The following is a 461,373-nucleotide window of genomic DNA, read 5'->3' as shown; positions in this document are numbered from 1 at the left end:
CGCTGGCTACCCCGGTTGATGAAGCCTGGGATGGCCCGGCAGCACTGAACGGTAAACGTATCGCGACCTCTTACCCGCACCTGCTCAAACGCTATCTCGATCAAAAAGGGGTGTCGTTTAAATCCTGTCTGTTAAACGGCTCAGTAGAAGTCGCTCCCCGCGCGGGCCTTGCTGATGCGATTTGCGATCTGGTGTCCACCGGTGCAACGCTTGAAGCCAACGGTCTGCGTGAAGTGGAAGTCATTTACCGCTCTAAAGCCTGTCTGATTCAGCGCGACGGCGAAATGGCCGACGCCAAGCAACAACTGATCGACAAACTGCTGACCCGTATCCAGGGGGTTATTCAGGCACGCGAATCCAAATACATCATGATGCACGCGCCGAGCGAACGTCTGGACGAGGTCATCGCCCTGCTGCCTGGCGCTGAGCGCCCTACCATTCTGCCACTGGCGGGCGACCAGCAGCGTGTTGCCATGCACATGGTCAGCAGCGAAACCCTGTTCTGGGAAACAATGGAAAAACTGAAAGCGCTTGGTGCCAGCTCAATTCTGGTACTGCCGATTGAGAAGATGATGGAGTAACGACCATGAGCTTCAATACCCTGATTGACTGGAATAGCTGTAGCCCCGAGCAGCAGCGCGAACTGCTGATGCGCCCGGCGATTTCCGCCTCTGACAGCATCAGCCGTACGGTGGCCGAAATTCTTGAGAACGTCAAAAATAACGGCGATCGGGCGCTGCGTGAATACAGCGCGAAGTTTGATAAAACCGAGGTCGGCGCGCTGCGCGTCACCGAGGAAGAAATCCAGCAAGCCAGCAGTCGCCTGAGCGACGAACTGAAACAAGCTATGCAGGCGGCGGTGCGTAATATTGATACTTTCCACACCGCGCAGATCCTGCCGCCGGTGGATATCGAAACCCAGCCGGGCGTACGTTGCCAGCAGGTTACCCGCCCTATCGCTTCCGTGGGCCTGTATATTCCTGGAGGTTCGGCACCGCTTTTCTCTACTGTATTAATGCTGGCGACCCCGGCGCGCATCGCCGGCTGCAAAAAAGTGGTGCTGTGCTCACCGCCGCCGATTGCCGATGAAATCCTCTACGCCGCGCAGTTGTGTGGTGTAAAAGAGGTGTTTAACGTAGGCGGCGCACAGGCCATTGCCGCACTGGCGCTGGGCACCGAATCTATTCCTAAGGTCGATAAAATCTTCGGGCCGGGCAATGCGTATGTGACCGAAGCCAAACGCCAGGTCAGCCAGCGTCTTGACGGCGCGGCCATCGACATGCCTGCTGGCCCGTCCGAAGTGCTGGTTATCGCCGACAGCGGTGCGACGCCGGACTTTGTTGCCTCTGACCTGCTTTCTCAGGCAGAACACGGCCCCGACTCGCAGGTTATCCTTCTGACGCCAGACGCTACGCTTGCCGAAGGCGTTGCCAAAGCCGTTGAGCGCCAGCTTGCTGAGCTTTCCCGCGCAGAGACCGCCCGCCAGGCTCTCAGTGCCAGTCGGCTGATTATCGCCAAAGATCTGGCGCAGTGCGTGGCCATTTCTAACGCCTACGGTCCGGAACACCTGATTATTCAGACCCGCAACGCGCGTGAACTGGTTGATGAGATCACCAGCGCCGGTTCGGTGTTCCTCGGCGACTGGTCGCCGGAATCCGCAGGCGACTATGCTTCTGGCACCAACCACGTTCTTCCGACCTACGGCTATACCGCAACCTGCTCAAGCCTTGGGCTGGCTGATTTCCAGAAACGGATGACCGTACAGGAGCTAACCCCACAAGGTTTCTCTGCCCTGGCCTCAACCATTGAAACACTGGCGGCCGCTGAACGACTGACTGCCCACAAAAATGCCGTAACCCTGCGCGTTAACGCCCTGAAGGAGCAAGCATGAGCACTGACAACTTTCTCAGCGTCACTGATTTAGCCCGTAAGAATGTTCGCGAGTTAACGCCCTATCAGTCTGCTCGTCGTCTCGGCGGTAATGGCGATGTCTGGCTCAACGCGAATGAATACCCCACTGCCGTGGAGTTCCAGCTCAGTCAGCAGACGCTGAACCGCTACCCGGAGTGTCAGCCGAAAGCGGTGATTGAGAATTACGCACAATATGCTGGCGTCAAACCGGAGCAGGTGCTGGTCAGCCGCGGCGCAGATGAAGGGATCGAACTGCTGGTGCGCGCGTTTTGCGAACCCAGTAAAGATGCCATTCTCTACTGCCCGCCGACTTACGGCATGTACAACGTCAGCGCCGAAACGATTGGCGTCGAATGCCGCACCGTTCCGACCCTTGATAACTGGCAACTGGATTTGCAAGGCATCGCGGACAAGCTTGATGGCGTGAAGGTGGTTTACGTATGCAGCCCTAATAACCCAACCGGCCAGTTGATTAACCCGCAGGATCTGCGTTCACTGCTCGAAATGGCGCAGGGTAAAGCTATTGTGGTCGCTGATGAGGCCTATATTGAGTTTTGCCCGCAGGCCACGCTGGCGGGCTGGCTGTCTGAGTATCCGCATCTGGTGATATTACGCACGCTTTCCAAAGCGTTTGCGCTCGCCGGTTTACGCTGCGGGTTTACGCTGGCGAATGAAGAGGTTATCAATCTGCTGTTAAAGGTGATTGCCCCTTACCCACTCTCTACGCCGGTGGCAGATATCGCCGCCCAGGCGCTGACGCCGCAAGGGATTTCCGCCATGCGTAAACGCGTAGAGCAGATCCTGGAAGAGCGTCAGTATCTGGTAGATCACCTGAAAACAATTCGCTGTGTAGAGCAGGTTTTCGATTCGGAAACCAACTATGTTCTGGCGCGCTTCACCGCATCAAGTAGCGTATTTAAATCTTTGTGGGATCAGGGCATTATCTTACGAGATCAGAATAAACAACCTTCGTTAAGCGGATGCCTGCGAATTACTGTCGGAACCCGCGAAGAGAGCCAGCGCGTCATTGACGCCTTACGTGCGGAGCAAGTATGAGCCAGAAGTATCTTTTTATTGACCGTGATGGAACCCTGATTTCCGAACCGCCAAGTGACTTTCAGGTCGATCGCTTTGACAAACTCGCCTTCGAACCGGAAGTTGTTCCCGTTTTGCTGAAACTGCAAAAAGCGGGTTTTAAGCTGGTTATGATCACTAACCAGGATGGACTCGGAACCCAGAGCTTCCCACAGGCTGATTTTGACGGTCCGCATAACCTGATGATGCAAATTTTCACCTCTCAGGGCGTGACGTTTGATGAGGTACTGATCTGCCCGCACCTGCCAGCGGACGAGTGCGATTGCCGTAAGCCAAAAGTGAAGCTGGTTGAACAGTATTTGGTTGAACAGGCCATGGATATGGCGAACAGCTACGTCATTGGCGACCGGGCGACCGATATTCAGCTCGCGGAAAACATGGGCATTAGCGGATTGCGTTACCATCGCGACACCCTGAACTGGGCGATGATCGGCGAGCAGCTGACCAAATGTGACCGCTACGCACACGTTGAGCGTAATACTAAAGAAACGCAGATTGACGTCAAAGTCTGGCTGGACCGCGAAGGCCGCAGCAAAATTAATACCGGCGTTGGCTTCTTTGACCACATGCTGGATCAAATCGCCACCCACGGCGGTTTTCGTATGGAGATTGCCGTCAAGGGCGATCTGTATATAGACGATCACCACACCGTTGAAGATACCGGTCTGGCGCTGGGCGAAGCCTTAAAGCTGGCATTAGGCGATAAACGCGGCATCAACCGTTTTGGTTTTGTGCTGCCGATGGACGAGTGCCTGGCACGTTGCGCGCTGGATATTTCCGGGCGTCCACACCTGGAGTACCGCGCGGAGTTTACCTACCAGCGCGTTGGCGATCTGAGCACGGAGATGATCGAACACTTCTTCCGTTCACTCTCTTACACTATGGGCGTCACCCTGCACCTGAAAACCAAAGGCAAAAATGACCACCACCGTGTGGAAAGCCTGTTTAAAGCCTTTGGCCGTACGCTGCGTCAGGCGATCCGCGTAGAAGGCGACACGCTGCCCTCCTCAAAAGGGGTGCTGTAATGGACGTGGTGATTCTGGACACCGGTTGCGCCAACCTGCACTCGGTAAAATCTGCCGTCGCACGGCATGGATACGACCCGGTTGTCAGCCGTGACCCGGACGTAGTGCTGCGCGCCGATAAACTGTTTCTGCCGGGCGTAGGCACCGCGCAGGCGGCGATGGACCAGTTGCACGAACGCGAATTGATTGAACTGATTAAAGCCTGTACGCAACCGGTACTGGGGATCTGTTTAGGTATGCAACTGCTGGGCCGCCGCAGCGAAGAGAGTAACGGTGTCTCCCTGCTGGGTATTATTGAACAAGACGTTCCGAAGATGACCGATTTCGGTTTACCGCTGCCGCATATGGGCTGGAATCGTGTCTATCCGCAGGCGGGAAACCGTCTGTTCCAGGGCATTGAAGACGGCGCCTATTTCTACTTTGTACACAGCTACGCTATGCCGGTAAACCCGTGGACCATCGCCCAGTGCAATTACGGCGAACCGTTTACCGCGGCCGTACAAAAGGACAATTTCTTTGGTGTGCAGTTCCACCCGGAGCGCTCGGGCGCGGCTGGGGCGCAGTTGCTGAAAAACTTTCTGGAGATGTAATGATTATTCCGGCATTAGATTTAATCGACGGCACGGTGGTGCGTCTTCATCAGGGCGATTACGCTAAGCAACGTGATTACGGTAACGATCCTCTCCCCCGTTTGCAGGATTACGCCGCTCAGGGTGCAGAGGTATTGCACCTGGTAGATTTAACCGGCGCGAAAGACCCGGCGCAGCGGCAAATCCCGCTGATCAAAACGCTGGTCGCTGGCGTCAATGTTCCGGTACAGGTTGGCGGCGGCGTACGTACGGAAGCGGACGTGGCGGCGCTTCTTGACGCAGGTGTGGCGCGCGTGGTGGTGGGTTCGACAGCGGTAAAATCCCCCGAGATAGTCAAAAGCTGGTTTGCCCGTTTTGGCGCCGACGCGCTGGTGCTGGCGCTGGACGTTCGTATTGACGAGCGCGGGAACAAACAGGTAGCGGTTAGCGGCTGGCAGGAAGATTCCGGGGTTTCACTGGAAGAACTGGTTGAGACCTATTTACCCGTCGGCCTGAAGCACGTGCTGTGCACCGATATCTCCCGCGACGGCACGCTGGCCGGCTCAAACGTCGCGCTGTATGAAGAAGTGTGCGCCAAATACCCGCAGGTCGCGTTTCAGTCATCTGGCGGCATTGGCGGAATCGAGGACGTAGCGGCCCTGCGCGGGACCGGAGTTCGCGGCGTGATTGTCGGACGCGCCCTGCTGGAAGGAAAGTTCACCGTTGAGGAGGCCATTCAATGCTGGCAAAACGCATAATTCCTTGTCTGGACGTCCGTAACGGGCAGGTGGTAAAAGGCGTCCAGTTCCGTAATCACGAGATTATTGGTGACATCGTCCCGCTGGCAAAACGCTATGCCGATGAAGGCGCAGATGAACTGGTGTTCTACGATATCACCGCTTCCAGCGATGGACGCGTAGTGGATAAAAGCTGGGTGTCACGCGTGGCGGAAGTGATCGATATTCCATTCTGTGTCGCCGGTGGCATTAAATCCATCGACGATGCGGCGCGCATTCTCTCTTTCGGGGCGGATAAAATCTCCATCAATTCCCCGGCGCTGGCCGAACCGGAACTTATCACCCGTCTGGCAGATCGCTTTGGCGTGCAGTGCATCGTGGTGGGCATTGATACCTGGTATGACGCGGACACCGGCAAATATCACGTTAATCAGTATACCGGGGATGAAAGCCGTACCCGCGTCACACAGTGGGAAACACTGGACTGGGTGCAGGAAGTCCAAAAACGCGGCGCGGGCGAAATCGTCCTGAACATGATGAACCAGGACGGCGTACGTAACGGTTATGACCTGGAGCAACTGAAAAAAGTACGTGACGTTTGCCACGTCCCGCTGATTGCCTCCGGCGGAGCAGGCACCATGGAACACTTTCTGGAAGCTTTCCGGGATGCCGACGTTGACGGCGCGCTTGCCGCCTCCGTCTTCCACAAGCAAATTATCAATATTGGCGAATTAAAAGCGTACCTGGCAACACAGGGCGTGGAGATCAGGATATGTTAACGAAGCAACAATGCCGCGAGCTGGACTGGGAAAAAACCGACGGACTGATGCCAGTCATCGTGCAGCATGCGGTTTCCGGTGAAGTATTGATGCTGGGTTATATGAACCCGGAGGCGTTGGATAAAACGCTCGAAAGCGGCAAAGTGACCTTTTTCTCGCGGACCAAACAGCGCCTGTGGACCAAAGGAGAAACCTCCGGTCACTTCCTGAATGTGGTGAGCATTGCGCCTGACTGCGACAACGACACTCTGCTGGTGCTGGTTAACCCGATTGGCCCAACCTGCCATAAAGGCACCTCAAGCTGCTTTGGCGACACTAACCACCAGTGGCTGTTCCTGTATCAGCTTGAGCAACTGTTAGCCGAACGTAAAACCGCTGACCCGGCCAGTTCCTACACTGCGAAGCTGTATGCCAGCGGCACCAAACGCATTGCGCAGAAAGTGGGTGAAGAAGGCGTAGAAACCGCGCTGGCCGCGACGGTGAACGACCGTTTTGAGCTGACAAATGAAGCCTCTGATCTCATGTATCACCTGCTGGTGCTGCTGCAAGACCAGGACCTCGACCTGACGACGGTGATTGAGAATTTACGTAAGCGTCATCAGTAAGTTGCAGATATGAAAAAACCGGGCGCTGCCCGGTTTTTTGTTGTCAGCTTCAGACTTACTCTGCTTTGGATTTGTAACCACGCAGAGCATTTCGCCCCAGCACCACACCGGCACCAATCATCCCACCAAGCAGAACCGCCAGCACGAGGGTAATCGCTTTTTTCGGACTGTCACGACGAATCGGTAACGTTGGTTTCATCACATAACGGTAGGCGTGTAACTCACTCCCTTCAAGCTTAAGATTTTCGATATCCAACAGCTTTTGTTTGGTCTGAAAGTAGTTATCAGACAATATCAAAGGACGTGTAGATTCATGCTCAATCATGGACTTCAGGGCATCACTACCCAACAGGAACATACTGTCCTGCGTCACATCCTGCGTCTGCTGAATTTGCGGCTTAGTCACCCCGGCCTGCTCTGCATAACGCAGCGCTTCCTGAATTTGCTTAATTCGCAGATCTTTTTGCTCCTGAGCGACTACTTCCTGTGTTTTCAGAGAGTCTTGCAACGTGGTGGTTTGCAACTTGATATTATCTATCAGGTCAAGCCCCAGCTCTTTAGCAACTTTTTCATCTGTTTGTTGAATATATTCAGCAAGCTGACGCTGAGCGTCTTCTGGTGAGCCACCCACATAAGAAACCGCCAACGGCAGCGGTTGACCTTTAACAGACTGTTCAATTGACAGTTTCTGTGGTTCTTCCTGATTATCAAGCGTTTCAGCCAATGCAGAGAAAGAGGTACTGAAACGACCAACAACGTTTGTCTGCAGCTCAGTAACCTTGGGGGCGCTGGCACCATACAACACATTGAGGGCGTTGTTATAGGTGGCTATCTGACCCACATCTGGTTGAGTAATAATGGCTGTTGAGGTCCATTTCTCCTTAGCAACTGCCAGATAGCCCACAGCAAGCACTATGGCAATAACAATCGCGATAACGATTGTTACTTTCCCACGCCATAACTGTACCAGTAAATCAATCAAATCAATCTGTTCCGGATCGTGACTGCGCCCGGACATGTTGTTATCACTTACAGACATAGAAACCCTAGATAAGGAAAGACTTAAACTGGAATCAGTTTAGCTATAAATTGAGGCAATGCCATAGGATTAATGATAAAAAAATCAAATTGTTTCAGGGATTTTGATTGGTATTTCAATCACTACTGAAAATCGATACGATTAAACATAAGTGGATCGATGCAGACAGCAATGGACCGTAGAAACGGGCACGCCTACAGTCAACATTGCACCCTATCGCGTCGACAATATCAGCAATAGCTAACCGGTTGAGCTAATAGCCTGTATCCAGGCTTTGGAAGATGGCTGAGTATTGAAGCGACAAAAAAAGCTACCATTACAGCCAGGTAATGTACTGGAAACCAACGCAGACACTAAAGCACTGTAACGATGTTATTGTTTTTACGCCTGAAACAACAGTTAAAGTTGTGGTTAAGAACTTTGTTAACTGGCACCGTGATTGCTACAAAGTTTAATCACTGACCTGATTAAAACAAAAAGGCCTTTTATAAGGCCTTTTTTATGGAGATGAGATTAATCACTACCAAACAAATCGCGGGTATATACTTTATCGGCGACATCAGCTAATTCTGACACCATGCGGTTAGAAATAATAATATCCGCTTCATTTTTGAACGCATTAAGATCACGCACTACCCGAGAGTGGAAAAACTCATCCTCTACCATGACGGGTTCATAAATAATAACAGATACCCCCTTGGCTTTAATACGCTTCATAATGCCCTGAATAGATGATGCCCGGAAATTATCGGAACCGCTTTTCATAATTAAACGGTATACGCCAACTACTTTAGGTTGACGGGCAAGAATAGAGTCTGCGATAAAGTCTTTGCGCGTCCGGTTTGCATCAACGATTGCACCAATAATGTTATTTGGCACAGATGCATAATTCGCCAACAGCTGCTTAGTATCTTTCGGCAGGCAGTAGCCACCATAGCCGAATGACGGGTTATTGTAGTGATTACCGATACGGGGATCCAGACACACACCTTCAATAATCTGCCGTGAGTTCAGACCAAGGCTTTCGGCATAGCTGTCCAGTTCGTTAAAGTAGGCCACACGTAACGCCAGATAGGTGTTAGCGAACAACTTGATGGCTTCGGCTTCAGTCGAGTCGGTAAATAAGGTCGGGATATCCTTCTTCACCGCTCCTTCCTGCAGCAACCAGGCAAAGCGCTCGGCACGTTCGGAACGTTCACCAATAACGATACGAGATGGGTGCAGGTTGTCGTATAGAGCTTTACCCTCACGCAGGAATTCAGGGGAGAAGATGATATTATCTGAGCTATATTTTTGACGCATTGATTGAGTAAAACCGACAGGAACTGTCGATTTTATTATCATTAAGGCATCTGGATTTATTTCAATAACATCCTGTATGACTGACTCGACACTGCTAGTATCAAAGTAATTAGTTTTAGGATCGTAGTCTGTTGGGGTTGCAATAATGACAAACTCTGCACTCTGATAAGCGTAGTATTTATCTAGTGTAGCTTCGAATTTTATATCTTTTGATTGCAGATACTGTTCAATTTCTTGATCAGCTATCGGAGACATCCGATTATTTAGCATCTCGACACGTGAGGGAACAATGTCCAGAGCAATGACCTTATGATGTTGGGCGATAAGAAGGCTATTTGACAGACCAACATACCCAGTACCAGAAATGGCGATTTTCATTTCATGCTCTCAGTATTATCTTAATATTTAATCATGATGCCGTACATCTTGATAAGAGGATAATGTTTTAACTTTTTTTTGAATATCAAGTCAACGAAGGTCAAAACAATTAAGATTTTCTTTATCAGAGTACGCCAGGAATATTAAGAAAAGATTAAGCAATCAACTTAAATCAATAGAATTCGAGATAAAAAAAAGCCCGGTCAAAAAAACCGGGCCAGTGCACGTCAGAAGACTTACTCCATCCATTCGGTGTGGAATACACCTTCTTTATCTGTGCGTTTATACGTGTGCGCACCGAAATAGTCACGCTGGGCCTGGATCAGGTTAGCCGGAAGTAGCGCAGAACGATAGCTGTCGTAGTAGGCTACCGCTGCAGAAAAGGTCGGTACCGGAATGCCGTTCTGCACAGCATAAGCCACTACATCACGCAGCGCTTGCTGATATTCGTCAGCGATATTTTTAAAGTACGGAGCCAGCAGCAGGTTTGCGATACCTTTATTTTCAGCATAAGCGTCAGTGATTTTCTGCAGGAACTGCGCGCGAATGATGCAGCCCGCGCGGAAGATCTTCGCGATTTCACCGTAGTTCAGATCCCAGTTGTATTCGTCAGACGCAGCGCGCAGTTGAGAGAAGCCCTGCGCGTAGGAAACGATTTTACCCAAGTACAGCGCGCGACGAACTTTCTCAACAAACTCTGCTTTATCACCAGCCAGTTTAGCCTGCGGACCAGACAGCACTTTAGATGCCGCAACGCGCTGGTCTTTCAGAGAAGAGATGTAGCGAGCGAATACGGATTCGGTGATCAGCGACAGCGGTTCACCCAGATCCAGAGAGCTCTGACTGGTCCATTTACCGGTGCCTTTGTTCGCCGCTTCGTCCAGGATCACATCCACCAGGTATTTACCCTCTTCATCTTTTTTGGTGAAGATGTCTTTGGTGATGTCAATCAGGTAGCTACTTAGCTCGCCTTCATTCCACTCGGTAAAAGTGGTTGCCAGCTCTTCGTTAGACAGATTAAGGCCGCCTTTAAGCAGAGAATAGGCTTCAGCAATCAGCTGCATATCGCCATATTCGATACCGTTGTGCACCATCTTCACGTAATGACCCGCACCGTCAGCGCCGATATAAGTTACACATGGTTCGCCATCTTCAGCAACCGCAGCAATCTTGGTCAGGATAGGCGCAACCAGCTCATACGCTTCTTTCTGGCCGCCAGGCATGATAGATGGGCCTTTCAGGGCACCTTCTTCACCACCGGAAACGCCAGTGCCGATGAAGTTAAAGCCTTCAGCAGACAGTTCACGGTTACGACGGATAGTGTCCTGGAAGAAAGTGTTACCGCCATCAATGATGATGTCACCTTTGTCCAGGTACGGCTTCAGGGAATCAATAGCAGCATCAGTGCCAGCACCCGCTTTCACCATTAACAGGATACGACGTGGGGTTTCAAGAGACTCGACGAACTCTTTCACCGTGTAATAAGGAACCAGTTTCTTACCCGGGTTCTCGGCAACAACTTCTTCAGTTTTCTCGCGAGAGCGGTTGAAGATTGAGACGGTATAACCACGGCTTTCGATGTTGAGCGCCAGGTTGCGCCCCATCACAGCCATACCGACGACGCCGATCTGTTGCTTGGACATTACATACTCCTGTCAGGTGTGGTCACCGCGCAGCATGTGCGCGGCTTAAAATGTGGTATAGATGTTAACTCATGTTTAGCTTGGGCAGATAGCGGAAGATGCGTTCAAACAGGCATCACACGAACGATTTTGCAAAAGAAGGGTCGAATGGTCCTTCTTTCACTTCCATCATAAGCGCGCGCGGAGACAGGCATTCAACACTGTGTATATCTCCTGGAGAAAACTCCACAATACTAATTCCGGTATTCTCTCCTGCAACAAATTGCTTTATAACTTCGCCATTTTTACTATGCAAACAAACCTGCAGTTGCCCCTGCAAAACAATGAACATTTCCCACTGATGAGGTAGTTCGTGATAATGTGGTTCCACATAGCTGCCCTTGACTAATGCAATGAGTAACCGCTGTACCTTTTCTTGATGCGATTCATGCATCAAAAGATGGGAGCGCAAACGTTCTGATTGCTCGGCTTGATCGTATAATTCGTCAATTTGGTTATTATTAACTAACCGCATTGTATGCCTCCAGTCTCATTTCTATCGTCTGCGCTGCAGACTCAACAGAGAATTCCGCTTTCAACAACATATTTGCGCCTAAACCAAGTTGGCGGCGAATATTAACATCATTCAGCATTAACAGCGCAGATTGGCATAGTTTATCATCCTCACCATTGACATGTATTAATCCAGCGTTATTTTGATTGACGATATCAAGCAAATCATTTCCAGCATTCACGCTACCTAAAATAGGCAGAGACTGAACCATATAACCCAGCAACTTACCGGGGAAATTATGGGAAGAGTGTTTAGCAGAAAGAGAAAACAAGCCTATATCCATTTCTGATAAAATGAATTTAAATTCATCCTGATTAACCGAGGCCAAATAGGTAAAATTCGTCAATGCCCACTCAGCAGCCAAGGAATTAATTAATTCAACTTCATCACCCTGGCCAATAAAAAGGAAATGAGCCTGCGGATATGCCGCCATATTTCTCACAAGGCGCATCAAGTTTGCCATATCCTGTGCATGACCGATGTTTCCACCATAGAAGAAAATGATTTTATCTTCAAGGCCAAGTCGCTTACGCAGTGGTAGATAATCCTTGGGTAAGACCGTTGGTGTTAGGGATGCCCAATTACGAAGAACTTCGCACGGATAGCCCTTATTTGTCATCCGAAAAACCTCAAGATTCTTATCAGACATAAGTCCAATACGGTTAGCCTGACGATAAGATTTTCTTTCAAAAAGACGAAAATAGCGTTCTATGGGGGAACCTGCATTAAGCATCCCTGCATCAATTACCCATTGGGGAAACATATCTCTTAAAATAAGATAGGCTGGACATTGGCAACGAGACTTTATTTTTTTAACTAAATACCCCCAGAATATAGAAGGTGAGTAATAAACCACCCCATCAAAGGTCTCTTTATTTACCCGATTTTTGATGGCTTTCCACGCGCGATAAGACAAAAGTGTTTCATTGATCGCTCGCCGAATTTTACTTACATCCTTGAGCGGTCCACTTTTAAAACGCCATGTTTTGACCCCCTGAAAGGTATCAAAAGAAATATCTTCTTGCATGCCCGTATCAGGAGTAATTACCGTAACATCGTGCCCACGATGAATAAATTCTTGAGCCAGGTCATGGAACATTTTTGCACCAACACGAGTACTGTTGGGAAGGTAATCATCTATGATTAAAGCAAGTTTCATCAATATTCTTTCCAGACAACTCTCTTAACATAATCCGTGTAAGAGTGAACAATTCTAACAACTTTATCCGATACATTCGGCATGCTGTAATCGCTAACCTGACGTAAAAGACGGACTTTGCCACGCGGTTGTGTTGCCAGAATGTCCAGCGCCTGTAATACGCGCTCACACTCCAACCCCACCATCATGACGGATGCTTCTTCAAAGCCCTCCGGACGCTCGTGCGCTTCCCGAATGTTTATCGCAGGGAAATTCATGATGGATGACTCTTCAGTGATAGTGCCGCTATCTGAAAGCACAGCACGTGAGTTTTTCTGCAAGTGGTTATAATCATGAAAACCCAGTGGTTTCAGTAGATTTATATTTGGATGAAATTCAATTCCTTGTTCATTGATTCGGTTACGTGTCCGTGGATGTGTGGAAACAATTACTGGAAGATTATATTTTTCAGCAATAGTGTTTAGAATGTTCGCAAGTTTTACGAGCTGTTTAGGAGAATCAACATTCTCTTCACGATGCGCACTGACAACAAAGAATTCACCAGACCGTAGATTCAAACGCGAGAGTACATCTGAATCATCAATTTGGGGCATATAATATGAAAGTACCTCAAACATGGGGCTACCAGTTTTTATGATCCGATCAGCAGGGATACCTTCAGCTAAGAGATATTCACGAGCAATATCACTGTAGGTCATATTGATATCAGCCGTATGGTCAACAATACGCCTGTTGGTTTCTTCAGGCACGCGTTGATCGAAACAACGGTTACCTGCTTCCATATGAAAAATAGGCACTTTACGACGTTTGGCCGGAATGGCAGAAATACATGAATTAGTATCTCCCAACACCAGCATTGCTTCAGGTTTTTCGATTTCTAATACTTCATCTACCTTAATAATAACCTGGCCAATAGTTTCCGCCGCATTTTTACCCGCTGCATTTAAAAAATAATCAGGTTTTCGAACACCCAAGTCATTAAAAAATACTTCATTTAATTCGTAATCATAATTTTGACCAGTATGGACAAGAATATGATCGCAGTGTTCATCAAGCTTAGCAAGAACTCTCGACAAACGGATAATCTCAGGGCGGGTCCCAACAACAGACATAACTTTTAATTTTTTCATTATAGAGGTCTCGCAATAGTATCAGGCTCATCACGGTTGAAAATTTCATTTGCCCAGAGCATGACTATTAATTCATCAGTTCCAATATTTGTAATGTCATGTGTCCAACCAGGGACTGTTTCAACAATCTTAAACTCATCAGATGAAACTTTCAGTTCATATCGCTCACCGGTAATCACATGTTCAAATTTAAAGCATGCCTGACCTCGAATGACCAAGAATTTCTCATTTTTACTGTGATGGTAGTGTCCGCCACGCGTAATACCTGGGTGAGCAGTAAAAAATGAAAACTGCCCCGCTGTAGGCGTTTTCAGCATCTCACAAAAGACTCCGCGAGCATCCCCATAAGAAGGTACCTTGTACGCAAATTTCTCTGCTGGTAGATAACTCAGCCATGTAGAATACAATGCACGGGTAAATCCCGTCCCGACAGCTTCTGTGATAAGGGTGGAACGGCTATTTTTGAAGCTATAAATTAATTCTGCAACTTCACCAACTGTAGTTGAATAAATTGGCGCAACAACTTTATATCCGCTTTCAACCGTCCCAGAGAGAAGAGCTATCGCATCAGTACAAACATCATCAATATAAACCAGATTGACTGGCGCTGATGCATCATTGATAGTAATGTCAATATCATTGGCAATGTTATGGCAAAAAGTCGCTACAAAAGAATTATAGTTTGGCTGGCACCATTTACCAAAAACGTTTGGATATCTGAAAATATAATATGGAGAACCACTAATAGCGGCATACTTTTCGATATGTCTTTCAGCTATAGCTTTGCTTAATCCATAAGCATTATCAAGTTCTGCTTGTATCGAAGAACTTAGCATAATTGGTGTATTCTTTTCAATAGAAAGGAGATACTCAACTATGTACTTAGTTAAATCACTATTTCCAGAAATAAATTCATCATCAGTCTTAGGTCTATTGATACCAGCTAAGTGATAAATAAAATCAGCATCCTGTAAACCGCGTTCAAGATCTTGATTTGTTGAATCTCGATCAATTCTGATGAGATTCTTATAACCGAGTTCCTCAAGCCTCAAACATAAATTACGACCAATAAAACCATTTGCACCAGTAATCAATATTCTCATATCATGAATCCAGGTCATATTGTTCACCAGCACGAAGCGCTCGAATGAAGGCCAATTTGAGCAAGAGAGCTTTCATGCCTTCAATGTCCAACCTTTGAGTATTATGAGAGTTATAATCTTCAACCTCAGATATGCGGCTATCACCTTGTTCAACATACTTTCCATAATTAAGGTCACGAAGATCTGGTGGAACGCGGTAATAATCTCCCATATCTACAGCAGCGATCATTTCCTCTCGACTAAGCAGAGCTTCAAATAATTTCTCACCATGACGTGTACCAATAATATTTACTGGATGATTCGCAACATTTAGTAAATCCTTTAAAGCAATTGCTAATGTTTCGATAGTTGCAGCAGGAGCTTTTTGTACAAAGATATCGCCATTATTACCATGTTCGAATGCATAAAGAACTAAATCTACTGCATCCTCAAGAGTCATCATAAAACGGGTCATATTAGGGTCAGTAATTGTAAGTGGCTTTCCGGCTTTAATAAGATCAACAAATAATGGAATCACTGAACCGCGAGATGCCATAACATTCCCATAACGGGTACCACATATTACTGTTTTGTTGCGATCAACATTACGGGATTTCGCAACCATAACCTTTTCCATCATAGCTTTTGAAATACCCATTGCGTTGATCGGGTATACAGCTTTATCAGTACTTAGACATACAACCCTTTTCACTTCATTCGCTATAGCTGCTTCAAGAACATTTTCCGTACCAAGGACATTAGTTTTAACAGCCTCCATAGGATGAAATTCACATGATGGAACCTGCTTAAGTGCTGCTGCATGATATATAAAATCAACACCACGAGTCGCATTCAAAATACTACGGTAATCTCTGACATCACCAATATAAAACTTCAACTTTTGATTATTATATTTTTTCCGCATATCATCTTGTTTCTTTTCATCGCGAGAAAAAATCCGAATTTCTTTTATATCTGTGGAAAGAAAACGATTCAATACAGCATTACCAAAAGACCCGGTACCACCAGTAATCAATAGTATTTTATCTTTAAACATCGTAAACCCTTATTAATAATTTTTTATTAAACCATTACAAATCATATCTTTCTGTTCAGGTGTAGGATAGCTTATCAATACCGCTCTATACTTCCCTTTAAATACAAAAAGACTACCAGCCGCTGCCCCAACGATGCCACATTGGTCAATCAATTCGGAAAGATGTTCATAACTACCCGCCCCACCGAGAAATGTAACAGGAACGTTTATTTGAGATTTGATAGTCGAGGAATATGTCACATCATATCCCCCCATAACACCATCATTATCTATAAAATTGATGACAATTTCACCCGCACCCATAGCAGCCATTTCTTGTGCAAACGAGATAGGATCGATTTTATGCGTCCTGGTGTTATTCCTAGTCGAAAGCTCATATCCTTTTGAGAAAAGACCTTTTCGTTTGATAACATCCAGCACAACAACAACACTTTGTTTACCAACTGCTTCTGCTAACTCTCTGACAAGATTTGGATTTTCAACGGCAGCTGCACTTATTGATACCTTTTCAACACCAAGAGAGATAATTTTTGCAGCCTGTGCTGCACTGGTTACCCCTCCTCCATAGCACAAAGGCATACGACATTCCGCTGCGAGTTTTTTTATTAAATCATAATTAGGTTCTAACCCCATGGACGTCGCATCAATATCAAGGACCATCAATTCATCAGCTTCTTTCTCATTGAAAATTTTGACGGCGTTAATTGGATCACCTACATACTTCGGGGATTTAAAATTAACTGTTTTGACTAAGCCAGAATCGTGGATAAGTAAACAGGGTATGATTCTTGGTCTAAGCATGTTATTAGATCTCTGCGAAATTTTTTAATAGTTTACAGCCTGACGAATGGCTTTTCTCTGGATGACATTGAATACCATATATGTTGTTCCTACCAATAATGCAATGAAAATCATGGCCATATTCGGCAGTTGCTAATACATCACCTGCATCATCACATTCGTAATAGAATGAGTGTAAAAAATAAAAGGAAGGTTCTTCTTCAAAACCTTTCAGCAATGATGCATTTACTTTCTTAATTAGATTATTCCACCCCATGTGCGGCATAGGGAGGTTTTTTGACAAGATATTGCTGCTGAATGCTCGAACTGTACCTGGAATCCATCCTAAACCAGGCATACTCCCCTCCTCACTAGAGGTCGCAAGCATCTGCATACCTACACAAATACCAATAATTGGAATCTTTTCCTCAAAAATACGCTTTTCAATACTATCTCGTAAACCTGAGTTATTAAAAAGAGTCATGGCCTGGTCAAAAGCGCCAACTCCAGGTAGTATTAAATGCGTAGCACTTTTAATATCATCGACGGAACGAGCAACATCTGCATTAATTCCTAGTCGCTTATATACATTTAGGAATGCTTGTATATTTCCAATACCATAATCAATAATTTTGATCATCTGAAATACCGTTTTTCCAATCCAAGTGTACGTAGAACATTTGCACCTAAACCAATCAACCAACGTTTATTTTTATAATCTTTGTAGGTTTTTTTGGGCATAGTAAATAGCTCTTGCAACTCTTCAACACTAATACCAAGTTTATGAGCAACATACTCAAACTCTTGCTCAAGAAAATGTTCATCCATTTCTGGTTTTGAAAGCCTCTCAAGAGCTTGTTCTCGAGTCATCTGGCCTGTCATAATTAAGCTTGAGAAATGAGCTCTCCGTTTCTCATAACCAAATCTACGCGGCAGCCAATAATCTTCATAGAAGCGAGTGAAACGGGACTCATGATGTTTATGCTGGAAGGGTTGCCAGCCAAATTTTTCACTAAGTTCATTTTCAGCATCTTTCTTATTGAAAGGAACTAAATTCAATGGATGGTGCACTTTCATACCAAGAATTTTCTGGTAAAAGAGCTTATAGACCAATATATCCACCAAGGGGAATGTATTTAATGGCCGTGTTCCAAACTGTCTGTGGATATCATTAAATAATAGAGTATCAATACCTAAATACCCTCCCCATTCTTCTGGTTCACGACAACACTCAGTAGAGAAATTTGAACCAGTAATAACATGTTTAATTTTATGTTGTCTAGCAAACTTATATAAAGATGAAAAGAACGAAGCGTCCTGAACTAAATCTTGATCTGGAATTCCTGATTTCAGGAAAGATAGTTGAAGATCCTTCATTTCCTCCCAGTTTACCACCTCTGTATAAAGATCTAACCCAAGTCCTTCAATAAGTTTTTCAATATTACCAACTGCCTGATCTGTATTCCAGCCAGCATCAACATGGAATAATAACGGGCGAAGCCCCATCTTTTCTTTTGCAATATATGCAGCATATGAGCTATCTAGTCCCCCTGAAAGGCCTATAATACAATCAAAATCATTACCTTTAGCATCTTCCTTTATTTCTGCAGCAAGATTCTTAAGGCCATCTCCATTGACTACCCCAAAATTCCAATTTGGCAATATGTTATTCTTGAAATTATTGCAATAATCGCACTCTCCTCTTTCATCAAAGACTATATTAGGATCAGATGTATCCATAATACAGCTGCTACAAATTTTATAATTTTGACTCTTCATATTTACCCCAATTTAAAATAACTTTCGCAACAATTTCATCAACTTCATCTGAGTGTACTACATGTAGCCCATGAAATAAAACCGGTATTCCCTTTTCTTCATATTGATAAGCAAGAGTTGATGGATATGAAATTACTATATCTACATCAGGAAAAAATCTATCATCTGTAATAAAATTGAAGTTAAAATTTCTGACTTCTAAGGAGGCTCTTGCCTTAGGATGTTCTTTATAATAAATAGTACAGTTATTAATTTTTCTATTTATTTGAGAACAAATCCTCAGTTGCTCTTTCTCACACAATGAGTGTCCAATGAAAAGCAATGTTAGCTGACTAGATGTCACCTGAGACAGAGATAATTCAGGTTTGCTATATTCCACTTCTATAATTTCAGTTAAACTTGGATCTAATATTTTGTCAGAGAAAAACTTATACTCTAGTTCATCGAATACTACTATTTTACCTACATGCTTCAATTTATATGGTATTTGAAAAGCCAAGTAGGCATTTGAATCAAGTGCTTTTAAAGAACCATGCTGCACAAGAGTATATCGGTTCTTTTTTTTGCCAGATATAACATCAATCAGTACCGCCCAGCGATCATAGTGTTCGCTACTTACAATTTCTCCTTGTATCTTATTCAGTGCTATTGCTACAAGAAACCATGATGGGGCAGTGTATATTTGAAGGACCCATTTAAGATGATTGACAGACTTAAAAAAATATAAAAACGTAGATATACTAAGTAACATGCTTTTGAAAATTTCATAATATGAAACAACTTCATATAATGAAATGACTGTATCATTATGCTTACTTTTACAAGACAATGGCGCTATAATGTTTAATTCATTTTCAGTTGATTTATTTTTCTTGAAATAAGTAATGACTTGTTCCGTCCCTATTTCTGAGAATGAAAAGTAGTAGAAGCCATTTTTGTTAGTTAGGTAGCGTTTTTTTGTTTTTATTTTCCCACATACTGCAATTATAAATTTTAATATTGGATAAAGTATAAAACCACCCAATATAAAAAAAATCATAAGTAAAATATACACCGCCCACAACTTATAGATGGAATATACCCACTTGCTGATACGAGGCATCGCTGGCATTCTATTTTTCATGCCAGCAATTAATAGTTCATCAATGGAGATTTCATTTTCAGTTGCCAACATATAGCAGTGTAGATATTCTTTATAAGAAATACTCATTAAGACATGCCCATTGTTTATGGTAAAAATTACATTCTAATAAAAACTTTTATTACTTAGTTTTATACATGCTTGCAATCAATTTAAGAAGCTAAGACGTAATATTTTAATTCGTCAATTTCTTTTTATCTCTATTTTCCTTGGCTAAATAGATCACTGATACAAATATTAACATTGCTGATGGAGTGAAATAACCTGAGCCTCTTAGCAAAAAGTACATTATGCTCATTATTAAAACTGAACTAAAAAACTTTGTTTTTTTGTCATTATTTTTAAACCATATACAGGCTAAGAAAATAGTATAAATAAAGAAAGCACACCCTAAAAATCCAAATTCGACAACTATTTTAGATATAAATAATCCGCCATCATATAAGTTTGAATCTGTATTACCACCTCTTAACTGTCCAATTATTGAAGCAAACATACCTCTTTCATTGGAATAGCCCATTTGTTGCAACCCATACCCAAGTCCATAACTATCTCGTAAAGCTAAATATGCCTGCTCATATCCAGATAATAAAGTTAATGTTGAGGTATTTGTTGATTCTTGACTGACATCTAGACGCTGTGAATAATAACTTAGTTCATCATTATTTAATAATCCAATGATAGATACGTATACCAAAGCTATGGCAACTGTTATGGCAAATAATGATTTTGCTCTCATGAAGTTTATAGCTATCGCAATAATAACCCCAACAATCAATGTTAGATTCTGTATAACTAGTGCAGTGAATAAAAGAGGAATCCCATAGAGTATGTTTGATTTTTTTTGAGAAATTTTATAACAATAAAAAATTGTAACTATAAGAGCATAATGAGAGGGCTCAGTAAAAAATAACATTTTCTTGCTAGTACCACTACTTGATAATATGAAAACGGAACAAGCCAGTCCCAAAATTATCAGCAACATAAATAGATGTGATACTATTTTTTCAAATTCCTGCTGAGTGATATTAGCAATTGCTATACTTGAAAAATAACATGCAGATAATATGTAGATTATAGATATTAATGACATGATACTTTTTAGATATGTATTATCACTATTCTGGAAAAGAATAGTACAGATCACCAAATGAAGTAATAGCACCAAGAACAATATGACACTGAATATTAAAAATGAGCTACTTATTTTAAATTTATTAAAGCCAGTTAAAAATACTAATAATAGTAGTATAGTTGATATCAATAAAACACCAATAAAGTTTGAGTCAACTCCATCGAACAACACCATTAATAGACCTGGAATCAGTACCATTCCATTCAAAAATAATGTAGCCAGTACTCTATTGGTATTCAATTGCATTGTGTGGTTCAACCTTTTCGTATCTATTGAATTTAATGAAGATCCATTGAGAGCACGAATACTCATTCAAAACAATAAAATTTCAATCATACTTCATTATGCCTATCAAAACGAAGTAATAAATTAATAGCTAATTTAATATTATAAAAACTGTTAGCACGTGTATTATCTGATTCTAGCCAAAAGTTTCATAAACATAGCTAGCTTTAAAAAAAGTAAAACTGTAAACGAAATAATCATTCCATAAGCAATATAATTAATGTCAGCAGCTTTTAGTGTTACATAAAGGGACGCCAAAAATAATAAAAATGTCAGACACTGACTCCATACTATCATCTTATCTTTTCGTAAAGCATAAAGACCTAAATGAGGGATAAGGCTTAAGCAATAGATGAACGTTGCTATAATTAATAACAGAAATAATGGAAGCAACTCAAAATACTCTTTCTTACCAATCCAATTAATAAGGATATAACCAGTAAAGAAGCAGCAAATACATAATAAAAATGACACGGCTATTAATTTTATTGCAAATAACTTCATCCCAATAATAAATTCAGCATATTCCTTTCGGTAACACAGTTTTGCTAACTTGGGAAAAGAAAAGGATATAAGGATAGTATCAAGGAAAGATTGTATTGCTGCAGTCATACTAATAAATAAAGTGTATGCACCAAGAGTCTTAAGTCCAGAGATGTGTTCAACGGTAAATCTATCAAATGTAAAAAATCCTCTAAGCGCTAAAGCCGCTATTAGCATCGGTGCGGAAAGGATAATGCCTTTCTTTATCCAGTGCCAGCTAATTGTTGATGAATGATAATTTTTATGTTTTATTAATATATAAACAACACCAGTAACACTTGCGCAAAACGTTCCAAATAGCCATAGAGTGAAAACGGTAAGCAAAGTTCTTTGTGAAGGGAAAAATAGCATAATAGCTATCACTATCCAGCACCAAAGTCCTTGTCGGATAAACAAAACAAGACTAGCAAAAGCTTGACTTTCGAGAGTGATCAATATTCTATTAATTTCTTGAGCCACATGTTCAAAGAAGAGAATAGCAATGAACCAGTACTCACTTCCTTCTGGAAGGAGAGAATAGTATTTGATAATAAAAAAAATAGGAATGTAAAATATATATGATAAGACATAGAAAAATGATTGATTCTTCAAAATAAAAAAAAGATCATCAATTTTCGAATTTATTATTTCACGTGTACTATAAGTATAGAATTCAAACCCAATAGCAAAAATTGCGTAACCAACTGCAGCGCTAATAAGCCCATAAACACCCAAATCAGATGATTGCAGCAATTTAGCTAATATAATTATAAACGCAAATTTACTCAGTAACGTAAAGCCCCGTATACCTATACTAGAGTAATATACAAAATGAGATTTTTTCATTTAACAATTCAAAATACTTAAACATTATAGTTGATACAACATTAAAATTAGAGTTTTCTAAATAGATAGCTCCCTCGAACTTACAAATCATAAAATTCTTTGAAGCCTAACTTAGCAAGATCATTTGATATAAATTCTTTTATTATTTTTATAATTCTATCTTTAACGTTTTCCATAAAATATGGGTTTTTAGAATTTTCCAAGTTACTAATAAAACTATTTTCGGTTACCTTTAAAATTGCTTCACGGATATCTTCTCTTTGACAAAGAGTATCGACAACACTTTCTCCTCGAATACGCCCTTTCTGACGATCGCCAATATTTATTGTTGGAACTTTAAGGCTAGGTATTTCAATTAAACCCGATGAGGAATTTCCAATTAAACCTATGGAATATTTATTTAGTGCAAGATATTCTTCAGGTGTTACTGATACCAGGTAACGACATCCATAGCGTTGGCAAAAAATATCTGTCATTTCTTTTATTTTGTGTGCACCTGTATCAGAATTAGAACCAATAAAGATAAAATCGTATTCTTTTCTAAAATATTCTAGTGCACTTAAAAGCTCAGAGAATTGACTTTCAACGGATGAGTTTGACAATGTCTCTGGATGGAAAACCACAACAAAATATTTGCGTTCCAGTTTACCTAATTTCTTCTCTAATTCATTTTTTTTTGGTAGGTCAAGTAAGAAACTATTTTCTGCACCTAATGCACCAACATTAAATACGAAATGAGGATCTTCACCAAGTTGAATAACTCTTTTTCGATATTCTTCTGTTGACACTAGATGCAGGCGGCTCATTTTCGTTATTGAATGTCGGATAAATTCATCATAGTTACCTAACGTCTTCTCACCGCCATGAAGATGAATAATAGGTAGGTTATGCATAGCAGCAGCTACTGCTACTGAGAATATTTCGTATCGGTCCCCTAATATAATGACAGCATCATATTTATTTTCCTGGAAATGCTCACCAAATTTTTGCTGGCATATTGACATAGATTTCAATATATCGGCATTTGTTTTATTATTTAACTCTAAATCAATTAATTTTTTAATTATAAAACCATCTTTCTCGATGGTTTTATATGTATAACCATATTTTGAATCGCAATGCATTCCTGTGGCAATAATAGATAAATCAATATCATTATCATCTTTCAGACTTTTTAAAAGTCGTTTCATAATGCCATATTCGGCTCTTGAGCCAGTAACATAGAGCAATTTTTTTTTCATTTTAAGACACTCGAAATATCATTTTCTAACTGTTTGTATGCTTGTAATGTGAAATGCAAACCATCATAAGTATATTCTTTATTCAGATTGCCAAATCCATCATAAAAAGATGGCGATAAAGGCGTCCAAATAACATTATCTAGTTTGCTAAAATATTCCATCATTGCTGAGTTTAATTTTTTTATGGTATTATTATTCCTATCTATTCTTCCAAGAACAGGCGGCACTGCAAGTAGGAATATAGTAACATTTGGGTTTATAGATTTAATTCTATCGATCAGTTTTTTCGTCCATGTTATAGTATATTCTGGATTCCAACCATCGATAACAATATCATTTGTTCCTGAAATTAATAATACATACTTACCAATATTTGTGAGTATGTCTTTTTCCATTATATATTTATAATATCTTTCGCTATCAATGCCAGCAATTCCTAGATTGTTAACCTTCATTCCAGATATATTATTAAGCTCCCAATAGTCAAAAATTGAATGTCCAATCAGTGTAATCGGATAAGCTTTATTAAATAAATCCTTTTTATCAGAAATACGTTTGATTATGGCATTGTCTAGTATTATTTTTTTATTTCTTTTGGTTTGAATAAGAATTGCCATTTCAAAATCCAATTGATCATCTATATCAATAGAATCTTCTTTATTCATGATATAGGCAATACTGTCAGCACCAAAGAAATGTTTTTTCCTTAAATAATCAGATACGTAACCAATAAAAATTGCACCGTTTGGGCAATATTCTTTTTTATTTTGTCTACGATAGTTGCTGAAATCAGCGTCAAAGTTCTTCAATGATAATGAATCATCAATCGGTTTAATTAATGCTGAACTTTTATTACTTTCTACTACAGATACTAAAAATTTCGCATCATTATTATTTTCAAATTGTTTAACAGCGTTCTTGATATGCTTATAATTACGGAATGGAGATGTTGGTTGTAAAAGTACAAAATAATCATAACCCTTACATTTATCAAGCACATCTTGAATTACCATAAAGGAGGTAGCCGAATCTGATGCTAATTCCTCTGTACGCAATATTACTTCCGCACCATATTTCTCTGCAATGTTTTTATATTCTAACGAATCGGTTGAAACAATAACCTTATCAAATATATCTGAATTAATGGCTGCTTCGATAGTATAAGCAATTAAGGGACGATCCAAGAGCATTAGTATATTTTTACTAGGCAATCCCTTAGAGCCAGACCGAGCAGGAATTATGGCAATTTTTTTTAATGACACAACTTAGACCTCTTGTTCACTAAATTCAGAGTGTTCAATTAGTTGATCTTCATCAAAATCCTTTTCAGCTATTTTCCCTAATACTTCATACCAATGCATTGGGCTAATTCCGTTTCCTGGTCGTTTTGTCGTGATATTTTCCGTTGTAAATACGTCACCTTTTTTTATTACACATTTAGCGACAATTGATTTACGGGCTACTATTTTATTTTTCCGTTCTGAATTCGTTACCAATTTATCATAACTGCCAAGCGAGGCTTCTACTGCACGTATACCCTCGCATAGTAATTTAAGTTCTTCTGGTGTTACGGAAGCTTTATGATCTGGACCTTCAAAATTTTTATCCAGTGTAAAGTGTTTTTCAATAAAAGTGATACCGTAAGGCACTGATGCAATACCAGCAAAATAACCGGGTGAATGATCAGAAAATCCAACATTGTATTTACTGAAAATGTTCTTGAATCCAGAAATCGTATTCAAGTTTACATCTTCAAAAGGCGTTGGATATTCTGTATTACAATGCAATATTGTTATATTTTCAGGAACAATGCCATTATCAGTAAAAACTTTTAATGCCAAATTGATCTCATCAACTGTTGCCATTCCTGTTGACAGTACGATCTTTTTATCTTCGATTGGTAATCTGGCAATTTTTTCTAAATACGGTAAGTTCAATAATTCACCTGATGGAATCTTCCAAACCTTTTGATTTCTGGATGCAAGAAAATCGATCGAATCAAAATCAAATGGTGTTGAGAATACATCTAAGCCAAGTTCTTTTGCATATTCTTCCAGTTTCACAAATTCTTCATATGGTAACTCTAACTTACGAGTCATATCTAATTGAGATTCTTCATTTCCTGTAACTTTGATTTGATATTCGGCCTTAGGGGCATACTTTGAGATAAGTTGATCAGCTTTAAATGTTTGGAATTTCACAGCATCAACCCCAGCTGATTTTGCTTCTTTAACCATTTTCTTAGCTAACTTGAAATCTCCGTTATGATTACACCCAATTTCAGCAACAATATAAATCTTCGACATAAAAATCACCTTGTTCTAATAAATTTTGTAGGGGCTCCAGCCACTACTACATTGTCAGGAATATCACGAATAACTACAGATCCAGAACCAATAATTGACGAATTACCTATTTTAAGTTGCCCATTAACAACGGTACAACTTCCTATAAAGGATTTATTCCCAACGGAAACATCGCCATTTAGAACAACATTAGTGGAGATATTTGTACAATATGATATATAATTCCCATGTTCTACTAATGCTCTCGTGTTTACCACTACACCATCTTCTAGTTCTGAATCACAGTTAATGATGGCCATTTTCCCTACATAAATACAGGTACCAAGCCTGGAACGCTCAGAAATTATAGATGTTCTATCAATTACATTGATTGTTGTAAGTTGCATTTCTTCTATTAACTTCATCCATAAGGCTCTGTAATCAGGATCACCGATCGCAATGAAGTAAACGTATTGGTTAGGTTTATCTATGACATTAAAAGCATCACCTAAAATAGGGTATCCTTGATGCTCACCTGTTTTAAACGTATCAATGAAACCTTTGATTTCGTATTTTTTATGATCCAAACTATCAATTACAGTCTTAGCAAAACCACCAGCGCCAATAATTATTAATTTTTGCTTCATATTCATACCATTTAATGGTTTGGTAAGATAATTCCACCTTTGTTACTTATATTGTTGGTAACGATAATATATGGGCATTTCAAAAATGCACGCTACCGCCCCTGGCCTTACAGCTACCAGAGCACTACCTAACAATACGCCAAAGATGTATCCAGCCCCGCCTGCGATAGCAAAGTAATCTTAAACTCAAACGCTAATTGTCTTACCAAATGCGACCAGAAACAAGAAAAAATCCAACAAAAAGCAGATTAAACTTGGTAGGTTAACTTGTTGTTATTGGTCATTTTTCATAAAAAAACGGCAGTAACATTCCATTGCTTAAAGCATAGAAGCTGGGATGTTAGCTGCCGCTATTTTTTCTGGCTTACCGTCACAAAGACGTGTAAATCTCTACTCGCTAAGCAACTTCTCAATGCTCTTACGGAACTTCGGTCCTTCCTTCAGGTTACGCAGACCATATTTAACGAATGCCTGCATATAGCCCATCTTTTTACCACAGTCGTAGCTGTCGCCGGTTATCAGCATGGCATCAACAGACTGTTTTTTAGCCAACTCTGCAATAGCATCAGTCAGCTGAATACGTCCCCAGGCACCTGGAGCAGTTTTTTCCAACTCAGCCCAGATATCAGCAGAAAGCACGTAGCGCCCTACGGCCATCAGATCGGAATCCAGCGTTTGTGGCTGATCCGGTTTTTCGATGAACTCAACGATACGGCTGACTTTACCTTCGTTGTCCAAAGGCTCTTTGGTTTGAATAACCGAGTACTCAGACAGGTCGCCATCCATGCGTTTAGCCAGCACCTGACTACGTCCGGTTTCATTAAAACGAGCAACCATGGCAGCCAGGTTGTAGCGCAGCGGATCCGCACTTGCGGTATCCAGAACGACGTCAGGCAACACGACGACAAACGGATTATCCCCAACAATTGGACGAGCACAAAGAATGGAATGACCCAGACCCAGTAACTGAGCCTGACGAACGTTCATGATAGTCACGCCCGGAGGACAAATAGACTGCACCTCGGCTAAAAGCTGGCGCTTAACACGCTGCTCAAGGAGTGATTCGAGTTCGTAAGAGGTGTCGAAGTGGTTCTCAACCGCGTTCTTAGACGCATGAGTCACCAGAACGATTTCTTTGATACCGGCAGCTACAATTTCGTCGACAATGTACTGAATCATCGGCTTGTCTACGATCGGCAGCATCTCTTTAGGGATTGCCTTCGTGGCAGGCAACATGTGCATCCCCAGACCTGCTACCGGAATAACTGCTTTCAAATTAATCATTAAGTCATTCACCTATTCAATTGTTGCTGAATTATAGCTTTTTAGCTTGTTTTAGCCAGTATGAATTACATTACTCCGATGCCGCGTATGTTACGCCGCTTAACTGCGGAATGCAGTAATCTTAATCCCAGGCGGGTACAACTTTTGCCAGGAATGGTCGCAAAATTACTTCCCCTGCCCCGGCAGTCGAAAATTCACCGCTTCGACATTCACCACCTGATGGTTTACCCGGTCGATGTCAACTGAACTTTCTCCTCTTTCGTTTACCGCATGAACGTTGGCCAGCGAAATCAACGTGTCCTGCCTGGCCATAAACTTGCCACGTACGTCCTGGCGCAGATCGAATTGCATCTTGAGCGCGGGTCCTGTTGCGGATTGCTGCATCACCTTGATGTTACGTAAAAAAAGGTGCTGCGGTTGGTTGTGCAATTCAAGCGTGGCTCGCTTCATCTCCACGTTGGTGATGGCCACGAACGACGTTGCATTACCTGATGAGATCTGAATGCCGCGTAATTTATATTCAAGTTTCGTGTTATCCAGATGGATATTATTTAACTTAAAGTTCTGCGGAATGGATAAATATCGTCCTTTAATAACACCGTAGCCAATGAGCATGCCAGCGCTATTTTCCATATTGATATTATCAATCACGAAATTATCACAGCCATAAATAGCGATCGTCGCATTATCAATGCCCGCTTCCTTACTATAATCTGGAGTGATGTTTTTCGCGGTAATATTACGAATAATAAAGTGCTTGCCGTTCTCCACATGCACTAGCTGTCGACAGTCGCTACCAGTGATATTCGCCACCACAAAGTTTTTTACCGCCAGGTCATCGGGATAGGTATTGTCATAGGTACTGCCCGCCAGTCCGATGCCGATGCCCCAGTTCACGTTGCCATTGGTACAGTTAATACGTTCAATGACATGATCAGAAATGAGGATGTTGCTGTCGTTGATCGCCACATTCCACTCAATGGCATCTCCCTGTAGATCGCTAAAACGGCAGTTTGTAATCTTTACGCCATCCATCCGGTTATGAAAGCCCTGACGCAGGATCCCATAGTTAGCGTGCGTGACGGTAATATCCTGAATAGTCAGATTGCGCATCAGCCTCGGTGTTTTGCCGCCGATATAGACTTGCGTCACTGGGCCGAAACCACTCATGGCAATCCCTTTTATTACGCAGTCCGAACCGCGCACATCGAGGGTAACGTTCCTCAGGCTCCCGCCCTGCTCGCCCATCACCTTACATCCATCCTGCAGAATAAAGCGCCCTCGGCCATTGCCGCTTATTCGCCCTTGCAGGTGTAGCGTTTTGCCAGGAGGAATAACGATAACGGTATTGATATCCTTACATTCCAGTCCTTTGGGTACGACTACCGTTTGTCCTTCTTTGAACGCCTGCCTGAAAGAAGCGACCCAATCCTTTGGGTTGTAATCCTGAATGTGGACGCTGCCCGATGATTCAAGCGCCCGGACAACGGGAGAATGCAGCACGACAAGCGCAGAGCCTGCCGTCAGAAAAGTACGGCGTGAGAGTTTGTTCTCTGACATACAACCTCGATTTACATCGTTTGCAGCAGACTGGCTAACTGTTTATTGATCGCTAACTGATTAAATTCAGTTTCAATTTTTTCGCGCGCGCACTGCACAATCGGCTTTACCTGCTCACTGTCGAGCAGGCTGAATGCCGCTAATCTCTCTGCCAGTGCCTGCGCATCGTTTTCCGGTGCCAGCCAGCCAGACTTGCCCGACTCGACCAGCTCAGGGATCCCGCTGTGAACGGTAGAAATTACCGGGATACCTACCGCCATCGCCTCCATCAGCGCCACCGGAATCCCCTCCATATCGCCGTCTCTTCCGGTGATCGACGGCAGTAAAAATACATCCGCCTGCTCAAGCATCTCCTTTACCTGATGACTGGGCTTAAAGCCAGGCATCTCAATCACATCATCAAGCTGATATTGCTCGATCAGCGTACGTAAACGACGCTCCCAAGGGCCGATACCCAGGATGCGATAACGAAATGAAACGCCCTGCTCTTTTAACTGACGACAGGCCTCAATGGCGACGTGCAACCCTTTTTTCTCGGTTAGCCGGGCGACAGAGATAATCTCCAGCGGTGCGGCTGGCGATTTAAGTTGACGAGGGGTAAAACGTGTCATGTCGATACCCATGCGCGAAACCGCAATTTTTTGCGGCGGACATCCCATATTTTTTAAACGTCCGGCCCAGAGATTGCTGATGGGTAACATCAAATCTCCACGTTGAAACAGTTGCTGATACTCAGGGGTATAGCGGGTAAGCACATCCCGGCGCGAAACATCGACGCCGTGAAAAACCGTGGCGATTTTTCCGCGGATCATCCCAAGCTCACGCAGCTTGGCGGCGGTTACGCCTGCCGGCCCAAAATGAGCAATAAAGACATCTGCCTGAAACGCCTGCGGATTCCCGCCGCAAATAGCCGCCAAAATCAGATTGCGCGCCTCCTCGCCATAGCGTGCAACATTAAGCGCCTTCCAGGTCGCTGCGCGGGTGAGACCGTGCAGAGCCGCCGCGGCCCTATATTTCAGCTTCGCCAGTTTGCTTTCCGGTTCATTGAGCAACCAGCGCGTTTTTTCACCCAGCCGGTAGGTATTAAATGAGGCATGCGTATTTTCAAGATCGCCCTTCTGCAAAGCGACAATCTCCACGTCGTAGCCCATATCGATAAATGCGGTTATCTGATTGAGTACAAAGGTCTCAGAAGAGAGCGGAAATTTAAGCAGGAAAAAGCCAATCTTCATTTTTCCCCCTCAATACGCGTTAAAACCGACTGCACCATGTGTACCCCGCGTTCGCGTTCGCGTGTCACAGCATCCCCAAGCCGTATGTTCAGATCAGGTAACTGTCCGAGGGTATCGGCGACCTTTCCTTGCAGACTGCCATCGAGCAGATGGCAAATATCGACAGCCATCTCCGGCAACCCCAACTGTTGCATAATCCCTGCCGATTTATGCTCGTAGTTAATGGCGATGGCTGGCGTCATAAAATTCATCGAGATGATGGCCGAGTGCAAGCGAGTCCCCACCGTCAGATCGCATGCCCCCAGAATCTTCCCCATCTCCAGATCGTTAAGTTCATCCATCACCACGTGATATCGGGACGAATCGTTAACATACTGGCGCAGGTTTAACGCCACCATGCGATCATCTTTGTTGTAACTATCAATACCGGTGCAGGTTGACAGTGCAATCACCTGGTAACCTTCATCGAGGATGCGGTTCACTACTCCGGCAAAGGCTTGTTCATAGGCCTGCTGCGTTGTCCCCAGACGCTTATCAAAAGGAGCCAGCTCGCGCAATGTAATGGCAACGGTCTTCTGTTTAGCCGCCATGTCTAACCAGTGCTGTACCGCATAACCTGGTTCAAAATCCTCATGATGATTGTCGACCAGCCAGGCCGTATCAACGCCTGTTTCGACTTTATCCGTGGTAATTGCGCTGCGCTTCATCAGATCCAGACTGACGGATTCACGCAAAATCAGCGCATTACAGTGACCAAACACGTAGTTCGCCAGTTGATTAAACTGCTCATCCTGGAATGGCCCCACGCTGTGACCAATCATGTACAGCGGTTTTTTCGCCATAAACGAACACAACGCATGTTCAAACTGCGGCACACCATACAGATCGACAAAGAACGATCCACCTACCTGGATGATGGCGTCATAACGCGACAATAAACGAACAAAATCGGTAAATCCCTGGGCGATAGCGATATTGCGCAGATTACCGGAGTCGGTAACACGCGAGAGTAGTACCTGATGCTGATAGCGACGACGTAGCACTTTCTTCACGCGCCCCATAACACCCGCGGCGTTGTTGTGTTGCTTCATCTGCGAATACAGCGGATCGCCCATCACCGGGCGGTTCAACAACCACGAAGAGCTCACCGGGTAACGGCTCATAACATCCACTTCAGTCTCGGGACGCAACGCGTTAATGGCATCCAGCAAACCGCGCAGGATCGCGCTATCCCCTCGATTCCCACAGGTATGGTTGCCCAAAATTAATAGTTTCATTACGACCTCTTAAAGCGTTGTTCTTATCCTGCACGAAGCAAGGTTTTCATTTTTTCACTGCGACAGAGCTGGCGTTTTATTTCCACCACCAGCGGATGGCGAGACAGCACAATCATTAGTGCAAACGCCAGCGCCCCTGCCGCTATCTGGCTCCCCAACAACACGCCCAACGACAGCTGGCCATGCAGCATTACGCCCAGCGCATAACTCACCACAAGGGTTGGCAAGGAGAGATACAACGGCAGCCAAAGACTGAGCATGTACTGGCGGTAGCTGGAGCCAAGAACAGGCTTGATCATCACGAAGTAGCTGAGGACTGTGTTAATCACCTGAACCAACAAAAAGCCCAGCGTCACGCCAATTGCCCCGGCCAGATGCCCACCGATGAAAATGGCCGGAATAAACAGAAAGGTTTTGAATACATTGAATTTGAAACTGATATCGACCCGCGCCTTCGCCATCAGCAGTGAACCGATCGGGTTCCCCACCGAGCGCAGCAGCCCAACAATGCACAGCAATTGCAGGATGGGGATAATACCGTTCCACTTCTCGCCAAACACCAGTGGCACCACGTTGTTGGACACCACCATCAGTCCCAGTAGCGCCGGGAAGTTGATAATCCCAACCACCGACAGCAGCTTGTAAAAATTCACCCGTAGCTTTTCGCTGTCGTCCTGGATTTTGGCAAACGCCGGAAACAGCACGCGGGTGATAATCGGGTTCAGTTTGATCGGGGGGACAACCGCCACATTCCAGGCGAGATTGAACCCGCCCGCCACGCCAGCTCCCAACGTGCGGGCTAAAACCAGCGTGGAAAGGTTGGTATTGATGTAATTGATGATGCTGTCTGCCGTCAGCCACGCACCAAAACGCAGATTCGACGAAACCGATGCCAGCGAAAAATGCAGCCCCGGACGGTAAATCCGGCGACCAAAATAGCCGAACAGCAGCGTACGTAGCGAACTGTTCACCAGATACCCGAGAATGGCGGTCAGCGCGAGCGGCCAGAAATGGGCGCTGACTACGGTAAAAGTAAAACCGGCCAGCACCGAACTGGTTTCAATCATGCCAATTTTGTTGAAGGCCAGCTCTTTTTGCATCAGCGCGCGAAACTGCTGCCCGTGCGGTATCACCACAAACGCCAGTGATAAGGTTTTGATGAGCTGTGCCAGTTCTGGGTTATTGAGCACATGGGCAATCGTCTCGCTCAGCAGAAACATCGCCACGCATACCACGATACCCAGCCCAACGTTGAGCCAGTACAGCGTGGTCAGTTCAAGATAGCCAATCTCTTTGCGCTGAATAATTGAGTTGGCGATACCAAAGTCAGACAGCGTATCGGCCAGCGCGATGATCACCAGCGCCACGGTTAACAACCCGAACTGGTGGTTATCAATAATCCGCGCCAGTACGGTCATCTGGATAAGCCCCAGACCAATGATGATCACAGTGGCAATCGCCGACCACTTTGCGCCGTTAAGCGTTTTTTCTCGTAAACTCATGTTAATACGCCGCTTTGTTGACAAAGCCTTTGAATACCGTCAGAAAAACAATTTTGATATCGAACCACACGCTCCACTCGCGGATGTATTCGAGGTCAAATTCCACACGTTTTTCCATTTTTTCCAGCGTATCGGTTTCACCCCGCCAGCCGTTGATTTGCGCCCAGCCGGTAATACCCGGTTTCACCTTGTGGCGTAACATGTAACCCTCGATCAGCTGGCGGTACTGTTCGTTATGCGCCACCGCATGCGGGCGTGGCCCTACAATAGACATGCCCCCGGTCAGCACGTTAATAAACTGCGGCAGTTCATCGAGCGACGTCCGACGCAGGAAATTCCCCACAGGGGTAACGCGCGGATCGTTTTGCGTCGCCTGCGTCACCACCGCGTCGTTTTCCATCACTTTCATCGAACGAAACTTCCAGACTTTGATCGGTTTGCCGTCCATGCCATAGCGGGTCTGGCGGAAAATCACCGGTCCTTTGGAGGTCAGTTTTACCAGTAGCGCTATGCCACACAGCACCGGAGAAATAAGCAGCAGGATCAGTGAAGCCAGCACGATATCTTCCGCGCGCTTTAACAGGCGATTAATCCCCGAGAGCGGCGTGTCATACAGCGGCACCACCGGAATGCCGTTCATCTCCTCAATTCGTGAATGCAAAATGTTGAAGGTAAAGACATCAGGAATAAGGATCACTGAACAGGTGGTGTCGGCCAGCTCGCGCACCAGTTTTTTTACGCTGGCGCCATCGCTCATCGACATGGCGATATAGACGTTGTGAATGCGTGAGGATTTGGCGTCGTCCACCAGCTGTTGCAGATTACCGGCCCAGTCGCGGGAGTTTTTCCCTGGGATAGGATCGTGATAGACCCCCGCCACTTCAAACCCCAACCACGGTTCATGGCGAAAGCTGTCCAGTAGCATTTGTCCGGCTGGCAGTTCCCCTGCCACCGCCACCCGGCGAGTGTTGTACCCGCGATTGCGCAGCCATCCCGCGCCGTAGCGAATAAACGAACGACTCAACACCAGGCCAACACTAGACAGCAGATACCACGCCAGCCAGACGGCGAGACGGTTATCAAAATCGTTATTAAAGGCGATCAGACCTGCGCAAAAAATCAGACTCAGCGTCCAGTTTTGCAGCAGCAGCACCAGCTCAGTGGAAATTTTGACACCGCGCCAGGAGCGATAAAAATCCGTTATGCCACCGAGCATCTGAAAAACGACCAGCGTGATCAACGCCACCAGCAGGTGCATGTACAGGAAAGGCAAACCGCTTAATTCGCAGATTACCCACAACCCGCCAAACATGATGGTGATATCTGAAAAGCGTTGCACCATCGAAATTAACGACGCATTGGTTTTGGCGCGCTCGCGCTTCTTTAGATGTATCATCGTGGTTCCTGTTAGTCACCCTTTGCCCAGAATCGGGCAAAGGAAGCACCAGCATTACTGATTCAGTAACGCCAGAAGAGTGCGCGTTCGCGCTTCCATCAACGGAATATCTCCGCGCGATTCCACGTTCAGGCGCACCACCGGTTCGGTATTGGAAGAGCGTAAATTAAAGCGCCAGTCGACAAACGACATGCTGATACCGTCCGTTCTGTCCACCGACAGCGCCTCACGGGAAAAATGCTGTTCCACGCGTGCAATCGCTGCCGCCGGCTCTGCCAGCGTACTGTTTATTTCACCACTCGCCGGGTAGGCCACCATCCGGTCGCGGACCAGTTCGCCCAGCGACTGCCCTTTCAGACACAGCAGTTCCGCCACCAGCAGCCACGGGATCATTCCACTGTCGCAGTAGGCAAAATCACGGAAATAGTGGTGTGCGCTCATTTCGCCGCCATAAATGGCATCTTCGAGGCGCATCCGCTCTTTGATAAACGCGTGTCCGGTTTTTGACATCACCGGTTTACCGCCTGCCGCCGTCACCACATCCACGGTGTTCCAGGACAGGCGCGGGTCGTGGATAATTTTCGCCCCAGGGTTCTTTTCCAGAAACGCCTCCGCCAGCAGGCCGACAATGTAGTAGCCCTCAATGAACTGACCTTTTTCATCGAACAGGAAGCAGCGGTCAAAATCACCGTCGAAGGCAATCCCCATATCCGTGCCGTGTTCAATGACCGCATTGTGGGTGTCGGCCCGGCATTCCGGCAGCAGAGGATTGGGAATACCGTTGGGGAAGTTGCCATCAGGCGTGTTGTGAATTTTGATGAACTCGACCGGCACGCCCAGCGCCTTAAAACGGGCCTCAATGGCGTCAACCACCGGACCTGCCGCACCGTTGCCGGAATTAAGCACCAGCTTCATCGGTTTCAGGTTGGCGGGACTGATGTAACCCAGCAGGTGGTCAATGTAGGCATCGCGGGTAGTAATGCGCTGGTAGCGACCACGTTTTGTCTCATCAACCGCCGGGAAGTCATTGGCTTCCGCCAGGCGCTGCACGTCGCGCAGACCAGTATCACCGCTGATGGGCCGTGCCCCTTCCCGCACCAGCTTCATGCCGTTGTAATCCATCGGATTATGGCTGGCGGTCACTTCAATACCGCCATCAATGCCCAGGTGGAAGGTGGCGAAGTAAATCTCTTCGGTGCCCGACATGCCGATATCCAGCACATCCACCCCCGCATCCTGTAGTCCTTTCGCCAGCGCCAGCTTCAGCGTCTCGCTGGTCAGGCGCACATCGCCGCCAAGGACAATCGTTTTTGGCTTCAGTAACTCACCGTAAGCGCGGCCAATCCGCCAGGCGATATCTTCATTCAGCTCTTCGCCCAGCCTGCCGCGAATATCGTAGGCTTTGAAACAGGTTAATTTCGTCATGATTTACCCTTCTTCAGGCAACAGGAGGCCCTGACTCTTAATGAGCCTTTTAATGAGTGTTAAATGCATTTCCCGCCGTGCTTCGCTTACCGGGCCTACAGTGTTGTAGGCTGGATAAGCGCAGCACATCCGGCATCAGGTACGCCCGTATCTGTCCGCAAACCGCACCACATCATCCTCATCGAGGTAAGATCCGGAGCGCACTTCAATCAGATCGAGCGGGATTTTCCCCGGGTTCTCCAGACAATGGGTCGCCCCCAGCGGAATATAGACAGACTCGTTTTCAGCGAGCAGTTTGATCTCATCATTGATTGTCACCTTCGCGGTACCGGCCACCACAACCCAGTGTTCAGCCCGGTGATGATGCATCTGCACGGACAATCCCTCACCGGGCTTGACGGTAATCCGCTTCACCTGGTAACGGTCTCCGGCATCAATAGAGTCGTACTTGCCCCATGGACGGTAAACTTCACGGTGAATATGATGTTCATGTCGTCCGTCAGCTTTAATTTGCTCCACCACTTTTTTGACGTCCTGCACCGCGTTGCGATCGGCAATCAGCACCGCATCTTTGGTCTGCACCACCACCAGATCTTTCACCCCGACGGTCGTCACCAGGCCAGATTCGGCATAGACGTAGCTGTTTTCCGTTTTGTGGCTAATAACATCGCCGTGATGCACATTGCCTTCAGCGGTATGAGCGCTGATTTCCCACAGCGATGACCAGGAGCCAACGTCGCTCCAGCCTGCGTTCATGGGCATCACCACCGCATCTGCCGTACGTTCCATTACCGCATAGTCGACAGACTCTTCCGGGCAAGCGAGAAACGCCTGTTCATCAACGCGGATAAAATCGAGATCGGGGTCAACCGTACTCATGGCGTTTTCGCATGCCTCAAAAATGTCGGGGCGATATTTTTTCAGTTCTTCCAGATAACGCCCGGCCCGGAACAAGAACATGCCGCTGTTCCAGTAGTAGTCGCCGCTCGCCACATAAGCCTGCGCGGTTTCCAGATTGGGCTTTTCAACAAACTGTGCCACCTCAAAAGCCACGGCGTCGGTATTGGTCGGCGAAACCTCGCCACGACGGATATAGCCGTAGCCGGTCTCCGGCTGGTCCGGCACGATACCAAACGTCACCAGCTTACCCGCGCTGGCATAGGGCATCGCATTGCGAACCGCCTCGCGAAATGCTTCTTCATCGGCAATCATGTGATCGGCTGCCAACACCAGCAGCAGCGGATCTTCCCCCGGACTTTGGCGTTTTGCCGCCAGCGCAGCCAGCGCTATCGCCGGTGCCGTATTACGCCCGGCGGGTTCGAGAATAATGTTCTCAGTCAGCTTGTGCAGTTGTCGTAGCTGTTCCGCCACAATGAAACGGTGTTGTTCGTTACAGATAACCACCGGGCTTTCGCACTCCACGCCGTTCAGACGACAAATCGTTGTCTGCAGCATGGTGAGATCGCCTTTCAGGCACAGGAACTGCTTTGGATACAACACGCGGGACAGAGGCCATAAACGGCTACCCGAGCCACCGGCCATCACCACCGGAAAGAGTTTGCTTTGACTCATCATGTACCCCGAATATCTGCAATAAATTGGCTCAGCACGTTTTCTTTATCCAGCGTGCGTTCAGCATAATCACGTGCCACCGTGTTCATTTTTGGCATCATCAGCGCCTGTTGAATGCCACTAACCAGCGAGTTTACCGACTCCGGCTCCACACACACCGCAATACCCGGATGCGTGCCGCAAAGCTGACCCAGTTCGGTTTCTGGCTCGGCGGTAATAACCGCGTTACCACCAACGGCGAGGATATTGGTCAGTTTGGAAGGCAATACGGTATCCGCCGCACCACGCTTTTGTACCACCAGATGACAGTCCGCCATCTTGAGCAGCGCAGGCAGAGCGTCATAAGATTGCAGCGGAAAGAACATCACATTATTCAGGCCACGTTCGCTAGCCATACTCTCCAGCCGCGCTTTACCCCCGCCCTGCCCGACAATCACAAACAGCCAGGGCCGCTCGCTCAACAGGGCCGCTGCGTCGATCACGCTCTCCAGCCCTTGCTTTTCACCGATATTGCCTGAGTAGAGAATGATTTCTTTATCATCAGGCAAGCCCAGTTGCTGGCGTAACGCCAGAGCATCGGCGGCGGTTACGTCACGAAAGCGTGCTACTTCTGACCAGTTCGGAAAGAAAATGACCTTCTGTGCATCAACGCCCTTTTCCTGCGCTTTATTCATCATTGAGCGAGAAATGGTCGAAATATGATCCATATTCAACAGCCCACTGCGCTCAAAGGCGCTGGCCAGTTTTGCCACCACGCCACGCTTGCCTTTGCCCGCCATGCCAAGCCCCAGCATGGCATCAACTTCGTAATCCTGAATATGCAGCAGCGTGCGCGCCCCGGACAGCTTCGCCAGCAGACGCATGCCCGGCGTACAAAACAGCGTCGGCACTACCCCAATGATGCGATCCGGCTTCCAGCGGCGTTGCGCCAGTAGTGGGAAGAAACTGCTCAGGGCAAAACTGCCTAAATGCAGCAGGCGCTTGAGCGTAGAAGGCTGCTCAGGCACATACAGCGGACAACGCCAGACGATGGCATCGCCCTCTTCACGACGGTAGCGCCAGGATGAATAGCGACCGCTGACCTTCCACTGCGGATAATAAGGCGGCGCAGTGATCACCCGTACGTCATGCCCCTGTTGCGCCATCCACTCCACCATTTCACCGGTGTATTTACCGATACCGGTCAACTCCGGCGAATAGTTGATGCCATACACGAGGATCTTCATAGCCCGGGTACTCCGGCCTGACTCTTCTCACAGAAGTAAGCCCGGCTGTTGTCGTGCACGTGGTCACTGGCCAGGATCTCTTCAATTGCCAGCCAGCGGTACGCGTCATGTTGAACGTCAGGCAGTAGCAGGTCGTTTTCCGACACCCGCAGACGAAATCCCAGCACAATGTAATGCGTTGAGAATTCCTCCCCGGAAAAGTTGTCGTCATAGAAGTGCTGCCAGACACCGTAAAACTCTGCAGCGGACAGTGGTAAACGTAACCCCAGCTCAGCGCCAGTAAGCCGCTCAAAGGCCGCGCGCAGCGGTTCATCTTTTTGCACCCGACCGCCGGGCACGAACCAGTACCCCTGCGCCGGACGATTGAGGCGCTTGCCAAGCAGAAATTTGCCGTCGGCGTTTTCCACGATCAAATCGATGGAAATTAGCGGAGTTGAACGTACAACGGTGGCAAAATCCTCATGACGTAAAAACATGCTTACCCCCGGTAACGCTGCTGGTTTTCAAGGAACCACTGATATGTACTGGCAAGCCCCGCTTCCAGAGATATCTCGTGATACCAGCCCAACTGATGCAGGCGCGTAACGTCGAGCAATTTGCGCGGCGTGCCGTCCGGTTTGCTGGCGTCAAACACCACGCGCCCCTTGTAACCCACGACCTGTGCGATAGTCTGGGCCAGTTCACGGATGGTGCAATCCACGCCCGTGCCCACGTTGATATGCGACAGCATCGGCTGGCTATATTCCTGCAACACTTCCTGAGCCAGCTCCATCACGTGGATACTGGCCGCCGCCATATCGTCAACATGCAGAAATTCACGCATTGGCGTCCCGCTTCCCCACACCACCACATCCGGCGTATTTTGCTCGCGAGCTTCATGAAAGCGGCGCAGTAGCGCCGGGATCACATGCGAATTACTCGGATGAAAGTTGTCATGCGGTCCGTACAGATTGGTCGGCATCACCGAGCGATAATCACGGCCATACTGTCGGTTATACGATTCGCACAGCTTGATACCGGCAACTTTGGCAATCGCATACGGCTCATTGGTCGGCTCAAGTGTCCCCTGCAACAGTTCACTTTCGGCGATTGGCTGGGTAGCCTGCTTGGGATAAATACAGGATGACCCGAGAAACAACAGTTTATTCACGTTATGCAGATGCGCCGCATGAATAATGTTGCTTTCAATCATCATGTTTTCATAAATAAAATCAGCAGGATAAGTATTGTTTGCCACAATCCCCCCTACTTTTGCCGCCGCCAGATAAACCTGGTCAATACGTTCAGCGGCAAAGAACGCCTGCACCGCACCCGCGTCCAGCAGATTAAGCTGGTCGCGGGTACGCAGCACCAGCTCTACGTTATTTCGCTGCGACAATTGTCTGACGATGGCGGCCCCCACCATCCCGCGATGGCCCGCCACAAAAATACGTTGTGTCTTCATCCTCAGTACTCCAGCGCGATAGCGACCTCGTAACCGTGCGACTTGAGCAGGGAATGTTTCTTCGCCGCATCAAGATCGTTGGCAACCATTTCCGAGATCATCTGGCGCAGCGTGATTTCCGGTTTCCAGCCCAGTTTTTCATGTGCTTTAGCCGGATCGCCCAGCAGCGTTTCCACCTCAGCCGGACGGAAGTAACGCGGGTCAACGGCAATCATGACATCCCCAGGCTTCACCCCCGGAGCATCGTGTCCGGTCACAGAAACTACGATGCCTTTCTCATTCACGCCCTCGCCTTCAAAGCGCAATTTAATCCCCAACTGAGCGGCCGCCATTTCTACAAACTGGCGCACGGAATACTGCACGCCGGTGGCAATCACGAAATCTTCCGGCTTATCCTGCTGCAGCATCATCCACTGCATCCTGACGTAATCTTTGGCATGCCCCCAGTCGCGCAGTGAATCCATGTTGCCCAGGTACAGGCAAGACTCCAGCCCCTGCGCGATGTTGGCGATCGCCCGGGTAATTTTGCGAGTAACAAAGGTTTCGCCGCGGCGCGGAGATTCGTGGTTAAACAGAATGCCGTTACAGGCATACATCCCGTAAGACTCGCGGTAGTTGACGGTTATCCAGTAGGCGTACAGCTTAGCAACGGCATACGGTGAACGCGGATAGAACGGCGTGCTCTCTTTCTGCGGGATTTCCTGTACCAGACCGTACAGTTCAGAGGTAGACGCCTGATAAAAACGAGTCTTCTTCTCAAGTCCGAGGAAGCGAATTGCCTCCAGCAAACGCAAGGTGCCGATCGCATCAACGTCTGCGGTGTATTCCGGTGAATCAAACGACACCGCGACATGGCTCATGGCGCCCAGGTTATAGACTTCATCCGGTTGGACTTCCTGTAAAATACGGGTCAGGTTGGAGGAGTCGGTCAAATCGCCATAGTGCAGATGAAATTTGGGATTGCCTGAATGCGGATCCTGGTAGATGTGGTCCACACGTTCGGTGTTGAATGATGAAGCGCGACGCTTAATACCGTGTACTTCGTACCCTTTTTCCAGCAGGAGTTCTGCCAGGTAAGAACCATCCTGCCCGGTTACGCCAGTAATGAGAGCGACTTTTGACATGTTATAACCTCTTCAGTGATCCCCTCAGGGAGTAACTTTCTCGACGCGTTCGCGCGTGACTACTGCGGGATTTCCCCGACAAATGACATTTGCTGGCAGCGATTTAAATACGCTGCTTCGTGCTCCGACGATGGTGCCATCGCCAATCGTCACGCCAGGCGCGACAAAGACATCTGTCGCCAGCCAGCATTTAGCGCCAACTACAATCGGCGTAGCGTTAATATCAAAATGTTGACTGGCATAATCATGACTCCCGGTACATAAATAATTTTTTTGCGAAATAACCGCGTGGGCGCCAATCGTAATATCACCTAACGTATATAAAACCGAGTCATCACCCACCCAGGCATAATCTCCCAGGGTTAGTTTCCACGGATAAGTAATTTTTACTGAAGGCCGAATGACTACGTTTTTTCCTATTTTTGCGCCAAACATTCGTAATAAAAATGCACGCCAGCGATACATGACCTGCGGTGACCAGCGAAATAATGTTGCTTGCACCGCCCACCATAATTGCACTTTAATCGCGCCGCCGCCGCGAAAACCTCCTGGCACTTTAAATCCGCTTAAGTCCTGCATAATATTCCTTTACGTTTTCCCATATAAAGTTTTTGTTTTACCGGTTGTGCGCAGACGTAAATATTCTGATAAACCGGTCCAAAAACCTGGCATGTGTAATATCTGGCGCTGTACTTTTTTGGCATCCCGGCACAATTCCAGATTATTCGTCGTTGACACTCCGCCCATGGAAAACTCCGATACCAACCCGCTCAGTTTTTTAAAAGCGTAACCGGACTTGTATAATTTGGCTGTCAACGCGTAATCAGACGATATTTTATATTGCAAATCATAATGCCAGACATTCAGTCCTGAGAGCGGAAAGAATATTGCCTGATGGCTGGCGGGCAGGCTGTGGTAAATATACCAACCCGGTTTTGCCCGACGCTTAATTTTGTTGCCATTGCCGAAATTCAGCAACGCATCGCCAATGACCATAGTTTGGTCGCTCTGCGTTTTTAGCTGGCGGATAAAATGTGCCGCATCCGCATGCAGAATATCCCCGGAGTTGAGGAACAGCGCAAACCGCCCGCGCGCCATCGCGATGCCTTTGTTCATCGCATCATAGATACCTTTATCCGGTTCGCTGACATACCGTAACCGGTGTTCCCCATTAAGCTCTTCAAGGAATGCTGACGTACCGTCAGTGGAGCCGCCATCAACAACAATCCACTCAAAACTGATATCACCCGCTTGCGCCAGATGTGCCAGCGATGCGTGAGTTTTGACGATCCCTTCCAGATTGCGAAAGGCGACGGTAATGATACTGAGCAGCATGTGAGTTACCTCGCGATATTCAGCGCCTTGCGTAATATAAATGGACACACAATTAAAAATGCGTATTCCGGACTAAATACTGAACCTGTAAAAAACAGGGACAACGGTGTAAAAAGATAAAGCTGCACCCGATAATTCTGATTATCGCCAAACGCATTGATCATCATTTTTATGACCTTCCCCATGTACCACAGGGCTAATATCACCGCGAACCATGAAAAATAAATAATCAGCAGATACAAGCCATTGTCTATTGTTTTACCGACATCTGCACCGTTAAAAATCCCGAATGACGCGACGTATTCATAAAGTGAGCCAAATCTCACTACGCCATCAACGTTCAGTAACGAATAACCGACCATCACTAATGGTCCTACGATACGATAATACGATGACGAACCTTCAGTTCCTAAATCACCAAGCCGCGTTGCGATGTACGGAAAAGCAAATATCACACCAACCAGAAACACGCTTAATGAGATTATCGCCAGTGGTAGCTTCTTTTTTATCGCATCCTTATTCAGGTACTGGAACGCCCACTCCAGGAGATAAAACAAAATAAACGTCATTACCCCTGAAAACGATCCTGATAATATTATCCCTGCCAGAATCATAGCATCGGACTTAGGTGTTTTGATACCGAACTGTTTGATACTGAGCCAAATTGAGATTAACGCCAGAGCGAAGAATGCCGGTTCGAAATAGAGTGCGGTGGTACGCTTCCCACCAAACTTAATAAAGTTCAGAACATAGCTGTTACTGTAAATAAGATATTTCGAAATAACTTCCATTAAACTGCTGCCGCCGCTGAGAATTATCTGTGCCATTTCAACCGCAGCTAATCCCACCACCAGTCCCACCACCAGCCAGAAAAAACGCAAAATCTTAATGTAGTTATGCGGTGAAATGGTTTTGAAGCGAATACTCCACACCATGCCAATAATCACCACGGTATAAACAAACAGCATCGCTGACGTTACGTACTTGCTGGCATCCAGTGATTGGCCGAACAGGTAGTTAAACGCCGTCAGCCCGCCCCCCACGCCCAGCGCGATCATTATTTTTTTGATATTAATGCGCTCGACAAACAGCAACAGCAGAACAGGCAAGAAGGTGACGATGGTTATCGGGAAGCTCTCGCCAAGCTGGGCAAGTTTGACGTTAACCAGCAAATAAAGCAGCGGTAGCACCAGATAGCTACAGATTCTGATAGAACGAGACATATTCCTCCAGCATCTGTTGCCCACTGTATGCCACCCGACTGCGCTGGCTGAACGCGGTAAGAGACGTGTCAAATACCGCCTGCGCGATGTCTGATTTTTTCAGCTGCACCAGTTGCAATACGTCCGCTTCGCTGAACGTTTTGCCGCCTGATTTAGCCAGCACTTCCTGCGCGGCATCGCTGTGCGTGGCAATTACCGGTACGCCGATGGAAAGCGCTTCACACAGAATCAGCGGGTAGTTATCAACACGGGAGCTGAACACCAGTCCATCCATCTGGTTAAGCGCACTCATCAACGTGCGCTTATCGCTCTCAAAACCGTGATTGATGACGTTATCTCCCGCAAATGGCGAAAACTTGCCGAAGGTATGCAGCTCAATTTTGTCCCCAAGCGCGGTAATCGCTCGCACCAGTTGCTGACTGGTTTTGCCGTCATAGCGCAGGTCATGAGCCACCACGGCAATTTTCGGCCGAACGCTCTCCTCATGCATCGCGGGTAGTTCGGCAAGAATGGCTTCCGTCGCCACATCGATACCGTTGTTAATAATGTGGCAGCGTCCCACGCCATACAGGCTGTTGAATGCGTCGGCCACATGCTGACTGGGTGAGATAAACTGGCAGCCCAGCGCCAGCATGGCGCGAAACATCTGCCGCTTGCCGGGCAACTGCTGATGGGCTTTATCGATTTTTACCGGCGGATAGTTGCTGAGCGTCGGGCATTTCTGGCAGCCCGTTTTCCAGCCTTCGCAGCCATCGGTAAAGGCACAGCGCCCGGTCACGCTCCAGTGATCGTGCAGCGTCCAGACGAAGGTGATATCCGGTTTATGCGCCTTCACTTTTTGGCAAAAGGAGACCACCTCTTCCAGGTTCAACCAGTAGCTGTGCAACACATGAAAATGCAGTACCAGTGGGCCGCTGGTGCGGGTAACTTCACGGTATAACTTGTTGAGATTGCCAAACATGTCGCGGTTCACGAAACGAAACAGCGCAATGTTCGCCGCCGACGTCAGGCGCGGCGTATATTTAATAACCTGCGGGTAATTCGCATGACTGGCGCTTTTTTTACCACCTTTGCCATAGCCATAGACAAAACGCGACGACAGCCCTTTTTCCAGCGACCTCAGATGCAAATCTAACGCCACGCCTGCCGCCCCACCTTCTGCGAGTCGCACATTAAACTGTAATATCTTCATTTTATTACCTTCACCCGAGCCTTCTCGCCCACGACCAGCGTATTGTCCGGAACGCTATCCACCACGACGCTCCCGGCGCCAATCGTCACGTTATCGCCAATAGCAACGTCGCCAAGCAGAGTGACATTGGCCCCCAACTCAACGCCGTTACCGATGACCGGACAGGATGGGTCGTTGGCACCAAGATTGCCGATGGTGACGCCGTGGCGTAGGGTAAAATCATCCCCCACCACCACGTTTTTATTGATAACCACCCCATAACCATGATGGATGGTGAAACGACGGCCGATTGATGCAGCAGCCTGAATTTCATAGCCAAACAGGCATTCAGTGATAAGGCGATACATCACCAGCACCGGGGCAGCCCACAGGTTGTTTATGATGTTTTTTTTACGCCAGACGGAGCAAAAATGGGCAATCCGATAGGCCGCCACCATGCAGCAGGGGCGCAGACTCCAGCCGTTCGCGCGTAAATCTTCCAGCATAATTAGCGTCCTCGCAGTCCGTCGGCCAGACGCTTACTGTTACGAACAGAAAGCAGCGTCAGCAGCGTGCGCCAGTTCATCCGTTTGTTGCGGATCTGATAGAGGGTAAACAGCTGATATTTCTTGCTGGCCCGGTCAAATTTGCCTTTGTGCTTGCGGTAAAACTGAAAGTAGCCGGAGAATTTATTTGGCGATGAGGTAATACGCATCTCACCGTGATTGACATGCAGGATCTGCGTCGCCTCTTTGACCTTCCACGGTTTGCCATACGCCACCACCATGCGCAGGAAGATGTCGTAATCTTGCGCCGCTTTCAGCGTGGTATCGAACAGGCATGCTTTAAACCGCCATGCCCAGGTAAATACCTGATTACCAATGATGTTGCGCTTATAAAACCTGCGGCGTGAATAAACGGACTTCGGATAGAGCGGCAGACTGGTCGGCTGCGAATACACTTCGCCTTCACAGATATAGTCATTGGCATACAGAAACGCCCGCGTGACCAGTTGATGTCTATATTGCAGGAACACGCTCAGGCGGTTCGGCGTCCATTCATCATCATCATCAATCCCTGTAATGTATTGCCCGTTGGCCTGCATAATGGCCTGATTACGCACCGCGCAGGCCCCTGAGTTGGTGGAATTATGCGTATACGACACACGCGGATCGTTGAGTTCCTCAACAAACTGCTGCAACTGCTCATATGAGGAAGAGCAATCATCCACAATGATCATCTCCCAGTGAGGGTAGTCCTGGCGCAACACCGATTTAATCGCCCTAATGGCCAGCTGCTGGCGGTTCCAGGTTGGCATATAAATTGAAATTAGCGGGTTCTCTGTCGTCATTTTCGTTTCCGGATAGATACGCTTTTGTAGGCCGGATAAGGCGTTTTCGCCGCATCCGGCAGGGTTGGTGATTTATTTCGCATCCGACGTATATTCGTATTCGTAGTAGCCGTAATCCTGATACCCGCTGGCGCGGCGGAAGATAGAGTTAAGGATCACCCCTTTCACCTGAATGCCGTTTTGTTCGAAGCGACTCAGGCTGGTTTCCACCTCTTTCAACGTGTTGACCGCATAACGCGCCACCATCAGCGTGGTTCCGACGTGGCGCCCCACGATAGCCGCATCGGTCACCGCCAGAATTGGTGGGGTGTCGATCAGCACCAGGTCATAGTGCGCGCTGGCCCAGGCAATCAGTTCGCCGAAGCGCTCGCTCATCAACAGCTCGGAAGGATTGGGAGGGATTTGACCGCGAGGGATCAGATCAAAATGCGGAATCGATGTCGGTTTGGCGCTGGATGAAATATCTCCCTTGCCGATAAGGATCTCAGACAGGCCGTTGACGTTATTGGTCCCCAGCAGTTCGTGGGTATAACCTTTGCGCATGTCGCAGTCGATCAACAGCACGCGTTTGTTGGTCTGGCTGATGACTGCCGCGAGGTTGGCGCAGACAAACGTTTTGCCAATCGACGGGCTGACGCCGGTCAGCATCAATACGTTGTTACGCGCCTGCATCATGGCAAAGTGCAGGCTGGTACGCAGACTGCGGACCGCTTCGATGGCGAGATCGGTTGGATTCCCCACGGCCAACAGCTGGCTTTGCTTGTAGCGTTTCACACCTTTAATGGTCTGAACGTTATCACGTGCTTTTTGCCATTCAGACAGCGGAATACTGGCATACACGCTGATACCATGCTCTTCCAGCGCCTGCGGGCTTTCAATACCGCGATTAAACAGAGAACGCAGCAATACGCCCACCACCGAAAGCATCAAACCGAGAATGATACTGCCGAGAATAATCAGCGCCGTTTTCGGCTTCAGCACACCAGGCTGAGCAATCGCGGGATCGACAATGCGCACATCGCCAACCGTACTGGCCTCGGTAATCTTCAGTTCCTGTTGCTTGTTCAGTAACTGCATATAGACCTGCTGACCGGACTCCACATCACGCGTCAGGCGAACAATTTCCTGCTGCGTTTTCGGCATCGCCGTTACACGCCCGTTCAGCTTACTTTTCTCATCTTCCAGCGCCTGGCGTTTTTCCAGCAGCGTGCGGTACGCCGGGTGCGCCTTGGTGAACAGCTTGGAAATCTCCGCTTCTTTGAAGGTCAATTCATTCAGCTGCGCGTCGATATTCACCATCGAATCCAGCACCGCTTTGGCTTCCAGCGGCAAATCCACGGAGTCTTTATCCTGACGAAAGGCGTTCAGCTTGTTTTCGGCAACGTCCAGCCGATTACGTACCTCAGGCAGTTGCTTTGCCAGAAACGCCAGACTTTTGGCGGCCTCTTCGGATTTACGTTCCACGTTTTGTTGCAGATAGTTGCGGGTAATACTGTCGAGGATCTTACGGATTTGCTCGCGGTCTTCGCCGGTAAAGGTCAGGCTCAATACGCCGGTATCTTTGCCTGTTTCCGCCACCATCAGATTATTTTGCAGGGTGTTTATCATGCCCAGCGTGGAGAATTTGCTGACGGTAAATTGGCTCTCCGGGCTGGCATGAATTGCCTCAACCAGCATCGTCACGCCATCGTGTTCCAACACCTTGCCGACTTGCCCACGGGCGCTAAAACCCCCGTCACTCACCAGTTGATAGCTTTTGTCATTCAGCACATTGAGCGTGAAGGTCTGTTCATTCATTGCCTTTGGCAGCATGAAGGTCGTCACGTTAACCGTTTCGTTCTGACGGCCCATCAGCCGATCCCAGCCCGCGCCAAAAATGGGGAACGTATCTTTGGTAACGGCGATATCAAGGTTGAGATCGTCTACCGTTTTCCCTAATACCAGTCGTGACTGAATGAGCTGAATTTCCGCTTCTGAGGCCGGAGGTTTGTTCGACAACGCCGAGCCAATATCCTGCACCAGTGAATTTCCGGTATTTTGCTCAATTTGCACCAGCGCGTCCGCACTGTAGATGGGTGTGGCGAACAGCGTGTAGACCGCGGCACACAATGCAAAAGCCGTGGTAATGCCAAGAACCCACCAGCGGGCTTCCACCACCGTTGCGACCAGACGACCAATATCGATTTCATCATTGCCCGTTACCGGCGCAGCAGACTGTTTTACTTTTTCTGTCATTGTTTTCCCTGCTCTGCGTTCAGTGCCTGAGCCCATTGGCGGGCAGACCGTTCAAGTAATGCGTACACCGCGTCAAACGCATCACGGCTTTTACGATACGGATCGGGAATTTCGCGCTCGCTGTCCCAGTGCCCAAAAAGCATCACTTTGCCGCGCATCTCCGGCACCATTTCACACAGGGCTGAGATATGGCGCTTTTCCATGGTCAGGATCAGGTCATACTCCCGGCACATTCGTCCTGAGATCTGCCGGGCGCAATGATTAGCCAGTGACAGGTTGTGCGCCTGCGCCACGCTAATAGCGCACGGATCCGCGCCCTTCCCGACCAACGCCCCAAGACCGGCAGAAGAGACCGTTAACGCCGGATGAAATTGCCTTAACAAGCGCTCTGCCGTCGGGGAACGGCAAATGTTCCCCACACAGACAACTAAGATTTTGTTAAACATGACGATTACCAGTTGTGAAGGTCGCTGGCCGTGTCCGTCATATAGCGAACACCGCTAATAGTCGGCAGCAACTGATTGATCAAACGGTTCCAGCGAGCAACCGGCGCGGTAGTGACGTACACCACATCGTATGGCTGGAGTCGGAATGAAGTCGCCATCACCAGCGACGTCGCATCGGACATATCAAGCTGATAGATATTGGCGATCTTGCCGTTGTTCCCGCCCTCGCCTTTCAATGGTCGAATAACGAAAATACCGCTGGCATTGGAGGTGGTCAGGTCAATACCTTCGGCATTGCCCAGCGCTTCGGTGAGCGTCATGCCGCTGAAGTCCATTTTGAGGGTGCTCTGTTTTTTAACTTCCCCCATTACGAAAACTTTCAGATCGTCATTACGCGGGACAAACAGGATGTCGCCAGGATAGAGCAGACGATTCTGGCTCAGGTCGCCATTTTGCATCAGTGCTTGCAGTGAAATGCGTTGCTCCTGCCCTTTATGAGTCAGCACAACGTTACGCCAGTCTGCCGCCTCGGTGAGACCGCCAGCGGCGTTAATAGCATCGAGAACGGTAAGCGGCACGTTGGTGATGGCCTGCTGGCCGGATTTATTCACCTGCCCGGAGACATAGGCCTTCTGCGAGCGGAAAGCGGCGATATTAACGTCCACCTGCGGGTCAGCAATGTACTTCGCTAAGCGCCCGGTAATATCACTACGAATCTCTGCCAACGTTTTCCCTACCACGCTGACTTTGCCGATGTAGGGGTAAAACATCGTGCCATCAGGCTGCACCCAGTTGCCGGTATCGCTTGAGCTACGGTACTGCCCGGCCGGCGTGGTGAGTTCGGGATGGTCCCAGACGGTCACATTCAGGACATCCCCCGGACCGACCCGGTACTGATATCCGGCAATCTCCTGGTCCAGCGACATATTAGGTTGTGCAACATTTGGTCGAGGACGTAATTGTTCTACCAGCCGTGGCGTGAGTGGATAAACATTCACCATGCGATCGATATCAAAATCAGCGTCCTGCTGTTTAATCACATCTTTGCCCATCGTAGACATATTGCTGCCCGGAAGCACGGTACAACCGTTTATCAAGATTACCGATACCAATACTGGTATCAATTTAAGTTTGGATTTCATCATTGATTATTTATCACTTTGGCAGAGTAATTATCACATGCAATCTAAATAGCGACTTCGCCTGTACGCATTTACCTTGCCGTTAATTGAATTGGAATTTAACTGGCATCAGTCCTAAAAAAAATGAATTCATCTGCGGTCTCTTGACAGAATACTTTAGGCTTGTTTCAGGCGACCAGACACGCTACCGCCCCTGGCTTCACTAGCTACCAATGCACTGATTAATTTAAATTTTTATCTTCTCCTGTATTTTCATCGCATTTACAGAGGCAGCGCATCAGAAATAGCGCCACTGGTTGATGAGGAAATATTTATCTTTTGATTATTACCGCAAGAATTGTTGCAGCTATGCGAATATCAGGCAAGATAACAAACCGCCTACACCAAGCTTTTAAGATTAATATTAAGCGTCGGATTTTTATATTTTTAGGATTTTATTGATATTGACAATATTGGTATGTAAATATCCCGCCTGCGATATTTCCTAAATATATTTAGATTAATAAAATCATTTCCTGTAGTTACATTAAGGCTATTATCCTGCATCTGTTCTGATATAACCGACAGAGAAATCCCTTCTCGCCATTGCATTTTTCGCCAGTTTTACCCATGATCGAATTGTGACAATTGTCATACAACTATGGGTATAGCATTTATTATGGAATGGATTGCCGATCCGTCAATCTGGGCCGGACTGGTCACGTTAATCGTGATCGAACTTGTTCTTGGCATTGATAATCTTGTTTTTATTGCCATCCTCGCGGAGAAACTACCTCCTGCCCAGCGGGATAAGGCGCGTATTACCGGGCTACTGCTGGCGATGGTTATGCGCCTGCTGCTGCTGGCATCGATATCCTGGCTGGTAACGCTGACCACGCCGCTGTTCAGCATTCGCGATCTCAGCTTCAGCGCCCGCGATCTGATCATGCTGTTCGGTGGTTTCTTCCTGCTGTTTAAAGCCACTATGGAGCTCAACGAACGGCTGGAAGGAAAAGACAGCGATAACCCCACCCAGCGTAAAGGCGCTAAGTTCTGGGGTGTGGTCGCACAGATCGTGGTGCTGGACGCCATCTTCTCTCTGGATTCCGTCATTACCGCTGTTGGCATGGTCGATCACCTGGCGGTGATGATGGCGGCAGTCATTATTGCCATCAGCCTGATGGTGCTGGCCAGCAAGTCGCTGACGCGCTTTGTTAACAGCCATCCAACTATAGTTATTCTGTGTCTGAGCTTCCTGCTGATGATTGGTTTCAGTCTGGTGGCCGAAGGGTTTGGTTTCCATATCCCGAAAGGTTACCTGTACGCGGCCATCGGCTTCTCGGTCATGATCGAAGCATTGAACCAGTTGGCTATTTTTAACCGTCGTCGCTTCCTCTCAGCCAACCATACTCTGCGCCAGCGCACCGCCGAGGCGGTTATGCGGCTGTTGAGCGGGCAAAAAGAAGATGCCGAACTGGATGCCGAAACCGCGGCAATGCTGGCGGACCATCATGAAGGTCAGATTTTTGCGCCTCAGGAACGGCGGATGATTGAACGTGTGCTGAACTTCAATCAGCGTACCGTCAGCAGTATCATGACCTCGCGCCATGATATTGAACATATCGACCTCAATGCGCCCGAAGCGGAAATCCGCGCCTTACTGGAAAAAAACCAGCATACGCGTCTGGTGGTCACTTGCGAAGACGAACAGGAAGAACTGCTGGGCGTGGTGCATGTCATCGATTTGCTGCAGCAGTCTCTGCGCGGCGAACCGCTCGACCTGCGCGTCTTGATTCGCCAGCCGCTGGTGTTCCCGGAAACTCTGCCGCTGCTTCCGGCACTTGAGCAGTTCCGTAATGCCCGTACGCACTTCGCGTTTGTAGCAGATGAATTTGGTTCCGTCGAAGGGATTGTGACGCTGAGTGATGTGATGGAAACCATCGCCGGCAATCTGCCAAACGAGGTAGAGGAAATCGACGCCCGCCATGATATTCAGAAAAACGCCGATGGCTCATGGACCGCTAACGGACATATGCCGCTGGAAGATCTGGTGCAGTATGTTCCTATTCCGTTAGACGAAAAGCGTGAGTACCACACTATTGCTGGTCTGTTAATGGAGTATTTGCAACGCATCCCCAAAACAGGCGAGGAAGTCCAGGTTGGCGACTATCGGCTAAAAACCCTGCAGGTGGAAAATCATCGTGTGCAAAAAGTCCAGCTGATACCGCTACACAGTGAAGAAGAGATGGATTACGAGGTGTAAGTCACGAGCCGGATGGGGCATTAGCCACCATCCGGCAATATGAATCAGAGCTTATCCAGCAACTTTTTAACATCTTTGCCGTTGCGGGAATCTTTATTGCGATCTGCCCAGTCATTCAGGCGACGTTTTGCTTCATCCTGCAGATGCTTACGCAAAAGCTGATCAACTTGCAGACTGTAGTTCAGTGATTGCCACTGGCCATAGACCCTAAGAGGAACCGGGGTGGCCTTCAGGAAATTAACCAACTTACTTTCGCCATCCCAACCGCCCAGCACGCGAATGTTAAACAGCGTGTCGCAATTCTGCTTCACCAGATCTAACGTTCCTTTGCCGGTTAGCGCCAGCATCGCGGATTCCCCTGCCATGTTATCCAGCGTCACCTCACCGTTATCCAGCGTCATATCGGTGACAAAATGATCCAGCCGGGTCACGTTATCGAGGTTTTGCTGAGATTTAACATCCCCACCGCTGCGTTCTACAGCCTGTTGAATCATCTGCTGGAAGTTCATCCCTTCCATTCGCGTATCGTTCATTTCAACATGGGCCTGCCCTTGCCAGCTGTGGCGAAACGCCTGGGCGTCAATATCCGAGCCGGAAAAATCCCCCGCCAGCGACAGCTTGCCGGTGAGTGCGATGGGGTAATCAAAGGCCTTCAGAATAGTGCCAATTTCCACACCTTCCAGGCGCGGATGAAAGACTGCTCGCGGTTCTCCCTTTCTGGCATCCAGCGTGCCGGGCAATGAGATCAGCCCGCCATTACTTTTTCCCTGCAACTGCGCAATGTTCAGTAAGCCGAACCGGTTGTCTATTTTTGCCGAGACATTCTCAAACGCCATTTTCCGCCACAGCACTTTATCAGCCTGCAAAGCGATGTCTGCCGAGAAACCTTTGAGTCCCTGATACGAAACGGCATCAACCTGGGAAGCAATGACGGGTCGCGCCAGCGTGGACTGACTCTGACCTTGCTGAACTTCACCTTTTGCTGTCGCCGCCGCGTCATGTTGAACGAGCAGGTTATCCAGATTGAGCTGACCAAATTTTAGGTCGACGGCCCATTCCGTTTTTTCCAACAAGGCCACATGCGCTTGCCCGGAGAAAGAAGAGTCATTAGCGGTTAAATTTATCTGGCTAAATGAAAGCTGTTTTTTTTCTTCCAGCCATTGCGCCTGAAGATGTCCCTGACCGTTGATCCCCTGCGGCGGCAGATCGGCCCCCTGCAGTTGCCAGCTTAACTGCTCGATATTCGCAGATAAGTTGTGCGGATAATCGGAAGCATCGACCGTACCGTTAAAGGATAACGCGAGATCGCGCTGATCGCGGTTCACACGCCCGGAGAAATCAAACGTGCCGCGGTGCTGGCTATCTTGTTCCATCTCCAGACGAATATCGCGAACAGTAATCTGTTCATCGTCTTCATGCTGGAACACCAGAACACTGTCGGCAACGCGCAGACGGGCGATATCAAACGACCATCCTTTGTCTTCCGCCAGATCGGGCAACATATTGTCTTTTGGGGCAACGGGCGCATCTTTGCCGCGCACCGCCTCAGTTTGCGGGGTCAGTTGAATCACTGCGCCTTTCAGCATCACCTGCTTAACGCTGAGCTGGTGGCTCAACAGCGGCCACAATGCAACGTCAAGACGCATATTGTCGGCACGAACCAGGGGGGCGCTGGCACCTTCAGCCGTTAACACCACTCGCCCTGATAGGATACTCAGTTGCGGCCATACGTGCCAACGCAAGGGGCCATCCAACTGCAGCTGATACCCGCTACGTGCAGCAACCTGCTTGACCATATACGCGCGGAAATCATTCGGATTCACCAACAGTACTAACGCAGAAAAGCCGGCCACCAGCACGACCAGAAGAATCATCAGCGTCGTCAGAAATCGTCTCATGCTATCCCCAATGGACTGATAAACACTCAGTCTTTATCGATCCGGCTGGCAACGGCGCCCTGCTGGTCGCGATACTTCGCATCCTGACGACGGTTATATGGTCGTGCTGCCGGACCGGAAAGCGGTTCGAAACTTAACGCACCAATCGGCATGCCCGGGCGCAAAGCCAGCGGTAATTTTCCGGAGTTGTAAAACTCCAGTACGATACAGCCAGACCAGCCCGGATCGATACGGTGTGCGGTGACGTGTACCATCAGTCCCAGACGAGCCAGCGAAGAGCGGCCATCTAACCAACCGACGAGATCGGAAGGCAACGTCACGGATTCAAATGTTACCGCCAGCGCAAGTTCCCCCGGATGCAGGAAAAATGCCTCGCCGTCCTTGAGGACGATTTCATCGCTCATCACGCGATCCAGCGCGGCGCTGACTTCATCTTTCGGTCCGCTTAAATCAATATAAGCCGCCGTATGACCACGGAACGTACGGAATTTGTTGCCAAGACGCACATCTACCGTGGCGCCATTGATTCGCTCGACAGGAGGGCGTGGAGTGATCGACAGGCGACCTTCATCCAACCAGGCTTCAATATCTCGATCACATAAACGCATGGCACTTTCTCCTTTCGTGCTTCAAACCCTTAATGCCAGGTGCGTTAAGGGTGAACCAGGTTATCACTGAACGGTACACAATTCGCTGAACTTATTCAAAGAACTGACTGATTTTAGCCTTCAGAATATCGATGGCGATGCGGTTTTTACCCCCGCGCGGCACAATGATGTCGGCGTATTGTTTTGAAGGCTCAATAAATTGCAGGAACATTGGGCGGACGGTTTTCTGGTATTGCGCCATCACCGAATCCATTGAACGACCACGTTCATTCACATCCCGCTTGATACGGCGCATCAGACAAATATCCAGTGGCGTATCAACAAAAATAGAAAAGTTCATCTCATCGCGCAAACGCGCATCCGTCAGCAGCAAAATGCCTTCCAGGATGATGACTTTCTTGGGTTCGATATGAATAGTGTCTTGCGTACGCGTGTGCTCAACATAGCTATATACCGGCAGCTCAATAGCAGAGCCGCGTTTCAGCGTTTGCAGATGTTGAAACAGCAGGCTGTGGTCCATCGCGTTCGGATGGTCGTAGTTGGTTTTTACGCGTTCTTCCATCGACAGATGGCTTTGATCTTTGTAATAGCTGTCTTCGGGAATAACGCCAATATGTTCGTCACCGACTTGTTCACGCAATTCGCGATAAAGAGTACTGGCAATAAGGCTCTTGCCGGAAGCCGATGCGCCGGCAATGCCGATAATGACGCACTGATGGGACTGATCAGTCATAAATTTAGCGACCTGATTAACCTGGATGTAAGGAAGGGCGGCGCCGAAACGCCAAACGCGGCAATTATAGGGATTTCAGCGGCGCGATGCCACCCCAGGCTGCACCAATGCTGTCCCTGTCGCAAATTAAAATGGTCAGATTTAGAACAGCCGCTATATTTATTCACCTGCCTTAGGAATTAATAGCTTGGGAGTGTTAATTTATGAGCAGCTGGCGTATAAATTGTAAATTGTTTGTACTAGCATAATCCCAGATTAAATGTGATGCGTCCGGCATCTCTGCTGGGCGACAACGGCTATTTGGGTAGAGTGGTAATGAGTAAACAATCCCAACATGTTTTAGTTACCTTACCCCATCCTCTACTGCGCCTGGCCAGTTTAGGTCTGGTGGCTTTCATCTTTACGTTGTTTTCGCTGGAACTGTCACGTTACGGCGCACAGCTTGCACCGCTGTGGTTTCCAACCTCTATCATGATGGTGGCTTTTTACCGTCACGCTGGAAAGATGTGGCCAGGGATCGCGCTGGCTTGCTCATTCGGCAGCATCGGCGCTTCTTTACTCTTTTTCCCCGGACAGTCGCTTAATTTCTCCTTTACTGTCATTAACATTATTGAGGCTGTTGTTGGCGCAATGTTATTGCGTAAACTGCTGCCCTGGTACAATCCCTTACAAAATTTGAATGACTGGGCACGCCTGGCATTTGGTAGCGCGGTTGTTCCGCCACTGTTGGGCGGCATATTGATGTGGTTGTTGCTGCCGAAGGACACGTCATTAAATACCTTTCTCATTTGGGTACTGTCAGAATCCATCGGCGCACTGGCGTTGGTGCCGTTAGGTTTACTGTTTAAACCACATTACCTGTTGCGCCATCGCGACCCGCGATTATTGTTTGAGACCCTGATTACCCTGCTGGTGACCTTAACGCTCAGTTGGCTGTCCATGATGTACATTCCATGGCCATTTACCTGCGTTATTGTCCTGCTGATGTGGAGCGCTGTCCGTCTGCCGCGTATGGAGGCGTTTTTAATATTCCTCAGCACCGTGATGATGGTGTCGCTGATGCTGGCTGCCGACCCTTCGCTGCTTTACACCCCAAAACCGAACATGATGACGGACATCCCCTGGTTGCCGTTTTTAATGATCCTGTTGCCCGCCAATATGATGACCATGGTGATGTACGCGTTTCGAGCCGAACGCAAGCACATTTCAGAAAGCGAGTCGCGCTTTCGCAACGCCATGGAATATTCCGCGATAGGCATGGCACTGGTCGGTACCGAGGGGCAATGGTTACAGGCCAATAAAGCCTTGTGCCAGTTTCTGGGCTATAGCCAGGAGGAGTTACGTTCACTGACCTTCCAGCAATTAACCTGGCCGGAAGATTTGAACAACGACATTGAACAGCTGAACATGCTGGCACGCGGAGAGATTAATAGCTATTCCATGGAAAAACGCTATTACACCCGCGCAGGCGACGTCGTTTGGGCGTTGCTGGCTGTTTCGTTAGTGCGTCATAGCGACAATACCCCACTCTACTTTATTGCGCAGGTTGAGGACATTAACGACCTGAAGCATACCGAGTGGATCAACAAACGGTTGATGGAGCGCATTACCCTCGCCAATGAAGCCGGGGGGATTGGGATCTGGGAATGGGAACTCCAGCCTGACGTGATCAGCTGGGATAAACGGATGTTCGATCTCTACGAAGTTCCTGCGCATATTAAGCCCAGTTGGCAAGTCTGGTATGAGTGCGTTGTACCCGAAGATCGCGAGTACGCCGAAAATGTGATTCGTGATTCTCTGGCCGCACGGGCTCCGTTCAAGCTTGAGTTTCGAATCGCGGTGAAAGATGGCATACGCCATATCCGCTCGTTGGCCAACCAGGTGCTGAATAAAGACGGCGAAGTTGAACGCTTGCTTGGTATCAATATGGACATGACCGAAGTGAAGCAGCTTAACGAAGCGCTGTATCAGGAAAAGGAGCGCCTGCATATTACGCTGGATTCAATCGGCGAAGCGGTGATTTGTATTGATGTCGATATGAATGTGACCTTTATGAATCCGGTCGCTGAGAAAATGAGCGGCTGGCAGCAGGACAGTGCCATCGGCATTCCGCTATTGACGGTACTACATATTACTTTTGGCGAGAACGGTCCGCTGATGGAAAATATCTACAGTGCTGACATGTCGCGGACGGCAATCGAACAGGAAGTGGTCCTGCATTGTCGTAACGGCAACAGTTATGACATTCAGTACAGCATCACGCCTCTCAGCACCCTTGACGGCGGCAGCATTGGCTCGGTGTTGGTTATTCAGGACGTCACAGAGTCACGGAAGATGCTCCGTCAGCTTAGCTACAGTGCCTCGCATGATGACCTGACGCAGTTAGCAAACCGGGTCAGCTTCGAAAACCATCTAAAACAATTGCTGCATTCGGTACACGACACGCACCAGCGCCATGTATTGGTTTTTATCGATTTAGATCGTTTTAAAGCAGTGAACGACAGCGCGGGTCATGCCGCCGGCGATGCTCTGCTGCGTGAACTCTCTGCGCTTATGCTCAGCATGTTGCGATCCAGCGATATGCTGGCGCGCCTGGGCGGTGACGAATTTGGTCTGTTGCTGCCGGATTGTAATATCGAAAGCGCACGCTTTATCTCAGGTCGCATCATCAGTGCTATTAATAATTACCACTTTATGTGGGAAGGCCGTTTGCACCGTATTGGCGCCAGTGCGGGAATTACGCTGATTGATGAGAAAAATCATGTCGCGACTGACGTTATGTCTCAGGCCGATATCGCCTGCTACGCGGCGAAAAACAGCGGCCGCGGGCGAGTCTGTGTCTATGAGCCTCAGCAAAGCCAGGCCCATGCCGCACGTAGCCAACTGTCATTGGATGAACAAAGGCACACTATTACACACAACCCTATGCTGATGATCGCCAGAGGTGTTGCTTCTCCGCGTATACCGGAGACGTTTAGCTTCTGGATTATCTCACTTCGCTTAGGCACCGCTGAGGGTGACGTCATTGAAGATCAAGCCTTCCAGGCCGGGCTGGTCGATCCCACGTTGAGTCAAGCGCTCGATCGTCGGGTATTCGGCGAGTTCTTCCAGAATGCTGCCCCAGCCGTCGCCAGTAAGGGTCTCAGTATTGCCCTGCCCCTTTCCGCCGCCGGCCTGCTCAACACAGAACTTGTCGATGAACTGCTGGAGCACTTGCAACGCAGTCCGCTACCGCCACGACTGCTGCATCTGACCGTTCCGGCAAGCGTCATCAAAACAAACCCAACGCAGGCGGAATCCACCTTGCATCGACTACGCCAGTACGGCTGTCGAATTGTATTAAGTCAGGTTGGTCGCGACTTAGATCTTTTTGACAACCTGAAATATCACATTGTCGATTACCTGTTGCTCGACAGCGAGCTAAGTGCCAGCGCTCCCGGCAACCTGATCGACGAAATGTGGGTGTCCATTATCCAGGGCCATGCTCAGCGCCTGGACATTAAAACCATCGCCGGTCCGGTGCAACTGCCTCTCATCATGGATACGCTTTCTGGCATCGGTATTGATATGATTTATGGCGATATTATTGCCGACGCCCAACCGCTGGATCTGCTACTGAATACCAGCAATTTCGCCATCAACTGACGGCTGCCAGCCATCCGTATACCAGATATGCAACAGCGCATAGGAACGCCAGGGTTTCCAGCGCTCTGCATACCGCCGGATCTGGGCCGGTGTCATGCCGGGAAAACGCTGCTTAATCAGATAATCATCCGGCAGAAAAACGTCCTTCGCCTGCCAGCCGCGCAGTGCAAAGTAATTGGCGGTCCAGCGCCCTATCCCAGGAAACGTTTGTAGCTGCTTAACGCCTTGTTCGATATCGGCAGGGGCTGTTGTCGCGAGCGTTCCTTCAAGGGTTGCATGAGCAAGGTGAATCAACGCTTCAGCGCGTTTGAGCGGCATTCCTAACGCTTTCAGGTGCAGCGGATCGGCGTTAGCAAGCGCTTCTGGCGAGGGAAAACACACATACCCGGGCGCATCCTCCAGCGTATTGCCGTAAGCGTGCGCCACTTTCGCCGTCAGTTTCGCGGCCATCGCCACGCTGACTAACTGCCCTAAAATCGCCCGTACCCCTTGCTCAAACGCATCGACACATCCCGGCAGGCGCATTCCCGGACGCGCCGCACCGAGGCTGCCCAGCGCGTCGACAATTTGCTGCGGGCAACAGCCAAGATCGAACAAGCGCGTTATTTTTGCCAGGCACTCAGAGGCGACCGGCTGTAACCCTGAGCTTAACGTCACCTGTAGCACGTTGGCATGCAGATCCGGGACAACGCGCACCAGACCACGATGCTCCCCTACGGACAGACTTCGGACATAGCTCAGTTCCTCTACGGTCTCGACACCTTCAACCACACGGGCAGCAAGAAACCCCAGCATCCAGGGCCAGTCATAAGGCGGTTGCCAGCTCAGCGTGAACATTCAGTTTTCCTTTTTAAGCAAACCTACAGCATAAACGGTATTCAATCAGTACGCCTTGCTTTCATATTCCAGTTGTCGGGGCGTCAACTATTCGTTAAAGTCACGCCCCTTCTTCACTGGCATGGGGATTTTTACGGTGTTTATTGGTTTTGACTACGGTACGGCAAACTGTTCAGTGGCCGTTATGCGCGATGGGCAGCCCCACCTGCTCAAAATGGAAAATAACAGCACGCTGCTACCCTCAATGCTGTGCGCACCAACGCGCGAAGCGGTTAGCGAGTGGCTGTATCGCCATCACGACATCCCAACTACGGACGATGAAACGCAGGCGCTGCTTCGCCGTGCGATGCGCTACAACCGCGAAGAAGACATCGACGTTAACGCCAACAGCGTGCAGTTCGGTCTGGCATCGCTGGGTCAGTATATTGAAGACCCCGAAGAGGTGTACTTCGTTAAATCGCCAAAATCATTTTTGGGTGCCAGCGGTCTGAAACCACAGCAGGTTGCGCTGTTTGAAGATCTGGTCTGCGCAATGATGCTGCACATTCGCAACCAGGCGCAAAGCCAGCTGCCGGAAGCTATCACCCAGGCCGTGATTGGTCGGCCCATCAACTTCCAGGGATTAGGTGGGGATGACGCCAACACCCAGGCGCAGGGTATTCTTGAACGTGCAGCCAAACGTGCCGGTTTTCAGGATGTCGTCTTCCAGTACGAACCGGTAGCGGCGGGACTGGATTACGAAGCGACACTGCAGGAAGAAAAGCGCGTGCTGGTTGTGGATATTGGCGGGGGTACGACCGACTGTTCCCAATTGGTATAGTAAGTACACCCAAATAAAAAGCATCGTTTTCAATGCGTTAACTAAAACCCATCAAAGATTAGTACCGTCATAGTCCACTAACACCGATTCACACGTTACCTTCGTACCGTTCCATTGGTCGCGATAGATTGATGTATCGATGCCCACCCCAGGATGTAAGATTAGCCCCGTATCCTTTTCAAATTTTAGGTACTTGGTTGACTGTATCGAGCGGTCATAGTACGTATGGCCTGAGTACTTAAACCCCGCACTACCCTGTGGAACAATCCATGCCCCAAAGCTGGAGTACTCCCTTGCCCTATCAATTATCTTGTACTCAAATTCACTACCCGTATAACGGCCTGTATACGTCCCTGACGTTTTAATCTTACCAAATGGGGGATTACCATAGGCGACACGGTAGAAACGGTCTGGTGTGTATTGGAGAGCATCACCAGTGATCCATTCCGCTTGTGGTAGTACCCGCTTTCCAATCATTACGTACTCTGGATTTAGTTCTACGCATGTTATGTGCGATGGTTTATTACGTATAAATTGGTAGTAGCTAAGTCGCCCGATACCCGCACATAATTCTATACAGTCATCACTACAGCCAGCATCTAGTAGGAAGTCCCACGCTAACATTTCGGGGGTAAAGAAACTACCTGTTGCACCAATACCATCACCTTTGTAGTTATTGAAGATAAACTCTTTATCATCTTCTGTTAGTTGCTTATCTGAGTGTACTAACTCCATTACTTTTAAATGTAGTTGTGATTCTTTTTTAGTTACTCTTGCCATAAAATACCCTTATACAGTTAATGTATGGGTATTTAGTTACGGGCATAAAAAAGCCCACGTACAATACATGGGCTTGGTATTAACCACCACCTAACATAATACTAAGCAATGAAAATATTTCCCCTAAAGGTAGGGAAAATAGGACAATGCCAAAGTAATCAAGTAGTGGTACTAAAATGTAATTCCACGCAAGGATAGTACCGAGAACATAGAACATAAAATTACGACCACTAAAGCCCTTTTTAATTTCTTCTCTATTTGTCTCGTTAGTTTCTTGAGTAGTTACTACGCTTTTATCAACTTCCTTTTCTTGTTTTTTCTGGAAAAAGGATAGACCAGATTTTATTAGATCGTAAATTATACTAATCATTCCATTATACCTACACAATAGGCATGTACTCTAAGCCCCTTAACGAATAATTCACCATATCCCAAAACTACTACATCAAAACCCATACCGCGTAGTTCCCAACGTAGAATACTACCAACTTCAATTGGTTTCTTCTGTTCATAAACTACATTCATATGTTGAGATGAAGTATAACCACTACCTTTTAGTACCTTCTTAACTTTCTTATTCAGAAAAATATTATCGATGGGTTTACTATTAGCCATTGGCGTAAACCCATCAAGTGTAATGTATGGCGTATCATCATTAAAATGTTGTTCAAAATCCATGCCTAGCCTCTTTTTAATTTAAAGTGTCCTTGTATGCCGCTTATAATCGCCATAGCCCCCTGTTCTGCCTCATTATAAAAGTCATATACGAGCTGACGCTTTTTACTTTCGCGTACACCAATTATCCTCTTGGTTTTATCTTTTGTATCTTTCTTTGTAGTGTCGATTAAGTATTTCTTACCGTTCTGTACTACTGCCTTGTATTTACCCTTTGCTAAACCACTTTTTAATTGTGAAATGTTCCCCTGTTTAGTCATTTTTGCCGAACTGGTAGGAACAAATTTATTAATATAGGAAGGTTTAACAATTACATCATATAGGTACTTGGCCTGAATATCCTTAATCATAATAGTACAGGTAACACTAGTACCACTTTTAGCATAAAAGAATAGTACCGCACTATTAGTAAATGGAACCGGACCCTTATCAATTGCCGCTGACATATCGGCCTGCATTTGTCTTGCCAAAGAACGAGAACGGGAAATTAATTCCTCTTGGAATTGATTACCATACTTTTTCCCTTCTGAGTTTATAAACCCCTTAACACTGGTTAAACCGCTTATTTTAGTTTTTACTTTCATAACCACCCTTCAATAGTCTGTATGATTCCCCTCATTCTTCCCTTATCACTTGGGAAAATAGTTTTATTTAATACAGCCTTATTCAATAGATCTGTATCTAACCCATGAAGGAAAATTAAATAACTTTCCACGAATAATGTTTCAGCCATTGTGGGGAATCCCCATAGAATAGTACGGGTGTAATCTTCCCCATCAGCTATTTTCTGATTTACAATCTTTGAGCTTGAGGAATAATCACGCCATCCATTTTCCACACTATCAGGTTTTAACTTTTTAACATCCTTCACTTTTTTAAACATCTGCTTACTTCCGATATATGCCGAACCATCGGGGAATTTAAAAAGGTAGATGAATCCCACATACCCCCCATCCATTAGATCATTTTCAGTCCAATCTGGTGAGTACTCCCACGGTTTCATATTCCCACTATTACTACGTTTCAATTCATTAATAGTAGTTTTTGTTCTTTTAACTGTAACTTTCTTTTTCTCTTTTTTCGGTTTTGTAGCACACCCCCTATGATTATGTCCCTTAAGATGATTACCGGGTGTAATAGTGATATCATCACGACCACATTTATTGCATTTAACATTATCCATTTTAGTGGTTAAGTTAACATATGTTGAATCACTATAATCATATTGGTAATTATGTACTTTATTAGCTTTTATAATGAACTCATCCATACCCATTGATAGTTTTTTACTCATCCGTTCCCTGGTACATTTATCACAATTTTGCCCGTTAATTAAATTATGTGGAATCATTTCCACATCACCATGTAATGTACATGTAAAGGTGGCTTTATTTAAAACTCCAGAATAAACAAAATTTTCAAATGTAAATTTATTACCTTGTGCCGCCTTAATTCTCGCGATTACAATTTCCCTTGTCAGCATAAATACCTCATAAATTATTATTCTTATGAGGTATTTAGTGAATGGATTTAAAACAACGATTAATTAACTATGAAGGTACAAAAGAGTACCAAATAACACGCGGATATTTTAAACAAAGTAAATTCTGGATGTATAAAGATACGGAAGGATACGACACAATAGGTTATGGGCATAAAGTACTACCAAATGAATATGAAAAATTCAAATCAGGTATTACCCCAATTGATGCCGATCTATTATTGGCATGGGATATTGACCGTACTATGAAAGATGTAAAAACACTTGGTTTAGTACTCCCAAAGGATTGGGAAGATTTCATGGTAATTATGGTGTTTCAATTAGGTTTAGCAGGTACTAAGAAATTCAGAAAGATGATTGCCGCACTGAAAGTACAGGACTATCCTGAAGCAATTAAACAGGCTAAAGATTCTTTATGGTATCGTCAGACACCCAATAGACTAAACGCAATGATCGCAGAATTAAAAAACAAATAAGGGGCATTATGCCCCTTTAGTTTTTTCAAGAATTGCAAGAATACGCTCAACTTTTAGATCCAATTGGTGAATCTGTGATTGTAGTTCCTGTAAACTGTCGTCTAATTCACTTTGCTTTTTTTCTAATCGTTCCATATCCACTTTATTGTGTTCTGTATATGATTCAAGTTTAGCAAGTCGTGACGCTAATTTATCTATATCTGTTCCTTTATCTCTAAAGATATTCCATAGTAAAGCACCACCCGCAAATATAACAGCAAAAATGCTTTCCCAACCCATATTAAATTCCTTATTGCTATTATTATTATTGTATTATTATTTATAGTGAGTATGGGTAATAGGTATCATATGGTACACAATCAATATAAGCTACTTTAGTTCCCACTACCCAACCACGCGGTATAGTTGGTACGTTTACCATTGTTGCTTGATATACTTCCGTATTTGATGTACGCCACCTTCCATTTAAAATACCACACCCACTACACATAAATCTTTCAAATCCAAATAGGGGATAAGATGGATCTTGTGGTTGATACATAAAAGCAGTAACACCAGTAGTAACCGCAATTGGGGTAGTACTTTCAACATATTGGGTAGTAATCCACTTAAGATCTAATGGTAGGCAATTGTTATGCCATACCATATTACCATCCCTGTATATATAGAATCCATTTGGTGGGATTGGTGGTAGCTTATTTGCAAATACATATAACCTTATGGGAAACGCATTAGCATTAGCCCCAAATGTTAACCGCCATTGTCCATTAACATTAGATGTAGAGAAGAAACTACGTGATAAATTACCACCCTGATCAAATCGATTCCGTACAAATCCAATAATACCAGATGATACGGGTACACCCGTATCAACATATTGAGCACCTGCGGCTAAATCTACAACATTACTTAGAATGAAGGGCGTAAAGTCGGGGGCTAACTTCACGGTACGATAGCCCGATGTATAATCATATAGGGCAAATCCAGAATATGAACTATCAGCCCCCGCTTTAGCCGTTGCCGTAACTACAAGTGTTAATGAAAAGTTACTATTCCAATATAGTGTATTACCATCAACCCACGCTGTAATTGTTGCTTGGCTTGTGGGAACCGCCATTGTTCCATTCATACCAACTACATCATAATTAAATGCTGTACTTGAATATGTTTTACTTCCTTGACCCGATACTACCAAATAATCTACTACATATGTAAAGCCCATCGCATTAGTAGCATCATATGAGGTTCCATTAATAAACATTTGCATTATAGACGTGCCCCCATAACTACAGTAGGTCTACCCGCCGCATCATAAAAGGCAATTCTAGTACTTGTAATTGATAATCTACCCTGCCCTGGTACTTGTCCATTTATATACATATCACCACTCTTGTCTATTCTCCATCCTGATTGTTCCCATACATAGTTAGTACTTTGAATAGTATCGGCAATCTGTGCCGAACCAATTTGAGCATTACCAATTTTGGCTGATGTAATTGAGCCATCAACTATTTTCGCCGTATTTACGGATAAGTCGGCAATTTTGGAATTAGTGACGGATAAATCAGCAATATATGCCGTACCTATGCTGCCCTGTTGAATCATGGCAGTTTTCATATATGTAGTGCCATTAATAATAGAGAATGGTGCTGTACCACCTACCGTTGCGGTATCAGTTCCAGAAATTACGAATTTATCTGCGGCAAAATAGATAGCAGAATTATTACTAGTACCTTCACTTGCTACTAAACGCATCCCAGCCACTGTACCACCCGCATTAACGGATAAAGTATATTGTGCGTCTACTGTGGATTTATCGGCCTTAGTAACCATTTGTTGGTTTACACTGGCTATATTACCATCTACTTCACTTTTCAATTGTGTAATTTGTTGCGTTGTTGCCGTATTATTATCAACAATTGTTTGATTCATTTCGGTAATCTTGGCACTAATATCATTATCAATTTTGTTTTCAAGTACACCAATTTGTGTATTAGTATATTCACTACTTTCATTTACTGCATTATTTAATGTATCATCTAAACGCTTATCAAGATCTAGAATACCATTAATTTCATTAGCATCTTCTTGTGTGAATTGATATTTGGAATTGATTGAAATAGTCTGCTCTGGAGTATAGATTATATTATCCTGTCCAAAAATATCAAAGAATCCAATTTTAACTTTATATTCACCATCAGTAATGTTTGGTACAGAATCAAATTCTGGCTTATTACTAATGTATACTCTGGATTGAGTACCGGAAATCATGGAAATTACACAACCAGCATAATCACGTTCGGTTGATGGAGTCCATGAACAAAATAGATTACCAAAACCACCACCAATTGTTAAACCTGTTGCCTGTCTACATTGTTTGTTTTCAACGGTAATCTTTACTTCCTGTGAGTATGTACCCGAATTGTAACCCTGTGCGATAATACCAATAGTTGGTTTACGTACTTTTAGTTCATTCAATGCTAATGTGTAATTGAAAAAGTTCTCTTGTGTATAGAAGGTTTTAATTAGTGAATTACCATTATAGATGTTAATAACATAGTACCGGAAATAATCACTAAATGATCTACCATTCACTGGTAAATTCTTCTGGTTATCCCAACGTATATTAAAATCACCCGAATCTGTGACGTATACGGATTCTGTACTATTGGCAAGAATAACACCAGTAACTGCGGGTAATGTGAAATTGAATTCAGGTTTAATACCTTCTAATGTCAATTTAGCACTACGGCGATTAAGAATATTATAGGCTTCAACGGAAAAATCATAGTTTTGACTTTCATCTAAACCGTATATATCGAATTCCGTAGACATTACAGAAGTAGATCCGGCAAATGTCCAAGTATTAGTACTCGACAACTTATAGTACACATAATATCCACGCAAGTTGGGATCGGGGCTGGCATCCCAATCTACCGTTACTACGTTACCAGTAGTAATTGTACCTTTACGGAATACCTGTAGATTTACTGGCGGTAGTACAGTTAGTACATTACCCGCACCCCCCGAAATTGTTCCCGCTGGGGGGAATACTAATGAATCATCACCATCAAATATTGCATCTGGATATTCAACCGCCGAAATCTGGCAATAGCCCACGTTCTTTTGATCGGTGGCAACTGACTTAGTTAGTACTTTGAATTTTCCATTAATACCCAATTCACTATTCTGTACAGTAATTGAATCCCACACTTTAAGATCCCATGCTTCCCCTGTAGTAAATTGAATAGTTTTAAGGGCAAAACGTGCCTTGCGTAGTTCACTATTCGCAAGTAGATTCACTGCCCCTTCCGAATAAATCCAAGAGAAATCACGGCTAAGGGGGATTACTTGACCATCCGACTTAATAACATCATCTGTACTAATATCTGATGGAATACGTATTACATCCGTTGAGTAGTTATTCTTAACACTGGTAAACTGACAATCAAGAACATTATAGTAGTCCTGATTACCTGATGTGATTACTTTCAAATCACCAACCATATTAGATTCATCAAATGACTGTACAGATAAAGTTTTACGATCAACCGTAATACAAATTTGCCCACCATGTACATATGTAATTCCTCCAAATGTTTGGAGAATGTTTTCAATATTCTTTTTGTAAGTATCTTGATAACTAATTGCACCATTTGAGTATAGGCCAACTGAATGACAATATGCTGCCGATTCTTCGAATGAATCAATATTAATGAGTTGAGGATCTAACCCCATCCCATAGATAGTATTAGTTAGGTAGTCATAGATCTGGCTTACGGGGCATGAAGTGGCAAAAGTAGTACCGCTGTAGAAATCATAGATTTTCTGCCCTTTCAGTTCCACATTCATTGTGAAATTATCATTTGTTAAAATGTTATCTTCTAATGATTGTTGAGTCTTTTTAATTACCGCATAAACTGATACAACACCTTTACCATAAAAGTTATCTTTCCATTTCTCACCCGCATATGTTTTAGCAAGGGATGAAGTAGAATTATAGTCACCTCCAAAACGTACTTCTAATTGAAGGTATGGTGAAAACTTATTTGAAATAATGTTATTACCTACAATACCATCCTGTGTAATTGGTGCATCAAGTACAGGCACGTTATCAAAGTATATTTGTTCTATGTATGGTTCTACACCAGTCATAGCAACTACTTGTGAAGAAAAGAAGTATTGCGATTCATTGTCTTTTACTGCGTACCAGTTATTGATAGTACCAGTTAGTATAAATGAGCCTTTATTCTTTTCATCCTTATGTGGTAATTGCCCCCCATAGATTACGGGTAATCCAGTTGCGGGGGATGTAGAACGGCTTAATGTGTCCGTAACATCCCCATACCCCTGAGCACCAATCTGTGAAAGCATACTTGTAGCAACTAGGGAAACTGCCCCGGCTGCCGCACCATAACCAATTGCCGCTAATGCTGTACCACCCGAAAAGTACACGGCAACCGCAACTACTACCGCTGTTAGGATTGCCCCAAAAAAATTACCAATGCCGCCACCGCCGCCCATAGTTTTATTTCCTTATTCTGTAATAGTCTCCATCCTTTCTACGTGGGACTATCTTAAATTCTGTATGTTCTTTATTTACCCCTAATAGACGACCGGAAACGACTATAGCAACGGTATGTGGGTTATCTGGATCTACCCAAATATCACCATCGATTGTGTATTTCACTTTATCGGAATGTTGCTTGATAATATCTGCTGTACTTTCAAAACCTAATTCTTTGAGATTTTTAATACCACTTAGTAGACTGTCATAGTCTGCTTTACTTTCCCAATCTGTACCACCAATAGAATCTAGTACTCTAATGGCAACAATATTACAATCGTTAGTACCGTAACTATAGGGGTGATTTAATGCCTCTTGGCATATTTCATATACTTTACTTATTTGTAACGCCATACTTGATCTTCCTTGTTCACCTGACCCAATAGACTCATAATTGCATCATTGGGGTAATAACTCTGATAGACTGAGTTACTTGCTAATGTTTTTGGAGTTAAGTCTAAACGTTGATAGACACTATTCACGGTAACTTTCATTTCGTTAATCTCACTAAATGGATTTACGGTACATTCAAAGTTTTCAATGAATCCTGAAAACATTCTCTGTTGATAGATGGGAGATGAATCATAGGGGTTTAAAATGACAAGTGAGATATTTAGCTTTGCCTTATCCAATTGACCGGACATTGCCATTATTCGCGTGGCGTTATCCACATTGGAAACTGTAAAATCAATAGTGTCATTACTAATGCCCTTTTCCTCACTAAATGAAGGTAACGAGTCCTGTACTAAATCTGGGAATGGTTCATATATAACACCATTCAGGGAAAGTTGTGTGAATCCATCATTCCAATAGATCGCATTAACTGAACGTGGTAATAAATCAAATGTAGTAACGTGAATACCCATTGACATTAGATCACTAATAGATAAACGTGATAGTGATTCACCGCGTAGTAGTTCCCAATACTTTAATAGAATGGGATTAGTTAAAATTGAATCATCCATTATCTCAAATACTCCGTAGCGTTGAATTGAACTGATGAAACACTTTGAATAGCCATATCAAAACTTTGATCAACATCTAGTGTCGCTGTGATTGTTAGATTGTTATAAATTACAGTTTCACCCATACCAACATTATTACGTAGTTGTGGGAATATAGTTAATTCCGTACCTGTAGTTTCAACAATCTGATAGAGCTTTTTATGATTACTGAACTGTACTAAATCACCCACACGTAATGTATTTTGAGTTGTGGGGATTATCATTGACCCCTTAGCAACTGCCCCCGCTGCGGTAATCGCTCCAGATTCTGAACCTGTATATGTACCCGCTCTACCCAATGATACGTTAAATGGCTTACCCTGCTGATATTCGGCAATAAATGCCTGTACTTCGTGCCTATCTTTAATTTCAAAAGATAGATTAAATTTAATGGTATAGTATTGAATGCCCACACTACGGCGTAGTTCCTCACCCGTCCAAGCACGTTGGGAGTATTGGGGAATAGTACTTGATAGTGTAACTTCACTAACCTTAATATTATTTGAAAAATTCATTTTAGATTCCTTCTAATTATCTCCTGTATTTATAAAGAAAGGGGCATTATGCCCCCTTCCTTATGTATTACGTTTTTGGCTACTTCTAACGGCCTGTGCTACATTATTTTGGTTCTTCTGTAACATCTTATTCCATATTTCAGGATCGTCTACGTTCCCTTTTACGATTAGTGGGGAATAGATTGTTACTTCACCACCACCCGAATATGAACCATTACTACCTTTTTGTTCATCAAGAAACTTAATTAGATCTTGGTTCGCGGCTGGCTGTACTACACGTTCACCCGCTTTTAGTAGGAATGATTTGTTATCCATAGAAGGATCAAGAGAATCCACACCACCGTGGAATTGACCAGACCCCGCACCAGTTGCTGTACTAATAATACTCATACCCATAGCGGCTATTTGAGCATATGCGGGAATATTTTGTGGAAAACCTAATGCTAACGCTGATGCTAACGCTTCTTGGATCTTCATAATAGTCATGGATATAGTTAAACCCTTTTGTACGGCAAAAAATGCCTGTGCCGCACCAGATGATTCACCAAATGCCGCTGCCATACCTTGACCAATTTGACCCATTGAATCTTCCATACTTTGCATTATTTGCATAGTTTCCTGCTGTTGGATCTGTACAGCCTGTGCCGCGTACTTAGCTGTAATTTCAGATTTACGGCGTTCAAAATCTTCATGGCCTTTTAGGAGTAATTCGTTTTGCTGTAATTCAAGATTCATTGCTTCCGTATTACTATCTAATTGACGTTGAGTATTTGCGTTTTGCCCTAATCCCTGTGCCTGTTGATCCGCAAGGTAATTCTTTTGGTTTTGATTTAATGAACCACTTTGTAATAGTCCAATATTGTTTTTCATTGATTGGTTTGGATCTTGATAACCAATCATTTGATTAACCATATCGGTACGCTTAGTTGCGGCACTGGCTTGTTGATCAAGTAATAGCTTGTTTAAATCACCCTGTGATAATCCAAGAGTTTTAGCACTGTCTTTAATCTTCTGTACTAACTCTTTTTGTTGGCGGTCAAACATTGCTAATTGACGCTCATTAGTACCAATCACCATATCTGTAATGGCGGCATCTAATGTCTTTTGAGCATTTAAACGTTCGGTAGCTGCTCTTTTCTGTGCTGCTGCGGCCTTCGCTGCGGCTGCGTCACGTGCCTTTTGAAGTTTATCGGCTTCCTTCTTGGCTTCGTCCTGTTCGCGTTTCTTCTGTTTCTCTTGTAGTTTCTCTTGGCCTTTACCCGCGTCTACTGCGGTCTGTAGATCACCCTGTAATGTACTAATAGAGTTTAGAAGTGTGTCCCTTGCCTGGCTTGTAACTTCAGTAGCTGATACATCGAATTGATCACGTAGAAACTCTGGTATTGCCCCATCACCACCAAAGAAGAAGTTTTTAAATCCACCCTTCATTAGTTCAACTAATTTAGTTTTATCCCAATCTTTATTAAACCATCCATATAAAGTATTAAGTTCTTCAATTGTTGGGGTGATAAATTCATATAAAAATGATTGTCCAGTAGTTGTAAAATCATTTAGGTTTTTATCGAACTGCTCAAATGCTCTAGCACTTTCATTAGTAATCGCGATTGTTTCACTATGGATCTTATTCCATGCTTCACTTGCATTCGCTGACTCTTCTAGTACTTCACCCATACGGGACGCATCACTTGCAACTGATTCAAGCAAGAATTTAGTTTCAGCCACTGATGCCCCTGCCGCTTTAAGGTCATAGAACATCTGTATAACTGCTTTTATACCGCCATCTTTTTGTGTCATAAACTTAATATAGTTGTTAACATCAAGCCCAACACTTTTTAGATCATCCGCGATAGTACCGCCATTTGCGATTGCATCCCCCAACTTATCGAGCGTATCCTGCGAAATATCTGCAAATTTATCTACGGATAGACCTGTACTATAAAACGTTCGTTGTAGTTGCTGTAGTGTCTCTACTGACATTCCCGACTGTTTTGATATTTGGTTTAGTTCTCTTACTGCGTCATTTAATTTTAATACAAGTCCACCAAGTGCCGTTACAGCAAGACCCGCACCAGTAGCTACACCAGTTAGACCCATAGACATAGACCCAAAAGCACCACCAACATCACGTGATAGGCCACCAAGCCCACCACCAATATTTTTACCAAATGAATCAAGTTTCTTTTCTGCGGTATTCAGTGACTTTTCCAGTCCTGTACTATCACCATCAATTTCAACTTTGATTTTTTTATTTTGTGCCATTTACTTTTTCTTCCCTTTCATCATGGCTTGGGCTTTAATCGCATCACCTAATTTATTGAATTCCGATTCTTGCCGTTGCTTGTTTATTCTGGTAATACGCTCTTTACTTGTTTCTCGGTCATCCAGTAAACCTAAAAAGTCGAAATCTTTATATTTGATTTTCTTTGCAAGTTCTTTAGTCATTCCTGGTGTGTTCATTGTCATTGTATGGCATAGGTGCGAATAATACAGCATATCCATTTTAGATCCTGACGGTTCTATAAACTGGTCAAATATAACTAATGCCTCAAATAAATCAGGATCTAAATCTTCAAATTCAACGGGGCTTAATCCCCGCTTGTTAATCATTTTTAGGTAGTAGCGTAATTCTGGAGACTCAATTACTTTTTTTCTACTTCGTCTACTTTATCCATTTCAGTTACAAGTTTTAGAATTGCCCCATATAGTTCATTCTGATATTGAAAATCAATTGATGATACATTAATACGTCCATCAATATCTTCACTTGCAAAAATTGGATCGCCATTTTCATCTTTCACACAATAGATTAGTGTATTTTCAACATTATCACATTTTGAAAAGTCGCGAGCACTTGGACGGTGAATATATACAGTTTCACCCTCTAGTTTATGTTCATATAGTTTTGGCTTTAATTTGTTCTTTAGGTTTTCAATATTCATTTTGTTTCCTTATGGTAATAAAAAAGGTGATAACATACGCTATCACCCTTATTTAGTGTTATTCTCCGATTAGACCGGATTCAATTGCTTCACCATCCACGGCTAAGGTGAATGATTTGGTAACTACCTGATCCTTATCGCCATCAATGGTAGTTGAGGAAACAAAGCAAGTATAAACTACATAGAATCCTGCTGTTTTAGCGGCATCCGTGAAGTACTCTAATTTTACTTGGCAACGTTTTTGCTCATCTGCGAGAGTTTCAAGTTTCTGATGTACCGCATTATCTGGTAGATAGTTAACCTGTAGATCAATGTCTGGAATAGATTTAGTACCAAGTAGCTTACGATTATAAGCACTGTTAAAAGTAACTACATCAATAACTACTGATTCAAAACCTGAAGTAGTAAAAGATGCCACTTCCGGTACTACTTGAAAATCAGTTGCAAGTACCTTACCAGCACTTGTACCGATGGAAACGGTAATATTAGCACCGCTGAAAATGTCCATAGCCATTTATTTTATATCCTTATATAAGTTGCTGTGGGTAGTTCCTCTACCCACGTTGTATTTATTTATTCAATAGTTGCTGTACTAATGCTTTTAGTTCATCAATTTGTTGTTGTTGGTTTTCAATTAGTACCGCTTGTGCTTCTACCTTCGCATCAAGTTCTTTAATTGCGTTGATTTGAAGTGCCTGAACTGCATATGATGTAACACCAAGTAAATTGTCATCACCAATTGAGGAAACGGCTTCCGGTAATACCTTCTGTACTTCCTGTGCGATTAGACCCGCTTCATGTGTAGTGAAAGTATGTTCATTTGGTTCTAGATCGCTACGTTTATCATAGGTATAACCAGTGATTTGTTTGATTTTGTCTAATGCTCCAGTAATTGGTTCAATATTAGATTTCAATCGTTGATCTGATGTACTTAACCAGTTGGACGCAGAGTTAACACCATCCGAACCGAAAATACATCTAGCACTACCAGTAACAATACTTGTGTACCAAATACCAGACGTTGGGTAATAAACTTGCATACCTGCTACGTGGTTTGTTCCCCAATGAGTACATTTCCATATAGAACTAATCATTCCTTGACGTGGCATCTCAACAAGTAAACCTGCGGCTTGATCTCTCCAACCATCCCAGAAATCAACGCCATCTACTTGACCTGCTACTAATGCGTTTGCTGATCCCTGTCGTGCTGGTGATACATACATACCTCGCGTTTGTCCGTCTGGTGTAGTGACACCAATAACACGTGTAGTAGTTAAACCTGAAGGTGTGAAAGTACATAAGTTTAATGAGTCGGTATAAACATCTAAAATACCATCACTACGCTGTTTAAAACCTGTATCGGAATCACCAATAGTTAATGAATTAGTACCAAGTACACTACCAGCACTACCAATAACCATTTGTTGAGTTGCTGTTGTAGACTGACTGGATATATTTGTTGAGTGTAAGTTTTCAATGCCACTTAATGCACCTGTACTTGTAAACTGTAGATAAGCGTTACGGTTTGCTCCATCACCACTATGGATAGTAGTTTTGGGAATTCCATCAGCTTGAATTTCCGTGTACATACGACCAATCGAACGTACACCAGAAGATGTATTGTATAAAGTACTTGCAATGATACCACCGTTATATAATGTGTCGTCACTCCATTGATCGGCAAATACACCGCCAAAGTTAACATTTTGTATGTTACCCAATCCAAGATTAATACGAGCATCTGCTACATTATTTGTTCCAGTGCCACCACCAGTGATAGGTACAATACCGTTTACACCTCCTAATTGATACCATCCCTGCCAATTACCAGTGTGCATTAGATTCTGCCATCTTGCCCCGGTATCTGAAATTGCAGTTACTGCACCATATGCCAATTTACCAGCACCATCTAAACCATGTACGTGTAAGTTATACATTGCCCATCCAATATTTGGAGGACCATTAACTACTGTTGAACCTGATGAATAATAACCACTTTCGGCCTGATCTTTTAAAAACGCTAGAACGTCCGTATTGTTCTCCATCCCAACGGCTCTATTACCAACTGGTGTATTGAATCGGTCAAGTGATCTAGCTTGTTTTGCTGTCGTTGATCCTGTACCGCCCTCACTCAATCCCAACGGTATATACGTACCTGTTGATGAATTATAACCACCCCATTTACCATTATTATCTATTACAAGTGACTTTGTGCCATCCTGGGTGAATACGTGGGTTAAGTTTGGATCTTGGCGTACACGATCTAACTTTAGATTAATTCTAGCACCAGCATCTGTTGTACTTCCTGTACCACCCTGACCAACTCCAAGAGGTAGCCATTTCTGTGTAGTTGAATCAAATACACCCCATGAACCTATACCGCCATTAGAAATACCATAATACTTAGTTCTATCTGGAGAATAAATTACAGTTTCATTTGGATTCTGACCAAAACGATCTAATTCAAGATTTGTACGAGCACCAACTACGTTAGTTGATCCTGTACCGCCATTTGCCACACCCAATGGAATACTATTACCATTAGTGTCTACGTAACGCCAACCGCCATCATTAGCAAGCCTTAATGAATTAGCACCATTTGGACTATGTAAGGCGTTAAAAGCACCGCTTTCTGTATCTGAATTACATTCTAATCCTTGTATCAATAAATTAGTACGGGCTGCTCCAACATCTGACAAATCACTTAGATTACTTTCCGTTTTTAGATATCGCGTATCACTTTCACTTTTTGAAATTAGATCAAGATTAATACGGGCTTGTAGTGCCGTACTCGCATTAGTACCGCCATTTGCAATTGGCACAATATCAAATGTACCTGCGGCCTTAACTCCCAATGCTGAACGGGCATCTGTGGCGTTCTTACTACCTGTACCACCATTAGCCACACTCAAAGGTTGACCCAATGTTAGATTATCGGCCTGTGCTGTACCAAGTGTTGAATTATTAACAGTGATACTTTCACCAGTAATACTTTCAGTTACAGTAAGTGATTTACCACTAATACCATTACTTGCCGTTAGTGAGTCTACATAGATTCCCTTAATGAAAGTTTTAGTACCGTCAATTGATTGATCACCAGTTAATGCTACATATTTTGAATCACCCAAATTACTTGTTAGGATGCGAGTCCATGCCGTTGTTTGGTTTTTAGCGTAGATAGCCAATGACCCGCTTTTAGTCATGGCAAGTGAACTAAATGTATTACCATCAATTAGACCAATACCCATCATATCAGCACTAACGGGATTACCTGCCTGATCTGCGGGAACCTTAATAAAACTATTGCCCGTTGGGGTTACTGGTTCATATTGGGGTACGTCCACAGAATTACTACCAACACCATAGGAACCTTCATATAGTTCCACACTGGCAAGTGCGGTAGCATCACGTACAATCATTTCTGTAGGGGTGAATGTATATGTTTTCTGTACTACCGCATCTTTATCACCGCTTAGGGCTGCTGCGGAAATTCGCCCATTCATTAGGGAATAATCTAATGTACCTTCAGTGTGGCGACGGATAAGAATTAATTGAAATTCCTGTTGTGTTTCTGTTGCTTCATCTAAAAAGGTATGTGTGTAATCACCTGGGATATAGTTAACAGTAATTTCAACGGGATCTACATTCTGTTCACCTGCTAATTGCTCTACATATTCACTATTATATGTTTCTACTTGTGCCATTGCCGCTGCAATATGTAATGTAGGCATAGCGGCAATTTCGCTAATTTGTTCATTACCTGCGTTTTGTGGTAGTCGGTTTGCCGTATCTTCATTATAGAAAATCTTTAATCCATTACCCGTATAAATGTTAGCCATCGTTAATCCTTATTGTTTTTGCGTTGCTACAATATTTATGGAGAACGATAGAGATACATAACCAGTTGTAGGATCTGATACTAATTCACCACTATCAAACGCATATGAAATGAGAGTTACATTATTAGTTTTGAATTCCTTTAATGTGGTATTTTGAAAGTACTCCATAATTACGGAAAATGTATCTGCGGGTGGAGTACTATCAGGTTGCGGCACTAATAGAAATTCAAAGTTGAAAGTTCCAGTTTGTCTATTAGTACCGTAATTTGTTAATTCATAACTTTGATTTACAGATACTAAAATAAACATTTCCTTTCCGGCTTGAATCTTCATGGCCTTTCGGATTGGTTGAATGTTTTCTAAACTGTTTTTAATTGTATTTTTTACGTCACTGAGTAAGGCCATATTACACCCCAAAGTTATTAATTACAGTTGGGCGTATATATATTTCCGTGATTCCACTCAAATCATCATAAATGTTATAAACTGTATAATTGATATTTCTTACTTTTACTATTGAATCTACTTCAATTCCATGATTAGTTACGTCCAATGACTTCATTGAAATAAACGTTTCTGTACTTTCTATAAGTCCTTCTGTGCCACTATCTATGACAACGGGGCGTACATCTACTATTGCCGTACATGTCGCCCCGTTAATTGAAATAGTTTCACCAAAGGCATTTATAAGCACATTCGATTGCTTATCACTAAATGCCCTCATAGTGATTATGCCGCTAGTTTCATTACATAGAATGCTTCAGCGTGTGCTACTGCGTGATCAATATACGCAAAAGTACGTAGTACGATACCTTGTGAAGCACGTAGAGTAGTATCATCACGATCTACAGTTAGACCACCCCAAGAGGCAAGTACAACATTAGAGAAGTCACCGAAAATAACGGAACCTGCTGCAACTTGAGTACTCTCAATTACGCGTACAGAATCACATAGATATGCTTCGAAACGATAGCCTTCAATCATGAATTTTGCTGCGGTATTGTCGCCAACTAGTACACTACGCAATACAGCCGCCGTTGTCGGGTGAACAATTGCTACTACATTATCAATACGTACATTTGCTGCTGCTAGTTTTCCAAGTGCGTCCTGTACATCTTTTTGGGTAATAGCTGCGGATAGAGTACCGTTAGGTGCTGCGGTAACAATTTCAGATAGAATTTCTTTCTCTAGTTTTAGACCAGCACCACGTACCATTGCATCTTGTACATAACGTTCTGCGGTATCTGCGGATTTAATTAGAGTACGGGTAATTGGTACACTACCGGAAAAAGTTTTTGGTTTTAGAACTAGTTTCTCAAAGTTTGCATCTACTAGTGGTGAATCTTCACCTTCATCAATAAATTCAAACATTGCAGTAAAATCACTGGATAGTTTTGGTAGTACTAGATTACCTTCACCTTCAAGACCGGAGAAAGTTTGAATTGGTAGTTGTGCAAATACGGAATTGGCACGTAGTACATCAATATAAGAATCTACATATACTTCTTTAACTAGAGCCGTACCGCCAGTAGTGGTAGAAGTTGCACGTAGTTGATTTACTGGTACTTCAAGACGAGTACCTTCAAATGGTTTACCCTCGGCTGCTTGACGAATTAGACCATTAATTACAGATTTTTCCATTTTGTTATCCTTAACGTTTGGAGTTTTATTATTTGTATTTAGTGAACGTTTAAAATCAGATACGCTAATTCCTTTAGCGATTGCGTCTGATACATCCACTTTTAGTACTTGACCAATTGAAGTTAATTCACGCTTACGTTCTTTTTCAGCTTCATCTTCCATATCTTCGGGATGTTCTGCTTTCCCATCGGCATCTGTGAATTCGCCAACGTCGCGTTTATCTTCTACTTCTACTGGATCTGTACTATTTATTTGATCGGGTTCGATTCCCGCTTGTAGTTTCTTTAAAAGATCTGGACGTTTAGAAACAAGTTCTTCTAATTCACCATCACTTAATTCAATGTTAGCTACACCACCATTTTCATCATTATCAACAATTAGAGTTTCCTTAATGTCGTATGATTCATTATCTAGGCGGGTTTCTTCCATTCCCTCTTGTTCTTCCATGATTCTTTCCTCATCATTAGTATCTTCTGTACTATTTAGTGATTCATCTTCATGGGCTTCTTCTAATTCATCTTCAAGTACATCACGCATTTGATCATCACAACCTAATGCACGTCCGATACCTACTGTTTCATCTGCGGGTACAGTTACTAATGAGATTTCATAAATTTCAAAGTTGGTAACGATAATATTGTTACCTTCCATGCGGTAATCATAGATGTTATAGCCAATACTAATATGTGAAAGAATTCCTTCCTGAATCATTCCCCACATAGTATTACCAAGACCTACATTACTAATCTGTAGTGTGGCACGTCCTACGCGATCTGCGTCCATATGTGCTTCAACTACTGCCCCAAGTAATTTGTCTCGGTCATGGTTGAAAAGTACAGCACCTTTATTATTAAGGCGGCGTAGGTCTACGTTTTCTTCACCACACAAGAGAATTTCAAAATATAGTTTGTCATCAATAATTCGACTTACTGGCTGTTCACTACAAAATGCAACATCAATAGTACGGGCATCTACATTAATTGCCCGAACTGGAATCGTTAGTTCCCTCTTCTGGTTGAGTTTCTTCAAATCCATTTGAATCTTCTTCCTTATTTGTTTGTTTTTCTTTTTCTATTTCCTCTAATGTCAATCGGGGATCGCCTCCCATCTCACTGATAATCTGAGTTTTAGATTTTAAACCCGCATCAAGTAGCATAATTTCGGCCTGAATATCCTTCGTAGGATCTAGGGAAATTGGTTTCACTGGAATATAACGAGCACAAATAAGATCATCGAAATCAGAAAAAGATAGATTAAGAGTATTATTATTTAGCATTTCATTTTTTAACCAGGCTAGATAGATTGGTTTTAGTACTTTACTGATTAGTACATTAGTACGAGTTCTAAAGGTTGTAGCTTGTAGGCGTTCTGCCAACTTTGCCGCACTAAATGAGGCATCGGCTGTTGATCCCATTAGTGATTGTTTAGTTACGTTCAAGCCCATACTAATCTGATCCATTAGTTCACTTGTAAATTCACCAATGCGATCTACACCCGCTTGTGGGTTTACCGTTTTAATGTCTTGGTTTTTACCAAGTTCATATACCGCACCCGCTTCAAGATATTCCGTGTATGTTGCCGTTGAATTTTCTTCGCCAGCTACTAACTCTACTTGGTCGGTATCATTATTATTATTGGTGATATACGCGGTAGTACTTGCTGATACACGTTTAGCAATTAGTGAAGCCTCTGTGAAGTTCTTTAGATCTTCCATAGTCTTGCTTGTACTAATCATGTCTGGAATTCCGCGTTCCTGTCCCATTTGTACGGGAATGAAATAATGACAAATCTCACTTGCCGGAATAATTTCAAATGCTGCTGCGTCAAATGTGTAGGTAATCGGGTTATAGATACAGAAATAATAATTTACGGGTTTATGATTCTTATCAAATTCAATACCATTTGAAATGTAATTCCCATTATCAAGCCATTGGTTATTAAGTTGAGTAAGGCGAGCACCATCAATGATTTCAAGTTTAATAGTACCGTTAATGTTATGAATACGTATGAAGCATTCCCCATCCTGTACCCGTACTTTCTCTACAGTTTGTTGGAAAATATCAAAGGTTAATTGTCCATCAAGACTAAAACGATCCGCATCATATGCCCAACGGTCAAAACGTTTTTCAAGTTTATTACTTAGTTCTTGAAGTTCATTTTCATCCATATCTTCAACTGTAGGGGATGGCTTAACATAAACACCTTCCGCACCTATAACACCATCCACGGATAGATTCATATATTTACTACCCAATGGATTCTTTAGGATTGCTTCACGTGAAGCATTACGCCAATCACTAAGGAACCAACGGATCAAGTTATTGATATTTTGTGAACCCGTACCAGATGTAAAACCAAAACTAATTACGGGGGTACTCATACCGCGTACAGCCTGTAGATCACGCTTTAGGTTTGCCGATGGCTTATCAATGAAACGCTTCTTACTCGCTTGTGGTTTACTTTGTACAGGTTCTGGTTTTTGTTTTCTCCAAAACATTATCGTGTTCCCCATCTATTAGGATAATTAGGATCACGAAAAACGGTTACACTCTTAAATGGTTTACCATTACCATTTACGGGCTGATCGTTCATACTTGCCCATAGAGCATTTGCACGTTTAATATAACGGATACGCATGTTTTCTAGGTTAGTAAGTGACTCACTAATTAGTGTCTTATTATTAATTGTTGTTGAATATACGCCGCCACCAGCTATTTTAGTTTCTATGACTTCATCCAGTTCCTGAATCAATGAAATAAGTTTAGAATATTCGGTAGTGTACTTTGTTGGATCAATTAGTTCTGATACAAAGCTAGTACTTGTACCCTTCGCATTATCGAATAGAATACAAAATAACTTATCACTTGCCCCATTAACCTTAAATGTAATTAATTTGGCTTCTGATGTAGTACTAAAATTATCTATGGTAGTACTATTACCCCCATTTAGATAATTAACTACAAGGGTTGAGTGTGGCGGCATCGTTACATAAAAATCATATGGGTTCATAGTCATATAGATTTTTTCTGGTAAAACATTTGCCATTTTATTTCCTTATTTGCCGAACCATCCTGTACCACCAGTTCTACGTACCGTCCTTTTTGGTGGTGCTTTAATCTGTGATTTTAGTTCTGGTTCTGGTTTGGTTTCTTCTTTATTTATCATGGGCTGTACTTGTACTTGCTCTTTATTTGATGATTTAAATTCTCTAAGTTTTCTATAGGGCTGATTAGTACCCAATTTACTTACGGAATATTCACGAGCAATTAGGGAATAACATAAACAGTCCAATGCTTCGTTTCTTTTTTGGCCTTGTTTAAGTCGCCATTGTAACTTTCCACCCTTCGGTTTTAGTTCTTCGGCAGTTAATTGTTCAAAGTAATCATGTTGTAGAGAACTACTAAAATGTAATTGTGTCGGGGCTAACTGTGGTTCATCACTTAACATATGATTAAGTAATTTACGTATTGTCAATTTACCTTCATGAACATTTAGAATCTGTAGTTTATAACCAGCTTCCGTAGACTTTTTAAACAATGGGGATGTAGTAGAACTACTACCCTTGATTGGGTGATACTTCGCCCAACGGCCTGTGAAGCGTTTCACTGTTTCCGTGGCGTTACCGTTCGATGAATCCACAAATACCGCCAGCGTGGGAATGATGCGGCCTGATGGGGTTTTAAAGTCCTGTCTACAGAATTTATCAAGTTCATTCCATGCGGGGGCTTCAATTTTAGTACAGTCATGTGAATAGAAAAATTCATGACCAAGTACCCATACATTCTTTTCATCAAAGGCAATTACCGTAGACTCTAACCTATCTAATTGCTGATCGGTGGCGATACAGATCCCAAGTGCTTTTTCTGGAATATTATGTAAGTTAAATGAATCATCACGTGTCTGTTCTAACTGGATGATATCAAGTTCTTTTTCATATTCGTTTTCATAAACTTCTCCAAGTTCATTGTTATAGAAAGTTTGAAGGTTAAATGAATATAGGGCATCGGCGTATTTACTTACCATTTCTTCAATGGTATTCAGGGGGCTAATCATACGGCTACATTGAAAACCTACTACGCCCTTTTCACCATTCGGATTAGTGGCAATCCATCGCCCATTGTTTACCATCTGGTGTCTTGTATGTTCATCAATTTCTTTATCACAATGGGGACACATTAACTTGGCAGTGGTTGAATCTGGAATAGCTCTACCATTCTCTAATTGTTTAAATTGAAACTTAACTTGTTCCCATTCAAATTTATATTCATGACCACATTCATGTGTAACGAACCAAAAGCGTTTATCACTTAGATTGAATTCTGAATTAATTAGATCGTTTTTAAATAGTGGAGTACTTGCAACTACTACTAAAGCATCATCACCAAACGTAGAAGTACGGGCTTCAGCCAATTTGATTGGATTACCTTCTTCCCCTACTTCTACGTTTGATACTTCATCAAGTAGAACTGTACTACACGTGATCCCGCGTAGGTTGCCGGGTGTATTAAGGTTTAGCCAGTAGATAAAAGTGCCATTCTTTAATTCGGTTTGTTTGGCGTTGTTTGCGGCATTCTTATCTGATTTATCTGTGACAAGGGGAGATAGTACCGGACTACTTTCAACTACTGGCATGAATTTACCAAGTCTAAACTTCTTGATTTCATCGGCACTACTTGAAGCAAACGCAAAGTTTGCCGGATCATTTGCCATCTTGTTCATGGCTATTGCCGTCATAACCTGCGTCTTGAGAAGTTGCGAACATGCCTGAATTACGATCTTCTTGGTGCTTCTTTCCTGTGCTATATCCATTGGGAGGCACTGAAAGGGAAATGGGAGAAAATCAAGCCCCATAGCTGGACCATCCACCAGCTTCATCACACCACCAGCTTTAATCCAATCACTGGTTTTCTGAATCTTCGGGGGTTTGATCGTCGGTAGTACTTTCTTGAGTAGTGTCGTTAATTTCTTCTTGTTCTTGTTCATCTAATATTTCTTCATCCTCTGGTAGTTCAAATTCCATTTCACCCAATTGATAAAGATGTGTATCTATTACTTCCTTTAATCGGTCGCGTAAATCTTTCGCGTCAGTCATTGCAAATAGTTCAAGATAAATTTTATTGGGGATACTTCTAATAGTGGTTTTAATTTGAAATAGATATGCCGTTAGTACTTGTTCAACATATTCCGTATTTACTACTACATTTTCTTTTTCCATTAATTCAAGTTCGGATAGGCTGGCTTCAGCTTTTAATTTCTTTAGTCGCTCTTGTTCAATCTGTTCTTTAATATCGGTTTCACGCAAGGGACGTATAACATTCTGTACTATCCAAGCACGTGTAGTACTTTCATCAACACCTTCACCGCATGGCATACCTTTATCACGCCATTGCCTAACGGTTGATTCATCATATCCATATTGTTTACCTAATTGGTTTAGGCTAATTGGTTTCATTTTTTATTCCTTATGAATAATTATTCAATTCGTTTCGGGTATGCATTTATTTTGCATTTATATGTAAAACAAAGTGCCGACGAAAATTCGCCTCTTGGACCCACTATGGGAGTACCTTTTGAAAAAATCGTTATAAATCAATGACTTGTTTCTTTTTGTTCTATTTAGGGGTATTGGGGTATCCACCCCTCGTTATGCAGTGTTTATGCACTTTATTGCATAGAGTCTATTAGTACTCGCAATCTGTAGGGAATGGCTTCACCATCAACTGTGCCATGTAGAAGTAGTTCATCACGTAGATCTCTTAATCTATTTAGATGTTTCTTTTCTGTGCCGTTGTATTTACATAGGAGTACTAAGGGATAGACGTTCCCCCCAATTTGAAAGCGTGAATAATCTAATGTTATATATTTATACTTTAGTACTAATGAGTATTGATCTATGAATAGCCCATAACCGTCCTGTGTGGTGATATGAGCGGTTATTAGCTTATCTTTGCGTGACGGTTCATACCCTGAGTAAGTACCGCTTAGAATGGATTGTGTGCCGTTCTGGTAGTGTATGTGAATGGTAGTCATGGTGTGTACTCCTATGCCGTATAGGAGTATTTAGAAATAAAAAAGCCCACTGTGATTAGTGGGCTGGAGTGTTTACTCTTCTAATAGTTCGGGGTGTTGTTGGTAGAATTCGTGAATATCTATTTCACATGCCCCTTCCTTGCGTGTTCCATCATGATTAATCTCTACTACCGTATCTTCATATGGGTTTATTGAATAATGTTTATCATCCTTAGTTTCAACGGTGATAGCATTTAACGTTAGTCCGATTGTTGCCGCACGTTCTGTTAATTCAAGAAAGGTAGTAGTTAGGCGGTTAATATCAATTTGAAGTTCTTTGTTCATCTTATTTCCTCTGTGGTGGTTTTATAGTGTTTTGATTAATTAAATCCCACTTAAGATCATCTAATTCTTTTTGTAGCTTAGTGATCTGTGAGTCCTGTTGCCATAGCCCAATAAAGGCAAAGGCGGCTAAACCGAGTGCTACCCATATCATTTTAATGCCTTAAAGCGTCGGGTTTCTTCTTCCATCTGTAGTGTGTACTTGGACTTCACTACAGGTTGTTTATTGATGACTTTCTTTACGGTAGCTTCCAGTTCTGCCGCTTCAATCTCTTTTGTTTCCTTGCGTGACTCCCTAACATAGTGAATCACTGTAGCAATACCAACTACCCCTAATGTTACGGTAGGTGCTACTACATAACATGCCGTACCTACTGCCATTTGGGTCAATGTGGGGGTTTTACGCCCCTTATCGAATAATCCCATTATGCCCCCTACTTACACTGAGCACGAATTGACGGATTGACTACCGCAAACTTAGATGAAACGTTTTCCATCATCTGGCGTTCCTCTGGCGTACATGGGCGTTTTGGTGTTGTAGTTGTGGTGGTACATGCTGAAATTAGTACAGCAATGATTAGTACAATAATAGTTTTCATGTGACATCCTTATAGTTCGTCATGACCAGTTCCCGAAATTGTGCGGGTGTTGCTTCTGGTACTTTCTTTTTATATCGGCTAAACATCACCATAGCTTTACGGTTAAATTTACCCCGCGTATTAATATGGAATGTTTCTTTTTCATACTTGGCATTGATTGGGTGTGATTCCTGGTATTCAGGACTAAATGCCATTAGTAATTCGTCCACATGTTCCAGCTCTGGATTCTTTGCCAGTAGTGCGACGTATACCGGATCTTTCTTGAGTGTTGGCGGTATCACACCATTCACTATTGAATAGCCACGGCGTTCATCATTCCCACTATCCAGTAGTTCAATACGATAGATCCGGTTGTTTGCTGCTCCCCCCTTCTTAGATGGGGTTGGGCGTTCCTCTATCATGCCCCCTGCCGCCTCTATGAGTTCTTCCACACTGTTAAACCCCGTACCCTTACCTACCAGACCTTTAAGCAGTTCTACGGCTTCCTGTTGCTTCTGGCTACGTATTTGGAGTACTACGTGGTGTACTTCCTTTAGGCGTTCTATCAGGGTTTCAATCTCTACTGGATCGATGGATGCCAGTTCATTACGGCGACGGGCATCACTCTGTAAAACTGCCGTGTTAAAATCTTGTACTAGTAATGACTGAAAAAAAGAATTGGTAAGAGTACGCATGGTTATTCCTTACTTACAGTTATAAAGAGTACCAGTGTATAGTACAGAATTAGTATTTGCACTATTTACATTTTATATCCTCTATGGCACGTGTTAGTACTACATTGTTTACATTAAGTAGTATTTGGTTTATTTCAATTAACTTATAAAGCTGGCGATGTTTTAGTTTACGTATTGTTTTTGCTACCTCCCGATCAATCTTGAATATTACTACCACATCATCAAGTGGTAGTGTGCGGATCTTTTCAATTAAGAATTCGTTTAGTACTTGAATATCCTGTACGCCCACATTCATAGTACATTCCTGATGTTTACCTTCTTACGCTTTAGTAGTGCTATTAGTGCTTCATTGAAGGTTGCATGAAATTGTGTACCACATGAGTAAGGTTTATTACGCCTCTTAGGTTCCTTACTCATTGATACCGAACCCACTTTCTTATTGTGATCATCATATACTTCCGTAATTAGACCACCTGCGATAATGTTTAGCCTCATAGGTTCGCTACTTCATGCCAATCATTCATTTCACGTGCTACATAGTCGAGCATGATCAAGAAATGTTCTTCATCAATCCATCGATTACCGATTTCATTTAGTACATGGGGTAGAAGTGTTACGTTCTTTTCCCAACGGTACATTCCACCGGACATACGGAAAACAGAAAACAGGGGAAGGTTTTCACCATCACGTGTTACTACTACCTGATGCATACCAGTTACTGTATTGATCACTTCATCAAGAGTAAGCCCATATGATTTAGCTTTGATGATAGTTGTAGTAGGTAAACCACGATTTAACATTATAATGCCCCCGCTAGTACAAAAATGGTTATCAGAATTGCTACTAATACATGTTCACGACGAATAGTAATTGTGAAAGTCATTTGTTCCCCTTGGGGGATTTCTCCCCCTTCCATTATGCCAATTCGTGAATCAATACATCTTTGATTGCTTCAAGTTCTGCGGGGCTTGCCACACGTCCCAAGAAGTACCGGACACATACACCTAATAGGGCTTCACGTGATTCACTATGAAAGCAGGGGTGATTATTCAAATCTTTAGTCCGATATTCATCTTTAGTACCGAATTTTAATACCCCATCGGTTAACTCTACGGATACCTGTAAACCGCTTTCAAAAGCCATAAATGCGTACCCTGGCTTTTCCATCTGGTAGGTATCAATCTTAACTACCGTACCGTTCACGTGCTGCTGTACTTCCACGTGGGCATAAAAACCCATTGCCGCTTTATTCAAATCCTTAACGTACTTAGTAGAGAAGTTTTTAAACTTATCCATTTGCGTGTTTCCGTGTTGTTGCCTGAGTGCTAATAGTAGCTACTGCAACTACGTATAGCAACTACTATTTCCAGGGGGTATTGGTAGCACTACTAATAAACATGCGTATGCGTGATTAGCATAATGCGTAGCTACTCATTATACAAAAAGTGCTACTATTTCGATTTGGCGAGATCTATTTGTTTTTGATGTAGGGTACGGGTTTTGATTTAAATCGCTTAGAATGCGTTACAGGCGGTTTTATGGGTATGTACTAATATACAGTAGTAGTTGATAGTACTTGACAAGTTTTAATTTAATAGTACGTGTGATTTGTGGTTGTACTAAGTATTAGTAGTAGCTACTATTAGTACTCACCCAATGGAGGATGCGAAATGGTTACATATAATGAACGTGGGAACATCACTGATGTAATGGTAGATGGCGTGTATATGGGTTGTGTAGTGAAAGGGGAAGATGGGAAGTACAGAACGGTACATAAGAATGAAGCAAAGCCCGGAGAGTTTACGGCGTTCCACTTCGCCGCATACCATGTAGAGAAAGCAAAGCCCCAATAAGGGGCTTTTTATTTGACTGCTTTTAGTAGATAGGTCTTAGTTAGTACATAGTCACGGTAGCTTACCGCACGTATATCATCTTCTGGTTCTACACTATCATCATTAGTATAACTTTGAACAATCTTATACTTGATACCATCAATAGTAATTTCTTCTTGCTTATCTAATGTTTGGGTATGTTCTTTTATGTAGTTTACGGTTAGTTCGATATATACGCCTGAAATCTCTGGAATATCTGTTAGTTTCATTTACTTCTCCCTAAACGAGCATCACGCTCTTTATAAAATTCTAAACTTTCTTTTAGTTCTGCTTCTACTTCTTCCCATCCTTCCAGACCTTCACATAGTATTAGTAGGTTTTCGGATAGCCATGTAATTTCATCTTCACGTTGTTCAATATAGGCTTTTACTTCTGGATGACCATTATCGATATATTGGTTGATGTGTCGTACATCATTGAAATATGTTTGCATATTATTTCCTTAGTTGATTGTAGTACTTTGCCGTTGCCCTTAGTCCTGTACGCTTATTTAGTTCCCCTGCTTTGATGTGTGGCTCTTTTGTGAGTATCTCACGTATCCATTCAAGTTTACTTTCAGTAACCGTTGGCGTGTCTGTTAGGGGTGATTTGGGGATGTAGTCTGGACGGGATTTAGTTTTACTATTCCGATATTTTATTTCATTCTTTATGCTCATAGCTTTGTATTTCCTTTAGTATGTTGTGTAATTTATCAAGTACCGCATAGTACCCACGATTTTTTATTTCATGATGTAACTTTTCATTCTGTACAACTTCATCCCTTTTCCATGTATCGTAAAAGAATGGTATTGCCGTATCCCATATCTGGTAACGTTCTTCATATGCTATTAGGTACGTACTCCCTTCGTATCTTGATACGTGCGTACCTTTCTTTGAAAATGTAATGTCCGTACCATCTTCCATTCGCAATGTTGCTAATTTTACTTTACCCAGTAGTGGTACATGGTGTGGTAGTTCATCTTGGGTAAAGAAATAATCTTTATTTTTCACTGTTACATAACCACTTACAAAAAGTGGGCAATTACGGACAAAGTTATAGTATTCCTGTACGGTGGTTAGTTTCATTTGGTTTCCTCTAAGTAGTGTTTGATGCGGTCGTATACTTCTTGGTGGTGCTCGGTCATGGTGTACTCCTTCTGTACCTGTTCGATTAATGGCGACCCGTTCACACTTCGCGGGGCTGCGTGTTCACTGCGTGGGCGACTACAAGAGACTTTGAATAAATCACTTTGAGTAGTATCTCTTGAGTACCTACGCCTACTGGATTGAGCGAAAGCGAGAAAAGGACGCTTGCGGGTTTTCGATGCGATAGCGAGAAAAACGCAAAGTTTGGTTATTTGTAATTTCTAAGATCAAATGCGAGCAAAGCGAGTGTTTGATCTTCGGAGTTGCTAAACTCCATTTATTCCAAGTATCTATATTATAGTGTTCCATTAATGGACGGGAACCACTACATATAGCGGTATAATGCGGGTTGTAGCCACTATATGTTGGAATAAACACATCCATTAATGGAATAAAACTGTTATTAGTGGAATGAGTTATTCCATTAATGGATGAAAAAATAGCTTTATCTACCATCGATAAAGCCTTGTAACATCACGATAAGATCCTGTGCTGATGCTCCATTGTCCTGTGCGTTCGCCAGTGTCTCATAGAACTGTTTATTACTTAGATAGTACATACCATCTTTCTGTACTTTGAATAGCTTCACGCCCTTTTTATGAGCGTCTACCAGTGCTTTAGAAACTGCCGTAGCTACCCTTCTTACTTTCACTGCTGTAGCTTCTGTGACCCGTCCTGTAAATTCGTCTTGGTGTAGGTCTTGATACAGGTGGAGTTTTGAAAGTACTTTTTCTGTGCTGAATGTAATCAAATGAAATACTATGTAGTAAATCTTGAATCCAGTGTATTTTTTACCATTCCCCATTGGGACACTTGCTATTGCTTCATCAATTATGTTTTTTGCTTCTTTTGTTAGGTCGTTGTCGTAATCACTAAATGATCCGGCAATACGTATAAATGGTGTATTGTCGTAATCTCTTGTTTTGTTTGCCATAATAAATACCTTGTAATTGTTTTAATTAATGGCTGTACTATGACTTTCCTCCCATAGTACAGCCTTTTTTATTTCCTTCCTGTGCGGCGTAGTACACCTTCAATACGTTCAATGATTGCGGGATCTTCATTTCTCAATTGCTCATAGAATGATTTATAGGTTTCCCCCTTCACTAAGCGAGTATATAGAGTGTCATCAGTGTCTTTACCAAATATCCCATGTACATACTTGCGTAAACCATTTTGGCTACATTCACCAAATGAATAATGGTTCATTACTATCATGTACTCTTCATAGGTTAGTTTTTCATTACGCTTAGTACCGCTAACATTGTTTACATCCTTCGGTACTATCTCTATATTTGAACGATGATTATTACGTTTATCTTCATCAATATGATTGTATACATAGGTTGAATGATCTTTAGGTGGTAAGTAGTGACTACCCATTAGATCATGTACATTTAGAATCGTGGGTTTCTGTATGAACATATAACCCCCTTCATCATACCTATCATTGAATGACTGCTTACATAGTCTGAATGAGATAGTATCGAATAGCTGACCTTCTTCACAAATCAATAATTGGGGGTAATGTTTATGTACTTCCCATGTATTAGATTCAAATTGTTTATTTGCTGCGTTTATTTCTCTTGTACTCACTTGTTATCCCCCAAGATTATTTGTTGATTGATTAGATAGTGTATTGCCTGGCTAATAGTTTTGGCTTTACCTTCCTGTACTAATTGAAGTAATAGATTGTTTTGTACTTCACTTAGACGTACACCTACGCTTATGGTTTTCTTTTCTGCCATTATTTTTCCTTTTTTTGTTAAACATTTTCATAAAAATTCAAGCCAAAAGAACCCCCGAATTAACGGGGAATTTCTTGGAGAGATATATTATGTACAGTTATTTATCTTTTGAGCTTGATAGATGGGGCAAATGGAGATAAAAACGGATTTTTACTTGCCTGTACTACTATTATATCACTGAAACGGCGTTTCATCCCAAAATAATTATTGATTTTTTATAACCTGCTGTTTTCTAATGTAATTTAAAATCTCGCATAAAAGGCACACCACCAGCCACACCATACAGCCAATGAATAAGTACTCAATTATGCCAGTAATCATTACTAACCAACCAAGTAGTAGTATTAGAGTTGTTTTAATCCAATTCATTTGTAATCCTCCAAGTACTTTTATTTAGTAAAAAGGGGGCAAAAGCCCCCTTTATGTGTCATTTTTGTACCTGCTTAACTGCTATATCTACGGCCTGATTAACAACACTTTCCCAATACTCCAGAGCCTCCATATCTGGATTGCCTTTTATGTTCCCTTCCAGATCTAAACTACTCACTGAACGTAGGGTAGTTGTGAGTTGATTAGTACCGCCCCTGCCAATACGCTTTACATCTACATCAATTATCACTAAGTGAGTAAGTAACTCTGTCCAATACTTAATACTACAGAAGATCTTGTAATTAGTTTTGGATACATTTTCCCGTACTATATCGATACGTTGTATGAGCTTCTTCATACGATTGTTTAATTCAATTCGGTACTCTACGTTCATATCTAACTTATCATCATCATAAGTTAGGGTAATGTCCTTCGGGGCATCTACTGATTTAAGGCGTATGGTTAGTTCATCCTGTTCACGGTTCATTACTTCCAGTTCATCAAGTATTGCAAACTTTTCATGCCTACTTGCCTTTGTAAGACGTTCACGAAATGCCGCAATATCCCTTTCATTCTGAATCCATTGATCACGTAGTGTTAGTACGTTTGATTCTTCCTGTCCATACACTTCACTAAAATCAAGTCCTACTATTGCGTTCAATAGGGGGCGTTCTAACGCATTATAAGCAATGCTACGAGCCGTACAGGTTTTATCTGTACGTTTACCTAAACAGACTGTAAAAAGTCCACCATGACTATTACGCTTCGTTATTATGGCCTGTTTACATATAGGGCATCTACTCATACCCGCAAATAGATTAAGCATGTTCTTTTGATGTGTTTTGCCCTTTGATGGAGATATTTTAAGAGCCTGTACACGTTCATATAGTTCTTTATCAATGATCGATGGGTAACGGGCATCATCGGCTACGCGTTTATCACTTAACGCTCTTAATACAGTAACAAGTGTCCACGGTTTACCATTATCTGTATCGCCATATGTGCGTACTATTTGTGCCGCACCAATACCATTTACATAATCGTTATACATACGCTGTATCGCCTTTGCCGTGTTATTAGTACGGTATTGTTTAATACCATCAACTTCTACTACATCGAACCATCTTGGACGTACCTTAGATACATTACCAAATCTATTTTCATGACTCTTTTTCATCATGATACTTTTTCTTTTTGACTCACCGTGCGATCTATTCACTTGCATGGTAAGTACAGTAATGCTTTCTGGTATGTAGCGGGAATACGTCATACCCGTTTCAATTTCCAGAATAGTAGTACCACGGTTAATTAAACCAGATAGTATTTCTACGGCATTATAGGGATCTACCCTTACTAATCTATCCACGTTCTCCACAACTAATACAGAATCCGGTACTACTCCATCCATTACCATTTTACGGTATTGCCCCAACTTACCATTAGGACTCCAGTTTTTACCCCGAAACGCTGAGCGACCTTCTGAAACCATTTGAGTAATATTGTCCGTATCTAATGTAAAAGGTAGACGCGGATCTAATGCGATAGATTGAATAAACTGGTTTATCGTGTTCACCTGCCTTTGTATCCCAAAACCATCAACCTGATTCAGTGTTGATACACGGGCATAGCTCCACACTGGTATTTTCATCTTCTTGTTCTCTCGTTACTTACTGTGGCGTACATTATACATCAACTGTTCACTGCTGCTAATGGGGCCGCAATGGCATCAACGCGCCGATCGCGAAAACAGCCTGCTGGGACACAGTGGCTGCCGCGTAGGCGGGAACGATCTGGATATCGCGCTGGCGTTTAAACACCTGATGCCACTGCTGGGTATGGGCGGTGAGACTGAAAAAGGTATCGCCTTACCGATTCTCCCCTGGTGGAACGCGGTCGCAATCAACGATGTTCCCGCGCAAAGTGATTTCTACAGCAGCGCCAACGGTCGTTTACTGAACGATCTTGTCCGCGACGCGAAAGAAGCCGATAAAGTAGCCTTGCTGCTTAAAGTCTGGCGCGAGCGTCTGAGCTATCGCCTTGTGCGCAGCGCAGAAGAGAGCAAAATCGCGCTTTCCGACCAATCCATTGTAACGGCGGCGATACCGTTTATCAGCGACACGCTGGCAACCGATATTAGTCAACATGGATTGGAAGCTGCGCTCAATCAGCCCCTGGCGCGCATTCTGGAGCAGGTCCAGCTGGCGCTGGACAACGCGCAGGAAAAACCGGACGTGATTTACCTAACCGGCGGCAGCGCGCGTTCACCGCTGATTAAAAAAGCCCTCGCCCAGCAGCTTCCGGGGATCCCTATCGCGGGTGGCGATGATTTTGGTTCTGTCACCGCCGGACTGGCCCGCTGGGCTGACGTTGTTTTCCGCTAAGCCGCTCGCATGCTGAAAAGTGTGCGTATTGACATCACTGTAGCTGTGGCTTATTTTCAGGAGTGAGGGTTAGGGAGGGTTTCCCCTCCCCCTGGTGTCTTAGTAAGCCGCGAAGCTAATGACTAAGAGTATCACCAGTATGATGACCTGCTTCATCATAACCCTTTCCTTATTTTGGCCCCTTCCTCGGGAGGGGCTTTCCCGTTCCAGCGTCCAGCTGAAATCTCTGGCTTTCCTCCTTTTTGCCTTGTCAGCACTCTATAGCACAATTGCGCATTCGCTATTTTCACCACCGATTGTTGCGTAACACCTCGCAAAGCCGCGTCAGCATTCAGACGAATCCCGACAGTGTTTCATAATTCCTCCATTTTTCTCCCTTGTTCGCTGGCTAAACTAGTATCATTCCGCGAATCGTTTCAGGATGAGAAACTCATAACAATGAAAGGCAGTAATAAATCCCGCTGGGTGATAGCAATTGTGATCGTTGTGGCCACTATAGCCGCCATCTGGTTCTGGCAAAGCCGTAGCGGCTCCCAGGAAACCGCACCGGGCGCGGCTAAACCCGCGCAGCACGCGGCTGGTCCGGGACGGCGTGGAATGCGCTCCGGGCCGTTGGCTCCCGTTCAGGCTGCCACCGCCGCCGAGGAAGCCGTGCCACGTTACCTGACAGGGCTGGGGACCGTTACTGCCGCAAATACCGCCACGGTGCGTAGTCGGGTAGATGGTCAGCTCATCGCCTTACACTTTGAGGAAGGACAGCAGGTAAAAGCCGGCGACCTACTGGCAGAGATAGATCCCAGCCAGTTCAAAGTCGCTCTGGCTCAGGCGCAGGGACAACTTGCAAAAGATAAAGCCACGCTGGCGAATGCCCGTCGCGATCTTGCCCGCTATCAACAGCTGGTTAAAACCAATCTGGTCTCCCGCCAGGAGCTGGATGCCCAGCAGGCGCTGGTCAACGAGACGTTAGGCACAATCAAAGCGGACGAAGCCAGTGTCGCCAGCGCTCAGTTGCAGCTCGACTGGAGCCGGATAACCGCGCCTGTCGATGGTCGTGTCGGCCTGAAGCAGGTCGATGTCGGTAACCAAATTTCCAGCGGCGATACCACTGGAATCGTCGTCATTACGCAAACGCATCCCATCGACCTGATATTTACCTTGCCTGAAAACGACATTGCTACCGTGTTACAGGCACAAAAATCGGGGAGCCAGCTGAAGGTCGAAGCCTGGGATCGTACCAATTCGCAAAAGCTGAGCGAAGGCGTCCTGCTCAGTCTCGACAATCAGATTGATGCCACCACCGGAACAATTAAAGTTAAGGCTCGTTTTTCCAATCAGGATGATGCCTTATTCCCTAACCAGTTCGTTAACGCCCGCATGCTGGTCGACACACAACAAAATGCCGTTGTGATCCCAACGGCCGCCCTGCAAATGGGTAACGAAGGCCACTTTGTCTGGGTGCTGAACAGCGATAATAAAGTGAGCAAACATCTGGTGAAACCGGGAATTCAGGATAGCCAAAAAGTGGTGATCGCCGCCGGGCTGTCTGCGGGCGATCGAGTCGTGACCGACGGTATCGATCGTCTGACGGAAGGCGCAAAAGTCGAAGTCGTTGAGGCGCACGACGCCTCTGTTTCCGATGAGAAAACAGCGCCACGCGGATACGGCAAAAAAGGAGCCAACTCCTGATGCAGGTGTTACCTCCGGACAACACAGGCGGACCATCGCGCCTGTTTATTCTGCGCCCCGTCGCCACCACGCTGCTGATGGTCGCGATTTTGCTTGCCGGTATTATCGGTTATCGCTTCCTGCCAATCGCTGCCTTACCTGAAGTGGATTACCCCACGATTCAGGTCGTTACGCTCTACCCCGGTGCCAGCCCGGACGTCATGACCTCGGCGGTCACCGCGCCGCTTGAACGCCAGTTCGGCCAGATGTCTGGCTTAAAACAGATGTCCTCGCAAAGCTCCGGTGGCGCATCGGTCGTTACGTTACAGTTTCAACTGACGCTCCCGCTGGATGTTGCCGAGCAGGAAGTTCAGGCCGCGATTAACGCCGCCACCAATTTATTACCCAGCGATCTCCCTAACCCTCCGGTCTACAGCAAAGTAAACCCGGCAGATCCGCCGATCATGACGCTGGCGGTCACTTCCAGCGCCATGCCGATGACGCAGGTGGAAGATATGGTCGAAACCCGCGTCGCGCAGAAAATCTCTCAGGTATCCGGCGTGGGTCTGGTAACTCTTTCCGGAGGGCAACGTCCGGCGGTCCGCGTGAAACTTAACGCTCAGGCCATTGCCGCACTCGGTCTGACCAGCGAAACCATTCGTACGGCCATTACCGGCGCTAACGTCAATTCGGCAAAAGGGAGTCTTGATGGCCCAACGCGTGCCGTTACCCTTTCAGCCAACGACCAGATGCAGTCCGCAGACGAATATCGTCAGCTCATTATTGCCTATAAAAACGGTGCGCCGGTTCGTTTGGGCGATGTCGCCACCGTCGAACAAGGGGCCGAAAACAGCTGGCTGGGCGCATGGGCCAATAAGCAACAAGCTATAGTGATGAATGTTCAGCGTCAGCCAGGAGCAAACATCATCTCCACGGCAGACAGTATCCGCCAGATGCTGCCACAGCTCACCGAAAGCCTGCCCAAATCGGTTAAGGTCAGCGTACTTTCCGATCGTACAACCAATATTCGTGCGTCCGTAGCGGATACCCAATTTGAGTTGATGCTGGCGATTGCGCTTGTAGTCATGATTATCTACCTGTTTTTGCGCAATATTCCGGCAACCATTATTCCTGCGGTCGCCGTACCGTTATCGTTAATCGGCACCTTCGCGGTGATGGTATTTCTTGATTTCTCCATCAACAACCTGACCCTCATGGCGCTAACCATTGCGACAGGCTTTGTTGTGGATGACGCTATCGTGGTTATCGAGAATATTTCACGCTATATCGAAAAAGGCGAAAAACCGCTGACTGCTGCCCTGAAGGGCGCGGGCGAGATTGGTTTTACCATCATCTCTCTGACATTTTCACTGATCGCCGTACTGATCCCACTGCTGTTTATGGGGGATATCGTAGGTCGATTATTCCGGGAGTTCGCTGTAACGCTGGCCGTAGCGATTCTGATTTCCGCCGTTGTCTCGCTCACTCTTACGCCGATGATGTGCGCGCGTATGCTGAATCAGGCCTCATTGCGTAAGCAAAACCGCTTCTCCCGCGCCTCAGAGCAAATGTTTGATCGCATCATTGCCGGGTACGGACACTGGCTGGCGAAAGTGCTCAACCATCCGTGGCTCACGCTCAGCGTTGCGCTCGGCACGCTGGTATTGAGCGTCATGCTTTGGGTCTTTATTCCCAAAGGCTTCTTTCCGATCCAGGACAACGGCATTATCCAGGGCACGCTGCAGGCACCGCAGTCCAGCTCATTTGCCAGCATGGCCCAGCGCCAGCGTCAGGTTTCAGATGTCATCCTGAAAGATCCGGCGGTAGAAAGCCTGACCGCTTTTGTCGGTGTGGATGGCACGAATACGGCCTTAAACAGCGCGCGCTTACAAATCAACCTTAAGCCGCTGGATGAACGTGACGATCGAGTGCAGAAAGTGATTGCGCGCTTACAGGACGCGGTTGACAGAGTTCCCGGCGTTGACCTCTATCTACAGCCCACTCAGGACCTGACGATTGATACCCAGGTCAGCCGGACGCAATATCAGTTCACGCTGCAAGCGACATCCCTTGATGCCCTCAGCACCTGGGTTCCACAGCTGATCGCTAAACTAAATCAGCTACCGCAACTGTCCGATGTTAGTAGCGACTGGCAGGACAAAGGGCTGGTGGCGTATGTGAACGTCAATCGCGACAGCGCCAGCCGTTTGGGCATCAGCATGTCAGATGTCGACAACGCCCTGTACAACGCTTTCGGCCAGCGACTGATTTCAACTATCTACACCCAGGCAAATCAGTATCGCGTGGTGTTAGAACATGACACCAACAATACACCGGGGCTTGTGGCTCTGGATACAATACGTCTGACCAGTAGCGACGGTGGCATAGTACCGCTCAGCGCGATCGCCAGCATTGAACAGCGTTTTGCCCCACTGTCGATTAACCACCTCGATCAGTTCCCGGTCACCACCATCTCGTTCAACGTGCCAGACGAACATTCGCTGGGCGATGCGGTACAGGCGATTCTGGATGCCGAAAAAACGCTTAACCTGCCCGCAAATATTACCACCCAGTTCCAGGGCAGCACGCTCGCTTTCCAGGCCGCGCTGGGAAATACCATCTGGTTGATTGTGGCTGCGGTTGTCGCAATGTATATCGTCCTCGGCGTGCTGTATGAGAGCTTTATTCACCCAATTACTATTCTCTCCACGCTGCCGACGGCGGGCGTCGGGGCGCTCCTGGCGTTAATGATTGCCGGCAGCGAACTGGACGTCATCGCGATTATCGGCATTATTTTGCTCATCGGTATCGTCAAGAAAAACGCCATCATGATGATCGACTTTGCCCTTGCCGCGGAGCGCGAACAGGGAATGTCACCACGCGATGCCATTTTCCAGGCCTGTCTGCTGCGTTTCCGCCCAATTCTGATGACTACGCTGGCGGCACTGCTCGGCGCGTTGCCGCTGATGTTGAGTACCGGTGTGGGTGCCGAATTACGCCGTCCGTTAGGGATTGGTATGGTCGGCGGCCTGCTGGTAAGCCAGGTATTAACTCTGTTTACCACCCCGGTGATTTATCTGCTGTTTGACCGTCTGTCGCTGTATGTGAAAAGCCGCTTCCCGCGTCAGGAAGAGGAAGCGTAAATGAAATTTTTCGCGCTTTTCATTCATCGTCCGGTGGCGACCATTCTCATTTCGGTAGCCATCACCCTGTGCGGCATACTCGGATTTCGTCTGCTGCCGGTCGCTCCACTGCCGCAGGTGGATTTTCCGGTGATCATGGTCAGCGCATCGTTACCGGGTGCCTCACCCGAAACAATGGCGTCCTCGGTCGCAACTCCGCTGGAGCGCTCGCTGGGGCGCATTGCGGGCGTGAACGAAATGACATCAAGCAGTTCGCTTGGCAGTACGCGTATTATACTCGAATTCAAATTCGACCGTGACATCAATGGCGCGGCGCGGGACGTTCAGGCCGCGATTAACGCCGCGCAAAGTCTGCTACCCAGCGGGATGCCGAGCCGACCAACGTATCGCAAAGCCAACCCTTCCGATGCGCCAATCATGATCCTGACGCTAACGTCGGACACTTACTCGCAAGGTGAACTGTACGATTTCGCATCAACACAACTGGCGCAGACCATCGCGCAAATCGACGGTGTGGGCGACGTTGACGTTGGAGGCAGCTCTCTGCCTGCCGTGCGTGTAGGACTGAATCCGCAAGCGCTGTTTAACCAGGGCGTGTCGCTTGACGACGTGCGTAGCGCAATTGACAACGCCAACGTGCGTAAGCCGCAGGGCGCTATCGAAAATGATACCCACCGCTGGCAGGTCCAAACCAACGATGAGCTGAAAACCGCCGCCGAATACCAGCCGATTATCATCCACTACAACAACGGCGCAGCGGTGCGACTGGGCGACGTTGCGTCTGTAACCGACTCGGTACAGGACGTACGCAACGCGGGGATGACCAATGCCAAACCGGCCATTCTGCTGATGATCCGCAAGCTACCGGAAGCCAATATTATTCAGACGGTAGACAGCATTCGCGCCAAATTACCGGAATTACAAACGCTGGTCCCGGCCGCCATCGATCTGCAAATAGCCCAGGACCGCTCGCCGACCATTCGCGCCTCGCTGGAGGAAGTCGAACAAACGCTGGTTATCTCCGTGGCGCTGGTTATCCTGGTGGTCTTTGTTTTCCTGCGCTCCGGGCGCGCGACGCTGATCCCCGCGGTAGCGGTTCCGGTATCGCTGATAGGTACCTTTGCCGCCATGTATCTATGCGGATTCAGCCTGAACAACCTGTCATTGATGGCGTTAACCATTGCTACGGGATTTGTCGTAGATGACGCTATCGTGGTGCTGGAAAATATTGCCCGCCACCTGGAAGCGGGAATGAAGCCGCTCCAGGCGGCGTTGCAGGGTACGCGCGAAGTAGGATTCACCGTGCTTTCCATGAGCCTGTCGCTGGTAGCGGTGTTCCTGCCGCTGCTGTTAATGGGCGGATTGCCTGGGCGCTTGCTGCGCGAGTTTGCCGTCACGCTGTCGGTCGCTATCGGCATCTCACTGCTGGTGTCGCTGACATTAACGCCAATGATGTGCGGCTGGATGCTCAAATCCAGCACCCCACGCGAACAGTCTCGCAAACGGGGTTTTGGTCGTGTGCTGGTTGCGCTGCAACAGAGTTACGGCACCTCGCTTAAATGGGTGCTGCGCCATACGCGACTGGTAGGCGTGGTGTTACTTGGCACCATTGCGCTGAATATCTGGCTTTATATTTCCATCCCCAAAACCTTCTTTCCGGAGCAGGATACGGGTGTATTGATGGGTGGGATCCAGGCCGACCAGAGCATCTCTTTCCAGGCGATGCGCGGCAAACTGCAGGATTTTATGAAAATCATCCGCGACGACCCGGCGGTAAATAACGTCACCGGCTTTACCGGCGGTTCCCGGGTCAACAGCGGGATGATGTTTATTACCCTCAAGCCACGCGATGAGCGCCATGAAACGGCTCAGCAGGTGATCGACCGCCTGCGCGTCGCACTTGCCAAAGAGCCAGGCGCGAATCTTTTTCTGATGGCGGTGCAGGACATCCGCGTTGGCGGACGTCAGGCCAACGCCAGCTATCAGTACACACTGCTGTCCGACGATCTCGCGGCGCTGCGCGAGTGGGAACCGAAGATCCGTAAGGCGCTTGCCGCCCTGCCCCAACTGGCGGACGTCAACTCCGATCAGCAGGACAATGGCGCGGAGATGAATCTGATTTACGATCGCGACACTATGTCTCGCCTGGGGATCGATGTGGCAGCCGCCAACAGCCTGTTGAATAATGCTTTCGGACAACGGCAGATTTCTACCATCTATCAGCCGATGAACCAATACAAAGTGGTGATGGAGGTCGATCGACGTTACACCCAGGACATCAGCGCACTAGACAAAATGTTCGTCATCAATAATGACGGTAAAGCGATCCCATTATCGTATTTTGCTAAATGGCAGCCGGCGAATGCGCCACTGTCTGTGAACCATCAGGGCTTGTCCGCCGCCTCAACCGTGTCGTTTAACCTGCCGACAGGTTCTTCACTGTCAGAAGCGACAGAGGCGATCAACAGAACCATGACCCAGCTCGGCGTCCCTTCCACGGTTCGCGGTAGCTTTGCCGGTACCGCTCAGGTATTTCAGGACACGATGAATTCGCAGGTAATCCTGATTATTGCCGCCATCGCCACGGTCTATATCGTGCTGGGCATGCTGTATGAAAGCTATGTACATCCGCTGACCATTCTCTCCACGCTACCTTCGGCAGGCGTCGGGGCGTTGCTGGCTCTGGAACTGTTCAATGCCCCGTTCAGCCTAATCGCCCTGATAGGGATCATGCTATTAATTGGCATTGTGAAGAAAAACGCCATCATGATGGTCGATTTTGCGCTGGAAGCGCAGAGAAACGGCAAGCTGCAGCCGGAAGAAGCTATTTTCCAGGCCTGCCTGTTGCGCTTTCGCCCAATAATGATGACCACGCTGGCGGCGTTGTTTGGCGCGTTGCCGTTGGTGTTATCCGCAGGGGATGGCTCTGAACTGCGCCAGCCTTTGGGGATAACCATTGTCGGTGGGCTGGTCGTGAGCCAGCTCCTGACGCTGTACACCACGCCCGTGGTCTATCTCTTTTTCGACCGTCTGCGTCTGCGTTTTTCGCGTAAAAACAGCAAACCGGTAGCAGAGTTATGACAGAACTTCCCGACAGCACCCGCTGGCAACTTTGGATTGTGGCATTTGGCTTTTTTATGCAGTCGCTGGATACCACCATCGTTAACACCGCACTTCCCTCGATGGCGGCAAGCCTCGGGGAAAGCCCGTTACACATGCATATGGTCATCGTGTCATATGTACTAACCGTTGCCGTGATGCTGCCCGCCAGCGGATGGCTGGCGGATAAAGTTGGCGTGCGGAATATCTTCTTCACCGCCATTATCCTGTTTACGCTTGGCTCGCTGTTTTGCGCCGGGTCCAGCACGCTCAACGAGCTGGTGATGGCGCGCGTTTTACAAGGCGTTGGCGGTGCGATGATGGTACCGGTCGGCAGGCTAACGGTGATGAAAATCGTCCCGCGTGAGCAATACATGGCGGCGATGACGTTTGTCACTTTACCCGGTCAAATCGGCCCGCTGCTGGGCCCGGCGTTAGGCGGGATTCTGGTTGAATACGCCTCCTGGCACTGGATATTTTTGATTAACATTCCGGTAGGCATTGTCGGTGCGATAGCGACGTTAATGCTGATGCCCAACTACACCATGCAAACCCGACGTTTCGACCTCTCAGGGTTCGCAATGCTGGCGGTCGGCATGGCGGTACTGACGCTGGCGCTCGATGGCAGCAAAGGAACCGGCCTCTCCAGTATCACGCTGGCGGCGCTGGTTATCTGCGGGGTGTTGGCTATTGCGCTATATCTGAAACACGCCCATCGTAATCCGCGTGCGCTGTTCAGCCTGAATCTGTTTCGCACACAAACCTTCTCGCTAGGTCTGTTCGGCAGTTTTGCCGGACGCATCGGCAGCGGCATGTTGCCGTTTATGACGCCGGTGTTTTTACAGATAGGCCTCGGTTTTTCACCCTTTCATGCCGGTCTGATGATGATCCCGATGGTGCTGGGCAGTATGGGCATGAAGCGCATTGTGGTGCAGGTCGTGAACCGCTTTGGTTACCGTCGCGTACTGATTACCACCACGCTTGGCCTGTCGCTGGTCAGTCTATTGCTAATGACCACGGCACTGCTGGGCTGGTATTACGCCCTACCCTTCGTGCTGTTTTTACAGGGAATGGTCAACTCAACGCGTTTTTCATCCATGAACACGCTTACGTTAAAAGACCTGCCTGACGATCTGGCCAGCAGCGGTAACAGCCTGCTGTCGATGATCATGCAGCTGTCGATGAGTATTGGTGTGACCATCGCAGGCCTGCTGTTAGGCATGTTCGGCCAACAGCATATCGCCATCGACAGCGGTAGTACGCATACCGTCTTTATGTATACCTGGCTGTGCATCGCCTTCATTATTGCGCTGCCCGCCATTGTTTTTGCCCGCGTGCCGAACGACACGCAAACCAACGCGGTGATTTCACGACGCAAAAGGAGCACCTGATGAAGTTCTGGCGGCCCGGTATCACCGGCAAACTGTTTCTGGCGATTTTCGCCACCTGCATTGTGTTGCTGATCAGCATGCACTGGGCCGTACGCATTAGCTTCGAACGTGGTTTTATTGATTATATCAAGCACGGCAACGAGCAGCGGCTGCAAATGCTCAGCGACGCATTAAGCGAGCAGTACGCGCAGCACGGCAACTGGCGATTCTTACGCAATAACGATCGTTTTGTGTTCCAGATCCTGCGCTCTTTTGAACACGACAATGACGATGATAAACCGGGCCCAGGTATGCCGCCGCACGGCTGGCGTACACAGTTTTGGGTTATCGACCAAAATGCCCGCGTGCTTGTCGGCCCGCGCGGCCCAGTTCCTCGCGACGGCATGCGCCATCCCATCCGTGTCAACGGTAGCGAAGTGGGCGCCGTGATCGCCTCTCCTGTGGAACGTTTAACACGGAATACGGATATCAATTTCGACATGCAGCAAAGACGATCCAGTTGGCTTATCGTTGCGCTCTCCACGATCCTGGCTGCGCTGGCGACGTTTACGCTGGCGCGCAGCCTGCTGGCTCCGGTTAAGCGGTTGGTGGAAGGCACGCACAAACTGGCGGCGGGCGATTTCACCACGCGCGTTACGCCAACCAGTACGGATGAGCTGGGCAAGCTGGCGCAGGACTTCAACCAACTCGCCAGTACGTTGGAAAAAAACCAGCAGATGCGTCGTGACTTTATGGCCGATATTTCTCACGAACTGCGCACGCCGTTGGCGGTACTGCGCGGTGAGCTGGAGGCCATTCAGGATGGCGTCCGCCAGTTTACCCCTGACTCAGTTGCCTCTTTACAGGCTGAAGTCGGTACACTCACTAAGCTGGTGGACGATCTTCATCAGCTCTCCATGTCCGATGAAGGCGCGCTGGCCTACCAGAAAACATCGCTGGACCTCATCCCCCTATTGGAAGTGGCAAGTGGGGCATTTCGTGAACGCTTTGCCAGTCGTGGGCTAACGATACAACTTTCACTCCCGGACAGCATGACGGTATTTGGTGACAGGGATCGTCTGATGCAGTTGTTCAACAACTTACTGGAAAACAGTCTGCGCTACACCGATAGCGGTGGCGGGTTGCATATCAGCGCCGAACAACGCGAACGCATGGTGTTATTAACCTTCGCAGATTCCGCTCCCGGCGTAAGTGATGAGCAGTTACAGAAGTTGTTTGAACGGTTTTACCGCACCGAAGGCTCGCGTAACCGCGCCAGTGGAGGGTCCGGGTTGGGGCTGGCGATTTGCGTCAATATCGTACAGGCGCATAATGGTCTGATTCGTGCCGCCCATTCGCCTTTTGGTGGGGTTAGCATTACAGTAGAGTTACCGCTGGAACGCGATTTACAGAGAGATGTATGACTGAGTTACCCATTGATGAAAACACACCGCGTATTCTGATCGTGGAAGACGAGCCTAAGCTAGGGCAACTGCTGATCGACTACCTGCGGGCAGCGAGCTATGCACCTACGCTCATCAGCCACGGCGACCTGGTTCTGCCTTACGTGCGCCAAACACCGCCCGATCTGATCTTGTTGGATCTGATGCTGCCCGGTACCGACGGTCTGACACTGTGTCGGGAAATCCGCCGTTTCTCTGAAGTCCCCATCATGATGGTAACCGCTAAAATCGAAGAGATTGATCGCCTGCTGGGGCTGGAGATCGGTGCGGATGACTACATTTGTAAGCCCTACAGCCCGCGCGAAGTTGTCGCGCGCGTAAAAACAATCCTGCGTCGTTGCAAACCGCAGCGCGAACTGCAACAAATGGATGCAGAAAGCCCGCTAATCGTCGACGAAGGCCGTTTTCAGGCCTCCTGGCGTGGAAAGATGCTCGACTTAACGCCCGCAGAATTCCGCTTACTTAAAACGTTGTCACATGAGCCGGGAAAAGTGTTCTCCCGAGAACAATTGCTTAACCATCTCTATGACGATTATCGCGTCGTTACCGACCGCACCATCGACAGCCATATTAAGAACCTGCGGCGCAAGCTGGAGTCGCTGGATGCTGAGCAGTCGTTTATCCGCGCGGTCTATGGCGTGGGGTATCGCTGGGAAGCCGACGCCTGTCGACTGGCCTAAATACTCCCGCCCTTCAGGGCTCCACAGTTTCGAGGGGCCCTGGTGAAGACCTGAAAATTACTCGCTCAGCCGGGTAACGCAACGCTGTCGCCCGGCGTTTTTCTTTACCTGACTTCCCCGCAGCGCTACAATGCCCGCCCTTAATATGGGGGCACTCCCCTAACCGCCTCATTGAGTGAGGCGAGTCTGACCTGTCATCAGAACGAGAAAATTATGTTTAAACCGGAACTCCTTTCCCCAGCGGGAACGCTGAAAAACATGCGTTACGCTTTCGCCTATGGCGCAGACGCTGTGTATGCGGGCCAACCGCGTTACTCATTGCGCGTACGCAACAACGAATTCAACCACGAAAACCTGCAGCTCGGCATTAATGAAGCCCATGAACTGGGTAAAAAATTCTACGTGGTGGTTAACATTGCCCCACACAATGCCAAGCTGAAGACCTTTATTCGTGACCTGAAACCGGTGGTGGAAATGGGACCGGATGCATTGATCATGTCAGACCCTGGTCTGATTATGCTGGTGCGCGAAAACTTCCCTGACATGGATATTCACCTTTCAGTTCAGGCTAACGCCGTAAACTGGGCAACGGTAAAATTCTGGAAGCAGATGGGGCTGACCCGAGTGATCCTCTCCCGCGAGCTGTCGCTGGAAGAAATTGAAGAGATCCGCACCCAGGTGCCAGATATGGAGCTTGAGATCTTCGTTCACGGCGCGCTGTGCATGGCCTACTCCGGTCGCTGCCTGCTCTCTGGTTACATCAACAAGCGTGACCCGAACCAGGGTACCTGCACCAATGCCTGTCGCTGGGAATACAACGTGCAGGAAGGCAAAGAAGACGTGGTAGGCAATATCGTGCATAAGTACGAGCCTATCCCGGTACAAAACGTTGAGCCTACGCTGGGTATTGGCGCACCGACAGACAAAGTCTTTATGATCGAAGAAGCCCAGCGTCCGGGCGAGTACATGACCGCATTCGAAGACGAACACGGCACCTACATCATGAACTCGAAGGATTTGCGTGCCATTGCCCACGTTGAACGTCTGACGCAGATGGGTGTGCATTCCCTGAAGATCGAAGGCCGCACCAAGTCATATTATTACTGCGCGCGTACCGCACAGGTATACCGCAAAGCCATTGATGATGCCGCAGCCGGTAAACCATTCGACCCGCAACTGCTGGAAACGCTGGAAGGTCTGGCACATCGTGGTTACACCGAAGGGTTCCTGCGCCGCCATACGCATGACGACTATCAGAACTACGAATACGGCTTCTCTGTTTCCGAGCGTCAGCAGTTTGTCGGCGAATTCACCGGCGAACGTAAAGGTGAACTGGCAGCCGTACTGGTGAAAAACAAATTCACCGTCGGCGACAGCCTGGAGCTGATGACCCCACAGGGCAACATCAATTTTACCCTCGAACAGATGGAAAACGCGAAAGGCGAAGCGATGCCAGTTGCGCCGGGCGATGGTTACACCGTGTGGATGCCTGTACCGGAGGATATCGATCTGAATTATGCATTGTTGATGCGTAATTTTGTCGGTGAGTCCACACGTAACCCGCATGCTAAGTAGTTAATTACGGTTATTTTTCAGCGTTCGGAAGATTCTTAGAAATCGATCACATACCGTTTCGTTCATTAAGGGTATTATCCCCTCCGCTGAAAAACATAACCCATAAATGCTAGCTGTACCAGGAACCACCTCCTTAGCCTGCGTAATCTCCCTTACGCAGGCTTATTTTTTGCCTGCCGTTTGAACTTTCCAGGTCTTTCCAATTCAAATCTCTACTTTCAGGCAAAAAAAACCGGGCATTACGCCCGGCTTATTAAGTGATTGAAGATTAATGTGCAGCTTCTGGTTTGTGCTTTTGTGCACTCTGGAAACCATAAGTCAGCTCATTTTTCTCTTTATCCAGCGCAACGGTCACCTGACCGCCATCCACAAGCGAACCGAACAGCAGTTCGTTAGCCAATGGTTTTTTCAGGTTATCCTGGACAACACGCGTCATTGGACGAGCGCCCATTGCGCGGTCATAGCCTTTCTCTGCCAGCCAGTCACGTGCTTCCTGACTCACTTCCAGAGAGACACCTTTCTGATCCAGCTGTACCTGAAGCTCGACGATAAACTTATCAACAACCTGATGAATCACCTCGGTAGAGAGATGATCGAACCAGATAATGTTGTCGAGACGGTTACGGAATTCCGGCGTAAACACTTTTTTGATTTCACCCATTGCATCAGTACTGTTGTCCTGATGAATCAACCCAATCGATTTACGCTCAGTTTCACGTACACCGGCGTTGGTGGTCATGACCAGCACCACGTTGCGGAAATCCGCTTTACGCCCGTTATTGTCGGTCAGCGTGCCGTTATCCATCACCTGCAGCAGCAGATTAAAGACATCCGGGTGTGCTTTTTCGATTTCATCCAGCAGCAGTACCGCATGCGGATGCTTAATAACAGCATCAGTCAGCAAACCGCCCTGGTCGAAACCGACATACCCCGGAGGCGCACCAATCAGGCGGCTAACGGTGTGGCGTTCCATATATTCGGACATATCAAAACGCAGCAGTTCAATACCGAGTGCTTTGGACAACTGCACCGTGACTTCGGTCTTACCGACGCCAGTTGGTCCGGCAAACAGGAACGAACCGACCGGTTTATGCTCGTGTCCCAGACCGGCACGGCTCATTTTGATCGCTTCAGTCAGCGCCTCAATGGCTTTATCCTGTCCGAATACCAGCATTTTCAGACGGTTGCCCAGGTTTTTCAGCGTGTCGCGATCGCTCTGCGAAACGCTCTTCTCCGGGATCCGCGCAATGCGGGCCACAACGGACTCGATATCCGCCACGTTGACGGTTTTCTTGCGCTTGCTGACCGGCATCAGACGCGCACGCGCGCCCGCCTCATCAATCACGTCAATCGCTTTATCCGGCAGATGACGATCGTTAATGTATTTCACCGCCAGTTCGACCGCTGCACGCACCGCTTTGGCGGTATAGCGGACGTCATGGTGCGCTTCGTATTTCGGCTTCAGACCGTTGATGATCTGCACGGTCTCTTCTACCGATGGCTCAGTGACATCGATTTTCTGGAAACGGCGCGCTAAGGCACGATCCTTTTCAAAGATATTGCTGAATTCCTGATAGGTTGTGGACCCTATCACACGGATCTTACCGCTGGAGAGCAACGGTTTGATCAGGTTAGCCGCATCCACCTGGCCGCCCGATGCCGCACCCGCACCGATAATGGTGTGGATCTCATCGATAAACAGAATGCTGTTAGTATCCTGTTCCAGCTGTTTTAGCAGCGCCTTAAAGCGTTTTTCAAAATCGCCGCGATATTTGGTGCCTGCCAGCAGCGAGCCGATATCCAGGGAGTAAAGAGTACAATCAGCCATAATTTCAGGCACATCACCCTGGACGATACGCCAGGCGAGGCCTTCGGCAATGGCGGTTTTACCGACACCAGACTCTCCCACCAGCAGCGGGTTGTTTTTTCTGCGACGGCACAGTACCTGAATGGCGCGCTCCAGCTCTTTGTCCCGGCCAATGAGCGGATCAATTCCGCCCACACGGGCAAGCTGGTTAAGGTTAGTCGTGAAGTTCTCCATACGGTCCTCCCCGCCAGCTTGCTCTTCGTTATTTGGCTGATTCCCAGAGTCAGAAGACTGGCTGGGTTCGTCTTTGCGCGTGCCATGAGAAATAAAATTCACCACATCAAGACGACTTACTTCATGCTTACGAAGCAGATAAGCCGCTTGAGATTCCTGCTCGCTGAAGATAGCGACCAGCACATTTGCGCCGGTAACTTCATTGCGCCCGGAGGACTGAACATGAAAGACCGCGCGTTGCAGTACACGCTGAAAACTCAACGTTGGCTGCGTGTCGCGTTCTTCCTCACTGGCAGGCAATACAGGTGTGGTCTGTTCAATGAAGGCTTCGAGTTCCTGACGGAGCGCCACCAGATCCACAGAACACGCTTCCAGCGCTTCGCGGGCCGATGGGTTACTGAGCAACGCCAGTAACAAGTGCTCGACGGTCATAAACTCATGTCGGTGCTCGCGCGCTCTGGCGAAAGCCATGTTTAAACTGAGTTCCAGTTCTTGATTGAGCATAGGCACCTCCCCCAATGTTTATGCCTGCATTCAGGCTTTTTCCAGCGTACACAGCAACGGATGCTCGTTCTCCCTCGCATATTTGTTCACCATCGCTACTTTGGTTTCAGCCACTTCGGCAGTGAACACACCGCAGATAGCTTTGCCTTGATAGTGAACTGCAAGCATCAGTTGCGTTGCACGTTCTACATCATAAGAAAAGAATTTTTGTAACACGTCAATAACAAACTCCATCGGAGTGTAATCATCATTGACTAATATCACTTTATACATAGATGGCGGTTTTAGCGCGTCGCGCAATTTGTCTTCCGCCAGCAGATCGAAATCCAGCCAGTCGTTCGTCTTACCCATTGTCAGTCGTCATCTTCAGTTACGGTTTCCGGCAGAAAATCTTGCCGCTGACAAGCAGCCTATGCGCACAATCAATCTACCTCAAGTATTAGATAACTATCATCTATTAGTGCCATCCGCGACATCTGTCACATAACCGACAATAGCGTTAACTGCTTCAAATTTTGATGCATTTTTACCCTATTCCGTCTGTCTGGCGCTTGACGCCTCGCCTGATTTCTCTAAATTGTAGTTTCGAGAGTTGGCGAGGTTTTGAACAGCCCCCACTCCGCCACCGGTTCATTCCATCTTACTTATATAAGATTTACGAAGGATGTCGAAGTATGGAAACGGGTACTGTTAAGTGGTTCAACAACGCCAAAGGGTTTGGTTTCATTTGCCCCGAAGGCGGCGGCGAAGATATTTTCGCCCATTATTCCACCATTCAGATGGATGGTTACAGAACGCTAAAAGCCGGACAGTCTGTCCAGTTTGATGTCCACCAGGGGCCAAAAGGCAATCATGCCAGTGTCATCGTGCCTGTCATTGAAGCAGAAGCTGTCGCATAGCTCTTCTGTCTCATTGTGTACATCCCGCAGTCAAAATGCCAGCCCTTGCGGCTGGCATTTTTATCTCTGTGGTATTATTCCCGCGCCAGAGCATCTACTGGATCCAGACGTGCCGCATTCCGCGCCGGTAGCCAGCCAAATAACACCCCGGTTGCCGTTGAACACAGAAACGCCGTCAACAACGCGACGGGTGAGAATCCAATTTCCCAGCCCGGCAGGAATAACTGTAGCGTAAAGGCGATCAGCATCGACAGGCTAATGCCCAACGCGCCGCCAACCAGACACACTAACACCGCTTCAATTAAGAACTGTTGCAGCACGTCACTGGCGCGAGCGCCAACCGCCATACGAATGCCAATCTCACGCGTTCGTTCGGTTACTGAAACCAGCATAATATTCATTACGCCAATCCCACCGACCACCAGCGAAATCACCGCCACCAGCGTCAGGAAGAGTTGTAATGTACGTGTGGTCTTTTCGGCGGTTTTCAAGATACCGTCCATATTCCAGGTGAAGAAATCCTTCTTACCGTGGCGCAACGTCAACAGTCGGGTCAGTTGCTGTTCGGCCTGGGCACTGTCAAAACCATCCTTCACTCGCACGGTGATCGAATTCAGCCACGACTGTCCCATGATTCGCCCGGACATAGTGCTATAAGGCAGCCAGACCCGCAGGATCTTGCTACTGCCAAACATCGACTGTTTCTCTTCTGCAACACCAATCACCGTGGCAGGCATATTCCCCACCAGCACGACCTCGCCGACAACTTTCGCTTTGTTGGGGAACAACTGACGCCGGGTATTACTGTCGAGCACCACCACCTGAGCGCGCCCCGCCAGTTGCTCAGCGTTAAAGGTGGTCCCTTCGCTGAATGTCATGCCATAGACGTTAAAATAGTCGCCGCTAACGCCATTAGCACTGGCAGCAACGTCGATATTGCCATAGCGTAACCGCAGGTTCTTCGACACCGCAGGTGTCACCGAACTGACCCAGGGCTGCTTCTGAAGCGCCGTCAAATCGTCATACTTCAACGCCTGTTGATATTGCGGATCGTCGTCGCCGAAATCTTTGCCTGGATAGATATCAATGGTGTTAGTACCAATAGCGCGAATATCTGCCAGTACCAATTGTTTAGCCGCATCGCCTACCACCACGATCGACACCACCGAAGCAATACCGATGATGATCCCGAGCATGGTCAGTAGCGTTCGCATTTTATTCGCGGCCATTGCCAGCCAGGCCATGGTAAGCGCTTCACGAAAACCGCTGACAAACTGGCTCCAGCCGGATGCCGTTTTCACCGTTGGCTCCGCGATATCGCGTCCGCCAGAGGGTTTCTGTGGCGGAGGATTGCGCACAATCTCACCGTCACGAATTTCAATGACCCGCTCGGCCTGCGCGGCGACCTGACTGTCGTGAGTAACGATAATTACCGTATGCCCGCGATCGCGCAGTTGATGCAAAATGGCCATTACCTCTTCGCCGGAATGGCTATCCAGTGCACCGGTGGGTTCGTCGGCAAGAATAACCTGCCCCCCGTTCATCAGCGCACGCGCAATACTGACCCGCTGCTGCTGACCACCGGAAAGCTGGGAGGGTTGATAGTCAACCCGATCACCCAACCCCAGCCGCTGGAGTAATTCCTGCGCACGCGCCAGGCGCTGCTTACGTTCAGTGCCAGCGTAGACCGCCGGTACCTCAACGTTTTGTGCGGCGGTTAAATGCGACAACAAATGATAGCGCTGGAAGATAAAACCAAAATGCTCGCGACGTAGTTGCGCTAGCGCATCGCTATCCAGCGTGGAGACATCACGTCCGGCAACGCGATACGTCCCGCTGGTTGGCTTATCCAGACAGCCGAGAATGTTCATCAGCGTCGATTTACCCGAGCCAGACGCCCCGACAATCGCTACCATTTCCCCGGCCTGAATGCTCAAGGATACGTCCTTCAGCACCTCAACCTGGCCTTCGCCTGAGGGATAGCTGCGGCGGATATGGCTCAGTTCAAGCAATGCTGTCATTTTGCAGCTCCGGCGTTGCCCTCACCGATAATGACTTCATCCCCCTCTTCCAGCCCTTTCACGATCTCCACATCGGTGTCATTACGCGCGCCGATAACCACTTCACGTTCGCGGGTTTCGCCGTTACGCAGCAGCCTGACGTTATAACGGTTGTTACCAATAGGATCGCCCAGTGCCGACAGCGGGATAGTCAGGACATTTTTGACATCAGTGAGCTGTATATGGACCTGCGCGGTCATATCCAGACGCAGGATCCCTTTCGGATTGGGAACTTCGAAGCGGGCATAGTAGAAAATCGCATCATTCACTTTCTCTGGCGTCGGAAGAACATCTTTGAGCTTACCTTCATAACGCGTCTGCGGATCGCCCAGTACGGTAAACCAGGCTTTTTGCCCAGGGTGCAGGTGAATTACATCGGCCTCGGAAACCTGCGCTTTTACCAGCATGGTGCTCATATCCGCCAGGGTCAGAATATTAGGTGCCTGCTGGGCGGCAATAACGGTTTGCCCTTGCAGGGTAGTAATTTGCGTTACTTCGCCAGCCATTGGCGCAACGATGCGGGTGTAATCAAGGTTGGTTTTTGCCGTATCGAGAGAAGCCTGATTACGTTTAATTTGCGCGTCAATTGTGCCAATTTGCGCCTGTTTGACCGCCATCTCGGTGGCCGCGGTGTCGAGATCCTGCTGTGATACGGCCTGGGTTTTCGCCAGCTGCTGCTGGCGGGAAAGCGTGACCCGCGCCAGTTTCCACTCAGCTTCGGCTTGTAAACGCTGGGCACGCAATTCCATCAGCGTCGCTTCAACCTCTTTGATTTGGTTTTGCGCCTGTTCAGGATCGATAACGCCGAGTAACTGATCTTTTTTTACTTTATCGCCAATCGCGACCGACAGCGTTTTTAACTGCCCGCTGACCTGCGCCCCGACGTCAACTTTACGCAGCGCATCCAGCTTACCGGTAGCCAGTACGCTTTGCTGCAGATCGCCAGGACGAACAATTAATGTTTGATACTGAGGTAAAGGCGCATTAAGCGTTCGCCAAAGTGCAATTACCGCCACAATAAGGATGATGGCGAACAGAAAATAGCGTTTTTTGATTTTTCCCTTGAGCTTCATAAATGTCCCAATTTCCCCAATACGTCCACCAGAGTGGAGTGCTAAACATCAACGTTAAATAAATCACTGTTGAAAAGCGCAAGAATAACAGAGTTATTGATGAATGGTTAAGATCCGCTGTGCTGAAATTAGTACAAGAGTATCAATCGGATTTATATTATGAGCCAGCTAACTGAAAGCACTTTTCATTCTTCAAAACCAGTCACAAGTTTTAGCCTCTTTTGTAGCCTGATGACCGGACATTGGCGCCCCGGGCAATTTTGGCATCAGCGTAGCTTTCGTCGTAAGTTTTTGTTGCGCTCAGCGCTTATACCGCGATTAACGCGTGAATGGATGACCGAGTTGGCGCAATGGCCTGACCTGGATAGCATACTTGCACGCCAGCCGCGATTGCCGGTTCGTTTGCATCGCGCCTATCTCGCGAAAAACCTTGACCACAAAACGAAACTGGATGCAGTGCGTTATCATTACAATGCTATCCGCAGCTTTTTTTCAGCCACTGAATTTAAGGATTATTTAAGTGAAGATGGATTACAACTTGCACAAATTGAGGGAAAAAATAGCGAAGTATTTAGCGTAATAATGACTTCATTCATCATACTGGATAAAGAAGGTGAAAGCACCATTCTGGTACGCAATTGCGCTGGCGAGACTTTAGCGGAAATGACGTTTACACTGTGCAATTATGAAGGGAGCAGTACGCTGTTTATTGGCGGGTTACAGGGAGGCAGCCGATTACTGCCACATGAAGAAATTCAAAAAGCGACCAAATCATGCCATGGGATTTTCCCAAAACGTATTGTGATGGAAGCCATTTGCTGTTTTGCGGAACAATTAAATATCGAACAAATTCTGGCTGTAAGTAATGAACAGCATATTTTTCGCAGCCCGCGCTACGACGATAAAAACAAGGTAATCCTTTCCGACTACAACACCTTTTGGGAGTCGGTTGGCGGCGAATGCGACAGCCACGGGTACTATCATATTCCGCGCACGCTGGCGCGAAAAAGCGAGGCGGATATTGCCAGCAAAAAACGCGCAGAATACCGCCGCCGCTATCAGCTACTGGACAGCATCCATTCGCAGCTGTCGTTGATGTTTCGCCACTAATCCGCTCTGCCGCGTGCCAGCCACAGCACGCGGGAAAACATTTTTCGCAGCAGCGTTGGCACTGCATCAACGCCGCGCCGCCCGGCTTCCATCGCTACCTCAATGGCTAAATCCGGTTTTGACGAACGATGTATCGCCTTGGAGATAATTTTGCGCATATTCATGGGCACATTCTCCGGGATTTGCGCCACCCGGTGAAAGACGTCAGCAAACCCCTGGCGATACATAAAGTGTTCCATATCCAGTGCAGGGAGCATGGTCAAATGCTCACGTTCTTCCTCTCTGTCGTCATTCAATAAGCTACGTACCGTAGCCGCATACTTTTTCCCGGCTTCATCGCCATCGACCAGCACATGCCACTCTATCCCCATCCGGCGGGCGAATTTAACCAGCGGCTTAAGTCCGGACTGGGCGAATTCAATTACCTTAATCCCTTCTGCATCAAAGTGGTGCCCGCACTGGCGGGCCAGTTCGTTAATAACCCAGGTTTCCGTTTCACCTTCCACCAGCAGCCAGCAGCGGGCAAACAATGACGATGCACGATTAAAACGAATATGAAATGCGATTCGCCGACCGTCTTCTGCACTGATCCCACCCGGCCCCAGCCGCCAGGCAGCGACGCGGGATGATTCACGTACCAGACGAACAACATGTTCAACAGGCGTAAGGGACAGAAGCTCACCGGAATTGGTGGTCGCCACTCGCTGCAGAGGCAGTAAATTCAACAAGTGCCAGGCCACCGACAGCATGATGGGATGTAAACGCGTTTCCGGATCTTCCACCAGCAATAAAGGTCGGGCGTCTTTATCCAACCTTAGCGTGCCTTTGGCCTGCAACAAGGTCGAAAACAGGCCCAACAGAATAACCCGGTGCGTACGTCCGCCGGGTTTATCAATCATGCGGTTAATAATGTCCAGATAGCGCCAGCTCCGTTGTTCGTTATTGGAGCGACGACGCATCAGACGGTAGCGGGACTGGCCAGCCCCTTGCTCGGAAAAATAGTGCTCCAACAACTGGACCATGGCCGATAACCCCTGGCGGATCTGCCCGTCGGTCAGGTTTTGCGGCCGGGTAGCCAGCTCACGCGCCAGAAAATCCAGTTGGCGGGCGGTGACTTCGACATCTGCCGAATCTGGCACCGTACCGTTGCGGATCCGTCGCATAAATCGCGCGTCACGCAGACGCAGTACCGGCATCAGGCGCACAAGATGCCGCGCCTGATCGTTAATGTCATCGAGAGGTAATGGATGGCCATCGCCGTCAAGAAAACTGCGTAAGGTCAGAACGCTACCGTCATCCGCACACTCGCCTTCCAGACGATAAAAAATGCGGTGATAGCCATCCTGGCACGGCGTCCAGCTGGCTTCCAGAGGGCGATAGCGACGTACCCGGTGACGACCCGGCTGGGATTCACGAAACGTAAGGATAATGTGCAGGTGGTGTTCCCGGCCCTGTATATCACCCGGCGGGAACCAGAAATCCTCGCGGACAAAATGGTACAAGTCTGACTCCGGCGACAGCAGCAGGGTTAAGGCATCCAGCAGGCTGGATTTACCCCACGCGTTCTCCCCAATCAGCACGTTGCTCTGCTCCAGCATCAACGACAGACGGTTAATACCACGAAATCCAACAATCTCAACGCGTTCGAGAATCATATAGCCTCCGGAAATGCTAACTTTTTCCTTCAAGTTATCAGGAGTATAACGGCAAGCGGCGCTCAGGACACCCGGTATGATCAGGAGGTTAGTCGCAGAAATTGAAAAATATAAGAATATTCTTCTTATGTTTTCCCCGGAATATTATTTCAGAACTCAATCATCACCTTTTCCTAATTGAACTATGCTTCATTCATCCAATATTCATAAAGGAATAACGACATATTGCCTTAAATCAAATTTTTTCATCAATTTAACTGGCGAAGGGATGATGTTTTTTTCTAAAATACCCGCTCTTTCATCATCGTCCCTTTTTAGCGATGAATTACCGGGCAAGGAACTCGAACCCGGAACTTTTAATTGAGGTGGTTATGTTCAGGAAATTAGCAGCCGAATTCTTCGGTACGTTTTGGCTCGTCTTTGGCGGGTGCGGTAGCGCAATACTGGCCGCAGCATTCCCGGAGTTGGGTATTGGATTTGCCGGTGTAGCCCTGGCGTTTGGTCTGACGGTACTGACCATGGCATTCGCCGTAGGTCATATTTCCGGTGGACACTTTAACCCGGCGGTAACCTTCGGTTTATGGGCTGGCGGTCGCTTCCCGGCAAAAGACGTTATTGGTTACGTTATTGCTCAGGTTGTGGGCGGTATTGTTGCAGCAGCGGCACTGTATCTTATTGCCAGCGGTAAAGCAGGTTTTGATGCAGCGGCCAGTGGTTTTGCTTCGAACGGCTTTGGTGAACATTCACCTGGTGGTTATTCCATGCTTTCTGCCGTCGTCATTGAAATCATTCTAACCGCAGGCTTCTTATTAGTGATCCACGGCGCGACCGATAAACATGCTCCGGCAGGTTTTGCACCTATCGCAATTGGTCTGGCGTTAACTCTGATTCACTTGATCAGTATTCCAGTCACCAACACCTCCGTAAACCCGGCACGTAGTACCGCAGTCGCCATCTTCCAGGGCGGCTGGGCGTTACAGCAATTGTGGTTCTTCTGGGTTATGCCGATTATCGGTGGGGTACTCGGCGGTCTTATTTACCGCACTCTGCTGGAAAAACGCGATTAATCGCTAACAAAAAGACCTGACTATTGTCAGGTCTTTTTTCTCCACACTATATTTCCTTTTATTTGCAACTTTACTCCCCTCTTTGCATTGAGTAGTGTGTATACCCGTCATACTTCAAGTTGCAGATGTGTTGACTGCGCTCGCTCCCCCCAGTCACGTACTTATGTACGCTCCCGGGGATTTACTCCCTTGCCGCCTTCCTGCAACTTGAATTATTTAGGTTATAGTGACGCATTTCGTCTTACTTCTCAGCAAGGATCTGGTTTTCATGTTTTCAGGGCTGTTAATCATTCTGGTTCCCCTTATTGTGGGCTACCTTATTCCGCTCCGGCACAGGACTGCATTACAACTTATCAATCGCCTGTTAAGCTGGATCGTCTACCTTATTCTCTTTTTTATGGGTATTAGCCTGGCGTTTCTGGATAATCTCGCCAGTAACCTGCTAGCCATTCTTCATTATTCTGCGGTCAGCGTGACGGTCATTATACTGTGTAACATTGCGGCGCTGTTCTGGCTGGAGCGTTCGCTGCCCTGGAGACACAACCACAAGCAAGAAAAGCTCCCCTCGCGAATTGCAATGGCGCTTGAGTCGCTTCAGCTTTGTGGCGTCGTCGTCATCGGTTTCCTGCTCGGCCTCACTGGGCTTCCCATTCTGCAGCATGCCACCGAAGCCAGCGAATATACGTTAATCTTTTTACTTTTCCTGGTGGGGATTCAACTGCGCAACAGCGGTATGACCTTAAAGCAAATTGTGCTGAACCGTCGGGGGATGATCGTGGCCGTCGTCGTCGTCGCCAGTTCGATGCTGGCGGGGGTTATAAACGCGTTGATCCTCGGTCTGCCGCTGAAAACCGCGCTGGCGATGGCATCGGGTTTTGGCTGGTATTCCCTGTCCGGTATTCTGTTGACCGAATCGTTCGGACCGGTGATTGGTAGTGCCGCCTTCTTTAACGACCTGGCCCGTGAGCTGATCGCCATTATGTTGATTCCAGGAATGGTGGGCCGCAGCCGCTCTACCGCGCTGGGATTATGCGGCGCGACATCAATGGATTTCACCCTGCCCGTTTTACAACGCAGCGGCGGTCTGGAAATGGTCCCGGCAGCCATCGTCCACGGCTTTATTCTGAGTCTGTTAGTGCCTCTGCTGATGGCGTTTTTCTCCGCCTGACGCCGGGACAAATACCTCTCTGGCGGTAGTCAGCTACCGCCAAAATTGCGCTAAATCAATCTCCCTGCAAGTAGTAGCAGAAATCCCTTTTATCCCTTCGCGCACAGGCATAACCTTAAACATGTATATTAAATATAACTTTAAAAGGTGTGACCATGTTTTGTGTGCAATGTGAACAAACCATCCGTACTCCGGCAGGAAACGGCTGCTCTTACGCGCAGGGTATGTGCGGTAAAACGGCTGAAACCTCCGATTTGCAGGATCTGCTAATTGCTTCCCTACAAGGTCTGTCTGCATGGGCTGTTAAAGCACGTGAATACGGCATCATCGACCATGAGGTTGATAACTTTGCGCCGCGTGCGTTCTTCTCCACGCTGACTAACGTTAACTTCGATTCCCCGCGTATTGTTGGCTATGCCCGTGAAGCTATCGCCATGCGCGACGCCCTGAAAGCGCAATGCCTGAACATCGACGCGAATGCGGCGGTCGCCAACCCAATGGCCGATCTGCAACTGGTCAGCGACGATCTGGGCGACCTGCAACGTCAGGCCGCTGAATTTACCCCGAACAAAGACAAAGCAACCATCGGCGAGAACATTCTCGGCCTGCGTCTGCTGTGTCTGTACGGCCTGAAAGGTGCGGCAGCTTACATGGAGCACGCGCACGTTCTTGGTCAGTACGACAACGATATCTATGCTCAGTACCACAAAATCATGGCGTGGCTGGGTACCTGGCCTTCCGATATGAACGCTCTGCTGGAGTGTTCAATGGAAATCGGCCAGATGAACTTCAAAGTGATGAGCATTCTGGATGCCGGTGAAACCACCAAATACGGTCACCCGACCCCGACTCAGGTCAACGTAAAAGCGACCGAAGGTAAGTGCATCCTGATCTCCGGTCACGACCTGAAAGATCTGTACAACCTGCTGGAGCAGACCGAAGGTACCGGTGTTAACGTCTATACCCACGGTGAAATGCTGCCGGCACACGGCTACCCGGAACTGCGTAAGTTCAAACACCTGATCGGTAACTACGGCAGCGGCTGGCAAAACCAGCAGGTTGAATTCGCTCGCTTCCCTGGCCCAATCGTGATGACCTCTAACTGCATCATCGACCCGACCGTTGGCGCGTACGACGACCGTATCTGGACCCGTAGCATCGTCGGTTGGCCGGGTGTGAGCCACCTCGAAGGCGACAACTTCGGTCCGGTTATCGCTCAGGCACAGCAGATGGCTGGCTTCCCGTACAGTGAAATTCCGCACCTGATCACCGTAGGTTTCGGCCGTCAGACCCTGCTGGGCGCTGCTGATACCCTGATCGACCTGGTGAGCCGCGAAAAACTGCGTCACATCTTCCTGGTTGGCGGTTGTGATGGCGCACGTGGTGAACGTAACTACTTCACTGACTTCGCCACCAGCGTGCCGGATGACTGCCTGATCCTGACCCTTGCTTGCGGTAAATACCGTTTCAACAAACTGGAGTTCGGCGATATCGAAGGTCTGCCGCGTCTGGTGGATGCCGGTCAGTGTAACGATGCTTACTCTGCCATCATCCTGGCGGTAACCCTGGCTGAGAAACTGGGCTGTGGCGTGAACGATCTGCCGCTGTCTCTGGTACTCTCCTGGTTCGAACAGAAAGCGATTGTTATTCTGCTGACCCTGCTGTCTCTGGGCGTGAAAAACATCGTCACTGGCCCGACTGCGCCTGGTTTCTTCACACCGGATCTGCTGGCAGTTCTCAACGAGAAATTTGGTCTGCGTTCCGTGACCACCGTTGAAGAAGACATGAAGCAACTGCTGAGCGCGTAAGGAGTAAAGAATGACAATGCCAACTCATCAGTGCCCATGGCGGATGCAGGTTCACCACATCCATCAGGAAACGCCGGATGTATGGACAATTTCGTTGCTGTGCCACGATTATTATCCTTACCGCGCCGGGCAGTATGCACTGGTCAGCGTACGTAATTCAGCGGATACGCTGCGTGCTTACACCATTTCTTCAACGCCGGGCGTTAGCGAGTACATTACGTTGACCATCCGCCGGATTGACGATGGCGCAGGTTCACAGTGGCTAACCCGCGACGTGAAGCGCGGCGACTATATCTGGCTGTCTGATGCAATGGGTGAGTTCACCTGTGAAGATAAAGCGGAAGACAAGTTCCTGATGCTGGCCGCAGGCTGTGGCGTTACGCCAATCATGTCAATGCGTCGCTGGTTGGCAAAGTACCGCCCGCAAGCGGATGTACAGGTAATCTTTAACGTTCGCTCGCCGCAAGATGTCATTTTTGCCGACGAGTGGCGTGAATATCCGGTGACATTAGTCGCTGAAAACAATGCCACCGAAGGTTTTGTTTCCGGCCGACTGACTACCGAACTGCTGCAAAGCGTACCGAATCTGACCTCGCGTACCGTGATGACCTGTGGCCCGGCACCGTATATGGAGCTGGTCGAGAAAGAGGTCAAAGCGCTGGGCGTGACGCGCTTCTTTAAAGAGCAGTTCTTCACACCTGTTGCCGAAGCCGCCACCAGTGGTCTGAAGTTTACCAAGCTACAGCCAGCGAAAGAGTTTTACGCGCCGGTGGGCAGTACGCTGCTGGAAGCGCTGGAAAGCAACAAGGTTCCGGTTGTCGCCGCATGCCGTGCAGGCGTTTGCGGCTGCTGCAAAACCAAAGTGGTTGACGGTAACTATACGGTCAGCAGCACCATGACGCTGACCGACGCAGAAATCGCTGAAGGTTATGTGCTGGCCTGTTCCTGTCATCCGCAGGGTGATTTAGTGCTGGCGTAATTGGCCGGTATCTGATGTGCAAAAGGCTGCCTGGCTGTACCGGGTGGCCTTTTTTTATGCTCTCAGGCGCTGCAAAATTCTGATGTTTTCACTCTCCCCGGCAAAATACCCTCTTCCCCCGCAAATTATCGGCCACACTTATCCTGCGCAGATTAAGCATAATTCCCGACTACCACGTCGAACTTTCTACAAGGATCCCCATGAAAAAAGTGGCCATTGTCGGCGTCGGTCCCACCGGGATTTATACGTTTCATGCTCTGGTTGAGCGCGGTGAACCGCTGGAAATAGAGCTTTATGAGCAAGCTGAAGAGGCGGGCGTTGGCATGCCTTATAACAGCGATAACAACGCAGACCACATGCTGGCAAATATAGCCAGCATTGAGATCCCGCCGATTTATATTAGCTATCTGACGTGGCTACAAAATCAAAGCCATGACTATCTTGCCCGGTTTCAGATTGAACGCACCTCTTTGCATGAGCGGCAATTTTTGCCCCGCGTGATCCTCGGCGACTATTATCGCGATCGTTTCTTAGCCATTGTCGATAAAGCGCAAAAAGCCGGTTTCACGATTCGCGTACATGAATCGAGCGAAGTCACCGACCTGCGAGCAGACCCGAATGGGGTTTCTTTGTGGATCAACCACGCGTCACAGCCCGTTGAGGTGGATTTCGCCGCTATCGCCACCGGACATCTGTGGCCCGAAACGGATGCTCAGGCACGCAAGTTTTTCCCCAGTCCGTGGACCGGTCTGATGGACGCGCAGATTGGTGCTTGCCGGGTAGGGATTCTGGGCACCTCGCTAAGCGCTATCGACGCCGCGATGGCTGTGGCCAGTCAGCATGGTACCTTCACTACCAATACCGACCATTCACTACAATTCACACCTAAATCCGACATTGGAAATCTGAAGCTGACTCTGATGTCGCGCAGTGGGGTACTGCCTGAAGCGGATTTTTACTGCCCCCTTCCGTATGAATCGCTGAATATCGCGACGCCAGAAGCAATTGAAGATGCCATTGCCCAGGGCCAAAACGGATTACTTGACCGCATCTTTCAGCTTATTGCGCAACAACTGCAAAATGCGGCGCCAGGCTGGTGCCAACAGATAGCGCTTGCGACGCTTAACGCCGACACGTTCCCCGAGGTCTATTTTACCGACAGGCTCAAGCACGATCCTTTTGACTGGGCAAGGCGTAATCTGGTGGAGGTGGAACGCAACAAGCAGGAACAGCATACCGTCGTCTGGCGCTATACCTTGCTGCGCCTGCACGAGGTTATCGAGGAGATAGTCCCTCACCTTGATACCTGCGACGAAAAACGTTTCAGGCGCGGACTGAAGCGGGTATTTATTGATAACTATGCGGCAATCCCGTCTGAGTCTGTCCGCCGACTGCTGGCGCTGCACGACGCCGGGCTGATTGAGATCCTCGCACTCGGCGCGGATTATGAGCGTACGAATGAGCAGGAAATGACGGTAATTTACCACCACGGTCAGCGCATAGAATTTGATGTGTTTATTGACGCCCGCGGACAACGAGCATTGCAGAGCAAAGATATCCCGTTCCCGACGCTACGCGATCAGCTGCTGGCCTGTGGCGATGAGATCCCGGATATTGGCGAAGATTACACCCTGCAAGCCCCAGAGAATGCCCGCAATCGCATCGCTTTTGGCGGGCTACCGTGGTTAATGCACGATCGTCCGTTTATTCAGGGACTGGTGGTCAGCGCAGAAATCGGCGCCGCGATGGCAAAGGCATTGACGCAACAAGCGCAGAGACGTCGGCACAAACTATGGAACAGTGACGACATGGATTAGCAGCCAGATTGAATGACGAGGCGGAGAAATGCTACGCGTTCCCGCCTCTGTAGTGACTCTCGGATGGCAAACTATCGCCAGGCTGAATTTCCGGCAACGGAGAATCGGCCCGCCCCCAAAAACGCCACGGCCAGCGCGCCGATGAAGAAATACACCAGACTTTCAATCGCCCATGCGCCCGTTTTATCCAGTGACCAGGTTTCGCCCATCCCGACCATCAGCCATGCCACAACCATCGTAAACGCCAGCCCCAACGCCGCTGGACGCGTCAGGATGCCAAGAATAATCAGGCACGGTGCCACAACCTCTCCCAGCAGAACGCCGTAGGCAATAAAGCCTGGGAAACCTTTCGCTATCAACATGCCGCTGATGCCATCAATACCAGCAAATAATTTATGCAGCCCATGAAACAGCATCAGCCCACCGACGGCAAGGCGTAACAAAAACTTGCCAAAATCTTCGTGCGTCAGTACTCGGTTAACTGAATTTAATAGTTTTATAACCATTTGAATTTATTCCTTGTTTCACCATGTCCAATAACAAACTACGCTTAATACAGGTTAAATGAAACCTGCCGGAAATAAGGGGGAAATGAGAAGCATAACTATTATCTTCATCTAAACTTGTAACCGGTATCACATTAGAGGAGAAGGAAAACCATGAAACAAACGGTTGCCGCTTTTATTGCTAAAACACTCGAACAGGCTGGCGTAAAACGCATTTGGGGTGTAACGGGTGACTCACTCAATGGTCTGAGTGACAGTCTGAATCGTATGGGAACAATTGACTGGATGCCAACTCGTCATGAAGAGGTTGCAGCCTTCGCCGCGGGCGCTGAAGCGCAGTTGACGGGCGAACTGGCCGTCTGTGCAGGCTCGTGCGGGCCAGGCAACCTGCACCTGATCAACGGGCTGTTTGATTGTCACCGTAACCACGTTCCGGTCCTGGCAATCGCCGCGCATATTCCCTCCAGTGAAATAGGCAGCGGTTATTTTCAGGAGACCCACCCGCAAGAGTTGTTCCGCGAATGTAGCCACTATTGCGAGCTGGTTTCCAGCCCAGAACAGATCCCACAGGTGCTGGCAATTGCCATGCGTAAGGCGGTGCTCAACCGTGGCGTCTCCGTGGTGGTTTTACCCGGTGACGTGGCGCTAAAACCCGCGCCTGAAAGCGCCACTACGCACTGGTATCATGCGCCGCTCCCGGTGGTGACTCCACAAGAAGAAGAACTGAGAAAGCTGGCGCAACTGCTGCGCTACTCCAGCAATATCGCCCTGATGTGCGGCAGCGGCTGCGCCGGTGCACATAAAGAACTGGTTGAGTTTGCGGCTAAAATCAAAGCGCCGATTGTCCACGCCCTGCGTGGTAAAGAGCATGTTGAGTACGATAACCCCTATGACGTGGGTATGACCGGGCTGATTGGCTTTTCATCCGGTTTCCATACCATGATGAATGCCGACACGCTGATCCTGCTCGGTACCCAGTTCCCCTATCGCCCGTTCTACCCCACCGACGCCAAAATTATTCAGATTGATATCAATCCGGCGAGTATTGGCGCGCACAGTAAAGTTGATATGGCGCTGGTAGGCGATATTAAATCCACTCTCCGTGCCCTACTGCCTTTGGTGGAAGAGAAAACCGAGCGGCAGTTCCTGGACAAAGCGCTGGAGCACTATCGCGAGGCGCGTAAAGGGCTGGATGATTTAGCCAACCCCAGCGATAAAGCCATTCACCCGCAATATCTGGCGCAACAGATCAGCCACTTTGCCGCTGACGATGCCATCTTTACCTGCGACGTTGGCACGCCAACGGTGTGGGCAGCACGCTATCTGAAAATGAACGGTAAACGTCGCCTGCTCGGATCGTTTAACCACGGGTCGATGGCGAATGCCATGCCGCAAGCACTCGGCGCACAAGCGACCGAACCAGGACGCCAGGTTGTGGCAATGTGCGGTGACGGCGGCTTTAGCATGCTGATGGGCGACTTTTTGTCGGTTGTCCAGATGAAGCTGCCGGTGAAGATTATTGTCTTCAACAACAGCGTGCTGGGATTTGTCGCAATGGAGATGAAAGCGGGCGGTTATCTGACCGACGGCACCGAACTGCACGACACCAACTTCGCGCGGATTGCCGAAGCCTGCGGCATTACAGGCATTCGCGTGGAAAAATCCTCAGAGGTTGATGAAGCGCTGCAAAGGGCGATGTCGATTGACGGCCCGGTGCTGGTCGATGTGGTCGTCGCAAAAGAAGAGCTGGCGATCCCGCCGCAGATCAAACTCGAACAAGCCAAAGGTTTTAGCCTGTATATGCTGCGCGCAATCATTAGTGGGCGCGGTGATGAAGTGATCGAACTGGCGAAAACGAACTGGCTCAGGTAAAACATCCTTATTAAATCACACACAAAATCATTCATGATGCATCAAGGCGGCTAGCCCGAAAATCCCCAGGAGCATAGGTATACTATGTTACTGGGGTTTAAGGGTGCGACCAACGCCGAGGCAGCTTGAAGGATGAAGTGTAATAAGGAGACACCATGATTGATTTACGCAGTGATACCGTTACCCGCCCGAGTCGCGCCATGCTGGAAGAGATGATGGCAGCCCCGGTCGGGGATGACGTGTATGGAGACGACCCTACCGTTAACGCCCTCCAGCAATACGCCGCAGAGCTTTCTGGTAAAGAAGCCGCTATTTTCCTACCCACCGGCACTCAGGCAAACCTGGTGGCGCTGCTCAGCCATTGTCAGCGTGGCGAAGAGTACATTGCCGGTCAGGGCGCGCATAACTATCTCTACGAAGCAGGTGGCGCAGCGGTGCTCGGTAGCATTCAACCGCAGCCTATCGATGCCGCACCGGATGGCTCCCTGCCGCTGGACAAAGTAGCCGCGAAAATCAAAGCGGACGATATCCACTTTGCCCGCACCCGCTTGCTCAGCCTGGAAAATACCCACAACGGCAAAGTGCTGCCGCGCGAGTATCTGAAAGACGCCTGGGAATTCACCCGTGAGCGCAACCTTGCCCTGCACGTCGACGGCGCGCGTATTTTTAACGCCATCGTCGCCTACGGCTGTGAACTTAAAGATGTCACGCAATATTGCGACTCGTTCACCATTTGCCTCTCCAAAGGTCTGGGAACACCGGTAGGTTCGCTGCTGGTCGGCAGCCACGAGTACATCAAGCGCGCCATTCGCTGGCGTAAAATGACCGGTGGCGGAATGCGCCAGGCCGGTATTCTGGCAGCAGCCGGACTGTATGCGCTGAAAAATAACGTGGCACGTTTGCAGGAAGATCACGACAACGCCGCCTGGATGGCGGAGCAGCTGCGCGAAGCGGGGGCGGACGTCATGCGCCATGACACCAACATGCTGTTTGTTCGCGTTGGTGAAGAGCACGCTGCCGCGCTGGGCGAATATATGAAAGCGCAAGGCGTGCTGATTAACGCCTCCCCAATTGTGCGCCTGGTGATGCACCTGGACGTATCACGTGAACAACTTGCTGAAGTCGTCGCCCACTGGCGCGCTTTTTTAACCCAATAAGGAGATGGGCGTGCCGCAACGGATTTTGGTTCTTGGCGCCAGTGGCTACATTGGTCAGCATTTGGTACAGGCGCTCAGTCAGCAAGGGCATCAGGTGCTGGCTGCGGCACGTCGCATTGAACGGCTGGAAAAGCAGCAACTGGCCAATGTCAGTTGCCATAAGGTCGATTTGAATTGGCCAGATAACCTCACCCCGCTGCTGACGGGTGTTGATACGGTTTATTATCTGGTTCATGGTATGGGCGAAGGCGGTGACTTTATCGCCCACGAGCGACAGGTGGCGATGAACGTGCGCGATGCGCTGCGTAATACGCCAGTTAAACAGCTTATTTTCCTGAGCTCGTTGCAGGCTCCCCGGCATGAACAGTCCGATCATCTGCGTGCGCGACAGATAACCGCAGACACTTTGCGCGAGTCAGACGTACCGGTGACCGAACTGCGTGCAGGCATTATCGTAGGGGCAGGTTCCGCCGCCTTTGAAGTGATGCGTGACATGGTTTACAACCTGCCAGTTCTCACCCCTCCACGCTGGGTGCGCTCGCGTACCACGCCTATCGCGCTGGAGAATTTAATGTACTACCTGGTGGCATTGTTGGAAAATCCCACACAACATCACCGCGTCCTCGAAGCCGCCGGGCCGCAGGTGTTGAGCTATCAGGAACAGTTCGAGCATTTTATGGCGGTCAGCGGCAAACATCGCCTGCTCATCCCCATCCCCTTTCCTACCCGCTGGATTTCGGTCTGGTTTTTAAACGTCATTACGTCAGTGCCGCCAACCACGGCCAAAGCGCTGATCCAGGGCTTAAAACACGATCTGCTGGCCGATGACACCGAATTACGTGCGCTGATCCCGCAAAAGCTGATTGCCTTTGATGACGCGGTACGCAGCACGTTGAAGGAAGAAGAGAAGCTGGTCAACTCCAGCGACTGGGGTTACGACGCACAGGCGTTTGCCCGCTGGCGTCCAGAATATGGCTATTTCGCCAAACAAGCTGGCTTTAGCGTTGAAACCTCCGCCAGCAAAAAGGCTCTGTGGCAGGTTGTGAATCGACTCGGCGGCAAAGAAGGCTATTTCTTTGGCAATATTCTATGGAAGACGCGCGCGGCGTTGGACCTGCTGGTCGGCCATAAGCTGGCAAAAGGTCGCCCCGAACACCCACTATTGCAAGTTGGCGACACCGTTGATAGCTGGAAAGTCATCATCGTTGAGCCGGAAAAACAGCTGACGCTGCTGTTTGGGATGAAAGCGCCGGGGCTGGGTCGCCTGAGCTTCACACTGGAAGATAAAGGCGATCGCCGACGCATTGATGTACGCGCATGGTGGCATCCGCACGGTATGCCTGGCCTCTTCTACTGGCTGTTGATGATCCCCGCCCACCTGTTCATTTTCAGGGGGATGGCGAAGCGTATAGCCAAACTTGCAGAACAAATCACAGACTAATGATAAAAAGAGCCTGTATTCTTTCATGTTTCCCATTGCATACAGGCGTATTTCACGGAAGAATGCGCACGACGTTTTTTAAACACAGTGGATTGATATGAAGGTACTGGTTACCGGAGCCACCAGCGGCTTGGGCCGAAACGCGGTTGAGTTTTTATGCAGCAAAGGCGTCAGCGTCAGAGCCACCGGTCGCAACGAAGCGATGGGCAAGCTGCTGGAAAAAATGGGCGCAGAATTTGTGCATGCGGATTTGACCGAGCTGGTTTCTTCGCAGGCAAAAGTGATGCTTGCCGGCATTGACACACTGTGGCACTGCTCCAGTTTCACCTCTCCATGGGGAACTCAGGAAGCTTTTGATCTGGCCAACGTTCGTGCTACCCGCCGTCTGGGTGAGTGGGCCGTAGCCTGGGGCGTACGTAACTTTATTCATATCTCCTCTCCGTCGCTGTATTTTGATTATCACCATCATCGCGATATCAAAGAAGACTTCCGTCCCCATCGCTTCGCCAATGAATTCGCCCGCAGCAAAGCGGCTGGTGAAGAGGTGATTGCGCTGCTCGCCCAGGCCAACCCGCAGACTCGCTTTACTGTCTTACGCCCGCAAAGCTTGTTCGGACCTCACGATAAAGTCTTTATTCCCCGCCTGGCCCATATGATGTACCACTACGGCAGTATCCTGTTGCCGCACGGCGGGAGTGCGCTGGTGGATATGACCTATTACGAGAACGCGGTTCACGCGATGTGGCTGGCGAGTCAGGAAGCCTGCGATAAGCTGCCGTCGGGTCGCGCGTACAACATCACCAACGGTGAACATCGCACCCTGCGCAGTATTGTGCAGAAGCTTATCGACGAACTGAATATTGATTGCCGTATCCGCTCCGTGCCCTATCCGATGCTGGACATGATTGCCCGCAGCATGGAGCGTTTAGGCAATAAATCGGCGAAAGAGCCAAAGCTTACACATTACGGCGTTTCGAAGCTGAATTTTGACTTTACGCTGGATACCAGCCGCGCCCAGGAAGAGTTAGGTTATCAGCCCGTTGTGACGCTGGATGAAGGGATTGAGCGTACCGCGGCCTGGCTGCGTGACCACGGTAAGCTGCCGCGTTAACCCTGCCCGTATTTCTCCAGTAACGCTTCGGCAATCGCCTGCGTTTCCGCGTCCGCCACGCCGTTCCACAACGTCGGGCGGAAGTGCATCTGGAACGCCATAATCACCCGCTGCTGTTCACGCGGCGTCATCTCAGGTTTCACCTCATAGCCATAGCGTGACAGCAGATCGAGCAATGACGCGGTTTCTACTGGCGTATGGGGCGCTCGTCCGGCGAGATAAAATGCCACACGCTGGGCTTCCGGCCATGCGCCAATTCCCTGAGCGGCCAGAGCTTGCCACGGAAACAGCGGGCCGGGATCGTCCTTACGCTGCGGCGCAATGTCTGCATGAGCCACCACGTTTTGCGGTTTTATGTCGTAGCGGGCGATAATATCTTTCGCCAATGGGATTAACGCCTGAATCTGCGCAGGCTCAAACGGCGCAAAATACTTGCTGCCCGCTGATTTTTGCCAGCCGCGGTTTTCCAGCTCAATGCCAATTGAGGTATCGTTAATACGCGTAGCGCCGCGCCAGAAGCTAATCCCCGCATGCCAGGCCAGATCTTTTTCCGGCACCAGTTGCCAGATACGCGGTTTACCGTGGTAAAGCGGCGGCACTGCTGGGATCAAATAGTGCGAACTGACGTTTTTATCGGTCAGCGTTGCCAGTGAAGAGTCAAAATCATCGGCCGTGTAATGGATAACCAGCACTTTAATGCGCGGGTAAGCAGCCTGCGCCTGACGTCGGGTATCTAACTGATACCCATCTTTGTCGACAATCCCTTTTTCTCCAGCACATCCCACCAGCAACAGCGTAAATGCCAACAGACACAACAGACGCTTCATCGGCGAGTTTTCACCGCGGTACCGCTGACGCTCACCATCAGCATGCTACCGTCTTTGCCCACGGTTTCGTAATCGATATCGATACCGACTACCGCATCAGCACCGAGCGCTTTCGCCTGTTCACCGAGCTCCTTGAAAGCAATTTCACGCGCTTTACGCAGCTCTTTTTCATACGCGCCGGAGCGACCGCCAACAATATCGCGAATACCGGCGAAGAAATCGCGAAAGATGTTCGCGCCTAAAATGGCTTCACCGGTAACAACACCGCAGTATTCCACGATGCTCTGTCCTTCCAGCGTAGGGGTTGTCGAAAACTGCATCATTAATCTCCTTTTTGCGCTAAGAGCACGATCTCAAAAGCATTATCGAACCAATACACTATGACACTCAAAGGAAAACCCGCCAAATAAAACTGCTATCCTTGTTGATGTGTAGCGGTTTCAGGTGACGCGTTTTTTATTTTTATTTGACTGGCATACCGCCAGAAATAAAAAAGCCCCCTGATGTGTGGGGGCCTGAAGTTATTATTTTCTGAAATCTAATGGCGCCTGGCCGGACTGAATGTACATTGCTACGTTATCAAATGTAATCATTTTTGATTTACAAAAAATACATTTTGCCCCGAATGGATTTCCTTCAGTAACATCAAAGGTTGATGTTCTGTATTGGGAACCATGGCAACATGGACAGCGAAAGTGAATATGATTAGTAATAATAGTTACCTCAAAGCGCCACAACATTAATTGCGGATGGACCTTTAGGCCCCTGCTCCACACCAAATTCGACTTTCTGGTTTTCATTCAACGTCTTGAAATCATTACTTTGAATCGCTGAAAAATGGACAAAGACATCTTTGCTGCCATCTGCAGGCGTAATGAAGCCAAAACCTTTTTCAGGATTGAACCATTTAACTAAACCAGTCATTTTAGTAGACATATATTTATTCCTTAATTTGAGCCTTTCGGCAAGCTTGGTTTTTATGACAGAAACTTCGTAGTGCTTAATGAAGAGACTCAAAGAGGGGATAAACGGATTACACCTGGAAATGAGAACTGCTTGAGTAAACTACTTTGTATATCGTCTGTTATTCAAACCGACCGGATCATTAACGCACGGGCACCGAGATTAAGCAACTCTTATTTTAGCCATCCGGAGTCCCTTATAGCCAACAACACGGCACGAGTTTTGCTTAACCAGGCGTAAAGCGCGGCAAATGGAACATGCAAATGCTCAGATGGTCTATACAGTATAAGAAGCATGAATGGCCGCCAACGCCCCATTGCAGGTTGATATACTAAAGCTGAAGCTGGCAACGAGCGCCACCAACATGCTTCAGGTGGGGCGCCCGCGAATTTGCTTTAGCAAAAACAATGTGTTAATCGATCATACAATCTTTAGCGAGACTGAATTATTCATCGTAGAACACAATTAGTAGGAAGCTTATAAGGAAATCATTATGCGCTATTCGAAACTCTCTCTGCTGGTTCCATGTGCACTACTTCTCAGCGCCTGTACTACCGTGACGCCGGTCTATAAAGACAACGGCACGCGTAGTGGTTCATGCATAGAAGGTGGGCCAGACAGTGTGGCTCAACAATTCTATGATTACCGTATTCAGCACCGAAACAATGACATTACTGCCCTTCGTCCGTACCTCAGCGACAATCTGGCAAAACTGCTAACCGATGCCAGCCGCGATAGCGCGCATCGCGACCTGTTTAACAGCGATCCGTTCTCCAGCCGCGCCACGTTACCGGACAGTGCCAGCGTCGCCAGCGCATCGACCATTCCGAATAGTGATGCACGCAACATTCCACTGCGCGTAGAGCTTAAACAGGGTGACCAAAGCTGGCGTGATGAAGTGCTGATGATCCGTGAAGGCCAGTGCTGGGTCGTTGACGATGTCCGCTATCTGGGCGGCAGCGTACACGCGCCAGCCGGGACGCTGCGCCAGTCTGTCGAAAACCGCTAACCGCTCCATTCATCCGTCTGAATCATAACCCCCATAAATTGTCTGGCATTCTGCATAGAATGCCGACAATTATTCTTGCCCGCTGGTGGCTCCGCTATTTTGTGCTATGTTTAGATAAGAATGCGGTTTGCATTTAACTTTTAACGCATAAATATTGCATAACTATTCTGTCAACGGTAGTATCTGCGGCTTCAATAGCTATCAGACTGCCAGTATCGAGTGTCAATGAGTATTCAATTAAACGGCATTAACTGCTTCTACGGCGCACATCAGGCGCTGTTCGATATCACGCTGGATTGCCCTCAGGGTGAAACACTGGTGTTACTTGGCCCAAGTGGAGCCGGGAAAAGCTCGCTGCTGCGCGTACTCAACCTGCTTGAGATGCCGCGCTCGGGCACGCTCTCTATTGCGGGTAACCGTTTCGACTTCACGAAGGCCCCGTCCGATAAAGCCATTCGGGAACTGCGTCAGAACGTGGGCATGGTCTTTCAACAATATAATCTTTGGCCGCATCTGACGGTTGTGCAGAACCTGATTGAAGCGCCCTGTCGCGTATTGGGTTTGACAAAAGACCAAGCGATGGCGCGCGCCGAGAAACTGCTGGAGCGTCTGCGTCTGAAGCCGTACAGCGATCGCTATCCACTGCATCTTTCCGGTGGTCAACAGCAGCGTGTGGCCATTGCGCGCGCGTTGATGATGGAGCCGCAGGTGCTGTTGTTTGATGAACCGACCGCCGCGCTTGACCCGGAAATTACCGCCCAAATCGTCAGCATCATTCGCGAACTGGCGGAAACCAATATTACTCAGGTGATCGTCACCCACGAAGTGGAAGTTGCACGTAAAACGGCCAGTCGTGTGGTGTATATGGAAAACGGTCATATCGTCGAGTTTGGGGATGCGAGCTGCTTTGCCAACCCGCAAACCGAAGCGTTTAAAAACTATCTTTCTCACTAAGATTCGGGACAATACAATGAAAAAAGTTCTGATTGCCGCGCTAATCGCAGGTTTTAGCCTTTCCGCTACCGCAGCCCAAACCATTCGTTTCGCCACCGAAGCGTCTTATCCTCCGTTTGAATCTATCGATGCGAATAACAAGATCGTAGGTTTTGACGTTGATCTGGCAAACGCGCTGTGTAAAGAGATTGACGCTACCTGTACCTTCACCAATCAGGCCTTCGACAGCCTGATCCCAAGCCTGAAATTCCGTCGTTTTGACGCGGTAATGGCCGGTATGGACATCACGCCTGAGCGTGAAAAACAGGTTCTGTTCACCACCCCTTACTACGACAACTCTGCGCTGTTTGTGGGCCAGCAGGGTAAATACACCAGCATTGACCAGCTGAAAGGTAAAAAAGTTGGCGTTCAAAACGGTACTACGCACCAGAAATTCATCATGGATAAACATCCGGAAGTGACCACTGTGCCGTATGACAGTTACCAGAATGCCAAACTCGATCTGCAAAATGGTCGTATTGACGGCGTCTTTGGTGATACCGCTGTGGTAACCGAGTGGCTGAAAGACAATCCTAAGCTTGCCGCGGTTGGTGACAAAGTGACGGATAAAGATTACTTCGGTACGGGTCTGGGCATCGCGGTACGCCAGGGCAATACCGAGCTGCAGCAGAAATTTAACGCTGCGCTGGAAAAAGTGAAGAAAGATGGGACTTACGAGACCATCTACAACAAATGGTTCCAGAAGTAATATTTGATGAATGAATTTTTTCCTTTAGCAAGCGCCGCCGGGATGACCGTCGGCCTTGCCGTTTGTGCGCTGATCATTGGCCTTGCGCTCGCCATGTTTTTTGCCGTCTGGGAGTCAGTAAAATGGCGCCCGGTGGCATGGGCAGGCTCGGCCCTGGTCACCATCCTGCGCGGTCTGCCAGAAATTCTGGTGGTTCTGTTTATCTATTTCGGTTCCTCACAGCTGCTGCTGACACTGGCCGATGGCTTTACGATCAATCTCGGGTTTGTACAAATCCCGGTTCAGATGCAGATCGAAAACTTCGACGTCAGCCCGTTCCTGTGCGGTGTCATTGCCCTGTCATTACTGTACGCCGCTTACGCGTCGCAAACGCTGCGTGGCGCACTGAAGGCCGTGCCACTCGGACAATGGGAATCAGGTCAGGCGTTGGGTTTGTCTAAAGCCGCGATCTTCTTTCGTCTGGTGATGCCGCAGATGTGGCGTCATGCCTTACCGGGACTGGGTAACCAGTGGCTGGTATTGCTGAAAGATACCGCGCTGGTCAGCCTTATCAGCGTGAACGATCTGATGCTGCAAACCAAGAGTATTGCCACCCGTACCCAGGAGCCGTTTACCTGGTACATTGTGGCGGCTGCTATTTACCTGGTGATTACGCTGGTGAGTCAGTACATTCTCAAACGCATCGACCTGCGCGCGACACGTTTTGAGCGGAGACCAGGCTGATGCTTGAGTATTTACCTGAATTGTTGAAAGGGCTGCATACCAGCCTGACGTTGACGGTCGCCTCCATCGTGGTTGCTCTGGTGCTGGCTCTGATCTTTACCGTCATCCTGACGCTGAAAACACCGGTGCTGGTGTGGCTGGTTCGCGCTTATATCACGCTGTTTACCGGTACACCGCTGCTGGTGCAAATCTTCCTGATCTACTACGGACCAGGACAGTTTCCGGCATTGCAAGAATATCCGGTTCTGTGGCATCTGCTCTCTGAACCCTGGTTATGCGCCTTAATTGCGCTGTCGTTAAACAGTGCGGCCTACACTACGCAACTGTTCTACGGCGCTATCCGTGCAATCCCGGAAGGCCAGTGGCAGTCCTGCGGAGCGTTAGGGATGAGCAAAAAGGATACGCTGGCGATTCTGTTGCCGTACGCCTTTAAACGCGCCCTCTCCTCGTATTCCAACGAAGTGGTGCTGGTATTTAAAAGTACCTCACTGGCTTACACCATCACGCTGATGGAAGTCATGGGCTATAGCCAGCTGCTGTACGGTCGTACTTATGACGTTATGGTCTTCGGTGCCGCGGGTGTGATTTACCTGATCGTCAACGGCTTGCTGACGCTGATGATGCGCTTAATAGAGCGTAAAGCGCTGGCGTTTGAACATCGGAATTAAATCGGTGTTTGTGCCTTTGTAGGTCGGATAAGGTCTAACACCGCCATCCGGCAAATGTGCATAAGTAAAAAGCATAAAGACGGACAACAACCTAAATTGTCCGTCTTTTTTTATGAAAGAAAAAATAATTAATCATTTTTATTGCATATAAATTCATTAAATGGCATTGTTACTCCATGCCGCAGACACGGTAATAATCATAAGATTGACAGACGGGAGTTCCACCATGAAAAAGTTAGTACTGGCCGCATTACTTGCTACTTTCGCCGCTGGCGCCTCAGCTGCTGATAAAATTAGTTTCGGTGTATCAGCCACGTATCCGCCATTTGAATCTCTGGACGCGAGCAATAAAATTGTCGGTTTTGACATCGACCTGGCAACGGCGCTGTGCAAACAAATGCAGGCAGAATGTACTTTCACCAATCACGCTTTCGACAGTCTGATCCCCGCGCTGAAATTCAAGAAATATGATGCGGTAATTTCCGGAATGGATATCACCCCTGAGCGTAGCAAGCAGGTAGCATTTACTCAGCCTTACTATGCCAACTCCGCGCTGGTGATTGCGAAAAAAGATACCTATAAAACCTTTGCCGACCTGAAAGGTAAGCGCATTGGTATGGAAAACGGCACCACGCATCAGAAATACCTGCAGGATAAACATCCTGAGGTGAAAACCGTGGCCTACGACAGCTATCAGAATGCGATTATCGACCTGAAAAATGGCCGTATTGATGGTGTATTTGGTGATACTGCTGTGGTTAACGAATGGCTGAAAACCAACCCACAGTTAGGCGTAGCCACTGACAAAGTTACCGATCCGCAATACTTCGGTACTGGTCTTGGCATCGCGGTTCGCCCGGATAACAAAGCCCTGCTGGAAAAACTGAACAGCGCGCTGGCGGCCATCAAAGCTGACGGCACGTACCAGAAAATCAGCGACCAATGGTTCCCGCAGTAACGTCTGCTCAATCTGAAAAGCCGCGCTCTGCGGCTTTTTTTATCTCTTCGCCTGCGCTTTCAGTCAGTTCTTACGCCATAAATGCTTTCCTGGCATACACTTGTTAAAACGAAAAAAAAGTGAGGCAAACGGATGATAGCGTTCCCTGCCAGTTTACTGATCCTCAATGGAAAAAGTGCTGATAATCTCCCCCTGCGTGATGCCATTGCGAAGCTTCGCGATGAAGGCGTGGAAATCCATGTTCGCGTGACCTGGGAAAAAGGCGATGCCCAACGCTACGTTGATGAAGCTCGTCAGTTAGGCGTTGAAACGGTAATAGCCGGCGGCGGCGACGGCACAATAAACGAAGTTTCGACGGCGCTTATCCAGTCGCAGGGCGGCAATATTCCGGCGCTGGGTATTTTACCGTTGGGAACGGCGAATGACTTTGCCACCAGCGTTGGTATACCCGACGACCTTGATAAGGCGTTAAAGCTGGCTATCGCCGCAAATGCGACGGCGATCGATATGGTGCAGGTCAACGATAAAACCTGTTTTATCAACATGGCGACCGGCGGATTTGGCACGCGTATCACCACCGAAACGCCGGAAAAACTCAAGGCCGCGTTGGGTGGTGTATCGTATTTTATTCACGGATTAATGCGCATGGATACGCTCAAGCCCGACATCTGTGACATTCGTGGGGAAGATTTTCACTGGCAGGGTAAGGCGCTGGTTATTGGTATCGGTAACGGTCGCCAGGCTGGTGGTGGGCAACAGCTTTGCCCAACGGCGCTAATCAACGACGGTCTGTTGCAACTGCGCATTTTTACCGGCGAGGAACTACTGCCAGGGCTGCTTTCGGCATTAACGCAATCCGAAGACAACCCTAATATTATTGACGGCGCATCGTCGTGGTTTGATATCCGCGCCCCGCACGAAATTACCTTTAATCTCGATGGCGAACCGCTCAGCGGACAAGAGTTTCATATTGAAATCTTGCCCGCTGCGCTACGTTGCAGACTCCCGCCGGGTTGTCCACTGTTGCGCTAACCCGACGACAATCCGAGGGATCAGGCAATAGTGACTTTGCTGTCCAGATAAACGTCCTGTACGGCGTTAATCAACTTAACGCCGTCGGCCATGGTTTTCTTGAACGCTTTACGCCCCAGAATCAGCCCCATGCCGCCCGCACGTTTGTTAATCACCGCCGTACGCACTGCATCGCTCAGGTCGGTGTCGCCGCCGGCCGCCCCGCCAGAGTTAATTAATCCGGCGCGCCCCATATAACAGTTCGCCAGTTGATAACGCACCAGGTCAATTGGATTCTCACTGGTCAACCTGGTGTAGACGCGATCGTCGGTGTAGCCAAAATTAACCGCTTTATACCCCCCGTTATTTTCCGCCATTTTCTGCTTAACGATATCCGCTCCGATAGTGGCAGCCAGATGGTTAGCCTGCCCGGTTAAATCGGCGGAAACATGGTAATCCACACCATCTTTTTTAAACGCAGAGTTACGCAAGTACGCCCACAACACGGTAACCATACCCAGCTCATGGGCGCGCTCAAACGCTGCAGAAATCTCTTCAATCTGGCGGCGAGATTCCTCAGAACCGAAATAGATTGTTGCCCCTACCGCAACCGCACCCATATTGAACGCCTGCTCTACGCTGGCATACAGCGTCTGGTCAAAGGTATTCGGATAGCTGAGCGTTTCGTTGTGGTTAATTTTAACGAGGAACGGGATACGGTGCGCGTAGCGGCGGGAGACAGAAGCCAGCACGCCATAAGTTGATGCCACGCAGTTGCATCCTGCTTCGATAGCCAGTTCCACAATATTCTTCGGATCAAAGTACAGCGGGTTAGCGGCAAACGAAGCTCCAGCTGAATGCTCTACCCCCTGATCCACCGGTAGAATCGACAGATACCCTGTCCCGGCAAGTCGCCCCGTGTTATACAGCGTCTGCATATTACGCAGCACGGCAGGCGGCCGGTTGTTATCCACCATCACGCGATCGACGTAATCATGTCCAGGCAGGTAAAGTTGGTCAGAAGGAATGGTCATACAACGATGCTGTAAAAGGTTGTCGGCGTCTTTGCCAAGCAACTGCGCAATATCAGTCATAGCTATGCTCCCGTAATTTCCGATTTGAAACCGGAATGTGGATTGTCCTGACCCGCTTTGTTGCGGGCAGCATTAAGCCTGGTACCGACTGCGCTTTTTTTCCATCTTTAGCGCACTTTTCAGCAACTTCTGCTGGCTCGATTCAGGAAAAAATAGTGTTAAGGCGGTCAAAGTTTAATCTCAAAGGTATTTTAAAGGTATTATTGAATGGTACTATCAGCGCGTACCTTACCTGTCATGAAGGATTTAAAGATGAAAACTACAGTTAAGCTGTCGTTCATGATGTTTGTAGAGTGGTTTATCTGGGGCGCCTGGTTTGTACCGCTGTGGCTGTGGCTGAGTAAAAGCGGCTTTAGCGCCGGAGAGATAGGCTGGTCCTACGCCTGTACCGCCATTGCGGCGATCCTGTCGCCCATTCTGGTCGGTTCAATCACTGACCGCTTTTTCTCCGCGCAAAAAGTGCTGGCGGTGTTGATGTTCGTCGGCGCTATTCTGATGTACTTCGCCGCCCAGCAAACCACCTTCAGCGGATTCTTCCCGCTGCTACTGGCCTATTCGTTGACCTATATGCCGACGATTGCGCTGACTAACAGTATCGCATTTGCCAACGTACCGGACGTTGAGCGTGATTTCCCACGCATCCGCGTGATGGGGACGATTGGCTGGATCGCCTCTGGTTTAGCCTGCGGTTTCTTACCGCAAATGCTTGGCTATAGCGATATCTCACCGACTAATATTCCCTTGCTGATCACGGCCGGAAGCTCCGCGCTGTTGGGCGTCTTTGCGTTCTTCTTACCGGATACGCCGCCAAAAAGTACCGGCAAAATGGATTTCAAAGTCATGCTGGGTCTGGATGCGCTGATCCTGCTGCGCGATAAGAACTTCCTCGTCTTCTTCTTTTGCTCTTTCCTGTTTGCGATGCCACTGGCGTTCTATTACATCTTCGCCAACGGCTACCTGACAGAAGTCGGAATGAAAAACGCCACCGGCTGGATGACGCTGGGCCAGTTCTCTGAAATCTTCTTTATGCTGGCGCTACCGTTTTTCACCAAACGCTTTGGCATTAAAAAGGTATTGTTACTTGGTCTTATTACTGCGGCGATCCGCTACGGATTTTTCGTTTACGGCGGTGCGGAAGAATATTTCACTTACGCCCTGCTGTTTCTCGGCATTCTGCTGCACGGCGTCAGTTACGACTTCTATTACGTCACGGCTTACATCTATGTCGATAAAAAAGCGCCGGTACACATGCGCACCGCAGCGCAAGGGCTTATCACCCTTTGCTGTCAGGGGTTCGGCAGCCTGCTCGGTTACCGTCTGGGCGGCGTGATGATGGAAAAGATGTTTGCTTATCAGGAACCGGTTAATGGTCTCACCTTTAACTGGGCTGGCATGTGGGGATTTGGCGCAGTCATGATTGCCGTCATTGCCGTCATGTTTATGATTTTCTTTCGCGAATCAGACAAAGAAATCACCGCCATTAAGGTGGACGATCGCGATGTAGCGTTGAAACAAGGGGAAGTGAAATGAAAGCAGAACGTATTCTCGGTGCTCTTTATGGGCAGGCGTTAGGGGATGCGATGGGCATGCCGTCGGAACTGTGGCCAAGAACCCGGGTTAAAGCACACTTCGGTTGGATCGACCGTTTTTTGCCCGGCCCTGCGGAAAATAATGCCGCCTGCTATTTTAACCAGGCGGAGTTCACTGATGACACGTCCATGGCGCTGTGTCTGGCAGATGCCCTGCTTGAATGCGACGGCGAAATTGTGCCAGACGTTATTGGTCGCAATATTCTGGCCTGGGCCGAGCAATTTGATGCCTTTAATAAAAACGTGCTTGGTCCGACCTCTAAAATTGCGTTGAAAGCCATTCGTGACGGCAAACCGGTCTCTGAACTTGAAAACAACGGCGTGACCAACGGTGCGGCAATGCGCGTTTCCCCGCTGGGATGCCTGCTTCCCGCCCGCGATCTTGATGCCTTTATCGATGATGTGGCACTGGCCTCCAGCCCAACACATAAATCGGATCTGGCTATCGCTGGCGCAGTTGTGATCGCGTGGGCGGTATCGCGCGCCATCGACGGAGGAACATGGTCGGAGATTGTCGACGCGCTCCCTGCCATTGCCCTGCATGCGCAGCAAAAACGGATCACTACCTTTAGCGCATCACTTTCTGCACGCCTTGAACTGGCGCTGAAAATCGTCCGTAATGCCGACGGCACTGAGTCTGCCTGCGAGCAGCTGTATCAGGTTGTAGGTGCCGGAACCAGTACTATTGAGTCCGTGCCTTGCGCCATCGCCATGGTTGAACTGGCGCAGACCGATCCTAACCGCTGCGCCATTCTGTGCGCGAACCTCGGCGGCGATACCGACACCATCGGGGCGATGGCAACCGCCATTTGTGGCGCGCTCCATGGCGTAAGTGCGATTAACCCGGTATTAAAACATGAACTGGATGCGGTTAATCAGCTGGACTTTACCCGCTACGCCAGTGGGTTAATGCGACTGCGTGAGCAGCGGGAGGCGCTATGAGCAACTCGCATCTGCAACAACTTCTCTCGCAGTTACGTACACAGCGGCCAGTAACGGTGGTGGGTGCGGCGGTGATTGATGTCATTGCCGATGCGTATGCCCTCCCCTGGCGCGGCTGTGATATCGAGCTCAAGCAGCAAGGTGTTAACGTTGGCGGCTGCGCGCTCAATATTGCCGTGGCGCTCAAGCGTTTAGGTATCGACGCCTGCAATGCTCTACCACTTGGTCAGGGAGTGTGGGCCGACATCATCCGCAACCGGATGGCAAAAGAGGGACTGCACAGCCAGATCGACAACGCCGAAGGTGATAACGGCTGGTGTCTGGCGCTGGTGGAGCCGGATGGCGAGCGTACCTTTATGTCTTTTAGCGGCGTTGAGAATCAGTGGAACGCTGACTGGCTGGCACAGCTGGAGATCCCACGCGATAGTCTGGTTTATCTCTCGGGTTACCAGCTAACGTCCCCGTGCGGTGAACTGCTGGTGCAGTGGCTGGAAGGCCTGGAAGACGTAACGCCGTTTATCGATTTTGGCCCGCGCATCGGCGACATTCCCGAACCCTTAATGGCACGAATTATGGCCTGCCGTCCGCTGGTGTCCCTCAATCGTCAGGAGGCGGAAATTGCTGCCGAGCGGTTTGCATTGAGTCACGATGTAGAAGGTTTTGGCGCAGAATGGGTGCAGCGTTTCACCGCACCGGTGGTCGTGCGTCACGATAAAGACGGCGCATGGTATTTCAGCGCACAGACATCCGGCTGCGTACCGGCATTTACAACGGCGGTCGTTGATACTATCGGCGCGGGAGACAGCCACGCCGGCGGCATGCTGGCCGGACTGGCGTCTGGCTGGACGCTGGCCGACTCAGTGCTGCTAGGTAACGCGGTGGCGTCCTGGGTAGTTGGGCATCGCGGCGGCGATTGCGCCCCGTCGAGCGAGGAGCTACTCCTCGCACACAAAAACGTATAGATCGCTACGACAGTAACTGATGCTGTATTCAATAGGCCGTTGCTGCTGGTCAAGCGCTACCTGCTTGATCACCAGTACCGGCACTTTGCTATCCATTTGAATGTGCGCCTGGAACTCCGCATCCGGCATTCTGGCACTAACGCGTGAGCGCGTGCGCTGCGGGAAAATATGCTGGCTGCGAAAATAGTCATACAGTGAAACGCCGATGGCATCCACGTCATGGATAAGATGGGCAGGAACCCATGACTCTTCAATAGAAACCGCGTCTTCATCTACATAGCGAATGCGCTTGAGCAGGAAGACGTCACTCCCCGCGGCAACAGCCAACTGCTGAGCCACCTCTTCCGGGCAAGGCACAATACGCTTGTTGACCCACAGCGTATCTGGCTTTTTACCGCGCAAAACCACCTGCTGTGAAAAACCACGCGCTTCTTTTAGCGAATACTCGAAGATGTTGTTGATCTGCGTCCCGTAACCACGGGCGCGCGTCACTACGCCTTCTTCTTCCAGGGCCTGCATCGCCTTGCGTACCGTAATTCGCGAAACGCCGGTCAACTGGCTGAGATCGCGCTCTCCGGGCAGGATATTGCCATGCTCCAGGATCCCACTGCGCACAGCATTCTTCACCGTCTGCGCAAATTTCATATACAGCGGCGTGTTATCCGCCGCTGAAATACGTTCATTCAGTTGTGCGATAAGTTGGGTATGCGCTTGTTCCATTTATCTTTTTCCTGGCCGCCGTTTCTGCAGCCAGTATACCCATTACCACCACGCGTGGAAATGATGCACCGGACCGATTCCTTCGCCAACTTCCAGCGTGTCGGCCTGTGCCAGCGCCGCTGAAAGCCACAGTTTGGCTTCCTGTACGGTATCGGCCCAGTTGTTATGGCGCGGACGCAGGGCTGCCAGCGCCGCCGATAGCGTACAACCGGTGCCATGGGTGTTTTTGGTCATCACCCTTGGTGCGGTAAAACGCTGCTCTCCCTCACGGGTAAAGAGCCAGTCGGGGCTTTGCGCATCCTCCAGATGACCGCCTTTCATCAATACCGCCTCGCAGCCCAGCGCCCGCAGTGCCCTTCCCTGCTCTAACATCTCCTGCTCAGTTTGTGCATGCGATGCCCCGAGCAGCGCCGCCGCTTCCGGTAAATTAGGGGTGATAATCGAAACCTGCGGCAGCAAATGGGTACGCAGCGTTTCTACAGCCGAAGGAGACAACAACGGATCGCCGCTTTTCGCCAACATCACCGTGTCCAGCACCACATTTTGTACCCGATGGCGACGTAAACGTTCGGCGACCGCTTCAACAATATCCGTCTCCGCCAACATACCAATTTTTGTGGTGTCGATACGCACATCACTCAACACCGAGTCCAGTTGTGCGGCGACAAAGTCAGGTTCAATACGATACACCGACTGCACCCCGCGCGTATTTTGCGCCACCAACGCCGTGATAACCGAACAGCCGTAAGCGCCCAGCGCCGAGAAGGTTTTTAAATCAGCCTGAATACCCGCGCCACCGCTTGGATCGGTTCCGGCGATCGTTAATGCGTTAATCCGTTTCATGCTTGCTCCTGGGCGTTCAGGTTATAGAGGGCGTCGAGAAATGCCGGGACAAAGCTACCCGGTCCGTTTGATTGTTGTGTGGCGATTTGCCCAGCCTGTTTCATCCAGCTACAGGCGGAGGCGACATTATCAAGTCTGTCACCACGTAAAGCGCAACTGGCCGCAACAACCGCTGAAAGAGCACATCCAGTGCCCACCACGCGAGTCATCAACGGGTCACCGCCGTCCACACAAAGTGTACGCTGACCATCGGTGACGTAATCAACTTCGCCGGTAACCACGACAATGGTCCCAATCTGACGAGCCAGTGCCTGCGCTGCCGGAAGCGCAGCAGCAGCTGTATCGGTTGTATCCACTCCGCGTCCTCCACCGTTCATGCCAGCCAGAGCAAGTATTTCCGAAGCGTTGCCACGAATAGCAGCAGGCTGTAGTGACAATAATTCCAGGCAGAAGCGGCGGCGAAACTCAAGCGCGCCTACGGCAACGGGATCGAGCGTCCACGTGGTTTTAGTATAATGAGCCTGCTCAACTGCGGCACGCATCGCCGTGGCCCGCTCCTGAGTTAAGGTGCCGACATTAACCAGCAAGGCACTGGCAATAGCCGCAAACTGGCTGGCTTCCTCAGGCTCGATCACCATCGCAGGTGATGCGCCCAGCGCCAGTAATGTATTGGCCGTAAAGCTTTGCACGACCTCATTGGTCATACAGTGTGTGAGCGGGGAAAGGGTTCTAAATTGGTGCAAAGTGTGAGCCGCGAGCGCGCGGCTGTGCAGGTCAGGCTGCATGGTTCAGCTCCTGCCCGCGCGAAGAAGGGACACGAGCAGTGTCAGACTTCCCTACGCTGGCATTATCCAGATCAGGTGGTACGGGTATTTCTCAGCCTTCATACAGAAGGGCACCCCGAGTCGTTGAATTGATTTCTTTTAATTTTACAGGAACTTATGGCTGAAAAATTAATTTAATCTGGAGTCAATATACACCATAACACCCCGCAAAGGTGTATCTCTTTTTGTGTCATACGTCTTGCCCCGCTTTAGGCATTATCCCGTTAACTGCATTTCAATGAGTTAAGCCCTAGTAAATCCGAATATTAATTTTACTAAAATATCTTTTATTTTTATAGCGTTACAAGAAGTGTTCATTTCTTATTCCCATTTTGCAAGAGTATGATAACGACCGATACCACACTAACTAAGAGGGATTTTGATATGGCAATACCTGTTTATCTATGGCTTACAGACGATGTAGGAAATCAGGTTAAAGGATCGGTTGATGTACATGGTAGAGAAGGTTCTATTGAAATTGTGGAACTGATGCATAACGTAGAGCTACCTACTGATCCACTGACAGGAAAGATTACAGCTAAGAGGAAGCATGGAGATTATTTTTTACTGAAAGAGGTAGATTGTTCATCGCCTTACCTCTATCAGGGTGTATCCAGTGGACGGATATTCAAACAAGCGGTATTGAAGTTCTACCATATCAACCACAACGGGCTGGAAGAAGAATATTTTCGAGTGACAATGGATAATGTAAGGGTCAATGAGATTGAACCTTTTATGTTTGATGTCAAGAATCCAACATATGAAAAGCGAAATCACATTGAGGCATTCTATTTAGCTTACGAAAAGATCACATGGCTCTATCTGGACGGGAACATAATTCACTCCGATTCATGGAACGACAGCAAGGAGGCGGCGTAATGACTTGGGTATACAAAGTAAGTTCTCATAGCTTCTATCTGAATGGTACATACCAATTTGATGCCTTGTATTCAGGTAGACCAGGTTTTAAGAATGATTCAGCTAACGAGTGCGTGAGTGAAAAGGGGCCACTTCCTAGAGGAACCTACACTATCGGCCTTGCTTTCTATCACCATAAGACAAAAGCGTACACAATACGCCTTACGCCTTACCCTGAAAATCAGATGTGCGGGCGTGATGGTTTCATCATACACGGTAATAGTTCAGCACATCCTCTTAGTGCCTCGGATGGATGCATCATATTAGGGCTGGCTGGTCGTAAAGAGATCAATGATAGCTCTGATAAGATTCTGGTAGTTGAGGATTAAATGAAAAAATTATTAATCCTTATAACCTTCATACCTATTCTTTCATTTGCAAAAAATGATGGTTGTGCATCAGTTGGTGCTGCGATGGAATCCGTATTATTCAATAAGTTAGCAGAGAACTTGAATATAGATACATCTACTGTTGATGAAATGAAAGCAAAGGTAGATGTGCTTGATATTACCCCTATTTCACGGATGTACGCTGAGAAACTAGCAAGAATGGACTTTGATAAAGATCCTGATAAGGATAAAACAGAAGATAAGTACAAAAACATTTATCTTTCAAGCTATTATGATAATGAAGTGAAGTCCATTACAGCTAAATATACCTACACCGATAAGTACGGTAAGAAAGATGTATTCATTGCCTCAAGTCTGATGAACAAAGACGAGTGTTCAGTTAGGTTCAACGGGTACATCACCCTATCAAGAGAATTTTGATATTAATAATGGGGTTAGCAACAGCCCCTATTATCTAAAGATGAAAGAATGCATGGCTATCAGCCATAGAACAGCCACAAAGCTGAACAGAATGAATCGGCTGTACCGCCCCTATTGCGAAACTACTGGTCAAGGTTGCTGCAATTCTGTACTTTCATTTACACTTTTTACGAAATTATTGGAGTGATCACAAAATAGTGCTTGTCAGACATCCGGTATGCCAGGAATGATACATGACTGATTTTGATGACCCGAAGAGGTAGAGAGGATGGGTATGAAGAATAAAATGTTGCTAGGTGCACTTCTGCTTGCAAGCAGCGTCGTCTGGGCCGCGCCAACCGCAACAGCTGCCCCCACCGGTATCGATAAGTATGAACTGAGCAGCTTTATTGCTGACTTCACCCATTTCAAACCCGGTGACAAGGTTCCACCACTGTATCTCACTGAAGAATACACCATTAAACAGTGGAATCTGCGCAACCTACCCGCACCGACGGCAGGCACCCACTGGACCTACATGGGCGGCGCGTATGTGCTGGTCAATGATGCCGATGCAAAGATCATTAAAGCCTACGATGGCGAGATTTTTTATCACCGGTAAAAACCAAGCACTCTCTGAATACAGAGAGTGCTTGGTTTTCAATATGTCACTGATAATCAACTCTGAAAATAACCTTGCTTGATATTTCTCCTACAGTCGGTTTTCCACCGCCAAGCAAAACATATTCTGCTGATACTGGAAAGGTATACTCAGTACTCAACGATGAGTATTTACTGATAGACAACAATGAGTCATTTTTATGTAAGCTTGTTGATTCGGCACCTCTAAATAACTTAAACCCTACATTTTTTCCACCTGATGAAATTGTATTAATCAATACCGAACCATCAGCATCCCAATCTCCATCAGCAATCCTCACTGATACTGGATTACTTGCTAATCCATTTATATCATTACACTGTAGTACAATATTTTCTATACCACTTCTTTTTTTACTCCCTGATATTAACTCTTGTACCGTAACATCTTCCATTTTGATAAAATAGTCCGAAGAAGAGAATTTACAGGTTGTTTTTCTATGTTTTACAGAAACATTAAGATCAACGTTATAATTACTCTCGGATCCAAAAATCCAACATCCAAATATTGGACATTTCTCTGAATTTATCACGAAAGCATCTTTAATCAAAAGAGTTTCACTTTCTTGTTTTGTAGAAGGAGTATTACGACCACTTAGTTCATAATTAAATGATAATGTCATCGTCTTATTTATGCTGCTCACTGAATTAGTCTTCCCACTCCAAACATCATATTGAAGATCAGTTACAGGGAAACCGGTTGTACCCACAGTATCAATATTGAAACGGATACCATTAACAGAGTATGTATTTCCTTTTATATTATTATGGAGATTCATGTTGTCCGAAGATAATCGACAATTGAAGTCATTTTTGAAATTCAATGCTATACTCTTCTCCGCTGTATTTTCCACAGGTTCAAACTCAACATTTAATTCAATGCGCTCGTTATTCCCAACATTCATCCTGCATGCGCCAAATGAATAGAATGAAATAAATAGCATAGATATACATATGTACAATTTCATACTACCGTCCCTCACCGACAAATATAAACTTTACTTTCATCAATCGTTTTGCCGAAAGTGATTGAGCATGAAAGTCCCTGTTGTTTATTGACCGCCACTTTTATTTCCAGCGGCACTTCATTGGTACGAATAAAGAGCTGGCTTCCCTGGCCCACCACGCCGATATTGTGTCCATGAATATCCTCTATTTCGTAACCAAACGTCAGTGGTGAACCATCGGGACGCTGTGCCCGGATATACCAAGGTTTACGTTGATCGGTATCAAACCTTGTCAGTACTACCGCCCCGCGGTAAGGGGCGGCGCTGCGGCGGTTGCCTTGCAGGCCGGTTTCACTATTGGTATTGGACACATCCAGCGTCAGGTGGTTTTCACGATAAGGCGTTAAGCCATCGTAGACCACTACGCCATTGCGGTTGGTGGTGCGATATTTTTGCCCATTCACATACGCCCCTTCCAGACCCGGCGCATGCATCACGGCAAACGTTTCTGATAATCGATTGGCTAAATTCACGCCACCTGACCAGGCCACAAGACCACCCGAAATGCTGCCGCCAGCTTGCGTATATTTAGACGACTGACTGTAGCTACCATTAAGCGTGGCAACTGGCGCATTCCACGTCAGATTACCACCCGCCGTTGTTTCGCTGCCCTGCCGTTGATGACTGAGATTCACGCCGTAATTAAACTGATCGCGACTTCCTGCGGTACCGGAAAGCCCGGTATTGTTAGACGCAAAACCATCATCATCAAAGGTCGTTGAGTTAGATACATACAAATGTCTTCGTGGAGCGCTAATATCATCTCCCCAATCGAACGGGATAGAGATAAAGACGTTAAAACGCTTATCTTCGTGATGATCCTCGTTGTAAGTCTGACTAGCTGAAAAGGTATAGCTTATCCGTTGCCAGCTATTGGAATAACTCAGCTGATAATCTTTGCTGCTACCGCTACGCCCCCAGTAGTCTCGCCACAGCGTACTGAGCGAGAATGAACCCCAACCTTGCGGCAAAGACTGGCTAACGTTAGCCGAAAAACTGTTTTTACGACCAAAATCGTTCTGATAATAATCCGCAATGTCATACACATCATTTTCATCACGATGATAGTTATTCTTATTGTTTGCCCAGACGTGATCGTTAAACGTACGATAGTCTCTGGAAGAGTAGCGATACGCCGCCAGGCCAAAACGGGTGGCCGTTTGCGTCAAATACTTGTTATAGGCAATCTGGTAGCTCTGCCCGTCAAACACATCACCGCTATCCTGCTTACTGTGGGACTTTGTGACATCGACAGAAATCGCGCCGATACGTGTATTCCAGCCGGTACCCAACGTAAACGCATTGTAGTTATCTGCCAGCATGGTACCGCCGTACAGCGTTAACAGATTATTCAGCCCATATTGGTAGCTCATCTGCGCAAAATCGGTCTGGTTCCTGGCGCCTTCAATATCGCTGCGTCCAGCGGCAAAATCATATTTTGACACGCCAGGCTGCAGCATATTGGGCACCGCAGCATAGGGCACCAGATAGGTTGTTACCGATCCGTCAGCCTCTTTAATGCTGACATCAAGATCCGCACCGCCGCCCGCAAGCTGTAAATCGGCGATAGAAAACGGGCCAGGTGGGACTTCTTTCTGATAAACGACAAAACCGTTCTGTTCGATAGTGACCAGCGCGTTACTCTGCGCGATCCCCTACACTAATGGCGTGAAGTTTTGTTTGGAGTTCGGCAGCATCTGCATGTCGCGATATAAACGGACACCACGAAAGCGCACCGCATCAAAAATATCTGATGAGGTATACATATCCCCGGCACGCAGCGTTCCGAGAATTTGCGGGATGCCGCGTTCCAGATACAGGGTGTTGCTTTTCCACTCACCGCTGCTGTCATCGGTTTTGTTATAGCTGGCATCAGAATGCAGCTGCCAGCCCAGCAGGTTTAACCCGCTGGTAAAACGCGCGTAGGTACTTTTGCTGTTACCAGAATCTTTATAGTCGCTGTAATACTGGCTGGCATAGTACGAGGTATAGAAGGCATTGATGCCACGATCCCAGTTTTCAGGAGGAACATATCCTTGCTCAAGTTCATCGACATAGGCCTGCGGAACGCTGAGATCCAGGCGAAACGTGCCGATATTCCAGGCATAACTCCCCCCTTGCACCGCCTGCTTTAAAGTTGGGCATTCATTCTCCTTATCCAACGCTTGTATATTTATACCCAGACGCGTTAATGCGTCACGGGATAAACAGGTGTCGTCAGGATGACCCTTAACCGTAATTTCATACTTACCACGCCACTGTTTATTGACGTAGATATCAATATCATATTGGCCAGGTAGTGGTTGATTATCATCGAGGCGAAAATCAGAAATCTTTTCCCCCTTCATTCCACCCATCATAAAATTTGTATCAAACGTTTCTTCTGCGGCATGAGCATCAATACCGAGTAGCAACAGTAATACCGCCGAAGCAATCGGAGTCATCCTTAACATAACCAGCTCCTGTTATTTTAGGCTGACGTTATCGCTAATATAATTACCGTGATCGTCAATAATGGTCATTTTATATTGATTGGCATTAGCATTTTTTAACGCCACATCTGCACTGGAGAGCGGTGCAAGCATAATACTTTCGTTATTGATCTTGACATTGTTAGCTTTTACTTCCGTCACCGTGATCCAGTTAGCGGCATCATTTTTAATGGAGTAAATACCGCCGCTACGTTTCATAGACAGTTTTTGAAACGTATGTTTATTAACTGGCGAGATACCTTTAGGTCTATAAAATAGTTTAATTCTATTCTGCATCGCGAACTTGAGTACATTCTTTCCTGCGCTGTCCGGATTGTTCGGTGGAATATCCAGCACATTGAGATAAAAAAGGCTTTCTTTATTATTTGGCAGCATATTTGGTAATTTTTTAATTTTTAACTGCTGACCTGAATTTGCTGCCACTTTAGCTACCGGAGGGGTTAGTAAAAAAGGTACCTGTATCTTTTCCGGCGGTAACGATGTACCACCATCATCGATCCATGACTGTACCAGTGAAGAACGATTTTCCTGGTTCATCAGCTGTACCATGACTTCATTTTTTTCTGCCGGGTAAACAATGCGAGTACCATAGATCACAATTCCCGCATGCGCAGGCAGGGCTATAGATGCAATGAGTATGACTGTGAGTCCTTTCATTTTAATGCCTCTTATACTTAATTTTAATCTCTACAGTCTGTAAGTTTCGTAAAAAAAATCGTTGTCCTTAGCTAAGTGATAAAATTGTCGGCGACAATGTCGCCGACATGATTTTAATCTTCAGAAACGCGCAGAACTAAACTTGAAATAACATCACCAGCAGTTACATCATCATTGGTTAGCTTCAAATATTTAGCGCTAAAAGGTATTGAATAATTCCCTTCGGTAGTTTCATAACTTGAAATGTCTAATGGTTTAGATACATCAAGTTCTGTAGTTTCCGTGCCTAAATATAAGTAATAACCTACAGTGTCATTACCACTTTTAACTGCTTTGTCATTACCAGTGATTTTACCACCACTAATTAATGAAAGCTTTAGATTGGACGTATTGCCGTTACATTTGATTTTAAGTACGTCACTCGTCACCCCAACTGCATCGTCATACGTTGAATATATAGACTTTCCTGAAAAAACGCTGATTGGTACCGTAGGCATATTTATACTTACAGATTCTCCACCCGTTTCGAATGTGCATGGTGCTCCCGTTACTTTCCCTGTAATTGTTAATTGTCCTGTCTCGGTACCCGCAGCAAACGCCCCAGCGCTCATAAATACAGCAGACAATATAGCAGCAGAAATAATTGAACGTTTCATAGTATCTTCCTTAATAAAATAATTTCTATTTGTTAAGAGGTTTAACTCTTGAATTTAAATTCGCACATCAGAAACGTTGCCGCAATGTAAACACGTTGTTTTGTTGACTTAAAACAAGTTACGAATTGCAATATAATTGCAACAAATAAGTGAAGACAAACACTATTTATACATTTAATAAATTAGCGTTATTAATTGTCGCTTTTTATTTATAGAGGTAATAAAAAAACACTCATCATTCATATAAATGATGAGTGCTTAATATCAACGCTGAGATTCTTAGTCTAGTCGTAACGGTTTAACACTATCTGTCGCTTAGAATCCCCAGGTACAGAAACGACCTCGGTCACGACGCCCTTCGTTGGAACAGGATCCACATGGCTGACATTTGAAAGATGAAGAGATTGACCACATTTCTGTTGAACGTTGTTATTCACGACGTCAGCACTACAGGTTGGTTTAACGACTCGCCCACTGATTGTTAAGGTCGCAGTATCGGAAGCGAAGGTAGGGGCACTCATTCCATAAGTCAGAGCTATAATTCCCATCAGTAAACTTTTTTTCATTTTAATCGTTATTCCTGTGGTTAGCATCAAATAGCATACAGAGGACCTGTTCAGCAGATTATGGGCACAACACCCTGTTTGAGCCAATTGAAATTGTAGATTAATGAGATAGATTTGATCAATTGTAATGATGCATTGAGATGATTTATTCGGAAAAAGGCATGAATTATAAACGCAGAATGAATAATACAGTAAGATTTTTAATTCTTATATATTCACCGCATCAATAATATATTGATGCGGTGAATATCTGTAACGCTATAAATTACACCGCGCGGAAGGCAATCTCGCCCGGAATAACTTCTCCCTGCCAGTAGAGCTGTGCAGCCACTCGTCCTGCCAGGTCGCGGTAGATGGCGGTAAATTCGCTATCTGGACGGCTGATAACCGTCGGCGCACCACGATCGAGGTCTTCACGCAGAGAAATATGCAGCGGCATCTGTCCCAGCAGTTGGGTGTGATACTGCTCGGCCAGTTTCTGCGCCCCACCGGTACCGAAGATCGGTTCATGGTGACCGCAGTTGCTGCAAATATGCATACTCATATTCTCAACAATACCCAGTACCGGCACTTCGACTTTTTCGAACATCACGATGCCTTTTTTCGCATCGATCAGCGCAATGTCCTGCGGCGTAGTGACAACAACCGCGCCCGTTACCGGAATGTTCTGCGCCAGCGTCAACTGGATGTCACCGGTGCCAGGCGGCATATCCAGTACCAGGTAATCAAGATCTGGCCATAGGGTTTCCTGCAGCATCTGCAGCAGCGCTTTGCTGGCCATCGGGCCGCGCCACACCATCGCGTTATCGTCAGTGACCAGATAACCAATGGAGTTCGTTGCCAGACCATGAGACATGATCGGTGCCATGTGGGTACCGTCAGGTGAAGTTGGACGCTGGTTTTCCGCGCCAAGCATTGTCGGGATAGACGGACCATAAATATCGGCGTCCAGAATCCCTACCTTCGCTCCTTCCGCGGCCAGCGCAAGCGCCAGGTTCACGGCGGTAGAGGATTTACCCACGCCACCTTTACCTGAACTGACGGCGATGATGTTTTTCACACCATTAATACCCGGCTGATTTTTCACGCGCTTCAGCGTCGCGATGTTATGCGACAGTTTCCAGTCGATCGCTTTCGCACCGGTAATACGCAGCAGATCGGCGCTACATTGCTCTTTTAAGTCCTCAAACGCGCTATGCCAGACGAACGGCATGACCAGCTCAACGTGCAACGTGTCATCCATCCAGGCGACGTGGTGCAACGCTTTAAGCGTCGTCAGATTATGCTTCAGGGTTGAATGCTGAAAATTCGCCAGCGTCCCGGCGACCATGGCGCGCAGGGTCTCTGGTGATTTGGCCTGGGATTGTGCGTTCATCCCGACTCCTTTTTGTTGTTCTGAATATACAATAGTCACCAGGTAGTTTACTCCAACCGCAACAATTATTCATTTACGGATAAATGCCCTTATCGCTTGGCGCAGTAATTACCATTTTGGTACTATCAAAGCCCTTTTCACTACAAAAGAAGTAATTGCCCACTATGACTCAAGTCGCGAAGAAAATTCTGGTAACGTGCGCGCTGCCGTACGCCAACGGCTCAATCCACCTCGGCCATATGCTGGAGCACATCCAGGCTGATGTCTGGGTCCGTTACCAGCGAATGCGCGGCCACCAGGTTAACTTCATCTGCGCGGACGACGCACACGGTACGCCAATCATGCTGAAAGCACAGCAGCTTGGGATCACGCCAGAACAGATGATCGGTGAAATGAGTCAGGAGCATCAGACTGATTTTGCAGGTTTTGACATCAGCTATGACAACTACCACTCGACGCACAGCGAAGAGAACCGTGAGCTGTCTGAGCTGATTTATACGCGCCTGAAGGAGAACGGTTTTATTAAGAACCGTACAATCTCCCAGCTTTACGATCCGGAAAAAGGCATGTTCCTGCCGGACCGTTTCGTTAAAGGCACCTGCCCGAAATGTAAGTCTCCGGATCAGTACGGCGATAACTGTGAAGTCTGCGGCGCAACCTACAGCCCGACCGAACTTATCGAGCCGAAATCCGTTGTATCTGGCGCAACGCCGGTGATGCGTGACTCCGAACACTTCTTCTTTGATCTGCCTTCATTCAGCGAAATGTTGCAGGCGTGGACGCGCAGCGGCGCGTTACAGGAGCAGGTCGCCAACAAAATGCAGGAATGGTTCGAATCCGGCCTGCAACAGTGGGATATTTCCCGCGATTCCCCGTACTTCGGTTTTGAAATCCCGAATGCGCCTGGCAAGTACTTCTATGTCTGGCTGGACGCGCCAATTGGCTATATGGGCTCGTTCAAAAACCTGTGCGATAAACGCGGTGACACCACCAGTTTTGACGAATACTGGAAGAAAGATTCCGACGCCGAGCTGTATCACTTCATCGGTAAGGATATCGTCTACTTCCACAGCCTGTTCTGGCCAGCCATGCTGGAAGGCAGCAACTTCCGTAAGCCGACCAACCTGTTTGTACACGGTTATGTGACGGTGAACGGCGCGAAGATGTCCAAATCTCGTGGCACCTTCATTAAGGCCAGCACCTGGCTGAAGCACTTCGATGCCGACAGCCTGCGCTACTACTACACCGCGAAGCTTTCTTCACGTATCGATGACATCGACCTGAACCTGGAAGACTTTGTCCAGCGCGTTAACGCCGATATCGTCAACAAAGTAGTCAACCTGGCGTCCCGTAACGCAGGCTTTATCAGCAAGCGTTTTGACGGCGTTCTGGCGAATGAACTGGCCGACCCGGCGCTTTATAAAACTTTCACCGACGCCGCAACAGTAATTGGCGAAGCATGGGAAAGCCGTGAATTCGGTAAAGCTATCCGTGAAATCATGGCGCTGGCCGACGTGGCAAACCGCTACGTTGACGAACAGGCTCCATGGGTCGTGGCTAAACAGGAAGGCCGCGACGCCGACCTGCAGGCGATCTGCTCCATGGGTATCAACCTGTTCCGCGTGCTGATGACTTACCTGAAACCGGTTCTGCCAACGCTTGCTGAACGTGTGGAAGCTTTCCTGAACAGCGAACTGAGCTGGGATGCCATTGAGCAACCACTGCTCGGCCACAAGGTCAACACCTTTAAGGCGCTGTACAATCGCATCGACATGAAACAAGTTGAAGCGCTGGTTGAGGCGTCGAAAGAAGAAGTGAAAGCCGCTGCCGTACCGGTAACCGGCCCGCTGGCTGATGACCCGATTCAGGAAACCATCACCTTTGACGATTTCGCCAAAGTTGACCTGCGCGTAGCGCTGATTGAAAACGCCGAGTTCGTGGAAGGATCCGACAAACTGCTGCGTCTGACGTTAGATCTCGGCGGTGAGAAACGTAACGTCTTCTCTGGTATTCGTTCTGCATATCCAGACCCGCAGGTTCTGATTGGCCGCCAGACCATTATGGTTGCCAACCTGGCACCACGTAAGATGCGCTTCGGCATTTCCGAAGGGATGGTAATGGCCGCAGGACCTGGCGGGAAAGATATCTTCCTGTTAAGCCCGGACGAAGGTGCAAAACCAGGCCAACAGGTGAAGTAAATCAAACATCTCAAGCGCTGCAACCGCAGCGCTTTTTTTTTGCTACGTAAGTGCTTCCTCTAATCTTAACCCCTGCTCCATTTTCGGACTGCTTCGTTGTTAATATTAGATCTATTCTATACTGCTCTGGTATCAAGGTAGTCCGGGCTCACCAGATTCGTGGACGTTATTATTTAACATCCTATATTCATGAAATGGAGTTTTACATGAAAGCGTTACAAAAATTATTTTCTCTCGCCGTGGCATCGGTTGTGGTTTTTTCCCTGGCGGGATGTGGTGATAAAGAAGAGACAAAAACATTCAATGCCAACATTAATGGTTCTGATATCACCGTCTCTTACACCTTTAAAGGTGATAAGGTCCTGAAGCAAATCTCCGAAAGTAAAATCAGCTATGCATCAGTCGGTGCCAGCAATAAAGAAGAAGCCGCAAAAGTATTCGACGCATTAAGCGCTAAATATCAAAACATTACTGGCATAGAAGAAAAACTCACTTATTCAGATACCTACGCGCAAGAAAATGTCACTATCGATATGGAAAAAGTTGATATAAAAGCGTTGCAGGCCATTTCAGGGATGAAACTATCTGAAAACGCCGATAAAAACATCAGCATGAAGCAAATGCAAACGGTTATGGAAACGGCGGGTTTTAAAGAAGTGAAGTAAACCATCGGCGACCCGATTTTCATCGTGGTCGCCCGCTTTACGCTTTAAGATTTTGCGTTATGCACGTGGAAAGTCAAACCACGCAGGAAATAACGCAGGAATTGATCGCCGCATTCGCGATAGTTTTTATGGTCCGGCGCGCGCATCATGGCGGTAATTTCCGGCATCGACACACGAAATTTCTGCCCGGTCATGATGGTCAGAATATCATCGGTTTTCAGCGAGAAGGCGATACGCAGCTTTTTCAGCACCGTATTGTTATTAACTCGACGCTCAAGCGCCAGTTCCGGCGCAGAATCATCTTTACCACGCAGATGATAAATCAGGCCGTTTAAAAAACCGGAGAGAATAATATCCGGGCAGCGAACAAACCCATCTTCATCCTCTTTTGTCGTCCAGGTATCGAAATTTGCTGAGGTGGATTCCATGTCAGAAAGAGCAAGAATACGCACCATGTCGTTATTGTTCGCTTTCAGGGTGTAGCGCAGGCTACGAAGAATATCGTTACTTAGCATAGAGCCTTCAACTGTCGGTGATGCAATGGCGCGCAGTGTATCAGTTTTATAGTCCAATCGCCTCTTTTAGGCTTTTAAGGTAACGACGACTCACCGGAACGGTCAGCCCGTTACGCAAAATCAGTTCCGCCTGGCCGTTGTCTTCCAGACGGATCTCCTGCAATTGCGCCATATTTACCAGATATTGCCGGTGACAACGCAGCAGAGGAGTACGGCTCTCCAGCGTCCTGAGCGTCAACTCAGTGAAGCCTTCTTTACCATCGCTGCTGGTCACATACACACCACTCATGCGACTGCTGATAAACGCCACATCATCCATTTGCAGCAAATAGATCCGACTATGGCCGCTGCACGGAATAAACTTCAGCGCCTGCTGATTTTCTGGCAGCAGTGATACATCCTGCTTCGTACGCTCCTGACGCAAACGGATCAGCGTTTTTTCCAGCCGTGCTTCTTCAATTGGCTTAAGCAGGTAATCAAACGCATGTTCTTCAAAGGCTTTCACCGCATACTCATCAAAGGCGGTCAGAAAAACAATGTACGGGCGATGCTCGGGATCAAGCATGCCGACCATTTCCAGGCCGCTGATTCGCGGCATCTGAATATCAAGGAACAGAACATCCGGACGCAATTTATGCACCGCGCCAATGGCTTCCACCGCATTCGAACATTCCCCGACAATCTCGATGTCGCTTTGCTCTTGCAACAGGATCCGCAGATTCTCCCGCGCTAACGGTTCGTCATCGACAATCAGCACTTTAATCATGCCAGTTCCTCCAGAGGAAGTCGTAAAGTGATTCGGGTAAAGCGGTCAGGTTCGCACGCTACGCTGATGCCAAAATCATCACCAAACCGCTCGCGCAGTCGTTTATCGACCAGATTCATACCCAGTCCACTGGCTTCTGAGGTTGGCTGATACAGCCCGGCATTGTCCTCGATATCCAGCATCAAATATTGCCCTTCTCGACGGGCGGTAATCGATACTTCACCGGTATCCAGTAGCTGAGAAGTGCCGTGTTTGATGGCATTCTCCACGATGGGTTGCAGAGTAAAGGCGGGTAATTGCTGATGCGAAAGTTCTTCTGGCACCGTCAAGGTCACCTGAAGACTCGACTGGAATCGTGCCTTTTCAATTTGCAGATAAGCATTAACGTGCTCAATTTCATCGGCCAGCGTCACAATTTCTGACGGGCGTTTTAAATTTTTACGAAAGAACGTCGACAGATACTGCACCAGTTGGCTGGCCTGCTCGCTATCGCGTCGGATCACAGCTTTGATGGTGTTGAGTGCATTAAACAGAAAATGGGGATTGACCTGGGCGTGCAGGAGTTTTATTTCCGACTGCGTGAGCATCGCTTTTTGCCGCTCATACTGCCCGGCCAGAATCTGTGCCGAAAGCAGTTGGGCGATCCCTTCCCCCAGCGTGCGGTTGATTGAGCTAAAGAGGCGGTTTTTGGCTTCATACAATTTAATGGTCCCCATCACCCGCTGGTTTTCACCCCGCAAAGGGATCACCAGCGTCGAGCCTAATTTGCATTGTGGGTGCAAAGAGCAACGGTAAGGAACTTCATTTCCATCAGCATACACCACCTCTCCGGTTTCAATCGCCCGTTGTGTATATGACGATGAAATGGGTTTTCCGGGTAGATGGTGATCGTCACCAATACCGGTAAATGCCAGCAATTTCTCACGATCGGTAATCGCCACCGCACCAATATCCAGCTCTTCATACAGCACCTGAGCAACTTTCATGCTGTTAACCTCGTTGAACCCCTGGCGTAAAATACCTTCCGTTGAGGCGGCAACTTTGAGTGCTGTGGCGGAAAAAGCGGAGGTATATTTTTCAAACATCGCCCGTTTATCGAGCAAAATACGCATAAACAAGGCAGCGCCCACGGTATTGGTTACCATCATAGGCGCGGCAATATTGCTGACCAGTCGAAACGCATCGTCAAACGGACGGGCAATTAATAAGATGATCAGCATCTGCACCAGTTCGGCGACAAAGGTAATCGCTCCCGCAGTCAGCGGACTAAAGACTTTATCGGTACGGCCACGACGGGTGAGCACGCTGTGGACCAGTCCGCCGAGCAATCCTTCCACAATGGTCGAGATCATGCAGCTAAGCGCTGTCATCCCGCCCATCGAATACCGATGCAAACCGCCGGTAAGACCAACTAAACCACCGACCACAGGGCCGCCAAGCAGCCCGCCCATCACCGCGCCAATAGCGCGAGTGTTAGCAATAGAGTCATCAATATGCAGCCCGAAATAGGTGCCTAAAATGCAGAAAATGGAAAAAGTAACATAGCAAAGCAGTTTGTGCGGGAGCCGGATAGTCACCTGCATCAGCGGGATAAACAAACGCGTTTTGCTCATGAGCCACGCGATAACGAGGAACACACACATCTGCTGAAGCAGCAGCAACACCAGATTAAACTCGTACATACCCGCCAACCACACATCACTTAAAAGCGCGTAACATACATGGGCTGCGTGTAACTTTCTTTGAACTGTTGCAAAAAAAGACGAATTTGTGAGAACGATCACTCGAAAGCGCGAGCATGATTACAAATTCACCCATTCATAGATCAAAAAACAGACAAAACTACCTGGTTCGCAAAAGAGCGTCTAAAGTAAAACTGGGACCTCGCAAGCATAAGTGAGACGACGATGGCGCTTTACACAATAGGTGAAGTGGCTTTGCTTTGTGATATCAACCCTGTCACTTTACGCGCGTGGCAGAGGCGTTACGGATTACTTAAACCGCAGCGGACAGACGGCGGGCATCGCCTGTTTAACGATGCGGATATCGACCGGATCCGCGAGATAAAACGCTGGATAAACAACGGTGTCCAGGTCAGCAAGGTTAAAATGTTGCTCAGCAATGAGAGCATTGATGTGCATAACGGTTGGCGTGAACAACAAGAGACGCTGTTGAGCTATTTGCAAAGTAATAATCTGCATAGCCTCAGACTGTGGATCAAAGAGCGTGGCCAGGATTATCCCGCGCAAACGCTCAACACCCATTTGTTCATTCCGTTACGCCGACGCCTGCAATGTCAGCAGCCGATCCTCCAGGCGTTACTGGGGATCCTCGACGGCGTACTGATCAACTACATCGCGATTTGTCTGGCCTCTGCACGCAAGAAACAGGGGAAAGATGCTCTGGTGGTTGGCTGGAACATTCAGGATACGACCCGCTTATGGCTGGAAGGTTGGGTCGCCAGCCAGCAGGGATGGCGCATTGACGTCCTTGCCCATTCGCTGAACCAACTGCGACCGGAGCTGTTTGAAGGTCGCACCTTACTTGTCTGGTGCGGCGAGAACCAAACGCCCGCTCAGCAGCAACAGCTAACGGAATGGCGCGCGTTAGGTCACGATATTTATCCACTCGGCATTTAGAGCCTGGCCCATTAGGGCTATTTTGCTTGCCATTTCGAACCTGGGCAGTGCTCAGACAACACTCAGAGAGTTTTGAACGCCCTTTAGGGCGGCCCGGAGGGTGAGCGTAGCGAATAATCCTCACATACTACGTGTACGCTCCGGTTCTTCCGCGCTGGCCGTGTTCAAACTGTCTGCGCCAATAACGCCTAATGATCCAGGCTCTTAATATTCTATTAACAAACGTGTACAATCCTTGAATTCACATAAGGAGTGCATAATGAGCGCAGCTAAAATCGGTGTTATCACCCTCTTCCTGCTGATGGCCATCGGCGGTATTGGCGGTGTCATGCTGGCAGGCTATACCTTTATTTTACGTGCCGGGTAAGATGTCTCGCTAATTTCTCAAACCCGCGGTCGACAATTACCGCCGCCAGCGCCACCAGCAGCGCCCCCTGAATCACATAGGCGGTATTGAACCCACTTAGCCCGATAATAATCGGCGTACCCAGCGTGTTCGCGCCAACGGTTGAGGCGATGGTTGCAGTGCCGATATTAATAATCACCGACGTGCGAATCCCGGCCAGAATCACCGGGGCCGCTAGCGGCAACTCGACTTTACGCAGCCGCTGCCCCTGACTCATTCCCATTCCGCTGGCAATATCCATCACGCTGGGTGAAATTCCGCCGAGTCCCGCCAGCGTTGCCTGCAAGATCGGTAATACGCCATACAGAATCAGCGCAATAATTGCCGGTTCAGGACCAAATCCCATCACCGGTACAGCGATCGCCAACACCGCAACTGGCGGAAAGGTCTGCCCCACGGCGGCGATGGTTTCCACCATCGGCCGGAATTCCACGCCCCAGGGCCGGGTCACCGCAATTCCGGCCCCGGTGCCAATGAACACCGCGATAAGGCTTGAAATCCCCACCAGTGTAAAATGACTCAAAGCCAGCGCCGTAAAACTTTCCTGCTGATACACGGGGCGTGGCAGCTCAGGAAACAGCGAACTAAACAAGGTCTGACTGTGAGGCAATCCAACCAACAGGATCAGAAACAACGCAACAAGCCACAGCAGTGGATCAGCAAGACGTTTCACGGGTCGGCATCTCCGAAAGCAAATCGTGAAAATGAAGCGTCCCGCAGGACAAACCCTGCGGCGTCACGACCGGTAAAACGTCGCAGCCACGCGCCACAAACACCGACAACGCATCACGCAGCGTCATCTCATCCACCAGCGGTTCGCCGTCAGAGTGTTCGTCGCGACGGATAAAATCGCCTACCGTGCGCAGCGACAGCAGCCGTACGCCCAGTTCACTGCGGCCAAAAAAGGTTTGCACAAAATCATTCGCTGGCGCAGTGAGCATCGACAGCGGCGTGCCTTGCTGCACAACCTTTCCTGCATCCATCAACACCAGATGCTCCGCCAGCCTTAGCGCCTCGTCGATATCATGCGTCACCAGCACAATGGTACGCCCAAGCAAACGGTGAATACGCGTCATCTCCTGCTGCAGCGCACCGCGGGTGACCGGATCCAGCGCGCCAAAAGGCTCATCCATCAGCAATACCTGCGGATCTGCCGCCAGTGCGCGAGCAACCCCGACCCGCTGCTGTTGCCCGCCAGACAGCTGATGCGGATAACGATGGCGCAAACTTTCCTCAAGACCCAGCAGCGCCATCAGTTCGTCTGTTCGGTCATCAATACGTGAACGCGACCACTTTTGTAGCTGCGGCACCGTGGCGATGTTCTGCGCGACGGTCCAGTGGGGAAACAAGCCAATAGACTGAATCGCGTATCCCATGCGCCGCCTTAACTCCAGCACCGGCAGGCTGCGGATCTCTTCCCCGGCAAAGCGGATCTGTCCGCGGTCATGTTCTACCAGCCGATTGATCATTTTCAGCGTGGTGGATTTCCCGGAACCCGACGTGCCAATTAACACCGAAAAGCTGCCCTCCCCCAACCGCAGGTTAAGGTCGTCAACGGCTGTTTGCTGACCATAGGTTTTACTGACATGGCGAAATTCAATCATTGTTTGTTACCTTCAACAGCGCGAGCCCTAAATCAAACAGCGCATCAATCAATACTGCCAGTACTACAACCGGGATCACGCCCAGCAACACTAAATCGACGGCGCTACTGAGCAATCCCTGAAAGACCAGCGCGCCAAATCCCCCTGCGCCAATCAGCGCAGCAATCACCGCCATTCCCACCGTTTGCACCATCACTACCCGTAAACTGCGCAAGAAGACCGGCAATGCCAGCGGGAACTGCACCGAGACAAATCGCTGTCGTGCACTCATCCCCATCGCCCGGGCGCTTTCCAGCACATCCCGCGGTACCTGATTCAACCCAGCTACTACGCCACGAACCAGCGGCAAGAGCGCATACAGCACTAACGCAATAAGCGCAGGCGTCAGGCCGGTTCCGGCAACGCCGAGCGAACCCAACAAAGGAAAGTGCTTCACCAGCCCGGCAAGGGGCGCAATTAACAGGCCAAACAGCGCGACGGAGGGAATGGTTTGGATGATATTCAGTACCGCAAAAACCGGTCCCTGACGGGCGACAGAGAAAGCACACCAGATGCCCAACGGCACGCCAATCACGAGTGCGGGCACCACGGTAGCGAACAGAATTGTCAGGTGCTGTGCCAGGGCGTCGTTAAAAACATCCTGGCGGTTGGCATACTCTTTAAGCAGGGAAAGATCGTTAAACGTGCCAGAGAACAAAAGCACCAGCGGCAAAATGAAAATTTGCGCGTGCAATAGCCAACGCCATGATGCCTGTTCGGTGATGCGACGAATGGCGTCACTGGCGGCCAGCAGCATCAGTCCCAGTCCCAACCAGAACCCGCTGCCCAGGCTGGTTCTGGCCAGAGGGCTACCCGTCTGGGCCAGGTACGTTGCCGTTGTTCCTGCGGTTACCAGCGCCGCAATCACCAACAACTGGCTAATAACAAGCGTCAATATATTGCCGGGCTTTCCCGGTACAAAGCACAGAAGAAACAGCAGCAAGCAGGCCACTGCCAATCCCCACGCCATGTCGGGTCGGATATCCCAAAGTTGACGTCCTTCGCCGGAAACCAAACGATTGGGCGCATAGCTGATGAAAGGCAGCGCTGCCGCAGCAAAAGTAAGAAGTACCAGTAACAACAGTACCCGATTAACTGAAATCTTTGACAAAACACCCACCTGCTGCAAACTCCGTTACTTCACCCATCCTTTTTGCTTCAGGTAGTCTGCTGCGACTTTTTTCGCATCCAGCCCCTCCACGGCAATACTGGCATTCAGCTGCTGCAACGTTTTTTCATCCAGGCTGGCAAAAACCGGTTGTAGCCATTCTCCCATTTGCGGGTAGTCTTTCAGCACCGATTCACGCACGACGGGTGCTGGCGCATAAATGGGCTGGACGCCTTTCGGATCGCTTAAAGTTTGCAGACCGAGCGCCGCAACCGGGCCATCGGTGCCATAAGCCATCGCCGCATTGACGCCAGAAGTCTGCTGCGCCGCCGCTTTAATCGTCACCGCGGTATCCCCCCCCGCCAGCGACAACAGCTGATTTTGGTTCAGTTTGAAATCATAGGCTTTTTCAAACGCAGGCAGCGCGTCAGCCCGTTCGATAAATTCAGCAGAGGCGGCAAGTTTGAACGTTCCCCCGTCCTTCAGGTAACGGCCTAAATCAGCAAGGGACTCAAGCTTGTTCTTTTGCGCGATATCCTGGCGTACTGCAATGGTCCAGGTATTGTTGGCAGGAGCAGGCGTTAGCCAGACCAGCTTATTTTGCTCTGCGTCCAGCTTTTTCACTTTCTCGAATCCGGCCTGCGCATTTTTCCACGCGGGATCATTTTCATCTTTAAAAAAGAATGCGCCATTACCGGTATATTCCGGATAAATATCCAGCTCACCGGAGGTGATTGCCCCACGCACCACTGGGGTGGTACCCAGCTGTACTTTATTGACGGTTTTCACGCCATGGCTTTCGAGCACCTGCAAAATAATGTTGCCGAGCAGCGCCCCTTCGGTATCTATTTTTGAACCGACCGTGACGGGTGACGCGGCCTGTAAGGGCAGGCTTACCGCGGCTAACAGCGCCAGCGAACCCACCGATACTTTTGAGATTATCATGCTGTACTCCTCATCCTTTTGCGGCCCTTTTCAGAGACTTGAGGAAAAAGCATAGTCGAAAAATCAAGCCTTAACCTGGCTATTGGGTGGTAACGCTGAGAGTTATTAGCGGTAAGGCGATAATAAAATAAAAAAAATCCGGCAAACCCAATGTGAATTTGCCGGATGATACGATTTAGTCGGTCTGAGAAGCATTGCGCCATCAGGCCTGATGCATGGATTTACTCGTCAATTAAAGCAGTTCGAATTCGCCCTGCTTCACTCTGGCGGAATCCACACCGATAAAGACGTTAAACTTGCCAGGCTCTGCATCGTATTTCATATGCTGGTTCCAGAATTTGAGCGCTTCAATGTCAATCGGGAAGCTGATGGTCTGGGTTTCACCAGGCTTAAGATTCACTTTCTCAAAGCCTTTCAGCTGTTTTACCGGACGACTCATGGAGGCGGTCACATCCTGCAAATACATCTGAATCACCGTTGCACCTTCGCGCTTGCCGGTGTTGGTCACCTGCACGCTGGCCGTCACGGTTCCGTCACGCTTCATCGTTGGAGAAGAGAGCTTCACATCAGAAACCGTGAACGTGGTGTAGCTCAGGCCGTAGCCAAAGGGATACAGCGGCCCATTCGCTTCATCAAAGTAGCGCGACGTGTACTTGTTCGGCTTATCTGCATTATACGGACGACCAGTATTGAGGTGGCTGTAATAGACCGGGATCTGTCCAACAGAGCGCGGGAAAGACATCGGCAGCTTGCCTGACGGGTTGTAATCACCAAACAGCACATCGGCGATGGCGTTACCGCCTTCCGTCCCGGCAAACCAGGTTTCGAGGATCGCATCGGCCTGTTGATCTTCCTTCACCAGCGCCAGCGGACGCCCGTTCATCAGCACCAGAACCAGCGGTTTACCCGTGGCTTTCAGCGCGGCAATCAGGTCACGCTGACTTTGCGGAATGGTGATATCGGTACGGCTGGAGGCTTCATGCGCCATCCCCTGCGCTTCACCGACTACCGCGACAACCACATCAGATTGCTGCGCTGCTTTTACGGCTTCATCGATTATCGCCTGTGGCGAACGCGGGTCAACCTTCACCGCTTCTTCATACAGGTTGAGGAAATCAACAATGCCTTTGTCGTTGGTGATATTCGCCCCTTTGGCGTACAGCACTTTGCCCTGATCGCCGACGGCGTTTTTAATCCCCGTCAGTACCGTTACCGACTGATCGGCAACACCGGCGGCGGACCAACTGCCCATCACATCACGCTTGCTGTCAGCCAGCGGACCGACGACCGCCACGGTGGCAGATTTTTTCAGCGGCAACGTTTCCAGACGATTTTTCAGCAGCACCAGGCTTTCACGTGCTACTTCACGCGCCTCTTTGCGATGCAAACGACTTTCCGCGTTGGTGTCCTGCGGGTCAGACTCTTTGGCCCCCAGATGGCTGTACGGATCGTTAAACAGCCCCATATCATATTTCACGTTAAGCACGTGGCGCGCGGCGTCGTCCAGCTCCGCCATCGTCACTTTGCCGGATTTAATCAAGCCCGGCAGGTATTTGCTGTAATACTCGTCGCTCATACTCATGTTGATGCCGGACTTGATCGCCACGCGCACCGCATCTTCAGGATCGGAAGCGGTACCGTGCTTAATCAACTCTTTGATCGCACCGTGATCGGAAACGGTGATGCCCTTAAAGCCCCACTCATCACGCAGCACGTCTTTTAACAGCCATGCATCCGACGTCGCTGGTGTACCGTTTAGCGAATTAAGTCCTACCATTACCGCACCGCTACCAGCATCCAGCCCGGCTTTATACGGCGGCATATAGTCGTTGAACAGACGCTGTGGGCTCATATCGACGGTGTTATATTCCTTGCCACCTTCAACCGCGCCATAGGCGGCGAAGTGCTTGACGCTGGTCATCACCGAATAGCGATCCGCCGGGCTTTTACCCTGCATCGCTTCCACCATGGTTTTACCCATCGTAGCCGTTAAATACGTGTCTTCACCAAAACCTTCTGAAGCACGGCCCCAGCGCGGATCGCGAGAGACATCGACCATTGGCGCCCAGGTCATATTCAGACCATCATCAGCGGCTTCATACGCGGAAATACGGCCAACGGTTCTGACCGCATCGAGATTAAAAGAGGACGCCAGGCCGAGACTTATCGGGAACACGGTACGCTGGCCGTGCAATACGTCGTAGGCAAAAAAGAGAGGAATTTTCAGGCGGCTGAGCTCCATCACCTGATCCTGCATTTTGCGGATATCCTGGCGCGTGACGGTGTTAAAAATTGCCCCAACCTGCCCGTCTTTGATCATCTCGCGGATGGCTTCTTTCGGGTTATCAGGCCCGACGCTTATCAAGCGTAGTTGCCCAATTTTCTCATCCACGGTCATCTGCTTAAGTAAATCGGTAACGAATGCATCCCGCGCTTCTGGCGTCAGCGGATGGTTACCAAACAGCGTGTCCGCCAGCGCTGGTTGCAACGCCAGACTCACCGCGACACCTACAGAACATAGCCATTTCATGTTGATTCTCTCTTTATTCTTTCCCGACGAGGCAGCGAAAATATAACAAAAACCGCAGTTTGCCGTAAGACTAAACGGGAGCGATAAAGAAAGCTAAGGTTATTCTCCTAATTTTCAAAACCAGCGTGAATCAGTAGAGGACGACCCAGAGACAATATGAATGAGAAAGCGTATTGTCATACAAAGCGCTATGCTTGTTCCTGATATTGAGTCCCACCACAAGGAGTGGAGAATGTCTTCCATTACAACAGATAATAAAGCTTTCCTGAATGAACTGACCCGTCTGGTAGGTCATTCACACCTGCTCACAGACCCTGCTAAAACCGCCCGCTATCGCAAGGGATTCCGTTCCGGTCAGGGTGATGCGCTCGCCGTGGTGTTCCCTGGCTCGCTTTTAGAACTGTGGCGCGTCCTCAACGCTTGCGTCGCCGCAGATAAAATTATCCTGATGCAGGCCGCCAACACCGGCCTGACCGAAGGATCTACGCCGAGCGGTAATGATTACGACCGCGAGATTGTCATTATCAGCACCCTGCGCCTTGATAAGCTGCACGTCATTGGCAAAGGCGAACAGGTGCTGGCCTATCCAGGCACCACGCTCTATTCATTGGAAAAAGCGCTCAAACCGTTTGGCCGTGAGCCGCATTCGGTGATCGGATCTTCCTGTATCGGCGCTTCAGTGATTGGCGGTATTTGTAACAACTCCGGCGGCTCGCTGGTACAGCGCGGTCCGGCATACACGGAAATGTCGCTGTTTGCGCGTATTGACGAACAGGGCAAATTGCAGCTGGTTAACCATCTGTGTATCGAACTGGGCCAGACCCCGGAACAGATCCTTAGCAAACTTGATGATGAGCGGATCAAAGATGACGATGTGCGCCACGATGGGCGTCATGCACACGATCACGACTACGTTACCCGCGTCAGAGATATTGAGGCGGACACGCCCGCTCGCTATAACGCCGACCCGGATCGGTTGTTTGAATCATCCGGTTGTGCAGGCAAACTCGCGGTTTTTGCGGTGCGTCTGGACACCTTCGAAGCCGAAAAAAACCAGCAGGTCTTTTACATCGGTACCAACCAGCCAGAGGTGCTGACGGAGATCCGCCGTCATATTTTGGCAAAATTTGAGCATCTGCCGGTCGCCGGTGAATATATGCACCGCGATATTTATGACATCGCAGAGCAATACGGCAAAGATACGTTTCTGATGATCGACAAGCTCGGCACCGACAAAATGCCGTTCTTCTTCACCCTGAAAGGTCGCACCGATGCGATGCTGGAAAAAGTGAAAATTTTCCGTCCGCACTTTACCGACCGGGCAATGCAGAAATTTGGTCATTTGTTCCCCAGCCACTTACCAGCGCGCATGAAAAGCTGGCGCGATAAGTACGAACATCACCTGCTGTTAAAAATGGCCGGTGGCGGCGTGGCTGAAGCGCAAAACTGGCTAAGCGAGTTTTTCAAAACCGCTGAAGGCGACTTCTTTGCCTGTACCCCAGAAGAAGGCAGCAAGGCATTTTTGCATCGCTTTGCGGCGGCTGGCGCGGCGATTCGTTATCAGGCCGTACATGCCGATGAAGTGGAAGATATTCTGGCGCTGGATATCGCACTGCGTCGGAACGATACCGAATGGTACGAGCATCTGCCTGCAGAGATCGACAGCCAACTGGTGCACAAACTCTATTACGGCCACTTTATGTGCTACGTCTTCCATCAGGATTACATCGTGAAAAAAGGCGTGGATGCGCATGCGCTGAAAGAGCAGATGCTGGAGCTTCTGCACGAGCGCGGAGCACAGTATCCGGCAGAGCACAACGTCGGACATCTGTACAAAGCACCGGAAACCTTAACCCGTTTTTACCGTGAGAATGATCCCACCAACAGCATGAATCCGGGTATTGGTAAAACGAGTAAGCAAAAGTTCTGGAAAGAGTCGTAAACCATAAAAAGATAAGCGCCACCGGGCATGTAGGCCGGGGGCGCTTCGCTTGCCCGGCCTACCGCTACATTAGCTATGTGTATGCCGGATAAGGTGTCTTATTTAATCGTTTTGTGCAGTTTGCTCGCCCATCGCCGAACCCGCCGCAGCCATCTGCGCCGCTTTTTGCTTTTTATAGCTCAGCGCCGCCGCCGGAACCGGCATCACCTTGCCCGTTTCGATCCAGGTGCGTAAACGGCTGGCATCGGCAAAGTGGGTATATTTACCGAACGCATCCATCACCACCAGCGCCACCGGTTTGTTATTGATCACGGTGCGCATCACCAGGCAGTGGCCTGCCGCATTGGTAAATCCGGTTTTGGTTAACTGAATATTCCAGTTATCGCGGTATACCAGATGGTTGGTGTTACGGAATGGCAGCGTATAAGCCGGGTTGGCAAAGGTCGCCATATCTTCACGCGTGGTGCTTAACTGGCCAATCAGCGGATACTGCTTGCTGGCGATCAGCAGCTTGGTTAAATCACGGGCGGTCGAGACGTTATGAATCGATAAGCCGGTTGGTTCCACAAAACGTGTCTGAGTCATGCCGAGCGCTTTCGCTTTGGCATTCATGGCTTTAATAAACGCGTTATACCCGCCCGGATAATGATGCGCCAGGCTCGCTGCCGCACGGTTTTCTGATGACATCAGCGCCAGCAGCAGCATGTCTTTACGGCTAATTTCACTGTTCAGTCGCACACGAGAGTAGATGCCTTTCATTTCCGGCGTCTGACTGATATCAACTTTCAGCTTTTCATTCAGCGGCAGCCGCGCATCAAGCACCACCATCGCTGTCATTAATTTGGTAATCGACGCAATCGGACGCACAAGGTCCGGGTGGTTCGAGTAGATAACTTTGTTGGTATTCAGATCAACAATCATCGCGCTACCGGACGCTATCTCAGGTTGAGAAGCCGCTGCGGTAGTTGCCGTTTTAGCCACGGCTTGGGGTGCAAAAGGAACGGCCAGCACCAGGGCAAGGCTTAATAATGAAACTCGGAATTTCAGCATGATGAGATTTCTGATAATGATTCACGCACGTCACAACGCACACCGCCTGAGACTAAGTATTATCTCAAGCTAGCTCAGGCATCATAGCGATCCGGCAGGTTTGCCGCCACAGGAGAATCGTCTCGAAATGCTGCGTTGCTGACTTTTACGTCAACAACGCAGCGCTGACAGGTTATCCGTCAGAATAATCGATAGCCGTAACCCCACAGGATTACCGTAATAGCCAGCAAAACTTCCAGGACCAGCACCCCGATCGCCAGCGTTGAACTGGAAAAACTTAACCCTTCCTCACGAGTGATATTCAGGAATGTCGGTATGCCGAGATAAAGCAAATAGCCGGTGTAAAACAGCGCGATGGTCCCCACCAATGCGCACAGCCAGACCAGCGGATAAAGTGCGACCAGTCCGCTTAAAAACAGCGGCGTCGCGACATATCCGGCAAACACCATACAATGCGCCAGCGACGGACGCTGCGGATAATTTCGCGCCATCCACCAGATAACCCGGCCCATGACGGCGACGCCTGCCAGCATCACCCCGTAAAACAGAATCGCCATCGCAAATCCGGTCAACAGAGATAACTTCAGGATATTGCCATCGCCAAAATTCCAGCCGATTTGCGTAGTGCCGATAAACGCGCAAACAACCGGGATTGCCGCCATCAGCAGTACATGGTGGGTATAGTGATGCGAAACGCTTTCGTTTTCGCTGTTGATCACGTGCATTTCACGATCGGGATGGGAAAACAGCCCCCAGACATGGTTCATACCGCCCCCTTCTTGTCAGCTCCGGACCTCAACACTTCAAGTATAATTCAGCTTTTGATTATTTTATGTACACAGAGAAAATACCGGATCGCTACGGCGAATGTCAGTTAGTTAACGAAGTAGAGTAACCGTCACGATAACTGAGAGCGGAACATCCGGAGGTAATGAATCTGTTACCTCCGGCGTATTGTTACGTTCACCCAATGTTTATCACTTCTCTGAAACGATTACTCCCAGTGAACGTGTTAAGGGTACTATCGCCGTACCCTTAACAATCCCGGCTCCCGGCGGGAAAATTGTTGCTGCGCAATACCCTCCGCTTATTCCTTCAGGCTACCGGGTCGGGCGCGAGGTAGCATCCTGCAAAACGCGCCCTGAGCCAGCATCCATGCTGGCTCTCCCGGCCTTACGGAAACACGTCGGCAATTTCCAGCCGGACCAGCCCACACCTGACCACCTGTATTTTTATTTGAATATATCTGAACAGCAAAACAGATTTTTACTGGAAGTCAGAGCGTTGAAGCGATGACCCCGGTCCGGCTGAAAATCGATGAGGCGTTGACGGCTGACCGGGGCTGCCCGCAGGGATGCGGGCAGAGGGGACGGCCTGCATGGATGCAGGCTCGGCCCCGACCCGACAGGCAGACGACATAAGACGAATAACTCGCGCAGCGACGATTTTCCCGCCGGGAGCCTGGGATGCAAGGGAGGCGGCGGTGAGCCTCCCTTGCACGTTCACGGGTAACGGCGTTTCAGAGAAATGACACCGCGGAGGTGAACGGAACCCTGAGCCAGAATCACATGTCCTTCATAATACTTAACTGACAAGCATTAGAACGCTACTACGCGGCTTTTCCGGCATCAAATAATCATAGGGTGTATGCTATTAGCAGTGGAGGTCATACAATCGTATGGATATAAATCATTATGTTGCGCAATACGGCTATGCTGCGTTAATCATCGGCAGTCTGGCGGAAGGCGAAACCATTACCCTGTTAGGCGGCGTCGCGGCACATCAGGGCGTTCTGAAATTTCCTCTGGTGGTACTCTCGGTCGCGCTGGGCGGGATGATTGGCGATCAGTTGCTTTATTTACTCGGACGCCGTTTTGGCGGCAAAATTTTGCGTCGTTTCTCGCGCCACCAGGCAAAAATTGATTACGCACAGAAGATGATCCAGCGACGTCCTTACCTGTTTGTGGTCGGTACGCGCTTTATGTACGGCTTTCGCGTTATTGGCCCCTTACTGATTGGCGCCAGTCACCTGCCGCCGAAGATTTTTTTACCGTTGAATATTCTTGGCGCGTTTGTCTGGGCATCGTTATTTACCACCCTGGGCTACGTCGGGGGTGAAGTGATAGCGCCGTGGCTGCACAGCCTTGACCAGCATATCAAGCATGGCATCTGGCTGGTGCTGGTTATCGGGATTGTCGGGGGCGTCCGCTGGTGGATGAAACGGCGAAGCACGCGTAAAGCGCAATGAAAATGGCCCGACAGCGGAACACCGACGGGCCGATTAATCAGGACGCGTGATAACCGCCGCCCAGCGCACTGGTCAACTGAATTGAGGCATCCAGCCATTGGCCTTGCAAAAGCAGACCGTTGCACCGCTCACGTAATGCAGGGATCTTTGCCTCACTGACCCTGGAGCCCGCAATAATACCCGCATTAAAGCGCGCCTGCGCCAGCCCCACTACGCGTTGTGCGTCATGCTCAATCTGCTGCTGATGCTGATTCTTCTGCGCCAGTGTTTCCACCTGGGATGCAGCACGTGCCACGTCATTCACTGCATCCACCACAGCTTTGTTGTAATTCGCCACCGTCAGGTTGCTTTGCGCTTTCGTAATATCGAGATTCGCGTTCAGCCTGCCGCTGTCAAAGATAGGCAGCGTCAGCCCGGCGGTTACGCCCATTTGCTGCGCGGAATGGCGGAACAGGTCACTCAGATGTAGCGCATCCTGTTGTAAAAATGCCATTAGATTCACATCGGGATAAAACGCCGCTTTCGCCGCATCAATGCTGCTCAGCGATGACTCAATGTACCAGTGCGCCGCCTGTAAATCCGGTCGGCGGGCCAGTAGCGAATAACCTAACTGGGACGGGAGCTGGCTTTCAACTACGGGCAGTTTAGTCGAATGGAGCTTCAGGGCGACGGACTGCGAGTTGCTCAACGCGCTCAGCCGCGCCTCGATTACCTTCATTTTGCCGCTGACATCATTCAACTGCTGCTCTGTTTTGCTGGAATCGATATCGGTTTCAACGCCTTCCACCGAAGACGTAAGACCATTTTGATACAGCTGACGATCGACGGTTATCACATTTTGCTGCTCGCTTTCGATTTGCGTCAGCACGGTTTTCAGCGCCGCCTGCGTCTGCCATTCCCAGTAAAGACGGGAGACACCGCTCGCCAGCAGCAGTCGGGTTTGCTCGCGCTCAGCCTCACGCGCCTTAACGGCTCCTATACGCGCAGTCACTTCGGCTCGATTCTTACCCCACAGATCCAAATTCCAGCCTGCAGTTAAACCAAAGGTACCGTTGGTGTACCACGGCCCTGTTGTTCCGGCGGCGGGATCGGTAAGGGCAAACGGTCCCATCAGTCCTTCAGCTGACATTTTCTGACGCTCAACGTCTGCGGAGAAGTCGATCTCCGGGCCATCCTGCGCTTCCACGGACTTAGCCTGCGCCTCCGCCAGTTGTATGCGCTGTTCCGCGACCTGCATATCAGGAGAATTTCGCAACGTGCTGTCAATCAACGCATTAAGCTGGGGGTCGTGATATGCCTTCCACCACTGGCTGTCCGGCCAGCCATTTTTTAACGCGGCAGGCAATGTGGTATCGACATTCGCAGCAGGGGTCTGCTGTGACAGAGACTGGCGATCATCATGCATTGGCGCGCAGCCTGCCATCAGAACAAAAAGCGGCAACAATGCCGTCGTGACAAACACAGAATTACGATTCATGGAGATATACAGGTAAGAAAAGATGTGCAGAGATTACGACTTGTCGCTGTTGCTTTTTTAGTTACGCGTGGCAATACATCTTTGGCAATAAAAATATATAATCAGAAAAATATACACCCTATGAATAATATAGATTAAATAATTTTAATAATTAATGGATGGAGATGTTATGTCACAGAATATCTATGACGATCCTGAGTTCTTTGCCGGATATGCCACGCTGGATCGTTCAGTAAAGGGACTCGATGGCGCGCCAGAATGGCCGACACTACAAGCGATGCTCCCCTCTCTTCAAGGCAAAAACATTCTTGATTTGGGCTGTGGATATGGTTGGTTTTGCCGCTATGCGCGCGATAATCAGGCAGCCAGCGTAATGGGACTGGATATTTCACAAAAGATGTTAACCCAGGCGCACAGTATGACACAGGGTAATGGCATCGTTTATCAGCGTGAAGATCTCGAAACGCTAACCCTGTCCCCAAATTCGTTTGACCTGGTTTATAGCTCGCTTGCCCTGCACTATTTGCACGATATAGAACGATTATTCGTAACCATTTACCAGTCATTAACACCAGGCGGTATGTTGGTTTTCTCTGCCGAGCATCCAATTTATACCGCACCGCTTAACCAGGGCTGGATAAAAGATAAAACCGGGCAACTGTCCTGGCCGGTTAATCATTATCAGCAGGAAGGTGAGCGCATCAGTAACTGGTTTGCTGAAGGCGTCAAAAAACAGCACCGCAAGCTGGCGACCTGGATTAATGCGCTGATTGGGGCCGGATTCGATATCGTTTGTGTCGATGAATGGGGACCTTCCGCGCAACAGATTGCTGAAAACCCGGCGTTAGATGAAGAAAAAGAACGGCCGATGGTGTTTCTGCTCAGCGCACGTAAACCGGCATAACAACGCCTCCAGGCAGAATGATTAATACTTTCCTATACTCAATCTGAACTTACCAAAAAAAGGAAAGTTAATGAAAATTCTGCTGTGGGTAATTCTGATTATTTTTCTGATTGGGCTATTGGTGGTAACAGGCGTGTTTAAGATGATTTTCTGATGTCGTCATTTCGCCCAGGCCTGATAGCAGAAATTTCAGGCTATTATTCTCTCTGATGCCGGATGGCGGCGTAAACGCCTTATCCGGCCTACTGGAACTGAGATCAGGCAGTAATCTCGATGGCCTGAATCGCCCGCGCGATATCCGGCGAATTGTTTAACGCACGAATTTCCTGAAAAAGCGCGGTTGCCTCTGAATATTCTTTCCGCAAATACCCTAACCACTGCTTAATCCGCGCTACATGATACAACCCGGTGTCCCCCTGCTTTTCAAGGCGGGTATATTTTTGCAACAGCGTCACGACTTCAGGCCACGGCATACGCGGCTCGTTGTATTTCACCACGCGGCTCAGGTTCGGAATATTTAATGCGCCACGTCCGATCATCACCGCATCGCATCCGCTGATGGTCATACAATCCTGGGCGCTCTGCCAGTCCCAGATTTCGCCATTCGCGATAACCGGAATGGTTAGTCGCTGGCGGATCTCGCCAATCGCCTGCCAGTTAATATGTTCGGCCTTGTAGCCCTGCTCTTTGGTTCGGCCATGCACCGCCAGCTCGCTGGCGCCAGCCTGCTGGACGGCGTCGGCAATTTCAAACTGCCGGTCGCTGTTATCCCAGCCCAGACGCACTTTCACCGTCACCGGGAGATGCGCCGGAACCGCCTCGCGCATAGCTTTTGCACCCTGGTAGATAAGCTCAGGATCTTTCAATAACGTTGCGCCACCGCCGCTGCCGTTCACCAGCTTCGATGGACAGCCGCAGTTCAGATCAACTCCGTACGATCCCAGTTCTACCGCGCGCGCGGCATTCTCCGCCAGCCACTGCGGATACTGTCCTAACAGCTGAATGCGAACCAACGTGCCGGATGGCGTCCGGCTGTTGTTATGCAGTTCCGGGCAGAGTCGATGAAATACTTTTGCCGGCAGGAGCTGATCCACCACGCGCACAAACTCGGTGATGCACAGATCGTAATCATTTACTTCGGTCAGCAGCTCGCGCACCAGTGAGTCGAGCACGCCTTCCATCGGCGCCAGTAAAACACGCATATCGTCACCCGCAAAAAAAGAGGCGCTATGGTAGCGCCTCCGTTCGGGAGATTAAAGAGGCTCAGCGCGGCAACAGGCAGTTATCTTCTTTCCAGCCGTACAGCCATTCCATACCACGATAAAATTCCGCCTGCGATTTGTCTTTCCACAGCAGATTACGCACCTGACGCTCGACGCCCGCGGCGTGGTAGACCCGGCCCATTTCACGCGTCGACCAGACAATTCGCGCGGTACGCGGAATACGCACCGACTCATACAGCGCAAAGGCATCAGCCGCATCGCCATCACACTGCTGTAACGCTTTACCGAGCGTGACGGCATCTTCCAGCGCCATACAGGCACCCTGTGCCATATACTGCGCCACCGGATGTGCGGCGTCCCCCACCAGCGTTATACGATCGCTACCCCATTTATCTACCGGCTCGCGGTCGGCGGTGGACCAGCGCCGCCATGACGTCGGCTTATCCAGCATCTGACGCGGACGCGGATGAATGCCCGCAAAATAGGAGAGCACTTCCTCTTTGCTGCCATCCTTCACGCCCCACTCCTCCTGCTGACGACTGTGGAAAGTCACCACCAGGTTGTACTGCTTGCCGCCGCGCAGCGGGTAGTGCACCAGGTGACAGTGCGGCCCAGCCCACAGCACCGGTGCGTTAATGCGCAAATCTTCCGGCATATCATCGCAATCAATCACGGCGCGATAGACCACGTGCCCGGTAACCCGCGGAGCATCGCCAATCAGAGACTGACGAACAACCGATTTCACACCGTCACAGCCCACCAAAATATCCGCCGTCCAGCTGTTGCCGTGCTCATCAAATACCGTCACGTCATTATCTGTCTGGCGAATATCAACCACGTTAGTTGAGGTGCGATACTCAACGTTAGGATGCACCAGCGCCGCTTCCCAAACGCTGGCGTGAATATCAACCCGATGGATAACCGCATAAGGACCGCCAAAGTGATCGCGGAACGCCTGCCCGGTTTCAATGCGCACCACCTCTTTCGCATTTACCGCATCCATCATCGTGATATGGTCGGTAAAAACGGCGCGCTGACGGGCGATTTCCCCCACGCCAAGGCTGTCCAGAGCAGAGAACGCGTTCGGTCCGAGCTGAATACCCGCGCCAATTTCACCAATCTCGTGCGCTTTCTCCAGCAACATCACTTTAATGCCCTGACGGGCCAGCGATAGCGCGGTCGCCGCGCCGCCAATCCCGCCACCCACGATAATTGCGCGTGCCACTTTAGCCATTGTCGTTCTCCTTATCAGGCTGGAATTTTGTCTTGTTGATTCTCGGGCGCGGCGGCGATAAACGCCGGAAGCTGAGTACAGGCATCATATACCGCCTTACAGCGCGGATATCCGCTCAGATCGCAGCCCATACGTAACGCGTTCGCCCACTGTGGGATCAGACAGCAATCCGCCAGCGTCGGCGCATCACCCACGCAGAACTTCCCCGAATGACTCTGGCGCAGCATCTGTTCCACCGCGCTTAACCCTTGCTGGATCCAGTGCGCATACCAGCGTTTTTTATCTTCTTCGCTAATCTTTAACTCTTCGCTCAGGTAGCGCAGCACCCGCATGTTATTCACCGGGTGGATATCACAGGCGATGGCATAGACAATTTCCAGCACCTTACTGCGCGCCGGGAAATCAGCAGGCAGCAGCGGCGACTGCGGAAAGTGGCCATCCAGCCAGTCGGTTATCGCCAGCGACTGCCCGAGTGATTCTCCGTCATCGGTCACCAGCGTCGGCACCAGTCCCACCGGATTCATTCGCCGGTAGGCCAGTTCGTTCTGCTGACCGATGCGAATATTGACGCCCACCGTCTGGTAATCTAGCCCCTTCAGCGCCAGCGCAATGCGCACCCGATATGACGCGGAGCTATTAAAGAAACTGTACAGCTTCATTATCCACCTCAGACAATCTTCACGGCGATGGGGGTTAAACCGTCTACGTTTCCGGTGATCACATCCCCTTTCACTACCGCCCCCACGCCTTCGGGTGTACCGGTGTAGATCAGATCGCCCGGCTGCAGTTCGAAAAAGCCAGACAGATAGCTAATAGTTTCATTCACAGACCAGATGAGGTGGCGAATATCGCTACGCTGATGATCGTCGCCGTTGACCTGCAACCAGATTGGCGCATGGTTAACATCCACACTTTCGCTGGCTTTATGCAGCGGCGCGATGGGCGCGGAGAGATCAAACGCTTTACCGATTTCCCACGGACGCCCCATCTGGCGCATCTCCATCTGCCGGTCACGGCGGGTCATATCCAGACCGGTGGCATAGCCCCAGATATATTCGTGCGCTTTTTCCAGCGGAATATCGCTGCCCTTTTTGCCAATCGCCACCACCAGTTCTATTTCATAGTGAAAGTTATCGGTCTGCGATGGGTACGGCAGTTCAAGGATCTGACCAGCCGCCACCGGGACCACCGCATCGGCAGGTTTACAGAAGAAGAACGGTGGTTCGCGATCCGGATCAAAGCCCATTTCACGCGCATGAGCGGCATAGTTACGGCCCACACAGTAAACGCGGCGCACAGGAAACTGTTCATCACTGCCAACTACCGGAACGGTAACCGGCGCTTGTGGTTCAAATACGTATTGCGTCATTTTCTCTCTCCCAAATTAATAGCGTGCTTCGCGGAACAACCCCAGTGCTTCCTGAACCGGTCTGTCCGAAAAACTGAATAAGACGGTATCTTCGTGGGTCTGGAACGACACGCCGTGCCAGGTCGGCACCACAAAAATATCTTTTGGCGAAAAGTTGAAGGTTTCGTTACCGATGGTGACCTGCCCACTTCCCTCCACCACGTGGTAGATAGTGCTGTCGGTGGTACGCGCCATTCGTGAGGAAAAGCCCTGCGGCAACAGTTGCAGGAAGGTTCCCATCGAAGGCATGGGATAACCGCCGGTTACCGGGTTGACGTAACGCATCTTGAAACCGTCCCACTCATCGGCGTCACCCATGCGGGTCAGGTCATGCAGAGCTTCACGGCTGCGATCGTAGCGATAATTGAAAATGGGCGATGAGTTACCTTTCTGATGACGCAGCGGCAGCATATTGGCCGCGTAGCGCGGTAAGTAATCCCCTTCCTTACGCGTGACCGGCTGCTGATCTTCCGGGTAGTCTTCCGCAAAGCCGCAGCCCAGCAGGTTCACCAACGGCAGATCCAAACCATCCAGCCACACCACCGGTTCACTGCCAGGGTTACCATGATCGTGCCAGCGCCACTGCGGCGTCAGAATAAAATCGCCTTCATGCATTTGGGTGCGCTCACCGTCCACGGCGGTAAATGCCCCTTTCCCTTCGACAATAAAACGCAGCGCAGACTGATTATGACGATGACTCGGCGCAACCTCGCCCGGCATAATTAACTGCAATCCCGCGTACAGCGTTGGGGTGATTGAAGACTGTCCGCGCAGCATGGGGTTTTCCAGCACCAGCACGCGGCGAATCGCCTCTTTCGCGCCAATCAGATCGCCACTTTCCAGCAGCAGCGGACGGATTTCCTGATAGTTCCAGTACGCTGGCGCGCAATGTGCGTTCGGTGTTGGTGGCACCAGGCGGTGCAGTGACTCCCACAGCGGGGTCAGATTCTGCCCGGAAATATGCTGGTAAAACTGCTGACGGCTGTTCTTAATATCCTGATTCAGTTCAGACATAGGGATTCTCCTTATTCATTCACAACACCTGCGCGAGGCAGAGTATTTGAGGCAGAGGCCGACTGGCGGATAACAACCGTCAGCAGCGTAAGCATTACCGCGCTGATGGCCGCCGGGACGGCAATAATGAAAAACAGGTTATCGAATGAGAAATTCATCGCCATCATCACGCCGCCGGAAAGCGAACCGACAATCGCGCCGCAGCGTCCCACTGCATTAGACCAGCTGACGCCCGTCGCCCGGCTTTGCGTCGGATAAAGCGTGGCGGTTAACGCATTAAGACCAACCTGAGAACCGCTGATGCCGATGCCGGTGCCAAAAATTGCCAGCGCCATCAGCCACAAGCCGTTCTCGCTCAGGCCAATCATGACGATGCATACCGCGCCCAGCGCATAACTCACGGCCAGCACGCGGAAAGGATTGTATTTATCCATCAGCACGCCCAGCGCCAGCGCCCCCAGCGTTCCTCCAATCTGGAAGGCGGCAGTTACCCAGGAGGCATGCTGCAGGTCAATTCCACGATGGTTAAGCAACGTTGGCATCCAGCTGGAGAGCAGATAAATAATCAGCAGGCTCATAAAGAACACTACCCATAGCATCAGGGTAATAGGCAGCTGTCGCCCAACGAACAGCTGGCGAATGCTGCCTTTAGCAATTGCGGCACCCTCGTTGAGATAAAAATGGGTATTCTCATAACGTTCCCGGGTGATGGCACTGACGGTTCTGGCAATCACGTTTTGCGGCAGCTGACGACGAACCTGCCAGCGCGGGGATTCCGGTAGCGCAAACAGCAGGGCCACAAACAGCATCAGCGGTAGAACGCCTCCCAGCACCAGGATGCCGTGCCAGCCAATCACCGGCACCAGCTGCGCGCTGACGATACCCCCCATTGCCGATCCCAGAGTAAAACCACAGAACATCATGGTGACCAGTGCCCCGCGCCGACGCGCAGGGAGATATTCAGACGTCATGGTGATGGTATTTGGCATTGCGCCGCCCAGACCTAAACCGGTCAGGAAGCGCAAAATAACCAGCGTTTGTAGATCGGGTGAAAAAGCCGATATCAGACTTAGCGCACCGAACAATGCCACGCAGAGTTCTATCACCCGTTTACGGCCAAAACGGTCGGACAGCGGGCCACAGAGTAGCGCGCCAGCGGTTAGCCCCAGCAGACCTGCGCCAAACAGCGGTGCCAGATCGCCGGCAGTCAGTTGCCAGTGAGTGCGAATGTCGGGTGCGATAAAACCAATCGCCGCAGTATCAAATCCGTCGAGCATGACAACCAGAAAACAGCAGATGATAACGCGCCACTGTGTCTTACCGACGGGGGCGGAATCGATCAGTGCTTGTAGATCACGTTGTTGAGTCATAGTGAATGCCTCAGTACAGGTAGAGTAGATGTCTGTTTTGTTTTAGGTATGTTGCGACTTTGTATGTTTGGAGATGAAATGTACAATGGCTTTTCATGCAGAGGCATAACCTGGAGGTTATAGCAAATGGCAAACTGGGCGCAGAAACTGAAGTTGCAACACCTGCAAACGCTTATCGCACTAGGAGAACAGGGAAATCTGACGCACGTCGCCCGAATGATGAATATCACCCAGCCCGCGTTGTCGAAATGGTTATCACAGCTCGAAGATGAGATTGGCATCACGCTCTTTGAACGTCACAGTAAAGGCTTGCGTCCTTCCGAAGGCGGCAAGCTGCTACTGCAACATGCCCAACGCCTGATCAATGATATGGAGCGTTCGCAGTATGAAATCGCCCGTTTTAAGCGAGGCGGTCTTGTAGGGAGTCTGAAGATTGGCTGCTCGCCGGTAGCAACCGACTGTGTTTCACAGGCAATACTGGGTTTGCTCACAGAACTGCCAACCCTGCATCTTAATATTGAAGAGAAAGTGATGACCCCGCTGCTGCACGATCTGCTCGCGGGCTCGGTGGATGTCGTCGTCGGTCGCGTCGGCGGTCGGGCTCTTCAGCTGCCGCTCAATTATCAGGTGCTGTATACCGAGCCAGTGTGTTTCGTCGCCCGTCCCGACCATCCCTTAGCAAAATATCCCCTGCTCACCTGGCACGATCTGGCGAACTGGCGCTGGATTGTCTGGCCGACAGGAACCCCTATCCGGATAAGCATTGATAACGCACTGGTTGATAACGGCGTCATGTTGCCGGAAAACATCATTGAATCGGCATCGATCAACGTCAGCACCAATCTGCTGCAAAGTAGCGATATGATCTCTATTCTTTCTCTACGCCTGGCACAACGGTATGCCGCCCAGGGACAGCTGGCTATCCTGAATCTGCCGAAGATTGAACAAAAAGGCAGCGTCGGCGTATTCTGGCGCAACAACGAAACGCCTACTACCGCCCTGAATCGTTTTTTGTATTATCTGGCACAAGTTTAGCGCGGAGAGTTAGGGCCACCGCCCGATGTTCCAGATATCTATTTCCTCTATGCTTAGAATTCATGATGTGATCGGTAGCACGTTTTTAAGTTTAATTGTATGATGAATCAGTCTCGTCAAGGGTTTCAACTATGAGCAAAGCACTGAACATTATCTGGCAATATTTGCGCGCCTTCGTCCTGATTTATGCCTGCCTCTATGCAGGTATTTTTCTTGCATCGCTACTTCCTATCACCATTCCGGGCAGCATTATCGGCATGTTGATTCTGTTTGTTTTACTGGCTTTGCAGGTGTTACCGGCAAAATGGGTTAACCCCGGTTGCTACGTGCTGATTCGTTATATGGCCTTGCTGTTTGTCCCAATTGGCGTGGGGATCATGCAGTACTTTGACCTGCTGCGCGCACAATTTGGTCCGGTGGTAGTGTCTTGTACTATCAGTACGCTGGTCGTTTTCCTGGTGGTGAGCTGGAGCTCGCACATTGTGCACGGTGAGCGCAAAATCGTTGGGCAAAAAGGGTCTAAAGAATGATGTCGTATATCTGGTGGTCGTTACCTCTTACGCTGGCGGTATTTTTTGGCGCACGTAAGCTGGCTGCACGATTTAAAATGCCGCTATTGAACCCGCTGCTGGTCGCCATGGTGGTGATTATTCCCATTCTGCTGCTGACCGGTATTCCCTACGATCACTATTTCAAAGGCAGCGAAGTACTGAACGATTTGCTGCAACCTGCCGTGGTCGCGCTGGCTTATCCGTTATACGAACAGCTGCACCAGATTCGCGCCCGCTGGAAATCAATCATTGCTATCTGTTTTGCCGGCAGCGTTGTGGCGATGGTTACAGGTACAACAATCGCCTTGTTGATGGGCGCATCGCCGCAAATTGCCGCATCTATCATGCCCAAATCGGTCACCACGCCTATCGCTATGGCGGTGGGTGGCAGTATTGGCGGCATTCCGGCTATCAGCGCCGTTTGCGTCATCTTTGTCGGTATCCTGGGGGCGGTATTTGGTCATACGTTGCTTAATGCCATGCGTATTCGCACCAAGGCCGCGCGTGGACTGGCAATGGGCACCGCGTCGCACGCCCTGGGCACCGCACGCTGTGCGGAACTGGACTATCAGGAAGGTGCGTTTAGCTCACTGGCGCTGGTCATTTGCGGCATTATTACCTCACTGGTAGCCCCGTTCCTGTTCCCGATTATTCTGGCAGTGGTGGGTTGATCTTCATTTTTTAGCTATTTATTTGCGATGCGTTGCACATTTTTCATTTAAGTTTCATAAGTTGCATACACAATGAGATTTGGATCACATATAAAGCCATAACAGGCCCGTAAACTACGATTCCATTACATTGTTATGAGGCATCGCCATGCATCCACGTTTTCAAACTGCTTTTGCCCAACTCGCGGATAACTTGCAATCAGCCCTGGCCCCTGTTCTGGCGGATGCACATTTCCCCGCCATGCTGACTGCTGAGCAGGTCTCTTTGCTGAAACGCGAATCGGGACTGGACGAAGACGCGCTGGCATTCGCTCTGCTGCCGCTGGCTGCGGCCTGCGCGCGTACTCCGCTGTCCAGCTTTAACGTTGGCGCAATCTCTCGCGGCATCAGCGGCAACTGGTACTTCGGTGGGAACATGGAGTTCCTGGGCGCGACCATGCAGCAAACCGTTCATGCCGAGCAAAGCGCTATCAGCCACGCCTGGCTGCGCGGTGAAAAAGGACTCGCTGCCATCACCGTCAACTACACGCCGTGCGGCCACTGTCGCCAGTTTATGAACGAACTGAACAGCGGACTGGATTTACGGATTCATCTGCCGGGACGTGCACCACACGTGCTGCGTGATTACCTGCCAGATGCCTTCGGCCCGAAAGATCTGGAGATTAAAACGCTGCTGATGGACGATCAGGATCACGGCTTCGCGCTGCAGGGTGATGCGTTGACTCAGGCGGCGATCACCGCCGCCAACAGATGTCATATGCCGTACAGCAAATCTCCAAGCGGCGTGGCGCTGGAGTGTAAAGATGGTCGTATTTTTAGCGGCAGCTATGCTGAAAATGCCGCCTTCAACCCGACTCTGCCACCGCTGCAGGGCGCGTTAAACCTGTTGAATCTCAACGGTTATGATTATCCAGATATCCAACGTGGTGTACTGGCTGAAAAAGCCGATGCGCCGTTGATTCAGTGGGATGCGACATCCGCTACCCTGAAGGCACTGGGCTGCAATAATATTGAGCGCGTTCTCCTGGGATAATCGACTCAATAACGCCAGTTCGTAGGCCGGATAAGGTGTTTACTCCGCCATCCGGCACTATGCAGAATGTCTAAAATCCCCTCAATCAGACTGCTGTTTCTTGCGCTACGTCTTCCGGTACAGTAGCCTGATTGAAATTCCATCCAAATAACGAGTTTTCTGCATGTTAAAGCGCGTGTTTTACAGCCTGTTAGTCCTGCTAGGCTTGCTGCTTTTGACCGTGCTTGGACTCGATCGGTGGATGAGCTGGAAGACTGCTCCCTACATTTACGACGAACTGCAGGATTTACCTTACCGCCAGGTAGGTGTGGTTCTGGGCACGGCGAAGTATTACCGCACCGGCGTCATCAATCAGTATTACCGCTACCGTATTCAGGGCGCATTGAACGCCTATAACAGCGGGAAGGTAAACTATCTGCTGCTAAGCGGCGACAATGCGCAGCAAAGCTACAACGAACCCATGACGATGCGTAAAGACTTGATTGCCGCGGGCGTCGATCCCGCTGACATTGTGCTTGATTACGCCGGGTTTCGGACGCTTGACTCCATCGTGCGTACCCGCAAGGTGTTCGATACCAACGATTTCATCATTATTACCCAGCGATTCCACTGTGAGCGCGCCTTGTTTATTGCGCTCCATATGGGTATCCAGGCCCAGTGCTACGCCGTACCTTCGCCAAAAGATATGCTCACCGTGCGGGTACGTGAATTTGGCGCCCGTTTTGGCGCACTTGCCGATCTCTACATTTTCAAACGTGAGCCCCGCTTTTTAGGCCCACTGGTGCCTATCCCGACCATGCATCAGGTACCGGACGATGCACAGGGATATCCGGCGGTCACACCTGAACAATTACTCGAATTACAAAAGAAACAAGGAAAATAAGCATGGATGTACAAACCCTTTTCGTCGTGTTGGCCTTTCTGCTCATTCCGGTGTTTTGTTTTCGTGAAGCCTGGAAAGGCTGGCGCTCGGGAGCCGTAGATAAAATTAAAAAGAATGCGCGAGAACCGGTTTTCGCTTATCGCAATCAAGAGCCGCTGCAATTTTGGTCTTACGTACTGGTTTATGCTGGATGCGGATGCTTATCCTTCGGTATGGTTATTTACTTAGTTTTTTATCGATAATGCATTTGCTTTTATATTAGCGTTTGAGAATAGCTAATATTTTGATAATAGTTACCATTTCAATATAAGGGATTAATGCTGCTCGCCAGCATTTCCCTCAAACTATCTTCTATTTGTGAATCCTTTCACAGAATACTCTTCCTGCAGTGCTTAGCCTTAAGAATAGCCTTTCACTTTTTATATTTTGTTATTAACGGTTTGCCTTAATTTACTCAAGCATTAAGGAAGAAAATATGCCACAACAAAATTATCTGGATGAGCTCACGCCTGCTTTTACTCCATTATTAGCAATAAAAGAGGCTTCCCGCTGTTTATTATGTCACGATGCCCCCTGTAGCCAGGATTGCCCGGCGCAAACCGACCCAGGGAAATTTATTCGTTCCATTTATTTCCGTAATTTTAAAGGCGCGGCCGAAACTATCCGCGAAAATAATGCGCTCGGTGCGGTGTGTGCCCGAGTTTGCCCAACCGAAAAATTATGCCAGCGCGGGTGTACGCGCTCAGGAATTGATAAACCTATCGATATCGCGCGTCTGCAGCGCTTTATAACCGATTTTGAACAGCAGACCGCGATGAAAATCTATCAGCCGGCAACAAAAACGCTGGGCAAGGTCGCCATTATCGGCGCAGGTCCGGCAGGATTACAGGCCAGCGTAACGCTGAGCAATCTTGGTTATGACGTAACCATCTTCGAAAAACAGGCTCAGCCAGGCGGCTGGTTGCGCTATGGCATCCCAGAGTTCCGTTTGCCGCATTCGATTTTGGATCATGAAATTGCCCGTATCGTTGAAATGGGCGTGACCATCAAGTGCAATTGTGAAGTCGGCAATGCCCTTTCTGTTGAGCAACTCAAAGCAGAATATCGCGCCGTACTGGTTACCGTAGGCATGTCTTACGGATCAACATTGCCTCTGTTTGAGAAGGCGAATCACGTTGAAATTGCCGTCGATTTTCTGCAACGAGCCCGGCAATCCAGCGGCGATATTACCGTCGCCAAAAGTGCATTAATCATCGGCGGTGGTGATGTGGCGATGGATGTCGCCAGTACATTGAAGCTGCTGGGCTGCCCGTCAGTCACCTGTGTTGCGCGTGAAGAACTGAACGACTTCCCGGCCAGCGATAAAGAATTCAGCAGCACCCAGGCATTAGGCGTGTCGATTATTGACGGTTTCACGCCCGTGGCGGTTAGCGGAAATCAAGTTACCTTTAAGCACGTACGCCTGCCAGGTGAACTCACGCTGGAAGCCGAGCACATTATTCTTGCCGTTGGCCAACACGCTCAGCTTGATAATTTCGCCGCGTTAAAGCCACAGCGCAATCTTATCAATACGCAAAACTACCAAACCGCCGATCCGGTTCTGTTTGCTGCGGGCGATATTGTTGAAGGCGATAAAACGGTCGTTTACGCCGTGAAAACCGGAAAAGAAGCCGCTCAGGCCATTCATCACTATTTAGAGGGAGCTTGCTCATGTTAACGAAAGATCTTTCTATCACCTTTTGCGGCGTCAAATTTCCCAACCCGTTCTGCCTCTCTTCCTCTCCGGTGGGCAACTGCTATGAAATGTGCGCCAAAGCCTATGATACCGGCTGGGGCGGTATTGTTTTTAAAACGATCGGTTTCTTTATTGCGAATGAAGTCTCCCCGCGCTTTGACCATCTCACCAAAGAAGATACCGGCTTTATTGGCTTCAAAAACATGGAGCAAATTGCCGAGCATCCGCTGGAGGAGAATCTGGCTGCTATTCGGCGACTGAAACAAAACTACCCGGACAAGGTCCTGATTGCGTCGATCATGGGAGAAAATGAGCAGCAATGGCAGGAACTGGCCCGCCTGGTTGAAGAAGCGGGTGCAGATATGATCGAGTGCAACTTCTCGTGCCCGCAAATGACCTCACATGCCATGGGCAGCGATGTGGGGCAAAGTCCTGAGCTGGTTGAAAAATACTGTCGGGCGGTTAAACGCGGTTCGCCTCTGCCAATGCTGGCTAAAATGACACCAAATATTGGTGATATGTGTGAGGTGGCGCTGGCAGCAAAACGCGGAGGAGCCGACGGTATCGCGACCATCAATACGGTTAAATCCATCACCAATATCGACCTGAACAGGAAAATCGGGATGCCGGTCGTCAACGGTAAATCCAGTATTTCCGGCTACTCCGGCAAGGCCGTTAAACCTATTGCTTTGCGATTTATCCAACAACTGCGCATGCACCCTGAGCTGCGCGATTTCCCGATTAGCGGCATTGGAGGAATTGAGACCTGGGAAGATGCCGCCGAGTTTTTACTGTTAGGCGCGGCCACACTGCAGGTAACCACCGGAATCATGCAGTATGGTTATCGGATTGTGGAGGACATGACCAGCGGGCTGTCGCATTACCTCGCCGATCAAGGGTTTAACTCACTGGAGGAAATGGTAGGTCTGGCCAATGCCAATATCATCCCCGCCGAGGCGCTTGACCGTAGCTACATTGTCTATCCGAACATCCATCTTGATAAATGCGTCGGCTGTGGTCGTTGCTACATCTCCTGCTATGACGGTGGGCATCAGGCGATGGAATGGAATGAGGAAACCCGCACACCGCACTGCAATACGGAAAAATGTGTGGGATGTTTATTGTGCGGTCACGTTTGCCCGGTAGCCTGTATTGATCTGGGCGAGGTGAAATTTAAACCCGGAGAGAAAGAACATGCGTTAACGTTGTAACGCTGATAACAAAGCCCGGTGCAGATTACACTGCACCGGGCTTTTTACGTTGTACGATTACTTCTTACGCGCGTACTTCAGTGAGTCCAACGCGACCGCGAAGATGATAATGCCGCCCTTGATAATATACTGCCAGTAAGGGTTCACGCCGATGTAGGTCAAACCGTAGTTGATGACGGTGAAGATAATCACACCGGTCACCACGCCAAATACGGTACCTACGCCGCCGCTGAACGACACACCACCAACCACGCACGCTGCAATCGCATCCAGCTCATACATAAAGCCGAGGTTGTTGGTCGCCGAGCCGATACGTCCGGCTTCCAGCAAGCCACCGAAGGCATAGAACACGCCAGACAACGCATAGATAATCAGCAGGTTCAGCGCAACGTTTACACCGGACACTTTCGCCGCTTCTGGGTTTCCGCCGATGGCGAAAATGTTTTTACCGAAGCGGGTCTTGTTCCACAGCACCCACACAAAAGCCACCGCAATCAGCGCATAGAATGTGATGTAGGAGAGTCGGAAACTGCCCAGTGCAATAAAGCCCTGCGCAAAGGTTGAGAATCCGCTGTCAAAGCCAGAAATTGGCGATGCGCCAACGAAGTCGTAGTACAGGGAGTTGATACCGTAAACGATAATCATCGTACCCAGTGTGGTAATAAACGGCGTTACGTTCAGATAAGCAATGATAATACCGTTCACCAGCCCGATAATGGCACCAATCACGCAGACAATCAGCACCACGACAATGATCGGCATCGTCGCCATTTCCGGGAACACCTTGTTGGCATTCTCCATCGACTGCAACAGAGTTGCCGCCACCACTGCCGCAAGGCCAACCTGACGCCCCGCCGACAGGTCGGTCCCTTGGGTAACAATCAGTCCAGCCACACCCAATGCGATAATAATACGCACCGAGGATTGCGTCAGAATATTACTCAGGTTCAGTAAGCTTAAGAAAGTGGGATCCTGGAAAATAATAATCGCCAGCAAAACCAAAAGAACAACGTAAATTCCGCCTTCTTTCAGGTAAGTAAGAAAACTTTTCTTATTTAACGCACTCATGAGGAGCCCCTAATCTTAAAGGTGCAAAGACGCAAGACGGAGGATTTCGTTTTGCGTTGTTGTTTTAGTGTCAACAATTCCAGCAACGAGACCATTGCTCATCACCAGAATACGATCGGTAATACCCAGCAGCTCCGGCATTTCAGAGGAAATAATAATAATCCCCTTATCCTTTTTCGCGAGTTCGGCAATCAACTGATAAATTTCAAATTTCGCGCCAACATCGATTCCGCGCGTCGGTTCATCCAGCATCAGAATTTCTGGCTGAGTTAATAACCAACGACCAATAACCACCTTTTGCTGATTACCACCAGAAAGTGAACCGATTTGCGTACGATGGCCCGGTGTTTTCACCCTCATAGAGTCAATTACCCACTGGGTATCACTCTTCATGCGGGAATTATCCAACAGACCAACTTTGTTTTTATAGTTTTGGATATTGGAGATTAATGAGTTAAAACCAATGTCCAGATACGCATAAATACCGGTTGAGCGGCGCTCTTCCGTGACCAGTGCAAAACCATGGTTAATGGCTTCATTTGCACTGTGGTTATTAATTTTTTTGCCGTGTAGCGTAATCGTACCCGATGATTTCTCACGAATACCAAAAAGCGTTTCAACGATATCCGTGCGTTTTGCGCCTACCAGACCGGCAATCCCAAGAATTTCCCCTTTGTGCAAATCAAACGAGATATCACGAATCGACGGCTGACGCAGCGAGGTCAGGTTACGCACTTGCAGAATGACTTCACCTGGTTTGTTTTCTTTATCCGGAAAACGTTGGTTTAGTGAACGTCCGACCATCATGGCAATGATCTTATCCATATCCAGCCCTTCCAGCGGCTGGGTCGCAATCCACTGACCGTCGCGCAGTACGGTAATTTCATCGCACAGCTGGAAGATTTCTTCCATTTTGTGAGAGATATAAACAATACCGCATCCACGCTCTTTCAGCTTACGGATGATGGTGAACAGATGGTTAACTTCTTTCTCGGTTAACGATGAAGTTGGCTCATCCATGATGACGATTTTGGCGTCATAGGAGAATGCTTTCGCAATTTCAATCATCTGCATTTGTGAAACAGATAATGTACCGACGCGCGCACGCGGATCGATATCAATATCCAGTTCATCGAATATCGCTTTGGTATCGCGGTACATTTTTTCCTGATCGACAAACATACCTTTGGTGGGATAGCGTCCCAGCCACATGTTGTCCATCACAGAACGTTGTAATACCAGGTTTAATTCCTGGTGTACCATCGAAATACCATTTTCAAGCGCTTCTTTAGCAGAATGAAAATCGATTTCTTTACCCTGAAATAAAATACTGCCGGAATCTTTTTGATAGATGCCGAAAAGACATTTCAATAATGTTGATTTCCCTGCGCCATTCTCTCCCATTAGGGCGTGAATAGAATGCGGGCGAACTTTTAAATTGACATTATCAAGCGCCTTAACGCCGGGGAAGGACTTGTTGATGCCGGTCATTTCCAACAAGTATTCGCCTGACGACTGAGTATGTGTGCTGACCATAATTATACCTTGTTGGCCTTGCAGAGTGCATTATTAAGGGCGCAATGAAATTGCGCCCACATACGGAATATTTATTTGTTGGTGAACTCTGCCAGATTATCTTTATCGACACCTACGTACGGAACGCGAACAATCTTGTTCTCAATTTTCCAGTTAGTGCCATCTGCCGCACCTTTGCCATCAGCCAGGTTTCTCGCCAGATCGAAGGTGGCTTTCGCCTGGTTGTTGGCATCGTTCAGCACGGTACCGGCCATGGCGCCAGATTTCACCAGGGCCAGCGCTTCAGGCAGCGCATCCACACCAAATACCGGTACGCTGGTTTTGTTGTGCGCTTTCAGCGCTTCAACTGCACCCATTGCCATCGCATCGTTGTTGGCGATAACCACTTCAATTTTGTTCGCGTTTGGACCGGACATCCACGCATCCATCTTATCTTTCGCCTGAGCGGTATCCCACATTGCAGTATCTAACTGCAGCTGCTCAGTTTTAATGCCTTTGTCGTTCAGCTCTTTAATCACGTAAGTAGTACGCGCTTCAGCATCCGGGTGTCCCGGTTCGCCTTTCAGCAGAACAAACTGAATTTTGCCGTCTTTGTTCAGGTCCCAGTTCGGGTTAGCTGCCCAGTGTTTGGCAATCAAATCACCCTGAATAATGCCGGACTCTTTAGAGTCGGTACCGACGTAATACGCTTTGTCATAGCTGTCCAGCGCTTTACGAGAAGGCTCTTTGTTGAAGAACACGATCGGTACGTTCTGTCCGCGTGCTTTTTCAATGACCGTGCCAGCAGCTGCCGGGTCAACCAGGTTAATCGCCAGTGCTTTAACGCCTTTTGCCAGCAGCACGTCGATCTGATCGTTTTGTTTGGACTGGTCGTTCTGCGAGTCGTTCATCAGCAGCTGTACATCTGGTGCCGCTTTGGCATCTTTTTCAATAGCCTTACGTACTACAGACATAAAGTTATCGTCATACTTATAGATAGTCACACCAATGCGGGTATCAGCAGCGTGCGCAGCCGCGCCGAATAACATGCTTGCCATTACAGCAGACAGGGTCAACACCTTCTTATTCATGGTATCTCCGGTTTTATTATGCAGGGTAGTACTTGAGATAAATGCTCGGCAGGCAGAACGTTACTGAAGTGTTACTGAACGCCGAAGCTCACTTTTAAAAAATATTTCTTCCGTGTCTGGCAACGCTCCAAAAACAGGCTTTAATTTTTGTTTAAGGCACCTATACCTCGATGAAAGTGATTATTCACCGTTACATAGTAGTTACAGCGCAACAAACAGTGTCATCATAGCTATCGCATTGTTAATATACTGTGAATTTACTCACATATTGAAAGCGGTTACATCGCGCAACGTTATGAGTTAGTGATCGGTGCCGCATTCTGCCGCAGCGCCACTGAATGGCGACGCACCAGCGTTGGCATAAAACAATGCGACGCCTGCGGATCCAACGTGCCAGCCGCCCCCTGTAGCGCAAGCTCCGTCGCCATTTTTGCCATTGAGGCAATGGGATAGCGCACAGTGGTTAGCTGCGGATCGGTGTAACGCGCGATGGGAATATCATCGAAGCCAATGATAGAAAGGTGTAATGGAATAGCGATGCCGTTATCTTTTAGCGCGGTCAGCGCGCCGGCTGCCATATTGTCGTTATAAGCGAAGACCGCCGTCAGCTGTAAGTTACGCCCCAGCAGTTCCACCATCGCGGACTCTCCGCCCTGCATATCGGGTGAACCAGTGCCGACCCAACTTTCTGCCGCAACAATCCCCTGCTCTTGCAGGGCAGTTAACCACCCTTCTTTGCGCATGGCATCATCTTCAATGCGGTGGCTTGATGCCAGATAGCCGATGCGTTGATGGCCATTATTTAGCAGCATTCGGGTCGCCATTTTAGCACCGCTGATGTTATCCAGGCAGACGCAACGGTGAGCGTAACCAGGCACCAGGCGGTTGATCAGCACCATGCCGGGGATTTGATCCATAAACTCGGCCAGCTCCCGATCGCTCAGTGCTTTAGAGTGTACAATCAGCGCGTTACAGCGTTGGCGAATCAGCACCTCAATGGCATGACGTTCTTTTTCCGCCTCATGGTAGCTGTTGCCAATCAGGACATACTTCTGATGCTGCTGGGCAACCATATCCACGGCTTTTACCAGCGCGCCAAAAAACGCATCTGATACATCCATGACGACAACACCAATCGTGTCGCTTACCTGCGTCGCCAGCGCTTGTGCGTTGGCATTAGGTCGATAGCCAAGCTGAGTGACTGCTTTCATTACCGCTTCACGCGTATCGGGACTCACCAGCGCACTGTTGTTCAGTACGCGGGAAACGGTCGCTACAGAAACGCCAGACTGCCGTGCCACATCACGAATGGTTACCATATTCACTGCCCTGTTTTAGATTGCGGCTGCCCGCAGACACCCCAGTCTGGGTATTTTGTCAGCACAATGAAACGGACTGCGTGAGTGATGTCACAGGAATGAAAGCGCTTACATCCATTTTGTTAATGAATGTGATCCAGATCGTTATCTGGATGTTCGCGGTAATGATGTCCCCACAGCACGCAGGGTTAATTGACGCCACAGCCATTCCACCGGGCCCTGGCGGTAATAACGCAGCCATATGACGGAGAAAAGTAAGTTAATCCCCCAGACCGGGATGACGAAATACAGCAGCTCCAGCCGGTCAAATTTCATAAATAAACCGGCCTGATAAAACAACGTGGTGCAGATTATGGTTTGTAACAGATAGTTGGTTAATGCCATGCGCCCCACACAGGCGATAGCAATGACCCATTTGAAGCGACTAAGCTGTGGCCAGAAACCAAACATCAGCGCAGCATAACCAATGGTTTGCAAAGGCGCACCCAGCTCTCGCGGGGCTTGTAACAGGAAGGCACACCAGCGGTAGGCCCAGTCCAGTTGCCACTGGGCGACGATAGCAGGCAGGTTAATCGCCATGCCGATAATAACCAGCAGAACGCCAGTGCGTCGATAATGCTGCAAACTGTACTGCCCTTTTAGCCAGCCGCTGCGCATTAATGCCGCGCCGAGCAGCATCATCCCCGCCAGTTGCCAGCCATATTGCGCACCTAACGCCAGCAAGCTATTGGATATCATATCCACGCGATTGCTGATTGCTTCCATTCCGCCGTTCACTTTCCAGTATTTTTCATACAGCAATGCTGAAGCATCCGGCGTCCAGGCCCGGCTGGTTTCGCTCCCGGAGATCACACCCAACAGCAGCAGTACACCAACGCCCACCAAATAAAGCACCACGCCGGTGTTAAACAAGCTTTTCACCGACGGCGCATCCCGGACCAGCCGCCAGCAAATCAGGCCGATCAAGCCATATGCAAGCAGGATATCGCCATCCCAGAAGAGTAAACCGTGAATAAAGCCCAATAGCACCAGCAACGTAAGCCGCGACTGGATCCAGCGTTTACCACGCGGGAGCAGCATTTGCAGACCAGCACCGAACAGCAGGGCAAACAGCGTGAGGAATTTTACCTGCGCGAAGAGATCGAGCAGCGCCCAGGTCCAGGCGTCAGATAAGGTAATGTCGCCATACCACGCGGGATTGAGGTATGCCGCCTTTGGCAAGCCAAAGGCGCTAATATTGAGAAGCAGGATACCAAGAATGGCGACGCCACGAATAAAATCCAGCGTGACATTACGCTCCATGGTTCCTGTCCTAATCAGTTGTGATGACGTACTGCGCGCAGGAATTCCTGACGCGTGTTCTGGCTAGACTTAAACAATCCGCCAAGAGACGTGGTGGTGGTCGCACTGGTCGCATCGCGAATGCCACGCGCTTTCACACAGTAATGCACCGCATCAATCGACACCGCCACATTATTCGTCCCGAGCAGCGTTTGCAGCGCGGTGAGAATTTGCTGGGTCAGACGTTCCTGTACCTGCGGACGCTGTGCAAAGAACTGCACAATGCGGTTAATCTTCGACAGACCAATGACCGAATCTTTCGGAATATACGCCACCGTCGCTTTGCCATCGATAGTGACAAAGTGGTGTTCGCAGGTGCTGGTCAGCGTGATATCGCGGACCGTGACCATTTCGTCCACCTTCATTTTGTTTTCAATGACGGTGATTTTGGGGAAGTTGGCGTAATCGAGGCCGGAGAAAATCTCATCGACATACATTTTCGCAATGCGATGCGGAGTTTCCATCAGACTGTCATCGCTCAAATCGAGATTGAGCAATTGCATAATCTCGGTCATATGGCCAGAGATAAGACGTTTGCGTGTTTCGTTATCCATCTCTTGCACGGGCGGGCGCAGCGGGGTTTCGAGACCACGCGCAACCAGCGCTTCATGAACCAGTGCCGCTTCTTTACTGAGTGATGACATTTCTTTTTCTCCTGCAGGTGGGGCGCCTCTGCCCTGCATGGGGCAAAGTTTTTAGGCTGTGTCACAACCAGAACATTGTGCGTGAGGCGGCGCACATAATCCAGTATTCACCGCGATAATTATTGAAATTGGCGCAGCCTTTCAGCGTAGCAATTTCACTTGCTGTTCAGCCCGGTGACGTCGAGTGTTAATGTAAAGTTATATAGATGATGAAGTATGTTTGCTCAATGCGGAAGTGAAAGTTACTCACAGTGCTATGAATAATCTGTATTATGATGAGTTCGCAAACACATTCAGGTTCAACACAACAAGGAGCCACGCATGGAAATGCTTGAAGAGCACCGCTGTTTTGAAGGCTGGCAGCAACGCTGGCGTCACGACTCCGCAACGTTAAATTGCGCCATGACCTTCAGTATTTTTCTTCCACCACCCCGCGATACCGCCCCGCCTCCGGTGCTGTACTGGCTGTCGGGTCTGACCTGTAATGATGAAAACTTCACCACCAAAGCAGGCGCGCAGCGCATCGCGGCAGAGCTGGGCATTGTGCTGGTGATGCCGGACACCAGTCCGCGCGGCGAGCAGGTAGCTAACGATGACGGCTACGATTTAGGCCAGGGGGCGGGATTTTACCTCAATGCCACCCAGCAGCCGTGGGCAACGCATTTTCGTATGTATGACTATCTGCGTGATGAGCTTCCGGCCCTGATTCAGTCGCAGTTTAACGTCAGCGATCGCTGCGCCATCAGCGGACACTCCATGGGCGGTCACGGCGCATTGATTATGGCGCTGAAAAACCCCGGGAAATACACCAGCGTTTCCGCTTTTGCGCCGATCGTAAACCCTTGTCGCGTTCCGTGGGGTGAGAAGGCTTTTAGCGCTTATCTGGGCGAAGATAAAACACAGTGGGCAGAGTGGGATAGCTGCGCATTAATGCTGGCCAGCAAGCCCGCAGACGCGATTCCGACGCTAATCGATCAGGGAGACAGCGATCAGTTTCTTGCCGATCAGTTGCAGCCCGCGGTACTGGCCGAAACGGCCCGTCAGACTGCATGGCCAATGACGCTACGCATCCAGCCTGGTTACGACCACAGCTATTACTTTATTGCGTCGTTTATTGAGGATCACTTGCGCTTCCACGCCCAGTATTTGCTGAAGTAATCACCAGTAAAGAGTATTTTCTATTGCCGCGCTGTAGCTCATCTCTTCTGATTGCGGCGCGGATGCTTTACGATTTAGATCGGCCGCCTGTTGGCGTACCTGTAATCGCCCCACGCTCTCACCACCTTCATGACCTTCGTTAAAATTACGCACTTCAGACTCGAATAAGATTGCATCCAGATGGTGCAACTTATTCAGTGCCCGCAGCAGGGAGATAAGCGTGTCCAGATTGAGGCCGCCGCCTTTCTCGATGCGTTTAATGGTCGCAATGCCGACCTGTGCGCCGTCAGCAAGCTGCTGCTGCGTTAGCGCCAGAGAAATCCGCGTTTCTCTGATGCGAGCACATAATGACAAGATGATTTCATCATTATTCATGGTGTGATATTTCATGCCGCCCTCCCCGATTTTTGGGCTGAATTTTCCCAAGGCAGCCGTGATATGTTTCACGGTACTTCGCACTCATGTCTTTACCCGTTTCATACATGGCTGCAATCACCTCATCGAGCGAAACACATGGCTCGCTGACACGGCTCATCGCCATCGTTGCGGCGTTAATCGCTTTTACGGACGAAATCGCGTTTCGTTCCACACAGGGAATTTGTACCTGCCCGCCAACCGGATCGCAGGTCAGCCCGAGATGGTGTTCCATGGCGATTTCTGCAGCGTTCAGCACCTGAGCAACTGACGCTCCCATCAGTTCCGCTAATCCGGCCGCGGCCATCGAACTGGCCACACCGATCTCTCCCTGACACCCGACTTCAGAACCTAAGATAGACGCGTTTTGTTTGAACAGTAGCGCGATGGCGCCAGCAGTGAGGAAAAAGCGGATAACCGATGCGCTATCCAGCTTACAGACAAACTTATCGTACCAACTGAGGACCGCCGGGATGATACCGCTGGCACCATTGGTTGGCGCGGTCACCACTCGCCCTCCAGCGGCGTTTTCCTCGCTGACGGCAATCGCAAACGCATTCACCCAGTTGAGGTTGGTGAGAAAGTCGTTAGCAGAGGGTTTCATTGCCAGTAATTTATAGAGCGAGCAGGCTCTGCGCGGCACCTGATACGAGCCAGGTAGTAGTCCTTCAGTATGAAGACCACGATGGACTGTCTGCTGCATTATCGCCCAAACATGCGCGAAATAGTCGTGCAACGCCGCCTGAGAATGCATCTGTAACTCATTTTTCATCATTAACGCCGCAACGGATAATCCATTACGTTGACACTGCGCCTGCAGCTGCGCGGCATTTTGAAACGCAAAAGGAAATACGTTTTTTTGCGCGGCTCTCTCGGGCACCGACTCGCCGGGTTTGCGAACCTGCCCAGCACCGGTTGAAAACCATGTTTCTTCATACAACGTAAAATAATCATCCCTGGCGCGAAACGTCATCGCATAGGGATGACCAGAATGCGGTTGTTGATTCGGCTTAATCGCGACTGTCACAGTAACTGAAGGAGAAAGCGTCAGGGTGCCGTCCTGTTCAGCACGTTTAATGAGATCCATCTGCTGGCGTAATTCAACATCATCCGGCTGATTGCCCAACAGCCCCAGATAAAGAGCGATATCAACGTTATGACACTTGCGGCTTAATGAGAGCGCGCCATATAGCTCAACCTCGATCTCTCGCGTTAGCGGTAAAATCTCCTGTAGCTTTAATTGTGAAATGAAGTTAAACGCGGCACGCATTGGTCCTACTGTTCTCGAACTGGAAGGCCCAATGACGACTTTAAAAATATCAATACAACTTTCCATTTTAGACCCATCCCTGTTAGTCAAAATAGAATATACCGCCAGTAGCAACAGACCGTGACGTGTATATCAAAAACGATACCTTTCAGACTTTGTTTATTTGTTGGTATAAAAAACAATACTATTTTATCTTTTTTTTAACATTCACATCTGTGATAAGGCTGGATTCAATCGTCACTCCCCACTATTACAATAACCTCAGATTACAGGAGTGACAAAATGGCAATTATTTATTTTATTAGTGCAAAAGATACTGAAAAACTTCAGGCATGGCTGCACAATACGTTTCTAAATACCGAGACCAAACAATATCCGTGCGCACTGGAACGGTTATCTATAGCCGCATTCAATAAACCGTATTTAAAATTATCAATACCCGATGAAATATTCACCGATGACATATACAAGAAACTAAGGGCTACATCGTTCACTAAGCAATTTGATTTTTTCCTTAAACCACAAATGATCCCGACGAACGGAATCATCGCCTTTGACATGGACTCAACGTTTATCGAAGAAGAAGGTGTGGATGAGATAGCCCGCGCGCTAGGCATCACCGATCGGATAACGGAACTGACGCAGCAGGCGATGGAAGGGAAACTGGATTTCAATAGCAGTTTCACCCGGCGCATCGGAATGTTAAAAGGGACGCACATCGATGTCATCAATGCCGTATGCGATCGGATGACGGCCTCTCCCGGCATCACCACCATTTTGCCATTCCTCAAACAGAATGGTTTTAAAACAGCAATCATTTCCGGCGGCCTGGACATATTTACCCACCGTTTACAACAGAAATATCAGCTGGATTATGTATTTTCTAATACCGTTGAAGTCAGGAGTGGCATGCTGACGGATAATATTTCCACGCCAATCATGAACGCAGAAAATAAGAAAAAAACATTAGCCGAACTTGCCGACTCTCTGCAGATACATCAGCATAATATTATCGCCTGCGGTGACGGAGCCAACGATATTCCCATGCTCACGTATGCTGGTATAGGTATTGCTTGGCAAGCAAAACCCACAGTCAGGGATTTAATTACCAATCAGATTAACTTTCACGGATTCGAGTCGCTTTTGTTCTTTATCGAAAATGGATTATAACCCAACGAGCACTGTCTGAAGGGAAGATCATATGAGCTTGAAATCATTTATATTCAGCCAAGCTGATAAGCCGGTTGTAAAAGAAAAAAAAGAGATTGACCATACTTACAAAAAATTCAGGATAGAGATTATTACCTCGGTTTTTATCTCTTACGCCGTCTTTTATTTAACACGTAAAAACTTCTCAGCCGCCATGCCAGCCATGCTGTCAGATACCGCTCTGACCGCTGAAGATTTTGCCATCATGTCTTCACTGTTTTACATTCTGTATGGCTCAATGAAGTTTGTTGGCGGCATGCTGGTTGATAAAATCAATCCGAAAGCCATGACCGGCCCGGTGCTCATTGGCGTAGGAATAGTTAATATTCTGTTTGGTTTTTCCGACAGCGTTGCCGCGTTTTATGTGTTGTACAGCCTCAATGCTATCCTCCAGGGCACCAGTTTTCCACCAATGGCAAAGATCATGGCATCCTGGTTTTCCAAGAATGAACGCGGACGTTGGTGGGCGGTCGTTGAAGCGGCGCATAATATTGGCGGTAGTCTCGCCCCACTGCTGACAAGTTTCGCGATTGTCTGGAGCGGTAGCTGGAAAATGGGTTTTTATGTACCGGGCGCGATCTCCTTGCTGATGGGGGTCATTGCGCTCTTTACAATTAAAGACCGTCCCGGGACCTTAGGTTTGCCTAACGTTGGCGAATGGCGCAAGGATCCAACAGAGCTAGCCCAGGTTAAAGCCAGCCCGGTTAACCTCTCCTTTTGGCAGATTTTCGTTAAATATATCCTGATTAACCCGCTGGTGTGGATTATTATCATTGGCGATATGTCGGTTTATATTGCCCGCACCATTCTCAACGACTGGCCACAAATTTACTATTCTCAGGTACATGGCTGGAGCCTGATTAAAGCCAACTCTATTATCTCGTGGTTTGAAGCCGGAGGACTTGCCGGAGGGTTACTGGCGGGTTACTTATCGGACTTTATGTTTAAAAGTAACCGCTGGATGACAGGATTAATATTCGCATTAATGCTCTGCGTGTGTATTACCTTAATCCCACTGGTTCAGGATACTTCATATACCATTACGGCTATTCTCTTCACTATTATGGGTTTCGCTCTGTACGGCCCACATATGCTTTTTGCCGTAGGTTGTCTGGACGTCACTCACAAAGATGCTGCGGGATCGATAACCGGCTTCCGGGGATTGTTTAGCTATGTTGGTGCGGCGCTAGCGGGCGTACCAGTGATATTAGTGAAGAACAGTTGGGAATGGTCTGGAGTCTATATCTATGCCGTGATCGCTATCCTGTTAACCACCTTGTCACTGGCTTTACTCGCCAAATTCCATCGGTTATAAGCCAGCCATAATAGGACAGCGGTGCAATTGCCGCTGTCCTTCAGCCAGGTTCTTCCAGCATCAAAAAAGATTCCCACCCTCTTCATTTCTCCATCATTCCTTCATTTTTTCTCCTTTTTTCTTCACCCACTATCTCATTGATTAAAAAAGCATTTCATCTTAAATAATATCAAACACAAATGATTTCTATTATCATTTGTGTTTACAAATATTCATACTTTTGTACAATCCCCCCGCTTCTTTACTGAAAAGAGTCCTTAAAAGACAAATACATACAATTGTCATGGCCTTTCACCTGACTCGCAGTTTGATTCATTTAAATGGAATGATACAAATGACTATACCTCACGTTAAGGCTGTAGCTGCCGCAGTATGCGTCGCCTGCCTCCCATCACTCGGCCATGCCGCTGAACAAGACACCGTGGTCGTTACCGCTACCGGTTTCGAACAGAAAATTCAGGATGCCCCAGCTTCGATATCTGTTATTACCAAGCAGCAGATTGAGGATAAAGCCTATCGAGATGTCACCGATGCCCTGAAAGATGTCCCAGGCGTCGTCGTCACTGGCGGGGGGAGCAGCAGCGATATCAGTATTCGCGGTATGGCTTCGCAATACACGCTCTTCCTGGTCAACGGCAAACGCATCAGCACCCGCGGCACTCGTCCTAACAGCGACAACTCAGGTATTGAGCAAGGTTGGCTACCGCCGCTGGAATCCATCGAGCGCATCGAGGTAATCCGTGGCCCGATGTCATCCCTCTACGGCTCCGATGCGATGGGCGGCGTCATTAACGTCATCACCAAGAAGGTGTCGAATACCAAAGCCTGGACCGGCTCTCTGCACGGCGATGCCACTTTCCAGGAAGACAGAGACTCCGGCGATATTTACCAGACCAACGCCTATGCGTCTGGGCCACTGATTGACGGATTGCTTGGTGCGAAGGTGACCGGATTATTCTCCCACCGCGCGGAAGATGAAATAGTTAATGGCTACAATGAACAGCGTATGCGTAGCGGGGGATTAACCCTGAACTTTACGCCAGATGATAAAAACGACATCGATTTTGATTACGCACGTGAACTGCAGGATCGCGACAGTACGCCAGGCAAATCCATGGCCGAGGAAAACTGCCGTAACGGAAGCTGTAAGCCAAACAGCAAAAGCGAAAACAAGTATGTGCACACCACATATTCACTAACCCACAGCGGTTATTACGACGACTTCAACTCCACCAGCTACGTCCAGCAGGAAGAGACCGACAACCCCGGTCGCCAGATGAAGTCCTACAACACGATTTTCAATAACCAGAACCAGGTCTTCCTTGGGGCGCACACCCTGACGCTAGGCGGGCAATACCGTTATGAAAAACTGCGCGATAATGGCAACCAGCTGCAAGCGGCTGATGGGCTGAACAAACTGACCCGCTGGAGCTGGGCGCTGTTTGCTGAAGATGAATGGGCCGTTACCGATACCTTCACGCTGACCGGCGGTCTGCGTATGGATAAGGATGAAAACTACGGTGACAACTGGACGCCACGCGGCTATGGCGTATGGCATCTGAGCGATCAGTGGACCTTAAAAGGTGGCGTTTCCGCGGGCTATCGCGCACCGGATCTGCGCCAGTCTTCTGCCAGCTGGGGACAGGTTACCGGCGGCGGTCGTCTCAACGGAATCATTGTCGGCAACCCGGATCTGAAACCGGAGAAAAGCCTCAGCGAAGAGATCGGTTTACTGTGGGATAACGGCAACGACCTCAACGCAGGCGTGACGCTGTTCAATACCGACTTCAAAAACAAAATCACCGAAGTTCGCCGTTGTAACAGCAGTTCCGATCCGGCCTGCACCATCGGCGGCACCCATTATGACTTCGTCAGCGATCGCGTTAACGTCGATAAAGCCAATATGCGCGGCGTAGAATCCACCTTCGGCTGGAAAATAACCTCTGACGTCAACTGGACCGCAAACTACACCTACACAGAATCTGAGCAGAAAAGCGGTCAGTTCTCCGGCCAGCCGTTGAACAAAATGCCGAAGCATATGTTTAACACGACGCTGGACTGGCAGGCTACGCAGGATCTCGGTTTCTGGAGCCGTCTGAATCTGCGCGGGAAAACGTCTGAATACCTGAGCCGTACCTCCATGGCACAGGGCACCCCGTCCTATACTCAGGTCGACGTTGGTTTACGTTACTATGCTACCAGGGATCTGTTGATGACCGCTGGCGTGTATAACGTGCTGGATAAACAAATCGATTACGATACCTACGACACCGTCCTTGATGGACGTCGCTACACGGTTGGCATGACTTACAGCTTCTAAGTCTGACGCAATAAAAAACCCCGGCACTCATCATGCCGGGGTTTTTGTTATGCTTTTTTATACTGTTATTTCTTCACGCGATCCGGGAATTTCATTTCGCTGTAGCGAACAAAACGGGTTCCTTTGGTCAGTTTATAACCAAACCAGATAATCAGGAACAGCGGGATACCGATATAGGTAGCCATCACGCCGCCCCAGTCAATGCTGTCTTTCAGGAATGCTTCGTAGTTCTGACCCAGGGTGATAATCAGGCACAGCACAAAGGCGAAGATCGGACCCAGCGGGAAGAAGCCAGAACGGTACGGCAGGTCCTTCACATCGTGACCCTGCAGCACATAACCGCGACGGAAGCGATAGTGGCTAATAGCAATCCCCAGCCAGGCGATAAAGCCCGTCATTCCGGAAGTATTCAGCAACCACAGGTACACGGTCTGGTTGCCAAACATCGAGGTCAGGAAGCACAGCCCCGCCACCACGGTAGTCGCATACAGCGCGTTACGCGGTACGCCGCCACGAGACAGTTTACCGAAAATACGCGGCGCTTTACCGTCACATGCCAGGGTGTAAAGCATACGCGTGGAGGCGTACATCCCGGAGTTACCTGCAGACAGCACCGCCGTCAGGATAACCGCGTTCATCACCGCTGCCGCAGACAGCAGACCCGCATGCTGGAATACCAGCGTGAACGGGCTAACGCTGATGTCTTTTACATCGTTACGCAGCAGGCTTGGATCGGTATACGGAATGATCAGGCTGATAATCAAAATCGCGAACACATAGAACAGCAGGATTCGCCAGAATACCTGACGTACCGCACGTGGAATGTTCTTTTCAGGATTTTCAGATTCGCCAGCCGCGATACCGATAAGCTCCGTCCCCTGGAAGGAGAAGCCGACGATCATCGCCACGCCAATCATCGCAGCAAAACCACCGGCAAACGGTGCATCACCGGTCGTCCAGTTGCTCCAGCCCACCGGCTGAGCGCCTTTGAAGATACCGAAAATCATCATCACGCCAACCACGATGAAGATAATGACGGTGGTAACTTTGATCAGTGAGAACCAGTATTCCGCTTCACCAAATCCGCGAACGGAAATGTAGTTCAGCAAGAAGATAACGCCGAGGAACAGCGCACTCCAGATCCAGCCCGGCGTGTCCGGGAACCACCAGCTCATCACCAGTTGTGCGGCCACCAGGTCAACGGCAATCGTTACCGCCCAGTTGTACCAGTAGTTCCAGCCCAGCGCGAAGCCAAAGCCTTCTTCTACGTAGTTCTGACCGTAGGTGGAAAACGAGCCGGAAACCGGCATATAGGCAGCCAGTTCACCGAGACTGGTCATCAGGAAGTACACCATCAGACCGATCAGAATATAAGAGAACAACGCGCCGCCAGGACCCGCTGCAGAAATAGTTGCACCAGATGCAACGAAAAGACCTGTACCGATGGAGCCTCCAATGGCAATCATCGTCAGGTGACGCGCCTTCAGTTCACGACGTAGCGTGGGCGCTTCTGTGGTTTTAGTTTCGGAAACCATGTGAAAATGCTATCCATCCAAAAAATGAGGCGCGATTGTAGCAGACGAAATGGCATTCTTCCGGCACAAATACGCTGTTATAAGAGACCTTCATGACTGGCCGCGGATTATAAGTAAAGCAGAAAATATGCGGGTGTAAGGCGGTTAAGTTATAACCGCCATTCTACAAAGAGGTGACATTACGACAATAAGCGCCCTATTCGCCCAGCTCGACCTGATCGCTGTAATGTAAAAAACGCGTAATGGCATTGGAGATATGTTTTTGCCGGTGATGCACGCGCCAGAGAGTACGGACTAAACGCGGCAGCGGCACGGGAACTTCGCTCAGCGTTCCCGCCTGCAACTGCTCCGCAATGACCCGACGCGACAAGCAGCTGATCCCGAGGCCATGGCGCACTGCATGCTTAATGGCCTCTGAATTACCCAACTCCATTGCCATCTGAAATCTCGGCAGATGAGACAGCAGCAGGTAATCCACCAGTTCGCGCGTACCCGATCCTCGCTCACGCAGGATCCACGGCGAAGCAGCTAGCTGTTCCAGCGTAACAGGCCCCTTTGTGAGCGGTGACGACGGTGCGGCAAACACCACCAACTCGTCTTCCAGCCACGGTTCAGAAATGATTTCAGTACTGTGACACGGCCCTTCGATAAGCCCAATGTCCACTCGGAAATCCAGCACCGCATTAATCACATCCTGGCTGTTACCCACGCTCAGCTCGAGCGGCAAATCAGGAAAATCCTGCCGATAGCGGGCGATCATAGCCGGCAAAATGTAGTTACCAATGGTGCTACTGGCATAAACCCGGATAGCGCCATTATCTTCGCGAAAAAGCTGTTCGATTTCGGTCGTTTGCTCAAGTAATGCCAGCGCGCGTGGGTAAAGCAAGCGCCCGTGCTCGTTGACCACCAGTCGTTTACCGACACGGTCAAACAGTTGCACGCCGAGTTGCCCTTCCAGATCGGTAAGTGCCGCACTCACCGCCGATTGCGACAATGCCAGCATGACAGACGCCTGGGTCGTTGAACCGCTTTTTAGTACCTCAGCAAACACTTCAAGTTGTCGCAGGGTGATATGCATAGTCGTTTTCCACCGGATAACCGTCACTTATACCCTAAATAATTCGAGTTGCAGGAAGGCGGCAAGAGAGAGCATCCCCGGGAGCGTACTTAAGTACGTGACTGGGGTGAACGAGCGCAGCCAACGCACATGCAACTTGAAGTATGACGGGTATACCACTTATATAGATTAATTATAAATATATAATCAATTTTATTTTTAAACCACTTCGCCGTACTCTTTTACCCAGATAAAGGAGAAGGATATGACAGAACTCACCTTGCAGACTCATCGTCGTACAGCGTGGCATTTTATTCCGGGGCTTGCCCTGAGTGCAGTTATCACTGGGGTCGCCTTATGGGGTGGATCTATTCCCGCCGTCGCAGGTGCCGGGTTCAGCGCCCTCACCTTAGCAATCTTGTTGGGGATGGTCCTCGGCAACACCGTCTATCCGCACATCTGGAAAAGCTGTGACGGCGGCGTGCTGTTTGCTAAACAACATTTATTACGTCTGGGGATCATCCTCTACGGCTTCCGCCTCACCTTCGCGCAAATTGCTGACGTCGGCGTAAGCGGTATCGTGATTGATGTGTTAACGCTGAGCAGTACCTTTATGATTGCCTGCTTCCTGGGGCAGAAAGTGTTTGGTCTGGACCGCCACACCAGTTGGCTGATTGGTGCGGGGAGCAGCATTTGTGGTGCCGCCGCCGTGTTGGCAACCGAGCCGGTAGTGAAAGCGGAAGCCAGTAAGGTAACCGTCGCTGTCGCCACTGTGGTTATCTTCGGTACCATCGCTATCTTCCTGTATCCGGCGATGTATCCGCTGCTGGCACACTGGTTTAGCCCAGAAACCTACGGCATTTACATTGGTTCCACCATGCATGAAGTGGCACAGGTAGTGGCTGCCGGGCACGCCATTAACCCGGATGCGGAAAACGCCGCAGTTATTGCCAAAATGCTGCGAGTCATGATGCTGGCACCGTTCCTCATCCTCCTGGCCGCACGCGTTAAACAGTTGTCTCCGGCTACGGGCGGTGAGAAAAGCAAAATCACTATTCCATGGTTTGCCATCCTGTTCATTGTGGTCGCGATTTTTAACTCGTTCCACCTGCTGCCGCAGTCGGTTGTGAATATGTTGGTAACGCTGGACACCATTTTGCTGGCAATGGCAATGGCTGCACTGGGGCTAACCACTCACGTTAGCGCACTGAAAAAAGCCGGTGCCAAACCGTTACTGATGGCCCTGCTGCTGTTTGTCTGGTTGATTGTCGGTGGTGCTGCGATTAACGTCGCTGTCCACGCCCTGATGGCATAAACGATCACGACTCACCTCCATTAACCCGCTATACTCTCCCTTTTTGTATTTGAGTATGGCGGGTTAAATTTATGAAATATATCGGAGCGCACGTAAGCGCCGCTGGCGGTCTGGCTAACGCCGCTATCCGAGCCGCGGAAATCGAAGCGACCGCATTCGCCCTGTTCACCAAGAATCAGCGCCAGTGGCGTGCCGCGCCGCTGACCACCGAAATCATTGATGATTTCAAATCTGCCTGTGAGAAGTATCACTACACCTCTGCACAAATTCTGCCTCACGATAGTTACCTGATTAACCTCGGTCACCCGGTCAGCGATGCGCTGGAAAAATCGCGTGATGCGTTTCTTGATGAAATGCAGCGCTGTGAGCTGCTGGGCTTATCCCTGCTGAACTTTCACCCCGGCAGCCATTTGATGCAGATCCCGGAAGATGAATGTCTGGCGCGCATTGCCGAATCCATCAACATCGTCCTCGCTCAGACCCAGGGCGTTACGGCAGTTATCGAAAATACCGCCGGACAGGGTAGCAATCTGGGATTCAAGTTTGAGCACCTGGCCGCCATAATCGACGGCGTCGAAGATAAGTCCCGTGTCGGCGTCTGTATCGATACCTGCCACGCTTTCGCGGCGGGTTACGATTTGCGTTCCGCAGAAGAGTGCGCGAAGACGTTTGCGGAATTTGAACGTATTGTCGGTTTCAAATATCTACGCGGTATGCACCTGAACGACGCCAAGAGCGCGTTTGGCAGTCGCGTTGACCGTCATCACAGCTTAGGTGAAGGCAATATTGGCCACGAGGCATTCCGCTGGATCATGCAGGACAATCGTTTTGACGGTATTCCAATGGTGCTGGAAACCATTAATCCGGATATCTGGGCCGAAGAGATTGCCTGGCTGAAAGCCCAGCAAACAGAAAAAGCGGTGGCCTAATCATGAACGACAGGGAAAAGCAGATCCTTAAGATCCTGCGTCGCAATCCGTTGATTCAACAGAATGAAATCGCCGATATTTTGCAGATCAGTCGTTCACGCGTCGCTGCGCATATCATGGATTTAATGCGTAAAGGCATGATCAAAGGGAAAGGTTATATCCTTACCGAACAAGATTATTGCGTGGTTGTTGGGGCCATCAATATGGATATTCGTGGTGTTGCTGACATCGACTATCCTCAGTCTGCCTCTAATCCTGGCAGCATTCAATGCTCAGCAGGTGGTGTAGGACGTAACATCGCCCACAACCTGGCGCTGCTGGGTCGCGACGTACATTTAATTTCCGCTGTTGGCAGCGACTTCTATGGCGAAACACTGCTGGAACAAACGCGTCAGGCTGGTGTTAACGTTTCCAGCTGCATACGCCTGCATGGACATAACACCTCGACCTACCTGTCGATCGCTAATCAGCAGGAAGAGACCGTACTTGCAATTAACGATACCCATATCCTGCAACAATTGACGCCACAGCTGCTGAACGGTTCGCGGGATTTGATCCGCCATTCCGGTGTCGTACTGGCAGATTGCAATTTGACCGCCGAAGCCATTGAGTGGGTCTTTACTATTGCTGATGACATTCCGGTGTTTATAGACACCGTTTCAGAGTTCAAAGCGGCAAAAGTGAAAACCTGGTTTACGCGTATTCATACGCTAAAACCAACGCAGAAAGAGCTATCAATTTTATGGGGTCAACCTATTCATTCTGATGCGGATCGCGTACTGGCCGTCAATAGCCTCCATCAGCAGGGGGTAAAACGAATCTTTGTCTGCCTGGAAGATGAATCCGTGTTTTGCAGCGAAAAGGACGGAGAACAGTTTTTACTGACGCCTCCTGAGCATGTGACGGTAGACAGTTTTGGCGCTGATGACGCGTTTATGGCAGGATTATTGTACAGCTTTCTGGAAGGGAGTGAGTTTCGTGAAAGCGCTCATTTTGCCATGGCCTGCGCGGCATTATCGCGGGCCAGCATCAGCATCAACAACCCCACTCTTTCAGCAGATAACGCCCTGTATTTGCTACAAACAGCTTAATTGTAATGCCGGATAGCGCTACGCTTATCCGGCCTACAAACTGTACGTTATGCCAGACCGATAAAGAAACCGGCTATGGTGGCACTCATCAGGTTTGACAGCGTTGCTGCTGCCAGTGCACGCATTCCAAGTTGGGCGATTTCCGGGGCTCGTTGTGGTGCTATCGCCGAAAATGCCCCGACGACAACGCCAATTGAGCCAAAGTTAGCAAACCCACACAGCGCAAACGAGATAATCGCAATGGTCTTCACATCCAGCGTCCCACCCGTTTGCAGATATGGCGAGAAGTTGAGATAAGCGACAAACTCGTTGATTGCCAGTTTCTGACCAATCAGGCTACCTGCCAGCGTCGCATCGCTCCAGTCAACGCCCATCAGCCAGGCCAGCGGTGCAAGTAGCCAGCCGAAGATCCCTTCCAGAGTAGCATGACCATAACCAAACCAGCCGCTAACCCCACCGATAATACCGTTAATCAGGGCGATAATGGCGACAAAAGCCATCACTACCGTCGCCACGCCTGCGGCAATTTTCAGCCCGGTCATCGCCCCACTCGCCGCTGCTTCGATGATGCTTTTTGGCGGCGTTTCGGTAAACGACAAGTTCTCAAAGGTTACCTGCGTCTCTTCCGTTGCCGGACTCAGCAGACGGGCAAACAGGATACCGCCAGGGATCGCCATTAAGGAAGCCGCCAGCAGGTAATCAATGGGTACGCCAAGGCCAGCGTAACCAATCATTGTTGAACCCGCAATGGAGGCCATTCCACTACAAATTGCGGTAAACAGCTCATTACGATTGAGGCGGTCCATAAAGGGTTTGACGATCGCAGGGATCTCATTTTGCCCGAGGAAAATGGTGGTGACAGCCACGAAGGACTCGATCTTACTGATGTTCAGCGCCTTCTGGAAAATACCACCGAGAACGCGGATGAGTCCTCCCATCACGCCGACGTAATACAACAGGCTTACCAGTGCGGTAATAAAAATAATCGCGGGAAGTACTCGAAATGCAAACACAAAACCGGCGCCATTAAAAACCTTATCCATTTCAGGCCCCGCCAGTGAGCCGAAAATAAAGGCGCTACCGGCATCACTGTAAGTCATAACTTTATGAACCCCCAGCGCCGCCTGCTCGGCCAGCCATTTACCCGGCGGAAAATAGAGCATCACACCGCCAATGGCAATCTGCAGGATCAATGCCGCCCCTACAGTACGCAGATTGATACGCTTTTTATTTACTGACAACAGAAATGCAATTATCAGTAATACTCCCATCCCCAGAACACTTCTCATTATGTCCATAATGATCTTCCCGACATGCCAGGTGTGAACTCGTTACGGGCGACCGCTCACTGCCCATCAGGTGTTAACCGGCCTGTACCGCGACTGAACAGGCCGGTTCTAGTGTCAGAGATACTTGCGCACACACTCTTCAACTAAATCCCAGAACCAGGCGGTATCAATGGTGATCCCAACCTTCGCATTCGCCGGTTTTCCCAACACTCCCAGCTCATCGCAGACGGTACGTCCATAGCATGGGCCGCTGTTGACATCGACTTCGACGTACATGTCCTGTGTTTTGATCCCCTGAGGATTAATCAAATAGCCGATACAGGTTGCGTCATGCACCGGGCCTCCGGCCAGACCATAGTTTTCATATTGCGTTTTGAGGGTAAAGTTCATAATGTCGCTGAATAATTGCCCTGCCGGCCCCCCCGCCTTTTCCATCCGGGTAATAACATCAGCGGTACAAACGGTTTGATTGGTGAGATCAAGTCCCATCATCACTAATGGCACACCGGAGGTGAAGACAACGCGGGCAGCCTCCGGGTCAGCAAAGATATTAAACTCGGCGGAAGGCGTAAAATTACCGGTTCCGTACGCACCGCCCATCAGTACGATCTCACGAATTTTCGGTAAAATAGCAGGCTGCATACGCATCGCCACGGCAATATTACTCAATGGCCCGACCGGCACCAATGTAATATCGCCATCGCTAGCCATGAGTGTATCTATTATATATTGCACTGCATTAGTGCCTTCTGCTTCACGGATCAGCGGTTCAAACACCGGACCATCCAGACCAGATTCGCCATGAATATTATCTGCGACAATCTGCTTACGCATAATAGGTTGTGGCATACCAGCATAAACCGGCACATTAATATTAAGTTTCTGGCATACATTTAATCCATTCACTAATGTCTTATCCAGTGTCTGGTTGCCAGCAACAATAGTAATGCCCAGTAATTCAATTGCAGGATGTCTTGCTGCCATCATCATTGCAATAGCATCATCGTGTCCGGGGTCGCAATCCAGAATGATTTTTCTTCTTTCCATTTCTTATTTCCTCTGTTCGCTGGTAGGGTATTTTCGTCTTATCAAAGAAACCAAAAGCATGACGATGCTAGAATCATAGCGACAGAAAACGTATGCTGAATATGAGAAATCTCATACCGGGAAACCATTGTGAAAGAAATCCAAAATGATGCTCTCAGGCAGCAACTCATTGACCAAACAGGCTATACAGAATGCTTCTCTGTTGATGTGTCATGTGATACCCGGCTGTTCCATGTTGCAGCCGGAGACTACATTGTGCGGGAGGGAAACCAGCCGTCATATCTGTTCTATCTGGCTCGTGGGCGCGCCAAGCTATATGCCACATTACCTAACGGCAGGGTGTCATTGATTGACTTCTTCGGTGCCCCTTGTTTTATTGGTGAGATTGAATTAGTTGACGCCAACCATGAACCTCGTGCCGTGCAGGCCATTGAAGAGTGCTGGTGTCTGGTACTGCCCATGAAACAATATCGTCCGCTACTACTAAATGATGCCATTTTTCTGCGTCAGCTTTGCGTCTCGTTAAGTCGTAAAAATTATCGTAATATTGTCTCACTAACACAGAACCAATCATTCCCTTTGGTTAACCGTCTGGCCGCATTTATTTTATTGACGCAGCATGATAATCTGTACCAGGAAAAACATACACAGGTAGCTGAATATATGGGTGTAACCTATCGCCATTTATTATATGTCATTGCACAATTTACGCACGAAGGCCTGTTATTAAAACAAAAAAATGGTTATACAATTAATGATAAAAAGAAAATGACCGCGCTGGCGCTTGAGATGGATCCAGAGAATAATTTTACTGATATCATTCATTAATAAAAGCGCGCCAGTTTTTGCTGACGCGCTTTTATTTTATACCAGTCCGATAAAGAAACCGGCTATGGTGGCACTCATCAGGTTTGACAGCGTTGCTGCTGCCAGCGCACGCATTCCAAGTTGGGCGATTTCCGGGGCACGTTGTGGTGCTATCGCCGAAAATGCCCCGACGACAACGCCGATTGAGCCAAAGTTAGCGAACCCACACAGCGCAAACGAGATAATCGCAATGGTCTTCACATCCAGCGTCCCACCCGTTTGCAGATACGGCGAGAAGTTGAGATAAGCGACAAACTCGTTGATTGCCAGTTTCTGTCCGATCAGGCTACCTGCCAGCGTCGCATCGCTCCAGTCAACGCCCATAATCCACGCCAGCGGGGCTAAGACATAGCCAAAGATCCCTTCCAGAGTGGCGTGACCAAAACCAAACCAACCGCCAATCCCGCCAATAATGCCGTTAATCAGTGCGATAATGGCGACAAATGCCATCACTACCGTCGCCACACCTGCGGCAATTTTCAGCCCGGTCATCGCCCCACTCGCCGCTGCTTCAATGATGCTTTTTGGCGGCGTTTCAGTAAATGACAGGTTTTCGAAGGTGACACGAGATTCTTCTGTTGCCGGACTCAGCATACGCGCGAACAAAATACCGCCAGGGATTGCCATCAACGATGCAGCCAGCAAATAGTCAATCGGAACGCCCATTCCGGCGTAACCAATCATCATTGAGCCTGCAATCGAAGCCATCCCGCTACAAATAGCGGTAAACAGCTCATTGCGATTCAGCCGGTCAATAAACGGTTTGACGATCGCCGGGATCTCGTTTTGCCCGAGGAAAATTGTCGTTACTGCGACAAATGACTCGATCTTGCTGATGTTCAGCGCTTTCTGGAAAATACCGCCGAGGATGCGGATCAACAGCCCCATCACGCCAATGTAGTAGAGCAGACTGATTAGTGCAGTCACAAAAATGATGGCCGGGAGCACCCGAAAGGCGAAGATAAACCCGGCTCCGTCAAACAGCACATCCATTTTTGGCCCGACCAGGGAGCCAAAGATAAATGCGCTTCCCGCGTCACTATAGGACATCACCTTGTGGACACCGAGCGCTGCCTGTTCCACCAGCCATTTCCCCGGCGGAAAATACAGCATAATGCCGCCAATTGCGATTTGCAGTACCAGCGCAGCTCCGACTGTGCGCAGACTAATACGTTTTTTATTTACTGACAGCAGAAACGCGATGGCCAGTAATACCACCATACCCATAACACTTCTCATTATATCCATAATGAAATTCCCTTCATGCCAGGAAACCCGGCGTTATCGCCAGGCTTTGGTAGGTTTGATATTCGCGGGCGACCGCATTCTGCCCGGAAAATTCTGTCAGGCGAGGCGCTGATATTCCTTCGCAATTTCGCAGGCCAGCACCGCGTTGTTGAACACCAGCTGAATATTTGATTTCAGGCTGTCACCACCGGTTAGCTCCGCAACTCGCGCCAGCAGGAACGGCGTACTCTCTTTGCCCACAATCCCCTGCTCTTCCGCTTCTTTTACCGCCCGATCGATTGCCGCGTTAATTTTCTCCTCTGCCATCGCAAACTGTTCCGGGATTGGGTTTGCAACAACCAGACCGCCGTCGAGACCCGTTTGCCATTTCACCGCCATGGCTCGGGCAATCTCTTTTGCGCTGTCCAGACGGATACTGACCTCAAACGGACTGGTGCGGCAGAAAAATGCCGGCAGCGCCTTGGTTTGATATCCAATTAATGGCACGCCAAAAGTTTCTAAATATTCGGTCGTTAAACCGAGATCAAGAATAGATTTCGCGCCAGCACAAATTACCGTGACATTGGTATGTGCCAGTTCTTGCAGATCCGCAGAAATATCAAAGGTATGTTGGGCTCCACGATGAACGCCACCAATTCCTCCCGTTGCAAATACTTTAATTCCAGCCAGTGCGGCAATAATCATGGTTGAGGCAACAGTCGTTGCACCATTTTTCCCTGCCGCAACAACAAACGGCAAATCACGACGACTGACTTTAGTAACGCTATGACCTTCTCGTCCAAGCAACTCAATTTCATCTTTACTTAAACCAACTTTCATTACCCCGCCAATAATGGCAATGGTCGCAGGAACTGCTCCGTGCTTACGAATAGTTTCTTCTACTTCAATCGCTGTCTGGGCATTCTGCGGAAATGGCATACCATGGGAAATAATAGTTGATTCAAGAGCAACAATTGGTTTTTTACTGTTTAATGCTTCCTGTACTTCTGGAGATATTTGTAATAATTCAGAGGAAAGAGTTAATTCAGACATTCTGTGTTCTCCACTATTGAGCTAACATTCGCAACAGACAAATCAGGGTTATTGGTATATTCACTGGCTAATGCCATTGATGAACAACCCTGAGCAAATCGAACCGAATCAATAAAGGGCATACCGTCTAGCCAGCAGGAAGCCAGTCCAGCCATCATCGCATCGCCAGCCCCGGTAACATTAATGACGTGAGTTTTAATCGGCGGCGACCAACCACTATTCCCCGTAATATCACTGTAATAAACGCCGTCACCCCCCATGCTGAGCACCAGCCGATTTAAGCCGCGATCGTGAAACCACGCGGCGACTTTGCCAACGTCATCACGCCCGGAAAGCGCAATGCCACTCAGCGTTTCGGCTTCAAGGCGGTTTGGTTTGAGGGTGTGGATTTGTCCCAGACGCTCACGAATTTTGACGCACTTCCATGCCGACACCGGGTCAACAAACACCGGAACATCCCCGGCATTTTCCAGCACCCATGCCATGGATTCTTCGCTGATATTGCAATCGGCGACAATCACTTTCGCCTGCCGAATAAAATCATGATGCTGCGATAAAAATACTGCTGAAATATGTTCGGTAATGCTCATATCATTAATAGCTACCAGCATTTCACCGGTGTTATCAAGCAGTGATAAATAACTTGATGTATTCTCTCCGGGAACGATAAGACACTTATCAACATGTACTCCGGATTGATTGGTTTGCGCCAATAACGATTGACCATAAAAATCATTACCCACTGCCGTTAGCAGCCAGGAATTTTTACCCAATAGTGCGAGATTATGTGCAATGTTACGCCCAACGCCTCCTGGGGTGAATTTAATCTTTCCCGGATTCGAATCCGCATAATTTAGTGAAGCATGCGAACACCCGGCAACATCCATATTGGCCGAGCCAATAGTTACTATGTATTCCTTTTCACGCATAGCACGTCCCCTGGCAATTAGCTTGCCACAAATGAGTTCGTTAAAAATAACCAACGCCACACATCAGGTTATTAGAGCAAATGTTCACAATCAAACATGTGTTTATAGTAAGCGTGTTTTTGACAAAGTAAATCCATCTGCAAGCTCTAAAGTCGATAGATATGAACAGAATCACAATTTTTTATAGATACAGTTTGTCAGGGAGAGAGAAAGTGAGAGGTAGTACACAAATTAAGCAGGACAAAAAGTATCACTCCGGAATAACCGGAGGTTTTTCAGATGCACCTGGTGAACAGCCGCATGTCAGGTAAGCGAAACCAGATCCTCTGGCATATGGTTGTACAAAATCCGCCAGAAATGCTCAGCCGTTTTATTCAAGCGGGTATCCATTCGGTAAATATAGGCCTGAATAGGCACCATCAACTCCGGCGTGTCCAGACAAACCAGGCGCTTATCGCGCAATTCGTTCACTATCGTCCACGCTGGCAGCCAGGCGATACCATGACCATCCAATGCCATATTCTTCAATAGCTCACTCATCGAAGACATAAACAGCGTACGTGCCGAAATACCGCCCACCTCCGCCAGATGACGGTTAACCAATCTTCCCATGTAGGATGTGCTGGTATAGTTCAGAATCGGCACCTGCGGCTGATAGATATCAAACAACGCCTTACCCTGTGCATCCGCAGCACAGACGGGATACAGCTCAGACTCAAAAACCTTCAAGCCGCAGAAAGGTGACTGCATTAAGTCTTCATCGCGAAAGGAGATAATAAAATCACTTTTCCCCTCGCGCAGCGTATTTACCGCCTGGACTACGTCAATCGCTTCGACGTGGTAAACAAACTCCTCGCCCCATGCCGACATTGAATGTACCAATCTGGGCAACATCGTCAGCGACAGAGAATGCGCTGCCGCTATTTTGATATTGGGAACGCCAAGCAGGTTGTGACCACTTAGCTCATCCAAATTGCATTCCAGCTGTTGCAGCAGGCTACGGGTTTGCGAATGGAACAACTTACCCTCCTCTGTCAGCTGCAGTGGACTCGTCGTACGGTCAAACAGCAGCACCCCAACGGCGGATTCGAGCGCCTTGATCCGCCGGCTAAATGCCGGTTGGGATAGGTTGCGCTCCTCTGCGGCCTGGGAAAAATGACGGCACGCTTCCAGCGTCAGAAAGTCATATAACCATTTTGTCTCGATATTTTTCATACCTGTCACGCGGATGTTTAAATATGTCGATTAGTCCTAAGCATCATGCCTGAATATTCCCGGAGATGATATTCAACATCAGTATCTGCTGATTCGTTTTTTGCATAACACCTTCGTTTTTGACATTAACATGTTTCGTTACTCATCGACCACGACCGCTCATCCGCCGTGGAATGTCGGGCCTCTCGCTGATTATTGGCCTGCTGAGATGGCAAAAGAAATCACACTCATGCGTTTTTTGCATTGAACCAAACATTATTACATTTCTCCTCACGACACTCTGCTGTTAAACATAAGCACCAGATAGACACCAGCTCTGAATATTAAATGTCGGTAAATAGAGGTATATATCGTGAAAGGTTTAATTGGCGTACTTGGTGGTATGGGGCCTGCTGCAACAGTCGATCTTTTTAATAAATTCGTCACCTTTACCGCAGCGCAACGCGATCAGGAACATATCCCATTAATTATTTCATCCATCCCTGATATTCCAGACCGAACTGATGCATTAATGCATCATGGTCATTCCCCACTTCCGGCAATGCGTGATTATATGCATAAACTGGAAGATGCTGGTGCGGAGTGTATTGTGATCCCCTGTAATACCGCCCACTTTTGGTTTAATGAATTAAAAGAATGCTGTCATACAGAGTTACTCAGTATCGTTGAAACAACCATGAATGAGGTCAAAAACTGCGGAAAGTCGCGTATCGGTTTACTTGCTACCAACGCCACCCTTTACATGGGACTCTACCAAAAAGGTATAGAATCTCTTGGCTTAACCTGCATCAGCCCTGATTCATCCGGTCAGGAAAAGGTCATGGAAAGTATTTATTGCTTAAAAGCCGGCGATCTTAAGCGGGCGCAAACGCTGATGAATGAACAGGCTGAAATGCTCTTCTCACGCGGGGCACAAATCATTGTATTGGGATGTACCGAAGTCCCCGTCATTCTTGCCGACGCAGTCAGAAAGTCTCCAGATAAATATATTGACTCAACCGGCTCATTAGTTCGCGCCGGTATTAAATGGTACGAAAAGCGAGTTGGCAAACATCATCTTCTGGCGCAATAACAGCCGTCACCAGATTAATAAAGCATTAAACAAACACTTATTTTAATAACAAATTATTCTCTGGCGGAGGCCATTATGGTTTGGTTAGAAATTATCGTCGTGTTGGGTGCAATATTTTGTGGTATCCGCCTCGGCGGAATAGGTATCGGTTTATGCGGTGGTCTGGGGCTGGCTATTTTAACGTTGGGATTTGATCTGCAGATTGGCTCGCCACCCGTTGACGTCATTCTCATTATTATGACAGTTGTCGTGGCAGCATCGGCGCTACAAGCCGCCGGAGGTATGGATTATCTGGTACGCGTTGCCGGTAATTTCATGCGGCGTAACCCTAAATATATCAATATTATTGCACCGATTATCACCTGGTCGATGACCATTATGGCCGGAACAGGGTTCATTGTATTTTCTACCCTGCCAGTGATTGCCGAAGTCGCCAAAGAGTCCGGTATCCGCCCTTCCCGTACGCTCGCCGGCTCCGTGGTCGCCTCCCAGGTGGCGATATCGGGTTCGCCGATCAGCGCCGCAATGGCGGCAATGCTGACCATTATGGAAGGCAACGGTGTTACCTTTATCCAGGTCATGGCGGTATGTCTGCCAGCTTCGTTTGTCGCCGCGATGGTCGCCGCTTTTATCGCCTCACGTCAGGGATGCGAGCTTCAGGATGATGAAGTCTATCTGGAACGCCTGCAAAAAGGATTAGTGCGTAAATATGAAGGGCAAAACAGCACCACGCCGGGTGCCAAACTCTCAGTCGCCCTGTTCATGCTGGCAACGGTCGTCATCGTTATTCTTGCCGCCTGCCCGCAGCTACGCCCTGGATTCGATGCAGGCAACCCAATGAATACCCGGGATATCATCATTATCTGTATGCTGGCTGCCGCTTGCCTGATGGTGGTGTTATGCAAAACATCAACCGATGCTATTGTCCTGACATCCACGTTTCGAGCAGGGATGAGTTCACTGGCGGTCATTCTCGGGATTGTTACATTGGGAACGACCTTCATTGATGCCCACTTAGCGGAGATTAAGGACATCGCAGGCGATATTCTACGGGCTTATCCCATGCTGTTGGCTCTGGTGCTGTTTGGTACCTGCGCGCTTCTCTACTCGCAAGGCGCCACCACGCCGCTGATTATCCCTCTGGCCGTTGCACTCGGCGTGCCTACATGGGCAATTCTGGCCTCCTATGTGGCGGTAACCGGGGTGTTTGTTCTACCAACATACCCGACTTCGCTGGCGGCAATGGAGTTCGACACCACAGGGACAACGCGCGTGGGCAAGTATGTCTTAAACCATCCGTTTATGCTGCCAGGACTGGGTGGGATCATTGCTGGCGTTGCCTTTGGTTTTATCATCGCGCCAATGATTGCCTGATCCGTTTTATTAAGGCTGGATGGATTATTGTGGCGATGCTGCAACGGTATAGGTAAATGCATAAAAAAGGGGCAGAGAATTCTCTGCCCCTGGTATCGACGTTAAATCAGGCCGCTTTTGCCACAACCTCAGCTTCCGGGCGCTTCAGCACCGCGTAGGAGAGACCGGCTACCAGCGTACCGGCAATAATTGCCAACAGGTATCCCAACACCGGCGTGATTGCGCCTGGGATTAACAGGACAAACAGCCCGCCGTGTGGCGCCATCAGCTTCGCGCCCACCGCCATCGAGATAGCCCCGGTAATCGCACCACCAACGATACAGCAAGGCAGAACGCGCATTGGGTCACGCGCAGCAAACGGGATTGCCCCTTCCGTGATAAAGCACAGGCCCAGTACCAGGGCAGCTTTGCCGCCTTCCTGCTGCGCTTTGTCGAACTTACGACGCGCAACCAGCGTTGCCAGACCCAGAGCCAGCGGAGGTACCATACCCGCAGCCATGATGGCCGCCATCGGTGCATAAGTTTGCGTACTCAGCAGACCCACACCGAAAGCATACGCCGCCTTGTTAACCGGACCACCCATGTCGGTACACATCATGCCGCCAAGAATCGCTCCAAGCAGCACCGCATTCGCCGTACCCATGGTTTGCAGCCAGTGGGTCAGACCTTCCAGAATGCCCGCCACCGGTTTGCCGATCAGGTAAATCATGGCCAGACCAACCACCAGGCTTGAGAACAGCGGAATGATCAGAATCGGTTTCAGCGCTTCCATACTCTGAGGGAGTTTCAGCTTCGTGCTGATAAGCTTCGCCACATAACCGGCAAGGAAACCAGCGATAATCCCGCCAATAAAGCCGGAACCGGTGCTCACCGCCAGCATACCGCCGATAAGACCCGGCGTCAGACCCGGACGGTCAGCGATGGAAAACGCGATATAACCTGCCAGTACCGGCACCATCAGCGCGAAGGCTGAACCACCGCCAATCTGCATCAGCGCCGCCGCCAGCGTACCCTGCTCTTTAAACGCTTCGATACCAAAAGCGAACGAGAGTGCAATACACAGACCGCCAGCAACCACCATCGGCAGCATGTAAGAGACGCCCGTCAGCAGGTGACGATATGCCCCCGCGCTCTCTTTCTTACTTTCGGTTGCTGAAGTCTGCGCTTTACCGGTTGGCTGGTACGGTGTTGCTTCTTCCAGCGCTTTGTCCAGCTCCTGCTTGGTTTTCTTCAACGCAAGACCCGTAGAGGTGCGGTACATCGGTTTGCCGGCAAACTTCGCCAGATCAACTTCAATGTCAGCGGCCACAATCACCAGATCAGCCTGAGCCACTTCTTCCGGCGTAATGGCATTGCCTGCGCCAACAGAACCTCGGGTTTCAACCTTCACCCACCAGCCACGTTTTTTCGCTTCTGTTTCAATCGCTTCAGCGGCCATAAACGTATGAGCAACACCGGTCGGACACGCCGTTACCGCCACCACGCGTTTTGGACCACTGCTGGCCACAGGTGCTGTTGCAACCGGGGCGCTGTAGGGTTTTGCATGACCTTTCGCTTCGCTTAGGAAGAGTTCAGGGTGCGCAACCGCACGGCCAATGTCGCCCAGCCAGACTTTTTTGCCGTTCAGCGAACTGTCGGCAGGAAGCGTATCGCCCAGAACAATTGCCAGTTCGGCATCATTCGGATTATCAATAATTTCCAGATGTGCTTTCTGTGCCGCCGCTCCAAGCAGGGTTTTCGCCATGTAAGCGCGAGCCTGGCCGAGATTAGCGTCAATAATCAGCAGCGTTTTCATTATGCCTCTCCTGCTGTCAGTTAAACGGTTTTAAGTCGACACGCGCCATCATTGCGGCCAACTGAGGACGATCGGTAATGCCAACATTACTTTGGCTTACCGCCAGGGCGGCAACAGCCGTCGCCAGACGCAGGGTATGTTCGCTGGACTCACGCATCAGCAGGCCGTAAATCAGACCGCCAACCATTGAATCACCCGCGCCGACAGTGCTGACCACCTCAACTGACGGCGGTTTAGCAATCCACTCACCTGAGGCGTTAACCCACAGCGCACCTTCCGCGCCGAGTGAAATCACCACGTGAGCAATACCCTGCTCGCGCAGCGCATGCGCCGCTTCAATCACATCTTTCATTTCCGGCAGCTTACGACCGGCCCAGATTTCCAGTTCGCGACGGTTTGGCTTCACCAGCCATGGTGCCGCTTTCAGACCTGCTACCAACGCTTCACGACTACTATCAAAGATAATGCAAGGACACTGACTACGCAGGCGCGTCATCCAGTCGGTGAAAGCTTCCGGGCTCACGCCGGTTGGCAAACTGCCGCTGACGCACACCATGTCGAACTGGCCCAGCCAGCTCAGCGAGTCATTCACAAAGCGTTCCCAGTCAGCCGGGGCGACTTCAAAGCCGGAGAAGTTGAAGTCAGATACTTCACCGTCTTTTTCGGTCAGCTTGACGTTAATACGGGTACGGCCCTGCACGACCTGAAAACGGTTGGCAATGCCCAGCTCGCTGAACAACTGCTGAAAACCATCCTGGTTGTCTTTACCCAGGAAGCCGCCCACAGTGACATCAATACCTAAATCCTTCAAAACCTTAGCGACGTTGATCCCTTTCCCTGCCGCATGCAGACCGGTGGTTTTAACCAGGTTCACTTCACCACGTTCAATTTCCGGGCAGAAACCCACCAGGTCGTAGGCCGGGTTAAGGGTGATAGTAGCAACACGTCTGCTCATTACGCGCCCTCCCCAAGACCTGCCGCGATGGCTTCGCCAATCGCCTTCAGCGCCTGTTCAGCATCTTCGCCCTGTGCAGTAAAGCGCAGGTGATGTCCTTTCTTCACGCCTAATGCCACAACTTTCATCAGACTGCGTCCATTCGCCGGCTTGCCGGTTCCATCAAGATTTGTCACGGTAATTTCACTGTTAAATTGTTTAATCGTATTCACCAGCATGGTGCCCGGGCGGGCATGTAAACCATGCTCATTGCGCACAATAAATTCGGCGCTCAGTACATCATCAGTTAAGGCGTCATCGCTGGTCAGCAGCGCCAGCACCGTTGCCGCATCGGCTTTCAACAAACGGTCAGCTTTATTATTCAGCAGCAGATCGCCAAGGCGCTTCAGCACCGCAACCGGTTGATCGTCATTCATGGCGACGGTCACCAGCAGGGCTGCAGCTTCACCTTCTACATCAAACGCTGTAGCTGCACGACTGACCGCAACGGCACTACGCACGTTGCCTTCAGCACAGTCATTCAGCCAGATCCCCTGACCGAGATTCATCGGCTGCTCATTGATTGCTCTGGCCACAAAGGTGGCGTCAACCGCACCGACTTCTTTCAGCCGTGCCGCGTTGAGTGCCTGCAGCGTCACCAGCGAGTTGGCCACGACATTCAGCGACAGCGTTTCGTTATCAAGCTTCAGCTGTTCACTTTGCTTTTCACCCATCAGCAGCGCACGCAGTTCTTCCGCCGTGGTCGCAGATTTCAGCTGTTCAGCGACGGAGTCATCGCTCAGCACGTGTGTTAGCTGACGCAGTAAACCGAGGTGTTCATCAGAGCTTGCGGCGATGCCGATTGCCACATAAGCAACCTGCCCTTCGCCCCAGGTCACGCCCTGCGGAAACTGAAATACCTGCACACCGGTTTTCAGCACCTGATCGCGCGTGTCCGTCGTACCGTGAGGAATCGCAATACCGTTGCCGAGGAACGTGGACGTCTGTTGTTCGCGCGCCAGCATGCCATCGACGTAGCCTTCCGCGACGTTACCCGCCTGCACTAGGGCAGCGGCAACCTGGCGAATAGCCTCTTCTTTATTCCCGGCCTGTTCGCCCGGGTGAATATCCTGAACAGATAACTGGAACATGATTCTCCTCTCCCGCTGAATTGAAACGATTCAGCCAACATGAGAAAAAAGGCGTCACCCGACTCTATCAGTTATGGCAAGATGACGCTGAAACGTTTCAAGGAGTCTTGCTCTTTTTTCTTCAGCACACAAGTAAAGTTGACAAATTACTTGCTGAATTTAGAGATAACGCACATTTTCTCTACGGATGAGAAAAAAATGCTGACGCAAAAACGCCGTCAGCTTGTCAGATTCAGCAACGTCAGCAAACAGCATTCTTTGACTGAAATGCTATTTTGATTTTTGATGCCGATTTTGATTTGGCTCCCTGTTTATTTTCTGACAAGCGGCGTAAACTCCGCGTCTCTTCACATCATTGATATCAAAACATGCATAACACCCCCGTAGCCGCCACACCCAAGGCGTTTGATTTAACGTCTTCGGCGTTCCTGCTTGTCGCATTTCTGACGGGTATCGCCGGTGCGTTGCAGACGCCAACGCTCAGCCTTTTTCTGACGGATGAAGTCCACGCCCGTCCCGGCATGGTCGGGTTCTTTTTTACCGGTAGTGCTGTGATCGGTATTCTGGTAAGTCAGTTTCTGGCCGGACGTTCAGATAGAAAAGGCGATCGCAAAAACCTGATTGTGTTTTGCTGCGTACTGGGGATGCTGGCCTGCGTGCTGTTCGCCTGGAACCGTAACTATTTTATCTTGCTGTTTGTTGGGGTATTCCTCAGCAGCTTTGGATCGACCGCCAACCCGCAAATGTTTGCTCTCGCACGTGAACACGCCGACCGCACAGGTCGGGAAGCCGTCATGTTCAGCTCAATATTACGTGCACAGGTTTCGCTGGCCTGGGTAATTGGCCCGCCGCTGGCCTACGCGCTGGCCATGGGATTCAGCTTTACGGTGATGTATCTCAGCGCGGCGGTGGCGTTTGTTGTCTGCGGCATAATGGTCTGGCTGTTTTTACCTTCGATGAGTAAAAACGTGCCTCTCGCGACGGGCGCAGTTGAGGCCCCGCGCCGCAATCGACGCGACACGTTGCTGCTGTTTGTTATCTGCACATTAATGTGGGGAACGAATAGTCTCTATATCATTAATATGCCGCTGTTTATCATCAACGAACTGCATCTGCCGGAAAAACTGGCTGGCATCATGATGGGCACCGCAGCCGGACTGGAAATCCCAACCATGCTGATTGCTGGCTATTTTGCAAAGCGTCTGGGCAAACGTCTGTTGATGAGAATTGCCGTCGTCGCCGGATTCTTCTTTTATGCCGGTATGCTGCTGGCCCACTCTCCGGCGATATTGCTTGGCTTACAGCTGCTGAACGCGATTTATATCGGTATTCTCGGCGGGATTGGCATGCTCTATTTCCAGGATTTGATGCCGGGACAGGCGGGTTCAGCCACCACCCTTTATACGAATACCATTCGCGTGGGCTGGATTATTGCCGGATCGCTGGCGGGGATTGCCGCTGAACTCTGGAACTATCATGCGGTGTTCTGGTTTGCGCTGGTGATGATCGTCGCCACCGTCGTATGCCTGGCGCGCATCAAGGACGTTTAAGGCGCGGTCAGCGCTTCAAGCTCGATGAGATAAACCATGGCCTGGTGCGTCGTCCGCCCGCACATTTCCGCACTGGGCTGTAAACCGGCGCACACTTTTGGCCGCAGCGGTGAAGCAAAAATTTTACAGCGCAGGGATTCATCCAACTGAACGCAGGGCGTATTTGCGGGCTTGCCATCAGGCATACCGGGGATGGGACTGGAGATTGAAGGCGCGGTGCAGCATGCACCACAATCCGGACGGCATTCCATACAGTACTCTCTTTATCGTAAACCATCGGATTGTGCGGGAAGGGCACAGTACCACCTTTTTTGCACCAGCAAAAGCATGAATTCCGCTTGCCTGAATGCCCCGGCGCGAGTAGTTTTACGCGATATTTTAGACACTCCTCACTACAGGATTTTTTCGATGCCAAGAGCGAACGAAATTAAAAAAGGTATGGTACTTAACTACAACGGCAAGCTGCTGATTGTAAAAGATATCGATATTCAATCACCGTCCGCACGTGGTGCAGCTACGCTGTACAAAATGCGTTTTTCCGATGTTCGTACCGGTCTGAAAGTTGAAGAGCGCTTCAAAGGCGACGATATCGTGGATACGATCACCCTGAGCCGCCGCTGGGTTGATTTCTCCTACGTCGATGGCAACGAATATGTCTTTATGGATAAAGAAGACTATACCCCGTATACCTTCACCAAAGACCAGATTGAAGAAGAGTTGCTGTTCATCCCGGAAGGCGGGATGCCGGACATGCAGGTACTGACCTGGGACGGCCAACTGCTGGCGCTTGAACTGCCGCAGACCGTAGACCTGGAAATCGTTGAAACCTCACCGGGTATTAAAGGTGCTTCAGCGAGTGCGCGCAACAAGCCAGCAACCCTGAGCACCGGTCTGGTGATCCAGGTTCCAGAGTATCTGAGTGCGGGTGAAAAAATCCGTATTCATATCGAAGAACGTCGCTATATGGGCCGTGCAGATTAATCTCCTGTCGTTACAGGTGAACCAAAGATAATGACATGTTGTCTCTGGCAAAATGTTCCGTTCACTTTAGTGATATCACTTATCTGAAACAATACTGCCTGTGAACGTGTTAAGGGTACTATCGCCGTACCCTTAACAATCCCGGCTCCCGGCGGGAAAATTGCCACTTCGTGGTCCCCTCCGCTTATTTCTTCAGGCTATCGGGCCGGGCGCGAGGTAGCATCCCTGCAAAGCGCGCCCTGAGCCAGCATCCATGCTGGCTCTCCCGGCCTTACGAAAACACGTCGGCAATTTTCAGCCGGACCAGCCCACACCTGACCATCTGCATTTTTTGTTTAAACAGCAAGATAGAATTACAGCACCAGCTGTTACTTTGTCATATTCAGCGCTGGCTGCTGAGATAAAAATCATCCATCAGCAACGATTCCAGATACTGTTCATCCTCTTGCATAAAACGCACTATCAGATTAACCACCTGAGGATAAAAACCTTCGTTATCCCGCACCAGACAAGCGTCGCGAAATAACGGCGCCCAGCACAGAATATGATGATGCAAAAAGTAATATTGCGCGGAGAATTTCTCCTCTTTAGCAACCATCCTCGCCATTAATGCCAGCTGCACGGCAATGTGATCGGAGGGTTCATTATCCCGTGCCGCCAGCCCTTGCTCAACCAGCAACACATTCATTTGCCGACGTTCTTCTGCCGCTGTCGTGTGTGGATAGTGCCCGGCATAGGGAGAAACACTAGCCGGCGGGGCCAGCAGAAACAGCGAGGCAAAATCTGCTGCCAGCTCCAGCTGTCGGGAGTCGCGCCGCAGAACCCGGCCCAGGCTACGCTCAAAACGTTTAACCTCGGCAGACACTCCAGGAACCGCCGACAGTGAGGCAATCCAAGCCTGGCTATCGCCGTTTTCCAGACTGGCGAGCTGTTTTTCGTCCAGCTCACGAAATAACAGTTGCGAAAACCACTGGTAGACAGCCGCCCGCTGCTGATGAATTTGATTATGCTGCACTGGTCCCCTCCTCTTTCACAATCTGTGGACCACCGAATGCCGTCACCTGCGGGGATTTCTGCTGATAACGCTCGACCTCCACCAGTACTGTATGCGCTGAAGGCCCCTGGGCCAATTGTGAAGTACCGATATCCGCGCTTAGTACGTTCGGGTCGCCATAGGTGCATAATGTCCCGGCTTTCCCCCCTTCCTGCGGGGAGTACCACGCGCCTTCATGAATACGAATCACGCCAGGGGAAAAATCCGGACTGACAACCACGCCAGCCAGTACCTGACCACGAGCGTTAAAGACGCGGGCGATATCACCGGCTTTTAAGCCACGGGCGGTAGCATCCTGTTCGCTGATATAAAGCGGTTCTCTTCCGGCAACTGCATAGGTGTTGCGAAACGCCTCGCTCGAGCACAACTGGGAATGCAGACGTTTATCCGGGTGGCAGGATTGCAGATGCAGCGGGTATTTATCTTTTTTGCCGCTATGGGTACGCTCAAAGGGTTCCATCCACACCGGATGCCCCGGACAATCCTCATAGGCAAATCCCGCGATGGTTTTGCTGTAGATTTCAATCAGACCTGACGGCGTTCCCAGCGGATTCAGGTCTGGCTGGTCGCGAAACTCGCCGTGACGTACCCACGACTGGCCCGGCGGATATTCAATATATCCGTCACCCTGCCAGAACGTTGTGAAATCCGGTAATGAGACACCGAGCGATGCCCCCATCTTCACGCCTTCGTCATAAAGCGCCTGTATCCACTGCATTTCATCACGGTTTTCACGGTACACCGCTTCCTTGTCAAAGCGCTTACACAGCCCAGCAAACACATCAAAATCATGTCGCGCTTCATATTGCGGTTTGACGATCTGATGCAACGCCATTAGCCCTTTATTTGAATGCGTACCGAACTGCTCAATATCGTTACGTTCAAAGCGGGTGGTAACGGGCAGGACGATATCGGCAAATCGGCACGACGCGGTCCATTGGTGATCCAACACCACCACGGTTTCCAGCTTCTTCCACGCGTCGATCATGCGGTTCCTGTCCTGCTGCGCATGAAATGGATTCGCCGCGCTGTAGATCGCCATTTTGATGTCAGGCCAGGTTAACGTCTCGCCGTTAAAGGCAACCTTTTTGCCCGGCTCAAGCAGGCAGTCAACGATACGCGAAGTGGGGATATGCTCCGATGCGCCGCGAAAATCTGCGTTGTACTTTGCCTGCGGGGGATTCGTGATCCCTCCCAGTCCAGAGAGCACAGGCCCGGCGGATGTTACCGTACCGCCGCCGTTGTAGTGCCAGCCAAATCCTACCCCGCCGCCGGGCAAACCAATTTGACCGACCATGCTGGCCAGCACCACCAGCATCCACGGATACTGCTCACCATGGTGCATGCGTTGTACGCACCAACCACCCATAAACTGTGTCCGACCGTTCACCAACAGGCGGGCGAAGTCTCGGATCTGCTCTGCCGTCAACCCGCAGATTTCTGCCGCCCATTCGGCATTTTTCGGCTGTTTATCGCTCTCGCCCAGCAGGTACGGTAAAAACTGTTCAAAGCCGACGGTGTAATCGGTAATAAACGCCGTGTCGTACAGTTTTTCTTCGTACAGGGTATGCGCCAGCGCCAGCATTAACGCGACATCGGTTTGTGGCCGCAACGCCAACTGCTCGCAGCCGAGATAGTTTTGCGATTTGCTACGCACTGGATCAACGCTGATAACGCGCATCTTACCCTGCGCTACCGCCTCTTTAATCTGCTGCCAGTAGCCAAATGCATCGTGATCGGGAACCAAAAACTCGATCTGCAAGTTCTTGATCGGATCGCAGCCCCACAGCACGATGGTATTGCTGTTTTGAATCACCAGCGGGAGCGACGTCTGCTGCTCATAAACTTCCAGCGAACCAATCACATGCGGTAAAATGACCTGTGCCGCTGCCGCAGAGTAGTCGCCGACGGTTGTCACATAGCTACCATGCAGGCCAAGCCCCCGGTCCATCGCCCCGCCCGCTTTATGGTATTTGCCCACCATCTGCCAGTCGGCAAGCCCGGTAAATACGCCTGATGAGCCATAGGTTTTTTGCACCCGCTCCAGCTCTTCGTAAAACAAATCCAGCGCCTGATCCCAACTGACCCGTACAAAACGGTTATCTCCGCGCTGGCTGCGATCCGACTTCTCACGCTTGCGCAGCCAGTCCAGACGCACCATTGGGTAGCGCACCCGCGACGGGTTGTAAACCACTTCACGCACCGCATTCAGCATATCGCAGGGGTATTTGTCATGTTTGAACGGACGGGTTTCGGTCCACTCACCGTTGACCACTTTGGCTTCAAAAGCGCCATAGTGCGAACCAGATTGAATCCACTGTTCGGGATTTTCCCCCGCCGCCCACACTTTTGATATCAGCGGATTAGGTGCCAGTGCGCTGACAGCCCCCACCGCCAGCATTCCGCTGAGAAAACGGCGGCGGGACGGATTAAAGTCATGAATATCCATACATTATCCTTACTTTTTATTGGTTTCAGACACATCGCTGGCGTGGGTCTGGAGGTATTTCAACAACGTACGTTCCTCCACCGGATTAAGCCGGTAATAGGTCGACATGGCTTTCAATCCGGCGATCCAGCCATTAGCGGTATATCGGGTCGTAGGAGGAGTGCTATGACAGGCGCTACAGGTGGATTGCAGCATTTGATCTGAGTACTCCCAGATTGGCGCAAGCGTGCTGATAAAGTCCTGATCGGTGGTCCAGGCGGTGACGCTCACCTGCTGCCATTCCTGATGTGAGTCAGGATCGACCTGGGTTTGTAGCACTTTTACGTTCGCCATCAGGGGCTCATCGAGAACGGCGGAGAAAACGCGTTTCCCCATATACTGGGTGATCACCCGTCCGCGTCCTTTGCTTTCACGCCAGCCCGTGATTTCGAGCTGCACGTTACTGCCTTCTTTTTTCAGCACTTTGACCTCGGTGGCGGGAAATAACAGTGCTTTGCCTGCGGGACTTCCTTCCATTGCCGTCAGCGGTTTTTCACTTAATGAGAACAGCGTGGTCGCATCCGTTGGCGTATCTCCCTGACGCTGTAGTTGCTTATAGCGATCGCGAAAACCGCTGCTCATATCGGGTTTGTGATGGGCAATTCCTTTGTGACAATCGATACAGTTACTGTCTTTTGCTGCCGCAGCGGTCATTTGCGCCGCCGCATTTGCCGATTGCTTGCCATGATCCATTGCCTCATAGCTATGGCAGGATTTACACGCCGCTGAATTATTCGCGCTCATGCGCGCCCACTCCCGCTGGGCCAGCTCCGGGCGTTTGGCAGCAAACTTTTCAGGAGTATCGATAGAAGGAGAAATAAAGGTGTGATAGAGGTCGTTTAAGGCTTCAGTTTTACGAATAAGCGTTGGAACAACGCCCGGTGGAATATGACAATCCTTACACTCGGCCCGCACGCCAGATGCGTTGCGAAAATGCACGCTGGTTTTATATTCCTCTCCAGCCGTGCGCATCGAGTGACACGATAAACAAAATTCTGTGGTACTAGTGTAATGAACGCCTTGCCACGTTCCCCAAATAGCCAGGGCCATTGCCACCGCCCCAGCCAATACGCACCACAATGCGTTCTTTCTTATCCACGACATGCTTGCCTCCATTTTTTTAATAGCGACACGCTAAGGGATAATAAAAATCAAAAATAGAGACAGCGATGGTAAGCTATAGGAACAGCCGCTACTCCATGAGGTGTATCAAATAGTAAAAATGAGAGATTCGTAATATAGTAGCTATATATTAATAAGGAATTCCTCATGCTTAAATTAACGCTCAATAGAGAACTCCGCACTCCGCTGCAATTGCAAATTTTTCAATTTTATTTCCAGGCTATTCAGCGGGGGGATTTGCTTTGTGGCGATAAGCTTCCCTCTATTCGCGAGCAGGCTCAGGTCTTGAACGTTGCCAAAATAACGGTGGTGATGGCCTATGATAAGCTTATGGCGGCTGGGTTAATCAAGAGCCGACACGGTATTGGCTATGAAGTGATATTCACCACGCCTGTACGTATAACCCCAGCTCATGTGCCCGTTACCCAAGGTTCTCCCCCGACAAAGCCTAAAGCTGCCGGGGTCTCTACCGATGTTTACGCCGAGCCTGGACGAGAGTGCTACTGCCGGATGGGCGTCCCCGATCCCAACGCTTTTCCCTGGTCAAGCTGGCGGAAATGGAATAATGCTCCAAGCATACTTAAAGAACAATTATTTACCCGATATCATTCACCAAATGGATTATTTTCATTGCGTGAGCAATTGGTCAGATACCTTAATTTATCCCGCGGAATTAATACCCGAGCAGAGAACATCATCATTACCAACGGGATTCAGGAAGGATTATCACTGCTCAGCCAAATATTTATTATTCATCATGCTGTCAGTCAGCAAAAAAAGTGCCATATTGTGACCGAATCCCCTTGTTATTCTGGCGCATGGCATCTTTTCAATTATTACGGTGCAGACATTACGTCAATCGCCGTAGATAACCACGGGCTGCAAACAGATAATTTACCCGAGTATGAAACCCAGCTTTGTTATGTTACTCCAGCTCATCAGTATCCGATGGGAAGTGTACTTTCGCTGGAGCGCCGTCAGTCATTATTAACGTGGGCGCAACGCGTCGGCGCTTACATCATTGAAGACGATTACGATGCCGTTTTTACCTATGGGGAAAATCCCCTTCCCGCGCTGAAAGCCATGGATTATCACAACCGGGTTATCTACATGGGGACATTTTCTAAAACGCTGGGGCCAGGCGCACGGCTTGGCTATCTTATTTGCCCTGATGAACTGCTTCCGGCGGTACAGAATATGAAAGCTCTCAATAACAACGGCAGTCAGTGGTTGTTGCAGCAATTTTTAGCCGAACTGATGCAAAATCAGGTGTTTTATACGCATATCAGCAAGCTGGCCTGCAGCTATGCGACGCGCCTCGCCCTGTTACGCGATGGCCTTTCCACTCTGTTTCCCGAAGGGAAAATCGCTGGCGCAACGGCAGGTCTGCACCTCTCGTTACGCATTGCCAGACATACCGAATTCATCGCCAGGCTACAACAAAGCTGCCTGTTGGCCGGGATCCGTTTCGACACTCTGCCGGATATAGAAAATGGATCAGAAGCCGCATGGCGCAAAGAGAACAGCGATGCTGTTATGTTTTTTGGATTTGGTGGATTGCAGATACAGCAGATCAATAAAGTGCTGACAGTGCTGGAGCAGGCGATCGCGCAGCCTTGATGAATAACAGGGATCGCGCCTGTAGCGCAATCCCTGTTGTTAGACTTACAGCAGGTCGCGGAATTGCGTTTGTTTCAGCGCCAGCTCAACGCCGCGGACTTCTGCCAGGCCTTTCAGGCGACCAATCGCAGAATAGCCGGGGTTGGTTTTCTTATGCAGATCGTCAAGCATCTGGTGTCCATGGTCCGGACGCATCGGGATAGGACGCAGGTCGCCCGCCTTTTTACGCCGCTGCTCTTCGCTCAAAATGGCAGCCACCACCGATACCATGTCCACATCGCCCTGCAGGTGCGCACCTTCGTGGAAGGTTTTCGGGTTATCTTCACGACAGGTCGAGCGCAGGTGCGTGAAGTGGATACGATCGCCAAAGGTTTCGATCATTTTCACCAGATCGTTATCAGTGCGCACACCGTAAGAACCGGTGCACATGGTGAAACCGTTATTAATGCTATCGACCGTTTCTTTCAGCCACTGCATATCTTCAATAGTCGAAACGATACGCGGCAGGCCGAGGATCGGGCGCGGCGGATCGTCAGGATGCACGGCCAGACGCACGCCGACTTCTTCTGCCACTGGCACAATCGCCCGCAGGAATACCGCCATATTATCGCGCAGATCGTCCTTGCTGATGCCGTCATATTCAGCGAGACGCGCACGGAACTGATCCAGCGTATAGCCCTCTTCTGCACCAGGCAGGCCAGCAATGATATTGCGGGTCAGCTTTTCAATTTCTGCATCACTCATGGCATTGAAGTAGTCCAGCGCCTGGCGTTGTTCTTCGGCGGTATAATCCGCTTCAGCTCCCGGACGTTGCAGAATGTGAAGTTCGAAGGCCGCAAAAGCAATCTGGTCAAAACGCAGCGCTTTGGAACCATCCGGCAACTGATATTCGAGGTCAGTACGCGTCCAGTCGAGGATCGGCATGAAGTTATAGCACACCGTATCGATACCACAGGTCGCCAGATTACGGATACTCTGCTGATAATTAGCAATCCACGTTTGGTATTGACCAGAACGCGTTTTGATATCTTCGTGAACGGGGATACTTTCCACCACCGACCAGGTCAGCCCTTTTTCAGCCAGAATGGCCTGACGCTGTTGAATCTCTTCTACCGGCCACACTTCACCGTTAGGAATATGGTGCAAGGCAGTCACAACACCCGTTGCGCCAGCCTGACGCACATCATCAAGCGATACCGGATCGTTAGGTCCGTACCAACGCCAGGTTTGTTCCATTGTTTCACCTCACAAGTTGTTATACCAAATTAAATCATCTTAATGACGACTACCATACAGGCATCCGTCAACTGATCAACACATTGCCGATGATTGGTTGATCAAGCTCACATTCCCCGGATAAATGAGGCACACCAATTCAATTTGTTGTCATATAACTTTATACTGCCATTGTTAATTTATGGTTAATCAGGTGTATTAAATGAAAACTATTGCCTCAGCGCCGCTTGCGGAAAATGTCATGATGCCGCAGTACGACCGCCAACACTTAAAAACGCGGATTGTGCATTTTGGCTTCGGTGCTTTTCACCGCGCCCACCAGGCATTATTAACCGACAGGGTGCTGAATGCGCAGGGTGGAGAATGGGGTATTTGTGAGATCAGTCTGTTCAGCGGCGATCGACTGATGAGCCAACTACGTGAACAGGATCATTTATTTACCGTGCTGGAAAAAGGGGCCAACGGCAACCAACCGATTGTTATCGGCGCCGTCAACGAATGTCTCAACGCCACGCTGGATTCGCTGGCGGCCATTATTGAAAAATTCTGCGAGCCTCAGGTGGCTATTGTCTCGCTAACTATTACAGAAAAAGGCTACTGCATCGATCCGGCGACAGGCTCGTTAGACCTCAGTAATCCACGTATTGCTCACGATCTGCAAACACCGACTGAACCGCACTCTGCCCCCGGAATTATTGTTGAAGCGCTACACCGCCGACGTGAACGCGGGCTACAGCCGTTTACCGTCCTCTCTTGCGATAACATCCCGGACAATGGTCATGTGGTAAAAAACGCCGTACTGGGAATGGCAGAAAAACGCTCACCGGAGCTGGCGCATTGGATCCAGGAGCATGTCAGCTTCCCGGGTACCATGGTAGACAGGATTGTTCCTGCCGCCACCGAAGAGTCACTGGCCGAAATTGCCCGCGAGCTGGGCGTTGCCGACCCCTGCGCAATCAGTTGCGAACCGTTTATCCAGTGGGTGATTGAAGATAATTTTGTGTGTGGCCGCCCACAATGGGAAACGGCGGGCGTCCAGATGGTCGAAAATGTGTTGCCGTGGGAACAAATGAAACTGCGGATGCTGAACGGCAGTCATTCGTTTCTTGCTTATCTCGGTTATCTGGCCGGGTTCCAGCACATCAGCGACTGTATGCAGAACAGCGCATTTCGTGAAGCCGCTTACCGCCTGATGCTCAACGAACAGGCACCTACGCTGCAAATAACCGATGTTGATTTAGATCAGTATGCCCTAAGCCTGTTGGAGCGTTTTGCCAACCCAGCGTTGAAACATAAAACCTGGCAAATCGCGATGGACGGTAGCCAGAAATTACCCCAGCGCATGTTGGAAGGGATCCGCGTACATTTAGCCCGCCAAAGTGAGTGGCCACTGCTGGCGCTCGGCATCGCAGGCTGGATGCGTTATGTGAGCGGCGTGGATGATTCAGGCGCCGTTATTGATGTTCGTGACCCGTTGAGTGAAAAAATTGCCGCTCTGGTTAAACAGAGCACAGAGTCAGAACGCGTCAACGCCCTGCTTTCGCTGCGCGAGATTTTCGCCACCGATCTCGTACAGAATACGCAGTTTGTCGCGGCCATTCAGCAGGCCTGGCAACGTATTGCCCAATACGGTGCGCATCAGGCTGTCATTGAGACGTTAAAAAGTTAACGATTTCTGCCATTAAACAGGACGAAGCGCGTCTTCGTCCTCTCACCCCTTCTCTTTTTCCCCGTTTTTCGCCAGGATTGTTAAATGCCATTACGGTAATTTATGATTCTGGAGTAAATGTGACTAAAACCAATCTCATCACCGGTTTTCTCGGCAGTGGCAAAACCACCTCTATTCTTCATTTATTGGCAAACAAAGATCCTGCTGAGAAGTGGGCCGTGCTGGTTAATGAGTTTGGCGAAGTTGGCATTGATGGCGCGTTGCTGGCCGACAGCGGTGCGCTGCTAAAAGAGATTCCCGGCGGCTGTATGTGCTGTGTTAACGGTCTGCCAATGCAGGTTGGCCTCAATACGCTGCTACGTCAGGGAAAACCCGACCGCCTGCTGATTGAACCCACCGGCCTCGGACATCCCAAACAGATTCTGGATTTACTCACCGCACCGGTTTATGAGCCGTGGATCGATCTGCGCGCAACCCTCTGTATCCTTGACCCTCGCCTGTTACTGGATGAAAAAAGCATCGCCAATGACAATTTCCGCGATCAGCTGGCCGCCGCTGACATCATTGTTGCCAACAAAACCGACCGTGCCACGACGGAAAGCGAAAACGCCCTGCAAAGCTGGTGGCAACACTACGGCGGTAATCGCCAGTTAGTTCATGCCGACCATGGGCAAATTGACGGGCAGCTACTGGATTTGCCCCGACTAAACCTGGCTGAGCTTCCTGCAAGCGCGGAGCACGCCCATAGCCATGCCGACAAAAAGGGGCTGGCAGCGTTGAGCTTACCCACACAGCAGCGCTGGCGTCGTAGCCTGAACAGCGGCCAGGGCCATCAGGCCTGCGGTTGGATTTTTGACGCCGATACGGTGTTCGATACCATCGGTCTGCTGGAATGGTCGCGTCTTGCTCCTGTTGGACGCGTGAAGGGGGTAATGCGTATTAAAGAAGGACTAGTACGCATTAACCGCCAGGGAGACGACTGGCATATAGAGACACAAAACGTCGCGCCACCAGATAGTCGTATTGAACTCATCGCCGATACCGAGACCGACTGGAATGCGTTACAGAGCGCGTTGTTGAGACTTCGTTTAGACGCTAGCGCGTAAGGTTGCCTTCGTTTTTTAGCAATGGTAAACGACGATGAAAACCCGATACCCTTTGATCCTCCTGCTTAATATTGCGGGCCTGGCACTGTTTCTGTCCTGGTATATTCCAGCCGGGCATGGGTTCTGGTCTTCACTGGATACGGGCGTTTTCCGCTTCTTTAATCATAAACTGGTGGAAAGCCCGCTGTTCTTATGGGTTGTTGCTATTACCAATAACCGGGCATTTGATGGCTGCTCATTGCTGGCAATGGGCGCATTGATGCTGCACTTTTGGTTCAAAGAGACGTCGGAAGGTCGCCGACGCATTGTGGCTATCGGTTTGGTTATGCTGCTCACCGCAGTGGTATTAAATCAGCTGGGCCAGGCGCTTATTCCCGTTAAACGCGCCAGTCCGACCCTGTTGCTGGATAACATTTATCGCGTCAGCGAACTGCTGCATATTCCGACCAAAGATGCGTCGAAAGACAGTTTTCCTGGCGATCACGGCATGATGTTGCTTATTTTTTCCGCATTTATGCTGCGTTATTTCGGAAAAGTCGCAGGAATAATCGGCCTTATTATCGCTGTGGTTTTTGCCTTCCCACGCGTAATGATTGGCGCCCACTGGCTCACAGATATCGTGGTTGGTTCCATGACGGTGGTCTTGATTGGCCTTCCCTGGTGGCTAATGACGCCATTAAGCGACCGATTAGTCACTCTGTTCGTGAATTATCTACCCGGTAAAAACAAACAATTTTTAAACAAATAACGCAGAGTAATTAACATCATCAGGGATACTTCTGATTTCCTGATGATGCCTGCCAATATTTCATCATTCTGATTGTCATCCTCCTGTCATCTTATTCATGTTTAAAATGAGTGAGTTGCGTATTTTTTACCCTGATTGTTCTTAATTTAGACAATGCCGTTTATTCACTTTCTGTATCAATTTTTCTTATAAGAAATCACGTAAAATCACTCGCATTGACCGGAACGATCGGGTAATCTCGAACTCGTTTTGCCTCGCGGGATAATTATTCCCTTTCAGAATAAATTTGTGCGTTCTGCCACAGATTTGACCTTAAGGAATTGTCTCATCGTGCGATGGTAATTAGTCTCGTCACGTTTGGCATTTTTTATAACGATATTTATCGTTAAGGACTTCAAGGGAAAACAAACAAAATGGTCAAATCTCAACCGATTTTGAGATATATCTTGCGGGGCATACCCGCGATAGCAGTTGCGGTTCTGCTTTCTGCATGTAGCACAACGAACACCGCCAAGAATATGCATTCTGAGACGCATGCTGTGGGCAATGGAGATAACTCTTCACTGCAAGCCTCTCAGGATGAATTTGAAAATATGGTACGTAATATCGATGTTAAATCACGTATTATGGACCAGTATGCTGACTGGAAAGGCGTGCGTTACCGCCTTGGCGGCAGCACCAAAAAAGGTATTGATTGCTCAAGCTTCGTGCAGCGCACCTTCCGCGAGCAATTTGGTTTAGAGCTTCCGCGCTCAACCTATGAACAACAGGAAACGGGGAAATCCGTTTCGCGCACTAATCTGCGCACAGGCGATCTGGTTCTGTTCCGTGCTGGCTCTACCGGCCGTCACGTCGGTATTTATATCGGTAACAACCAGTTTGTACATGCCTCGACCAGCAGTGGCGTTATCATTTCCAGCATGAACGAGCCTTACTGGAAAAAACGTTACAACGAAGCTCGCCGGGTTCTGAGCCGCAGTTAGTTTCGTTTGGCAGCTATCCCTTGGCTATCCTGATGAGACATATTGAAAAGCACTGCTTCGGCGGTGCTTTTTTGTTTCACCCTGCGACTAAGAAAAATCTCACAACATGAGTCATTTCAGGTTATATTCATACAGAATAAGCGGTTAAATCAGGTAAAATAAGGATCTATGTTCAGACGCTCTTCTTCATCCGGTCGGAAAATCCTGCTTTCCTGTATGTTAACGGGGCTTATCGTCGCAATACTCGTGAGTACCCTGCAGTTTTTCGTCACCTGGCATAAACGAGAAGTTAAGTACGACACGCTGCTTGCCGATATACAGAATTATGTCAGTAGTTACTTTGCAGATCTCAAAACCACCACAGACGCGCTTCAACCCCTGCTGGAAAAGAACTGCCAGCAAGTCGCTGCAAAACTTACCTCCAGTGCGGCTTTTAACCTCAACGTTCGTGCTTTTTTGCTGGTAAAAGACGGTATTGCTTTTTGCTCCTCCGCAACAGGTGCAATGAACTCCCCCATTTTGTCGCTGATCCCCAAGCTGAATATCAACAAAGATGTTGATGTGGAAATACTGTCCGGGACGCCCATGATGCCGGATAAACCCGCGATAATGATTTGGCACCGCAATCACTCACTCCATAACAGCGGCGTATTTTCTTCATTGAATATCAACCTGGCGCCCTATCTGCTTTATACCGCCCGTGAAGATAATTTTAATGGTATTGCCGTTATTGCTGGCGACACGGCTATTTCAACATTTTCATCCCGAATTATGGACGTCTCAGCGCTGCCTAAAACACCATGGCGCCAGGCGACGCTTAAAGAGGTGCCGCTGAAGATTCGTTTGTATGCGCAAGAGTGGACGTACAACGACATCTGGTACGCGATTATGTTGGGATGTATGGCCGGGATTATCACCGGGGTTCTCCTCTGGTACTACATCTACAGCATCCGTTTACGCCCAGGCAAAGATATCCTCAACGCCATCAAACATAACCAGTTTTATGTGGTGTACCAGCCAGTCGTAGAGATGCAGACGCTGGAAGTGAAAGGCGTCGAGGTCCTGTTACGTTGGAATCACCCAACAACGGGCGAGATCCCACCGGATGCCTTTATTCATTACGCTGAATCACAGAAAATGATTGTCCCGCTGACTCAGCATCTCTTTAAGTTGATCGCCCAGGATGCCCCGACGCTGCAAAAGGTATTTCCCGCTGGCGCAAAATTGGGGATCAATATCGCGCCATCACATCTGCATGGCGAGACGTTTAAAGACGACATTCGGCACCTGCACGCTTCGCTTCCCGCAGACTATTTTCAGATAGTACTTGAAATCACTGAACGAGATATGCTCAATCAGCACGAGGCCACAAAGCTATTTGAATGGCTGCATTCCGCAGGTTTTGAAATTGCGATTGATGATTTTGGCACCGGTCATAGTGCGCTTATTTATCTGGAACGGTTTACCGTTGACTACCTGAAAATCGATCGCGGGTTTATTAATGCCATTGGGACGGAAACACTGACTTCTCCGGTTCTGGACGCCGTGTTGACACTTTCTAAACGTCTTAATATGCTGACGGTTGCGGAAGGGGTAGAAACTCCTGAGCAAGCCCGTTGGCTGCGCGATCGTGGGGTGCATTTTTTCCAGGGGTACTGGATTAGCCGACCATTACAGCTTGCTGATTTTGTGCGTTGGATGGCACAGCCCAATAAGCCGACGTGGTGATCGCAGTATGCGATTCATATACTCTCACTCGCCGCTACATCCCTTATCTTTCAGGCATGATGCCCGTCGGGTTGTGGCAGGAAAAGGAAATCGCTTTTATATGATCCCTCGCCTACTGCTGCTGTTTATCGCCCTCATCGGGTTTAGCGTCCAGGCGCAATCCATCAAAGAAAGCTATGCGTTTGCCGTACTGGGTGAACCGAAGTACGCGTTTAACTTTAACCACTTTGATTACGTCAACCCAGCCGCCCCCAAAGGCGGGCAAATCACCCTCTCCGCGATTGGTACGTTCGATAACTTCAACCGCTATGCGATGCGTGGCAATCCCGGCGCACGTACCGAAACGCTTTACGATACGCTGTTTACCACCTCTGACGATGAACCTGGTAGCTATTACCCGCTCATTGCCGACAGCGCACGCTATGCTGACGACTATTCCTGGGTAGAAATTGCCATTAATCCACGCGCGCGTTTTCACGATGGCTCACCCATTACCGCCCGCGACGTCGCATTCACCTTCCACAAATTTATGACTGAAGGCGTGCCGCAGTTTCGTCTGGTCTACAAGGGAACAACGGTAAAAGCCATCGCGCCATTAACCGTACGCATTGAATTAGCCAAACCGGGTAAAGAGGACATGCTCAGCCTGTTTTCATTACCCGTGATGCCAGAGAAGTACTGGAAAGATCATAAACTCAGCGATCCCTTATCATCGCCACCGCTCGCCAGCGGCCCCTATCGCATTACGAAATGGAAGATGGGCCAGTATATTGTCTATTCGCGCGTCAAAGATTATTGGGCCGCTAATCTGCCCGTCAATCGTGGGCGCTGGAACTTTGATACCATCCGCTACGACTACTATCTGGATGATAACGTCGCCTTTGAAGCGTTTAAGGCCGGTGCGTTTGATCTGCGTCTTGAAAACGATGCCAAAAACTGGGCGACACGTTATACCGGGAAAAATTTCGCGAATCACTACATCATCAAAGATGAACAAAAGAACGAATCCGCCCAGGATACGCGGTGGCTGGCATTTAATATTCAGCGCCCGGTATTCAGCGACCGACGGGTGCGGGAAGCCATCACGCTGGCCTTTGATTTTGAATGGATGAATAAAGCGCTGTTCTATAACGCCTGGAGCCGGACCAACAGCTATTTTCAGAATACCGAATATGCCGCGACAAAATACCCCGACGCGGATGAGCTGGTGATACTCGCGCCCTTGAAAAAAGATCTCCCCCCTGAGGTCTTTAGCCAAATCTATCAGCCGCCAAAATCAAAAGGCGATGGCTACGATCGCGACAACCTGTTGAAAGCCGATACCTTACTGGAACAGGCCGGATGGGTACTAAAGGGTCAGCAGCGCGTAAATAGCGCCAGCGGTAAACCTCTGAGCTTTGAACTGTTGCTCCCGGCGGGCAGCAACAGTCAATGGGTGCTGCCGTTTCAGCACAACCTGCAGCGCTTAGGTATTACGATGAATATCCGCCAGGTGGATAACTCACAAATCACGAACCGCCTGCGCAGTCGCGACTATGACATGATGCCGAGGTTGTATCGTGCGATGCCGTGGCCGAGTTCAGACCTGCAAATTCTTTGGGCCTCTCAATATATTGACTCCAGCTACAACGCTCCCGGCGTACAAAGCCCGGTGATTGATAAACTGATCGACCAAATCATCGCGGCGCAAGGCGACAAAGCCAAATTGATCCCACTGGGCCGGGCACTGGACAGGGTATTAACCTGGAACTACTACATGTTGCCGATGTGGTTCATGGCAGAGGATCGCATTGCATGGTGGGATAAATTTTCACATCCTGCTATTCGCCCAATTTATACTATTGGCCTCGACAACTGGTGGTATGACGTCAACAAAGCGGCGAAGCTGCCCGCAGCCAGGCGGCAGGGAGAATAAATGGGCGCTTATCTGATTCGACGTCTGCTGCTGGTGATCCCAACGCTTTGGGCCATCATCACCATCAACTTTTTTATCGTGCAGATAGCCCCTGGCGGTCCAGTAGAGCAGGCCGTCGCCGCCATTGAGTTCGGACAAAGTGGGGCATTACCCGGCGCGGGTAGCGAAGGCGTTCGCGCCAGCCACGCGCAAACCGGCGTGGGTAACATCAGCGACAGTAATTATCGAGGCGGCCGGGGTCTTGACCCGGAGGTGATAGCCGAAATCACTCGCCGCTATGGGTTCGATAAGCCCATCCATGAGCGTTACTTCAAAATGCTCTGGGATTATATTCGTTTCGATTTCGGTGACAGCCTGTTTCGTAGCGCCTCGGTGCTGACGCTTATCAAAGACAGCCTGCCTGTTTCCGTCACGCTGGGGCTGTGGAGTACGCTCATCATCTATCTGGTGTCAATACCGCTTGGGATCCGCAAAGCGGTGCATAACGGCAGCCGGTTTGATGTCTGGAGCAGCGCATTTATTATTATCGGCTATGCCATACCGGCCTTTCTGTTTGCCATTTTACTGATCGTCTTTTTTGCCGGGGGAAGCTACTACGACCTGTTCCCGCTTCGCGGGCTGGTTTCCGCCAATTTTGACTCCCTGCCCTGGTATCAGAAAGTAACCGACTACCTTTGGCATATCACCCTGCCAGTGCTGGCGACGGTGGTTGGCGGGTTTGCCGCGCTGACTATGCTGACCAAGAACTCATTTCTGGATGAGGTGCGCAAACAATATGTCGTCACCGCACGCGCTAAAGGGGTCAGCGAGAAAAATATTCTGTGGAAACATGTGTTTCGCAATGCCATGTTGCTGGTGATCGCCGGCTTCCCGGCAACGTTTATCAGCATGTTTTTTACCGGCTCACTGCTGATTGAAGTGATGTTCTCGCTTAACGGCCTGGGATTGCTGGGTTATGAATCCACCGTATCACGCGACTACCCGGTAATGTTTGGCACGCTCTATATCTTCACCCTGATCGGTCTGCTGCTGAATATCCTCAGCGACATCAGCTATACGCTGGTCGATCCTCGTATTGATTTTGAGGGACGCTAATGTCGCGATTAAGCCCCGTTAATCAGGCCCGCTGGGCGCGCTTTCGCCACAACCGTCGCGGCTACTGGTCGCTGTGGATTTTTCTGGTGCTGTTCGGTCTTAGTCTGTGTTCAGAACTGATTGCCAATAACAAGCCGCTACTGGTGCGCTACGACAATAGCTGGTATTTCCCCCTGTTCAAAAACTACAGTGAAAGCGATTTCGGCGGACCGCTTGCGACCCGGGCTGATTATCAGGACCCGTGGCTACAGCAGCGCCTGGAAAACCAGGGCTGGATCCTGTGGGCACCAATACGCTTTGGGGCCACCAGCATTAACTTTGCCACCGATAAGCCCTTCCCTTCCCCGCCTTCTGCACAAAACTGGCTGGGAACAGACGCCAACGGCGGTGATGTGCTGGCACGCATCCTCTACGGCACACGTATTTCTGTCTTGTTTGGTCTAATGCTCACCCTCTGTTCGAGCGTGATGGGCATTATGGCTGGCGCAATTCAGGGCTATTATGGCGGCAAGGTGGACCTGTGGGGGCAACGATTCATAGAAGTGTGGTCAGGAATGCCAACGCTGTTTCTCATCATTCTATTGTCGAGCGTGGTCCAGCCTAACTTCTGGTGGCTGCTGGGCATTACCGTGCTATTTGGCTGGATGAGCCTGGTTGGCGTAGTGCGCGCGGAATTTTTACGGACACGAAACTTTGATTACATTCGAGCCGCTCAGGCGCTAGGCGTAAGCGATCGCAGTATTATTCTGCGTCATATGCTGCCCAACGCGATGGTTGCGGCCCTGACCTTTTTACCGTTTATTTTATGCGCCTCGATAACCACCCTGACCTCACTGGATTTTCTTGGGTTCGGCTTACCGCTTGGCTCGCCATCACTGGGAGAACTCCTGTTACAGGGTAAAAACAACCTGCAGGCACCGTGGCTTGGCATCACCGCGTTCATCTCCGTTGCCCTACTACTATCGCTACTGATCTTTATTGGTGAAGCGGTACGCGATGCGTTTGATCCCAACAAGGCGATTTAAGATGACACAACCTCTGTTAGCCATTGAGAATTTATCGGTTGGTTTTCGTCAACAAGAGACCGTGCGCACCGTAGTCAATGCCCTCTCACTACGGGTTGATGCCGGACAAACGCTGGCGCTGGTGGGCGAGTCTGGCTCGGGGAAAAGCGTGACCGCGCTTTCTATCCTACGGTTGTTACCGTCCCCTCCGGTAGTTTACCTTTCCGGGGACATCCGTTTTCATGGTGAATCATTACTTCACGCCAACGAGCAGACGCTTCGCGGCGTACGGGGGAATAAAATCGCCATGATTTTCCAGGAGCCGATGGTGTCACTGAACCCGCTCCACAATCTGGAAAAACAGCTTTATGAAGTGCTGTCGCTGCATCGGGGAATGCGTCGGGAGGCGGCACGGGCAGAAATCCTGACCTGTCTGGATCGTGTCGGCATCCGTCAGGCGGCCAAACGTCTCGCAGATTACCCGCACCAGCTTTCCGGCGGTGAACGCCAGCGCGTGATGATCGCCATGGCACTGCTGACACGACCAGAGCTGCTTATTGCTGATGAACCGACTACCGCGCTGGACGTTTCCGTTCAGGCACAGATCCTGCAACTGCTGAGGGAACTACAGCGCGAGCTGAACATGGGATTACTGTTCATCACCCACAACCTGAGCATTGTGAAAAAGCTGGCCGATACCGTAGCGGTCATGCAAAACGGTCAGTGTGTGGAGCAAAATAAAGCAGTACAACTGCTCGCTGCGCCAACGCATCCCTACACGCAGAAGTTACTAAACAGTGAACCTTCCGGCGACCCGGTACCTTTGCCTGTCGGACAAGCCCCGCTGCTGGAAGTGGAAAAACTCCGCGTCGCCTTTCCTATCCGCAAAGGTATCCTGAAGCGCGTGGTGGACCACAACGTCGTCGTTAACGACGTCAGTTTTTCCCTTCGGCCCGGTGAAACGCTGGGGCTGGTTGGAGAGTCAGGCTCCGGAAAAAGCACCACCGGGCTGGCACTTCTGCGGTTAATCACCTCACAGGGAAGCATTGTGTTCGATGGTCTGGCGCTGCATACCTTAAATCGTCGCCAGCTGTTACCGGTCCGACACCGCATTCAGGTAGTGTTTCAGGATCCCAACTCCTCGCTGAACCCACGCCTGAGCGTGCTACAGATTATCGAGGAGGGGTTGCGCGTTCATCAGCCTACCCTGTCAGCTGAACAGCGCGAGGCACAGGTGAAAGCGGTGATGGCGGAAGTGGGATTGGATAGCGAAACACGGCATCGTTATCCTGCGGAGTTTTCTGGCGGGCAACGCCAACGCATTGCTATTGCCAGGGCATTAATTCTTAAACCTTCCCTGATCATTCTGGATGAACCAACATCATCGCTCGACAGAACCGTGCAGGCGCAAATCCTGACGCTGTTAAAGTCGTTACAGGAAAAGCATCGCCTGGCTTATATTTTTATCAGCCATGATTTGCACGTAGTACGCGCGTTATGCCATCAGGTTATTGTGCTAAGGCAGGGAGAGGTCGTGGAACAAGGGCAATGCGAGCACGTATTTAACGCACCACAGCAGGCCTATACACGTCAGCTGCTCGCGCTAAGCTGACGCTCAAAAAGGATTGTTGTTTGAAAACGGTTCTGCGATAGCCACGCCGAAGTTTTTCAGTCTGCAGGTCGCGGCAAATTCGTCCTGGCGATTCACAAACAGGCACGGCTCTCCTTCACATTCCAGTACGGAACAAGGAACCTCGATATCACTGAGGGCCTGGCTGAGCTTATGCATGACTGACCACGCGCTGTCACCATCAGGGCTGAGCAATTTGAGTGCCACCAGGCTGTTCTCATTACTCTGACCGTTTTGCGGAATCGGTTCAACTTTCGAACCTGCGAAGCCCACCGACCAACGATAGCTCTGCGGCAGACGATGAACGATTGAGAGTTGTAATGTCATCACTTTCTTTCCCAGGAAGTACAATCACTTCACAATTATTTTACATCAATATTAACACATCATTGACAATACGTCTTTAGACAGTTGGTAAACGTTTACACCCTGTCTTTATGCAGCTTTTCAAACCCGGTAATTAAAATTATTCAATGGTTCTGGCATATTTCCGGGCTATATGTACTCGTTTCTGCGATCTAACTCAACCTTTTTAACTACAATGATGTGACTTTTTACATAAATTGATTTTACATAAAATAAACATAAGCGGGGAAAATGATAGATTTGCGGTTGATGTACATCAACTCTGGAGACCTTATGGCCCCCAGGTTGTGTATTAGATCACCGTTTTTGGGCGCGACTGGCGTAAAGATAGAAGAGAATTGAGCAGGTAGCGCAAAATGCGATCGACCATATCATTGGCCAGGCCGAGTTAAAGGTCGCCAGAGACAACAGCGCCCCAACGATGGCGCCAATGCCGAAGCGGAATGTCCCAGCCAGCGATGACGCCGTTCCCGCCATATGCGGAAATTCATCCAGAATAACCGCCATGGCGTTAGATGACACCATCGACACACAGCCAACAAACGCCGCAACGCCCACGACCAGGGCCCAGAACCCCAGCCCAAACAGTGCGCTAAAGACCATCCATCCCGCCATCACGAACTGGATCCACAGACCGGTACGGAACATATTCAATGCCCCAACCCGACGCACAAAGCGGCTGTTGATGATAGTCATCACGAACAGGAATACGATGTTCAGTGCGAAGTAATAACCGAAATGCTGCGGTGAAACGTGGTTGATCTCAATGTAGACAAAGGGTCCGGCGCTCAGAAACGAGAACATCCCGGCAAAGCTGAACCCGCTGGCCAGCATATAGCTCAACACACGTTTATGACGAAACAGCGAGGCAAAGTTGCCCATAGTGGTACGCAGACGAAACGGCTGACGACGCTCTACAGGCAAGGTCTCTTTGATCAGCGTAAAGATCATCACCGACGCCAGAACTGCCGCCATGGCGAGGATCCAAAAGATATAGTGCCAGCTCAGCCATACCAGCACCCAACCACCCACGATAGGTGCCAACAAGGGCGCAATTGTCGTAACCAGCATGACGAATGACATCATGCGCGAGAACTCTTCCTTCGGATAGATATCGCGCATCAGGGCGTTGATAACCACGCTCGCCGCCGCGGCAGCCAGACCGTGGAAGAAACGCATCACGATCAGTTGATCGATAGTTTGCGCCAGGGCGCAGGCAACTGCCGCCGCCGCAAACACCAGCGTCCCACCCAGAATCACCGGCTTGCGCCCAATGCTGTCTGCCATTGGACCATAGAGCAACTGCCCCACTGCAAACCCCAGAATATAGGTACTGAGGGTCATCTGCGCGCTACCCGCAGGCACACCAAACTGTTCTGAGATGACAGGTAGCGCCGGAAGATACATATCAATCGACAACGGCATCAGCATGGCTAACAAGCCAAGGATAAAGACAATGGCAATTGACGAGTTCTGCCGGGTGGTCACATTTAGCTCCTGAAATTAACGCGGGGTTAAGTTAACGCTGGCGATTTCTTCTTCGGTCAATGGACGGTATTCACCCGGCTCCAGATCATCATCCAGCCTGATGTCACCAATCCGTTCACGGTGCAGTTCCACAACGTGGTTACCCACCGCGGCAAACATACGTTTTACCTGATGATAGCGCCCTTCGCTGATGGTCAATCGCACCTGAGTTGGCGTAATGACCTCCAGAACAGCCGGTTTGGTCAGGTCTTTCTCATTATGCAACTGTACGCCATGGGCAAACTGCTCGGCGGTATCGTCCGCCACTGGCGACTCCAGCGTCACCAGGTAGGTTTTCTCGCAATGGTGACGAGGAGAGGTGATGCGGTGCGACCACTGGCCATCATCGGTCATCAGTACCAGTCCGGTGGTGTCGATATCCAGACGCCCTGCCGCATGCAGTTTGTAGGCAACCGGTTCATCAAGGAAATAGAGCACTGTCGGGTGATCCGGGTCATCCGTTGAGCAAACATAACCCTGAGGCTTATTCAGCATAAAATAGCGCGGGCCATTTTGTTGAACCAGGGAGTTTCCGTCATATTCGACGTCGTGTTCTGGTAGCAGCTTAAACGCGCTATTTCTGACGATTTCGCCGTCGACGGTAACGCGGTTAGCACGGATCTCACGCCCGGCAATAGCGCGGCTGACGCCGAGTTGCTGAGCGATAAATTTATCAAGTCGCATGAGTGTGATTTTTGCCTGTAAAAATACGAGAAGCGGGTTTACGCCCGAAAAGTGGGACTATTATCCGCCCAGTATAGCGGTGTTACACCATCCCTCAAGGGAAATGATTCATGGCATACTATACATTGTTGCTGTTTACCTTAATGAGCCCATGATTTTTACTCTTCGCCCGTACCAAAAAGAAGCCGTGGACGCCACGCTCAACCATTTTCGCCACCACCGCACGCCAGCGGTTATCGTCCTGCCAACCGGCGCGGGCAAAAGTCTGGTGATTGCTGAACTGGCCCGCGTGGCACGTGGTCGCGTACTGGTACTGGCGCACGTCAAAGAACTGGTCGCACAAAACCATGCCAAATATTGCGCACTGGGGCTGGAGGCCGATATTTTTGCCGCAGGCCTGAAGCGTAAAGAGAGCCACGGGAAAGTGGTATTTGGCAGCGTACAATCGGTGGCGCGTAATCTGGAGGCCTTTCAGGGTGAATTCTCCCTGTTGATCGTCGATGAATGCCACCGTATTGGCGATGATGAAGAGAGTCAGTATCAGCAAATCCTCACTCACCTGACTAAAGTAAATCCCCACTTACGTCTTCTCGGGCTTACCGCCACCCCTTTTCGTTTGAGCAAGGGTTGGATTTATCATTTTCATTATCATGGTATGGTGCGCGGCGATGAAAAAGCGCTGTTTCGCGACTGCATTTATGAATTACCGCTGCGCTACATGATTAAACACGGCTACCTGACGCCGCCAGAACGCCTCGATATGCCGGTCGTGCAGTATGACTTTAGCCGTCTGCAGGCGCAGAGTAACGGCCTGTTTAGCGAAGCGGATCTGAACCAGGAGCTAAAAAAGCAGCAGCGAATAACGCCGCATATCATCAGCCAGATTATCGAGTTTGCCCAAACTCGCAAAGGGGTGATGATTTTCGCCGCCACCGTTGAGCACGCCAAAGAAATTCTGGGTCTGCTGCCCGCTGACGACGCTGCGCTAATCACTGGAGATACGCCAGGCGCTGAGCGCGATGTGCTGATTGAAGAGTTCAAAGCCCAGCGCTTTCGCTATCTGGTGAATGTATCGGTCCTGACCACCGGCTTCGACGCTCCGCACGTCGACCTTATCGCCATTCTGCGCCCAACGGAGTCAGTTAGCCTTTACCAACAAATTGTCGGCCGCGGGCTGCGTCTGGCCCCGGGTAAAACCGACTGTCTGATCCTCGATTACGCCGGCAACCCGCACGATCTGTACGCACCGGAAGTGGGTGCGCCGAAAGGGAAAAGCGACAACGTTCCGGTACAGGTGTTCTGCCCTGCCTGTGGGTTTGCGAATACCTTCTGGGGCAAAACAACGGCAGACGGCACGCTGATTGAACACTTTGGCCGCCGCTGTCAGGGGTGGTTTGAAGATGATGACGGCCATCGCGAACAGTGCGATTTTCGTTTCCGTTTTAAAAACTGCCCACAGTGCAACGCGGAAAATGACATCGCCGCCCGCCGTTGTCGCGAGTGCGATACGGTGCTGGTAGACCCGGATGACATGTTGAAAGCCGCACTCAGGCTCAAAGATGCGCTGGTCCTACGCTGTAGCGGTATGGTGCTACAAAACGGCCTGGATGAAAAAGGCGAATGGCTAAAAATTACCTATTACGATGAGGATGGCGCCGACGTCAGCGAACGCTTTCGCCTGCATACTCCCGCGCAGCGAACGGCCTTCGAACAACTATTTATTCGCCCGCACACCCGAACACCCGGCATACCTTTACGCTGGATAACCGCCGCCGATATCCTCAATCAGCAGGCGTTGTTACGTCATCCTGATTTCGTGGTGGCACGCATGAAAGGTCAGTACTGGCAGGTCCGTGAAAAGGTCTTCGATTATGAAGGACGCTTTCGTCGGGCACATGAATTACGCGGTTAATCGTACTTTTGATTGATGTACCAGCCGTTTGAGTATAGAATCTCGCCCGCTTTTGCATACGCAAAGCAGATCACTTACCTGTTGCTGGGTCGCCTGTAGCAGGAATTATTAAAGAGAGATTTAAATGTTTACTATCAACGCTGAAGTACGTAAAGAGCAGGGTAAGGGTGCGAGCCGCCGCCTGCGTGCCGCTAACAAGTTCCCGGCAATCATCTACGGTGGCGCAGAAGCCCCGATTGCTATCGAACTGGATCACGATGCAATTATGAACATGCAAGCTAAAGCTGAATTCTACAGCGAAGTTCTGACCATCGTTGTTGACGGTAAAGAAGTTAAAGTTAAAGCTCAGGCTGTACAGCGTCACCCGTTCAAGCCGAAGCTGTCCCACATCGACTTCGTTCGCGCGTAATCGCAAACAAGTTGAAGAAAAACCCCGCTAAGGCGGGGTTTTTTTATGGGATTTTGTCATTGATACCGATGGTTCTCGTCGACCGGATAAGGCGTTTACGCTCTCACCCGGCAAACGGTTTTATTTCCCGCCCGACGTGCGGCGCTGCAGCTGGTCGCGCAGGTTCGGCGGCGTACCTTTGATGGTCAAAGTATCTGTAGCCGGATCCCAGAAAATACGTTCACCCAGTAACATGGCGTCGAAGTTAATGGTTAACCCACCGCCGCTGCCGGCAAATTTGGTTAACTGACGCAGCGTACTGCGATCCGCCGGGAAACTCTCTTCCAGCTCGTAGCCTTTATCAGCGGTAAATTCGCTGAAGCTAACTTCACTGACGCCGGAAAGCTCTTTAGACAACGACTCCAGTTCGATCTCTTCACCGGCCTGTAGCTGCTCGTTGCAGTAGCTGTACACCTGCTGGCGCACGTTCTGGCGTTCCGCTTTATCGAGTTGCGCCTCGGCAGTAAAGTCATCGACCGCCTGCAGCAGGCCACGGTTTTGCGCCTTGGCGTTCAGACCTTCGCTGGCACCGAGGAAATCCATAAAGAAATCGGCAACTTTGCGCCCTACCCGCCCTTTCAGGAACGTCAGATAGCGCGTGGACTCCGGGTTGGTTTCCCACTCGGTTAAATCAATGCGCGCCACAATATCCGCATGATTGATATCCAGATAGTGCGTCGGATTGATATCCAGATTTTCATTGACGCGCATGCTGCTTAAATTGTTCAGCACGGCGACCAACAGATACTCTACCGCCAGATAGCGGTAATGGCAGAACAGAACAATGCCGCCGTCGGCAAAAGGATATTTCGCCAGCTCGTCCCGCAAGCGTCCGGTCGCGGCACGACTAAATGCCAGAAAATCCTCTTCGCCCTGACGCTGTAAACGCAGCGTTTGTGCCAGTTCACTCTCTTCACTAAACAGGCCATAGGCTTTATTCTTGGCGCTATACACCCGATGCAGCTCAGCCATCATATCGACAACCGTCGCTGTCGGTTCCAGTAATGAATCGCGCAAAACCAGCTCAAGGTTCTGCTCGTCACGTTTGATAAGCTGGTGCAGGGCAATCTGGTTGATATCCAGACTCATGATAAACTCTCCTTTTAGACCGGGCGGTATTCAACCACCTGCTGGGCAGTGACGCAATAGAAGATAAAAAAGCAGAAAAAAAACTGTCTGTACGGTAATATGTTGCCCTTTCATGAACAGACTGATTTCGATTTATGCCACAAATTTCCCGCTATAGTGACGAACACGTTGAACAACTGCTGAATGAGATGCTCAATGTACTGGAAAAACATAAGGCGCCGACCGACCTTTCCCTGATGGTACTGGGAAATATGGTGACTAACCTTATCAATACAAGCATCGCACCGGCCCAGCGCCAGGCGATTGCCAACTCTTTTGCCCGCGCATTGCAGTCTTCGGTAAACGACGACCAAGCGCATTAAGAGCCTGCTCCGGGGAAACGAACAACAGTTTATGGTAACTCATCGTCAGCGCTACCGTGAGAAAGTCTCCCAGATGGTTAGCTGGGGGCACTGGTTTGCCTTGTTCAACATTCTGTTGGCCATGGTTCTCGGTAGCCGTTACCTGTTTGTCGCCGACTGGCCGACAACCCTTGCAGGTCGTGTATATTCCTACCTGAGTGTTGTCGGGCATTTTAGCTTTCTGGTGTTTGCCACCTATCTGCTAATCCTGTTTCCCCTGACGTTTATCGTCATGTCCCAGAGGCTGATGCGATTCTTATCAGCTATTCTGGCGACGGCTGGCATGACGTTGTTGTTAATCGACAGCGAAGTTTTCACCCGCTTCCACCTGCACCTCAACCCGATCGTTTGGGAACTGGTCATTAATCCTGATCAGAACGAAGTGGCGCGTGACTGGCAACTGTTGTTTATCAGTGTGCCGGTTATTCTGTTAATAGAAATGTTGTTTGCGACCTGGAGCTGGCAAAAGCTGCGCAGCCTGACGCGTCGTCGCCATTTCGCCAAACCGTTAGCGGCATTCTTCTTCGTTTCTTTTATCGCCTCGCATGTGGTGTATATCTGGGCAGATGCCAATTTCTATCGCCCGATTACCATGCAGCGCGCAAACCTGCCGCTCTCTTACCCGATGACGGCGCGTAAGTTTCTGGAAAAACATGGTCTGCTGGATGCGCAAGAGTATCAGCGTCGCCTGATCGAACAGGGCAATCCAGAAGCGGTTTCCGTGCAGTACCCGCTCAGCGAACTGCACTATCGCGATATGGGCACCGGCCAGAACGTTCTGCTGATCACCGTAGACGGCCTGAACTACTCACGCTTTGAAAAACAGATGCCTGCGCTGGCTGAGTTCGCCGGGCAGAATATCTCCTTTACGCGTCACATGAGCTCAGGCAACACCACGGATAACGGGTTCTTTGGCCTGTTCTATGGTGTATCACCAAGCTACATGGATGGCATTTTGTCGACCCGAACGCCTGCGGCGCTGATCTCTGCACTGAACCAGCAGGGTTATCAGTTAGGGCTATTCTCCTCGGATGGCTTTACCAGCCCGCTTTATCGCCAGGCGCTGCTGTCAGATTTCTCCATGCCGAGCGTGCAAACACAATCTGACGAGCAAACTGCAAACCAATGGATCAACTGGCTGGGACGCTACGCGCAGGAAGATAACCGCTGGTTCTCCTGGGTATCCTTTAACGGGACAAACCTTGATGACAGCAACCAGAAGAACTTTGCCAAACGCTACGCCAGCGCCGCTCAGGATGTGGATGCCAATATTAACCGTGTTCTTAGCGCCCTGCGCGACTCGGGTAAACTGGACAACACTGTGGTGATTATTACCGCTGGCCGCGGTGTGCCGCTGACGCAGGAAGAGAACAACTTCGCCTGGTCTCGCGGTCATCTGCAGGTTCCTCTGGTTATTCACTGGCCGGGAACGCCTGCCCAGCGCATCAATAGTCTGACCGATCATACAGACCTGATGACGACGCTGATGCAGCGCCTGCTGCACGTCAGCACGCCGGCTAACGAATACTCGCAGGGGCAGGATTTGTTCAATGCTACACGTCGCCATTACTGGGTGACCGCCGCCGACGGCAGCACGATGGCCGTGACTACGCCAGAGATGACGCTGGTGCTGAACAACAACGGAAATTATCAGACCTATGATTTACGTGGCGAGAAAATAAAAGATCAGAAACCGCAGCTCAGCCTGCTGCTACAGGTTCTGACGGATGAGAAACGATTTATTGCTAACTGATTAATTATAAATCAGTTAGTGAGGCATCCTCTTGCATTCGTAGCGGAAAGCAGTAGTATTAGCAGCCATAGCGTCGGCACGTAGCGCAGCCTGGTAGCGCACCGTCATGGGGTGTCGGGGGTCGGAGGTTCAAATCCTCTCGTGCCGACCAAAAATCCCAAAAAAAACCAACCCTTGCGGTTGGTTTTTTTATGCCTGTTTTCTGAACGGAGATTAATCGGGGGAAAAATCCCCAACGCAAAGTGTCGACTTCACGGTAATATTTCAGCTATACACATCACCGGGAAGTCATCAACCTCGTTTATGAAAAAGGAATTTTGATGGTCTGCCCGGTGCAAAAGATATCCTGAAGCAATACTATTGTCAGAGAAAACAAATTTAAGAAACTCATCCTTTTGTTGCTTTTTCTGAAACAGTTGAGCTTCCCTTTCCACATCGCCATCATCTACCTATAGCTTACCCATTTCTGATGTCGTAGATAATTTCCCCACAATGGTCTTCAACCACAGACCACTTCGTATTAGCAACGTCAAATTTACAAAGTTGCTAAAGTAGCCAACCATCGACATAGCAAAGGCTGCTATTTTTGATTCACATCACTTATCGTTTTCTGTCCAGCCAAATACACCGCATACAGATCGCTTCCCAAAGTGAATGAAGCCGAAAATATTTCAAATTCATACAGGAGCCTACCCAATCATAATACCCTGCAATCACTTTGTAATGACAAGGTTGATTTATTCAGAAACCAGATGATTTATAGTAATTTAATTTTAAAGAATTCAGAATTTATCCCGGAAAGAAACATTCCTAATGCTTTAGGGCAGGAGTACCATTAGCGCACAAACCAATACAAACTATATGGATATACTATGTCCGTAAACGGAACAATAGAACCCACGTCGGGAACTCCCATAGTCCCCGGAGGGGTAAGGCAACTTACAATAGGAGAGATTGCACTAGCCAGGATGCTGTTTGGTGAGAGTATTATCTATAGCAAGGTGTGGGTACACCGTGAAAGCTATCTCCCCTTCAACTTACAACCCATAGATATTGCCATGACGCCAAACGGTGAACTTTGGTTTAGAGAGGGAACATATTCACCTGATTTTTCATTAGATATACTAGAGAAAAAACACAGATTCATGCATGAGATGGTTCACGCCTGGCAAGCACAGAAAGGTATGTTTGTTAGAACCAGAGGTTTATTCTCTCGTTTCGCTGATTACAGTTACAGTTTAGATAAGGCTGACTTTCTTCACTATGGATTAGAACAACAGGCATCTATAGCCAGCGATTATTGGTTGATGCAAGCATTTGGGCTTAACAGAGATACTTACGCCCTGGTTAAATACCGTAACCTCAATCCTAATGAATCTATTCATTCAATATTATCTATATATAAATCTGTTATGAAAGGATTCCCCGGATGAAAAGATTAATAATAATGCCGTTGGTATTAATGCTATCTGGATGCCCCGGTGGTATGCCTGCACCACACCCAAGAGTTACTTTTATAAATGGCAATTATCTTTGTTTTAGCACTGATCAAAAAGGTGTATTGAACTACTACCGAATCGAATCGAGTCAGAGTAAGGGATACCACATTGAAAAATCCGAATATGACTTACAACTTTCATATCCGAGTGATTGCATTGATTTTAAATGGAGTTATGGTTATTCCTATACAGTGTCATATGGATTGAATGGCAAGGACTATGTACATAAATTTTTTATTGATAATAATGGACAGCTAACAAATATGGAGTATTAATTATGTCATTACCAGCTTATTTATTTTTATATGATGAAAACGGAATGCAGATTCCGGGAGATTGTTTATCCTTAGGCCGTGAAGGTGCTATAGAAGTCATGAATAGTAGTTACGGTGTTAGACAGCCTGTTGATAGCAACACTGGCAGCATGACAGGCTGTAGGCAGCATAATCCCGTAATTGTGCATAAGCAACTTGACAAAGTCAGCCCTTATCTGGCTGTAGCTGTTTGTGAAGGGAAGAGACTGCAAAAGGCAGTCATTAAATATTATGAGACTATAGAGGCAGGGATCGAAGTAGAGATTTATAATATTACTCTGGAAGATGTCGTTATATCCTCTGTAGATTTTACACATGTCTACTATCCCGGTAGTTCATCCCCTAATATGCATGAGGTAGTAGGTCTTAGATTCCGTGGCATTGAATGGAATTATGTTAGAGGAAATATTAAATACAATGATGCCTGGATTAAATGAGTAAAGAAAGAACAGCAGCAATAAATAAAGGAGCATCACGCGCCTTCTATTTCATCAATAAATTTTAAACTCAACAATATCAGAACGTGGGTAACTTTTTTGTACCTGGGTACCCATTTCTGATGAAGAACGACGGCTGATGTGTAAAGACGTACGGGTCGATCCTCAATGCTCCAGAATGTTACACCATAACCATTCGTGAACGTTGGTTCTCAATAAGGCGCTGTAACTATACATTACTGACAGAACCGTAACCGTATGCAGGATCGGCCGATTGCAGATACTGAAAAGTTATGCCATAGCCTGATCCCATTTTCCACCCCCCCCAGCACCCTCCCGGCTTCTTACCGTTCTTGAGCATCACATTGTCCAGGTATTCCCCCTCTCTTCAGCACAGGTTTTACTACTTACCCATGCACAAATTGGGGTAAAATTTATCCTCTCATCAGCGCGATGAATCTGGACGATTGATGCGCTGAAAACAATAATGATACTAATAAAAACTCAGGAGAATAGTATGCCTGAAGCAACGCCTTTTCGGGTGCTGATTGTTGACGACCACCCACTCATGCGGCGGGGAATTAGTCAATTATTGCAACTGGATCCCGCATTTGACGTAGTCGCGGAAGCGGGTGACGGTGCCAGTGCTATCGATCTGGCAAACCGTCTGGACCTTGATGTGATCCTGCTGGATCTCAATATGAAAGGTATGAGCGGGCTGGACACTCTGAATGCGCTGCGTCGGGACGGCGTCACCGCGCAAATTATTATTCTTACCGTATCGGATGCCGCCAGCGATGTGTACGCCTTAATTGATGCCGGCGCGGATGGTTATTTACTGAAAGATAGCGATCCTGAAGTCCTGCTGGAAGCCATTCGCAACGGTGCCAAAGGCGGAAAAGCTTTTAGCACACGCGTCAGCGAATATCTGCGCGAACGTGACCTGTTTGGCGCACAAGAAGATCCGTTCAGTATTCTCACCGAACGTGAACTGGATGTGTTGCATGAACTTGCTCAGGGACTGTCGAACAAACAGATTGCATCAGTGCTGAATATTTCCGAACAGACGGTGAAAGTGCATATCCGCAACCTTCTGCGCAAACTCAACGTGCGCTCTCGCGTTGCTGCCACCATCCTGTTTTTGCAAACGCGCGGCATGCAGTAATCAATGAGATGCCGGATCACGACGCAGCAGCGTCTTATCCGGCCTACAAAACCCGCACAAGCCCGAAAGCAGCACGCCTTCGGGCAATCTGGACTCTTACTTCTCCTGCGGCGTTAGCTGCTCCATCGCCTGCTTAATGCTGCGTTCTATCACCGCCCGACGGGTATCATTGGCCGGTAATAATTTCAGCATCATCTCCCAGGCAGCAACCGCCTCGCCAAAGCGTTGCTGTTCAAAAGCGTTAAATGCGTACATGCTGAGAACCCGCACGTTGGCATGTTCGCCGCGCACCAGTTGGCGTAACAGCTCCCCTCCCCGGCGATTATCGTCAGGATCGGATGAACGGGTCAGTGCTTCCGCATAACCCAGCGCCGCATCGCTGTTTTTAGGATCCAGTCGATAGGCATTGGCATAGGCTTCAGTGGCCGTACTGGCGTTACCGAGTACCATGCCAATACGCCCAAGCATGATCCAGCCTTCAACGTTTGTAGGATCGGCCTGGAGGCGCGTGCGCAGCCCCAGCGCCAGACGTGTCATATCTTCTTCATTGAGCGGGTCAGCTTTCGGATCCAACGCACGTTCAAGCAGCGCCGGAGCCTGAGCGGTGGCCTGCTGCCAGACCTGAACCTGCTTATAATTGCCGGTTTCATAATAGCTCACCGCGCCAACGATCAGCGCCACCACGATGCCGGGCACAAATAACCCAAATCCACCGCGCTTGCCATCAGGGATAACGTCATCAGGAAACTCTTCCTGTTTCACCCGGACACGTCGGCGGGTACGGGCGAAAATGATCCAGCCCCCCAGGCCAATCGCGACCACCGGCATCACCCACAAAAGCACTGTAAGCGGCGTCAACGGTGGATCGTAAGTGACGAAGTTGCCGTAGCGCGCCACCATGTAGTCGACAATCTCTTTCTGACTTTTTCCTTCCTGCATCAGTTCGTACACTTTCTGGCGCAGGTCAGTGGCAATCATCGAGTTAGAATCGGCAATGCTGTTGTTCTGACATTTAGGACAGCGCAGCTGTTCGGTAAGCTGACGGAACTGCTGCTCCTGCGCTTCATCCTTAAACTGCATCACGTCGATAGTCGCCAGCGCAGATCCCGAGATAACCAGCATTAGCAGGCCCAGTAAAAATCTCATTGCTCAGCCTCCTTACTGTACTTATCCCACAACGGTTTGATCTCGCTCTCCCACACCCTGGCATTCAAATCACCGGCATGGCGATAGCGAATAATACCTTTACCGTCGATCAGGAACGTTTCCGGCGCACCGTACACGCCAAGATCCAGACCAAGCATACCGTCGCCATCAAACAGGCTTAATGAGTAAGGATTGCCCAGCTCTTTCAGCCAGACAATGGCTTTCTGACGATCGTCTTTATAGTTCAGACCCACCACCCGCACGCCTTGTGCAGACAGCTGGTTCAGATACTGATGTTCGGCGCGACAGGTCGGACACCAGGTCGCCCAGACGTTCAGCAGTACCGGTTTGCCTTGCGTCAGCACATCTGCCTGATAATGCTGACCCGGATTTTCCAGCGACTCCAGGCGGAATGTCGGAACGGGTTTGCCGATCAGCGCCGATTCCAGATTCGTGGGATCGTCGCCCTGAGCGTTACGCGCCAGCTGCCACAGCAGCGCCGCCGCAATGATCAGAAAAATAATAAACGGAATTAACAGTGCGTTGCGCTTCATACAGCCTCCGACGCATTTTTTTGCACCGCGGCGCGAGGGCGCGGGCGCTGACGATAGCGTGGATCAAACAGACAGAACAATCCGCCCAGCGCCATCAGCAATCCTCCGGCCCAAATCCAGCGAATAAACGGTTTGTAGTACAGGCGCACAGCCCATGCGCCGTTATCCAGTTCTTCACCCAGCGCAGCGTACAGATCGCGCGTGAATCCGCCGTCAATTGCTGCTTCGGTCATCATCGAACTGGTGCTGTTATAGAAGCGTTTTTCCGCGTGCAGCGTGGCTTCCGGTTTACCATCTCGGGTAACACCAATAATGGCGACACCGCCCCGGTAGTTAGGTCCGGTAATATCTTTCACTTCGCGGAACGTGAACTGATAGTTATGGATACTGACGCTATCACCTGCTTTCATGCGCACATCGCGTTCAACGCTGTAGTTCTGGCTAAAGGCAATACCGACAATAGTTATCGCCAGCCCAACGTGGCCCGACACCATGCCCCAATAGCTTGGTGTTAACTTCGTTCCACGGGAAACACGCAGGAATGCTTCGGACATCGCCAGTACGAATATCCAGCATGCCATCGCCAGCCCTACCACCGTCATAGCAGCAATGCGATCCTCAAACAGCCACGGCAGCAGCAGCGACAGAACAAGCGTGGTGACAAACGCGATAATCAGTAACGTTTTCAGTTTACGCGGTCGGTCACGGCCCCAGCGCACTAATGGCCCAATCCCCAGCAGCAGTGCGAACGGCGCCATCAGCCAGGTAAACATGGTGTTGAAGAACGGTTCGCCAATCGAAATGCTGCCCAGCCCCAGCTGTTTGTGCACCAGCGGCAGCAGCGTGCCCAAGAGCACCACCAGCATCGCGGCAATCAGCAGAACGTTGTTGCCCAACAGCAGAGATTCACGCGACCACAGCGCGTTGTTTACCCGTGAGCGGACCTTGTGACCGCGCACCGCAAACAGCAGCAGAGAGCCGCCAATCACCAATACCATAAAGGCCAGAATAAACATCCCGCGCGACGGATCGGAGGCGAAAGCATGCACTGATACCAGCACGCCGGAGCGCACCAGGAAAGTCCCCAACAGGCAAAGCGAGAATGCGCAGATGGACAGCAGCAGCGTCCAGGCTTTAAAGCTGGCACGCTGTTCGGTTACCGACAGCGAGTGCATCAACGCCGTTCCCACCAGCCATGGCATAAACGAGGCGTTCTCCACCGGATCCCAGAACCACCAGCCGCCCCAGCCCAGCTCGTAATAGGCCCAGGCCGAACCGAGCACAATGCCCAGCGTCAGGAACACCCACGCCGCCAGCGTCCACGGACGCGAAAAACGAGCGAAGGTACTGTCCAGTCGTCCGCTCATCAGCGCGGCAATCGCAAACGCGAAGGCCACGGAGAAACCGACATACCCCATGTACAGCAACGGCGGATGGAAAATCAGCCCCGGATCCTGCAACAGCGGGTTCAGGTCGCGCCCTTCAATAGGGAAGTTGGGCAACGTACGGGCAAATGGGTTGGAGGTAAACAGAATAAACAGCAGGAAGCCAACGCTGACCATCCCCATCACTGCCAGCACGCGGGCAACGATGTCCAGCGGCATACGCTGACTGAACGCCGCAACGGCGAACGTCCAGCCGCTCATCAGCAATACCCATAGAAGCAGAGAGCCTTCATGGGCACCCCAGGTTGCTGCCACCCGATACCAGACCGGAAGCTGGGTATTGGAGTTACTGGCAACGTAGGTGACGGTAAAGTCATTAACCACGAAGGCATTGACCAGAATCAGGAACGCCCCCATCACGCAGATAAACAGAACCCAGGCAAAAGGCCGCGCGGAGGCCATCATTCGCACGTCGCCGCGCGCTACGCCCCACAGCGGATAGACCGACAGCAGTAACGCCACGCCTAGCGCAAGGCACAACAGCGCATTGCCAATTTCAGGCATCATGACGTTTTATCCTTATAAACACTTTCCGGGCGACGGTGGTTTTCCTGCATCGCTTTTTCGACTTCCGGCGGGGTGTAATTCTCATCATGTTTAGCAAGCACTTCTTTAGCCTGCACATGATTTCCCTCGTCCAGCTCGCCCTGAACAACGACGCCCTGCCCTTCGCGGAACAGATCCGGCAGAATGCCTTCATAGGTGACATCCACCACACCTTCGGCGTCATAGATGCTGAAATTCACTTTCAACGACTGCGGATCGCGCTTTACGCTACCGGGCATCACCATTCCGCCCACGCGCAGACGCTGACCGACTTCGGGCATCTGCTGCGTTTCGCGCTTACCGTAGAGTATCTCTCCCGGCGTATAGAACAGGTCAATATTTGAACGCAGCGCATAAAGCACCAGCGTAATGGTCAAAGCCAGACCCGCCAGTACCGCACAGGCTATCCATAACCGATTTTTACGTCGAATATTCACGCCGCCTCCCGTTGCACTTGCGCCGCACGCATACGCGCTTCTCTCGCCCGCTGCTGCGCCACACCGCGTAAAATTGCGCGATGTTGTAACGTGGAATGCAGTACCAGCACCACCAGCGGGATTACGCTCATCGCTACAGCAAGCCAGACATACAAGGCGTAACCGCCCATCGCGAAAAAATCACTCCATGATGCAAATGCAGGGGTCATTGGCGGCCTCTTTTTAAGATCAGTTCGCTCACCCACGGGCGGCGTTTTTCCATCATCAAAATCAGGTTACGCATGCGCATCAGCGCCAGCGTGACAAACAGTAACAGGTAGCCGACGATCGCCAGACGCAGCGGCGTACGCATCGCCGGATCGATGCTTTGCTGCATGCGGGTAGACCCCTGATGCAGCGTATTCCACCACTCAACCGAGTAGTGGATAATCGGTAAGTTGACCACGCCAATCAGCACCAGAATACCGGCGGCACGACCTGCCAGACGGCGGTCGTCAAAGGCATGCCACAGCGCAATGGCGCCAACGTAGAGAAACAGCAGCACCAGTTCAGAGGTGAGTCGGGCATCCCAGACCCACCAGGTTCCCCACATCGGTTTGCCCCATGCGGAGCCGGTCACCAGCGCAATAAAGGTAAACACTGCACCAATCGGCGCCATCGCAGCCAGTGCCAGATTGGCCATTTTCATCTGCCAGACCAGGCCGATAAACGCGGCAACGGCCATCGAGGCATAAATGCCCATCGACCAGATTGCCGCCGGAACGTGCAGATAAATAATGCGATAGCTTTGCCCCTGCTGGTAATCCGCAGGCGCGAAACCAAAGCCCCAGATCCATCCCGTTATCAGTACCACCGCACTGGCAATCGCCAGCCACGGGATAAACCAGCCACAGATCTGATAGAGCCGAGGGGGCATCGCCAATTGATGAAGTGTTTTCCACATAGTTCAGTCACCAGACTCCATAAATTAAAATCCGTTGTGCCAGAGCGCCTTGCCCGGCCTACACATCTAATTCTCGTTACTGCACACTTATCCGTAACGCCGCGGCTGTGGCAAACGGGCTTAACGTGGCGCTGCCGACCAGCAACGCACCCAGAATTGCCATGTACCCTTCAACCGGTAAGTGCATGGAAGCCGCATCCATCGCGGCGGTTGCAAAAATCAGTAAGGGTATGGTGAGCGGGAGCACCAGCACGCTTAACAACACACCGCCGCGCTTTAAACCCACCGTCAACCCCACCCCCGGCGCACCGAGGAAGCCCAGCGTCGGCGTGCCGAGTAACAACGTCAGCGCCATAATTTTCCAGCCGTACATATCCATGCCCAGCAGCAGCGCCACCAACGGCGAGAGGATCAGCAGCGGCAGGCCGGTCACGACCCAGTGCGCCATCACTTTCGCCAGCACTACGGCCGGTAGCGGTATCGGCAGCAGCATCAGTTGCTCAAGGCTGCCGTCCTGCAGATCATCACGAAACAGGCGTTCCAACGCCAGCAACGACGCCAGCAGCGCCGCAACCCAAATGATGCCCGGTGCAATGCGCGCCAGTAGCTGCGGCTCCGGCCCAATGCTCAGGGGGAACAGCGTAATAACAATCAGGAAGAACCATAAAGGATTGGCGATTTCCGCACTATGACGAAACGCAACTCGCAGTTCTAAACGGAAGATTCGCCACATCATTGCGTTGCCCTCTCGCTGGTCAGCGCAATACGTCGCACTTTATCGGTTTCGACATTGAGCGGTTGGTGGGTGGTGAGAATAACAATGCCGCCCTGCTCCGTATGCTGGGCCATACGCTGAGTCAGTCGCTCAACGCCGTTCACATCAATGGCGGTAAAGGGTTCATCGAGGATCCACAGCCGGGCGCGTGTCAGCCACAAACGGGCCAGCGCCACGCGCCGCTGTTGTCCGGCGGAGAGCTGGTTCACCGGGATATCTTCATATCCGGCAAGTCCCGCCTGCGCCAGAGCAGCCAGACACTGTGCAATGTCGCCGTCATGATGGAAGAAACGCAGGTTCTCCAACGCCGAAAGCCGGGTTTTTATCCCCGGCTGATGTCCGATCCACAGCAGTTGCTGATGGTAGCTGTCCCGCACGTGATGCAGCGGCTGCTCTTGCCAGCAAACCTCCCCTGCATCGGGACGCGCCAGCCCGGTAAGCAACCGCAGCAGAGTGGTTTTCCCTGCGCCGTTGCTGCCGGTAATTTGTACCCATTCCCCTGCGTTGACGCGAAATGACAAATCGCTAAACAGTATTCTGTCATCCCGCTCGCAAAGTAACTCTCTGGCTTCAAGCATACCTGGTTATCTACATCCTGTTAAAAGCCCGGTTTGACTTCGCGCATATCAGGCAGTTTGTGCGCTATCCCTTTATGACAGTCAATACAGGTTTGCCCGTCTTTCACGGCCTGGTCGTGCATTTTGGCCGCAACGCCTTTCTGGGCGGTTAAATCCATAAACTCGAAGTTGTGACAGTTTCGGCACTCTTGCGAATTATTATCTTTCATACGCCGCCACTCATTTTGCGCCATCGTCAGACGATGGTCTTCAAATTTCTGCGGTGTATCTATCAACCCCAGTGCTTTCGCGTACAGCTCTTTACTGGCCTTGATCTTACGAATCATTTTCGGGCCCCACTCATGCGGGACGTGGCAATCAGGGCAAGTCGCTCGCACACCACTGCGGTTGTTGTAGTGTACGGTTTCCATGTATTCCTGGTATACCGTATTGCGCATTTCGTGACAGCTAATGCAGAACTCTTCTGTATTGGCCTTTTCCATACCGGTATTAAAGCCGCCCCAGAAAATAATGCCGCCCACAAAGCCGATTAACAACAGCGTGCCGAGCGCCAGACGGCTGGGGCGACGCCACCATTGCCAGACGCGCTTAATCCAGCCTGGTTTACGGTTAGAATTTTCCATAATGACCTCTTATTTCCCGTAACCTTTCGAGGGGGTGAAGGTATTTTCAACAATCGGCGCGGCGTCAGCCTGCGGAACGTGACATTGCAGGCAGAAATAACGACGCGGCGCAACTTCAGCCAATACCTTGCCGTCGCTGTCCATAAAGTGCGTCGGACTGATGCGCGGCGCACCGGTGGTGCGATAGCTTTCCACGCCGTGGCATTGCAGGCAGCGGTTAGTGTTGGTCGTCACCTGATATCCTTCAACGCTATGCGGAACCATCGGCGGCTGATTCACATAGTTCAGCGGCATGCGCTCTTGCTCTTTCGGCATGCGAATCGCCCCTTCCTGTGTTCCCGAGACTTCCGGTGACTGACTCAGATCCACTCCATTTGCAGCCCAAACAGCCCCACTGACGACCAGGGCAAGCAGGGCCGTCCATTGACACAGCGTCTTAATCAGGTCATGGCTTTTCATGATTTCGCTCCCGAACTCCATCGTGTTGTTATTGTAAAAACATCCTCAGAACAGACATCCACACAGCGACCGCAGGCCATGCAATCGCGGCTGGTTACCTGCACCGGACTTTGCTCATCCAGCACCGGCGCACGTAGCACATGCGGTTCCGGGCAAACATGAAAACAATCCATACAGCGGTTACATCTGTTACGTTCTTTTGCCGAAACGGTTAATGCACCTTTACTTCCCACCACGCTATACAGCGCACCCAGTGGGCAAAGATGCCCGCACCAGCCATGCTCAACGACCAGTAAATCAAATAAAAACAGCGCGAGGATCAGCAGCGCTCCGCTACCGAATCCCATTACCAGGCTCCGTCCAAGCAGAGAGACTGGATTTATCCACTCCCACAGCAGCGTACCGGTCAGGGCGGAACCGACCAGGATAACCACCAGCAGGACGTACCGTATATGGCGCGGCAGGGTTGCGGACTGATTCAGGTCAAACCTTCTGCGCAACCAACTGGCTAAATCGGTAACCGGGTTCATGGGACAAACCCAGCTACAAAACAGTCGCTTACCAGCCAGGGCATACAGCACCGTGATGATGGCTGCCCCCGTTAACGCGACCGTCGCCGGCAGATGCCCACTAGCCAGGCTTTGCAGAGTAATCAGCGGATCGGTGAACGGGATAGCGTCCAGCAACAGGCTGCTACTGTAGTTGCCATGCAGGATCCACACGCCAAGCCACGGGCCGCTGAGGAACATCGCCAGTATCAGAAACTGACTCAGACGACGCAGCAGCAGCCAGCGATGACTCTTCCACCATCCTTTTTTTGCCTGCGCTTCACGCCCGGCATCACGTTTACGATTTGCCATTGTTCCCCTCCAGCCAACCGAAGCGGTAATGGTGTCCTAACTCCCCTTTCGCCAGCGACAGCGGCAGCACTTTTATTGCTGGCTGTTCCAGTACGCAGACTTTTTCGCATTTCCCACAGCCGGTACAGGCATCGCTGTGCACGGTCGGAATAAACCGCGCATGCTTGCCGGTACGCATGTTGCGGTCCAGCTCCAGGGTGATCGCCTCATCAATTTTCGGGCACTCGCGATAGCAAACATCGCAGCGTAATCCCTGATAGTTGAGGCAGTTTTCGTGATCCAGCAGTACCGCCAGCCCCATACGCGAATCGTCAATGGATTCAATTTCCCTGTCCAACGCGCCGCTCGGGCAGACTTTGGCGCAAGGAATGTCCTCACACATTTCGCAGGGAATATCACGGGCGACAAAATACGGCGTACCGGCCGCCAGCCCGGAGGCCAACGTTGCCAGTTTCAGCGTGTCATACGGACACGCCTGAACGCACTGACCGCAACGTACGCAGGCGCTGGCGAATGCCTCCTCGCTCAGTGCACCTGGCGGGCGCAGCCGCACGCCGGTTGCGCGTGCGGTTTGTTGTTGCAACCCCAGCGCCACGCCAACGACGGCCAGCCCGCCCGCTGCGCGAACCATATCGCGCAGAAAGCGGCGGCGGCCATTTTGGGGTTTTGCTGACCGGGACATAACGCGTTACACCTTCGCCAGTTTCACGGCGCACTTCTTGAAATCCGTCTCTTTGGAGAGCGGATCCGTCGCATCCAGCGTCAGGTTGTTCACCAGCTGTGCGGCGTCGAAGAACGGCATGTACACCAGCCCCTGCGGCGGACGGTTACGACCGCGTGTTTCAACAATCGAAATCACTTCGCCACGACGGGAAACCACTTTGACCTTATCACCACGGCGCAGATCGCGTGCTTTTGCATCCAGCGGGTGAATAAACAGCACGGCTTCCGGGAAAGCACGGTGCAGTTCAGGCACACGACGCGTCATACTGCCGGTATGCCAGTGTTCCAGCACACGTCCGGTAGACAGCCACAGGTCATATTCTTTATCCGGCGCTTCAGCAGCAGGCTCAAATGGCAGCGCGAAGATAACCGCTTTACCGTCCGGTTTACCGTAGAACTTGTAGCTTTCACCTGCTTTCACGTAAGGGTCGTTGCCTTCGCTGTAGCGCCACTGGGTCTCTTTACCCTCAACGACCGGCCAGCGTAAACCGCGCGCTTTGTGGTAATCGTCAAATGGCGCAAGATCGTGCCCGTGACCGCGGCCAAACCAGGCGTACTCTTCAAACAAGCCTTTTTGCAGATAGAAGCCCAGCTCGCGGGATTCATCGTTCAGTTGATCTTCAGCCAGTTCAGTCACCGGGAATTTCGTTACTGCTGGCGTAGCAAACAGCACGTCATACAGCGTTTTGCCACGCAGTTCCGGTTTTTGTGCCAGCAGCTCTTCCGGCCACACTTCTTCTGTTTTGAAGCGACGAGAGAACTGCACCAGTTGCCACAGATCTGATTTCGATTCGCCCGGCGCTTTAATCTGCTGACGCCAGAACTGCGTACGACGTTCTGCGTTACCGTAGGCACCTTCTTTCTCTACCCACATCGCGGTCGGCAGGATCAGGTCAGCCGACAGGGCGCTGATCGTCGGGTACGGATCGGAGACGATGATGAAGTTGCGCGGATCGCGCCAGCCCGGCATACGCTCTTCGTTGATGTTCGGACCAGCCTGCATGTTGTTGGTACACATCGCCCAGTAGACATTGAGCTTGCCATCTTTCAGCGCGCGGTCTTGCGCCACGGCGTGCAGACCGATTTTAGCCGGAATGGTCCCTGACGGAATATTCCAGTGCTTCTCGCAGATATCGCGGTGTTTTTCGTTCGTCACCACCATGTCCGCAGGCAGACGATGGGAGAATGTACCGACTTCACGCGCGGTACCACATGCGGAAGGCTGACCTGTCAGAGAGAACGGGCCGCAGCCTGGCTGGGAGATTTTGCCAGTCAGCAGGTGCAGGTTATAGACCAGGTTGTTGGCCCACACGCCGCGGGTATGCTGGTTAAAGCCCATCGTCCAGTAGGAGATAACTTTTTTCTTCGGATCGGCATACAGCTGCGCCAACTGTTCCAGCTGATCTTTCGGTACACCAGTCATTTCGGCGGTTTTATCCAGCGTGTACTCAGCAACGAAGGCTTTGTAATCCTCAAAGCTCATCGGTTCAGAGGCATCGGATCCCGGGTTTTTCGCCGCTTTTTCCAGCGGATGGGTTGGACGCAGACCATAGCCGATGTCCGTCACGCCTTTACGCAGGTTAACGTGCTTGCTAAAGAAATCCTGGTTAATCGCATTGTTTTGAATGATGTAGTTCGCGATGTAGTTGAGGATCACCAGATCGGTTTGCGGCGTGAAGACCATACCGTTATCTGCCAGCTCAAAGCTGCGGTGCTGGAAGGTGGAGAGAACCGCGACATTCACGTTAGGATCGGACAGACGACGGTTGGTGATGCGCGACCACAGGATCGGGTGCATCTCCGCCATATTCGCGCCCCACAGGACGAAGGCGTCTGCATGCTCGATATCGTCATAGCAGCCCATCGGTTCATCCATACCGAAGGTACGCATAAAACCGACTACCGCTGACGCCATGCAGTGACGTGCGTTCGGGTCGATGTTATTGGAACGGAAACCCGCTTTAAACAATTTGGCAGCGGCATAACCTTCCCAAATCGTCCACTGGCCAGAGCCGAACATACCGATAGACTCTGGGCCTTTCTCTTTCATCGACGTTTTGAATTTCTCTTCCATCACATCAAAGGCCTGGTCCCAGCTAATCGGGGTGAACTCGCCTTCTTTGTGATACTTGCCGTCTTTCATGCGCAGCATCGGCTGCGTTAAACGGTCTTTTCCGTACATGATTTTCGGCAGGAAGTAACCTTTGATGCAGTTAAGCCCACGGTTAACCGGCGCATCCGGATCGCCCTGGCATGCCACAACACGCCCTTGCTGCGTTCCGACCAATACGCCACAGCCCGTCCCGCAAAAACGGCACGGGGCTTTGTCCCATTTGATGGCTTCTTGCTGACCGACTACCGCGCGGGCAACGCCCGGCACGCTTAACCCGGCAGCCGCCGCAGCGGCCGCAACGGCGTTAGCTTTCATAAAGCTACGACGACTGAGTTTCATGGTGTTTCCTCACCTTGCTCATCCTGCTGGTGATAAACCAGCGACACCGCCAGCACGCCCGCAACGTTGCGCACTGACTCAATTGTTTTCATTAACGTTTCACTTTGCTCAGCTTCCACCACCACAATCAGCTGACCACTTTCCACATCGCTGAGTGCAACTTCGCAACCGGGAAAGGAACGCAACTGCGTGGCGATATCGTTGATATGCTGGCTTTTGGCCTGAACGACCAGGCTGCAGACCTGCCAGTTATTGTCCATGGTTGTACTCCGCGTTAATGGCTGATACCGGGCAGATAGCGACACAGGCGCCACATCCGTTACAGTCCTGATTGTCGAGCTGCGGCTGATAAATGCCGGACAGCGTGGGGCGAAAGGTTATGGCCATGGGCTCACAGCTATCCTGACAGCGGTGACATTCAACGGACTGATGTGCGAGACAGTTTTCCCCAATCGTAAAATTCAGATCCCATGCCCTGGTGTGGCGCGGAAGAAAAAGTGATTCGGGACAGGCTTCTGCGCAGGCATAGCAAAAGCTGCACTCGCCGTGTTTGAAATTTACGCTCGGGTAACCACCCTGGCCTCGCTGCAGGATGTCGGTTTCGCACGCCTGGATGCAGGCGTCACAACGGAGGCAATGGGCCAGAAAGTGAGAGTCTTCCTTGCTCCACGGCGGACGGATCCCTGCGCTGGCGTTTCGCCAACTGCCTGTCAACATGCCTCGACGGGATAAATCAACCATGACATTGTCCTTCCATAATGACGCCCTCCCTCGGCGGGTTGAACGACATAAAAAACTGCACTATTTATGAGTAGTTATTTTTAGCCGTAAGATATTTCAGGATGTGTTAGAGGTGCATACCCCAATTGGGGTAAATGCTGTTGCCGGATCAAAGGAGTGTTGAGTTGGCGGGAAAAAATGCGCTTTTGCTCACATTTCAATGAGTTATATAACAATGTATATAACGAATTATTCAAAAAGACAAAGATCTCAATATTAGGATAATTCCTGGAATATATCGCTACCTTGATAGTAAACCTCTATCTAATACACTTTAAATATAAGTAAATCCAGATTAATAGATTATCCAAATATGTTAATCTGCAACAGACTCGTTCATAAGACAGAAGAAAGGAAACACTGTGAACAATAAGATGAAGACAATTGTCCCTGCCGTACTTTTCGCCGCCTTTGCCAGCACCTCTGCATGGGCTGCCAGTAACGATACCGCCGCTCAACCGCTGGAAAAAGTCGCCCCTTATCCTAAGGCGGAAAAGGGTATGAAGCGCCAGGTTATCCAGCTTACCCCTGAGAAAGATGAATCTACTCTGAAAGTAGAACTGCTGATCGGACAAACGCTGGAAGTTGACTGTAACCAACACCGCCTGGGCGGAGAACTGGACAGCAAAACGCTGGAAGGTTGGGGATATGACTACTATGTCTTTGACAAAGTTACGTCTCCGGTTTCAACCATGATGGCCTGCCCGGACGGTAAGAAAGAGAAGAAATTCATTACTGCGCACCTGGGTGATGACGGCATGCTGCGTTACAACAGCAAGTTGCCGATTGTGGTCTATACCCCGGAAAACGTGGACGTTAAATACCGTATCTGGAAAGCAGAAGATAAAATTCAGGACGCAGTCGCGCGCTAAGTGAGAATGCGCTGGATGGCGGTGTACCGCCTTATTCGGCCTACAGACGCATGAACAATGCCGGATAAGCGCAGCAGCGCCATCCGGCATTTTATTTTACAGCGCGATATCCGCGACGGCTTTCTGCTCAGGCTGCGGTTGTGCCTGAGGTTTCAGCTGTGGTTTCGGCGCTTCATCAGCAACCTGCGGCTTGTCATATTTCAGACCCAGAACCTCACTGGTGTATTGCAGCTCTTGTTCCGTAGCCTCAACGTTACCGTTCAGCTTAGTACCATAAGACGGAATAATGGTTTTCAGCTTCGCCTGCCACTCTGGGCTGGCTACTTTATCTTTAAACACTTTTTCCATCAGATGCAGCATGATCGGTGCCGCGGTTGATGCGCCCGGAGAAGCTCCCAGCAGCGCAGCAATCGTGCCTTCTTTATCGCTGACGACTTCAGTGCCCAGACGCAGCACGCCGCCCTTCTCCGCATCGCTTTTGATGATCTGCACACGCTGGCCGGCCTGCCATAAACGCCAGTCTTCTTTTTTCGCCTGTGGATAATACTCTTGCAGCGAAGCAAAACGGTCGTCGTCGCTGAGCATCACCTGGCTCACCAGATATTTCACCAGATCGAAGTTATCCAGGCCCACGTTAACCATCGGCATAAAGTTCGAGGTGGTGGTCGAGCTGAGCAGATCCCACAATGAACCGTTTTTCAGGAACTTGGTGGAGAATGTTGCGAATGGCCCAAACAGTACAACGCGCTTGCCATCAAGGATACGGGTATCGATATGCGGTACGGACATCGGCGGCGCGCCAACGGAGGCCTGACCGTAAACTTTCGCCAGGTGGCGATTGACCACATCCGGGTTTTCCGCAACCAGGAACTGCCCGCCCACCGGGAATCCGGCATAGCCTTTCGCTTCCGGAATGTCGGTTTCCTGCAACAGCTTCAGCGCAGCGCCACCAGCACCGATAAAGACAAACTTCGCCTTGATATCGTGTTCCGCTTCGTTATTTTTCAGATCGGCGACCGTGACCGTCCAGCTATTGTCGGCATTACGCTTAAAGCCACGCACTTCGGTGCTCAACTGCAGCGCAAAGTTGGGCTTTTTCTGTAATGAGGTAATCAGTTGGCGCGTGATTTCGCCGTAGTTCACGTCAGTACCAATCTCGGTACGCGTGGCCGCAACTTTCTGCTGCGGATCGCGACCTTCCATGACCAGCGGCGCCCACTCTTTAATCTGCGCCTGGTCTTCGGAATAGCGCATACCACGGAATAGCGTGCTCTGCTGCAGTGCGGTGTAACGGGCACGCAGGAAGTTCACGTTCTCGTCACCCCAGACAAAACTCATGTGCGGAACGGTGGTGATAAACGAGCGTGGTTCATGCATTACGCCATTATTGACCTGATAGGCCCAAAACTGGCGGGAAATCTGGAAGGCTTCGTTAATTTCGACTGCCTTTTCAATGCTGATGCTACCGTCGGCCTTTTTAGGCGTGTAGTTCAGCTCCATCAGTGCGGAGTGGCCGGTTCCGGCGTTATTCCAGCCGTTTGAGCTTTCCTGCGCTACACCATCCAGTCGCTCAACCATGGTCATTGACCATTGCGGCTCCAGCTCCTGTAAATAGGTTCCCAGCGTGGCGCTCATGATGCCGCCGCCAATCAACAGTACATCCGTTTCCTGCTCTTCCGCCGCTTTCGCTTTTGCCGCCATCGAGACAACGTTCAGCCCTACAGCCATGGTGAAGAGCATGGCAGTCACTTTTTTCATAATGTTAATGCCTTACTTTTAGTATCGCTTTTTTGCTTTTAATGCAGGTGAAAATCGAGCGGCATCAACGGTAACACTTAAGTAAAAATAATTAAATATTGTTTATAAATTATATTTAATTTTTAAAAATGTTATTAATACGTTGATAGTTTATACGGTTATTGACAATCATTTCTGGAAACCAGTCCATCAGACGGGTACTATGCTGCGCTTTGCTATTCACCGCACGGATGCCTGTCGGTCTGCTGTATCAGGCCATTTTTGACCTGAGTGTAACTATGTCTGCAACTCAACATTCCTCTGCCGCAGTCGCGGACAACGCCACCCGCGCCGTCCTGTGCCAACCTCGTCTACTGGTTCGCGAAACGCTGGCCGGTGTGGTAACCGCCCTGGCGCTGATCCCGGAAGTGATCTCGTTTTCCGTGATCGCAGGCGTTGATCCTAAAGTCAGTCTGATAGCCTCGGTCGTACTGTGCCTGGCGATGTCTTTTTTAGGTGGTCGTCCGGCAATGGTTACCGCCGCTGCAGGATCGGTCGCGCTGGTGATTGGTCCGATGGTGCATCAACACGGCGTGCAATACATCCTGCCTGCAGTGGTGCTGGCCGGGATGATTCAGATCCTGTTTGGTGTATTGGGAATGGCACGTCTGATGCGATTCATCCCTACGGCCGTGATGACCGGCTTTGTTAACGCGCTGGGTATTTTGATTTTCTTTGCCCAGGTTCCACACTTCTGGGGCAAAAGCCCGCTCATCTGGGGGTTGTTTGTCCTGACGCTGCTGATTGTGCTGTGGGTTCCGAGGTTTATTAAAGCAATCCCCGCACCGCTTATCGCCATCGTGCTGCTGACCGTGTTCACTGTCACCAGCGGGCAACTGTTACCGACCGTCGGTGACGAAGGTTCAATGAGCGGTGGCCTGCCGGGTTTCACCCAGTTGTTGGTTCCGCTCAACCTGCAAACGCTGGCGATTATCTGGCCCTGCGCGCTGAGTATCGCTTTTGTTGGTTTGATGGAGTTGCTGTTAACCGCCCGTCTGGTGGATGACCTGACGGTGACGCCGTCGAATAAGAATCGCGAGAGTGCCGGGCTGGGGATAGCCAATATTCTGGCCGGATTTTATGGTGGTATTGCCGGGTGCGCGATGATTGGTCAAACCATCGTTAACGTCGAGATGGGCAAAGGACGCAGCCGCGTTTCGACGTTTGCCGCCGGACTGGTATTACTACTGTTAGTCACTGGGTTAAGCGAAGTGATGGCAGAAATACCCATGTCGGTGCTGGCGGGAATTATGGTGATTGTGGCGGTGAAAACCTTCAGCTGGCACAGCATCCAGCCCGCCACGCTGACGAAACTCCCCGTCACTGAAACGCTGGTGATGCTGGTGACCGTCGCTGCCACGGTTTCTACCGGCAACCTGGCGATTGGCGTGGTTGCCGGGGTGATGACGATGCTCATTCTGCCGCGTATCGTCAGACGCAAACGGGCGACTACATCAGAAACAGCGTCGCCAGACCGAGAAAAATAAAGAAACCGCCGGTATCAGTGATAGCGGTTATCATGACGCTCGAGCCGACCGCCGGGTCGCGCCCGAGCTTCACCATCGTCATCGGAATGATAACCCCCATCAACGCCGCCATCAGCAGATTGAGCATCATCGCCAGGGTCATCACACCGCCGAGCGCCATATCATCGTACAACCACCACGTAATACCGCCCATAATCCCGCCCCACACGAGGCCGTTGATTAGCGCCACGCCCATCTCGCGCAGGATGAGAAACGTCAGGTTCCCCGGCTGAATATTTTGCAGCGCCAGCGCGCGGACGATCATAGTGATAGTTTGATTCCCGGTATTGCCGCCGATACCCGCCACTATCGGCATCAGCGAGGCCAGCGCCACCAGTTGCGAAATCGTATGTTCAAAGCCGTCGATCACCCGCGAGGCGATAAAGGCGGTACAGAGGTTAACGGCCAACCATGCCCAGCGGGTTTTTACCGCTTTGGTAACAGGTGCGAACACGTCCTCTTCGGCGCTTAAGCCCCCCATTCGACGCAGATCGGTGTCGGTTTCTTCATAGACCACATCGACGATCTCATCAATGGTTAAACGGCCCATCAGTTTACCGGAAGGATCTACCACCGCGGCACTGACCAGGTTGTCACGTTCGAAAGTACGCGCAGCGTTTTCGGCGATATCTTCCGGAGAAAAGGTGAGCGGGTCATCTTCCATCACCTCGCTGACTTTTCGCTGCACGTCATTGAGCAAAATGCAGGTTAGCGTCAGTTCGCCAACCAGCACTTTATTGCGATCGGTCACGAAAAGTTTATCGGTGTTCTCCGGCATTTTCCCCAGCCGCCGCAGGTAGCGTTGCACCACTTCCAGCGTCACGTCCGGACGCACGGTGATGACTTCGAACTCCATGATCGCGCCGACGCTATTCTTCTCGTAGTGCAGCACCTGACGGACGCGCGCCCGCTCCTCGGCAGGTAACGTCGCCAGCAGTCGTCCCGTAAGGTTACGAGGGAGATGCTGGACCAGATAAATCTGTTCATCGATATCGAGATATTGCAGCGCATCCAGCAGCTCGCGGTCGCTCATCTCATCGATCAGGTCGTCCCAGACGTTTTCAGACGCCTCAAGCAAGACGTTACCGCGCTTTTCATTTTCGACCAGTCGCCACAGGGCATGGCGCTCTTCAGAGGGCAAAGCTTCGAGGGTATCAGCCAGGTCAGGCGGTGGCAGGTGAGCCACCAGCGCCCCTACCTCAGCAATATCGTCGGCTAAGGTACCGACGTCATATTGCTCAGCCAGGGTAAGCTTGCCCAACAGCGTTGAAATAATGGCTTTATCAGTGGTCAGCAGCCAGATGAGGCGCGCACGCTCTTCATCACGCAGTCTGGCGCTATTTTTGTTTATTACGGACATTAATCATAAATCCATGATATGAAATATCATTAATCATGATGCCGATTTATGTAAATAACAATAAACAGTGCCGCCGGGTGGCTAAAAAACCGGCGGCACGTGGGATCAGGCTGTGCGAGCCACCGCATCACGCGAGGCGGCGTCACGCTCATCGCCCAGCAGTTCACTCAACTGTCCGTTACGCATTTCCAGCAGGCGATCGGCGTGAATAAAATAGTGATCGTCGTGGCTGATGGCGAAAATGGTTTTCCCCATTTCCTGCATCAGCGGTAACAGGACCTGGTAGAACTCGCGGCGGAAATGGGGATCCTGATCGGCAGCCCATTCATCCAGCAGAATGATATCGCGCTCCTCCGCCAGGGCCAGCAGCAGCGCCACGCGTTTCTTCTGCCCTTTCGACAGCTTCAGATTGAGGATACGGCCATCACTCAGCTCCAGCTTATGACCCATCTTCAGATGCTCCAGCCACTTCGCGACCAGCTGCGGATTAGCCTCTTTACCTTCCGGCCCCAGCAGTTTGTCGAACAGCCAGACGTCGGTAAACACGGCGGAGAATAGCTTGCGATAGTCTTCCGGTTTTTCAACAGCGACGCTCTTGCCATCAAGCAATATCTCGCCTGACTGCGGCTGGTATAGACCGGTCAGTAACATCGCCAGAGTAGATTTCCCGCTACCGTTGCCGCCAATCAGGAAGATCAGTTCACCGCGATGAATCGTCAGATTCACCGGCCCTACGGAAAACGCATTATCCTGATAGTGGAAAACCACGTTGCGCAACTCCAGCGTTTGCCAGTTGGGAAACGCGGTTGGGCGTGGGAATTCGGCCTTAAAAGGTGCCAGTGCGAACTTATTCAGCTTATTGAAAGCCACCTGCGCGGTAAGCAGTGTCGGCAGCGCGCCAACGGCAGAGAGCAGCGGCGTACGCAGGAATAACAGCGTCAGAGAATAGGTCGCCGCCACGGCGGTATCAGCCCATCCCAGACTGTTAGCCATCCAGAACACCAGGCCAATGGCACCCAGCATCATAATGTTCGACCAGTTAACCGCGCTCAGGTGGAAGGTATCGGCACGGATAATGTGGTGGCGATACTCTTTGGCATCGGGGACGTACATCTGATTAAAGATATGCTCGGCGCGCTCGCGGTTGAGCGTCAGCTCTTTGCGCCCTTCCAGCACCGTCTGATAATCGTTGTACAATTTGTCTTCAGTTTCGCGCAAGGTGGCCATGTGTTTATACACCCGCGCGACCAGCACAAATCCGCCCCAGATGGTGATTGCCATCCAGATTGCCGTTACCAGCAGCATTTTGGTCGACAGCATCGCCAGATACGCCGCCGATCCGATGGTCAGGATAATCCCCTGTACCAGTTCAGGCAGACGAACAAAGGCGATGGTGATGTTGCGGATATCACTGGTTAAACCGGCCAGCAACGAGGCACTGCCAACCTGTTCGATACGCTCGACGTGGGTATCGAGAATACGTTTGATAAATTCGCTACGCAGCCGGTAGACAAAGTGGTGACCCAACGTGGTCAACGCCAGCTGAGAGCCGAGAGTGACAACCATCAACAGCAGCAGCAGGCCAAGAAACTCCGGTAGCACCATCAGAGTGGTGTCGACCGTTTCAATCAAGCGCTGGTTGATAAACGCAATCAGCCCAATCCCCAACGCGGCGCTGGCGAGGCTGAGCGCCATCACGCTGATAAATGGCCAGCGATACTGCCGCCAGACAAGAAGTAAAAGTTCCATGCACACAACCCGGACAAGTAATAACAGCCCGCAGTTTAAACATCTCTTCGCTGACAGCAATAATAATTCTTATTTTTATTCTTTTTTACCCGCCTGACGAAACGTCAGGTTGTAACGACAGTCTCCGGTTAATGGGTGATACCCTGTTTTAAGCGGCTGGATCCCATGATAAAACAGCCGCGAATTACCGCCCCATACCACGACATCGCCATGTTCCAACAGCAAACGCTTTAAAGGGTCATTACGGCGCAATCCGCCAAATTGAAAGATGGCCGGCAGCCCTAACGACACGGAGACAATCGGCGCCCGCAGGTCGGGCTCGTCTTTATCCTGATGTAAGGACAGTTTTGCCCCTGGCGTGTAGCGGTTAATCAGGCAGGCATCGGGTTGAAAATCAGCATAGTCCGCCGCCGTCGCCGCCTGTTGGCACAAATCAGCGAACGCATCCGGTAGCGGCGGCCAGCGCGTGCCGGTGAGTGGATCAAACGGAGAATAAAGATAGCCATGCTGATCCGTCGTCCAGCCCAGATGACCGCAGTTGGTCATCGCCACCGACATCGTATAGCCGCCGGGCGTTACCATCTGACGAAACGGCGACTGTCTGGCGACAGCCGCTATCGCCTGCAGTAAAGTGGGCGCAGAGTCAAAAGCGAAACGTCGCAGAATAACCGCACCTGAAGCCAGCGGCTCCTGCCAGGGTTTAGCATCCGCAAAGAGATCGAGCATTATGTTTCCTCGCCAGTAGTTTCCCGTTGCAGTAACTGCGCCTTGCGCGCAATACCCCATCGGTAGCCCGAAAGTGCGCCATCGCCACGGATCACCCGGTGACACGGGATAACAATCGCCAGTTTGTTGGCCCCACAGGCACTGGCCACCGCGCGCACCGCCTTCGGTTTGCCGATGGCGCTGGCCAGCTGTTGGTAGCTCACAGTTTCGCCGCACGGAATTGTGCGCAGCGCCTGCCACACCTGCTGCTGAAATGCGGTGCCCCGGATATCCAGGGGTAGCGATAGCGACGCGTCACGCGAGTTGATCGCGGCGATCACTTCGCACACGCGCTGCTGAAAATCGGCATCTGCAGGAACATCCTGCGCGGCGGGAAACAGCTCATGCAATTCCGCAGCTAACGTGGCGTCATCATCACCAAGTAAGATGGCACAGATACCCCGCTCGCTTTCAGCCACCAGACAACGACCCAGAGCGCAATCTGCGAGGGTATAGCGTACAGAAACGTTGTCGCCACCTTTACGAAATTGCTTTGCGGTCATGCCTAACGTCTGATCCGCTTTGCGGTAATAGCTGCTGCTGTCGGGGAATCCGGCGTTGAGAATCGCCTGCGTAACCGGAACACCTTTCGCCAGGGCATCGCGCAGACGGCGGGCACGCCATGATTGTTGCCACACTTTCGGGGTCATGCCCGTCGTGGCTTTAAACAGACGATGCAAGTGATACGGGCTCATCGCCACCTGCTGTGCCAGCTCGTCCAGCGTAAGAGGTGACTCTTGCTCCAACAACTGGCAAGCGCGGGCAATTTTGTCCAGCCGATGCTGTTGCGCGCTGTCTTTATCCGGCTGGCAGCGCTTACAGGGGCGAAACCCGGCAGCCTGCGCCTGCTGAGCATCGGCGAAAAAACGGACATTTTTGCGCAGCGCATGTTTTGCCCGACAGGACGGACGGCAGAAAATACCGGTGGTCTGGACGGCAAAAACAAACTGACCGTCAGCGTCGGCGTCGCGATCCACAACGGACTGCCAACGGTCATCGTCAGTGATGCGTAAACGATTTTTCATTTCGGACTCCTTTGTTAAGCATAGCGCTTAGCCTCAGTGTGTCCCCATCGTCGGGCATAAAAACCCGCAATCTTGCTTTTTAATTTTTTTCGCTGACCAGAAAGCTCTTAAACTGCGGCGACATCCAGGTTTTAAACCCCTCGCCCTCTTTCACAATCATATAGACCGCCAGCCCTTCACGACGCACGACTTCTTTGGCCTTTTCCGGGCCGAGCACCATCAATCCTGTATCCCAGCCATCGGCTTCCAGCGCCGTTGGCGCAATCACCGTTACGGACACCAGATTATGTTCGATCGGGCGACCGGTTTGCGGATCGATAACATGGGAAAGGCGCTTACCGTCCAGCTCATAATAGTTCCGGTAACTGCCGGAGGTGCTAATGCCGTGCCCGTTAATGTCGACAATCGCCTGGACCGCGTTTTCACGATCGGTGGGTTTCTGGATCGCCACTCGCCACGGATGCCCTTCAGCATTCATTCCCCTGCTGTTCAGCGCACCACCAACGGAAACCAGATAACGGGCGATCCCTTCTTGCTCCATCAATCGAGCCAGATGATCGGCAGCGTACCCTTCGCCAACGGTAGAGAGATCCACATAAAGATCCGGCAAGTCTTTTTGCAGGTAGTTCTGATGCGCTTCATTCACCACTTTCAGGTGAGAAAGTCCGGTTTGCGCTTTTGCAGCATCAATTTGCCCCTGGGTGGGAATATGCAACGGTTGCTGATCCGGGCCAAAGCCCCACAGGTTGACTAACGGCCCCACGGTGATATCCATGGCCCCATCGGTTTTTGCACCAATGCGTAGCGCCGAGGTCACGATATCCGCCATGGCGTCGTTAACCGGCCACGGCGACAGGCTTTTCGACAGGTTAAAGCGCATTAACGCAGAATCGTTTTTATAGGTGGAGAGCAGTTGATCATCGGCATCAAGCTGAGCCTGGATCTTGGCCTGCAGTTCCCTGGCGCGTTTGGCATCTACGCCTACCGCACTGACCCGCCAGAAAGTGCCCATCGTTTTACCTTCCAGAACAGTGGCAGGTGTTGTGGTCTGAGCAGGTTTCGGGGCCTCATCGCACCCGACAAAAAAGATCGTCACAGCCAGCAATGCTGCGCGATAAAAATTCATTTCCATACGTAATTATCCTCATGCGAACGGGCGCAAGAGTACACCAAAAATCGTTGTTTGTACGGCGAAAAAACGGCATTAAAAAAGGCCCCGCAGGGCCTTTGATAGACATAATGTAGATTAGAACTGGTAAACCAGACCCAGTGCTACGATGTCATCGGTAGAGATACCAGCACGTTGGGTGAACTGATTGTCGTCCAGCAGGTTGATTTTGTAATCAACATAGGTGGACATGTTTTTGTTGAAGTAGTAGGTTGCGCCAACATCAACATATTTCAGGATATCCTGGTCGCCGTAGCCATTGTCCAGGTCTTTACCTTTGGACTGCAGGTAAGCCACGGACGGACGCAGACCGAAGTCGAACTGGTACTGCGCAACAGCTTCGAAGTTCTGTGCTTTGTTAGCCCAGCCCAGGTTACCTGCACGCGTTGCGTTGTAGGTCTGGGTGTACTGTGCTGCCAGGTACACGTTGTTTGCGTCGTATTTCAGACCACCAGTATAGGTTTCAGCACGGTCGCCAGTACCGAAGTTCAGCTTGTTCTGCTCGTCAGTACGTTTGGAGCTGGTGACAGCAGTACCCAGTGCGAAGCCTTCACCGATATCATAAGTGATAGATCCACCAACGCCGTCGCCATTCTGACGCAGTGCATCACGACCGTTGCCGGTCACACCAGTCATACCTTCGCCTTCCGGGCTACCGTTTTTACCCTGGTACTGCAGGGCAAAGTTCAGGCCATCAACCAGACCGAAGAAGTCGGTGTTACGGTAGGTCGCGAAGCCGTTACCACGCTGCTGCATGAAGTTGTCAGAACCGTAGGTGTCGCCGCCGAATTCCGGCAGAACGTCGGTCCAGGACGTTACGTCGTAAACTACGCCGTAGTTACGACCGTAGTCGAAAGAACCTACGTCAGCGAATTTCAGACCCGCAAACGCCACACGAGTCCAGGAGTTGTTCTCAGATTCAGGCGCGTTACCCTGAATCTGGTATTCCCACTGGCCGTAACCGGTCAGTTGGTCGTTAACCTGAGTTTCGCCTTTGAAGCCGATACGCATGTAAGTCTTGTCACCATCATCACCTTTGTTGTCGGAGAAATAGTGCAGACCGTCGACTTTACCGTACAGATCTAATTTGTTGCCGTCTTTGTTATAAATTTCAGCCGCATTCGCTGCGCCTGCTACCAGCAGTGCTGGTACCAGGAGGGACAGTACTTTAACTTTCATGTTATTAACCCTCTGTTATATGCCTTTATTGCTTTTTTATGCCACTGCATACTGATTAAGGTCATTAACCAGTCGGCAACTTCATTCTCCGCAAAAACACAGAATAATCCAACACGAATATGATACTAAAACTTTTAAGGTGTTTCATTTATCGGTATAGATGTTTCAAAATATTAATGCAAGGGAACTTTTTTAAAATCAAAAAACAGGAAAAATAAGCACAAATAATCAAGAATCATTTAAATAATCTTCAAAATCAACGAATTACACAAAAACATCTTATAGCACTGAATGACAAAACAAAATCTTCACTCGCAACTAAAATAGACCCGCTATCATCATTAACTTTATTTATTACCGTCATTCATTTATGAATGTCTGTTTACCCCTATTTCAACCGAATGCTCAGCGTTCGGTTTTTTTTTACCCTTCTTTACACAAAACTTACCTTTCTGTGCTACCGATGCAAAACTATAACGACTATTAACTATCTCAGGCGTCGCGATCAGATATAAGTTTGAGAAATAATTTCTTGTTATTTAATGCTAAATGTATACATTCCGTACGAATATTTGTACCCGCCTTTATCTTCTGTACACCTTTGCATCGTAATGGCTACAACAAAATCAGGCGCAAAGAATGCAGGCCAGGCGGCGCGGTGTAAGTGTGGTAATTCATACATTACCCTTTATACTGCCCTTTCATCTTTCGCGTCGTTTAACAGGTCATAAACACGAATGAGTCAGTCTGACACAACGGTTTCCACCCGATTCTCCCTGTTGCCAGGAAGTATTACCCGTTTCTTCTTATTACTGATCGTTGTGCTGTTGGTGATGATGGGCGTGATGGTCCAGAGCGCCGTCAACACCTGGTTAAAAGATAAGAGCTATCAGATTGTCGATATTACCCATGCCATTCATAAAAGGGTCGATACCTGGCGATACGTGACCTGGCAAATCTATGACAATATTGCCGCCTCAACCAGTTCGTCGGGTGCAGAAGGGCTGCAGGAAACACGTCTGAAACAAGACGTCTATTATCTCGAGAAGCCGCGCAGAAAGACCGAGGCGCTGATTTTCGGTTCGCATGACAGTTCTACATTGGAAATGTCCCAGCGCATTTCAACGTATCTGGACACGTTGTGGGGCGCAGAGAACATCCCATGGTCAATGTATTACCTGAATGGTCAGGACAACAGCCTGATCCTAATCTCGACGTTACCGCTGAAAGATCTTACCTCCGGTTTTAAAGAATCGACGATTGGGAATATTGTCGATTCCCGGCGCGCTGAGATGCTGCAACAGGCTAATGCGCTAGATGAACGTGAAAGCTTCTCTTCGCTGCGCCGTCTGGCCTGGCAGAACGGGCATTACTTCACGCTACGCACGACCTTTAATCAGCCAGGACATCTGGCAACGGTTGTTGCTTTTGACCTGCCGATTAATGACTTGATCCCGCCCGGTATGCCACTGGACAGTTTCCATCTGGAACCTGATGCCACCTCAACGACCGAGCACCTGAATGAAAAAGAGTCGCCTGACAGCGTCAGCATTAATTTCAACAACAGTAAAATTGAGATCTCTTCGGCGCTAAACTCAACGGATATGCGACTGGTGTGGCAGGTTCCGTTTGGCTCATTGCTGCTCGACACATTGCAAAGCATCCTGCTACCGCTTTTGCTGAATATTGCGTTGCTGGCTCTGGCGCTGTTTGGCTATACCACCTTTCGCCATCTCCCTGCCCGTTCCACCCAAGTGGCGCCAAACCTTGCGGCAAATAATGAACTGCGCGTTCTGCGCGCAATCAATGAAGAGATTGTTTCCCTTCTGCCGCTGGGATTACTGGTACACGATCAGGAAGCAAACCGTACGGTTATCAGCAATAAAATTGCCGACCACCTGCTGCCGCATTTAAATCTGCAAAACATTACCAATATGGCAGAACAGCATCAGGGAGTGATTCAGGCCACCATCAATAATGAACTGTATGAAATCAGATTGTTTCGCAGCCAGATCTCCCCGAGAACGCAGATCTTTATCATTCGTGACCAGGACCGCGAGGTGCTGGTCAATAAGAAGCTGAAACAAGCACAGCGGCTGTATGAGAAAAACCAGCAGGCTCGCGCGGCCTTTATGCAGAATATTGGCAGCGCACTGAAAGACCCCGTAAAAACGTTGGCTGACAATGCCGCCGCGCTCAACACACCAGACAGCCAGAAACTGGCCAATCAGGCCGACGTTCTGGTGCGCATGGTAGACGAAATCCAGCTAGCCAACCTGCTGGAGAACGATGCCTGGAAAGGTGAATCTACACTGTTTTCCGTGCAGGCATTAATTGACGACGTTGTTCCGGAGGTTCTACCGGCTATTAAGCGTAAAGGGCTGCAGCTGCTGATTAAAAATCACCTAAGCGCCCATGACGAACGCCGTGGCGATCGCGATGCCTTGCGCCGTATTTTGCTGCTGTTGATCCAATATGCGGTAACGACCACGCAGATTGGTAAAATCACGCTGGAAGTCGACCAGGATGAGTCAGAGGCTGAACGCCTGACCTTCCGCATTCTGGATACCGGGGAAGGCGTCACATTGCATGAAGTTGATAATCTCCATTTCCCATTCATTAATGACACGCAGGGCGATCGGTATGGCAAAGCCAACCCGCTGACGTTCTGGTTGTGCGATCAGTTAGCCCGTAAGCTTGGCGGACACCTGAATATCAAAGCGCGGGAAGAACTTGGAACACGTTATATTGTCCATGTTAAAATGCCGCTGCACGATCAACATGCTGATAGTGAAGAGCGCCTGTTGGATGACGTCTGCGTAATGGTTGATGTCACCTCAAATGACGTACGTAGCATTGTATTACGTCAGCTGGAAAACTGGGGGGCAACCTGCATCACGCCCGATGAACGGTTGAATAGTCAAGAATATGATCTCTTTTTAACGGATAATCCGTCTAATCTTACTGCCTCAGGCCTACTTTTAAGCGATGATGAGTCTGGCGTACGGAAAATTGGCCCTGGCCAACTGCGCGTCAACTTTAATATGAGCAATGCTATGCAGGAAGCTGTCCTTGAGCTGATTGAAGAGCAGCTGGCACAAGAAGAGTTCCAGGAACTCCCCCTCGGCGGAGATGAAAACGCCGAACTTCATGCCAGTGGTTACTACGCTCTCTTTGTAGACACAGTACCGGATGATGTTAAGAGGTTGTATACTGAGGCGGCTATCAGCGATTTCGCTGCGTTAGCCCAAACGGCCCATCGCCTGAAAGGCGTGTTTGCCATGCTTAATCTGGTACCCGGCAAGCAGTTATGTGAAGCGCTGGAACATCTTATTCAAGAAAAAGATGCTCCAGGTATAGAAAAATACATCAGCGACATTGACGTTTACGTCAAGAGCTTGCTGTAGCAAGGTAGCCCAATACATGAACACTATGAACGTAATTATTGCCGATGACCACCCGATTGTACTGTTCGGTATTCGTAAATCACTTGAGCAAATCGAGTGGGTAAATGTTGTCGGCGAATTTGAAGACTCCACTGCACTGATCAACAATTTGCCTAAGTTGGATGCGCATGTGTTGATTACCGACCTCTCCATGCCGGGAGATAAATACGGTGATGGGATCACGTTAATTAAATATATCAAGCGTCATTTCCCGAGCCTGTCGATTATCGTTCTGACCATGAACAATAATCCGGCGATCCTGAGTGCGGTACTGGATCTCGATATTGAAGGGATCGTACTGAAGCAAGGTGCGCCAACCGACCTGCCAAAAGCGTTGGCCGCGCTGCAGAAAGGTAAGAAATTTACCCCGGAAAGCGTGTCTCGTCTGCTGGAGAAAATCAGCGCCAGCGGCTATGGCGACAAACGTCTGTCACCGAAAGAGAGTGAAGTTCTGCGCTTGTTTGCCGAAGGTTTCCTGGTTACTGAGATCGCCAAAAAGCTCAACCGCAGCATTAAAACCATCAGCAGCCAGAAAAAATCGGCAATGATGAAGCTCGGTGTGGAAAACGATATCGCACTGTTGAATTACCTCTCCTCCGTGACGCTAAGTCCGTCAGACAAAGAGTAATTCTTTATCACGTCAAAATGCCTGATGGCGCTGCGTTTATCAGGCCTACGAACAAACAGCATCGTGCACGTTTCGTAGGCCAGATAAGACTAACGCCGCCATCCGGCTCTTTTATCCCCTATCCCCGCGTTTTTCTCACTCTTTCAGCATAGACCGTCAGCGTTTGCTTCAATACATCTAAGGTCACCGGCTTGGACAGACAGCTATCCATACCTGATTCCAGACAACGCTGCTTCTCTTCGGCCAGCGCGTTTGCCGTTACGCCCACAACAGGCAGCGTTAACCCTAACTGGCGGATACGCTGCGTCAGGCGATAACCATCCATGTTTGGCATGTTGACGTCACTCAGCACAATATCGATATGGTTTTTGCTGAGTACATTGAGCGCATCCACACCGTCATTCGCCGTTTTACACTGATATCCCAACGATCCCAGCTGATCGGCCAGTAAGCGTCGGTTGATAGGGTGATCGTCAACAACCAGGATCATCATGTCATCGTTCGTCGCACCGGCTTTATCCGGGACTGGCAGCGCTGTGGAGAGATCTTCACTCCCCAACTCTACACTGTAGATATGCGCCAACAGCGCAGGCAGTTCATGCGGTGACGCCACGCTGTGTACCCATTCTCCAGGCTCTCTTTCCAGCGGAATGCCAATATGGCGGCGGCAGAAAATCACCGCGGCTCGTCCCTGCCAGGCCTGTTCCAGCACATCGTCGACCACCAACAGGTCATCCGCATCGGGCTGTTGTCCCTCATATCGCAGCACCGTCATCCCGTTACGCGTCAGGCTGGATTCGAGAAATTGGTACAGTGACGCATTACGTACTGCCAGCCAGCAACGCGTGCCAGCCAATCCGTCAACACTCTTTTTCAGCGGATACTGTGCGCCATAAAGCGGAATACGCAGCGTAAACTGGCTACCCATTCCCGGCTCGGAATCGACGGAAATATCCCCATCCATCATGCTGATCAGTTTTTCACAGATCGCCAAACCGAGTCCCGTTCCCTGGAAATTACGCTGTACGCCAGTTCCCACCTGGAAGAAAGGATCGAACAACCGAACCACCTCTTTGGCAGGGATCCCTACACCGGTATCACGCACACGAATGCTCAGGTAGTCACCGTTGCACTGCACGTGCAGCACAATACAACCGGTATCGGTAAACTTGATTGCGTTACTCAGCAGATTAGAAATCACCTGTTGTAAACGCATCGGATCGCCATTCAACGCCACGGGCACATCCGGATCGATAAAGCAGTACAACCCCAACTGCTTACGGACCACCAGCGGCAAATAGTTGGCCGTAATATGGTTCATGACTTCACGTGGTGAAAACTCTCGCGGTTCAATCTTCAGCTGTTCAGATTCAATTTTTGAGAAGTCGAGAATATCGCTGATAATTTTCAGCAGCAGGCTGGATGAGTTATTCATCGCCGTTACCAGACGATCCACCCCACTCGGTAACTCTTTGGTTTGCAACAAATCAAGGTTACCGATAATGCCATACAACGGTGTACGTAGCTCATGGCTCACCGTCGCGAGGAACATCGATTTAGACTGGCTAGCCTGTTCCGCCGCCTGTGCCATCTCCTGCAACGACTCTTCCATTTTAACGCGCGCACTGACATCAACCAGGACACAAATTGCCACGTTTTCATTGCGATAGCGCGAGTGCACAAAGCTGATTTGCAGATTGGTATTGTTGCTGGTCAGTACATCAACAAAATTGACCTGTTGGCCGCAAATAATTTGCGTTAACCGCTGACGGTCTTCATGCGTCAGCATGTTCAGATAGGTGTGCGCCAGTTCGTTACTCAGGATGTTAATGCCATCCATCGTGCGCAGAATACAGATACCCACCGGCGCAGAAGCTACGATTTTACGGTTAAACTGCTCATGTTCTTCCAGCCGCTGAGCATCGCTTTCCGCTGGAATAAAAATGCGCCGTTCATACATGCGCGTGAGCATAAACAATGCCGCGCCGACCAGCACGTTCAACAAGATAGCGTTCAGGATCATCATGCGGATCCGCTCCAGCACCAGATCGACCGGAACGGAATACACGATGCTCAGGGAGGACGGAGGCAGATTCTTCTTCAATACCAGCTCGCGGAAACCCGGCGTGTAGCCAAACCAGGAGCGCTCCTGCATCCAGTGAGGCTCAGCCTTAATATTCCCTTCAGGGCCGGTGAGAGAAATTAGCGCATGCCCATTTTCGTCGAGGATGGTCACGCCCATCGGTAAACTGCCCGGGGTGAAGAAATTCTCCATGCGAATAGGCTGCTCTACGCCCAACAGCGCCTGGAGGCGATTGGCGAGGTAAACCGGCGTCAGCGCATAGAAATACCCTACTCCCGGACGAGGCCCCTGGCTGATCCAGAACAAGTTGTTGCCGTTTTCGTCTTGCGTAGCATTGCGATACTTAATAATGCGCTCATGCAGTGCCTTCAGGGCCTCGTCACGTTCGACGGGCATATCACGCAAGCCGAAATTGGCCATACAGAGGTTGTCGCTACCGATCAGGAACACACGATTTAAATCATAGGCGGCGGAAAAGTTGTCGCGCCAGTAGCGCATAAACCATGCCAGTGATTCCAGAGAACCTCGCCAGGCGTTACCCATTACTGAACAGTCGGAGTCGGCAAACAGCGGCTCAAAATTAGGCACGACGGTTTTATCATCCCGCGCCCGCAGAGACATCACGCCGTTTTCCGCCGTTAAGCGATTCTCGGCAATATATTTCAGCTCTTTAATGACATCTGATGTGCGCTGAATATAGCGCTGGGCCTGATCGGAGCTGAGATTAAGCTCCTGATGGATCTCAGACTCTCGCTGGTGCAGCGCATTCACAATGTAGAACACGGAGGCAAACGCAATCAGACACCAGACAACGAGCGCCAACGCTCTGAACAGGTAGCGTGAGACTTTTAGGGTTGAATGAACGGAAGCAAGGTATTTCAAAGGGGCGAAGCTCCGCCTCAGGGCATTAATAGAGTGTGGTTAAGGTAGCGGTAAATGTCCGGCGTCGCAATGCTCTCTCTTTACGGGAATATGATACACCGCTCTGAAACCATTGTCTTAACCCGTGATAATCGTCGTTTGCCTGAAAAATACTGCATGGATGTCAGAATGCGCGACCTGAGATGGCTGGCTCGTCGGTTATATCCACGACGATTACGCAACCAAATGATCATGATGGCCATTCTGATGGTTGTCATTCCGACGATATCTATAGGTTATATCGTAGAAACTGAAGGCCGTTCAGCAGTCTTATCTGAAAAAGAGAAAAAACTGTCATCGGTCCTCACCCTGCTAAACGATGCACTGGGAAACAGCTTTAACGACTACGAAAACCTGCCGCGCGAAGAGCGCATTCGGGCGCTTAATCATGAGTTGGGCCCCATTACCGAACGCATTACCCAAGCGTTTCCCGGCATTGGAGCCGGGTATTACCATAAAGCGTTGGATGCCATTATCACCTACGCGCCCTCTGCGCTGTATCAAAGCAACGTCGGAATCACCATCACGGAGGATCATCCGGGCCGCGAAGTGATGAGTAGCAACGCACCGGTGGTCTATTCCGGGCGACAGGTCCGCGGCGACATACTCAACTCCATGATCCCAATAGAGCGCCAGGGAGAGGTTATTGGCTATATCTGGGCCAATGAGCTGACGGAAGATATTCGTCAGCAGGCCTGGAGAATGGACGTCAGGATTATTGCCGTACTGGTTGCAGGGCTCATTTGTAGTCTGTTGCTCATCGTGCATTTCTCACGCCGACTCAGTGCGAATATCGACATAATCACCGATGGCCTTTCAACGTTGGCACAAAAAACGCCCGCCCGACTGCCTGAACTTCCCGGCGAGCTGGGACAAATCAGCCGTAGCGTCAATGCGCTGGCGCAAACTCTACGGGAAACCAAAACCCTTAACGATTTGATTATTGAAAATGCCGCAGATGGCGTGATCGCCATCGACAGACAAGGCGACGTTACCACCATGAACCCTGCGGCAGAGCAGATAACTGGCTACACGCTACATGAGCTGGTCGGACAGTCTTATGCAACGCTCTTTGCCAACACGCAGTTTTATAGCCCGGTACTGGACACCCTGGAGCACGGTACTGAACATGTGGCCCAGGAGATTAGCTTTCCGGGACGTGAACGCACCATTGAGATAAGTGTTACCACCAGTCGGATCCATAACGCACACGGCGAGCTGATTGGCGCGCTGGTTATTTTCTCCGATTTAACCGCCCGTAAAGAGACTCAGCGTCGGCTGGCCCAAACCGAAAGGCTCGCCACTTTGGGTGAACTGATGGCCGGCGTCGCGCATGAAGTGAGAAACCCGCTGACCGCAATCCGTGGCTACGTCCAGATCATCCGCCAGCAAACCTCTCTGCCAGAACATCAGGAGTATTTATCTGTTGTGCTTAACGAAATTGATTCCATCAATAAAGTTATTCAACAACTGTTAGATTTCTCGCGCCCGCGACAAAGCCAGTGGCAACAGATTCGACTCAATGCGCTAATTGAAGAGACACTAATCCTGGTGCAAACCGCTGGCCTTCAGGCACGGATCGCCTTTACAACAGAATTTGATCCCGACCTGCCACCCATCGTCGCCGATCGTGAACTCCTCAAGCAGGTTATCCTCAATATTTTAATCAATGCGGTACAGGCAATTACTGCGCGAGGCGAAATTCGCATCCGCACCTGGCAATACTCGGCCTCGCAGCAGGCCGTGATGATTGAAGATAATGGCAACGGTATCGATCTCGCTATACAGAAGAAAATATTCGATCCCTTTTTTACGACAAAAGCATCAGGCACTGGTCTTGGACTGGCGCTGAGCCAGCGCATCATCAATGCACATCAGGGGGACATCCACGTAACCAGCCAGCCTGGCTGCGGGGCGATATTCACCCTGATTTTACCTCTTAACCCGCAGGGAAATCCGTCAGAATGAAAACGACCTATCGTATTCTCATCGTTGATGATGAAGAAAATGTTCGCCGTATGCTTGCTACCGCATTTTCCCTACAAGGGCATGAAACGCATTGCGCCAGCGACGGGAAAGCCGCGCTGAGCCTGTTTAGTGAAACACAGCCGGACGTGGTGCTGATGGATATTCGCATGCCGGAGATGGATGGCATCGACGCGCTGAAAATTATGCGCACGCAGCAGCCACGGATCCCCGTCATTCTGATGACCGCTTACGCCGAAGTGGAAACCGCGGTAGAAGCTCTGCGCAGCGGCGCATTCGACTACGTGATTAAGCCCTTTGATCTCGACGAACTCAGCATGGTGATTCAACGCGCATTGCAACTGCAGGAGATGAAACAGGAGATCCGCAATCTGCATAAAGCGTTGAGCACCAGCTGGCAGTGGGGACATATTCTGACCAACAGCCCGCGTATGATGGATATCTGCAAAGACACGGCGAAAATCGCCCTCTCACAGGCAAACGTCCTGATAAGCGGTGAAAGCGGCACGGGAAAAGAACTGATCGCCCGCGCCATTCACTACAACAGCAAACGCGCCAACGGTCCATTTATCAAAATTAACTGTGCGGCCCTGCCGGAGTCGCTGCTGGAAAGCGAACTGTTTGGTCACGAAAAAGGTGCTTTTACCGGGGCGCAGGCGTTACGCCAGGGATTGTTCGAACGCGCTCATCAGGGAACGCTATTGCTTGATGAAATTGGTGAGATGCCACTGGGGCTACAGGCCAAACTGCTGCGTATTTTGCAGGAGAGAGAGTTTGAACGCATCGGCGGGCACCAGACCATTCGCGTTGATATTCGCATCGTCGCCGCCACCAACCGCTGCCTGCAAACGATGGTGAAAGAAGGTACGTTTCGCGAAGACCTGTTTTACCGGCTCAACGTTATACATCTGACGTTGCCTCCCTTACGCGAGCGTCGGGAAGACATTGCCTTATTAGCAAACCACTTTCTACAAAAATTCAGCTCTGAAAATCAGCGAGATATTATTGAAATCGACCCGACGGCGATGTCAATTCTCACCGCCTGGCCCTGGCCGGGTAATATTCGCGAACTGTCAAACGTCATCGAACGTGCGGTCGTGATGAATACCGGTGCGGTGATCTTTGCCGACGATCTCCCCAACTCATTTCGCAACCCGGTTAGCGCAACGACAGAGACAAAATCGACTTACTCCGGGGAACGCAATCTGAAAGAAGAGATTAAACGTGAGGAAAAACGAATTATCCTCGAAGTCCTCGACAATCAGGACGGCAATCGCACCCGCACCGCACTGATGCTAGGAATCAGCCGTCGCGCTCTGATGTATAAATTACAGGAGTACGGCATCGACCCATCGGGTTCCTGATACGCAAATTTGCTATGCAGAATTTTGCACACTGCGCAAAATTCTGCATAACTCCCCTCTATCATCGCCCACCAGCCTCGCAAAAATAAACCAATAAATTCAATAAACTAAACATTATCCCGTCTTTTAAATCATCCTGGCACCCTACTTGCAATTCCCTAAGCGTACCCAAAATGGAGTATGCAAAAAGGGAAACATAATGAAAACAAAACTGATTACCTTACAAGACGCTGCGGGCTTCTTTCGTGACGGCATGACCATCATGGTCGGTGGTTTTATGGGGGTTGGCACACCGCCTCGTCTGGTTGAAGCCTTGCTGGAATCCGGTGTCAGAGATCTGACGCTAATTGCTAACGATACTGCATTTGTCGATACCGGTATCGGACCCCTGATCGTCAATGGGCGAGTAAGCAAAGTAATTGCCTCGCACATTGGTACCAATCCAGAAACCGGTCGTCGCATGATTGCCGGCGAGATGGACGTGCAACTGGTGCCGCAAGGAACCCTGATTGAGCAAATTCGCTGCGGCGGCGCAGGTCTTGGCGGCTTTCTGACGCCAACAGGCGTTGGCACCATCGTGGAAGATGGTAAGCAGACCATGACGCTAGAGGGTAAAACCTGGTTGCTTGAGCGCCCATTACGCGCCGATCTAGCGCTTATTCGCGCCCACCGTTCTGACATGCTTGGCAACCTCACCTATCAGCTTAGCGCCCGTAACTTTAACCCTCTTATCGCCCTCGCCGCTGACATCACGCTGGTTGAACCGGATGAAATGGTTGAAACAGGTGAGCTACAGCCAGACCAGATTGTTACCCCCGGCGCCGTTATCGACCATATCGTCATTCCTCAGGAGAGCTAATCATGGATGCTAAACAACGTATTGCACGCCGGGTGGCGCAAGAGCTTCGCGATGGCGATATTGTCAACTTAGGTATCGGCCTGCCAACCATGGTAGCCAACTATTTGCCTGCAGATATTCACATTACACTGCAATCTGAGAACGGTTTTCTGGGACTGGGCCCTGTCACCACCGCGCATCCAGATCTGGTAAACGCGGGCGGACAACCATGCGGTATTTTACCGGGCGCGGCAATGTTTGATAGCGCCATGTCGTTTGCGTTGATTCGCGGCGGCCACGTTGATGCCTGCGTACTGGGTGGGTTGCAGGTCGATGAGCAGGCAAACCTCGCCAACTGGGTGGTTCCCGGCAAGATGGTGCCCGGCATGGGTGGCGCAATGGATCTGGTCACCGGTGCGCGTAAAGTCATTATCGCCATGGAGCATTGCGCGAAAGATGGTTCAGCGAAAATCCTGCGTCAATGCACCATGCCGCTTACCGCACAGCATGCGGTGCACATGCTGGTCACTGAACTTGCCGTATTCCGCTTTATTGACGGCAAGATGTGGCTGACTGAAATCGTCGAAGGATGCGACATCGCCACGCTGCGTGAAAAAACCGAGGCAAAGTTTGATATTGCCGACGATCTGCTCATCCTGCGAGGTGACGCATGATTGGTCGCATCGCGCGCTTTATGACACGGGTAGTCAGCCGCTGGCTGCCCGACCCGCTGATTTTCGCCATGTTGTTAACGTTGCTGACCTTTGGCATCGCGCTGTGGCTAACGCCACAAACACCCATCAGCATGGTGAAATTCTGGGGTGACGGTTTCTGGAACCTGCTGGCATTTGGTATGCAGATGGCGCTGATCATCGTGACCGGCCATGCGTTAGCCAGTTCCGGGCCGGTAAAAAGCCTACTTCGTACGGCGGCATCCGCTGCCAAAACCCCCGCTCAGGGCGTAATGCTGGTTACTTTTTTTGGTTCGGTTGCCTGCGTAATTAACTGGGGATTTGGTCTGGTGGTCGGGGCAATGTTCGCCCGCGAAGTCGCTCGTCGGGTACCCGGTTCCGATTATCCGTTACTGATTGCCTGCGCCTACATCGGTTTTTTGACCTGGGGCGGCGGTTTCTCTGGCTCAATGCCTTTACTGGCAGCAACGCCTGGCAACCCGGTCGAGCACGTAGCAGGATTAATCCCTGTCGCGGATACCCTCTTCACCGGTTTCAATATCTTCATTACCGTGGCGTTGATTGTGGTGATGCCGTTCATCACGCGCATGATGACGCCAAAACCTTCAGATGTGGTGAGTATCGATCCGAAGCTGTTACTGGAAGAAGTCGATTTTCAGAAGACGCTGCCGGCAGACGCACCGCCATCTGAAAAGCTGGAAGAAAGCCGCATTCTGGCGCTGATCATCGGTGCATTAGGCATTGCCTATCTGGGCATCTACTTTGCAGAGAAAGGTTTCAACATCACCATCAATACCGTCAACCTGATGTTTATGATCGCCGGTCTGCTGCTGCACAAAACACCAATGGCCTATATGCGCGCCGTCAGCGCTGCCGCACGGAGTACCGCCGGGATTCTGGTGCAATTCCCCTTCTACGCCGGTATCCAGTTGATGATGGAACACTCCGGTCTCGGTGGACTCATTACCGAATTTTTCATCAACGTTGCCAACAAAGATACCTTCCCGCTGATGACCTTCTTCAGTTCAGCATTGATTAACTTTGCCGTGCCATCCGGTGGCGGTCATTGGGTTATTCAGGGACCGTTCGTTATGCCTGCGGCTCAGGCGCTGGGTGCCGACCTTGGCAAATCAGTCATGGCCATCGCCTACGGTGAGCAATGGATGAACATGGCTCAACCGTTCTGGGCGCTACCTGCGCTGGCTATCGCCGGGTTGGGGGTACGCGACATTATGGGGTACTGCATCACCGCCCTGCTCTTCTCCGGCGTCATTTTTGTTATTGGATTGACCCTGTTCTGACGGCAATAACTTATTTAAAGGATCTGAAAAATGAAAAACTGTGTCATCGTCAGCGCGGCACGTACCGCAATCGGCAGTTTTAACGGCGCACTGGCAACAACGGGAGCCGTCGAGCTTGGAGCAACCGTCATTAAAGCCGCCCTTGAGCGTGCGCGCCTTGACCCACAGCGCGTGGACGAAGTGATTATGGGCAACGTGTTGCAGTCTGGACTCGGGCAAAACCCGGCGCGTCAGGCATTGTTAAAAAGCGGCTTGTCCGACACCGTTTGCGGCTTTACCGTCAACAAAGTGTGCGGCTCGGGCCTGAAAAGCGTGGCGCTTGCAGCCCTCGCGATCAAAGCCGGGCAAGCTCAGGCAATCGTCGCGGGAGGGATGGAGAACATGAGCCTGGCTCCCTACTTGTTAGACGCAAAAGCCCGCTGGGGATATCGCCTCGGCGATGGGCAATTGTCGGACGTTATTTTGCGCGATGGCCTGATCTGCGCCGAGCATGGTTACCATATGGGGATCACCGCAGAAAATGTCGCCAAAGAGTATGGCATCAGCCGCGAAATGCAGGATGAGCTGGCTCTGCAGTCACAGCATAAAGCCGTTGCTGCAATTGAATCTGGCGCATTTCAGGCTGAAATCGTGCCCGTCAGCGTGTCTTCACGTAAAAAAACCGTCATCTTTGAGCGCGACGAATTTCCCAAAGCTGACTCGACGGCAGAAGGTCTCGCCGCATTACGTCCGGCTTTTGATAAAGCAGGAACAGTCACCGCGGGTAACGCTTCGGGGATTAACGACGGTGCTGCTGCATTAGTGATAATGGAAGAGTCTGCGGCACTGGCTGCAGGGCTAAAACCATTGGCGCGAATCAAAGCCTGGGCCAGCGGCGGCGTAGCACCAGCAATGATGGGGATGGGGCCGGTTCCTGCCACCCAAAAAGCGCTACAACTGAGCGGGCTGCAGTTATCCGACATTGATCTTATCGAAGCCAACGAGGCATTTGCCGCACAGTTTCTTGCCGTCGGCAAAACGCTGGGGTTTGATCCGCAAAAAGTTAACGTCAACGGCGGGGCAATTGCGCTGGGACATCCTATTGGTGCCAGCGGCGCGCGAATCCTGGTTACACTGCTGCATGCGCTACAGGCGCGGGATAAAACGTTAGGACTGGCTACGCTGTGTATCGGCGGGGGTCAGGGAATCGCGATGATCGTGGAACGAATGAACTAAAAAAAAGGGCCGGATTTCTCCGGCCCTTTTTATAGCGTCTTTATTACTCGTCAGCGTCGTCCGCTGCTGCATCATCATCGCTTTCCGCTTCAGGGGCGATATCCTCGTCACCTTCAGCTGCGCTTCCGTCGATGGAGTCGAGCTCTTCATCATCAACCGGTTCAGCAACGCGTTGCAGACCCACGACGTTTTCGTCTTCCGCAGTACGGATGAGGATAACGCCCTGGGTATTACGCCCTACCACGCTGATTTCCGACACGCGTGTACGTACCAGCGTACCTGCGTCGGTGATCATCATGATCTGGTCGGTATCTTCAACCTGCACAGCGCCAACAACGGAACCGTTGCGCTCGGTAACCTTGATGGAGATAACGCCCTGGGTCGCACGAGACTTGGTCGGATACTCTTCCGCCGCCGTACGTTTACCGTAACCGTTCTGAGTAACGGTCAGGATAGCGCCTTCACCGCGCGGAACGATCAGCGATACCACGCTATCTTTTTCCGCCAGCTTGATACCGCGTACACCGGTCGCGGTACGACCCATTGCACGGACAGCATCTTCTTTAAAGCGCACCACTTTACCTGCCGCAGAGAACAACATGACTTCGTCACTGCCGGACGTCAGATCTACACCAATCAGTTCGTCGCCTTCGTTCAGGTTAACCGCAATAATACCGGCAGAACGCGGACGGCTGAACTCGGTCAGCGCCGTTTTCTTCACGGTACCGCTGGCGGTTGCCATGAAGACGTTCACACCCTCTTCGTACTCACGTACTGGCAGAATCGCGGTGATACGTTCGTTAGCTTCCAGCGGCAGCAGATTGACGATTGGACGTCCACGCGCGCCACGGCTTGCTTCCGGCAACTGGTAGACCTTCATCCAGTACAAACGACCACGGCTGGAGAAGCAGAGGATCGTGTCATGGGTGTTGGCCACCAGCAGGCGATCAATAAAGTCTTCTTCTTTAATGCGTGCTGCTGATTTACCTTTACCGCCACGACGCTGCGCTTCGTAATCGGTTAACGGCTGATATTTCACGTAGCCCTGATGAGACAAGGTTACGACAACATCTTCCTGGCTAATCAGATCTTCGATGTTGATGTCAGCGCTGTTCGCGGTGATTTCGGTACGACGAGCGTCACCGAATTGTTCACGAATCAGCTCCATCTCTTCACGGATAACTTCCATCAGACGATCGGCGCTGCCCAGAATGTGCAGCAGTTCAGCAATCTGCTCCAGCAGCTCTTTGTATTCGTCGAGCAGTTTTTCGTGCTCAAGGCCGGTCAGTTTCTGCAAACGCAGATCCAGAATAGCCTGAGCTTGCTGTTCAGTCAGGTAGTACTGACCGTCACGCACGCCAAATTCCGGCTCCAGCCATTCAGGGCGCGCGGCGTCATCACCGGCACGTTCCAGCATGGCGGAAACGTTGCCCAGTTCCCACGAACGCGCAACCAGCGCGGCTTTCGCTTCTGCCGGGGTCGGCGCACGGCGGATCAGTTCGATGATCGGATCGATGTTCGCCAGCGCAATCGCCAGCGCTTCAAGGATGTGCGCACGGTCGCGGGCTTTACGCAGTTCAAAGATAGTACGACGGGTTACGACTTCACGGCGGTGACGTACGAACGCGGCAATAATATCTTTCAGGTTCATGATCTTCGGCTGACCATGGTGCAATGCAACCATGTTAATACCGAAGGAAACCTGCAGTTGAGTCTGGGAATAGAGGTTGTTCAGAACCACTTCCCCGACCGCATCGCGTTTCACTTCAATCACGATGCGCATACCGTCTTTATCAGACTCGTCACGCAGCGCGCTGATGCCTTCAACGCGTTTGTCTTTTACCAGCTCGGCGATTTTCTCAATCAGGCGCGCTTTGTTTACTTGATACGGAATTTCGTGAACGATGATGGTTTCACGACCCGTTTTGGCATCCGCTTCGACTTCCGCGCGTGCGCGAATGTACACCTTGCCACGACCGGTACGGTAGGCTTCTTCGATACCACGACGACCGTTGATGATCGCGGCGGTCGGGAAGTCCGGACCCGGAATATGTTCCATCAGCCCTTCAATGCTGATGTCTTCATCGTCAATATATGCCAGACAGCCGTTGATCACTTCGGTCAGGTTGTGCGGCGGAATGTTGGTCGCCATACCTACCGCGATACCGGAAGAACCGTTCACCAGCAGGTTAGGAATTTTGGTCGGCATGACGTCAGGAATTTGTTCGGTGCCGTCATAGTTATCGACGAAATCAACCGTTTCTTTTTCCAGGTCAGCCATCAGCTCATGGGCGATTTTCGACATACGGATTTCCGTATAACGCATCGCCGCTGCGGAGTCGCCATCGACAGAACCAAAGTTACCCTGACCATCTACCAGCATGTAACGCAAGGAGAATGGCTGCGCCATACGAACAATGGTGTCGTAAACGGCGGTATCACCATGAGGGTGGTATTTACCGATTACGTCACCAACGACACGGGCAGATTTTTTATAGGCTTTATTCCAGTCGTTGCCCAATACGTTCATGGCGTAAAGTACGCGACGGTGAACCGGTTTCAGGCCATCTCGGACGTCCGGAAGCGCACGGCCAACAATGACCGACATCGCATAATCCAGATAGGAGCTCTTCAGCTCTTCCTCAATGTTGACCGGTGTAATTTCTCTCGCAAGGTCGCTCATCTAACCGCTATCCCTCTACTGTATCCCGGATTCAAAGGTCGCAAATTATAACACATTCGTGCAGATTCAGGTAAATGGATTCCCCCTGACAGAGGCTTTATTCATCCCGTCAGGCTGATATACTCATTTGCATCGCAAATTTAGGAGTAGAAGCCCCAATGAATGCCGAAAAACCTCCGGTAGCTCACAACGTTGACCATGAAGAAATTGCCAAGTTTGAAGCAGTCGCGTCACGCTGGTGGGATCTTGAGGGTGAATTTAAGCCGCTGCACCGCATTAACCCACTGCGTCTGGGCTATATTACTGAGCGCTCAGGCGGCCTGTTTGGTAAAAAGGTACTCGACGTCGGATGCGGCGGCGGTATTCTGGCGGAGAGTATGGCGCGCGAAGGTGCCACCGTCACCGGACTGGACATGGGTTTTGAACCGCTGCAGGTAGCAAAACTGCATGCGCTGGAAAGCGGCATCCAGGTAGAGTACGTACAAGAAACCGTCGAAGAACATGCGGAAAAGCATGCACATCAGTATGACGTTGTCACCTGCATGGAAATGCTGGAGCACGTGCCGGACCCACAGTCAGTGGTCAGAGCTTGCGCCAGGCTGGTCAAACCGGGTGGCGAAGTATTTTTCTCCACGCTTAACCGCAACGGCAAATCCTGGCTGATGGCTGTGGTCGGAGCGGAATATATTCTGCGCATGGTGCCGAAAGGCACGCACGATGTGAAAAAATTTATTAAGCCTGCTGAATTATTAGAGTGGGTTGACCAGACCGTACTGAAAGAGCGTCATATGACCGGTCTGCATTACAACCCCATCACCAACACCTTCAAACTTGGTCCGGGCGTTGATGTGAACTATATGGTACATACCACCGCTAAGGTTGATTAACCGCTCCTGCAGGCCGGATAAAGCGTGCAACGCCGCCATCCGGCATGCTAACTGGAACAATGCCTGATGACGTTTCGCTTATCAGGCCTACAAATCCTGTGCCAGATCATAAGAACTTTCCTTGCCTTAGATGAAGAAATCAGCACTCGATCAAATTTTCTATTTTTTTTCTCAATTATTGACATCCCCGCCAGGCCTTATAAGACGCGCACTTAGCGATTATCACCCTTTTGCAACCTCAATTTAACCTCAAAATCAACTCTTGTGCTGAAAAGAATCCCTACTAGAATACTCACCATATAGCGTCTATTTTATCAAACAACCCCTACATATAGTATTTATCCACAGACTTAGTCACAACATGACTCTGTGGATAATATGGGGGATATTTTTTCTTTCACGGACAGGTAAAAAACCACATGAATCAGAGTCTGCTGGTGACAAAGCGTGATGGTAGTACAGAGCGCATCAATCTCGACAAAATCCACCGAGTTCTGGATTGGGCGGCAGAAGGACTGAATAACGTATCGATTTCTCAGGTCGAGCTGCGCTCCCACATTCAGTTTTATGACGGAATCAAGACCTCCGACATCCATGAAACAATCATCAAAGCAGCCGCCGACCTGATCTCCCGCGAAGCGCCGGATTATCAGTACCTGGCCGCCCGTCTGGCGATTTTCCACCTGCGCAAAAAAGCCTACGGTGAGTTTGAACCGCCAAAACTGTTCGACCATGTCGTGAAAATGGTTGAAATGGGCAAATACGACAATCATCTGCTGGAAGACTACACGGAAGAAGAGTTCAAGCAGATGGACTCGTTCATCGTACACGACCGTGATATGACCTTCTCCTACGCTGCGGTGAAGCAGCTAGAGGGTAAATATCTGGTGCAAAACCGTGTTACCGGTGAGATCTATGAAAGCGCACAGTTCCTCTACATTCTGGTAGCGGCTTGCCTGTTCTCTAACTATCCGCGTGAAACACGTCTGCAATATGTAAAACGTTTCTACGATGCCGTTTCTACGTTCAAAATCTCGCTGCCGACGCCGATTATGTCCGGCGTGCGTACCCCTACGCGTCAGTTCAGCTCCTGCGTACTGATCGAGTGCGGCGACAGCCTGGACTCCATCAACGCAACCTCCAGCGCAATTGTGAAATACGTTTCTCAGCGTGCCGGTATCGGTATTAACGCTGGTCGCATCCGTGCGCTGGGTAGCCCGATTCGCGGCGGTGAAGCGTTCCACACCGGCTGTATTCCGTTCTACAAGCATTTCCAGACGGCGGTGAAATCCTGCTCTCAGGGTGGCGTACGCGGTGGTGCAGCCACGCTGTTCTACCCAATGTGGCACCTGGAAGTTGAAAGCCTGCTGGTCCTGAAAAACAACCGTGGCGTAGAAGGCAACCGCGTACGTCACATGGACTACGGCGTACAGATCAACAAGCTGATGTACACCCGTCTGCTGAAAGGCGGCGACATCACCCTGTTTAGCCCGTCTGACGTTCCAGGTCTGTATGACGCGTTCTTCGCCGATCAAGATGAGTTCGAACGTCTGTACACTCAATATGAAAACGACGACAGCATCCGCAAACAGCGCGTGAAAGCGGTTGAGCTGTTCTCACTGATGATGCAGGAACGTGCCTCTACTGGTCGTATCTACATTCAGAACGTTGACCACTGCAACACCCATAGCCCGTTTGATCCGGTTGTCGCGCCGGTACGCCAGTCCAACCTGTGTCTGGAAATCGCCCTGCCGACCAAACCGCTGACCGACGTTAACGATGAAAACGGCGAAATTGCGCTGTGTACGCTGTCCGCATTTAACCTGGGCGCTATCGAAAGTCTGGACGAACTGGAAGAGCTGGCTGTGCTGGCGGTACGTGCGCTGGATGCGCTGCTCGATTACCAGGATTATCCGATTCCGGCCGCCAAACGCGGTGCGATGGGTCGTCGTACGCTGGGCATTGGCGTGATCAACTACGCTTACTGGCTGGCGAAAAACGGTAAACGCTACTCTGACGGCAGCGCCAATAACCTGACTCACAAAACCTTTGAAGCGATTCAATATTACCTGCTGAAGGCTTCTAACGAGCTGGCAAAAGAGCAAGGCGCATGCCCATGGTTTAACGAAACCACCTATGCGAAAGGCATTCTGCCGATTGATACCTATAAAAAAGACCTGGATGCTATCGTCAGCGAGTCCCTGCATTACGACTGGGAAAGCCTGCGCGAATCAATTAAAACTCACGGTCTGCGTAACTCCACGCTGTCAGCCCTGATGCCGTCCGAGACCTCTTCGCAGATCTCCAACGCCACCAACGGCATTGAACCGCCACGCGGTTACGTGAGCATCAAAGCATCGAAAGATGGGATTCTGCGTCAGGTCGTGCCGGACTACGAACACCTGCACGACGCATACGAACTGCTGTGGGAAATGCCGAACAACGATGGCTATCTGCAGCTGGTAGGTATCATGCAGAAATTTATCGATCAGTCGATTTCCGCCAACACCAACTACGATCCGTCGCGCTTCCCGTCCGGAAAAGTACCGATGCAGCAGTTGCTGAAAGACCTGCTCACCGCCTACAAATTTGGTGTCAAAACGCTGTATTATCAGAACACCCGTGACGGTGCGGAAGACTCTCAGGACGATCTGGTACCGTCCATTCAGGACGATGGCTGCGAAAGCGGCGCATGTAAGATTTAATCTTTTGCCGGGTGGCATAGCGCTTACCCGGCCTACAAATTAATTCGCGGTATTGTATGCCGGATAAGCAAAGAACATCCGGCAGTACATTCCAGACAGGATTCACATCAATGGCATACACCACTTTTTCACAGACGAAAAATGATCAGCTTCTGGAACCGATGTTCTTCGGCCAGCCGGTGAACGTCGCCCGCTACGATCAGCAAAAATATGACATCTTCGAAAAACTGATCGAAAAGCAGCTCTCTTTCTTCTGGCGTCCGGAAGAAGTCGATGTTTCTCGCGATCGTATCGATTTCCAGGCGTTGCCGGAACATGAAAAACATATCTTCATCAGCAACCTGAAGTATCAGACGCTGCTGGACTCCATTCAGGGACGTAGCCCTAACGTCGCGCTGCTGCCGTTAATCTCGATCCCTGAACTGGAAACCTGGGTGGAAACGTGGGCGTTTTCTGAAACGATCCATTCCCGCTCCTACACCCACATCATCCGTAATATCGTTAACGATCCGGCGGTGGTGTTTGACGATATCGTCACCAACGAGCAAATCCAGAAGCGAGCAGAAGGCATTTCCAGCTACTACGACGAATTGATCGAGATGACCAGCTACTGGCACTTGCTCGGTGAAGGTACGCATACCGTTAATGGCAAAACGGTTGTTGTAAACCTGCGTGAGCTGAAGAAGAAGCTGTATCTGTGCCTGATGAGCGTGAACGCGCTGGAAGCGATCCGCTTTTATGTCAGCTTCGCCTGCTCTTTCGCCTTCGCCGAACGTGAACTGATGGAAGGCAACGCGAAAATTATTCGTCTGATCGCCCGCGACGAAGCCCTGCACCTGACCGGTACCCAGCATATGCTGAACCTGCTGCGCAGCGGCGTGGACGATCCGGAGATGGCGGAAATTGCCGAAGAGTGCAAACAGGAGTGCTACGACCTGTTCGTACAGGCCGCGCTGCAGGAAAAAGAGTGGGCAGACTACCTGTTCCGCGATGGCTCAATGATTGGCCTGAACAAAGACATTCTGTGCCAGTACGTTGAGTACATCACCAACATCCGTATGCAGGCTGTTGGGCTCGATCTGCCGTTCCAGACGCGCTCTAACCCTATCCCTTGGATCAATACCTGGCTGGTGTCTGACAACGTCCAGGTTGCGCCGCAGGAAGTGGAAGTCAGCTCTTATCTGGTCGGCCAGATCGATTCCGAAGTCGATACTGACGATCTGAGTAACTTCCAGCTCTGATGGGCCGCGTAACTCTGCGCATCTCTGGCACACAGTTGCTGTGCCAGGATGAACACCCTTCCCTGCTTGCCGCGCTCGAGTCGCACGATGTTGAAGTCGAATATCAGTGTCGTGAAGGCTACTGCGGCTCCTGCCGTACCCGCCTGGTGGCGGGACAGGTTGACTGGATTGCAGAACCGCTGGCCTTCATTCAGCCCGGTGAAATATTGCCGTGCTGTTGCCGGGCAAAAGGCGATATTGAAATAGAGCTGTAGTGTTTAGTGAACTTCATGCGCGGAGACCAGTACCACGTCTCCGCGCTTTTTCATCTGCATGATGTACAGCGCCCCGGCCAGTACCACCAGCAGTGCACCCACCAGATAAATCGCCCGATATCCCACACCCTCGACCATCATCCCCATGATAAATGCGCCGATTGCCATTCCCGCATCCATCGCATTGAAAAACAGCGAATTGGCGATACCAATTTTATGGGGTTCCACCGAGCTAATAATTTGTGTCTGAAATACCGGCGTAACCGAACCATAACCAATGCCGATTAATCCACCTGAAATAATCATCATAATGCTGCCGTTAGTATAGCCCAGCGCCACCAGCCCAACGGTAAAGGCCAGCAAACACGGGTAGACTACGTATTTCGGCCCTTTTTTATCACAAATATTGCCGGTAAAGGTTCGACAGATCATCAGGCAAATGGCGTAGCACAACAGGAAATTACTGGCGGCGGCCATCAGATCTAACTCCCGTGCATACAATGCCAGGAAGGCGGAAACACCCGCGTAGGAGAAAGTCATGAAAAACGTCACCATCGCAAAAGGCATCGCGGCACGGTCAAACATTGCCGCAAACCCAAGCTTCGGTTTGGAGCCGTCAGCATGGCGGATAACTGGCGGTACGGTAACGATCAAAGACAGGATGATACCTAGCGTGGCAACCGCGCTACACAGCCAGAACGCCGTGGTAAATGCCCCCCAGCGCGCCATGTTCAGGCCCACCCATGGCCCCACAACCATCGCCAGCCCCATCGCTAATGAGAAAAAACTGATGCCCTCCCCACGTCGGGAGGCCGGTATCAACCGCGCGGAAATCGTTCCTTTTACCGTGGTAATAACGCCAAACGTCACACCATGAAGCACCCGAATTAACAGCAGTGATTCAATTGAGTGGCAAAAAGGATACAGCGCAGTGACCACCAAAAAGGCCAGAGAAGAGAGCACCAGAATCGTTTTATTCGAATATTTTCCTACCCATTGTCCCGCAAACGGGCGCACAACAATAGCGGCCCCCAAAAAGAAGGTGACTAATAATCCGGCCTTATCTGGAGTGGCATGCAGGCGATCCGAAATATAGATCGGTAATAGCGTGAGCAGGACATAAAAAACAAAAAATATAATAAAGCTGATTATCGTTATCGCCCAAAAATCTTTCGTCCACAGTTTTTCTTTCATATTCGACAGCCTGTCCAGACGGCGCACGCAGGCAACGCTCAGCTCAACTGAACTACGGACAGGTGCGTCGAAGTGTGATTTTACGGTAGACCGCAAGTATAAACAGGCCCATTATATTAGAGAAATTAATCGTTTTAATATTGTTGATTAGAGGGAGCTAATGACATTAACACAGATCCACGCCCTGCTTGCCGTGCTTGAGTACGGTGGTTTTACCGAAGCCAGCAAGCGGCTATATATGACCCAATCCGCCGTAAGTCAGGCAATTTCAGCCCTGGAGGAAGAGCTAGGGGTTGATATTCTTATCCGCGAACGCCGCAAAGACATTCAACTTAGCCCAGCCGGGTGTCGGATCGTTTCGCACCTGCGGACAATCGTGTCTGAAACCAACGCGGTGAAAGAGATTGCCGAGCAAGAACGACAAAACCCGGCCCGAACTCTGCGTATCGGCTGCTTTCCCAGCGCCTGTGCCTGCATTTTGCCCGGCATCATCCACCACTTCGAACAGCACCACCCGCACATCAAAATTATCCCTTATGAAGAAAACAGCACGGCAATCGTTGATTCCCTGCGCAGTGGGGATATCGATGCGGGATTTGTACATTTCCCGGTAAATGACATGTACTGCGTACCGGTGTATCGCGACAAATTTACCGTCGTGCTTCCTGAAAGCCATCCGCTGGCTGCCACCAGCACAATTTCAGTGGAACAACTGGTTGGAGAACCGCTAATTATCAGCAAAGGTCGCTATGAATTAAGCATCATGGCGCTATTTAAAGAGAAGGGAATTGAACCGGTCATTAAATACGAGTTTAACCATCCGGATACCGCGATGAGCTTTATTCGTCAGGGGCTGGGTATGGCGTTATTACCGGAATTAACGCTGAAGGCGGTTGGAGGGAAAGTGCGCTCTGTCGCGCTGGAACCGACGTTCTATCGACAGATATCCTTACTGGCAAAAGAGCCGCCGGTGGACGGCAGCCCTTTATTTCTCCTGCAGGCATGTATGGAAACGTTGACAACAGACGGCCTTATCTAGCAGTTAAAACGTTTCATCCATTAAGGCCTGTGACCGGAGGTGCATCACAGGCCTTACGCCATCACTCTTTATTTAAGAATTTCACTGCTTTGTCGGGGAAGTCGGTGAACAGCCCGTCAACGCCCGCCTTGTTATAAAGAATGCCATACAGCTGGTTTACATCAGTGGTGTAATCCGGCAGTTGATCGGCACGAACGGTATAAGGATGCACCACCATCTTATTCTGATGTGCATCCTGCACCATGCCAGTTAACGAGATATTGCCCTTCTTCGACTTCTCATCAATCAGCATGTGGTAGTCCGGCCCAATGCCGTCCGCATACTGCGCAACCTGCTTCATGGCACCCGGTTTAAACATCCAGTCGTAGTTGTAATTAACCCAACTACCGTCCGGCTTTTTCTCCTGGGTTTCATTCCAGTCAGTGTACGCAATCAACTGTACCAGATTGAGATCCATCCCCATCTTCGGTTCCAGTTCATTTTTAATGCGCTTCAACTCAGCAACATCAAAACACTGTAGATAGACCTTGTCGTTCTTGTCGGTATACCCGTACTTTTTCAGTACTTCCAGCGTCTTAGCCGCAATGTCCTTTCCTTCCTGGTGATGGAACCACGGCGCTTTCATTTCCGGGTAAATACCGATGTTTTTACCGGTGGAATGATTTAATCCCTGAACAAACTCAATCTCTTCTTCGAACGTGTGCACGCGGAAATCAGATTTACCCATCGGGAAACGCCCTGGGTAGGTCTGGACCTTTTTGCCATTTTCGATATCGAAGCCTTCGGTAAATTTCAGCGATTTAATTTCATCCAGCGTAAAGTCGATAGCGTAGTAACGCCCGTCTTTACGCGCACGTTCCGGAAAACGCTCGGCAACATCGGTAACGCGGTCAAGATAGTGGTCATGCAGGACGACCAGATGGTCATCTTTGGTCATCACCAAATCTTGTTCCAGGTAATCCGCCCCCTGAGCATAGGCCATCGCTTTCGCAGGTAGCGTATGCTCCGGCAGATAACCGCTGGCGCCACGGTGCGCAATCACGATCTTATCTGCGGCAACCGCCGCACTGCTGACCACCATACCTGCGATCATCAGTGCCACGCTGAGACTTTTCAATGTGGTTTTCATCTATTAGCCCCCGTTACGCTTAAGTTCCATCTCTTTGTGATGGCGTTTTTCGCCAATCATGACGACCACCAGCAGAATAACCGCCAGCACGCTACCGCCAATCATTACCATAAAGCCGCCGTCCCAACCGAAGAAGTCAACGGTGTAGCCAACAATGGCGCTCGCGGCCACAGAACCGCCGAGATAACCGAACAGACCGGTAAAGCCAGCCGCCGTTCCCGCCGCTTTTTTCGGTGCCAGTTCCAGCGCGTGCAGACCAATCAACATTACCGGGCCGTAGATCAGGAAGCCGATGATGATCATACAAGCCATATCGACGTTCGGGTTGCCTGCCGGGTTCATCCAGTAAACGATGGTCGCAATAGTTACCAGCGTCATAAAGAACACGCCGGTCGCGCCACGGTTACCACGGAAGACTTTATCCGACATCCAGCCGCACAACAGCGTGCCCGGAATACCCGCATACTCATACAGGAAGTAGGCCCAGGATGATTTGTCCAGTGCGAAATGCTTCACTTCTTTCAGGTAGGTCGGTGACCAGTCCAGGATGCCGTAACGCAGCAGATAAACAAACACGTTAGCGATAGCGATGTACCACAACAGTTTGTTCGGCAGTACGTACTGCATGAAGATCTGCTTTGCAGTCAGCTCTTCTTCCGCTTTCTCGGTGTAATCGTCCGGATAGTCGTTCTTATACTCTTCGATAGGCGGCAGACCACAGGACTGTGGTGTGTCACGCATCAGGGCAAAAGCAATCAGCGCGACGACGATCGCACCGAAAGCAGGCATATACAGCGCCGCTTTCCAGTCATTGAACCAGGCCATACCCAGCAGGAACAACAGCGGAGGCAGACCACCACCCACGTTGTGCGCACAGTTCCAGACGGAAACAATGCCCCCACGCTCTTTCTGCGACCACCAGTGCACCATAGTACGGCCACACGGCGGCCAGCCCATCCCCTGGAACCATCCGCAGAGGAACAGCAGCACAAACATTATCGCGATGCTCGATGTCGCCCACGGTACAAAGCCCATGAACAGCATTACTGCGGCGGCCAGAATCAGACCGGCTGGCAGGAAAACGCGCGGATTCGAGCGATCCGAAATGGACCCCATGATGAATTTCGAAAATCCGTAAGCAATGGAGATACCGGACAACGCAAAACCCAGATCGCCACGCGAGAAACCTTGCTCAACCAGATACGGCATCGCAAGGGCAAAGTTCTTACGTACCAGATAGTACGCGGCATAACCAAAGAAAATCCCCAGAAAAATCTGCCAACGTAATCGACGATATGTCGGATCGATCTCCGCTGCAGGTAAACGCGCCGTGTGTGACGCTGGTTTAAAAATGCTCAACATAGTGTAGCCTCCGTGGCCGTCTTTCATTCGAAGTAAACACTGTAGTTCGTCATTACTACCCTACCGCTCCCAGTGTGGCCGCGATGTTAAGGAAAGATACATAACAAAAATGTGAAACGCAGCACATATTGTTACAGATTTATGACAAATGTTCATAAAGGCGCACGAAATCACGTTTCATTTTCGAATAATGAGCGATTATGCGCGAAATCAAACAATCCATGTTTTTTATGTGGCTAAATGATAAAAAACGAACTGTGAGGAAAAACAATGAAAACTCGCGACTCGCAAACAAGTGACGTGATTATCATTGGTGGGGGAGCAACAGGTGCAGGGATCGCACGCGACTGTGCGCTGCGCGGGTTGCGCGTCATCTTAGTGGAACGCCACGATATCGCCACTGGTGCGACCGGGCGCAACCACGGCCTGCTGCACAGCGGTGCACGCTACGCCGTCACCGACGCTGAATCTGCCCGTGAGTGCATCAGCGAAAACCAAATCCTGAAACGTATCGCCCGTCATTGCGTTGAGCCAACGGACGGTCTGTTTATTACCCTGCCGGAGGATGAGCTGTCCTTCCAGGCCACCTTTATTCGCGCCTGTGAAGAGGCAGGGATCCGCGCAGAAGCGATTGACCCTCAGCAGGCACGTATTATCGAACCTTCCGTGAATCCACAGCTGATTGGTGCAGTAAAAGTACCAGACGGGACGGTCGATCCTTTCCGTTTAACCGCGGCTAACATGCTGGATGCGCGTGAGCATGGCGCGGTTATCTTAACGGCACATGAAGTGACGGGACTGATCCGCGAAGGCGCAACGGTTTGCGGCGTTAATGTGCGCAATCATCTGACAGGCGAAATGCAGTCCCTGCATGCACCGGTTGTCGTCAACGCTGCCGGGATCTGGGGTCAACGCATTGCGGAATATGCCGATCTGAGCATCCGTATGTTCCCGGCCAAAGGTTCGTTGCTGATTATGGATCATCGCATTAACCAGCATGTCATTAACCGCTGCCGTAAGCCTTCTGACGCCGATATTCTGGTGCCTGGCGATACCATTTCACTGATCGGTACCACCTCACAGCACATTGATTACGACGATATCGACAGCAACCGCGTCACCGCAGAAGAGGTCGATATTCTGCTGCGTGAAGGCGAGAAGCTGGCGCCGATTATGGCGAAAACGCGCATTTTACGCGCCTACTCCGGCGTACGCCCGCTGGTAGCCAGCGACGACGATCCAAGCGGTCGTAACGTCAGCCGTGGGATTGTACTGTTCGATCACGCAGAGCGTGACGGACTGGATGGTTTTATCACCATTACCGGCGGCAAACTGATGACCTACCGCCTGATGGCAGAATGGGCCACCGATGCCGTTTGCCGTAAGCTGGGCAATACCCAACCTTGTACAACGGCAGACACCGCGCTGCCTGGTTCGCAGGAGTCTACCGAGCATACGCTTAAACGCGTGATCTCATTGCCCGCGCCATTGCGCGGCTCAGCGGTCTACCGTCACGGCGATCGCACCCCAGCGTGGCTTAGCGAAGGCCGTCAGCACCGCAGCCTGGTCTGCGAATGCGAAGCGGTCACCGCAGGTGAAGTGCAATACGCCGTCGAGAATTTAACCGTCAACAGCCTGCTCGATTTGCGTCGCCGTACCCGTGTTGGAATGGGGACCTGCCAGGGCGAATTGTGTGCCTGCCGCGCCGCAGGTTTGCTGCAACGTTTTAATGTCACTACCGCAGCGCAGTCTATTACCCAGCTTTCCGACTTCCTCAACGAACGCTGGAAAGGCGTGCAGCCTATCGCCTGGGGAGATGCGCTGCGCGAAAGCGAATTCACGCGCTGGGTTTATCAAGGGTTGTGTGGTCTGGAAAAGGAGCACCAGGATGAAATTTGATACCGTCATTATCGGCGGCGGCCTCGCCGGACTGCTATGTGGCCTGCAACTGCAAAAAAGCGGACTGCGCTGCACGATTGTTACCCGCGGCCAAAGCGCCCTGCATTTTTCCTCCGGATCACTGGATTTGCTCAGCAGCTTACCCGATGGTCAACCGGTGACGGATATTGAAGCGGGTTTGAATGCGCTGCGCACTCAGGCACCCGCACATCCGTATAGCACCATCGGAACGCAGAACGTTCTGGAACTGGCCCAACAGGCGCAAAATTTACTGGAAGAATGCGGAACACATTTGCAGGGCAAAGTGCATCAGGCGCATCAACGTGTTACTCCGCTGGGCACCCTGCGCTCAACCTGGTTAAGTTCCCCGGAAGTGCCGGTCTGGCCGCTGTCCGCACAGCGTATCTGCGTTGTAGGGATTAGCGGGTTACTGGATTTTCAGGCGCATCTCGCCGCGGCATCATTACGCCAGCGCAATCTCAGCGTTGAGACGGCAGAAATCCAGCTACCGGAGCTGGATGTCCTGCGTGATAACCCGACCGAGTTTCGCGCCGTCAACATTGCGCGCCTGCTGGATAACGAAGATAAATGGTCGCTGCTCTATGACGCATTGCTGCCAATGGCAAAAACCTGCGACATGATAATCATGCCGGCCTGCTTCGGTCTGGCAGATGAGCGGCTCTGGCAGTGGCTTAACGAGCGCCTCCCCTGCTCGCTGACACTGTTACCGACCCTACCTCCTTCGGTACTGGGCATGCGTTTGCACAACAAATTGCAGCGCCAGTTTGTGCGTCAGGGCGGTGTGTGGATGCCGGGTGATGAAGTGAAAAAAATCACCTGTCAGGATGGCGTGGTCAGCGAAATCTGGACCCGAAATCATGCCGATATCCCCTTGCGGCCACGTTTCGCCGTGCTCGCCAGCGGCAGCTTCTTCAGCAGCGGACTGGTCGCCACGCGTGAGGCAATCCACGAACCAATCCTGGGACTGGATGTACATCAAACTGCCACCCGCGCCGAATGGTATCAGCGTGATGTTTTCGATCCACAACCGTGGCAACAGTTTGGCGTAACTACCGATGCCGCATTGCGACCATCACTTGCGGGAAAAACGATAGAGAACATGTATGCCATTGGTTCCGTCCTCGGCGGATTCGACCCTATAGCCCAGGGTTGCGGAGGCGGCGTGTGCGCAGTTAGCGCCTTACATGCCGCACATCATATTGCGAAACGTGCAGGAGGACAGCAATGAGCGACACACGTTTTGAAAGTTGTATCAAATGCACGGTGTGCACCACCGCCTGCCCGGTAAGCCGCGTCAATCCGAGCTACCCAGGCCCTAAACAAGCTGGCCCGGACGGTGAACGCTTACGCCTGAAAGATGGCGCGTTATATGACGAGGCGCTGAAATATTGCATCAACTGTAAGCGCTGCGAAGTGGCCTGTCCGTCAGACGTGAAAATCGGTGATATCATCCAGCGCGCGCGCGCCAAATACGACACAACGCGCCCATCGTTGCGTAACTTTGTCTTAAGTCATACCGATTTAATGGGTAGCGTATCCACCCCCTTCGCCCCAATAGTGAATACCGCCACCTCACTAAAACCGGTACGTCAGCTGCTGGATTACGCGCTAAAAATCGATCATCGCCGTACGCTGCCGAAGTACTCCTTTGGCACCTTCCGCCGCTGGTATCGCAGCGTTGCCGCACAGCAGGCGCAGTATCAGGATCAGGTCGCCTTTTTCCACGGCTGTTTTGTGAATTACAACCATCCCCAGCTCGGCAAAGACCTGATCAAGGTGTTGAATGCGATGGGAACCGGCGTGCAACTGCTGAGTAAAGAGAAATGCTGCGGCGTACCGCTGATTGCCAACGGCTTTACCGATAAAGCGCGTAAGCAGGCAGTAAGCAACGTGGCCTCACTCAGGGAGGCGATCGATGGTAAAGGCATTCCGGTGATCGCCACCTCATCAACCTGTACCTTTGCGCTACGTGATGAATATCCGGAAGTGCTGGATGTCGACAACTCAGGCCTGCGTGAACACATTGAACTGGCAACCCGCTGGCTGTGGCGCAAGCTGGATGAAGGTAAAACGCTGCCGCTGAAAACGATGCCGCTGAAGGTGGTCTATCACACGCCATGTCACATGGAGAAAATGGGCTGGACCCTCTATACGCTGGAGCTACTGCGACAAATCCCGGGGCTGGAGCTGACGGTGCTGGATTCTCAGTGTTGCGGGATTGCCGGGACTTACGGCTTTAAAAAGGAAAACTATCCGACTTCACAGTCTATTGGCGCACCATTATTCCGCCAGATTGAAGAAAGTGGCGCTGATATCGTCGTCACCGACTGCGAAACCTGTAAATGGCAGATTGAGATGTCTACCAGTAAGCGTTGCGAACATCCCATCACCCTGCTTGCCAAAGCGTTGGGTTAACTCTGTTGCCCGGTGGCGTTTGCTACCGGGCATTTTTGCGCACCTTGCTCTGTTTAAGTGAATACGTTGCAGCCAGATGTATTTATCTCTGATTCACCCACGCAAAGAACCCATTCCCCACGTGCAGCGCTTGTCAAAAATGGATACCGTCGCGCCATCTTCTATTTCTGGTGACGGACTACCATGGCTAAATCCACTACATCTACACCGCATGATGCCGTTTTTAAAAAGATAATGTCCTACCCTGAGATGGCTCGGGATTTTCTGGATATACACCTTCCCACCGCATTACGTGAGATATGCGATTTACAAACGCTGAAGCTGGAATCCACCAGTTTTATCGAACAAGATCTCCGCGCATACTACTCTGACGTAGTGTGGTCGTTAAAAACCCGCGAAGGCCAGGGCTATATCTATTGTGTTATTGAACATCAGAGTACGGCGGTACCGCACATGGCGTTTCGCCTTATGCGTTATGCCACCGCTGCGATGCAGTATCATCTTGATGCCGGGAATAAAATGCTACCGCTGGTAATCCCCATGTTGTTTTATCATGGTCAACAAAGTCCCTATCCCTGGTCACTCAACTGGCTGGATGAATTTGACAATCCACAGCTGGCTCGACAGCTTTATTCAGAAGCCTTTCCGCTGGTCGACATTACCGTGATACCTGACGATGAAATCGCACAGCATCGGCGTGTTGCACTGCTAGAGTTGATGCAAAAACATATCCGCGATCGTGATTTGATGGGGTTGGTGGACCGCCTGGTCTCGCTATTAGTTACAAGCACCGCTAATGACAGCCAGCTACAAACGCTATTTAATTACCTTCTACGGTACGGTGACGTTTCTCACGTCGGCGAATTTATCCATGAAGTCGCCGAACGTTCCCCCCATCATAAGGAGAGGTTGATGACAATTGCAGAGAGACTCAGGCAGGAAGGCCACCACAACGGGCTACAACAAGGGATACAACAAGGATTAGCGCAAGGAATACAGAAAGGTACGCAAGAAGAGGCCTTACGTATCGCTCATATGATGCTGGAACAAGGTATAGATCGTGATTTGGTTCAGTTAATTACCGGGCTATTGCCTGGCGACACCACCGCATGAACCAGATTGGGAAGGCATTTAGCCTTCCCAATCAATGATTAAATCGTCAACGACTCAACCACTTCGATCCAGCCGTGTTCGCTAGTGATATCCTGATTGTTAAGCCAGCGGCGCAGCATATTTAGCGCCATCATCGCGCACACTTCCTGACGAATCGCCAGGCTGTAGCGATTTGCATTCAGCCGTACGCGCAAGGCGTGTGTCCCATCAGGCGTGGCCAGCGCAAAGTTAATATGTTCGTTTTCGAAAGCCGATATCGCGAGTGCCAATCCAGCATAATGTTTGCTGCGTCGCTCGGTTATCCAATGCGCCGTTTGCGCCAGCGTTTCTTCCTGGGGCGGAACCACTTCACTCGCCAACAGTGGCGCATTCGCACGAGAAAGCTGGAGTGCTACCAGACCACCGGTGAATTGTTCGCTCAGCGTCAGACTGTATTGCCGTTCCTGCAACGTGCGGGCGATTTGCGCGGGCAAGCCTTCCGTGCCTTCAAAAATCATATTCTGCCCGGCAACCCGCTTAACTTCTGGCCACAGCGCCAGCATCGCTTCCCGTTGAGAATCCGGTCCGGTCAGCTTCAGCTCAATAATTGGCATTGAGGAGCGATAACCCATTGTTACTCCCGGAGGTAACGGCAACGGATCCAGGCTCTGCGCCAGGTCGCTTTCAGAACGGCCAAAGGTGGTTAATCTCAGGCATAACGGGGGCTGAGCCAAAGAGAAACGCTCACGCAAACGAGGCAGGATCTCATGCTCAACCATGACTTTGAATTCTGACGGTACACCCGGTGTAAAGAACATCAGGCAGCGGTTAAGCTTCAGGGCGAACCCGCACGCGGTTCCCACCGGATTATTGATAAACTCAGCGCTGGCTGGAAGTTCAGCCTGTTTGCGGTTGCTCGGCGCCATCACGCGGCCACGATCGCGGAAATATCGCTCCATCTCGGCCAGCCATGCTTCATGCAGCACCAGTCCTTCGCCTTTTGCCGTTGCCGCTGCCAGCGCGCTCAAATCATCGCTGGTTGGCCCCAGACCGCCATTAACGATCAGAACATCGGCGTGTTCGCTACGCTCACGTAAAACGGCGACTAAATCGTTAAGATTGTCACCTACCGTGTTGCGGCGCGTTAGCGGTAAACCCTGATTAAAGAAAAAATCGGCCAGCCAGGCGGCATTAGTGTCGACGATTTGTCCGTGCAACACTTCATCCCCGGTGGATAGCATCTCCACGTTTAACATCGTGTTCTCCTGCTTTTATGATGAAAACACTATAACGCATGGAGGGGGGAAGGCGCGACTGAACGCCGCGCCAGAAATGTTAGAAGCTGGCGTTAACCCCAACGTACGGGCCATCAGCAATCGCGTTATCACGATTGCCGTCTTTACCTGCCAGGTTCAGGTAACGATAACCGGCTTCGATGCTCAGCGGACGCATAATGGTCAGACGCGCACCGGCATTTGCTTCTTCATAGCTGTCGATACCGCTGGAAAGCGAATCAGGAGAGTAATAATACTCACCAAACAGACGGAAGCTGTCGCCAATCGGCCACTGTAAACCACCACCGACAGCAGCAGCATAGCCTTCATCGCCATCGTTTGGATTGGTATAAACACCTTTACCACCAACGGTCGCCATCAGCGGCCCCAGTGGGATATTCAGACCTAAACCCAGCCCGGCAACATCACCGTCGTCATCGTTATGCATCCAGTTACCACTGACAGCCAGACCAGTACTCTCAGTGCCCATTCCGAATCCCAGGTTGGTGTAGTCTTCGCCAGCCTGGCCGCTGATGCTAATCGCGCTCGCCGATGCGGAAACAAACAGCATTCCGGCAAAACCCAACATTAAACTTTTTTTCATTTTCTATCCTTTCCAGCAAGAATCAAAACATAGCCCCAAAACCGATGAATTGTACTGTCAGATGGCGAGGAATCAATGAGCTAAAAAAGCGATGCAATGGCATATTGTAACTAAATACTACTCACAAGATTTGTTTAAGGTTAAATTCTTGTGCCAATTACACAACTGGGCGTCTCAGAACGTCATTTTCAACAAACATCCTGTTTTCCCTGCCAAAGCGCTCTTAATTGCCGATGAAACATTTTTTCTGCCGCCAGCAAAAGGTAAGATGAGCACATGATGGAATTTTCTATACCTCCCCTACAAGGACTCGAATGATGCGCCAAAGAACGATTGTTTGCCCATTAATTCAAAACGATGGCTGTTATTTACTCTGCAAAATGGCTGATGACCGCGGTGTGTTTCCCGGTCAGTGGGCGCTTTCTGGCGGCGGTGTTGAACCAGGTGAACGTATTGAAGAGGCTCTGCGCCGTGAAGTGAGGGAAGAGCTGGGCGAACAACTGGTGTTATCAGAAATTACCCCCTGGACCTTCAGTGATGATATTCGCACTAAAACCTATGCTGATGGCAGTCAGGAAGAGATTTACATGATTTATCTCATCTTCGATTGTGTGGCGGCGAATCGTGAAGTGAACATTAACGAAGAGTTCCAGGCATTCGCCTGGGTTAAACCGGAAGATCTCGGTGCCTACGATTTAAATATCGCCACGCGTAAAACGTTATCCTTGAAAGGGTTACTGTAGGTTATCATTTTAATAACGGCATATAATTAACATTCCGAATAGCGGCATTGCACTCATCAATTTATAGCAAAAAGCAATGCCGCAAAACAGAAAAAATAATTTAAATTCATCAAGATAAATAAAAATCACCTCTATTTATCCGTCTATCCCAAACCTTAAACTCTTAAGGATAAATTAACCTTCAGTCATTAACCTTTGTAGCCTGATGAAATAATTAACGACGCCCCTGTTTATCACTAAAAATAAAGCTTCGGTGGCGTTAAATGGCTTGAAGGAATAATGATGTCTGACTTTTTGCCTTTCTCTCGCCCGGCAATGGGTGCTGAAGAACTTGCCGCAGTGAAGGCGGTTCTGGACTCTGGGTGGATAACCACCGGCCCGAAAAATCAACAGCTGGAAGAAGCCTTCTGTCAGCTCACGGGAAATCAACACGCCGTCGCCGTCTGCTCCGCCACGGCGGGTATGCACATCACGCTGATGGCATTGGGCGTAGGCGCAGGCGACGAGGTCATAACGCCGTCGATGACGTGGGTTTCTACCCTCAACATGATTGTCCTGCTGGGTGCAACGCCCGTCATGATCGACGTCGACCGCAATACGCTTATGGTGACACCTGAGCAAATTGAAGCCGCTATTACCCCACGAACTAAAGCCATTGTTCCAGTACATTACGCAGGCGCCCCCGCCGACCTTGACGCGATTTATGCCATTGGCGAGCGTTATGGCATCCCGGTAATAGAAGATGCGGCCCATGGCGTGGGGACGTTGTATAAAGGCCGTCATGTCGGTGCTCGCGGTACAGCAATCCTCTCGTTTCACGCCATTAAAAATATCACCTGTGCGGAAGGTGGACTGATCGTTACCGACGACAGCCAGCTTGCTCAGCGGCTTCGCAGTCTGAAGTTTCACGGTCTGGGCGTTGATGCTTTTGATCGGCAAACCTATGGTCGGGCGCCGCAGGCCGAAGTGCTTGCGCCAGGATACAAATACAACCTGACGGATATCAATGCCGCTATTGCGCTGGTACAGCTGAATAAGCTGGAGCAACTGAACTCACGCCGGGCACAAATTGCCCAGCAATATCAACAGGCGCTGGCTGATACGCCATTTCAACCGCTGGACCTGCCCCAGTGGTCGCACGTTCATGCCTGGCACTTATTCATCATTCGTGTTGACGAAACGCGCTGCGGGTTGAGCAGAGATGCCCTGATGGAAGCGCTGAAGACCAAAGATATCGGCACCGGTCTGCATTTTCGTGCAGCCCATACGCAAAAATATTATCGCGAACGCTTCACTACTCTTTCGCTCCCCAATACAGAATGGAATAGCGCACGCATCTGCTCGCTGCCGTTATTCCCCGACATGACCGACGCTGACACCCAGCGGGTCATTACGGCACTTCGCGAAATTGCAGGACAATAACCATGTTTGAAGCAACCCCGATCAAAAAAGTCTCGGTGGTCATTCCCGTTTTTAATGAACAGGAAAGCCTGCCAGAGTTAATCAGACGCACCAGCGCCGCCTGCGAGAAATTGGGCAAAGACTATGAAATTCTGCTAATTGACGACGGCAGCAGCGACCGTTCCGCTCAGTTGATGATGGACGCCTCTCAGGCGCCGAACAGCCATATCGTCTCTATTTTGCTGAACCGTAATTACGGACAGCACTCGGCGATTATGGCCGGTTTCAGCCATGTCACCGGTGACTTGATCATCACGCTGGATGCCGATTTGCAAAACCCACCGGAGGAAATTCCGCGGCTGGTCGCCACCGCAGATGAAGGCTTCGATGTGGTGGGCACGGTACGCCAGAACCGGCAGGACAGCGTATTTCGTAAGACCGCTTCACGAATGATCAACCATCTGATCCAACGTACCACCGGTAAAGCAATGGGCGACTATGGCTGCATGCTACGCGCCTATCGCCGTCATATCGTCGATGCCATGCTGCATTGCCAGGAGCGCAGCACCTTTATCCCGATTCTGGCCAACATTTTTGCCCGTCGCGCCACGGAGATCCCGGTACATCATGCAGAGCGTGAATTTGGCGACTCCAAATACAGCTTCATGCGTCTGATCAACCTGATGTATGACCTGGTGACATGCCTTACCACAACACCGCTTCGCATGTTGAGCCTGTTGGGCAGCGTGATCGCCGCCACGGGCTTTACCTTATCCGTCCTGCTTGTTGTTCTGCGCCTGACGCTCGGCCCACAGTGGGCAGCGGAAGGGGTATTCATGCTGTTTGCCGTCCTGTTTACCTTTATCGGCGCACAGTTTATTGGCATGGGTTTACTCGGCGAATATATCGGCCGCATCTATAACGATGTCCGCGCCCGCCCCCGCTATTTTGTTCAACACGTTATCCGCCCACAAACCACGCAGTCAACCGAGGAAAACCGCGCATGAAAGCTGTCGTATTTGCCTATCACGATATGGGATGTCAGGGTGTCCAGGCCTTGTTGGATGCAGGTTATGAAATCGCTGCCATTTTTACACACACCGACAATCCGGGTGAAAAAGCATTTTTTGGATCTGTTTCCCGCCTTGCGGCCAGCGCCGGTATCCCGGTTTACGCCCCCGACGAGGTTAATCATCCCCTGTGGGTTGAGCGCATTAGCCAACTGGCGCCGGATGTTATCTTCTCATTCTACTATCGCCATTTACTGAGTGATGAGATCCTCAGCCTTGCCCCTAAGGGCGCATTTAATCTGCACGGCTCGCTGCTGCCGAAATACCGTGGTCGCGCCCCGCTGAACTGGGTATTGGTCAATGGCGAAACCGAAACCGGCGTCACGCTTCACCGCATGGTTAAACGCGCGGATGCCGGTGCCATTGTTGCCCAGCAGCGCGTTGCTATTTCACCAGATGATGTGGCGTTAACGCTGCACCATAAGCTGTGCCAGGCAGCGCGTCACCTGCTGGAAGAGGCGCTGCCCGCGATTAAAACGGGAGATTATGCAGAACTCCCCCAACAGGAAGCAGAGGCTACCTGTTTTGGTCGCCGTACGCCGGAAGATAGCTTCCTCGACTGGAACAAACCAGCCGCAGAGTTACATAATCAGGTTCGTGCCGTCAGCGATCCATGGCCGGGCGCATTTAGCTATGTCGGCACGCAAAAATTCACCGTCTGGTCATCACGCGTTTGCACAAATGACCTCGCAGCCCAACCGGGCACCGTCATCTCCGTTTCTCCTTTACTGATCGCCTGTGTCGATGGCGCACTGGAGATTATTACCGGACAAGCTGGCGATGGTATTGCAATGCAGGGGTCACAGTTAGCGCAGGTTCTGGGCCTGGTGCCAGGTTCTCGTCTGAACAGCCAGTCAGTGACCACCAGCAAACGCCGTACTCGCGTGCTGATCCTCGGCGTTAACGGCTTCATTGGTAACCATCTGACCGAGCGCCTGCTGCAAGAAGATAATTACGAAGTGTATGGACTCGATATTGGCAGCGACGCCATTGGGCGTTTCCTGCAACATCCGCGATTCCATTTCGTCGAAGGTGATATCAGCATTCACTCCGAATGGATTGAATATCATGTGAAAAAATGCGACGTTGTGCTGCCGCTGGTGGCGATCGCAACGCCAATCGAATATACCCGCAACCCGTTGCGCGTATTTGAGCTCGATTTTGAAGAGAACCTGAAAATCATTCGTTACTGCGTGAAATACCGCAAGCGCATCATTTTCCCGTCAACCTCCGAAGTCTACGGCATGTGTACCGACAAAGTCTTTGATGAAGACAGTTCGAATCTGATCGTCGGTCCGGTCAATAAACCACGCTGGATCTACTCCGTATCCAAGCAGTTGCTGGACCGTGTTATCTGGGCGTACGGCGAAAAAGAGGGATTGCGCTTCACCCTGTTCCGCCCGTTTAACTGGATGGGACCGCGCCTGGACAGTCTTAACGCCGCGCGTATCGGCAGCTCACGCGCCATTACCCAACTGATCCTCAACCTGGTGGAAGGTTCACCGATTAAGCTGATTGAAGGCGGCAAGCAAAAACGTTGCTTTACCGACATTCGCGATGGTATCGAAGCCCTGTACCGCATCATTGAAAACGAAGGCGGCCGCTGTGACGGCGAGATTATCAACATCGGTAATCCACAGAACGAAGCAAGTATTCAGGAACTGGCAGAAATGCTGCTTTCCTGCTTTGAAAAACATCCGTTGCGTAACCACTTCCCGCCGTTTGCCGGTTTCCGTGACGTCGAAAGCAGCAGCTACTACGGTAAAGGTTATCAAGACGTTGAGCATCGTAAACCTAACATTCGCAATGCAAAACGCTGCCTGAACTGGGAACCGACCATTGAGATGCAGGAAACGGTAGAAGAGACGCTGGACTTCTTCTTACGCAGTGTGGATATCACGGAACACACATCATGACCAAAGTAGGCTTGCGCATTGATGTCGATACATTCAGGGGGACGCGCGAAGGCGTGCCTCGCCTGCTGGAGACATTAAACCGACATAACGTTCGGGCAAGTTTTTTCTTTAGCGTTGGACCTGACAACATGGGGCGCCATCTCTGGCGTCTTGTGAAGCCACAATTTCTGTGGAAGATGCTGCGTTCAAACGCAGCATCACTCTACGGATGGGATATTTTATTGGCGGGAACCGCATGGCCGGGAAAAGAGATTGGCCAGGCCAACGCGGCAATCATTGCACAAACCGCCCAGATTCATGAAACCGGTTTGCATGCCTGGGATCATCACGCCTGGCAGGCGCGAAGCGGAAACTGGAATGACAAACAGCTGATTGATGATATTTCGCAAGGCATCACCGCACTTGAAGCCATCATCGGTCAGCCAGTCACCTGCTCTGCCGTTGCCGGATGGCGTGCTGATAACCGCGTCGTCAATGCCAAAGAAGCATTCCATCTGCGCTATAACAGCGACTGTCGTGGAACGTCGTTATTCCGCCCAGTGCTGGAATCCGGGAAAACGGGGACGCCACAAATTCCTGTCACGTTACCAACATGGGATGAAGTGGTTGGTCAGGAGGTCCAGGCGGTGGACTTCAACTCTTATATTCTCTCCCACATCCAGATGAGCAGAGGAACACCGGTGTACACCATTCATGCGGAAGTTGAAGGCATCGCCTTTCATCAGAATTTTGACGAGCTGCTTACTCGCGCCGCGGACATGGGGATTACATTCTGCCCGCTTGGCGAGCTGTTACCTGACGACATCAGTACACTGCCAACAGGGCAGATCGTGCGGGGAAAAATTCCCGGCAGAGAGGGATGGCTCGGCTGCCAACAACCGGTGAGTGTGACACAATGAAATCTGCTGCCCGCTACACTCTGGCATTTATCGCTTTTATTGCGCTGTACTTTATTCTCCCCATCAACAGTCGTCTGCTCTGGCAGCCTGATGAAACTCGCTATGCCGAAATCAGCCGGGAGATGCTGACCTCTGGCGACTGGATCGTTCCTCACTTTTTAGGGCTGCGTTATTTTGAAAAACCGATTGCCGGATACTGGTTAAACAGCATCGGACAATGGCTATTTGGCGCCAATAATTTTGGCGTCAGAGCGGGGGCCATTTTTGCCACTTTGCTGACGGCGCTACTGGTAGGCTGGCTTGCTATGCGGTTATGGCAGGATAAACGTACCGCCGTACTCTCTTCAGTTATCTTTTTAACGTTTTTTTCGGTTTACAGCATCGGCACCTACGCGGTACTTGATCCCATCATTGCGCTCTGGCTAATGGCGGGTATGTGCTGTTTTTGGGAAGGCATGCAGGCTACGACCAGAACGCGCAAAATTATCGCTTTTTTGCTGTTAGGGTTAACCTGCGGCATGGGCGTGATGACCAAGGGGTTCCTGGCGCTTGCCGTTCCTGTACTCAGCGTACTGCCGTGGGTTTTCGCACAAAAGCGCTGGAAAGATCTCATTATCTACGGTCTGCTGGCGGTTGTCGGCTGCGTCGTGATCGTGTTGCCGTGGGGAATAGCGATTGCCCAGCGAGAGCCAGATTTCTGGCATTACTTCTTCTGGGTCGAACATATTCAACGTTTCGCGCAGGATGATGCCCAGCATAAGGCCCCTGTCTGGTACTACATCCCGGTATTTGTGGCTGGCACATTACCGTGGCTCGGGCTGCTCCCCGGCGCGCTGCGTACGGGCTGGCGTGAGCGGGATGTACCGCGCAGCGCACTGTACCTGCTAAGCTGGATTATCATGCCAATTCTGTTTTTCAGCATCGCGAAAGGAAAACTGCCAACCTATATTCTTTCTTGCTTCGCGCCGCTGGCTATATTGACGGCACGTTTCGGCCTACAGGCCGCGGAAAAAGGTTCGACCGCGCTGCGCGTGAATGGCTGGATCAACGTTCTGTTCGGTGTGATCGGTATTATCGCCACGTTTATTGTCTCCACTCTGGGTCCATTGAAGACACCGGTCTGGTCGCATATTGAAACGTATAAGGTTTTTTGTGCCTGGGGCATCTTTATCATCTGGACGCTTTTTGGCTGGTATACGCTAAATAACCGCGAGAAGAACTGGAAATTCGCAGCACTGTGCCCATTAGGACTGGCGCTGTTGTTTGGCTTCTCCATTCCTGACCGGGTGATGGAATCTAAGCAGCCACAATTTTTTGTCGAGATGACCAAAGAGTCGCTGGATTCTAGCCGTTATATTCTCACCGACAGCGTTGGCGTTGCTGCGGGGCTGGCCTGGAGCCTGAAGCGTGACGACATCATGATGTACGGACAAACGGGCGAGTTAAAATATGGCCTCAGCTACCCGGATGCCCAGGGCCGCTTTGTCAGTCGGGAAAACTTTGCCGACTGGTTAGCGCAACATCGTCAACAAGGAAACATTACGCTCGTGCTCTCGATTGATAAGAATGAAGATATTAATCAGCTTGCCATCCCTCCCGCTGATTACATTGATAATCAGGGGCGTCTGGTCCTGATTCAGTATCGGCCCAAATGATCTGGATAGCCTTAGTTCTCGCCAGCCTGCTCAGCGTCTGCGGCCAGCTATGCCAGAAGCAGGCGACCCGCCCGGTCTCCGTTCGTGCGCGAAAACGCTACATTACACAATGGATTGGGCTTGCTCTGGCAAGCCTCGGCCTGGCCATGCTGCTATGGCTGGCGGTTTTACAAAACATTCCTGTCGGTATTGCCTATCCCATGCTGAGCCTTAACTTTGTCTGGGTAACTCTGGCCGCGTGGAAAATCTGGCGCGAACCCGTCACCACGCGCCACTGGCTGGGGGTTGGGCTGATCATTACCGGCATATTTATTCTTGGGAGTGCGGTGTAATGGGCATATTCTGGGGATTATGTAGCGTTATTATCACCTCTGCTGCCCAGTTGAGCCTCGGCTTTGCGATGGATAATCTGCCACCAATGCTGCAGCCGCTGGCGTTCATCTCCGCCGTATTCTCTCTCAGTATTGGAGCGTTTGCTTTATATGCCGGGCTGGCAGGTTATTTGCTGTCGGTTATTTGCTGGCATAAAGCCCTACACCAGCTCGCACTGAGCAAAGCTTATGCCCTGCTCAGCCTGAGCTATGTGCTGGTTTGGGTTGCATCAATGATTCTGCCCGGTTGGCAGGGAACATTTTCGTTGAAGGCGCTGGCAGGGGTACTGTGCATCATGGCAGGGCTAATGACGATTTTTCTGCCTTCACGCAAACACCGGCCCTGAGATTACTTACCTTCAGACAGTCGTAACAGACGTTCCCATTCATCACAAATGTATTGTCTGGCATCAATTATCTTAATCACCCGGGATTTATCGCGATTAATACAATACTGAGCATCCTTCAGCGGTGAAAGGAGATCGCCGGGCTTAACCCGCTCGGAAGATTGCGCCTCAGCAAGCATCTTTAGCGAACCACCGCTATCGCAAAGTACGATATAGAGCCTCCCTGCATTTCTGTGACAGCAAGACTTCTTCACATGCCATTCCATAGCGCACCTTTTGTTAAAAAATTTCACACTAGGTTACACATTAGCAGATAAACAAAAGGACAATAGCTGCGGAATGACAAAAATGAGAAATATAATTAATGTTTTCTTAATGTTAACGATGATGCACTGACCCAATCCAATAACGCACGGCGCGAAATTTTAATTCCTCCGGCTTTGAGTTCGGGCGGCAATGTCAGCCAACATACCGGTTGTTGAAAGCGGGCCAGCTTATCTTTTACCCACTCAGCCAGATTGGTTTCTCCAGTATTAGCGTCATACTCAATGACCGCCACCGGGCGATGGCCAAATTCCTTGTCTTCTATCGGTACAATAAAGGCTTGCAGAACATGCGGATGTGCGGCAATCACGCGTTCCACCTCTTCCGGCTGTATACCTTCCCCACCGCTAAAAAACAGATTGTCCATACGACCGACAATGGTTAGCTTGCCGTCCTTCAACACGCCGCGATCGCGGGTTGCAAACCAGCCTTCCGCGTTCAGTAAAGGAATAAGCTGTCCGTTACGCCAGTAACCTTGCGCCATGCTGGCGGCACGCAGCCAGACTTCATCATCAACGATTCTGACTTCTCTGCCCACCAGGGGAGAACCCACATCTGCCAGACCATCTGCCTCTTTCGCACAGACAGTAGAAGCAAACTCCGTTAATCCATAACCGCACCAGCAACGAATCCCTTGCTCGCGCGCTTGCTCCGTCAATTCAACAGGAATTGCCGCACCGCCCAGCAGTACCGCTTTGAGCGTGACCGGCGTGTTGTTGACCAGTAAGCGCCACAGCTGAGTGGGCACCAGTGAAGCGTGGGTGCATCCGGCCAGCATTTGCTCCAGCGGTTGCTTGTCGCGCACGGTCATTCGCGCCCCGGCAAACAACCAGCGCCATAAAATGCCCTGGCCGGAAACATGAAACAGCGGCAGCGAGAGCAGCCAGTCATCCTCAGCACCAAACGGCATTAATGACAGTACGCCCTGCGCGCTTGCCAGATGCGCCTGACAGGTATGAACAGCCGCTTTTGGCAACCCGGTAGAACCTGAAGTTAACGTCATCGTGCTCAAACGCTCGGGTAACCACGCGGCGGCGTGATCGCCTGGCAATGGCTGCATCTGTAACGGATTGAGTTCCGGGAGCTCGATAGCGGCCTCCAGATCCAGCGCAAAACGCAGCGTTAAGTCCGGGATCAGCGCATCAAGCAGCGGCTGAGGCAACTGCGGGTTCACAGGTAAAACCCGCGCCCCACATTGCAGCAGCGCGAGCCAGGCCAGCAAAGCGCGCGGATGATTCCAGGCGCGAAGCAGAACACCATCGCCCTCTTCCACGCCCTGAGCGGCAAAACCGCAGGCCAGATGGTCAACGCGCGAGCAGAGCTCGCTCCAGCTTATTACCTCATCGTTGAGGCGTAGGGCTGGCGCATTCGCACGAACCTGTCGCCAGTGACGCCACGGCCAGTCACCCGGTTGTATCAAGCCCGATAAGCTCACGCTATCGGGCATTTCCTGCTGGGTCATAGCAGACGTTCCAGCGCATCAACGTCGATACACGGCAACGTGCTACCCGGCCAGGTGCGTACCTGCTGGCACTGCATCAGGCTCAGGGTATCCAGACCCGGAATGGTCTGCGGCGTTAACCAGGCGGCAATTCGCGCCAGCTGGGTTAAGCCCAGACTCGACTCAATCGACGAACTGATAACGGCGGTAAGACCAAGCGCATGCGCCGCTGCCACCTGTTCACGAACTTTGTCGAGGCTGCCGGTCAGCGTAGGTTTGATAACCACAGCCTTGACGCCCTCTTCAGCTTCGAAGGTGAAATCCGCTTCACGCAGACTTTCATCCCAGGCGATGGCAATGCCGGTTTCACGCGCGAAGGCACGAGAATCATCGCGGGTTTTGCACGGCTCTTCGAGGAAGGCAATGCGTCCGCGATACTCCGGATTAACGTATTTCGCGAACTGCTGTGCTTTCAACGGCGTCCAGGCCCGGTTGGCGTCAAGTCGCAAATGCAGCTCCGGAATCGCCTCAAGCAGCAGATTGGCTACCATGCCATCACGAACCGCTTCATACAGACCGACCTTAATCTTCGCCACTTTTTCGCCCGGCATGTCCGCCAGTTGTAGCACCAGATCGTCAGGATCGCCCGTACACAGCGGCGCTGCGCGATAGTCTGCGTCCAGTGGCAATACGCCAGCCAGTTCGGCCAACGCGCAGCTTACACCAAAGGCGACCGAGGGCAGTTGCGGTAAGAGGTCATCCCCTTGCAACCAGCCTTTCACCCAGGCCAGCAGCTCAGTTTGCGCCTCTTCCCAGCTTTCCAGACTAAAGCCCGGCAGGGGGGAGATTTCTCCCCACCCTTCGCTCTCGCCGTCACGAAGACAAACGTACAGCCCATCACGCGTTTTTAACCGCCTGTCGCGCAGAATCACCCCCGCGTCCATGGGGATCTGCCAGCGGTATACCTGCGCGCTACGCATTACGGATTCCGTTTGAATTTGCTGAAATCAGGCTGACGTTTCTGGTTAAAGGCGTTACGGCCTTCCTGACCTTCTTCCGTCATGTAGAACAGCATAGTAGCGTTACCTGCCAGCTCCTGCAGACCAGCCTGACCATCACAGTCGGCGTTCAGTGCGGCTTTCAGACAACGCAGCGCCATTGGGCTGTTTTGCAGCATTTCACGACACCAGCGTACGGTCTCTTTTTCCAGATCCGCCAGCGGAACCACGGTGTTGACCAGGCCCATATCCAGCGCCTGTTTCGCATCGTACTGACGGCACAGGAACCAGATTTCACGCGCTTTTTTCTGACCGACGATGCGCGCCATGTAGGAAGCGCCCCAACCGCCGTCGAAGGAGCCGACTTTCGGACCGGTCTGACCGAAGATGGCGTTTTCAGCCGCAATGGTCAGGTCACACATCATGTGCAGCACATGGCCACCGCCAATGGAGAAACCTGCAACCATCGCTACTACCGGTTTCGGACAGGTACGAATCTGGCGCTGGAAGTCCAGTACGTTCAGGTGATGCACACCGGAATCATCCTGGTATCCGCCGTAGTCGCCACGTACTTTCTGATCGCCGCCTGCGCAGAACGCTTTGTCGCCAGCACCGGTCAGAATAATTACGCCGATGTTGTCATCATAGCGGGCATCCGCCAGCGCCTGGATCATCTCTTTCACGGTGACCGGACGGAAGGCATTGCGTACCTGCGGACGATTAATGGTGATTTTTGCGATACCGTCGGTGGATTTCTCGTAGAGAATATCGGTGTAGCCTTCAGAGCAATCGTGCCATTCTACCGGTGCGTAAAGCATTGTTTCATCAGGATAGATCATAAAATGTCCTATAGTCAGCGACGCAGAATCTGAGCCAGACAGTCCACCACGCCCGCGGGGTTATCCCGATGCGCGTTGTGTCCGGCATTACGAATCACATGGTTTGGTACTGATATTTCCGCCGCCAGAGCGCGGAATTTATCGTCACGTTCACCACATAAATAATAAAACGGAAATGTGCGCATCGTGAGTTGCGCACGTAAATCAGGTTGTACGGCAAGCGAGGTGGCCTCCAGCATTGCCGCCAGCGTTTGCCCATTATTCTGGCTACGCAGAGCGACCAGCGCCTCTCTTTGTGCCGCGTTCAGCGAGGAAAAAACGGGCTGTTGATACCAGTCATTAAAAACCTCACGTAGCGGCTCTGCGCGAAAACGCGCAGCCCAGCGGCCATCCGAGAGACGGCGCTGAACGCGCGCCTCTTCGCTTTGCAAGCCGGGATGTCCACCTTCAACCACCAGACCACAAAGTCCGGGCATCTCCTGACAGGCCGCCATCATCGCGACTCTGCCGCCAAGAGAGTATCCCACCAGCCAGTAGTTAAGTATGTTGTAACTAAGTAGAGTATTACGCAGCAAAACGCTGACATCATCGAACCCGCTCACGCTGATGTCAGCGGAGCCACCGTGTCCCGGCAGGTCGATGTATAGCCGCGAATAATCCTGAAACGCTTCGCCGACCGTCTGCCATTCCCGACAATCGCCAGAGAAACCGTGCAGGAAAACCAGCCAGGGAAATCCCGTCTGACCCTCTTTCGCCTGCGCATGCAGGATCATAGATGACTTACCTGCGCCAGCAGTTGCTGCAAGGTTTGCGCCCCGTCAGTTTCGTTCACCACCAGCTCAATCACCGTAGCTGCCGGAGTACGCCAGGCATTAGCCAACGCGCTCTCCAGTTGCTCCCAGTTTTCCGGGCGCTGGTATTTTAGGTTAAACATGGCGGCAGCATGCTCGAAATGTACGTTCTGCGGCATCAGATAGAACCGTTCGCGTTCGCTGGCTGGCGTCGGCAGCAGGGAAAAAATCTGTCCGCCGTTATTGTTAACCACTATCAGAACAAACGGTGCAGAAACCTGGCGCAATAACGCCAGCGCATTCAGGTCATACAATGCAGATAAATCGCCAACAATTGCCAGCGTCGATTTCGCGCTGGCACGCTGTACGCCTGCTGCCGTTGACAGCAGGCCGTCAATACCGCTCGCGCCACGGTTGCTATAGACCGGGTAACCTGCCGGAAGCTGCGACAGCGCATCAATCAGGCGTACCACCAGACTGTTACCCACGAACAACTGGCCCTGCTCCGGCAAGTAGTCGCGAATACGGTGAGCTAATTGCGCTTCACCAAATGCCTCACGACGGGCTTCTACCGCCTGCCAGGACAGTTGTGCCAGACGAGGAATTTCCACGCACCAGGGCTGACGTTTCTCCGCCGGATGCAGCTCCAGCCAGTCGCCAACTTTCGCCACCAACCTGCGGCCACGATGATGGGCCGGATCGAGGCGGCCTTCGATATTATCGACAATCCAGTATTCCTGCGGATCGCAGCTAGCCTGCCATTGCAGCAGACGTTTTCCTGTCAGGCTGCTGCCAAGCTGTACCACAATCTGCGCCTGCTGTAACTCAGCTACCGCTTTCGCATTTCCCAGCCACAGGTCGGCGCACGGTAGCGGTTGTCCGGTTTGCGACAGAACATCACCAATCAGCGGCCAGCCTAACGTCTGCGCCCACTGCGCAACTTTCTTGCCTTCTTCGGCGCTCATACGGCCCGCAATCACTACGCCGCGTTTTTGCCGCCAGAAAAACCAGTCGCGCTGTTTGTCGCTTTCCAGCCGACGCGCTTCTCGCAGCCAGGGTTTATCGTCCTGCCACCAGTCGCCAAGGCGCTGCTGCCAGGCAATCCCCGTTTCGTCCATGTCGCCATACAGCGGTTCCGCAAACGGGCAATTGATATGAACCGCCCCGCTATGCAGGGCAGCTAACGCATTATCAATAGTGGACACCAGCCAGCTTGCCGGAATGTCCTGAGTCGGACGCGGTAAAGAGAGCGTTTGCGATGGATGCGAGGCAAACATTCCGGCCTGGCGAATCGCCTGGTTCGCGCCACAGTCGATAAGCTCTGGCGGTCGGTCTGCCGTAAGTAAAATCAGTTTTTCACCGGTCAGGCCCGCTTCAATCAACGCGGGATATAAATTCGCCACCGCGGTACCGGACGTCACAATCACGGCGACAGGCTGACGGCTAACTTTTGCCAGACCTAAAGCCAAATGCCCAAGTCCACGCTCGTCAAAATGGGTGTGGTGGATGAATGCGGGGTTTTCCGCTGCCGCCAGCGTCAACGGTGTAGAACGAGAGCCAGGGGCAATGCAGACATGCCTGACGCCGTGGCGAGTGAGTGCTTCCAGAATGACCGCCGCCCAGCGTCGGTTAAATGCGCTTACTGACATGAGATTGTCCGGTATCAATATTGCGACACAGTATAAAGAATCGAATAAATGTATTTTTGATATGAGTCGGTAATATACAACTCATTGTCCTTCCATCTGTAATAAAGTACGCAGGCCCGCCGCTTTATTGTCTATTTCTTGCCATTCCTGCTCAGGATCTGAACCACGAACAATCCCTGCCCCGGCATACAGGCGCACCACGTTTGCGCTTATTTTCGCCGAACGCAACGACACACAAAACTCGCTTTGGCGCAAAGAAAGATAACCCGCTGAACCGGCATACCACTCACGTTCAAAGGGTTCATTTTGTTGAATGAATTCACGCGCCAGCTCACGCGGAATACCGGCGACTGCCGCCGTGGGCTGGAGCTGCATCAGGCAAAACGTATCGTCGGCCTGATTCAGTTCCGTCCAGATGCAACGGCGCAGGTGCTGCACTTTACGCAGCCTGAGCACCTGCGGCGGCAGCACGTCGAGAGTTTGCGTACAGCCTTGCAGTCGCTGGCAAATATCTTCGACCACCAGCATATTCTCGCGCTGGTTTTTATCATCTTTCATTAGCCAGTCGCCTAATTGCCAGGCCCGATGATCCTCAGGGTGATTGGCCACGGTTCCGGCCAGCGCCTCGGTGCGTAGCGCCGTATCACGTCGTCGATACAGACGTTCAGGAGAAGAACCAAGAAAAGCGGTGTCGGCGGAGAATGCCATAAAGAAATGGTAGCAGTTCAGATTTAAGCGACGGCTGGAAGCCATCACGGCAGCGGCATTAACCGACTGAGAAAACTGTAAATCGGTCGCCCGCGCCAGCACGACCTTATCGAGGTCTTCTCCTGCGATCGTTTGAGTGGCGAGTTTTATCAGGTCTATCCAGCCAGCCTTATCCGGCCAGTGCTGTTCTCCCATCAAATTCAAACGCAATGCAGGGAGCGGTTTTACGGGAGCAAGCGATGATATGAAGGCGATCGCATGTGCAGCGTCTTCACGTAGCGACACGTCGCTATAGAGATGTAAGCGTAAGCTCGCCACTCCGGCGCAACGTCGCCACTCCAGACGAGGCAGCATCAAATTACCACGCTGAGGCTCAAAGGCATTCAGGCCCCAGATGCGCAGGTCGTGGTGATTATCATGCTGGTGTAAAAATTGCTGGGCTGATTCCAGCGAGGAAAATACGGCGACGGCCCCCAATACGGCGGCTTCTTCGTCGCCGTTACGCTGCTGCCAGTAAAACTGGGGCCAGACGGGTTGACTGGCCAGCCATCCTAAAGCGTCAAACGCATCATTCAGTGGGAAAGGTATATCGTAAATACGAATTCCAGGTGCTGCTGGCATCTCTTGCGATAAATGACGCATCAGACTTTCCAGCGCAGTAGTGATTGAATGCACGCGGACCTCTCCCTGTTAAAAACCTCTCATTATACGGGGTACTGAGCAGAAAAAGCAGTACCCCCAGTTAGGGAGTACGTATAAATGCGATGACAGAACGGAATTTATCGCCGTGCTAACAATAATCCCATCACTAAACCGACTGTGGCACCAACGCCGATTCCGCGCCAGGGTTTTTCGTGCACATAGTCATCCGCCCGACAAACGGCTTTTTTCGCACGGTAATAGTAGCTGTCAGAAGCATGGCTGACGCGATTTCTCACCTCTTCTAACGCCCGCTCTGCCCGCGCTTTTAACTCAAGGTATTTTTGATCTGCTGGGTCGCCAGAAGAACGCAGCACCTCTTCCAACGTTTCACTTAATAATTCCAGATCATCATCGATACGTGATTCATAAGAATGAAAAGACATTATATTCTCCCTTTCTATTGACGTACCCGCTAACTATAGACAATCAGATGTATTTGCGCCTGTTTACGCCTGATGTGCTTCCCGCGCCATTCCGACGTGCGGAATACCGTCTTCATCATAGATATCCGTCACAGGGACAAAGCCAAAGCGCGCATAGAATGATTGCAGATGCGCCTGCGCGCCCAGATACAACGCCTTATGTGGCCAGTGTTGCGTGCAGGATGCCAGCGTCTGGGCCATCAGCTGTTGCCCCAATTTTTCACCGCGCAGCGCTTCGCTTACAATCACCCGACCAATCACCACCGGCTCCAGCTCGTCATCGCTTTTCAGAATCCTCGCATACGCCACCAGCTCATCGTTATGCCAGCCCAGAATATGGCGATTCTCTCCAACCAGGTCATCGCCATCCACATCCTGGTATGGACACTGTTGCTCAACTACAAACACTGCGCATCGCAGCTGAAGTAGTGCGTACAGTTGTTGGGTACTCAGCTTTGCATGGTGGAGATCTTGCCAGTGAATCATTGTCTGCCCCTATGTTGTGATAACCTGAACACCCTGCCTTATTGATGGCGAAAAGTGTAACGCAAAGATGGAATTACTATTTTTAGGCACGTCTGCGGGAGTCCCCACCCGCTCACGCAATGTAACGGCAATTTTACTGAATCTGCAACACCCGACTCAGGCGGGGCTGTGGCTTTTTGATTGCGGTGAAGGGACGCAGCATCAGATGCTCACCACGCCTTTCAATCCAGGAAAACTCGATCGTATTTTTATCAGCCATCTGCACGGCGATCACCTGTTTGGTTTACCGGGGCTACTGTGCAGTCGCTCAATGGCCGGCAACGTCCAGCCGCTAACGCTCTACGGTCCAAAAGGGTTGCGAGAGTTTACCGAAACCGCATTGCGTCTGAGCGGCTCCTGGACCGATTATCCGCTGGATATTGTAGAAATCACCGCGGGTGAGATTGTGGATGACGGTCTACGTAAAGTAACGGCGTACCCGCTGGCGCATCCGCTGGAGTGCTACGGTTTTCGCATTCAAGAGCACGACAAACCGGGTGCGCTTGACGCCAGTGCCCTGAAGGCGGCAGGTGTTAAAGCGGGCCCGTGGTTTCAGGATTTGAAAGCCGGAAAAACCATCGTGCTGGAGGATGGACGGACGATCCATGGCGCCGACTTCCTCGCTCCGGCCACCAGGGGAAAATCAGTCGCTATTTTCGGTGACACAGGACCCTGCGCATCCGCCATTGAACTGGCGCGAGGTGTAGATGCCATGGTACACGAAACCACGCTGGACGCTTCAATGGAGGAGAAAGCGAACAGTCGCGGGCACAGCTCGACCCGACAAGCCGCAAAGCTGGCGCTTGAGGCCGGAGTGGGACGCCTGATCATGACCCACGTTAGCTCACGCTACGATGAAAAAGGCTGTCAGCGGTTACTCGAAGAGTGCAAAGCAATATTTCCAGACACGGAACTGGCTCACGATTTCGCCATTTTCACCGTTTAACGCTCTATTTTTCCGCCTCAGTGCCGATAACAGTAGAAAGGCTGGCTTTCACACTGAGGACAGGATGAACAATTTCCAGAAAGATATTGATGACAGGACAAACCTAACCCTGTCTAACCGTTTTGAACTGCTGCTGTTTCGCCTCGGCAAATCTGTTGAGGAGCAGAAATCAGAGCTGTTTGGCATCAACGTATTCAAGCTGCGTGAAATCGTGCCGATGCCGACCTTTACGCGTCCAGCGGGTATGAAGGCCCCGTTACTGGGTATGGTTAATATTCGCGATCAGGTGATCCCGGTGATTGACCTGCCCGCCGTCGCGGGCTGTAAGCCAGAGACCGGACTCAACATCCTGTTGATCACAGAATATGCCCGCAGCGTCCAGGCTTTTGCGGTGGAGTCAGTGGAAAACATTATGCGCCTGGACTGGCAACAGGTGCATACCGCTGAGAAAGCCGTCAATGGTCGCTATATCACCAGTATCGCTTGCCTGGACGACAACAAAGAGACCAACAACCTGGCGCTGGTGCTCGACGTTGAGCAGATCCTGTACGATATCGTACCGGCGAACCACGACCTGCGCGCAACCGATCTTAAAACCAATAAATTCAACATCACGCCGGGTGCGGTGGCGATTGTGGCAGATGATTCCAAAGTGGCCCGAGCGATGCTGGAAAAAGGGCTTAACGCCATGGAGATCCCGCATCTGATGCATGTAACGGGCCAGGATGCGTGGGAAAAAATACAGCAGCTTTCCGCAGAAGCGCTGGCGGAGGGCAAGCCTATCAGCGAGAAGATCGCCCTGGTACTCACCGATCTCGAAATGCCGGAGATGGACGGTTTTACGCTTACTCGTAAAATAAAAACCGACGAACGTCTGAAGAAAATCCCGGTCGTTATCCACTCTTCACTTTCCGGTAGCGCGAACGAAGATCACGTTCGTCGAGTAAAAGCGGATGGCTACGTGGCCAAATTCGAAGTCAATGAGCTTTCTTCAGTGATCCAGGAAGTGATGGATCGCACAGCGAAAGGCATCAGCGGCCCGCTGGTGAGCCGTCAGCTATTAAACTGATCGTATTTCACGCATAAAAAAACCCGCCAAGGCGGGTTTTTTCGTTTCTGCATTTCGCTTACATCAGCGGAGTCGCTAACTGCACAATGCTGATCAGCGGTTGCGGGTAAATACCCAGCACCAGTACCAGCAGAGCAGAAATCAGCACTACGATACCGCCCGCGCTGTACTGCCAGTTAGACGGCGCATCACGGTTCAGCTGTTGCGGTGCGCTCAGGTACAGGCTCACGGCAACACGCAGGTAGTAGTACAAACCAATCGCGGAACCGACCACCACCGCGGCAACCAACCACCACAGATTAGCCTGCACACCGACGGCCAGTACGTAGAACTTGCCGATAAAGCCCAGCGTCATCGGGATACCTGCCAGAGACAGCATCATCACCGTCATCACAGCCGCGAGGATTGGACGATGCCAGAACAGACCACGGTAGGAGAACAGAGAGTCTGCATCCGGACCGCGGTACGGGCTGGACATCAGGCTGACCACACCGAACGCGCCGAGGCTGCTGAACAGGTAACCGGCCAGGTAAACGCCAACCGCTTCCATCGACATCTCGCCGCTCTGCAGGGCAATCAGCGCCACCAGCAGGTAACCGAGGTGAGAGATAGAAGAGTAACCGAGCAGACGTTTAATGTTGGTCTGGCTCAGCGCCATCAGGTTACCAAAGATGATGGAAGCAAAGGCAATCACGCCCAGCACGATACGTACAGCTTCGCTATCCCCTACAGGTGCGTACAGGAACAGACGCATCACCACGCCGAAGATAGCGATTTTGCTCGCCGTCGCCAGGAAGGTGGAAACCGGAGCAGGAGCACCCTGGTAGACGTCTGGGGTCCACAGGTGGAACGGAACCAGCGAAAGTTTAAAGCCGAGGCCAACAATCATCAGACCGAAGCCCGCCAGCAGCAGCGGTTCGTGCAGCATGCCGTCGCCGAGGCTCTTACCGAGCGCAACAAACGACAGATTACCAGACTGCGCGTACACCAGTGCCATACCGAACAGCAGGAAGGAAGACGCTGCGGCAGACAGAATGGTGTATTTGATACTGGCTTCCAGCGAACGTTTCTGACGGAACGCATAGCCAACCAGACCAAACAGCGGCAGAGAGATCAGCTCAATACCAAGGAACAGCGCCGCCAGATGGTTAGCGTTAGCCAGCAGAATACCGCCGAGTGCGGCAATCAGCACCAACAGGTAGAACTCTTCCCGGTTGTCGTCGTAGCCTTCCAGCCACGGGTAAGCGAAGGTACAGGTGGCAAGACTCGCCAGCAGCACCAGCCCGGTGTAGAGCATGGCGAAACCGTCAACCCGCATCAGCGGGGTGACGTCCATGGCGCCCGCCTGGCCAACAAACCAGAGCGAAACCAGCGCGGCGTTAAGCCCAATGACCGACAGCGTGGCATTGAGGAAGTGATTGCGTCGCCACGCAATGGAGAGCATCACAACCACCACCGTCAAGCCGACGATCAGCAGCGGTAGCAGCGCAATCAGGTGTTGTGGAGTTATTGTCATGGCGATTTACGGCCTTGTAGTAGTAACGGAATTAACAAACCACTGCTGGATGTTGCTCATCGCAGAATGCGAGGTATCCAGAATCGGCTGCGGATAGAAGCCAAGCAGTACCAGAAGCACGACCAGCAACAGGATGATAAACAGCTCACGCAGCGACATCCCTGGCAGTTCAACACTGGCAATCTGGCTCTTCGCTTTACCGAAGTAAGCGCGATGCAGCATCGCCAGCGAGTAAACAGAGGCAAACACCAGACCAAAGGTCGAGATCACGGTAATGACCGGAACCACCTGGTAGCTGCCGAACAGAATCATAAATTCGCCAACGAAGTTACCTGTACCCGGCATACCCAGCGTACACACTGCGAAGAACATCGACAGCGCAGGCAACCATTTCATTTTGCCCCACAGGCCACCCATCATACGCATATCACGCGTGTGCAGACGTTCGTACAGCTGACCACACAGAATGAACAGACCCGCTGCGGACAGACCGTGCGCAATCATCTGGATAACAGCACCCTGGTACGCCAGCTGGCTGCCAGTGTAGATAGCAATCAGTACGAAGCCCATGTGCGATACGGAGGTGTAAGCGATCAGACGTTTGATATCGTACTGATTAAAGGCCATCCACGCGCCGTAGAAGATACCGATAACGCCCAGCCACATTGCGATAGGTGCAAACTCAGCCGACGCGTTCGGGAAAAGCGGCAGAGAGAAGCGCAGCAGACCGTAAGCCGCGGTTTTCAGCAAGATCCCCGCCAGGTCAACGGAACCTGCCGTCGGCGCCTGGGAGTGGGCATCCGGCAACCAGCCGTGCAGCGGAACCACCGGCATTTTCACCGCGAAAGCGATGAAGAAGCCCAGCATCAGCAGATATTCCACACCGTGGGACATCGGAGTATTCAGCAGCTCTTCATAGTTGAAGGTCCACACGCCAGTCGCTTTATAGTGCACAAACACCAGCGCCAGGATGGCAATCAACATCACCAGACCACTCGCCTGGGTATAAATGAAGAACTTGGTCGCCGCCGTGATACGCGTTTTACCGTCAGAGGCTTTATGCCCCCACAACGCGATCAGGAAGTACATCGGCACCAGCATCATTTCCCAGAAGAAGAAGAACAGGAACATGTCGATGGCAAGGAACACGCCGATCACGCCGCCTAAGATCCACATCAGGTTCAGGTGGAAGAAGCCCTGGTATTTTTCGATTTCATTCCAGGAGCAAAGTACCGCCAGAACACCGAGCAGACCGGTCAGCACCACCATCAGCAACGACAAACCGTCGATGGCTAAATGAATAGAGATGCCAAAGCGCGGGATCCACGGCAGGACAAACTCAGACTGCCACTGCGGAATGCCAGCGGATTGCGTCAACGAATAGCCACCCTGCAACCACAGTTGCAGGCCAAGCGCCAGCGTCAGTCCCATGGTAATCAGCGCTATCCAACGCGGCACCTTCACGCCAAAGCGTTCGGTCTGCCAGCAAAGGAAGCCACCGATAAAGGGGATTAATATCAACCAGGGTAATAACATAGCTAAGTATGTCCCTTATATTTACTCCTGCTCAGGCTATCTCACTCGTCAGCCCAAATCCCGGCAGTGCTCGCAATCCTCACGTACTTCAGTACGCTCCGGTTGCTCTGCGCTGGCGGTATTCGGTTTGACTTCGCCGATGACGCCTGTACTTCAGGAACAGATTTTCAACGAATTCTAAAAATTATTTTTGGGTTTGTAGGCCGGATAAGCGAAGCGCCATCCGGCAATCGTTCATCCAGCCAACAAACTCAACGCAGTACCATCAACAGTGCCAGCACAACGACTGCGCCGATGCTCATTGATGCGACATACCAGCGCAGATAACCGTTCTCGCTCAACAGCAGGCCTTTACCTGCAAAGCGTGAAAGGATCGCCGGAATGTTCATCATTGAGTTGAGCGGATCGCGTTTCAGCAACCAGGCAACACCCAGGAACGGCTTGACGAACACTTTGTCGTACAGCCAGTCGAAGCCCCAGGCGTTATACCACCAGGTACCCAGCAGGCGGCCCGGCGCACTGTTCGCAATCGACGTCACCAGCGTGCGTTTACCCAGCCACAGCCATGCAGCGATCAGGATGCCCGCAATCGCTACGATACCGGAGGTAATTTCCAGCGTCATGACGCGACCATGCTCAAGCTCGGTCGTCGCAGGCAGTACACCCTGCAGCGGCGGCACAATCAGCGCGCCAACGAAGGTGGACAGGATCATCAGCACAATCAGCGGCAGATGATGGGTAATCCCCTTCCCTGCGTGAGCGTGAATTTGTTCTTTACCGTGGAACACGATGAAAATCATACGGAAGGTATACAGAGAGGTCATGAACGCACCGACCAGACCTGCAACCATCAGATTAATATGACCATTCGCCATTGCACCGGCCAGAATCTCATCCTTACTGAAGAAGCCAGCGGTAATCAGCGGCAGAGCTGACAGCGCCGCGCCACCGATCAGGAAGCAGAGATACACCAGCGGAATTGACTTACGCAGCCCGCCCATCTTGAAGATGTTCTGTTCGTGGTGGCAAGCCAGGATAACCGAGCCGGATGCCAGGAACAGCAGCGCTTTAAAGAAGGCGTGCGTCATCAGGTGGAAAATAGCCGCATCCCACGCTTGTACGCCGAGAGCCAGGAACATATAACCAATCTGGCTCATGGTGGAGTACGCAAGAACGCGTTTGATGTCGGTCTGTACCAGCGCAGCAAAACCCGCCAGCACCAGAGTGATGGCACCGATAATCCCCACCAGGTGCAGGATTTCAGGCGTCATCAGGAACAGGCCGTGCGTACGTGCAATCAGGTAGACACCGGCGGTAACCATCGTCGCGGCGTGGATCAACGCGGAGACAGGCGTCGGGCCGGCCATCGCATCAGCAAGCCAGGTCTGCAACGGCAGCTGTGCAGATTTACCAACCGCACCGCCCAGCAGCATCAGGGTTGCCCACATCAGCATGTTGTTACCGTCTGCAAAGTGCGCAGGCGCCAGTTCCACCATTTCGCGGAAGTTCAGCGTGCCCAGCTCGTTGTAGAGGATGAACAGCGCGAACGCCAGGAATACGTCACCAACGCGGGTTACCACGAAGGCTTTCATTGCCGCAGCGCCATTCTTCGGATCGGTGTAGTAGAAACCAATCAGCAGATAGGAGCACAGGCCCACGCCTTCCCAGCCGAGGTACATCAGCAGCAGGTTATCCGCCAGCACCAGAACCACCATGCTGGCGATAAACAGGTTGGTGTAGGCGAAGAAACGAGAATAGCCCTCTTCTCCGCGCATATACCAGGAGGCGAACATGTGGATCAGGAAACCCACGCCGGTCACCACGGAGAGCATGGTCAGCGACAGGCCGTCCAGCACCAGGTTAAAACCGATGTTGAAGTCGCCGACTGACATCCACGTCCACAGCGGCTGGCTGTATGCCTGCTGGCCATTGGCAAAGAAATCAACGCCAACAAACGCAGTCACCAACGCGGCCAGACCGATCGACCCGACACCCACGGTAGCGGACAGATTTTCTGACCAACGACCACGAGAAAACGCCAGTAATACAAAGCCAATAAATGGCAGAATAATGGTTAAGGCAAGCATGTTCATCCACGCATCTCACTTACTGAATCGATGTTCAGGTTCTGGCGACGGCGATGAAGTTGCAGCAACAGCGCAAGCCCAATGCTCGCTTCGGCAGCCGCAAGGCTGATGGCGAGAATATACATCACCTGACCATCGGTCTGGCCCCAGTAGCTTCCGGCGACCACAAAGGCCAGCGCAGAGGCGTTAATCATGATTTCCAGTCCGATCAGCATAAACAGCAGATTGCGGCGGATAACCAGACCGGTTAAGCCCAGCACGAATAAGATCGCAGCGAGGATCAGTCCATGTTGTAAGGGGATCATGCGTGCTCCTCCGTTTTTCTTTTCGCGCGGTCATCGGTGCGATTGCTCAGCACTTCACCAGAACGCTCTTCGCGCCCCACGTGGAAGGCCACAACCAGACCCGCCAGCAGCAGCATCGAAGCCAGTTCAACCGCCAGCACATACGGTCCGAACAGGGAAATACCGACTGCTTTCGCGCTAATTGGCGTGCCGTCGATGCCCTGATCGTTAACGCCCAGAATGGCGTAAACAATAACCACCAGCATGATAGCCGACAGAATCGCCGGACCAATCCACACCTGCGGTTTCAGCCACTGGCGTTCCTGCTCAATTTCAGAACCACCGAGGTTGAGCATCATTACCACGAACACGAACAGCACCATGATGGCGCCCGCGTAGACAATAATTTCCAGCGCACCGGCGAAGTAAGCGCCTAACGAGAAGAACACCCCAGAAATCGCCAGCAGCGAAATAATCAGGTACAGCAACGCGTGTACCGGATTGGTGTGGGTGATCACCCGCAAGGTTGCGAGAATGGCTATCAGGCCACAGATATAAAAAGCGAACTCCATTGCCCCTCTCCTTACGGTAACAGGCTCTTGACGTCGATAGGCTTAGCTTCGTTCTCTGCTTCGCCCTTATCTTTGCCGTCGATTGCCATACCTGCCATCCGGTAGAAGTTATATTCCGGGTATTTGCCCGGACCGGAGATCAGCAGATCCTCTTTCTCGTAAACCAGGTCCTGGCGCTTGTACTCACCCAGCTCGAAATCTGGAGTCAGCTGAATAGCCGTAGTCGGACAGGCTTCTTCGCACAGGCCGCAGAAAATGCAGCGTGAGAAGTTAATGCGGAAAAACTCCGGATACCAGCGACCGTCTTTGGTCTCTGCTTTTTGCAGAGAGATACAGCCTACCGGACACGCTACCGCACACAGGTTACAGGCAACGCAGCGTTCTTCACCGTCTGGATCACGAGTCAGAACGATACGACCACGAAAACGGGGCGGTAGATAGACCGGCTCTTCCGGGTACATCTGCGTTTCGCGTTTCGCGAACGCATGCAGGCCGATCATCCAGATACTACGTACCTGGGTGCCGAAGCCTACTAACAATTCTTTTAAGGTCATGGTCTTTGTGTCCCTTATTGCGCCTGCCAGAGAATGACAGCCGCCGTTACCAGCAAGTTGACGAGCGTCAGCGGCAGACAGACTTTCCAGCCGAAGGACATTACCTGGTCATAACGAGGACGCGGTAACGACGCACGAATCAAAATGAACATCATCATGAAGAACGCGGTTTTCAGCGCGAACCAGACGAATGGCGGTAAGAACGGGCCATGCCAGCCACCGAAGAACAGGGTAACCATCAGTGCAGAAATGGTGACGATACCGATGTACTCACCCACGAAGAACAGACCGAATTTCATACCGGAATATTCAATGTGGTAACCGTCGGCCAGTTCCTGCTCGGCTTCTGGCTGGTCAAACGGGTGACGGTGGCACACCGCCACGCCCGCGATGGCAAAGGTGACAAAACCAAAGAACTGCGGAATAACGTTCCAGATATCAGCCTGGTTGTTGACGATGTCGGTCATGTTAAATGAACCGGCCTGCGCCACCACGCCCATCAGGGAAAGTCCGAGGAACACTTCATAGCTCAGCGTCTGCGCAGAAGCACGCATCGCACCGAGCAGAGAGTATTTGTTGTTACTGGACCAGCCGGCGAACAGCACCGCGTATACCGCGAGGCCCGCCATCATCAGGAAGAACAGGATCCCGATGTTCAGGTCAGCAACCACCCAGTTCGGACTCACCGGCACAATGGCGAAAGCCAACAGCAGCGAGGTAAAAGCGATCATCGGTGCCAGGGTAAAGATGACGCGATCCGAGAATTTCGGGATCCAGTCTTCTTTAAAGAACATCTTGATCATGTCCGCAACCAGCTGGAGCGAACCGCCCCAGCCAACACGGTTCGGTCCGTAACGGTTCTGGAACAGACCCAGCAGACGACGTTCGCCAAAGCTCATGAATGCCCCGCAGGTGACCACCACCAGCAGGATCACGACCGCTTTGAGAATGCTCAGCAGGATCTCAATCAGATCGGGTGTAATCCAACTCATTGTTGTGCCTCCTGCAGATCCTCAAGACGCGCACCAGCCAGAACCGGCGCGATGCCAGGCATACCCATCGGCAAACCAACCTGCCCTGCCGTTAATCCTTCGGCGATTTCAACCGGCAATGTAACCGTGTTGCCATCGTAGCTGAAAGAAACGCGCGTACCGGCATTAACACCCAACTTCGCGGCATCAGCCGGGTTGAGTTTGATGTACGGCTGCGGCATACGGGTCTGGAAGACCGGCGCACGCTGGGACATTTCGTCACTGCCAAACAGATGGTAGTATGGCGCGATACGCCACTGACCATCCTGAGCCTGGAAGCTCGCCGGAACGGTAGTGAAGTAATCCATACCATCCGCAGAAGCTTCGATCAGGCGCACGCCCGGATCGCCATGGCGCAGTTTTCCGCCCACTTCATCCTGGAACTTGTTCCACGCCTGTGGGGAGTTCCAGCCTGGAGCCCAGGCAAATGGAATTTGTGAACGCGGCGCAGACGGTTGGTTGTTCCCTTCCATAGAGAAGGCGAACATGGTGTCTTTGTCCTGCGGCTGGCGCGGTTCGTGTACGCTGATGTTGGCGCGCATTGCGGTACGACCGCTGTAGCGGTGCGGTTCACGTGCCAGTTTCTGTCCACGGATACGGAAGGTTGCGTCCGGCGCGGCATCTTTGATACCCGCCAGCTGCGGCAGCTTCTCAACGACCGCATCGATAACGTGGTCGAGCTGCGTCCAGTCCACTTCACGGCTCTGCACGGTGCTGTGCAGCGAATGCAGCCAGCGCCAGCTTTCCAGCATGATAGTGTTGCTGTCGTAGTAGGACGGATCATAAACCTGGAAGAAACGCTGGGCGCGGCCTTCGTTGTTAATCACCGTACCATCGCTTTCGGCGAAGCTTGCGGCAGAAAGCACCAGATGGGCGTTTTCCATAATTGCCGTACGCTGATGGTCAATGACCAGTACCAGCGGCGCTTTCGCCAGCGCGGCGTTCACACGCGTTGCTGAAGCATGGCGGTGCAGGTCATTTTCCAGTACCACAACGGCGTCAGCACGACCTGTTTCCAGCTCGGTCAGCGCATCGTCAAGGGAACCACCGCCAATCATACCCAGGCCCATGCTGTTAACAGAGCGAGCAATCATGGTGATGCCGACGTCTGCGCCACGGCCTTTCAGCGCTTTCGCCACGTTGGCAGCCGCCTGAATCACTTCGGCGCTACCGGCGTTGGTGCCGGAAATAATCAGTGGTTTCTTCGCCCCGGCCAGTGCCTGAACGATAACGTCAATTTTGTTTTGCAGGTCACGGTCGATACCGTCAACCGCCGGTGCGTTGTTATCCAGCGCATGAGCGATAGCGAAACCTAAGCGCGCCTGATCTTCAATCGGTGCACGATAGGTCCATGCGGCGATGTCATCCAGGCGGGTGTTATCGACGTTGGTAACGAACAGCGGGTGCTTAGCACGCTGGCCGATGTTAAGGATTGCTGCGATCTGCCAGTCAGCCACTTTCTGTGCCGCCGCCATTTCGCGCGCTTTGCCTTTCACCGCCTGACGCACTGCCAGCGCAACGCGTGCGCCGGTCTGGGTGACATCTTCGCCCAGCACCAGAACCGCATCATAAGATTCGATTTCGCGTAGAGCCGGAGTATGAATCCCGCCGTCACGCAGCACGCTCAGTGCCAGTTGCAGACGTTCCTGCTCGCCCTGGGCGATACCGGTATAGAAGTTATCCGCACCGACCAGTTCACGCAGCGCGAAGTTACTTTCAACGCTGGCGCGCGGGGAGCCGATACCAATCACTTTCTTCGACTGACGCAGAATATCTGCCGCGCCCTGCATCGCCTGCTCGGCGTTCAGAGTGATCAGGTCATCGCCACGACGCTGTACCGGCTGACGCGGACGGTCTTTCAGGTTCACGTAACCATAGCCAAAACGACCACGGTCGCAGAGGAAGTAGTGGTTAACGGTACCGTTATAACGGTTTTCGATACGACGCAGTTCACCGTAGCGCTCGCCCGGGCTGGTGTTACAGCCGATGGAACACTGCTGGCAGATGCTCGGCGCAAACTGCATGTCCCATTTACGGTTATAACGCTCGGAGTGCGTTTTATCGGTGAAGACACCGGTTGGGCAAATTTCTACCAGGTTACCGGAGAACTCGCTTTCGAGCGTACCGTCTTCCGGACGACCGAAGTAGACGTTGTCATGTGCGCCATAGACGCCCAGATCCGCGCCATCGGCGTAATCTTTGTAGTAACGTACGCAGCGATAGCAGGCGATGCAGCGGTTCATTTCGTGAGAGATGAACGGCCCCAGGTCCTGGTTACGGTGAGTACGCTTCGTGAAGCGGTAGCGACGGAAGCTGTGACCGGTCATGACGGTCATATCCTGCAGGTGGCAGTTGCCGCCCTCTTCACAGACCGGACAGTCGTGCGGGTGGTTAGTCATCAACCACTCCACGACGCTTTCACGGAACTGCTTCGCTTCTTCGTCATCAATAGAAATAAAGGTACCTTCGGTAGCCGGTGTCATACAAGACATCACCAGGCGACCACGCGTGTCTTCCGCGTTTTGATATTGCTTCACCGCACACTGGCGGCAAGCACCGACGCTTCCCAGCGCCGGGTGCCAGCAAAAGTACGGAATATCGAGGCCAAGAGACAGACAAGCTTCCAGCAGGTTGTCCGCTCCGTTGACCTCATATTCTTTGCCGTCTACATGAATCGTAGCCATAGTCAGCATGCTTCCAGTTGGCTCGGTCGTAACCGAGCGTTAATCGAATTTCTTATCGCGACACAGGGCTAACCCTGTAATCACCAGCGCTCTTTCAACAGGTTCGGCTGAATACCACCAATCGCATGGGTATTGCTGAAGGACTGCTTGATGCCAGCTTCGAATTCTTCGCGGAAATATTTAATGGCGCTCTGCAGCGGTTCCACTGCACCCGGTGCGTGTGCACAGAAGGTTTTACCCGGGCCGAGGAAACGACACAGTTGCTCAAGTGTCTCGATATCCCCAGGCTGGCCTTCGCCACGCTCCAGCGCGCGCAGAATTTTCACACTCCACGGCAGACCGTCACGGCACGGCGTACACCAGCCACAGGACTCTCGGGCAAAGAACTCTTCAAGGTTACGCACCAGAGGAACCATGCCGATCTCGTGATCGACAGCCATGGCCAGCGCGGTACCCAGACGGCTGCCTGCTTTACCGATGCTTTCGAATTCCATTGGCAGGTCAAGGTGCGCCTCGGTCAGGAAGTCAGTACCCGCGCCGCCAGGCTGCCAGGCTTTGAACTTCAGGCCATCGCGCATGCCGCCCGCGTAATCTTCGAGGATCTCACGCGCGGTAGTGCCGAAAGGCAGTTCCCACAGGCCAGGATTCTTCACACGACCGGAGAAGCCCATCAGCTTGGTGCCCGCGTCTTTGCTCTTCGAAATGTTCTGGTACCACTCCACACCGTTCGCGAGGATAGCCGGTACGTTACACAGCGTTTCGACGTTGTTTACGCAGGTCGGCTTACCCCATGCGCCAGAGCTTGCCGGGAACGGCGGCTTGGAACGTGGGTTAGCACGGCGACCTTCGAGGGAGTTGATCAGTGCGGTTTCTTCACCGCAGATGTAACGCCCTGCCCCGGTGTGGACAAACAGTTCGAAGTCGAAACCGGTGCCCATGATGTTTTTGCCAAGCAGACCGGCTTCGGTTGCTTCGGCAATCGCACGGCGCAGATGCACGGCCGCTTCGATATATTCACCGCGCAGGAAGATGTAACCACGGTACGCTTTCAGCGCAAACGCGGAAATCAGCATGCCTTCCACCAGCAGGTGCGGCAGTTGTTCCATCAGCAGACGGTCTTTATAGGTGCCCGGTTCCATTTCATCGGCGTTACACAGCAGGTAACGGATGTTCATGGATTCGTCTTTCGGCATCAGGCTCCACTTCAGACCGGTGGAAAAGCCCGCGCCGCCACGCCCTTTCAGGCCAGCGTCTTTTACCTGATTAACGATTTCGTCCGGTGACAGCCCGGTCAGGGCCTTACGCGCACCTTCGTAGCCGTTCTTGCTACGGTATTCGTCCAGCCAGACCGGCTGTTTGTCATCACGCAGACGCCAGGTCAGCGGATGGGTTTCGGGAGTACGGATAATGTCTTTCATTTATACCGCTCCAACAGTTCGGGAATGCCTTCCGGGGTCAGGTGAGCGTGAGTATCCTCATCGATCATCATGTTTGGCCCTTTATCGCAGTTCCCCAGGCAACAGGTCGGCAGCAGCGTAAAGCGACCATCAAAGGTCGTCTGCCCCGGCTTGATGTTGAGTTTTTTCTCAAGCGCGGCCTGGATCCCCTGGTAGCCGTTGATATGGCACACCACGCTGTCGCAATAGCGGATGACGTGGCGACCTACCGGCTGGCGGAAGATCTGGCTATAAAACGTAGCAACACCTTCTACGTCGCTTGCCGGAATACCCAGCACATCAGCGATCGCATAGATCGCTCCATCCGGCACCCAGCCACGCTGTTTCTGAACGATTTTCAGCGCTTCAATGGACGCCGCACGCGGGTCTTCGTAGTGGTGCTTTTCGTGCTCAATCGCTTCACGCTCAGCCGCACTCAGCTCAAAAGCCTCGGTTTGTGGTTGTTGATTCTCGTGCATAATTAGCGGTCCACATCTGACATAACAAAATCGATACTACCCAGATGGACGATTAAGTCGGACACCAGGCTGCCACGTACCGCTACCGGGATCTGCTGCAGGTGCGCATAGCTCGGGGTACGGATACGGGTACGGTAACTCATGGTGCTGCCATCGCTGGTCAGGTAGTAACTGTTGATACCCTTGGTCGCTTCCACCATCTGGAAGGACTCGTTTGCCGGCATAACCGGACCCCACGAAACCTGCAGGAAGTGGGTGATAAGGGTTTCGATATGTTGCAGCGTGCGCTCTTTCGGCGGCGGCGTCGTCAGCGGGTGATCCGCTTTGAACGGGCCTTCCGGCATGTTATTGAGGCACTGCTCAAGGATGCGCAGACTCTGGCGCAGCTCTTCAACTTTCAGCATCACGCGGGTATAGCAGTCAGAAACACCGCCGCCAACCGGGACTTCAAAGTCAAAGTTTTCGTAGCCAGAGTACGGACGCGCTTTACGCACGTCGAAATCAATACCGGTCGCACGCAGCGCAGCACCAGTACAACCCCAGTCCAGCGCTTCTTTCTTACCGTAAGCGGCAACGCCCTGCGAACGGCCTTTCAGGATGGTGTTACGCAGCGCGGCTTTCTCGTAAGAATCCAGACGTTTTGGCATCCAGTCGAGGAAGTCACGCAGCAGTTTGTCCCAACCGCGCGGCAGATCGTGTGCCACACCGCCGATACGGAACCAGGCCGGGTGCATACGGAAACCGGTGATCGCTTCCACGACGTCATAGATTTTCTGACGGTCGGTAAAGGCGAAGAATACCGGGGTCATCGCGCCAACGTCCTGAATGAACGTGGAGATATACAGCAGGTGGCTGTTGATACGGAACAGTTCAGACAACATTACGCGAATCACGTTGACGCGATCCGGCGTGGTGATACCTGCCAGTTTCTCAACGGCCAGTACGTAAGGCATTTCGTTTACGCAGCCGCCGAGATACTCGATACGGTCGGTGTACGGAATGTAGCTGTGCCAGGACTGACGTTCACCCATCTTTTCAGCGCCACGGTGGTGGTAGCCGATGTCAGGTACGCAGTCGACGATTTCTTCGCCATCAAGCTGCAGCACAATACGGAACGCACCGTGAGAAGACGGGTGGTTAGGACCGAGGTTGAGGAACATGAAGTCCTCGTTTTCGGTACTACGCTTCATGCCCCAGTCTTCTGGTTTGAAGGTCAGTGATTCCATTTCCAGATCCTGTTTGGCTTTAGTCAGCTCAAACGGATCGAATTCAGTCGCACGCGCCGGGTAGTCTTTACGCAGCGGGTGGCCTTCCCAGGTATGCGGCATCAGCAGACGTGTCAGGTGCGGGTGACCTTCGATGTCGATGCCAAACATTTCCCAGGTTTCACGCTCATACCAGTTAGCGTTCGGGAACAGTTTGGTGAAAGTCGGTACACGCAGATCGTTTTCAGACAAAGCCACCTTGAGCATGATATCGCGATTGCGTTCAATGGAGATCAGGTGATAGAAAACGGAAAAATCCGCGGCAGGTAACCCTTCGCGGTGCGTACGCAGACGTTCGTCCATGCCGTGTAAGTCAAACAGCATGACGTAAGGTTTCGGCAGTCTCTTTAAGAAATCGCCAACTTCCAGTAATTGTTCACGCTTGACCCAAACAACGGGTACCCCGGTGCGAGTCGCCTGAACGGTAAAGGCATCCGGCCCAAAACGGTTGCGCAGTTCGCCAATGACCGGGTCATCAAGGTGATCCCGTGTTTGCCATACAGCGTCTTGCGCGGTTAAGTCGGTCATATTGTTCACCATTGCAAATGGTCCGTGGTGGTCGGCAGTGCTTCGCGCTATTTATGTAGTGATAAGCGAAGGAAGTGCTGCTGCCGACAGGCGCAAATTAAATCTCGTCTGGTGTACGAAGATTCGTTACAGCAATACGTTCGCCGCGTTTACGCTCGCGTTCTGACTGCATATTGGCGCGATAAACGCCCTGATCGCCAACCACCCAGGAGAGCGGACGGCGTTCTTTGCCAATGGAATCTTGCAGCAGCATCAGAGCCTGCATATACGCTTCTGGGCGCGGCGGACATCCCGGGATGTACACATCGACCGGAATAAATTTATCAACGCCCTGCACCACAGAATAGATGTCGTACATACCGCCAGAGTTGGCGCACGCGCCCATGGAAATAACCCATTTCGGTTCCAGCATCTGATCGTAGAGACGCTGAATAACTGGCGCCATTTTGGTAAAGCAGGTTCCGGCTACGACCATCAGGTCAGCCTGACGCGGCGATGCACGCAGTACTTCCGCACCAAAACGGGCCACATCATGCACGGCGGTAAACGAGGTCACCATCTCAACGTAGCAGCAGGAAAGGCCAAAGTTATATGGCCAAATTGAGTTTTTACGGCCCCAGTTAACCATGTCATGCAGTTTGCCCATGAACACGTTTTTGTTAACTTCTTGCTCCAGGGGGTCGGTTACGATCTCCTGTTTTTGCAGGGGGTAACGGTCGTTCTCACCGTTAGGATCTATGCGGGTGAGCGTATAATCCATCTTAATGCCTCGCGGTTAGCGTTGACGATTAGCGATACTGTTCGTTTCCGGGTTCAAACGCTCGCGGCGTGAACGCGCGGGCGTCCAGTCCAGCGCGCCAATACGCACCAGATAAACCAGACCTGCCAGTAACACAAAAATAAAAATTGCAGCTTCCACAAAGCCAATCCAGCCGCTTTCACGGATAGAAGTTGACCATGCGAACAGATACAGCGCTTCAACGTCGAAGATAACGAAGAACATGGCTACCAGATAAAACTTGGCAGACAGGCGCAGGCGGGCGGTGCCGACCGAGTCGATACCTGATTCAAACGGCACGTTTTTAGATCTCGCGCGTGCGCGACCCCCTAAAAACCAGCCGCCGACGAGCATCAGGCAGCACAGGCCAATGGCAACGATAAGAAAGATAGCGAATGCCCAGTGATGAGCGATGATTTCAGTGGATGTTGACATACTCATTGCTTACTCATCAAAAGTAGCGCCAAATTCTCTGCTCTTTTCGGCAGATGAACGCCACATCGATTCATGGGGAGGAATAAAAAAAACCTTACAATCACTGTGAAAAATCATTTTATACAGCTAATTGATGGGGTTTTTTACTCCTTTCTATAACCTTTTGTCAACTTTAACAAAAGTTTCCTCACATTATTTTACACTGTTCCAACTTCATTAACATAAAGTGCTCTTTAGACCTATTTCGATTGCATCATCGGTCATTTTTAATGTTGTTGAATCGTGTCCGTAGTGAAGTAAAAAAGATAATACACATCTATTTTGACAGGAATTCACCCAGATGCCTCCCCCTAAATGGGAGTATTTTCTTGATCTGTGACACGCTTTTGTTAATTCACCATAAAAAACAGCAACAATTTCTCTAGTTTTTTAACATGGAAACATTTAGCAGCTCAGCTGATTATTTTTCACCCTATTGTCAGTCTGTTTTTTTACCTGCTGATTTTGTTAAGTTTTAGTATATGAATGAACAGAAAACAGTAATATTTGCATAAAAAAAGAGCCACTGGATGTTTTTTCATCATCAGTGGCTCTTTTTTACACTTACATTTTAAAACGTTTTTTTGTGACGCTTTACTCAAAGTCGCCTTCAACAATCAGCGAGTCATCTCCCCCTTCAGGGGTAAACTGATTGTATTGCCAAGGATTTTGATATGTCTGCATCGACTTAAAGATAACCTGAGCTAATTCATTTTGCGTGGCCGGATCGCTGCACAGCAGATACTCGGTATCAGGCAGAGGTGGCAATCCGTCTGTCGCACCCAGTACGCGTAAATCCGGGCTCATCATTTCGACAGGACGGGCAGTAACGCCCAGCCCTGCTTTTACCGCCGCGCGGACCGCAGGCAATGTTGAAGCGACATAAGCCAGACGCCACGGGATCTGTGCGGCATTCAACGTCGCCAGCACGATATCGCGAAACGGGCTGGGATCGTCCAACAGAACTAACGGCACCGGTTCGCCTTTTTGCAGGATATACTCGGCTGCGCAATACCAGTGCGTCGGTGAAGTCCGCAAATTCAGGCATTCAAAATCGCCAGGGCGATTAGTGGTGACCACTAAATCCACTTCTTGCGACTTAAGCATCTCCACCATGTAGGCATTGCGTTTCACTCTTACATCAAGCGCAAGTTTCGGATAAACCGAACTAATGCGGTTAAGCAGAAATGGGAGTATGGTGTCGGCGGATTCATCAGAAGCACCGATAGTTAACACCCCCTGAAGATTGTTAAACATCAATGATGAGCATGCCTCATCATTAAATCGCAATATTTTCCTGGCGTAACCCAACAGCTGGATACCATGTTCGGTCAGCAGTTTGTTGCGTCCATGGCGCGCGAACAACTCTTTCCCCACAAGTTGTTCAAGGCGCTGCATTTGCTGACTTACCGCAGACTGAGTTCGACATACCGCAGCTGCCGCAGCCGCGAAGGTATTCAGGTCGGCAACAGCAACAAAGGTTCTCAGCAGATCGAGGTCGAGGTTAATTATCGGACGATTTGCATTTATCATAGTTTTTCACTTACTCGCGGGTCATACCGGGTTAATGCTGTGCATTCAGAATCAAACAACTCCATTTGTAATGTGCCTCCCTCCAGTTTCGCTTAGTGTAACCAAGTGAAAATAAGGATGTATTTGGTTTAACAAACGAAACAATTCTCTTTCTGAGCTATTTTAATACCCGTGATATTCATCGGAATATAGCAACGAGAAAGAGCCGTATTTTTAGCTGCTGGATGATTCTGACTAATGGAAAACATGTAAATTTTGTAAATTTAAAAAAAAGTTAACGAACAATAATTTACACATTAAAAACTAACTTTTCAGTATGTTAGGAACAACCAACAAACATTTGAATTATCGTAAATTTCGTACTACACACCATTTCATAGGAGTTATCTTAACCTAAAACCACTATATTTATAAGTGTTATCGCGAATAATTCCGGGCAAATTGGTGTTATGTCAGTGCAACGGTTTTCCTATTATTGGCCCACTCAATTTGATGTCGTTTAAATAATAAATAATAATTAATTAAGAATCCCTCAATTCATTAATTATACTTAACAATGGATTCACACGGCATCACGTAGGGATCAGACCGATAACAGAATTCGTGGATGAAACCTCAGTATTTTCGAATCGCGCGTACCGCACAGATATCAGCTGCCTTTTGTTTTATAGAACTAACTTTTTTTAACCAGACAAATCACCATGCCCGCACTAACAAAGCAAAATATAAATCATAAATAACACAGTAAACCAGATTATTATTCTAAAATAATCAAATAACTCAGTCACTAACAGTTAATTATAATCCTCCTGCTTTCCGAAATCTTCTACTAAAGACCCTTCAAAACTAACCGTCGTGGGAGTACATTGTGCTGGGCTGACTTCCACGGCAGGGAGTGGCATTCACAGCTAAAAAGGTCAACGTTCATGTCCCCCATTGAAAAATCCAGCAAATTAGAAAACGTCTGTTATGACATTCGCGGCCCGGTTCTGAAGGAAGCAAAGCGCCTGGAAGAAGAAGGCAACAAAGTTCTGAAACTGAACATCGGCAACCCTGCGCCTTTCGGGTTTGAAGCACCAGATGAAATTTTGGTGGATGTGATCCGCAATTTGCCAACTGCGCAAGGATATTGCGATTCCAAAGGCCTTTATTCAGCCCGCAAAGCAATCATGCAGCATTACCAGGCCCGTGGGATGCGCGACGTAACCGTGGAAGATATCTATATCGGTAACGGCGTATCCGAATTGATTGTGCAGGCCATGCAGGCATTGCTAAACAGTGGGGACGAAATGCTGGTTCCTGCACCTGATTATCCCCTGTGGACGGCGGCGGTTTCGCTCTCTGGTGGTAATGCCGTGCACTACCTGTGTGATGAATCGTCAGACTGGTTCCCGGACCTTGATGATATCCGCGCCAAAATCACCCCGCGTACGCGTGGGATCGTCATCATCAACCCCAACAACCCAACTGGCGCGGTGTATTCTAAAGAACTGCTGATGGAGATTGTTGAGATTGCTCGCCAGAACAATCTCATCATCTTTGCGGACGAGATTTACGACAAAATTCTTTATGATGACGCCGAGCACCACTCGATTGCGGCAATGGCCCCGGACCTGCTGACTATTACCTTTAACGGCCTGTCAAAAACCTATCGTGTTGCCGGTTTCCGTCAGGGCTGGATGGTGCTGAACGGACCGAAGAAACATGCCAAAGGGTATATCGAAGGCCTTGAAATGCTGGCTTCTATGCGCCTGTGTGCCAACGTCCCGGCACAACATGCTATTCAAACCGCACTGGGCGGGTACCAGAGCATCAGCGAATTCATCATGCCTGGCGGGCGACTTTATGAACAACGCAACCGCGCCTGGGAACTGCTTAATGACATCCCCGGCGTCTCTTGCATAAAACCGCGCGGTGCGCTGTATATGTTCCCGAAAATTGATGCCAAGCGCTTCAACATTCATGACGACCAGAAGATGGTGCTCGACTTCCTGTTGCAGGAAAAAGTTCTGCTGGTTCAGGGAACGGCATTCAACTGGCCGTGGCCGGATCATTTCCGCATCGTCACGCTGCCGCGTATTGATGATATCGAAATGTCGCTGAGTAAATTTGAGCGTTTCCTGTCAGGATATCGCCAGCTGTAACCACGCAAAGTGCTACCGGGTTTGCATCCGGTAGCACTCTCTGCGCAAAATACCGTTACTGAAGTCACTGAGTAAGGGTCGTTATGAAGCAGAGCCACTTTTTTGCCCACCTCTCCCGTCTGAAACTCATTAACCGCTGGCCGCTGATGCGCAACGTGCGCACCGAAAACGTGTCCGAACACAGTCTGCAGGTTGCCATGGTTGCCCATGCACTGGCCGCAATTAAAAACCGTAAATTTGGTGGTCAGGTTAATGCTGAGCGTATTGCCCTACTGGCGATGTATCACGATGCGTCAGAGGTGTTAACCGGCGATCTCCCTACCCCAGTGAAATATTTCAACTCGCAGATTGCTCAGGAATATAAAGCGATAGAGAAAATTGCCCAGCAAAAACTGGTCGATATGGTTCCCGATGAGCTGCGTGATATTTTTGCACCGCTCATTGATGAACATGCCTTAAGTGAAGAAGAAAGATCGATTGTTAAACAGGCCGATGCCCTGTGCGCTTATCTGAAGTGCCTGGAAGAACTCTCCGCCGGTAACAACGAATTTTTGCTGGCAAAAACGCGTCTGGAAAAAACGCTGGAGTCACGACGTAGCGAAGAGATGGACTACTTTATGGACGTGTTCGTCCCGAGTTTTCACCTCTCATTAGATGAAATCAGTCAGGATTCTCCATTGTAAGTTTGCGACGACGTTGTCTTTATAGGCCGGATAAGGCGTTAACCGCCATCCGGCACATAAAAATCAAAACGGAAACAGCATCGGGATCATCACCACGCACACCACCATCACAATGATGGTAAACGGCACGCCAATTTTTACGAAATCGCTAAAGCTGTAGTTACCCGGCCCGAGTACCAGTGTGTTTACTGGTGAAGAAACTGGCGTCATAAAGGCTGCGGAAGCCGCCATCGCAATCACCATAGCAAAAGGATACGGCGAAACGCCCATCGACTTTGCTGCCGCCAGCGCAATCGGCGCCATCAGTACCGCCGTCGCGGTGTTAGAGATAAATAACCCAATGGTCGCGCACAGCACAAACAGACAGCCCAGCATCATATACGGACCGTACCCACCACCAATGTCCATTAGCCCTTTAACCACCAGATCGACACCGCCCGTTTTCTGTAATGCCAACGCAAAGGGCATCATTCCGATAATCAAAATAATACTTGGCCAGTGAATGGCTTTATAGGCGCTTTCGGCATCGATGCAGCGGAATTTTCCCATCAGCAAACAGGCGATAATCGCGGCAACCGTATTAGGGATTTCATCAGTGAGCATTAACGCGACCATCAACACCAGACAGAAAATCGCATGCGGCGCCTGGCTGTGAGCCGGAGAAGCTTCACTGACTTCCACGGGCATGTTCAGCACCACAAAATCGCGTCCTTTTTGTCCCAGCAGCGTGATAAGCTTCCAGTTACCCACCACCAGAATAATATCGCCCATCAGCAGCGGCTCATTGACGACCGCCCCGGCCAGCGCCGCACCATCACGCTTTACTCCGACGACATTCAGCCCGTAACGCGTACGAAAAGCGATTTCCCGTACCGTTTTGCCGATCAATTCCGATTCAGGGATCAATGAAATCTCGGCCATACCCACATCAAGCGCCTGCTCGGAGAAGTATTCACCGCGCAGAACCATCGGCTCCAGCAGTTGCTCGCTGCAAAATTCACGCAGGTCAACGTCGGCCGCGGACATATCAATCAGCAACACATCACGGGCGCGAAACTCAGAAACCCCGTTTACGTCGACTATCACACGGCGAAAACGCCGCCAGCGTTCAACACCAATCACGTTTGCCCCGTAGCGCTCACGCAATTTCAGGTCATCCAGACGTTGGCCAATCATGGGAGAACCCGGGCGAATCGCCAGGCGACGGGCACGCCCTGTCAGGCGGTATTCTTTAATCAGATCGCGAAAGGTCCGGCGCTTCCAGCCGTCTCCCGACTGCCTGGAGTCTTCGCCTTTCAGCATAAAACGCATCAGCAGCATATAAATTATGCCGAGCACCAACACCACCAGTCCCAACGGGGTTACGCTAAAAAAGCTAAAACCATTAAGCCCTTCACGTAAAAGTTCACTGTTGACGACCAGGTTTGGCGGCGTTGCCACCAGCGTCATCATGCCGCTTATTAATCCGGCAAAGCTCAGCGGCATCATCAGGCGTGAAGGGGAAATTTCCATGCGCATGGAAACGCTTAAGACAACCGGAATAAAGATGGCGACCACACCGGTCGAACTCATGAATGCACCGAGTCCGGCTACGGTTATCATCAGCAACACCAGCATTTTCACTTCACTGCTGCCGGCAACCTTGACCAGCCAGGCGCCCATTACCGTCGCCACCCCGGTACGCACCAGGCCGTCGCCAATAATGAATAAAGCCGCTATCAAAATAACGTTAGGATCGCTGAATCCGGAAAAAGCCTCTGTGATACTCAATGTTCCACTCAGAACAAAGGCAATAATGACCAGCAAAGCGACCGCGTCCATACGCACTCTGCCAGTTGCAAACAAGACGACGGCAATCGCCAGCAATGAGAGAACCCATATCAATTCACCGTTCACAACATATCCTTGTTAAATGAGAGGGATGGACTGATTCTGCCATAAAAAAGCCCCAACAATCTGGGGCTAAATCATGATCAGGTATTTCTTATAACGACCACATTTCCGTTGGGTTGTTTGGTCACAGAAATATGTTCCAGACTGGTCAGCGAAAAATCCACCTCGTCCAGACGCGGCGTATCCGCTGGCGCGTTAACCGCGATGACATGACACCCAGCTGCCAGTCCTGAGAGCACCCCGGCGGGGGCATCTTCCACCACTGCACATTCCTGCGGTGCCAGGCCCAGAAGCTGAGCGCCTAACAGATACGCGTCTGGTTCTGGTTTCCCTCTTTTTACCCGCTCGGCGGTGACAAACACTTCAGGAGCAGGAAGCCCAGCAACACGATGGCGCGCCCGTGCGACCGGCATGGAGCCGGAGGTCACAATCGCCCATGGGATACCCGCTTTATTGAGATGGTTGAGTAAATCAACTGCCCCCGGCAGCGCGGTGATCCCGGCGGTTTCCGTCGCTTCGATCTGCTCCAGACGGGTAAACTCCGCGGCGATCTCTGCCTCAGATTTGCCCACCATAAAGTGTCGCAGGGAGGTAATGGCCTGCTTGCCATGAATAAAGCCGAGTACCTCGGCGTGATCGAGGCCGAAGCGATCGGCCCAGTTGCACCACGCACGCTCTACTGCGGGTAAGGAATCGACCAGCGTTCCATCCAGATCAAACAGAAAACCTTTGCACTGCACGCTCGCCCCCTCAGGCATTAATGATTTGGTTAATTTCATTCGCGCTCAGGTGATACTGACGCGGGCAAGAGTGCCAAACATTCAGCATACGCTGATATTTTTCCCACATTGGGGTCTGGGCGTTGAAGCCATGCGTACCCGCATCAAAGTGGGTGTAACGTCCTTCCACATTGACCATAAAACGAACGTACCCGAGGAAACGGGCTTCCGTTGCGGCGTCAAAACCGAGGAAGGTCACGCGACGCTCATCAATAGCCTGTGCATCCTTAAGATTAGTCCAGGACACATGTAATGCGTGATACATCTCCATAATATCGATAATCGTACGACAGGTTTCTTCCGTCAGCTCACCAAACTCACGATCCAGCTCACGCATCTGCAAGCCGTAACCGCGTTCAATAATCGTCTGCAAACGACGATAACGCTCGGCGTTAGTTGGATCGAGCATAGTCATCATTTTGTACTGATTCGACAAAATCAGACGTTGAGCGTTGGTCATTTCCATTTGGGACTCCTGTATCACTACTACTGCGATGAAAAAAAAGAAGGCATCTTGTGCCTTCTTTTATATGCGTAATCAGGGGTCAATTACAAATCATCAAGGAAAGTTTTATCCAGTTGTTTGAAGGCGCGCTTAAGCGTGTCAGCCAGCGCCTGGTAATCCGGCTTTCCTTCTACCGGAGAGAGCGCCTGCCCGGCCTCTTGCAATTTACCCCGAACTTCGTAGAACCAGTTGAGTATTGAAGGCGGCAGTGGCGTTACGGAACGTTTTCCCAGCCACCACATCCCCTGCATCGGCAGGCTAAGCGCAAACAGCGCAGTCGCTACGGCCGGGCCCAACTGCCCCCCTAACGCAATTTGCCAACATAAGGTGAAGACGGCGATAGGCGGCATAAAACGAATCGCGTAACGCGTCATGCGGATCACGCGATTCTCAACAAACACAGGCGCAAGGCGCTTTTCCATTGGCCACGTCTTTGCATAGTGCTGCCCCCGGCGAAACAAGCTAAAAAAATTGACGGAGCGATTATCCGGTGTCGACATGGCGGTTACCTCAACTTCACATATAAAAATTAAAAAATTTGTGCAAAACAACAACTACAAAGGACATCGTTCAAAACATTTTGTCTTTGATACCCACATTCAGGTATCCTGTGCCGGCCTGTAAGGCCTGTAGTCCAAAATCATTGAGTCGTCAAATTGGCATACATTATGCCATTGCCTGAAAAATACGCAAAATGACATAGACTCAAAGGTATTTATTCCATCGTGCCCAAAAAGACTATGGCGCATGATGTTAATCATAAACGTCGGTGTCATCATGCGCTACGCTCTATGACTCCCTGACGTTTTTTTAGCCACGTATCATAAATAGGTACTTCCATGTCGAGTAAGTTAGTACTGGTTCTGAACTGCGGTAGCTCCTCACTGAAATTTGCCATCATCGATGCAGTAAACGGTGAAGAATACCTCTCTGGTTTAGCCGAATGTTTCCATCTCCCAGAAGCACGTATCAAGTGGAAAATGGACGGCGGTAAACAAGAAGCGGCTTTAGGTGCAGGCGCCGCTCACAGTGAAGCGCTGAACTTTATCGTTAACACTATTCTGGCACAAAAACCAGAATTGTCTGCGCAATTGACCGCTATTGGTCACCGTATCGTACACGGCGGTGAGAAGTACACCAGCTCCGTGGTTATCGATGATTCTGTTATCCAGGGCATCAAAGATTCCGCCTCTTTCGCACCGCTGCATAACCCGGCTCACCTGATCGGTATCGCAGAAGCGCTGAAATCCTTCCCGAATCTGAAAGACAAAAACGTGGCTGTATTCGACACCGCGTTCCATCAGACTATGCCGGAAGAGTCTTACCTCTATGCTCTGCCGTACAGCCTGTACAAAGAACACGGCGTACGTCGTTACGGCGCACACGGTACCAGCCACTTCTTCGTCACTCAGGAAGCGGCAAAAGTGCTGAACAAACCGGTTGAAGAGCTGAACATCATCACTTGCCACCTGGGCAACGGCGGTTCTGTATCTGCTATCCGTAACGGTAAATGTGTTGATACCTCCATGGGTCTGACCCCGCTGGAAGGTCTGGTGATGGGTACACGTTCCGGTGACATCGACCCGGCGATCATCTTCCACCTGCACGACACCCTGGGCATGAGCGTTGACCAGATCAACAAAATGCTGACCAAAGAGTCCGGCCTGCTGGGTCTGACCGAAGTCACCAGCGACTGCCGTTATGTTGAAGATAACTACGCTACTAAAGAAGACGCTAAACGTGCAATGGACGTTTACTGCCACCGTCTGGCGAAATACATCGGTTCTTACACTGCTCTGATGGATGGTCGTCTGGATGCAGTTGTCTTCACCGGTGGTATCGGTGAAAACGCAGCGATGGTTCGTGAACTGTCTCTGGGCAAACTGGGCGTTCTGGGCTTTGAAGTTGACCACGAACGTAACCTGGCCGCACGTTTCGGCAAATCTGGTTTCATCAACAAAGAAGGTACCCGTCCTGCGCTGGTTATCCCAACCAACGAAGAACTGGTTATCGCGCAAGACGCGAGCCGCCTGACTGCCTGATTTCACACCGCCAGCCTAGCTGGCGGTGCTGTTTTGTAACCCGTCTAAATTGGCGGTAACGAAAGAGGATAAACCGTGTCCCGTATTATTATGCTGATCCCTACCGGAACCAGCGTCGGCCTGACCAGCGTCAGCCTTGGCGTGATCCGCGCAATGGAACGCAAAGGCGTTCGTCTGAGCGTCTTTAAGCCGATTGCTCAACCGCGTGCCGGTGGCGATGCGCCAGACCAGACTACCAGCATCGTCCGTGCTAACTCTTCTCTGCCAGCCGCTGAGCCGCTGAAGATGAGCCACGTTGAATCTCTGCTGTCCAGCAATCAGAAAGATGTGCTGATGGAAGAGATCATCGCGAACTACCACGCGAACACCAAAGACGCTGAAGTTGTACTGGTTGAAGGCCTGGTCCCAACCCGTAAACATCAGTTCGCACAGTCTCTGAACTACGAAATCGCGAAAACGCTGAACGCGGAAATCGTCTTCGTTATGTCTCAGGGTACCGACACCCCGGAACAGCTGAACGAGCGTATTGAACTGACTCGCAGCAGCTTCGGCGGCGCGAAAAACACCAACATTACCGGCGTAATCGTTAACAAACTGAACGCACCGGTTGATGAGCAGGGCCGTACTCGCCCGGATCTGTCCGAGATTTTCGACGACTCTTCCAAAGCGAAAGTGATCAAAGTTGATCCGGCTAAACTGCAAGAATCCAGCCCGCTGCCGGTTCTGGGTGCGGTGCCATGGAGCTTCGATCTGATCGCTACTCGTGCAATCGATATGGCGCGTCACCTGAACGCCACCATCGTTAACGAAGGCGATATCAACACCCGTCGCGTGAAGTCTGTGACTTTCTGCGCTCGCAGCATTCCGCACATGCTGGAACACTTCCGCGCAGGCTCCCTGCTGGTAACTTCCGCAGATCGTCCTGACGTGCTGGTTGCAGCATGCCTGGCAGCCATGAACGGCGTGGAAATCGGTGCCCTGCTGCTGACTGGCGGCTACGAAATGGACGCGCGCATCACTAAGCTGTGCGAACGTGCATTTGAAACCGGCCTGCCAGTATTCATGGTGAACACCAACACCTGGCAGACCTCTCTGAGCCTGCAGAGCTTCAACCTGGAAGTTCCGGTTGACGATCACGAGCGCATTGAGAAAGTTCAGGAATACGTTGCTAACTACATCAACGCTGACTGGATTGAATCCCTGACTGCGACCTCTGAGCGTAGCCGTCGTCTGTCTCCGCCAGCGTTCCGTTACCAGTTGACCGAGCTGGCGCGCAAAGCGGGCAAACGCGTTGTTCTGCCGGAAGGCGACGAACCGCGTACCGTTAAAGCGGCAGCCATCTGTGCTGAACGTGGTATCGCAACCTGCGTACTGCTGGGTAACCCGGATGAGATCACCCGCGTTGCGGCCTCTCAGGGCGTTGAACTGGGCGCTGGCGTAGAAATCGTTGATCCAGATGTGGTTCGCGAAAGCTACGTTGCTCGCCTGGTCGAACTGCGTAAAAACAAAGGGATGACCGAAACCGTTGCCCGCGAACAGCTGGAAGACAACGTGGTTCTCGGTACCCTGATGCTGGAGCAGGACGATGTTGACGGTCTGGTTTCTGGTGCAGTACACACCACCGCGAACACCATCCGTCCGCCGCTGCAGCTGATCAAAACTGCACCGGGTAGCTCCCTGGTGTCTTCCGTGTTCTTCATGCTGCTGCCGGATCAGGTTTACGTTTACGGCGACTGCGCGATCAACCCGGATCCGACTGCAGAGCAGCTGGCAGAAATCGCGATTCAGTCCGCTGATTCCGCAATTGCCTTTGGTATCGAACCGCGCGTAGCGATGCTCTCCTACTCCACCGGTACTTCTGGTGCAGGTAGCGACGTAGAGAAAGTTCGCGAAGCAACCCGTCTGGCACAGGAAAAACGTCCTGACCTGATGATCGACGGTCCGCTGCAGTACGACGCCGCCGTTATGGCTGACGTAGCGAAATCCAAAGCGCCTAACTCTCCGGTTGCAGGTCGCGCTACCGTGTTCATCTTCCCGGATCTGAACACCGGTAACACCACCTACAAAGCGGTACAGCGTTCTGCCGACCTGATCTCCATCGGGCCGATGCTGCAGGGTATGCGCAAGCCGGTGAACGACCTGTCTCGTGGCGCGCTGGTAGACGATATCGTCTACACCATCGCTCTGACCGCGATCCAGTCTTCCCAGCAGCAGCAGTAATAATCAAATACGCTCTCTAAACCGAAACCTAAATGGTTTCGGTTTTTTTATTTATGTTTTCTTAAAAAGAGTAAAGTGTAAAAAATAGCACGAGAACCTCATTACAATACAATAAACTAACCATCTGAAAAATAATAAAAAAATATTAGCCGTTAGAAAATTACATTTACACCAGTTATTAAATTCATCGCACAAATGCATTATAGAATTTATATTCAACATATAATATAGATAAGTCAATCATTAAACTGTTACCATTGCATAAATTATAAATATTCATTTCTTGAATCAGGATAATTTAAATGCGACATTTATTTTTCTCTCTTTCTCTCCCATTTACCTTACTTTTTATCGCACCGAACGCTCTGGGCGCCTGTGGTTTTATGATTGGCTCTGCCAGTAGCCTGAATGTGGACGCAAAAGTAACAATTACTACCGCATCCACCAGCCAGACTCTTCTTCCAAATCAAACGAATATTCTACCAGGCACATTAGCGTACCCTGTCTCTTACTGGGGACGTAATCAGAATAAAGTGTCCAAAACAATTATATTCAAGCCCGAAAGTTCAGAATTCACAGCAGACCCTAATAATCCCAAAGGCTGGCTTGTCGACAGTTCCGTCCCTGGTTTTTATTTTACACTCTCCGCAAACCTGCCTAATCCGAATGGTGTCACCTGGGGTAACTTCTCCCCCGCGATGCCAATCTGGTTATCGAATGACGCCACAATTAATCAATCAACCCCCGCAAATGGTTCTTGGGGCTGTGCCAGCGACAATGAAGACACTCATTTTGAAGATCGAAGCATGACCTTTTCTCTGAGTTTCTATACAACCGCTGATTTTAGTCCTGCCAAAGCAGCGGGAAAACAACTCCTGACATCACTCAAAAGAGCAGGCACGCTGGAAAACTCACAGGATAGTGGCGGGGAATTTCAAATTTCCCTGATGGGACCAATTGCTATTTCATCCGCGAGCTGTACCAGCTTTAACGCCGATAAAAAGGTAGACCTGGGAGAATTGTACGCTTCTCAGGTCAGAGCTGATCCACAAGGTGAATTTAATAAGACACCATTCCAAATCACACTCAGCAATTGCTATGCTAAACCGAGCTTGATAATGAATTTATCAAATAACCCTGTAAAAAATAATTTATTAGTAAACACAAATGGCAACGCGGGCGGTATTGGTGTTGGATTGGGATATAACACGACGACAACCAGTGAACGCCTTGATATGACAAAAGCAGTAACGATAGACGCTGCAAATATGAATTATACCGGCGAGAGTGGAAATGGTGTTTTAAATATGTATGCCTTTCTAAGTGCTACCGATAAAACTCAGATATCCGCTGGTTCTGTAGATATCAGTGCCGTTATCACATTGACTCAGCCATAGAGTCCTCATTCCATACGATGCCTGTAAACAATAAAAGCCGCATATGCGGCTTTTATTAGAGACTGTGACACATCATTTTGTCTCTTCCGCCACCGCGGCTTCATTTTTTGCGTTGCGAGTCATCCACAGCGCCAGGGCTTTCAGGGAGTCCGGTGTAAATTCGTCGCAGCGCGCGGTAATTTCTTCCGGTGTCAACCAGCAAACTTCACTGACCTCATCTTCCTGAAGCGCAAACGGTCCGTGGGAAACGCAGCTAAACAACCCGCCCCATACGCGACAGTTCTGGTCTTCAAAGTAAAACTGACCATGCTCGGCAAACGGCACGCCCGCAATCCCCAGTTCCTCTTCTGCTTCACGACGCGCTGATTCCAGCATCTGCTCGTCAGCCTGAACAACACCGCCTGCGGTGGCATCCAGCATGCCGGGCAAAAAATCTTTTGTCTCAGTGCGACGTTGAACCAGAATTTTGCCCATACCATCATGTACAACGATATACGTTGCACGATGGCGTAAGCGTTGCGCCCGCATTTGTTCCCGGCTGGACTGTGCAATGACTTCGTTGTCTTCATTCACAATATCCACCCATTCAGTACTTGCCAAACGACGCTGTTCCACCATCAGGAAACCTTCTTTTTTCTGGCGCTCTTACGGCGCGTTTATGTTTGTGGGGTAAATTACGGATTAATCTCGATCTGTGCAATAACACTTTGATCATTGAGTGCCATTACGCTGAGAACATTATCATCCAGAATCCCGTAACTTGCCGCAAAGCCCCCTTTAGGGATGCTTACCGAGCCGGGGTTGAAGTGATAAGCCTCCCCTTGCCGCTCAGCAACCGGCAGATGAGTATGCCCATAAACCAGAACATCGCCCGCATTGAGCGCCGGCATATTTTGCGGGCCAAAAAGATGTCCGTGCGTCAAAAAGAGTCGCTGGTTTTCTGTCAGAATTTGCTGCCACGGCGCGGTCATCGGAAAATGCAGGAGCATCTGATCCACTTCGCTGTCGCAATTACCACGTACCGCGATAATCCGCGCTGCCAGCTCATTCAGCCGCTCTGCAACCTGCGCAGGTGCATAGCCTTCTGGAAGCGCATTACGCGGCCCGTGATTTAAAACATCACCCAATATCACCAGCCATTGCGCACCGCTTGCGTTAAACAGCTCGAGCACGCGTTCCGTGGCTGGCAACGAACCATGAATGTCCGATGCGAACATCAGTTTCATCACTCACTCCTCGTTGAAAAGTACCTTGTAATGATACTGGATTACGGCCCGTTTTTCAGCAGGAACGCTTCGCTGAAAGCGCGATAAAACGCTGGACTGAAGCGCGCTGCCACTGGAAGGTGGCGTATTCTGCAAGCGCTTCTGGAACCTCATCGCCGTTAAGGACCAGACGATTAAGCATTAGCGCTAAATCACAGTCGGCGATACACCATTCGCCAAATAAATTCTGTTTACCGTGGCTCAGTAAACTGCCAGCAGTGGCGAACAATTTTTCCGCACTGGCTTTCCCTGCGTCACTCAACGGAGCTTTCTTTACGCCAGCAAATACCACATCTGTTGAGCGTTCTTCACGGATAGGCATCAGATCGCTGCGGATCCACGCCTGAACCTGGCGCGCCCGCGCGCGCTTTTGTACATCGTGTGGATAGATACGCTCCCACTCTGGCGGCGCAAAGCTCTCTTCCAGGAATTCCGTAATCGCTGATGATTCGCTCAGTTCAAAACCATCGATCTCAAGAACCGGTACACGGCGCGTCAACGCGTACCCTTGCCATGAAGGTTGCAAATGTTCGCCGCTGTTGAGGTCAACGGTTTTCAGCGTGAAAGGTAGCCCCTTCTCTTGCAGAGCGACATAAACAGACAGCACGTAAGGGGAGAAAAAATTGGCATCTGACCACAGCGTAATTGCAGGTTTGCTCATAATGTCCTCTGAAGTGTATTGGCTTGCTTTCAAAATATAGAGTCTTTCTCTCGCTGTCACTTGATGAAAACTCACGCACGCCAACAGGCTCTATACTTGTTATGACCCGGTTCATGACAAAACGGATGCTGAAAATGATCGATCTCTATTACACGCCATCGCCAAACGGTCACAAAATTACGTTGTTTCTTGAAGAGGCGCAGCTGCAATACCGTCTGATTCATGTTGATATCAGCAAAGGTAGCCAGTTTCGCCCCGATTTTCTGCAGATCTCGCCGAACAATAAAATCCCGGCCATTATCGATCATGCGCCGGAAGATGGCGGAAGGCCCATCAGCCTGTTTGAGTCCGGTGAAATTTTACTCTACCTTGCGGAGAAGAGCGGTAAGCTGCTGAGCGGTGAGTTGCGTGAGCGCCACATCACGCTTCAGTGGCTGTTCTGGCAGGTCAGCGGGCTGGGCCCCATGCTGGGGCAGAATCATCATTTCAGCCACTACGCCCCACAAACGATCCCCTACGCTATTGAAAGGTACCAGGTTGAAACCCAGCGCCTGTACAACGTGATGAATAAACGCCTGGAAACGTCACCCTGGCTGGGAGGCGATCACTACAGCATTGCCGATATTGCCTGCTGGCCGTGGATCCACGCCCATCAGCGCCAGCGCATCGACCTCGACAACTACCCGGCGGTCAATAACTGGCATGAACGCATCCGCACCCGTCCCGCTACGGAACGCGCCATGCAGCAAGCACAGAGTGAGAAGCGGTGACGCGATTCGGTTCTCGTGTATCATGCAGAGGTTCATACATGGAGGAAACCTGCAATGTCACAACCTGACGCTATTATTCGTATAAAAAACCTTCGTCTGCGCACCTTTATCGGCATCAAAGAAGAGGAGATCCTTAATCGCCAGGATATCGTCATCAACATTGCCATTCACTATCCGGCAGACAAAGCCCGTACCAGCGAAGATATCAACGACGCGCTGAATTATCGCACTATCACCAAGAGCATCATTGCCCACGTGGAGGGTAACCGCTTCTCATTGTTAGAAAAATTAACTCAAGATGTGCTCGATATCGCACGCGAACATCACTGGGTCACTTATGCTGAAGTAGAGATAGATAAACTTCACGCATTGCGTTACGCCGACTCAGTATCAATGACGCTGAGCTGGCAGCGCTAAAACGTAACCCGGGAGGCGATATGCAGATTCTGATTACCGGTGGTACTGGCCTGATTGGACGTCATCTGATCCCCTGCCTGCTGGAACTGGGGCATCAGATAATCGTAGTGACACGTACTCCTGATAAAGCGCGTCAGATTCTCGACTCTCGGGTCACGTTGTGGAAAGGACTGGAAGAGCGGCAACATCTCAATGACATTGATGCCGTGATTAACCTTGCCGGAGAGCCTATCGCAGATAAGCGCTGGAGCGCACAGCAAAAGGAACGTCTGTGCCAGAGCCGTTGGGGCATTACGCAGAAACTGGTCGATTTAATCAATGCCAGCGAGACGCCGCCCACGGTGTTAATCTCCGGTTCCGCTACCGGTTACTACGGCGATTTGGGCGAAGTTGTGGTTACGGAAGAAGAGCCACCGCATAACGAATTTACCCATAAGCTATGTGCCCGCTGGGAGCAAATTGCCAGCACTGCGCAAAGCGACAAAACCCGCGTGTGTATGCTGCGTACCGGCGTAGTACTGGCCTCAGCAGGCGGCATTCTGGCGAAAATGGTCCCGCCGTTTCGTCTTGGCTTAGGAGGTCCGATCGGTAACGGACGCCAGTATATGGCCTGGATCCATGTTGATGATATGGTCAACGGAATTATCTGGCTGCTGAATAACGATCTGCGCGGTCCCTTCAATATGGTTTCGCCATATCCGGTACACAATGAGCAGTTTGCCCACGCGCTGGGACACGCTCTGAACCGCCCTGCCATTCTGCGCGTTCCCGCCACCGTTATGCGACTGCTGATGGGAGAATCATCAGTACTGGTCCTTGGTGGACAACGTGCATTGCCCAAGCGCCTGGAAGCGTCCGGTTTTGCATTTCGCTGGTACGATTTAGAAGAAGCGCTGGCGGATGTCATCCGATAACCCCTAAGCGCTATTCACAGTCGCCGTTGTGGTGATAAGGTTATAGACCAGATTTCCGCAATGGCGACGTTATGGCGATAATATCGACACCCCGACTTACCCTCTCTTTGTTTCAATTTTCTGACTGGTCTTTTTTCCAGAAACTCCGTGAATGTCCCGAAGTCATGCGCTATATGGGCGATATCGCCCCGGCGAAAGATACGCGTCTGTTATTCGCCAGACGTCTGGCCGCACAGCACACTTTCGTCATCCGCGAACATAACAACCCAACGCCGCTCGGCGATATTGGTTTGCAAATCAGCCATCTTTACCCGCAGGAAGCCGACCTCGGCTACGCCGTCATGCCACAGGCTCAGGGGAAAGGTTTTGCCAGCGAAGCCGTCCGCGCGGTGTGCCAGTATGCCTTCGAGCATGCAGGTGTGACGGCGATAAATGCATACGCGCTGGCGGATAATAAGGGTTCAATCCGTATTCTGGAAAAGACGGGCTTTGTACGTACGCAGGTACTGGAAAAGGCGTATGAGATTGACGGCATCGCGTACGACGACTGGGTGTATCGTCTGGAGTCAGATGCGCTAAAATTGTAGGCCCGGAAAGCATAACGTCTCCGGGCTGTTGGCTTACTTCAGTGAACCTTTAAGGAACTGCTGCAAGCGTGGGCTTTGCGGATTACCGAATACCTGTTCCGGGTCACCCTCTTCCTCAATTTTCCCCTGATGCAGGAAAATCACGTGCGTGGAAACATGACGGGCAAACCCCATTTCGTGGGTCACCACCACCATGGTTTTCCCCTCCTCGGCCAGCTGTTGCATAATGCGCAGCACTTCACCCACCAGCTCAGGATCAAGTGCCGACGTGGGTTCATCAAACAGCAACACTTCCGGCTCCATCGCCAGCGCACGGGCAATGGAAACACGCTGCTGCTGACCACCGGACAGATGCACCGGATATTTGCCCTGTGCGCGCTCATCTATGCCCACTTTAGCCAGATACTTCACCGCACGGTCGCGGGCTTCCTGCTTGCTCAGCCCCAGCACCTGAATCGGCGCTTCCATGACGTTTTCCAGCACCGTCATGTGGCTCCACAGATTAAAGTGTTGAAAGACCATCGTCAGACGCGTGCGCAGCAGGCGCAACTGATTTTTGTCCGCAACCTTCAGCTGGCCGTCTTTGTCGCGCACCAGACCAATGTTCTGACCACTGACGACAATCGACCCCGCGCTTGGTTTCTCTAGAAAGTTAATGCAGCGCAGGAAGGTACTTTTACCGGAACCTGACGAGCCAATAATGCTGATAACATCACCCGCGTTGGCCTGTAGCGATACCCCTTTCAGCACTTCATGTTCGCCGTAGTGCTTATGTAAATCGATAACGTTTAATTTATTTTCAGACATCGTGTTACTCGAATCATTTAGAGGATACATGCTGCAACCAGCGTTTTTCCGCTCTACGGAACAGACTGATCAGGACATACGAAATAATCAAATACAGTACAGCGGCAATACCGAAGGCGGTAAATGGCTGATACGTTGCCGAGTTGATATCGCGAGCGATTTTCAACAAATCTGGCACCGTTGCCGTAAATGCCAGCGCCGTGGAGTGCAGCATTAAAATGACTTCATTACTGTAAGCCGGCAGTGCGATACGCAGCGCGGAAGGCAAAATAATGCAGCGATACAGTTTGAATGACGAGAACCCATATGCGCGCGCAGCCTCAATCTCACCGTGAGGCACGGAACGGATAGCCCCGGCGAAAATCTCCGTGGTATAGGCGCAGGTATTCAGCGTCAGCGCCAGCACGGTGCAATTCAGCCCGCTGCGGAAAAACGCGTTGAGGAAATCCGTGCCTTTAACTATCTCCAGCGTATACATCCCGGAATAAAACACCAGTAGCTGAACGTACAGCGGCGTCCCACGAAAAATATAGGTGAACAGCCAGATGGGAAACTGGATAAATTTATTACTGGAAACGCGGCCAATCGCCAAAAACAGCGCCAGTATTCCGCCCATCACTACTGACGAAATCAAAAGCCACAGGGTGATAGCGACGCCAGTGTAGCGATATCCGTCGGTCCACAGCAGGGACTTCCAGTATTCCTGAATAATCTCAATCACAGGTCAGCCCTCTTCACACCCACGGAATAGCGGCGCTCAAGGTACAGCAGCACACCATTAGAAACAGTGGTAAACACCAGATAGATGACCCCGCACACGACGGCAAAATAGAACGGCTCCCAGGTACTCTTCCCGGCAAGCTGAGTCGCTTTCACCACGTCTTCAAGTCCAAGCAACGATACCAGCGCCGTAGCCTTAAGAATAACCTGCCAGTTATTACCGATTCCCGGTAAGGCATAACGCATCATCGCCGGGAACATAATGCGACGAAATATTTGTGAGCTGGTAAAGCCAAACGCCGTTGCGGCTTCAATATGGCCTTTTGGTACAGCCATAAACGCACCGCGAAAAGTTTCGGTAAAGTAGGCACCGTAGATAAATCCAAGGGTGATAATGCCCGCAACCATCGGATCGATATCAATCTGGCCGATACCGATTGCATCAGTAATGGTATTCAGCGCGATTTGTAATCCGTAGAAGATGAGCAGCATTAAGACCAGATCGGGCACGCCGCGGATTAGCGTTGTGTACCCTTCGAAAATAAGCCCCATTGCCCGGCTTTGCGACAGCTTTGCTGCTGCGCCGACAAGACCTATCAGAACCGCCAGTACCACCGAGCTGAGTGCCAGCTCCAGCGTAACAATTGCGCCCTGTAAAATAACACCTGAAAAGCCATACAACATGCTGCCTGTCCTGTCGTGTGTGGTGGAGTAGTAAGCCTCTTTTGATTTCAGACTAACCGTTAAATGCCGGATGGCGGCGTTGCCTTATCCGGCCTACAAAACCACCGTAGGCCTGATAGGCGCAGCGCCATCGGGCATAAATTCAACGCGTCAAAAATCTACGGGCTTTATCAGCACCTGCGGTAATTAACCGCCGTAAACATCAAAATCGAAGTACTTTTTCGCCAGCTTCTCGTAAGTACCGTCAGCTCGCATTTCGGCAAAGGCTTTGTTCAGCGCTTCGCGCAGCTCGTTATCGTCTTTGCGCAGCCCCATACCGGTACCCACGCCGAATAACTTCTCGTCTTTCACAGACGGGCCGCCGAATTTGTAATCTTTACCGACTGGCTGTTTCAGGAAGCCTTCGCTGGCCGCGACTTCATCCTGGAACGCGGCGTCAATACGCCCGGCAGTCAGGTCAGAATAGATATTGTCCTGCCCCTGATAAGAGACAATCTCAATACCTTTTGGCGCCCAGTGTTCGTTGCCGAACGTTTCCTGGGTGGTGCCCTGCAGCACACCAACACGTTTACCTTTCAGCGACTCAATGGTCGGCTGAATAGCAGAATCTTTAGCGACAACCAGACGCGAATCGGCTGCATAAAGCTTGTCGGTAAAAGCGATTTCCTGCTGACGCTTTTCAGTAATGGAAAGCGAGGACATGATGGCATCGATTTTCTTCGCTTTTAGCGAAGGGATCAGCGCGTCCAGCGGGTTTTCCACGAAGGTACATTGCGTATTGATACGTTTGCACAGCTCTTTAGCCAGATCGATATCAAAACCGACTAATTCACCCTGTGCATTTTTCGATTCGAACGGCGCATAAGTAGGATCGGTACCGATACGAATTTTTTGCGGAATGGCTGCAAATGCTGCGGTAGCACTGGAGAAAGCCAGAACCAAAGAAAGAGACAACACCAGTTTTTTCATAACTATCCTCAACAGACTGTCTTTTATAGGGGATCTTTACAGGACCAGGTGCAGTTATCGTGCCATTAATCAGGCCGACAAGGCAAAGCATTCTACCCTGTCGGCGGTATTTATTTGCATGAAAAGCGCTTAAGTATGCACTCATGCTTGTTAAGTCAGCGATAAAAGCACCATAACAGTGCACTGCATTTATTATGCACCGTAATGGTTACCCGCAATGGTGCAGTCAATTCCCCACGTCGCTGTATTAATCGCCGTAGACATTAAAATTAAAATATTTGCTCGCCATTTTGTCGTAGGTGCCGTCTTTACGCAGTTCGCCCAGCGCTTTGTCGAAAGCGGCTTTCAGCTCTGCATCATCTTTGCGCAAGCCAATCCCGGTTCCGTCACCAAAGTATTTTTTATCTTTCACCGACGGGCCGGCAAAAGCGTAATCCTTACCAGCAGGCTGCTTGAGGAAGCCTTCGCTGGCCGCAACTTCATCTTGCAACGCCGCATCCAGACGACCTGCTGTCAGGTCAGAATAGATGAGGTCCTGGTTCGCATAGGCCACCACATCCACGCCTTTGCTGCGCCAGTTGTCATTGGCATAGGCTTCCTGAGTAGAGCCTTGCAGGACGCCAACGTGTTTACCCTTGAGGGAGTCCAGAGTCGGTTGAATTGGGGAACCTTTCGCGGCGATCAGACGTGAGTCTGCAGCGTAAAGTTTGTCTGAGAACGCAATCTCTTGCTGACGCTTCTCGGTGATAGAAAGCGAGGAGATGATGGCATCAATTTTTTTCGCTTTCAGCGACGGGATCAGCGCATCAAAGTCGCTGGCAACCCAGGTACATTTGATTTGCATACGCTTGCACATCTCATTTCCCAGATCGATATCAAAGCCGACAAAATCGCCTTTGGCATCTTTAGAGGAAAAAGGAGCGTACGTTGTATCTGTACCAATACGAACCGTCTGCGGAAGTGCTGCGTAGCTGGCCGCGGTGGCGGAGAGTCCTACCAGCAAAGACAAAGCAAGAACCGTCTTCTTCATACATAACCCTCAAGTGGCGTAATTTTATTATGTTTTACGTTGTGTTGTGTGTTTGCAGACTTTTTCATGCAGGTCTTATGCCATTTTCGCGTCGATGAGGATATTCGACGTTAAATATGTTAATAAAACGTTGCAATGATGTCCTGATTTTGAAGATAGCAGGTCTGACGGTTGAACCGCAGCGTTTCGTTGAGTTTTAACGAATTAAATGTTGAGGATATGATCGCGGTTACAAAATTGCCCTGAAACAGGGCAACAGATGATTCTTTGCACGCTGATGGAACGGCTTACGCCCCTTGCCAGCGGGTGAACAGGTCCTGCGGAAGAGTAATATCAAACTGGTCAAGCACGCGATTAACCGTTTGATTAATCACATCATCGAGCGTTTGCGGACGATGATAGAACGCCGGGACAGGTGGCATAATCACCGCCCCAATTTCTGCCGCCTGCGTCATCAATCGCAAATGCCCCAAATGCAGCGGCGTTTCGCGTACACACAGCACCAGCGGACGACGTTCTTTCAACACCACATCTGCCGCACGGGTAAGCAACCCATCGGTGTAACTGTGGACGATGCCAGAAAGCGTTTTGATTGAACAAGGCAGGATAACCATTCCGGCGGTCTGAAAAGAGCCGGAGGAGATACTGGCGGCGATATCACGTGTATCGTGATTCACATTTGCCAGCGCCTGCACGTCGCGCACAGAGAGGTCCGTTTCAAGTGCCAGCGTCTGCCGGGCAGCGGCACTCATCACCAGATGGGTTTCCACATCGGTAACGTCACGCAAAACCTGCAGCAGGCGCACACCGTAAATTGCCCCGCTTGCGCCAGAAATACCAATGATGAGTCGTTTCATGTGTAATCGCCCTTACTTGTTCAGGGCCGACTTTGCAGGAAATTACGGTGAGTTGCAAGCAAGGGTGCAGGTTGCGCCCTTGCTCGCGAGCAAACATTAACCTTCGTTGTGCATCTCAAGGTTTTCCGCTTCGTTCTGACGCAACACCGCTTTGGCATCGTCATTACGCAGGGAGTCGAGGAAATCGAGATACTGCTGGTCGACGTCTTTAGTAACGTACACCCCGTTAAACACTGAACATTCAAACTGCTGAATATCCGGGTTCTCAGCACGGACAGCTTCAATCAGATCGTTCAGATCCTGGAAGATGAGCCCGTCTGCGCCGATTATCTGGCGAATCTCGTCCACTTCACGACCATGTGCAATCAGCTCCGTCGCCGTAGGCATATCGATGCCATAAACGTTCGGGAAGCGAATTTCCGGGGCGGCAGAGGCCAGATAGACCTTCTTCGCTCCGGCTTCACGCGCCATCTCGATAATCTGTTCTGAGGTGGTGCCGCGCACGATGGAGTCATCTACCAGCAGCACGTTTTTATCACGGAATTCCGCACGGTTAGCGTTCAGCTTACGGCGCACAGATTTACGACGCAGCTGCTGGCCCGGCATGATAAAGGTACGGCCCACATAGCGGTTTTTCACAAACCCCTGACGGTACGGCTTACCGAGAATGCGGGCAATTTCCAGCGCGATATCGCAGGAGGTTTCCGGGATTGGGATTACTACGTCGATGTCCAGATCTTCCCACTCACGGGCAATTTTTTCGCCAAGCTTAGTCCCCATATTCACACGGGCGCTGTAGACGGAAATTTTGTCGATAAAGGAGTCAGGACGTGCGAAGTAAACGTATTCAAACAGACACGGATTGCTCACCGGGTTATCAGCACACTGACGGGTAAACAGCTGGCCTTTTTCGGTGATGTACACCGCTTCGCCAGGTGCAACGTCGCGCAGGAATTCAAAGCCCAGCGTATCCAGCGCTACGCTCTCAGACGCCACCATATACTCGGTACGGCCATCGCCAATATCGCGTTTGCCCATTACCAGCGGACGAATACCGTTAGGGTCGCGGAAGGCAACCATACCGTGACCGATAATCATCGCCACGCAGGCATAGGCGCCGCGAATTTGGCGATTGGTTGCCGCAATGGCCGCAAAAATATTGTCGGCTTCCAGCGGGTAATGGCGGAAGTTATCCAGCTCGCTGGCGAAAATATTCAGCAGAATTTCAGAATCTGAAGTGGTATTGATGTGGCGGCGCTTTTCTTCAAACAGCTTTTTACGCAACTCATGCGCGTTGGTCAGGTTGCCATTGTGGGCAAGCGTAATGCCATACGGTGAGTTGACGTAAAAAGGTTGAGCTTCGGAGGCGCTGGAGCTGCCAGCCGTTGGGTAACGCACATGACCGATGCCCATATTGCCCTGCAAACGCTGCATATGGCGCGCTTCAAAAATATCGCTCACCATTCCGTTTGCTTTACGCAAGCGGAAGCAGTTGTTGGCATCAATGGTGATGATGCCCGCAGCATCCTGACCACGATGCTGGAGCACCGTTAACGCGTCATAAATCGACTGGTTTACCGGCATAACACCGGCGATACCGACAATACCGCACATACGTCTTTTCCTCGTTCAGCAACGACCCAAAGTTTATACTTTGGGCAAGAAACTTGACGAGCTTTGCAGATAGTCAAAGAACCATCTGATGATGAAACTGAACTGCGGGATCAGCTGCGACTTACCCCAGTCTTCACTTTTCGACAGACCGGTAAAGGTATCGAGAAAGAACAGTATGGCGGCGACGATCAACGCTCCACGCAAAGCACCGAAGCAGATCCCCAACACCCTGTCGGTACCCGACAGTCCTGTTTTCTCTACCAGTTGGCCTATCACAAAATTAACGATAGCGCCGACGATAAGTGTCGCGATGAACAGTATCGCGATAGCAATCCCATTTCGAACCAGTTCGTCTTCAAAGCCCGTAAACCAGACAGACAGGTAAGTGTAGTAATGGCTGGCGACAAAGAAAGCACAACCCCAAGTCACCAACGATAATGCTTCACGAACAAAGCCACGGATCAGGCTAACCAGACAGGAAAAACCAATCACCGCGATAATGGCGTAATCAATCCAGACCATATGTGTCCCACGATTTTACGCCCTGTCGTCCTGTTCGGGGCGCATTCTAACAGAAAAAGAAAACGTTTGCGTAGGGATTTCCTTTCCACGCGTAAATAAAAATGGCGCTGAAAAAATCTTCAACGCCATACGATTTTATGCCTCTTCGGGCACTGCCGGATGGCGGTATAAACACCTTGTCCGGCCTACTTCAGAGCAACGTAACGCAATCCCTTAGTTAGGGGTATACCCCATCACCACCCCACTCAAACCAGAGATCTTCTGCAGCTCGCCCAGCGAGTTCTTCAGCTTATCTTTGGAGGCGTCAGGCCCTACGAGAATGCGGGTTATTTTACCCTGCACCGGCGTTGACGGGGAAGTATATACCCGGAAGCCCGCGCCACGAAGTTTACCCACGATCTCATTGACCTTATCCGCGTTTTTCAGCGCACCGAGCTGTACAACGTACGCTTTGCCGGTTGGGGCTGGCGCTTCCTCAGCGGCCGGTTTCGGCGCTGGAGTCGGTGCCGGCGTTGGCGTGACAGCAACAGGCTGCGGCTTCGGTTTAGGTTTCGGTGGTTCCACAGGCGCAGGGACAGGATCTAACTCCGCGCTGTTTGCCGTCGTCAAACGCGATGGATCCAACGATGGCGCGGCAGCATCACCCGCACGCACCTCTTCTGCCGCCCCTTCCGGCGGCTGAGTCGGCAGCGCCTGCGTTGCTGCAGGCATCATGTCTGGTTCATCGCGATCGCCGGGTTTAGGCACCAGTGGGATCGCAGCAAATTCATCCTGATAATGTTTTTTCTGCCCGTCAAGCAGCCCGGGAAGCACAATAACCCCGAGTGCGACCAGCACAATTGTGCCGACTAATCGATTCTGAAACTTACTCGCCACCGCTTCTCCCCACGTCTATTACTTCCATGACATGTGCGACAGTGTGAAAGGATCCACACACCAACACGGTATCTTCTGGCTTCGCCTCAGCAAGTGCTGCAGACCATGCCTGCGCCACGCTGTCATAAGCGTTGCCTTTGCCCAGGTGCTCCAGCAACTGTTCCGCCGTTGCACCACGCGGCCCTTCCAGGGGCGCACAGTACCAGTCGTCAACCACGCTTTTCAGCCAGGCCAACGTACCGGCAATATCTTTATCATGTAGCATACCGATAACCGCAAGTACACGCCCGCTTTTCACTAACTTTTTCAGGCGTCCGGTCAGATACTCCGCCGCATGCGGGTTATGGGCAACATCAAAAATCACCCGCGGCGACTCGCTCACAATCTGGAAGCGCCCCGGTAAAATCGCTTGTTCGATACCGTCACGAATAGCCTGCTCGCTGACGTTAAGGCCGCTTGCGCGCAGTGCGGCCAATGCCGTTGCGGCGTTAGGTTGTGGCACATGCGGCAACGGCAGGTGCGCCAGCGTTCCATGAGCATCCGTAAACGACCAGTCGTTCTCCGTGACCGCATAGCGCCAGTCCACACCGCAACGCTGCAAAATCGCCCCGCACTCCTGAGCGACATCCGCGATGGTGTAAGGCATTTCCGGTTCGCCGACGATGGCCGGTTTCTCTGCGCGGAAAATGCCCGCCTTCTCACGACCAATACTTTCGCGATCCGGACCCAGCCAGTCAGTATGGTCAAGCGCAATACTGGTGACTACTGCGACATCGGCATCGACGATATTTGTGGCGTCAAGGCGGCCGCCTAATCCCACTTCCAGAATAACGACATCCAGTTGGGCCTGTTTAAACAGCCAGAGTGCCGATAACGTACCGTATTCAAAGTAAGTCAGGGAAATGTCACCCCGTGCGTCTTCAATCTCAGCAAACGAGGCGGTATGGGCTGATTCCGGCAGTTCACGCCCCTGTACGCGTACGCGTTCCGTGTAGCGCACCAGATGAGGCGAACTGTACACCCCAACTTTATAGCCTGCCGCAGTCAGCACAGATTCCAGCGTACGACAGGTTGTGCCTTTCCCATTGGTTCCCGCCACCGTAAAAACAAATGGTGCAGGTTTCAACACACCCAGTTTACGCGCCACCTGGCTGACGCGTTCAAGGCCCAGATCAATGGTTTTACTGTGCAGGTTTTCCAGATAAGAAAGCCACGACGCCAGGGGCGACGCGGCTTGAGGGATACGTTTATTGTCCATGATGCCTGTAGATTCTTTACGTTAAGAAAAGCAAAAGGGCAGCGCCAACCGGCCTGCCCTTTTTTACACGTCGTTTTCCACGTTGCAGATGCGTTGGCTGTACTCGCTCTCCCGAATCGCTTACCGGTGTAAGCTCATCGGGATCAACACTCTTGTCGCCTGCCTGCAACCCGAAACCCATAGCGTAAACTATCAGGCCTCTGGTTCCTGATCGGGAACCGGAGGTACCACTTCGCCTTCACGCGGCTCATCCGGATTCGGCGCAGGAAGATTCATCAGCTTCGCCAGGATACTTGCCAGTTTCAGGCGCATTTCCGGACGGCGGACGATCATATCGATAGCGCCTTTTTCAATCAGGAACTCGCTGCGCTGGAATCCCGGCGGCAGTTTCTCACGTACGGTTTGCTCGATAACACGCGGACCCGCGAAGCCGATCAATGCTTTCGGTTCTGCAATGTTGAGATCGCCCAACATCGCGAAACTTGCGGAAACACCACCCATTGTTGGGTCGGTCAGTACAGAAATATACGGTAAACCGCGTTCCTGCATTTTCGCCAGCGCAGCAGAGGTTTTCGCCATCTGCATCAGAGACATCAGCGCTTCCTGCATACGCGCCCCGCCAGAAGCGGAGAAGCAGATCATTGGGCAGTTATCTTCCAGCGCCTGCTCAACGGCACGGACAAAACGCGCGCCGACCACAGAGCCCATGGAGCCGCCCATAAACGCGAACTCGAATGCCGCAGCAACGACCGGCATACCGTGAAGCGTGCCTTTCATCACCACCAGCGCATCTTTCTCGCCGGTTTCTTTCTGCGCAGAAGCCAGTCTGTCTTTGTATTTTTTGGAGTCACGAAACTTCAGCACGTCTTTCGGCTCAAGCTCGCTACCCAGTTCCACAAGAGAACCTTCATCTAACAGGCTATGCAGGCGATTGCGCGCCGACATGCGCATATGATGGTCACACTTCGGACAGACCTCAAGATTACGTTCCAGCTCAGCACGGTATAAAACCTGACCGCAGCTATCACACTTGGTCCACACCCCTTCAGGAATGCTTGCCTTGCGGGTGGGAGTAATGTTGCTTTTAATTCGTTCAATCCAGCTCATTGGTGACCTTTCTGCCTGAACCCTAGTCAGCTTTGTTATAAGGGACGCATAATGCCATTTTTGCCCCTAACAGACCATGAATGTTGCACATTAAAACATAACAGCCCGAAACTTTGGATAAAAAAGTGGTCGAACCGCTGAGTTACTTTCTATTTTGCAGCCCGTGACGCAGCACGCTTATGGCGAATTACTTCAATCACCCCCGGCAATACGGAAAGGACGATAATCGCCACAATCAATAATTTCAGGTTTTCCTGGACGATCGGCAGATCGCCGAACAGGTAGCCTGCGTAGGTGAACAACAATACCCAAAGCAGTGCACCTACGACGTTATACATCGCAAAGTGACGGTAGGACATATGTCCCATACCGGCAACAAACGGCGCAAATGTACGCACGATAGGCACGAAACGCGCCAGGATAATCGTCTTACCGCCATGACGCTCGTAGAACGCATGGGTTTTATCCAGGTAGCTGCGGCGGAAAATTTTGGAGTTCGGGTTACTGAAAAGTTTTTCCCCGAACAATCGGCCAATCGTGTAGTTCACCGCATCGCCCACAATCGCCGCCACAATCATCAGTGCCACCATCAGATGAACATTGAGATCGTTGGTTGGCAGCGCAGAAAGCGCACCTGCAACAAACAGCAGCGAGTCACCAGGCAGGAATGGTGTCACCACCAGCCCGGTTTCACAGAACAGGATTAGAAACAGAATGGCGTATACCCAGATACCGTATTCCGCAACCAGCTCCGCCAGGTGCACATCAATGTGCAGGATAAAATCGATAAGAAAGTAAATCAGGTCCATAGTTTTGCCTTTATACGACTCAAATTAGTCCGCCAGAAATAGCGGGCCCATAGGCGGTTTTGGCAGGTCGAACCGCTCTGGGTAATCTACTGCAACCAGATACAGTCCTTCCGCTTTCGCCGTTGCCGCTGCCAGCGTTCTGTCCTTCGCCGCTAACAGTTCTGCTATCCAGCTCTCCGGCTGGTTGTTGGCGCCAACTTCCATCAGGCTGCCGACAATATTCCTGACCATATGATGTACAAAGGCATTCGCTTTAATATCCACCACCACATATGCACCGAAACGTTCGACGTTAATGTGCATCACGTTTCGCCACGGCGTGCGCGACTGACACTGCACCGCCCGAAACGAGGTAAAATCATTTTCGCCAATCAGACACTGGGCCGCACGATGCATACGCTCAGCGTCCAGCGGTTCATAGTAATGGGTTACCCCTTTACCCAAAACTGCAGGGCGCAACCGATGATTGTAGATGATGTAGCGATAACGGCGAGCCGTGGCGCTAAATCGGGCATGAAAATCATCGGGTACAGCTTTAACCCAGCGCACAGCGATGTCACCAGGCAAATTCGCATTTACCCCCAGTGTCCAGGCCGCATCTTTACGCTGGGCGGTGGTTTCAAAATGAACGACCTGCCCAGTGCCATGAACGCCCGCATCCGTGCGTCCTGCACAAAAAACATTGATGCGTTCATTCGCCACCTGAGAGAGCGCTTTTTCCAGTTTTTCCTGAACGCTACGTACTTCGTTCTGGCGCTGCCAGCCATAATATTTGCTGCCGTCATACTCAATGCCCAGCGCAATTTTATGGGTTGACGGCTGTTGCTGGTCAGACATTAGTACAGGTACTCCTGCACCAGTTTTTCCGCAATTTTCACCGCCATCAACGCGCCGCCAAAACGCACGTTGTCTGCCACAGACCAGAACTGAACTTGCTCCGGCATACCGTAATCGTTATGCACACAGCCAATAGAAAGGTGCGGCGTGCCCGATGCATCGCCAACCTGGGTCGGGAAATCGGTTTCTTCCGACAACACCACGTCCTCTGCGCGTGAAAAAGCGTCGCGTGCTTCTTCCGCCGCCAACGGGCGCAGGGCCTCAAAGTTCACCATCTGTGCGTGACCATAAAATACCGGGGACTGCACAATGCTGGCGGAGATGAGCAGGCCGTCGTCCTGCATAATTTTGCGCACTTCATCGACGATACGACGCTCTTCACGCACGCTACCTTCGCGATCGGGCAGCAACGGCAGCATGTTGAATGCCAACTGGCGGCCAAAGAAATCATCTTCGTCAATCGGGATGCCGTTAAGCAGTTTTGCACTCTGTCCGGCCAGCGCATCCACCGCTTTTTTGCCATGAGCGGAAGCTGAAATAATATTGGTCACGGTAATACGCGAAAGCCCACCGTCATCAATCAATGGTTTCAACGCAGACAGCAGTTGGCTGGTCAGGCTGTTAGGCACCGCAATCACATTGCGGTTACGGTAATCCGCCAGCACGAACGGGTTAACGTCCGGAACCACCAGCGGAACGTCAGGCTCGAGCGCGAACAGACCGCTGCTGTCAATCACCAGACAACCCGCATTAGTGGCTTCTTCTACCCATGCGGCGGTGGCTTCAGCGCCCGCAACAAAAAATGCCAACTGTGCCTGCGTCCAGTCAAAGTCTGCAACGTCCTGCACTATGACCGATTTACCGTTAAAACGCAGATGCTCACCGGCGCTTTCATTACGCGCCAGCGCATAAATTTCACCGACCGGGAACTGGCGTTCAGCCAGCGTATCGAGCAGGGCTTCGCCTACGGCGCCCGTTGCGCCCAGAATGGCAATATTCCAGCCTTCAGACATGGTGATTTACTCCAAGAAATACGTAAGCGTCCCTGTCGCATTATTCGACAGGGAGCATTAAGAAGACATTAATGTGCCGGATGATGAACAGCGTTAAAACCCAGCTTACACAATAAGGCAGCAGCCGTTGCGTCGTCACACATCACATATAAAGACGACCATTCACGACGCTCAAGGTAATTTTTACGCAGTTTATCAAACTCACCCGGAATTCCAGCGACTTTACGCAACGGCGCATCATCGCGGCGCACATCATACACTAAATGCACGAGCCTTTTCAGCGTTGGCTGATCTAACGGGCCATGCAGGGTAATACGACCAAATTCCGGCGCGGGTAACAGGGTACTCAGCGCAACGTGCTGCTCGTGACCAATAAACTTACTATAGGCCTCAAAGACCTGCGTGGTGCCACGCGCTTTTCCTTCGAGGGTATACCCGGCAATGTGCGCCGTGCCGATATCAGCTTTCTCCAGCAATGCCACATTGAGATCCGGCTCTCCTTCCCAGACATCCAGCACAACGCTCAGCGACTGACCGGCATTCAATCGGTTCAGCAATGCCGTATTGTCGATGACCGGCCCACGGCAGGCGTTGATCAGAATAGTGCCCGGCTTCAACCGGCTAATCAGCGCGTCATCCGCCATATGCAGCGTTTTGTACGGCCCGTCTTTAAACAGCGGGGTATGGAAAGTCAGCACATCGGCTTGCTCAACCAGTTCATCCAGCGAGCAGAAATTGCCTTCGTCACCGCGATCGGCTCGCGGTGGATCGCACAGCAGCGTGCGGATCCCCAACGCTTCCAGACGCGCCTGCAAACGCCCGCCCACGTTCCCCACACCCACAATGCCTACGGTGCGATCGCGTAACGCAAACCCGTCGCGCTCCGCCAGCATCAGCAATGCTGAAAAAACATATTCTACGACCGCTATTGCGTTACAACCGGGTGCGGCGGAAAAACCGATCCCCGCCTGAGCAAGCCAGGCGTCATCCACATGGTCTGTGCCAGCGGTTGCCGTCCCGACGAATTTAACCGGTTTTCCGCCAAGCAGTGATTCATTTACTTTCGTCACCGAGCGCACCATTAAAGCATCCGCATCATCCAGTTCAGCTACGGGAATCGGACGGCCGGGAACCGCTTTGACCTCCCCCAAACGACTGAACAGTTCGCGGGCATAGGGCATATTTTCATCAACGAGGATTTTCACGTCTTTCGCACCTGTTTGAGAACGAGAGTTAACCGGGCAAGTGTGCCATAATCTCGCCGCCAGGCATACTGCGAGACCTGGTCAGCACAGATTTAAGGAACAGAGATGATGCAGCCCATTTCAGGTACGCCCGCACGCCCTCCCGGTGAAGGCCAAAATGCCCCTTCCGCTGCGGGTGAACAACCGTTATCCACGCAACAACGTACTGTGCTGGAACGGCTAATTACCCGTTTGATTTCACTCACCCAGCAGCAAAGTGCTGAAGTGTGGGCCGGAATGAAGCACGATCTGGGCGTCAAAAGTGATACGCCGCTGCAGTCACGTCACTTTCCAGCCGCTGAGCAAAACCTTAACCAACGACTGGGGGTTGCTCAGCAAAATCATGTTAATCGTCAGGTGCTTTCGCAGCTCACTGAATTACTGAGCCAGGGAAATAATCGCCAGGCGGTGAGTGATTTTATCCGTCAGCAGTATGGGCAAACGGCGCTCAGCCAGCTCACGCCTGAGCAGTTAAAGAACGTGCTCACGCTGCTGCAACAGGGGCAGCTGTCGATACCGCAGCCGCAGCAGCGCCCGGCCACCGATCGTCCATTGCTCCCCGCAGAGCACAATACTCTGAACCAGTTAGTTACCAAACTGGCGGCGGCCACGGGAGAATCCGGGAAGATGATCTGGCAGTCGATGCTGGAGTTGTCTGGCGTAAAAAGCGGTGAGCTGATCCCTGCCAAACAGTTTACGCACCTGGTCACCTGGCTGCAGGCGCGCCAGACGCTCAGCCTGCAAAGCGCCCCGACGCTACAAACGCTCCAGGCGGCGCTGAAGCTGCCATTAGAGCCGAATGAGCTGACAGCAATAAAAGAGTACGCACAGCAAACGTATCAGATCCAACCACAATCGATTCTGACCACGGTGCAGGTGCAGGACTTGCTCAATCAAATTTTCCTGCGTCGCGTGGAACGAGAACGCGAGCTCAGCGATCCGCGTCATCTGCAGCCCATTTACAGCCCGTTCGCGCCGATGATTGAAACGGTTAAATCTCTGTCGGCACGACCGGGACTGCTGTTTGTTGCGTTGATAATTGCGTTAGCCATTTTCTGGCTGGTCGCTTAACCTTTTCGCAGCGTAAGTAACGTCACGATAATCCCCACCACGGCGGATATCGCCCCGGCAAGGAACACTGAAGGATAACCGTACGCAGTGGCCAGCACCCCGGCGACCGGACCGCTTATACCGTAGGAGATATCCTGAAACGCGGCGTAACCGCCCAGCGCCGTCCCACGAACCTGCGCGGGCACTCGCTTCACTACCTCGACACCCAAGGCCGGGAAGATAAGCGAACACCCGGCCCCGGTTAATGCCGCTCCGAGCAGCGCAATCCAGGCTGAGGGGGCCTGCCACAGCAGAATCAGCCCCGCAGTTTCCACCAGCAAAGAGACAACGGCAACCTTCACGCCGCCGAACCGGTCCGGCATCCAGCCAAACAGAATACGCATCAGCACAAATGCCCCACCAAACGCAGTCAGGGTGAACCCCGCCATCGTCCAGCCGTTGCTGACAAAATAGAGCGAAATAAAGGTACCGATCACCGCAAAGCCAACACCCTGCAGCGCCAGGCCCAGGCCCGGTTTCCAGATAAGCCCTACCACGCTCCATAACGAAGGACGTTCTCCTGCATGCGCAGGCACTTTGCGCACGGTGCCGTTGAATGCCCATGCCAGCAGCGGTAATACCATTGTGGTTCCCGCCAGCGCCGCGAAGCCAAAGTGGCTGTGGATCAACAGGCCTAACGGTGCACCGGCGGCCAGCGCGCCGTAAATCGCCATTCCGTTCCACGACATCACTTTACCGGAGCGTGTTGGGCCGACCAGCCCAAGTCCCCAGGTCAGCGTTCCGGTGAGCAGTTGGCTTTCGCCAAAGCCGAGGATCAAACGTCCGACGATTAATAACGCAAATTTTACGGGGACAGAGACAGGCAATAGCGCGGCTAAAAGCCACGCCGCGCCCGCCAGCCCACAGGCAAACATTCCCTGTAGCGCCGAACGTTTAGCGCCATATTGATCGGCTAAGCGCCCGGCGTAGCCGCGCGTTAATACCGTTGCCAGAAACTGTACGCCTACGGCGATACCGACCATGGTATTGCCATAGCCCAGTTCCTGGTGCACAAACAGAGGAATGACGGGCAAAGGTAGACCGACCGTCATATAGGTCAGGAAAACCGCAAAAGCGATACGAAACAGCGAAAAATTCGCCGAAGGTGTTTTTTCTTGTTGGGTTACAGCTGTCATGCGTTACTCCAAAATGCAGAGTAAGGCGAGGAATGTCCACGCCCCCTCTACCTGACTATCAGGATTAAGGTGCGTTGGATAACGTTAAACGCTTACGCATTATCAAGAGGATAATGTTGAAGCTGGAGTCTGCCTGCGAGTGACCCTGGCTGTCAACTGTGAAAGCATAGCTGTGCGTTTCAAAGCGGTGACTTCTCAACGAACAAAAAGGGAAATACCGCATCAATGCCTTTCGCTCTGAACCGCCCGGTTACCTGTTCACGCTGCTGCGGCGTCAGGAGCCGGAACATCATATCCCAAATCTCTTTGGGCTCAGCTTCCTGCACAATGTTGCGTTCTGGCACTACTGTTTTCTCATTTTCATTCAGATACGAACGAACATACAGTGGGAACACAGAAATATGGAATTCCTCGGCCTTAGATTTCGCACGCTTGCGCTTAACGCCCTCCTTCCCTTCACTGTAGGTATTTAAGCGCAGGCGTACAGCGGGTGCGCTTCCAGGAAACCCCGGTAATTCAAGACACTCCTTTACCGTGAACCACTCTTTTACCATCAGTTTCTTTCCTTTCTGCTGATGAAATAAAAATAATTTTTCTTTTTCGCGAAATTTCAAATTAATTCTGGCAATATTCCTACGATAAAAAAGAAAGTAACGTTCTTTTTTCTTTCTAATTTATACCCTGAAAAATATCGGTGCCGATAACACATCTTCTTAGGATTACAGAATGGAACACAAAAGCCAAGACTGGCATCGTGCAGATATTAAAAGTGCACTGGAAAAAAGAGGCATTACGCTCAGAGAATTATCACGTTCGGCAGGCTTGTCTCCTGATTCGCTACGAAATGTATTTACCCGCAATTGGCCTCGAGCAGAACAGATCATCGCACAGGCGCTGGAAACCACGCCGGACGTAATTTGGCCGTCACGCTATCTCTCGAAATTAGCAAAAAAAACCGTTACAAAGAATAATCATCAATTATAAACATATAATACATGATTCACTAAACGGATTAATTAATACGTCAGTTAAATATATTCCTGATATTAATAGCACTATCGGCCATTCTCGTCAGATTAAATCCTGTTAAAGCAATACGCGAACCTATTACATATTTTTTTAACAGGGGTCATGATGAGCTGGAATAAAACAGCAGCAACAAATTATGCGAAATCACATGCAGGCGTGCATTCTCAGAATGCGCTGTGCAGAATTTACCCGCAAAGCCATTCAGGCAGGAGGTATTTCTCTTGGAAATACCTACCATGCTAAAGATTATGGACCGCTGTTAAAAAACGCAGGATTCAGTCCTATCGGCACATTTGAACAGCCCAGAGCAGGTGATGTCGTCGTCATTCAACCTTATGAGGGAGGAAACCCAAGCGGTCATATGGCGATATTTGACGGTCAGGAGTGGTACTCCGATTTTAGACAACGTGATATGTGGGCGGGGCCTGGCTATCGGGCGGCAAAACCGTCATACACTATTTACAGGAAACAATAATGAAAGCGCTCTCGTTGATTGCTCTGGTTTTGTTACTTTGTGGTTGTTCTTCACCTCGCAGTGACAGCACACAAGATGTAAAGCAGTTCTATCTCGCGTGGATGAACAACTTTACCCAAGATCTGGATACTTCTCATGACACATCCACATTATTGCAACGCTATGTGGCGAAAGACGTTATTAATCGTCTGGCGCTGATTGATAGTCTTTATGAGCAGGAAATACTGGATTCTGACTACTTTATGTACGTGCAGGATTACGACCCTGAATGGATCCCGCTGTTACGGGTTGGACCAGCTCACCCCTTTCTCGGCGGCGAAAAAGTGGAAGTCCAATTAGGTGGGCCGACAGGTGAAGCCCCCATACTGCTGGAAGTGTATACGCGTTGGGAAGAGGGTCGCTGGAAAATATATCGCGTAACGGATCTGGGCAATCATTTTGAACAGCCAATCTACAGCACCGGTGACATCGCGCAAGCCCAAGCATGGTCTGCAGAGATCGCACCGGAGTATGAAAAGATGAATAAGTAAAAAAGGGAGCCTCACGGCTCCCCTTTGCATCTCATTTTGCAGACTTACGCTTACAGCTTACGCATGACCAGCGTTGCGTTGGTGCCGCCAAAGCCGAAGCTGTTGGACATCACGGTGGTCAGCGCCTGCTCGGTCGGTTTAGTCACGATGTTCAGACCAGCCGCCTGCTCATCCAGCTCTTCAATGTTGATGCTTGGCGCGATAAAGCCGTGTTCCAGCATCAGCAGAGAGTAGATGGCTTCCTGTACGCCAGCTGCGCCCAGTGAGTGACCGGTCATGGCTTTAGTCGCGGAGATTGCCGGGCTATTGTCGCCAAATACTTCACGAATTGCGCCCAACTCTTTCACGTCGCCTACCGGGGTAGAGGTACCGTGAGAGTTCAGGTAGTCGATCGGCGTGTCTACGCCGTGCATCGCCATCTGCATGCAACGTACTGCGCCTTCGCCAGACGGAGCAACCATGTCTGCGCCATCGGATGTTGCGCCGTAACCGACGATTTCCGCGTAGATATGCGCGCCACGTGCCAGTGCGTGTTCCAGCTCTTCAACCACAACCATACCGCCGCCGCCAGCAATAACGAAACCGTCACGGTGTGCATCATAGGTACGGGAAGCTTTGGATGGATCGTCGTTGTATTTAGTGGACAACGCACCCATAGCGTCGAATTCACACGCCATTTCCCAGCACAGCTCTTCGCCGCCGCCAGCAAAAACGATGTCCTGTTTGCCCAGCTGAATTTGTTCTACCGCGTTACCGATACAGTGCGCAGATGTCGCACAGGCAGAGCTGATAGAGTAGTTTACGCCGTGGATTTTGAACGGCGTTGCGAGGCAGGCAGAAACGCCGGACGCCATCGCTTTGGTGACCACATACGGGCCAACCGCTTTCAGACCACGCGGGCTACGCATTGCGTCAGCACCGAACACCTGAAAACGCGGGGAGCCGCCGCCGGAACCTGCAATCAGGCCAACGCGCGGGTTGTTCTGGTAATCTTCTGCTGCAAGGCCGGCATCAGCCACTGCCTGTTCCATAGAAAGGAATGCATAGATGGATGCGTCGCTCATAAAGCGCACTACTTTGCGGTCAATGAGGCCAGTGGTATCCAGTTTTACGTTGCCCCAAACGTGGCTACGCATGCCGGAGTCCTTCAGCTCCTGAGAGAAAGTGATCCCTGAACGTCCTTCACGCAGAGATGCCAGGACTTCCTGCTGGTTATTACCGATGCTGGAAACGATGCCCAAGCCAGTAATCACTGCACGTTTCATTCAATACCTCTGTAAGTCGCACTATTTTAAAGTTTCGAGTGGCACAATAGCGTACACTTGTACGCCGAACAAGTCCGATCAGCCATTTAGTGTGGAAATTTGCGCAGCCAGGCACTCATCGCTAAGATCGGGGCACAGCCTGCCAGACGAGTAACTTACGTGAAACAATACGCTATACAACCTGCAAACCTTGAATTCAACGCTGAGGGTACACCTGTTTCCCGAGATTTTGACGATGTCTATTTTTCTAATGATAACGGGCTGGAAGAGACACGTTACGTCTTTCTCGGCGGGAATCATCTCGCCCAGCGATTCCCTGCGCATTCACGCCCCCACTTCGTGGTAGCGGAAAGCGGGTTTGGCACCGGACTTAACTTCCTCACACTCTGGCAGGCATTTGCCGATTTTTGCGATACCCATCCTGACGCTACCCTGGAAAGATTACATTTCATCAGTTTTGAAAAATTTCCGCTGACGCGAGATGATCTGACATTAGCGCATCAGCACTGGCCGGAACTTGCCCCGTGGGCCAAGGCTCTGCAAGAGCAATGGCCTCTGCCGCTGGCGGGATGTCATCGCCTGCTCCTTGATGATGGACGCGTTACGCTGGATCTGTGGTTTGGCGATATTAACGAACTGACCAGCAAGCTCGATGACTCCCTGAATCAAAAAGTGGACGCCTGGTTTCTGGACGGTTTCGCTCCGGCAAAAAACCCGGATATGTGGACGCCAACGCTGTTTAACGCAATGGCCCGCCTGGCTCGTCCCGGCGGCACGCTGGCGACCTTCACCTCAGCAGGCTTTGTGCGTCGGGGGTTGCAGGAAGCCGGGTTTACGATGCAAAAATGCAAAGGCTTTGGTCGCAAACGCGAAATGCTCTGTGGCGTAATGGAACAGACGCTGACGCTCCCCCCATCGACACCCTGGTTTGCACGTACCGGAACAGATAAACGCGAAGTTGCCATTATTGGTGGAGGGATTGCCAGCGCATTGCTGTCGTTGGCGTTACTGCGCCGCGGCTGGCAGGTCACCCTCTATTGCGCCGACGATAACCCAGCCGGGGGTGCATCCGGCAATCGCCAGGGCGCGCTTTATCCGCTACTCAGCAAGCATGACGCAGCCATTAATCTCTTTTTCCCCACCGCGTTTACCTTCGCTCGTCGGCTGTATGACGCCCTCCCCATTGAGTTTTCGCATGACTGGTGCGGCGTGACGCAACTGGCATGGGATGAGAAAAGCCAGCAAAAAATCGACCAAATGCTGTCCCTTGAACTGCCTGATGCGCTCGCCGTCAGCGTTGACGCAGAGCAGGTTTTACAAACAACCGGCGTAGAAACCGGATGCGGTGGGATTCAGTACCCTGCCGGAGGGTGGCTGTGTCCGGCACAGTTAACCTCCGCCTTATTCGACTATGCCGCAACGCAGGGATTACGCACCCGGTATCAACATACGCTGGCCTCGCTGTCTCGGCAGACAGAAAGCTGGCAATTGACGTTTGCCAGTGGGGAAACCGCCACTCACGCAGCTGTTGTTTTGGCTAACGGGCATCGCATTAACGGCGTTGAGCAAACGCAGTCGCTACCGGTGTACTCCGTAGGCGGTCAGGTGAGTCATATTCCTACTACGCCTTCGCTTTCAGCGCTGCACCAGGTGCTGTGCTATGACGGCTACCTCACGCCGCACAACCCGCAAAACCAGCAGCACTGCATTGGCGCCAGCTATCATCGCGGAAGTGAAGAAACGGTGTATCGTGCTGACGATCAGCAGCAAAACCGTCAGCGCTTAATAGATTGTTTCCCGAATGCCGCGTGGGCAAAAGAAGTAGACGTTAGTGGCAATGCCGCCCGTTGTGGAGTGCGCTGCGCCACCCGCGATCACATGCCTATGGTCGGCAATGTCGCGGATTATGACGCCACGCTCAGCCAGTATGCCACTCTTGCCGAAGACAAAGAGCACACCGTAAACGCCCCGGTGTATTCCAATTTATTTATGTTGGGTGCGCTGGGCTCGCGCGGGCTGTGTACTGCCCCGCTGTGTGCAGAAATTCTGGCATCGCAAATGAGCGATGAACCAATTCCCATGGATGCCAATACGCTGGCGGCGCTGAATCCGAATCGTTTGTGGGTAAGGAAGTTACTGAAGGGTAAAGCGGTGAAATAGGATTCCATCCCACCATTGCCTGATGGCGCTACGCTTATCAGGCCTACCTCCTCCCGTCCACGTAGGCCGGATAAGACGCCTTCGCGTCGCCATCCGGCACAATCCGCTGCAATTATTGTTTTGTTGCCTTCTGGAACAGTGTGTCCCACATCTCTTTCACTAACGCCTGGTCACGCGGCGAGAGTTCGCCTGCGCTGATGGCTTTTTCCAGGCTGCTGGTCACATTGGCGTACAATGCCTCAGCGGAATGGTCCTCGCCAGTATCCAGCTCTGCCACAGCCAGCGTCAGGTGCCCACGCAAATAGCCACTGGCAAATAACTCATCATCGCTGGCGTGCTCTACCATATCGTCGATTAATGCCAGAATGCGTGATTCAAACTCCGCGATCATCTTCTTTCCTCATTGTAAACGTGGCAGCGGCTTCAGTTGAGCGCTTCAGGCCACGGGAATTGTTCCGCCGTAAGTTCAGGCGTGTGATAATAATTCTGTAACGCGTTAATGAAACGCGCCGGACGTTCAGGGATCCCCTTTTCCAGGTACTCCATCACCTGAGCATGAACACGGCGCTGGAATACCACGCGATCCGGTTCAAAGTCCCCTTCCAGATTGTCGCAACTGACGTTAAACGGGTAGCCCGCCGCCATGCAAAACAACCAGTCAAACGCCTGCGGCTTCACTTCCACATCTTCAAACTGGCATTGTGTTTTGGCATCGCGTCCGTCCGGGCAGTACCAGTAACCAAAATCGACCAGCTCACGACGGGCTTTACCGGCGATGCACCAGTGTGAAATTTCGTGTAATGCACTGGCGTAATAACCATGCGCAAAAACGATACGGTGATACGGCAATTCCGCATCCGCAGGAAGATAGATCGGTTCGTCGTCGCCTTTAATCAGACGGGTATTAAATTCATCGGCAAAGCAGCCGTTAAAAATCTCAATTAACTGTTCGTAGTGATGCGTATTATTCATTAGTTCATCCCCAGCCAGTGGAGAATCTCCTGTCCATGATTATCATAAAGTAGCTTGGCGCTCATCACGGCGGAGACAATAACGATCATTGGCCGAATGAGTTTTTGTCCTTTGCTGAGCACCAGTCGTGAGCCCATCCGTGCGCCAATAAACTGGCCAATGAGCATCACAAATCCGGTCGCCCAAATCACTTTGCCGCCGAGGGCAAACAGCAACAACCCACCGATATTCGATGTGGCATTTAATACTTTGGCGTGGGCCGTCGATTTCGCCAGGTTGTATCCGCACAGCATGACAAAGGCCAGCGCGTAAAACGATCCCGCCGCCGGACCAAAAAAGCCATCGTAAAAGCCGACGCATCCCCCGGCCACCAGCGCAAAAGGCAACCCATGAAGTCGACGCTGTCGGTCTTCTTCCCCGATTTTCGGCATCAACAGGAAGTAAAGGCCAATACAGATAACCAAAACCGGCAGGATCTGGCGCAGAACATCTGACTGCACGTGCTGAACCAACAGCGCGCCGCTCATTGAGCCGATAAAGGTCATGAAGATATTGAGCTTCTGATCCGCCAGATTAACCACACCACGACGAATAAAATAGAGGGAGGAAGAGATAGATCCCCCGCAGGCCTGCAGCTTATTGGTCGCCAGCGCTTGCGCAGGTGGCATCCCGGCCGCCATCAATGCCGGAATGGTGAGTAAACCACCGCCTCCGGCCAGAGAATCAATAAAACCTGCCAGCATCGCCACAAAAAAAAGCACACCTAACAGCAGTGGCGACACCATAAACAGAGAGGCAAAATGATCCATTAGAGTACATGCTCGTCCAGTAGCGCCTGGCAGGAAGGCGGCAACGGCGGCGGTGTCTTCTTCTCAGGCTTGGTGGTTCCAGGTTTTGGAGGTTCGAACCAGCTTTGCAGCTCTGCGCCACAGCCGTCACCCGGTGGCGGTAACGGTTGATCTTCGCACTCAAGGCTGTCCGCAGGGCAACGTAACCGCACGTGCATATGCGCACGATGCTGGAACCACGGCCGCACTTTACGCAACCAGTCCCTGTCGGTCCCTGCATCCAGACAAAGTTGTTGCTTAATCGCCGGATTCACGAAAATACGCGTTACTTCATTATCTTTTGCAGCCAGCCTGATCAGGCTGAAAATCTCCGGTTTCCACAGTGACGTCACAACACGCTTGCCGTCCTGTGAGACCAGATCTAACGCCTGCGGCCGCAGCAGTTGCGACTGAGTCCAGCGCGTTTTCGGCAGTTGCAGGAAAATATCCACATCCAGCCCCGTCTGGTGGCTGGCGTGACCGCCATTGAATCGCCCACCGGCCGGCATACCCATATCGCCGATTAACACCGTGCCCAGCCCCTGACTATTGGCCTGATTACTCAGACGCTGGATAAACCTCACCAGGTCCGGATGGCCAAAGTAACGACGCTGATCGGTGCGCATCACCTGATAATGTTCTGACTGGACAGGCAGCGTATCTGCGCCAACGATACAGCCATTGGAAAACGCGCCGATAGACTGCGCGCTGCCCGCAACCGGATGGGTAATTTTCTGCCAGGGCGTTGCCGCCAGACAGGCGGTACTGGCAAACAGAGCCAGCGCCGCAAGTGCCGTTTTTTTCATCTCTTACCAGCGTGGAATATCGGTCTTCACGTCCGCATTTTGCGCCCGCTGACGCAGCAGGTGATCCATCAATACGATCGCCAGCATCGCCTCGGCGATCGGTACGGCGCGGATCCCAACGCACGGATCGTGACGACCCTTAGTGATCATTTCGACTTCTTCACCAAAGCGGTTAATAGTGCGCCCAGGAACGGTAATACTGGACGTCGGTTTCAGCGCCATATGAGCAATGATTTGTTGCCCGCTGCTGATCCCACCCAGAATGCCGCCCGCATGGTTACTCTGGAAACCTTCTTTGGTGATTTCATCTCGGTTCTGGCTGCCGCGCAGCGCAACAACGTCAAATCCGTCGCCAATCTCAACGCCCTTAACGGCGTTAATGCTCATCAGCGCATGGGCGATGTCGGCATCCAGGCGGTCGAATACAGGTTCGCCGAGACCCGCAGGTACGCCGCGTGCAACAACGGTCACCTTAGCTCCGATGGAGTCACCTTCTTTCTTCAGCCCGCGCATCAGTTCATCCAGCGCGTCGAGTTTATCCGGGTCCGGACAAAAGAACGGGTTAAGTTCCACCTGGGACCAGTCTTTGATCTCCAGCGGAATATCACCCATCTGCGTCAGGCAGCCGCGAATCTCAACGCCGAATTTTTCCGCCAGATATTTTTTGGCAATCGCTCCGGCCGCCACGCGCATCGCTGTTTCACGTGCGGAAGAACGTCCGCCGCCACGGTAGTCGCGCAGGCCATATTTTTGCTCATAGGTATAGTCGGCGTGCCCTGGACGAAAAACGTCCTTAATCGCGCCGTAATCCTGTGAACGCTGATCGGTATTTTCGATCAGCAGGCCAATGCTGGTGCCAGTGGTAACGCCCTCGAACACCCCGGAGAGGATTTTCACCTGATCCGGCTCACGACGCTGCGTAGTGTAGCGCGATGTGCCTGGACGGCGTCTGTCGAGATCGTGCTGCAGGTCAGCTTCTGTCAGAGAAATGCCCGGCGGAACACCATCGACAATACAACCGAGCGCCAGCCCGTGTGATTCGCCGAAAGTGGTTACGCGAAAGAGTTGCCCAATTGTGTTTCCTGCCATCACGGCTCCGTTATGAGTGTTGTGTATGTGCGCGTGTAATTAGTCTTTATAAATGCTGAAGTGCTCACGAGCAGCAACTAACTGCTCTTTGGTCAGCATGAATACGCCGTCACCGCCGTTGTCGAACTCCAGCCAGGTGAACGGTACATCCGGATACTGCTCCATCAGATGTACCATGCTGTTTCCGACTTCACAAATCAGAATACCGTTATCTGACAGGTAGTCTGGGGCGTTCCCCAGAATGCGGCGGGTAAGTTTCAGCCCATCGGTGCCGGACGCCAGACCCAGCTCAGGTTCGTGACGATATTCGTTTGGCAGATCGGACATATCTTCCGCATCGACATACGGCGGGTTGGTCACAATCAGGTCATACTGGACTTTCAGCAGATCGCGGAACAGATCGGAACGGATCGGCGTGACGTGATGGATCAGACCGTGTTCTTCAATATTGTGTTCGGTCACCGCCAGCGCGTCAGTGGAAATATCTACTGCATCCACTTCGGCTTCCGGGAAGGCATAGGCGCAGGCAATGGCGATACAGCCGCTGCCGGTACACATATCGAGGATATGCTGCGGCTGCTCATTGATAAGGCCCGCAAAGCGGTTATTGATAAGCTCGCCAATCGGTGAACGCGGAACCAGCACGCGTTCATCAACATAGAACTCATGCCCGCAGAACCAGGCCTTGTTGGTCAGATAAGCAACCGGAATGCGCTCGTTGACGCGGCGAATCACGCGTTCAACAATACGATGACGCTCGCTGGATGTCAGACGTGCGGTACGCATATCTTCTGGAATATCCAGCGGCAAATAAAGTGACGGCAGCACCAGTTGTACAGCCTCGTCCCATGGGTTATCCGTGCCATGGCCATACCAGATGTTCGCCGCGCTAAAACGGCTGACCGCCCAACGCAACATGTCCTGAATGGTATGCAGTTCACTCACTGCTTCATCGACGAAAATTTTATCCACGTATTCCTCCAGGGCATGCTCGTATTAATTTCGGCGGCTAGTTTGCCACGAAGACGGCGATAAATCAGCATTCACACGGGGCCTGAGCGCGAAAATTGCGTTTTAAGCGATCGGATGCCCGCCGAGTCGGGTTAAACTAACGGAAAATAAAAGTTGAGACTCTCGAATGAAAAAGAAAACATCGCTCAGCGAGGAGGATCAGACGCTGTTTCGCCAGCTGATGATCGGCACGCGTAAAATTAAACAGGACACCATTGTTCACCGACCTCCACGTAAAAAAATTGCCGAGGTTCCGGTTAAAAGACTGCTACAGGAGCAGGCTGATGCCAGCCACTATTTCTCGGATGAGTTTCAGCCGCTGCTGAATACGGACGGCCCGGTAAGATACCTGCGTGCCGACGTCAGCCATTTCGAACTGAAGAAAATGCGCCGTGGCGATTACTCTCCGGAGCTGTTTCTCGATCTGCATGGCCTGACTCAGCAGCAGGCCAAACAAGAGTTAGGTGCGCTGATTGCCGCCTGTCGTCGTGAGCATGTATTTTGCGCCTGCGTGATGCATGGTCACGGGAAGCATATTCTTAAGCAACAAACGCCGCTCTGGTTGGCCCAGCATCCACACGTGATGGCCTTTCATCAGGCGCCGAAAGAATACGGCGGCGACGCCGCGTTGCTGGTGCTGATTGAAGTGGAAGAGTGGCTACCGCCCGAACTTCCGTGATGCAGAAAAACAAAAAGAGCCGCATTTGCGGCTCTTTAATTTTCCGGGTGGCGGCTGCGCCTTATCCGGCCTGTTTAAATCGCTTTTGCCATTTTCAGGTTACACGGGCTCATCTGCCAGTTAAAAGTACCCTTCCCGCTCTCATCAAGCGTAACGCTGGCAATCGCTGATGTGGTAAACATCGGCGGTGTTTCACCAGGGCAAAGCTCAGACACCAGATATCCCACTAAAGGCAAGTGAGAGATAACCAGTGCCGTGGCGATACCTTCATTGGCCAGAGCCTGTAAATAGGCACTGACCAGACCGACATCGCCGCAGGGAGTCAACTCCGGCAAAACATCCACGCCGGTTGGCAGGTTCATACATTCCCCCACCACATCCAGCGTTTGTTCGGCTCGTAGGAACGGGCTCACCAGAACACGTTCGATATCCACTTTTTGACCTTTCAGCCAGTTCGCCATCAGGCGAGATTCGTCACAACCACAGGAGGTTAAGGGACGAACCGAATCACTGGCGGCATCGAGGGCCGCGTCGCCGTGACGCATGATAAAAACTTGCATATTGCACCGCTTTTGTTAACCAGAATCACCACTACCTATACTCACAGCCCCTATTGGCTGTGGTAACGATATGGTGGCCGGCATTGTGCCTTATCCATTCACCGAATGAAACGCTGTTTTTTACCTCAACGGCGTAAGTATAGTCAATCTCTGTTTACATTTTGAGCGCGACCCATACATTCAGTGCGGATTCATCCTACTTTTGACCTCATGAATTCAGGTCAGTTTCCCCAATATTCCAGAATCTTTCACTGCGTTCCGCCATCTGCAATAACTGCTCACACGGTGTAAACCGCGAGCCGTACTGCGTGGTCAGCCGTTGCAGAACCGCAACCACTTCACCCGCGCCGAGAGAATCCATATACCGGAACGGACCGCCGAGGAATGGCGGAAAACCAATACCAAATACAGCGCCAATATCACCATCACGTGCGCTGCGGACTATCTTCTCGTCGAAGCAACGGGCTGCTTCATTGAGCATTAACATGACGCACCGCTCTGCTACCTGCGCGGCGGTAAGTCGGCCCTGACCCTGGACGCCAATAAGCGTATAAATTGCAGGGTCGACCTGTTTTTTGCTTTTACGCCCTTTCACACCATAAAGATAGAAACCCCGACCATTTTTTCTACCTTTGCGATCGTCATTCAATATTGAAGCAACAACATTTGCAGGCGCGCTAAAACGTTCTCCATATGCAGCTTCAAGCACTGGTATAATTTTAGTGCCCGTATCAATTCCGACCTCATCCAAAAGTTGGATTGGCCCAACAGGAAAACCAAACTTAACCAGCGCGGCGTCTATGGTTTCGACCCGCTCGCCTTCGGTCAACATACGAATCGCTTCGTTAATGTAAGGCGCTAAAATACGGTTAACGTAAAAGCCGGCCTTATCTCTGACCACTATCGGCGTTTTGCCCTGTTTTTTCGCTAACTTAACGGTAGTTGCAGTCGTCTGTTCAGAAGTCGTGGCATGTGGGATCACTTCGACCAACGGCATTTTTTCCACCGGACTGAAAAAGTGTAAACCAATCACTTGTTCAGGCCTGGCAGCGTTCGCGGCAATATCGCCAATGGGCAAAGATGAGGTGTTAGAAGCAAAAATGGTATGAGGTGCGCAATTTTGCTCAACTTCTGCCACCATCCGTTGTTTTAGCGACAGATCTTCAAACACGGCTTCAATAATCAAATCGCGATGCGCAAAGCCACGGTAGTCGATCGATCCCGAAATCAGCGCCAGTTGTTTATCGCGTTCACTGGCTTTGATATGGCGGCGGCGAACCTTCGTTTCAAGCTGATCCCAGCTGTACTTCAGCGCGTGGTTGATTCCCTTAGCGTTTATATCTTTGATGCGCACAGGCAAGCCGCCTTTACAGGCCGTCACGTAGGCAATACCACCGCCCATCAGACCGCCCCCCAAAATACCTACACTGTTTAGCGGGCCAGGTTTCGCATCACTTCCGGGATCTTTTTTCACATCGGTGTTGGCAAAAAAGATGTGCCGTAGCGCCTGAGACTGGGATGTCATCGCCAGTTCACCAAACGCGCGGGCCTCTGCGTCGTAACCGCTACTGCTGCCTTGCGCTAGCCCGGTTTCGATGACCTCAAGGATACGTTCTGTTGCAGGGTAGTTACCTTGCGTTTTTTGCGCCGTCTTTTTACTGGCCATGCGGAACAACAGCGCCCGCCCCAGCGGCCCCGCCAACACCCGCTCTCTCACGGGCAGTGTTCGGTGCGCTGAACTGTCCTTTTTAGCCAGTTCAACGGCCGCTTCCAGCAAAATGGAATGCGGTACAACTTCATCCACTAAACCAACTTTCAGCGCCTGTTTTGCGCGTAATTGTTTTCCGGTGAGGATCATATCCAGTGCGGTACTGACGCCAATCAGGCGCGGCAGCCGCTGCGTACCACCGGAACCGGGCAACAAGCCAAGTTGTACTTCCGGTAAACCCAGTACGGTTTTAGCATCATCGGTACAAATACGGTTGTGGCACGCCAGCGCCATCTCCAGGCCACCGCCGAGGCATGCGCCATGAATCGCGGCGATAACCGGGATCGGCAAGGCATTAATTTCCGCCATCATCTGCTGCCCCTGACGGGCCAGCGTTTCGGCTTCCTGCGCGCTGCGACAGCTACCAATCATGTTGATATCCGCCCCGGCAATGAAGTTATCGGGTTTAGCCGAAATAAACACCACACCACGCAATGCTTTGTTATCGCGAATTTGTTTCAGAATAGCCCGTACCTGAGAAGCAAACTCCGCTTTCAGGGTGTTCATTTTCTCTCCGGGCACATCAATGGTGACAACAGCAACGTTATCCAGACGCACGTTTAGTGTAAAAGCCGATGCCATTTCCATTATTCCGCCTCCAGAACCATTGCCGCACCCAGACCACCTGCCGCACAGGCTGTCACTAAACCAAAACCGCCGCCACGACGACGCAGCTCATGGAGGGTTTGGGTGATCATGCGCGCACCAGTAGCGGCGAAGGGGTGTCCATAGGCAATCGATCCGCCCAGCACGTTAAATTTACTGTCATCAACCTCGCCAGTGGCATGCGCCCTGCCCAGCACGTCGCGGGCAAAACGTTCGCTACCCAGCAGCTGAAGATTCGCCAGCGTTTGCGCGGCAAAGGCTTCATGCATATCGATCAGGGTTAAATCTGCCATGGTCAGACCCGCTCTCTCCAGGGCAAGTGGCGTTGACCACGCCGGTCCCAGCAGCATGTCCTGCCAGACATCGATGGCGGTAAAAGCAAAACTACGCAGGTATCCCAGCGGTACCAGTCCCAACTCTTTTGCACGCGACTCCGTCATCATGATCACGGCGGCTGCGCCGTCCGTTAGCGGGGTACTGTTTGCTGCGGTGACGGTGCCGTGCTTGCGGTCAAACGCCGGACGTAGTTTGGCGTAATCCGCCAGCGTAGAGTTACCGCGAATATTGTTATCTTCCGAAAAAGGATCTTTAAACGGCGGCGCGTAGGTAGTCATTACCTCATCTGCCAGCTTTCCTTCAGCCCACGCCTGAGCGGCACGCTGATGAGAGCGGTGCGCCAGGGCATCCTGTTGCTCTCGGGTAATACCATAGGTTTTGGCCATTTGCTCAGCCGTATCCCCCATCCGCAAACCGGTGGAATACTCGGCGACTGCTGGCGGCACAGGCATCAGGTCACGTAAGCGCAATCGGGAAAAGAGTTTAAGGCGTTGACCGGTAGTCCGGGCCTTATTGACATCCACCAGCACCCGCGCCAGCTTTTTACTAACGCCAATAGGCAAGACTGACGAGGAGTCCGCACCACCCGCAATTCCCGCACGAATAGACCCCGCCATCAGGCTTTCCGCGACATTCGCCACTGCCTGGAAGCTGGTAGCACAGGCTCGGCTTACGCTGTAGGCATCCGTGTGCACATTCATGCCAGTTCCCAGCACAATTTCACGAGCAATATTTGGCGCTTCAGGCATTTGCACCACCTGACCAAAAACCAGTTGCTCAATCACATCAGCAGGTATTTCGCTGCGCGCCAGCAGCTCACCGACGACCATTTTTCCTAAATCAACGGCGGGAATGCCATGAAACGCGGTAGCCTGACGAGCAAATGGCGTACGCAATCCACTTACAATGGCAATACGGTCGCCCTGGCGTGTAACCAGCGGTAAAGCCTGACTCATAACACTCCCCTGTAAAAAAATAAAATAAGTGGTCTGACCTGATCATAGTCTTAACCAATTTTTTACATTTAGCCAAGCGGAGAGAAAAGAAAGTGGGAGCTAAGACACAGTGAATAATCACTGACAGTTACGAAAAAGCCCTTGCTATCAGATAGCAAGGGCTTTTGCAGAAGGGGGGAATTAACGCAGGCCCAGTTGGAAAATCAGCGTTTCAGCTTCACAGGCAAAAACAAAGTCGATATCCAGACGCACACCTTCTGACTCTTCAGTAAAGGTAGAGGTGATTTGGCAAGGCTCAGATTCCACGCCACGCGCCTTTTCAGTCAGAGCGGCCAGTGTTTCTTCTGCCTCTGCGCGATTCGCGAACACACGGCTGTAAGACGCGGTGCAGTCGGAGTTGTCCATGATGGTGCCAACATCCATACAGCAGCAAACCGGGGTTTCATCAGCACTGCATTTACTCATTGTAGATTTCCTCTGTATTCGCACCTGAGGTGCCAGATAAACGATAGGGATATTTTACGCTCCCATTATTCGCCTCTCCAGTCGTTAATTGTATGAAATGCGATAAGTGACCGAAATCACACTTAAAAATGATCTAAAACAAAAATCGCCCAAACAGGTGAGTGCGCGCCCCCGCAATTTTGCCAGCTGGATCGCGTTTCTTTGATCAAGTTTGAAAATATTTATAAACATACTTGCAACATTTCAGCTGGTCAGACCTATACTCTCGGCACTGGTCTGATTTCTAAGTCGTACCTCAGACCCTACACTTCGCGCTCCTGTTACGGTATGTAACATTGTTTGTATAAAAATAAATCAATGAGGTTATGGTCATGAGCCAGAAAACCCTGTTTACAAAGTCTGCTCTCGCAGTCGCAGTGGCAATTATCTCCACACAGGCCTGGTCTGCAGGCTTTCAGTTAAACGAATTTTCTTCCTCTGGCCTTGGCCGGGCATATTCGGGTGAAGGCGCAATTGCAGATGATGCAGGTAACGCCAGTCGTAACCCGGCACTGATTATGATGTTCGATCGCCCTACTTTTTCTGCGGGCGCGGTGTATATCGATCCAGACGTTAATATTTCCGGTAATTCGCCATACACCGGACGCAGCACTGATGCGGATAACATCGCGCCTACGGCGTGGGTTCCGAATGCTCACTTCGTGATGCCTATTAACGAACAGTTTGGTTGGGGTGCTTCCGTTACCTCAAACTATGGTCTGGCTACCGAATTTAACGACAGCTACATCGTCGGTGAATACGGCGGTAAGACCGACCTTAAAACGGTCAACCTTAACCTGAGCGGCGCCTACCGTCTGAATGATAGCTGGAGCTTCGGTCTCGGTTTTAACGCCGTTTATGCTGATGCAAAAATTGAGCGTTATTCCGGCGAGCAGACGGCTGCATTACCGAAGGTCAGCAACAAAATTGCCAGCCTGAAAGGGGACGAATGGGGCTACGGTTGGAACGCCGGGATTCTGTACGAACTGGATAAAAATAACCGTTATGGTTTGACGTACCGTTCTGAAGTTAAAATTGATTTTGATGGCGATTATAAGAGTGGCATCCGTACCCAGGCGAACGCTATACCAGGCGCTGGCACTACATTCCCATGGGGAACGACCAATGCCACCGTCCCGGGTTCTCTGACGCTTAACCTGCCTGAAATGTGGGAATTGTCAGGTTATAACCGTATTGCACCACAGTGGGCTATCCACTACAGCATGGCCTATACCAGCTGGAGTCAGTTCCAAGAGCTGAAAGCAACAGGTTCCGATGGACAGACACTGTTCTATAAAGAAGAAGGCTTCAAAGATTCTTACCGCATCGCGCTGGGTACCACTTATTACATGGATAAAAGCTGGACCTTCCGCACCGGTATCGCCTATGACGATAGCCCTGTTCCAGCAAGCAAGCGTTCCATCTCCATTCCGGATCAGGACCGCCTGTGGCTGAGTGCGGGTACAACTTATGCGTTCAATGACGATGCCTCTATCGACGTCGGTGTGTCTTACATGCACGGACAAAAAGTAACAGTGCAAGAAGGCGACTATACTTTCGACTCTGAAGGTAAAGCCTGGCTGTTTGGTACAAACTTCAACTACGCATTCTGATTTTCTTCAGACGTAAAAAAGGTGAGCTTTTTAGCTCACCTTTTTATTTGTCCAATTCCTTACTCAGAATCGATCTCTGTTAAATCGTCCTGAATATCTTTCGCGTTCGGGTTTTCTTCTGGTTTGAGTTTCCCGCCGTTCGCAATAAAGTCATGACGCTGGAAGTAAGCTTCACGCACCATGATGTAAGGATCGGAAGACTGACGCAGCAGACCGTCAGAGTCGAGCAATTGCGCACGGGTTTCAATCCCTTCAACCGTCCATTTGCCTATCGACAACGGCCAGGTCAGCCAGGACAGGACCGGATACAGCGTATCGACCATATCGCCGCCATCATCACGCAGTGTGAAACTACCGTAGAACGGAAGCTGCATATACGGCCCGTAACCAACATCATAATGGCCTAACGTACTGCCAAAGCGGTGTGGTTCAACGCGCTGCAACTTCGGATTAGCCATACCTGCCACATCTATAAAGCCGCCCATACCTAACAGGGTATTCAGGAAGAAACGGGTAAAGTGCACCATCCCCTGATAAGGATCGCCTTGCAGGAAGTAGTTGACCATGACGGCCGGCTCTTCAAGGTTCCCCGTAAAGTTGCTTAAACCATTACGCGCTGGCTGCGGAACATAATCACGCCAGGCAACAGCTACGGGTCTAACAACATATGGATCTAAAACATTAAAGTTGAAGTTGTACATGGTGCGGTTGAACCCTTCAAATGGGTCCGAACGCCCCTGCTGTTCAGTACCGGAGCTCGCACACCCCACCAAAAGTGTGGTTCCCAGCGCAAGCGCCGACAGGCGAAGCTTCATAAGTGTCTCCCTGTGTTTTATGGCTATCGCTGATTGCCATCCATGACGGAACGATGACGTATCCGCCTGCTTAGATGTGAGCGATTGTAACAGCACGTCAAATGATGTCTATATACCCTGTCTTACTGATTTGATCATAGCCTGGTAATGCGCACTCCGCGGCGGTTCTATTCTAACTAACCCGATAAAAACAAACGTTACTATTTTTGCTATCTCAGACTTTCTCCCGCTGATTTTCGGACAAAAGCCGCTACGCTTTAGCAATACGTGCTTATTCAGGATTCGGCCATGAATGACATCAAGAAAGATAAGATTGATCGACACAGCGACGAACTCGAGGTGGAAAGCGATGAAAAGCTAACAGGGAAAAAGATAGAGCTTGATGAGGACAGACTCCCCTCCCGCGCCATGGCAATCCATGAACATATTCGCCAGGATGGGGAGAAAGAGATGGAGCGCGACGCAATGGCGCTACTGTGGTCAGCCATCGCAGCAGGACTGTCGATGGGCGCCTCGCTACTGGCAAAAGGGATTTTTCACGTACAGCTGGAAGGCGTGCCAGGGGGATTTTTACTGGAGAACCTCGGTTATACCTTCGGCTTTATTATTGTCATTATGGCCCGCCAGCAACTCTTTACCGAAAATACCGTTACCGCCGTACTGCCGGTGATGCAAAACCCTACCCTCGGCAATTTTGGCCTGTTGATGCGCCTGTGGAGCGTGGTTCTGCTGGGTAATATTGTTGGTACCGGGGTTGCGGCATGGGCATTTGAACATATGCCGATTTTTGATGAAGAGACCCGCGATGCCTTCGTGAAAATTGGTATGGATGTGATGAAAAATACGCCAACAGAGATGTTTTCCAACGCCATCATTTCTGGCTGGTTAATTGCCACGATGGTATGGATGTTCCCCGCCGCCGGAGCGGCAAAAATTGTGGTCATTATTCTGATGACCTGGCTGATTGCGTTAGGTGATACCACGCATATCGTCGTCGGCTCGGTGGAAATTCTTTATCTGGTCTTTAATGGCACGCTGCACTGGAGTGATTTTTTCTGGCCCTTTGCGCTACCAACGCTCGCCGGGAATATCTGTGGCGGAACGTTTATTTTCGCGCTGATGAGCCATGCGCAGATCCGCAATGATATGAGCAACAAACGCAAAGAAGAAGCCAGGTTGCAAGCAAAGCGGGATGAGCAAAAGCAGAAAAACCAGAAAAAACAGGCCTGAATGGTGACTGTTTGAGCAGTCGGGCGGCCTGAGACTTACCGTTGTGAGTAAAAAACGCTATACTCGTGCCGCTTCGTCCCCTTAGTTAAATGGATATAACGAGCCCCTCCTAAGGGCTAGTTGCAGGTTCGATTCCTGCAGGGGACACCATGAACTCTTATGCTTCCAGTTATAATCCTTTCATTTACCAGTCAGTTCATCTCTGGGCCAGACGGTAAAACGGCACATTCCTCACTGTTGCAGTAAGATTGTCGGACACCACTGTCTGCTCTGTCGCTATCCGCATCCCTGCTTTTCTCAGCCTTAGCACATCAGCGGCAATACGTTGGCTGCCAAACCAGAACAGCCCGTCCAACGCAGTGACATCAAGACCCGATTCCAGTGCCAGCTTCAGACGTTCGCGCGGCGCTTTTACTGTTTTAGCAATCTGCTGATATGGCGCTTCGCTTGAACCTGCAGGACTAATGCGCCGGATACGATGCGACAGGCGGTACTGAAAATCATCCGGTATCCCGCTGAGACTGGCTTTCAGGCTATAAACACAACCAAAGCGTTTGCCGTTAAAGATGACGTTTTTCTGACTAAGCTGCAGTTCTTCACGTACGCTGGCAATCAGTTGCGGGGTACGGAGTAATAACAGGCGGAAAGGCAACTCAAAGCTGGTCACGTAGTCCACATTCAATAAAGCAATACGCAGACGTTCTTCTGGACCTGCCTTCAATACCCGACATTCAGCAATAACATCAGCCCATTGGCCGGTAAGACGAGAACTCTCAGTCGCCTCAGTAAAGCTGTATTTTTCAGCCTGATAATCAATACGCTCGGTCACACTGAATTCCCTTCTGGCCACATCTTGGTATCGGTTGCTCACCTTACCAGCGACAGGCTGCAACCGGAAGCCTGCTAGTATTGTCAGTTGAATAAGAGAAACTTCTGCTGAAACGCTTCATTATTTGGTAAATCAATCATTAAAAATCTTTTTTTGACTAAAATCAATTCACATGAATTATGACTATTGAAATATAGCCATGATCAATTTTTAGCCAGCTCATCAGAAAAACTTCTCCCAAGCAGGCTGATTAATACCGGTAATAATAAAAATTACCGGTGACATTGTCCAAACTGATTCATCGCTTAGAAAAAAGGAATTTATTCATATGATCAGAATCAAGACCAGTATCGCTACCTTGGCCCTATGTACCTTACTGACTGTTCCCGCATGGGGAGATACGCAATCGCCGATACGGCTGGTGATCCATGGTGGTGCCGGTACTATTACAAAAGATACCATCACACCAGAACAAGAAAAGCAGTATACAGAAAAACTCACTGAAGCTCTGAATGCTGGCTATGCCGTTCTGAATAAAGGCGGTAGCAGCCTGGAAGCCGTTCAGAAAGCGATTAATGTGATGGAGGATTCCCCTCTCTTCAATGCAGGTAAAGGCGCCGTGTTTACCCACGATGGCCGTAATGAACTGGATGCGTCCATTATGGACGGGAAAACACGAAAAGCCGGCGCCGTTGCCGGTGTAACCACAGTTAAAAACCCAATTAATGCGGCGTATGCCGTTATGACACAAAGTCCACATGTTCTCATGGTCTCGGCAGGCGCGGATACCTTTGCAAAAGAACAGGGACTCACAACCGTTGATCCGGCTTATTTCAAAACTGATTTTCGCTGGCAGCAATTACAGAATGCAATCAAAAAAGAAAAAGTACTCCTGGATCACGACGGAAAGAGCGCAGCTCTGTTTGCTGATCCGATGATGTATGACTATAAATATGGCACTGTCGGTGCTGTTGCACTGGATAAAGAAGGTAATCTGGCTGCCGGAACGTCTACAGGCGGAATGACCAACAAACGTTACGGACGAGTGGGAGATTCACCTATCATTGGCGCAGGTAATTACGCCGACAATGAAACCGTGGCGGTATCCGCAACCGGTTCAGGAGAAATGTTTATCCGCACGCTTACCGCTTATAACATTGCAGCCCAAGTGAAATACCGCAATACCCCTTTAAAGGACGCAGCACAGAATGCCCTGGATGAAGTTAAGGCGCTGAATGGCAGCGGTGGGGTTATTGTGCTTGATAAAGCAGGTAATTACTCCATGTCCTTCAACTCTGAAGGGATGTACCGCGGAACCATAGGTAATGACGGAAAACCTGTTGTAGCCATTTATCGTTAATGATATTTCCCCGCCATAAAGGCGGGGATGCTCTGTGACTCACGTCAGTCCCTTTCTCTTTTCGCCCCCCCCTCGAATACCTGCAGGAAGAAATTACCAGGGTAACCGACGTCAGAAGTTGCACTCCCTCCGGGCAACATAATAAATATTGATTGAACTCATATACTTGAGTGCATCCACACTGATAATCTCTCGAGATACATTTGTTGGCAGAAAGGGTCACTGTGTTAGAAATCTTTTCTTAACCCACTGAAAAATATTTAAAAATATTTTTCTCACATAAAAACGATGGTTCGTTCAAAACGGATCCGAATTTATTTGGGTTAAAAAAGGTACGGTATGAAAGTCACATGGACCACCCCTGTCGGGTACCAGCGCATAGCTAAGCGTTGTCCATCATGTAATGTAAAACGCGAATTCACACCTTCCGGAGCATTCAGAGTCAATTCGCAAAAGAAAGTGCTCGATATCTGGAGCATTTATAAATGCATCCACTGCGAATATACATGGAACATTTCGCTGTTTTCACGGCTTCACGTCAGCAAAATCAATCGCGAACTGTATCATCGATTTATCACCAACGATGCCAGTACAGTTCACTATTTTGCCAATGATAAGGCGACCCTGAACCGGAATAATGCTGAGCTTGCAGGTAAACCTGATTTTCGTATTCATGAACAGTGGCAGGTCAGCATCAACAGTGGCCAGAACGTCACCGTCAACATCAGACTTTCCCATTCTTTTCAGATTAGTGTGCTGTCGATATTGAAGCGACAGCTTTTACTCAGCACTGCGGAGATAAAGAAACTGATAGATGAAGGTCATATTCGCGGTATTACGATGAAAGAACTTAAATCCCGAAAACTAATGACAGGACATTTAAATTTTAATCTGTCAGTAGTCACATTATGTGCTCAGCGAAAAGTTGTTCTGAGTCAGCGTTAACAATATGCAACTCACAATAAGGTGATGAGACTTAACCGACCCGGTATGTCGTCCGGGTCGGTTAAACGGCGTCACGTCAGACAACAAAACGGTTAACCAGACCCTTCATGGTGACCGACAAATTGTCCAAGCGCTGGCTGTCGCTCGCAGCCTGAGAAACCAATGCCGCATTTTGCTGCGTGACCTGCTCCATCGGTCGCAATGCCAGGTTTATCTGGGTTACCCCTTGCGACTGCTCCGTCGCCACACGCGCGATATCCGCAATATATTGCTTCATACTGGTGGTATTATCCGCCGCGGCTTCCAGCGCGGTTGCAGACGCAGTAACCCGCTCAACGCCCTCACTAATTTTGACCATATTCTGCGCGACCAGCTCACGGATTTGGTTAGCCTCTTTGGCGCAACGCTGCGAAAGATTTCTCACTTCACTGGCTACGACAGCAAACCCCCTGCCCATCTCTCCTGCCCGTGCAGCTTCCACTGCCGCATTCAGCGCCAGTAAGTTAGTCTGAAACGAAATATCGTCAATCGAGGTCACTATATTCGAGATTTTCTCACTGGAAGCGCGAATATCCCCCATACTCTGGTTCGCCGCACTGGCAACGTTACTGGCCTGTCGGACCTCTTTTTCCAGTCTGATTGTCAGATGCTCCGCTTCGCGGGCATTATCCGCCGTTTGCGTAATCGCAGTTGATAGCTGCTCCATACTGGCCACAGCTTCTACTATTGATGCAGCCTGTTCATCTGTACGTTGAGCCAGATCCTGATTTCCCGCCGTAATACTGCTACTGGCATCGGATAAAACCACGGAGCCTTGCTTAATCTCCTGCACGATATGCTGAATACTTTCCAGCATCGTGTTATAGGCACGATTAAGTGAGGAAAGCTCATCTTTGCCCGGGGTCGCCAGACGTTGAGTCAGATCGCCGTTCATACCCGCAATCTTGCGTAGCGTGCCACTAAACTGACGGTGCATATTGATTGCGATGGCCCCTGCGAACGTCAATGATGCCAGGAGCGCTAACAGGCTAACAGCCATATATATTTGCCAGTTTTTTCGTGCATCCTGCGCGAGTTTTTCTGCATTCGCCAACAGAAGATTCGCCGCCACATTTTCTATCTGCCGCATCACTTCAATACGCTGGGTTTGTACTTTAAACCAGACAGTAGGATCGACACCGAATCCACCGTTCTCGACATGGTTAAACGCGGTTTCACGAAATGAGAGGGCTTTTGACGCTTCTGCTGACTGTAAGCGGTTTTTCAACATAGCCGCCTGTTCCGGTGAACTCAGGCGTAACGATTCGGTCAGCCAAACGTTCTGTTTACTGACGACATCACTGAGCTGATGTAATTGTCCGTCGGCGAAATGACCGGAGGAAAAGATATTTGACAGCAGAGCCCGTTCAATACCCGCTTGTTCTTTCAAATTCAACAGGTTGTAGTAGGCAGCGAAGGCGTTAGCCATCTCGCCTGAATCCGTCAACTGCCCCAATCTACCCACAAAACTCAGCACATCAGCAATGACGTTGGTATAAAACTTAACGACATCCGACGCTGGAAGCCCCAACTGCGTGACGTTTTCGCGGATGGTGGCGAGCGAAAGAATGTTTTTCTTAAACGCAGAGACAGAAGTGGCGACATCCCCTTTCGGTAATGCAGTATCGGACAGTGAACGCACAAATACCTCGATCTCGCGATCGGTCAAAGCCCGCTGTGCGTTTAACTCATCTTTGAACGTAGTCCCTGCAGCCCCCAGAAATCCGACACTCATTCCCCGTTCTTTTTGCAGTTCATGCACCACATTTCCGGCACTACGTGCGAGCGCTGTCAGTTGGGCAATATTCTCCATCTGCCGTTCTGTCTCAATACGCGTTAATATTCCTGAACCAGCAAACCAACACAACGCCAGTAATAATGGTTGTAGCGCAATTATTAACTTCATTTTCATCGGCATTCGATAAACCCACCACATGCCACTTACCTCCATTATCCATATTTTCACTATGGTTATCGGCGTGACATGGCTGCACTTTAAAATTTCTCAAAAGACTGATGGGGATTTTCCAAGTTTAAAATTCGCCAAAATAACTCTATTTGATTATGCATATCAAGACAAATAACTACCAGAACAGCATTTATAGGCCTATATTTTGCACTTTTATTATAAATAGGATAATATTCTTTTTAAGAAAATGAAGAAACACCCAGGCGATACCATTCAAATGGGCGGAAATCAACTCTCATATGCAGCGTTCCCACCTTACGCTGGTATACCATAACCAACGAGATACCGCGTAGTGAAGATAGCTCATAGAAATAACTCAACAATCCGTAGTAATTTTAATCAGCATAAAATCCCCGGCTAATATAGCTGACTCATAAAAGCAACAATCGGTATTCTTTGCAGATCGCAGATGGAATCCAACGTTCGGATTATTATATTAAACATCAATTTATCAAAAAACACATTCAGATCAACTAATTAATCACTTCGAGAAACGTGGTATCGATAACAGACTCACATTCACATTGAATAAAAAAATAATTTATCTAACATAATTAATGTTCACCATTACTCTATAAGAGAATCAATTTATGAAAAAACTCAGTGTCATTGTATTGTTAGGTTCGGCATGCGTGTTTTCTGCATATGCTGCTGAGCAAATTACACCAGAACAGGCAAGTAAATATACAAAAACAGGAGAAATTAGCGTAACTGAAGATGGATTCACAATGACTGATGATGGGCTCAGCAAAAAAGTGGACGAAAAGGGTGGCAAATACTACGTAATTACATCAACTGAAGGACGCTCTGAACATAAAACCATCAATGCAGACATTTATAATTAAATGTCTAGATATAAATAAATCGTTAATAAACTATATCTGTACGAATACCAGATCCTCTTGATAAAGGAGGATCTGGTAATTTTATCTCGCAATAAATCTACAGCCTTTCATTTAATATATTTAAGGAGGGTAATATGTCCAAGGTTTATACCTCTGGGAAATTGCCATATATCGCCTTCGCTGCAATTACACTCTTGCTCTCAGGTTGCACCACCATTCCTTCATCAATTAAAGGTAATGGTCAACCAGACTTGCAAAAAGATTTTCTTAAACTGAAGCAAACCCCTAACCTCTATGTAGGACAGCAAGTTCGATTGGGAGGACTGGTTATCAATGTTGTTAATCAACCTCATGAAACCTTACTCGAAATAGCTGTACTGCCGCTTAATCATGATGCACAGCCAGAAATCGGGGCGCAATATCAGGGACGGATACTGGCTAAAAGCTTAACATTTCTCGATCCGGTTAACTTCCGGAATCACTATGTTACCGTACTGGGTAACCTGACGGGAAATCGTCCGGGTCGGGTCGGTAATTCCAGTTACCCATTTGTTACAATGAACATTCTCGGTTATCAGATATGGAAGGAAGAAACACGTATTATGCCAGCACCGGGTTTTGATTACGGTATTGGGCCAGCCTGGCCAGCCGACTGGAATAGTATGATGTATCCAGGGTGGGGATGGTATGACCCACCGCTACAAGTGGAGAAAACTCTGTCTCCATAACATTCAATAATTCTCCTGCTCCACACCTCTATTCAATGCCTGGAAAAATGACACTACCAGGCATTATCACATGAATGCTTCACTTTTTATCCTATTGAATATAAATAAAAAAGCTGGCAAATCCATCGCCAGCAAAAGTCTATATAGGAGTCTCGAGTTCGTCACCAATACAAGTGACATATTTATCCTAATGCCCCAGAAAACATCCGACAAGTTTGTTTTATATAAATTAATCCTGGATAACATAAAACATAATATTTCTTAGTAATACCGAAGGAGTATTACCAATATCAAGATTTTTCTTATACTAAAAAATGAACCACTGATATTTTATGGCATTGAGATTTTTACTTAGGATTATTATATAGATTTATATCTGGATTAATCATAAAAATAGATTATGTTTATAACATTATATAAACATAACACGGAACAACCACCCCTGCATTTTCAAACTCAGTCACTAATCTTAACGCCATATTTTTAAAAACATTATAACTAGAAATATGCACCAAAGGAGCATTTTTATGATTTACATCATCACAAAGGATTTTTTCCTTTTCCAGGGAGTAATTCACCTACAGGAAAAGGAAAAAATCATCAAGATCAATCAACTTTCAGATATTAACTTTAATGACATTGATCACACTGTGAGAATTGTTATTGATACTTATCATAATAATATTATTGACGAAGTTACCGTCAGACTTCTCAACCATATCGATGTGCAAAGAATCATCATTCTTGCTCCTTTTCAAATTAGCAAATTGAAAAGCCTGTCACCGTTGCTGTTTGTAAACAGAAAAGAGCAACTCATGAACTTACTCTCACTCATCATAGATGAAAAAATTTCATATCAGAAACCAAATGTCGCACTTTCGCATAACCAGCTTAAGCTGGTTAACTCAATTATCAATCAACAGAACATAAATGATATAACTAAATCCCTTAATATTTCTGAGCAAACTCTACGTATTCAGAAATTTAACATTATGCTCAAACTAAAGCTTCGAAGAATCAGCGATCTTGTTACTCTAAAAATATCACCTTACTTTTAAAGTGCAGGTTAATACTATTTAACATAGTAAATTGAGGTTATATGCTGACATCATTAATTGCCATTATGATTGGTGGCAGTATCGGAAGCGCTTTACGCTGGGGTATATCCCAACGACTAAATGCACTTTTCCCTTTATTGCCTCTCGGCACTCTTGTCTCAAACATAGTTGCTGGATTCATTATTGGTTTTGCTACGGTATTTTTTACACGGTCAACATCATTCTCGCCAGCAGTAAAATTGATGGTCACAACGGGGTTATGTGGTGGTCTATCGACCTTTTCAACTTTTTCAGAGGAAGTATTTTCACATTTGCAAAATGAAGATTATATCTGGGCCGGTACGGAAATTACCGTTCATGTGCTGTTCTCCCTGCTCGCCGTTTATACCGGCTTCTTAATTGCGTCGTTTATTACCCATTGGTACCGATAAACCGCAAACTCTCGTGACCTTTATGTGAGTGCTATGATGCAGATAAAAAGAAAATTCGCGGTAATTGGCCTGGTTAATATTCTCTTCACCGGAGGATGTGATGACAGTAAAAATACGCTCCCACATCCCGTTGTACCGGATGTAGGTGTGATTACCCTCCAGGCGGAATCCGCGAATATTACCAGCAAATTGCCAGGAAGGATTGTTCCCTTTGAAATTGCAGAGATACGCCCGCAGGTCGGAGGGATCATTCTCAGTCGTCAGTTTCAGGAAGGCAGCAGGGTAAATGCAGGAGATCCATTATACCAGATTGATCCAGCCCCTTTACAGGCAGAGCTGGATCGGGCGAAGGGAAACCAGGCGAAGGCTCAATCTGCTGCAGATAACAGCCGCTTTACGTTGGCTCGTTTTACGTCATTACTGAAATCACACTATGTCAGCCGACAGGACTATGACACGGCTCAGGCTAACGCGAAGGAAGCGCAGGCAAACGTCGTGGTGGCGAAAGCGGCAGTTGAAAGCGCCAGAATCAACCTGAACTATGCCAGCGTCACCTCGCCACTGAGTGGATTAAGCGGCAAATCAACAGTCACCATCGGCGCGTTGGTCACTGCCAACCAGGGACAAGCTCTGGTCACGGTTCAACGACTAGATCCGATTTATGTCGATGTCACCCAATCCGCCAATGATTTCCTTCAGCTAAAAACTGAAATGGAACAAGGCGTAATTGAGCAAAACCAGGGACAAGCCACAGTCTTCCTGGAGTTTGATAACGGTAAGCGATATGCCCACACTGGTAAATTGCAATTCTCCGACCTCACGGTAGATGAAACAACGGGGTCAGTGACGCTCAGAGCCATCTTCCCTAACCCTGATAACACCCTTTTACCCGGCATGTACGTTACCGCCGTGCTCAATGAAGGCATCCAACACCATGTATTGTTGGTTCCGCAAGAAGCGGTTACTCGCAATGCCAGCGGCAAAGCGACAACACTCATTCTCGATACCGAAAATATTGTCCAATTGCGTGAAATTACAACCGCAAAAGCGATAGGAGATAAATGGCTGGTAACTTCCGGGTTACGCCCCGGCGACAGGGTAATTATTACCGGGCTCCAGCAGATTAGGCCTGGCATTAAAGCTCATGCGCTTCCCTCCCCTTTTGCACCTAATCCTTCTATACCGCAATAAAGCCGGGTAACAGGAGTCTTCCCTATGGCGAATTTTTTTATTGAGCGCCCAGTCTTCGCCTGGGTTCTTGCTATTATCATGATGTTAAGCGGCGTCATTGCCATCACTCAGTTGCCCATCGCACAATACCCCAACATCGCGCCACCGGCAGTAACAATCAGCGCAACCTACCCGGGAGCGGATGCCCAGACCGTACAAAACTCGGTAACGCAGATTATTGAACAGAATATGAATGGCCTGGATGGATTAATGTATATGTCCTCCACCAGCGATGCCTCAGGCAATGCCGTTATGACCCTAACGTTCGAATCGGGAACCAACCCAGATATCGCTCAGGTACAGGTACAAAATAAGCTGCAACTGGCGATGCCGTCACTTCCGCAGCAAGTACAACAACAAGGTATCAGTGTTGATAAAGCAAGCAGCAATATATTGCTTGTTGCCGGCTTTATTTCAGAAGATGGGTCGCTTAACCAGTACGATATTGCCGATTATGTCGCGTCAAACATCAAGGACCCTCTCAGCAGAATCGCCGGCGTGGGTAGCATTCAGCTATTTGGTTCACAGCATGCCATGCGTATTTGGCTTGATCCGGTAAAACTCAATCAATACCAACTCGTCCCTCAGGATGTCATTCAAAAAATCAAAATACAAAATAACCAAATATCGGGAGGGCAATTAGGTGGTGCGCCTCAGGCAAATAACCAGCAACTGAACGCCTCCATTATCGTCCAGACCCGGTTGCAAAGTACTGAGGAGTTTGGAAACATTCTGCTTAAAGTTCAACAGAATGGTTCACGCGTTACGTTAAACGATGTTGCCCACATTGAGTTGGGGGCTGAAAGTTATGGTACCGTCGCGAAATACAACGGTAAACCCGCAGCAGGAATTGCGATTAAATTGGCAACTGGCGCTAATGCCCTTGATACAGCAAAGTTAGTGAAAGAGGAAATATCCCGGCTTTCACCCTGGTTTCCTTCTGGTCTCAAAACCGTCTACCCCTATGACACAACGCCCTTCATTCAAATATCAATACAAGAAGTCGTTAAAACTCTGGTTGAAGCCATTGTTTTAGTATTCATCGTTATGTATTTGTTCTTACAAAATTTTCGTGCAACGCTTATTCCAACAATTGCGGTACCGGTTGTCATATTAGGCACATTTGCCGTTCTCGCCGTGGCTGGCTTTACCATCAATACGTTGACCATGTTTGGCCTTGTCCTGGCCATTGGGCTGCTCGTTGATGATGCTATCGTGGTTGTGGAAAATGTTGAACGCGTGATCGCCGAGGAACATCTTTCGCCCAAAGAGGCCACACATAAATCGATGTCGCAAATCCAGGGGGCGCTGGTGGGGATTGTTCTTGTCCTCTCGGCTGTATTCGTACCTATGGCATTACTGGGGGGTTCTACCGGAGAAATATACCGGCAATTCTCAGTGACTATTGTCGCAGCTATGGCGCTTTCCTTATTGACCGCACTATCACTAACTCCCGCACTCTGTGCCACGCTGATCAAGCCGGCACATAAGGATATTCCCCACTCCCCACCCCGTTTTTTCGCACTGTTTAACCTGTACTTTGAGCGTTTTACCCAACATTACAGCGACAGTACACGTAAAATTCTGCGAGTAACATCTCGATATATGATTCTGTATTTACTGATTATTATTGCCATGTTAGTACTTTTTTTACGTATTCCAACCTCGTTTTTACCTGAAGAAGATCAGGGCGTTTTGCTAACTATGGCCCAGTTGCCGCCAGGCGCTACGCTTGTGAAAACTAATCAGGTGCTTGCAGACGTAAGCCACTATTACCTGACTCAGGAAAAAAATAATGTGGAATCAGTTTTTACGGTCAGTGGTTTTGGATTCAGTGGGCAAGGTCAGAACAACGGCCTGGCTTTTGTTAGCCTGAAACCCTGGTCTGATCGCACGGCCAGCGCTGATGGCATTAATGCAATTATTCAACGCGCGATTAAAGCACTGAGCACAATCAACCAAGCCATTGTCTATCCCTTTAATTTACCTGCCGTCCCGGAACTTGGAACGGCTTCAGGTTTTGATCTGGAACTTATTGATAAAGCCAATCTGGGTCATCAAAAACTCACTCAGGCAAGAAATCAGCTCCTCGGAATGGCGAAACAATACCCCGAACAGGTGGTCGGCGTTCGACCCAATGGACTGGAAGATACGCCCATGTTTCGGGTGCAGGTCAATGCCGCGAAAGCAGAATCAATGGGCGTCAATCTCAACGATATTAATCAAACGATCTCAACCGCTTTTGGAAGCAGCTACGTTAACGACTTTCTGGATAATGGGCGCGTCAAAAAAGTCTTTGTGCAGGCAGCCATCCCCTACCGCATGCTCCCAGAAAGTGTGAACAGTTGGTATGTCCGTAACGCATCCGCAGACATGGTTCCGTTTAGGGCATTTGCCAAAACAGAGTGGACTTATGGCTCACCGCGTCTTGAACGCTACAACGGCTCTCCTTCAATGGAGATTCTTGGCGAAGCCGCGCCAGGTAAAAGTACTGGTGATGCCATGGCATTTATGGTCTCGCTCATCGAAAAGCTGCCCGCTGGTATCGGGTATGACTGGACAGGAATGTCTTATCAGGAGCGCTTATCCACCGACCAGGCCCCTATGCTGTACTTTATTTCAATCGTCGTTGTTTTTCTGTGTCTGGCAGCGCTCTATGAAAGCTGGTCAATTCCATTTGCCGTAATGCTGGTTGTTCCACTTGGTGTTGTTGGGGCCTTATCAGCAACCTGGCTACGCGGGTTAACCAATGATGTCTATTTTCAGGTAGGTCTGCTGACCACAATTGGGTTATCCGCTAAAAACGCAATTTTGATTGTAGAATTTGCCGTTGAGCTCATGCAAAAACAGGGTAAAAGCGATATTGAAGCGACATTAGACGCAGCACGAATGCGCTTAAGACCGATTCTGATGACCTCTCTGGCGTTCATTCTTGGCGTGCTTCCATTAGTCATCAGTAATGGCGCAGGATCGGGTGCGCAAAATGCGGTAGGAACAGGTGTGATGGGTGGGATGATCGCAGCAACCATCCTGGCAATATTTTTTGTCCCCGTCTTCTTTATTGTTGTACATCGTTTGTTCGCTAAGATAACTACTACAAAAGGAACCAAGAATAATTATTAAGATTTATTTATTAAAATATAACCACGATAACTTTTGAAATGTTTATCTATATTATTTAGGATTATAAAGGCTTCAGTGCAGACTGATCCCCTGAGAAAACACTTGGCTATATTTTCATTTTCAACTGCCCGCAAGGGCAGTTTTTTTATATATTAACGACCCCGTTACCGGGGCCTGTTTATAATAATATCTTAGACCGTAATGCTATGGCTTACGAAACTGATTGGCAATAAAGATGCAGCTAATCCCACTCAACATGAGTTCAATTCCCGTTACCATCGACACCATGTAAATCGATGCCTGCGGAGCAGCAGTAATAAAACACCAGGCAATAAAAAGGTCCAATACACCGATCACCCCTTGCAGCCACACTTTTTTCTCTTTACGACGCTTAAAAAACGTGGTCAGTCGAATAATGCCTCCCAGACAAAACAAACACGCCAAAAATGTTGCAATAGCAAAAATACCCAACTCAGGTGCCGTGATGAAAAAATACCCCATCAAAAAGTATGCGATGCTAACGACTATTCCAGAAACAACGGGCCAAAAGTTATGCACCCGATTCTTAAACAGACCTATCGCCAGGGCCACACCGCTACACATTAAAATTCCGCCGACGATGATACTGAGTACACCTCCGGACACATACGGAAAAAGGATAAAAAGCACCCCACCCAAGAACATCAGGCATGCCAGAAATTTAAGAAATCGCCGCTGTTTAACCAGCACATCATCGTCAAGTTTAGATAGAATATCTCGTGTTACATTTAACATTTTCTTCTCCTGTTAGCCAGAGTACTACTGACAACATTAATTTATGCTAAATATCATCAATAAATAACACGTCATTAATAATATAGTCTGATAAATTCATCTTAAACAACGCGCAACCCTTTCAAATAAAAAGAAAATATTGAACATATAAAAATCACGATTTCATTCAAAATATGACATTCATGCTGTTCCAGGATATATATTTATAGTCGCTATCAGACTTTCCACCCGTCGACATTAATTGATACAAGAGGTACGTTAGATGAATAAAACATTAAGCATTATCGTTGGCTCTCTACTCATGATCCCCGCGCTGAGCCAGGCGGCAGATAATCACAAGCCGCTCAGCCAGTGGACATGTGAAGATTTTCTTGCCACCGATGCCACATTCCAGCCCACGGTAGTTGGCTTTGCTGAAGCATTGAATAAAAAGGATAAACCGGAAGATGCGGTACTTGATGTTAAAGGTGTTGAAACCGTAACTCCTGCGCTGGTTCAGGCATGTATGCAGGATAAAAAAGCCAATTTCAAGAAAAAAGCCGACAGTGAGTGGGACAAAATCAAAAAGGATCTGTAATCAATAATTTTATGTATTGATATCACTGAAGCGAGAACTGTGCCCCAATAGTTCCCGCTTCAGTAAATTAATTGTAGTCAAAACACCAAGAGGCTATATATGAGACGCGTACTTATCACACTTACCTCTCTATTATCATTGTTCATGCTAAACACCCCTATGGCACATTCAGCCGAAAACAGTCCTGACAAAATGACCTGTCAGGAGTTCATCAATCTAAATCCCAAAGCAATGCTTCCTGTAGCATGGTGGATGCTGCATGAAGAAACAGTTTATAAGGGAGGGGATTCAGTGTCTTTGAATGAGACAGATCTTACCAGCATCCCGCAAGTCATTGAATATTGCAAACATAATCCACAATTAAAACTGTATTCATTCAAAGATAAATAATTGCCAGTAAATACACTGATTAGTGATTAGCCCTTCATATTGAAAAAGCTAAAACACATCACCTTTATAAACCTTCAGAAAAGGGCACAGGGTATATGGGAATATCACCTGTTCAATTTCAATTACTGGACCCGGCTAATACAGCTTTTATGCTGTTATGCGCTAGTCTGGTTATGTTAATGACACCAGGGCTTGCTTTTTTTTACGGTGGTTTAGTCCAGCGTAAAGGCATACTCACCATCATGTTTCAGAGTTTTGTCTCCATGAGCTGGGTAGCGATACTGTGGTTTGCTGTGGGCTATTCTTTAGCCTTCGGCCCCAGCCTTAATGGCATTATTGGCGATCCTCTGCACTATGCTTTTTTACATAATATCAATGCGAACACGCTGTTTACCGGCAATAACGCAGGGATCCCAATCCTGGTACATTTCGCTTACCAAATGATGTTCGCAATTATAACCCCGGCCTTGATTACTGGTGCTTTTGTTGGCAGGGTGAAATTCAAGGCATATCTGATTTTTATTACTCTCTGGACATTATTCGTTTACTGCCCGTTTGTGCACATGGTCTGGAGCCCCCAGGGCGCAATGGCTAAATGGGGTGTGGTTGATTTTGCCGGTGGTATCGTCGTCCACGCAACGGCCGGATTCGCAGCGCTTGCTTCCGCTCTATACGTTGGGCGACGAATAATTCAACCAGATGGTAGCCATAATATTCCTTATATTGCTCTGGGTGCGGGATTGCTCTGGTTTGGCTGGTATGGTTTTAACGCAGGATCTGAATTACAAGTTAACACTATTACAGTTTCTGCGTTTGTCACCACCGATATTGCGGCTGCTTTTTCCGGTGCCACATGGCTATTTATTGAAAAAATGCACACCGGCAAACCGAAATTTGTTGGTTTCCTGACAGGAGCCGTCGCGGGTCTTGCCACCATCACACCTGCGGCAGGGTATGTTTCAATTCAATCCGCAGCATTTATTGGTATTGTTGCCGGTTTTGTCTGCTACTACTGCGCACTGTTTGTTAAAAAATATGTTGATGATGCACTGGACGTTTTTGGCGTACATGGCATGGGTGGCATTACCGGTTCTATTCTACTCGGTGTTTTTGCATCTCAGGCCTGGAACAGCAAAGGGCCGTCAGGATTGCTGGAAGGTGGTGGAATATTGCAGGTTGCAAAACAACTCGCAGCGGTGCTGATCACCAGCATATGGTCCTTTATATTTACTCTGCTCATTTTATGGATAATTAACAGATTTACCCCGGTGCGAATTTCAACCAATGACGCTCGCCAATCTCCTGATTATTCAGCATTTGGTGAGGATGCTTATACCCCTTCAGGTAAGGAGTAATTAATGAAACTTAGTCCCAGAGAAATTGAGAAAATAATGATTTACTCACTTGCCAGCGTGGCTCAAAGCAGAAAAGAAAAAGGCATAAAACTAAATTATCCTGAAGCTGTTTCTATTATTGCGTCAACGGCCATGGAAAGTGCCAGAGAAGGAAATGATCTGGAAACCGTCATGAATAAATCAAGAGATGTTCTGACCAAAGACGACGTCATGGAAGGTGTCGCAGATCTTATACCACAAATACAGGTTGAAGCTATTTTTACCGATGGTAGCCGACTGGTAACTGTTCACGACCCTATTCGTTAATAGCAGGAGAAATAGACTATGCCTGAGGATAAAGAAACAAAATCCGTACCCTATGGGGGCTACGTTTTACAGGATACCCCTGTGTCATTTAATACAGAGAAACCTGTAACAAAAGTGCGCGTTAAGAACACAGGAGATCGACCGATTCAGGTAGGTTCACATTTCCATTTCTTCGAAGCTAATAAAGAACTGGAATTTGATCGTGTAAGTGCGCTGGGAAAGCGCTTAAACATTACCGCCACGACTGCAATACGCTTTGAGCCAGGCGATGAGATAGAAATAGAACTCATCCCCTATAGTGGGGACAACGATATTTTTGGATTTAATAACCTCGTTGATATGACAGGTCAGCAACTCGCTGAAGTTATTAAAGATCCAGTGAAGTTGAAATCACTGATTGATAATGCCCGGCGAGCCGGTTTCAAAATGCCAAACAATCCCAGCTAAGGATCTCTTATGCCAACAATATCCAGAAAGGAATACTCCAGTCTGTTTGGTCCAACGACCGGTGATAAAATTCGTTTGGGCGAAACGGATTTGTATATTGAAATTGAACAAGATTTACGTGGTTATGGTGACGAAGCAGTCTATGGCGGAGGAAAATCTCTACGTGATGGAATGGGGGCTAATAATCAGTGTACCCACGACCAGGGGGTTCTCGATCTGGTTATTACAAATGTCACGATAGTTGATGCAAAACTGGGTGTGATTAAAGCGGATGTAGGCATTAAGGATGGACTGATCTCAGGGATTGGTAAAAGCGGTAACCCCGCAATTATGTCTGGTGTAACACCTGGGATGACGGTTGGGCTTAGCACGGATGCGATATCAGGCGAGCATTTGATTTTGACTGCGGCGGGTATCGATTCCCATATTCATCTCATCTCTCCTCAGCAAGCTTATGCTGCATTATCTAACGGCATTACCACCTTCTTCGGTGGCGGCATAGGTCCCACTGATGGTACGAATGGAACCACAGTGACTGCGGGACCAAAGAATATGCGCGCCATGCTGCGGGCATGGGAAGGTATTCCGGTCAATATCGGTCTACTTGGCAAAGGAAATGCCTACAATAAAGCCCCTCTCGAAGAACAAATCATTGCCGGTGCCGTTGGGCTAAAAGTACATGAAGATTGGGGTGCTACGCCAAACGCGCTCCGACACGCACTGCGCACAGCAGATGATATGGACATTCAGGTCTCTGTACACACCGACAGTCTTAATGAAGCAGGATATGTCGAAAATACGATTGCCGCCTTTGAAGGAAGGACAATTCACACCTTTCATACAGAAGGCGCTGGCGGTGGTCATGCCCCGGATATTATTAAGGTCGCCAGCCAACCAAACGTCCTGCCAAGTTCTACTAATCCAACGCTTCCTTTTGGTATCAACAGCCAGGCAGAACTGTTCGATATGATTATGGTGTGCCACAACCTCAATCCTAACGTGGCTGCCGATGTTTCATTTGCAGAAAGCCGCGTTCGCCCTGAAACCATTGCCGCCGAAAATATCCTGCATGATATGGGCGTAATATCTATGTTCTCCAGCGATTCTCAGGCTATGGGACGCGTGGGTGAAAACTGGCTTCGCCTGGTACAAACCGCGCATGCCATGAAAGTAGCTCGCGGAAAATTACCGGAAGATAGTCCAGAGAATGATAATTTCCGCGTTCTCCGATACGTCGCCAAAATTACGATTAACCCTGCTATTACGCAAGGCGTCAGCCATATTATTGGCTCTGTTGAAGTGGGTAAGATGGCTGACCTGGTACTCTGGGAACCGCAATTTTTTGGAGCTAAACCAAAACTCATTATTAAAGGGGGAATGATCAACTGGTCTTTAATGGGTGACCCTAACGCTTCGCTGCCTACTCCTCAGCCAGTATTTTACCGCCCCATGTTTGGTGCAATGGGAAAAACGCTGCAGGATACCTGCCTTACTTTCGTCTCAAAAGCTGCCTTTGATGATGGCGTTAAAGAAAAAGCTGGCCTTGAAAGACAGGTTGTCGCAGTCAATAACTGCCGTAACATCAGTAAACACGATCTTATCAGAAATAATGCAACCCCAAAAATTGACGTAAACCCAGAGACATTCGCCGTCAAGGTTGATGGTGTGCACGCTACCTGCCAGCCTATTCAAACTGCGGTAATGAATCAAAAATATTTCTTTGGTTGAAAGGAAAATAGCTATGTATTTAATTGAAAGAACTCTCGGAAATATTAATTCTCATGGTGTACTTGACCTTTCCGCTGAAGATATTAAACACGATGTACTCGTGCTAGAACAATGGGAGGCACAAAAAAGTCGTTGCCGTAAAAAAAGTCAATTCGGCTATGATATCGGTTTATCCCTTGACCGTAATCTCCGTCTTAATGATGGCGACATTCTTTTATATGACAAAAATAACCGTTATTTACTTACGGTAAAAATACAGCTACGACGTGTGATGATTGTCGATCTGGGGTTATTTGGCGTAGAGAAAATCACCGACCTTCTCACTCGCGCCTTTGAATTAGGTCATGCTCTAGGGAATCAACACTGGAAAGCCGTCATCAAAGGATACTGCGTTTTTATTCCCATTGTCGTGGCCGACAAGATGTTGGCTTCAGTAATGAAATCTCATGGTTACACCGAGGGTCAGTATTACTTCACGGAAGGTGAAAAAGTCATTCCACTCTTAACACCATCGGAATCCAGACTTCTTTTTGGCGGTACGGAAGAAGCACATACACATGTACACATTGATCACTAACATAATAGGGTTGCCGAACATGCCAGATAGTTCACATAGAGTACTGAATATTGCACGAATACTGCATTTTGGAGATTCGGTCCTACCTGTCGGGGCATTTACTTTTTCCTGTGGGGTTGAGTCTGCCATTTCATGTGGAATTGTCTATGACCGGCATACCCTCAAGCAATATGTCTGTACGGCACTATTGCAGGCAGCAAAATGTGATGCTGTCGCACAAATACAGGCCATGCGCGCCTGTCGCAGCAACAGGTTAAATGAGCTTATTTCTATAGATAATGATGTAATCAGTAGAAAACTATCACCAGAAGCCCGACTGATGACCCAAAGAATGGGTAAGAAGTTAACCGAGCTTTCAGCAGCTATTTACCATGATCGTCTATTTAACTGGTGGCTTGAGCAAATACGCCAGCGCCATGTTATTGGTACCTATCCTGTTTCTCATGCCTTACTTATGCACCATTTAGAACTTGATGAAGAAGCCATGCTGGCCATGCACTTTTATGGCGTAGCGACGACCATTCTCAGTGCAGCGCAAAGACTGATGCGGATTACGCATCTGGATAGCCAAAAAATCCTGGCCGAAGCCACGTCGCTTTTTCCTGATTACGCTGAAATGGCACTAAATACCCACCCCGAAGAAATGTCTTCTTTTTCGCCGGTGATCGACATTCTTGCGGCTGTTCATGTCGATGCCCATGTACGTCTGTTTATGAATTAACTGAGGTCAGTAATGAAAAAAATTACCCGAATTGGCATTGGTGGTCCCGTAGGTTCAGGAAAAACAGCCATTATTGAGGTTATTACTCCTGTACTTATTCATCGGGGATATAAACCTCTGATTATAACTAATGATGTTGTAACCACTGAAGATGCAAAGCAAGTCAAAAGAACATTGAAAGGGATATTAGAAGAAGAAAAAATCGTTGGCGTTGAAACAGGAGCATGTCCGCATACTGCTGTACGTGAAGATCCCAGTATGAATATTGCTGCCGTTGAAGAAATGGAAGATAAATTTCCAGATAGCGATTTAATTATGATTGAAAGCGGTGGTGACAATCTCACCCTCACATTCAGTCCCGCATTGGCTGACTTTTATATTTATGTCATTGACGTAGCCGAAGGGGAAAAAATCCCACGTAAAAATGGTCCTGGTCTGGTACAGGCCGATATTCTGGTTATCAATAAAATTGATTTAGCGCCATATGTCGGCGCGAGTCTGGAGATAATGGAATCAGATACCAGACATGTTAGAAATAATCGTCCCTATATTTTAACTAACTGTAAAACGGGTGAAGGTATCGAGCAGCTTGTTGACATGATTGAGCGCGATTTTTTATTTGGTCACACTATTGAAGGTAAACAAGATGACTCACCTACAGAATTTGCATGACCAGGTGGAAACAAAACGATCGCTTTGGGATATGCAGATCCCCATAGAGTATCGTCAGGAACCGGAGCAAATGCCCAGTGGGGCAATCGGTAAGGATGGTTTTTTATACCTGGGTTTTACGCGTTACGAAAGTAAAAGCATTCTTCATCGTATGGAAAAACGAACGCCATTGTTTGCGCAAAAGGCATTGTATCATGATGAAGCACTGCCAGAACTTCCCTGCGTGACCGTGATATCGACTTCAGGCTGTGTTCTGCAAGGGGATCGCATAGTATTATCCATTAGCGTGGGTGAAAATGCTTTCGCCAGCGTCAGTACGCAATCCGCAACCAAAATACACTCCATGGATAAAAACTATGCTGCGCAAATTCAATTTATTCATCTTGATGAAAATGCTTATCTGGAATATCTCCCCGATCCTTTAATTTTGCACCGTAATGCAAGGTTTATAAACGACACCGTAATTAATTATAAGAGAAGCGCGACTCTTATTTATTCAGAAATAATTATACCTGGCCGTCGCCATCATCATGAAAATGAGCTTAATGGCTTTGACTATTATTCCTCAAGCGTATTAGCAAAAGATGAATCAGGACATATTGTCTTCAAGGAACAAATTTCGCTGAGACCCAAAGAGCATCCGATGGAAGAAATCGGAGTTATGGGAAACTTCCAAATTCTCGGCACAATTTTCATATTAACGCCAACAGAAAACATAGCATCCATTCTGGCGGCCTTCCCTGCTCATTATAGCAAGGATTGTTGCTACGGTATGTCAACACTTCCTGCGGAATCGGGGCTTATATTTAAGATACTGGCTAATGACAGTAGTATTATAAAAAAACACATTCGTAAAGTGTGGGCCATGGTCAGAAAAGTCGTTCTGGATGCAGAATTACCGCCTCCATATATCTGGAAACAATAGGATCATCCACAACTATTCATATTGGTAAACAATGATGACAATACAATCCATTCCGGTATTATGGAAAAATAATATTGATAAGCATTACACTTTCAAAATTATTGATATATCATTACGTGGTTGCGCACAGGTAATGTTCCAAAACAATCCTATCACAGGGTTATTGTTTTTCATTGCGATATTCATTTCTGCTTATAGTAATAACAATCCTTTAGCTGCATGGGGGTGTGTAGTTGGAACTGTTCTGGCTTCGATTACAGGTGCAATAACTCATGATGTAAAAGGTTGGCGAGATGGTCTCTATAGCTATAATGGCTGCCTGGTTGGTATTGCTATTCCTGTATTTATAACTGCGACGCCAATAATGTGGTTATGCCTGGTCGTTGGTAGCGTCGTGTCTGTTATTGCTACGGTATGCATTGCTGATATATTGAAAACATGGAAAGTTGCGGCGTTAACAGCACCGTTTGTTCTGACAACCTGGGTAATCCTACTTGCCAGCTATGCTTTTCATAATATTTATGGCTCAGGACTGCCCTCCCCTGATCTGCCCCAGCATTATATACCGTCAACTCAAAGTAGTTACTCACTCAGCTTTTTCATCAACAGTACTTTACATGGGATCTCGCAGGTATTTTTATTCCCTGGGATCCTGGCAAGTTTTTTCTTTATTGCCGGTCTGGCGGCAGAATCTGTCGTATGCGCCTGCTATGCCATCGTCGGTTCTTTCATCGCGACACTACTTGCCTGTTATCTGGGCGCCAGTCCCCATGACATTGCTGCAGGGTTGTATGCTTTTAGTGCCGTTTTGACATCCGTCGCACTTGGGACTGTGTTTAATCATCCAGGCTGGCGAGTTTTTATTTACACCATTTCAGGAATTATTTTTACAGTTTTTATCCAGGCCGCAATGAATGTACTTTTAATGCCTTTAGGCATACCGACATTAACCATGCCATTTGTTATTTCCTCATGGTTATTTCTGGTACCAAACAAAGAATTTATGCCAGAACATCGTCATTAATAATAATAAGGTGGTGAATATGAAAATATTTAAAATATTTACTCCAGCGCAACTCTTGCTACTAAGTTTAATTATTATTAACTTATTATCCTGGTGTTGGGCATTTTTAGTATTTAAAGATAGTACCTTTCTTATGGGAATGGCTATACTGGCTTATAGTTTCGGTTTGAGACATGCGGTTGATGCCGACCATATTGTTGCTATCGATAATGTAACGCGCAAACTTATGCAGCAAGGTAAAAAACCAATCGCCGTAGGAACTTACTTTTCTTTAGGTCATTCCACTATCGTGATACTCGCATCAGTCGTGATTGTGGTAACTGCGATGACTTATTCTGACTCACTCGAGAAATTTAGAGAAACAGGCGGACTTATCGGCACTATCGTATCAACCTTGTTTCTGCTTTTATTCGCCTTTCTAAACTACACAATATTTATTTCAATCTACAAAAAATTTCGTGTCATCCATACGAAAGGTTCATTTTCAGAACAAGAGGCGCAAGAAAATATAAACCATGGCATTTTATCTCGATTATTTGGCAAGTTATTTAACTTGATCAACAACAGTAAACAAATGTATTGGATAGGATTACTTTTTGGTTTGGGATTTGACACTGCTACGGAAATTGGAGTATTAAGCATCAGCGCGATCACGGCAACAAATGGAATCAACACTTGGAATATTATGGTATTTCCAATATTATTTTCCTCAGCAATGGTTTTAGTGGATACACTTGATAATTATTTAATGACTGGAGCCTATGGCTGGGCATTATCAAAGCCATTAAAGAAGCTATACTATAATATGACTATTACTGGAATATCAGTTGTTATCGCTGCTTTTATTGGTAGCGTACAAGCTTTAGGATTGATTAGAGATAAAATGAACTTATCTGGATGGCTATGGAATGGCATCGCGATACTCAGTGATAACCTCACCGATATGGGATTTTGGATTATCGGCATCTTTGTTATTTGTTGGTTATGTTCGGTAAGTTATTACTGGATTAGGGGTTACGACAATTATCCCTCAACTGATTCCAGATAGAGGAGACACTCATCATGAATGAAGAATTTCTTCTACGTCTAATGCTAGCAGGTTTATTAGGTGGCGTAATTGGTCTTGAGCGTCAAATACGCGCCAAAGAAGCTGGTGTACGAACTCATATATTGATTGGTATCGGTAGTGCCATGTTCATGATCGTTTCTAAATACGGTTTCTATGATGTTATAGGGCATGGTCATATTGGATTAGATCCCAGCAGAATAGCAGCACAGGTTGTCACCGGCGTTGGATTTCTTGGCGCGGGAAATATTCTGGTTCAAAAACAGACTATCAGAGGATTAACAACAGCTGCGGATGTGTGGGTCACTGCAGCAATTGGCCTGGTCATAGGCAGCGGAATGTATGAAGTTGGTATTGTTGGCGCAGTTATGGCGCTCATCGTGCTGGAATTCTTCCGCCAGCTTACCTGCCGCTTTTTGAATCACCATTTGCAACTACGCATACGCATTGCGGCTGGTACAGCACAATCTGTCCTGGCCTGGATGACTGAACAGGGATATCGCATACAATTGCGCTCATTGGCTAATGATGCAACCAATTGCCATATTCTTACGGCAGATTTAGAGGTTACAGAAGCAACCAATGTGATTCAGGTAATTTCTTTACTTAAAGAAAACCCTGCTATTAAAGAGGTTTCTGTGGAGTGAAATTAGACCACATAAAATAATCACTTGATTTATTATTGTGTTTGTTCTTTATTTTTAAGAATAGGATTAAACTATAATTTTGAAAGATACAGGTATTGAAAGCTATGCTATACAATACTTGCCTCTTCAGCACTTTAACAATTTAATCCTAATGTCGAAACGAGACATCCTACATCTGGTTATTGTAGATAGCATGAAATTTGATGCCGTACTAAATCACTCATTTTCCTGAGTTTCAGCAACAACATTATATTGTACTTATGGCAGTAGTAAGTCTTCAATGAGATATGCATTTCCTCAGCAATCGAGTAACAGGATTTTTGCTGCAGAATACAGGTAAGAATTTGATGCTGCCGACGAGAAATTGATAATTCTGGAGAAATATCATAGTTTCCATCGCAATTCAGCAAAGTAATAAAATTACACAGCGAAACGTTTCGATTGATAAAAACGACAGGAATATCCCCGAAGCATCTTTTGATCCTGAATGGCGAAAGTATGAAAACCTTAGCAGGTTGAATCCTCTCCAGTTGATAAGCTATACTGGTATAGAAAATGTTGTTATTGAACGTATCAATTATCACTTTTGCATTAAGCTCTTCAATAGTACAAAAGTCTTCTGTATGCTGAATATGGACAATAACATCTTTTTTGATAAGGTGATAAATAGCCTGTAGCAAAATAATATCTTTAGTAAATACCAGAAACACTACCCTCTCCTGCAATACGTCATTTGATTAACAAATCTTATAGTTACTTAACGAAACTATCTATACATCATCGTCTCAAAATCAGTCCATTAGTGACAATATTGGGGAATATATGAATACTTCAGGCTGGTTACTGAAAAGAGGTGAAGCGAAAACATCCGTCTTCCACCTCGGCAGATATTGTAGCGAATGGAAGGCATCAACATACTCCTATGGTGAACCGAGTTTTCATATCGTTTTGGGCGGGGAATGCTGGCTGGATTTGTTCAACCAACAGCCGCGCATCATGCTGGAAAAGGGAGATATTCTCTTCTTTTTTAATAATTTTCCTTTTTACCTCACCTCATCTCCAGATAAAAGTATTGATGACTTACCCCGCAAACAGATGAGTAAAATCGAAGATTTATCTACCGACTCCACCGATCTTCTATGTGGTTTTATCCAACCTAACTCTATTGCCAGTCAATTGCGTTTTGCCTTACTTCCAGATATTTTTCTGATTAAGCAAAAGGACGATGTCAGTAACAAAATACATTCGTTATTTGAATTACTACTGACTGAAGTAAATGCCTCCGCCGATGAAAATAATTGCATTATTGCTCATCTGACCGATGCTATTTTGCACTATGTGGTTAGTGAGTCTACTTCCTTATATGATATTGACATAAATCTTCTGAACGCAGCTAATGATGAGCCGTTAGCAAAATTAATCATTGCTATAATTAAAAACCCACAGTATTCATGGTCACTGGATGATATGGCCCGTTTCGCTTATATGTCACGTTCAACATTTATTCGTCGCATATCGAAAGCGACAAGCTATACACCGAATCTGGTGTTAAGCAAATTAAGAATTTATGTGTCATTAAACCTGCTCAGAAGGGGTATAAAAACAGAGGATATTTACAGCAGCGTCGGGTATGAATCATTGTCTGGATTCTATCAGGCATTCAAACGCGTTATGGGAACTGCGCCAGGAGACTACCTCTCATCTTGCAAATAAAATGATCTGCGGGATAAATGTCAGCTGTCCGGGTAACGCTTACGCATTCTGGCATACCGCCGAACGTTAAGGTTATAATCCTTACAACGATTTTTTTGGATTAGAAGCGATAATGACAAAACTTACCCTACAAGAACAGATGCTTAAAGCGGGTCTGGTCAGCAGCAAAAAAGTGGCGAAAGTGCAGAGAACGGCGAAAAAATCGCGCGTTCAGGCTCGTGAAGCCAGAGAAGCAGTTGAAGAAAATAAAAAGGCACAGGTTGAGCGTGATAAGCAGCTCAGCGAACAGCAGAAGCAGGCCGCATTGTCTAAAGAATACAAAGCGCAGATCAAGCAACTGATTGAGATGAACAAAATCACCATTTCCCGTGGCGATATTGGTTACAACTTCACTGACAATAACCTGATCAAAAAAGTTTATGTTGATAAGGTAACCCAGTCTCAGTTGATCAAGGGCCGTCTGGCCATTGCCCGCCTGACAGCTGAAAGCAGCAGCGAGAGCGAATACGCCATTATCCCGGCTGTTGTCGCCGACAAGATTGCCCAGCGCGATGCAAGCTATATTGTTCTAAATTGCGAACTGAGCCAGGAAGCGAAGGACGAAGACGATCCGTATGCTGATTTTGTCATTCCTGATGATTTGATGTGGTAAGAACCCCCCCTGATAATCACCCAGAGTTTCGTCGCGTATTTCGGTGAACGCTAGCGCCGCCACCGAAATACCGTCAACCTCTCTTTTCCCCACATGCCATCTGCTAAAACTTATAGTGTTCCTTGCTCAGTCCGTATTTTCTCATGCGCAAATACAGTTTCTTACGCGGAATTTGTAAATACTCCGCCACTTCATTAATACGGCCCTGATGAATATTAAGCGCTTCGGTGATGATCTGTCGCTCGTACTCGTCAACCCGACGATCGAGCGGTGTCGGTTCAGGCAAATGCAGCTGTGGATTCGCGGTTTCAGCCAGTGGCAATAACCCCACAGCAAAAAGCTCAGCGGCATTGGCCAGTTCCCGGACATTGCTTAACCAAACGCGTCGCCGCATGCCTTTTAGTAATTCCCCGTCAACCTCGGGCACTGGATGATTCAGGCGCAGACAGGCTTTCTGCAGATAATGGCGAAACAGCGGCTCAATATCATCCGGGCGCTGAGACAGCGGTTGGCAGCCGATTTGCGTCATTGCGAAACAGTAATAAAGTTCGGCCACAATCTGGTTGGTTGCCGCCAGTTCCACTAACGAAGTGGCGCCAATGCCAATTAAGCGAAACGGACGTCGCTCCTGGCTTTGCAGATGCACCAACTGGTGCTGCTGTTCGCGCGTCAGGCACTCAATATGGCTCAGAACCAGCGTTCCCCCTTGCGCCTGGGCAATAAGGTCATTGAATTGCGCCGCATTCTCTAACGTCAATTCCCCGCGGATAAACGGTCCTTCAGCGCTGCGCCCAAGCTGATGCAAATAACGGGCTCCGGTCATACGCCCCGTTCCTGGCTCACCATAAAACCAGACGGCAATATCCGTTTCCGCCAGTTGCCGTAAACGCTGGCGGTACTGGTTAACCCAGTCACTGTAGCCGACCAGTTCAACCTGGAGCTTTTGCTGGCAATAGTGACGACGTGCAATCACAGATTTTCTCTGACGCAACGCGTCCTCTACCAACACCAGCAGTTTGCCAGGATCAACCGGTTTTTGCAGAAAGTCCCACGCACCTTTCTTCACCGCCTCCACCGCCATCGGGACATCGCCATGTCCGGTGATCAACAGGATCGGAAGTTGATTGTCATCCTGATGAAACAACGTCATCAGGTCGATTCCATTACAGCCAGGCATACACACGTCGCTCAGGACAATCCCTGGCCAGTCGGCCTGCAGCCAATTTCGGGCATCAAAAGGGTTACTGCATGCGAATACATGATATCCCTCCTGTTCAAGCAACAGGGTGTAAGCATCGAGAACATCGGCATCATCATCAATAAGCAGAACAGAATATTCATCACTCAACATCGTTTACATCCGTCAGATTAAATTGCAGAACGACGCAGGCATTGCGCCCTGGTGTCGACGCCAGGCGCAGTTCGCCGTTCATTTGCATCATTAACGATACACAAATCGATAAGCCAATACCGAGGCCAACATCCTTACTGGTGGTAAACGGTTTTAACAGTGATGGTAATAATGCCCCAGGCCAGCCGGGACCGTTATCGCTGATAAATACGCACAACCGACTGCCTTCGGTCTGCCAGTGAACCTCTATCTTCGCCGCAACTGGACAGGCATCCAGCGCATTTGCCAGGACGTTTACCAGTACCTGCTGAATGCGCACTTCGTCACCGGCCACCCACACGCTTCGGTCGGGGAGTGTCAGCGTACCCTGCTGTGGCTTATGCCGCATAGACAACAGCTCCCAGGCAGCGTTGAACGTTTGTCGGAGATCGACCGGATGCAGAGGCGTGCCAGGCTCGGCCCGGCGCGCAAACTGACGCAGTGAACGGATAATCGCATCGATGCGAGTAATCACCCCCTCCGCTTTGGTTAATGTGCTTCTGGCCTGAGCGGGTTGTCCCTGTTCAATTGCCCTCCCCGCCGTAAACAGGTACATCGACAGCGCATTCAGCGGTTGATTAATCTCGTGCGCCAGCGTGGTCATAGTCTGGCCGACCACCGCCAGTTTTGCCGTTTGGATCAGCTCATCCTGCGTTGCACGAAGATCGGATTCAATCTCTTTGCGCTCGGTCACTTCCTGCTCCAGCTGATTTTTTTGCGCACTCAACTGGCCCAGGGTATGACGCAGCAGGCCTGCGATACGCCCCAGTTCATCGCGTCCATATACCGGGATAGAGGCATCCGTTCTGCCAAGACCAATTTGCACCACGGCCTGGTTGAGCGCAGTAAAACGCTTCACCAGACGCGAGCGAATGAAGTAGTGATTAAGCCCCCAGGCGAGAAGTAGCGCCAGCAACGTCGCCAGCAGGATAAGTCCACCGCTGACGCGAACAATTTGTTCCAGCCGCTGGTTAAACGTCTGCATTTGCTGATGGCTACTCCCCAGTTGCGCTTCCAGCAGTGTTCGAAAGCGCCCAAGCGTAGCCTCTCTGGCATGGCTGGCATCAACCAGCGCTTTTTGCGCTGTGACATAATCGCGCATCGTATCGGGCATTTTATTTTTCATCATCCCGATTTCCAGCAGCTCATCGATTGTTTGTCGCAGTGTGATAGTACTGGGCCAGTCATCGAGGGTACGGATATTTTCATCCGCCGTTTTCTTCAGATTTTCCAGGTAGCGGATGTGATTCTCCACCAGCATGCCATCGTCGCTACCCGATTTCAGTTCATTGAGTCTGTCGCGTAAATCATCAACGATCTGGTTTTCAATTCTCGCCAGGGTATAGACCTGCTGCTGCTCGTTTTGCACCTCCCGGGCACGTTTGAGATACAGCGCCGCATCACCATTTTTGGCCTCGATTTGATCCAGCAACGTCCCCTGCTGCCAGGTAAAATCCTGCACCAGTGAATTCAGCTCGGTAGTAAAATCATCATGTAGCCAATCAACGCGCGCGGAAAGTTCACTCACTTTTTCGCGAACAAGGAACATGTTGTAGAGCACCCGGTCCAGTTCCGCCATCAGCGCCCGACTGTCTTGCAAAATCACCGCCAGCTGCTGCTGTTCTGCTGGTTGCAACCCCCGGCTCAGCACTTCAATTTTATCCAGATGCGAGATTATCTGATTGCGCAGTTGCAGCCTTACCGTCGTATTGGGAGCCAGCAGGAATTCATTAAGCTGATCCACAACCAGGTTAAGATTCCCCTCAATCAAAAAAGCGGAATGCACGCGCGGGAAGTAATCATCAAGCGAATAGCGTATCTGCGAGCTCTGCTCATGCCATGAGTACAAACTGACGCAGCTTACGCTCAACGTCAGTAATGCCCCCGTCAGAAAGGCTCCACGCAGGCTGCTGCTGATGCTGAGTTGACGAAGGCGTTGCAGTATCGATCCACCTTTCATTTTAATTCTTCCAGTTTTGATATCGCCTGACGCTGATTTTTAAGAAACCACAGCTGCCACTCCATCATCTGCTGTTCGGCAACGCTTTTATTATCAAACTGCGCAAGCCAGGCTTCATCTTCACTACTTTTGGCATCTATCGGAACGCTGGTCAGTAAGGCTCTGATTTCGGGTAGCGGGCGTTTCAGGCGCGCTTCCGCACTGTACAGTGCCCGCCATGCGTCCTTCAGTTGCGCAAGACGAAAACTGATGGCGGTATCAAACATTCGCTGCACTAGCTGTTGTCGCTTAAGGATCAGCCGATAATTAAGCGGAGGCTGGTTCATTAAAATAGCCTGCTGAGCAGCGCGGGGATTATCAGGCGCGAGCTGTGTTACCGGATATTTCCCCGTATTCGCATCCGCAAGGATCCGCTGTCCCTCCGGGCTTAACAAATAGCGGATAAAACGACGCGCTTCATTGGGATGCTGGCTGTTCCTGAGAACAGCAACATAGGTTGGCGATACCGCCGAGCGTGGGAAATAAGTAAAAGCCAGGTGAGGATCGTTAAGCAACAAGTTGGCATAATTATCAATGACCGGTCCCGCCACGCCCAGGCCACTCTTAATTTTGTCGGCTACGCCAAAACTGCGGGATGAAATCGTCACCAGATTCCCGGCACTCGCCAGCAGGGTCGCCCAGCCCTCTTGCCACCCTTTTTGCTGTAGCAATGACTCAACCATTAGATGGTTAGTATCCGAACGCGATGGGCTACTCATCAACAGCGCATTCTGGTATTTGGGCAGGGTTAAATCCCCCCAGTCGGAAGGAGGTGACAGATGTCGTGCCGCCAGCGCAGAACGATTAATCAGCAGCCCAAAACCAGATATCGCCACAGCAACGGAGGTCGAACGGATGGATTCTGGCACCAGGCGCTGGCTTTCCGGCAACGCATTGTCGAAGGGCGCCAGCTTCTGATGCTCCTGCAGATGCTGCAACAGCATAGGGGATGAGGTCAAAATCAGATCAACATTTTCCGCATTCGCGGTATCCAGCAGCTGTTCCAGCGAGCTACTGGTCCGGTTTAATGTGCGAATCATCACCGACCCCGGTTCCGTCTGCCAACGCTGAATAATCCAGGCCGTTGCCCCCGGTGAAAAGGTTGTTGCCATTACCAGCTCTTTACCCTGCGCCAGGCAACTCACCGACAGCGCCATAAAACAGAGCGAGATCGCCCAACAACACCCCCGGCCCAAAAGTCTGTTTGTGATCCCGTTCATAAATACCAACATGTGCAAAAAATAATATTGAGACAAAACTTACCCGTTTATCACCACCAGAGGGAAGAATAAGGTTATTCGTAGAATAACCAAACGGAAAGTGACGGCATCGGTAAAGAATACCCGAAAACGCAGTCTGAATTTGTTAATATCCGCACACGCCGAGGATAAAAGCGCCCGTAAAAGAATAGAATTGAAAACTCACTATTTAAAAAGAGTCAAAATCAGCCATGCAATCCAAAAATTGTGTCAATAGTGACTCATTTCATCAACTTGAGTTTCTCTGCCGTCTATTTCACTCTTCACTGCGAAAAATCCTGATATTCACATCAATATAAATTTAGGTGACGATATGTTATCAATATTTAAGGCAGGGCCAGCGGCAAATAAAGTCCCGGCAGAGAAAGTCCAGGAAACTTATGGCCGATACCGCATTCAGGCATTACTCAGCGTATTTCTTGGCTATCTCGCGTACTATATTGTGCGCAATAACTTCACGCTCTCAACACCGTACCTGAAGGAACATCTGGATCTCAGTGCCACGCAAATTGGTTTACTCAGCAGCTGCATGCTTATTGCCTATGGGATCAGTAAAGGCATTATGAGTAGCCTGGCAGACAAGGCCAGCCCTAAGGTCTTTATGGCATGCGGCCTGGTTCTGTGCGCCATCGTAAACGTCGGTTTAGGATTCAGTACCGGATTCTGGATTTTTGCCGCTCTGGTCGTTTTCAATGGCTTGTTCCAGGGAATGGGCGTTGGCCCTTCATTTATTACCATCGCCAACTGGTTTCCGCGTAAAGAACGTGGACGCGTCGGCGCATTCTGGAATATTTCTCACAACGTTGGTGGTGGCATTGTCGCGCCGATTGTTGGTGCCGCCTTTGCCATTTTAGGGAGCGAGCACTGGCAAAGCGCCAGCTATATTGTCCCGGCCGGTGTTGCCGTACTGTTTGCTTTTATTGTGCTGATGCTGGGGAAAGGTTCACCGCGCCAGGAAGGCTTGCCGGCTCTGGAACAAATGATGCCGGAAGAAAAAGTCGTATTAAATTCCCGACACGCTGTCCAGGCACCAGAAAATATGAGTGCCTTCCAGATTTTCTGCACCTATGTGCTGCGCAATAAGAATGCCTGGTATGTTTCACTGGTAGATGTCTTCGTCTATATGGTGCGTTTTGGCATGATTAGCTGGTTGCCTATTTATCTGTTAACCGAAAAACATTTCTCGAAAGAGCAAATGAGCATCGCTTTTCTGTTTTTTGAATGGGCGGCAATCCCTTCAACATTACTGGCGGGCTGGCTTACCGATAAACTGTTTAAAGGCCGTCGCATGCCGCTGGCCATGATTTGTATGGCGCTGATTTTTGTCTGTTTGATCGGCTACTGGAAAAGTGAATCCCTGTTGATGGTCACTATTTTTGCCGCCATTGTGGGTTGCCTGATCTATGTTCCACAGTTCCTCGCTTCTGTTCAGACGATGGAAATCGTGCCCAGCTTCGCAGTAGGTTCTGCAGTAGGACTACGCGGATTTATGAGCTACATTTTTGGCGCATCGCTGGGAACCAGTCTGTTTGGCGTAATGGTCGACAAAATGGGATGGCATGGCGGCTTCTATCTGCTGATGGGGGGAATTGTCTGCTGCATCCTGTTCTGCTACCTCTCTCATCGCGGTGCGCTGGAACTTGAGCAACAGCGAAAAAATGCTCAGCAAGAGGAAGCATCACTCCAGTTGGCGGATGCCCGGTAATTCATTTCGCTATCGCAACAAAGTGCCAGCGATGCTGGCACTTCAATAAACTCAGATAAATAATAAATAACTCAAGGTGATAATTTATTGCTAAACGTAACATTCCAAATTATTGCTTACCGTCTGCGACCATAAAGCGAATGATCAAACCACATGCCGGGGCAAGAAACAGGAATAATCCAGTTACCATTTCGTCACCATTGGTCAGCCGCATAGTAAAAACGTAAATTAATGCCGTAAGGATGGCCATGCCGAGAAAAGCGCTAATTGACGCCGCAGCGCCTATAACCTGCCAGATATAGCAACTGACGCACAGAATGCTCAGTATGAGAAAGATCCAGAAATAGAGCATAGCGATACCTCCTGTCTGCCGTAAACTTAACGTAAGTCCTTACACTCCCTTAACTTTATATTCTAAGACAATTCCTATCCGCATGCAATTTGAGCAACATTTTATTCACAATAATCATTCAACCGCTGACTATTACACTGTTTCTCCGTCGTTTATTTAATCATCATAAAAACAACGAATTATATATAGGCGAAATTTTGCCCTTAATCGTCCTAAAAACATTTACGAATCTTGAGTAATTATTTCTGGCTGACATTAATTTTCGGGTGTACATTGTGCGTCCGATCATTCACGCCCCCTCGTGGTTTTGTCCTGACTCAGTTTTACACTCTTTACAGGAACCAATGTCGTTCATGGCGGCCTAACGATCAGTGCAGAGTGTAAAGCGACAGGCAAAGAATCTTCGCGATACATCTATTTCGTATCAACAACAGGTGCTTATGTTCCCCCAATGTAAATTTTCACGCGCATTTTTGCATCCGCGCTACTGGCTCACATGGTTTGGTGTTGGTGTGCTCTGGTTACTGGTACAGCTTCCCTATCCCGTATTGTGTTTTCTTGGTACCCGTACAGGAACGCTGGCTCGTCCATTTTTAAAACGCCGTGAATCTATTGCTCGTAAAAATCTCGAACTCTGTTTCCCAAATCTGTCGCAGGAAGAAAGAGACAAACTGGTCGATGAGAACTTTCGTTCGCTCGGCATGGGACTGCTTGAAACAGGTATGGCCTGGTTCTGGCCGGACCGTCGGGTGCGTAAATGGTTTGATGTAGAAGGGCTGGACAACCTGAAGCGCGCTCAGATGCAAAACCGTGGCGTGATGGTCGTTGGCGTACACTTTATGTCGCTCGAGTTGGGTGGTCGCGTAATGGGGCTTTGCCAACCAATGATGGCAACCTATCGCCCGCACAATAATAAGTTGATGGAGTGGATCCAAACCCGCGGTCGTATGCGCTCCAACAAGGCGATGATCGGCAGAAATAATCTGCGTGGTATTGTCGGCGCCCTGAAAAAAGGCGAGGCAGTATGGTTTGCTCCCGATCAGGACTACGGGCGTAAAGGGAGTTCATTCGCCCCCTTCTTCGCAGTCAAAGACGTGGCGACCACCAACGGTACCTACGTACTGTCACGGTTATCCGGCGCAGCAATGCTGACCGTAACCATGGTGAGAAAAGCAGATAACTCCGGTTACCGCCTGTTCATCACCCCAGAAATGGAAGGTTACCCGGCAGATGAAAGCCAGGCTGCGGCGTATATGAACAAAATTATCGAAAAAGAGATCATGCGTGCTCCCGAGCAGTATCTCTGGATCCACCGCCGCTTCAAAACTCGCCCGATGGGTGAAGCTTCCTTGTATATCTAAAAAGAAAGGCCGTAAGGCCTTTCTTTTTTCTGCGGTTGAATTACTTAACGCCCCATTTGCTGTGCAGTTCAGCCATTCGCTCGCTGTAGTTGCGGGCGATGCAGGCTGATTTATCCTGTTCCTTCCAACACTCATTACGCCCCTTCACCCACCCGCGTTGCTCTGCTTTCAGCGTCGGGTTATTGCTTGATTTAACCAGCGCCTGCTTGTAGGCCCCGTTTAACGCCAAATCCATTTCTGAGAGCGAAGGGCTCTGGCAGATAATCTCTTCGATACTGCCTTTTTCTACCGCAGCGCAGGAAAAAGAGGGTCCAGTGCTGGTCGATTTTTTGGCCCCGGAAAAGTCGGTATTGTCCTCGGGCAGGCAAACGCCATGCTTTCGATTAGGCCCGCTCCAGGAAACATCCGGATTCCCGTCATCTTTACGGGAGATAGAAACGGTATTGTTACCGCTTTTTGCTTCCCAGTAATTTTCATTAAAGGCCTTCACCGTCGCCTTCGTGCCATCAATCCAAACATTGCCTTTACCATCACTATTCACACTACCAATACTTGCGCAGCTGAAATTAAACGCCAACGGTGAGGCCGCCATCGAGGTCAATGGCGTAAAAACGAGTGCTAACATCATTAATCTGGTCATTTTTAACCTTTTCATTATCTCATTCTGCGAAAAATTAACCGCATTAACACCATGGCGATATGAGAATTCTCCGAGTAACCATTCCGTCGCTCAATAGCAATTTATTACCGGCAGAAATTAAACTGTCGCCGAATCACGACAGTTGTAAGTTATTAAAATTAAATAAAAAAATGCCTCTTGTCTCGCCTCATTTTTAGGCGTACATTAGCGCCGTCTGGAGCATTAAAGCTCAGAATTCTGAGGTGATGCAGCCAAGCAAATGAGGGGTATTCTCCTTTCGTTCGCGTGTGCATCAGCTCTCTGTCAGGTAAGCATATGTTCATTTAGACGTACCCCAGGTACGCGGAGAGATGAAAAGTGAAATATTTCTTTATGGGCATTTCTTTTATGGTCATCGTTTGGGCCGGTACTTTCGCCCTGATGATCTAAATTAAAAGACGCAGCAAAAAACAGGAGCCATCAGGCTCCTGTTTGCATTTTGGGGGAACATTCTGTCAGTCGGTACTTTGAGAAGTCGATTTTGCACTAGCCGGTAACAGGCCATCTGCTCGGAACATCGCCTTGATGCCGCGAATAGCCTGGCGGGTACGGTCACGGTTTTCAATCAACGCAAATCGCACATGCGTATCACCATAATCACCAAACCCAATCCCCGGCGAAACGCATACCTTCGCTTCGTTCAGCAGTTTCTTGGCAAACTCAAGTGACCCCATCCCGGCGTATTGATCTGGAATTTTCGCCCATACGTACATCGAGGCTTTTGGCATCTCGACCATCCAGCCAGCTTCATGCAGTCCTTTGACCAGCACATCACGACGACGTTTATATTGCTCAGCGATATCCCGCACACACTGCTGATCGCCTTCCAGTGCAGCGATAGCCGCAACCTGCAACGGTGTAAAGGTTCCGTAATCGTGATAGCTCTTGATTCGCGCCAGCGCGTTCACCAGCGTTTTGTTGCCCACCATAAAACCGATACGCCATCCCGCCATGTTGTAGCTTTTCGACAGGGTGAAAAATTCAACTGCGACGTCGCGAGCGCCGGGTACCTGCATAATCGATGGCGCTTTCCAGCCGTCATAAACAATATCAGCGTAGGCCAGGTCGTGAACCACCAAGACGTCGTAGCGTTTAGCCAGGGCCACCACTTTCTCAAAGAATTCCAGCTCGACGCACTGCGCGGTCGGGTTGGATGGGAAACCTAAGATCATCATCTTCGGCTTCGGGTAACTTTCGCGTATTGCGCGTTCCAGCTCATTAAAGAAGTCGACACCTTCAACCAGCGGCACTGAACGCACCTGCGCGCCAGCAATCACCGCGCCGTAGATATGGATGGGATAACTTGGGTTAGGCACGAGGACCGTATCACCGTGATCGAGCGTTGCCAGCATCAGGTGCGCCAGCCCCTCTTTAGAACCGATGGTCACAATGGCTTCGGATTCAGGATCGATCTCAACGTCATAGCGTTCCTGGTACCAGCGGGAAATCGCCCGACGCAAACGCGGAATGCCGCGAGAGGTGGAGTAACCGTGAGTATCCGGGCGCTGCGCCACGGTACACAGTTTTTCGACAATGTGAGGAGGCGTGGCCCCATCCGGGTTCCCCATGCTGAAGTCGATAATATCTTCGCCGCGCCGACGCGCAGCCATCTTCAGTTCAGCCGTGATGTTAAAAACGTACGGGGGAAGGCGATCAATACGCGTAAAGCGACGTTCAGGGCAGGAGTCAGCCATAATATCCTCAGATTAACGTTAGCGCCCGGACCGTCCGAGCGACGCTGCCACGATGGTGGCACGTTTAGAAAATAGCCTGAATAATTTCCTTCTGTCGAGAGGCAAAACAAAATATTTTTTCCTGACAAAAAAGAGGAACAGCATAGTAAAATGAGGAAATATTCATTTTCGCAACCCGTTTAACATAACCATCATTTAACATTTTGTTGTTAAATATATTACCTTGAACGCAGCGCTCACAGGACAGGTATTGTAAATACAACAATCATGCAACAATCCCCTTTTAATATTATGGTTTTTCCCCATTAACTCTGAGCTGCGGGGGTGCTGGTCATCCTGCCTCAGGTTACCTATCATAGTGGTTTAACCCTTGCGCAAGAGTCACCCGTGCACGAAATATTCAATATGCTGCTGGCGGTATTTGACCGGGCAGCACTGATGCTGTTCTGTCTGTTTTTCCTGATTCGTATCCGCCTGTTTCGCGAACTGTTGCACAAGTCAGCCCACTCCCCAAAAGAGCTGCTCGCCGTTACCGCGATTTTCTCCATGTTTGCCCTGTTCAGTACCTGGTCAGGCGTACCGGTAGAAGGTTCTCTGGTCAACGTGCGTATTATCGCGGTTATGTCAGGAGGGATCCTGTTCGGTCCATGGGTCGGCATCATTACGGGCCTCATCGCAGGCACCCACCGTTACCTGATCGATATTGGCGGCGTAACTGCCCTACCCTGCTTTATTACCAGCATTCTGGCTGGCTGCATTGCCGGGTGGATCAACCGTAAGATCCCCAAAGCACAGCACTGGCGCGCGGGTATTTTAGGCGGAATGCTGTGCGAATCACTGACCATGATCCTCGTCGTCGCCTGGGCGCCCACCACCGAACTGGGGTTGGATATTGTCTCAAAAATCGGTATCCCAATGATCCTCGGCAGCGTCTGTATTGGCTTTATTGTGATGCTGGTACAAAGCGTTGAAGGTGAGAAAGAAGCCAGCGCTGCAAAACAGGCCAAGCTGGCGCTGGATATCGCCAACAAAACGCTGCCGCTCTTTCGCCAGGTCAACAGCGAGTCGTTACGTCAGGTGTGCGAAATTATTCGCCACGATATCCACGCTGACGCGGTTGCCATCACCAATACCCAGCACGTTCTGGCCTATGTTGGCGTCGGAGAGATCAACTACCGCGATAACGATGACTTCGTCAGCCCCACCACGCAGGAAGCCATAAATCACGGTAAAATCATCATAAAAAACAATGATGAAGCACATCGCACCCCGGAAATTCACTCCATGCTGGTGATCCCGCTTTGGGAGAAAGGCGTCGTGACCGGCACGCTGAAGATCTACTACTGTCACGCTCATCAAATCACTTCCTCGTTACAGGAAATGGCGATCGGTCTGTCGCAGATCATCTCCACTCAGCTTGAAGTCTCCCGCGCAGAGCAACTACGAGAAATGGCAAATAAGGCAGAGCTACGCGCGCTACAAAGCAAAATAAATCCCCATTTTCTGTTTAACGCTCTGAACGCGATTTCATCGTCGGTGCGGCTTAACCCGGACACCGCACGTCAGCTCATTTTTAATTTGTCGCGCTATCTTCGCTATAATATTGAATTAAAAGACGATGAGCAGATCGACATCAAGAAAGAGCTGTATCAAATCAAGGATTACATCACCATCGAACAGGCCCGCTTTGGCGACAAGCTGACGGTTATTTATGATATCGATGAAGAGGTAAGCTGTTTTATTCCCAGCCTGCTGATTCAGCCGTTGGTAGAGAACGCTATCGTCCATGGGATCCAGCCCTGCAAAGGGAAAGGCGTGGTCACCATCAGCGTGGCAGAATGCGGTAACCGGGTACGGATTGCCGTGCGAGATACGGGTCACGGTATCGACCAAAAAGTGATTGAACGGGTCGAGTCCAATGAAATGCCGGGCAATAAAATTGGTCTGTTGAATGTGCACCATCGCGTTAAGCTGCTCTACGGTGAGGGATTACATATCCGCCGTCTGGAGCCAGGCACAGAGATTGCCTTTTATGTACCTAATGTGCACTCGCCCGCAGCCGCGCCAACCACATTATTGCTTTAACCAGGAGTGAAGTCGTGAAAGTCATCATTGTTGAAGATGAATTCCTGGCCCAACAGGAACTGAGCTGGCTGATAAAAGAGCACAGCCAGATGGAAATTGTCGGCACGTTTGACGATGGTCTGGATGTGCTGAAATATCTCCAGCACAACCGCGTTGACGCCATTTTTCTGGATATTAATATTCCCTCGCTGGACGGCGTATTGCTGGCACAAAATATCAGCCAGTTCGCGCATAAACCCTTTATTGTGTTTATTACCGCATGGAAAGAGCACGCCGTCGAAGCCTTCGAACTGGAAGCTTTTGACTACATTCTGAAGCCGTACCAGGAATCACGCATTGTCAGCATGCTGCAAAAGCTGGAAGCCGCCTGGCAGCAACAGCAAACGGGAACGTCCCCTGTAAGTCCGGTGACCCGCGAAAACGACACGATCAACCTGATCAAAGATGAGCGGATCATCGTGACGCCAATCAACGACATCTACTACGCTGAAGCGCATGAAAAGATGACGTTCGTCTATACGCGACGAGAATCATATGTCATGCCGATGAACATCAGCGAATTTTGCAGCAAACTGCCGGCTTCGCATTTCTTCCGCTGCCACCGCTCGTTCTGTGTAAATCTGAATAAAATCCGCGAGATCGAACCCTGGTTTAACAACACTTATATTCTGCGTTTAAAGGATCTGGAATTTGAAATCCCGGTTAGTCGGAGTAAAGTGAAAGAGTTCAGACAGTTAATGCACTTATAGCGCAGAGAAAGAACGATGAAAGAGCCAGGCCTACCCGCAGACCAACAGTTTTTCGCCGATCTGTTCAGCGGCCTGGTGTTAAACCCACAGCGTCTGGGGCGCGTGTGGTTCGCAACCCAGCCCACCACACTACCGACCGGTAGTTTATGTATTGACCTCCCGCGCCTCGATATCGTGCTGCGTGGGGAATACAGCAACCGGCTGGAAAAACAGCAGCATAGTCTGCCAGAAGGAGAGATGCTGTTTATCCCGGCGAAAGCTGCCAATCTGCCCGGCAGCGATAAACCCGTGATGCTACTAAGCCTGGTGTTTTCTCCGGCATGGCTGGGACTCTCTTTTTACGATAACCGAACCGCATCTCTGTTACGTCCAGTTCGCCGTATTGAGCTACCGCATCCGCAGCGCGGCGAAGGCGAGGCGATGCTCACCGCATTAACCCATTTAAGCCGCTCTCCTCAGGCCCAGGATATTATTCAGCCTCTGGTGCTTAGCCTGCTGCATCTGTGTCGTAGTGTGGTCAATACCCGCCCTGACGCAGAGCGTCCGCGCGCTGAATTTCTCTATCACAGTATGTGTAATTGGGTACAGGATAACTATGCTCAACCGCTGACCCGGGAAAGCGTGGCGCAGTTTTTTAATATCACACCCAATCACCTGTCAAAAGTGTTTGCCCAGCACGGCACCATGGGGTTCGTCGAGTATCTGCGGTGGGTCAGAATGGCGAAGGCACGCATCATCTTACAGAAATACCATCTGTCGATTAGCGAAGTCGCACAACGGTGTGGATATCAGGACAGTGATTATTTCTGCCGCCTGTTCCGACGTCAGTTTGGCCTGACGCCCGGAGAGTACGGCGCACGCTTTCAGTCAGCGCGTTAAGTGAGACAACACCCACGCTGTTAGTCATATCCGTTTGCTTCGTTGTAAAATAGCGGCCTTTAGCCAAATCCTACTGGCTTACTCGATAAAGTGAATATGCGATGAAAAACAGACGTGCACTCTCCCTGATGTGTTTTCAAATGCTGGAATCAGGTGCGGATCGTCAGACCGTGAAAAGAGCCCTCACCTCCCGCCGTGTTAAAGGTCGCCAGGCGGTGGTTCTGCTCTGCAAGCAAGAGATGAAACTGTTAAGAGCCGGGAAGCTGCCGGGGCACAACGCGCCGCATTGATGATTTCACTTTTCGGTAGCGTTTACCCAGCCTGCAACCACAACGCCACAGGCTGGATAGCGTTCTTTCAGTGAAGCTTAAAACGTCAGTTCCGCCTCCAGCAGCGCCAGAATACCGTCGGCATCTTCAGCGGCAAACAACGACTGGCGGAACTGCTTGTTCACCAGCTTACGCGCCAGCTGCGAGAAGACCTTCACGTGGTTAATGCCTTCATCGGCACCCAGCGTCAGCATGATAACCAGTTCCACCTCGCCCATCTCAGACTGCCAGTCAACGGGCTGAGCAAGCCGGGCAATGCTGATGCTGGAATGGCGGATCCACTGGGATTTCGTGTGCGGAATTGCCACCCCAAAACCGACGGCAGTGGTAACTATCTCTTCACGCTGCCAGACATCCTCTTCCAGTTCAAACGGATGTTCAGTGCGTCCGTTTACCCCAAGATTACCGCACAGAAACTGGATCACCTGCTCTTTGTTGCTCAGAGACTCACCAACAAAGATATTCTCCAGCGCCAGCAGCGGACGCACATCTTTCTGCGGTGCAAATTGATTCAGCAGATCTTCAATCTCCTGAGCGCTACGGCACTCGCAGGCCTGCATGGCGAGCTCGCGGCATGCCTGGCTGTTCAGTTGACGAAGCTGACTTTTTACTGCCGGAATGCGTGGACTACTCATACTTAGCTCATCGAGTCCTAAACCCAGCAGAAACGGTAAATAGCGTCCTTCGCCGCCCAGTTCTCCACAAATCCCCACCCATTTACCGCGTTCGTGCGCCACGCGAACAATTTGCTGCAACATACGCAGGAACGACGGCGTAATCGGGTTGTATAGCGGCGAAACGCGTGGATTATTGCGATCGACGGCGTACAGGTACTGGGTCATGTCGTTTGAACCAATACTGAAGAAATCCACCTCGTCGCAGAAATGGTCGATGATGTAACACACCGAAGGGACTTCAACCATAATCCCCAATGAGATTGTCGGCGCATGACGTAAACCGTCCGCTTTCAGCGCCACCAGCGCTTTTTGCAGTTCGCTTTTTACCCACAAAATCTGGTCAAGGCTGTGCACCATCGGGATCATCAGCTGCGCGTTACCGAAGGTCGCCGCACGTAGGATGGCACGCAGTTGGGTACGAAACAGTCCGGCAAACTCCGGATAAATCCGCACCGCACGGTAGCCGAGGAACGGGTTATCTTCCTGCGGAATATTGAGATAGCGGATATTCTTATCACCACCGATATCCATGGTGCGAAAGATAACCGGCTTGTCGCCTGCGGCCAATAAAACCTGCTGGTAAGCTTCAAACTGTTCCTGCTCGTCAGGAGCGCTGTCGCGGTCCATAAACAGCATTTCAGTACGAAACAGCCCAATCCCTTCCGCACCATTGGCAAATGCACCCGGCGCTTCGAGCGCGGTGCCGATATTAGCCGCAACATCAATACGTTGATTATCTTTGGTCAACGCGGGCTGGGCGGCATCAAGCGCCTGCCGCCGCTGGCATTCATCGGCCAGCTTCTGCGCAATCGCGTAATAGCCGCGAACTGCATCGTCCGGATTGATGGCCAGTACCCCACAGCGAGCATCCAGTACCGCAGGCTGCCCTGCATAGCGGCTAATAGCCTCCAGCGGCAAGCCGCTAAGCACAGGAATAGCAGATGCACGAGCGAGAATCAGGGTATGTGAAGTGCGCCCTGTTTTCTCCAGGATCATGCCAGACAGATGCTGCAAATCGAGGCTTAAAAACTGGCTGGGCGTCAAATCCTCAGCGACCAGAATCGTCGGCTTATTCAGCACCAGCGCATTGCGCGGACGTCTTTCAGGCCAGGTGATGTGCAGCAGCTGTTCGCTGATATCACGGATATCACTGACACGCTCGCGCAGATAATCGCTACCGGAGGCCGACAGCTTATCGCACACCTGTTTCATATTGACGACGATTGCGGCCCCCAACCCCAGATGCTGCTCCAGCATTAAGCGGCGAATATTCCCGGCAAACTCGTCGTCCTGAATCAGAGACAGATGCGCGCTGAGGATGGTTTTACTCTCGCCGTCGCGCTCGCGCAGTTGTTGATTGAGCTGTTCGGCAAGCGTCGCCAGACTGTGTTCCAGCCGGGTGTTGTCTTCCGCACTCGCTGCAATGGCGCGATAGCTTTCCAGATTATCGCTCTGCCAAAGCGTGAGCGTACCTGCCCCCACGCCCCCTGCCAGCACAGTGCCATAAAGAAGGTCTGGATTGAGACGAATCAGCGAACGTGGCAACGGATGTGCCGCCAGTTCCTCCGGAGTCGGTTGAACGCTATCACTGTCAATAAACCGGTGCTGGAGATACTCCTCCAGCACTCGCCGAGCCTGTTCTTCATCGCGACCGGTGATGGTTAAGCTACAGCTGTCGTTAAACAGCGTCCCGGTGCCAATCAGCGCCAACGAGCTTTTCGCATCCGCCTTCGCATTCTGGCGATGGTTAATAAATATCACCTCACTTTGCCACTGGCTGCACTGCTCTTTCAGCTCCCACGCCGGACGAGCATGCAGACCATTGGGTAACGGGCAAAGAAATTGAATCGTTAGCATAACAACTCCTGATTAGCGCGAAATCAGCACCTGAAATCCGTCAGATGAGCCACAGTTTCGCACGTAAGATGTGAAATAAGAGCCGACAACAACTGCTGGGTCTGAATAATGTCACGACAGTCAGCAATCGATGCCGCGCAGTGCCCATGCCGCGTGGCGGGCCCCATGACAACCGTAGGGATCCCCGTGCCGCTTACGTGCACAGCCCCACCGTCGGTGCCACCGTTACTGAACATGTCGAGCTGCAAGGAAATCCCCGCATCAGCGGCCATGCTTTCCACCCACGCCGTCAGCTTTGGTGGTGCAATCAGCGATTTATCGCTTAACACCAGCATTGGGCCTTTACCAGGCTGCCGATGGTTGGCCGCACCATAATCAAAGTTTTTGGCCCAACAGGCGGTATCCAGCACGATCGCCACATCCGGTGCAACTGCCCGTGCTGCTGTTTGCCCTCCGCGCAGTCCTACTTCTTCACTGGAACTGGCTACCAACCAGACCTCACAAGGGAGAGTTGCGTCATGCCATTCGCGCAGTAGCGCCACCAGCAAATAACATCCAAGTCGGTCATCAAAGGCTTTGCCCATGACTCGCTGATGCGGCAAAACCTGAAAAGTTGTGTCAAAGGTGACGCGATCGCCAGGACGTACGCCAGCCTGAAGTACCTCGTCATAAGATCGCGCGCCAATGTCTACCCGCAGGGCGCTGACCTCATTACCGCTTCGCTCTCCATCAAGCAGACCGGGAATTTTGCTCTCTTCACGGGTGGTAATCCGCACCGGCTGCAATTGTCTGGCCGCCATACGCACATTTCCCACCGGCAATACATCGATCGCTCCTTCGCTGGAAATGCTGCGTACGATAAATCCCACTTCATCCATATGCGCGCAGATCATCACCTTCGGACCGGTTGATTCATTCAGACGGATCAGCACCGATCCCAGGCCATCAAAACGCACCTCTTTATGCATACGATCCGCCTCTTCAAGCAGGATCTGACGCACTTCTTGTTCTGAAGAAGCGATCGCATCCGCCTCGCTCAGCGCTTTCAGTAGCGATAAGTCCATTACGCCTCTCCCGTGTGTAACAATGTTTTCGCCATGGTGTAGAGCACCTCTCCGCCGTCTGGCGTAACCAGCACCACATCCTCAATACGTACTCCACCCTGCCCCGGCAGATAAATACCCGGCTCAACGGTGAGCAGCATGCCAACCGCCAGAGTCGTTTTGTCATCAGGGGAAAAACGTGGGTTTTCATGCACCTCAATGCCAATAGCGTGTCCGGTATTGTGGCCAAACGCATCGCCATAGCCCGCCTGCGTAATAACCCGCCTGGCTGCGGCATCCACCTCATTGCAACGCGCGCCTGGTCGAATAGCCAACACCGCTGCACGCTGCGCCGCCAGGACAATCTGATACACGGCAAACAGGGCGCTTTCTTCCGCTGGCAGGTTGGCGTCGGGGATGCGAAAGGTTCGCGTCATATCCGAACAATAGCCCTGATACTGTGCGCCAAAATCCAGCGTAATGAACTCACCCGCCTCAACACGTTTATCGCTGGCTTTACCGTGCGGCAGCGCACCGCGCCAGCCGCTGGCGACAATGGTGTCAAAAGAGGCTTTGTCTGCGCCGAGCGTGCGCATAAACCACTCCAGTTCAGCGGCAATTTCGCGCTCACTGAGACCAGGTTGAATAAAGCGGCGTATATGTTCAGCGCTAAGGTCGGCTATCCGACAGGCTTCGCGGATGCAGGCTATCTCCTGCGCCGTTTTCACCTGCCGGAGTACGTCCGGCACGGCGCTCACTAATCGGGCGCACAGTTTGCCCGACCACGCATTCGCCGTTTCCCAGCTTACCTGCTCACCTTCGAATCCCACCGTCTGCAGCTTTTCGTTCGCAATGATGTGATTCACCTGCGAATACAGCGTCTGTGTTCCATCGAGTAGATGGATCTGATAGCCCTGAGTACGCGTGGCGACATCGGTGTAGTAACGGGCATCGACCAGGATATGCGCACTTTTGTGGCTGATAAACACAAACCCTGAACTGCTGGAAATCCCCATATGCGGCTGTTTGTTCTGCCGCGATGACAGCAGCATCGCATCAAGATGTTGCGCCGTTAGCCAGTCGCGCAGCGAGGCAAGTAAGCTCATGGTCACAATCCTTTTAATCAGAGACTTTCAATCAGCAATTTGCCTTTGCGATACATCATGTTGCGCAGGAACACCACCATCAGCGCCGTAATCACCGCGCCTAACAGGATCCCCGCCATATAGATGCCGAGGTTAGTAACCAGCGGCCACGCCCAGATAGCCGATTCAGGGAACCACTGCACCGCCCCCAGCCAGACGGCAGCCGTCGATCCGACAATGGCACCAACCATATAGGAAGGAATTGCCGTGATGGGGCTTTCCAGCGCAAATGGGATCGCCCCTTCGCTGATGCCCATAAACGCGAGGAACATCGCCGTTTTTCCCTGCGGGTAGAGTTGTGCGCTGAACAGACGTTTGCCGGTTAAGCGACGATCAATAAGCGTGGCCAGCCCAAGACCAATCGGAGGAATGACAATCGCAATAGAACGCGCGGTAACCGGTAGAACGTGATCGGTGGTAAAGCTGAAGGCGACAAAACCTGCTGCTTTATTGATTGGGCCACCAAGGTCAATCGCCGTTGCCGCGGAAATACCCATCGCATACATCAGGGTGCCTTTCTCGCCAGCCGCCGTCAGCAGAGTACGGATCCCGCCGTTGATCCAGCCACCAAACGGCGTGATCACGTAGTACATCGCCAGCATGACGAAAATAGCGGAAAGAATGGGCAGTAAAAAAGTGGTTTTGAACGCCAGCAGGAAATCAGGCAGCTGGATTTTTTGGTTCATCCACTTCACCAGATACCCGGCGACAATCGAGATAATCAGCGCGCCAATAAAGGTTGACGGTACGGGAGCACTGGTTGCCCATTGCAGCGTCGCGGGGTCAAAATTCAGCATCTGCGTGGGCTGAGTAGACATTAGCCCGCCGATGAACCCCGCCGGAAATGCCAGCTTGCCGCCGATAGAATTAGCGACAAACGCGGCAAACATCGGGATAGCAAAGCCAAACAGCACGCCGCCAAAAGATTGCGACAGCCAGGCAAACTTCAGCAATGAGAGATTAAAACCAGTAAATTTTCCGCTGTTCAGCGCATCCATGATGCCTGTGTCAGCAGGAATATCGAGCCAGCTATAGGCGATCAGTTGCGAGAAGGCGAGAATAACCCCACCCATAATTAACGTCGGCACCATGCGCGAAATACCGGACATCACATGCTGCGGAAGTTCGCCCCAGAAGCTATTGCGGGAGGCCGGTGGATTTTTTATTGCCGCTGCCGCACCAGATGCGCCAGGCACAACGGTTGCACTGCGTTTTTTAATGGCCATACGTAATTCCCTGTCGATGATTATTGTTGTTCAGCGGCAACCATCTCTTCGATCTCTTTAATGATGCCGGCCGCATTTTTTATCGCGTCCTGTAACGTAATTTCGTAGACGTCACGCGTCTCAAAACGCTCGTTATCTTCTGGAGTAACAGCCACAGAGTGGATGATTAACGTCGCCTCTGCGATATCCTGCGCCGTCAGACGATTTTGAATTCCGTCCGCGCCCTGAGTTTCAATTTTCACTTCATAACCCGCTTCAACAGCCGCTTCTTCCAGCGCCTGAGCCGCCATAAAGGTGTGGGCCAGGCCCATTGGGCACGCGCAGACGGCAATCAGTTTTTTGCTCATAATCATTTCCTCGTAATAGTTAACGAGTGAAATTATGGTCCGGGGAAAGTAACAACCGTTATCAGACAAATAATGCTTTTACTGGACAATTAATCCCGTCATTCGGAAATGTGACGAAGGTCGGAAAGGTAGGCGGCAGGCATAAAAAAACCGCGTCAGGAGCGTAATGCTTGCCAGTTAAGCATTATGGAGAACATGTGATTCCGAGTCAGGATTCCGTTCACTTCAGCTTTGAACTTTTCTGAAGCACAGGTACCTGTGAACGTGCAAGGGAGGCTCACCGCCGCCTCCCTTGCAACCCAGGCTCCCGGCGGGAAAATCGTCGCTGCGCGAGTTATTCGTCTTGTGCCGTCTGCCTGTCGGGTCGGGGCCGAGCCTGCATCCCTGCAGGCCATCCCCTCTGCCCGCATCCCTGCGGGCAGCCCCGGTCAGCCGTCAACGCCTCATCGATTTTCAGCCGGACCGGGGTCATCGCTTCAACTCTCTGACTTCCAGTGAAATCCGTTTTGCTGTTTAAACAAAAAACGCAGATGGTCAGGTGCGGGCTGGTCCGGCTGAAAATTGCCGACGTGTTTCCGTAAGGCCGGGAGAGCCAGCATGGATGCTGGCTAAGGGCGCGCTTTGCATGGACGCTACCTCGCACCCGGCCCGGTAGCCTGAAGGAATAAGCGGAGGGTATTGCGCAGCAACAATTTTCCCGCCGGGAGCCGGGATTGTTAAGGGTACGGCGATAGTACCCTTAACACGTTCACTGGGATTGATCGTTTCAGAGAAGTGAAAAATATAAGGTGAACGTAACAAATACCGGGGGCAACAAATTCATTACCTCCGGATATGCCGCTTTTAGGTATCGTTACAACTATTGCTCGTCGTTAACTGATCGGCATTACGTCAGAAGCGCGGTTTTATGGGATGTATGGGCCGGATGATCGCTAAATGACATCCGGCATTGGCCTTACAAAATATGACCCAACGTCTGACGCAAATGCGCACCGGACCCAAGCAGGCCTGGGTTGTCATGCACAATCAGATACACCGGGATGTCTTGTACGTAGGCTTTAAAACGTCCTTTATCTTCAAAACCACCGCGGAAGCCCGACGCTTTAAAGAAGTCGAGGAAGCGTGGCACGATCCCCCCGGCGATGTACACGCCACCAAACGTGCCCAGCGTTAACGCCAGATCGCCACCAAAACGTCCCATGATGACGCAGAACAGCGACAGCGCACGGCGACAGTCAATGCAGGAATCTTCCAGCGCCCGTGCGGTGATATCCTTCGGCTGCAGATTTTCTGGCAAGCGCCCGTCTGATTTGACGATAGCGCGATACAGATTCACCAGTCCCGGACCGGACAGCACGCGTTCTGCGGACACGTGACCTATTTCCGCGCGCAGAACCTCAAGGATAATTCCCTCTTCCTCACTGTTAGGCGCAAAATCCACGTGGCCGCCTTCACCGGGCAGGCTTACCCAGCGTTTATCCACGTGCACCAGATGCGCCACGCCGAGTCCGGTTCCTGCGCCATAGACAGCAATCGGTTTACCTTCAATAGGTTCCGCGCCGCCAAACTGGATTAAATGCTCTTTTTTCAGCATCGGGATCGCCATCGACACAGCGGTGAAATCATTGATGATTTCCAGATGGCTGAAGCCCAGATTTTTTTTCATCTCAGCAATAGAAAATGCCCAGGTATGGTTGGTCATTGCCACCCAGTCGCCGGTGATCGGACAGGCAATGGCAATGCAGCCATCTTCGACGCTGACGCTATGCTCATCCAGGTACACGCGCACCACCGCTTCGAGGCTTGGGTAATCCAGCCCGGAATAGGTTTTTGCCTGCGAAATCTCGCCACTGGAAATATCGCACAGAGCAAGACGCGCGTTGGTGCCGCCAACATCACCTACTAAAGCATATTTTGTCATTCTTCCACTGCTCCGCTAAAGTCAGAATAAATCTTTGCCACACTGTAAATTCATGGGGACATAACAACAACGGTCTGAAGGCTGACGCCCGTGGAAAATCGATCCAGATCACACAATTACTTTATCGTTTCAGCATCATTTGCAGCGATGCCGTCAGGCTGGCTGTGCAAACTATGTCTATGACTCTGTTTTAAGGAATAGAAAATGCTCCATCCGCGAGCCAGAACGATGCTCTTGCTATCAACTCCAGCGCTAATCATTGGCATAGCGTCCAGCCTGGTGTTGATCGTTGTGATGAAAGTGGCTTCCGTTTTACAGCAGTTTTTGTGGGAGCGCCTGCCCGTTAGCATTGGTATAGCCCAGGACTCTCCGGTCTGGATTATCGGTATGCTGACGCTCACGGGGATCATGGTCGGGTTAGTTATCCGCTACAGTCATGGCCACGCTGGCCCGGATCCGGCCTGTGAACCGTTAATTGGTATGCCGGTGCCAACATCAGCAATACCGGGCCTGCTGGCAGCGCTTATCCTTGGCCTCGCGGGTGGCGTCAGTCTGGGTCCGGAACACCCGATCATGACCGTAAATATCGCGCTGGCAGTGGCACTTGGTAGCCGCATGTTTCCCCGCATTGCGAAACTGGACTGGACCATTCTCGCCTCTGCCGGCACCATCGGCGCGCTTTTTGGCACCCCCGTTGCCGCCGCGCTGATATTTTCACAAACACTGAATAGCTCAAACGATGTGCCCTTGTGGGATCGCCTGTTTGCGCCGTTAATGGCCGCCGCCGCAGGTTCTCTGACCACCAGCCTGTTTTTCCACCCTCATTTTTCACTGCCCATCGCGCACTACACGCAGATGCATCTGGTCGATATTCTCAGCGGCGCGGTTGTTGCCGCTATCGCCATTGCTGCCGGGATGATAGCTGTCTGGTGTCTGCCGCGTTTGCATCATTTAATGCATCGATTAAAACACCCAGTCCTGATCCTTGGGGTTGGCGGTTTCATACTCGGCATTTTGGGCGTTATTGGTGGGCCGCTTACCTTATTTAAGGGACTGGACGAAATGCAGCAGATGGCGTTTAGCCAGACGCTGGGGACATCAGATTATTTCATGCTCGCCGTCATTAAGCTGGCGGCGTTAGTGGTTGCAGCAGCGAGTGGTTTTCGCGGTGGGCGAATCTTCCCAGCGGTATTTGTTGGCGTCGCGCTTGGCCTGATGCTGCACGCTCACGTTGAAGCTGTGCCAGCAGCCATCACGGTTTCCTGCGCGATCCTTGGACTGGTGCTCGTCGTCACCCGTGACGCCTGGCTGAGCCTGTTTATGGCAGCAGTGGTGGTGCCAGATTCCACCCTGCTGCCGCTGCTGTGCATCGTCATGCTGCCCGCCTGGCTGCTGCTGGCAGGCAAACCGATGATGGTCGCTGAGCGCCCTGATAAATAGCTATCCGCCGTTGCGAGATTCCAGCGCACGGGTCACCGTGCGCAATAATTCAGGAAGATCGGCTTTCGGTAGCACCACCTCAATTAACGACAGTCGTTGCGGATGGGACAGCCGGACCAGTACTTCTTCCAGCTGTACCGCCTGCATCACCCGCCAGCATTCGGCCTGACATTCACGACTAAACGCCTGCGGCACCAACGTCCAGCTCCAGGCCGCGATGTCGTTATAGCGCTGATTTGCCCCGTGTATGGCCCGTTCCACGGTATAACCGTCATTGTTGAGCAGTAGAATAACGGGTGATTGCCCGTCTCTGAGCATGGAGCCCAGCTCCTGAATGGTGAGCTGCGCCGCGCCATCACCAATAATCAGGATCACCCGACGGTCCGGACAGGCCGTTTGCGCGCCGAATGCCGCCGGGAGCGCGTAGCCGATAGATCCCCACAGCGGTTGAACCAGCACTTCCGCCCCGCAAGGTAGCGAGAGCGCAGCCGCGCCAAAGGCGGCGGTCCCCTGATCGACGAGGATAATGTCATCAGGCTTCAGAAACTGCTGCACCGTGTGCCAGAAGTTTTCCTGCGTTAGTGGGCCCTTCTCAACCTGAACACGCCCAAGTGGCGGACGTTCTGGCGGTAGAGAAAACGACATTTCCAGGCACAGCTCACGTAATGTGGTGACCGCCTGCTCCATCGGGATGTTAAACCAGTGCGCTCCAATTCGTGACGCATGAGGCTGAACCTCAATGGTGCGGTCCTGCGGTAACTGTTGCGTAAACCCAGCAGTCAGAGTGTCGACAAATTGCGTACCGACACACATTATCGTATCGGCATCTTCTATCGCCTGACGTACATAATCGCTGCTGGCTCCCGCGCTGTACGTGCCGACAAACGCCGGATGACGCTCATCAAACAGTCCTTTGCCCATCAACAGCGTGGCATGAGCTATCGGCGTTTCCGCCATCCAGCGCTGTAAAACTGGCTGCAGGCCAAAACGCAGCGCGAGAAAATCCGCCAGCAGTGCTACGCGCGGGCTATCCAGCAGCCGCTCGCGGGCATGGAAGCGAAACGCTTCTGCCACACTGCTTTCAGGCTCGCTGAGAGGAACAATCAGGATGTCATTCGGTGGCGTGGCGGGCTGTTTTGCTACATCAGCAGGTAACATCAGATAACCCGGCCTGCGTTCGGTAAGCATCGTTCGCAGCACGCGGTCAATTTCATAGCAGGCATTTTGTTCATCCAGTATCGCGCTGGCCGTTGTTACCGCCTGCTGCATGCGGTAAAAATGCTGAAAGTCACCGTCACCCAAAGTGTGATGCATCAACTCTCCGCGACGCTGCGCGCCGCGACAGGGTGCGCCGACAATATGCAAAACAGGAACATATTCCGCATAGCTACCCGCGATACCGTTAATTGCGCTTAACTCCCCCACACCAAACGTGGTGAGCAGCGCCCCTACCCCGGATACCCGGGCATAGCCATCTGCCGCATAAGCCGCATTCAATTCATTCGCACACCCGACCCAACATACGTTGGGATGTTCAATCACGTGGTCAAGAAACTGCAAATTATAATCGCCCGGCACACCAAAGAGATGGCCGACGCCACAGCCTGCCAGCCTGTCCAGCAGGTAATCAGCAACGGAATACGGGGTTTGCATGACAGCTATCCTTCTGACGGTAACCTCATGTTGAGTATCGAAGAACTGTGATGACTGTCCAGGAAAGTCGCTGTGAAGGGGTGGAAAGCAAGATGTACAGTTTTGACGATTAATAATTCATTGCAGTCTGCTTTGTGTAAACGTATACACTCAATGATACACGTTATCCTACAGGGGGCTACATGGCTTATCAGGCTGATGAAAATCGTTACCAGACAATGGAGTACCGCCGCTGCGGTCAGAGCGGCCTTAAGCTCCCAATTGTCTCTCTGGGTTTGTGGCACAATTTTGGCGATACCACCCAGGTCGAGAACAGTCGGGCATTGTTACAGCGCGCATTCGATCTGGGGATCAACCATTTTGATCTGGCAAATAATTATGGTCCACCGCCGGGTTCGGCAGAACGGAATTTTGGTCGGATCCTGCAGGAAGATTTTTTACCGTGGCGAGATGAGCTTATTATCTCCACTAAAGCGGGCTACACCATGTGGGAAGGTCCCTACGGTGACTGGGGTTCACGCAAATATCTGATTGCCAGTCTCGATCAAAGCCTGAAGCGTCTGGGGCTGGAATATGTCGATATCTTCTATCACCATCGCCCAGCCCCTGAAACACCGCTCAGAGAAACCATGCGCGCACTGGATCACATCGTCCGTCAGGGCAAAGCGCTGTACGTCGGGTTGTCTAACTATCCGGCAGATCTTGCCAGGCAGGCGATTGAAATACTCGACGATTTAGGTACGCCATGCCTTATTCACCAGCCCAAATATTCCATGTTTGAACGTTGGGTCGAAAGCGGTCTGCTGTCGTTATTACAGGAAAAAGGTGTCGGCAGTATCGCCTTCTCACCGCTGGCTGGCGGACAGTTAACCGACCGCTATCTGAACGGCATTCCTGCGGATTCTCGTGCGGCAAGCACCAGCCGCTTTCTGAATCCGGACCAGATCACTCCACAAAAACTGGAAAAAGTGCGAGCGCTGAACGCGCTGGCAGAGCGACGCGGACAAAAGCTTTCCCAGATGGCGCTGGCATGGGTGTTACGGGATGACAAAGTCACGTCAGTGCTGATTGGCGCGAGTAAAACGGCGCAGATTGAAGACGCTGTCGGTATGCTGGCAAACCGTCACTTTACGTCTGAAGAGTGCGCGGAGATTGATGCTATTCTGAGTTGATTGAAATAAAGACACATTTATTAACAAAAAGTGCTCTCATTTACGATTTAAGAGTTAAGGCGATGAAACGGGGCTTTACTGCCCCGTAATATTGCGTTAACAGGCCGGCTACGGCTCGATCGTGAAGGAGAGAAAACATGTTCAGGTCACTGATTCTGGCGGCAGTCTTATTGGCTTTTACACCGCTGGCCGCGAACGCTGGCGAAATCACCCTGCTGCCATCAATAAAATTACAAATTGGCGATCGCGATAACTACGGTAACTACTGGGATGGCGGGCGCTGGCGCGACCGGGATTACTGGCACCATAATTATGAGTGGCGCAAAAATCGCTGGTGGCGTCATGACAACGGCTACCATCGTGGCTGGGACAAACGCAAAGCTTACGAGCGCGGCTACCGTGAAGGCTGGAACGACCGTGACGACCATCGCGGTCGCGGGCGTGGCCACAAACATCATCATTAATGTAACAAAAGGGCCTGTGGGCCCTTTTGTTTTTACAAACCGAGTGCGGTTCCTACCAACAACCAGATATTGAGCGCCACCACCAGCACAACAATCACCCAGCCTATCTGTTTTACCCATCGGGTATTGACCAAATCGCCCATCAGCTGACTGTTGCTGGTGAAGATCAGTAGCGGCACCAGCGCCAGCGCAATACCAAAACTGAGCAACACCTGGCTCATCACCAGAATACGCGTCGGATCTAATCCCATCAGAATCACAATAAATGATGGCATCATGGTGACAGTGCGGCGTACCCATAGCGGAATGTGAAAGCGGATAAACCCTTGCATCACCACCTGCCCCGCCAGCGTACCGACCACGGTAGAAGAAAGTCCCGCGGCCACCAGGCTTAAACCGAATACCGTCGCCGCAGCGTGACTCAACAGCGGTTCAAGGGTCAGATACGCCTGATCGAGATCGGCAATACCGGTATGCCCGCTAAAATGAAATGCAGCGGCAGCCGTCGCCATCATCGCCAGATTGACAAATCCAGCAATCGTCATGGCGATAGCCACATCCCATTTCGTGGCCGCATAGCGCTGTTGACGTGTTCCGCCGTGCAGATGCTGGGTTAAGGAAGAGTGCAGATAAATGACGTGTGGCATGATAGTCGCACCGAGCACGCCAGCGGCCAGGAACACCGCTTCGGAATTAGGCAGGCTCGGGATAACCATTCCCTTGCTAAGCTGCGCGAAGTTCGGCTGGGAAAAGATCAGTTCCACAATGTAAGCCGCAGCCACAAACAGCAGCAAGCCGCCAATCACTTTTTCCAGCGGCTTTTGCCCACGGCGTTGTAGCATCAGAATCAAAAAAGTCGCAATACCGGTGAGCACAGCCCCCTGCAATAACGACACACCGAGGATCAACTTGAAACCAATCGCGGCGCCAATGAATTCAGCAAGGTCCGTCGCCATGGCGATAATTTCGGCCTGCACCCAGTAGAACCACACCACTGGACGAGGATAGTGATCGCGAATTTGCTCCGCCAGGTTTTTACCCGTGGCAATGCCAAGCTTTGCCGACAGCACCTGGATCAGCATCGCCATCAGATTTGCCCAGACCACCACCCACAACAGTTTATAGCCAAAGCTGGCCCCGGCCTGGATGTTGGTGGCGAAGTTGCCCGGATCGATGTAGCCGATCGCCGCGATGAACGCAGGTCCCATTAATGCGAGCTTCAACTTGCGCGCTGCCCGTCCACTGCTACTCTCAACGCGATCGTTAGCCATTTTAGTGCCTCAGAAACATAGCCTTTGCTATGTTTCAAGCTACGCCTATTGAGAATGATTATCAAATTCATTTTAATGGGTGAAGTTGATTTCTCTGATAGCGTTTGTCTATGGATCGATAAGGATTCTGGAAATACCGGTGAGATGTTTAATTATTGTTATGAGATTAGCACAATGACATAACTTTTCACTTCCATACTAAACATAACAGAAGTGTATCACCGATCACTAATTTTGAATCTCGTCACAGGTCCTTATTATAGTGTGTGTTTGATCTCGTTTTCTTTATGGTTGTTACATAGAATGTGCACGAAAACTAAACCTGCCTCATATTTGGAGCAAATATGGACCGCGTTCTTCATTTTGTCCTGGCCCTTGCCGTGGTTGCGGTACTCGCACTGCTGGTAAGCAGTGACCGTAAAAAAATCCGCATTCGTTATGTTATTCAATTGCTTGTTATTGAAGTGTTACTGGCATGGTTCTTCCTGAACTCTGATGTCGGTCTGGGCTTCGTGAGAGGCTTCTCCGAGATGTTTGAAAAACTTCTCGGATTCGCTAATGAAGGGACAAACTTTGTCTTCGGCAGCATGAACGATAAAGGCCTGGCATTCTTCTTCCTGAAAGTGCTGTGCCCAATCGTCTTCATTTCCGCCCTGATCGGTATTTTGCAGCATATCCGCGTTCTGCCGATTGTCATCCGCGCAATTGGTTTCCTGTTATCCAAAGTGAACGGTATGGGCAAGCTGGAATCCTTCAACGCCGTCAGCTCCCTGATCCTGGGTCAGTCCGAGAACTTTATCGCCTATAAAGATATTCTCGGCAAAATGTCTCGCAATCGTATGTACACCATGGCTGCAACGGCGATGTCTACCGTTTCCATGTCTATCGTCGGCGCGTACATGACCATGCTGGAGCCGAAGTACGTTGTTGCGGCGCTGGTTCTGAACATGTTCAGCACCTTTATCGTGCTGTCGCTGATCAACCCGTATACCGTTGATGCCAGCGAAGAAAACATCCAGATGTCTAACCTGCACGAAGGCCAGAGCTTCTTCGAAATGCTGGGTGAATACATCCTGGCAGGTTTCAAAGTGGCAATTATCGTTGCAGCGATGCTGATTGGTTTCATCGCGCTGATCGCTGCCCTGAACGCCCTGTTCGCCACCGTGACCGGCTGGTTTGGCTACAGCATCTCCTTCCAGGGCATCCTGGGTTACATCTTCTACCCGGTTGCATGGGTAATGGGTGTGCCGTCCAGCGAAGCGCTGCAGGTAGGCAGTATCATGGCGACCAAACTGGTTTCCAACGAATTCGTCGCGATGATGGACCTGCAGAAAATCGCCTCTACGCTCTCTCCACGCGCTGAAGGTATCATCTCTGTATTCCTGGTCTCCTTCGCTAACTTCTCTTCTATCGGTATTATCGCCGGTGCGATTAAAGGTCTGAACGAAGAGCAAGGTAACGTGGTTTCCCGCTTTGGTCTGAAGCTGGTGTACGGCTCTACGCTGGTGAGCGTACTGTCTGCATCTATCGCCGCACTGGTGCTGTAAGCGTAAGACAACGTCGTATTGATAAGACCGGGGAGATTCTTCTCCCCGGTTTTTTTATGCCTGCTATTCAGCAAACCGAAGAGATACAGGGTAAGAAAAGGCAGGATAAAGAAACAAAAAACCCCCGCTTTTCAGCGAGGGTTCAAATTTTGGTGGAGCTAAGCGGGATCGAACCGCTGACCTCTTGCATGCCATGCAAGCGCTCTCCCAGCTGAGCTATAGCCCCACGATGCTATTACGTATGTACCAAATTTATTGGGATTAAATTTGGTGGAGCTAAGCGGGATCGAACCGCTGACCTCTTGCATGCCATGCAAGCGCTCTCCCAGCTGAGCTATAGCCCCATTACGTAAAGCTTGTCGAGTTGACGGGCGGCATCATATGAATTCCCTTCGCGTGTGTCAACGGCAAAATTAACTCATAGAATTCAATCGCTGAAAAAGCAGTCAAATGAAGAACATTGCGTAACAACTCGCATTCAGTAGTTAAACGCGTCACGGTTTCTACTAAAATGGTGCTATAAAATGAGCCACTAATTAACCCCACGACTATTCAGGGAATCGTTATGTTCAAGGAACGGATGACGCCAGAAGAACTTGCTAATCTGACCGGATACAGCCGACAGACCATCAATAAATGGGTGCGCAAGGAGGGCTGGGCTACATCACCAAAACCAGGCGTACAGGGCGGTAAAGCGCGTCTGGTTCACGTCACCGAACAAGTTCGTGAATACATTCGCAGTGCTGAACGTTCAGCCGAAGGTTTATCAGATAATTTATCGTTATCCGGCGATACCTCTATCGAAGCTCTACTGATTAGGCTCGCCAAAGAAATGACACCATCAGAACAGAAAATGTTTACGTCACTGATCCTGCGTGAAGGCATTACGGGTTTATTACAACGCTTAGGGATCCGCGACAACAAATAATATGAAAAAATTACGCAGCAAAATGACGACTGAAGAACTGGCGGAATGTCTCGGGGTTGCCAAACAAACCGTCAATCGTTGGATCAGAGAACATAACTGGACCACCGAAAAGTTTCCCGGCGTTAAAGGGGGTCGTGCAAGGCTGATTCATATCGACTCCAGCGTCCGTACGTTTCTGCTCAATATTCCGGCTTTTCGCAAAGTACCTGAAATTTATCAGGCTGAGGAACCGCTGGCAGAATACACCCACGTGGTGCGTAGCCACGCCTGTCGCCAGATAATTAGCGCACTGGACAACATGTCCCCAACGGAACAAGAAAAGCTCGCGATGTATATTTCGCGCGAAGGTATTCGCACTTTCCTTACCCGCTTAGGTATTGATGAGTCTGAATAACAGGCAAAAAAAACGGCAGGATGCACTCCTGCCGTAATTTCATCGGTCAATCTGTCTTACTGCTGGCTTTCACGCTCAGCAATAAACGCCAGTGCTTTATTAATACGCTCAATGCTACGGGATTTACCAATCGCATGCACTGTAACGTCTAACGCCGGAGACTGACCCGCGCCGGTTACGGCTACGCGCAGTGGCATCCCAACTTTACCCATCCCCACTTCCAGCTCATCAGCGGTCGCCTGAATCGCGTGGTGCACGTTTTCTGCCGTCCACTCGCTGATAGCAGCCAGTTTGTCGCGAACCACTTCCAGCGGCTGACGCGCTACCGGACGAAGGTGTTTCTTAGCTGCATCCGCGTCGAACTCAGCAAAGTCTTCGTAGAAGTAGCGGCAGCTCTGTGCCATCTCTTTCAGCGTTTTGCAGCGCTCACCCAGCAGTTTAACCAGCTCAGACAGTTGCGGGCCGACGCGAGTATCGATATTTTCCTGCTCAATGTGCCATTGCAGATGCGTTGCCACATATTCCGGTGCCAGCGAATTAATGTAGTGATGGTTCAGCCACTGCAGTTTTTCAGTGTTAAACGCACTGGCAGACTTGCTCACCGCACCAAGGGAGAACAATTTGATCATCTCTTCACGGGTGAAGATTTCCTGATCGCCGCTGGACCAGCCCAGACGCACCAGATAGTTCAGCAGCGCTTCCGGCAGGTAACCGTCGTCGCGATACTGCATAACGCTGACTGCACCGTGACGTTTAGAGAGTTTTTTACCGTCGTCGCCGTTGATCATCGACACGTGTGCATAAACCGGCACCGGCGCATTCAGCGCTTTCAGGATGTTAATCTGACGCGGAGTGTTGTTGATATGGTCTTCACCACGAATAACGTGAGTGATTTCCATATCCCAGTCGTCGACCACAACACAGAAGTTGTAGGTCGGGGAACCATCGGTACGGCGGATGATCAGATCGTCCAGCTCCTGGTTGCTGAATTCGATCGGCCCACGGATCTGGTCGTCAAAAATAACGGATCCGTCCTGCGGGTTGGCAAAACGCACCACGCATGGTTCATCAGCAGCATGATGTTCATGGCCGTGGCGGCAGCGACCGTCGTAACGCGGCTTCTCACCATTTGCCATCTGCTCTTCACGCAGTGCGTCCAGACGCTCTTTGGAGCAGTAGCATTTATACGCGGTACCGGCTTCCAGCATCTCATCAATCACGGCGTTGTAGCGATCAAAACGTTTAGTCTGGAAGTACGGGCCTTCATCCCATTCCAGATTCAGCCAGTTCATGCCATCCATAATGGCTTCAATAGCTTCCGGAGTGGAGCGTTCGAGATCGGTGTCTTCAATACGCAGCACAAACTCACCGTCATGGTTACGTGCAAAAAGCCAGGAATATAGAGCAGTACGCGCACCACCGACGTGCAGGTAACCTGTCGGGCTTGGCGCGAAGCGAGTTTTGATTTTCATGAAATGGCCTTACGTTTATAAAGATGCCGACAACCGGCAAATCCTGGGAAGATTATCAGGCTCGTATTCTATCACTGTGGTCTGATTCCTCAATGTTGTTCAGGTTGGAACATCACGCTTTGCCATTTTCGTATACAAATCATGCTGCATGGATTGATTTGCGATCGTTTTGTTTAAATTTACGACGAACGAACAAATTCTTTAGAAAATGCGTTGACTCATTTTCAACTCTCCCTATAATGCGACTCCACACAGCGGGGGTGATTAGCTCAGCTGGGAGAGCACCTCCCTTACAAGGAGGGGGTCGGCGGTTCGA

Annotated in this window: 423 protein-coding genes, 4 tRNA genes, 5 pseudogenes and 1 riboswitch (1 of these 433 only partly in view); of the genes and pseudogenes, 177 read left to right on the top strand and 255 right to left on the bottom strand. The window is 50.0% G+C overall.

Annotated features, from left to right (window positions below; genetic code table 11):
• The 8 genes in view from hisG to hisIE are tightly spaced (at most 5 nt apart) and all read left to right on the top strand, a layout consistent with a single transcriptional unit that may run on beyond the window.
• On the top strand, window positions 1-581 hold the 3' portion of the coding sequence (gene hisG, locus OGY83_RS24580; RefSeq protein ID WP_003030161.1) for an ATP phosphoribosyltransferase. 319 nt of this gene lie to the left of the window's left edge; only the last 581 of its 900 coding nucleotides appear in the window; its start codon lies beyond the left edge, outside the window; the stop codon is at window positions 579-581.
• 5 nt (window positions 582-586) lie between these two features.
• On the top strand, window positions 587-1,891 hold the full coding sequence (gene hisD / locus OGY83_RS24575) for a histidinol dehydrogenase (RefSeq protein WP_079940108.1): 1,305 nt from the start codon (window positions 587-589) through the stop codon (window positions 1,889-1,891).
• Window positions 1,888-2,967 (top strand): histidinol-phosphate transaminase, encoded by a 1,080-nt coding sequence (gene hisC, locus OGY83_RS24570; protein WP_286637120.1) that lies wholly within the window; start codon window positions 1,888-1,890, stop codon window positions 2,965-2,967. Before hisD ends, hisC begins: the two co-directional genes overlap by 4 nt.
• Window positions 2,964-4,031: a bifunctional histidinol-phosphatase/imidazoleglycerol-phosphate dehydratase HisB gene (gene hisB / locus OGY83_RS24565; RefSeq protein WP_286637119.1), complete on the top strand. Its 1,068-nt coding sequence runs from the start codon at window positions 2,964-2,966 to the stop codon at window positions 4,029-4,031. Before hisC ends, hisB begins: the two co-directional genes overlap by 4 nt.
• Window positions 4,031-4,621, top strand: coding sequence for an imidazole glycerol phosphate synthase subunit HisH (gene hisH, locus OGY83_RS24560; protein ID WP_048218057.1), 591 nt, complete (start codon window positions 4,031-4,033; stop codon window positions 4,619-4,621). Before hisB ends, hisH (OGY83_RS24560) begins: the two co-directional genes overlap by 1 nt.
• Window positions 4,621-5,358 carry a 1-(5-phosphoribosyl)-5-[(5-phosphoribosylamino)methylideneamino]imidazole-4-carboxamide isomerase gene (gene hisA, locus OGY83_RS24555; RefSeq protein WP_148361798.1) on the top strand — a complete coding sequence of 246 codons (738 nt, stop codon included), beginning with the start codon at window positions 4,621-4,623 and terminating at the stop codon, window positions 5,356-5,358. Before hisH (OGY83_RS24560) ends, hisA begins: the two co-directional genes overlap by 1 nt.
• Window positions 5,340-6,116 (top strand): imidazole glycerol phosphate synthase subunit HisF, encoded by a 777-nt coding sequence (gene hisF / locus OGY83_RS24550; protein ID WP_079940112.1) that lies wholly within the window; start codon window positions 5,340-5,342, stop codon window positions 6,114-6,116. The genes hisA and hisF overlap by 19 nt, the downstream gene beginning before the upstream one ends.
• Window positions 6,110-6,721 carry a bifunctional phosphoribosyl-AMP cyclohydrolase/phosphoribosyl-ATP diphosphatase HisIE gene (hisIE, locus tag OGY83_RS24545; protein WP_123267473.1) on the top strand — a complete coding sequence of 204 codons (612 nt, stop codon included), beginning with the start codon at window positions 6,110-6,112 and terminating at the stop codon, window positions 6,719-6,721. The genes hisF and hisIE overlap by 7 nt, the downstream gene beginning before the upstream one ends.
• A 55-nt stretch (window positions 6,722-6,776) precedes the next feature.
• Here hisIE and wzzB read toward each other — a convergent pair whose 3' ends face one another.
• On the bottom strand, window positions 6,777-7,760 hold the full coding sequence (wzzB, locus tag OGY83_RS24540) for an LPS O-antigen chain length determinant protein WzzB (RefSeq protein ID WP_286637118.1): 984 nt from the start codon (window positions 7,758-7,760) through the stop codon (window positions 6,777-6,779).
• 172 nt (window positions 7,761-7,932) lie between these two features.
• Here wzzB and OGY83_RS25225 point away from each other — a divergent pair.
• A pseudogene (locus tag OGY83_RS25225) lies at window positions 7,933-8,215 on the top strand (protein CapI); the annotation flags it as partial.
• Window positions 8,216-8,273: 58 nt separating this feature from the next.
• Here OGY83_RS25225 and ugd read toward each other — a convergent pair.
• The 38 genes from ugd to OGY83_RS24350 all read right to left on the bottom strand — a co-directional run bounded on the left by ugd (window position 8,274) and on the right by OGY83_RS24350 (window position 50,673).
• Complete coding sequence (gene ugd, locus OGY83_RS24535; protein WP_286637117.1) at window positions 8,274-9,440, bottom strand: UDP-glucose 6-dehydrogenase; 1,167 nt, start codon at window positions 9,438-9,440, stop codon at window positions 8,274-8,276.
• Between the two features lie 236 nt (window positions 9,441-9,676).
• On the bottom strand, window positions 9,677-11,083 hold the full coding sequence (gene gnd / locus OGY83_RS24530; RefSeq protein WP_286637116.1) for an NADP-dependent phosphogluconate dehydrogenase: 1,407 nt from the start codon (window positions 11,081-11,083) through the stop codon (window positions 9,677-9,679).
• Window positions 11,084-11,198: 115 nt separating this feature from the next.
• On the bottom strand, window positions 11,199-11,597 hold the full coding sequence (locus OGY83_RS24525) for a WbuC family cupin fold metalloprotein (protein ID WP_286637115.1): 399 nt from the start codon (window positions 11,595-11,597) through the stop codon (window positions 11,199-11,201).
• Entirely contained in the window at window positions 11,584-12,795 is a 1,212-nt protein-coding gene (locus OGY83_RS24520) for a glycosyltransferase family 4 protein (RefSeq protein ID WP_286637114.1), read from the bottom strand. The genes OGY83_RS24525 and OGY83_RS24520 overlap by 14 nt, the downstream gene beginning before the upstream one ends.
• Window positions 12,795-13,925, bottom strand: a complete 1,131-nt coding sequence (gene wecB, locus OGY83_RS24515; RefSeq protein ID WP_048235066.1) for a non-hydrolyzing UDP-N-acetylglucosamine 2-epimerase — start codon at window positions 13,923-13,925, stop codon at window positions 12,795-12,797. Before wecB ends, OGY83_RS24520 begins: the two co-directional genes overlap by 1 nt.
• Window positions 13,925-15,028 carry a UDP-2-acetamido-2,6-beta-L-arabino-hexul-4-ose reductase gene (wbjC, locus tag OGY83_RS24510; RefSeq protein WP_286637160.1) on the bottom strand — a complete coding sequence of 368 codons (1,104 nt, stop codon included), beginning with the start codon at window positions 15,026-15,028 and terminating at the stop codon, window positions 13,925-13,927. Before wbjC ends, wecB begins: the two co-directional genes overlap by 1 nt.
• 1 nt (window position 15,029) lies before the next feature.
• Entirely contained in the window at window positions 15,030-16,064 is a 1,035-nt protein-coding gene (fnlA, locus tag OGY83_RS24505) for a UDP-N-acetylglucosamine 4,6-dehydratase/5-epimerase (protein ID WP_048235062.1), read from the bottom strand.
• A gap of 12 nt (window positions 16,065-16,076) precedes the next feature.
• Window positions 16,077-16,865 carry an AglZ/HisF2 family acetamidino modification protein gene (locus tag OGY83_RS24500; protein ID WP_286637113.1) on the bottom strand — a complete coding sequence of 263 codons (789 nt, stop codon included), beginning with the start codon at window positions 16,863-16,865 and terminating at the stop codon, window positions 16,077-16,079.
• A 4-nt stretch (window positions 16,866-16,869) separates the two neighbouring features.
• Complete coding sequence (hisH, locus tag OGY83_RS24495; protein ID WP_079940119.1) at window positions 16,870-17,484, bottom strand: imidazole glycerol phosphate synthase subunit HisH; 615 nt, start codon at window positions 17,482-17,484, stop codon at window positions 16,870-16,872.
• A complete protein-coding gene (locus tag OGY83_RS24490; protein ID WP_191214335.1) occupies window positions 17,481-18,623 on the bottom strand; it encodes an N-acetyl sugar amidotransferase in 1,143 nt (380 codons plus the stop codon). The genes hisH (OGY83_RS24495) and OGY83_RS24490 overlap by 4 nt, the downstream gene beginning before the upstream one ends.
• On the bottom strand, window positions 18,604-19,833 hold the full coding sequence (locus tag OGY83_RS24485; RefSeq protein ID WP_191214334.1) for a hypothetical protein: 1,230 nt from the start codon (window positions 19,831-19,833) through the stop codon (window positions 18,604-18,606). The genes OGY83_RS24490 and OGY83_RS24485 overlap by 20 nt, the downstream gene beginning before the upstream one ends.
• A gap of 106 nt (window positions 19,834-19,939) precedes the next feature.
• A complete protein-coding gene (locus OGY83_RS24480) occupies window positions 19,940-21,145 on the bottom strand; it encodes a hypothetical protein (protein WP_191214333.1) in 1,206 nt (401 codons plus the stop codon).
• A 165-nt stretch (window positions 21,146-21,310) separates the two neighbouring features.
• The gene (locus tag OGY83_RS24475; RefSeq protein ID WP_286637112.1) at window positions 21,311-22,552 is read right to left on the bottom strand and encodes an MATE family efflux transporter; all 1,242 of its coding nucleotides are present in this window, start codon (window positions 22,550-22,552) and stop codon (window positions 21,311-21,313) included.
• A gap of 80 nt (window positions 22,553-22,632) precedes the next feature.
• A complete protein-coding gene (gene neuC, locus OGY83_RS24470; RefSeq protein ID WP_286637111.1) occupies window positions 22,633-23,793 on the bottom strand; it encodes a UDP-N-acetylglucosamine 2-epimerase in 1,161 nt (386 codons plus the stop codon).
• Complete coding sequence (locus tag OGY83_RS24465) at window positions 23,790-25,055, bottom strand: cytidylyltransferase domain-containing protein (RefSeq protein WP_286637110.1); 1,266 nt, start codon at window positions 25,053-25,055, stop codon at window positions 23,790-23,792. The genes neuC and OGY83_RS24465 overlap by 4 nt, the downstream gene beginning before the upstream one ends.
• 3 nt (window positions 25,056-25,058) lie before the next feature.
• Entirely contained in the window at window positions 25,059-26,099 is a 1,041-nt protein-coding gene (gene neuB / locus OGY83_RS24460) for an N-acetylneuraminate synthase (RefSeq protein WP_191214330.1), read from the bottom strand.
• A 5-nt stretch (window positions 26,100-26,104) separates the two neighbouring features.
• On the bottom strand, window positions 26,105-26,725 hold the full coding sequence (locus OGY83_RS24455; protein ID WP_191214329.1) for a NeuD/PglB/VioB family sugar acetyltransferase: 621 nt from the start codon (window positions 26,723-26,725) through the stop codon (window positions 26,105-26,107).
• A gap of 390 nt (window positions 26,726-27,115) precedes the next feature.
• Window positions 27,116-28,009, bottom strand: coding sequence for a GalU regulator GalF (gene galF, locus OGY83_RS24450; protein ID WP_079937532.1), 894 nt, complete (start codon window positions 28,007-28,009; stop codon window positions 27,116-27,118).
• Between the two features lie 165 nt (window positions 28,010-28,174).
• The gene (gene wcaM / locus OGY83_RS24445; protein ID WP_286637109.1) at window positions 28,175-29,569 is read right to left on the bottom strand and encodes a colanic acid biosynthesis protein WcaM; all 1,395 of its coding nucleotides are present in this window, start codon (window positions 29,567-29,569) and stop codon (window positions 28,175-28,177) included.
• An 11-nt stretch (window positions 29,570-29,580) separates the two neighbouring features.
• Complete coding sequence (wcaL, locus tag OGY83_RS24440; protein WP_286637108.1) at window positions 29,581-30,801, bottom strand: colanic acid biosynthesis glycosyltransferase WcaL; 1,221 nt, start codon at window positions 30,799-30,801, stop codon at window positions 29,581-29,583.
• Window positions 30,798-32,078 (bottom strand): colanic acid biosynthesis pyruvyl transferase WcaK, encoded by a 1,281-nt coding sequence (wcaK, locus tag OGY83_RS24435; RefSeq protein WP_286637107.1) that lies wholly within the window; start codon window positions 32,076-32,078, stop codon window positions 30,798-30,800. Before wcaK ends, wcaL begins: the two co-directional genes overlap by 4 nt.
• 23 nt (window positions 32,079-32,101) lie before the next feature.
• Window positions 32,102-33,580 (bottom strand): colanic acid undecaprenyl disphosphate flippase WzxC, encoded by a 1,479-nt coding sequence (wzxC, locus tag OGY83_RS24430; protein WP_286637106.1) that lies wholly within the window; start codon window positions 33,578-33,580, stop codon window positions 32,102-32,104.
• 1 nt (window position 33,581) lies between these two features.
• Window positions 33,582-34,976 (bottom strand): undecaprenyl-phosphate glucose phosphotransferase, encoded by a 1,395-nt coding sequence (gene wcaJ, locus OGY83_RS24425; protein ID WP_286637105.1) that lies wholly within the window; start codon window positions 34,974-34,976, stop codon window positions 33,582-33,584.
• Window positions 34,977-35,030: 54 nt separating this feature from the next.
• Window positions 35,031-36,401, bottom strand: coding sequence for a colanic acid biosynthesis phosphomannomutase CpsG (cpsG, locus tag OGY83_RS24420; protein WP_286637104.1), 1,371 nt, complete (start codon window positions 36,399-36,401; stop codon window positions 35,031-35,033).
• 135 nt (window positions 36,402-36,536) lie between these two features.
• The gene (gene cpsB / locus OGY83_RS24415; protein WP_123267783.1) at window positions 36,537-37,973 is read right to left on the bottom strand and encodes a mannose-1-phosphate guanyltransferase; all 1,437 of its coding nucleotides are present in this window, start codon (window positions 37,971-37,973) and stop codon (window positions 36,537-36,539) included.
• Window positions 37,973-39,199, bottom strand: coding sequence for a colanic acid biosynthesis fucosyltransferase WcaI (gene wcaI, locus OGY83_RS24410; protein WP_286637103.1), 1,227 nt, complete (start codon window positions 39,197-39,199; stop codon window positions 37,973-37,975). Before wcaI ends, cpsB begins: the two co-directional genes overlap by 1 nt.
• Window positions 39,196-39,675 carry a GDP-mannose mannosyl hydrolase gene (locus OGY83_RS24405; RefSeq protein ID WP_191228494.1) on the bottom strand — a complete coding sequence of 160 codons (480 nt, stop codon included), beginning with the start codon at window positions 39,673-39,675 and terminating at the stop codon, window positions 39,196-39,198. The genes wcaI and OGY83_RS24405 overlap by 4 nt, the downstream gene beginning before the upstream one ends.
• A gap of 2 nt (window positions 39,676-39,677) precedes the next feature.
• Complete coding sequence (gene fcl, locus OGY83_RS24400) at window positions 39,678-40,643, bottom strand: GDP-L-fucose synthase (RefSeq protein WP_286637102.1); 966 nt, start codon at window positions 40,641-40,643, stop codon at window positions 39,678-39,680.
• 2 nt (window positions 40,644-40,645) lie between these two features.
• A complete protein-coding gene (gene gmd / locus OGY83_RS24395) occupies window positions 40,646-41,767 on the bottom strand; it encodes a GDP-mannose 4,6-dehydratase (RefSeq protein WP_003036748.1) in 1,122 nt (373 codons plus the stop codon).
• 24 nt (window positions 41,768-41,791) lie between these two features.
• Complete coding sequence (wcaF, locus tag OGY83_RS24390; RefSeq protein ID WP_286637101.1) at window positions 41,792-42,346, bottom strand: colanic acid biosynthesis acetyltransferase WcaF; 555 nt, start codon at window positions 42,344-42,346, stop codon at window positions 41,792-41,794.
• A 9-nt stretch (window positions 42,347-42,355) separates the two neighbouring features.
• The gene (wcaE, locus tag OGY83_RS24385; RefSeq protein WP_286637100.1) at window positions 42,356-43,102 is read right to left on the bottom strand and encodes a colanic acid biosynthesis glycosyltransferase WcaE; all 747 of its coding nucleotides are present in this window, start codon (window positions 43,100-43,102) and stop codon (window positions 42,356-42,358) included.
• Window positions 43,103-43,107: 5 nt separating this feature from the next.
• Window positions 43,108-44,325 carry a colanic acid polymerase WcaD gene (gene wcaD, locus OGY83_RS24380; RefSeq protein ID WP_286637099.1) on the bottom strand — a complete coding sequence of 406 codons (1,218 nt, stop codon included), beginning with the start codon at window positions 44,323-44,325 and terminating at the stop codon, window positions 43,108-43,110.
• Entirely contained in the window at window positions 44,300-45,517 is a 1,218-nt protein-coding gene (gene wcaC, locus OGY83_RS24375; RefSeq protein ID WP_286637098.1) for a colanic acid biosynthesis glycosyltransferase WcaC, read from the bottom strand. The genes wcaD and wcaC overlap by 26 nt, the downstream gene beginning before the upstream one ends.
• Window positions 45,514-46,002, bottom strand: coding sequence for a colanic acid biosynthesis acetyltransferase WcaB (gene wcaB / locus OGY83_RS24370; RefSeq protein ID WP_191214318.1), 489 nt, complete (start codon window positions 46,000-46,002; stop codon window positions 45,514-45,516). The genes wcaC and wcaB overlap by 4 nt, the downstream gene beginning before the upstream one ends.
• 2 nt (window positions 46,003-46,004) lie before the next feature.
• Complete coding sequence (gene wcaA / locus OGY83_RS24365) at window positions 46,005-46,847, bottom strand: colanic acid biosynthesis glycosyltransferase WcaA (RefSeq protein ID WP_194210643.1); 843 nt, start codon at window positions 46,845-46,847, stop codon at window positions 46,005-46,007.
• A gap of 72 nt (window positions 46,848-46,919) precedes the next feature.
• Window positions 46,920-49,082, bottom strand: coding sequence for a tyrosine-protein kinase Wzc (gene wzc, locus OGY83_RS24360; RefSeq protein ID WP_286637097.1), 2,163 nt, complete (start codon window positions 49,080-49,082; stop codon window positions 46,920-46,922).
• Complete coding sequence (wzb, locus tag OGY83_RS24355; protein WP_286637096.1) at window positions 49,079-49,528, bottom strand: low molecular weight protein-tyrosine-phosphatase Wzb; 450 nt, start codon at window positions 49,526-49,528, stop codon at window positions 49,079-49,081. The genes wzc and wzb overlap by 4 nt, the downstream gene beginning before the upstream one ends.
• A gap of 5 nt (window positions 49,529-49,533) precedes the next feature.
• Window positions 49,534-50,673, bottom strand: a complete 1,140-nt coding sequence (locus tag OGY83_RS24350; RefSeq protein WP_003036765.1) for a polysaccharide export protein — start codon at window positions 50,671-50,673, stop codon at window positions 49,534-49,536.
• A 655-nt stretch (window positions 50,674-51,328) separates the two neighbouring features.
• Between OGY83_RS24350 and OGY83_RS24345 the strand changes: the two genes are divergently transcribed.
• A complete protein-coding gene (locus OGY83_RS24345; RefSeq protein ID WP_191214588.1) occupies window positions 51,329-52,912 on the top strand; it encodes a TerC family protein in 1,584 nt (527 codons plus the stop codon).
• Window positions 52,913-52,956: 44 nt separating this feature from the next.
• Here OGY83_RS24345 and asmA read toward each other — a convergent pair whose 3' ends face one another.
• The 3 genes from asmA to udk form a co-directional block, all read right to left on the bottom strand.
• Window positions 52,957-54,810, bottom strand: a complete 1,854-nt coding sequence (gene asmA / locus OGY83_RS24340; RefSeq protein ID WP_286637095.1) for an outer membrane assembly protein AsmA — start codon at window positions 54,808-54,810, stop codon at window positions 52,957-52,959.
• Window positions 54,811-54,836: 26 nt separating this feature from the next.
• Window positions 54,837-55,418 carry a dCTP deaminase gene (gene dcd / locus OGY83_RS24335; RefSeq protein ID WP_003834269.1) on the bottom strand — a complete coding sequence of 194 codons (582 nt, stop codon included), beginning with the start codon at window positions 55,416-55,418 and terminating at the stop codon, window positions 54,837-54,839.
• Window positions 55,419-55,509: 91 nt separating this feature from the next.
• The gene (gene udk / locus OGY83_RS24330; RefSeq protein ID WP_003036776.1) at window positions 55,510-56,151 is read right to left on the bottom strand and encodes a uridine kinase; all 642 of its coding nucleotides are present in this window, start codon (window positions 56,149-56,151) and stop codon (window positions 55,510-55,512) included.
• A gap of 315 nt (window positions 56,152-56,466) precedes the next feature.
• Between udk and OGY83_RS24325 the strand changes: the two genes are divergently transcribed.
• Window positions 56,467-59,796 carry a diguanylate cyclase gene (locus tag OGY83_RS24325; protein ID WP_286637094.1) on the top strand — a complete coding sequence of 1,110 codons (3,330 nt, stop codon included), beginning with the start codon at window positions 56,467-56,469 and terminating at the stop codon, window positions 59,794-59,796.
• On the opposite strand, the gene alkA is transcribed toward OGY83_RS24325, so the two are convergent.
• The gene (gene alkA, locus OGY83_RS24320; RefSeq protein ID WP_286637093.1) at window positions 59,764-60,633 is read right to left on the bottom strand and encodes a DNA-3-methyladenine glycosylase 2; all 870 of its coding nucleotides are present in this window, start codon (window positions 60,631-60,633) and stop codon (window positions 59,764-59,766) included. The two genes, OGY83_RS24325 and alkA, sit on opposite strands and share 33 nt — an antisense overlap.
• Before the next feature lie 136 nt (window positions 60,634-60,769).
• Between alkA and yegD (OGY83_RS24315) the strand changes: the two are divergent.
• Window positions 60,770-61,450: pseudogene (gene yegD, locus OGY83_RS24315) on the top strand (molecular chaperone); the annotation flags it as partial.
• Window positions 61,451-61,504: 54 nt separating this feature from the next.
• Here the strand turns inward: yegD (OGY83_RS24315) and OGY83_RS24310 are convergent.
• The 5 genes from OGY83_RS24310 to OGY83_RS24290 all read right to left on the bottom strand — a co-directional run bounded on the left by OGY83_RS24310 (window position 61,505) and on the right by OGY83_RS24290 (window position 64,391).
• Window positions 61,505-62,233, bottom strand: a complete 729-nt coding sequence (locus tag OGY83_RS24310; RefSeq protein WP_286637092.1) for a class I SAM-dependent methyltransferase — start codon at window positions 62,231-62,233, stop codon at window positions 61,505-61,507.
• A 79-nt stretch (window positions 62,234-62,312) separates the two neighbouring features.
• Window positions 62,313-62,603, bottom strand: a complete 291-nt coding sequence (locus OGY83_RS24305; protein ID WP_286637091.1) for a hypothetical protein — start codon at window positions 62,601-62,603, stop codon at window positions 62,313-62,315.
• Window positions 62,600-62,911 (bottom strand): hypothetical protein, encoded by a 312-nt coding sequence (locus OGY83_RS24300; protein ID WP_286637090.1) that lies wholly within the window; start codon window positions 62,909-62,911, stop codon window positions 62,600-62,602. The genes OGY83_RS24305 and OGY83_RS24300 overlap by 4 nt, the downstream gene beginning before the upstream one ends.
• Window positions 62,912-62,913: 2 nt before the next feature.
• Window positions 62,914-63,492 carry a hypothetical protein gene (locus OGY83_RS24295; protein WP_286637089.1) on the bottom strand — a complete coding sequence of 193 codons (579 nt, stop codon included), beginning with the start codon at window positions 63,490-63,492 and terminating at the stop codon, window positions 62,914-62,916.
• Window positions 63,489-64,391, bottom strand: a complete 903-nt coding sequence (locus tag OGY83_RS24290) for a DUF723 domain-containing protein (protein WP_286637088.1) — start codon at window positions 64,389-64,391, stop codon at window positions 63,489-63,491. Before OGY83_RS24290 ends, OGY83_RS24295 begins: the two co-directional genes overlap by 4 nt.
• Before the next feature lie 41 nt (window positions 64,392-64,432).
• On the opposite strand from OGY83_RS24290, the gene OGY83_RS24285 reads away from it, so the two are divergent.
• The gene (locus OGY83_RS24285; RefSeq protein WP_286637087.1) at window positions 64,433-64,885 is read left to right on the top strand and encodes a glycoside hydrolase family protein; all 453 of its coding nucleotides are present in this window, start codon (window positions 64,433-64,435) and stop codon (window positions 64,883-64,885) included.
• A gap of 6 nt (window positions 64,886-64,891) precedes the next feature.
• Here the strand turns inward: OGY83_RS24285 and OGY83_RS24280 are convergent, their stop codons facing one another.
• The 31 genes from OGY83_RS24280 to OGY83_RS24130 all read right to left on the bottom strand — a co-directional run bounded on the left by OGY83_RS24280 (window position 64,892) and on the right by OGY83_RS24130 (window position 93,796).
• Window positions 64,892-65,164, bottom strand: a complete 273-nt coding sequence (locus OGY83_RS24280) for a hypothetical protein (protein WP_286637085.1) — start codon at window positions 65,162-65,164, stop codon at window positions 64,892-64,894.
• 40 nt (window positions 65,165-65,204) lie between these two features.
• A complete protein-coding gene (locus OGY83_RS24275) occupies window positions 65,205-66,152 on the bottom strand; it encodes a hypothetical protein (protein ID WP_286637084.1) in 948 nt (315 codons plus the stop codon).
• Window positions 66,152-69,409 (bottom strand): phage tail tip fiber protein, encoded by a 3,258-nt coding sequence (locus OGY83_RS24270; protein ID WP_286637083.1) that lies wholly within the window; start codon window positions 69,407-69,409, stop codon window positions 66,152-66,154. Before OGY83_RS24270 ends, OGY83_RS24275 begins: the two co-directional genes overlap by 1 nt.
• Window positions 69,410-69,413: 4 nt before the next feature.
• Window positions 69,414-69,806 carry a DUF6950 family protein gene (locus OGY83_RS24265; protein ID WP_286637082.1) on the bottom strand — a complete coding sequence of 131 codons (393 nt, stop codon included), beginning with the start codon at window positions 69,804-69,806 and terminating at the stop codon, window positions 69,414-69,416.
• Window positions 69,791-70,417 carry a DUF2163 domain-containing protein gene (locus OGY83_RS24260; RefSeq protein WP_286637081.1) on the bottom strand — a complete coding sequence of 209 codons (627 nt, stop codon included), beginning with the start codon at window positions 70,415-70,417 and terminating at the stop codon, window positions 69,791-69,793. Before OGY83_RS24260 ends, OGY83_RS24265 begins: the two co-directional genes overlap by 16 nt.
• Window positions 70,417-70,971 (bottom strand): hypothetical protein, encoded by a 555-nt coding sequence (locus tag OGY83_RS24255; RefSeq protein ID WP_286637080.1) that lies wholly within the window; start codon window positions 70,969-70,971, stop codon window positions 70,417-70,419. The genes OGY83_RS24260 and OGY83_RS24255 overlap by 1 nt, the downstream gene beginning before the upstream one ends.
• Window positions 70,972-71,031: 60 nt before the next feature.
• Complete coding sequence (locus tag OGY83_RS24250) at window positions 71,032-73,230, bottom strand: phage tail tape measure protein (protein WP_286637079.1); 2,199 nt, start codon at window positions 73,228-73,230, stop codon at window positions 71,032-71,034.
• Window positions 73,231-73,470, bottom strand: coding sequence for a hypothetical protein (locus OGY83_RS24245; RefSeq protein WP_286637078.1), 240 nt, complete (start codon window positions 73,468-73,470; stop codon window positions 73,231-73,233). It abuts the gene before it with no gap.
• A 140-nt stretch (window positions 73,471-73,610) separates the two neighbouring features.
• Window positions 73,611-73,910, bottom strand: coding sequence for a hypothetical protein (locus OGY83_RS24240; protein WP_286637077.1), 300 nt, complete (start codon window positions 73,908-73,910; stop codon window positions 73,611-73,613).
• Window positions 73,911-73,968: 58 nt separating this feature from the next.
• Window positions 73,969-74,424, bottom strand: a complete 456-nt coding sequence (locus tag OGY83_RS24235; RefSeq protein WP_089669740.1) for a phage tail tube protein — start codon at window positions 74,422-74,424, stop codon at window positions 73,969-73,971.
• A gap of 55 nt (window positions 74,425-74,479) precedes the next feature.
• Window positions 74,480-77,749, bottom strand: coding sequence for a tail fiber domain-containing protein (locus OGY83_RS24230; RefSeq protein ID WP_286637076.1), 3,270 nt, complete (start codon window positions 77,747-77,749; stop codon window positions 74,480-74,482).
• Window positions 77,750-77,758: 9 nt separating this feature from the next.
• Window positions 77,759-78,154 (bottom strand): hypothetical protein, encoded by a 396-nt coding sequence (locus tag OGY83_RS24225; RefSeq protein WP_200010504.1) that lies wholly within the window; start codon window positions 78,152-78,154, stop codon window positions 77,759-77,761.
• A 1-nt stretch (window position 78,155) separates the two neighbouring features.
• A complete protein-coding gene (locus OGY83_RS24220; protein WP_286637075.1) occupies window positions 78,156-78,473 on the bottom strand; it encodes a hypothetical protein in 318 nt (105 codons plus the stop codon).
• 5 nt (window positions 78,474-78,478) lie between these two features.
• The gene (locus tag OGY83_RS24215) at window positions 78,479-80,425 is read right to left on the bottom strand and encodes a phage major capsid protein (protein ID WP_286637074.1); all 1,947 of its coding nucleotides are present in this window, start codon (window positions 80,423-80,425) and stop codon (window positions 78,479-78,481) included.
• Window positions 80,367-81,887 carry a phage portal protein gene (locus OGY83_RS24210; protein ID WP_286637073.1) on the bottom strand — a complete coding sequence of 507 codons (1,521 nt, stop codon included), beginning with the start codon at window positions 81,885-81,887 and terminating at the stop codon, window positions 80,367-80,369. Before OGY83_RS24210 ends, OGY83_RS24215 begins: the two co-directional genes overlap by 59 nt.
• Complete coding sequence (locus OGY83_RS24205; RefSeq protein WP_286637072.1) at window positions 81,887-82,435, bottom strand: hypothetical protein; 549 nt, start codon at window positions 82,433-82,435, stop codon at window positions 81,887-81,889. Before OGY83_RS24205 ends, OGY83_RS24210 begins: the two co-directional genes overlap by 1 nt.
• Before the next feature lie 9 nt (window positions 82,436-82,444).
• A complete protein-coding gene (locus OGY83_RS24200) occupies window positions 82,445-84,373 on the bottom strand; it encodes a terminase gpA endonuclease subunit (protein ID WP_286637071.1) in 1,929 nt (642 codons plus the stop codon).
• Window positions 84,288-84,842 (bottom strand): terminase small subunit, encoded by a 555-nt coding sequence (locus OGY83_RS24195; protein ID WP_286637070.1) that lies wholly within the window; start codon window positions 84,840-84,842, stop codon window positions 84,288-84,290. The genes OGY83_RS24200 and OGY83_RS24195 overlap by 86 nt, the downstream gene beginning before the upstream one ends.
• Before the next feature lie 650 nt (window positions 84,843-85,492).
• A complete protein-coding gene (locus tag OGY83_RS24190) occupies window positions 85,493-85,744 on the bottom strand; it encodes a hypothetical protein (RefSeq protein ID WP_191215597.1) in 252 nt (83 codons plus the stop codon).
• A 147-nt stretch (window positions 85,745-85,891) separates the two neighbouring features.
• Window positions 85,892-86,167, bottom strand: coding sequence for a hypothetical protein (locus OGY83_RS24185; RefSeq protein ID WP_286637069.1), 276 nt, complete (start codon window positions 86,165-86,167; stop codon window positions 85,892-85,894).
• A 169-nt stretch (window positions 86,168-86,336) separates the two neighbouring features.
• Window positions 86,337-87,014 (bottom strand): hypothetical protein, encoded by a 678-nt coding sequence (locus OGY83_RS24180; protein ID WP_286637068.1) that lies wholly within the window; start codon window positions 87,012-87,014, stop codon window positions 86,337-86,339.
• A 491-nt stretch (window positions 87,015-87,505) separates the two neighbouring features.
• Window positions 87,506-87,814 carry a hypothetical protein gene (locus OGY83_RS24175; RefSeq protein ID WP_286637067.1) on the bottom strand — a complete coding sequence of 103 codons (309 nt, stop codon included), beginning with the start codon at window positions 87,812-87,814 and terminating at the stop codon, window positions 87,506-87,508.
• A gap of 115 nt (window positions 87,815-87,929) precedes the next feature.
• Window positions 87,930-88,310 (bottom strand): hypothetical protein, encoded by a 381-nt coding sequence (locus OGY83_RS24170; protein WP_286637066.1) that lies wholly within the window; start codon window positions 88,308-88,310, stop codon window positions 87,930-87,932.
• 565 nt (window positions 88,311-88,875) lie between these two features.
• Complete coding sequence (locus OGY83_RS24165) at window positions 88,876-89,115, bottom strand: hypothetical protein (protein WP_286637065.1); 240 nt, start codon at window positions 89,113-89,115, stop codon at window positions 88,876-88,878.
• Window positions 89,112-89,339, bottom strand: a complete 228-nt coding sequence (locus tag OGY83_RS24160) for a hypothetical protein (protein WP_286637064.1) — start codon at window positions 89,337-89,339, stop codon at window positions 89,112-89,114. Before OGY83_RS24160 ends, OGY83_RS24165 begins: the two co-directional genes overlap by 4 nt.
• A 206-nt stretch (window positions 89,340-89,545) precedes the next feature.
• On the bottom strand, window positions 89,546-89,971 hold the full coding sequence (locus tag OGY83_RS24155; RefSeq protein WP_286637063.1) for a hypothetical protein: 426 nt from the start codon (window positions 89,969-89,971) through the stop codon (window positions 89,546-89,548).
• Window positions 89,972-90,163: 192 nt separating this feature from the next.
• Window positions 90,164-90,487 (bottom strand): hypothetical protein, encoded by a 324-nt coding sequence (locus tag OGY83_RS24150; RefSeq protein WP_286637062.1) that lies wholly within the window; start codon window positions 90,485-90,487, stop codon window positions 90,164-90,166.
• On the bottom strand, window positions 90,477-90,965 hold the full coding sequence (locus OGY83_RS24145) for a type 2 periplasmic-binding domain-containing protein (RefSeq protein WP_286637061.1): 489 nt from the start codon (window positions 90,963-90,965) through the stop codon (window positions 90,477-90,479). Before OGY83_RS24145 ends, OGY83_RS24150 begins: the two co-directional genes overlap by 11 nt.
• A gap of 68 nt (window positions 90,966-91,033) precedes the next feature.
• On the bottom strand, window positions 91,034-91,627 hold the full coding sequence (locus OGY83_RS24140; protein WP_286637060.1) for a hypothetical protein: 594 nt from the start codon (window positions 91,625-91,627) through the stop codon (window positions 91,034-91,036).
• Window positions 91,624-91,779, bottom strand: a complete 156-nt coding sequence (locus OGY83_RS24135) for a hypothetical protein (RefSeq protein WP_286637059.1) — start codon at window positions 91,777-91,779, stop codon at window positions 91,624-91,626. Before OGY83_RS24135 ends, OGY83_RS24140 begins: the two co-directional genes overlap by 4 nt.
• A 427-nt stretch (window positions 91,780-92,206) precedes the next feature.
• Window positions 92,207-93,796: a recombinase family protein gene (locus OGY83_RS24130; protein WP_286637058.1), complete on the bottom strand. Its 1,590-nt coding sequence runs from the start codon at window positions 93,794-93,796 to the stop codon at window positions 92,207-92,209.
• 43 nt (window positions 93,797-93,839) lie between these two features.
• Between OGY83_RS24130 and yegD (OGY83_RS24125) the strand changes: the two are divergent.
• Window positions 93,840-94,529: pseudogene (yegD, locus tag OGY83_RS24125) on the top strand (molecular chaperone); the annotation flags it as partial.
• A gap of 99 nt (window positions 94,530-94,628) precedes the next feature.
• Here yegD (OGY83_RS24125) and OGY83_RS24120 read toward each other — a convergent pair.
• Complete coding sequence (locus OGY83_RS24120) at window positions 94,629-94,688, bottom strand: type I toxin-antitoxin system Ibs family toxin (protein ID WP_100280300.1); 60 nt, start codon at window positions 94,686-94,688, stop codon at window positions 94,629-94,631.
• 279 nt (window positions 94,689-94,967) lie between these two features.
• On the opposite strand from OGY83_RS24120, the gene OGY83_RS24115 reads away from it, so the two are divergent.
• The 7 genes from OGY83_RS24115 to trhP all read left to right on the top strand — a co-directional run bounded on the left by OGY83_RS24115 (window position 94,968) and on the right by trhP (window position 107,524).
• The gene (locus OGY83_RS24115) at window positions 94,968-96,215 is read left to right on the top strand and encodes an MdtA/MuxA family multidrug efflux RND transporter periplasmic adaptor subunit (protein ID WP_286637057.1); all 1,248 of its coding nucleotides are present in this window, start codon (window positions 94,968-94,970) and stop codon (window positions 96,213-96,215) included.
• Window positions 96,215-99,337: an MdtB/MuxB family multidrug efflux RND transporter permease subunit gene (locus OGY83_RS24110; RefSeq protein ID WP_286637056.1), complete on the top strand. Its 3,123-nt coding sequence runs from the start codon at window positions 96,215-96,217 to the stop codon at window positions 99,335-99,337. Before OGY83_RS24115 ends, OGY83_RS24110 begins: the two co-directional genes overlap by 1 nt.
• Window positions 99,338-102,418 (top strand): multidrug efflux RND transporter permease subunit MdtC, encoded by a 3,081-nt coding sequence (mdtC, locus tag OGY83_RS24105; RefSeq protein ID WP_286637055.1) that lies wholly within the window; start codon window positions 99,338-99,340, stop codon window positions 102,416-102,418.
• Window positions 102,415-103,827 carry an MFS transporter gene (locus OGY83_RS24100; protein WP_286637054.1) on the top strand — a complete coding sequence of 471 codons (1,413 nt, stop codon included), beginning with the start codon at window positions 102,415-102,417 and terminating at the stop codon, window positions 103,825-103,827. Before mdtC ends, OGY83_RS24100 begins: the two co-directional genes overlap by 4 nt.
• Window positions 103,827-105,230 carry an envelope stress sensor histidine kinase BaeS gene (baeS, locus tag OGY83_RS24095; protein WP_079937555.1) on the top strand — a complete coding sequence of 468 codons (1,404 nt, stop codon included), beginning with the start codon at window positions 103,827-103,829 and terminating at the stop codon, window positions 105,228-105,230. The genes OGY83_RS24100 and baeS overlap by 1 nt, the downstream gene beginning before the upstream one ends.
• Window positions 105,227-105,949 (top strand): envelope stress response regulator BaeR, encoded by a 723-nt coding sequence (baeR, locus tag OGY83_RS24090; protein WP_123267513.1) that lies wholly within the window; start codon window positions 105,227-105,229, stop codon window positions 105,947-105,949. Before baeS ends, baeR begins: the two co-directional genes overlap by 4 nt.
• A 213-nt stretch (window positions 105,950-106,162) precedes the next feature.
• On the top strand, window positions 106,163-107,524 hold the full coding sequence (gene trhP / locus OGY83_RS24085; RefSeq protein WP_079937556.1) for a prephenate-dependent tRNA uridine(34) hydroxylase TrhP: 1,362 nt from the start codon (window positions 106,163-106,165) through the stop codon (window positions 107,522-107,524).
• Window positions 107,525-107,792: 268 nt separating this feature from the next.
• Here trhP and clpA read toward each other — a convergent pair whose 3' ends face one another.
• Together clpA and clpS are read right to left on the bottom strand one after the other, a co-directional pair.
• Entirely contained in the window at window positions 107,793-110,069 is a 2,277-nt protein-coding gene (gene clpA / locus OGY83_RS24080) for an ATP-dependent Clp protease ATP-binding subunit ClpA (RefSeq protein WP_003036804.1), read from the bottom strand.
• 30 nt (window positions 110,070-110,099) lie between these two features.
• Window positions 110,100-110,420 carry an ATP-dependent Clp protease adapter ClpS gene (gene clpS, locus OGY83_RS24075; RefSeq protein ID WP_003036810.1) on the bottom strand — a complete coding sequence of 107 codons (321 nt, stop codon included), beginning with the start codon at window positions 110,418-110,420 and terminating at the stop codon, window positions 110,100-110,102.
• Window positions 110,421-110,743: 323 nt separating this feature from the next.
• On the opposite strand from clpS, the gene cspD reads away from it, so the two are divergent.
• Window positions 110,744-110,968 (top strand): cold shock-like protein CspD, encoded by a 225-nt coding sequence (gene cspD / locus OGY83_RS24070; protein WP_003036813.1) that lies wholly within the window; start codon window positions 110,744-110,746, stop codon window positions 110,966-110,968.
• Between the two features lie 74 nt (window positions 110,969-111,042).
• Here the strand turns inward: cspD and macB are convergent, their stop codons facing one another.
• Together macB and macA are read right to left on the bottom strand one after the other, a co-directional pair.
• A complete protein-coding gene (macB, locus tag OGY83_RS24065) occupies window positions 111,043-112,989 on the bottom strand; it encodes a macrolide ABC transporter ATP-binding protein/permease MacB (protein WP_048215946.1) in 1,947 nt (648 codons plus the stop codon).
• Complete coding sequence (gene macA / locus OGY83_RS24060) at window positions 112,986-114,101, bottom strand: macrolide transporter subunit MacA (RefSeq protein WP_194210631.1); 1,116 nt, start codon at window positions 114,099-114,101, stop codon at window positions 112,986-112,988. Before macA ends, macB begins: the two co-directional genes overlap by 4 nt.
• Before the next feature lie 159 nt (window positions 114,102-114,260).
• Between macA and OGY83_RS24055 the strand changes: the two genes are divergently transcribed.
• Complete coding sequence (locus OGY83_RS24055; RefSeq protein ID WP_286637053.1) at window positions 114,261-115,211, top strand: VirK/YbjX family protein; 951 nt, start codon at window positions 114,261-114,263, stop codon at window positions 115,209-115,211.
• On the opposite strand, the gene OGY83_RS24050 is transcribed toward OGY83_RS24055, so the two are convergent.
• Window positions 115,208-116,866 (bottom strand): ATP-dependent endonuclease, encoded by a 1,659-nt coding sequence (locus OGY83_RS24050; RefSeq protein WP_003834292.1) that lies wholly within the window; start codon window positions 116,864-116,866, stop codon window positions 115,208-115,210. The genes OGY83_RS24055 and OGY83_RS24050 overlap by 4 nt on opposite strands.
• Before the next feature lie 371 nt (window positions 116,867-117,237).
• Between OGY83_RS24050 and aqpZ the strand changes: the two genes are divergently transcribed.
• From aqpZ to OGY83_RS24025, 5 genes are all read left to right on the top strand, one after another.
• A complete protein-coding gene (aqpZ, locus tag OGY83_RS24045) occupies window positions 117,238-117,933 on the top strand; it encodes an aquaporin Z (RefSeq protein ID WP_139762579.1) in 696 nt (231 codons plus the stop codon).
• A 268-nt stretch (window positions 117,934-118,201) separates the two neighbouring features.
• Window positions 118,202-119,101: a LysO family transporter gene (locus OGY83_RS24040; RefSeq protein WP_016150624.1), complete on the top strand. Its 900-nt coding sequence runs from the start codon at window positions 118,202-118,204 to the stop codon at window positions 119,099-119,101.
• 155 nt (window positions 119,102-119,256) lie between these two features.
• The gene (gene hcp, locus OGY83_RS24035) at window positions 119,257-120,909 is read left to right on the top strand and encodes a hydroxylamine reductase (RefSeq protein WP_079937585.1); all 1,653 of its coding nucleotides are present in this window, start codon (window positions 119,257-119,259) and stop codon (window positions 120,907-120,909) included.
• A gap of 10 nt (window positions 120,910-120,919) precedes the next feature.
• Complete coding sequence (gene hcr, locus OGY83_RS24030) at window positions 120,920-121,888, top strand: NADH oxidoreductase (RefSeq protein ID WP_123267518.1); 969 nt, start codon at window positions 120,920-120,922, stop codon at window positions 121,886-121,888.
• Window positions 121,889-122,088: 200 nt separating this feature from the next.
• Window positions 122,089-123,705 (top strand): FAD-NAD(P)-binding protein, encoded by a 1,617-nt coding sequence (locus tag OGY83_RS24025; RefSeq protein WP_194210628.1) that lies wholly within the window; start codon window positions 122,089-122,091, stop codon window positions 123,703-123,705.
• A 71-nt stretch (window positions 123,706-123,776) separates the two neighbouring features.
• Here OGY83_RS24025 and OGY83_RS24020 read toward each other — a convergent pair whose 3' ends face one another.
• Window positions 123,777-124,211: a DoxX family protein gene (locus OGY83_RS24020; RefSeq protein ID WP_123267520.1), complete on the bottom strand. Its 435-nt coding sequence runs from the start codon at window positions 124,209-124,211 to the stop codon at window positions 123,777-123,779.
• Between the two features lie 153 nt (window positions 124,212-124,364).
• Between OGY83_RS24020 and poxB the strand changes: the two genes are divergently transcribed.
• The 4 genes from poxB to OGY83_RS24000 all read left to right on the top strand — a co-directional run bounded on the left by poxB (window position 124,365) and on the right by OGY83_RS24000 (window position 129,792).
• On the top strand, window positions 124,365-126,083 hold the full coding sequence (poxB, locus tag OGY83_RS24015; RefSeq protein WP_191236154.1) for a ubiquinone-dependent pyruvate dehydrogenase: 1,719 nt from the start codon (window positions 124,365-124,367) through the stop codon (window positions 126,081-126,083).
• A gap of 155 nt (window positions 126,084-126,238) precedes the next feature.
• The gene (gene ltaE / locus OGY83_RS24010; protein ID WP_079937590.1) at window positions 126,239-127,240 is read left to right on the top strand and encodes a low-specificity L-threonine aldolase; all 1,002 of its coding nucleotides are present in this window, start codon (window positions 126,239-126,241) and stop codon (window positions 127,238-127,240) included.
• Between the two features lie 10 nt (window positions 127,241-127,250).
• The gene (locus OGY83_RS24005; protein WP_123267786.1) at window positions 127,251-128,681 is read left to right on the top strand and encodes an SDR family oxidoreductase; all 1,431 of its coding nucleotides are present in this window, start codon (window positions 127,251-127,253) and stop codon (window positions 128,679-128,681) included.
• A gap of 97 nt (window positions 128,682-128,778) precedes the next feature.
• Window positions 128,779-129,792 (top strand): 3-beta-hydroxysteroid dehydrogenase, encoded by a 1,014-nt coding sequence (locus OGY83_RS24000; RefSeq protein ID WP_003834312.1) that lies wholly within the window; start codon window positions 128,779-128,781, stop codon window positions 129,790-129,792.
• Here OGY83_RS24000 and OGY83_RS23995 read toward each other — a convergent pair.
• The 4 genes from OGY83_RS23995 to cspE form a co-directional block, all read right to left on the bottom strand.
• Window positions 129,789-130,619: an N-acetylmuramoyl-L-alanine amidase gene (locus tag OGY83_RS23995; RefSeq protein ID WP_286637052.1), complete on the bottom strand. Its 831-nt coding sequence runs from the start codon at window positions 130,617-130,619 to the stop codon at window positions 129,789-129,791. The two genes, OGY83_RS24000 and OGY83_RS23995, sit on opposite strands and share 4 nt — an antisense overlap.
• Window positions 130,616-130,939 carry a heavy metal-binding domain-containing protein gene (locus OGY83_RS23990; RefSeq protein ID WP_286637159.1) on the bottom strand — a complete coding sequence of 108 codons (324 nt, stop codon included), beginning with the start codon at window positions 130,937-130,939 and terminating at the stop codon, window positions 130,616-130,618. Before OGY83_RS23990 ends, OGY83_RS23995 begins: the two co-directional genes overlap by 4 nt.
• A 204-nt stretch (window positions 130,940-131,143) precedes the next feature.
• Window positions 131,144-131,332, bottom strand: coding sequence for a cold shock small protein YmcF (ymcF, locus tag OGY83_RS23985; protein WP_071692589.1), 189 nt, complete (start codon window positions 131,330-131,332; stop codon window positions 131,144-131,146).
• A 10-nt stretch (window positions 131,333-131,342) separates the two neighbouring features.
• Window positions 131,343-131,555, bottom strand: coding sequence for a transcription antiterminator/RNA stability regulator CspE (cspE, locus tag OGY83_RS23980; protein ID WP_079937593.1), 213 nt, complete (start codon window positions 131,553-131,555; stop codon window positions 131,343-131,345).
• A 520-nt stretch (window positions 131,556-132,075) separates the two neighbouring features.
• On the opposite strand from cspE, the gene OGY83_RS23975 reads away from it, so the two are divergent.
• The 7 genes from OGY83_RS23975 (at window position 132,076) to yegS (ending at window position 137,674) form a co-directional block, all read left to right on the top strand.
• Window positions 132,076-132,591 (top strand): lipoprotein, encoded by a 516-nt coding sequence (locus tag OGY83_RS23975; protein ID WP_079937594.1) that lies wholly within the window; start codon window positions 132,076-132,078, stop codon window positions 132,589-132,591.
• A gap of 225 nt (window positions 132,592-132,816) precedes the next feature.
• Window positions 132,817-133,545 (top strand): arginine ABC transporter ATP-binding protein ArtP, encoded by a 729-nt coding sequence (gene artP, locus OGY83_RS23970; protein ID WP_123267523.1) that lies wholly within the window; start codon window positions 132,817-132,819, stop codon window positions 133,543-133,545.
• Between the two features lie 16 nt (window positions 133,546-133,561).
• Window positions 133,562-134,293, top strand: coding sequence for an arginine ABC transporter substrate-binding protein ArtI (gene artI, locus OGY83_RS23965; protein WP_003027298.1), 732 nt, complete (start codon window positions 133,562-133,564; stop codon window positions 134,291-134,293).
• A 6-nt stretch (window positions 134,294-134,299) separates the two neighbouring features.
• On the top strand, window positions 134,300-135,016 hold the full coding sequence (gene artQ / locus OGY83_RS23960; protein WP_003027301.1) for an arginine ABC transporter permease ArtQ: 717 nt from the start codon (window positions 134,300-134,302) through the stop codon (window positions 135,014-135,016).
• Window positions 135,016-135,684, top strand: a complete 669-nt coding sequence (gene artM / locus OGY83_RS23955; RefSeq protein ID WP_003840185.1) for an arginine ABC transporter permease ArtM — start codon at window positions 135,016-135,018, stop codon at window positions 135,682-135,684. Before artQ ends, artM begins: the two co-directional genes overlap by 1 nt.
• A 226-nt stretch (window positions 135,685-135,910) precedes the next feature.
• Window positions 135,911-136,642 carry an arginine ABC transporter substrate-binding protein ArtJ gene (gene artJ / locus OGY83_RS23950; protein WP_003027308.1) on the top strand — a complete coding sequence of 244 codons (732 nt, stop codon included), beginning with the start codon at window positions 135,911-135,913 and terminating at the stop codon, window positions 136,640-136,642.
• Window positions 136,643-136,774: 132 nt separating this feature from the next.
• Window positions 136,775-137,674 carry a lipid kinase YegS gene (yegS, locus tag OGY83_RS23945; protein ID WP_191214296.1) on the top strand — a complete coding sequence of 300 codons (900 nt, stop codon included), beginning with the start codon at window positions 136,775-136,777 and terminating at the stop codon, window positions 137,672-137,674.
• A 20-nt stretch (window positions 137,675-137,694) separates the two neighbouring features.
• Here the strand turns inward: yegS and fbaB are convergent, their stop codons facing one another.
• Window positions 137,695-138,747 carry a class I fructose-bisphosphate aldolase gene (gene fbaB / locus OGY83_RS23940; RefSeq protein WP_191228445.1) on the bottom strand — a complete coding sequence of 351 codons (1,053 nt, stop codon included), beginning with the start codon at window positions 138,745-138,747 and terminating at the stop codon, window positions 137,695-137,697.
• Between the two features lie 252 nt (window positions 138,748-138,999).
• On the opposite strand from fbaB, the gene OGY83_RS23935 reads away from it, so the two are divergent.
• From OGY83_RS23935 to OGY83_RS23925, 3 genes are read left to right on the top strand one after another with little or no spacing between them, the layout of a single operon-like run.
• Window positions 139,000-140,277 (top strand): nucleoside permease, encoded by a 1,278-nt coding sequence (locus OGY83_RS23935; RefSeq protein WP_003027315.1) that lies wholly within the window; start codon window positions 139,000-139,002, stop codon window positions 140,275-140,277.
• On the top strand, window positions 140,274-141,278 hold the full coding sequence (locus tag OGY83_RS23930) for an ADP-ribosylglycohydrolase family protein (protein WP_286637051.1): 1,005 nt from the start codon (window positions 140,274-140,276) through the stop codon (window positions 141,276-141,278). The genes OGY83_RS23935 and OGY83_RS23930 overlap by 4 nt, the downstream gene beginning before the upstream one ends.
• Complete coding sequence (locus OGY83_RS23925; RefSeq protein WP_286637050.1) at window positions 141,275-142,240, top strand: PfkB family carbohydrate kinase; 966 nt, start codon at window positions 141,275-141,277, stop codon at window positions 142,238-142,240. The genes OGY83_RS23930 and OGY83_RS23925 overlap by 4 nt, the downstream gene beginning before the upstream one ends.
• Here the strand turns inward: OGY83_RS23925 and OGY83_RS23920 are convergent.
• The 3 genes from OGY83_RS23920 to thiM are packed head-to-tail and all read right to left on the bottom strand — an operon-like array spanning window position 142,214 to window position 144,588.
• On the bottom strand, window positions 142,214-142,960 hold the full coding sequence (locus tag OGY83_RS23920) for a GntR family transcriptional regulator (protein WP_192465720.1): 747 nt from the start codon (window positions 142,958-142,960) through the stop codon (window positions 142,214-142,216). The two genes, OGY83_RS23925 and OGY83_RS23920, sit on opposite strands and share 27 nt — an antisense overlap.
• A gap of 42 nt (window positions 142,961-143,002) precedes the next feature.
• Window positions 143,003-143,803 (bottom strand): bifunctional hydroxymethylpyrimidine kinase/phosphomethylpyrimidine kinase, encoded by an 801-nt coding sequence (gene thiD / locus OGY83_RS23915; RefSeq protein WP_286637049.1) that lies wholly within the window; start codon window positions 143,801-143,803, stop codon window positions 143,003-143,005.
• On the bottom strand, window positions 143,800-144,588 hold the full coding sequence (thiM, locus tag OGY83_RS23910; RefSeq protein ID WP_286637048.1) for a hydroxyethylthiazole kinase: 789 nt from the start codon (window positions 144,586-144,588) through the stop codon (window positions 143,800-143,802). The genes thiD and thiM overlap by 4 nt, the downstream gene beginning before the upstream one ends.
• A 31-nt stretch (window positions 144,589-144,619) precedes the next feature.
• Window positions 144,620-144,716, bottom strand: a riboswitch (TPP riboswitch).
• 295 nt (window positions 144,717-145,011) lie between these two features.
• Between thiM and tssD the strand changes: the two genes are divergently transcribed.
• The 4 genes from tssD (at window position 145,012) to OGY83_RS23890 (ending at window position 146,916) form a co-directional block, all read left to right on the top strand.
• The gene (gene tssD / locus OGY83_RS23905) at window positions 145,012-145,506 is read left to right on the top strand and encodes a type VI secretion system tube protein TssD (protein ID WP_079937721.1); all 495 of its coding nucleotides are present in this window, start codon (window positions 145,012-145,014) and stop codon (window positions 145,504-145,506) included.
• Complete coding sequence (locus OGY83_RS23900; RefSeq protein ID WP_286637047.1) at window positions 145,506-145,874, top strand: tlde1 domain-containing protein; 369 nt, start codon at window positions 145,506-145,508, stop codon at window positions 145,872-145,874. The genes tssD and OGY83_RS23900 overlap by 1 nt, the downstream gene beginning before the upstream one ends.
• Window positions 145,875-146,315, top strand: coding sequence for a Shiga toxin A subunit (locus tag OGY83_RS23895; protein ID WP_139762580.1), 441 nt, complete (start codon window positions 145,875-145,877; stop codon window positions 146,313-146,315). It abuts the gene before it with no gap.
• Window positions 146,316-146,583: 268 nt separating this feature from the next.
• Window positions 146,584-146,916: an RcnB family protein gene (locus tag OGY83_RS23890; RefSeq protein ID WP_016150637.1), complete on the top strand. Its 333-nt coding sequence runs from the start codon at window positions 146,584-146,586 to the stop codon at window positions 146,914-146,916.
• Between the two features lie 46 nt (window positions 146,917-146,962).
• On the opposite strand, the gene OGY83_RS23885 is transcribed toward OGY83_RS23890, so the two are convergent.
• The 6 genes and pseudogenes from OGY83_RS23885 to apbC all read right to left on the bottom strand — a co-directional run bounded on the left by OGY83_RS23885 (window position 146,963) and on the right by apbC (window position 153,707).
• The gene (locus tag OGY83_RS23885) at window positions 146,963-147,922 is read right to left on the bottom strand and encodes a fimbrial protein (protein WP_286637046.1); all 960 of its coding nucleotides are present in this window, start codon (window positions 147,920-147,922) and stop codon (window positions 146,963-146,965) included.
• A gap of 11 nt (window positions 147,923-147,933) precedes the next feature.
• Window positions 147,934-150,414, bottom strand: a pseudogene (locus OGY83_RS23880) (fimbrial biogenesis outer membrane usher protein).
• A gap of 12 nt (window positions 150,415-150,426) precedes the next feature.
• The gene (locus OGY83_RS23875; protein ID WP_286637045.1) at window positions 150,427-151,110 is read right to left on the bottom strand and encodes a fimbria/pilus periplasmic chaperone; all 684 of its coding nucleotides are present in this window, start codon (window positions 151,108-151,110) and stop codon (window positions 150,427-150,429) included.
• Between the two features lie 113 nt (window positions 151,111-151,223).
• Window positions 151,224-151,766 (bottom strand): fimbrial protein, encoded by a 543-nt coding sequence (locus tag OGY83_RS23870; protein WP_194210616.1) that lies wholly within the window; start codon window positions 151,764-151,766, stop codon window positions 151,224-151,226.
• A 284-nt stretch (window positions 151,767-152,050) separates the two neighbouring features.
• A complete protein-coding gene (locus OGY83_RS23865; protein ID WP_123267533.1) occupies window positions 152,051-152,332 on the bottom strand; it encodes a DUF2574 family protein in 282 nt (93 codons plus the stop codon).
• 265 nt (window positions 152,333-152,597) lie between these two features.
• Complete coding sequence (apbC, locus tag OGY83_RS23860; RefSeq protein ID WP_286637044.1) at window positions 152,598-153,707, bottom strand: iron-sulfur cluster carrier protein ApbC; 1,110 nt, start codon at window positions 153,705-153,707, stop codon at window positions 152,598-152,600.
• A gap of 164 nt (window positions 153,708-153,871) precedes the next feature.
• Between apbC and metG the strand changes: the two genes are divergently transcribed.
• Window positions 153,872-155,905 carry a methionine--tRNA ligase gene (gene metG, locus OGY83_RS23855; protein WP_286637043.1) on the top strand — a complete coding sequence of 678 codons (2,034 nt, stop codon included), beginning with the start codon at window positions 153,872-153,874 and terminating at the stop codon, window positions 155,903-155,905.
• A gap of 206 nt (window positions 155,906-156,111) precedes the next feature.
• Window positions 156,112-156,570 (top strand): YehR family lipoprotein, encoded by a 459-nt coding sequence (locus OGY83_RS23850; RefSeq protein WP_079937608.1) that lies wholly within the window; start codon window positions 156,112-156,114, stop codon window positions 156,568-156,570.
• Window positions 156,571-156,614: 44 nt separating this feature from the next.
• On the opposite strand, the gene OGY83_RS23845 is transcribed toward OGY83_RS23850, so the two are convergent.
• The 3 genes from OGY83_RS23845 to OGY83_RS23835 are packed head-to-tail and all read right to left on the bottom strand — an operon-like array spanning window position 156,615 to window position 159,533.
• Window positions 156,615-157,085: a YehS family protein gene (locus tag OGY83_RS23845; protein WP_079937723.1), complete on the bottom strand. Its 471-nt coding sequence runs from the start codon at window positions 157,083-157,085 to the stop codon at window positions 156,615-156,617.
• A 46-nt stretch (window positions 157,086-157,131) separates the two neighbouring features.
• The gene (gene btsR, locus OGY83_RS23840; RefSeq protein ID WP_003840155.1) at window positions 157,132-157,851 is read right to left on the bottom strand and encodes a two-component system response regulator BtsR; all 720 of its coding nucleotides are present in this window, start codon (window positions 157,849-157,851) and stop codon (window positions 157,132-157,134) included.
• Entirely contained in the window at window positions 157,848-159,533 is a 1,686-nt protein-coding gene (locus OGY83_RS23835; RefSeq protein ID WP_079937609.1) for a sensor histidine kinase, read from the bottom strand. The genes btsR and OGY83_RS23835 overlap by 4 nt, the downstream gene beginning before the upstream one ends.
• 225 nt (window positions 159,534-159,758) lie before the next feature.
• Between OGY83_RS23835 and mlrA the strand changes: the two genes are divergently transcribed.
• Both mlrA and OGY83_RS23825 read left to right on the top strand, forming a co-directional pair.
• Window positions 159,759-160,490: an HTH-type transcriptional regulator MlrA gene (gene mlrA, locus OGY83_RS23830; protein ID WP_123267537.1), complete on the top strand. Its 732-nt coding sequence runs from the start codon at window positions 159,759-159,761 to the stop codon at window positions 160,488-160,490.
• Between the two features lie 259 nt (window positions 160,491-160,749).
• Window positions 160,750-160,857: a protein YohO gene (locus tag OGY83_RS23825; RefSeq protein WP_003027354.1), complete on the top strand. Its 108-nt coding sequence runs from the start codon at window positions 160,750-160,752 to the stop codon at window positions 160,855-160,857.
• On the opposite strand, the gene OGY83_RS23820 is transcribed toward OGY83_RS23825, so the two are convergent.
• The 5 genes from OGY83_RS23820 to bglX form a co-directional block, all read right to left on the bottom strand.
• Window positions 160,838-161,569: an ABC transporter permease gene (locus tag OGY83_RS23820; protein ID WP_079937611.1), complete on the bottom strand. Its 732-nt coding sequence runs from the start codon at window positions 161,567-161,569 to the stop codon at window positions 160,838-160,840. The genes OGY83_RS23825 and OGY83_RS23820 overlap by 20 nt on opposite strands.
• Window positions 161,553-162,500, bottom strand: a complete 948-nt coding sequence (locus OGY83_RS23815) for an ABC transporter ATP-binding protein (RefSeq protein ID WP_079937612.1) — start codon at window positions 162,498-162,500, stop codon at window positions 161,553-161,555. Before OGY83_RS23815 ends, OGY83_RS23820 begins: the two co-directional genes overlap by 17 nt.
• A complete protein-coding gene (locus OGY83_RS23810) occupies window positions 162,493-163,659 on the bottom strand; it encodes an ABC transporter permease (protein WP_275051714.1) in 1,167 nt (388 codons plus the stop codon). Before OGY83_RS23810 ends, OGY83_RS23815 begins: the two co-directional genes overlap by 8 nt.
• A 15-nt stretch (window positions 163,660-163,674) precedes the next feature.
• Window positions 163,675-164,592, bottom strand: a complete 918-nt coding sequence (osmF, locus tag OGY83_RS23805; protein ID WP_286637041.1) for a glycine betaine ABC transporter substrate-binding protein OsmF — start codon at window positions 164,590-164,592, stop codon at window positions 163,675-163,677.
• A gap of 232 nt (window positions 164,593-164,824) precedes the next feature.
• The gene (gene bglX / locus OGY83_RS23800) at window positions 164,825-167,122 is read right to left on the bottom strand and encodes a beta-glucosidase BglX (RefSeq protein ID WP_286637040.1); all 2,298 of its coding nucleotides are present in this window, start codon (window positions 167,120-167,122) and stop codon (window positions 164,825-164,827) included.
• A 232-nt stretch (window positions 167,123-167,354) separates the two neighbouring features.
• Between bglX and dld the strand changes: the two genes are divergently transcribed.
• On the top strand, window positions 167,355-169,064 hold the full coding sequence (gene dld, locus OGY83_RS23795; RefSeq protein ID WP_286637039.1) for a D-lactate dehydrogenase: 1,710 nt from the start codon (window positions 167,355-167,357) through the stop codon (window positions 169,062-169,064).
• 102 nt (window positions 169,065-169,166) lie between these two features.
• Here dld and pbpG read toward each other — a convergent pair whose 3' ends face one another.
• Complete coding sequence (gene pbpG / locus OGY83_RS23790; protein ID WP_286637038.1) at window positions 169,167-170,114, bottom strand: D-alanyl-D-alanine endopeptidase; 948 nt, start codon at window positions 170,112-170,114, stop codon at window positions 169,167-169,169.
• Window positions 170,115-170,293: 179 nt separating this feature from the next.
• Complete coding sequence (locus OGY83_RS23785; protein ID WP_003840142.1) at window positions 170,294-170,881, bottom strand: Yip1 family protein; 588 nt, start codon at window positions 170,879-170,881, stop codon at window positions 170,294-170,296.
• Window positions 170,882-171,792: 911 nt separating this feature from the next.
• Between OGY83_RS23785 and OGY83_RS23780 the strand changes: the two genes are divergently transcribed.
• Complete coding sequence (locus OGY83_RS23780) at window positions 171,793-172,362, top strand: DedA family protein (RefSeq protein WP_286637037.1); 570 nt, start codon at window positions 171,793-171,795, stop codon at window positions 172,360-172,362.
• A gap of 37 nt (window positions 172,363-172,399) precedes the next feature.
• Here the strand turns inward: OGY83_RS23780 and mdtQ are convergent, their stop codons facing one another.
• Window positions 172,400-173,839: a multidrug resistance outer membrane protein MdtQ gene (mdtQ, locus tag OGY83_RS23775; RefSeq protein ID WP_286637036.1), complete on the bottom strand. Its 1,440-nt coding sequence runs from the start codon at window positions 173,837-173,839 to the stop codon at window positions 172,400-172,402.
• Between the two features lie 169 nt (window positions 173,840-174,008).
• Here mdtQ and OGY83_RS23770 point away from each other — a divergent pair, with 169 nt between their 5' ends.
• Together OGY83_RS23770 and yohP are read left to right on the top strand one after the other, a co-directional pair.
• Window positions 174,009-174,743, top strand: coding sequence for a class I SAM-dependent methyltransferase (locus tag OGY83_RS23770; protein ID WP_286637035.1), 735 nt, complete (start codon window positions 174,009-174,011; stop codon window positions 174,741-174,743).
• 70 nt (window positions 174,744-174,813) lie between these two features.
• Window positions 174,814-174,897 (top strand): small membrane protein YohP, encoded by an 84-nt coding sequence (gene yohP / locus OGY83_RS25350; RefSeq protein ID WP_015572324.1) that lies wholly within the window; start codon window positions 174,814-174,816, stop codon window positions 174,895-174,897.
• Window positions 174,898-175,000: 103 nt separating this feature from the next.
• Here yohP and dusC read toward each other — a convergent pair whose 3' ends face one another.
• The 6 genes from dusC to mhbT all read right to left on the bottom strand — a co-directional run bounded on the left by dusC (window position 175,001) and on the right by mhbT (window position 180,992).
• Complete coding sequence (gene dusC, locus OGY83_RS23765) at window positions 175,001-175,945, bottom strand: tRNA dihydrouridine(16) synthase DusC (protein ID WP_286637034.1); 945 nt, start codon at window positions 175,943-175,945, stop codon at window positions 175,001-175,003.
• A gap of 61 nt (window positions 175,946-176,006) precedes the next feature.
• The gene (locus OGY83_RS23760) at window positions 176,007-177,200 is read right to left on the bottom strand and encodes a 3-hydroxybenzoate 6-monooxygenase (RefSeq protein WP_286637033.1); all 1,194 of its coding nucleotides are present in this window, start codon (window positions 177,198-177,200) and stop codon (window positions 176,007-176,009) included.
• 14 nt (window positions 177,201-177,214) lie between these two features.
• Complete coding sequence (gene maiA / locus OGY83_RS23755; protein WP_079937622.1) at window positions 177,215-177,859, bottom strand: maleylacetoacetate isomerase; 645 nt, start codon at window positions 177,857-177,859, stop codon at window positions 177,215-177,217.
• An 8-nt stretch (window positions 177,860-177,867) separates the two neighbouring features.
• Complete coding sequence (locus tag OGY83_RS23750; protein WP_286637032.1) at window positions 177,868-178,569, bottom strand: fumarylacetoacetate hydrolase family protein; 702 nt, start codon at window positions 178,567-178,569, stop codon at window positions 177,868-177,870.
• Window positions 178,570-178,584: 15 nt separating this feature from the next.
• Window positions 178,585-179,622 carry a gentisate 1,2-dioxygenase gene (gene gtdA / locus OGY83_RS23745; RefSeq protein WP_194210604.1) on the bottom strand — a complete coding sequence of 346 codons (1,038 nt, stop codon included), beginning with the start codon at window positions 179,620-179,622 and terminating at the stop codon, window positions 178,585-178,587.
• Between the two features lie 11 nt (window positions 179,623-179,633).
• The gene (mhbT, locus tag OGY83_RS23740) at window positions 179,634-180,992 is read right to left on the bottom strand and encodes a 3-hydroxybenzoate transporter MhbT (protein WP_191214272.1); all 1,359 of its coding nucleotides are present in this window, start codon (window positions 180,990-180,992) and stop codon (window positions 179,634-179,636) included.
• 126 nt (window positions 180,993-181,118) lie between these two features.
• Between mhbT and OGY83_RS23735 the strand changes: the two genes are divergently transcribed.
• The 8 genes from OGY83_RS23735 (at window position 181,119) to preA (ending at window position 188,111) form a co-directional block, all read left to right on the top strand.
• Window positions 181,119-182,027: a LysR substrate-binding domain-containing protein gene (locus OGY83_RS23735; RefSeq protein WP_123267551.1), complete on the top strand. Its 909-nt coding sequence runs from the start codon at window positions 181,119-181,121 to the stop codon at window positions 182,025-182,027.
• Between the two features lie 131 nt (window positions 182,028-182,158).
• Window positions 182,159-182,557: a CidA/LrgA family protein gene (locus OGY83_RS23730; protein ID WP_016153711.1), complete on the top strand. Its 399-nt coding sequence runs from the start codon at window positions 182,159-182,161 to the stop codon at window positions 182,555-182,557.
• Window positions 182,554-183,249 carry a CidB/LrgB family autolysis modulator gene (locus OGY83_RS23725; protein ID WP_003027380.1) on the top strand — a complete coding sequence of 232 codons (696 nt, stop codon included), beginning with the start codon at window positions 182,554-182,556 and terminating at the stop codon, window positions 183,247-183,249. Before OGY83_RS23730 ends, OGY83_RS23725 begins: the two co-directional genes overlap by 4 nt.
• Before the next feature lie 148 nt (window positions 183,250-183,397).
• Window positions 183,398-184,282 (top strand): cytidine deaminase, encoded by an 885-nt coding sequence (gene cdd, locus OGY83_RS23720; RefSeq protein ID WP_286637031.1) that lies wholly within the window; start codon window positions 183,398-183,400, stop codon window positions 184,280-184,282.
• A 163-nt stretch (window positions 184,283-184,445) separates the two neighbouring features.
• On the top strand, window positions 184,446-185,165 hold the full coding sequence (gene sanA, locus OGY83_RS23715) for an outer membrane permeability protein SanA (RefSeq protein WP_003027383.1): 720 nt from the start codon (window positions 184,446-184,448) through the stop codon (window positions 185,163-185,165).
• Between the two features lie 2 nt (window positions 185,166-185,167).
• Window positions 185,168-185,407 carry a DUF2542 family protein gene (locus tag OGY83_RS23710; RefSeq protein WP_003027385.1) on the top strand — a complete coding sequence of 80 codons (240 nt, stop codon included), beginning with the start codon at window positions 185,168-185,170 and terminating at the stop codon, window positions 185,405-185,407.
• A gap of 233 nt (window positions 185,408-185,640) precedes the next feature.
• Window positions 185,641-186,882 (top strand): NAD(P)-dependent oxidoreductase, encoded by a 1,242-nt coding sequence (locus OGY83_RS23705; RefSeq protein ID WP_194210603.1) that lies wholly within the window; start codon window positions 185,641-185,643, stop codon window positions 186,880-186,882.
• On the top strand, window positions 186,876-188,111 hold the full coding sequence (preA, locus tag OGY83_RS23700; RefSeq protein WP_194210602.1) for an NAD-dependent dihydropyrimidine dehydrogenase subunit PreA: 1,236 nt from the start codon (window positions 186,876-186,878) through the stop codon (window positions 188,109-188,111). Before OGY83_RS23705 ends, preA begins: the two co-directional genes overlap by 7 nt.
• Window positions 188,112-188,168: 57 nt before the next feature.
• On the opposite strand, the gene mglC is transcribed toward preA, so the two are convergent.
• From mglC to folE, 6 genes are all read right to left on the bottom strand, one after another.
• Window positions 188,169-189,179: a galactose/methyl galactoside ABC transporter permease MglC gene (gene mglC, locus OGY83_RS23695; RefSeq protein ID WP_003027393.1), complete on the bottom strand. Its 1,011-nt coding sequence runs from the start codon at window positions 189,177-189,179 to the stop codon at window positions 188,169-188,171.
• A gap of 15 nt (window positions 189,180-189,194) precedes the next feature.
• Entirely contained in the window at window positions 189,195-190,715 is a 1,521-nt protein-coding gene (gene mglA, locus OGY83_RS23690) for a galactose/methyl galactoside ABC transporter ATP-binding protein MglA (protein ID WP_003027396.1), read from the bottom strand.
• A gap of 71 nt (window positions 190,716-190,786) precedes the next feature.
• Window positions 190,787-191,785, bottom strand: coding sequence for a galactose/glucose ABC transporter substrate-binding protein MglB (gene mglB / locus OGY83_RS23685; RefSeq protein ID WP_043016958.1), 999 nt, complete (start codon window positions 191,783-191,785; stop codon window positions 190,787-190,789).
• Between the two features lie 293 nt (window positions 191,786-192,078).
• Entirely contained in the window at window positions 192,079-193,104 is a 1,026-nt protein-coding gene (gene galS / locus OGY83_RS23680) for an HTH-type transcriptional regulator GalS (protein WP_020996668.1), read from the bottom strand.
• 144 nt (window positions 193,105-193,248) lie between these two features.
• On the bottom strand, window positions 193,249-194,406 hold the full coding sequence (yeiB, locus tag OGY83_RS23675) for a DUF418 domain-containing protein YeiB (RefSeq protein ID WP_286637030.1): 1,158 nt from the start codon (window positions 194,404-194,406) through the stop codon (window positions 193,249-193,251).
• 14 nt (window positions 194,407-194,420) lie between these two features.
• On the bottom strand, window positions 194,421-195,089 hold the full coding sequence (folE, locus tag OGY83_RS23670) for a GTP cyclohydrolase I FolE (protein ID WP_003027410.1): 669 nt from the start codon (window positions 195,087-195,089) through the stop codon (window positions 194,421-194,423).
• A 321-nt stretch (window positions 195,090-195,410) separates the two neighbouring features.
• Between folE and fghA the strand changes: the two genes are divergently transcribed.
• Window positions 195,411-196,247 carry an S-formylglutathione hydrolase gene (gene fghA / locus OGY83_RS23665; protein ID WP_286637029.1) on the top strand — a complete coding sequence of 279 codons (837 nt, stop codon included), beginning with the start codon at window positions 195,411-195,413 and terminating at the stop codon, window positions 196,245-196,247.
• On the opposite strand, the gene OGY83_RS23660 is transcribed toward fghA, so the two are convergent.
• Window positions 196,248-196,637, bottom strand: a complete 390-nt coding sequence (locus tag OGY83_RS23660; RefSeq protein ID WP_286637028.1) for a helix-turn-helix domain-containing protein — start codon at window positions 196,635-196,637, stop codon at window positions 196,248-196,250.
• Complete coding sequence (locus tag OGY83_RS23655; protein ID WP_286637027.1) at window positions 196,615-197,997, bottom strand: L-serine ammonia-lyase; 1,383 nt, start codon at window positions 197,995-197,997, stop codon at window positions 196,615-196,617. The genes OGY83_RS23660 and OGY83_RS23655 overlap by 23 nt, the downstream gene beginning before the upstream one ends.
• A 216-nt stretch (window positions 197,998-198,213) precedes the next feature.
• Here OGY83_RS23655 and serB point away from each other — a divergent pair, with 216 nt between their 5' ends.
• From serB to OGY83_RS23640, 3 genes are all read left to right on the top strand, one after another.
• The gene (serB, locus tag OGY83_RS23650; RefSeq protein WP_286637026.1) at window positions 198,214-199,101 is read left to right on the top strand and encodes a phosphoserine phosphatase SerB; all 888 of its coding nucleotides are present in this window, start codon (window positions 198,214-198,216) and stop codon (window positions 199,099-199,101) included.
• Window positions 199,102-199,132: 31 nt separating this feature from the next.
• The gene (locus OGY83_RS23645; protein WP_286637025.1) at window positions 199,133-200,455 is read left to right on the top strand and encodes an MFS transporter; all 1,323 of its coding nucleotides are present in this window, start codon (window positions 199,133-199,135) and stop codon (window positions 200,453-200,455) included.
• A 334-nt stretch (window positions 200,456-200,789) separates the two neighbouring features.
• Window positions 200,790-202,775, top strand: coding sequence for a ligand-gated channel protein (locus OGY83_RS23640; RefSeq protein WP_191235067.1), 1,986 nt, complete (start codon window positions 200,790-200,792; stop codon window positions 202,773-202,775).
• A 65-nt stretch (window positions 202,776-202,840) separates the two neighbouring features.
• On the opposite strand, the gene lysP is transcribed toward OGY83_RS23640, so the two are convergent.
• Together lysP and yieE are read right to left on the bottom strand one after the other, a co-directional pair.
• Window positions 202,841-204,310, bottom strand: a complete 1,470-nt coding sequence (gene lysP, locus OGY83_RS23635) for a lysine-specific permease (protein WP_123267559.1) — start codon at window positions 204,308-204,310, stop codon at window positions 202,841-202,843.
• A gap of 196 nt (window positions 204,311-204,506) precedes the next feature.
• Complete coding sequence (gene yieE, locus OGY83_RS23630; protein ID WP_003834519.1) at window positions 204,507-205,388, bottom strand: DNA-binding transcriptional regulator YeiE; 882 nt, start codon at window positions 205,386-205,388, stop codon at window positions 204,507-204,509.
• Window positions 205,389-205,632: 244 nt separating this feature from the next.
• Between yieE and OGY83_RS23625 the strand changes: the two genes are divergently transcribed.
• The 3 genes from OGY83_RS23625 to OGY83_RS23615 all read left to right on the top strand — a co-directional run bounded on the left by OGY83_RS23625 (window position 205,633) and on the right by OGY83_RS23615 (window position 208,702).
• Entirely contained in the window at window positions 205,633-206,682 is a 1,050-nt protein-coding gene (locus tag OGY83_RS23625) for a YeiH family protein (protein WP_043016967.1), read from the top strand.
• A gap of 71 nt (window positions 206,683-206,753) precedes the next feature.
• Complete coding sequence (gene nfo / locus OGY83_RS23620; RefSeq protein WP_079937634.1) at window positions 206,754-207,611, top strand: deoxyribonuclease IV; 858 nt, start codon at window positions 206,754-206,756, stop codon at window positions 207,609-207,611.
• 2 nt (window positions 207,612-207,613) lie between these two features.
• Window positions 207,614-208,702 (top strand): sugar kinase, encoded by a 1,089-nt coding sequence (locus OGY83_RS23615; RefSeq protein WP_286637024.1) that lies wholly within the window; start codon window positions 207,614-207,616, stop codon window positions 208,700-208,702.
• A gap of 47 nt (window positions 208,703-208,749) precedes the next feature.
• Here the strand turns inward: OGY83_RS23615 and OGY83_RS23610 are convergent, their stop codons facing one another.
• Together OGY83_RS23610 and rihB are read right to left on the bottom strand one after the other, a co-directional pair.
• Entirely contained in the window at window positions 208,750-210,000 is a 1,251-nt protein-coding gene (locus tag OGY83_RS23610) for a NupC/NupG family nucleoside CNT transporter (protein ID WP_286637023.1), read from the bottom strand.
• 105 nt (window positions 210,001-210,105) lie between these two features.
• The gene (rihB, locus tag OGY83_RS23605; RefSeq protein ID WP_286637022.1) at window positions 210,106-211,038 is read right to left on the bottom strand and encodes a ribosylpyrimidine nucleosidase; all 933 of its coding nucleotides are present in this window, start codon (window positions 211,036-211,038) and stop codon (window positions 210,106-210,108) included.
• 129 nt (window positions 211,039-211,167) lie between these two features.
• Between rihB and OGY83_RS23600 the strand changes: the two genes are divergently transcribed.
• A complete protein-coding gene (locus tag OGY83_RS23600; RefSeq protein ID WP_286637021.1) occupies window positions 211,168-211,866 on the top strand; it encodes a transcriptional regulator YeiL in 699 nt (232 codons plus the stop codon).
• A 36-nt stretch (window positions 211,867-211,902) separates the two neighbouring features.
• On the opposite strand, the gene OGY83_RS23595 is transcribed toward OGY83_RS23600, so the two are convergent.
• The 4 genes from OGY83_RS23595 to hypT form a co-directional block, all read right to left on the bottom strand.
• Window positions 211,903-213,153, bottom strand: coding sequence for a NupC/NupG family nucleoside CNT transporter (locus OGY83_RS23595; RefSeq protein WP_286637020.1), 1,251 nt, complete (start codon window positions 213,151-213,153; stop codon window positions 211,903-211,905).
• 96 nt (window positions 213,154-213,249) lie between these two features.
• A complete protein-coding gene (locus tag OGY83_RS23590; protein WP_123267564.1) occupies window positions 213,250-214,185 on the bottom strand; it encodes a pseudouridine-5'-phosphate glycosidase in 936 nt (311 codons plus the stop codon).
• Window positions 214,173-215,114 carry a pseudouridine kinase gene (locus OGY83_RS23585; protein WP_079937641.1) on the bottom strand — a complete coding sequence of 314 codons (942 nt, stop codon included), beginning with the start codon at window positions 215,112-215,114 and terminating at the stop codon, window positions 214,173-214,175. The genes OGY83_RS23590 and OGY83_RS23585 overlap by 13 nt, the downstream gene beginning before the upstream one ends.
• A 303-nt stretch (window positions 215,115-215,417) precedes the next feature.
• The gene (gene hypT / locus OGY83_RS23580; protein WP_123267566.1) at window positions 215,418-216,329 is read right to left on the bottom strand and encodes a hypochlorite stress DNA-binding transcriptional regulator HypT; all 912 of its coding nucleotides are present in this window, start codon (window positions 216,327-216,329) and stop codon (window positions 215,418-215,420) included.
• 352 nt (window positions 216,330-216,681) lie between these two features.
• Here hypT and cuyB point away from each other — a divergent pair, with 352 nt between their 5' ends.
• Window positions 216,682-217,401, top strand: coding sequence for a cysteate racemase (gene cuyB / locus OGY83_RS23575; RefSeq protein ID WP_191214263.1), 720 nt, complete (start codon window positions 216,682-216,684; stop codon window positions 217,399-217,401).
• 75 nt (window positions 217,402-217,476) lie between these two features.
• Window positions 217,477-218,775: an anaerobic C4-dicarboxylate transporter gene (locus OGY83_RS23570; protein ID WP_286637019.1), complete on the top strand. Its 1,299-nt coding sequence runs from the start codon at window positions 217,477-217,479 to the stop codon at window positions 218,773-218,775.
• A 106-nt stretch (window positions 218,776-218,881) separates the two neighbouring features.
• Here OGY83_RS23570 and fruA read toward each other — a convergent pair whose 3' ends face one another.
• The 3 genes from fruA to fruB are packed head-to-tail and all read right to left on the bottom strand — an operon-like array spanning window position 218,882 to window position 222,655.
• Complete coding sequence (gene fruA, locus OGY83_RS23565) at window positions 218,882-220,570, bottom strand: PTS fructose transporter subunit IIBC (RefSeq protein WP_048215908.1); 1,689 nt, start codon at window positions 220,568-220,570, stop codon at window positions 218,882-218,884.
• Window positions 220,571-220,586: 16 nt separating this feature from the next.
• Entirely contained in the window at window positions 220,587-221,525 is a 939-nt protein-coding gene (fruK, locus tag OGY83_RS23560) for a 1-phosphofructokinase (RefSeq protein WP_286637018.1), read from the bottom strand.
• A complete protein-coding gene (gene fruB, locus OGY83_RS23555; protein WP_079937645.1) occupies window positions 221,525-222,655 on the bottom strand; it encodes a fused PTS fructose transporter subunit IIA/HPr protein in 1,131 nt (376 codons plus the stop codon). The genes fruK and fruB overlap by 1 nt, the downstream gene beginning before the upstream one ends.
• 368 nt (window positions 222,656-223,023) lie before the next feature.
• On the opposite strand from fruB, the gene setB reads away from it, so the two are divergent.
• On the top strand, window positions 223,024-224,205 hold the full coding sequence (gene setB, locus OGY83_RS23550; protein ID WP_191228416.1) for a sugar efflux transporter SetB: 1,182 nt from the start codon (window positions 223,024-223,026) through the stop codon (window positions 224,203-224,205).
• Here setB and OGY83_RS23545 read toward each other — a convergent pair.
• Entirely contained in the window at window positions 224,202-224,456 is a 255-nt protein-coding gene (locus OGY83_RS23545) for a YkgJ family cysteine cluster protein (protein ID WP_081364641.1), read from the bottom strand. The two genes, setB and OGY83_RS23545, sit on opposite strands and share 4 nt — an antisense overlap.
• A 157-nt stretch (window positions 224,457-224,613) precedes the next feature.
• On the opposite strand from OGY83_RS23545, the gene yeiP reads away from it, so the two are divergent.
• Window positions 224,614-225,186, top strand: a complete 573-nt coding sequence (gene yeiP / locus OGY83_RS23540; protein WP_079937648.1) for an elongation factor P-like protein YeiP — start codon at window positions 224,614-224,616, stop codon at window positions 225,184-225,186.
• A gap of 382 nt (window positions 225,187-225,568) precedes the next feature.
• Here the strand turns inward: yeiP and torD are convergent, their stop codons facing one another.
• Genes torD through torC form a run of 3 tightly spaced genes read right to left on the bottom strand, consistent with a single transcriptional unit; the run spans window position 225,569 to window position 229,832 of the window.
• Window positions 225,569-226,201, bottom strand: a complete 633-nt coding sequence (torD, locus tag OGY83_RS23535; RefSeq protein ID WP_286637017.1) for a molecular chaperone TorD — start codon at window positions 226,199-226,201, stop codon at window positions 225,569-225,571.
• On the bottom strand, window positions 226,191-228,689 hold the full coding sequence (gene torA, locus OGY83_RS23530; protein ID WP_286637016.1) for a trimethylamine-N-oxide reductase TorA: 2,499 nt from the start codon (window positions 228,687-228,689) through the stop codon (window positions 226,191-226,193). The genes torD and torA overlap by 11 nt, the downstream gene beginning before the upstream one ends.
• 9 nt (window positions 228,690-228,698) lie before the next feature.
• Window positions 228,699-229,832: a pentaheme c-type cytochrome TorC gene (torC, locus tag OGY83_RS23525; RefSeq protein ID WP_286637015.1), complete on the bottom strand. Its 1,134-nt coding sequence runs from the start codon at window positions 229,830-229,832 to the stop codon at window positions 228,699-228,701.
• Between the two features lie 165 nt (window positions 229,833-229,997).
• On the opposite strand from torC, the gene pdxR reads away from it, so the two are divergent.
• Window positions 229,998-231,470 carry a MocR-like pyridoxine biosynthesis transcription factor PdxR gene (pdxR, locus tag OGY83_RS23520; RefSeq protein WP_191214258.1) on the top strand — a complete coding sequence of 491 codons (1,473 nt, stop codon included), beginning with the start codon at window positions 229,998-230,000 and terminating at the stop codon, window positions 231,468-231,470.
• Window positions 231,471-231,515: 45 nt separating this feature from the next.
• On the opposite strand, the gene uxuA is transcribed toward pdxR, so the two are convergent.
• A complete protein-coding gene (gene uxuA, locus OGY83_RS23515) occupies window positions 231,516-232,706 on the bottom strand; it encodes a mannonate dehydratase (RefSeq protein ID WP_286637014.1) in 1,191 nt (396 codons plus the stop codon).
• 202 nt (window positions 232,707-232,908) lie between these two features.
• Here uxuA and OGY83_RS23510 point away from each other — a divergent pair, with 202 nt between their 5' ends.
• The 9 genes from OGY83_RS23510 to yejF all read left to right on the top strand — a co-directional run bounded on the left by OGY83_RS23510 (window position 232,909) and on the right by yejF (window position 244,566).
• The gene (locus tag OGY83_RS23510; protein WP_286637013.1) at window positions 232,909-234,375 is read left to right on the top strand and encodes a mannitol dehydrogenase family protein; all 1,467 of its coding nucleotides are present in this window, start codon (window positions 232,909-232,911) and stop codon (window positions 234,373-234,375) included.
• A gap of 119 nt (window positions 234,376-234,494) precedes the next feature.
• Window positions 234,495-235,481: a CobW family GTP-binding protein gene (locus OGY83_RS23505; RefSeq protein ID WP_191235054.1), complete on the top strand. Its 987-nt coding sequence runs from the start codon at window positions 234,495-234,497 to the stop codon at window positions 235,479-235,481.
• Between the two features lie 34 nt (window positions 235,482-235,515).
• The gene (locus OGY83_RS23500; RefSeq protein WP_286637012.1) at window positions 235,516-236,229 is read left to right on the top strand and encodes a phosphatase PAP2 family protein; all 714 of its coding nucleotides are present in this window, start codon (window positions 235,516-235,518) and stop codon (window positions 236,227-236,229) included.
• A 413-nt stretch (window positions 236,230-236,642) separates the two neighbouring features.
• Window positions 236,643-237,212, top strand: coding sequence for a bifunctional murein DD-endopeptidase/murein LD-carboxypeptidase (gene mepS / locus OGY83_RS23495; RefSeq protein WP_003834567.1), 570 nt, complete (start codon window positions 236,643-236,645; stop codon window positions 237,210-237,212).
• A 168-nt stretch (window positions 237,213-237,380) separates the two neighbouring features.
• Window positions 237,381-238,940 (top strand): cyclic di-GMP phosphodiesterase, encoded by a 1,560-nt coding sequence (locus tag OGY83_RS23490; RefSeq protein ID WP_286637011.1) that lies wholly within the window; start codon window positions 237,381-237,383, stop codon window positions 238,938-238,940.
• 100 nt (window positions 238,941-239,040) lie between these two features.
• Window positions 239,041-240,855, top strand: a complete 1,815-nt coding sequence (locus tag OGY83_RS23485) for an extracellular solute-binding protein (RefSeq protein ID WP_286637010.1) — start codon at window positions 239,041-239,043, stop codon at window positions 240,853-240,855.
• On the top strand, window positions 240,856-241,950 hold the full coding sequence (locus tag OGY83_RS23480; RefSeq protein WP_003834575.1) for a microcin C ABC transporter permease YejB: 1,095 nt from the start codon (window positions 240,856-240,858) through the stop codon (window positions 241,948-241,950). It begins immediately after the preceding gene.
• Entirely contained in the window at window positions 241,950-242,975 is a 1,026-nt protein-coding gene (locus OGY83_RS23475; protein WP_181510669.1) for an ABC transporter permease, read from the top strand. The genes OGY83_RS23480 and OGY83_RS23475 overlap by 1 nt, the downstream gene beginning before the upstream one ends.
• Window position 242,976: 1 nt before the next feature.
• Entirely contained in the window at window positions 242,977-244,566 is a 1,590-nt protein-coding gene (yejF, locus tag OGY83_RS23470; protein WP_191214251.1) for a microcin C ABC transporter ATP-binding protein YejF, read from the top strand.
• A gap of 3 nt (window positions 244,567-244,569) precedes the next feature.
• On the opposite strand, the gene OGY83_RS23465 is transcribed toward yejF, so the two are convergent.
• The 3 genes from OGY83_RS23465 to rsuA form a co-directional block, all read right to left on the bottom strand.
• Window positions 244,570-244,914, bottom strand: a complete 345-nt coding sequence (locus OGY83_RS23465; RefSeq protein WP_085951589.1) for a YejG family protein — start codon at window positions 244,912-244,914, stop codon at window positions 244,570-244,572.
• Window positions 244,915-245,247: 333 nt separating this feature from the next.
• The gene (locus OGY83_RS23460; RefSeq protein WP_079937662.1) at window positions 245,248-246,438 is read right to left on the bottom strand and encodes a Bcr/CflA family multidrug efflux MFS transporter; all 1,191 of its coding nucleotides are present in this window, start codon (window positions 246,436-246,438) and stop codon (window positions 245,248-245,250) included.
• 15 nt (window positions 246,439-246,453) lie between these two features.
• Window positions 246,454-247,161 (bottom strand): 16S rRNA pseudouridine(516) synthase RsuA, encoded by a 708-nt coding sequence (gene rsuA / locus OGY83_RS23455; protein WP_079937663.1) that lies wholly within the window; start codon window positions 247,159-247,161, stop codon window positions 246,454-246,456.
• A 151-nt stretch (window positions 247,162-247,312) separates the two neighbouring features.
• Here rsuA and radD point away from each other — a divergent pair, with 151 nt between their 5' ends.
• A complete protein-coding gene (radD, locus tag OGY83_RS23450; RefSeq protein WP_286637009.1) occupies window positions 247,313-249,073 on the top strand; it encodes a DNA repair helicase RadD in 1,761 nt (586 codons plus the stop codon).
• A 124-nt stretch (window positions 249,074-249,197) separates the two neighbouring features.
• Complete coding sequence (gene rplY, locus OGY83_RS23445; RefSeq protein WP_194210586.1) at window positions 249,198-249,482, top strand: 50S ribosomal protein L25; 285 nt, start codon at window positions 249,198-249,200, stop codon at window positions 249,480-249,482.
• A gap of 120 nt (window positions 249,483-249,602) precedes the next feature.
• On the opposite strand, the gene yejK is transcribed toward rplY, so the two are convergent.
• Window positions 249,603-250,610 (bottom strand): nucleoid-associated protein YejK, encoded by a 1,008-nt coding sequence (gene yejK / locus OGY83_RS23440; RefSeq protein WP_003027504.1) that lies wholly within the window; start codon window positions 250,608-250,610, stop codon window positions 249,603-249,605.
• A 134-nt stretch (window positions 250,611-250,744) separates the two neighbouring features.
• On the opposite strand from yejK, the gene OGY83_RS23435 reads away from it, so the two are divergent.
• The 7 genes from OGY83_RS23435 (at window position 250,745) to narP (ending at window position 256,179) form a co-directional block, all read left to right on the top strand.
• On the top strand, window positions 250,745-250,972 hold the full coding sequence (locus tag OGY83_RS23435) for a YejL family protein (RefSeq protein ID WP_003027506.1): 228 nt from the start codon (window positions 250,745-250,747) through the stop codon (window positions 250,970-250,972).
• A gap of 31 nt (window positions 250,973-251,003) precedes the next feature.
• A complete protein-coding gene (gene yejM / locus OGY83_RS23430) occupies window positions 251,004-252,764 on the top strand; it encodes an LPS biosynthesis-modulating metalloenzyme YejM (protein ID WP_286637008.1) in 1,761 nt (586 codons plus the stop codon).
• A 74-nt stretch (window positions 252,765-252,838) separates the two neighbouring features.
• A tRNA-Pro gene (locus OGY83_RS23425) sits at window positions 252,839-252,915 on the top strand.
• Window positions 252,916-253,636: 721 nt separating this feature from the next.
• On the top strand, window positions 253,637-254,197 hold the full coding sequence (locus tag OGY83_RS23420; RefSeq protein WP_191235048.1) for a type IV secretion protein Rhs: 561 nt from the start codon (window positions 253,637-253,639) through the stop codon (window positions 254,195-254,197).
• Complete coding sequence (locus OGY83_RS23415; protein ID WP_286637007.1) at window positions 254,194-254,538, top strand: putative T6SS immunity periplasmic lipoprotein; 345 nt, start codon at window positions 254,194-254,196, stop codon at window positions 254,536-254,538. Before OGY83_RS23420 ends, OGY83_RS23415 begins: the two co-directional genes overlap by 4 nt.
• 2 nt (window positions 254,539-254,540) lie before the next feature.
• A complete protein-coding gene (locus OGY83_RS23410) occupies window positions 254,541-255,014 on the top strand; it encodes an Hcp family type VI secretion system effector (RefSeq protein WP_048211132.1) in 474 nt (157 codons plus the stop codon).
• 517 nt (window positions 255,015-255,531) lie between these two features.
• Window positions 255,532-256,179 (top strand): nitrate/nitrite response regulator protein NarP, encoded by a 648-nt coding sequence (gene narP / locus OGY83_RS23405; RefSeq protein WP_123267584.1) that lies wholly within the window; start codon window positions 255,532-255,534, stop codon window positions 256,177-256,179.
• 96 nt (window positions 256,180-256,275) lie between these two features.
• Here narP and OGY83_RS23400 read toward each other — a convergent pair whose 3' ends face one another.
• From OGY83_RS23400 to napF, 15 genes are all read right to left on the bottom strand, one after another.
• A complete protein-coding gene (locus tag OGY83_RS23400; protein WP_191214246.1) occupies window positions 256,276-257,325 on the bottom strand; it encodes a cytochrome c-type biogenesis protein CcmH in 1,050 nt (349 codons plus the stop codon).
• Complete coding sequence (dsbE, locus tag OGY83_RS23395; protein WP_267451366.1) at window positions 257,322-257,879, bottom strand: thiol:disulfide interchange protein DsbE; 558 nt, start codon at window positions 257,877-257,879, stop codon at window positions 257,322-257,324. The genes OGY83_RS23400 and dsbE overlap by 4 nt, the downstream gene beginning before the upstream one ends.
• A complete protein-coding gene (locus OGY83_RS23390; RefSeq protein WP_286637006.1) occupies window positions 257,876-259,831 on the bottom strand; it encodes a heme lyase CcmF/NrfE family subunit in 1,956 nt (651 codons plus the stop codon). Before OGY83_RS23390 ends, dsbE begins: the two co-directional genes overlap by 4 nt.
• Complete coding sequence (ccmE, locus tag OGY83_RS23385; protein WP_003834619.1) at window positions 259,828-260,307, bottom strand: cytochrome c maturation protein CcmE; 480 nt, start codon at window positions 260,305-260,307, stop codon at window positions 259,828-259,830. The genes OGY83_RS23390 and ccmE overlap by 4 nt, the downstream gene beginning before the upstream one ends.
• Complete coding sequence (ccmD, locus tag OGY83_RS23380; RefSeq protein ID WP_048215892.1) at window positions 260,304-260,516, bottom strand: heme exporter protein CcmD; 213 nt, start codon at window positions 260,514-260,516, stop codon at window positions 260,304-260,306. Before ccmD ends, ccmE begins: the two co-directional genes overlap by 4 nt.
• A complete protein-coding gene (locus tag OGY83_RS23375) occupies window positions 260,513-261,250 on the bottom strand; it encodes a heme ABC transporter permease (protein ID WP_032949675.1) in 738 nt (245 codons plus the stop codon). Before OGY83_RS23375 ends, ccmD begins: the two co-directional genes overlap by 4 nt.
• 76 nt (window positions 261,251-261,326) lie before the next feature.
• Window positions 261,327-261,986, bottom strand: coding sequence for a heme exporter protein CcmB (ccmB, locus tag OGY83_RS23370; RefSeq protein WP_079937668.1), 660 nt, complete (start codon window positions 261,984-261,986; stop codon window positions 261,327-261,329).
• Window positions 261,983-262,603: a cytochrome c biogenesis heme-transporting ATPase CcmA gene (ccmA, locus tag OGY83_RS23365; RefSeq protein WP_043017002.1), complete on the bottom strand. Its 621-nt coding sequence runs from the start codon at window positions 262,601-262,603 to the stop codon at window positions 261,983-261,985. Before ccmA ends, ccmB begins: the two co-directional genes overlap by 4 nt.
• A 20-nt stretch (window positions 262,604-262,623) precedes the next feature.
• Complete coding sequence (napC, locus tag OGY83_RS23360; protein WP_003027548.1) at window positions 262,624-263,226, bottom strand: cytochrome c-type protein NapC; 603 nt, start codon at window positions 263,224-263,226, stop codon at window positions 262,624-262,626.
• 9 nt (window positions 263,227-263,235) lie between these two features.
• On the bottom strand, window positions 263,236-263,685 hold the full coding sequence (napB, locus tag OGY83_RS23355; RefSeq protein ID WP_003834627.1) for a nitrate reductase cytochrome c-type subunit: 450 nt from the start codon (window positions 263,683-263,685) through the stop codon (window positions 263,236-263,238).
• On the bottom strand, window positions 263,682-264,545 hold the full coding sequence (gene napH / locus OGY83_RS23350) for a quinol dehydrogenase ferredoxin subunit NapH (protein WP_003027552.1): 864 nt from the start codon (window positions 264,543-264,545) through the stop codon (window positions 263,682-263,684). The genes napB and napH overlap by 4 nt, the downstream gene beginning before the upstream one ends.
• Window positions 264,532-265,227: a ferredoxin-type protein NapG gene (gene napG / locus OGY83_RS23345; RefSeq protein ID WP_003834629.1), complete on the bottom strand. Its 696-nt coding sequence runs from the start codon at window positions 265,225-265,227 to the stop codon at window positions 264,532-264,534. The genes napH and napG overlap by 14 nt, the downstream gene beginning before the upstream one ends.
• Window positions 265,228-265,233: 6 nt before the next feature.
• Window positions 265,234-267,720, bottom strand: a complete 2,487-nt coding sequence (gene napA, locus OGY83_RS23340; RefSeq protein ID WP_079937670.1) for a nitrate reductase catalytic subunit NapA — start codon at window positions 267,718-267,720, stop codon at window positions 265,234-265,236.
• A complete protein-coding gene (gene napD / locus OGY83_RS23335) occupies window positions 267,717-267,980 on the bottom strand; it encodes a chaperone NapD (protein WP_003027560.1) in 264 nt (87 codons plus the stop codon). The genes napA and napD overlap by 4 nt, the downstream gene beginning before the upstream one ends.
• Window positions 267,970-268,461, bottom strand: coding sequence for a ferredoxin-type protein NapF (gene napF / locus OGY83_RS23330; protein ID WP_003027564.1), 492 nt, complete (start codon window positions 268,459-268,461; stop codon window positions 267,970-267,972). Before napF ends, napD begins: the two co-directional genes overlap by 11 nt.
• Before the next feature lie 413 nt (window positions 268,462-268,874).
• Between napF and eco the strand changes: the two genes are divergently transcribed.
• Window positions 268,875-269,372 carry a serine protease inhibitor ecotin gene (eco, locus tag OGY83_RS23325; RefSeq protein ID WP_048216405.1) on the top strand — a complete coding sequence of 166 codons (498 nt, stop codon included), beginning with the start codon at window positions 268,875-268,877 and terminating at the stop codon, window positions 269,370-269,372.
• Window positions 269,373-269,468: 96 nt separating this feature from the next.
• Here the strand turns inward: eco and mqo are convergent, their stop codons facing one another.
• Window positions 269,469-271,130: a malate dehydrogenase (quinone) gene (gene mqo, locus OGY83_RS23320; protein WP_286637005.1), complete on the bottom strand. Its 1,662-nt coding sequence runs from the start codon at window positions 271,128-271,130 to the stop codon at window positions 269,469-269,471.
• A 278-nt stretch (window positions 271,131-271,408) separates the two neighbouring features.
• On the opposite strand from mqo, the gene OGY83_RS23315 reads away from it, so the two are divergent.
• Window positions 271,409-272,656: a SulP family inorganic anion transporter gene (locus tag OGY83_RS23315; RefSeq protein ID WP_286637004.1), complete on the top strand. Its 1,248-nt coding sequence runs from the start codon at window positions 271,409-271,411 to the stop codon at window positions 272,654-272,656.
• Here OGY83_RS23315 and mgtE read toward each other — a convergent pair.
• The 6 genes from mgtE to OGY83_RS23285 all read right to left on the bottom strand — a co-directional run bounded on the left by mgtE (window position 272,619) and on the right by OGY83_RS23285 (window position 279,941).
• Window positions 272,619-274,055: a magnesium transporter gene (mgtE, locus tag OGY83_RS23310; protein ID WP_079937672.1), complete on the bottom strand. Its 1,437-nt coding sequence runs from the start codon at window positions 274,053-274,055 to the stop codon at window positions 272,619-272,621. The two genes, OGY83_RS23315 and mgtE, sit on opposite strands and share 38 nt — an antisense overlap.
• Before the next feature lie 105 nt (window positions 274,056-274,160).
• Window positions 274,161-275,804: a multidrug ABC transporter permease/ATP-binding protein gene (locus tag OGY83_RS23305; RefSeq protein ID WP_123267588.1), complete on the bottom strand. Its 1,644-nt coding sequence runs from the start codon at window positions 275,802-275,804 to the stop codon at window positions 274,161-274,163.
• Between the two features lie 75 nt (window positions 275,805-275,879).
• A complete protein-coding gene (gene alkB, locus OGY83_RS23300; protein ID WP_194210577.1) occupies window positions 275,880-276,530 on the bottom strand; it encodes a DNA oxidative demethylase AlkB in 651 nt (216 codons plus the stop codon).
• Entirely contained in the window at window positions 276,530-277,594 is a 1,065-nt protein-coding gene (gene ada, locus OGY83_RS23295; protein ID WP_079937675.1) for a bifunctional DNA-binding transcriptional regulator/O6-methylguanine-DNA methyltransferase Ada, read from the bottom strand. The genes alkB and ada overlap by 1 nt, the downstream gene beginning before the upstream one ends.
• A 79-nt stretch (window positions 277,595-277,673) precedes the next feature.
• Window positions 277,674-278,726: an FAD:protein FMN transferase ApbE gene (gene apbE, locus OGY83_RS23290; RefSeq protein ID WP_286637003.1), complete on the bottom strand. Its 1,053-nt coding sequence runs from the start codon at window positions 278,724-278,726 to the stop codon at window positions 277,674-277,676.
• Between the two features lie 114 nt (window positions 278,727-278,840).
• Window positions 278,841-279,941 (bottom strand): porin OmpC, encoded by a 1,101-nt coding sequence (locus OGY83_RS23285; protein WP_191214237.1) that lies wholly within the window; start codon window positions 279,939-279,941, stop codon window positions 278,841-278,843.
• Window positions 279,942-280,678: 737 nt separating this feature from the next.
• On the opposite strand from OGY83_RS23285, the gene rcsD reads away from it, so the two are divergent.
• Together rcsD and rcsB are read left to right on the top strand one after the other, a co-directional pair.
• Entirely contained in the window at window positions 280,679-283,348 is a 2,670-nt protein-coding gene (gene rcsD, locus OGY83_RS23280; protein WP_123267592.1) for a phosphotransferase RcsD, read from the top strand.
• 16 nt (window positions 283,349-283,364) lie between these two features.
• Window positions 283,365-284,015: a response regulator transcription factor RcsB gene (gene rcsB, locus OGY83_RS23275; RefSeq protein ID WP_003027592.1), complete on the top strand. Its 651-nt coding sequence runs from the start codon at window positions 283,365-283,367 to the stop codon at window positions 284,013-284,015.
• Between the two features lie 118 nt (window positions 284,016-284,133).
• On the opposite strand, the gene rcsC is transcribed toward rcsB, so the two are convergent.
• Complete coding sequence (rcsC, locus tag OGY83_RS23270; protein WP_286637002.1) at window positions 284,134-286,980, bottom strand: two-component system sensor histidine kinase RcsC; 2,847 nt, start codon at window positions 286,978-286,980, stop codon at window positions 284,134-284,136.
• A 168-nt stretch (window positions 286,981-287,148) separates the two neighbouring features.
• Here rcsC and atoS point away from each other — a divergent pair, with 168 nt between their 5' ends.
• The 6 genes from atoS (at window position 287,149) to OGY83_RS23240 (ending at window position 294,415) form a co-directional block, all read left to right on the top strand.
• Complete coding sequence (atoS, locus tag OGY83_RS23265) at window positions 287,149-288,987, top strand: two-component system sensor histidine kinase AtoS (RefSeq protein ID WP_194210571.1); 1,839 nt, start codon at window positions 287,149-287,151, stop codon at window positions 288,985-288,987.
• Entirely contained in the window at window positions 288,984-290,369 is a 1,386-nt protein-coding gene (gene atoC / locus OGY83_RS23260; protein WP_286637001.1) for an acetoacetate metabolism transcriptional regulator AtoC, read from the top strand. Before atoS ends, atoC begins: the two co-directional genes overlap by 4 nt.
• Before the next feature lie 199 nt (window positions 290,370-290,568).
• On the top strand, window positions 290,569-291,228 hold the full coding sequence (atoD, locus tag OGY83_RS23255; RefSeq protein WP_123267594.1) for an acetate CoA-transferase subunit alpha: 660 nt from the start codon (window positions 290,569-290,571) through the stop codon (window positions 291,226-291,228).
• Window positions 291,229-291,230: 2 nt separating this feature from the next.
• Window positions 291,231-291,881 (top strand): 3-oxoacid CoA-transferase subunit B, encoded by a 651-nt coding sequence (locus tag OGY83_RS23250; protein ID WP_286637000.1) that lies wholly within the window; start codon window positions 291,231-291,233, stop codon window positions 291,879-291,881.
• A complete protein-coding gene (locus OGY83_RS23245) occupies window positions 291,878-293,200 on the top strand; it encodes a TIGR00366 family protein (protein WP_191235037.1) in 1,323 nt (440 codons plus the stop codon). Before OGY83_RS23250 ends, OGY83_RS23245 begins: the two co-directional genes overlap by 4 nt.
• A 30-nt stretch (window positions 293,201-293,230) precedes the next feature.
• Window positions 293,231-294,415, top strand: a complete 1,185-nt coding sequence (locus OGY83_RS23240; RefSeq protein ID WP_286636999.1) for an acetyl-CoA C-acetyltransferase — start codon at window positions 293,231-293,233, stop codon at window positions 294,413-294,415.
• Window positions 294,416-294,458: 43 nt separating this feature from the next.
• On the opposite strand, the gene gyrA is transcribed toward OGY83_RS23240, so the two are convergent.
• Window positions 294,459-297,098 (bottom strand): DNA topoisomerase (ATP-hydrolyzing) subunit A, encoded by a 2,640-nt coding sequence (gene gyrA / locus OGY83_RS23235; protein WP_003834662.1) that lies wholly within the window; start codon window positions 297,096-297,098, stop codon window positions 294,459-294,461.
• A gap of 158 nt (window positions 297,099-297,256) precedes the next feature.
• Between gyrA and ubiG the strand changes: the two genes are divergently transcribed.
• The 4 genes from ubiG (at window position 297,257) to yfaE (ending at window position 302,185) form a co-directional block, all read left to right on the top strand.
• Window positions 297,257-297,985 (top strand): bifunctional 2-polyprenyl-6-hydroxyphenol methylase/3-demethylubiquinol 3-O-methyltransferase UbiG, encoded by a 729-nt coding sequence (gene ubiG, locus OGY83_RS23230; RefSeq protein WP_008785314.1) that lies wholly within the window; start codon window positions 297,257-297,259, stop codon window positions 297,983-297,985.
• A 419-nt stretch (window positions 297,986-298,404) separates the two neighbouring features.
• Window positions 298,405-300,690: a class 1a ribonucleoside-diphosphate reductase subunit alpha gene (gene nrdA, locus OGY83_RS23225; protein ID WP_048215880.1), complete on the top strand. Its 2,286-nt coding sequence runs from the start codon at window positions 298,405-298,407 to the stop codon at window positions 300,688-300,690.
• Between the two features lie 110 nt (window positions 300,691-300,800).
• A complete protein-coding gene (gene nrdB, locus OGY83_RS23220) occupies window positions 300,801-301,931 on the top strand; it encodes a class Ia ribonucleoside-diphosphate reductase subunit beta (protein ID WP_003027605.1) in 1,131 nt (376 codons plus the stop codon).
• Window positions 301,931-302,185, top strand: a complete 255-nt coding sequence (gene yfaE / locus OGY83_RS23215; protein WP_003027609.1) for a ferredoxin-like diferric-tyrosyl radical cofactor maintenance protein YfaE — start codon at window positions 301,931-301,933, stop codon at window positions 302,183-302,185. Before nrdB ends, yfaE begins: the two co-directional genes overlap by 1 nt.
• 3 nt (window positions 302,186-302,188) lie before the next feature.
• Here yfaE and OGY83_RS23210 read toward each other — a convergent pair whose 3' ends face one another.
• A complete protein-coding gene (locus tag OGY83_RS23210) occupies window positions 302,189-303,379 on the bottom strand; it encodes an MFS transporter (RefSeq protein WP_079937686.1) in 1,191 nt (396 codons plus the stop codon).
• 160 nt (window positions 303,380-303,539) lie between these two features.
• On the opposite strand from OGY83_RS23210, the gene OGY83_RS23205 reads away from it, so the two are divergent.
• A complete protein-coding gene (locus OGY83_RS23205) occupies window positions 303,540-304,418 on the top strand; it encodes a LysR family transcriptional regulator (RefSeq protein ID WP_079937687.1) in 879 nt (292 codons plus the stop codon).
• Between the two features lie 61 nt (window positions 304,419-304,479).
• Here the strand turns inward: OGY83_RS23205 and glpQ are convergent, their stop codons facing one another.
• The gene (gene glpQ, locus OGY83_RS23200; RefSeq protein WP_286636998.1) at window positions 304,480-305,547 is read right to left on the bottom strand and encodes a glycerophosphodiester phosphodiesterase; all 1,068 of its coding nucleotides are present in this window, start codon (window positions 305,545-305,547) and stop codon (window positions 304,480-304,482) included.
• A gap of 3 nt (window positions 305,548-305,550) precedes the next feature.
• A complete protein-coding gene (gene glpT / locus OGY83_RS23195) occupies window positions 305,551-306,909 on the bottom strand; it encodes a glycerol-3-phosphate transporter (RefSeq protein WP_286636997.1) in 1,359 nt (452 codons plus the stop codon).
• A 270-nt stretch (window positions 306,910-307,179) separates the two neighbouring features.
• Here glpT and glpA point away from each other — a divergent pair, with 270 nt between their 5' ends.
• The 4 genes from glpA (at window position 307,180) to OGY83_RS23175 (ending at window position 312,357) form a co-directional block, all read left to right on the top strand.
• A complete protein-coding gene (glpA, locus tag OGY83_RS23190; RefSeq protein WP_079937689.1) occupies window positions 307,180-308,808 on the top strand; it encodes an anaerobic glycerol-3-phosphate dehydrogenase subunit A in 1,629 nt (542 codons plus the stop codon).
• Window positions 308,798-310,057, top strand: a complete 1,260-nt coding sequence (glpB, locus tag OGY83_RS23185) for a glycerol-3-phosphate dehydrogenase subunit GlpB (protein WP_286636996.1) — start codon at window positions 308,798-308,800, stop codon at window positions 310,055-310,057. The genes glpA and glpB overlap by 11 nt, the downstream gene beginning before the upstream one ends.
• Window positions 310,054-311,244 (top strand): anaerobic glycerol-3-phosphate dehydrogenase subunit GlpC, encoded by a 1,191-nt coding sequence (gene glpC, locus OGY83_RS23180; protein ID WP_286636995.1) that lies wholly within the window; start codon window positions 310,054-310,056, stop codon window positions 311,242-311,244. Before glpB ends, glpC begins: the two co-directional genes overlap by 4 nt.
• 183 nt (window positions 311,245-311,427) lie before the next feature.
• Window positions 311,428-312,357 carry an Rpn family recombination-promoting nuclease/putative transposase gene (locus OGY83_RS23175; RefSeq protein ID WP_286636994.1) on the top strand — a complete coding sequence of 310 codons (930 nt, stop codon included), beginning with the start codon at window positions 311,428-311,430 and terminating at the stop codon, window positions 312,355-312,357.
• A gap of 38 nt (window positions 312,358-312,395) precedes the next feature.
• Here the strand turns inward: OGY83_RS23175 and OGY83_RS23170 are convergent, their stop codons facing one another.
• Both OGY83_RS23170 and OGY83_RS23165 read right to left on the bottom strand, forming a co-directional pair.
• Window positions 312,396-313,592 (bottom strand): nicotinamide mononucleotide deamidase-related protein YfaY, encoded by a 1,197-nt coding sequence (locus tag OGY83_RS23170; protein ID WP_286636993.1) that lies wholly within the window; start codon window positions 313,590-313,592, stop codon window positions 312,396-312,398.
• A 79-nt stretch (window positions 313,593-313,671) separates the two neighbouring features.
• Window positions 313,672-314,214 carry a YfaZ family outer membrane protein gene (locus OGY83_RS23165; protein WP_048215871.1) on the bottom strand — a complete coding sequence of 181 codons (543 nt, stop codon included), beginning with the start codon at window positions 314,212-314,214 and terminating at the stop codon, window positions 313,672-313,674.
• A 317-nt stretch (window positions 314,215-314,531) separates the two neighbouring features.
• On the opposite strand from OGY83_RS23165, the gene nudI reads away from it, so the two are divergent.
• The 8 genes from nudI (at window position 314,532) to arnF (ending at window position 322,616) form a co-directional block, all read left to right on the top strand.
• The gene (nudI, locus tag OGY83_RS23160) at window positions 314,532-314,957 is read left to right on the top strand and encodes a nucleoside triphosphatase NudI (RefSeq protein WP_286637158.1); all 426 of its coding nucleotides are present in this window, start codon (window positions 314,532-314,534) and stop codon (window positions 314,955-314,957) included.
• A 282-nt stretch (window positions 314,958-315,239) separates the two neighbouring features.
• A complete protein-coding gene (arnB, locus tag OGY83_RS23155) occupies window positions 315,240-316,379 on the top strand; it encodes a UDP-4-amino-4-deoxy-L-arabinose aminotransferase (RefSeq protein ID WP_286636992.1) in 1,140 nt (379 codons plus the stop codon).
• Window positions 316,380-316,381: 2 nt separating this feature from the next.
• Window positions 316,382-317,365 (top strand): undecaprenyl-phosphate 4-deoxy-4-formamido-L-arabinose transferase, encoded by a 984-nt coding sequence (arnC, locus tag OGY83_RS23150; protein ID WP_042307134.1) that lies wholly within the window; start codon window positions 316,382-316,384, stop codon window positions 317,363-317,365.
• Window positions 317,362-319,344: a bifunctional UDP-4-amino-4-deoxy-L-arabinose formyltransferase/UDP-glucuronic acid oxidase ArnA gene (gene arnA, locus OGY83_RS23145; protein ID WP_286636991.1), complete on the top strand. Its 1,983-nt coding sequence runs from the start codon at window positions 317,362-317,364 to the stop codon at window positions 319,342-319,344. Before arnC ends, arnA begins: the two co-directional genes overlap by 4 nt.
• Window positions 319,341-320,243, top strand: a complete 903-nt coding sequence (gene arnD, locus OGY83_RS23140; protein ID WP_123267606.1) for a 4-deoxy-4-formamido-L-arabinose-phosphoundecaprenol deformylase — start codon at window positions 319,341-319,343, stop codon at window positions 320,241-320,243. The genes arnA and arnD overlap by 4 nt, the downstream gene beginning before the upstream one ends.
• Complete coding sequence (arnT, locus tag OGY83_RS23135; RefSeq protein WP_286636990.1) at window positions 320,240-321,898, top strand: lipid IV(A) 4-amino-4-deoxy-L-arabinosyltransferase; 1,659 nt, start codon at window positions 320,240-320,242, stop codon at window positions 321,896-321,898. The genes arnD and arnT overlap by 4 nt, the downstream gene beginning before the upstream one ends.
• The gene (gene arnE, locus OGY83_RS23130) at window positions 321,895-322,230 is read left to right on the top strand and encodes a 4-amino-4-deoxy-L-arabinose-phosphoundecaprenol flippase subunit ArnE (protein ID WP_003834709.1); all 336 of its coding nucleotides are present in this window, start codon (window positions 321,895-321,897) and stop codon (window positions 322,228-322,230) included. Before arnT ends, arnE begins: the two co-directional genes overlap by 4 nt.
• A complete protein-coding gene (gene arnF, locus OGY83_RS23125) occupies window positions 322,230-322,616 on the top strand; it encodes a 4-amino-4-deoxy-L-arabinose-phosphoundecaprenol flippase subunit ArnF (protein WP_079937700.1) in 387 nt (128 codons plus the stop codon). Before arnE ends, arnF begins: the two co-directional genes overlap by 1 nt.
• 2 nt (window positions 322,617-322,618) lie before the next feature.
• On the opposite strand, the gene pmrD is transcribed toward arnF, so the two are convergent.
• From pmrD to OGY83_RS23080, 9 genes are all read right to left on the bottom strand, one after another.
• Window positions 322,619-322,882, bottom strand: a complete 264-nt coding sequence (gene pmrD / locus OGY83_RS23120; RefSeq protein ID WP_191228394.1) for a signal transduction protein PmrD — start codon at window positions 322,880-322,882, stop codon at window positions 322,619-322,621.
• A gap of 95 nt (window positions 322,883-322,977) precedes the next feature.
• Window positions 322,978-324,402 carry an o-succinylbenzoate--CoA ligase gene (menE, locus tag OGY83_RS23115; protein WP_286636989.1) on the bottom strand — a complete coding sequence of 475 codons (1,425 nt, stop codon included), beginning with the start codon at window positions 324,400-324,402 and terminating at the stop codon, window positions 322,978-322,980.
• Window positions 324,399-325,361 carry an o-succinylbenzoate synthase gene (menC, locus tag OGY83_RS23110; RefSeq protein ID WP_286636988.1) on the bottom strand — a complete coding sequence of 321 codons (963 nt, stop codon included), beginning with the start codon at window positions 325,359-325,361 and terminating at the stop codon, window positions 324,399-324,401. The genes menE and menC overlap by 4 nt, the downstream gene beginning before the upstream one ends.
• Window positions 325,361-326,218 (bottom strand): 1,4-dihydroxy-2-naphthoyl-CoA synthase, encoded by an 858-nt coding sequence (gene menB / locus OGY83_RS23105; RefSeq protein ID WP_003027671.1) that lies wholly within the window; start codon window positions 326,216-326,218, stop codon window positions 325,361-325,363. Before menB ends, menC begins: the two co-directional genes overlap by 1 nt.
• Window positions 326,219-326,232: 14 nt before the next feature.
• Complete coding sequence (menH, locus tag OGY83_RS23100) at window positions 326,233-326,991, bottom strand: 2-succinyl-6-hydroxy-2,4-cyclohexadiene-1-carboxylate synthase (RefSeq protein ID WP_079937704.1); 759 nt, start codon at window positions 326,989-326,991, stop codon at window positions 326,233-326,235.
• Window positions 326,988-328,658 carry a 2-succinyl-5-enolpyruvyl-6-hydroxy-3-cyclohexene-1-carboxylic-acid synthase gene (menD, locus tag OGY83_RS23095; RefSeq protein ID WP_286636987.1) on the bottom strand — a complete coding sequence of 557 codons (1,671 nt, stop codon included), beginning with the start codon at window positions 328,656-328,658 and terminating at the stop codon, window positions 326,988-326,990. Before menD ends, menH begins: the two co-directional genes overlap by 4 nt.
• A gap of 81 nt (window positions 328,659-328,739) precedes the next feature.
• The gene (gene menF / locus OGY83_RS23090) at window positions 328,740-330,041 is read right to left on the bottom strand and encodes an isochorismate synthase MenF (protein ID WP_286636986.1); all 1,302 of its coding nucleotides are present in this window, start codon (window positions 330,039-330,041) and stop codon (window positions 328,740-328,742) included.
• A 104-nt stretch (window positions 330,042-330,145) separates the two neighbouring features.
• Window positions 330,146-330,451, bottom strand: coding sequence for a stress response protein ElaB (gene elaB / locus OGY83_RS23085; protein ID WP_003027683.1), 306 nt, complete (start codon window positions 330,449-330,451; stop codon window positions 330,146-330,148).
• Between the two features lie 63 nt (window positions 330,452-330,514).
• A complete protein-coding gene (locus tag OGY83_RS23080; protein ID WP_079937707.1) occupies window positions 330,515-330,976 on the bottom strand; it encodes a GNAT family N-acetyltransferase in 462 nt (153 codons plus the stop codon).
• A 67-nt stretch (window positions 330,977-331,043) separates the two neighbouring features.
• Here OGY83_RS23080 and rbn point away from each other — a divergent pair, with 67 nt between their 5' ends.
• The gene (gene rbn, locus OGY83_RS23075) at window positions 331,044-331,961 is read left to right on the top strand and encodes a ribonuclease BN (protein WP_286636985.1); all 918 of its coding nucleotides are present in this window, start codon (window positions 331,044-331,046) and stop codon (window positions 331,959-331,961) included.
• Window positions 331,962-332,025: 64 nt separating this feature from the next.
• Complete coding sequence (locus tag OGY83_RS23070; protein ID WP_003839364.1) at window positions 332,026-333,030, top strand: chemotaxis protein; 1,005 nt, start codon at window positions 332,026-332,028, stop codon at window positions 333,028-333,030.
• Window positions 333,031-333,088: 58 nt separating this feature from the next.
• Here OGY83_RS23070 and nuoN read toward each other — a convergent pair whose 3' ends face one another.
• The 14 genes from nuoN to lrhA all read right to left on the bottom strand — a co-directional run bounded on the left by nuoN (window position 333,089) and on the right by lrhA (window position 349,787).
• Window positions 333,089-334,546: an NADH-quinone oxidoreductase subunit NuoN gene (gene nuoN / locus OGY83_RS23065; RefSeq protein ID WP_003027689.1), complete on the bottom strand. Its 1,458-nt coding sequence runs from the start codon at window positions 334,544-334,546 to the stop codon at window positions 333,089-333,091.
• A 6-nt stretch (window positions 334,547-334,552) separates the two neighbouring features.
• On the bottom strand, window positions 334,553-336,082 hold the full coding sequence (nuoM, locus tag OGY83_RS23060) for an NADH-quinone oxidoreductase subunit M (protein ID WP_003027692.1): 1,530 nt from the start codon (window positions 336,080-336,082) through the stop codon (window positions 334,553-334,555).
• Window positions 336,083-336,333: 251 nt separating this feature from the next.
• Window positions 336,334-338,175, bottom strand: a complete 1,842-nt coding sequence (nuoL, locus tag OGY83_RS23055) for an NADH-quinone oxidoreductase subunit L (protein WP_003834744.1) — start codon at window positions 338,173-338,175, stop codon at window positions 336,334-336,336.
• Window positions 338,172-338,474 carry an NADH-quinone oxidoreductase subunit NuoK gene (gene nuoK, locus OGY83_RS23050; RefSeq protein ID WP_000612644.1) on the bottom strand — a complete coding sequence of 101 codons (303 nt, stop codon included), beginning with the start codon at window positions 338,472-338,474 and terminating at the stop codon, window positions 338,172-338,174. Before nuoK ends, nuoL begins: the two co-directional genes overlap by 4 nt.
• Window positions 338,471-339,025 (bottom strand): NADH-quinone oxidoreductase subunit J, encoded by a 555-nt coding sequence (gene nuoJ, locus OGY83_RS23045; RefSeq protein ID WP_003028059.1) that lies wholly within the window; start codon window positions 339,023-339,025, stop codon window positions 338,471-338,473. Before nuoJ ends, nuoK begins: the two co-directional genes overlap by 4 nt.
• Window positions 339,026-339,036: 11 nt before the next feature.
• Window positions 339,037-339,579 carry an NADH-quinone oxidoreductase subunit NuoI gene (nuoI, locus tag OGY83_RS23040; protein WP_005129470.1) on the bottom strand — a complete coding sequence of 181 codons (543 nt, stop codon included), beginning with the start codon at window positions 339,577-339,579 and terminating at the stop codon, window positions 339,037-339,039.
• A 14-nt stretch (window positions 339,580-339,593) separates the two neighbouring features.
• Window positions 339,594-340,571 (bottom strand): NADH-quinone oxidoreductase subunit NuoH, encoded by a 978-nt coding sequence (gene nuoH, locus OGY83_RS23035; RefSeq protein ID WP_003028063.1) that lies wholly within the window; start codon window positions 340,569-340,571, stop codon window positions 339,594-339,596.
• Window positions 340,568-343,294, bottom strand: coding sequence for an NADH-quinone oxidoreductase subunit NuoG (nuoG, locus tag OGY83_RS23030; protein WP_286636984.1), 2,727 nt, complete (start codon window positions 343,292-343,294; stop codon window positions 340,568-340,570). Before nuoG ends, nuoH begins: the two co-directional genes overlap by 4 nt.
• A gap of 80 nt (window positions 343,295-343,374) precedes the next feature.
• The gene (nuoF, locus tag OGY83_RS23025; protein ID WP_286636983.1) at window positions 343,375-344,712 is read right to left on the bottom strand and encodes an NADH-quinone oxidoreductase subunit NuoF; all 1,338 of its coding nucleotides are present in this window, start codon (window positions 344,710-344,712) and stop codon (window positions 343,375-343,377) included.
• Window positions 344,709-345,209: an NADH-quinone oxidoreductase subunit NuoE gene (gene nuoE, locus OGY83_RS23020; protein ID WP_003028069.1), complete on the bottom strand. Its 501-nt coding sequence runs from the start codon at window positions 345,207-345,209 to the stop codon at window positions 344,709-344,711. The genes nuoF and nuoE overlap by 4 nt, the downstream gene beginning before the upstream one ends.
• Before the next feature lie 2 nt (window positions 345,210-345,211).
• Complete coding sequence (nuoC, locus tag OGY83_RS23015) at window positions 345,212-347,014, bottom strand: NADH-quinone oxidoreductase subunit C/D (RefSeq protein WP_103770365.1); 1,803 nt, start codon at window positions 347,012-347,014, stop codon at window positions 345,212-345,214.
• A gap of 85 nt (window positions 347,015-347,099) precedes the next feature.
• Entirely contained in the window at window positions 347,100-347,762 is a 663-nt protein-coding gene (gene nuoB, locus OGY83_RS23010; protein ID WP_003028075.1) for an NADH-quinone oxidoreductase subunit NuoB, read from the bottom strand.
• 15 nt (window positions 347,763-347,777) lie between these two features.
• On the bottom strand, window positions 347,778-348,221 hold the full coding sequence (nuoA, locus tag OGY83_RS23005) for an NADH-quinone oxidoreductase subunit NuoA (protein ID WP_286636982.1): 444 nt from the start codon (window positions 348,219-348,221) through the stop codon (window positions 347,778-347,780).
• A gap of 627 nt (window positions 348,222-348,848) precedes the next feature.
• Complete coding sequence (gene lrhA / locus OGY83_RS23000) at window positions 348,849-349,787, bottom strand: transcriptional regulator LrhA (RefSeq protein WP_079937711.1); 939 nt, start codon at window positions 349,785-349,787, stop codon at window positions 348,849-348,851.
• 926 nt (window positions 349,788-350,713) lie between these two features.
• Between lrhA and alaA the strand changes: the two genes are divergently transcribed.
• A complete protein-coding gene (gene alaA / locus OGY83_RS22995) occupies window positions 350,714-351,931 on the top strand; it encodes an alanine transaminase AlaA (RefSeq protein WP_286636981.1) in 1,218 nt (405 codons plus the stop codon).
• 83 nt (window positions 351,932-352,014) lie between these two features.
• Window positions 352,015-352,614 carry a 5'-deoxynucleotidase gene (gene yfbR / locus OGY83_RS22990; protein ID WP_003028083.1) on the top strand — a complete coding sequence of 200 codons (600 nt, stop codon included), beginning with the start codon at window positions 352,015-352,017 and terminating at the stop codon, window positions 352,612-352,614.
• A 63-nt stretch (window positions 352,615-352,677) separates the two neighbouring features.
• On the opposite strand, the gene OGY83_RS22985 is transcribed toward yfbR, so the two are convergent.
• The 4 genes from OGY83_RS22985 to yfbV all read right to left on the bottom strand — a co-directional run bounded on the left by OGY83_RS22985 (window position 352,678) and on the right by yfbV (window position 356,291).
• The gene (locus OGY83_RS22985; protein WP_286636980.1) at window positions 352,678-354,510 is read right to left on the bottom strand and encodes an SLC13 family permease; all 1,833 of its coding nucleotides are present in this window, start codon (window positions 354,508-354,510) and stop codon (window positions 352,678-352,680) included.
• Window positions 354,511-354,587: 77 nt separating this feature from the next.
• Window positions 354,588-355,265, bottom strand: a complete 678-nt coding sequence (locus tag OGY83_RS22980) for a sugar phosphatase (RefSeq protein ID WP_008785348.1) — start codon at window positions 355,263-355,265, stop codon at window positions 354,588-354,590.
• On the bottom strand, window positions 355,258-355,752 hold the full coding sequence (locus OGY83_RS22975) for a YfbU family protein (RefSeq protein WP_003028086.1): 495 nt from the start codon (window positions 355,750-355,752) through the stop codon (window positions 355,258-355,260). Before OGY83_RS22975 ends, OGY83_RS22980 begins: the two co-directional genes overlap by 8 nt.
• Before the next feature lie 83 nt (window positions 355,753-355,835).
• Window positions 355,836-356,291, bottom strand: coding sequence for a terminus macrodomain insulation protein YfbV (gene yfbV, locus OGY83_RS22970; RefSeq protein WP_003028087.1), 456 nt, complete (start codon window positions 356,289-356,291; stop codon window positions 355,836-355,838).
• 339 nt (window positions 356,292-356,630) lie between these two features.
• Here yfbV and ackA point away from each other — a divergent pair, with 339 nt between their 5' ends.
• The 3 genes from ackA to OGY83_RS22955 all read left to right on the top strand — a co-directional run bounded on the left by ackA (window position 356,631) and on the right by OGY83_RS22955 (window position 361,450).
• Window positions 356,631-357,833, top strand: coding sequence for an acetate kinase (ackA, locus tag OGY83_RS22965; RefSeq protein ID WP_003834770.1), 1,203 nt, complete (start codon window positions 356,631-356,633; stop codon window positions 357,831-357,833).
• Window positions 357,834-357,908: 75 nt separating this feature from the next.
• Window positions 357,909-360,053, top strand: coding sequence for a phosphate acetyltransferase (gene pta / locus OGY83_RS22960; protein ID WP_008785351.1), 2,145 nt, complete (start codon window positions 357,909-357,911; stop codon window positions 360,051-360,053).
• A 302-nt stretch (window positions 360,054-360,355) separates the two neighbouring features.
• Complete coding sequence (locus tag OGY83_RS22955; RefSeq protein ID WP_286636979.1) at window positions 360,356-361,450, top strand: hypothetical protein; 1,095 nt, start codon at window positions 360,356-360,358, stop codon at window positions 361,448-361,450.
• 72 nt (window positions 361,451-361,522) lie between these two features.
• Here OGY83_RS22955 and yfcD read toward each other — a convergent pair whose 3' ends face one another.
• From yfcD to yfcF, 3 genes are read right to left on the bottom strand one after another with little or no spacing between them, the layout of a single operon-like run.
• Window positions 361,523-362,068 (bottom strand): NUDIX hydrolase YfcD, encoded by a 546-nt coding sequence (yfcD, locus tag OGY83_RS22950; protein ID WP_123267620.1) that lies wholly within the window; start codon window positions 362,066-362,068, stop codon window positions 361,523-361,525.
• 56 nt (window positions 362,069-362,124) lie between these two features.
• Window positions 362,125-362,676 (bottom strand): phosphodiesterase, encoded by a 552-nt coding sequence (yfcE, locus tag OGY83_RS22945; protein WP_286636978.1) that lies wholly within the window; start codon window positions 362,674-362,676, stop codon window positions 362,125-362,127.
• A gap of 55 nt (window positions 362,677-362,731) precedes the next feature.
• Window positions 362,732-363,376: a glutathione transferase gene (gene yfcF / locus OGY83_RS22940; RefSeq protein WP_191235016.1), complete on the bottom strand. Its 645-nt coding sequence runs from the start codon at window positions 363,374-363,376 to the stop codon at window positions 362,732-362,734.
• A gap of 134 nt (window positions 363,377-363,510) precedes the next feature.
• Here yfcF and yfcG point away from each other — a divergent pair, with 134 nt between their 5' ends.
• The 4 genes from yfcG to OGY83_RS22920 all read left to right on the top strand — a co-directional run bounded on the left by yfcG (window position 363,511) and on the right by OGY83_RS22920 (window position 366,064).
• The gene (yfcG, locus tag OGY83_RS22935; protein WP_286636977.1) at window positions 363,511-364,146 is read left to right on the top strand and encodes a GSH-dependent disulfide bond oxidoreductase; all 636 of its coding nucleotides are present in this window, start codon (window positions 363,511-363,513) and stop codon (window positions 364,144-364,146) included.
• Window positions 364,147-364,200: 54 nt separating this feature from the next.
• Window positions 364,201-364,563, top strand: coding sequence for a dihydroneopterin triphosphate 2'-epimerase (folX, locus tag OGY83_RS22930; protein ID WP_003028107.1), 363 nt, complete (start codon window positions 364,201-364,203; stop codon window positions 364,561-364,563).
• Window positions 364,564-364,583: 20 nt separating this feature from the next.
• Window positions 364,584-365,477: a TIGR01777 family oxidoreductase gene (locus OGY83_RS22925; protein WP_286636976.1), complete on the top strand. Its 894-nt coding sequence runs from the start codon at window positions 364,584-364,586 to the stop codon at window positions 365,475-365,477.
• 71 nt (window positions 365,478-365,548) lie between these two features.
• Window positions 365,549-366,064 (top strand): GNAT family N-acetyltransferase, encoded by a 516-nt coding sequence (locus OGY83_RS22920; RefSeq protein WP_286636975.1) that lies wholly within the window; start codon window positions 365,549-365,551, stop codon window positions 366,062-366,064.
• A gap of 33 nt (window positions 366,065-366,097) precedes the next feature.
• On the opposite strand, the gene hisP is transcribed toward OGY83_RS22920, so the two are convergent.
• From hisP to pdxB, 15 genes are all read right to left on the bottom strand, one after another.
• Window positions 366,098-366,871 (bottom strand): histidine ABC transporter ATP-binding protein HisP, encoded by a 774-nt coding sequence (gene hisP / locus OGY83_RS22915; RefSeq protein WP_003028114.1) that lies wholly within the window; start codon window positions 366,869-366,871, stop codon window positions 366,098-366,100.
• 13 nt (window positions 366,872-366,884) lie between these two features.
• Window positions 366,885-367,592, bottom strand: coding sequence for a histidine ABC transporter permease HisM (gene hisM / locus OGY83_RS22910; protein ID WP_043017063.1), 708 nt, complete (start codon window positions 367,590-367,592; stop codon window positions 366,885-366,887).
• Window positions 367,589-368,275: a histidine ABC transporter permease HisQ gene (locus OGY83_RS22905; protein WP_003028118.1), complete on the bottom strand. Its 687-nt coding sequence runs from the start codon at window positions 368,273-368,275 to the stop codon at window positions 367,589-367,591. The genes hisM and OGY83_RS22905 overlap by 4 nt, the downstream gene beginning before the upstream one ends.
• Window positions 368,276-368,461: 186 nt before the next feature.
• Window positions 368,462-369,244 carry a histidine ABC transporter substrate-binding protein HisJ gene (gene hisJ / locus OGY83_RS22900; RefSeq protein WP_003028120.1) on the bottom strand — a complete coding sequence of 261 codons (783 nt, stop codon included), beginning with the start codon at window positions 369,242-369,244 and terminating at the stop codon, window positions 368,462-368,464.
• 247 nt (window positions 369,245-369,491) lie between these two features.
• A complete protein-coding gene (argT, locus tag OGY83_RS22895; RefSeq protein ID WP_006683634.1) occupies window positions 369,492-370,274 on the bottom strand; it encodes a lysine/arginine/ornithine ABC transporter substrate-binding protein ArgT in 783 nt (260 codons plus the stop codon).
• A 287-nt stretch (window positions 370,275-370,561) separates the two neighbouring features.
• Window positions 370,562-371,131, bottom strand: coding sequence for a UbiX family flavin prenyltransferase (locus OGY83_RS22890; RefSeq protein ID WP_003028125.1), 570 nt, complete (start codon window positions 371,129-371,131; stop codon window positions 370,562-370,564).
• Window positions 371,132-371,227: 96 nt separating this feature from the next.
• Window positions 371,228-372,745, bottom strand: coding sequence for an amidophosphoribosyltransferase (gene purF, locus OGY83_RS22885; protein ID WP_003028127.1), 1,518 nt, complete (start codon window positions 372,743-372,745; stop codon window positions 371,228-371,230).
• Between the two features lie 33 nt (window positions 372,746-372,778).
• The gene (gene cvpA / locus OGY83_RS22880; protein WP_003028129.1) at window positions 372,779-373,267 is read right to left on the bottom strand and encodes a colicin V production protein; all 489 of its coding nucleotides are present in this window, start codon (window positions 373,265-373,267) and stop codon (window positions 372,779-372,781) included.
• Window positions 373,268-373,480: 213 nt separating this feature from the next.
• On the bottom strand, window positions 373,481-374,143 hold the full coding sequence (gene dedD / locus OGY83_RS22875) for a cell division protein DedD (RefSeq protein WP_286636974.1): 663 nt from the start codon (window positions 374,141-374,143) through the stop codon (window positions 373,481-373,483).
• The gene (gene folC, locus OGY83_RS22870; protein WP_286636973.1) at window positions 374,133-375,401 is read right to left on the bottom strand and encodes a bifunctional tetrahydrofolate synthase/dihydrofolate synthase; all 1,269 of its coding nucleotides are present in this window, start codon (window positions 375,399-375,401) and stop codon (window positions 374,133-374,135) included. Before folC ends, dedD begins: the two co-directional genes overlap by 11 nt.
• 192 nt (window positions 375,402-375,593) lie before the next feature.
• The gene (accD, locus tag OGY83_RS22865) at window positions 375,594-376,508 is read right to left on the bottom strand and encodes an acetyl-CoA carboxylase, carboxyltransferase subunit beta (RefSeq protein ID WP_079939916.1); all 915 of its coding nucleotides are present in this window, start codon (window positions 376,506-376,508) and stop codon (window positions 375,594-375,596) included.
• A gap of 149 nt (window positions 376,509-376,657) precedes the next feature.
• Complete coding sequence (locus OGY83_RS22860) at window positions 376,658-377,317, bottom strand: DedA family protein (RefSeq protein ID WP_003028140.1); 660 nt, start codon at window positions 377,315-377,317, stop codon at window positions 376,658-376,660.
• A 24-nt stretch (window positions 377,318-377,341) separates the two neighbouring features.
• A complete protein-coding gene (gene truA / locus OGY83_RS22855; RefSeq protein WP_123267626.1) occupies window positions 377,342-378,154 on the bottom strand; it encodes a tRNA pseudouridine(38-40) synthase TruA in 813 nt (270 codons plus the stop codon).
• Window positions 378,154-379,167: an aspartate-semialdehyde dehydrogenase gene (locus tag OGY83_RS22850; protein WP_181510610.1), complete on the bottom strand. Its 1,014-nt coding sequence runs from the start codon at window positions 379,165-379,167 to the stop codon at window positions 378,154-378,156. Before OGY83_RS22850 ends, truA begins: the two co-directional genes overlap by 1 nt.
• A gap of 68 nt (window positions 379,168-379,235) precedes the next feature.
• Window positions 379,236-380,372 (bottom strand): 4-phosphoerythronate dehydrogenase PdxB, encoded by a 1,137-nt coding sequence (gene pdxB / locus OGY83_RS22845; RefSeq protein WP_079939919.1) that lies wholly within the window; start codon window positions 380,370-380,372, stop codon window positions 379,236-379,238.
• A 108-nt stretch (window positions 380,373-380,480) separates the two neighbouring features.
• Between pdxB and flk the strand changes: the two genes are divergently transcribed.
• Window positions 380,481-381,482, top strand: coding sequence for a flagella biosynthesis regulator Flk (gene flk, locus OGY83_RS22840; RefSeq protein ID WP_123267793.1), 1,002 nt, complete (start codon window positions 380,481-380,483; stop codon window positions 381,480-381,482).
• On the opposite strand, the gene OGY83_RS22835 is transcribed toward flk, so the two are convergent.
• Window positions 381,479-382,657 (bottom strand): MFS transporter, encoded by a 1,179-nt coding sequence (locus tag OGY83_RS22835; RefSeq protein ID WP_003834805.1) that lies wholly within the window; start codon window positions 382,655-382,657, stop codon window positions 381,479-381,481. The genes flk and OGY83_RS22835 overlap by 4 nt on opposite strands.
• 179 nt (window positions 382,658-382,836) lie before the next feature.
• Window positions 382,837-383,211 carry a hypothetical protein gene (locus OGY83_RS22830; RefSeq protein ID WP_191228779.1) on the bottom strand — a complete coding sequence of 125 codons (375 nt, stop codon included), beginning with the start codon at window positions 383,209-383,211 and terminating at the stop codon, window positions 382,837-382,839.
• Window positions 383,212-383,383: 172 nt separating this feature from the next.
• On the opposite strand from OGY83_RS22830, the gene OGY83_RS22825 reads away from it, so the two are divergent.
• The 3 genes and pseudogenes from OGY83_RS22825 to OGY83_RS22815 all read left to right on the top strand — a co-directional run bounded on the left by OGY83_RS22825 (window position 383,384) and on the right by OGY83_RS22815 (window position 384,691).
• Window positions 383,384-383,641, top strand: a complete 258-nt coding sequence (locus OGY83_RS22825) for a helix-turn-helix domain-containing protein (protein WP_286636972.1) — start codon at window positions 383,384-383,386, stop codon at window positions 383,639-383,641.
• A gap of 150 nt (window positions 383,642-383,791) precedes the next feature.
• Window positions 383,792-384,161: pseudogene (locus OGY83_RS22820) on the top strand (hypothetical protein).
• Window positions 384,161-384,691, top strand: a complete 531-nt coding sequence (locus tag OGY83_RS22815; RefSeq protein WP_191214200.1) for a YqhG/Tai3 family protein — start codon at window positions 384,161-384,163, stop codon at window positions 384,689-384,691. The pseudogene OGY83_RS22820 and the gene OGY83_RS22815 overlap by 1 nt, the downstream one beginning before the upstream one ends.
• Window positions 384,692-384,741: 50 nt before the next feature.
• Here OGY83_RS22815 and fabB read toward each other — a convergent pair whose 3' ends face one another.
• A complete protein-coding gene (fabB, locus tag OGY83_RS22810; protein WP_003834815.1) occupies window positions 384,742-385,956 on the bottom strand; it encodes a beta-ketoacyl-ACP synthase I in 1,215 nt (404 codons plus the stop codon).
• Window positions 385,957-386,115: 159 nt separating this feature from the next.
• On the opposite strand from fabB, the gene mnmC reads away from it, so the two are divergent.
• The gene (mnmC, locus tag OGY83_RS22805) at window positions 386,116-388,116 is read left to right on the top strand and encodes a bifunctional tRNA (5-methylaminomethyl-2-thiouridine)(34)-methyltransferase MnmC2/FAD-dependent 5-carboxymethylaminomethyl-2-thiouridine(34) oxidoreductase MnmC1 (protein WP_286636971.1); all 2,001 of its coding nucleotides are present in this window, start codon (window positions 386,116-386,118) and stop codon (window positions 388,114-388,116) included.
• A gap of 112 nt (window positions 388,117-388,228) precedes the next feature.
• Here the strand turns inward: mnmC and OGY83_RS22800 are convergent, their stop codons facing one another.
• The 6 genes from OGY83_RS22800 to prmB are packed head-to-tail and all read right to left on the bottom strand — an operon-like array spanning window position 388,229 to window position 392,782.
• Window positions 388,229-388,507 (bottom strand): YfcL family protein, encoded by a 279-nt coding sequence (locus OGY83_RS22800; protein WP_191214198.1) that lies wholly within the window; start codon window positions 388,505-388,507, stop codon window positions 388,229-388,231.
• A gap of 32 nt (window positions 388,508-388,539) precedes the next feature.
• Window positions 388,540-389,088, bottom strand: coding sequence for an elongation factor P hydroxylase (locus tag OGY83_RS22795; RefSeq protein ID WP_003834819.1), 549 nt, complete (start codon window positions 389,086-389,088; stop codon window positions 388,540-388,542).
• Window positions 389,088-389,897, bottom strand: coding sequence for a sulfite exporter TauE/SafE family protein (locus tag OGY83_RS22790; RefSeq protein WP_003834821.1), 810 nt, complete (start codon window positions 389,895-389,897; stop codon window positions 389,088-389,090). The genes OGY83_RS22795 and OGY83_RS22790 overlap by 1 nt, the downstream gene beginning before the upstream one ends.
• Complete coding sequence (mepA, locus tag OGY83_RS22785; RefSeq protein ID WP_286636970.1) at window positions 389,897-390,721, bottom strand: penicillin-insensitive murein endopeptidase; 825 nt, start codon at window positions 390,719-390,721, stop codon at window positions 389,897-389,899. The genes OGY83_RS22790 and mepA overlap by 1 nt, the downstream gene beginning before the upstream one ends.
• A gap of 3 nt (window positions 390,722-390,724) precedes the next feature.
• The gene (gene aroC / locus OGY83_RS22780; RefSeq protein WP_079939928.1) at window positions 390,725-391,810 is read right to left on the bottom strand and encodes a chorismate synthase; all 1,086 of its coding nucleotides are present in this window, start codon (window positions 391,808-391,810) and stop codon (window positions 390,725-390,727) included.
• Window positions 391,811-391,849: 39 nt separating this feature from the next.
• On the bottom strand, window positions 391,850-392,782 hold the full coding sequence (gene prmB, locus OGY83_RS22775; protein ID WP_079939929.1) for a 50S ribosomal protein L3 N(5)-glutamine methyltransferase: 933 nt from the start codon (window positions 392,780-392,782) through the stop codon (window positions 391,850-391,852).
• Window positions 392,783-392,948: 166 nt separating this feature from the next.
• On the opposite strand from prmB, the gene smrB reads away from it, so the two are divergent.
• Window positions 392,949-393,500, top strand: a complete 552-nt coding sequence (gene smrB / locus OGY83_RS22770) for an endonuclease SmrB (protein WP_286636969.1) — start codon at window positions 392,949-392,951, stop codon at window positions 393,498-393,500.
• A 74-nt stretch (window positions 393,501-393,574) separates the two neighbouring features.
• Here smrB and sixA read toward each other — a convergent pair whose 3' ends face one another.
• The 4 genes from sixA to OGY83_RS22750 form a co-directional block, all read right to left on the bottom strand.
• Complete coding sequence (gene sixA, locus OGY83_RS22765) at window positions 393,575-394,060, bottom strand: phosphohistidine phosphatase SixA (RefSeq protein WP_003028179.1); 486 nt, start codon at window positions 394,058-394,060, stop codon at window positions 393,575-393,577.
• Between the two features lie 208 nt (window positions 394,061-394,268).
• Window positions 394,269-396,416: a fatty acid oxidation complex subunit alpha FadJ gene (fadJ, locus tag OGY83_RS22760; protein ID WP_286636968.1), complete on the bottom strand. Its 2,148-nt coding sequence runs from the start codon at window positions 396,414-396,416 to the stop codon at window positions 394,269-394,271.
• A complete protein-coding gene (gene fadI / locus OGY83_RS22755; protein WP_063940574.1) occupies window positions 396,416-397,726 on the bottom strand; it encodes an acetyl-CoA C-acyltransferase FadI in 1,311 nt (436 codons plus the stop codon). Before fadI ends, fadJ begins: the two co-directional genes overlap by 1 nt.
• 180 nt (window positions 397,727-397,906) lie before the next feature.
• Window positions 397,907-398,191 carry a YfcZ/YiiS family protein gene (locus OGY83_RS22750; RefSeq protein ID WP_003834838.1) on the bottom strand — a complete coding sequence of 95 codons (285 nt, stop codon included), beginning with the start codon at window positions 398,189-398,191 and terminating at the stop codon, window positions 397,907-397,909.
• A 371-nt stretch (window positions 398,192-398,562) separates the two neighbouring features.
• Here OGY83_RS22750 and fadL point away from each other — a divergent pair, with 371 nt between their 5' ends.
• Window positions 398,563-399,843 (top strand): long-chain fatty acid transporter FadL, encoded by a 1,281-nt coding sequence (fadL, locus tag OGY83_RS22745; protein WP_286636967.1) that lies wholly within the window; start codon window positions 398,563-398,565, stop codon window positions 399,841-399,843.
• 59 nt (window positions 399,844-399,902) lie between these two features.
• Here the strand turns inward: fadL and mlaA are convergent, their stop codons facing one another.
• A complete protein-coding gene (mlaA, locus tag OGY83_RS22740) occupies window positions 399,903-400,658 on the bottom strand; it encodes a phospholipid-binding lipoprotein MlaA (RefSeq protein WP_286636966.1) in 756 nt (251 codons plus the stop codon).
• Between the two features lie 288 nt (window positions 400,659-400,946).
• Here mlaA and OGY83_RS22735 point away from each other — a divergent pair, with 288 nt between their 5' ends.
• Window positions 400,947-401,888, top strand: coding sequence for a formate/nitrite transporter family protein (locus OGY83_RS22735; RefSeq protein ID WP_123267634.1), 942 nt, complete (start codon window positions 400,947-400,949; stop codon window positions 401,886-401,888).
• A 75-nt stretch (window positions 401,889-401,963) separates the two neighbouring features.
• Window positions 401,964-402,038: transfer RNA gene (locus tag OGY83_RS22730), tRNA-Arg, on the top strand.
• A gap of 46 nt (window positions 402,039-402,084) precedes the next feature.
• On the opposite strand, the gene OGY83_RS22725 is transcribed toward OGY83_RS22730, so the two are convergent.
• Complete coding sequence (locus OGY83_RS22725; RefSeq protein ID WP_079939934.1) at window positions 402,085-402,717, bottom strand: ECs1377 family protein; 633 nt, start codon at window positions 402,715-402,717, stop codon at window positions 402,085-402,087.
• A 328-nt stretch (window positions 402,718-403,045) separates the two neighbouring features.
• On the opposite strand from OGY83_RS22725, the gene OGY83_RS22720 reads away from it, so the two are divergent.
• On the top strand, window positions 403,046-404,077 hold the full coding sequence (locus tag OGY83_RS22720) for an isoaspartyl peptidase/L-asparaginase family protein (protein ID WP_286636965.1): 1,032 nt from the start codon (window positions 403,046-403,048) through the stop codon (window positions 404,075-404,077).
• A gap of 339 nt (window positions 404,078-404,416) precedes the next feature.
• Window positions 404,417-405,022, top strand: a complete 606-nt coding sequence (locus OGY83_RS22715; protein ID WP_286636964.1) for a DUF1062 domain-containing protein — start codon at window positions 404,417-404,419, stop codon at window positions 405,020-405,022.
• A 76-nt stretch (window positions 405,023-405,098) separates the two neighbouring features.
• Here OGY83_RS22715 and OGY83_RS22710 read toward each other — a convergent pair whose 3' ends face one another.
• The gene (locus OGY83_RS22710) at window positions 405,099-406,997 is read right to left on the bottom strand and encodes a methyl-accepting chemotaxis protein (RefSeq protein WP_286636963.1); all 1,899 of its coding nucleotides are present in this window, start codon (window positions 406,995-406,997) and stop codon (window positions 405,099-405,101) included.
• A gap of 623 nt (window positions 406,998-407,620) precedes the next feature.
• On the opposite strand from OGY83_RS22710, the gene OGY83_RS22705 reads away from it, so the two are divergent.
• The 6 genes from OGY83_RS22705 to OGY83_RS22680 all read left to right on the top strand — a co-directional run bounded on the left by OGY83_RS22705 (window position 407,621) and on the right by OGY83_RS22680 (window position 414,445).
• Entirely contained in the window at window positions 407,621-407,875 is a 255-nt protein-coding gene (locus OGY83_RS22705) for a YdgH/BhsA/McbA family protein (RefSeq protein ID WP_079939938.1), read from the top strand.
• A 134-nt stretch (window positions 407,876-408,009) separates the two neighbouring features.
• The gene (locus tag OGY83_RS22700; protein WP_286636962.1) at window positions 408,010-408,603 is read left to right on the top strand and encodes a Slp family lipoprotein; all 594 of its coding nucleotides are present in this window, start codon (window positions 408,010-408,012) and stop codon (window positions 408,601-408,603) included.
• Window positions 408,604-409,130: 527 nt separating this feature from the next.
• Entirely contained in the window at window positions 409,131-409,661 is a 531-nt protein-coding gene (locus OGY83_RS22695) for a helix-turn-helix domain-containing protein (protein ID WP_123267642.1), read from the top strand.
• A gap of 41 nt (window positions 409,662-409,702) precedes the next feature.
• Entirely contained in the window at window positions 409,703-410,092 is a 390-nt protein-coding gene (gene crcB, locus OGY83_RS22690; RefSeq protein WP_286636961.1) for a fluoride efflux transporter CrcB, read from the top strand.
• Window positions 410,093-410,128: 36 nt separating this feature from the next.
• Window positions 410,129-411,283 (top strand): efflux RND transporter periplasmic adaptor subunit, encoded by a 1,155-nt coding sequence (locus OGY83_RS22685; RefSeq protein ID WP_194210934.1) that lies wholly within the window; start codon window positions 410,129-410,131, stop codon window positions 411,281-411,283.
• Window positions 411,284-411,307: 24 nt separating this feature from the next.
• A complete protein-coding gene (locus tag OGY83_RS22680; RefSeq protein WP_286636960.1) occupies window positions 411,308-414,445 on the top strand; it encodes an efflux RND transporter permease subunit in 3,138 nt (1,045 codons plus the stop codon).
• 204 nt (window positions 414,446-414,649) lie between these two features.
• On the opposite strand, the gene OGY83_RS22675 is transcribed toward OGY83_RS22680, so the two are convergent.
• Window positions 414,650-415,219 (bottom strand): HdeD family acid-resistance protein, encoded by a 570-nt coding sequence (locus OGY83_RS22675; RefSeq protein ID WP_286636959.1) that lies wholly within the window; start codon window positions 415,217-415,219, stop codon window positions 414,650-414,652.
• 262 nt (window positions 415,220-415,481) lie between these two features.
• Here OGY83_RS22675 and hdeA point away from each other — a divergent pair, with 262 nt between their 5' ends.
• The 13 genes from hdeA to OGY83_RS22610 all read left to right on the top strand — a co-directional run bounded on the left by hdeA (window position 415,482) and on the right by OGY83_RS22610 (window position 425,654).
• The gene (gene hdeA / locus OGY83_RS22670; protein WP_286636958.1) at window positions 415,482-415,796 is read left to right on the top strand and encodes an acid-activated periplasmic chaperone HdeA; all 315 of its coding nucleotides are present in this window, start codon (window positions 415,482-415,484) and stop codon (window positions 415,794-415,796) included.
• Window positions 415,797-415,895: 99 nt separating this feature from the next.
• Window positions 415,896-416,186 (top strand): acid-activated periplasmic chaperone HdeB, encoded by a 291-nt coding sequence (gene hdeB, locus OGY83_RS22665; RefSeq protein WP_079939097.1) that lies wholly within the window; start codon window positions 415,896-415,898, stop codon window positions 416,184-416,186.
• A 95-nt stretch (window positions 416,187-416,281) separates the two neighbouring features.
• The gene (locus OGY83_RS22660) at window positions 416,282-417,541 is read left to right on the top strand and encodes an ammonium transporter (protein ID WP_194210531.1); all 1,260 of its coding nucleotides are present in this window, start codon (window positions 416,282-416,284) and stop codon (window positions 417,539-417,541) included.
• 3 nt (window positions 417,542-417,544) lie between these two features.
• Window positions 417,545-417,847: an urease subunit gamma gene (locus OGY83_RS22655; protein ID WP_003845045.1), complete on the top strand. Its 303-nt coding sequence runs from the start codon at window positions 417,545-417,547 to the stop codon at window positions 417,845-417,847.
• 18 nt (window positions 417,848-417,865) lie between these two features.
• Window positions 417,866-418,294, top strand: coding sequence for an urease subunit beta (locus tag OGY83_RS22650; protein ID WP_079939099.1), 429 nt, complete (start codon window positions 417,866-417,868; stop codon window positions 418,292-418,294).
• A 9-nt stretch (window positions 418,295-418,303) separates the two neighbouring features.
• A complete protein-coding gene (locus OGY83_RS22645; RefSeq protein WP_286636957.1) occupies window positions 418,304-420,022 on the top strand; it encodes an urease subunit alpha in 1,719 nt (572 codons plus the stop codon).
• A gap of 13 nt (window positions 420,023-420,035) precedes the next feature.
• Window positions 420,036-420,599 carry an urease accessory protein UreE gene (locus OGY83_RS22640; protein ID WP_286636956.1) on the top strand — a complete coding sequence of 188 codons (564 nt, stop codon included), beginning with the start codon at window positions 420,036-420,038 and terminating at the stop codon, window positions 420,597-420,599.
• A 19-nt stretch (window positions 420,600-420,618) separates the two neighbouring features.
• Window positions 420,619-421,320, top strand: a complete 702-nt coding sequence (locus tag OGY83_RS22635; RefSeq protein ID WP_286637157.1) for an urease accessory protein UreF — start codon at window positions 420,619-420,621, stop codon at window positions 421,318-421,320.
• A gap of 12 nt (window positions 421,321-421,332) precedes the next feature.
• Window positions 421,333-421,992: an urease accessory protein UreG gene (gene ureG / locus OGY83_RS22630; protein ID WP_079939102.1), complete on the top strand. Its 660-nt coding sequence runs from the start codon at window positions 421,333-421,335 to the stop codon at window positions 421,990-421,992.
• Window positions 421,967-422,917 carry an urease accessory protein UreD gene (locus OGY83_RS22625; protein WP_286636955.1) on the top strand — a complete coding sequence of 317 codons (951 nt, stop codon included), beginning with the start codon at window positions 421,967-421,969 and terminating at the stop codon, window positions 422,915-422,917. Before ureG ends, OGY83_RS22625 begins: the two co-directional genes overlap by 26 nt.
• 34 nt (window positions 422,918-422,951) lie before the next feature.
• Entirely contained in the window at window positions 422,952-423,941 is a 990-nt protein-coding gene (yut, locus tag OGY83_RS22620) for an urea transporter (protein ID WP_286637156.1), read from the top strand.
• A gap of 19 nt (window positions 423,942-423,960) precedes the next feature.
• The gene (locus OGY83_RS22615) at window positions 423,961-424,989 is read left to right on the top strand and encodes a HoxN/HupN/NixA family nickel/cobalt transporter (RefSeq protein ID WP_286636954.1); all 1,029 of its coding nucleotides are present in this window, start codon (window positions 423,961-423,963) and stop codon (window positions 424,987-424,989) included.
• 14 nt (window positions 424,990-425,003) lie between these two features.
• The gene (locus OGY83_RS22610) at window positions 425,004-425,654 is read left to right on the top strand and encodes an MgtC/SapB family protein (RefSeq protein WP_123267652.1); all 651 of its coding nucleotides are present in this window, start codon (window positions 425,004-425,006) and stop codon (window positions 425,652-425,654) included.
• A gap of 179 nt (window positions 425,655-425,833) precedes the next feature.
• Here OGY83_RS22610 and OGY83_RS22605 read toward each other — a convergent pair whose 3' ends face one another.
• Window positions 425,834-426,364, bottom strand: coding sequence for a helix-turn-helix domain-containing protein (locus OGY83_RS22605; protein ID WP_172313233.1), 531 nt, complete (start codon window positions 426,362-426,364; stop codon window positions 425,834-425,836).
• Window positions 426,365-426,476: 112 nt separating this feature from the next.
• Between OGY83_RS22605 and OGY83_RS22600 the strand changes: the two genes are divergently transcribed.
• Together OGY83_RS22600 and OGY83_RS22595 are read left to right on the top strand one after the other, a co-directional pair.
• The gene (locus OGY83_RS22600; RefSeq protein ID WP_079939107.1) at window positions 426,477-427,367 is read left to right on the top strand and encodes an AraC family transcriptional regulator; all 891 of its coding nucleotides are present in this window, start codon (window positions 426,477-426,479) and stop codon (window positions 427,365-427,367) included.
• 112 nt (window positions 427,368-427,479) lie between these two features.
• On the top strand, window positions 427,480-428,019 hold the full coding sequence (locus OGY83_RS22595) for a DUF2058 domain-containing protein (RefSeq protein WP_079939108.1): 540 nt from the start codon (window positions 427,480-427,482) through the stop codon (window positions 428,017-428,019).
• Window positions 428,020-428,122: 103 nt separating this feature from the next.
• Here the strand turns inward: OGY83_RS22595 and pgtA are convergent, their stop codons facing one another.
• The 3 genes from pgtA to pgtC are packed head-to-tail and all read right to left on the bottom strand — an operon-like array spanning window position 428,123 to window position 432,565.
• Entirely contained in the window at window positions 428,123-429,370 is a 1,248-nt protein-coding gene (gene pgtA / locus OGY83_RS22590; RefSeq protein ID WP_123267655.1) for a two-component system response regulator PgtA, read from the bottom strand.
• On the bottom strand, window positions 429,360-431,354 hold the full coding sequence (pgtB, locus tag OGY83_RS22585) for a two-component system sensor histidine kinase PgtB (protein WP_286637155.1): 1,995 nt from the start codon (window positions 431,352-431,354) through the stop codon (window positions 429,360-429,362). Before pgtB ends, pgtA begins: the two co-directional genes overlap by 11 nt.
• 11 nt (window positions 431,355-431,365) lie before the next feature.
• Window positions 431,366-432,565 (bottom strand): phosphoglycerate transport regulator PgtC, encoded by a 1,200-nt coding sequence (pgtC, locus tag OGY83_RS22580; protein ID WP_286637154.1) that lies wholly within the window; start codon window positions 432,563-432,565, stop codon window positions 431,366-431,368.
• A gap of 415 nt (window positions 432,566-432,980) precedes the next feature.
• Between pgtC and pgtP the strand changes: the two genes are divergently transcribed.
• Window positions 432,981-434,372 carry a phosphoglycerate transporter PgtP gene (gene pgtP / locus OGY83_RS22575; RefSeq protein ID WP_079939112.1) on the top strand — a complete coding sequence of 464 codons (1,392 nt, stop codon included), beginning with the start codon at window positions 432,981-432,983 and terminating at the stop codon, window positions 434,370-434,372.
• Between the two features lie 109 nt (window positions 434,373-434,481).
• On the opposite strand, the gene OGY83_RS22570 is transcribed toward pgtP, so the two are convergent.
• Window positions 434,482-434,724 (bottom strand): DUF2545 family protein, encoded by a 243-nt coding sequence (locus tag OGY83_RS22570; RefSeq protein WP_003834857.1) that lies wholly within the window; start codon window positions 434,722-434,724, stop codon window positions 434,482-434,484.
• A gap of 440 nt (window positions 434,725-435,164) precedes the next feature.
• Here OGY83_RS22570 and lpxP point away from each other — a divergent pair, with 440 nt between their 5' ends.
• Window positions 435,165-436,085 carry a kdo(2)-lipid IV(A) palmitoleoyltransferase gene (gene lpxP / locus OGY83_RS22565; protein ID WP_079939114.1) on the top strand — a complete coding sequence of 307 codons (921 nt, stop codon included), beginning with the start codon at window positions 435,165-435,167 and terminating at the stop codon, window positions 436,083-436,085.
• A gap of 40 nt (window positions 436,086-436,125) precedes the next feature.
• Here the strand turns inward: lpxP and OGY83_RS22560 are convergent, their stop codons facing one another.
• A complete protein-coding gene (locus tag OGY83_RS22560; protein ID WP_286636953.1) occupies window positions 436,126-436,740 on the bottom strand; it encodes a lysozyme inhibitor LprI family protein in 615 nt (204 codons plus the stop codon).
• Between the two features lie 342 nt (window positions 436,741-437,082).
• Between OGY83_RS22560 and ypdK the strand changes: the two genes are divergently transcribed.
• A complete protein-coding gene (gene ypdK, locus OGY83_RS22555; RefSeq protein ID WP_010723117.1) occupies window positions 437,083-437,154 on the top strand; it encodes a membrane protein YpdK in 72 nt (23 codons plus the stop codon).
• A gap of 65 nt (window positions 437,155-437,219) precedes the next feature.
• On the opposite strand, the gene alaC is transcribed toward ypdK, so the two are convergent.
• Window positions 437,220-438,458, bottom strand: a complete 1,239-nt coding sequence (gene alaC / locus OGY83_RS22550) for an alanine transaminase (RefSeq protein ID WP_194210525.1) — start codon at window positions 438,456-438,458, stop codon at window positions 437,220-437,222.
• A gap of 387 nt (window positions 438,459-438,845) precedes the next feature.
• Here alaC and OGY83_RS22545 point away from each other — a divergent pair, with 387 nt between their 5' ends.
• From OGY83_RS22545 to OGY83_RS22530, 4 genes are all read left to right on the top strand, one after another.
• Entirely contained in the window at window positions 438,846-440,543 is a 1,698-nt protein-coding gene (locus OGY83_RS22545; RefSeq protein ID WP_123267797.1) for a sensor histidine kinase, read from the top strand.
• Between the two features lie 14 nt (window positions 440,544-440,557).
• Window positions 440,558-441,292 carry a two-component system response regulator YpdB gene (gene ypdB / locus OGY83_RS22540; RefSeq protein WP_079939117.1) on the top strand — a complete coding sequence of 245 codons (735 nt, stop codon included), beginning with the start codon at window positions 440,558-440,560 and terminating at the stop codon, window positions 441,290-441,292.
• 15 nt (window positions 441,293-441,307) lie between these two features.
• The gene (locus OGY83_RS22535; protein ID WP_079939118.1) at window positions 441,308-442,171 is read left to right on the top strand and encodes an AraC family transcriptional regulator; all 864 of its coding nucleotides are present in this window, start codon (window positions 441,308-441,310) and stop codon (window positions 442,169-442,171) included.
• 101 nt (window positions 442,172-442,272) lie between these two features.
• Window positions 442,273-442,461 (top strand): hypothetical protein, encoded by a 189-nt coding sequence (locus OGY83_RS22530; protein WP_043017101.1) that lies wholly within the window; start codon window positions 442,273-442,275, stop codon window positions 442,459-442,461.
• A 77-nt stretch (window positions 442,462-442,538) separates the two neighbouring features.
• On the opposite strand, the gene ptsP is transcribed toward OGY83_RS22530, so the two are convergent.
• From ptsP to OGY83_RS22505, 5 genes are read right to left on the bottom strand one after another with little or no spacing between them, the layout of a single operon-like run.
• Entirely contained in the window at window positions 442,539-445,034 is a 2,496-nt protein-coding gene (gene ptsP, locus OGY83_RS22525) for a phosphoenolpyruvate--protein phosphotransferase (protein ID WP_286636952.1), read from the bottom strand.
• Between the two features lie 23 nt (window positions 445,035-445,057).
• Window positions 445,058-446,098 (bottom strand): aminopeptidase, encoded by a 1,041-nt coding sequence (gene ypdE, locus OGY83_RS22520; protein WP_286636951.1) that lies wholly within the window; start codon window positions 446,096-446,098, stop codon window positions 445,058-445,060.
• Window positions 446,098-447,183 carry an aminopeptidase gene (gene ypdF / locus OGY83_RS22515; RefSeq protein WP_286636950.1) on the bottom strand — a complete coding sequence of 362 codons (1,086 nt, stop codon included), beginning with the start codon at window positions 447,181-447,183 and terminating at the stop codon, window positions 446,098-446,100. The genes ypdE and ypdF overlap by 1 nt, the downstream gene beginning before the upstream one ends.
• 17 nt (window positions 447,184-447,200) lie before the next feature.
• Window positions 447,201-448,448, bottom strand: coding sequence for a PTS fructose transporter subunit IIC (locus OGY83_RS22510; protein ID WP_286636949.1), 1,248 nt, complete (start codon window positions 448,446-448,448; stop codon window positions 447,201-447,203).
• Between the two features lie 20 nt (window positions 448,449-448,468).
• Complete coding sequence (locus OGY83_RS22505; RefSeq protein ID WP_045445832.1) at window positions 448,469-448,795, bottom strand: PTS fructose transporter subunit IIB; 327 nt, start codon at window positions 448,793-448,795, stop codon at window positions 448,469-448,471.
• Window positions 448,796-449,059: 264 nt separating this feature from the next.
• Between OGY83_RS22505 and OGY83_RS22500 the strand changes: the two genes are divergently transcribed.
• Entirely contained in the window at window positions 449,060-449,293 is a 234-nt protein-coding gene (locus OGY83_RS22500; protein WP_191228836.1) for a hypothetical protein, read from the top strand.
• Between the two features lie 457 nt (window positions 449,294-449,750).
• Here the strand turns inward: OGY83_RS22500 and glk are convergent, their stop codons facing one another.
• On the bottom strand, window positions 449,751-450,716 hold the full coding sequence (gene glk, locus OGY83_RS22495; RefSeq protein ID WP_079939123.1) for a glucokinase: 966 nt from the start codon (window positions 450,714-450,716) through the stop codon (window positions 449,751-449,753).
• A gap of 204 nt (window positions 450,717-450,920) precedes the next feature.
• On the opposite strand from glk, the gene OGY83_RS22490 reads away from it, so the two are divergent.
• Entirely contained in the window at window positions 450,921-452,156 is a 1,236-nt protein-coding gene (locus OGY83_RS22490; RefSeq protein ID WP_079939124.1) for an ion channel protein, read from the top strand.
• Here OGY83_RS22490 and OGY83_RS22485 read toward each other — a convergent pair whose 3' ends face one another.
• Window positions 452,157-453,809 (bottom strand): alpha-keto acid decarboxylase family protein, encoded by a 1,653-nt coding sequence (locus tag OGY83_RS22485; protein ID WP_286636948.1) that lies wholly within the window; start codon window positions 453,807-453,809, stop codon window positions 452,157-452,159.
• A gap of 182 nt (window positions 453,810-453,991) precedes the next feature.
• Here OGY83_RS22485 and mgrA point away from each other — a divergent pair, with 182 nt between their 5' ends.
• Together mgrA and ypeC are read left to right on the top strand one after the other, a co-directional pair.
• Complete coding sequence (gene mgrA / locus OGY83_RS22480) at window positions 453,992-454,981, top strand: L-glyceraldehyde 3-phosphate reductase (RefSeq protein ID WP_286636947.1); 990 nt, start codon at window positions 453,992-453,994, stop codon at window positions 454,979-454,981.
• Window positions 454,982-455,118: 137 nt separating this feature from the next.
• Window positions 455,119-455,445, top strand: a complete 327-nt coding sequence (gene ypeC / locus OGY83_RS22475; RefSeq protein ID WP_003834889.1) for a DUF2502 domain-containing protein YpeC — start codon at window positions 455,119-455,121, stop codon at window positions 455,443-455,445.
• 32 nt (window positions 455,446-455,477) lie between these two features.
• Here the strand turns inward: ypeC and OGY83_RS22470 are convergent, their stop codons facing one another.
• Both OGY83_RS22470 and OGY83_RS25345 read right to left on the bottom strand, forming a co-directional pair.
• Window positions 455,478-456,716, bottom strand: a complete 1,239-nt coding sequence (locus OGY83_RS22470) for an Nramp family divalent metal transporter (RefSeq protein ID WP_286636946.1) — start codon at window positions 456,714-456,716, stop codon at window positions 455,478-455,480.
• Window positions 456,665-456,787 carry a hypothetical protein gene (locus OGY83_RS25345; RefSeq protein WP_502873137.1) on the bottom strand — a complete coding sequence of 41 codons (123 nt, stop codon included), beginning with the start codon at window positions 456,785-456,787 and terminating at the stop codon, window positions 456,665-456,667. The genes OGY83_RS22470 and OGY83_RS25345 overlap by 52 nt, the downstream gene beginning before the upstream one ends.
• 273 nt (window positions 456,788-457,060) lie before the next feature.
• Between OGY83_RS25345 and nupC the strand changes: the two genes are divergently transcribed.
• A complete protein-coding gene (gene nupC, locus OGY83_RS22465; protein ID WP_038642445.1) occupies window positions 457,061-458,263 on the top strand; it encodes a nucleoside permease NupC in 1,203 nt (400 codons plus the stop codon).
• A gap of 150 nt (window positions 458,264-458,413) precedes the next feature.
• Here the strand turns inward: nupC and OGY83_RS22460 are convergent.
• Together OGY83_RS22460 and OGY83_RS22455 are read right to left on the bottom strand one after the other, a co-directional pair.
• Window positions 458,414-458,489, bottom strand: a tRNA-Ala gene (locus OGY83_RS22460).
• Between the two features lie 42 nt (window positions 458,490-458,531).
• A tRNA-Ala gene (locus tag OGY83_RS22455) sits at window positions 458,532-458,607 on the bottom strand.
• 221 nt (window positions 458,608-458,828) lie between these two features.
• On the opposite strand from OGY83_RS22455, the gene OGY83_RS22450 reads away from it, so the two are divergent.
• Window positions 458,829-459,191, top strand: a complete 363-nt coding sequence (locus tag OGY83_RS22450) for a YfeC-like transcriptional regulator (protein WP_003028277.1) — start codon at window positions 458,829-458,831, stop codon at window positions 459,189-459,191.
• Between the two features lies 1 nt (window position 459,192).
• Window positions 459,193-459,585: a MerR family transcriptional regulator gene (locus OGY83_RS22445; RefSeq protein WP_079939128.1), complete on the top strand. Its 393-nt coding sequence runs from the start codon at window positions 459,193-459,195 to the stop codon at window positions 459,583-459,585.
• A gap of 56 nt (window positions 459,586-459,641) precedes the next feature.
• Here OGY83_RS22445 and gltX read toward each other — a convergent pair whose 3' ends face one another.
• Window positions 459,642-461,057, bottom strand: a complete 1,416-nt coding sequence (gene gltX / locus OGY83_RS22440) for a glutamate--tRNA ligase (protein ID WP_008785393.1) — start codon at window positions 461,055-461,057, stop codon at window positions 459,642-459,644.
• Between the last annotated feature and the right edge of the window lie 316 nt (window positions 461,058-461,373).

Origin of the sequence: Citrobacter sp. Cpo090 (assembly GCF_030332665.1) — a bacterium.
GTDB lineage: Bacteria > Pseudomonadota > Gammaproteobacteria > Enterobacterales > Enterobacteriaceae > Citrobacter > Citrobacter portucalensis.
The sequence above is the reverse complement of the archived record's forward strand: the minus strand, read 5'-3'. Positions and strand labels throughout refer to the sequence as shown.

Excerpts from the sequence above, each read along its gene's own strand:
- hisD (WP_079940108.1), top strand. The coding sequence starts at position 587 with ATGAGCTTCAATACCCTGATTGACTGGAATAGCTGTAGCCCCGAGCAG.
- hisC (WP_286637120.1), top strand. The coding sequence starts at position 1,888 with ATGAGCACTGACAACTTTCTCAGCGTCACTGATTTAGCCCGTAAGAAT.
- hisB (WP_286637119.1), top strand. The coding sequence starts at position 2,964 with ATGAGCCAGAAGTATCTTTTTATTGACCGTGATGGAACCCTGATTTCC.
- hisH (WP_048218057.1), top strand. The coding sequence starts at position 4,031 with ATGGACGTGGTGATTCTGGACACCGGTTGCGCCAACCTGCACTCGGTA.
- hisA (WP_148361798.1), top strand. The coding sequence starts at position 4,621 with ATGATTATTCCGGCATTAGATTTAATCGACGGCACGGTGGTGCGTCTT.
- hisF (WP_079940112.1), top strand. The coding sequence starts at position 5,340 with ATGCTGGCAAAACGCATAATTCCTTGTCTGGACGTCCGTAACGGGCAG.
- hisIE (WP_123267473.1), top strand. The coding sequence starts at position 6,110 with ATGTTAACGAAGCAACAATGCCGCGAGCTGGACTGGGAAAAAACCGAC.
- wzzB (WP_286637118.1), bottom strand. The coding sequence starts at position 7,760 with ATGTCTGTAAGTGATAACAACATGTCCGGGCGCAGTCACGATCCGGAA.
- ugd (WP_286637117.1), bottom strand. The coding sequence starts at position 9,440 with ATGAAAATCGCCATTTCTGGTACTGGGTATGTTGGTCTGTCAAATAGC.
- gnd (WP_286637116.1), bottom strand. The coding sequence starts at position 11,083 with ATGTCCAAGCAACAGATCGGCGTCGTCGGTATGGCTGTGATGGGGCGC.
- OGY83_RS24525 (WP_286637115.1), bottom strand. The coding sequence starts at position 11,597 with ATGCGGTTAGTTAATAATAACCAAATTGACGAATTATACGATCAAGCC.
- OGY83_RS24520 (WP_286637114.1), bottom strand. The coding sequence starts at position 12,795 with ATGAAACTTGCTTTAATCATAGATGATTACCTTCCCAACAGTACTCGT.
- wecB (WP_048235066.1), bottom strand. The coding sequence starts at position 13,925 with ATGAAAAAATTAAAAGTTATGTCTGTTGTTGGGACCCGCCCTGAGATT.
- wbjC (WP_286637160.1), bottom strand. The coding sequence starts at position 15,028 with ATGAGAATATTGATTACTGGTGCAAATGGTTTTATTGGTCGTAATTTA.
- fnlA (WP_048235062.1), bottom strand. The coding sequence starts at position 16,064 with ATGTTTAAAGATAAAATACTATTGATTACTGGTGGTACCGGGTCTTTT.
- OGY83_RS24500 (WP_286637113.1), bottom strand. The coding sequence starts at position 16,865 with ATGCTTAGACCAAGAATCATACCCTGTTTACTTATCCACGATTCTGGC.
- hisH (WP_079940119.1), bottom strand. The coding sequence starts at position 17,484 with ATGATCAAAATTATTGATTATGGTATTGGAAATATACAAGCATTCCTA.
- OGY83_RS24490 (WP_191214335.1), bottom strand. The coding sequence starts at position 18,623 with ATGAAGAGTCAAAATTATAAAATTTGTAGCAGCTGTATTATGGATACA.
- OGY83_RS24485 (WP_191214334.1), bottom strand. The coding sequence starts at position 19,833 with ATGAGTATTTCTTATAAAGAATATCTACACTGCTATATGTTGGCAACT.
- OGY83_RS24480 (WP_191214333.1), bottom strand. The coding sequence starts at position 21,145 with ATGCAATTGAATACCAATAGAGTACTGGCTACATTATTTTTGAATGGA.
- OGY83_RS24475 (WP_286637112.1), bottom strand. The coding sequence starts at position 22,552 with ATGAAAAAATCTCATTTTGTATATTACTCTAGTATAGGTATACGGGGC.
- neuC (WP_286637111.1), bottom strand. The coding sequence starts at position 23,793 with ATGAAAAAAAAATTGCTCTATGTTACTGGCTCAAGAGCCGAATATGGC.
- neuB (WP_191214330.1), bottom strand. The coding sequence starts at position 26,099 with ATGTCGAAGATTTATATTGTTGCTGAAATTGGGTGTAATCATAACGGA.
- OGY83_RS24455 (WP_191214329.1), bottom strand. The coding sequence starts at position 26,725 with ATGAAGCAAAAATTAATAATTATTGGCGCTGGTGGTTTTGCTAAGACT.
- galF (WP_079937532.1), bottom strand. The coding sequence starts at position 28,009 with ATGATTAATTTGAAAGCAGTTATTCCGGTAGCAGGTCTGGGGATGCAC.
- wcaM (WP_286637109.1), bottom strand. The coding sequence starts at position 29,569 with ATGTCAGAGAACAAACTCTCACGCCGTACTTTTCTGACGGCAGGCTCT.
- wcaL (WP_286637108.1), bottom strand. The coding sequence starts at position 30,801 with ATGAAGATTGGCTTTTTCCTGCTTAAATTTCCGCTCTCTTCTGAGACC.
- wcaK (WP_286637107.1), bottom strand. The coding sequence starts at position 32,078 with ATGAAACTATTAATTTTGGGCAACCATACCTGTGGGAATCGAGGGGAT.
- wzxC (WP_286637106.1), bottom strand. The coding sequence starts at position 33,580 with ATGAGTTTACGAGAAAAAACGCTTAACGGCGCAAAGTGGTCGGCGATT.
- wcaJ (WP_286637105.1), bottom strand. The coding sequence starts at position 34,976 with ATGATACATCTAAAGAAGCGCGAGCGCGCCAAAACCAATGCGTCGTTA.
- cpsG (WP_286637104.1), bottom strand. The coding sequence starts at position 36,401 with ATGACGAAATTAACCTGTTTCAAAGCCTACGATATTCGCGGCAGGCTG.
- cpsB (WP_123267783.1), bottom strand. The coding sequence starts at position 37,973 with ATGAGTCAAAGCAAACTCTTTCCGGTGGTGATGGCCGGTGGCTCGGGT.
- wcaI (WP_286637103.1), bottom strand. The coding sequence starts at position 39,199 with ATGAAGATCCTCGTGTATGGCATCAACTATTCGCCGGAGTTGACCGGT.
- OGY83_RS24405 (WP_191228494.1), bottom strand. The coding sequence starts at position 39,675 with ATGTTTTTACGTCATGAGGATTTTGCCACCGTTGTACGTTCAACTCCG.
- fcl (WP_286637102.1), bottom strand. The coding sequence starts at position 40,643 with ATGAAGACACAACGTATTTTTGTGGCGGGCCATCGCGGGATGGTGGGG.
- gmd (WP_003036748.1), bottom strand. The coding sequence starts at position 41,767 with ATGTCAAAAGTCGCTCTCATTACTGGCGTAACCGGGCAGGATGGTTCT.
- wcaF (WP_286637101.1), bottom strand. The coding sequence starts at position 42,346 with ATGCAGGACTTAAGCGGATTTAAAGTGCCAGGAGGTTTTCGCGGCGGC.
- wcaE (WP_286637100.1), bottom strand. The coding sequence starts at position 43,102 with ATGCTGCTCAGTATCATTACCGTCGCCTTTCGCAATCTGGAAGGGATC.
- wcaD (WP_286637099.1), bottom strand. The coding sequence starts at position 44,325 with ATGTCTCGTTCTATCAGAATCTGTAGCTATCTGGTGCTACCGCTGCTT.
- wcaC (WP_286637098.1), bottom strand. The coding sequence starts at position 45,517 with ATGAAGATATTACAGTTTAATGTGCGACTCGCAGAAGGTGGGGCGGCA.
- wcaB (WP_191214318.1), bottom strand. The coding sequence starts at position 46,002 with ATGCTGGAAGATTTACGCGCGAACGGCTGGAGTCTGCGCCCCTGCTGC.
- wcaA (WP_194210643.1), bottom strand. The coding sequence starts at position 46,847 with ATGACGACAGAGAACCCGCTAATTTCAATTTATATGCCAACCTGGAAC.
- wzc (WP_286637097.1), bottom strand. The coding sequence starts at position 49,082 with ATGACAGAAAAAGTAAAACAGTCTGCTGCGCCGGTAACGGGCAATGAT.
- wzb (WP_286637096.1), bottom strand. The coding sequence starts at position 49,528 with ATGTTTAACAAAATCTTAGTTGTCTGTGTGGGGAACATTTGCCGTTCC.
- OGY83_RS24350 (WP_003036765.1), bottom strand. The coding sequence starts at position 50,673 with ATGATGAAATCCAAACTTAAATTGATACCAGTATTGGTATCGGTAATC.
- OGY83_RS24345 (WP_191214588.1), top strand. The coding sequence starts at position 51,329 with ATGGAATGGATTGCCGATCCGTCAATCTGGGCCGGACTGGTCACGTTA.
- asmA (WP_286637095.1), bottom strand. The coding sequence starts at position 54,810 with ATGAGACGATTTCTGACGACGCTGATGATTCTTCTGGTCGTGCTGGTG.
- dcd (WP_003834269.1), bottom strand. The coding sequence starts at position 55,418 with ATGCGTTTATGTGATCGAGATATTGAAGCCTGGTTGGATGAAGGTCGC.
- udk (WP_003036776.1), bottom strand. The coding sequence starts at position 56,151 with ATGACTGATCAGTCCCATCAGTGCGTCATTATCGGCATTGCCGGCGCA.
- OGY83_RS24325 (WP_286637094.1), top strand. The coding sequence starts at position 56,467 with ATGAGTAAACAATCCCAACATGTTTTAGTTACCTTACCCCATCCTCTA.
- alkA (WP_286637093.1), bottom strand. The coding sequence starts at position 60,633 with ATGTTCACGCTGAGCTGGCAACCGCCTTATGACTGGCCCTGGATGCTG.
- OGY83_RS24310 (WP_286637092.1), bottom strand. The coding sequence starts at position 62,233 with ATGGCAAGAGTAACTAAAAAAGAATCACAACTACATTTAAAAGTAATG.
- OGY83_RS24305 (WP_286637091.1), bottom strand. The coding sequence starts at position 62,603 with ATGATTAGTATAATTTACGATCTAATAAAATCTGGTCTATCCTTTTTC.
- OGY83_RS24300 (WP_286637090.1), bottom strand. The coding sequence starts at position 62,911 with ATGGATTTTGAACAACATTTTAATGATGATACGCCATACATTACACTT.
- OGY83_RS24295 (WP_286637089.1), bottom strand. The coding sequence starts at position 63,492 with ATGAAAGTAAAAACTAAAATAAGCGGTTTAACCAGTGTTAAGGGGTTT.
- OGY83_RS24290 (WP_286637088.1), bottom strand. The coding sequence starts at position 64,391 with ATGCTGACAAGGGAAATTGTAATCGCGAGAATTAAGGCGGCACAAGGT.
- OGY83_RS24285 (WP_286637087.1), top strand. The coding sequence starts at position 64,433 with ATGGATTTAAAACAACGATTAATTAACTATGAAGGTACAAAAGAGTAC.
- OGY83_RS24280 (WP_286637085.1), bottom strand. The coding sequence starts at position 65,164 with ATGGGTTGGGAAAGCATTTTTGCTGTTATATTTGCGGGTGGTGCTTTA.
- OGY83_RS24275 (WP_286637084.1), bottom strand. The coding sequence starts at position 66,152 with ATGCAAATGTTTATTAATGGAACCTCATATGATGCTACTAATGCGATG.
- OGY83_RS24270 (WP_286637083.1), bottom strand. The coding sequence starts at position 69,409 with ATGGGCGGCGGTGGCGGCATTGGTAATTTTTTTGGGGCAATCCTAACA.
- OGY83_RS24265 (WP_286637082.1), bottom strand. The coding sequence starts at position 69,806 with ATGGCGTTACAAATAAGTAAAGTATATGAAATATGCCAAGAGGCATTA.
- OGY83_RS24260 (WP_286637081.1), bottom strand. The coding sequence starts at position 70,417 with ATGGATGATTCAATTTTAACTAATCCCATTCTATTAAAGTATTGGGAA.
- OGY83_RS24255 (WP_286637080.1), bottom strand. The coding sequence starts at position 70,971 with ATGAATTTTTCAAATAATATTAAGGTTAGTGAAGTTACACTATCAAGT.
- OGY83_RS24250 (WP_286637079.1), bottom strand. The coding sequence starts at position 73,230 with ATGGCACAAAATAAAAAAATCAAAGTTGAAATTGATGGTGATAGTACA.
- OGY83_RS24245 (WP_286637078.1), bottom strand. The coding sequence starts at position 73,470 with ATGGATATGCTGTATTATTCGCACCTATGCCATACAATGACAATGAAC.
- OGY83_RS24240 (WP_286637077.1), bottom strand. The coding sequence starts at position 73,910 with ATGAATATTGAAAACCTAAAGAACAAATTAAAGCCAAAACTATATGAA.
- OGY83_RS24235 (WP_089669740.1), bottom strand. The coding sequence starts at position 74,424 with ATGGCTATGGACATTTTCAGCGGTGCTAATATTACCGTTTCCATCGGT.
- OGY83_RS24230 (WP_286637076.1), bottom strand. The coding sequence starts at position 77,749 with ATGGCTAACATTTATACGGGTAATGGATTAAAGATTTTCTATAATGAA.
- OGY83_RS24225 (WP_200010504.1), bottom strand. The coding sequence starts at position 78,154 with ATGGCCTTACTCAGTGACGTAAAAAATACAATTAAAAACAGTTTAGAA.
- OGY83_RS24220 (WP_286637075.1), bottom strand. The coding sequence starts at position 78,473 with ATGAGGGCATTTAGTGATAAGCAATCGAATGTGCTTATAAATGCCTTT.
- OGY83_RS24215 (WP_286637074.1), bottom strand. The coding sequence starts at position 80,425 with ATGGATTTGAAGAAACTCAACCAGAAGAGGGAACTAACGATTCCAGTT.
- OGY83_RS24210 (WP_286637073.1), bottom strand. The coding sequence starts at position 81,887 with ATGTTTTGGAGAAAACAAAAACCAGAACCTGTACAAAGTAAACCACAA.
- OGY83_RS24205 (WP_286637072.1), bottom strand. The coding sequence starts at position 82,435 with ATGGCAAATGTTTTACCAGAAAAAATCTATATGACTATGAACCCATAT.
- OGY83_RS24200 (WP_286637071.1), bottom strand. The coding sequence starts at position 84,373 with ATGAACAAGAACAAGAAGAAATTAACGACACTACTCAAGAAAGTACTA.
- OGY83_RS24195 (WP_286637070.1), bottom strand. The coding sequence starts at position 84,842 with ATGAAACCAATTAGCCTAAACCAATTAGGTAAACAATATGGATATGAT.
- OGY83_RS24190 (WP_191215597.1), bottom strand. The coding sequence starts at position 85,744 with ATGAACAAAGAACTTCAAATTGATATTAACCGCCTAACTACTACCTTT.
- OGY83_RS24185 (WP_286637069.1), bottom strand. The coding sequence starts at position 86,167 with ATGGGATTATTCGATAAGGGGCGTAAAACCCCCACATTGACCCAAATG.
- OGY83_RS24180 (WP_286637068.1), bottom strand. The coding sequence starts at position 87,014 with ATGCGTACTCTTACCAATTCTTTTTTTCAGTCATTACTAGTACAAGAT.
- OGY83_RS24175 (WP_286637067.1), bottom strand. The coding sequence starts at position 87,814 with ATGTTAAATCGTGGTTTACCTACTACAACTATCATCAAAGCTAAATCA.
- OGY83_RS24170 (WP_286637066.1), bottom strand. The coding sequence starts at position 88,310 with ATGGATAAGTTTAAAAACTTCTCTACTAAGTACGTTAAGGATTTGAAT.
- OGY83_RS24165 (WP_286637065.1), bottom strand. The coding sequence starts at position 89,115 with ATGAAACTAACAGATATTCCAGAGATTTCAGGCGTATATATCGAACTA.
- OGY83_RS24160 (WP_286637064.1), bottom strand. The coding sequence starts at position 89,339 with ATGCAAACATATTTCAATGATGTACGACACATCAACCAATATATCGAT.
- OGY83_RS24155 (WP_286637063.1), bottom strand. The coding sequence starts at position 89,971 with ATGAAACTAACCACCGTACAGGAATACTATAACTTTGTCCGTAATTGC.
- OGY83_RS24150 (WP_286637062.1), bottom strand. The coding sequence starts at position 90,487 with ATGGTAGATAAAGCTATTTTTTCATCCATTAATGGAATAACTCATTCC.
- OGY83_RS24145 (WP_286637061.1), bottom strand. The coding sequence starts at position 90,965 with ATGGCAAACAAAACAAGAGATTACGACAATACACCATTTATACGTATT.
- OGY83_RS24135 (WP_286637059.1), bottom strand. The coding sequence starts at position 91,779 with ATGGCAGAAAAGAAAACCATAAGCGTAGGTGTACGTCTAAGTGAAGTA.
- OGY83_RS24130 (WP_286637058.1), bottom strand. The coding sequence starts at position 93,796 with ATGAAAATACCAGTGTGGAGCTATGCCCGTGTATCAACACTGAATCAG.
- OGY83_RS24115 (WP_286637057.1), top strand. The coding sequence starts at position 94,968 with ATGAAAGGCAGTAATAAATCCCGCTGGGTGATAGCAATTGTGATCGTT.
- OGY83_RS24110 (WP_286637056.1), top strand. The coding sequence starts at position 96,215 with ATGCAGGTGTTACCTCCGGACAACACAGGCGGACCATCGCGCCTGTTT.
- mdtC (WP_286637055.1), top strand. The coding sequence starts at position 99,338 with ATGAAATTTTTCGCGCTTTTCATTCATCGTCCGGTGGCGACCATTCTC.
- OGY83_RS24100 (WP_286637054.1), top strand. The coding sequence starts at position 102,415 with ATGACAGAACTTCCCGACAGCACCCGCTGGCAACTTTGGATTGTGGCA.
- baeS (WP_079937555.1), top strand. The coding sequence starts at position 103,827 with ATGAAGTTCTGGCGGCCCGGTATCACCGGCAAACTGTTTCTGGCGATT.
- baeR (WP_123267513.1), top strand. The coding sequence starts at position 105,227 with ATGACTGAGTTACCCATTGATGAAAACACACCGCGTATTCTGATCGTG.
- trhP (WP_079937556.1), top strand. The coding sequence starts at position 106,163 with ATGTTTAAACCGGAACTCCTTTCCCCAGCGGGAACGCTGAAAAACATG.
- clpA (WP_003036804.1), bottom strand. The coding sequence starts at position 110,069 with ATGCTCAATCAAGAACTGGAACTCAGTTTAAACATGGCTTTCGCCAGA.
- clpS (WP_003036810.1), bottom strand. The coding sequence starts at position 110,420 with ATGGGTAAGACGAACGACTGGCTGGATTTCGATCTGCTGGCGGAAGAC.
- cspD (WP_003036813.1), top strand. The coding sequence starts at position 110,744 with ATGGAAACGGGTACTGTTAAGTGGTTCAACAACGCCAAAGGGTTTGGT.
- macB (WP_048215946.1), bottom strand. The coding sequence starts at position 112,989 with ATGACAGCATTGCTTGAACTGAGCCATATCCGCCGCAGCTATCCCTCA.
- macA (WP_194210631.1), bottom strand. The coding sequence starts at position 114,101 with ATGAAGCTCAAGGGAAAAATCAAAAAACGCTATTTTCTGTTCGCCATC.
- OGY83_RS24055 (WP_286637053.1), top strand. The coding sequence starts at position 114,261 with ATGAGCCAGCTAACTGAAAGCACTTTTCATTCTTCAAAACCAGTCACA.
- OGY83_RS24050 (WP_003834292.1), bottom strand. The coding sequence starts at position 116,866 with ATGATTCTCGAACGCGTTGAGATTGTTGGATTTCGTGGTATTAACCGT.
- aqpZ (WP_139762579.1), top strand. The coding sequence starts at position 117,238 with ATGTTCAGGAAATTAGCAGCCGAATTCTTCGGTACGTTTTGGCTCGTC.
- OGY83_RS24040 (WP_016150624.1), top strand. The coding sequence starts at position 118,202 with ATGTTTTCAGGGCTGTTAATCATTCTGGTTCCCCTTATTGTGGGCTAC.
- hcp (WP_079937585.1), top strand. The coding sequence starts at position 119,257 with ATGTTTTGTGTGCAATGTGAACAAACCATCCGTACTCCGGCAGGAAAC.
- hcr (WP_123267518.1), top strand. The coding sequence starts at position 120,920 with ATGACAATGCCAACTCATCAGTGCCCATGGCGGATGCAGGTTCACCAC.
- OGY83_RS24025 (WP_194210628.1), top strand. The coding sequence starts at position 122,089 with ATGAAAAAAGTGGCCATTGTCGGCGTCGGTCCCACCGGGATTTATACG.
- OGY83_RS24020 (WP_123267520.1), bottom strand. The coding sequence starts at position 124,211 with ATGGTTATAAAACTATTAAATTCAGTTAACCGAGTACTGACGCACGAA.
- poxB (WP_191236154.1), top strand. The coding sequence starts at position 124,365 with ATGAAACAAACGGTTGCCGCTTTTATTGCTAAAACACTCGAACAGGCT.
- ltaE (WP_079937590.1), top strand. The coding sequence starts at position 126,239 with ATGATTGATTTACGCAGTGATACCGTTACCCGCCCGAGTCGCGCCATG.
- OGY83_RS24000 (WP_003834312.1), top strand. The coding sequence starts at position 128,779 with ATGAAGGTACTGGTTACCGGAGCCACCAGCGGCTTGGGCCGAAACGCG.
- OGY83_RS23995 (WP_286637052.1), bottom strand. The coding sequence starts at position 130,619 with ATGAAGCGTCTGTTGTGTCTGTTGGCATTTACGCTGTTGCTGGTGGGA.
- OGY83_RS23990 (WP_286637159.1), bottom strand. The coding sequence starts at position 130,939 with ATGCAGTTTTCGACAACCCCTACGCTGGAAGGACAGAGCATCGTGGAA.
- cspE (WP_079937593.1), bottom strand. The coding sequence starts at position 131,555 with ATGTCTACTAAAATGACTGGTTTAGTTAAATGGTTCAATCCTGAAAAA.
- OGY83_RS23975 (WP_079937594.1), top strand. The coding sequence starts at position 132,076 with ATGCGCTATTCGAAACTCTCTCTGCTGGTTCCATGTGCACTACTTCTC.
- artP (WP_123267523.1), top strand. The coding sequence starts at position 132,817 with ATGAGTATTCAATTAAACGGCATTAACTGCTTCTACGGCGCACATCAG.
- artI (WP_003027298.1), top strand. The coding sequence starts at position 133,562 with ATGAAAAAAGTTCTGATTGCCGCGCTAATCGCAGGTTTTAGCCTTTCC.
- artQ (WP_003027301.1), top strand. The coding sequence starts at position 134,300 with ATGAATGAATTTTTTCCTTTAGCAAGCGCCGCCGGGATGACCGTCGGC.
- artM (WP_003840185.1), top strand. The coding sequence starts at position 135,016 with ATGCTTGAGTATTTACCTGAATTGTTGAAAGGGCTGCATACCAGCCTG.
- artJ (WP_003027308.1), top strand. The coding sequence starts at position 135,911 with ATGAAAAAGTTAGTACTGGCCGCATTACTTGCTACTTTCGCCGCTGGC.
- yegS (WP_191214296.1), top strand. The coding sequence starts at position 136,775 with ATGATAGCGTTCCCTGCCAGTTTACTGATCCTCAATGGAAAAAGTGCT.
- fbaB (WP_191228445.1), bottom strand. The coding sequence starts at position 138,747 with ATGACTGATATTGCGCAGTTGCTTGGCAAAGACGCCGACAACCTTTTA.
- OGY83_RS23935 (WP_003027315.1), top strand. The coding sequence starts at position 139,000 with ATGAAAACTACAGTTAAGCTGTCGTTCATGATGTTTGTAGAGTGGTTT.
- OGY83_RS23930 (WP_286637051.1), top strand. The coding sequence starts at position 140,274 with ATGAAAGCAGAACGTATTCTCGGTGCTCTTTATGGGCAGGCGTTAGGG.
- OGY83_RS23925 (WP_286637050.1), top strand. The coding sequence starts at position 141,275 with ATGAGCAACTCGCATCTGCAACAACTTCTCTCGCAGTTACGTACACAG.
- OGY83_RS23920 (WP_192465720.1), bottom strand. The coding sequence starts at position 142,960 with ATGGAACAAGCGCATACCCAACTTATCGCACAACTGAATGAACGTATT.
- thiD (WP_286637049.1), bottom strand. The coding sequence starts at position 143,803 with ATGAAACGGATTAACGCATTAACGATCGCCGGAACCGATCCAAGCGGT.
- thiM (WP_286637048.1), bottom strand. The coding sequence starts at position 144,588 with ATGCAGCCTGACCTGCACAGCCGCGCGCTCGCGGCTCACACTTTGCAC.
- tssD (WP_079937721.1), top strand. The coding sequence starts at position 145,012 with ATGGCAATACCTGTTTATCTATGGCTTACAGACGATGTAGGAAATCAG.
- OGY83_RS23900 (WP_286637047.1), top strand. The coding sequence starts at position 145,506 with ATGACTTGGGTATACAAAGTAAGTTCTCATAGCTTCTATCTGAATGGT.
- OGY83_RS23895 (WP_139762580.1), top strand. The coding sequence starts at position 145,875 with ATGAAAAAATTATTAATCCTTATAACCTTCATACCTATTCTTTCATTT.
- OGY83_RS23890 (WP_016150637.1), top strand. The coding sequence starts at position 146,584 with ATGGGTATGAAGAATAAAATGTTGCTAGGTGCACTTCTGCTTGCAAGC.
- OGY83_RS23885 (WP_286637046.1), bottom strand. The coding sequence starts at position 147,922 with ATGAAATTGTACATATGTATATCTATGCTATTTATTTCATTCTATTCA.
- OGY83_RS23875 (WP_286637045.1), bottom strand. The coding sequence starts at position 151,110 with ATGAAAGGACTCACAGTCATACTCATTGCATCTATAGCCCTGCCTGCG.
- OGY83_RS23870 (WP_194210616.1), bottom strand. The coding sequence starts at position 151,766 with ATGAAACGTTCAATTATTTCTGCTGCTATATTGTCTGCTGTATTTATG.
- OGY83_RS23865 (WP_123267533.1), bottom strand. The coding sequence starts at position 152,332 with ATGAAAAAAAGTTTACTGATGGGAATTATAGCTCTGACTTATGGAATG.
- apbC (WP_286637044.1), bottom strand. The coding sequence starts at position 153,707 with ATGAACGCACAATCCCAGGCCAAATCACCAGAGACCCTGCGCGCCATG.
- metG (WP_286637043.1), top strand. The coding sequence starts at position 153,872 with ATGACTCAAGTCGCGAAGAAAATTCTGGTAACGTGCGCGCTGCCGTAC.
- OGY83_RS23850 (WP_079937608.1), top strand. The coding sequence starts at position 156,112 with ATGAAAGCGTTACAAAAATTATTTTCTCTCGCCGTGGCATCGGTTGTG.
- OGY83_RS23845 (WP_079937723.1), bottom strand. The coding sequence starts at position 157,085 with ATGCTAAGTAACGATATTCTTCGTAGCCTGCGCTACACCCTGAAAGCG.
- btsR (WP_003840155.1), bottom strand. The coding sequence starts at position 157,851 with ATGATTAAAGTGCTGATTGTCGATGACGAACCGTTAGCGCGGGAGAAT.
- OGY83_RS23835 (WP_079937609.1), bottom strand. The coding sequence starts at position 159,533 with ATGTACGAGTTTAATCTGGTGTTGCTGCTGCTTCAGCAGATGTGTGTG.
- mlrA (WP_123267537.1), top strand. The coding sequence starts at position 159,759 with ATGGCGCTTTACACAATAGGTGAAGTGGCTTTGCTTTGTGATATCAAC.
- OGY83_RS23825 (WP_003027354.1), top strand. The coding sequence starts at position 160,750 with ATGAGCGCAGCTAAAATCGGTGTTATCACCCTCTTCCTGCTGATGGCC.
- OGY83_RS23815 (WP_079937612.1), bottom strand. The coding sequence starts at position 162,500 with ATGATTGAATTTCGCCATGTCAGTAAAACCTATGGTCAGCAAACAGCC.
- osmF (WP_286637041.1), bottom strand. The coding sequence starts at position 164,592 with ATGATAATCTCAAAAGTATCGGTGGGTTCGCTGGCGCTGTTAGCCGCG.
- bglX (WP_286637040.1), bottom strand. The coding sequence starts at position 167,122 with ATGAAATGGCTATGTTCTGTAGGTGTCGCGGTGAGTCTGGCGTTGCAA.
- dld (WP_286637039.1), top strand. The coding sequence starts at position 167,355 with ATGTCTTCCATTACAACAGATAATAAAGCTTTCCTGAATGAACTGACC.
- pbpG (WP_286637038.1), bottom strand. The coding sequence starts at position 170,114 with ATGCTGAAATTCCGAGTTTCATTATTAAGCCTTGCCCTGGTGCTGGCC.
- OGY83_RS23785 (WP_003840142.1), bottom strand. The coding sequence starts at position 170,881 with ATGAACCATGTCTGGGGGCTGTTTTCCCATCCCGATCGTGAAATGCAC.
- OGY83_RS23780 (WP_286637037.1), top strand. The coding sequence starts at position 171,793 with ATGGATATAAATCATTATGTTGCGCAATACGGCTATGCTGCGTTAATC.
- mdtQ (WP_286637036.1), bottom strand. The coding sequence starts at position 173,839 with ATGAATCGTAATTCTGTGTTTGTCACGACGGCATTGTTGCCGCTTTTT.
- OGY83_RS23770 (WP_286637035.1), top strand. The coding sequence starts at position 174,009 with ATGTCACAGAATATCTATGACGATCCTGAGTTCTTTGCCGGATATGCC.
- yohP (WP_015572324.1), top strand. The coding sequence starts at position 174,814 with ATGAAAATTCTGCTGTGGGTAATTCTGATTATTTTTCTGATTGGGCTA.
- dusC (WP_286637034.1), bottom strand. The coding sequence starts at position 175,945 with ATGCGTGTTTTACTGGCGCCGATGGAAGGCGTGCTCGACTCACTGGTG.
- OGY83_RS23760 (WP_286637033.1), bottom strand. The coding sequence starts at position 177,200 with ATGGCTAAAGTGGCACGCGCAATTATCGTGGGTGGCGGGATTGGCGGC.
- maiA (WP_079937622.1), bottom strand. The coding sequence starts at position 177,859 with ATGAAGCTGTACAGTTTCTTTAATAGCTCCGCGTCATATCGGGTGCGC.
- OGY83_RS23750 (WP_286637032.1), bottom strand. The coding sequence starts at position 178,569 with ATGACGCAATACGTATTTGAACCACAAGCGCCGGTTACCGTTCCGGTA.
- gtdA (WP_194210604.1), bottom strand. The coding sequence starts at position 179,622 with ATGTCTGAACTGAATCAGGATATTAAGAACAGCCGTCAGCAGTTTTAC.
- mhbT (WP_191214272.1), bottom strand. The coding sequence starts at position 180,992 with ATGACTCAACAACGTGATCTACAAGCACTGATCGATTCCGCCCCCGTC.
- OGY83_RS23735 (WP_123267551.1), top strand. The coding sequence starts at position 181,119 with ATGGCAAACTGGGCGCAGAAACTGAAGTTGCAACACCTGCAAACGCTT.
- OGY83_RS23730 (WP_016153711.1), top strand. The coding sequence starts at position 182,159 with ATGAGCAAAGCACTGAACATTATCTGGCAATATTTGCGCGCCTTCGTC.
- OGY83_RS23725 (WP_003027380.1), top strand. The coding sequence starts at position 182,554 with ATGATGTCGTATATCTGGTGGTCGTTACCTCTTACGCTGGCGGTATTT.
- cdd (WP_286637031.1), top strand. The coding sequence starts at position 183,398 with ATGCATCCACGTTTTCAAACTGCTTTTGCCCAACTCGCGGATAACTTG.
- sanA (WP_003027383.1), top strand. The coding sequence starts at position 184,446 with ATGTTAAAGCGCGTGTTTTACAGCCTGTTAGTCCTGCTAGGCTTGCTG.
- OGY83_RS23710 (WP_003027385.1), top strand. The coding sequence starts at position 185,168 with ATGGATGTACAAACCCTTTTCGTCGTGTTGGCCTTTCTGCTCATTCCG.
- OGY83_RS23705 (WP_194210603.1), top strand. The coding sequence starts at position 185,641 with ATGCCACAACAAAATTATCTGGATGAGCTCACGCCTGCTTTTACTCCA.
- preA (WP_194210602.1), top strand. The coding sequence starts at position 186,876 with ATGTTAACGAAAGATCTTTCTATCACCTTTTGCGGCGTCAAATTTCCC.
- mglC (WP_003027393.1), bottom strand. The coding sequence starts at position 189,179 with ATGAGTGCGTTAAATAAGAAAAGTTTTCTTACTTACCTGAAAGAAGGC.
- mglA (WP_003027396.1), bottom strand. The coding sequence starts at position 190,715 with ATGGTCAGCACACATACTCAGTCGTCAGGCGAATACTTGTTGGAAATG.
- mglB (WP_043016958.1), bottom strand. The coding sequence starts at position 191,785 with ATGAATAAGAAGGTGTTGACCCTGTCTGCTGTAATGGCAAGCATGTTA.
- galS (WP_020996668.1), bottom strand. The coding sequence starts at position 193,104 with ATGGTAACCATTCGTGATGTGGCACGGCAGTCTGGCGTTTCTGTAGCG.
- yeiB (WP_286637030.1), bottom strand. The coding sequence starts at position 194,406 with ATGGAGCGTAATGTCACGCTGGATTTTATTCGTGGCGTCGCCATTCTT.
- folE (WP_003027410.1), bottom strand. The coding sequence starts at position 195,089 with ATGTCATCACTCAGTAAAGAAGCGGCACTGGTTCATGAAGCGCTGGTT.
- fghA (WP_286637029.1), top strand. The coding sequence starts at position 195,411 with ATGGAAATGCTTGAAGAGCACCGCTGTTTTGAAGGCTGGCAGCAACGC.
- OGY83_RS23660 (WP_286637028.1), bottom strand. The coding sequence starts at position 196,637 with ATGAAATATCACACCATGAATAATGATGAAATCATCTTGTCATTATGT.
- OGY83_RS23655 (WP_286637027.1), bottom strand. The coding sequence starts at position 197,997 with ATGGAAAGTTGTATTGATATTTTTAAAGTCGTCATTGGGCCTTCCAGT.
- serB (WP_286637026.1), top strand. The coding sequence starts at position 198,214 with ATGGCAATTATTTATTTTATTAGTGCAAAAGATACTGAAAAACTTCAG.
- OGY83_RS23645 (WP_286637025.1), top strand. The coding sequence starts at position 199,133 with ATGAGCTTGAAATCATTTATATTCAGCCAAGCTGATAAGCCGGTTGTA.
- OGY83_RS23640 (WP_191235067.1), top strand. The coding sequence starts at position 200,790 with ATGACTATACCTCACGTTAAGGCTGTAGCTGCCGCAGTATGCGTCGCC.
- lysP (WP_123267559.1), bottom strand. The coding sequence starts at position 204,310 with ATGGTTTCCGAAACTAAAACCACAGAAGCGCCCACGCTACGTCGTGAA.
- yieE (WP_003834519.1), bottom strand. The coding sequence starts at position 205,388 with ATGCATATCACCCTGCGACAACTTGAAGTGTTTGCTGAGGTACTAAAA.
- OGY83_RS23625 (WP_043016967.1), top strand. The coding sequence starts at position 205,633 with ATGACAGAACTCACCTTGCAGACTCATCGTCGTACAGCGTGGCATTTT.
- nfo (WP_079937634.1), top strand. The coding sequence starts at position 206,754 with ATGAAATATATCGGAGCGCACGTAAGCGCCGCTGGCGGTCTGGCTAAC.
- OGY83_RS23615 (WP_286637024.1), top strand. The coding sequence starts at position 207,614 with ATGAACGACAGGGAAAAGCAGATCCTTAAGATCCTGCGTCGCAATCCG.
- OGY83_RS23610 (WP_286637023.1), bottom strand. The coding sequence starts at position 210,000 with ATGGACATAATGAGAAGTGTTCTGGGGATGGGAGTATTACTGATAATT.
- rihB (WP_286637022.1), bottom strand. The coding sequence starts at position 211,038 with ATGGAAAGAAGAAAAATCATTCTGGATTGCGACCCCGGACACGATGAT.
- OGY83_RS23595 (WP_286637020.1), bottom strand. The coding sequence starts at position 213,153 with ATGGATATAATGAGAAGTGTTATGGGTATGGTGGTATTACTGGCCATC.
- OGY83_RS23590 (WP_123267564.1), bottom strand. The coding sequence starts at position 214,185 with ATGTCTGAATTAACTCTTTCCTCTGAATTATTACAAATATCTCCAGAA.
- OGY83_RS23585 (WP_079937641.1), bottom strand. The coding sequence starts at position 215,114 with ATGCGTGAAAAGGAATACATAGTAACTATTGGCTCGGCCAATATGGAT.
- hypT (WP_123267566.1), bottom strand. The coding sequence starts at position 216,329 with ATGAAAAATATCGAGACAAAATGGTTATATGACTTTCTGACGCTGGAA.
- OGY83_RS23570 (WP_286637019.1), top strand. The coding sequence starts at position 217,477 with ATGGTTTGGTTAGAAATTATCGTCGTGTTGGGTGCAATATTTTGTGGT.
- fruA (WP_048215908.1), bottom strand. The coding sequence starts at position 220,570 with ATGAAAACGCTGCTGATTATTGACGCTAATCTCGGCCAGGCTCGCGCT.
- fruK (WP_286637018.1), bottom strand. The coding sequence starts at position 221,525 with ATGAGCAGACGTGTTGCTACTATCACCCTTAACCCGGCCTACGACCTG.
- fruB (WP_079937645.1), bottom strand. The coding sequence starts at position 222,655 with ATGTTCCAGTTATCTGTTCAGGATATTCACCCGGGCGAACAGGCCGGG.
- setB (WP_191228416.1), top strand. The coding sequence starts at position 223,024 with ATGCATAACACCCCCGTAGCCGCCACACCCAAGGCGTTTGATTTAACG.
- OGY83_RS23545 (WP_081364641.1), bottom strand. The coding sequence starts at position 224,456 with ATGGAATGCCGTCCGGATTGTGGTGCATGCTGCACCGCGCCTTCAATC.
- yeiP (WP_079937648.1), top strand. The coding sequence starts at position 224,614 with ATGCCAAGAGCGAACGAAATTAAAAAAGGTATGGTACTTAACTACAAC.
- torA (WP_286637016.1), bottom strand. The coding sequence starts at position 228,689 with ATGGATATTCATGACTTTAATCCGTCCCGCCGCCGTTTTCTCAGCGGA.
- torC (WP_286637015.1), bottom strand. The coding sequence starts at position 229,832 with ATGTCGTGGATAAGAAAGAACGCATTGTGGTGCGTATTGGCTGGGGCG.
- pdxR (WP_191214258.1), top strand. The coding sequence starts at position 229,998 with ATGCTTAAATTAACGCTCAATAGAGAACTCCGCACTCCGCTGCAATTG.
- uxuA (WP_286637014.1), bottom strand. The coding sequence starts at position 232,706 with ATGGAACAAACCTGGCGTTGGTACGGACCTAACGATCCGGTATCGCTT.
- OGY83_RS23510 (WP_286637013.1), top strand. The coding sequence starts at position 232,909 with ATGAAAACTATTGCCTCAGCGCCGCTTGCGGAAAATGTCATGATGCCG.
- OGY83_RS23500 (WP_286637012.1), top strand. The coding sequence starts at position 235,516 with ATGAAAACCCGATACCCTTTGATCCTCCTGCTTAATATTGCGGGCCTG.
- mepS (WP_003834567.1), top strand. The coding sequence starts at position 236,643 with ATGGTCAAATCTCAACCGATTTTGAGATATATCTTGCGGGGCATACCC.
- OGY83_RS23490 (WP_286637011.1), top strand. The coding sequence starts at position 237,381 with ATGTTCAGACGCTCTTCTTCATCCGGTCGGAAAATCCTGCTTTCCTGT.
- OGY83_RS23485 (WP_286637010.1), top strand. The coding sequence starts at position 239,041 with ATGATCCCTCGCCTACTGCTGCTGTTTATCGCCCTCATCGGGTTTAGC.
- OGY83_RS23480 (WP_003834575.1), top strand. The coding sequence starts at position 240,856 with ATGGGCGCTTATCTGATTCGACGTCTGCTGCTGGTGATCCCAACGCTT.
- OGY83_RS23475 (WP_181510669.1), top strand. The coding sequence starts at position 241,950 with ATGTCGCGATTAAGCCCCGTTAATCAGGCCCGCTGGGCGCGCTTTCGC.
- yejF (WP_191214251.1), top strand. The coding sequence starts at position 242,977 with ATGACACAACCTCTGTTAGCCATTGAGAATTTATCGGTTGGTTTTCGT.
- rsuA (WP_079937663.1), bottom strand. The coding sequence starts at position 247,161 with ATGCGACTTGATAAATTTATCGCTCAGCAACTCGGCGTCAGCCGCGCT.
- radD (WP_286637009.1), top strand. The coding sequence starts at position 247,313 with ATGATTTTTACTCTTCGCCCGTACCAAAAAGAAGCCGTGGACGCCACG.
- rplY (WP_194210586.1), top strand. The coding sequence starts at position 249,198 with ATGTTTACTATCAACGCTGAAGTACGTAAAGAGCAGGGTAAGGGTGCG.
- yejK (WP_003027504.1), bottom strand. The coding sequence starts at position 250,610 with ATGAGTCTGGATATCAACCAGATTGCCCTGCACCAGCTTATCAAACGT.
- OGY83_RS23435 (WP_003027506.1), top strand. The coding sequence starts at position 250,745 with ATGCCACAAATTTCCCGCTATAGTGACGAACACGTTGAACAACTGCTG.
- yejM (WP_286637008.1), top strand. The coding sequence starts at position 251,004 with ATGGTAACTCATCGTCAGCGCTACCGTGAGAAAGTCTCCCAGATGGTT.
- OGY83_RS23420 (WP_191235048.1), top strand. The coding sequence starts at position 253,637 with ATGTCCGTAAACGGAACAATAGAACCCACGTCGGGAACTCCCATAGTC.
- OGY83_RS23415 (WP_286637007.1), top strand. The coding sequence starts at position 254,194 with ATGAAAAGATTAATAATAATGCCGTTGGTATTAATGCTATCTGGATGC.
- OGY83_RS23410 (WP_048211132.1), top strand. The coding sequence starts at position 254,541 with ATGTCATTACCAGCTTATTTATTTTTATATGATGAAAACGGAATGCAG.
- narP (WP_123267584.1), top strand. The coding sequence starts at position 255,532 with ATGCCTGAAGCAACGCCTTTTCGGGTGCTGATTGTTGACGACCACCCA.
- OGY83_RS23400 (WP_191214246.1), bottom strand. The coding sequence starts at position 257,325 with ATGAGATTTTTACTGGGCCTGCTAATGCTGGTTATCTCGGGATCTGCG.
- dsbE (WP_267451366.1), bottom strand. The coding sequence starts at position 257,879 with ATGAAGCGCAACGCACTGTTAATTCCGTTTATTATTTTTCTGATCATT.
- OGY83_RS23390 (WP_286637006.1), bottom strand. The coding sequence starts at position 259,831 with ATGATGCCTGAAATTGGCAATGCGCTGTTGTGCCTTGCGCTAGGCGTG.
- ccmD (WP_048215892.1), bottom strand. The coding sequence starts at position 260,516 with ATGACCCCTGCATTTGCATCATGGAGTGATTTTTTCGCGATGGGCGGT.
- OGY83_RS23375 (WP_032949675.1), bottom strand. The coding sequence starts at position 261,250 with ATGTGGAAAACACTTCATCAATTGGCGATGCCCCCTCGGCTCTATCAG.
- ccmB (WP_079937668.1), bottom strand. The coding sequence starts at position 261,986 with ATGATGTGGCGAATCTTCCGTTTAGAACTGCGAGTTGCGTTTCGTCAT.
- ccmA (WP_043017002.1), bottom strand. The coding sequence starts at position 262,603 with ATGCTTGAAGCCAGAGAGTTACTTTGCGAGCGGGATGACAGAATACTG.
- napC (WP_003027548.1), bottom strand. The coding sequence starts at position 263,226 with ATGGAAAATTCTAACCGTAAACCAGGCTGGATTAAGCGCGTCTGGCAA.
- napB (WP_003834627.1), bottom strand. The coding sequence starts at position 263,685 with ATGAAAAGCCATGACCTGATTAAGACGCTGTGTCAATGGACGGCCCTG.
- napH (WP_003027552.1), bottom strand. The coding sequence starts at position 264,545 with ATGGCAAATCGTAAACGTGATGCCGGGCGTGAAGCGCAGGCAAAAAAA.
- napG (WP_003834629.1), bottom strand. The coding sequence starts at position 265,227 with ATGTCCCGGTCAGCAAAACCCCAAAATGGCCGCCGCCGCTTTCTGCGC.
- napA (WP_079937670.1), bottom strand. The coding sequence starts at position 267,720 with ATGAAACTCAGTCGTCGTAGCTTTATGAAAGCTAACGCCGTTGCGGCC.
- napD (WP_003027560.1), bottom strand. The coding sequence starts at position 267,980 with ATGGACAATAACTGGCAGGTCTGCAGCCTGGTCGTTCAGGCCAAAAGC.
- napF (WP_003027564.1), bottom strand. The coding sequence starts at position 268,461 with ATGGTTGATTTATCCCGTCGAGGCATGTTGACAGGCAGTTGGCGAAAC.
- eco (WP_048216405.1), top strand. The coding sequence starts at position 268,875 with ATGAAGACAATTGTCCCTGCCGTACTTTTCGCCGCCTTTGCCAGCACC.
- mqo (WP_286637005.1), bottom strand. The coding sequence starts at position 271,130 with ATGAAAAAAGTGACTGCCATGCTCTTCACCATGGCTGTAGGGCTGAAC.
- OGY83_RS23315 (WP_286637004.1), top strand. The coding sequence starts at position 271,409 with ATGTCTGCAACTCAACATTCCTCTGCCGCAGTCGCGGACAACGCCACC.
- mgtE (WP_079937672.1), bottom strand. The coding sequence starts at position 274,055 with ATGTCCGTAATAAACAAAAATAGCGCCAGACTGCGTGATGAAGAGCGT.
- OGY83_RS23305 (WP_123267588.1), bottom strand. The coding sequence starts at position 275,804 with ATGGAACTTTTACTTCTTGTCTGGCGGCAGTATCGCTGGCCATTTATC.
- alkB (WP_194210577.1), bottom strand. The coding sequence starts at position 276,530 with ATGCTCGATCTCTTTGCGGATGCTAAACCCTGGCAGGAGCCGCTGGCT.
- ada (WP_079937675.1), bottom strand. The coding sequence starts at position 277,594 with ATGAAAAATCGTTTACGCATCACTGACGATGACCGTTGGCAGTCCGTT.
- apbE (WP_286637003.1), bottom strand. The coding sequence starts at position 278,726 with ATGGAAATGAATTTTTATCGCGCAGCATTGCTGGCTGTGACGATCTTT.
- OGY83_RS23285 (WP_191214237.1), bottom strand. The coding sequence starts at position 279,941 with ATGAAAGTTAAAGTACTGTCCCTCCTGGTACCAGCACTGCTGGTAGCA.
- rcsD (WP_123267592.1), top strand. The coding sequence starts at position 280,679 with ATGAGTCAGTCTGACACAACGGTTTCCACCCGATTCTCCCTGTTGCCA.
- rcsB (WP_003027592.1), top strand. The coding sequence starts at position 283,365 with ATGAACACTATGAACGTAATTATTGCCGATGACCACCCGATTGTACTG.
- atoS (WP_194210571.1), top strand. The coding sequence starts at position 287,149 with ATGCGCGACCTGAGATGGCTGGCTCGTCGGTTATATCCACGACGATTA.
- atoC (WP_286637001.1), top strand. The coding sequence starts at position 288,984 with ATGAAAACGACCTATCGTATTCTCATCGTTGATGATGAAGAAAATGTT.
- atoD (WP_123267594.1), top strand. The coding sequence starts at position 290,569 with ATGAAAACAAAACTGATTACCTTACAAGACGCTGCGGGCTTCTTTCGT.
- OGY83_RS23250 (WP_286637000.1), top strand. The coding sequence starts at position 291,231 with ATGGATGCTAAACAACGTATTGCACGCCGGGTGGCGCAAGAGCTTCGC.
- OGY83_RS23245 (WP_191235037.1), top strand. The coding sequence starts at position 291,878 with ATGATTGGTCGCATCGCGCGCTTTATGACACGGGTAGTCAGCCGCTGG.
- OGY83_RS23240 (WP_286636999.1), top strand. The coding sequence starts at position 293,231 with ATGAAAAACTGTGTCATCGTCAGCGCGGCACGTACCGCAATCGGCAGT.
- gyrA (WP_003834662.1), bottom strand. The coding sequence starts at position 297,098 with ATGAGCGACCTTGCGAGAGAAATTACACCGGTCAACATTGAGGAAGAG.
- ubiG (WP_008785314.1), top strand. The coding sequence starts at position 297,257 with ATGAATGCCGAAAAACCTCCGGTAGCTCACAACGTTGACCATGAAGAA.
- nrdA (WP_048215880.1), top strand. The coding sequence starts at position 298,405 with ATGAATCAGAGTCTGCTGGTGACAAAGCGTGATGGTAGTACAGAGCGC.
- nrdB (WP_003027605.1), top strand. The coding sequence starts at position 300,801 with ATGGCATACACCACTTTTTCACAGACGAAAAATGATCAGCTTCTGGAA.
- yfaE (WP_003027609.1), top strand. The coding sequence starts at position 301,931 with ATGGGCCGCGTAACTCTGCGCATCTCTGGCACACAGTTGCTGTGCCAG.
- OGY83_RS23210 (WP_079937686.1), bottom strand. The coding sequence starts at position 303,379 with ATGAAAGAAAAACTGTGGACGAAAGATTTTTGGGCGATAACGATAATC.
- OGY83_RS23205 (WP_079937687.1), top strand. The coding sequence starts at position 303,540 with ATGACATTAACACAGATCCACGCCCTGCTTGCCGTGCTTGAGTACGGT.
- glpQ (WP_286636998.1), bottom strand. The coding sequence starts at position 305,547 with ATGAAAACCACATTGAAAAGTCTCAGCGTGGCACTGATGATCGCAGGT.
- glpT (WP_286636997.1), bottom strand. The coding sequence starts at position 306,909 with ATGTTGAGCATTTTTAAACCAGCGTCACACACGGCGCGTTTACCTGCA.
- glpA (WP_079937689.1), top strand. The coding sequence starts at position 307,180 with ATGAAAACTCGCGACTCGCAAACAAGTGACGTGATTATCATTGGTGGG.
- glpB (WP_286636996.1), top strand. The coding sequence starts at position 308,798 with ATGAAATTTGATACCGTCATTATCGGCGGCGGCCTCGCCGGACTGCTA.
- glpC (WP_286636995.1), top strand. The coding sequence starts at position 310,054 with ATGAGCGACACACGTTTTGAAAGTTGTATCAAATGCACGGTGTGCACC.
- OGY83_RS23175 (WP_286636994.1), top strand. The coding sequence starts at position 311,428 with ATGGCTAAATCCACTACATCTACACCGCATGATGCCGTTTTTAAAAAG.
- OGY83_RS23170 (WP_286636993.1), bottom strand. The coding sequence starts at position 313,592 with ATGTTAAACGTGGAGATGCTATCCACCGGGGATGAAGTGTTGCACGGA.
- OGY83_RS23165 (WP_048215871.1), bottom strand. The coding sequence starts at position 314,214 with ATGAAAAAAAGTTTAATGTTGGGTTTTGCCGGAATGCTGTTTGTTTCC.
- nudI (WP_286637158.1), top strand. The coding sequence starts at position 314,532 with ATGCGCCAAAGAACGATTGTTTGCCCATTAATTCAAAACGATGGCTGT.
- arnB (WP_286636992.1), top strand. The coding sequence starts at position 315,240 with ATGTCTGACTTTTTGCCTTTCTCTCGCCCGGCAATGGGTGCTGAAGAA.
- arnC (WP_042307134.1), top strand. The coding sequence starts at position 316,382 with ATGTTTGAAGCAACCCCGATCAAAAAAGTCTCGGTGGTCATTCCCGTT.
- arnA (WP_286636991.1), top strand. The coding sequence starts at position 317,362 with ATGAAAGCTGTCGTATTTGCCTATCACGATATGGGATGTCAGGGTGTC.
- arnD (WP_123267606.1), top strand. The coding sequence starts at position 319,341 with ATGACCAAAGTAGGCTTGCGCATTGATGTCGATACATTCAGGGGGACG.
- arnT (WP_286636990.1), top strand. The coding sequence starts at position 320,240 with ATGAAATCTGCTGCCCGCTACACTCTGGCATTTATCGCTTTTATTGCG.
- arnE (WP_003834709.1), top strand. The coding sequence starts at position 321,895 with ATGATCTGGATAGCCTTAGTTCTCGCCAGCCTGCTCAGCGTCTGCGGC.
- arnF (WP_079937700.1), top strand. The coding sequence starts at position 322,230 with ATGGGCATATTCTGGGGATTATGTAGCGTTATTATCACCTCTGCTGCC.
- pmrD (WP_191228394.1), bottom strand. The coding sequence starts at position 322,882 with ATGGAATGGCATGTGAAGAAGTCTTGCTGTCACAGAAATGCAGGGAGG.
- menE (WP_286636989.1), bottom strand. The coding sequence starts at position 324,402 with ATGACCCAGCAGGAAATGCCCGATAGCGTGAGCTTATCGGGCTTGATA.
- menC (WP_286636988.1), bottom strand. The coding sequence starts at position 325,361 with ATGCGTAGCGCGCAGGTATACCGCTGGCAGATCCCCATGGACGCGGGG.
- menB (WP_003027671.1), bottom strand. The coding sequence starts at position 326,218 with ATGATCTATCCTGATGAAACAATGCTTTACGCACCGGTAGAATGGCAC.
- menH (WP_079937704.1), bottom strand. The coding sequence starts at position 326,991 with ATGATCCTGCATGCGCAGGCGAAAGAGGGTCAGACGGGATTTCCCTGG.
- menD (WP_286636987.1), bottom strand. The coding sequence starts at position 328,658 with ATGTCAGTAAGCGCATTTAACCGACGCTGGGCGGCGGTCATTCTGGAA.
- elaB (WP_003027683.1), bottom strand. The coding sequence starts at position 330,451 with ATGTCTTTTCATTCTTATGAATCACGTATCGATGATGATCTGGAATTA.
- OGY83_RS23080 (WP_079937707.1), bottom strand. The coding sequence starts at position 330,976 with ATGATTCACTGGCAAGATCTCCACCATGCAAAGCTGAGTACCCAACAA.
- rbn (WP_286636985.1), top strand. The coding sequence starts at position 331,044 with ATGGAATTACTATTTTTAGGCACGTCTGCGGGAGTCCCCACCCGCTCA.
- OGY83_RS23070 (WP_003839364.1), top strand. The coding sequence starts at position 332,026 with ATGAACAATTTCCAGAAAGATATTGATGACAGGACAAACCTAACCCTG.
- nuoN (WP_003027689.1), bottom strand. The coding sequence starts at position 334,546 with ATGACAATAACTCCACAACACCTGATTGCGCTGCTACCGCTGCTGATC.
- nuoM (WP_003027692.1), bottom strand. The coding sequence starts at position 336,082 with ATGTTATTACCCTGGTTGATATTAATCCCCTTTATCGGTGGCTTCCTT.
- nuoL (WP_003834744.1), bottom strand. The coding sequence starts at position 338,175 with ATGAACATGCTTGCCTTAACCATTATTCTGCCATTTATTGGCTTTGTA.
- nuoK (WP_000612644.1), bottom strand. The coding sequence starts at position 338,474 with ATGATCCCCTTACAACATGGACTGATCCTCGCTGCGATCTTATTCGTG.
- nuoJ (WP_003028059.1), bottom strand. The coding sequence starts at position 339,025 with ATGGAGTTCGCTTTTTATATCTGTGGCCTGATAGCCATTCTCGCAACC.
- nuoI (WP_005129470.1), bottom strand. The coding sequence starts at position 339,579 with ATGACCTTAAAAGAATTGTTAGTAGGCTTCGGCACCCAGGTACGTAGT.
- nuoH (WP_003028063.1), bottom strand. The coding sequence starts at position 340,571 with ATGAGTTGGATTACACCCGATCTGATTGAGATCCTGCTGAGCATTCTC.
- nuoG (WP_286636984.1), bottom strand. The coding sequence starts at position 343,294 with ATGGCTACGATTCATGTAGACGGCAAAGAATATGAGGTCAACGGAGCG.
- nuoF (WP_286636983.1), bottom strand. The coding sequence starts at position 344,712 with ATGAAAGACATTATCCGTACTCCCGAAACCCATCCGCTGACCTGGCGT.
- nuoE (WP_003028069.1), bottom strand. The coding sequence starts at position 345,209 with ATGCACGAGAATCAACAACCACAAACCGAGGCTTTTGAGCTGAGTGCG.
- nuoC (WP_103770365.1), bottom strand. The coding sequence starts at position 347,014 with ATGGTGAACAATATGACCGACTTAACCGCGCAAGACGCTGTATGGCAA.
- nuoB (WP_003028075.1), bottom strand. The coding sequence starts at position 347,762 with ATGGATTATACGCTCACCCGCATAGATCCTAACGGTGAGAACGACCGT.
- nuoA (WP_286636982.1), bottom strand. The coding sequence starts at position 348,221 with ATGAGTATGTCAACATCCACTGAAATCATCGCTCATCACTGGGCATTC.
- lrhA (WP_079937711.1), bottom strand. The coding sequence starts at position 349,787 with ATGATAAATGCAAATCGTCCGATAATTAACCTCGACCTCGATCTGCTG.
- alaA (WP_286636981.1), top strand. The coding sequence starts at position 350,714 with ATGTCCCCCATTGAAAAATCCAGCAAATTAGAAAACGTCTGTTATGAC.
- yfbR (WP_003028083.1), top strand. The coding sequence starts at position 352,015 with ATGAAGCAGAGCCACTTTTTTGCCCACCTCTCCCGTCTGAAACTCATT.
- OGY83_RS22980 (WP_008785348.1), bottom strand. The coding sequence starts at position 355,265 with ATGCCTGAGGGGGCGAGCGTGCAGTGCAAAGGTTTTCTGTTTGATCTG.
- OGY83_RS22975 (WP_003028086.1), bottom strand. The coding sequence starts at position 355,752 with ATGGAAATGACCAACGCTCAACGTCTGATTTTGTCGAATCAGTACAAA.
- yfbV (WP_003028087.1), bottom strand. The coding sequence starts at position 356,291 with ATGTCGACACCGGATAATCGCTCCGTCAATTTTTTTAGCTTGTTTCGC.
- ackA (WP_003834770.1), top strand. The coding sequence starts at position 356,631 with ATGTCGAGTAAGTTAGTACTGGTTCTGAACTGCGGTAGCTCCTCACTG.
- OGY83_RS22955 (WP_286636979.1), top strand. The coding sequence starts at position 360,356 with ATGCGACATTTATTTTTCTCTCTTTCTCTCCCATTTACCTTACTTTTT.
- yfcD (WP_123267620.1), bottom strand. The coding sequence starts at position 362,068 with ATGGTGGAACAGCGTCGTTTGGCAAGTACTGAATGGGTGGATATTGTG.
- yfcE (WP_286636978.1), bottom strand. The coding sequence starts at position 362,676 with ATGAAACTGATGTTCGCATCGGACATTCATGGTTCGTTGCCAGCCACG.
- yfcF (WP_191235016.1), bottom strand. The coding sequence starts at position 363,376 with ATGAGCAAACCTGCAATTACGCTGTGGTCAGATGCCAATTTTTTCTCC.
- yfcG (WP_286636977.1), top strand. The coding sequence starts at position 363,511 with ATGATCGATCTCTATTACACGCCATCGCCAAACGGTCACAAAATTACG.
- folX (WP_003028107.1), top strand. The coding sequence starts at position 364,201 with ATGTCACAACCTGACGCTATTATTCGTATAAAAAACCTTCGTCTGCGC.
- OGY83_RS22925 (WP_286636976.1), top strand. The coding sequence starts at position 364,584 with ATGCAGATTCTGATTACCGGTGGTACTGGCCTGATTGGACGTCATCTG.
- OGY83_RS22920 (WP_286636975.1), top strand. The coding sequence starts at position 365,549 with ATGGCGATAATATCGACACCCCGACTTACCCTCTCTTTGTTTCAATTT.
- hisP (WP_003028114.1), bottom strand. The coding sequence starts at position 366,871 with ATGTCTGAAAATAAATTAAACGTTATCGATTTACATAAGCACTACGGC.
- OGY83_RS22905 (WP_003028118.1), bottom strand. The coding sequence starts at position 368,275 with ATGTTGTATGGCTTTTCAGGTGTTATTTTACAGGGCGCAATTGTTACG.
- hisJ (WP_003028120.1), bottom strand. The coding sequence starts at position 369,244 with ATGAAAAAACTGGTGTTGTCTCTTTCTTTGGTTCTGGCTTTCTCCAGT.
- argT (WP_006683634.1), bottom strand. The coding sequence starts at position 370,274 with ATGAAGAAGACGGTTCTTGCTTTGTCTTTGCTGGTAGGACTCTCCGCC.
- OGY83_RS22890 (WP_003028125.1), bottom strand. The coding sequence starts at position 371,131 with ATGAAACGACTCATCATTGGTATTTCTGGCGCAAGCGGGGCAATTTAC.
- purF (WP_003028127.1), bottom strand. The coding sequence starts at position 372,745 with ATGTGCGGTATTGTCGGTATCGCCGGTGTTATGCCGGTAAACCAGTCG.
- cvpA (WP_003028129.1), bottom strand. The coding sequence starts at position 373,267 with ATGGTCTGGATTGATTACGCCATTATCGCGGTGATTGGTTTTTCCTGT.
- folC (WP_286636973.1), bottom strand. The coding sequence starts at position 375,401 with ATGGACAATAAACGTATCCCTCAAGCCGCGTCGCCCCTGGCGTCGTGG.
- accD (WP_079939916.1), bottom strand. The coding sequence starts at position 376,508 with ATGAGCTGGATTGAACGAATTAAAAGCAACATTACTCCCACCCGCAAG.
- OGY83_RS22860 (WP_003028140.1), bottom strand. The coding sequence starts at position 377,317 with ATGGACCTGATTTACTTTCTTATCGATTTTATCCTGCACATTGATGTG.
- truA (WP_123267626.1), bottom strand. The coding sequence starts at position 378,154 with ATGTCTGACCAGCAACAGCCGTCAACCCATAAAATTGCGCTGGGCATT.
- OGY83_RS22850 (WP_181510610.1), bottom strand. The coding sequence starts at position 379,167 with ATGTCTGAAGGCTGGAATATTGCCATTCTGGGCGCAACGGGCGCCGTA.
- flk (WP_123267793.1), top strand. The coding sequence starts at position 380,481 with ATGCAGCCCATTTCAGGTACGCCCGCACGCCCTCCCGGTGAAGGCCAA.
- OGY83_RS22835 (WP_003834805.1), bottom strand. The coding sequence starts at position 382,657 with ATGACAGCTGTAACCCAACAAGAAAAAACACCTTCGGCGAATTTTTCG.
- OGY83_RS22830 (WP_191228779.1), bottom strand. The coding sequence starts at position 383,211 with ATGGTAAAAGAGTGGTTCACGGTAAAGGAGTGTCTTGAATTACCGGGG.
- OGY83_RS22825 (WP_286636972.1), top strand. The coding sequence starts at position 383,384 with ATGGAACACAAAAGCCAAGACTGGCATCGTGCAGATATTAAAAGTGCA.
- OGY83_RS22815 (WP_191214200.1), top strand. The coding sequence starts at position 384,161 with ATGAAAGCGCTCTCGTTGATTGCTCTGGTTTTGTTACTTTGTGGTTGT.
- fabB (WP_003834815.1), bottom strand. The coding sequence starts at position 385,956 with ATGAAACGTGCAGTGATTACTGGCTTGGGCATCGTTTCCAGCATCGGT.
- OGY83_RS22800 (WP_191214198.1), bottom strand. The coding sequence starts at position 388,507 with ATGATCGCGGAGTTTGAATCACGCATTCTGGCATTAATCGACGATATG.
- OGY83_RS22795 (WP_003834819.1), bottom strand. The coding sequence starts at position 389,088 with ATGAATAATACGCATCACTACGAACAGTTAATTGAGATTTTTAACGGC.
- OGY83_RS22790 (WP_003834821.1), bottom strand. The coding sequence starts at position 389,897 with ATGGATCATTTTGCCTCTCTGTTTATGGTGTCGCCACTGCTGTTAGGT.
- mepA (WP_286636970.1), bottom strand. The coding sequence starts at position 390,721 with ATGAAAAAAACGGCACTTGCGGCGCTGGCTCTGTTTGCCAGTACCGCC.
- aroC (WP_079939928.1), bottom strand. The coding sequence starts at position 391,810 with ATGGCAGGAAACACAATTGGGCAACTCTTTCGCGTAACCACTTTCGGC.
- smrB (WP_286636969.1), top strand. The coding sequence starts at position 392,949 with ATGAAAAAGAAAACATCGCTCAGCGAGGAGGATCAGACGCTGTTTCGC.
- sixA (WP_003028179.1), bottom strand. The coding sequence starts at position 394,060 with ATGCAAGTTTTTATCATGCGTCACGGCGACGCGGCCCTCGATGCCGCC.
- fadJ (WP_286636968.1), bottom strand. The coding sequence starts at position 396,416 with ATGGAAATGGCATCGGCTTTTACACTAAACGTGCGTCTGGATAACGTT.
- fadI (WP_063940574.1), bottom strand. The coding sequence starts at position 397,726 with ATGAGTCAGGCTTTACCGCTGGTTACACGCCAGGGCGACCGTATTGCC.
- OGY83_RS22750 (WP_003834838.1), bottom strand. The coding sequence starts at position 398,191 with ATGAGTAAATGCAGTGCTGATGAAACCCCGGTTTGCTGCTGTATGGAT.
- fadL (WP_286636967.1), top strand. The coding sequence starts at position 398,563 with ATGAGCCAGAAAACCCTGTTTACAAAGTCTGCTCTCGCAGTCGCAGTG.
- mlaA (WP_286636966.1), bottom strand. The coding sequence starts at position 400,658 with ATGAAGCTTCGCCTGTCGGCGCTTGCGCTGGGAACCACACTTTTGGTG.
- OGY83_RS22735 (WP_123267634.1), top strand. The coding sequence starts at position 400,947 with ATGAATGACATCAAGAAAGATAAGATTGATCGACACAGCGACGAACTC.
- OGY83_RS22720 (WP_286636965.1), top strand. The coding sequence starts at position 403,046 with ATGATCAGAATCAAGACCAGTATCGCTACCTTGGCCCTATGTACCTTA.
- OGY83_RS22715 (WP_286636964.1), top strand. The coding sequence starts at position 404,417 with ATGAAAGTCACATGGACCACCCCTGTCGGGTACCAGCGCATAGCTAAG.
- OGY83_RS22710 (WP_286636963.1), bottom strand. The coding sequence starts at position 406,997 with ATGTGGTGGGTTTATCGAATGCCGATGAAAATGAAGTTAATAATTGCG.
- OGY83_RS22705 (WP_079939938.1), top strand. The coding sequence starts at position 407,621 with ATGAAAAAACTCAGTGTCATTGTATTGTTAGGTTCGGCATGCGTGTTT.
- OGY83_RS22700 (WP_286636962.1), top strand. The coding sequence starts at position 408,010 with ATGTCCAAGGTTTATACCTCTGGGAAATTGCCATATATCGCCTTCGCT.
- OGY83_RS22695 (WP_123267642.1), top strand. The coding sequence starts at position 409,131 with ATGATTTACATCATCACAAAGGATTTTTTCCTTTTCCAGGGAGTAATT.
- crcB (WP_286636961.1), top strand. The coding sequence starts at position 409,703 with ATGCTGACATCATTAATTGCCATTATGATTGGTGGCAGTATCGGAAGC.
- OGY83_RS22685 (WP_194210934.1), top strand. The coding sequence starts at position 410,129 with ATGCAGATAAAAAGAAAATTCGCGGTAATTGGCCTGGTTAATATTCTC.
- OGY83_RS22680 (WP_286636960.1), top strand. The coding sequence starts at position 411,308 with ATGGCGAATTTTTTTATTGAGCGCCCAGTCTTCGCCTGGGTTCTTGCT.
- OGY83_RS22675 (WP_286636959.1), bottom strand. The coding sequence starts at position 415,219 with ATGTTAAATGTAACACGAGATATTCTATCTAAACTTGACGATGATGTG.
- hdeA (WP_286636958.1), top strand. The coding sequence starts at position 415,482 with ATGAATAAAACATTAAGCATTATCGTTGGCTCTCTACTCATGATCCCC.
- hdeB (WP_079939097.1), top strand. The coding sequence starts at position 415,896 with ATGAGACGCGTACTTATCACACTTACCTCTCTATTATCATTGTTCATG.
- OGY83_RS22660 (WP_194210531.1), top strand. The coding sequence starts at position 416,282 with ATGGGAATATCACCTGTTCAATTTCAATTACTGGACCCGGCTAATACA.
- OGY83_RS22655 (WP_003845045.1), top strand. The coding sequence starts at position 417,545 with ATGAAACTTAGTCCCAGAGAAATTGAGAAAATAATGATTTACTCACTT.
- OGY83_RS22650 (WP_079939099.1), top strand. The coding sequence starts at position 417,866 with ATGCCTGAGGATAAAGAAACAAAATCCGTACCCTATGGGGGCTACGTT.
- OGY83_RS22645 (WP_286636957.1), top strand. The coding sequence starts at position 418,304 with ATGCCAACAATATCCAGAAAGGAATACTCCAGTCTGTTTGGTCCAACG.
- OGY83_RS22640 (WP_286636956.1), top strand. The coding sequence starts at position 420,036 with ATGTATTTAATTGAAAGAACTCTCGGAAATATTAATTCTCATGGTGTA.
- OGY83_RS22635 (WP_286637157.1), top strand. The coding sequence starts at position 420,619 with ATGCCAGATAGTTCACATAGAGTACTGAATATTGCACGAATACTGCAT.
- ureG (WP_079939102.1), top strand. The coding sequence starts at position 421,333 with ATGAAAAAAATTACCCGAATTGGCATTGGTGGTCCCGTAGGTTCAGGA.
- OGY83_RS22625 (WP_286636955.1), top strand. The coding sequence starts at position 421,967 with ATGACTCACCTACAGAATTTGCATGACCAGGTGGAAACAAAACGATCG.
- yut (WP_286637156.1), top strand. The coding sequence starts at position 422,952 with ATGACAATACAATCCATTCCGGTATTATGGAAAAATAATATTGATAAG.
- OGY83_RS22615 (WP_286636954.1), top strand. The coding sequence starts at position 423,961 with ATGAAAATATTTAAAATATTTACTCCAGCGCAACTCTTGCTACTAAGT.
- OGY83_RS22610 (WP_123267652.1), top strand. The coding sequence starts at position 425,004 with ATGAATGAAGAATTTCTTCTACGTCTAATGCTAGCAGGTTTATTAGGT.
- OGY83_RS22600 (WP_079939107.1), top strand. The coding sequence starts at position 426,477 with ATGAATACTTCAGGCTGGTTACTGAAAAGAGGTGAAGCGAAAACATCC.
- OGY83_RS22595 (WP_079939108.1), top strand. The coding sequence starts at position 427,480 with ATGACAAAACTTACCCTACAAGAACAGATGCTTAAAGCGGGTCTGGTC.
- pgtA (WP_123267655.1), bottom strand. The coding sequence starts at position 429,370 with ATGTTGAGTGATGAATATTCTGTTCTGCTTATTGATGATGATGCCGAT.
- pgtC (WP_286637154.1), bottom strand. The coding sequence starts at position 432,565 with ATGGCGCTGTCGGTGAGTTGCCTGGCGCAGGGTAAAGAGCTGGTAATG.
- pgtP (WP_079939112.1), top strand. The coding sequence starts at position 432,981 with ATGTTATCAATATTTAAGGCAGGGCCAGCGGCAAATAAAGTCCCGGCA.
- OGY83_RS22570 (WP_003834857.1), bottom strand. The coding sequence starts at position 434,724 with ATGCTCTATTTCTGGATCTTTCTCATACTGAGCATTCTGTGCGTCAGT.
- lpxP (WP_079939114.1), top strand. The coding sequence starts at position 435,165 with ATGTTCCCCCAATGTAAATTTTCACGCGCATTTTTGCATCCGCGCTAC.
- OGY83_RS22560 (WP_286636953.1), bottom strand. The coding sequence starts at position 436,740 with ATGAAAAGGTTAAAAATGACCAGATTAATGATGTTAGCACTCGTTTTT.
- alaC (WP_194210525.1), bottom strand. The coding sequence starts at position 438,458 with ATGGCTGACTCCTGCCCTGAACGTCGCTTTACGCGTATTGATCGCCTT.
- OGY83_RS22535 (WP_079939118.1), top strand. The coding sequence starts at position 441,308 with ATGAAAGAGCCAGGCCTACCCGCAGACCAACAGTTTTTCGCCGATCTG.
- OGY83_RS22530 (WP_043017101.1), top strand. The coding sequence starts at position 442,273 with ATGAAAAACAGACGTGCACTCTCCCTGATGTGTTTTCAAATGCTGGAA.
- ptsP (WP_286636952.1), bottom strand. The coding sequence starts at position 445,034 with ATGCTAACGATTCAATTTCTTTGCCCGTTACCCAATGGTCTGCATGCT.
- ypdE (WP_286636951.1), bottom strand. The coding sequence starts at position 446,098 with ATGGACTTATCGCTACTGAAAGCGCTGAGCGAGGCGGATGCGATCGCT.
- ypdF (WP_286636950.1), bottom strand. The coding sequence starts at position 447,183 with ATGAGCTTACTTGCCTCGCTGCGCGACTGGCTAACGGCGCAACATCTT.
- OGY83_RS22510 (WP_286636949.1), bottom strand. The coding sequence starts at position 448,448 with ATGGCCATTAAAAAACGCAGTGCAACCGTTGTGCCTGGCGCATCTGGT.
- OGY83_RS22505 (WP_045445832.1), bottom strand. The coding sequence starts at position 448,795 with ATGAGCAAAAAACTGATTGCCGTCTGCGCGTGCCCAATGGGCCTGGCC.
- glk (WP_079939123.1), bottom strand. The coding sequence starts at position 450,716 with ATGACAAAATATGCTTTAGTAGGTGATGTTGGCGGCACCAACGCGCGT.
- OGY83_RS22490 (WP_079939124.1), top strand. The coding sequence starts at position 450,921 with ATGCTCCATCCGCGAGCCAGAACGATGCTCTTGCTATCAACTCCAGCG.
- OGY83_RS22485 (WP_286636948.1), bottom strand. The coding sequence starts at position 453,809 with ATGCAAACCCCGTATTCCGTTGCTGATTACCTGCTGGACAGGCTGGCA.
- mgrA (WP_286636947.1), top strand. The coding sequence starts at position 453,992 with ATGGCTTATCAGGCTGATGAAAATCGTTACCAGACAATGGAGTACCGC.
- ypeC (WP_003834889.1), top strand. The coding sequence starts at position 455,119 with ATGTTCAGGTCACTGATTCTGGCGGCAGTCTTATTGGCTTTTACACCG.
- OGY83_RS22470 (WP_286636946.1), bottom strand. The coding sequence starts at position 456,716 with ATGGCTAACGATCGCGTTGAGAGTAGCAGTGGACGGGCAGCGCGCAAG.
- OGY83_RS25345 (WP_502873137.1), bottom strand. The coding sequence starts at position 456,787 with ATGAATTTGATAATCATTCTCAATAGGCGTAGCTTGAAACATAGCAAA.
- nupC (WP_038642445.1), top strand. The coding sequence starts at position 457,061 with ATGGACCGCGTTCTTCATTTTGTCCTGGCCCTTGCCGTGGTTGCGGTA.
- OGY83_RS22450 (WP_003028277.1), top strand. The coding sequence starts at position 458,829 with ATGTTCAAGGAACGGATGACGCCAGAAGAACTTGCTAATCTGACCGGA.
- OGY83_RS22445 (WP_079939128.1), top strand. The coding sequence starts at position 459,193 with ATGAAAAAATTACGCAGCAAAATGACGACTGAAGAACTGGCGGAATGT.
- gltX (WP_008785393.1), bottom strand. The coding sequence starts at position 461,057 with ATGAAAATCAAAACTCGCTTCGCGCCAAGCCCGACAGGTTACCTGCAC.